Below are 453,120 nucleotides of genomic sequence, written 5' to 3' on the forward strand. Positions count from 1 at the left end.
TGGAGTAGCGGTGTCCGGGCGAGTCTGTTTGATGCCCGAGTCTGTTTACTTTCCGGAAGTGGCACCGTAATCTGGCCGCGAAATCACAGGTTCGGGCATCGAAGGGGCGTAAACCCACATGTACGCACCGGAGCGGCAGCAGGAGATCCTCCGGCTCGCCCGCGAGAGCGGTCGGGTGGATGTCCTGTCCCTCGCCGAGGAGTTCCAGGTCACCGCCGAGACCGTACGGCGCGATCTGCGGGCGCTGGACCGGGCGGGGCTCGTCCGCCGGGTGCACGGGGGCGCCATCCCGGCCGGACGCCTCGACTTCGAGCCCGATCTCGCCGAGCGCGAGGGCACCGCCGCCGACGAGAAGGACCGCATCGCGCGGGCCGCCCTCGCCGAACTGCCCTCCGACGGCAGCGTGATCATCGACGCGGGCTCGACCGCGGCCCGGTTCGCCGCCGCCTTTCCGCTGGAGGCCGGACTCACCGTGGTCACCCACGCCCTGCCGATCGCGGCCCGCCTCGCCGACCACCCCGGAATCGCCCTGCACCTCGTCGGCGGCAGGGTCCGGCACCGCACCCGCGCCGCCGTGGACGCCTGGGCGCTGCGCGGCTACGGCGAGATCAAGGCCGATGTGCTCTTCCTGGCCACGAACGGCTTCACGCTCGACGGCGGGCTGACCACCCCCGACCTCGCGGAGGCCGCCGTCAAACGCGCCATGATCGCCGCCGCCCGGCGGGTCGTCCTGCTGGCGGACTCCGCCAAGTTCGGCCAGGAGCACTTCGCCCGCTTCGGCGACCTCGGCCATGTCGATCTGCTGATCACGGACACCGGGCTGAGCCCGCAGGACGCCCTCGCCATCGAGCACCAGGGCACGGAAGTGGCCCGCGCGTGATCCTCACCGTTACCCCCAACCCCAGCCTGGACCGCACCTACGAGGTCCCGGCGCTGGAGCGCGGCGCCGTGCTGCGCGCCGGCACCGACCGGGTCGACCCCGGCGGCAAGGGCGTGAACGTCTCCCGCGCGGTGGCCGCCGCCGGGCGGCGCACGGTCGCCGTGCTGCCGCTGGGCGGACCGGAGGGCGCGCTGCTGGCGCGGCTGCTCGGGGAGTTGGGCATCGAGGCGGCGGGTGTGCCCGTGGCGGGCTCGACCCGGGTCAATGTCGCCGTCGCGGAACCGGACGGCACCCTCACCAAGGTCAACGCGGGTGGTCCCGAACTGAGCGGCACCGAGGCGGAGGCGGTGCTCGAGGCCGTCCGGACCAGGAGCGCCGACGCCGACTGGATCGCCTGCTGCGGCAGCCTTCCCCGCGGGCTCGCCCCCGGGTGGTACGCCCAACTCGTCGCCCGCGCCCACCGGGCGGGCGCCCGGATCGCCCTGGACACCTCCGGTCCCTCGCTGACCGCGGCGCTGCGCGAACGCCCGGACGTGGTGAAGCCCAACGCCGAGGAACTGGCCCAGGCCGTGGGCCGCCCGCTGGCCACGGTCGGCGAGGCGGTCAAGGCGGCCGAGGAACTGCGCGGTCTCGGCGCCCGCGCCGTCCTGGCCAGCCTCGGCGCGGACGGGCAGCTGCTGGTCGACGAGACCGGCACCTACTTCGGAGCGGCCCGCGTCGCCACCGTCCGCAGCAACGTCGGCGCGGGGGATGCCTCGCTCGCCGGATTCCTCGCGGCGGGCGGCGCCGGATCCACCGCGCTCGCCGCGGCGGTGGCCCATGGCGCGGCCGCCGTGCAGCTGCCGGGCAGTGCCATGCCGGTCCCGGCCGACCTCGACCCGTCCACCGTGATGATCACGGAGGACGTCCCGCTGGACCGCGCGCTCACGTAGCCCGTGTGACCGGCCCGTCCCCCTCCCACCCCCCGTCCCCATCCCGTTCCGCCTCTCCCCGACACCGGGCGGAACCGCACCCAAGGGAGCCGCGAGATGAGTGAGCTGATCACCGCGGATCTGGTCGACCTTGACCTGTCCGCCGACACCAAGGAAGCCGCCGCCCGGTCGCTCGCCGAACGGATGGCCGCGGCCGGCCGGGTCACCGACCTCGACGGCTTTCTCGCCGATGTGGCGGCCCGCGAGGAACAGATGCCGACCGGCCTGGACGGCGGCATCGGCATACCCCACTGCCGCAGCGCACATGTCACCGAGCCCACGCTCGCCTTCGGGCGCAGCGCCGCCCGAATCGACTTCGGCGCGGCGGATGGACCGGCCGATCTGATCTTCCTGATCGCGGCCCCCGCCGGGGCGGACAGCGACCATCTGACCATCCTGTCCGGCCTCGCCCGCTCGCTGATGGACCCCTCGTTCACCGAGGCGCTGCGCTCCGCGGACGAGCCGGAGCGGGTGGCCGCCCTGGTCCGCGGCGACGAGCGGGCGGCGGCCCCCGAGGCCGCGACCCGTGCCACGGCGGATACGCCCCAGGAGTCCGACGCGGTGGCGGCCACCGACGCGGCGCGGGCGGCCGATACGGCGCGGGCCACTGACACGGTGGGGGCGGTCGACGCGGTGCGGGCCACCGATACGGTGCGGGTGGGTGACGCGGTCCAGAAGTCCGACACTGGCCGCTCCAAGGCCGATACGGCACAGGAGTCCGGCGCGGCGCGGTCTACGGCCACGGTGCGGTCCACCGACCGGGCGGAGGCGACCGACGCGGCGCGGGCGGCCGAAATCGCGGAGGCGACCGCGACGCCGCTGGCGTCGACGGGCCCCTTCCGGATCGTGGCCGTCACCTCGTGCCCCACCGGGATCGCCCACACCTACATGGCCGCCGAGTCGCTGGAGCGGGCCGCCGCCGAGGCGGGCGTCGAGCTCGTGGTCGAAACCCAGGGCTCCGCCGGATTCGACAAGCTCCCGGCCGCCACGATCGCCGCCGCCGACGCGGTGATCTTCGCGCATGACGTGGAGGTACGGGACAAGGGCCGGTTCGCAGGGAAGCCGACCGTGGACGTCGGGGTGAAGGCGGGCATCAACCGCCCGGCGGAACTGGTCGCCGAGGCACGTGGGAAGGCCGCGCGCGGCGAGACGAGCGCACCGGCCGACGGTACGGAGGACGGCTCGGCCCCGATGGACGCGGGCGCCGCCGCCGGTGACGGTTTCGGCACCCGGCTGCGCAAGTGGCTGATGACCGGCGTGAGTTACATGGTCCCGTTCGTGGCCGCGGGCGGACTGCTGATCGCTCTCGCCTTCGCGATCGGCGGCTACGAGATCGCCGGCGCCACATCGGTGGCCGACCACTTCGTCTGGACCGAGGCGGCCAGCTGGGCGGCGCTGCTCTTCCAGGTCGGCGGCGCCGCGTTCACCTTCCTGGTGCCGGTCCTGGCGGGGTACATCGCCTACGGCATGGCCGACCGGCCCGGTCTGGTCCCCGGCTTCGTCGGTGGGTACATCGCGACCACCATCAAGGCCGGATTCCTCGGCGGCCTCGTCGCGGGTCTGATCGCGGGTGCGGTGGTGATGGCCATCCAGCGGTTCTCGGTGCCCGCCGCGCTGCGCGGCATCATGCCGGTGGTCGTGATTCCGCTGATCTCGTCGGCGATCGTCGGATTCCTGATGTTCGTGGTGATCGGCAAGCCGATCGCCTCCGCGCAGAAGGCCATGACCGACTGGCTCAACAGCCTCTCCGGTGCCAACGCGGTGATCCTCGGCGTGGTCCTGGGCCTGATGATGTGCTTCGACCTGGGCGGCCCGGTAAACAAGGTCGCCTACGCCTTCGCCACGGGCGGTATCGCCGCCTCCGACCCCACCACCGGCAGCCTCAAGATCATGGCCACGGTGATGGCGGCCGGGATGGTCCCGCCGCTGGCGATGGCACTGGCCACCACCGTGCGCGGACGGCTGTTCACCAAGGCGGAGCGGGAGAACGGCAAGGCCGCCTGGGTGCTGGGAGCCTCCTTCATCAGCGAGGGCGCGATCCCCTTCGCCGCGGCGGACCCGCTGCGCGTCATCCCCTCGGCCATGGTGGGCGGCGCGGTCACCGGCGCGCTGTCGATGGCCTTCGACTGCACTCTGCGCGCCCCGCACGGCGGCATCTTCGTGGTCCCGCTGATCGGTCAGCCCTTCCTCTACCTGCTGGCCATCGTGGCGGGCACGGCGGTCTCGGCCGGACTGGTCATCTTCCTCAAGGGGCTCCGGAAGACCGCACGGCCGACGTCCGACACGGCCTCGGCCGCCGGCTCCGTCCCGGGCGCCACCGACGATGAGTCGAAGGTGGCGGTCGCGGTCTGACCGCATCTCAGTCACCCCCCGGCCGGTCAGGCGCCACCGCGCCCGGATCCATGGGCAGGCCGCGCGAGGCGTAGTAGGCGCCGAGCGCGGCCTCGCCGCCCGACCCCAGGGCGGTGGCGATCCGCTGGAAGCGGGCCGACCTCAGATCACCGGCGGTGAACACCCGGGGGTGCTGCCGCGCGGGCGGACAGTATCCGGACCGGTCGGTGACAACGGCCCCTCGCGGGACAGCCGGTGCGCTGCCCAGGTTGAGATATCCGCGGTCGGCCGTGAGGGTGCGCCGCTCGCCCGCCACGGTGAGGGCCTCGGCGGTGAGCGGCCCGCCCCCGGTCGCCAACTCCAGCCTCCGCACCGCCACCAGCTCCACCCGCGGGTCCTGCCCGACCTCCTCCGTCTTGTACGCGTCCTCGGGCGGATGGGCGACCAGGAAGCGGACGTTCAGCTCCGGATGGGCCCGCGCACAGGTGCCCAGCGGCCGGTCCGCGCCCAGGACCAGCACGGTGCGGTCGGCCAGCTCCACCGGATCCGCCTCCCACAGTGGAGGAAGCCCTCGGCCACCGGCACCGCTCAGCCAGTTGGCGTCCCCTGGCCCCAGCGGCCCCACTCCCGTGGCCACGACCGCATAGCGGGCCGTCAGCCGTGTCACCTCCGCATCGACCCTCGTGTACCGCGGCGGGGAGGCGCCCACCGCGACCGTCGTGGGCTCGAGTGTGATCGCCACCTGGTCGTCAAAGGCTTCGACCCGTGCGACACGCCGCCCCAGCTCGACCCGGCAGGGATCGCAGCGCGCCACATCGGACTCGATCGCCGCGGCCAGCCCCGGGCCGGAGCTGAAGCCGAGAACGTTGCGCACCACGGGGATGCGCCGCACTCCACCGCACAGGGCCTGACCAGACTCCACCAGCACCGAGCGCATCCCGACGCTCGCCGCCATCACCGCGGCCGCGCAGCCCGCGGGCCCGCCCCCGACGATCAGCAGATCGGTATCCATGGCCGTCGCCTCCCCCTCATGCCCCGGTCACCCGCTCCCTCATCGCTCGCTCACCCCTCCGCTCCGTACAGCTCGCGGTACGCGGGGAAGACACCACCCGGTCCGTCCACGCCCTCCGCCGCCAGCACCGCCTTGACCACCGCCCGCGTCAGCACATCCGCCCCGGCCGCCAGCACCTCGTTCAGCACGCCGCTCTCCCGGTGCACCCCGAACGCCGGATCCGCGCCCTCCTCGCTGCCCTCCGGCAGCAGCGGGCGATCTGCCGTGGCCAGGGCGAACACGGTGTCCCCGTCGGAGAGCAGATGCACCGGCCGCACCCCCCGCGCGAGACCGTCATGCGCGGTGCCCGCCAGCTTCTGCGCCTGGGCGCGGGTCAGGACGGCGTCGGTGGCGACCACGGCCAGCGTGGTGTTCAACGGAGGCCGCACCGAGGCCGCTTGGCGCCGCTCCGACTCCGCGCGCGCCGCCTCCAGTCTGCGCAGCGCCTCGGCGTGCTCCGCCTCGCCCGGCGGGTGCGGCCCGCCGTCGGCCGACGGCCCGTAAGCCGCTCCGTACAGCGCGCCCGTCCGCGGATCGAGCACCGAGCCCACCGCGTTGACCGCTGCCAGGGCGGCCACCGTGATCCCGGACGGCAGCACCACGGAGGCCGAGCCGATACCACCCTTGAGCCCACCGGCCACCGCGCCTGTACCGGCTCCGACGCCGCCCTGCGCGACCACTGCCCCCGGCTCCGATTCCGCCGCGGCCTCGACCGCCTCCCGGCCCAGCGCCGCTCCCGGCCTGGCCTTCCAGTCCCCGCCCCGGCCCAGGTCGAAGAGAGCCGCGGCCGGAACCACCGGGACGACCTGTGACGGGTCGGGGCCGACCCGGAAGCCGCGGCCCTGCTCCTCCAGCCACTCGGCCACGCCCGAGGCACTGTCAAGACCGAAGGCGCTGCCACCGGTCAGCACCACGGCATCGACACGCTGGACGAGATTGCGCGGGTCGAGGGCGTCGGTCTCCCGGGTGCCGGGGCCGCCGCCCCGCACATCGACGGCGGCGACCGCGCCCGCCGGGGGCGCCAGCACCACGGTGGTGCCGGTCAGCCAGCCGTCGCCGGTGCGCTGGGCATGGCCGACCCGCAGGCCGTGGACGTCCGTCAGCGCGTCGGCCCGTCCGGTACGGGGAGATCCGGGGGTTGTCCCGTCGGTATTCATGGAAGGTATGCGTAGCACGGGACGCCACGGCATGGCCCATGGCATGGTCGGAGAGTGAGGCGCGCGCCGAGCTGCCGGGGATATCTCCAACAGCGGTGCCACGGAGCGGGATCGGGGCCGATGCCCCGTCATATACAGGACGTTCATCAGACGTTGATGACCCACCAGCATTCTGAGCGCTATCCCGTCCGTAACCGCTCGAAAGAAGACCGACGTGCCCCGTACCTCTCGGACGGAGGTGCTCCCCACACTGGCCGCCGACTCCAGGCAGGCCCCCCGGGTGGCCCTCCGCTGGATCAGCGAGCCCGACTGCACCGAGGAGCTCACCCACGCGGAGCTGCTCGACCAGGCTGCCAGGGCCGCGGCCGCCCTCACCCGGCTCGGGGTCCGCGCCGGTGACCGGGTGGCGGTCCATCTGCCCCTGGTGCCCGAGTCCGTGATCGCCACGCTCGCCTGCGGCCGCCTCGACGTCATCCGCGTCAGCCTCCCGGTGGGGCTACGCCCGCATGAACTGCGTGACCGGATAAAACAGGTGGGCGCCAGGGTCGTGGTCACCGCGGACGGTGAGCAGCGCTGCGGCGAGCACAATCCGCTCAAGCAGGTCGTCGACCGGGCGCTGGCCGGCTGTCCTGAGGTGCGGTCGGTGCTGGTGGTGCACCGGCTGGCCCGCCCGGTGTCCTGGAAGACCGGCCGGGACCGGTGGTGGCACGAGGAGCTGGGGCGGTACACCGAACCGCTGCCCCGGCCGTACTCTTGAACCATGAGCACCGCCCCTGCCTCCGGACCGCGCGATCCGGCAGACGCGCTGACCTTCGGTGATCCGCTGACGCAGCAGTCGTCGGACGACACGGACCGCGGGTGGGGCGAGCGGGCCCCTGGCGGCGACGGCGCCGACAGCGCAGCGGATCTGGCGCGGTTCCTCGACGAGAAACCGCCCCACCACCTGTGATGCGCAGCTAGGCGCTGGAGCCGCTGCCGCGCTGGGCCACCAGCTCGTCGCGGATCTCGCGCAGCAGGATGATCTCGGCGGCCTCCACCGCGGCCTGCTCCTCCTCCGCCTTCGCCTCCCGGGCTGCCTTCCGCGCCAGATAGCGCGACATCGGCAGCACCATCAGGAAGTACACCACCGCCGCGGTGATCAGGAAGGTGAGCACGGCCGAGAGCACGGTGCCCCACAGGATGGGGATGCCGTGGACGACCTCGCCCGCCGCGTTCGTCTCGCAGGGTGCCTTCAGACACGAGCGGTACTTCTCGAGGTCCTTTGTGCCGAAGGCCCCGACGATGGGATTGATCAAGCCCTTCACGATGGAGTTCACCACGGCGGTGAAAGCGGCTCCGATGACGACCGCGACAGCCAGGTCGATCACATTGCCGCGCATCAGGAAGGCCTTGAAGCCCTCTATGACGCTCTGCTTCTCCTCGGGCACTTTCTCCTCGCTCAAGCCACAGCCTCTCTTTCGCCGTACCGGTCCTGCCTTTCGCCGCACCGGTCCTGGAGCGGACGGTTCCGCAACCTACACCGGTGCGGACCAGGGGCGAGAGCCCGGGCAGGGCCATCAGGAGGGGCACAGCGTCACCGCCAGCCGGGAGGTGGCCGCCGCACCGGCCAGCGCCGCGGCCGCCGCGCGCGGCACGGTGAGCACCACCAGCGCCCCTCCGTCGTCCGGCGGCTCAGCCCCGTAGAGCCCGCCGTCGTCAGCCGCCTCCTCGTCCGCCCCGGCGGCGTCCGCCGCCCGACCGCCATGAGCTCCGCTCTCGCGGGCCCCGGGCACCTGGGCGACCCGCACCCCGGGCGCGACCACCCGTGCCGCGGCGCCGCGCCCACCGGCCGCCGAAGCAGCGGTCGGCAGGGGCATGGCCAGCACATCCACCCGGTCGCCGGGGTGCAGCAGCTCCACCGCCGCGGCGTCGGCGATCCGGACCGGGGCCGCCACCATGGCGGGCCGCGGGGCACCGCCCCGCCCACCGTCCTCCGAGGAGGGCGCGGGCGTGGGTGCCCCGCCCCCGTGCCCCTGGCCGGGGGGTGCCGCCGCCGCGAGGGCCGCGGCGGTCAGCGCCAGACCCGCCGCCATCGGGCGTCTGCGTCGCCACACCGCCCGCCGCAGCCGATGGCCGCCGTCCCGCCCGACCCGGACCGGGGCGAAGCGGGGAACGGTGCTCAGCGGGGGAGCGGAGCGGGGTAACGCGAGTGCGGGGGACGGATGGGACATGGCACATCACCGCCTGTCGTGACGTTCGTGAAGGGTCCTGAGCTTCCGGTCCCCTCACGATGCCTGCCCTCGCCCGAACCCGCTCGGGCCTGTGGACGGCCCAGCGGCCTGTGCATAACTCGGCCACCCGTTCGAGCGACGACTCACCTCCAGGCCCGCCCAAGCTCACCCCCGGGCCCGCCCGAGCCCACCTCAAGCGCACACCAGGCCCCGTGCCAACCCGAGCCCGGCGCCCTACGGCAGTTCGATCCCCAGGTCCCAGCCGTCATGGGCGTGGATGCACAGACAGTCCCGCTCGGAGCTCTCCGGCAGCTTGGCCACCGCGTCGAAGAGCACCTCGCGCAGCCGCCCCACGTTCTCGCCGAACACCTTCAGCACCTCGGTGTGGGTGACCCCCTCACCCGTCTCCACGCCCGCGTCCAGATCGGTCACCAGCGACAACGACGTGTAGCAGAGCCCCAGTTCACGGGCGAGCACGGCCTCCGGATGGCCGGTCATCCCCACCACCGACCAGCCCTGCGCCGCATGCCAGCGTGATTCCGCCCGGGTGGAGAAGCGCGGCCCCTCGATCACGCACATCGTCCCGCCGTCCACCGGCTCCCAGGTGCGGGCGCGCGCCGCCTCGACGGCGGCCTTCCGCCCCACCGGGCAGTACGGGTCGGCGAAGGTCGTATGCACCACGTTCGGGATCCGGCCGTCCGAAAGCGGTTCACCGTCGAAGTAGGTCTGGACGCGCCCCTTCGTACGGTCCACCAACTGGTCCGGCACCAGCAGCGTCCCCGGTCCGTACTCCGGCCGCAGCCCGCCCACCGCGCACGGTCCGAACACCTGCCGCACACCGAGCGAGCGCAGGGCCCACAGGTTGGCGCGGTAGTTGATCCGGTGCGGCGGCAGATGGTGCTTGCGGCCGTGGCGGGGGAGGAAGGCGACCTGCCGTCCCGCCACGTCGCCGACGAAGAGTGCGTCGCTCGGCGCCCCATAGGGAGTCTCGACGGTGATCTCGGTCACATCGTCGAGGAACGAGTAGAACCCCGAACCCCCGATGACCCCTATGTCTGCTTGCCTGTTGCTGGTCTCGACCATGCGATCACCCTAGCCAGCGGCGTCCGCCGGTACGACACCCCGCCGTCTCCCGTACCGCCCCGCGCCCAGCACCCCGCCGTCTCCCGTGCGACCCGACGCACGACACCCCGCCGTCCCGGAGACGGCGGGGTGTCGCGAAGAAGGAGTCAGGCGGCCGAGGACGCGCTGCTCGACGAGGAGCTCGACGAACCGGACGACGAAGAAGTCGACGTCGAGGACGACGAGCCCGACCCGGACGACGAGTCCGAGGACGACGACGAGTCCGAGGACGAGCTGCCGCTGTCGGTCTTCGCCGCGGGCTTCGTGGCGGCGCCGCTCGCGCTGCTGGTGGAGGAGCGGCTGTCGTTCCGGTAGAAGCCGGAGCCCTTGAAGACAATGCCGACCGCCGAGAACACCTTCTTCAGACGTCCCTGGCAGCTGGGGCACTCGGTGAGCGCGTCGTCGGTGAACTTCTGCACCGCCTCGAGGCCCTCGCCGCACGCGGTGCACTGGTACTGGTAGGTCGGCACGTACTTCCTCCTGGCACTCTCACTCAATGAGTGCTAACGACGCTCCATAGTGCAGTATTCCGGCCCATCAGTCCACTGGCTCGGGCCATACGGTGATCGATCCCACGCGCCCCCGCCCCCGGCCGATTCCTCTTCCGTCAGCCGCCCGTCCCCAGCCAGCCCGCCAGTTTGCCGCCGCGGCCCACCGCCCGCAGCCGCTTCTCCGCCGCGTCCCGCACCGGGTCCGTGGCCACCACCAGCAGTTCGTCGCCGCGCCGCAGTGCCGTCGAGGGCAGGGGCACAAAGCTGGTCTTGTCCCGGACGACCAGGGTGACCGCGGCCCCGGGCGGCAGCCGCAGCTCGCCGATCTCGACCCCGTGCATCTTGGAGTCCCCGGGGATGGTGACCGACAGCAGGTGGCCGCGCAGCCGCTCCAGCGGCGCCGACTCGATCCCGAGGTCCGACGCCTCGTCCGGTCCGCCCAGGTGCAGCCGGGTGGCCAGCCAGGGCAGCGTCGGCCCCTGGACCAGGGTGTAGATGATCACCAGCACAAAGACGATGTTGAAGATCCGGCGGCTGTCGGGCACCTCGCTGACCACCGGGATGGTCGCCAGCACAATGGGCACCGCGCCGCGCAGTCCGGCCCAGGACAGCAGCGCCTTCTCCCGCCACGGCACCCGGAACGGCGCCGTGCTGACCAGGACCGACACCGGCCGGGCGACCACCGTCAGCACCAGCCCCACGACCACCGCCGGCCAGATGTCATCGGCCAGCTCGTGCGGTGTCACCAGCAGGCCGAGCAGGACGAACATGCCGATCTGGGCGATCCAGCCCAGCCCCTCGGCGAAGCCGCGCGTCGCCGGCCAGTGCGGCAGCCGGGCGTTGCCCAGGACGAGCGAGGCGAGATAGACGGCGAGGAAACCGGAGCCGTGCGCCAGCGCGCCCGCCGCGTAGGCGATCACGGCGATGGCGATCACCGCGATCGGGTAGAGGCCGGAGGCGGGCAGTGCCACGTGCCGCAGGCTGTACGCGCCGAGCCAGCCGATCGCGAGCCCGACCACCGCCCCGATCGCCAGCTCCAGGGCGATCTCGCCCATCAGGACGTACCAGGAGTCGATGGCGCCGTGGGCGGAGAAGGCGACCACAAGGATCACCACCGGGGCGTCGTTGAACCCCGACTCGGCCTCCAGGGCGCCCGTGAGCCTCTTGGGCAGCGGCACCTTGCGCAGTACCGAGAAGACCGCCGCCGCGTCCGTGGACGACACCACCGCGCCGATGATCAGCGCCTGCCGCCAGTCCAGTCCCACTACGTAGTGCGCGGCCGCCGCGGTGACCCCCACGCTCACCGCGACGCCGACGGTGGACAGTGCCGCCGCCGTCGGCAGGGCGGGCTTGATCTCCCGCCACTTCGTGCCGAGACCGCCCTCGGTAAGGATCACGACCAGGGCGGCATAGCCGAGGATCTGCGTCAGCTCGGCGTCGTCGAATTTGATCCCGATACCGTCCTGGCCGATGGCCACGCCGATCCCGAGATAGATCAGCAGGGTGGGCAGGCCGCTGCGGGAGGAGATCCTTACGGCCGCCACCGCGATGAGGAGGACGAGCGAGCAGACCAGCAGCAGTTCATTGAGGTGGTGAACAGTCAGGGGCCGAACCTTTCTCGCGGGAGCGGCAGGGGTCGCGTCAGCGGCGCCCGGCCGACCGGAACTTCATTGCCTTACCTAACATTTTACGGGTTCTTGACGCGCGCCTCCCGTGCGGGTGGTGAGCCGGGCGGTAATGACCCGGCCCGTCGGCCGGTGCTCGGCCTCAGCCCTGACTCCGCGTAGGGGAGGAGTCAGCGCTGCGCCTATGGTTGCTCCAGCACTCCAGGACCACCCTGCCCCTCGAAGGACAGCGATGCCCGCCAACAAGACCGGCTCTTCTCCCAAAAAGAAGAAGAGTCGACGCCTCCGCCTGATCGTGATCGCAGTAGTGCTGCTGCTCGTCGGAGGCGTCGGCTATGGCACGTACTGGAGCATCAGTACCGTGCGTGCCTCGTTCCCGGAGACCACGGGGTCGCTTCAGCTGAAGGGGCTCTCGGGGCCCGTCCAGGTCAAACGGGACGGCTACGGGATACCTCAGATCTACGCCAGCACTCCCGAGGATCTGTTCCGCGCCCAGGGGTTCGTCCAGGCCCAGGACCGCTTCTGGGAGATGGACGTCCGCCGGCATATGACCTCCGGCAGACTTTCGGAGATGTTCGGTTCCGGCCAGGTGGAGACCGACGCGTTCCTGCGCACCATGGGCTGGCACCGGGTGGCCAAGAAGGAGTACGACACCAAGCTGTCGCCCGCCACCAAGAAGTATCTGCGGTCCTACTCCGACGGGGTCAACGCGTACCTCAAGGACCACTCGGGCAAGGAACTGTCCGTCGAATACGCGGCCCTGGACTTCAAGAACGAGGGCTACAAGCCGGAGAAGTGGAGCCCGGTCGACTCGGTCGCCTGGCTCAAGGCGATGGCCTGGGACCTGCGCGGCAATATGCAGGACGAGGTGGACCGCGCACTGGCGTCCAGCAGGCTGGACCCGGACCAGATAGAGGACCTGTACCCGTCGTATCCGTACGACCGGAACAAGCCGATCGTCCAGGACGGCGCGCTCGACCGGGCCACCGACAGGTTCGACCCCAAGGCGACCTCCACGGAGACCACCGGGAGCGGTACCGGCACAGCGCCCGGCGCCGGGAGCGCCGCGCAGGGCCTCCAGACCGGGCTCTCCTCGCTCTCCAAGACCCTGGACAAGATCCCGGCCCTGCTGGGTCCGAACGGCACCGGTATCGGCTCCAACTCCTGGGTGATCGACGGCAAGCACACGACCACCGGTAAGCCGCTGCTGGCCAACGATCCGCACCTCGCCCCACAGCTGCCGTCCGTCTGGTACCAGATGGGCCTGCACTGCAAGAAGGTCAGCAGCGCCTGCCCGTACGACACGGCGGGCTTCACCTTCTCGGGCATGCCGGGCGTGGTCATAGGTCATAACCAGAACATCAGCTGGGGCATGACCAACCTGGGCGCCGACGTCAGCGACCTCTACCTGGAGAAGGTCACGTCGGACAGCTACCTCTACGACGGCAAGCAGGTCCCCTTCACCACCCGGGACGAGACCATCAAGGTCGCGGGCGGTAAGAGCCGCACCATCACCGTCCGCACCAGCAACAACGGACCGATCGTCTCCGACCGCGACGACGAGCTCACCGAGGTCGGGAGAAACGCCCCGGTGGGCCGCGGAGGCGACGGTGTGGCCCCCGACCGCGGCGACGGCTACGCGGTGGCCCTGAAGTGGACCGCGCTGTCCCCGTCCAACAGTATGGACGCCGTCTTCGGGCTCAACACCGCCCGGAACTTCACCGACTTCCGCAAGGCCGCCCGTGACTTCGCGGTGCCCTCGCAGAACCTGATCTACGCCGACACCAAGGGCAATATCGGCTACCAGGCGCCCGGCAAGATCCCGGTGCGCGCCAAGGGCGACGGCCGCTACCCGGCGCCCGGCTGGGACTCGCGCTACAAGTGGAGCAAGTACGTTCCGCAGTCGGCGCTGCCCTGGGAGCTCAATCCCGAGCGCGGCTATATCGTCACCGCCAACCAGGCCGTCATCGACAAGAGGAAGTACCCCTACCTGCTGACGGAGGACTGGGGTTACGGCGCGCGCAGCCAGCGCATCAGCGATCTGATCGAGTCCAAGATCAAGGACGGCGGCAAGGTCTCCACCGAGGACATGCAGTCCATGCAGATGGACGACAGCAGTGAGATCGCCAAGCTGCTGACTCCCTATCTGCTGAAGATCGACATCAAGGACGAGTACGTCGGCGAGGCCCAGAAGCTGCTGGAGGGCTGGGACTACACCCAGGACTCCGACTCGGCCGCCGCCGCGTACTTCAACGCCGTCTGGCGCAACACCCTGATGCTCGCCTTCGGCAACAAGCTCCCCAAGGAGCTCCGGGTCAAGGGACAGTGCATGCGGGTGCGCCCGGCCGACGACTCCGGTCCGGCCGAGGATCTGGACGGCAACACCCGGCTGGTGCGCGAGTGCGGCACCCGCGACCCGGACATGGCCCAGCCCGACGGCGGCGACCGCTGGTACGAGGTGGTGCGCAAGCTCCTCAAGGAGCCGCGCAACGATTGGTGGAAGTCGCCGGGCTCCCGGCTCGACCCCGGTTCGCACAACCGTGACGAGCTGCTGAAGAACGCCATGAAGGACGCGCGCTCGGAGCTCACCGCCAAGCTGGGCAAGGACATCAACAGCTGGAGCTGGGGCCGGCTGCACCGGCTGACGCTGAAGAACCAGACCCTCGGCACCGAGGGCCCCGGCGTGGTGCAGTGGCTGCTCAACCGTGGCCCATGGAACCTCGGCGGCGGCGAGGCCGCGGTCAACGCCACCGGCTGGAACGCGGCGGGCGGCTACGGCGTCACCTGGGTCCCGTCGATGCGGATGGTCGTCAACCTGGACAACCTCGACAAGTCACGCTGGATCAACCTCACCGGTGCCTCCGGCCACGCCTACCACGCCCACTACACGGACCAGACCGAGAAGTGGGCCAAGGGCGAGCTGTTGCCCTGGGCGTTCAGCAAGAGCGCCGTGGACAAGCAGACCGACGACGAGCTGGCGCTGACCCCCTGAGGCGTCCGGTGGCCGCTCTCACGGCGTCCGCGCCGTCATCGCGGCCTCCGGCCCCGCCGACCCTCCCGGCCCCGCCGAGAGACGCCTCCGGGCGTCCCTCAGCGGGGCCGCGGTGTGAAGCGGTGCAGCCCCGAGGGCGTCACCGCCGCGTGCACCGGGCGGTCGTGGGCCTCCTCGGGGACCTCCTCCAGCAGCTCGCCGTCGTGGAGCAGCACCACCAGCGCCGGATCCGCCCCCGCGCGCGCCAGCCGCTCCAGCACCCGGTCGTACGAGCCGCCGCCGCGGCCCAGCCGCATGCCGCGCCGGTCCACCGCGAGCCCGGGGAGCAGTACGGCGTCCGCTCCGGTCACCGCCTCCGGTCCGAGCCGCGGCCCGACCGGCTCCAGCAGTCCGCGCCGGGCGGGCGCCAGCTGCTGCGGCCCCTCGTCCTCGCCCCAGTCGAGATCGTTGTCGGCCAGCAGGACCGGCAGCAGCACCCGTACGCCCCGGGCGCGCAGCGCCTCGCGCAGGGCGTGCGTACCGGGCTCGCTGCCCAGGGAGACATAGGCGGCCACCGTGCCCGCGTCCGCCAGCTCCGGGAGCTCCAGCGCACGACACGCCAGGGCGGCCGCGGCCGCCTCGATGTCATCCGCGGTCAACCTGGATCTCACCGCCAGGAGACGCCGGCGCAACTCGCGCTTACTACCGTCGGTCGTGATCACTGAGTGCACAAACTTCCTGTCTCATGTCATATTCACTGAATCCTCATCATCCGCCTCAAAGGCACCAGATAGGGTTCTGTACATGACTCAATCGCGTACTCGGATCAGCAAGGCTGTCATCCCCGCCGCGGGACTGGGCACCCGCTTTCTTCCGGCCACCAAGGCCACCCCCAAGGAGATGCTGCCGGTCGTCGACAAGCCGGCGATCCAGTACGTCGTCGAGGAAGCCGTCACCGCCGGTCTCTCCGACGTCCTCATGATCACCGGCCGTAACAAGCGGCCGCTGGAGGACCACTTCGACCGCAACTATGAGCTCGAGGAGACCCTGACGCGCAAGGGGGACGAAACCCGTCTCGCCCGCGTCCAGGAGTCCAGCGATCTCGCGACCATGCACTATGTGCGCCAGGGCGACCCCAGGGGTCTTGGCCACGCGGTGCTGTGTGCCGCTCCGCACGTCGGTGACCAGCCCTTTGCCGTCCTCCTCGGCGACGATCTCATCGATGCCCGTGACCCGCTGCTGTCCCGCATGGTGGAGGTGCAGGAGCAGCACGGCGGCAGCGTCATCGCCCTGATGGAGGTGGATCCCGCCCAGATTCACCTCTACGGCTGCGCCGCCGTCAAGCCGACCGTCGACGAGGGGGTCGTCCAGGTCACCGGTCTGGTGGAGAAGCCGGACCGCGCCGACGCGCCCAGCAACTACGCCGTCATCGGCCGCTACGTGCTGGACCCGGCCGTCTTCGACGTGCTCCGCAGGACCGAGCCGGGGCGCGGTGGCGAGATCCAGCTCACCGACGCCCTCCAGGCGCTGGCCGCCGATTCCGACCTCGGCGGCCCGGTCCATGGTGTGATCTTCAAGGGCCGTCGGTACGACACAGGAGACCGTGGGGACTATCTGCGTGCCATTGTCAGACTCGCGTGCGAACGTGAAGACCTGGGCCCGGACTTCCGGGACTGGCTTCGCAGTTACGTCACCGAGGAGATGTAGCACCTTGAGCAGCACCGCAGCACGGGCCACCGAGCAGCGCCCGGACGAGGACCGTGTCTGGACGGTGTCCGAGCACCTCGACGACATCCTCGGGCACATCCATCCGCTGGAGCCCATCGAGCTGCAACTGCTCGACGCCCAGGGCTGTGTCCTGGTCGAGGACATCACCGTCCCCGTCGCCCTCCCGCCCTTCGACAACAGCTCCATGGACGGCTACGCCGTGCGGACCGCTGATGTCGCGGCGGCCACGAGGGATCACCCTGCGGTGCTCACCGTCATCGGCGACATCGCGGCGGGCAGCGGTGAGCTGCCCGCCGTGGGTCCCGGTGAGGCCGCCCGGATCATGACCGGCGCTCCCATGCCGCCCGGCGGCCAGGCCGTGGTCCCCGTGGAGTGGACCGACGGCGGCTTGGACAACGGGCCGGTCACCTCTATGCGGGCGCGGGGTGACGGGCCGGACGGCGGCAGCGGCAGGGTGCGGGTCTACCGCCCGGCCGAGGAAGGCCAGCATGTGCGCACCCGGGGCAGCGACGCGGGCGCGGGCGAGCTGGCGCTGCACGCCGGCACCGTCCTCGGGCCGCCGCAGATCGGGCTGCTGGCCGCCGTCGGCCGCGCCACCGTCAAGGTCCGCCCGCGGCCGCGGGTCGTGGTGCTGTCCACCGGCAGCGAGCTGGTCCAGCCCGGCGAGGAGGTGGGCCCCGGCCGTATCCACGACTCCAACAGCTACCAGCTCACCGCCGCCGCCCGGGACGCCGGTGCCATCGCCTACCGGGTCGGCGCCGTCGCCGATGACGCGGCCACCCTCCGCTCCGCCGTCGAGGACCAGTTGGTGCGCGCCGACATCGTCGTCACCAGCGGCGGCGTCAGCGTCGGCGCGTACGACGTGGTGAAGGAGGCGATGCACGAGGTCCGGTTCCGCAAGCTGGCGATGCAGCCCGGTAAGCCCCAGGGCTTCGGCCGCGTCGGCCCGGACGCCACCCCGCTGCTCGCCCTCCCCGGGAATCCGGTGAGTTCGTATGTCTCCTTCGAGCTGTTCGTGCGGCCGGTGATCCGCACCATGCTCGGTGGCGGCGGGGTCCACCGGCCCGTCCTGCGGGCGGTGTGCCCCGGGGGCGTCGAGTCCTCCCCTGAGGGCAGGCGTCAGTTCCTGCGCGGCTGGTACGAGCCGTCGGCGGGGGAGGAGCCGGGCACCGTCACCCCTGTGGGCGGTGCTTCATCCCATCTGATCAAGGCCATGGCCCAGGCCAATGCGCTGATCGTGGTCCCTGAGGAGGCCACCGCGGTGGCCCCCGGCGCCGAAGTGGACGTCCTCCTGCTCACCTAGGACGTCGTCACGGCGGGTACGGTGTCGTCCCACAGGAGCCGCGCGGCCCGGACCGGGAGAACGATGAGCAGCGCCCAGGACCATCTCACCCACCTCGACCAAGCGGGCGCAGCGCGCATGGTCGACGTCTCGGCCAAGGACGTCACCGCGCGCACCGCCCGCGCCAGTGGCCGTGTGCTCGTGGCGCCCCGCGTGGTCGAACTGCTGCGGGGCGAGGGCGTACCCAAGGGCGACGCCCTCGCGACGGCCCGGATCGCGGGCATCATGGGCGCCAAGCGCACCCCCGACCTCATCCCGCTCTGCCATCCGCTCGCCGTGTCCGGCGTGACGGTGGACCTCACGGTCGCCGACGACGCGGTCGAGATCACCGCCACGGTGAAGACCACCGACCGCACGGGCGTGGAGATGGAGGCCCTTACGGCCGTCTCCGTGGCCGCGCTGACGGTGGTCGACATGGTCAAGGCCGTCGACAAGGGCGCCGTGGTCACCGACATCCGGGTCGAGGAGAAGACGGGTGGCAAGTCCGGCGACTGGAGCCGGACATGACCGGCGCGCCCACGCCGCACCGCCGCGCCCTGGTCGTCACCGCCTCCAACCGCGCCGCCGCCGGGGTCTATGCCGACAAGGGCGGTCCACTGATCGCCGAGGGGCTGGCCGGGCTGGGGTTCGCGGTGGACGGCCCGCGGGTGGTGCCCGACGGTGAACCGGTGGAGGCGGCGCTGCGGGAGGCGGTGGCCGCCGGGTACGACGTGGTCGTCACCACCGGCGGCACCGGACTCACCCCCACCGACCGCACCCCCGAGGCCACCCGCGCCGTACTGGACCGTGAGGTCCCCGGAATCGCGGAGGCGATCCGCGCCGAGGGGCTCGCCAAGGTGCCCACGGCGGCGCTCTCCCGGGGGCTCGCCGGGGTCGCCGGGACGACGCTGGTGGTCAACCTCCCCGGCTCCACCGGAGGAGTGCGCGACGGGCTCGCGGTACTCGGCCGCGTCCTGGTGCACGCCGTCGACCAGATCCACGGCGGTGACCACCCCAGACCCGTCGAGTCCGCCGGTCCCGCCGAGTCCACCGGTCAGGCCGGTCCCGCCGGGAGCCCGCGCTGAACGCCCCCTGGCCGGTGGTGCTGGCCGACGGCGATACGGTCCTCCGCCCGATAAGACTGCGCGACCAGCGCGCCTGGCGTGAGGTCAATCAGCGCAACCGGGAGTGGCTGCGGCCCTGGGAGGCCACCATCCCGCCGCCCCCGCCGGGCGGCCCGGTCACCCACCGGCCCACCTACCGGCAGATGGTCCGCCATCTGCGCGCCGAGGCGCACGCCGGGCGGATGCTGCCGTTCGTCATCGAGCACCGGGGGCGGCTGGCGGGGCAGTTGACGGTCGCAGGGATCACCTGGGGCTCGATGTGCTCGGGCCATGTCGGCTACTGGGTCGACGAGGCGGTGGCCGGACGCGGGGTGATGCCGACGGCCGTGGCCCTCGCCGCCGACCACTGCTTCCGCACCATCGGACTGCACCGGATCGAGGTCTGTATCCGCCCGGAGAACATGCCCAGCCGTCGGGTGGTGGAGAAACTCGGATTCCGCGAGGAGGGGCTCCGGCCCCGCTATCTCCACATCGACGGGGCATGGCGCGACCACCTGGTCTTCGCCCTCACCGTCGAGGAACTGTCCGAAGGCTTGCTGGCGCGCTGGCACCGGACCCGACCAGGCGCATCACAGAAATAAAAAATCTGTTCGAATTAAGCTCGTACATTTCCGGTCCGGTCATCTCATCAATCACAAAAAACTTTTGAGATATCAGCCAGATCGTGCGACACACCGCGCCAATTGGCGGATGGCCTCATGCGGACCCCTCTACCGTGTGAGCGTGAGCAGCAGTGGCCTCATCTACGCAGTCATCGTCGGGGCCTGGGCCGCCTATTTGGTGCCGATGTGGCTTCGGAGGCAGGACGAGCTGAATGAGGCCCGTCCGACGGAACGCTTCAGCACCGCCATCCGGCTGCTGTCCGGACGGGCGGGCATGGAGCGCCGTTACGCCAAGGGGCTGGAGGACGAGCGCCGGAGGGGCCCGGAGGACCCGGCGGAGCGCGCCGCCGAGGACGTGGACGCCCCCGAGGCCGGGGGCGGCGCGGCCGAGCCGGAGCGCTTCACGGTCGACCCGGACGCGCTGACCGACGCGATCGACGTCCGGGTCTTCGCCGACCCCGTGACCTTGCGCGCACCCGTTCCCACGGCCGTCGCGGCGTCGTCCGCCGAGCCCACCGCCCCGTCGGGCGCGAAGGCCGGACGCGGTGAGTCCGCCCTCGACCGTGGACGGCGCGCGCGTGTGCTCGCGCGCCGCCGCCGCACCACCGTGATCCTCTTTGTCGTCTTCACCCTGGGCGCGATCGTGGCGGCGGTCGGCGGACTGGCCTTCCTGTGGGCCCCGGCCATCCCGGCCATACTGCTCAGCGCGTACATCGGCTACCTGCGCAGCCAGGAGCGCCGCCGCTTCACCTTCACCATGGACCAGCGCCGCGCCGAGCAGGCCGCACAGCGCCTGCGTGAGCGCCGCCCGCGCCCCCACGCCTCCGACGCCGCCGCGTCCGACGGGGCCGGGCCCGCCGATCCCCCCGCCCCCGACGAGGCCGAGCCCGCCGCGCCGCGGGCGGCCTCCGCCCGCGCGGCGGGGCGCCGGGCGCTGGTCGAGCAGACCGACCACGCGGAGTGGGTGGACCAGGAGCGCGAGCGGGAGCGCGGCCCGGCCGCCGGAGACGGCTGGGAGCCGGTCCCGGTGCCGCTGCCGACCTATGTCACCGCGCCGGTCGCCCCGCGCGCCACCGGCAGCGTCGACCTGGCCGCCCCCGACGCCTGGAGCTCCGCGCGCTCCAGCACCGTCGAGCCCGCCCAGGACCCCGCCCCGGCCCCGTCCGCGGAGCCCGCCCCCACCCGCGGGCGCCCGGCGTCCCCCTCCCGCCGCCCCCGCGAAAGCGGTCGCACCCCGCTCTTCGACCAGTACGCGGACGAGGACCGGCCCCGTGCCGCCAACGAGTGATGTGCACTCCACTGACCAGCGCGGAACGGATTTCCGAGCACCCCGCGCGGGATGCTAGAGTTTCACTCGTTGCAAGGGCCTGTGGCGCAGACTGGTAGCGCACCTCGTTCGCATCGAGGGGGTCAGGGGTTCAAATCCCCTCAGGTCCACCAGCGCAACTGACAGAATCCCGCCCGGTCTCCGTGACCGGGCGGGATTTTTGTGTGTGGACGGGCGGGGGAAATAGGGTCGTTGTCCGGAGGGGCAGGGGCCTAGCGTGCGGGCATGCTCACTTCAGCTCTTGCGTTCGCCAGTGTCGCCGCGCTGATCAATATCACTCCGGGTCTGGACACCCTGCTGGTGTTGCGGACCTCCGTGTCCCAGGGGCGCTCCGCCGGGCTCGTCTCCGCACTCGGGATCCTCACCGGATGTGTGGTGTGGGGGATCGCGACCGCCGTCGGGCTCACCGCGTTGCTGACCGCCTCACGGGTGGCGTACGACGCCCTGCGGATCGCGGGTGCCGCGTATCTCGTGTGGCTCGGGGCGTCGGCGTTGTGGCGGTCGAGGCGCGGCGGGTGGGACGAGGGCGCGCCTGAGGTGGAGGTGGAGACGCGGGGGCGGTGGGCCGCGTTCCGGGCGGGGCTGGGCACCAATCTGCTCAACCCCAAGGCCGGGGTGTTCTATATGAGCCTGATTCCGCAGTTCACCCCGGACGGGGAGTCCGTGTTCACCATGACGCTGCTGCTCACGGCCATCGGCATGGTCGAGTTGGCGATCTGGTACTGGGTGGTCTCGGGTGCCGCCGCCGCGCTGGCGGACCGGCTTCGTCGGCCCGCGTTCCGGCGGCGGATGGAGCAGGTCAGCGGGGTCGCCTTCGTCGGCTTCGCCGCCAACCTGCTGGCTGACGGAGGGAGGACCGCCTGACCCTGTGTCAGGTGAGTGGCTTCTCCGGGGTGTTCGGGGTGTTCGGGGTGGTCAGGCTGTTCGGGGTGTGAGCCAGGTGTGGACGGCGGCCGTGTCGGTGAAGAAGTTCGGGCCCCGGGAACCGCAGGGCTTGCCCGCGGTCTCCATGCCGAAGCTGAAGACGCCCACCACCTCTCGTCTGCCGTGCCGCCGGGCCACCAGCGGGCTCCCGCTGTCACCGGTACAGGCCACGGCGTGCCCGCGGCCGCAGAGGACGGGTGTGCCGTCCACCGGGGCCGGGGTGGCGGGGGCGCAGGAGGCGTCCGGCCGGAGCCGGTAGGTGCCGCGGCGCAGGACGTCACCGCGGGTGTCGGGACTGGTGAGGCCGTGGCCGTACAGGGTCGCGGAGGCGCCGGGGGACGGTGCCGTACGGGCGACGGGGAGCGTGGGCACCTCGCGTACCGGGCGGTCGAGGGTGACCACCGCGATGTCGTACGCCGCGCTGGAGGCCGCGGGGTTGCCGGGGTCCTGTGGGGAGGGCAGCAGCCGGTAGCGGGGATGGATGTCGACCTCCGCGATCCCCGCCACCCGGCCGGGATTCCCCGAGAGCACCCGTGCGCCGATGTGGTACTCGCCGCTCCGCGGCAGATCGTCGACGGTGAGGCAGTGCGCGGCGGTGAGCACCTTGGTGGGCGCGATCAACGCGCCGCCGCACGAGGCGCGGCGGAGCAGCGGACCGTCGCCCTTGACCGCGAGGGTGGCCGTCCATGGCGCCTCACGGTCGTCGTGGACCGGCTCCCCGCCCGCGACGGCCTGCGCAGCGGTGGCGGGGAGGAGGACCGCGGTGGCCGCCGCGGTGAGCAGGGAGCCCATCGCCGCGGCTGTGCGCCGGACGCGGTGGCGGCCCCGCCGGTGCTCGGGGCTGTTGTCGTTGCGGTCGTTCAGCATCCGCCCAGCGTCGCGGTGTTGAGGTCACCGTGCCTCCGGGGCGGACCCTGGAACGACCCTGAGACCGGGCCCCGACTCCTTTCGGGGGGAGCGCCCCCAGGGGTCGTGGCGTGGCTTGATCTCGGCCTTACCGTTCAGCCGTTCGATGTCATGAAATCGTGCGGAGGGCGTTCTTGTTGTGTGCGGGCCGTGGGACAGATGAGGGTTCCGGGCGGGGACCCAGGCATAGTAGATGCCTGCTCCAGTCGGTGGGCCATGGCGGGAAACCGCCGCACCACCACCACGGCAACGCTCAGCAGAACACAGCACAACGCAGCACAACACAGGGGGATAGGGCTTCATGCCACTCATACGACGCTCGGCCGTGGCGGCCGCCGCCGTGACCGCGCTGCTCGCGGTCTCCGCCGCGGCCTGTGGACCGGGTGACGACAAGGCCGGCGCCGATACCAGCGCCTCGAAATCCAGCGGGGATCAGCAGGCCAAGGACGGGATCGAGCTGCCCGACGGCGTCCCGACCAGCCTGGAGGATCTGAAGCAGTGGAAGGAGGGCGGCTGGAAGGACTGGGACGACTGGGCGCGCAAGGCGTCCGAATTCGCCAATCCCGTCATCAAGAACTTCTGGCAGCCGTCCCGGATGGCCAAGGCGGAGGACGCGCCGCACACCGCCGCCGCGCAGACCACGGGCCAGAACGACGCGGCCACCGATCCCGAGCCGCCCGCGGTTCCGGCCAAGCAGGTCTCGCGGCCGTACCACCAGAACATGGCGCCCGTCGGGAGGGTGTTCTTCGACAGCCCCAAGGGGCCGATGGTGTGCTCCGGCACGGTCGTCCAGGACCCGGCCCACCCGGGCAAGTCCAATCTGGTGTGGACCGCGGGCCACTGTGTGCACGCCGGTAAGAAGGGCGGCTGGATGCGCAACATCGTGTTCGTGCCGTCGTACAACGACAAGGGGCTTTCCGCGCGGAACGCGCAGAGCGCCGCGCAGCGGGACGTCAGCCCGTACGGCGTGTGGTGGGCCGACTGGTCGCAGACCTCGTCGCAGTGGATCGACACCGGCGGTGAGACCGGCGGGGTCAGCTCCTCTTACGACTTCGCGGTGCTGCACCTGAAGCCGGAGAACGGCGGCGGCAAGTCGCTCGAGGAGACGGTCGGGGCCGCGGTGCCGGTGTGGTTCGGGGCGCCCTCGGCGAACCGCGTCAGCTCGATCGGGGCGTACGGCTATCCGGCGGCGCCGCCGTACGATGGGGCGAAGATGTTCAACTGCACGAGCCGCCCGGGCCGGCTGTCGTTCTCGCCCACCGCGCCGACGATGTACCGGATCGGCTGCTCGATGACCGGCGGCACCTCCGGCGGTGGCTGGTTCGTGAACCGCGGCGGCAAGACGGTGCTGGTGTCCAACAGCTCCATCAGCTCCTACGGGCACACCTGGCTCGCGGGGCCGCACCTGGGCACCGAGGCGAAGGGCGTCTTCGACGCCATCAGCAAGAAGTACGCCGGGAAGCGGTAGACACCGCACCACACCGAAGAGGGCCCGCTCCGGAGCCGGGGCGGGCCCTGCTGTCAGCGGGCACCGGCGCGCGGCGCACGGTGCGCGTCCCCGTCCTCGCCGTCAGCGGCCAGGAGCTTGCCGAAGCAGCGGCTGCTCTCATGGAAGCGGTAGACACCGAACTTCGGAATCGGCGCATAGCCGGACGAGGTGTACAGCGCGATGGCCTCGGGCTGTCTGGTGCCGGTCTCCATGATGATCCGTCGCCGTCCCGCCGCGCGGGCGCTGTCCTCCAGGGTGGCGAGCAGCAGCCGGGCCAGACCGCGGCCGCGCGCCGCCCGGACCACAAACATCCGCTTGACCTCGGCGTCGCCGTCCGCGTGGCCCTCCTCGTCGCGGTCCCGGCACCGCCAGCCGCCACTGGCGATCGGAGTGCCGTCGGGGTCGTAGGCGATCAGGTAGAGGCCGTGCGGCGGGGCGAAGTCGGCGGCGTCCACAGGGCTCACGTCCCCCTCGCCGTAGCGCTCCGCGTACTCCGCCTGTACCTGGCGATTGAGCGCGATGGCGTCAGGGTGGTCATAGCCAACAGTCCGGATATTCATGCGGAGGATCGTACGTCTATGCGGCGATGGCGGACAGCGGATTTTTCTGTCGTATCGTGCCGTGGTGCTCACCGTGACGACCGTGAATGTGAACGGGCTGCGCGCCGCGGCCAAGAAGGGCTTCGTGCCCTGGCTCGACGGCACCGCGGCCGATGTGGTCTGCCTCCAGGAGGTCCGGGCCGAACCTTATGAGCTGCCCGACTCCGTCCGGGAGCCGGACGGCTGGCATGTGGTGCACGCCCCGGCCGCGGCCAAGGGCCGGGCGGGGGTGTCGGTGTTCGCGCGGCGTGAGCTCGAGGCGGTGCGCGTCGGCTTCGGGTCCGCGGAGTTCGACGGCAGCGGCCGCTACGTGGAGGTCGATCTGCCGGGTGTCACCGTCGGCAGCCTCTATCTGCCCTCGGGTGAGGTGGGCACCGAGCGGCAGGACGAGAAGGAGCGCTTCATGGCGGAGTTTCTTCCGTATCTGACGGAGCTCCGCGGGCGGGCGGCGGCCGATGGCCGGGAGGCGCTGGTGTGCGGCGACTGGAACATCGCCCATCAGGAGGCCGACCTGAAGAACTGGAAGGCCAACCAGAAGAAGTCGGGCTTCCTGCCGGAGGAGCGCGCCTGGCTGTCACGCGTGCTGGACGAGGCGGAGTACGCGGATGTGGTGCGCGGCTTGCATCCGGAGGTCGCGGGTCCCTACTCCTGGTGGTCCTACCGGGGCCGGGCGTTCGACAACGACGCGGGCTGGCGCATCGACTACCAACTCGCGACCGCCGGGCTGGCCGGGCGCGCGCTGAAGGCCGTCGTGGAGCGCGCCGCCGCGTACGACCAGCGGTGGAGCGACCACGCGCCGGTGACCGTGACCTACGGCTCGGCTCACTGATCCATGAGCCAGGGCTCGGCTCGCTGATCCGTGTCCTGGGGCTCGGCTCGCTCATCCTTGGGCCGGGCTCCGTCCGGGCCTTCGCTTCCGGCCCGCTCGCGCAGCCACTCCTCGACGCCCTCCCGTATCCGGCGGTCCATGGCCATCGACAGCTCCGCGTCCACCGCGGCCTTGGCCAGCGGCCGCAGCCGCTCCGCCGTCTCGCTGATCCGGGCGGCGTACTCCGCGTCCGACCCCGGCCCGGCCGCCGTCTCCGCCAGGAGGTCGGCCAGCACATGGGTGCGCAGCAGTTCGGTGAAGGTCCCGGCGATCGCGTCCACATGGACGCGCAGTTCGCGTCCGGCGGCGAGCACGGCGGCCAGCGGTACGCCCTGCTCCACGAGGCTGTGCGAGGCGTCCAGCAGCCGCTGGCTGATGTGCACGATCTCATCCCCGTCGACCCGGACATAGCCGATGTCGAGTGAGGTGCTCAGGTTCTCCGGGGTGACCTCGCCCTCGAAGTAGTCGGCGAGTGCCTCGGGGGTGAGCCGGACCGGGGTCTCCTCGGACCACGACGGCATCCCGTCCAGCCCGGCCAGCCCGCTCGCTCCGCTCGTCCCGTCCATCCCGAGGAGCTCGCCCACGTCCCGGCGGCCGCTGTCGAACGCGGCGATCAACTCCGCGATCCCGCCCAGGGTGTGGCCGCGCTCCAGCAGCGCCCCGATCGTCCGCAGCCGGGCCAGATGGTGTTCGTTGTACCAGGCGATCCGGCCTTCCCGACGGGGCGGTGGGATGAGCTTGCGCTCCCGGTAGAAACGCAGGGTGCGCACGGTGATACCGGCCTTGTCGGCCAGCTCGCCCATCCGGTACTCGGCCACCTCGTCCGCTCCGCTCGTCGCCACAGGGGCAGCCTATGCGGCCGCCGTTGGAATGCGACCGCCGGTAACTTCCTTGTCCACAGCCCCTACCGCTAGGTACCCCGCTGCCTTACGCTCCCATTGTGCCAGTGATTGCTGGCGCGGTTCCGAGTGTTGCGGGAGGCGGCGGCATGGCTGGGCTGACGCGTGAGCACGTCCGGGTGGCGGTGATCGGATCCGGGTTCGGCGGGCTGGGGGCGGCCGTGCGGCTGCGCCGCGCGGGCATCACCGACTTCGTGGTCCTGGAGCGGGCGGACGCCGTCGGCGGGACCTGGCGTGACAACAGCTATCCGGGCTGCGCCTGCGATGTCCCGTCCCACCTCTACTCCTTCTCCTTCGCGCCCAACCCCGACTGGCCGCGCAACTTCTCCGGGCAGCCGCATATCCGCGCCTATCTGGAGCGCGTCGCGGACACCTTCGGGCTCCGCCCGCATCTGCGCTTCGGCGCCGAGGTGCGGTCCCTGCGCTGGGACACCGCCGCGCTGCACTGGGAGGTCGAGACCGTACGCGGCAGCCTTACCGCCGATGTGGTGGTCAGCGCCACCGGACCGCTGTCCGATCCGCAGATCCCGGACATCCCCGGTCTCGACGGCTTCCCCGGCAAGGTCTTCCACTCCGCCCGCTGGGACCACGGCTTCGCACTGCGCGGCAAGCGGATCGCGATGGTCGGCACCGGCGCCTCGGCCATCCAGATCGTCCCCGCCATCCAGGAGCAGGTGGGCAGGCTCACCCTCTTCCAGCGCACCCCGCCCTGGGTGCTGCCCCGGATGGACCGCCGGATCAGCGGTGTCGAGCGCTGGCTGCACGGCAGGGTCCCGGCCACCCGCGCGCTGAGGCGCGGGGTGCTGTGGGGGCTGCGGGAGCTCCAGGTCGGTGCCTTCACCAAGCGGCCGAACGAGCTGGGGCTGATCGAGCGGATGGCCGCCGCCCATATGAAGCGCGCGGTCAAGGACGCCCGGCTGCGCGCCGTGCTGACCCCCGACTACCGCATCGGCTGCAAGCGCATCCTGCTCTCCAACGACTACTACCCGGCGCTGACCCAGCCGCATGTGGAGGTGGTCGACTCGGGGCTGACGGAGGTGCGCGGGTCCACGCTGGTGGCCGCCGACGGCACCGAGACCGAGGTCGACGCGATCGTCTTCGGCACCGGCTTCCATGTCACCGATGTGCCCATCGCCCAGCGGGTGACCGGGGTCAACGGCACCACGCTCGCGGAGGAGTGGAAGGGCGGGATGGAGGCGCTGCGCGGCAGCACCGCCGCCGGATTCCCCAACTTCCTGACCATCATCGGGCCCAACACCGGCCTCGGGAACAGCTCGATGATCCTGATGATCGAGGCCCAGCTGAACTATATGGCGGACTTCATGCGCCAGTTGGACGTGCTGGGCGGCAAGGTCGCGCTCGACGCCCGGCCGTCGGCGGTGCGCGCCTATAACGACATGGTCCAGCGGCGGATGGAGCGCACCGTGTGGAATTCGGGCGGCTGCGACAGCTGGTATCTGGACAATGGGCGCAACACCACCCTGTGGCCCGGCACCACCAGCGAGTTCAAGAAGGTCACCCGCCGGGTGGACCTCGCCGAGTACCAGGTGCTGCGGCCCGCGGCGGTGCCCGCCAAGGCCACCGTCTCCACCGCCGGCGCGGGGCGGGAAGCCCGGTGAGCCGGCGGTCCGCGGCCCTCGCCTCCGGCCCGTACGCCCCGCCCGTCCCGGACCGTGAGCTGACCGTGGTCTCGGCCGACGGCAGTCGGCTCCACGCCGAGCTGCACGGCCCCGAGGACGCCCCCGCGGTGGTCCTCGCCCACGGCTGGACCTGCTCCACCGCCTTCTGGGCCCCCGTGCTGCGCATCCTCGGCGCCGACCACCGGGTGGTGGTGTACGACCAGCGCGGCCACGGCCGCAGCCCGGCCCCGGGGCCCGGCGGCTACGGCACCCAGGCGCTCGCCGACGATCTGGCGGCCGTCCTGGACCAGAGCCTGCCACCGGGCCGCCGCGCCGTGGTGGTGGGCCATTCACTGGGCGGGATGACGCTGCTGGCCGCCGCCGGACGTCCCCAACTGCGCGAGCGCGCCGCCGCGGTGGTGCTGTGCAGTACCGGCGCCGCACGGCTGGTGGACCGGGCGCGGGTGGTGCCGCTGCGCGCCGGGCGGCTGCGCAGCCGGGTGCAGCGGGCGGTGCTGGGCTCGCGCGCCCCGCTCGGCCCGGTCACCCCGCTCGGCAAGCGGGTGCTGCGCTACGTGACGATGGGGCGCGGTGCGGAGCCCGTGATGGTGGAGGCGTGCGCGCGGATCGTACACGCCTGCCCCCGTACCGTGCGCGCCGCGTGGGGCCAGGTGCTCGCCGAGCTCGATCTCGAGACGCGGATCGCCGAGCTCACCATGCCCGCGGCCGTGATCGTCGGCACCGCGGACCGGCTCACCCCGCCCGAGCACGCCCACGCCCTGGTGGCCGGGTTGCCGCGGTGCACGGGCCTCACCGAGCTGCCGGGGCTCGGCCATATGACCCCGGTCGAGGATCCGGCGGCGGTCGGCGCGGTGATCCGTGGCCTGACCGCCACCTATGGACAGCCGGCAGAACCGGTTGCGGAAGCAGCCGCCGACGCGGAGGAGCAGACGACATGAGTGCGCGCAGGAGCCTGGACGGCAAGGTCGCGGTGGTGACGGGCGCGGCGCGGGGCGTCGGTGAGCTGCTCGCCCGCAAACTGTCCGCGCGTGGTGCCCGGGTGGCACTGGTGGGGCTGGAACCGGACGAGCTCAAGCGGGTGTCGGAGCGGCTGATGACCGAGTCCGACCACTGGTGCGCCGATGTCACCGACTCCGAGGCGATGGCGCGGGTCGCGCGGGAGGTCGTGGAGCGCTTCGGCTCGGTGGACATCGTCTGTGCCAACGCCGGGGTGGCGCAGGGGGGTCCGTTCCTGGACACGGACGAGACGTCCTGGCGGCGGGTGATCGAGGTCAATCTGCTGGGCAGCGCCACCACCGCCCGCGCCTTCCTGCCCGCGCTGCTCGCCAGCCGTGGCTATCTGCTCCAGATAGCCTCGCTCGCCGCGATCACCCCGGCGCCCATGATGACGGCGTACTGCGCGTCCAAATCCGGCGTCGAGGCGTTCGCCCACTGTCTGCGGGCGGAGGTGGGTCACCGCGGGGTGCGGGTCGGGGTCGGCTATCTCAGCTGGACCGACACCGATATGGTGCGCGGCGCCGACCGGGACGAGGTGATGCGGGAGTTGCGGCAGCGGCTGCCCTGGCCCGCCAACCGCACCTATCCGCTGGGCCCGGCCGTGGACCGGCTGGTGGCCGGGATCGAGCGCCGCTCGGCGCATGTGTACGCGCAGTGGTGGCTGCGCGGGATGCAGTCGGTGCGCGGCTATCTGCCCGCGATCATCGGGGCGGTGGGCGGACGCGAGATGCGCCGGGCCGAGCCACGGCTCGCGGCCACCCGTGAAGAGCGCGGCGGTCTGGTGGGAGAGGGCGGAGCGGCCGATGAGCAGGCCCGCACGGCGGCCACCCAGCGTCACCAGTAACGCTCCGTGGCCCGCGCTGACCTGCGCCTTTCTCCTGAACTCCGGTCCGAAATGCGCAGCGTGTCGCTGCGTGTAACTCTTGTCGGGCCCGACCCCCCTTCACCCGATGAGGAGTGACACTCATGGGCACGATGGACGAGTTCAACGAGAAGGCTCAGCAGGGCAAACGCCAGGCGCAGGGCGAACGGAGCCGTCAGCAGCAGCGCGGTCAGAAGGCCGGTGAGCGCACGGAGGCCGGTGAGCGCATGGAGGAGCGTGCCCGTCAGGACATGGGTGCCACTCCGCAGGACCGGCCGCGCAACCGGCCGCAGGACCGTGAGCGTGCCCAGCGCATGAGCCAGGAGCGCCGTCAGAAGGGCGAGGGCGAGCGCCAGGACAAGGACAAGGGCGAGGGCATGGGTCAGGGCAAGAAGGAGATGCGCGACCAGGAGCCCTTCGAGGAGATGTGACGTCCCGCGGCTGACGCCGGGGCGCCGCCCGGCCGGAGTCGGAGGGCAACGAGGGGCGCGTTCCTGAGGGAACGCGCCCCTTGGCCGTACCGCCCTTGGCCGTACCGCCCTTGGCCGTACCGCCCTTGGCCGTACCGCCCTTGGCCGTACCGCCCTTGGCCGTACCGCCCTTGGTCTTGCCGGTGGCGGTGGCTCAACTCCCGGCGCGCGGCGGGAGTTCGGGGCGCCGCAGATCCGGCACATCCGCGTAGTCGGGCGGGGTCGCCGGCGGATGGCGCTCCAGCAGTTCCAGCGCCGTGCGGACCGCGACACCGAGCTGTGGATGGCGTCCCTCGGCCCAGTCCAGCGGGGAGCGCAGCGCCTCGATATCCGGCTCCACCCCGTGGTTCTCGACGCCCCAGCCATAGGCGTCGAACCAGGCGGCGTTCATCGGCACGGTGATCGCCGTACCGTCGCCCAGGAGATGGCGCCCGGTCATCCCGACCACTCCGCCCCAGGTACGCAGCCCCACCACCGGGCCGATGCCCTGCACCTTGATGGCCGCGGCGATCATGTCGCCGTCGGAGGAGGTCATCTCGTCGGCGACGGCCACGACCGGCCCACGCGGCGCGTTGCTGGTGTACGACACGGGCTGGGCGTCGCGGGTGAGGTCCCAGCCCATCACCGTGCGGGTGAGCTTCTCGACCACCAGCTCACTGATGTTGCCGCCCGCGTTGCCCCGGACGTCCACGATCAGCGCGGGCAGCGACATCTCCCGGCGTACATCGCGGTTGAACTGGGCCCAGCCCGAACCGCCCATATCGGGGATGTGCAGATAGCCGCACCTCCCGTCGCTCAACTCCCTGACCACCGCGCGGCGTTTGGCCACCCAGTCCTGGTAGCGCAGCGGCCGGTCGTCGATCAGCGGGACGACCGCGACCCGGCGCGGCGGTCCCTCGCCGTCCGCCGACGTGAAGGTGAGCTCCACCGTGGTGCCGCCCGCCGCGGTCAGCAGCGGATGGGGACCGGCCAGCGGATCCACCGGACGTCCGTCGACATGGGTGAGGGCGGCGCCCTCCCGGATGCCCGCCCCGGCCAGCGGCGAACGCGCCCGGGAGTCGGAGGACTCCCCGGGCAGGATCCGGGAGACGATCCAGGCGCCCTCCTTGGTGCGGGCGAAGTTGGCGCCCAGCAGTCCGATGGGGCGCTGGTAGTGGGCCGGGCCCTCATTGCGGCGGGCGGGGCTGACATAGGCGTGGGAGGTGCCCAGCTCACCCATCACCTCACGCAGCAGATCGGCGAACTCGTCGGGGGAGGCGACCCGTTCGACCAGCGGCCGGTACTGGTCGAGCACCCCGTCCCAGTCGATACCGCACATTCCCGGCTCCCAGAAGTAGGCCCGGGTGATCCGGCCCGCCTCCTCGTACGCCTGCCGCCACTCGGCCGCCGGATCGACGGTGTGCTGGAGCCTGCGCATATCGATATGGACCGTGGAGTCGCTGTCGCCGGACTCGGTGGCGGGGACTGCCTGGAGATCGCCCTCGTCGTTGACGACCAGCCGGGAGCCGTCGCCGCTGACCGCGAACCAGTCCAGTTCCTCGGTGAGTTCGGTGCGCTTGGCCTTGGCCAGGTCGAAGTGTTCCAGGGTGGGGCGGGCGGAGGTGTCGGCCGGATTGGCGAACGTCTCGCCGAGCGCGCCGGAGATCGGCCAGCGCAGCCACACCAGTCCGCCGCCGCTGACCGGATGCAGCGAGGAGTACTTGGAGGCGGGCACCGGGAAGACGGTGACCCGGCTCGGCAGCCCCTCCACCTCGACGGCGACGGTCCCGTCGCTCTCGGCCGCGCGCTCGTCCGGGTCGAGCCCGCCCGCCGCCGGGCGCCCCTCGGGGGACAGCGCGAAGGGGGAGGGGGTCGCGGAGGACAGCGGTACGAGATAGGGGCGGCAGCCGAGGGGGAAGGAGAGGTCACCGGTGTGCACGTCGTAGACCGGGTCGAAACCGCGCCAGGAGAGGAAGGCGAGATAGCGGCCGTCGCTGGTGAAGACCGGCTCCTCGTCCTCGAACCGGCCGTTGGTCACATCGACGGTCGTCCGGTCCGACAGCCGGGCGATCTTGATGGAGCGCAGGGAACGTCCGATGCCCGGATGGGACCAGGCCAGCCAGGCGGAGTCGGGGGAGAAGGCGAGATCGCCCACCGGGCCGTTGAGCGACCGCACCAGCTCGGTGACCTCGCCGTCCCCCTCGGGGGAGGTGTCCACCAGCAGCAGCCGCCCGTCGTGGGAGGCCACCGCGAGGCGGCCGCCGTCGGGGGCGGGCTCCACCTCGTGCACCCGGCCCAGCTTCCCGGCGGCCAGCCGTCGCGATTCGCCCGCCTCGGTGGCCCGCGGCAGGTAGGCGATCTCGATCGCGTCCTCGCCCTCGGCGTCCGTCACATACGCCACCCGGCCCGTGGCGCCCAGGATCGAGGGCAGCCGCACCCGGACCCCGGGGGTGTCGGCGAGGGTGCGGGCAGGGCCGTCGCGGTGGGTCAGCCAGTACAGGCTGCCGCGGACGCACACCGCGCTGGCGCGGCCGGTGGCGTCCACCGCCAGCGAGTCGACATGGGAGGCGGCCGGTACCTGATAGGGCCGCCGCCCGGCCCGCGGCCCGCCCAGCCGTACGGGCAGTCTGCGCGGTACGGAGTCCGGGCCGAGGTCGTCCACCAGCCACAGGTCGCCCGCGCACTGGTAGATCACGCGGGAGCCGTCGGTCGAGGCGTGCCGGGCGTAGAAGTCCTCGTGGTCGGTGTGGCGGCGCAGATCGGAGCCGTCGGGCAGACAGGAGTAGAGGTTGCCGATGCCCTCGTGGTCGGAGAGGAAGGCGATCCGGTCGCCGACGAACATCACCGAGTCCAGATGGCCGCCCAGGTCGGGCACCAGCCGGGTGCCGTGCAGCCACAGCCGCCCCGTCGCCCCGCCCCGATAGCGCTTCCAGGAGGCGGGCTCATGCGGCGGTTTGCCGTTGAGGAGGAGGGTGCGGCGCTCGCCGTCCAGATCGGCCACGGCGATATCGGACACCGGACCCCACGGCAGCCGTCCGCCGGGGCCGCCGTCGGTGGACAGGCTGTAGGCCCAGGAGAAGTAGGAGAAGGGCTGGCCGTGGGAGGAGACGGCGAGGATCTGGGAGTGGCCGTCGGCGTCCGGGGGCGTCCAGCCGCAGACCCGGGCGTCCGTACTGCCCCAGTAGCTCAGCCGCCGGGACGGGCCGCCGTCCACCGGGGCGAGATAGATCTCCGGATCCAGGGTGCGCCAGGTGGTGAAGGCGATCTGGGAACCGTCGGGGGAGAACCGGGGATGGCCCACCCGGGTACGGTCCACGGTCAGCCGCCAGGCGCGCCCCGGAGTCTCTCCCGGAGCGGCCAGTGGCGCCACCCACAGATCGTCTTCGGCGGCGAAGCAGAGCAACTCGCCGTGCAGATGGGGAAATCGCAGATACGCGCGGTCATGATCGCTGGCAGGGCCGGGTGGTTCGCGGTGTGGGTCGCTCACTCCACCCATGTTTTCGGGCTCGGCGACCGGGAGCAACTCGGTTCTGTGACGGACACCACCAGCGAAACGGATCGGTTTCGCTGGCCGGGGGCTTATGCTGATGAGGTACGAAACCGTTTCGTTCGGAGGGAGGCGCCCCATGCAGGCTGTGGACCAGCAGACAGAAGACCAGCCCACCGCCCGGGTGCGCCGTAGCCGGCTGTCCCCCGAGCGTGAGCGTGAGCTCCATGAGGCCGTCGTCGAGATGCTTCAGGAGGTCGGGTACGACGCGCTGACGATGGACGCCGTCGCGGCCCGTACCCACTCCAGCAAGGCCACGCTCTACCGCCAGTGGAAGAGCAAGCCGCAGCTGGTGGCCACCGCTCTGCGGTGTACCAAGCCGGTCCTGCTGGAGGATGTCGACACCGGGTCGCTGCGCGGTGATCTCCATGAGATCGCGCGGTGTTCGGAGCCCGCGAGGGAGCGGGACATGGCACTGATGAGGGGGCTCGCCCAAGCCGCCCATGATCATGAGGATCTCCAGGAAGCCCTGCGCGAGTTGTTGATCTATCCCGAGATCGACGCGCTCAACGCCCTGCTGCGCCGTGCAGTCGACCGGGGTGAGGTCGCCGCCGACGCGCCCGCCCTGCACTACATCCCGCACATGGTGTGCGGCGCGTATGTCTCCCGCCAGTTCATCGAGGCGAAAGAGCCCGATCTCGAGTACCTCAGGGACTTCATCGATGCCGTGATCCTCCCCGCTCTCGGCGCCTGACCTTCCCCCCCAAACTCCCCGCACCACCCGAATTCCCCACCCTCATAACCTCATAGGCTCCACTCGGCGCGCCGCTCTCGTCGCCGGCTGGGCATCCCGACCTGTTCGTGCCAACTATTCGACGGGAGCACTTCTTCTCGTGGCCACGTTCCTGTACAAACTCGGCCGTTTCGCCTTCCGGCGACGCGGTTTCGTCGCCCTGATATGGGTGGCGCTGCTGGTGGTCGCCGGTGTCGGCGCAGCCACCGCCACGCCGCCCGCCAACGACAACTTCTCCGTCCCGGGTACGGAGGCCCAGAAGGCGTTCGACCTGCTGGAGGAGCGCTTCCCGGGCAGTAGCGCCGACGGCGCCACCGCGCGTGTGGTCTTCCGCGCGCCGGACGGCGAGAAGATGACGGACCCGGCGAACAAGAAGGCCGTCAAGAAGGTCATCGCCGAGCTCAAGTCCAGCTCCGACCAGGTCGCTTCGGTCGCCGACCCCTATGCCGCCAAGGGGGTCAGCAAGGACCGCTCCACGGCGTACATCCTGACCACCTACAAGGTCAACTCCATGGAGCTGGACGACAAGACGCGGGACGCCCTGGAGGACGCGGGTGAACACGCCCGTGGCTCCGGGATGACCGTGGAGATCGGCGGTGACGCGCTCCAGGAGATGCCCGAGACCGGTGCCACCGAGGTGATCGGTATCGCGATCTCCGCCGTGGTCCTCGCCATCACCTTCGGCTCGCTGGTCGCGGCCGGACTGCCGCTGCTGACCGCGTTGATCGGCGTCGGTATCGGTATCTCCTCGATCACCGCGCTGGCTTCCACCCTCGGCCTGTCCAGTACCACCTCGACACTGGCGATGATGATCGGCCTCGCGGTCGGTATCGACTACGCGCTGTTCATCGTCTCCCGCTACCGGGCGGAGCTGGCCGAGGGACGGGACCGGGAGGAAGCGGCCGGACGGGCCGTGGGCACCGCGGGTTCTGCGGTGGTCTTCGCCGGGCTCACCGTGGTCATCGCCCTGGTCGGCCTCGCGGTGGTCAACATCCCCGTGCTGTCCAAGATGGGCTTCGCCGCCGCGGGCACCGTGGTGATCGCCGTTCTCATCGCGATCAGCCTCATCCCGGCGCTGCTCGGCTTCGCGGGCAAGCGGGTCGTCAGCCGCAAGGCCCGCAAGGCCGCCGAGAAGGGCGCCGACACGGGCGAGAAGAAGGAAAACGCCGGTACCCGCTGGGCCCGGTTCGTACTGCGCCGCCCGCTGATGGTGCTGGTGGTGGCGGTTCTCGGCCTCGGTGTGGCCGCGGTCCCGGCGGCGAGCCTGGAGCTCGGCCTGCCCGACGATGGCTCGCAGCCGACCAGCACCACCAAGCGCAAGGCGTACGACATGGTGTCCGAGGGCTTCGGCCCCGGGTTCAACGGCCCGCTGATGGTGACCGTCGACACCAAGAACAGCGACGACGCCAAGGGCGCCGCCAACGAGGTCCGCAAGACCATCAAGGGGATCGACGGCGTCGCCGGGGTCAGCCCGGCCACCTTCAACAAGGCCGGTGACACCGCGATGCTGTCGGTGGTGCCGAAGTACAAGCCCAGCAGCATCGACACCGAGCATGTGGTCGCCGATATCCGCGACAAGGCGGATTCGGTCAAGTCCGACACCGGCGCCGAGATGCTGGTCACCGGGCAGACCGCGATGAACATCGATATCTCGCAGAAGCTCAATGACGCGCTGATGCCCTATCTGGCGCTGGTGGTCGGCCTGGCCTTCCTGCTGCTGATGGTCGTCTTCCGGTCCATCCTGGTCCCGCTCAAGGCGGCGCTCGGCTTCCTGCTCTCCGTGATCGCGGCGCTCGGCGCGGTCGTGGCGGTCTTCCAGTGGGGCTGGCTGTCCAGCCTGTTCAACGTGGAGGAGACCGGCCCTGTGATGAGCATGATGCCGATCTTCATGATCGGTGTGGTGTTCGGTCTCGCGATGGACTACGAGGTCTTCCTCGTGACCCGGATGCGGGAGGCGTATGTCCACGGCGAGCGTCCGGGCCAGGCCGTGGTCACCGGCTTCCGTCACGGTGCCCGGGTGGTCACCGCCGCCGCGGTCATCATGATCAGCGTCTTCGCCGGATTCATCGGCTCCTCCGAGTCGATGGTGAAGATGATCGGCTTCGGCCTCGCCATCGCGGTCCTCTTCGACGCGTTCATCGTCCGTATGGCGATCGTCCCGGCGGTGCTCGCCCTGCTCGGCAAGTCCGCGTGGTGGCTGCCGCGCTGGCTGGACAAGGCGCTGCCCAACGTGGATGTGGAAGGTGAGCAGCTCCAGAAGCACCTCACCGCCGACGCCTCGGCAGCGGAGAAGGACGCGGAGCTGACGCGCGTCTGATCCGGGGGTGTCCACGGGACGCCCACCGCGCCCTTGGCGGCCTTCCCCTGAGCGGAAGGCCGCCATCGGCGTTTTTTGCGATGTCACCGCTCTTGCGAGCCATTCGCATGTAGGCGCTACCATCGAGCGGAACTCGCAGCTCAGGAGCGGAGCCCCGGATGCATGTCCCCGACGGATTCATCAACGCCCCGGTATCGGCGGCGACCGGTGTGGTCGCTGTCGCCGCCGTCGCGGTCAGTCTCCGCGGTGCCCGCCGGGAGCTGCTGGACACGGCGGGCGGGCCCGCCGGTGGTGCCGGTGCGGGCGGCGGGGAGCGCACCGCGCCACTGGCGGGCCTGGTCGCCGCCTTCATCTTCGCCGTACAGATGCTGAACTTCCCGGTGGCCGCCGGGACCAGCGGACATCTGCTGGGCGGCGCGCTGGCGGCGATACTCGTCGGCCCCTACACAGGGGTGCTGTGTGTCTCCGTGGTGCTGCTGATGCAGGGGGTGCTGTTCGCGGACGGCGGTCTCACCGCGCTCGGCGTCAACATCACGGATATGGCGGTGGTCACCACCGTCGTGGCGTACGCGATCTTCCGCGGGCTGCTGAAGCTGGCCCCGGGCCGCCGCCGTACGGTCACGGTCGCCTCCTTCGTGGCGGCGCTGGTCTCCGTACCGGCCGCGGCGGCCGCCTTCACCGGGCTCTACGCGCTGGGCGGCACCACCGACGTCGCCATCGGCAAGGTCTTCACGGCCATGTTCGGGGTGCATGTGCTCATCGGCATCGGTGAGGCGGCCATCACCGCGCTCACCGTCGGCGCGGTGATGGCCGTCCGCCCGGACCTGGTCTACGGCGCGCGCGGACTGGCCGTCCGCCCCCTGGAGTTGCGCAACACCGGCCAGGTGGCCACCCCCGGCGCGCCCGCCCCGGCCCCCGCCGCCGCGCGGACGGCCGAGGAGCCCGAAGCCGCCGCGGCCCCGGCGGCCGCGGTGGACACCGCTCCGGCCACGGCCCCGGCACCGGCCGCCGCCCCGCGCCGCTCCGCGCGGCGGGTCTGGCTGGCCGGTCTCGCCGCCGCCCTGCTCTGCGCCGGAGTGGTCAGCTTCTACGCCTCCGCCAGCCCCGACGGGCTGGAGAAGGTCGCCGCCGACAAGGGCATCGACAAGAAGACCGAGGACCACGCCACCGAGGACTCCCCACTCGCCGACTACGGCGTCGCGGACATCACCGACGCCCGGCTGTCCGGCGGCCTCGCCGGGGTCATCGGGGTCGGCGCCACCCTCGCCGTGGGCACCGGGGTCTTCGTGGTGGTACGCAAGCGCAGGTCGGCGGCCGAGCCCGCCGGAACGGCCTGAGATGGGCGCGGGCCACGCCCACCAGCTCTACCGGGAGGGCCGCTCTCCCGTGCACGCCCTGCCGCCGCACTGCAAGATCGCCGCGGTGTTCTGCTTCGTCGTGGTGGTCGTCTCCACTCCGCGCGAGGCGGTCTGGGCCTTCGGGGCGTACGCGCTGCTGCTGGCGGGGGTGGCGGCGGTGGCGCGGATCCCGGCCGGCTTTCTGCTGCGGCGGCTGCTCATCGAGATTCCGTTCGTGGCCTTCGCGGTCCTGATGCCGTTCGTCGCGGAGGGCGAGCGGGTCCAGGTGCTGGGGCTGTCGCTGAGCCAGTCCGGGCTGTGGAGCGCCTGGAACGTCCTGGCCAAGGGCACCCTCGGCGTCGCCGCCTCGGTGTTGCTCGCGGCCACCACCGAACTGCGCTCCCTGCTGCTCGGGCTCCAGCGGCTGCGGATGCCGCCGCTGATGGTGCAGATCGCCTCGTTCATGATCCGCTACGGGGATGTGATCACCGACGAGATGCGCCGGATGCGGATCGCCCGCCGCTCGCGCGGTTTCGAGGCGCGGGGGATCCAGCACTGGGGGGTGCTCGCCAAGTCGGCCGGGGCGCTGTTCATCCGCTCCTACGAGCGGGGTGAGCGGGTCCACCTGGCGATGGTCAGCCGCGGCTATACGGGCAGCATGCCGGTGATCGACGATGTGACGGCATCCCGGGCCCAGTGGACGTACGCCGCAGCACTTCCGCTGACCGCGTTGGCGGTCTGCCTGACCGGATGGACGCTCCTATGACCGCCGCCGAGACACCGAAGACACCGGCCATGGAGCCACAGGCGCCGCCCTCGCTCCAGGTGTCCGGCCTCGCCTACGCCTACCCCGACGGCCACCAGGCCCTCTTCGGCGTCGATCTGACCGTCGCCCGCGGTGAGCGGGTGGCCCTGCTCGGGCCCAACGGGGCGGGCAAGACCACCCTCGTACTGCATCTCAACGGGATCCTCGGCGCGGGTGCCGGATCGGTCACCGTCGCGGGGCTGCCGGTGGCCAAGCGGAATCTGCCGGAGATCCGCCGCCGGGTGGGGATCGTCTTCCAGGACCCCGACGACCAGCTGTTCATGCCGACCGTCCGCGAGGACGTGGCCTTCGGCCCGGCCGCCGCCGGACTGCGCGGCGCGGAGCTGGAGGAGCGGGTGCGCACCGCGCTGGAGCGGGTCGGGATGGCGGAGTTCGCCGACCGGCCGCCGCACCACCTCTCCTTCGGGCAGCGCCGGCGGGTGGCCGTGGCGACGGTGCTCGCGATGGAGCCGGAGATCCTGGTCCTGGACGAGCCGTCCTCCAACCTCGACCCGGCCTCGCGCCGTGAACTGGCCGACATCCTGCGCTCGCTGGACGTCACGGTGCTGATGGTCACCCACGATCTGCCGTACGCGCTGGAGCTGTGCCCGCGCGCCGTGGTGCTCTCCGGCGGGGTGATCACCGCCGACGGCACCAGCCAGGAGCTGCTGTGCGACGAGGAGTTGATGCGCGCCCACCGGCTGGAGCTGCCGTTCGGCTTCGACCCCAGGTCGGTGACGGTCCCCGGTCGGTGACGGTCCCCGCGCGGTGAGCGGCCCCGGCTGACGGGGGCCGGCCGAGGGGGCCGGTCCGGGCCGCCGCCGTGGTCCGTTGCACCATAAGGGGGCACAGCGGGGGACCAGTGCACTCGTCGGGTCGGCAGGGCAGGAGTCGGATCAGTGGTGGACGTCCAGGGCACGGTGGCCGACGGTTTCGAACCGGTCCGGGACGCGTTCGCGGAGAACTTCGCCCGCCGCGGTGAGCGCGGCGCGGCCGTGGTCCTCTACCGGGCGGGCGAGAAGGTCGTCGACCTCTGGGGCGGAAGGAAGCGGGCGGACGCCGACGATGCCGACGGCGCCGACGGCACGGCTGAGCCGTGGACCCAGCACACCGCGCAGGTCGTCCGGTCCGTCACCAAGGGCGTCGCCGCCGCGGTGCCGCTGCTGCTCCACCAGCGCGGCCAGCTCGACCTGGACGGCCGGGTCAGCACCTACTGGCCGGAGTTCAAGACGAACGGCAAGGAACGGGTGCTGGTACGGCATCTGCTGGGGCACCGGACGGGGGTGCCGGTGCTCGACACCCCGCTCACCCCGGACCAGGCGCTGGACGGGATATCCGGACCGCGGGCCGTCGCCGCCCAGCGGCCCGTATGGGAGCCCGGCACCGACCACGGCTACCACGCCCAGACCTACAGCTGGCTGATGAGCGAGCTGGTGCGCAGGGTGACCGGACGGACCATCGGACGCTGGATCGCCGAGGAGATCAGTTTTCCGCTCGGCCTCGACCTGTGGCTCGGACTCCCCGCCGAGCAGCACGGACGCGTCGGCCGGATCGCGCCGGTGGAGGCGCCCGCGGGCCCCGCCGCCCAGGGGCTGCGGCTGCGCCCCAAGCGGTCGGTCACCGAGGCGTACCAGGACCCCGATTCGCTGACCCGGCGGGCCTTCGGCGCGATCACCCCGCTGCCGGACGAGAACGATCCGGCCTACCTCGCGGCCGAGCTGCCCGCCTCGGGCGGGGTGGCCACCGCCGACGCGCTGGCCCGCTTCTACGCGGCGCTGATCGGCCCGCTGCCCTCGGCCCGTACCGCCCGCGCGGGCGGACGGCTCTTCGCCCCCGCGACCCTGACCCTGGCCCGTACCGAGGAGTCCGCGGGGCTGGACCGGGTGCTGGTGGTGGGCACCCGGTTCGGGCTCGGCTACATGCTGCACGGACCGGCCTCCCCGCTGCTGGGGCCCGGCTCCTTCGGCCACCCGGGCCGCGGCGGCTCGCTCGCCTTCGCCGATCCCGAGGCCCGGATCGGCTTCGGCTACGTCACCAACGGAATGCAGCGCGGCGTCACCGCTGACCCGCGTGCGCAGGCGCTGGTGCGCGCGGTGCGGGCGGCCCTGGCGGACCAGAAGGCGTAGGAACGCAGCAGGCGCACGAGGCTCAGGCGCACGGTCCGGCGTGATCCGTGGCGGGCGGGCGCGCGGCGAGGGCGCGAACGCCCCCTGTCCGCACGCCCCGCGCGGTGATCGACGCGGCGGTGGAGGTGCTGCGCACCGGTCGACGGCGGGTCGGGCAGCACGTGTCAGCCCGTGACGCCCAGGGTCGCGAAGTCATAGCCCCCGGAGTACACCCGGCTGGTGTGCACATTGGTGAGCCGGGTGCTGCGCCAGCTGTAACCCCGAGAGAAGACGAGCGGTACGTAGGCGGCGTCCTTCACCAGGTCCTTGTCGATCTGCGCGTAGCTCTCGGCGGCCCGTTCGGTGTTCTGGTCGGCGATCGCGTCGTCGAGCCGTTCGTTGATCGAGCCGCTGTTGACCAGGGCGAGGTTGAAGTTGCCCGTGGGCTGGATGAGGCGGCCGTCGGCCAGGGATCGCAGAAAGCCCTGACCGGTCGGGAAGTCCGCGCCCCAGGCCGCGATGATGATGCCGTAGCCCTTCTTCTTCACCGTGTTGGGCGAGCCCGTGGTGGTGGGGAACTCGCCGAACGGGATCTCCTCGATCCTGGTGGTGATACCGGCCTTCTTCAGGGACTCGTGGACCGCTTCGGCGGCATCCCTCTCGGGCTGCCGGTCTCTCCGGACCGCGATGGTGGTCGAGAATCCGTTCTTCCGGCCGCAGTCCTCCAACTCCCGCTTGGCCTTGGCGGAATCGGGCTTTCCGTCGGCGTCGGTTCTGGATCCCGGGATGGACGGGGGAAGCAGCGTCGCGGCGAGGTCACCTCCGGCGCCCGGTCCGCCGAGGGCGCTTTGCACGGCCTCTCTGTCGACAGCGAACTGGATCGCCCTGCGGCAGTGGACGTTGTCCAGGGGTTTGACGGACCAGGGGAGGGCCAGAAAGCGGGTGAGTTCGGTGTGGGGATTGTCCAGTTGGTCCTTGAGGTCACCTCGTGCCAGGGCCATCACCCAGGACTCGCGCGTCAGAGCGGCCGGAGCGAGCTCGAGGTCGTACCTGCCGGAGAAGAGTGCCTTGCCCCGGCTCCCCGGGTTGTCGTCCACATCGAGTCGGATCGTGTGGGGCAGGGCGGTGCGGATCGGATCCGACTTCGGCTTCCAGTGGGGATTCCGCTTCAGCCTCAGCGACTTTCCCGCCGTGTAGGTGTCGAACATATACGGGCCGGAGGAGAACGGATCGTCGCCGTACTTCTCCCCGTTGTCCTTGTCCTTCGGCACCGGTGACGCCGCGGGCATCGCCAGCAGCTGCTCGAAGTCCGCGTCGGGCTTGGGGAGATGGAAGACGATGGTGTCTTCGGTCGCCACGATGGCCTTCAGCCCCGCCTTGCCCTTGTCCTTGTACGGCCCCTCGTATGTGCCCTTGGGGTCGAGCACCTGCCGGAGGTAGTCCGGGCCGCCGATGATGACATCGCTCGCCCAGGCGCGCTCGATCCCGTACTTGATGTCATAGGGGGTGACCGGCTTGCCGTCCTCCCAGGTGACGCCCTCGCGCAGCGTGTACGTATACGTCCGGCCGCCGTCCGTCACCTTGGCCGTGGACTTCGCGAGGTCCGCGACCAGTTCGGTGCTCTTCGCACCGGGTGCGGTGGACCAGGTGACCAGCTGACGGGTGAAGTAGCGGGCGAAGTTCCACCCGTAGGAGGAGTACATCCGCTGGGGGTCCCAGGAGTCCTCTCGCTCGGCGATGAACCGCAACTCGCCGCCCTGGCGTTTCGAGGGGTTCACCACGCCCTTGGCCGCGGCGCCGTACCCGGTGGTGACGACGCCGTCCTTCGGCTGTCCGCTCGCCGTCGACGACGGCTTCCCTTCGTCCCCGGGCGGGTCGTCCGCGATCCAGCCGCGCACCAGGGGGATGCCCGCGGCCAGCAGCGCGAGGCTCACCGCGCCCACCACCGCGTTCCGGATCCGGCGACGGCGGCGTGGGTGCCCGGTGATGGCCGCCGGGGACCAGGTGGGCTTGGGAGGCGCGGTCCACAGCGCGGCCGATGGGGGACCGGAGGCGACCAACGGCTCCGGTTCGCTCTCGTACGGCGGGGGCGGCGGGCCGAAGCCCGGCGGTACCCAGGCCACATTGCGGGCGAGGGCGAGCTTTCCGGCGCTGTTACGGGCGCGCTTCTGCGGCAGCGGCCGCCCCTTGGCCCGCAGCGCCGCGTGGACCTGGGCGTAGACGGTGTCCAGGTCGAGTAACTCCGGCCCGCCCGGCATCCCGTCGCGCAGCAGCCCGAGCAGTTCCCCGGTGAACGCCGTATGGGGCTCACCGGGCGGCGCGAGCGCGTAGCTGGTGTCGGGTACGGCGGCCAGCAGATAGGTGCCCTCGGTCTCCACCTGGTCGATGACCGAGGACGCGGTCCCCATGAAGCCGAGCGCCCGGCCGCTGAAGCAGCAGTCCAGCAGCATCACCTGGCGTCCGGCGCGCCCGTCGAGCACCACATCGCGCAGGGCGCCGTAGGGCAGTCCGGTGTAGGACCGCTGTGGCATCGAGCGGGTCAGCCCGAGATACAGCTCACCGCGGCGGGGTTCGACCAGACCGTGTCCGGCGAAGTACACCAGCAGGGTGTCGGTGGCCTCCTCGGCGGCGGTGCGCACCGCCTCCAGGACGTCCATCGCGGCCAGCGGATCCTCGATCACCGTGCAGTGCTCCGGGGCGAGATCCCAGGAGCGCGGTGAGCACAGCGCGGCGGCCAGCGCGCCCAGATTGGCGGACACCGCCGGGATGGATTCCAGATGGGCGTAGTCGCTGGTGCCGATGAGCACCGCCCGCGAGGCCGCGGGGTCGGGCAGGACCGTCACGGCTATCGCCCTTCACCGCCGCCGCTCCCCGGGCCCCGTTCCGGTTCCGCTTCCGGTTCCGGTCCCGCGTCCGGTCCGTTCGCCTGGGCGGACTGACCGTCCAGCGGCGCGATCAGCCGCCGCAGCTCCCGCTCATCGCCGTTCACATCCACGTCGATCCGCACCGGGCCCCCTCGAATGACGACGGTGCCCTCATTCTGCCCCACCCCGGGGACAGCGCGCGGGCTCAACCGGCGTGCAGCATCAGGCCGATGCCCGCCACCATCAGACCGGCCGCGGCGATCCTCGGGGCGCCGAACCGCTCCTTGAAGAAGAGCGCGCCGAACGCCGCGCCCACGATGATCGACGACTCGCGCAGCGCCGCGATCGGGGCGAGCGGCGCCCGTGTCTGCGCCCACAGCACCAGGCCGTACGCGAAGACCGACAGCACTCCGCCGAGCAGTCCGCGCACCGCGACCGGGCGCAGCTGGCCGAGCAGCGCGCGGCGGCGGACCGCCAGGGCGTACACCGGGATGGCGAAGCCCTCCAGGACCATCAGCCAGGCGATATAGCCCATCGAGCTGCCGGAGGCACGGACCCCCAGGCCGTCCACGACCGTGTACGCGGCGATGGACAGACCGGTGGCGACGGCGGCGAGGGGGGCCAGCCAGGGCCGTGCGCCGCCCGCCGCGCCTCCCTTCTCCCCACCGTTGTCGCCGCTGTCGTTGCCGCCGTTGTCCGCGGCGGCGGCGGACCGGCCGCGGCCGCCGCGGATGCCCCACAGCGCCACGCCCAGCAGCCCCGTCGAGGCCAGCGCGATACCGGTGGCCTGCCAGCCGTCCGGTGTCTCGCCGACGAAGACCGCGGCCAGCACGGTGACCACCAGCGGTGCGGTGCCCCGCGCGATGGGATACATCTGGCCGAAGTCACCGAGGTGGAACGAGCGCATCAGCAGCAGGTAGTAGACGATGTGCACCGCCGCGGAGACCACCAGATACGGCCAGGCGGCGGCGTCCGGCACCGGGGTGAAGGCGGCCAGCACCAGCCCGCAGACCGCCCCGCCGCCGCCCACCAGGGTGAAGGCGAGCAGCTGGTCCCTTATGCCGTGCGCGATGGCGTTCCAACTGGCGTGGGTGATGGCCGCGATGAGCACCGCGACCGCGACGAGCGGGGTCACGAGGTGCGCTCGCGCACGTCCGCCAGGGTGGCTCCGGCGTGGCCGACCAGCTCGGCCGGGGGCAGCGGGAACACGGTGTGCGGGGTGCCCGCGGCGGCCCACACCGTCTCATGGCCGAGCAGTCCGCGGTCGGCCAGCACCCGGGTGCGCACCCGGTGTCCGAAGGGCGGCACCCCGCCGATGGCGTAGCCGGTGGTCTCCCGTACCACCGCCGGGTCCGCGCGCCGTACGGACCCGGCGCCCAGCTCGCTCCGCACCCGCTCGACATCGACCCGCGAGGCGCCGTCCACCAGCACCAGCACCGGCTCTCCGTCGGCCTCGAAGACGAGCGACTTCACGATCTGGCCGAGCTCGCAGCCGAGGGCGGCGGCGGCCTGGGCCGCGGTGCGGACCGCGTCGGGGAAGCCGCGTACCTCCACCTCCAGGCCGAGCTCCCGCAGGGCGTCGGCGAACCGTGGGTGGGCGGCGGTATCCGGAATGGCCATGGCCTCGACGCTATCGGGGAGCTGGTGGGCCACGCGAGGGCATTTCCCCAGTACCGGAATGGGACCCGTAGCCGCCGGGCCGCCCAATGTCAGGCGCCCCGAGGCGGGTTGTCCCCGCACCGGGCGCGCCACGACGTCATGAACATCACATCGCGCCAAAAGCGTCATACCGTCCTGAAAGGTCTATAGCGCGATAAAAAAGGCGATAAAGAGGAGACGCACGGATGTCGTGGGGTATCGCTCTGCCCGCCGGTGACGACCACACCGGCAATCTGGTGACCGAGCTGATGGACCAGGTCCGGGAGGCCGCCGCGGCCGGGATCGGCGCGGTGTGGTTCGCCCAGCGCCAGGACGTCGACGCGCTGACGCTGGCGGCGCTCGCCGGTCAGGCCGTACCCGGGATCCGGACCGGTACCAGTGTGGTGCCCATCTACCCACGGCACCCGGTCACCCTGGCCGCGCAGGCGCGCACCGCCCAGGCGGCCTCGGCCGGGCGGTTCCAGCTCGGGCTGGGGCTGTCCGGCAAGACCTTCGTGGAGCAGAGCTTCGGGGTCCGCTTCGACCGGCCCATCCGCCATCTGCGCGAGTACCTCACGGTGCTGGGCGGTCTGCTGCGCGACGGCGCGGCCGACTTCGAGGGCGAGACGCTGCGCGCCCGTACCGTCTTCGGCCCGGTCACGGTGGCGGGTGCGGCGGTGCCGCCGGTGCTGGTCGCCGCGATGGGCCCGCAGGCGCTGCGCGCCACCGGGGAACTGGCCGACGGCACCGTGCCCTTCCTCGCCGCGCCCAGGGCCCTCGCCGAGTACATCGTGCCCACCATCGGCGCCGCGGCCCGGGCGGCCGGACGGCCCGCGCCACGGGTGGTCGCCATGGTGCCCGCGCTGGTCACGGCCGACGTGGCGGCGGTACGGCGGCGGGCCAGGGAACAGTTCGCCTTCTACGAGGGGATCCCGTCCCACCGCGACATCCTGGACCGTGCGGGCGTGGAACGGGCCGGGGAGCTGATGGTGATCGGCGACGAGGAGACCGTGGCCGCGGGGCTCCGCCGCTACACCGAGGCGGGCGCCACCGAACTGATCGTCTCCCAGACCGGTATGGGCACCGACGAGGAGCGGGGGCGCACCTGGCGGCTGCTGGGCGAGCTGTCGGGCCCGATCCGCTGAGCGCCACGAGCGCCACGAGCGCCACGAGCGCCACGAGCGCCACGAGCGCCGCCGAGCACCGCTGAGCGCCGCTGAGCGCCGCGCCCTGCCGGTCTCAACGGGCCTCATGACGGCCCGGCCGGTCTCAAGGGGTTCAAAAGGGCCGGGCGGGCGCGGAGTTCCCGCACCCGCCCGGCCCACGTCGCTCGGTCGGCCCGCGGTCAGCCCGCGCGCAGCACCGAGGCCACTATCGGCCCCGCGGTGTCACCGCCGTGGCCGCCCTCGGGGACCACACCGGCCGCGGCCAGGTCGCCGCGGTACGCGGTGAACCAGCCGTTGGGCTGCTTCTGGCCGTCGACCTCCGCCGAACCGGTCTTGGCGCCGAAGTCACCGGTCATCCCGGACATCGCCTCCGCGGCCGTGCCCGAGGTGGCGGTCAGATGCATCAGCTTGCGCAACTGCTCACGGGTGCCGGACTTCATGGTGCCCGCGGCCTTGGCCAGCGTCCGGTCGTCCAGCGAGGGCGAGACCAGGTACGGCTGGCGGAAGACACCGGTGGAGGCGGTGGCCGAGACCGACGCCATGTTGAGCGGGTTCATCCGCACCCCGCCCTGGCCGATCAGCGCGGCGGCCTTGGAGGCGCCGGACTCCGTCGGCACCGCGCCGTCGAAGGAGGGCACGCCCGTCTGCCAGTTGAGGCCGATACCGAAGATGTCCCGGGCCTCCTTGCTGAGGTCGCCGTCCTTCAGCTTCGGGGCCTGGCTGATGAAGGCGGTGTTGCAGGAGCGGGCGAAGCTCTGCTCGAAGGTGCCGCCCTTGATCTCGAACTTGTCGTCGTTCTGGAACTTCCAGCCGCCGTAGGGGAAGTACTTGGGGCACGGGTGCGGCTTGCCGTACGCGGCCAGGCCCTTGTCGATGAGAGTGGCCGAGGTGATGACCTTCATCGTGGAGCCGGGCGCGTAGGAGCCCTGGAGGGCCGTGTTGAAGCCGTTCGCGGGCGAGTTGGCCAGCGCGAGGATCTCCCCGGTGCTGGGCTTGACGGCGACCACCGACGCCTTGGAGCGCTTGCTCACCGCCTGCTCGGCGGTGCGCTGGAGCCCCGCGTCGATCGTGGTGCGCAGGGTGCCGGGGGTGCCCTTGGAGAGCACCTTCAGCGTCTCGTCGGGGGACTTGGAGCCCTTGGCGCGGGCGATCCACGTCTCCACACCCGCCGTGCCGCCCGCCTTCTTGCCGTAACGCTCGCGCAGCCCGGCCAGCACGGTCTTCAGCGTCGGGTGGTCGGCGGCGCTCAGCTCCACGCCCTCGCGGTCCACGGCCTTGATCGGCGGGGCGTCGGCCTCTCCGGTCTTCAGGGTGTCGCCGGTGCCCAGCTTCGGGTGCACCACCGACGGCTTCCAGTCGACGACGGCCTGGCCCGAGTCGCTGTCACGGGTCACCGTCAGCGAGGAGTCGTACGTCAAGGGGACCTTGCGGCTGCCGTACGAGATCCGCGCGTTCACCGAGAACGGTACGGTCCGGCCGCTCGGCCGCCCCGGCGTCAGCGCCACCTTGTCGATATGCGCCTTCTTCCGGTACCCGGAGAGCGCCGTGGTGGCCGCCTTGCTGTCGTCGGTGAGCGCCGCGGCCTTCGCCGTCGATCCGGCCGACCACGCCGCCAGGAACTCCTTGGACGTGTGCTTGACTTCGGCCGCGCTGGGCGGTCCGGTCTTCGCGCTCTTCAGGGACGGCTTGTCGTCGCCCCCGGCGCCGCCGCTCCCTCCCGACGCGTCGTCCTGGCCCCCGCCGCAACCGGCCGTACCGATCATGGCGGCGAACAGCGCACCGGCGATCGCGGCTCTCGCGCCACTCCGCATTGCAGAACCCCCACAGTCCTCGAATGCCCCCATCAGTCCGATGGAGGCCGCGGTGCAGGGCACTCTACCGGCATCCCCGGCGGGCCCCGCCGCGGCCGCCGAGGGGCCCCGCCGCGGCCGCCGAGGGGCCCCGCCGCGGCCGCCGAGGGGCCCCGGCCCGGGGGCCGGAAGCCCGGCGGGACCCGGCGGGAGGCCGGATTCCGGGCCGGGGCTCAGATCCAGGTGTCCAGCCACATCCGGGACTGCCAGGCGTCGAACGGAATGGTCTGGCCGGTGTAGAGGGGGAAGAAGTAGATGAAGTTCCAGATAATGAGCAGGACCAGCGCACCGGAACCGACCACGCCCACCACCCGTCGGCTCTCCGAGGCCCCCGGCGGCCCCAGCAGCGCGCCGATCACCATCGCCACCGCCAGACACAGGAACGGCACGAAGACCACGGCGTAGAAGGAGAAGATCGTGCGGTCCTGGTAGAGGAACCAGGGCAGATAGCCCCCCGCCACCCCGCACAGGATCGCGCCCGCCCGCCAGTCGCGCCGCAGCGCCCAGCGGAAGAGCAGGTACACCAGCGCGAAACAGGCCGCCCACCACAGCAGCGGAGTGCCGATGGCCAGCACCTCGCGGGCGCACTTCTGGGTGGTGTCCGAGGGGCAGCCGGTCTCGCCGGGCTTGGGCGCCTCGTAGAAGTAGGAGACCGGACGGGACTGGATCAGCCAGCTCCAGGGGTTGGACTGGTAGATATGCGGTGAGTCCAGGCCCACATGGAACTGGTAGACCTCGGTCTCGTAGTGCCACAGGCTGCGCAGCGGGTTGAGCAGCCAGGAGAACGGCCCGCTGTCGCCGTAGCCGCCGTCGGTCTCGGCCCAGTGGCGGAAGTACCCGCTGTCCCGCCAGCCGGTGCGCTTGCTGAACGAGCCGGTGGCGGCGAACCAGCCGGACCAGGAGGCGATGTACGTGAGCACCGCGACCGGCACCGTCGACAGGAAGGCCCAGCCCAGATCGCGCCGGAGCACCGCGCGGTAGGGGCGCTCGGCCCCGGCGAGACGGCGGGCGCCCACGTCCCACAGGACGGTCATCAGACCGAAGGCCGCCAGCACATAGAGCCCGTTCCACTTGGTGCCGATGGCCAGGCCCAGCAGCACCCCGGCCGCGATCCGCCAGGGCCGCGCCCCCAGTTTCGCGCTCCGGGCGACCGCCGCGTCCGGCCGGGCGGTGCCGTCGTCGCCGAGGGGGAGCGCCGCGGCGAGCCGGGCCCGCGCGTGGTCCCGGTCGATCAGCAGACAGCCGAAGGCGGCCAGCACGAAGAACATCAGCACCAGGTCGAGCAGTGCGGTGCGGCTCATCACGTAGTGCAGCCCGTCCACCGCGAGCAGCGCGCCCGCCAGACACCCGAGGAAGGTCGAGCGGAACAGCCGCCGTCCGATCCGGCACAGCATCAGCACCGAGGCCGTGCCGAGCAGCGCGACCATGAACCGCCAGCCGTACGGGTCCAGCCCGAAGATCTGCTCGCCGACGCCGATGACCCACTTGCCGACCGGCGGGTGGACCACATACGCGGCGGCGTCGCCGAGCGGGATGTGCTGCGGGGTGTCGAGGATCTGGTCGTTGGCGTTCTTCGGCCAGCTGCCCTCGTAGCCGAACTCCCAGATCGACCAGGCGTCCTTGGCGTAGTACGTCTCGTCGAATATCACGTTGTCCGGGCTGCCCAGCCGCCAGAAGCGGACCAGCCCGGCGCAGAGCGCGACGAGCAGCGGACCGGCCCACCCCGTCCAGCGGGCGATTCCGGCCGCCGCGGCGGGGGACGCCCCGAGCGTCTCCCACAGCCGGGTGCCCGGCTGGGCATACGGCGGGACCAGCCGCTCGCGTACGTCGGACCGGGGTCGGCCCGCGTAGCCGAAGCGGCGCAGCCGGCGCTGCCAGGCCGGCGGGTGCTGGCCGGCGGCTTGGCCCGGCTGGGCGTGGGTCGCGGTGTCACTGCTCACCGGCCCATCGTAGGGAAGCGGACGGTGAGTGTGGCGCCCCAATGCGGCGGGCCGGGCAATCGTCCCCGTCACGGCGGTGCGGCACGGCTGCGAGGATGTGGGTGTGACTGGAACGCTGGTACTGGCAGGGACCCCCATCGGCGACACCGCGGACGCGCCCCCGCGGCTGGCGGCCGAGCTCGCCGCCGCCGATGTGGTGGCCGCCGAGGACACCCGGCGGCTGCGCCGTCTCACCCAGGCCCTGGAGGTCCAGCCGGGCGGCCGGGTGGTGTCCTACTTCGAGGGCAATGAGTCGGCCCGTACGCCCGAGCTGGTCGAGGCGCTGGCGGGCGGCGCCCGGGTGCTGCTGGTGACCGACGCCGGGATGCCCTCGGTCTCCGACCCCGGCTACCGGCTGGTGGCCGCCGCCGTGGAGCGCGGCATCACGGTCACCGCGGTGCCCGGCCCGTCCGCGGTCCTCACCGCGCTGGCGCTCTCCGGGCTGCCGGTGGACCGCTTCTGCTTCGAGGGGTTCCTGCCGCGCAAGGCGGGGGAGCGGCTGGGGCGGCTGCGGGAGGTCGCGGCCGAGCGCCGCACCCTGGTGTACTTCGAGGCACCGCACCGGCTGGACGACACCCTGGCCGCCATGGCCGAGGTGTTCGGCGCGGACCGGCGCGCCGCGGTCTGCCGGGAGCTGACCAAGACCTACGAGGAGGTCCGGCGCGGACCGCTGGAGGAGCTGGCCGCCTGGGCCGCCGAGGGCGTGCGCGGGGAGATCACCGTGGTGGTCGAGGGGGCGCCCGATCCCGGGCCGGAGGACGCCGGTCCCGCGGAGCTGGCCCGCCGGGTCGCGGTGCGCGAGGAGGCGGGGGAGCGCCGTAAGGAGGCCATCGCGGCGGTCGCCCAGGCGGCCGGTGTGCCCAAACGGCAGGTCTTTGACGCGGTCGTGGCGGCAAAGAACGCGGCAGGAAACGTGCCACCGGAAGGTAAAGGGCGGTAGCGGAAAGCAAAGGCGGGGTTAGCGGTTGGGGCGGTTTCGGAACCCTGTCGCCAAATCTGCCTCAAGGCCGGGGAACAGCTACTGCGGTATCGCGCGGAAAGGCGTCCACTGGTGGGGACGGCGCGGACGGGGCCCATCCCGGAACCCCTCGTCCCGCGCCACCAGAGGAGCTGCCATGAGCGATATAGCGGGAACCCCGAACGGTGTTCGGCCGACGGCCCGCCTCCCCCTCGGCCCGGCGGTCGGCGAAGTGGCGCACGAGGCGTATGCCTTCGCCTGTATGAAGTGCGGACACGGCTGGGAGCAGTCGTACGACATCGAGCACCATGTGGACGGCGAGGGCCGGGCCTTCGTCGTGTACTTCACGGACGGCAGGCGCGTCCGGTCCCCGCTCACAAGCCCCGACTGCGTCAACTGCGGTGCGCATCTGGTGCGCATCATGCGCGCGGGCCAGGTCTCGTCCGCACTGGAGGGAGCGCGGCGCGGGCGGCGCCGCACGGTCTCGTCGGCGTCGGCGCCGGCGGAGAACGGTGACACGGCGGGGGGCGAGGAGGGCGCCGGGCGCCGTAAGCACCACTGGCACCTCTCGGATCTGCTGCACCCCTTTCAGCATCGCCGCGCCTGAGCCGGCCCGCCGCGCCTGAGTCGGCCCGCCGCGCCTGAGTCGGCCCGCCGCGCCTGAGCCGGCCCGCCGCGCCTGAGCCGGATCGTCCGGCCCTTATGAGTCCGATACGGGACAGGTGAGCCCGATACGGGACAGCTGAGCGGCCGGACGCGATTCACCGCGCATTCACCGGCATTCATAGAATCGCGGTCATGGCGAAAACAGGACCGGCCCCCGGCGGCAGCGAGAACGCGAACGGAGCGCGAAAGGAAAAGGACGCGCCCCCGCCGCTTCCCGAACCGCTGCGGGTACCGGTCGCCGACTCCCACACCCACCTGGACATGCAGAGCGGCACCGTGGAGGAGGCCCTCGCCAAGGCGGCCTCCGTCGGGGTGACCACCGTCGTCCAGGTGGGCTGCGACATCGCCGGGTCCCGCTGGGCGGCGGAGACGGCCGCCGCCCATGAGAACGTCTGGGCCACCGTCGCCCTGCACCCCAACGAGGCACCCCGCATCGTGCTGGGCGACCCGGACGGCTGGTCCCGGCAGGGCGCGCGGGAGCCCGGCGGCCAGGCGGCCCTGGACGCCGCCCTCGCCGAGATAGACGCGCTGGCCGCGCTGGACCAGGTGCGCGGTGTCGGCGAGACCGGCCTGGACTACTTCCGCACCGGCCCCGAGGGGATGGCCGCCCAGGAGTACTCCTTCCGCCGCCATATCGGCATCGCCAAGGAGCACGGCAAGGCCCTGGTCATCCACGACCGGGACGCCCATGACGACGTGTTGCGGATTCTCGCGGAAGAGGGTGCGCCCGACACCGTCGTCTTCCACTGCTACTCGGGTGACGCCGCCATGGCCGAGGTCTGCGCCGAACGGGGCTATTACCTGTCCTTCGCAGGGAATGTGACGTTCCGGAACGCCCAGCCGCTGCGGGACGCGCTCGCCGTCGCCCCGCTCGACCGCGTCCTCGTCGAGACCGACGCGCCCTTCCTGACCCCCGTCCCGTACCGCGGACGGCCTAACGCCCCCTATCTGATTCCGCTCACCCTGCGGGCCATGGCCGAGGTCAAGGGGGTCCCCGAGGACACGCTCGCGGCCGCCGTAGCAGCGAACACCTCCCGCGCCTTCGGCTACTGACCGCCTCCGCGGCACCCACGACACGGCAACCCTGCGTGATGGTTTGGCTTTGGAGAGTCACCATCGCTCCGCTAAGGTCCCGGACCCAACGCCCCATCCCCGGACGTGTGGAGTGTTGTCGTGAGCCCTGAGCAGGACAGCCACCCCGTCCCGGGCGGCCGCGCCGCAGCGCGCCGAGCCGCCCGGAGCAGACGCACAGCCGACCGCACCGACCCCATCCGGCGGCTGCTGCCGCAGGCGCTGGTGGTCGCCGCACTCGCCGGAGGCACCTCCGCCTTCGTGGCCCATGACAAGGCGGTGCGGCTCACCGTGGACGGTGAGCAGCGCACCCTGCACACCTACGCCGACGATGTCGGCGAACTGCTGGCCGAGGAGAAGGTGGCGGTCGGCCGGCACGACATCGTGGCCCCCGCCCCCGGCCAGAGCCTCGACAGCGGCGACGAGGTGGCCGTCCGCTACGGCCGCCCGGTCACCCTCACCGTCGACGGCCGGAGCCGCCGGGTGTGGACCACCGCCGGCACCGTCGACGGAGCGCTGCACCAGCTCGGGGTGCGCGCCGACGGCGCCTTCCTGTCCGCCTCGCGCTCCGCCGGAATCTCCCGGCGCGGCCTCTCGCTGGACGTCCGCACCGAGCGGACCGTCACGTTCATGGCGGACGGACGCGAGCACACCGTCCGCACCAATGTCGCGACCGTCGGCGAGGCGCTCGAGGCCGCCGGGCTCACTCTGCGCGGCCAGGACACCACCTCCGTGCCCGGCGGCAGCTTCCCGCGCGACGGCCAGACCGTGAAGGTGATGCGGATCACCCGCGGCAAGGAGGTGCGCCACGCGCCCGTGCCCTTCACCACCGTCCGGCGCGCCGACCCCACCGTGCTCAAGGGCACCGAGGTGGTGGAGCGCCAGGGCCGGCCGGGCTCGCTGCGCACCGTCTACCAGGTGCGGACGGTCAACGGCGTCCGCGAGCGGCCGCACAAGCTGGAGTCGAAGGTCGTCAAGCAGCCGGTGTCCAAGATCGTGCGGGTGGGCACCGGGACGGCGCCGCCGCCCCCCGCGTCGCCCCAGGGCGGCTCCGACGGGCTCAACTGGGACGCGGTGGCGCACTGCGAATCCGGCGGCCGGGCCGACGCGGTGGACAGCAGCGGCCGCTACGGCGGGCTCTACCAGATGGACCGGCAGACCTGGCGGTCCGTCGGCGGCAGCGGCAACCCCCAGGACGCCCCCGCCTCCGAGCAGACCTACCGGGCGAAGAAGCTGTACGTACAGCGCGGCTCGAGCCCCTGGCCGAACTGCGGCCGCCAACTGCACCGGTGAGGCCGGTTCAGGGGGCACCCCGCCGCACGGGGCGCCCCCTGATCCCGGGGGCGAACAGAGCCGCGGAAAATGCGCCTAAACTTCCCCGGTGAGCTCCACCGACCCCGATGTCCTGCTCGGCCCCGCCGATATCCGCGCCCTCGCGGCCCGGCTCGGCGTGCGTCCCACCAAGCAGCGCGGCCAGAACTTCGTCATCGACGCCAACACGGTCCGCCGGATCGTGCGCACCGCCGGCGTACGCCCCGATGACGTGGTCGTCGAGATCGGCCCCGGGCTCGGCTCGCTGACCCTGGCCCTGCTGGAGGCTGCCGACCGGGTCGTCGCCGTGGAGATCGACGACGTACTGGCCGCCGCCCTGCCCGGCACCGTCGAGACCCGGCTGCCCGGCCGCGCCGACCGGTTCGCGCTGGTGCACCAGGACGCGCTGCGGATCACCGAACTGCCCGGCCCCGCCCCCACCGCACTGGTCGCCAACCTCCCGTACAACGTGGCGGTCCCGGTGCTGCTGCATATGCTGGCCCGCTTCCCGAGCATCGAGCGGACGCTCGTCATGGTGCAGTCCGAGGTGGCCGACCGGCTCGCCGCGGCGCCCGGCTCCAAGGTCTACGGCGTGCCCTCGGTGAAGGCCGCCTGGTACGCCCGGGTCAAGCGCGCGGGCGCGATCGGGCGCAATGTGTTCTGGCCCGCGCCCAATGTGGACTCCGGACTCGTCTCCCTGGAGCGGCGCACCGAACCGCCGCGCACCACCGCGTCCCGGGAAGAGGTCTTCGCCGTGGTGGACGCGGCCTTCGCGCAGCGCCGCAAGACGCTGCGGGCGGCGCTCGCGGGCTGGGCGGGTTCGGCCGCGGCGGCCGAGGCGGCGCTCACGGCGGCCGGGATATCGCCCCAGGCCCGCGGTGAGGCGCTCACCGTCGAGGACTTCGCGGCCATCGCCGAGCACGGCCCCGCCGACCGCTGACCGACACCCCGGCCCCAGGACGACAAGGAGCTCCGCACCCGTGACCCGCCCCGTGACCGCCCGCGTCCCCGCGAAGGTCAACGTCCAGCTCGCGGTCGGCGGCCTGCGCCCCGACGGCTTCCACGACCTGGCCAACGTCTTCCTCGCCGTGGGCCTCTACGACGAGGTGACCGCCACCCCCGCGGAGGCGCTGCGGATCACCGTCTCCGGGGCCGACGCCGACCAGGTGCCGCGCGACCACGACAACCTCGCCGCCCGGGCGGCCATCGCCCTCGCCGAGCGGCACGGCATCGAGCCCGCCGTCCACCTCCACATCGACAAGGGCATCCCGGTCGCCGGGGGAATGGCGGGCGGCAGCGCGGACGCCGCCGGGGCGCTGCTCGCCTGCGACGCCCTGTGGGGCACCGGCACCTCCCGCGAAGAGCTGCTGGCCCTCTGTGCCGGGCTGGGCAGCGATGTCCCGTTCAGCCTGGTCGGCGGCGCCGCGCTGGGCCGGGGCCGTGGTGAGCTGCTGGAGCCGCTGGAGACCGGCGCGGCCTTCCACTGGGTGTTCGCGATCGCCGACGGCGGTCTGTCCACCCCGGCCGTCTACCGCGAATGCGACCGGCTCCGCGAGGCGTCCGGCACCGGCGCCACCGTCGCCGACATCCCCGATCCCGAGCCCTCCCCGGCGCTGCTGGAGGCCCTGCGCACCGGGGACCCGGCCGCCCTCGCCGCCGCGGTGAGCAACGACCTCCAGCCCGCCGCCCTGTCGCTGCGCCCCTCGCTCGCCGCGACCCTGCGCGCCGGGGCGGACGCCGGGGCCCTCACCCCCCTCGTCTCCGGCTCCGGTCCGACCTGTGCCTTCCTCGCCAAGGACGCCGAGGCCGCGGAGACCGTGGCCGCCGCGCTGGCCGCCTCCGGCACCTGCCGCGCGGTGCGGACGGCGTCCGGACCCGCGCCCGGTGCGAGGGTGCTGACCGACTGAGCGGGCGGTCGCCCGCGGCGACTACCCTGGGATGTCGATCGATCCGCGTACAGGAGTGTGATGGCCACCAATCTGGTCAACGTCGAAGCCGTCGGCAAGGTGTACGGCACCCGTGCACTGCTCGACGGCGTCTCCCTCGGAGTCAACGAGGGCGACCGGATCGGAGTCGTCGGCCGTAACGGCGACGGCAAGACCACGCTCATCCGGATCCTCGCCAAGCTGGAGCCCGCCGACACCGGACGGGTCACCCAGGCCGGGGACCTGCGGCTCAGTGTGCTCACCCAGCATGACTCGCTCGACCCGGCGGCCACCGTCCGCCATGAGGTGATCGGCGATCTCGCCGACCACGAGTGGGCGGGCGACGCCCGGATCCGGGATGTGCTCACCGGGCTGTTCGGCGGGCTGGACCTGCCCGCCTTCCCGCAGGGGCTGGACACCGTCATCGGCCCGCTCTCCGGCGGTGAGCGCCGCCGTATCGCGCTGGCCAAGCTCCTCATCGCCGAGCAGGACCTGATCGTCCTGGACGAGCCCACCAACCACCTCGACGTCGAGGGCATCTCCTGGCTGGCCGCCCATCTGCGGGCGCGCCGCTCGGCGTTGGTGGTCGTCACCCACGACCGCTGGTTCCTCGACCAGGTCTGCACCCGGATGTGGGACGTCCAGCGCGGTGTGGTCCATGAGTACGAGGGCGGCTACAGCGATTACGTCTTCGCCCGTGCCGAGCGGGAGCGCATCGCCGCCACCGAGGAGGCCAAGCGGCAGAACCTGATGCGCAAGGAGCTGGCCTGGCTGCGCCGCGGCGCCCCGGCCCGAACCAGCAAGCCGCGCTTCCGGATCGAGGCGGCCAACGCGCTGATCGCCGATGTGCCGCCGCCGCGCGACAGCGCCGAGCTGATGAAGTTCGCCAACTCCCGTCTCGGCAAAACCGTCTTCGACCTGGAGGACGTGACCGTCACCGCCGGGCCCAAGATGCTGCTCCGCCATCTCACCTGGCAGTTGGGGCCGGGCGACCGGGTCGGCCTGGTGGGGGTGAACGGCGCGGGCAAGACCTCGCTGCTGCGCGCGCTGGCCGAGGCCGCCCGCACCCAGGGCGAGACCCAGCCCGAGGCGGGCCGGATCGTGGTCGGCAAAACCGTCAAACTGGCCTATCTGTCGCAGGAAGTGGCCGAACTGGACCCGGGGATGCGGGTCCTGGAGGCCGTCGAGCAGGTGCGGCAGCGGGTGGACCTCGGCAAGGGCCGGGAGATGACCGCCTCCCAGCTCTGCGAGAAGTTCGGCTTCACCAAGGAGAAGCAGTGGACCCCGGTCGGCGATCTGTCCGGCGGTGAGCGGCGCCGCCTCCAGATCCTGCGGCTGCTGATGGACGAGCCCAATGTGCTCTTCCTCGACGAGCCCACCAACGACCTGGACATCGAGACCCTGACCCAGCTGGAGGACCTGCTCGACGGCTGGCCCGGTTCGCTGGTGGTCATCAGCCACGACCGGTACTTCCTGGAGCGCACCACCGACCGGGTGCTGGCGCTGCTGGGCGACGCCGCCCTGCGGATGCTGCCGCGCGGTGTGGACGAGTACCTGGAGCGGCGGCAGCGCGTCCTGGCCGCCGCGGCCCCGGCCGCTCCCGTCCGGCAGAAGGCCGCCGAACAGCCCGCCGGCGCCCGCCCGTCCGCCGCCGAGCAGCGCGCCGCCAAGAAGGAGCTCCAGCGGATCGAACGGCGTCTTGACCGCATCAGCGAGCAGGAGTCCACCCTGCACCACAACATCGCGCAGAACGCCACGGACTTCACCAAGGTCGCCGAACTCGACGCCCAGCTGCGGGAGCTGACCGGGGAGCGCGAGGATCTGGAGACCCGCTGGCTGGAGCTGGCCGACGACGTCTGATCGGCTCCCCGCTGGCCCCGGCGACCCGAGGCCCTTGGCGAGCCCCTCGTGTGACGCGCGCCCGCAACAGTCCCGTCACGGGCCGGTCTCAGCTGTTCGATGAGGTGGAGACCGGCCCGGACCGTGTCGGTGCCGGGTGATACAAAGAACTCCCGCCTGCCTGCCGTTCACTGGCGGGTCTCATGTCCGATTCGCTCCTTCCTGGAGGGCTTTGACCTCCGGGATCGCGGGGGAGGCCGGTCGGATCGTGGGTCCCCGCGCGAGAAGGAATTCGCATGTCACAGCCGCCTCCGCCGCCCAACCAGCCGCCGCAGGGCGGCTTTGGCGCGCCGCAGGACCCCGGTTACGGCTACCCTCAGCAGCCGCCCGCCGCGCCCCAGCAGGGCCACGGCGCGCCGCAGACACCGGGCCAGCCGCCCCAGGGTCCGCCGCCGCCTCCGCCGGTGGCTCCGCCCGGCCCGCCGCAGACGCCCCCGCAGGGCGCCGGCGGCTATGGCTACCCGGGGCAGCCGGTGCACGCCCAGCCGACCCAGGTGGGCATGGCCTCGCCCTTCCCGTCCGGCCAGCAGCAGTACGGCTACCCGCCCCAGGGGCAGTACCAGTACCCCGGCGCTCCGGCACCGGGTCCCGGCGGCGGCGGCTCCAACCCGTCCAAGCAGCGACTGATGATCATCGTGGCGGCCGTGGTCGCGGTCGCGCTGGTCGTCGGCGGCGGCATCTGGTTCGCCACCAAGGACAAGGGCGGAGACGAGGCCAAGGGCGACGACGACAAGCAGAGCAGCCAGGGCAGTTCGAGCGGCAGTGACGGCGGCGCCTCCGGCGGCTTCAAGAAGAAGCCCGCGCCGGAGACGGTCGACGGCAAGCTGCTCAACAAGATCCCCATGCCCAAGGTCAAGGAGCAGGTCACCGTCGAGGGCAGCTGGGTGACCGACGACGCCTTCGTGAAGGTCGGCGTCAACCAGGTCGTCGGCTATCCGCCGGACGGCGGCAGCCCGAAGTGGAAGATACCGCTGGCCGGCGCGGTGTGCTGGGGCTCGTCCCAGGTCACCGAGGACGGTCTGGCCCCGGTGGTCTACCAGCAGAACAAGCCCACCAAGAAGGACAAGTACCCCGACTGCAACCAGGTCGGTCTGCTCGACCTCAAGAAGGGCCGGCTGGTCTGGCACAAGGACGTCGACGGCGACTACGACAAGATGCGCTTCGACGAGGTGACCGTCGGCGGCGGCACGGTGGCCGCGGGCGGCACCAGCGGCGGGGCCGCCTGGTCCCTCGACGGCAAGCAGCTGTGGAAGCCCAAGGAGAACGACGAGTGCGAGGACCGCGGTTACGGGGGCGGCGTCGACAAGCTGATCGCCGTGCGCAGTTGCGGTGACTACGGCAACGAGCGCATCCAGGTCCAGACGCTGAACCCGAAGACGGGCGCGGTGAAGTCGAGCTACAAGGTCTCCCGCGGTCTCGAGTGGGTGCACGTCGTCTCCACCGACCCGCTGGTCATCGGTCTGGACGCGGGGGACGACCACAGCGGCGGCGTCTCCGACTTCCTGGTGATCGACGACAGCGGCAAGACCGGCAAGGTGGTCAGCAAGATCGGCACCGAGGACGGAAAGTACAACCCCCGGTGTGAGTCGACCAATGTCGAGGGCTGCCGGAAGATCGCCATCAACAAGACGACGGACACCTTGTTCATGCCGACGGACGAGCGTGGCTACGGCTCCGACGGCCCGCGCAACGAGATCGTCGCCTTCAGCATGAAGACCGGCAAGCCGGTCGGGAAGACCGACGGTGTCGCCAGCGCCACGCTGACGCCGCTCGGCACCGACAAGGACGGCTATGTGATCGCCTACCAGAGCGGCGGTTACTCACGGGGCGGCGCCGTGTGGCGGATCGACCCCAAGTCCTACGAGAAGAGCAAGCTGCTCCAGAACGGCGCCGAGTCCGGCGAGGCCGAGTCGGACTTCAGCGTCGAATTCGACGAGGTCCTCTACGGCAATGGGCGGCTCTACATGTCGGACCGCTACGCCACCAAGCCCTCGGGCGAGTACGACAAGGACGACCCGCTGGCGATCGTGTTCGGCGCGAGCTGACCGTCGCCCGGCCGACACCTCACCTCCGGCGGCCCCGCCCGTACCCACCGTACGGGCGGGGCCGCCGTCGTACGCTCCGGCTCATGAACCGTTCGCATCGATCGGTTTCGGACCTCGAGTGGATGTCAAGTAGGCACGAATGGCCGGGATTTCGGCATTCCGGGGGGCTTCTTCCCGGTAGGGGGCGCGCGACGTCGAACAAGCGTGTAGCTTCCCCCTGGGCGAATGGGGGGAGCTCATGGGCGTGCGACTCATGGTGGTCGATGATCACCGTCTGCTCGCGGAGGCGCTCGCCTCGGCGTTGAAGCTGCGCGGGCACCGGGTGCTCGCGGCGGCCGCGCCGAGCGCGGGAGCGGCGGAACTGGTGGTGAGCCGGGCACCGGAGGTGTGTCTGCTGGGCACGGCGGCACCGGCGGAGCCGGGGGCGTTCGATCCGGTCGTGCGGATCAAGAAGGAGCGCCCGCAGGTCGCGGTGGTGGTGCTCGGCCCGGTGCCGAGTCCGCGCGGTATAGCGTCCGCGTTCGCGGCCGGGGCGTCCGGCTATGTGCGCCACGACGAGCGGATCGAGGGTGTGGAGCGCGCCATGATGAAGGCGCGGGCGGGAGAGGCGGCGGTGGCCCCGCAGTTGCTCCAGGGAGCCTTCGCGGAGCTGCTGAACCCGGCGGCCCAGCCCGACGACGAGGGCGCCCGGCTGCTGCGGATGCTCACCCCGCGCGAGGTGGAGGTGCTGGTGCGGGTCGCGGAGGGCGAGGACACGCGGCTGATCGCGGCCGGGATGGGGATCGCGCCCAGTACCGCACGTACCCATGTGCAGCGGGTGCTGATGAAGCTGGGCGTCGGATCGCGGCTGGAGGCGGCCGCGCTGGCGGCGCGCACGGGTCTGCTGGAGCGGGCGGCGGCGCATCACCGGGCGTCGCCGCCCGCCTAGGCGTCAGGCGGCTTCGTCGCCCTCGGGCCGGGCCGGACCCGCCGGCGGCTCGGGGGCGGGCTCCGGCGCGGTCGCGGGCCGCAGCCACATCCAGAGCAGGAACAGCAGCCCGACGACGAGCATCGACAGGCCCGTCCAGAGGTTGATGTTGATGTTCTGCGCCTTCTTCAGGTCCGCGTCCGAGGCGGTGATCCCGGCGATCGTGACGATGATCCCGTAGACCACGAACAGACCGCCGATGAGCCGCCGGACGTCGAACAGCCGGGCGGCGGTCGCCGACTGCTCCGTGAGTTCCTGGACCTGGTGCTGGTACTCGTACTCGTCGCTCATGGCACGATCTCCTTTCCGGCCGGGGTCACAGGGAGAACGGGAGGTAGCACAGGGCCGCGAGGATGATCGCGCCCCAGCCCAGCAGGGCGGGCTTGCGGTACCAGACCTCGTCGCCCGCGGCCGGCGGTTCGGCCATCCCCGGCGAGGTGGTGCCGTAGACCAGCCCGGCCAGCGACTCCACCGGCTTGGGCGTGGTGAACAGCGAGACGCCGACCATCACCACACCGCCGACGACGAACGCCACGATCGCGGAGACGAAGTTGGCGCCCTGGTCGCTGGGGATGGAGATGACGTTCTCCTTGTAGAGCCAGAAGTAGTTGATCATCGCGGCCACGGTGCCGCTGAGCAGCCCCCAGAACCCGGCCGCGCCGGTGGCCCGTTTCCAGAACATGCCGATGATGAAGACGCAGAACAGCGGCACGTTGAAGAAGGAGAACAGGGTCTGGAGGTAGTTCATGATGTTGCTGAAGGAGGAGGCGATGAAGGCCGTCCCCATCCCGCACAGCACCCCGATGGCGGTGACCACCCGCCCGGTGAGCAGGTAGTACGTATCCGGTCGGCCCTTGCGGATGTAGGCGCCCCAGATGTCGTTGGTGAACACCGTGTTGAACGAGGAGACATTGGCCGCCATGCCCGCCATGAAGGCGGCCAGCAGACCGGTCACCGCGACTCCCAGCACCCCGTTGGGCAGCAGGTCGCGCATGAGCAGCGGGATGGCGTCGTTGTACTGGAAGCCGCTCTTCGCGCTGCCGATGCCCGGTTCCAGGACCAGCGCGATCAGCCCGGGGACCACCACGATCAGCGGGATGAACATCTTGGGGAACGCGGCGATCAGCGGGGTGCGCTGGGCGGCCGAGAGGTTCTTGGCCGACAGGGCGCGCTGTACCTCGGCGAAGTTGGTCGTCCAGTAGCCGAAGCTCAGGCAGAAGCCCAGACCCAGCACGATGGTCAGCCAGTTGGCGCCCAGCGGGTTGGCGGAGCCGATACCGGTGCCGCCCCAGGCCGAGGTGAAGTCGGCGCCGTGGGAGCTCTCGAGGGAGTCCTTCAGCCCGCCCCAGCCGCCGACCCGCTTGAGGGCGACGATGGTCAGCGGGATGAGGGCGGCGAGGATGACGAAGAACTGGAGCACCTCGTTGTAGATCGCCGAGGAGAGACCGCCCAGGGTGATGTAGGCCAGGACGAAGAAGCCCGCGACGACGATGGCCACCCACTGCGGCCAGCCGAGCAGCGCCTCCACCACGATCGCCATCGCGTACAGGTTGACGCCCGCGATCAGCACGGACGCCACGGAGAAGATCACCGAGCTGAGCAGATGCGAGGACTGCCCGTAGCGGTGCAGCAGGAACTCGGGGACGGACCGCACCTTCGACCCGTAGTAGAAGGGCATCATCACCAGGCCGAGGAAGACCATGGCCGGGATGGCGCCGACCCAGTACCAATGCACGGTGTAGACGCCGTACTGCGCGCCGTTGGCCGCCATGCCCAGGATCTCCAGGGCGCCGAGGTTGGCGGCGACGAAGGCGAGCCCGGTGACCCAGGCGGGCAGTGACCGCCCGGAGAGGAAGAAGTCGAGGCTGGTCTTCACGCTCCGTCTGGCGGCGAAGCCGACGCCGAGCACCACGGCGAAGTAGAGGATGAGGATCGAGTAGTCGAGTGCGTTGGTGGGGAGCCGTAGCCCTTCGGCCAGATAGTGCATAGGTGACTCGCTTCATTGCGTGAACGGAATGCACCACAAACGTGCGGTGAAGGTATCCGAATTCTCCAGCTTTGTCCGACCAGCTTCACCATCCATTGACGCGGCTGTGCGCTTGTGGTTCATTATGTTTAGTTGTGTTGGGTGGGAATGGCAAGGTGAGGAGCCGGCGGAGTGAAGAAGACGGCGACGCGGCTCGCGGACGGACGCGAGCTCATCTACTACGACGCGCACGGTGACGCGGTGCGCGACGCCGTCGACCAGCGGCCGCTCGACCCCATCACCACCCGCTCCGAGATCCGCCACGACCCGCTGCTCGGCGACGACGTGGCCATCGCCTCGCACCGCCAGGGGCGCACGTACCACCCGCCCGCCGACGCCTGTCCGCTGTGTCCCTCGCGGAACGGACGGCGGACCGAGATCCCCGCCTCCGACTACGATGTGGCCGTCTTCGAGAACCGCTTTCCGTCGCTCGCGGGGGAGTCGGGCCGGTGCGAAGTGGTCTGCTTCACCTCGCACCACGACGCCTCCTTCGCCGAGCTGTCCGTCGAGCGGGCCGCCCTGGTGCTCGACGTCTGGGCGGACCGCACCGCCGAACTGGCCCAACTCCCCTCCGTCGAGCAGGTCTACTGCTTCGAGAACCGCGGCCGGGAGATCGGCGTCACCCTCGGCCATCCGCACGGCCAGATCTACGGCTATCCCTTCGTGACCCCGCGCACCCGCCGGATGCTGGACTCCCTTGCCGCCCACCATGAGCGGACGGGTGGGAATCTGTTCGACGATGTGGTGGCCGACGAGCTGGCCGACGGACGGCGGGTGGTGCTCGACGGCGAGCACTGGACCGCCTTCGTGCCCTACGCCGCCCACTGGCCGTACGAGGTCCACCTCTACCCGAAGCGGCGGGTCCCGGACCTCACCGAGCTGGCCGACGCCGCACGCAAAGAATTCCCACAGGTCTATCTGGAACTCTTGCGGCGGTTCGACCGGATTTTCGGGGAGGGGGAGCCGCCCACGCCGTACATCGCCGCCTGGCACCAGGCGCCGTTCACCGCGGCGAACCGGCGGGATTTCGCTCTGCACCTCGAGCTTTTCACCATTCGCCGCACTTCCGGCAAGCTGAAGTTTCTCGCGGGTTCCGAATCCGGCATGAATGTGTTCATCAACGATGTGCCGCCCGAGGCCGCGGCCGAAAGACTGCGAGAGGTAGCGAGCAAGTGAGCAATACGCGGAAGAAGTACCTGGTCACCGGTGGTGCGGGCTATGTCGGCAGCGTGGTCGCGGCGCATCTGCTGGAGGCCGGCCACCAGGTGACCGTCCTGGACGATCTGTCCACCGGCCACCGCGCGGGCGTCCCCGCGGGCGCGGAGTTCATCGAGGGCCGGGTCCAGGACGCGGCCAAGTGGCTCGACCCCTCCTATGCCGCGGTACTGCACTTCGCCGCCTCCTCGCAGGTCGGCGAGTCCGTCGTACGCCCCGAGAAGTACTGGGCCAACAATGTCGGCGGCACCACCGATCTGCTCGCCGCGATGCGGGACGCGGGGGTGCGCACCCTCGTCTTCTCCTCCACCGCCGCCACCTACGGCGAACCCGACCAGGTGCCGATCACCGAGACCGCGGCCACCGCGCCCACCAACCCCTACGGCGCCACCAAACTGGCCGTCGACCACATGATCAGCGGGGAGTGCGCCGCCCATGGCCTGGCCGCCGTCTCGCTGCGGTACTTCAACGTCGCGGGTGCCTACGGGGCGTACGGCGAGCGCCATGACCCCGAGTCCCATCTGATCCCGCTGGTGCTCCAGGTCGCCCAGGGCCGCCGCGAGACGATCTCCGTCTACGGCGACGACTACCCGACCCCCGACGGCACCTGTGTGCGTGACTACATCCATGTCGCCGATCTGGCCGAGGCCCATCTGCTGGCGCTGGACGCCGCCGCCTCCCATGAGCATCTGATCTGCAACCTCGGCAACGGCAACGGCTTCTCCGTGCGTGAGGTCGTCGAGACCGTGCGCCGGGTCACCGGCCACCCCGTCCCCGAGACCGCGGCGCCCCGCCGCGGCGGCGACCCGGCGGTGCTGGTGGCCTCCGCCGAGCGCGCCAAGGAGCGGCTGGGCTGGCGCCCGTCCCGTACGGATCTGGCCGGAATCGTCGCGGACGCCTGGGAGTTCGCGCAGCGAAGGGAGAGCGAGTGACCGACAGCGACCGGGCACGGCAGGCGGCGGACCGGTTCCGCGAGGTCTACGGAACCGATCCGGCCGGGGTGTGGGCGGCACCGGGGCGGGTCAATCTGATCGGTGAGCACACCGATTACAACGACGGTTTTGTGATGCCCCTCGCGCTGCCGCACACCTGCCTGGCCGCCGCCGCGCCACGCCGCGACGGGGTGCTGCGGGTGACGTCCGGGGATGTGCCGGGCGGCACCGTCCGGCTCCGCGTCCCCGGTCTGGCACCGACCGGGAGCGGCGGGGCGGGCGGTGACCAGGGAGGCTGGGCGGCCTATCCGGCGGGTGTGGTCTGGGCGCTGGCCGGGGCCGGACTGCTGCCGGACGACGGCGACGGCCCGGCCGGCGCGGATCTCTACTTCACCAGCACGGTGCCCACCGGCGCCGGGCTGTCCTCGTCCGCGGCGCTCGAGGTGGTCACCGCGACCGCGCTGAACGAGCTGTACGAGCTGGGTCTCGAGCCGGGGGAGATCGCCCGGCTGTGCCAGCGCGCGGAGAACGACTTCGTGGGCGTGCCCTGCGGGATCATGGACCAGACCGCCTCCGCCTGCTGCACCGAGGGCCATGCGCTCTTCCTCGACGCCCGGGATCTGACGCGCCGCCAGGTGCCGTTCGACCTCGCGGCGGAGGGGCTGCGGCTGCTGGTGGTGGACACCCGGGTCACCCATGAGCTGGGCGACGGCGCGTACGCCGCCCGGCGTGCGGCGTGCGAGACGGCCGCGCGGGAGCTCGGGGTGCGGGCGCTGCGCGAGGTGACCTTCGAGGGCCTGGACGCGGCGCTGACCCGGCTGGCCGGGGCGGGCCAGGACCCGAGCGTGCGGCGCCGGGTCCGCCATGTGGTGACGGAGAACCGCCGGGTGGAGGAGGTCGTCGCACGGCTCGACGCGGGTGATGTCCGCGCCATCGGGCCGGTGCTGACCGAGGGACACGCCTCCTGCCGCGATGACTTCGAGATCTCCTGTGCGGAGCTGGACCTGGTGGTGGAGACCGCCAACGCCGCGGGGGCGCTGGGGGCGCGGATGACCGGCGGCGGCTTCGGCGGTTCGGCGATCGTCCTGGTCGAGGAGGGCGCCGCGGAGGCCGTGGGCAAGGCGGTCACCGAGGCGTTCGCCGGGGCCGGTCACGGGGCGCCGAGGATCTTCACCGCGGTGCCGAGCGAGGGGGCACGACGGCTCTAGGGGGTGTCTCGCCGATCATGCCGGGCTCCCGACGCCTGGCACGGCACCTCGCGGCCCCGCGCTCGTCGCACGCAGCGCCGCTGCGCTCTCCTCACGCGGGTTGCGAGTCTCCCCCAGCTACCGCTGGGAGGTGCCCCCTGCACCAGACGCCGCTCGCTGATCCGGCCTGATCGACAAGACACCCCCTGGCGCCGGGCCCTCGGCCACACCCCGATCAGTTTTCGCCGTTCTGGGCGTACTTACTCCCCAAGTCCGAACACAAAACTCACAGTAAACGGGTGAGGACGGACAGTTTCGCGAATCGGCTCCGAATCGTGGGTCCCGGCCTTACGCTGAGCACAGCACCGGTGGGGGCCGGTGCTTCATCAGGGGGCGAGACAGTCAGGTACGACGCCCGGGGCGGGGTGGCGATGACGGCGCGGCGGCGGCCGCGTGGATCGCGATGACCCCTTGCCGGGCGCCGTACCCGCACTGATGCTCGGTGCAGTCCGGGAAGTTCCGGCGACGTGGGGGGTGTCCGTGGCACGTATTCGGGTTCTCGTGGTTGACGATCATCGCATCTTCGCCGAATCGCTTGCCGCCGCTCTCGCGGCGGAGCAGGACGTGGACGTGGCGGCGGCGGGGAGCGGTCCGGCGGCCTTGCGCTGCCTGGAGCGGGGCGCCGCGGAGGGGCGCCGGTTCGATGTCCTGCTGGTGGACGCCGATCTGGGCACGGCGGTGGGCGACACCGTGCCCGTACCGCTGCCCGCGCCGCTCGATACGGCGTACGGCGGGGCGCGGCCACCGGGTCATGGCACGCTCGCCCGCCCGGTCAACGGCCGCGCGGCGGACGGGATTTCGCTGGTCGGCGGGGTCCGCTCCACCCAGCCGGGGGTGCGTACCGTGGTGCTCGCCGAGCGGGACGATCCGCGCCGGGCGGCCGCGGCGCTCCAGGCCGGGGCGTGCGGCTGGGTCGCCAAGGACTGCTCGCTGGTCCGGCTGCTCGCGGTGATCCGGGGAGTGCTGCGGGACGAGACGCATCTGCCGCCCGCTCTGCTCACCGGTGTGCTGCGGGAGTTGACGGCCGCGCGCAAGCACCGCACCGAGAGCGAGCGCCTGGTGGAGTCGCTGACCCCGCGGGAGCGCGAGGTGCTGCGCTGCATGGTGGCCGGGCTCGGCCGCAAGGCGGTCGCCGAACGGCTGTTCCTCTCCCCGCACACCGTCCGCACCCATATGCAGAATGTGCTGGGCAAGCTGGGGGTGCACTCCACCCTGGCGGCGGTGGCGCTGGCCCGGCGGGCCGGGGTCGGCCCGGTCGACCTAGCCGGGGAAATTGTCGAACGGGGCGGTCAGCTGGCGTAGCAGCGCCGCCAGTTGTGCGCGCTGAGCCTGGGAGAGCTCGGCCAGGATGGCGTGCTCCTGCTCCAGCAGTCCGGCGAGTGCCTGGTCCGCGCGGTCCCGCCCCTCGGCGGTCAGCCGGACCAGCACGCCGCGCCGGTCGCTGGGGTCGGGCTCCCGCTGCACCAGGCCCTTCTTGGCGAGCCGGTCGATCCGGTTGGTCATGGTGCCCGAGGTCACCAGGGTCTGGGTGAGCAGCTGCCCGGGGGAGAGCTGATACGGGTCCCCGGCCCGCCGCAGCGAGGTCAGGACATCGAACTCCCAGGGCTCCAACTGGTGCTCGGCGAAGGCGATCCGCCGCGCCCGGTCCAGATGGCGGGCGAGTCTGCTGACCCGGCTGAGCACTTCCAGCGGTTCCACATCGAGATCGGGGCGCTCCCGCCGCCACGCCGCGACCAGCCGATCGACCTCGTCCTCCATGGCGATCAGTGTAGTAGGTCTGTCGACATGAAGTCTCTTGACATCAAGAGATATCGTGGAGCACGGTAAGGACGTCCGTGATCGCGATCACCAGATCCCGGCCCGACCGTACTCACAAGGGGCTTGCCGACCATGATCACCGCATCGAACTGGGATCCGAAGCAGTACCTGCGTCACTCCGGCTACCGGACCCGGCCCTTCCTTGACCTGCTGGCCCGGGTCCCCCAGCTGCCTGCCGGACCCGGCAGCCCGCCCCGGATCGCCGACCTCGGCTGCGGCCCCGGCAATGTCACCACGCTCCTCTTCGACCGCTGGCCGGACGCCCGGATCACCGGCCTGGACAACTCCGCCGAGATGCTGGAGACCGCCCGGCCCCTGGCGGGCCCGACCACCGGCGGCGGCCATCTGGGATTCGCCTCCGCCGACCTGGCGCACTGGGTCCCCGACGAGACCTACGACCTGATCGTCTCCAACGCCACCTTCCAGTGGGTGCCCAGCCACGCCGACGCCTTCCCGGCCTGGCTGGACGGGCTGCGCCCCGGCGGCACCCTCGCCTTCCAGGTGCCCGGCAACTTCACCGCCGCCAGCCACACCCTGATGCGGGAGCTGGCCGAGTCGCCGCGCTGGCACGACCGGCTGGCCGGAGTGCTGCGCCATCGCGACGCGGTCCGTGACCCGGTCGGGTATCTGGACCTGCTGTCCGGACTCGGCTGCGAGGTCGAGACCTGGGAGACCACCTACGTCCAGATCCTCCAGGGGCCCGACCCCGTACTGGACTGGGTCAAGGGCACCGGACTGCGGCCCGTCATCACCACGCTCGCGGATGATCCACGAGCCTGCGAGGAGTTCATCGCCGAGTACCGGGAGCTGCTGCGCGAGGCGTACCCGGCCCGACCGTACGGCACGCCCTTCCCGTTCCGCCGCATCTTCGTGGTCGCCCGCAAGGGCGGGAAGTGATCACCGCCGTCGATCACGTCCAGCTCGCCGCGGAGCCGGGCAGTGAACCCGCCCTGCGGGCCTACTACGGCGATGTCCTCGGCATGGTCGAGATACCCAAGCCGCCCGTGCTGGCCGCGCGCGGCGGGGTGTGGTTCCGGGCCGGCTCCGTCCAGCTCCACCTGGGCGTCGAGCGGGACTTCCGGCCTGCCCGCAAGGCCCATCCGGGGCTGCGCGTCACCGGTATCGAGGAGTTCGCGGCCCGGCTCACCGACCGGGGCGCCCCGGTCATCTGGAACGACGACCTTCCCGGCCACCGCCGCTTCTATTCCGAGGACCCGGTGGGCAATCGGCTGGAGTTCCTGGAGCGCCTCGGCTGACCCATGCGGCCGGACGGCCGGTCCGGCCCCCGCCCCGGCGGCCCGCCTCCGGGGCGCGGCCGGGCGTCGGTCAGGTCTTGCGATGGCCGATCAGCCGCGGCTTGGGCTCCATACCGTCGAGGCCGTGCCAGGCCAGATTCACCAGATGCGCCGCGACCTCGGCCTTCTTCGGCTTGCGGACGTCCAGCCACCACTGGCCGGTCAGGGCGACCATGCCCACCAGCGCCTGCGCGTACAGCGGGGCCAGTTTGGCGTCGAAGCCACGCGCCTTGAACTCCAGCCCCAGGATGTCCTCCACCTGCGTGGCGATATCGCTGATCAGTGAGGCGAAGGTGCCCGTCGACTGGGCCACCGGGGAGTCGCGCACCAGGATCCGGAAGCCGTCGGTGTACGCCTCGATGTAGTCGAGGAGCGCGAACGCGGCCTGCTCCAGCAGCTCACGGGGGTGGCCCGCGGTCAGCGCCCCGGTCACCATGTCCAGCAGCTGGCGCATCTCGCGGTCCACCACGACCGCGTAGAGCCCCTCCTTGCCGCCGAAGTGCTCGTAGACCACCGGCTTGGAGACCCCGGCCTTGGCCGCGATCTCCTCCACCGACGTGCCCCCGAAACCCCGCTCGGCGAAGAGTGTGCGACCGATGTCCAGCAGCTGCTCCCGGCGTTCCTTACCGGTCATCCGGACCCGGCGGGTACGCCGGGTCCCGGAGCCGGAATGCCGGCCGGCCCTGGCAGGCCGGTCCCTGTTGCCGCTGGTATTACTATCGGTCGCCACAGGCTCCATCATGCCGCTCCGACGGACTCCTCTTTACGCCGGGAGTCGATACGGGCCTCGGTCGGCCAGCGGACGTCATACGCCCAGCCCGCCTTCTCGAACCAGCGGATGAGCCGGGCGCTGGAGTCCAGCTGCCCCCGCATCACCCCGTGCCGGGCGCAGGTCGGGTCCGCGTGGTGCAGGTTGTGCCAGGACTCACCGCACGAGAGCACCGCGAGCCACCAGACATTGCCGGAGCGGTCACGCGACTTGAACGGGCGCTTGCCCACCGCGTGGCAGATCGAGTTGATCGACCAGGTGACGTGGTGCAGCAAGGCCACCCGGACGAGCGACCCCCAGAAGAAGGCGGTCAGCGCGCCCTGCCATGACCAGGTCACCAGCCCCCCGATCACCGGGGGCAGCGCCAGCGAGACCACGGTCCACACCACGAACTGCCGGGAGATCGTACGGACGGTGCTGTCCTTGATCAGGTCCGGTGCGTACTTCTGCTGCGGGGTCTGCTCCTGGTCGAACATCCAGCCGATATGCGCCCACCACAACCCCTTCATCAGGGCCGGGACGGTCTCCCCGAACCGCCACGGAGAGTGCGGGTCCCCCTCGGCGTCGGAGAACTTGTGGTGCTTTCGGTGGTCGGCCACCCAGCGCACCAGCGGGCCCTCCACCGCCAGCGACCCGGCGACGGCCAGCGCGATCCGGAGCGGGCGCTTGGCCTTGAAGGCGCCATGGGTGAAATAGCGGTGGAAGCCGATGGTGATGCCGTGGCAGCCGATGTAGTACATGACCACCATCAGCGCCAGGTCCAGCCAGCTCACCCCCCAGCCCCAGGCCAGGGGAACGGCGGCGAGCAGGGCGACGAACGGGACGGCGATGAACAGCAGCAAGGTGATCTGTTCGATGGAACCTTTGCTGTCCCCGCCGAGGGTGGCGGAGGGAAGCGGTGTCTCCTGGGCCTTCGGCGCGTCGTCGACCACGTCGGGGCTTGCAGTCATGGGATCCCTCGTGGGGCTCGGGGGCTGGGCTACGGATCCGTAACCTACGGCGTCGTAAGTATGGCAGGGCCACGTAGCGGGGCAAGAGGGCTCTGGTCCCTCTCAGGTACGCGCCGCATATCCTGGGTGCGTCGGACAGCGCGGTCCGCACCTGGCCGAAAGCATGGGGGCCATGGCGCGCGGTACCCGCCGCACAGGCGCTTCGCCCCCGCTCGACGAACCCCGTTCACTGCAAGGAGCCCGCACCTGTGAGCAGTGCCGACCACACCAATGCCGCCCTGCGTGCCGACATCCGCCGTCTGGGCGATCTGCTCGGCGAGACCCTCGTCCGCCAGGAGGGCCCCGGCCTTCTCGACCTCGTCGAGCGCGTCCGCGCCCTCACCCGCAGTGACGGAGAGGCCGCGGCGGACCTGCTGGGCTCGACCGACCTCCAGACCGCGGCCAAGCTGGTACGGGCCTTCTCCACCTACTTCCACCTGGCGAACGTCACCGAGCAGGTGCACCGCGGCCGTGAGCTGCGGGCCCGCCGGGACGCCGAGGGCGGCATCCTCGCCCGCACCGTCGACCAGCTCAAGGACGCCGACGCCGAGCACGTCCGGCAGACCGTCGAGCGGCTGAACGTACGCCCGGTCTTCACCGCGCACCCCACCGAGGCCGCCCGCCGTACCGTCCTCAACAAGCTCCGCCGGATCGCCGAGCTGCTCGAGACGCTCGCCGCAGGGGGCGAGGTGCGCCGCACCGATCTCCGGCTCGCCGAGAACATCGACCTGCTCTGGCAGACCGATGAGCTGCGGGTGGCCCGCCCCGAGCCCGCCGACGAGGCCCGGAACGCCATCTACTACCTCGACGAGCTGCACGCCCACGCCGTCGGCGACGTCCTGGAGGACCTCACCGCCGAGCTCGACCGCGTCGGCCTGGAGCTGCCCGCCACCACCCGTCCGCTCACCTTCGGCACCTGGATCGGCGGCGACCGCGACGGCAACCCCAACGTCACCCCCGAGGTCACCCGTGAGGTGCTGATCCTCCAGCACGAGCACGGCATCACCGACGCGCTGGAGATCATCGACGAGCTGCGGGCCGCCCTCTCCAGCTCCATCCGCAACTCCGACGCCTCCGAGGAACTGCTCGACTCCCTCCAGCGCGATCTGGAGCTCCTCCCGGAGATCAGCCCCCGCTACAAGCGGCTCAACGCCGAGGAGCCCTACCGGCTCAAGGCCACCTGCATGCGGCAGAAGCTGGTCAACACCCGGGAGCGGCTCGCCTCGGACACCCCCCACCAGCCCGGCCGCGACTACCTCGGCACCGCCGAGATGCTGGCCGACCTCCACCTCATCCAGGACTCGCTGCGCGCCCACCGCGGGCGGCTGATCGCCGACGGCCGCCTGGAGCGCGCCATCCGCACCCTGGCCGCGTTCGGCCTCCAGCTCGCCACCATGGACGTGCGGGAACACGCCGACGCCCACCACCACGCGCTCGGCCAGCTCTTCGACCGGCTCGGCGAGGAGTCCTGGCGCTACGCCGACATGCCGCGCGAGTACCGCCGCAAGCTGCTGGCCAAGGAGCTGCGCTCGCGCCGTCCGCTCGCCCCCTCCCCGGCCCCGCTGGACGCCGCGGGCGCCAAGACCCTCGGCGTCTTCCGCACCATCCGGGAGTCCTTCGAGCGGTTCGGCCCGGAGATCGTCGAGTCCTACATCATCTCCATGTGCCAGGGCTCCGACGATGTCTTCGCCGCCGCCGTGCTCGCCCGCGAGGCCGGGCTGATCGATCTGCACGGCGGCTGGGCCAAGATCGGCATCGTGCCGCTGCTGGAGACCACCGATGAGCTGAAGATCGCCGACAAGCTGCTCGACGAAATGCTCGCCGACCCCTCCTACCGGCGGCTCGTCGCCCTCCGCGGCGATGTCCAGGAGGTCATGCTCGGCTACTCCGACTCCTCCAAGTTCGGCGGTATCACCACCTCCCAGTGGGAGATCCACCGCGCCCAGCGGCTGCTGCGCGACGTCGCCCACCGGCACGGCGTACGGCTGCGGCTCTTCCACGGCCGCGGCGGCACCGTCGGCCGAGGCGGCGGCCCCACCCACGACGCGATCCTCGCCCAGCCCTGGGGCACCCTCGAGGGCGAGATCAAGGTGACCGAGCAGGGCGAGGTGATCTCCGACAAGTACCTCGTCCCCGCCCTCGCCCGGGAGAACCTGGAGCTGACCGTCGCGGCCACCCTCCAGGCGTCCGCCCTGCACACCGCGCCCCGCCAGTCGGACGAGGCGCTCACCCGCTGGGACGCGGCGATGGACACCGTCTCCGACGCCGCCCACGGCACCTACCGCAGGCTGGTCGAGGACCCCGATCTGCCCGCCTACTTCTTCGCCTCCACCCCCGTGGACCAGCTCGCCGAACTCCACCTGGGCTCCCGGCCCTCCCGCCGCCCCGACTCGGGCGCCGGACTCGACGGACTGCGCGCCATCCCGTGGGTGTTCGGCTGGACCCAGTCCCGGCAGATCGTGCCCGGCTGGTTCGGTGTCGGCTCCGGCCTCAAGGCCGCCCGCGAGGCCGGTCTCGACGGGGTCCTCGACGAGATGCGCCAGCACTGGCACTTCTTCCGCAACTTCCTCTCCAACGTGGAGATGACCCTCGCCAAGACGGATCTGCGGATCGCCCGCCACTACGTCGACACCCTGGTGCCCGACGAGCTCAAGCATGTCTTCGACACCATCGTGGCCGAGCACGAGCTGACCGTCCGCGAGGTGCTGCGGATCACCGGTGGGACCGAACTCCTGGACACCAACCCGGTGCTGAAGCAGACCTTCCATGTCCGGGACGCCTATCTCGACCCGATCTCCTACCTCCAGGTGTCGCTGCTGCACCGGCAGCGCACCGCCCGGGAGCGCGGTGAGGAGGACGACCCGCTGCTCGCCCGCGCGCTGCTGCTCACCGTCAACGGAGTGGCCGCGGGTCTGCGCAACACCGGCTGACAGCGGTCGCACCCGTACGGCACCGGGCGGTGGCTCCCTCATGGAGGGGCCACCGCCCGGTGCCGTACGGGGTGTTCGCGTGGTGGTTCTCGGCTCGGCGTCAGAAGGTGAGCGCGGCGAACGAGGCGCCGAGCAGCGCCGCGCCCAGCAACCCCAGCAGCCACGCCGTCCGCCGCATCCGCAGACCGCCTGCCACCAGCAGCGCGGCCAGCAGCAGCGCTCCGCCCAACGGCACCCAGGCGTGCAGCACCCCCGCCGGTCCGGTGCGGACCCCCTCGTCGGTCCCCGGCTTGAGCGCCACCGCCAGCCGGTCGCCCTTCCCGTCCGTGACCGCCTTGTCGATCCGGATCCGGCCGGGGTCCTCACCGCCGTCGCGGGCGGGGGTGAAGGAGCCGGTGCACCAGTCGTCGCCGCAGTCGGAGACGGTGACCACACCGCGCTCAAGGCCCTTGGTGAGCATGGCGGGACGGGCGTCGCTCCAGGACGACCAGGCTCCGGCGGTCAGCAGGAACAGCGCGATCAGCGCCACCACCGCGTTCTTCACGAGCAGCAGCAGCCCGTACGCGCTCTCGCCCGCACGCCGGGTGCGGCTGCGCTTGGAGGTCACAGTGGTCACACCGCTGGAAGCCATGGCGGGATCCTGGCCATGACGGGACCCGGGGTCAACCTCGGGTGAAGAAACGGGCGAACAGGCGTTTGTCAGGAGTTGTACGTGGTCTGCGCGCGGTCCAGGCCGTCCACGATCAGCGTCTCCACCGCGTCGGCCGCGCGGTCCACGAAGTAGTCCAACTCCCTGCGCTCAGCAGAGGAGAAGTCCTTCAGGACGAACGCCGCGACATCCATCCGGCCGGGCGGACGGCCGATCCCGAACCGCACCCGGGCGTAGTCGGGGCCCAGCGACTTGGTGATCGACTTCAGCCCGTTGTGGCCATTGTCACCACCGCCGAGCTTCAGCCGGAGCGCCCCGTAGTCGATGTCCAATTCGTCATGGACCGCCACGACATGACCCGTCGGCACCTTGTAGAAGTCGCGCAGCGCGGTGGTCGGTCCGCCCGAGAGGTTCATGAACGACATCGGTTTGGCGATGACGACCCGGCGGCTGCCCGGACCGGGCGGACCGATCCGCCCCTCGACGACCTGGGCCCGCGACTTATGCGCCTTGAACCGGGCGCCCATCCGCTCGGCCAGCAGATCGGCCACCATGAAGCCGACGTTGTGGCGGTTGGCGGCGTACTCGCCCCCGGGGTTGCCGAGACCCACCACCAGCCAGGGGCTCGTATCGTCCGTCGTCATGCGTGTTGTCTCTCCTGGAGGGACGGCCGCCGTCCCGCCCGCCGCACCCGGGATGACGGGGCGACGGGGCGGAACGGCGGCCGGAGAAAGGGAAGGGGAAGCCGGAGCTTACGCCTCCTCGCCCTCCTCCTCGCCCTCGGCGGCCTCCTCGGCCGGAGCCTCGGCCTGGGCGGCGACCACGTGCAGCACCGGGGCGTCGTCCTCGACGGCGAGGGTGGTGCCGGCCGGCAGCTTGATGTCCTTGGCGTGGATGGTGGCACCCGCGTCCAGGCCCTCGATGGAGATGGTGACACCCTCGGGGATGTGGGTGGCCTCGGTCTCGACCGGCAGGGCGTTCAGCACGTGCTCGAGCAGGTTGCCGCCCGGGGCGAGCTCGCCCTCGGTGTTGATCGGCACCTCGACGGTGACCTTCTCGCCCTTCTTCACCAGCAGCAGGTCGATGTGCTCAAGGACACCGATCTTGATGGGGTGGCGCTGCACGGCCTTGGGGATGACCAGCTCGCTCTTGCCGCCCTCGATGTCCAGGCGGATCAGCACGTTCGCGGTCTTCAGCGCCATCAGCAGGTCATGGCCGGGGAGGGTCACGTGGACCGGCTCGGCGCCGTGGCCGTAGATGACACCGGGGACGCGGCCGGCAACGCGGGTACGGCGGGCCGCACCCTTGCCGAACTCGGTACGGGGCTGAGCGGAGATCTTGACCTCGGCCATGGGGCACTCCTCGTAGATCGGGTCCTGATATGTGGGCGTCACCCGGCCCACGACAGACCTGCTACGAAGAGCGCGTCGATAACGGACAGCTGTGCCGAGCACAGCCTCCCTCGCCGAGCAACCCCGTGAGTCTACCAAGGGCCGGAACATGGCTGAGGCCACCCCGTGGCGGGGTGGCCTCAGCAGGGTCGCTCAGTGGCTAAGCCCATCAGCCCTGCTCCTCGAAGAGGCTGGTCACCGAGCCGTCCTCGAAGACCTCCTGCACCGCGCGGGCGATGGTGGGCGCCATCGACAGCACGGTGACCTTGTCGAGCTCGACCTCGCTCGGGGTGGGCAGCGTGTTGGTGAAGATGAACTCGCTGACCTTCGAGTTCTTCAGCCGGTCGGCGGCCGGACCGGACAGCACACCGTGGGTGGCGGTCACGATCACGTCCTCGGCGCCGTTGGCGAACAGCGCGTCGGCCGCGGCGCAGATGGTGCCACCGGTGTCGATCATGTCGTCGACCAGGACACAGACCCGGCCCTGTACATCACCGACGACCTCGTGGACGGTGACCTGGTTGGCCACGTCCGGGTCGCGCCGCTTGTGCACGATCGCCAGCGGGGCGCCCAGCCGGTCGCACCAGCGGTCGGCGACCCGCACCCGGCCGGCGTCCGGGGAGACCACGGTGAGCTTGGTGCGGTCCACCTTGGCGCCCACGTAGTCGGCGAGCACCGGAAGCGCGAAGAGGTGGTCCACCGGGCCGTCGAAGAAGCCCTGGATCTGGTCCGTGTGCAGATCGACGGTGAGGATGCGGTCGGCGCCCGCGGTCTTCAGCAGATCCGCGATCATCCGGGCCGAGATGGGCTCGCGGCCGCGGTGCTTCTTGTCCTGGCGGGCGTAGCCGTAGAAGGGGACGATCACCGTGATGGAACGCGCGGAAGCACGCTTCAGCGCGTCGATCATGATGAGCTGCTCCATGATCCACTTATTGATCGGAGCGGTGTGGCTCTGGATCAGAAAGCAGTCGGCGCCGCGCGCGGACTCCTGGAAACGGACGTAGATCTCGCCGTTGGCGAAGTCAAAGGCCTTGGTCGGGACCAAGCTGACGCCCAGCTCGTGGGCGACCTCCTCGGCCAGCTCGGGGTGGGCGCGGCCGGAGAAGAACATCAGTTTCTTCTCGCCGGTCGTCTTGATCCCGGTCACAGCAAGTCTCCTTGGATGTCACTTTGGTGCGCTTCTCACGGTACGCCCCGCACGGCGTACCCGTGTACGGGTCACTTATCGCTCGGGTTCTCCTGGTGAGCGCTCTCCGCGGCCCGTGCCGCGGCGCTTCCGGGGCGCTTGCGGGCCACCCACCCCTCGATGTTGCGCTGCTGTCCGCGGGCGACGGCCAGCGAGCCGGGGGGCACATCCTTGGTGATGACCGAGCCGGCGGCGGTGTAGGCGCCGTCCCCGATCGTGACTGGAGCCACAAGCATGTTGTCGGCTCCGGTACGGCAGTGGCTGCCGATGGTGGTGTGGTGCTTGTTGACGCCGTCGTAGTTCACGAAGACGCTCGCGGCACCGATGTTGGTGTGGTCGCCGATCGTCGCGTCGCCCACATAGGACAGATGCGGCACCTTGCTGCCCTCACCCAGTGTGGCGTTCTTCATCTCCACATAGGTACCGGCCTTGGCCTTGGCGCCCAGCCGGGTGCCGGGGCGCAGATACGCGTACGGTCCCACGCTGGCGCCCGCGCCGATCTCGGCGCTGTCGGCCACGGTGAACGAGGCGACGGCGCCCTCGCCCACGGTGGTGTCGGTGAGCCGGGAGTTCGGGCCGACCTCGCTGTGCGCGGCGAGGTGGGTGGCGCCCAGCAGCTGGCTGCCGGGGTGGACCAGGGCGTCCGGTGCGAAGGTGACGGTCGCGTCGATCCAGGTGGTGCCGGGGTCGACCACGGTCACCCCGCTGAGCATGGCCCGCTCGAGCAGCCGGTCGTTGAGCAGCCGGCGGGCCTCGGCCAGCTGGACGCGGTTGTTGATGCCCAGGATCTCGCGGTGGTCGGCGGCCACGGCGGCCCCCACCCGGTGCCCGGCCTCGCGCAGGATGCCGAGGACGTCGGTGAGGTACTCCTCGCCCTGGCTGTTGTCGGTGCGGACCTTGCCGAGCGCGTCGGTGAGCAGTTGGGCGTCGAAGGCGAAGACACCGGAGTTGATCTCGCGGATGGCGCGCTGGGCGGCGGTGGCGTCCTTGTGCTCGACGATCGCGGTGACGGCGCCGCTCGCCGCGTCCCGCACGATCCGGCCGTAGCCGGTGGAGTCGGGTACCTCGGCGGTGAGCACGGTCACCGCGTTGCCGTCGGCGGCGTGTGCCGAGGCCAGCCGCTCCAGCGTCGCACCGGTGAGCAGCGGGGTGTCGCCGCAGACGACGATCACCGTGCCGTCGAGGACGACCCCGCTCCCGGACAGCTCCTCCAGGCCCATGCGGACGGCGTGGCCGGTGCCGTTCTGCTCGTGCTGGACGGCGGTGCGCACCTCGGCGTCGATCTCGGCGAGATGCGCGGTGACCTGCTCACGAGCGTGTCCGACGACGACCACCAGATGCTCGGGGGAGAGCTCGCGGGAGGCGGCGACCACATGTCCGACGAGGGATCGGCCGCAGATCGCGTGGAGGACCTTGGGGGTCGCCGACTTCATACGGGTGCCCTCACCCGCTGCGAGGACGACGACGGCTGCCGGGCGGTTGGCGCTCACGGGTGTGCCCTTCGGCTTTGGGGGTGGACACCCGCAGGATACCGAGAGGTTTCCGGGCGGAAACGTGTGCGGGTCCCGATCGGTGTGATCAGGAGGCGATCAGAGCCCGGAGGAACGGCAAATACGGAGCTCCCCTGCCAGGACTCGAACCCGGAACAACCGGACCAAAACCGGTAGTGTTGCCTATTACACCACAGGGGATAGAAAAGCCATCAAATCGGACATCCAGTCAGGCTGCCGACTTGGCCCCCACCACTATGCCGTACCCGCGGCCCTCGATGCGACGGTATGGATCAGCGTCATCGCCCCGTTCCGCGGTACGGCGCCATCCGCCGTTCGAGTGGCCCGCGCCCCGTCGTGTCCCAGGGAAAAGCCTTGCGGTGCGGCCGTAGTCTGGTCGCTATGAGTGCTACGGGGGTAGTCGAGGCGGCGAGTGCGCGGGGCGCACCCGCTGGTCCGTGGTGGTGGTCGCGGCGGCGGAGCATGGCGCTCGACGTGGGACTCGCCGCCGCGTCGGCGGCGGAGTGCGCCGCGGAAGGCGTCGGTTTCGCCCATGACGCCGGGATTCCCACGCTTCTCGGGGTGCTGCTGGGGGTCCTCGTCGGCTCGACGCTGGTGCTGCGGCGCCGGTGGGCGATCGCCGTCGTCCTGATATCGATCGCCATCACCCCGGCCGAGATGGGTCTGCTGCTCGGTGTGGTCGGCCTCTACACCCTGGCCGCCTCCGAGGTGCCGCGGCGGATCACGGCGGTGCTCGCCGGGATGGCGGGCTCCGGGACGCTCATCATCACCATGATCCGTTTCCAGCAGGACATCAAGAAGGACGGCTGGGAGCCCGGGGTCTGGGTGGTGCCGCTGGTCTCGGTGGTGATGGCGCTGGGGGTGACCGCCCCGCCCGTGCTGCTCGGCCTCTACGTACGGGCCAGGCGCCGGCTGGTGGAGAGTCTGCGGGAGCGGGCCGACGGGCTCGAGCGCGAGCTGTCGCTGCTCGCGGACCGCGCGGAGGAACGGGCCGAGTGGGCCCGTAACGAGGAACGCACCCGGATCGCCCGCGAGATGCACGACGTGGTGGCCCACCGGGTGAGCCTGATGGTGGTGCACGCGGCGGCCCTCCAGGCGGTGGCGTTGAAGGACCCCGAGAAGGCGTCGAAGAACGCGGCGCTCGTCGGCGACATGGGACGGCAGGCGCTCACCGAGCTGCGGCAGATGCTCGGAGTGCTGCGCTCCGAGGACGGTCAGCGGTCCGTCGGCGCCGCGGCGCCCCCCGCCGCCCCCGAGGAGCGGCGGGTGCCGCTGGCCGCGGTGGCGGTGGCCGCGTCGGCCGCCGCGCAGGCGTCGGCGGCGGCCGCGCGGGAGGCGGAGGCCCTGGGCGGGCCGACCCTGGCGGAGCTGGAGGCGCTGGTCGGGCAGTCGCGCGCGACCGGCATGACCGTCGACCTCTCGATGGAGGGCGAGGAGCGGCGCTATGCGTCGCGGGTGGAGCAGACCGCGTACCGGGTGGTGCAGGAAGCGCTCACCAACGTCCACAAGCACGCCCCGGGCGCCAGCGCCCGGGTGCGGGTCGCCCATCGCGCGGACGAGGTCGCGGTGCTCGTGGAGAACGGCCCGAGCGAGCGGGGCGCGGCGGACGCCGGGCTGCCCAGCGGGGGCAACGGCCTGGTCGGCATGCGCGAGCGGGTCGCCACGCTGGGCGGGGGCTTCGTCTCGGGCCCGACCGAGGCGGGTGGCTTCCGCGTGTCGGCGGTCATCCCGGACCGCGCGGCCGACGGCGACCCCGAGCCCGTGGACCCCGGCGCCGAGCAATTCCGGAACGCGGAGCGCGCCCAGAGCGCGTAGCCCCCGCCCGGCCGCCCCTGCCGTGCCCACCGCCCCGCTACCCGCGCCCGCCCGCGTGGGCGGCGAGCCGCGGCGTACCGGCCGGTGGCGGCGAGCCGCGGCGTACGGGCGAGACCGAACCGGGGCGAACCCGCGGCCTCGTGAGCTGCTGGGTGCCGGGGGCTGGCCGGACGGCGCTGGCGGGTCTACCGGCCCGCGCCCGCACCCGCGTGGGCGGCGAGCCGCGGCGAAGCGGGGAGGCCCCGCGGGGCGCTGGGCGGGGCGCCGGGTCACGCGCGGGGGAGTCGTGGGGGGAGGGTGCCGGTGACCAGGGTGGCCAGCGCCGCGTCCACGCTCGCGCCCAGGTACCAGTCACCGCAGTGGTCCAGGCTGTAGACCCGCCCCTCCGCGTCGACGGTCAGCAGCGCCTGCCCGTCCGCCTCCTCGCCCAGCGGGCAGACCTCCGTCTCCAGCGCCCGCCCCAAGTCGCTGAGGGTACGGGCCAGATGGAGGCCGGGCAGCGGGTCGATCCGGAACGGGGTCGGGGCGATCTGCCGCCCCGCGCCCGGCGGCCGCACCTCGAGCCCGCCGAACTCCGCCCACGCCTCGACGGCCGCCGGAAAGACCGCGTGCTCATGTCCGGCGGGGGAGGAGTGGGCGCGCAGGGCGTCGGCCCAGACCTCCGCGCGCCGGATGTCCCAGCGGCCGGGCTGCCAGCCCGCCTCGCGCAGCGCGGCGTCCACGGCGATGGGGAAGCGGGTGACGTCCCTGCGGTCGTATGCCTGTTTCACGCGGTCTCCCCCACGACCCGGACGCCGAAGTGGCCCAGCAGTGCCATGCAGGAGAGGCAGGGCGGGGCGTAGCTGCCGTGCCGGGGGTCGCCCGCCTCGCGGATCCGGCGGGTGGTGAGCTTGGCGTGCTTGAGGGAGCGGCGGGCCTCGCCCTGACCGAGCGGTTTGCGGGAGGCGCGCTTGGAGCGGGCCGCCTCTATGGCCGTCAGATGGCGGGAGATCAGGACCGCCTCGGCGCAGCGGCCGGTGAAGCGCTCGCGCTGGCCGGTGGGGAGCGCGTCCAGGAAATCCTGGACGAGAGGGTGAAGCGTGGGCGGCTGATCGCCCTTTACACCCGTGCAGGTGAGGGTTTCACCGCGGACGGAGAGCGCGGCGGCCACGGCGGGCAGGATGCCGTCGCGCCGGTGGTGCACCGGGGGCGGCCCGGCGCCGGGGTCGACACTGCTCCAGCCCAGCCGCGGGTCGCTGGCCGCGGAGGCGGCGTCGTTGCCGCTCCCGTCGCTCCGCGTGGTGTGCATGTGGTGGTCCCTCCCTGCCCCAATACCCCGGTCGCAGTGATCAGAGTGCCAAATGTGCCGGGTGGTGCGGTAGTCCGGTCTTGTACCGCCAGGTGGGCGGGCGGGTCGGGCCCCGGCGGCGTGCGCCGGAGCGGTGGCGGCCGGGGCGACCGACAGGTTCCGCTCGTTGCGCCACCGCATAGGCTGTGTGCAGTAGACAGCATCAGCAGGGGGCAACCGCCATGACGACAGGTCGGCTCGGGCAGCAAGCCGCGCCACCGAACACGGCCTACGCCGGGCAGGTCGTGCACTTCCCGGACCCGGTCCGGGCCGCTCGCCACCCCAAGGGCGTCCGGATGGACGAAAACGGCTTTCCGGACTTCTCGCCCTATGCCCGCGCGGCGGCCGAAATCGCCGAACCCCCCGAGGGGTTCGGCGTCGACGAGCTGCGGCTGACCGACTACGTCTCGGCGAACGCGGCGCAGTTCGCCGCCGGGCACGAGCTGTGGAAGGACTCCGCACCGGTCGCCACCCCGCACGGCTGGACCTGGCACCATGTCGCCGGCTCCCGGCGGATGGAGCTGATCCCGGCCGAGGTGAAGGCGCTGCTGCGGCACCACGGCGGGCTCGCCACCGCACAGGTCGACCAGGAGAAGCGCGGTACCCGCCCCCTCCAGGAGACCCGTCCGATCCACTTCGGGCTGCCGGTCCGCGGGCTCGCCGTCACCGAGGAGCAGGTGCTCGGCGTCGAGGAGGACCTCGGCTACCGGCTGCCCGGCGCGTACCGCTCCTTCCTCAAGGCGGCGGGCGGCTGCGCGCCGATCGGCGCGGCACTCGACCCGGAGCTCGGGCTGCTGATCGACCAGCCCCTCTTCACGGTGCGCGACGAGGCCGCGATCAACGACCTCGTCTATATGAACAAGTGTCTGCGCGACCACTTCACCAAGGACTATCTGGGCGTCGGCTTCGTCCAGGGCGGGGTGATCGCGGTGAAGGTGAAGGGCGACGCGATCGGCTCGGTGTGGTTCTGCGCGTACGACGACGCGCGGGACCGCGACGGCTGGACGGTCCAGGACCGGGTGACGGAGCTCATGCTGCCGTGCGGCGATGACTTCGACGCCTTCCTGCTGCGGCTGGCGGGCAACCCGCCGGAGCTGGAGACCGTGGCGAACCTGATGGTGGACGGCGGATTCGCGTACGCCGTCCCGGTGGAGGAGTGAGCGCGATGGTGACCTTCGCACAGGCGCAGGAGCGCGCGGAACTCTGGATCAACGGTGATGTGCCCGCCTACCAGCAGCGCGAGGTGCGGGTCCGGGAGTTCGACCTCGGCTTCGTGGTCTGGTCCGAGGACCGGCCCGACGGCCCGGTCCCGGACACCGCCACCGACGGCGCGCGCATGGTGATCGCCCGCGACAGCGGTGACACCACGCTCTGGCCCGGACTGCCGGTCGGCGAGGTCATCCGCCGCTATGAGGAGTGCTACGGGGCGACGGCCGGTGCCGAACCCTCGGAGACCACCGGCGGCCGTCAGCAGCGGATCGACCTCAACGCCACGTCCTTCCTGCTCACTCCGCCGGAGTGGTTGCAGGAGGCGGCGGACGCGATGAGCCTGCCGGACCAGCGGCTGGACATCCCCGACCAGCGGTCGGTGGCCGGACCCGCGGCCGGGTCCGGGTCCGGGAGCGGGGAGCCGCAGGGCGCGCCCTCCGCCGCGCCGCCCTCCGGTTCCGCCGCGGCGTCGGCGCCGTCCGGCGGTACGCCGTGGGCCGACACCAACTCCGGGGGCGATGACGGCGACCGCTCGGTCGCGCCGCCCGCGACGGTCTTCGCCCCGCCGCTGGCGGGCTCCGACGACGAGGACACCCCGGTGCCGGGCGTACGGCCCGACGCCAAGACCGAGCTGCTGTCCGGCGGCAGCGCGCTGCCGCGCACGGCCATCGCCCCGCAGATCGACCTCCCGGGCGGTCCGGGCGCGGGTCCGCCCGCCGGTCCGGCGGCCGGTGCCGCTCCCGGCGCGGCCGACATCGCGAACGAGGCCACCCGTAAGGCGAGCCCCGGCGGTCCGACGCCTCCGCCGCCGCCCGGCGCCCCGGGTGCGCCCGGCGCCCGGCCGGGCGCGGGCGGGCAGACCCCGCCGCCGCCCGCGCCGCCGCCCGCCCCGTCCGGGCCCGGCGCCCCGGGCGCTCCGGCCGGGGGCTATGTACCGACCCAGCTGGTCGCACAGCTCGACCCCGACGCGGGGCCCGGCGGGCAGACCCCGCCGCCCGGCGGTCCGGGCGGCGGTGATGCGCACGCCGCCGCGACGATGCTCGCCGGTGGCCCGGGTCAGCCAGGTGCGCCCGGTGCCCCTGGTCAGGCCCCGCCGCCCGGCGCTCCGCAGCCGCCCCAGCCGCCCGGTGCCGTGCACGCCGCCGCGACGATGCTCGCCGGTGGCCCCGGCCAGCCCGGTGCCCCTGGTGCCCCCGGTGCTCCCGGTCAGACTCCGCCGCCCGGTCCGGGTGGCCCTGGTTTCCCGCCGCCGCCCGGTCCGCCGGGCGTTCCCGGCCAGGCTGCCCCATCCGGCCCGCACCCGCCCGGCCCACCGGGGGTCCCCGGTGCGGGTGGTTCCGCGACGCCACCTCCTCCGTTCCCCGGCGCACCCGGTGCCCCGGGTCCTCCCGGTGCGCCCGGGGCCCCCGGCAACGGGGTGCACGCCGCCGCGACCATGCTGGCCGGTGGCCCCGGCCAGCCCGGTGCGCCGGGCGCTCCCGGCGCCCCCGGGATGGCCCCGCCCACCGGCCCTCCGGTGCCCGGGGCGACCCCGCCCCCTGGTGCCGCCGCGCCCGGAATGGCCCCGCCCGGATACGCGTATCCGCAGCCGCCGCCCGGTCAGCCGACCGTGGGCCCCGGCTATATGGCGGTCCTCCGCTACCGCGCCCAGGACGGCTCCGAGCAGCAGCTCATCCGCCGTTCCGCGCCCGGCACCCCGCATCCGGAATGGCAGATCCTGCACGAGCTGCGGTCGATGAACGTCCCGCCGCAGCAGGTGCTGGAGCTCCACACCGAGCTGGAGTCCTGTGATCTGCCCGGCGGTTACTGCGCCCGGATGATCCACGAGACCTGGCCGCAGGTGCGGATCAGCCACACCGCCCCGTACGGCCGTGACCACGCCACCCGCCAGCAGGGCGTCCGCCATCTGCTGGAGCACCAGGGCGAGTTGCACCAGGTCGCGGACGGCCCGGCGCGTCCGGCGCCGAACCGGGTGCCGCTGCCGCACCCCAGCCAGGTGCAGCCGGTGCCGCCGGTTCCGCCCGAGGGGCTCGCCCATGAGCTGGGCCAGGCGTTCGGCCCCGGTATCTTCCGCTTCGACCAGCGCGCGGTCTCGCGGATGGGCGTACCGGACGTGGTCGCGCAGACGCTGGTCTGGGCGGGTCTCCCGGTGGACTTCGGGCCGTTCTTCTGGGCGCAGGCCCAGCCGGGCCGCCCGGTGCCGACGCTGGCCGAACTGGCCGCCGAGCGTGGGGTGCAGCCCGCGGCGGACGCCGGGTCGTACCTGGTCATGGGCAATGACTTCGGCCGCCAGCTGTGTGTGCAGTACGGCACCGCGCATATCGTCGCCATCCCGCTGGAGGCGGTGGCGCAGCCGGTGCCGCCGCAGTTCGTGAACACCGGTCTGCCGGAGTTCGTCCGCTGTATCGCGCTGCTGGGTCGGATGTGGCGGCTGCGGTACGGGCTGACGCCCGAGCAGGCGGGCCGCTGGACGGTCGACTTCCAGGCGCAGCTCGCCGCCCTGGACCCGGCCGCCCTGTCCGCGCCGGACAACTGGTGGGCGGTGCTGCTGGAGCAGATGTGGGACGGCCTGCTCTGACCTGACGCGGACGGCCCGAGCAGACGGATCGAGGCGCCCGACCCCCGTGACGGGGGCGGGCGCCTCGTCGTTGTTGTCACCGGATTCCGGCGGGTTTCCGGAGGGGTTCCGGCGGGGTTTCGGTGGGGTTCGGCGGGTGGACCGGAGTGCGTCCCGGTCCCGGCCGCGGGGCGAGACGGGCGGAGTGTCGCGTTATGGGCGATCAGGGGCGATCCATCAAGATGTGCGCCGAAGCGCGTTGCATGCCGGACAAAAGGGGTTCCAAGGATGGGCGCATCGGTGTCACCACAGGGCTTCAGCCTCGTCGGACGGGGGCGCGGCTACCGTCCCGCGCAGGTCGACCGCAGCGTGGCGGAGCTGTCCCAGGCGCGCGACGCGGCATGGGAACGGGCCGCGCGCCTCACCGTGCTCGCGAACGAGCTGTCCGCCGACGCGGAGCAGCTGCGGGAGACGGTCTCCCAGCTGGCCCCGCAGACGTATGAATCGCTGGGCGACCGCGCCCAGCTGATCCTCATGGCGGCCGAGGAGGAGGAGACCCATCTGCGCGCCCAGGCCGAGGCGTGGGCGCAGGAGCAGTGGGAGGTCGCGCAGGTCGACGCCCGCCGGGTGCGCGACGACGCGCGTGACGTGGCCGAGCGGGTGCGCGAGTCCGCCGAGGCGTCGGCGCGCAGCGCGCTGGAGGCCGCCCAGGCCGAGGTCGAGGAGGTACGGGCGGTCTCGCGGCAGGACGTCAAGGAGTGGCGGGGCGAGGCGCTGTCGGCGCTCAAGGACATGCGGCAGCGCACCGCCCTGGTCCTGGCCGACCAGGAGCGGGAGCACGGCGACCGCTGGGAGGCGGCGGGCCGCGAACTGGCCGAGCGCGATATCGCGATGACCGCCCGGCTGGCCCAGCTGGAGGAGTTCACGCAGGCCCGGCTGGCCGACGCCAAGCGGGAGTACACGATGGCCGAGCAGGCCGCGCGGCTCCGCCAGGAGGACGCGCAGGCGCAGGCGGCGGAGATCATCGCCCAGGCCCGGGCCCGTGAGGAGCGTCTGGCCCGCGAGACGGAGCGCACCCTGCGCGACCACCACGAGCGCCGCGAGGAGCTGAAGGCGCATCTGGAGCATGTGCGCGGCAGCCTGGCGGCCCTGACGGGCAAGCCGGTCGCGGAGGACACGGGCAGCGGCTCCCGCCCGGAGCTCAGCCCCGACTCCTGACCCGCCCCCGGCCCGCCTCCCAACCCGCACGCCCCTTCCGGCGGGGGCGGATCAGGTCCGCCGTCCGCCGCGCCGCCGGGCGCGGTCGTGGGCCCCCGCCCCCGGTCTCAGGGGGCGGGCTTCCGTTCCGGTTCTGATTCCGGTTCCGGGCGCGGTGTGGACTCCGGGTCCGGGGGGAGCGGGAAGGTGCGTGGGGCGAGGAGCAGGAGGACCAGCAGGGCCAGGAGGGCCGCGGCCGCGGCGCCCAGATAGACGTGGTCCACGGCGGTGTCCACGGCCCGGCGCAGATAGTCGGCGGCCCGGTCGCTGAGGGCTGCCGGGTGGTCCAGGGCGTGGGAGACCGAGTCCAGGTCGTCCGGGAGCCCGTTCCGGATGGCGGGCGGGGCCGTGCTGAGCCGGGAGGCGAGCGTCGCGTTGGCGACGGCGCCGAAGAGCGCGGCGCCAACGCTCTGGCCGACCTGGCGGCAGAAGAGGATCGAGGCGGTCGCGGTGCCGCGTTCGGCCCAGCCGACGGACGACTGCACCCCGATGATCAGCGGCAGTTGGAACAGCCCGAGGGCCGCCCCCAGCAGCAGCATGATCAGCGCGGGCTGCCAGGCGGCCCCGGGGTAGGGGAGGAACGGGAAGGCGGCCAGGACCAGCGCGGCCGCCCCGATCCCGGTCATCGCACAGCGCCGGAAGCCGATCCGGTTGTAGACGCGGTTGCTGCACGCGGCCGAGATCGGCCAGCTCAGCGTCATGACGGAGAGCACGAACCCGGCCGCGACGGGGCCGAGCCCCAGCACCGACTGGGCGTAGGTCGGCAGGAAGACCGTCGGGGCGATCATCAGCAGGCCGAGCGCGCCGAACGCCAGATTGACCGCCGCGATCGACCGGCGCCGCCAGACCCAGCCCGGGATGATCGGTTCGGCGGCGCGCCGTTCGATGACCACGGTCGCGGCCCCGCACACCGCACTGCCCGCCAGCAGCGCCAGCGAGGGGGCGGAGAGCCAGCCCCAGGCCACTCCGCCCTGGACCAGCGCGGTCAGCAGCAGTCCGCCGGAGGCGAAGACGGCCAGCGCTCCCGCCCAGTCGATCCGCGGCCGGACCGCCGCGGGCCGCTCCGCCGCGGGCCGCTCCGGTTCATGCAGATGGCGGGCGATCAGCGTCCAGGCCAGCGCGCCGACCGGCAGGTTGATCAGGAAGATCCAGCGCCAGTCGGCGTATCCGGCGAGCACGCCGCCGATCGCCGGGCCCGTCACCGCGGCCGCCGCCCACACCGAGGAGAGCCGGGCCTGGATCTTGGGGCGTTCCTTGAGCGGATAGAGATCGGCCGCGATCACCTGGATGGTGCCCTGGAGCGCCCCGCCGCCGAGCCCCTGGACGATCCGGAAGGCGATGAGGGAGGCCATGTTCCAGGCACCGGCGCACAGCAGTGAGCCGGAGACGAAGAGGACGATGCCCGCGAGGAGCACCGGTTTGCGGCCGAAGGTGTCGGAGAGCTTGCCGTAGACGGGGAGGGTGACGGTCACGGCGAGCAGATAGCCGGAGAACAGCCAGGAGAAGACGGAGAAGCCGCCGAGGTCCCCGACGATCTGCGGAATGGCGGTGGAGAGGACGGTCGAGTCCAGGGCGGTCAGCGCCATACCGAGCATCAGGGCCGCGACGACCGGACGGCGCTCGCGGGCGCTGGGCGTCGGCGGGGGCGCCCCGGGGGCCGGAGGGGTGGGGTCCGCGTCCGCCGGTCGTCGTGCGGTGCCGCCCACCGTGGCGCGCTCCTTCCGCCGGACCACGTCCGGCCGATCTCCGGCGCCCGGCTGACGTCCGGAATTCTTGTACGACCCACCCTTCCATGCCGGGCCCGGACGGGGGAAGGTTGCATACGGGCTGCTGGACCGCCGGATTGAGCCTCACCCAGGGTCAGGGTGCAGGATCGACCCGGAGACCGGCTCCCCCTCAGGGCCTAGACCCCTAGGGGATCTCCACCCGTTCCTCCTACCCGTGGCTCGTTCCGGCGGAGGAGGAGGGAAGGCACCTCCGCTCTCTAAGGTTGCTGTGGGCAGCGCGACCGCGGGGGTGGGGCTGCCCCTACCGCGAAGACGGAGTCAATCCCCATCGCGGCGGTCCCCGGCACCCGGCAAGCTGAGTGCCGCGGGCGAACCGGGGACCGGAATCGCCATTCACAACCGAGGAGAGTCACCGTGACAACGGCTGTATCGATTCCCAAGACCGGGGGCAGCGGAGGAAATACGGCCGTCGCCGCCCGCGCACGACAGGTGGTGAAGGCGTACGGCTCGGGGGAGACCCGAGTGGTCGCGCTGGACCATGTGGACGTGGACATCGCCCGCGGCCAGTTCACGGCGATCATGGGCCCCTCCGGTTCCGGCAAGTCCACCCTGATGCACTGCCTGGCCGGACTGGACACCGTCTCCTCGGGTCAGATCTTCATCGACGAGACCGAGATCACCGGGCTCAAGGACAAGAAGCTCACCAAGCTGCGCCGGGACCGCATCGGCTTCATCTTCCAGGCCTTCAACCTGCTGCCGACGCTCAACGCGATCGAGAACATCACGCTGCCGATGGACATAGCGGGCCGTAAGCCGGACCGCGCCTGGCTGGACCGGGTGGTGGAGACCGTCGGCCTCGCCGGGCGGCTCAAGCACCGGCCGAACCAGCTCTCCGGCGGTCAGCAGCAGCGCGTCGCCGTGGCCCGTGCCCTCGCCGCCCGCCCCGAGATCATCTTCGGTGACGAGCCGACCGGAAACCTGGACTCGCGGGCCGGGGCCGAGGTCCTGGGCTTCCTGCGGCGCTCGGTGGACGAGCTGGGCCAGACCATGGTGATGGTCACCCACGACCCGGTCGCCGCCTCCTACGCCAACCGCGTGCTGTACCTGGCCGACGGCCGGATCGTGGACGAGATGTACAACCCGACCGCCGAGCTGGTCCTGGAGCGCATGAAGCACTTCGACGCGCGCGGGCGGGTGTCATGACCGTCCTCAAGACCTCGCTGCGCAACTTCCTCGCGCACAAGGGACGGATGGCGCTCTCCGCCATCGCCGTCCTGCTGTCGGTGGCCTTCGTCTCCGGCACCCTTGTCTTCACCGACACCACCAACGCCACGTTCGACAAGCTCTTCGCGGCCACCTCCTCCGATGTCACGGTCAGCCCGAAGAACGCCAACAACGGCGACGACCAGCAGGCCAGCAGCCGGATCGAGACGCTGCCCGCCGCCCAGCTGAAGCGGATCGAGGGCATCAAGGGCGTCAAGTCGGTGACCGGTGACACCACGAGCATGTCGATCACGGTCGTCAACAAGCAGAAGAAGGACATCGGCCCCAACTCCGGTGCCCCCACCATCGGCACCAACTGGGACCCCACCGAGCACCGCTCGGTGAAGCTCACCTCCGGCCGCGCGCCGCGCGGGCCCACCGAGGTGATGCTCGACGCCGACACCGCCAAGAACAAGAAGGTGAAGATCGGTGACGAGCTGCGGGTGATCACCGTCCCCGGCGAGTTCCGCGCCAAGGTCGTCGGTCTGGCGACCTTCCAGGTGACCAACCCCGGCTCCACCGTCCTCTACATGGACACCCCCTCGGCCCAGCGGCAGCTGCTGGGCCGCAGCGAGGCGTTCACCAGCTTCGCGCTCACCGCCGAGCCGGGCGTCAGCACCGAACAGCTGAAGAAGAACGTACTCGCCGAACTCGGCACCGGCTTCAAGGTGCAGACCAAGGCCGAGGCCAGCGACGAGGCGCAGGACGACATCGGCTCCTTCCTCGACATCATGAAGTACGCGATGCTCGGCTTCGCCGGGATCGCCGTCCTGGTCGGCATCTTCCTGATCGTCAACACCTTCTCCATGCTGGTCACCCAGCGCACCCGGGAGATCGGCCTGATGCGGGCCATCGGGTCCAGCCGTAAGCAGATCAACCGCTCGGTGCTGATCGAGGCGCTGCTGCTGGGCGTCATCGGCTCGGTCCTCGGGGTGCTCGCCGGTGTCGGACTCGCGGTCGGGCTGATGAAGCTCATGGGCAGCGCCGGACTTCACCTGAGCACCGACCAGCTGACGGTGAAGCCCGCCACGCCCATCGTCGGTCTCACCATCGGCATCGTCGTCACCCTCATCGCCGCCTACATCCCGGCCCGCCGGGCGTCGAAGATCTCGCCGATGGCGGCGCTGCGCGACGCCGGTACCCCGGCGGACGCCAAGGCCGGACGGATCCGTGCGGTGATTGGCACCGTGCTGACCGTGGCGGGGGCCGCGGCCCTGTTCGCCGCGAGCGGCGCGGACAAGGCGACCGACGGCTCGATGTTCCTGGGCCTGGGCGTCCTGTTGACCCTCGTCGGCTTCATCGTGATCGGCCCGCTGCTGGCCGGTGTGGTGATCCGGGTGCTCGCCGCCGTGATCCTGCGGATCTTCGGTCCGGTCGGCCGGATGGCCGAGCGCAACGCGCTGCGCAACCCGCGGCGCACCGGCGCCACCGGCGCGGCCTTGATGATCGGCCTGGCCCTGGTCGCCTGTCTGTCGGTGGTCGGCTCCTCGATGGTCGCCTCGGCCAGCGATGAGCTGGACAAGTCGGTCGGCGCGGACTTCATCATGCAGCCCAAGGGCCCGGGCAAGCCCTTCACCAAGGACATCGAGAAGGCGATCAAGAAGGCCAAGGGCCTGGACCACATCAGCCATCTCAAGATGATCAACGACGCCCGGCTGACGCTGCCGGACGGCAAGACGGTCGGCAAGGACCTGAACGCCGCCACCCCGACCTACGCGCAGGACCTGCGGACCCCGGTGGTCGAGGGCTCGCTCGCGGACGCCTACCGCAAGGACGGCATCTCGCTGCCCGAGGGCTTCGCCAAGGACCACAAGGTGAAGAAGGGCGACACGGTCGCCGTCGCCTTCCCGCACGGCCGCAAGGCGAAGCTCACCGTCGCCGCGATCACTTCCGACGACACCTCGCTGGACAAGGGGGCGATCTACACCAGCATCGCGACCGCCCAGGCCAATCTCCCGGCCGACCGGATCCCGGCGGACGTGATGGTCCTCGGCACGGCCAAGGACGGCCAGGAGGACAAGGCGTACGCCTCGCTCAAGAAGGAGATGGCCGACTACCCGCAGATCCAGGTCCGCGACCAGACCGACTACAAGAAGATGATGAAGGACCAGATCGGCCAGCTGCTCAACCTGGTCTACGGTCTGCTCGCCCTGGCGATCATCGTCGCCATCCTGGGTGTGGTGAACACCCTGGCCCTGTCGGTCGTCGAACGGACCCGTGAGATCGGCCTGATGCGCGCCATCGGCCTCTCCCGCCGCCAGATGCGCCGCATGATCCGCCTGGAGTCGGTGGTCATCGCGCTCTTCGGCGCCCTGCTGGGCCTCGGGCTCGGTATGGCCTGGGGTGCGACGGCGCAGAAGCTGCTGGCGCTCGAGGGTCTGAAGACCCTGGAGATCCCGTGGCCGACCATCATCACGGTCTTCTTCGGCTCCGCCGTGGTGGGCCTGGTGGCGGCGCTGATCCCGGCCTTCCGCGCGGCCCGGATGAACGTGCTGAACGCCATCGCCACGGAGTAGGACGCGGCGTCACGGAACGGCCAGGACCTGCCCCTCGACAAAACGGGGGTGAGGGGCGACCACGGCCCGGCCCGGTGTGCTCTCGGGGGTGCACACCGCGCCGGGCCGACGGCCGTGTCGCCGCCTTTGACTTGGAGTGCCCTCCAGCTCATAGCGTGATCGGCACGACGCGAGGACCACCGCTTCCAGGAGGTACACCCATGACCCGGCTTCCCACCCGCACCCTCGGTTCGCTGACCGTCTCCGCCCAGGGGCTCGGCTGCATGGGGATGAGCCACGCCTACGGCGCCTCCGACGACCAGCAGTCGGTCAAGACCATCCACCGCGCCCTCGACCTCGGCGTCACCCTGCTGGACACCGCCGACTTCTACGGCTCCGGCCACAACGAGGAACTGGTCGGGCGGGCCCTGACCGGCCGCCGGGACCAGGCGGTGATCGCCACCAAGTTCGGCTTCGCCAACAAGCTGGGCGAGAAGACCCGGATCCGGGGCGACGCGGAGTACGTGCGGCAGGCGTGCGACGCCTCGCTGCGCCGTCTCGGCGTCGACCACATCGACCTCTACTACCTGCACCGTGTCGACCCCGAGGTGCCCATCGAGGAGACCGTGGGCGCGATGGCCGAACTGGTCGCGGCGGGCAAGGTGCGCTTCCTCGGGCTGTCCGAGGCGAGCGCGGCGACCCTCCGCCGCGCCCACGCCGTCCACCCCGTCTCCGCGCTCCAGAGCGAGTGGTCGCTGTGGACCCGGGACGTGGAGGCGGAGGTCGCGCCGGTCTGCCGGGAACTGGGCATCGGTCTGGTGCCGTTCTCACCGCTCGGGCGCGGCTTCCTGACCGGCCGGATCACTTCGGTGGACACGCTGGAGGAGACGGACATGCGCCGCAGCCAGCCCCGGTTCACCGACGGCAACCTGGACCGGAACCTGGCCATCGTGGAGCGGCTGCGCGAGCTGGCCGCCGAGAAGGGCGTCACCGCCGGTCAACTGGCCCTGGCCTGGGTGCAGCACCGGGGCGACGATGTGGTGCCGATCCCGGGCACCCGCCGGGAGAGCTATCTGGAGGAGAACCTGGGGGCGCTCGCCGTCGAGCTGTCCGCCGAGGAGCTGGCCGCGATCGACGCCGCCGCACCGGTCCAGGAGATCGCCGGGAACCGCTACGACGACGGCGCCCTGCGCTTCGTCGACGGCTGACGCCCGGGGCGCCCCCGAACCCCCACCGCCCGGGGACCTGACGCCAGGAGCCCCGGGAGGGTCAGTCCCGGGGCAGCAGGGTGCCGAGCGGGCCGAGGTCGAGATTGAGGTCCTCCGGTCTCAGCCCGTGCTGTTCGCGCAGCTCCGCCATCCGCCGGTCCAGCATCATCAATGTGGTGCCGATCCGCTCCACCTGCTCATCGCTGAGTTCACCGGTGTCGATCCGGCGCAGCGCCTGGCGTTCCATCAACTGGCGCAGCAGTTCCACGACGGTGAGCACGAGGGCCACCAGATCGCGGCCCATCGCCTCCTGGTCGATATCGACGCGGGCGCCGCTCACAGCGGGCCCGAGTCGGTCCACGGCGCGGGGACACGCTCGTTGACCGAGGACAGCAGGGCGTGCAGCGACAGCCGTACGAGGGGCACTTCGGCGATGGCGATGACCAGGTCACCGCTGACCACCACCCCGGTGGCCAGCACCCGGTCCAGCAGATCCACCAGCGGCACCCCGATGGGGCCGTAGGCCGCGGCCGGGGCCGATCCCCAGGCGGCGACGGTCATGGCGCGGTACCTCCGTCGGCGAAGGAGTACGGGGCCCAGGGGCCGGACAGCTCGATCTCGACGGCCGTCTCGTCCCGGCGGAGCGAGGCGAGCGCCGCGCGCAACTGCCGCTCCCGCCCGCCGTCCACGAGATACGCCGCGTTGAGCACATGAGTGCGGTGCGGGCCCGTCACCTCGGACCCGTGCGGACGCAGCCGCCGCGCGGCCACGGCGAGGCTCCGGGCCACGGTGTCCACCCGCTCGGCGGACCGGAGCGCCGCGTCCTGGCGCTCCTCCCGGCCCCGCTGACGGCTGCGGAGCTGTTCCAGATAGGCGCGGCCGGTGGCCGCCGCGGCGTCCGGGGAGGCCACGGGGGTGTCGGTCTTGCCGGTGAGCGCGTAGACCTTGACCCCCCACTCGACCCGGCCGGTGATCCGGTCGAGGGCGGTGAGCAGGGAGTCCGCGCGTTCACACAGGGCCTCCCGGGCCCGTTCGTCCCCGCGGTAGAGGGTGGCCAGCGGCAGCGGGACGGTGGGTGCCGCGGCCATGGCCGCCGTGATCACCTCATGGTGGGCGCGGGCGCAGCGCTCCAGTTCGGCGCGGTCGGACAGCCGCTGCCGCAGGGCCTCTTCGGCGTAGTCGGTGGCCGGGACGTCCTGGACCACGGCGGTCAGCGGCCCCGCCGCGAGGGTGCGGACGGGGGCGGGCGGGCCGACCCCGGGGAGCCCGCCGAGCGCGGTCTCCGCTTCCGGCCCACCGGAGCGGCGGACGGCGAAGACATAGGTGAGCACGGGCTGTTCCGCCGTCATGTGCCGCTCCCGCCGTTCCCGTCGCCGTTCCCGCCGTTCCCGTCCGCACTTCCGGACTCGATCTCCCGCAGCCGCTCGCGCAGCTCCGCGTTCTCCGCGGCGAGGGCGTTGTGCGCGGCGCGCGAGGACAGCGCGGGGTCGGTCTCCCACCAGTCGATCCCGGCCTTGCGCGCGGTGTCGACGGACGAGACGAACAACCGCAGCCGGATGGTGAGCAGCTCGATGTCCAGCAGGTCGATCTTGATGTCCCCGGCGATCACGATGCCCTTGTCCAGGACGCGTTCCAGGATGTCGGCGAGGTTGGAGGTGGTGGGACCCGCGGACTCCGGACGCTCCCACCGGGTGTCGAGTTCGGTCATGGCCGCCTCGCAGCCGACGGACCGGCGGACTCCGGCCGCTCCAGCAGATTCAGCAGCCGGTCCTCCTCCCGTTCGAACTCCTCGGAGTCGATCTCGCCGGTCTCCAGCGCCTCGTTGAGCGCGGCGAGCCGGGCGCGCACCACCGCCGGATCGTTGAGCTGGCGCTCCGCGGCGTCCCGCAGCTGCTCCGCCACCCACACCACCCCGCGTACCGGTGCCAGCGGCAGCAGCGCCACCTCGGTCAGGAGGCCCATGTGCCCTCCACGAAGCTGTAGCAGGGCAGCGGGCCGGTCAGCCGCAGCTCGACCCGGGTCCCATGCCGGGCGGCCAGCCGCTCCACGGCCGTGCCGAAGCGGCCCGCGGCGGCGCGCGGGATCAGGAAGGAGGCGTTGAGCACACAGCCGGGCACCTCGGGCCCGGCCACCCGCGCCTCCGCGAGCGCGGACAGCTCGGCCACCACCCCGGTGGCCACGGCGGCGGCCCGCCGGGTCAGCCCCCGCGCCACGGCCTCGCCGAGCCGGACACTGGCCTCGTAGCCCGGGGCGCCGCGGGCGGCGGCCCGGGCCCGGCCCACCTCCGCGTCCTCGCGCACCAGTGAGTCCAGATCGCCCTGGGCCGGGATCACCTTGACGTTCATCTCGACCCGGCCGTCGACCCGCTGGAGCGCGGCCAGGCACTCGTCCTGCGAGGACCGCAGCTGCTGCCGCACCACGTCCTCGTCGGGGGCGATCATCCCGAAGCGCATCGGCAGCACCGGGCCGTCCGCCGCCAGGGCCAGTGCCAGGTCCTGGTGGGCCAGCAGATCACGGCGTTTGGCGCGGAGCCGGTCGGGTGCGTCGCTGACGACGGCGGCCAGCTCCCCGGCGGGCAGCGTACGGACCGGGCCGGGCCGCTCACCGACCCCGGCGCGGCCGGGCGGCACCGGATGACCGGCGTGGACGACGCCGTAGACGTACACCCCGCCCGGGGCGGCCGTGGGCGCGGGCTGTGGTGCGGCGGCCATCGGTCAGTCCTCCGCGGAACGGCGACGGGAACGGCTCGTGGAGCGCTTGGCGGGACGGGACTCCGCGTACTCCTCCTCGCGTTCGTCCTCGTCCTGTTCCTCCTCCTCGTCGTCATCACCGCCGCCGAGGGCTCTCTTGGCCTTGTCGCCCAGCGACCCGGCCGCCTTCTTGGCCTTCCGCTTGCCGATGCCCGCGGCCATGCTCCCGCCGCCCCCTCCGCCGCCGAACAGCTCGGGCACGGTCTTGCTGCGGTCGTTCTCCAGATCCAGCCGGTTGCAGGCTTCGGCGAAGCGCAGGTAGGTGTCCACGCTCGCGACCACGATCCGGACGTCGACCTTCAGGATCTCGATACCGACCAGGGAGACCCGGATGAAGACGTCGATCACCATGCCGCGGTCGAGGATCAGTTCCAGGACGTCGTAGAGCGAACCCGCGCGCGGGACGCAGACGACCTCGTCGGTATAGGTGGCGACCATGATCGGAACGTCCCTTCGGTTGCTGAGCGCGCTGCGGGTCAGTCGTCGGCCGCGCCGCGCCGGTAGCGGCGGACCCTCCGGTACTCGCGGAGCTCGCCGTGGCCGTCGAGGTTCACCTCGTAGGTGGCCAGCAGGCTGGTGGTGTCGGGGATCCGGGGCACCTCCAGGACGTCCACGCTCACCTTCCAGCCGTCCTCCGACCGGCTCACGGCGGAGACGCCCTCGGGCGGATGGGAGATCAGTGCGGCCAGCCGTTCGCAGGCGTTCCCGGCCGCCTCCTCGGGACCGGTCTCCCGGGAGCGGCGGCCGGTCTGCGCACGTCGGCCCGGCTCTTTGGTGGATGTACGGCGCTCTCGCTCTGCCATGTGCATCAGTGTGGTCACACACCGTGCCCGGGCGCGCGCTGGACTGGGCCGGACGCGGGTACCGCGGCCCGCGGAGCAGGGGCGGGGACGGGGCGGGGACGGACCGGGCCACCGGTGTCCGCGGGTGGCCGTACTCTGGAAGACCCCCGGCCCGTGTCACGTGTCGGGTGATTCGCGTTGTCCGCGCCTCCGGGATGGAATACCCCTTTATGAGCCTCACCGGTCTGCTCGACACCGTCGTACGGGACCCCGCGCTCGCCGAGGCGGTGCGCGGCGCCGCCGACGGGAACCGCCCCCATGTCGATCTGGTCGGCCCGTCCGCCGCCCGGCCCTTCGCCGTCGCCGCGCTGGCGCGCGAGACCGGCCGCACCGTGCTGGCGGTGACCGCCACCGGCCGGGAGGCCGAGGACCTCGCGGCCGCGCTGCGCTCGCTGCTGCCGCCGGACCGGGTCGCGGAGTACCCGTCCTGGGAGACGCTGCCGCATGAGCGGCTGTCCCCGCGCTCGGACACCGTCGGCCGGCGGCTCGCCGTGCTGCGCAGGCTCGCCCACCCCAGCGAGGACGACCCGGCGGCCGGTCCGGTCTCCGTCGTCGTCGCCCCCGTCCGGTCGGTCCTCCAGCCGCAGGTCCAGGGGCTCGGCGAGCTGGAGCCGGTCAGTCTGCGGGCCGGCCGGACCGCCGATCTGGAGCAGGTCGTGGACGGGCTCGCGGCCGCCGCCTACTCCCGGGTCGAACTGGTCGAGAAGCGCGGTGAGTTCGCCGTGCGCGGAGGCATCCTGGACGTCTTCCCGCCCACCGAGGAGCATCCGCTCCGGGTCGAGTTCTGGGGCGACGACATCGAGGAGATCCGCTACTTCAAGGTCGCCGACCAGCGGTCCCTGGAGGTCGCCGAGCACGGGCTGTGGGCCCCGCCCTGCCGTGAGCTGCTGCTCACCGACGAGGTGCGGCGGCGCGCCGCGGCGCTCGCCGAGGACCACCCCGAACTGGGCGAGCTGCTCGGCAAGATCGCCGAAGGGATCGCGGTCGAGGGCATGGAGTCGCTGGCCCCGGTGCTGGTCGACGAGATGGAGCTGCTGCTCGACGTCCTCCCGGCGGGCAGCATGACCGTCGTCTGCGACCCGGAGCGGGTGCGCACCCGGGCGGCCGACCTGGTGGCCACCAGCCAGGAGTTCCTCCAGGCGTCCTGGGCGGCCACGGCCGGTGGGGGTCAGGCCCCGATCGATGTCGGCGCCGCCTCGCTGTGGGGGCTCGCGGATGTCCGGGAGCGGGCCCGCGAGCTGGACATGATGTGGTGGTCGGTCAGCCCCTTCGCGGCCGACGAGGAGCTGGACGACGCGACGCTCAAGCTCGGTATGCACGCCCCCGAGACCTACCGCGGCGATACCGCCCGCGCGCTCGCCGACACCAAGGGCTGGCTCGCCGACGGCTGGCGCGCGGTGTACGTCACCGAGGGCCACGGCCCGGCCTCCCGCACCGTCGAGGTGCTCGGCGGTGAGGGGATCGCGGCCCGGCTGGAGGCGGACCTCACCGAGATCTCACCGTCCGTGGTCCATGTGGCCTGCGGTTCGATCGACTACGGCTTCGTCGACCCCGGACTCAAGCTGGCGGTGCTCACCGAGACCGACCTCTCCGGGCAGAAGGCCGCGGGCAAGGACGGCGCCCGGATGCCCGCCCGGCGCCGTAAGACCATCGACCCGCTCACCCTCGAGGCGGGCGACTTCATCGTGCACGAACAGCACGGCGTCGGCCGCTATATCGAGATGGTGCAGCGCACCGTCCAGGGCGCCACCCGTGAGTATCTGGTCGTGGAGTACGCCCCGGCCAAGCGCGGCCAGCCCGGCGACCGGCTCTACATCCCCACCGACCAGCTGGAGCAGATCACGAAGTACGTGGGCGGCGAGGCCCCCACCCTGCACCGGCTCGGCGGCGCCGACTGGACCAAGACCAAGGCCCGTGCCAAGAAGGCGGTCAAGGAGATCGCCGCCGACCTGATCAAGCTCTACTCGGCACGGATGGCCGCCCCCGGCCACGCCTTCGGCGCGGACACCCCCTGGCAGCGGGAGCTGGAGGACGCCTTCCCGTACGCCGAGACCCCCGATCAGCTGACCACCATCGGCGAGGTCAAGGAGGACATGGAGAAGTCGGTTCCGATGGACCGGCTGATCTGCGGCGACGTCGGCTACGGCAAGACCGAGATCGCGGTGCGGGCGGCGTTCAAGGCGGTGCAGGACGGCAAGCAGGTCGCCGTCCTGGTGCCCACCACCCTCCTCGTCCAGCAGCACTTCGGCACCTTCGGCGACCGCTACGGCCAGTTCCCGGTGGTCGTCAAGGCCCTCTCCCGCTTCCAGACCGACACCGAGGCCAAGACGGTTCTGGAGGGGCTGCGGGAGGGCTCGGTCGACATCGTCATCGGCACCCACCGGCTCTTCTCCTCCGAAACCAAGTTCAAGGACCTGGGCCTGGTCATCGTCGACGAGGAGCAGCGCTTCGGCGTCGAGCACAAGGAGCAGCTGAAGAAGTTGCGGGCCAATGTGGACGTGCTGACCATGTCGGCCACGCCCATCCCGCGCACCCTGGAGATGGCGGTCACCGGCATCCGCGAGATGTCCACGATCACCACCCCGCCGGAGGAGCGCCATCCGGTGCTGACCTTCGTCGGCCCCTACGAGCAGAAGCAGATCGGCGCGGCCATCCGCCGTGAACTGCTGCGCGAGGGCCAGGTCTTCTACATCCACAACCGGGTGGAGTCCATCGACCGGGCCGCGGCGAAGCTCCGTGAGATCGTGCCCGAGGCGCGGATCGCCACCGCCCACGGCCAGATGTCGGAGACCGCGCTGGAGCAGGTGGTGGTCGACTTCTGGGAGAAGAAGTTCGACGTCCTGGTCTCCACCACCATCGTCGAGTCCGGTATCGACATCTCCAACGCCAACACCCTGATCGTCGAGCGCGGTGACAACTTCGGCCTCTCCCAGCTCCACCAGCTGCGCGGCCGGGTCGGCCGGGGCCGTGAGCGCGGCTACGCCTACTTCCTCTACCCGCCGGAGAAGCCGCTCACCGAGACCGCCCACGAGCGGCTGGCCACCATCGCCCAGCACACCGAGATGGGCGCCGGTATGTATGTGGCGATGAAGGACCTGGAGATCCGCGGCGCGGGCAATCTGCTCGGCGGTGAACAGTCCGGCCATATCGCGGGCGTCGGCTTCGACCTGTACGTACGGATGGTCGGCGAGGCCGTCGCCGACTACCGCGCGGCCCTGGAGGCGGGCGGCGGCGAGGTCGAGGAGGCGCCGCTCGAGGTCAAGATCGAGCTGCCGGTCGACGCCCATGTCCCGCACGACTACGCGCCGGGCGAGCGGCTGCGGCTCCAGGCGTACCGCGCCATCGCCGCCGCCAACAGCGAGGACGACATCCGCGCCGTGCGCGAGGAGCTCACCGACCGCTACGGCAAGCTGCCCGAACCGGTGGAGAACCTGCTGCTGGTCGCCGGGCTGCGGCTGCTGGCGCGCGCCTGCGGGGTCACCGACATCACCCTCCAGGGATCCAACATCCGCTTCAGCCCGGTGGAGCTGCGCGAGTCCCAGGAGCTGCGGCTCAAGCGGCTGTATCAGCGGGCGGTGATCAAGCCCGCCACCAAGCAGGTGCTGGTGCCCCGGCCCGCGACGGCGAAGATCGGTGGAAAGCCGTTGGTGGGACGGGAGTTGCTGGCCTGGACCGGTGAGTTCCTGACCACGATCCTGGGGTCCTGAGCACCGCCCTGACGTGTCCGGGCACCGCCCCTGACGTGTCCGCCGCACCACCCGCAGGGTGCGGCGGCGGGAAGGAGCCGCCCGGGCCCAGGCAGGCGGGGGCGGGCAAGGATGTGCCATGCCCTGGGCCCGGACGGACAGGGGCTGCCGCCGCGCGACACCCCCGTGGCCGCGCCGTCGACCGCCCCGATCCGGTCGGGACGCCCGAAGGGGTCCCGAGGCCGCGCGGTGCGCGGCGGGGTGGGTCCTGTGGCGCCCGGCGGTCCGAACCGAGGTGGTGACGTGTGGGCGAAGGGGGGCTTGCCCACACGACCCCCCATGGTTCGAGGTGGGCTCGGAGCGGCCCGCCGGGTCGTGGTCAGGACACTAGGCGCGGGCGGGGCGGGCGGCGAGGAACGAACTGCACAGTGATCCCGGCGGCCGGTTCCGCTTCGAACGGTGACCGCGCGCCGGGGCCGGTCGGCCGCCCCTCACAGTGTGCCCAACGCCCGCATCGCCAACCACAGTTCGTATTTCGCGCTCGGCGCGCGCAGCAGCGACCGCCCGAGCGCGTCCTCGGCCTTCGCCAGCCGCTTACGGGCGCCGGGCAGCGAGATCCCGAGCGTGGCGGCTGCCGCGGGCAGCCGGGCGTCGGCCCGCAGCCAGGCCCGTACGGTCTCGGGCCCCGCCGTCACCCGCGCCTGCTCCAGCGGGCGGAGCTGGGCCCGCGCCCAGATCTCGGCGGCGGGCGTGGCCAGCAGGGCGTCCAGGGTGGCGGCGCGGTCCGCCGTCGCCGCGTTCACCGCGCCCGCCGTCCAGGGCGCGGTATGCAGCCGCAGCGCGAGCCAGGCCGCCGACTGGCCGGCCAGACAGCGGCCGATGTCCAGCCCGAGCAGCTCGTCGAGATGGCGCACCCGGGCGGCGAGCGTATTGCGGTGGATCTTCAGATGGCGGGTGGCGGCGCCGCCGAAGCTCAGCCAGGAGCCGAGGGTGTCCAGCAGCTCCCGCGGCCCCGGGTCGGCCCGGCGGGTCGGCGCGTACCGCAGACAGGGCCCCAGCAGCTCACCCGCCCAGGTGCGGCCCTCGGGACCGGCCAGCACGGTGACATCGGTGTGGCCGCCGAAACTGGCACACCGCTCGGGCGCGTCCCGGGCCACCGCCAGGGCGTGGAAAGCCTGTTCATAGCCGACCGGGGTGTCCCGCAGCGCGACATCGGCGCTCACCCCGACCCGGCACTCCGGGACGTCCCGGGCGATCAGCCGGTCCAGCCGGTCGGACCCGGGGTCCGGGCCGGGGTCCGGGTCGGGCCGTTGTCCGGCGGACTCCTCGGCCGGCACCAGCGCGATGAGGTGGTTGGGGCGCACCGGACACGGCACGATCCAGGCCCGCCCCCGCGCCGTACGGTCGATCCGGACGGCTATCTCCCGCCGCCGGTCGCTGGGGCACTCGATCACATACACCTGGGTCACGGCGGGCAGCACCGGCCGCAGCGCCCCGGCGATCCGCTGCGCCGCGGGCACACTGCCGACCATCAGCAGATGCAGCACGGCCTCCCGGCTGTGCAGCTCGGCCGACTCCACCCGGCGGCGTCCCCGCTCCGCCTCCTCCAGCCGCCAGCACAGGGCGAGGGTCCGCGCGGCGTCGGCGAGCAGCACCCCGCAGCGCGGATCGTCCGGCCGGACGACGGCGAGGTACACGGGCCCGGCCACCGCGCCCCGCGCCGCCTCCGTACCGGTCCCGGAGCCGGGCGCGACCAGCGCGACAAGATGGACCGGACACGCCCCGTCCCCGCCCAGCACGGCGGACGGCGCGCCCCGCCGGTGCAGTTCGACGGCGGCGGTGGCGGCGCGGACGGCCGACGGCGAGGAGCCGGGATCCGGTGTCCCGCCCGGCGCGGCCAGCACGGCTCCGTCGGCCCCGACGAGCACGGCCGGGCCCCCGGTGCGCCGGGTGAGCCATTCCAGGATCGCCCGGACCGCGCCGCGCTTGGCGGAGAGCCGGGTGAGGACGAGGACGTCGTCGGCGCGATCGGCTCGTGCGGCGGACGGCGAAGGGGGCATGAGCCGCAGAGTAGTACCGGAGGCCGACCCCGCGACAACCGTTAGTATCCGGCGGATGTCCGCCGTCATAGCAGCGATGATCACCGCGGTGGTGGGTGTGCTCGGCACCCTCTTCGCACCCCTGCTCCACCAGCGGCTCACCCTGCGCCAGCGACTGGCCGAGACCCGGGCCGAGGAGGGGCGGCGGCGGTACGAGGAGCGGCGGGCCGCGTACACGGGGATGAACCGGGCCTCCCGGCAGTTCCACACCCTCCTCAAGGACGCGCTGCACCGGATCCGGGACGGTGTCTACGCCGACGAGGACCGGGTCCAGGTCGAGGAGGCCCGGCGCGACTACCGGGACCGCTACGCCGAGGCGCAGATGATCGTCCCCGAACGGGTGCTGGCCGCCTCCCGCGAGCTCAACACGGTGCTCGCCGATATCGACGCGGTGGCCAAGCGGATCGACCGGGGGCTGGCCCGGCAGGGCGAGACCGCCGCCACCGCGCTGCTCAGGCTGAAGGACGCCGAGCCCCGGCTCTCGGAGCTGCGGCGGATCATGCGGGAGGACCTGGGCGTCGCCGACTGAAGCCGGGGTCCATGGAGCCTTACGCCGGGGGTAATCGACCCCGCTCGGGGGGCGCGGCAAGGTGGAGGACATCTTCCGGGGACGCCCCCGGAACCCCACCGGGAGTCCTGGAGGAACCATGACCGCCTACGCCCTCGCCCATCTGCGCACCGGCAGCTCGCACCCGGACGTCTTCGTGTACATGGAGCGGATCCAGGCCACCATGGAGCCCTTCGGCGGCCGCTTCCTCATCCACGGGACCGCGACGGAGGTCGTGGAGGGCAGCTGGCCGGGGCATGTGGTGATGCTCGCGTTCCCGAGCGGGGCCGAGGCCCGCGCCTGGTACGCCTCGCCCGCGTACCAGGAGATCCTGCCGCTGCGGACCGACCACATCCCGGGTGATCTGGTCTTCGTGGACGGGGTGGGTCCGGACTACGACGCGGCGGCGACGGCCGCGAAGCTGCGGGCGCGGGCCGCCCAGGACTGACCCGGCCGCCCGGGACGGACCGGGTGGACCCCGCCCACGGGTCAGCGGCCCACCGCGTAGCCCTGGGCGCCGCGCGGATTGGCCGCCGCCAGCAGGACGCCCGTCTCCGGGTCGCGGCCGACCGCGCACAGCCGTCCCTCCGACCAGGCGGGGCCGACCGTGACGTCGTGTCCCCGGCGCCGCAGTCCACGGATCGCGCGCTCGCCGATCCGGGATTCCACCACCACCTTCCCCGCCGCCATCGAGCGCGGGTGGAAGGAGCCGGGGAAGCTCTCCTGGTGCCAGTTGGGCGCGTCGACGGCCCCTTGGAGGTCCAGCCCCGCGCGCACCGGTCGGCGCAGCGCGACACCGAGCAGGAAGTGCAGGCTCCACTGGTCCTGTTGGTCGCCGCCGGGGGTGCCGAAGGCCAGCACGGGGGTGTCGCCGCGCAGCGCGAGCGACGGGGTGAGGGTGGTGCGCGGACGGCGGCCGGGGGTCAGGGAGTTGGGCAGTCCGGGGTCCAACCAGGCCATCTGGAGCCGGGTGCCGAGCGGGAAGCCGAGCGCGGGGATGACCGGGTTGGACTGGAGCCAGCCGCCGCTGGGGGTGGCGGCGACCATGTTGCCCCAGCGGTCCACCACATCGAGATGGCAGGTGTCGCCGTGGGTGGTGCCGTCGGCCCTTACCTCGGGGCCGCCGACCGTCGGCTCTCCGCCGCCCGGACCGGCCGCCGGACCGGGGGTGCCGCCCGCCGCGCGGGCGACGGCGGCCAGCGCCTGTCTGCTCAGCCGGGGTGAGCGGCCACCGGGCCGCCCTGGGCGCAGCGCGTACGAGGCGCGCTCGCCGATCAGCGCGCGCCGCTCCTCGTTGTACGGACCGGAGAGCAGCTCAGGGAGCGGCACCTCGGCGGCGTCCCCGTACCACGCCTCGCGGTCGGCCATGGCCAGCTTGCCGCCCTCGACGAGGGTGTGCACCAGCTCGGGGGTGCCGAGGTCGCCCTCGGTCAACCCGTCCGGCAGCAGGGCGAGTTGCTGGAGGAACACCGGCCCCTGGCTCCAGGGCCCCGCCTTGCACACCGTCCAGCCGTTCCAGGTGTACCGGACCGGCGTCTCATAGGTGGCCTCGAAGGCGGCCAGATCGTCACCGGTGAGCGTGCCCGCGTGGCGCTCCCCGGAGGAGTCCATGGCGGGCCGGGCCGCGGCGGCCGCCAGTTCCTCGGCGATGAAGCCCTCCCGCCAGACCCGCCGGGCCGCCTCGATCTGCGTCGCACGCCCCGGACCTGCCGCCTCCGCCTCGCTGATCAGCCGCCGCCAGGTGGCGGCCAGCGCCGGGTTGGTGAGCAGCCGCCCGGCGGCGGGGGACCGGCCGCCGGGCAGATAGAGCGCGGCCGAATCGGTCCACTCCGCCGTGAACAGCTCCCGTACCGCCTCCACGGTCTCGCCGATCCGCTCGACCGCGGGATGGCCGTGCTCGGCGTAGCCGATCGCGTACCGCAGCACCTCGGCGAGGTGCCGGGTGCCGTGGTCGCGCAGCAGCACCATCCAGGCGTCGAACGCGCCGGGGACGGCCGCCGCGAGCGGTCCGGTGCCCGGCACCAGATCGAGGCCGAGCGCGGTGTAGTGGTCGATGGTGGCCCCGGCGGGCGCCGGGCCCTGACCGCACAGCACGGTGGGGCGCCCGCCCGCCGGGGCGAGCAGGATCGGCACCTCACCGGCGGGCCCGTTGAGGTGCGGTTCCACGACGTGGAGGACGAACCCGGCGGCCACGGCGGCGTCGAAGGCGTTGCCGCCGTCCTCCAGGACGGCCATGGCGGACTGCGAGGCCAGCCAGTGGGTGGTGGACACCATGCCGTGGATGCCCTGGAGGGTGGGCCGGGTGGTGAACATGGAGCTCCCTGGTGCGGGTGCGGCGCGCGGTAGAGCGGTGTTGCCTGTGCCGCCAGCATGACGCAGGGACCTTCACCGGTCCATGGACCCGGACCCCGGACCCCGGACCCGGACCCGGGATCCTCTGCCTACGGGCGCACGTACTGGTCGGGTTTGCCCTGGGGCCAGTTGACCGTGAGGCGCTGCCCGTCCGAGCTGACCACGGCGTGGCCTCCGGAGATCGTCTCGCCTCCGCAGGTCATGGTGACCGCCATCGCCGAACTGATGGTTCCGGGGCAGGACTTGCCCTTGTATCCCACACTGAGCGAACCGCCGTTGACGGTCATGACCACCGGCTTGCCGTTCGGGTCGCGCACCGTGGAGTACCAGGTGCCCTGGACGCTGCTCGGGGCGCCCGCAGGCCGGGTCGGCGCGGCCGTCGCGGTCCTGGTCCGGCTGGGCGTGGGCGCCGGAGCGGCGGAGGTACGGGTGGGGCGCGGGGTGGCGCTGGTGGTGGGGCTCTTGTCGGCGCCGCCGCTACGGCTGGGCCGGGGATCGGCGCTGGCACTGGGTGAGGACGTGGCCTTGTTCTTGCCCGTGGCCGAACCAGCGGTCGCCTTGTCCTTCTTGGCCGGCGCCGCCGAGTCCTTCGCGTCGTCGCCGCAGCCGGTCAGGGTGAACGCCAGCACCGCGACAGCGGCGGCGGCGAGTGAAGTCTTCTTATGCACGAAAGTATTCCTGTGTTGCCGGGAAGCAGGGATGAGGAAGTGATCCTGGCAGCAGCGCTCGCGGAAATTCCATCCTTTCCGGAAACAATCTCCAGAACATTGCCGCTGGCCCCCGGATCATTTCCGTATTCCACCGCTCCCGGAATTCACCGGGCGGTGGGCGGGGCCGATGGCGGATAGACCACCGACCAGGGCCTGGACCGGTCGTCGTCACCCCCCGCGCCGGGCGCTGCGGGCTGCGGCGGAATGTCGTCCATAATGGCCCGAACCGCTATCCGGGCGAAATGGTGCGCTGCCGGGTGGGCGGAATGTTCCGGCCATACCCCCGACACCCGAAGTATCAGCGGACGGCCGGTCAACGGGCGCCAGGCGGTTCGCGGTTCCTTGCCCGCCACCCGCCCGTCGTCGAAAGCGACTCCCCGCCCCGACGCCACCAGCCCCAACAGGAATTCCGGATTCCGGGCGTGCCGGACCGCGGGCGGCACAAATCCCCCCGCGCGGCAGATCTCCAGCGTCCGGTCGTACCACCCCGGGGCCGTCGCCCGCGGCGGGAGAAACAGGTCGTGGCCCGCGAGATCGGCGAGCGCGACCTCGGGCAGCCGGGCGAGCCGGGAGGCGCGCGGCAGCACCACGCCCAACGCGGTGTCGGCGGACGGCCCGAGGACCAGTCCGTCGGCTCCGTCCACCGGGTGGTGCACCAGCCCGACATCCAGCCGCCCGGAGCCCAGTAGCCGTACCTGTTCCGCCGAGTCCACCTCCTGGAGGTCGATCCGCAGCCCCGGGAACTCCTCCGCGCACGCCGACAGCAGGGCGTGCAGCGTACGGGCCGGGGTCTGCGGCGGTACGCCCGCCCGCAAGGTGCCCAGCTCTCCGTCCCGGACCCGGCCCAGCACCGCCCGCAACCGCTCCTCGCGGGCGAGCAGCTCACGGGCCTCCTCCACCAGCAGCGCCCCCGCGGCGGTGAGCCGCACCTGACGGGCCGAGCGGTCGAAAAGCGCCACCCCCATCTCGCGCTCCAGCCGCCGCACGGCCTGGCTCAGGGGTGGCTGTGCCATGCCGAGGAGGTCGGCCGCCCGGCTGAAGTGCAGCTCCTCGGCGACGACAATGAACAGGCGCAGGTGGCGGATGAGATCCACCGGCCGACCCTATGCGATGTCCGCGACGGCGGAGGGGGAGCGATGGACACGACGGTGGACGGCCCGCTGGACACCGAGCCGGACGAGCCGCCGGACACCGCGCCGGACGGCCCGCTGGACGCACCGGCCGAACGGCGCGTGGTGGAGCTCTTCGCGGCGGTCGGCGCCGAGGTCCGGCTGCACGCCGTCGCTCTCGACGACGAGCGCCGGGAGTTCGGCGTCGGCGCGGATGAACAGGTCGTCCTCGCCTCGGTGTTCAAGATCCTGCTCGTCCTGGAGTTCGCCCGTCAGGCCGACGCGGGCCAGCTCGACCCCCGCGAGCGCGTGGTGGTCACCGCCGCCGACCAGCTGGGTGGCTGGGGCACCGCGGGCTGCGCCGACGAGGTCGAGATGTCCCTGCGCGACCTGGCGTACTTCACCATGACGGTGAGCGACAACGCGGCCGCCGACGCCCTGCTGCGCCGGGTGGGCCTGGGCCCCGTACAGATGCTGGCCGCCGAACTCGGCCTGGACCGCACCCGGATCACCGGCGGCCCGCGGCAGCAGCTCCAAACGATGCTCGAGGACGCGGGCGCCGCGGACGCGGCGGAGTTCGCCGCCCGCTTTCCGGCGCTGGACGCCGAACGGCTGCACCGCTTCCGCGCCCTGGACCCGCGGTGCGCCACCTCCGGCACTGCCCGCGACCTCACCACCCTGCTGCGGCTGATCTGGCAGAACCGGGCGGGGTCCCCGGCGGCCTGTGCCCGGGTGCGTGAGCTGATGTGCCAGCAGGTCTTCCGCCAGCGGCTGGCCACCGGATTCCCCGACGAGGTGCTGATCGCGGCGAAGACCGGCACCCTCCCCGGACTCCACAACGAGGCGGGGGTCGTCCACTGGCCCGACGGAGGGCGGTACGCGGTCGCCGTGTTCGCCCGTACGGCCGGACCCGCGTGGCGGCGCACCGCGGTGGACCGGGCGATCGGACGAGCCGCACGGCTGGCCGTGGACGTACTGAGAACCCGTCGGGACCCGCTCCGGGATCACCGGGCCGAGCTGCGGTGATACCCGATCGGATATGGCTCGTCAGCCCTTTTGATCTTGGACGCCGGGGATCGGCGGCTGCTCTGCTGTGCCCATGAGCGACATACGAGCCCGGCGCTTCGACCGCCGTCTGCTGATGCGAGGAGCCGCCCTCGGGGCGGCCGTACCCGTCGTCCCGGCTGTGGCCCGCGCCACCGCCACCGGCGCGGGCGCGACCCGTGCCGCGACACGGACCCGGGCCGCCACCTTCCGGTGGTTCGGCACCAGCGGCTGGCGCATCGACACCGGCGGCCGCACGATCCTCTTCGACCCGTATCTCACCCGCTTCCCCACCGGTCTGTTCACCGGCGGCTTCCACCCCGATACCGCGCTGACGACCGATCAGCGGGTCGTCCGGCGGCATATCGGCGACCCGGAACTGATCCTGGTCAGCCACAGCCACTGGGACCACCTCAACGATGTCCCGTACATCGCCGAAGCCGCCCCCGGGGCGCGCATCGTCGCCACCGAGACCACCTACCACCTGCTCCAGGCGTTCGGTGTGGACAAGAGCCGGATCTCCGTGGTCAAGGGCGGTGAGGTGCTGGACTTCGACGGCCTGGTGGTCGAGGTGGTCTCCAGCCGCCACAGCCGCAACGCCTCGTACGGCTACTTCGCCCCCGGCACCCTCCACGGCCGCCCGCCCACCGGGAAACCGCGGACCATCTCCGATCTCCCGGAGGGCGACACCCTGGCGTTCCAACTCACCCCGGACGGCGGCCCGTCGGCGTTCCTCATGGGCGCCAGCGACTTCAGCGAGCGCGACGCCTCCGGACTGCGCCCGGACGTCGCCATGGTGGCCACGGCCTCCACCGCCGCCACCCACGCTTATGTCCCGCGGCTGATGAAGACCCTCGGCCACCCCGCCACCGTCGTCCCGGTCCACTGGGACAACTTCGAACTCCCTCTGGACAAGGGCGCCCAGCGCGATCCGAACGTGGACCTGGACGCCTTCGTCCGCCGGGTCGAGGCCGCGAGCCCGGGGACCCGCGTCCTGGTCCCGGAGTACCTGACCCCGTACCGCTTCTGAGGACCGCCGACGAGTGCCCCGCGGACACGGGGTGCCCGGCCGGTTTCGCCGGGGGCAGAACGTCATGGGCTGCCGTCCGGGCCCGGCGCTCCTACCCTGAAGGGGTGAGCAGCCCTATGACGAACCCGGCCCGCGTCATCCCGCTGCGTCCGGCCGCCGCGCCGCCGGCCGCCGCCCCGCGGAAGGCGGGGTCCCCGGACCCCGCGCCCAAGGAGCCGCTGTGGCGCCATGTGGTCGGCGGTGTGCTGCGCCGTGAGCGCCGTGCCCAGCAGCGCACCCTCCAGGACGTGGCCGACGCGGCCCGGATCTCGATGCCGTACCTCTCGGAGCTGGAGCGCGGCCGCAAGGAGGCCTCGTCCGAGGTGCTCGCCGCCGCCGCGCACGCCCTGGGGCTCGGGCTGGCCGATCTGCTCGCCCTCTCCCATGACGAGCTGGCCCGTGCCCTCGCCCCGCGCGCCCGCAGGCGGCCGCTGGGTGCGGCGGAGGAGCGTCCGCGGGGCGACGAGACCGGGGCGGCCGAGCCGACCGGCACCACCGCCCTCGCCGAGCTGCGTACCGCGCGCACCTCCCGCACCGCGCGTACCTCCTCGTACCAGGGCGAGGTGCGCCTCGCCGCCTGAGCCTGGGCCTGTGCCTGCGGCGGCCGCCGTCAGACGGCGAACGCCGCGGACGCCGCGCGGCGGCTGAGCACCTGGTCGGCCAGCCCGTACGCCACCGCCTCCTGCGCCGTGAACACCTTGTCGCGGTCCATGTCCTCGCGCAGGGTGGCGATGTCGTGCGGGGTGTGCCGAGCCAGCACCTCCTCCACCTGCGAGCGGATCCGCAGCATCTCCTTGGCCTGGAGGGTGAGATCGGAGACGGTGCCCTGCTGGCCGCCGCTCGCGGGCTGCCCCAGCAGCACCCGGGAGTGCTCCAGGACGAACCGCCGTCCGGGCTCCCCGCCGGCCAGCAGCACCGCCGCCGTCGAGGCCGCCTGGCCGACGCAGAACGTCGAGATCGGCGCCGAGACGAAGGTCATCGTGTCGTAGATGGCCATCAGCGAGGTGTACGAGCCGCCGGGGGAGTTGAGGTAGAGCGCGATCTCCTGCTCCGATCCTGCGGACTCGAGGTGCAGCAGTTGCGCGATGACGACGTTGGCGACGCCGTCGTCGATCTCGGTGCCGAGGAAGATGATGCGCTCGGACAGCAACCGGCTGTAGATGTCGTAGGCCCGCTCGCCCTGCGTGGTGCGCTCGACCACCGTCGGAATCGTGTACTGGCTCATCTCAGATCCCCATCCGTCGTCGCGCCCCGCCCGGCCGTACGTCGTCGAGCGATTCGACGATCCGGTCGACCATGCCGTACTCCTTGGCCTGTTCGGCCGTGAACCACCGGTCGCGGTCGCCGTCGCGGGAGATGGTCTCCTCGGTCTGGCCGGTGTGCGCCGCGGTGATCCGCTCGATGGCCTTCTTGGTGAACTCCAGGTTCTCGGCCTGGATCGCGATATCGGCGGCGGTCCCGCCGATCCCGGCCGACGGCTGATGCATCATGATCCGCGCGTTCGGCAGCGCGAACCGCTTGCCCGCCGTCCCGACGCAGAGCAGGAACTGCCCCATGCTCGCGGCGAATCCCATGGCGAGCGTCGCCACGTCGTTGGGGATCAGCTGCATGGTGTCGTAGATGGCCAGCCCGGCCGTCACCGAGCCGCCCGGACTGTTGACGTACAGGCTGATGTCGGTCTTCGGGTCCTCCGCCGAGAGCAGCAGCAGCTGGGCGCAGACCCGGTTCGCGGAGACGTCGTCCACCTGGGTGCCGAGGACGACGATGCGCTGGGTGAGGAGCTGCGCGGCCAGATGGTCGTCGAACCGCGTCGCGGGCGTCTCGCCCTCCGCGGCCCGTGGGCTCAGGGCCGGACCCCCGCCGGTGATGAGTGGTGACATCGGACCTCCCGTGGTCGACCGCGGCGGATGGTGCCGCGGTCCCACCACTGTCGGCGGCCCGACGACGCCCCGTCAGCTTTCTCGGCCCCGAGCAGATTCGCTCACGGCAGAGCGACCGCCGCTACTTCCCGCCGTCCTCGGCCAGCACGTACGCGACCAGCGCGTTCGCATGCCCATGACCGAGACCGTGCTCGCTCTTGAGCCAGCCGACGAGCTCCCTGTGCCTGGTCAGCGGCGAGGTGCGGATGAGCTCCTGCCACTCGGCGATCGGCCGCCCGTACTTCTATTCGATGGAAGGGAAGTAACTGGCCGGGCCCTTCACCGTCTGCGTCATGGTGGTGTCCCCTCGTGCGGTGTGATGGCCTCCACGGGGAGGACTACGCGGGTGAGCCGAAGTGATCGGTGCGGCACCGTGATCCACGTCATGCCGTCGCCGTATGTCATCCGGCCGGGTGGCACAGCGAAGGTGACGGTCTTCTCCCGCTCCCGTGACGGCCGGGGCCTCCCGGGCCCTCAGCCGACGGTGACGGGTGCGGTGTGCCGGGGCTCGCCGCGGAACACCTGCGCGGTGTGCCACGCGATGTTCGCGGCGGCGACCGGCGCACCGCCGTGCGGATCCTCGACCCTGCGGTCGGCCAGTCCGAGCACCTGCTCGCGCGCCGCCGTACCGCGCCCGGTGAACGCGTCCGAGACCGTGATCCGCCGTGCGGGGTCCAGGCCCAGCACCCCGCGGTCGAAGAGCCTGTGGTGCAGGGAGCACAGACACAGCGCGTTGTGCAGCTCGTTCGCCCCGTGGAAGGCCCACCACCGCACATGGGCCGCCTCCAGCCCGACGGGCACCCGGCCGAGCGCCCCGTCGAACCCGCAGAACGCGCACCGGAACGCGTACGCGCTCAGCACCTCGCGCCGCAGCTCCGCGGCCCGGCGCCGGTCGCGCACCGGGACCATCACCCGCGCGGCCTCCTCGACGGCGTCCAGATCGAGCCCCACGGCGGCGGCGATGTCGGCGTGCAGCGAGGGCGGGAAGTGGGTGTCCAGCAGCAGCCGGGTCAGCCGCTCCAGCAGCACCGGATCCGTGTCCAGCGCGGACCGCAGCTCCGGCACCAGCCGCCCGCGCGCCCCGCTTTCCCGCAGCGCCCGCACGCCCGGACCCGGGCTGCCCGGGCCACGGTCCGTGCGCACCTCCCACACCCCGTCACTCGCCAGGTGGTGGAACGGATAGGAGGGCGAGGTCTGCCGCGGCGGGCCGAAGTCGCGCAGCAGCTCCCCGAGATCCCGCTCGACCTCCGTGTACGGCAGCTCCACTTCGGGCGCCCGCTGGAACCGCCCCAGGGCGTACAGCATCAGCAGTGGTTTATGCGGTGCCCGTACCCCGTTGGCCGTCCACTGCCGCAAGGCGCCCACTCGCTCGACCCAGTCCATGGCAGCGACTGTAGGCCCCGACACCGGCCGCCCGACGGCTGGTTCTCCCAGATCTGGCGGTACGCCTGAGCCGCACGGCCGTTCATGCGGTGGGTTCTCGTGTGACGCCGCCGATGACCGTGATCACGACCTTGTGGACGGCTTCCGCGTCCGGCGGGGTGCCCTCGCGGTCGGCGAAGAGCAGATGTCCGGCGCCGATCAGTGTGGGGGCGAGGGTGGGGACGTCGGCGTCCGCGGCGAGGCGGCCGAGATCGCGTTCCGCGGTGAGGTAGGCGGTGAGCACGGCCGCGGCCTCGGTGAGCAGCGGGATGCCCGTCGGTGTGGACTCGCGCAGCCGGGCGCGGAGTTCGTCCCGCGAGGTGACAAGCCCGACGATGGCCACGGCGACCGCGTCGAACAGGTCCGTCAGCGCGCCGGTGAGGTTACCGGCCACCGTGCCGGTCCCCGCGGAGTCGCGCAGGGCGGCGCCCCGGCGGTGCAGCCGGGCGATGCGGTCCAGGACGAGTGCGGCGAGGAAGGCGTCGAAGTCGGCGAAGTGCCGGTGCAGAACCCCTTTGGCGCACCCCGCCTCGGCGGTGACCGCGCGGCTGGTCAGCGCGCTCGGCCCGGCCCGGAGCAGGATCCGCTCGGCCGCGCCGAACAGCTGCTCGCGCACATCGCGCATGGCCACCCCTGTCGGCACCGCGTGTCCTCTTCCCGTTGACGAGTGGGCATGTGCCCACTCATAGTGGGCGCATGCCCACTATACCTTCGCCGGGCGACCGTCCCGCCGTGGACGAACCCCATCGACACCGCCGTATGGCCGAGTCCTTCGGCACGGACGCCGAACGCTACGACCGGGCCCGCCCCCGCTACCCCGACGCCCTGGTGCGTCGCGTGGTCACCGCAGCCCCCGGCCCCGACCTCCTCTCCGTCGGCTGCGGAACCGGTATCGACGCCCGCCAGTTCCAGGCCGCCGGCTGTACGGTCCTCGGCGTCGAACCGGACCCCCGCATGGCCGCTCTGGCCCGCCGCCTCGGAATCGACGTCGACGTGGCCACGTTCGAATCCTGGGACCCCACCGGACGTACCTACGACGCGGTCGTCGCCGCCCAGTCCTGGCACTGGATCGACCCGGTCGCGGGCGCCGCCCAGGCGGCCCGGGTACTGCGCCCCGGCGGCCTCCTGGCGGCGTTCTGGAACACCTTCCAGCTCCCGCCCGAGGTGGCGGAAGCCTTCGCCACGGTCTACCGGCGCGTACTGCCCGACTCCCCGATCACCCCCCAGGCCGCCAACCCCCAGGGCCCGGACACCTACCAGCCGCTCTTCACCAAGGTCGCCGACGGAATCCGGACGGCGGGCGGCTTCGGCGCACCCGAGCAGTGGCGCCACGACTGGGAGTGGACCTACACCCGCGACGCCTGGCTCGACCAACTCCCCACCCACGGCACCCTCACCCGACTCCCCCCGGAGCAACTGCGGGAAGTGCTGTCCGGCGTCGGCACCGCCATCGACGCCCTGGGCGGTGGCTTCACGATGCCGTACGCGACGGTGTCGGTCACGGCGGTGCGCACCGACTAGTCGGCGCGGCCCGACGGAACATGGCTCCGTCACCGTCGCCCCGGTCGACAACCTCATCGGCGGCAGGCCGGATCAGGCCGGGTCAGCTCTGGGCGGTCGGCCGGACGACGATCTCATTCACATCGACGGCGGCGGGCTGCTCGATCGCGTACGCGATGGCCCTGGCGATCGCCTCCGGCGGGATCGCGATGCGGTCGCGGGTCTCCGCGACCTCCCTCCTGGCCCGCTCGTTCGTCGACGCGTCGACGAAGTCGGTCGCCACCATGCCGGGCGAGACGGTGGTCACCCGCAGCGAGTCACCGGCCTCCTGGCGCAGCCCTTCACAGATGGCGCGCACCGCGAACTTCGTACCCGCGTAGACCGCCATCGCCGGCACGATGCGGAACGCGGCCGTGGAGGCGGTGGTGATGAAGTGCCCGGAGCCCTGCGCCCGGAACACCGGCAACGCGGCGCCGATCCCGTGCAGTACGCCCTTGATGTTGACGTCGACCATGGTGTCCCACTCGTCGACGCGCAGATCGTCGAGGGGCGAGATGGTGCCGATGCCCGCGTTGCCGACCAGTACGTCGAGCCGGCCGTACCGCTCACCGGCCAGGGCGACCAGGGCGTGCATATCGTCCCGCCGGGTCACATCCGTACGGAGCTGTACGGCCGTGCCACCCGCCTCCTCGATCCGCGCCGCCAGGTCCGCGAGACGCTCGGTCCGGCGCGCCCCCAGGACGAGGCGCGCGCCCCGCTCGGCGAGCAGCAGCGCGGTCGCCTCACCGATCCCGCTGCTGGCGCCCGTGATCGCCACGACCTTGCCGTCGATTCCCGACATGATGTCCTCCTCTGTCCTCGGACCTCAGTCTGTGCGCGGCTCAACCTGGTATACAGAATGCGCTTATCCTGGAACCAGAGGTGCCAGCCATCATGTCGAAGCAGCAGGATCAACGCCGTGAGCTGGGGGCGTTCCTCCGCAGCCGCAGGGAGCGGATCACCCCCGGCGAGGTCGGCCTGCCACTGTCCGCCCGGCGCCGGACCCCGGGCCTCCGCCGGGAGGAACTGGCCCTGCTCGCCGGGATCAGCGCCACCTGGTACACCTACCTGGAGCAGGGCCGGGACATCCGCGCCTCGGACCAGGTGCTGGACGCGCTCGCCTCGGTGCTGCGCCTGGACCGCCACGAGCGTGGGCACCTCTTCCAACTCGCCGGTCAGCCGCTCGCGGAGGCGCCCGAGGAACCCGAACCGCTCGCGCCCGAGGCGGCGGCCGTCCCCCTGCTGCTCCAGCCGCACCCGGCGTACATCATCGGCGGCACCTACGACGTACTCAGCCACAACCAGGCGGCCGCCGCACTCTTCCCCCACCTCATCGACGCCGCCGAGCGTCCGCCCAACTTCCTCCGCTGGGTGTTCCTGGAGCCCGCGGCCCGCGATGTCCTCGTCGACTGGGAACTCGAGGCCCGCGGTCTGCTCGCCCGCCTCCGCACCCTGGCCGGCCGCCACCCCGGCGACCCCCGCTACACCCGGCTGATCGACGAGTTGAAGACGGCCAGTCCCGAAGTGCGCGCCTGGTGGCCGCGGTACGACGTCCAGGCCCGGCACGGCGGCCGCAAACGGCTGCGGCACCCGGAGCGCGGAGTGGTCACCTACGCGTACACCGCGTTCCATCTGGCGGAGCGGTCGGAACAGACGCTGGTGATCTACGCCGAGGACCACGACGCGTCCACCCGCTGAGACTCAGCCGCCGAACCTCCAGAGGACGAAGACCACCCCGCCGAACCCGACAACACCGAGCACCGCCCCGGCGAGTTCCACGCGGGGCGTACCGCCGGGCCGTCGGCCCCCCTCCGGGCCCCCACTGCCCCCGACCGACGTCGTCGGCCGGGGGCGAGGGGCCCGTTCCCCCGCGGACGGGGTTGTCAGCCCCTGCCGGGGGCCGCGGTGTCGCAGCCGGGAACGCTGTGGGGCGGGGCGCAGTTGGTCGGGTGGTTCTTGACGACGGCGCTGCGGATGAGGGTCACCTCGAAGGGCGTCACCTTGGTCGAGTTCCCCTTGACCTCCTTGCGCGTGCTCGTGCCGATGTGCAGGCCCAGGCCGCTTCCGGGGTTCGAGATACCGCCGCCGGTGGTGGGGCCGCCGTTGGAGGTGTTGCGCTCGACGGTGCTGCGGTAGAGCGACAGCGGCTCGTCCGCGCCGGTGCGGATGCCACCGCCGTCGTTCCGGGCGATGTTGCCCGTGACCTTGGTGGAGTTCAGACGCAGCGGCCCGGTTTCGAAGTTGATGGCCAGCGTGACGATGCCGCCGCCGAGGTCACCGGAGTCGTTGTTCTCGACCGAGACGTTGTTGAGCTTGGTGTCCCCCGCGTTGGCGAGACCGCCGCCCCAGAACGCGCCGCTGTTGTCGTGGAGGCTGCCGCCGTCCATCGTCATCGTGCCGTTGGTGGCCACTCCGCCGCCGAAGGCCGCCCGGTTGTGGCTCACCGTGCTGTTCTTGAGGACGAGCGTGCCCAGCTGGTTCCAGATGCCGCCGCCGGTGCTGGCCTCGTTGCTCCGGACCGTCGAGTCCGTCAGGGTGACGGTGCCGCCGGCGTTGAGGATCCCGCCGCCGTCGGAGTCCGCGGTGCCCGTCTCGCCGTAGCGCGCGGTGATCGACTTCAGACTCAGACTGCCGCCCGCCCGCACGTGGAAGATGCGGAAGAGGTCGCCGGAATTGCGCTCGACCGTGGTGCCGTCCCCCGTGATCCGTACATTGCCGGTGATCTCGGGCAGGCCGTCACCCGGGTTGTCGGCCGACCTCAGGGTGTAGACACACCGGGGGGCCAGCGCGATGTTGCCGCTGCCGCTGGTGTTCGCGCTGTTGATGGCCGCCTTCAGGGCGTCGACGTCGCCACAGGCGACGCGTGTCACCGCCCGCGCCTGGGCGGGTCCGGCGGGCAGAAGTGTCAGGCACAGACCGAGGCCGGTGACGGCGGTGACGGTGGCGCGTCTGAGCGTGTCAGTCATACGGCTTCCCTTGAGTGTGAGGGAGGGGGAGGGTCGGTCCGGGCGGTGCCCGGCGGCCGAGCCCTCCTGAGCGCCCCTGATCATCGCGCAGACCTATACGAATCAGGCATACGGCGCACCTCGGGCGGCCGTTCGGGCGTACCGCGACGGTCGGTTTCCTCCGGGCGCGCCGCTGGAGCCAGGACCGTTCGGCGGTATATCGGATGAGGCAGCCCGCGCCGACGGCTAGGAATGGAGAGGCCCGCTTCATCACCCCGCTGGTTCGGCGCTGCCGATGGACGCCGGCGCGATGTGCCGTGCCCCTCCCAGCACTGAGAAAGGCGTAGCGATGAAGAACGTCGTCCGATCCGGTGCGGTGACCGCCATGGTCGGCCTGGGACTGTCCCTCACCGTCCTGCCCGCCGGACCGGCAGATGCCGCAGGAGCGACCCGTGTGCGGTGCAACGACATCACCGGTCTGGTCGACGCGATCAACCAGGCCAACACCAGTGGTGGCGCCATCACCCTGGCGTCCCACTGCACCTACACCCTGACCACCGCCGACAACGCGGATGACGGGCTACCGGAGATCACCGGGAACGTGACGATCACCGGCCGCGACACCACCATCCGACGCGATCCGAACGCGACCGAGGACTTCCGCATCCTCCATGTGGCGCTCGGCGGAACGCTCGGCCTGAAGGCGCTGACGGTCAGCGGCGGCAGCCTTCCCGACTTCGCCGGCGGTGGCATCTGGAACAGCGGCACGCTGAACCTGAATCGCACGACCATCAAGGGCAACCACGCCGAGACGAGTGGTGGTATCCACAACACCGGTGGGCAGCTCGAACTCGTCGACAGCACGGTCGAGCACAACACCGCGACCCTCAACGGCGGGGGAATCCTCAACGGGCGCAACCAGCTCCTGGACCGCCCCGGCACGTTGACCATGCGCGGTGGGTCCTTGCGCAAGAACCGGGCACTCAACGACGGGGGCGGTGGCCTGGAGAACCTGAGAAGTACCGCGCATCTGAACTCGGTGTCGGTCAAGGGAAACACCGCTCCGCGCGGCGGCGGCATCAACCAATTCGCGGGCACCCTGCGTCTGACGTCCACCATTCTCAGAGACAACATCGCTGTGACAGGCGGCGGACTCAGGAATTCCTTCAGTACCGCAGCGCTGGTGCGGAGCCAGGTCACGCGCAACACGGCGATCACCGCCGGCGGCGGCATCTTCAACGAGAACTCCAGCGCCCTCACCCTCGACGCCAGCAAGGTCATCCGCAATGCCCCGGACGACTGCTTCCCCGAAGGCAGCGTCCCCGGCTGCCCGGCCACCCCGGCGGTCAGGAGCTGAATTGCAGGGCCTGTCCGTGGCGCTTAGCGTGATGTCTGAGAGACGAGGTCACTCATGCCACCACACTCCATGCGCGCGCTCGTAGCCGGAAGGGTTGGTGAGCCGGCCGAAGTCCTGCGGCTGGAATCCCGGCCCGTTCCCACGCCGGAGGCCGGTCAGGCGTTGATCCGCGTGAAGGCGACTCCGATTCACGCCAGTGATCTGCATGTACTGCGTGGCCGCTACGGCTTCTCCCCGGAATTTCCCACGGTGGGGGGTCACATGGAATGCGTGGGCCGTGTCGAGGCCCTGGGCCCGGAAACCGAGGGGCTGAAGATCGGCGAGCGGGTGGTGGCCGTTGCCGTCCCGGCGGTGCCCGGGCCGCGGGTGGCCGGTACGTGGCAGGAATACCTCGTCGCCGACGCACAGAGACTCCTGCCGGTCCCCGACGATCTGAGCGACACCAGCGCCTGTCAACTCGCCGTCAATCCGCTGACCGCGCTGCTCCTGGTGACGCGCGAACTCGACGTACAGCCGGGCGAATGGTTGCTTCAGACGGCAGCGGGCTCCACCGTGGGACGGCTCGTCATTCAGCTGGCCGGGCACCTCGGTATTCGCACCATGAATGTCGTGCGGCGGCGCGCTGCCGTTGAGGAGATCAAGGCGCTCGGTGGTGACGAGGTCATCTGCACCGAGGACGAGGACCTGTTGCGGCGCGTGGCGGAGCTCGCGGGACCGGCTGGCGTACACAAGGCCACCGACTGTGTCGCGGGCGATGTAGGTGCCCAGGTATCCCAGGCACTGGCTCCGGGAGGGGAGGTCGTGGTCTACGGCGCGCTCTCCACCCATCGGCAGACTGCCCCGGCAGCGCTGACGATCCCGCTACAGGCACGCTCGCTCATCTACGAGACCAAAGCGGTCCGTGGCTTCTGGCTGAACCGCTGGTTCGGCGCTGCCCCACCCGCGGATGCGCTGCGCGCGCTGTCCGAGGTTCGCGGTCTTGTCATCGAAGACGTGCTGAGCATCCCCCAAGGCCGGCCGTTCCCGCTCGAACGCTTCACTGAAGCCATCTCGTCCGCCGAAGCACCCGCGCACGGCGCCAAACCGCTCTTCGTCTTCGACGATGACCGTGGCCGGGACGGAGACAGCAGGTAGGGCGCGGCCCCGCCCGTGCCTGCGGGAGAGCGCTGCCATGTGACCCGGTGCCGGGTCGGCAGTGGGCGTCGTCTAGATGCTCTGGAACGGCGGCATGATGCGGACGATCACGATCAATTGGTCTCGCGGTGCCACCAGGAAGAAGAACCAGGTCGGTCAACTGCCCCGCGAGACGTTCCACTTCCGTCACCACGTGAGCGGGGATGCTGCCTGTCACGTGAGCGTGATCGGGGTCGTACTCCCAGCGCCAGTCGGTGCTCACCGCGGTGGGAGGCCGAGCGCGGCGTGTGCGTCGTCCAGGATCTTGCCCAAGGCGGACGCGGCGCGTCGGGCCTGCGTCGCGTCACCGGTCTCGGCGGTGTCCTCCCAGTGACGGAACTCTTTCGCGAGATCCGGCTGCCGCTGAATGTGGACGTGGACGGCCCACTGAGCGATGAACCGCTGAAGGGGGGCGAGATCGAAAGCCTGGCGGGACTGATCGGCGGCCTGATCCAGTTCCCGTGTGAAGGCGGGCAGGGCGGCAGGCGCGATCTGCGCGACGGCCTGACGGAGGGCCGTGACGGTGGCAGGCGGCTGAGGGATGAGTGGCTGCCCGGCGCTGGAGGTGGTCATCGCTGCTCCCATGGGCGAGATTCTGATCCCTGGGAGCAGCGTATCGAGCGCGGTACCGACCACATCGCCCGAACGAGTGAGACGCGGGCTTCAGCCGTCGGCGGGGGCGACGCCGATCGGGCAGCTCACCCCCGTGCCTACGAGGGTGTAGCTATGTGACCTATGGCGATACGAGTAGCGATCTACGTCAGGATCAGTCAGGACCGGGGCGGCGCGGGTCTGGGCATCGCGCGTCAGGAAGAGGACTGCCGTGCCCTCTGCGCTCGCAAGGGGTGGGACGTCGTGGACGTCTACCCGGACAACGACGTCAGCGCGTACTCCGGAGCGCCCCGGCCGAAGTGGCAGGAGCTCTTGGACGACATCCACGAAGGCGTGATCAACGCCGTCGTCTGCTGGCACGTGGACCGTCTCACGCGTTCCCCGCGAGAACTCGAAGACGTGATCGATCTTGCCGATCGGCATGGTCTGGAGCTGGCCACCGTCAGCGGCGAGATCGATCTCGCGACGCCCACCGGTCGCATGATCGCCCGGATGCTGGGAGCCGCCGCCCGGCACGAGGCGGAGCACAAGGCCGAACGGCAGCAGCGGCAACGGCGCCAAGCGGCCGAGTCGGGCAAGATCGCTGGAGGTGGCAAGCGGCCTTTCGGATACGAGGACGACCGGATCACCGTCCGAGAAGCCGAGGCCGAGGTCATCCGAGAAGGCGCCCGCCGTGTCCTCGCGGGGGAGAGCCTGGCAAGCATCTGCCGGGACTGGAAGAGCCGGAAGATCATCACGGCGGCTGGCATTCCGTGGAAGCCGAGCGGACTGCGTCGCATGCTCGCGTCGGCAAGGATCAGCGGACGTAGGGAGCACACCCCGCGCCGCTCGTGGGAGAGCACTCGCCCCCTCTTGGGAGAGATCGTGAGCGACGCCGTATGGCCCGGCATTCTCAGCCACGAGGATTCAGACCGCCTGCGTGCTGTGCTGAGTGACCCCGACCGGCGCCGGACCAACGACCGCGGTAACCGCACCTACCTCCTGTCCGGAATCCTTCGCTGCGGTAAGCCGACCGGCGAGCCCGGTAAGGCGTGCGGGTGGGGGATGGTCGGCCGCCCCAGGTCTGGCGTACCGCGCTACGTCTGTCCCAACACGCCGGGTACGGATGCATGCGGTGGTACGGCGACGAACGCAGAGCGGACCGATGACCAAATCAGGGACATGGTCTTGGCTGCGTTCGAGTCGCCTGCCTTCAAGAAGCGTCTGCGCGAGCCGGATGAGGATGGCGGTGAGCTGTACGAGAAAGTTCGGGCTGATGAGGAGGAGCTGGAGGAGCTGGCCGAGGACTACGGCAACCAGGCGATCAGCCGCAAGGAGTGGATGGTGGCCCGCGCGCCGATCCAGGAGCGACTGGAGCGCAACCGGGCCAGGCTCGCAAAGGTGTCCCGGAAAGCGATCTTGCTTGGTTTCGTCGGCAGCTTTGAGGACATGTTGAACCGCTGGGAGAAGATGAACGACTCCCAGCGGCGCGCAGTGATCACTGCCGCTGTCCGCTCCATCGAGGTACTTCCCGCCAACCCTCGCAAGAGGTGGGACCCGGACCGGTTCGTCATCGATTGGATCGCCTGACACGCGGACGTGCGGTGCGGGATTCGGACTCCACGAGAGCGAAGACCCGCACCGCACGTTCGATCACCGCCAGGTCTTCAATGACTGCCGGAAGCCCCTGCCGGGCCCGAGAGGCGGCTACGCGCCGACGAAGGTCATCCGGAGCCAACGGGCCCCCTGGAATCAGCCGCCATTTCTTCGCGTGCGATCTCGCGATTCCGGGTGCGGTCTTCTGCGATCCCGGCAGCCAGGAGCGCGGCGCCGGGGGTATGGCCGGAGCCGACGTAGCGCCAATGGGCAACCGTGGTCGCGACGCTGTCGTCGGCGAGTTGGGCCCCGGCGCGTTCGTGGTCGGCCCGTTCGGTGCGCAGTGCGGTGTACGTAGTCGAGTAGCGCCGTGACTTGGTGAGGACGTGTCCCCGGTAGCCGAGGGTGTGAGCCCAGGTGCGCAGCCGTAGCGGTTCCAGTTCGCGGAGGCCGCCCAGGCGCCAACAGGTGCGCATGAGGGTTCGCACGTGGGCCGAGACAGGAGCCGCCGCGATGTCGTCGGGGCTGGCAAGCTGGTGGTCGAGTCCGGCCCCGGTGTCGGTGGCGCCCTTGGTGACGTATTTGGCGACGTACGCGGCTACCGCGTCATCGGCCAGGCCCTCACCGCCGCTGAAGGCACGGAGTGGCCGGGCGTCGAGTTCGGTGCCCCAGCGCAGTGCGTGTTCCCCCAGGGCCGCACTGTAGGGCGTAGGGAGCTGGACGGCCGCCGCAGCGGTGCGGACCACGGCCAGGAGCACGTCAGCCGTTGCCCAGGCCGGGGGTGGATCGTCCGGTCCGTGTGCGCCGTCGAGACGCACCACAGCGTGGATGTGGACGGCCGCGCGCTTTTGGTACTCGGCGACCTTGGCGTAGGAGATGCGGAGGCTGTGGCGCAGGCCGGTACGGGTGCGGCCGACGCGTGCGGCGAGGTGGTTGTAGAGGTTGTCGGTGAACGCCTTCCACAGGCGCCCGGCGTGTGCGTGCCAGAGGATGTGTGCCGGGTAGTCGTAGCAGTCGGGGCACAGCGGCTGTCCAACGAGCCGTTCGGCCACGTCGTGGAAGGCCGGGCACCCCACGGGGCGTCCGTGTTCGCAGTCGCCCGCATCGCGTCGCGGTCGGCAGCGCTGCCCGTCGGTGGTGGTGCGGTGGACGGGGCCGAAGCTCGGGGCTGTGAGGGTGAGGAACAGCCGGGGTCGCTCTCGCACCTCGGCGGGGACGGTCTTGCCGCCCAGGAGTCCGGCGCGCACCAGGTGGAAGGTGTCGCCCGCGTGGAGGCGGGAGCAGGGGGCGCAGACGGTGGCGCGGCGGTTGCGGCAGCGGATCAGGAGCCGTTCGCCGGGTTCGTTGCGGGTGTCGTAGTGGTGGAGCACCTCACCCGTGAGCGCATCGCGGGTGGTGGTGGATCCGGTGAGGTGGATCGGGTGGGCGCAGCCGCCGGTGGCGGTGATCTGGTCCAACCAGCGGCCGAATCCAGAGTCTTGGACGAGGCGGATCAGGTCTTGGTCAACTTCGGAGAGCTGACGCAGGCGCGCCGCGCGGTCGAGGTGGGCGCGCCTGTCAGCCGAGGTGGTCTCGGCGGTGATGGTGGGGACCTCCCGGGGTGGGCCGCCGCAGCGGCACGGTGGGTTGGGGTTGGGTGGGTGTCGTCCATGGCGATCACTCCCGGTTCGTGGGCGGGTTGGGTGGTTAGCGGATGGTTCCGGTGCCCCGGCAGCAGCGGCAGCGCCGCGCGCGGCCGGTGCGGGAGATGGGGTATCGCTCGCCCTTGCAGATGGGGCAGCGGACACGGCGCATGGGCATGGGTGGGCCTCCCCAGGGGTCTCTAGCTGTTGTGGGCGAAGCTGGAGATCAGCCAGTTCACGAGGCCGTCAGCGGTGAAGATGACGGGGGTCTGGCCCAGGTACATGCCGAACAGGCCGATCACCACCGCTATCCACCAGCGCACTTCACCGGAGCGGACCAGGAGCACGGTGGCGAGCCCGAAGAGCAGCACCAGCGGAAGAGCCGCGTCCTCACTCATGCGCGTCCACCCCCTTCCAGGCCCTCCAGCGCACGGACGACGCCGGGCAGGCGAGGCGCAAGCCCCGCGTACTCGGCCGCCGTCACCTGCGCTTGCGCAGGGGTGGTCAGCTGAGACCGTCCGCGCATCCAGCTGCCCAGCTCGCCCGTGGTCACCGCGACGCCCTGTTCGGCCTCGGTGATCGACTGCGCGACCGCCACCGCGTCCTTGTTCAGGTCGCCCAAGGCCATCTCGGCTGTGGCGGGGTCGTTGACGCGGTGGCAGATCCGGCCGCTCAACTGCGCCCGCAACGCAGTCACTCCAGGCCCCAGATCGGAGCCGACCCGCTGACCGGCCACCAGCAGATGCAGCCCCAGCGCCGCACCGAGCTGCGCCAGGCGCAGGAGGTAGGTCGAGCATTGTTCGGCCTCGGCCCGCTGTTCCTTGCTGCCGTTGGTCAGGTACAGCTCTGCCAGCTCATCGACGACCACGACCACGGGCACCGGGCGTTCCTTCTCCGGCAGGTCCCATATCGACCGGGCCCCGGCCGCGCGGCAGGTGCGCATGCGGTCTTGCATGTCGGCCACCAGGGCGCCGAGCACAGCGACCGCTTCACGGCGGCAGGTGGCCAGCGCCGACAGCCGCTGTTCGAACAGGCCCAGTTCCATGCCGCCCTTGCAGTCGATGCCGACCAGGGCGACCGGCTGCGGGGCAAGCTCGGTGATCACCCGCGCAATGAGCGTGGACTTTCCCGACCGTGTCGCGCCGACGATCAGCCAGTGCGGCACGCGCCGGAGATCCATCACCCACGTGCCCCCGGTTTCCAACGCACCGACCACCGCTGAGAGCAGCGACGCCGATACCTCCCCGGTGGGCCGGTCGGGATGAGCCAGAGGGTCACTGGCCGTCGCGGTGATGAGCACGGTGCCGCGTTCGGGGGAGACAACCCGCACGGCGTGCATGCGCCAGGCGTGCGCCAACGCATCAGCCGCCGCGAGGAAAGGGGCCGGAGTCTGCCCCGCATGCAACCGCACCCGCAGTGATAGCCCGTTCGGCGTCGGGCGGGGGAAGGAGCAGCGCGGCGCTTTGGTGCGCAGGGGCTCGCCCTTGACCGCCAGGTCTCCCAGCAGGAGCCGATTCGGCTTGTGCGAGACCGTGAGGTCATTGAGGTGGGCAACCTTGCGCCAGGTGGTTACCACCCGCAGTGCCGTGCGCGGGTAGCGGGTCAGGTACCAGTGCCAGTCCGGCCGCTGGTCTCGCAGGTGGGGGCCGATGACCGCCAGCCAGGCTATTGCCAGCAGCGCGACGATGAAGAGGAGTGAACCCATCACGCGCCACCGCCCTTGCCCGCCGACGCAGCCGGAGCCGGAGCCGGTACGGGGGTGATGGCAGCGGCGCGGAAGCTGACACCGTGCCGGTCGCCCATGGCCCAGGCGAACGCCTCAAGGCCCGTCACCCGCACTTCCGAGCCCTCCACGACTCCCTTGGGCTCTCCGGGCACGGCGATTTCGATCACCGACACCCGCCGACCGTCCTGCCGCACCGTCACGGCGACGGTGTAGATCGTGTTGCCGTCCCGGTCCTTCTTGACCTCCTTGCTCTCGAAATCCGCGATCTTCGGTTCAGGCCCGACCGCGCACCGCAGTACGCCGAGCCGGGTGGTGTCTACAGGGATGGACTGCATGGGTTGTTGGCCTCCTTGGCCGTCCAGACGCCACACGTCATGTGACGTCACTCGTACTTATGAGTGGCCAACTATGCATGCCTTGACGGCAGGAGGCAAGTACTTATGCTTACGAGTGACATCAGCTCACGTCAGACCGCCGACCCACAGGTGACGAGGAGAGCCCGGCATGGGAGAGATCCAGCGACCCGGAGCGCTGTACCAGCAGGTTGCCGCCGAAATCCGCAGCGGCATCGCGGCAGGCGAGTACAAGCCCGGAGCCCCGCTCCCCTCAGAGGCCCAGCTCATCGAGCGCTACAAGGTCAGCCGCCCCACCGTCCGCAAGGCCATCGCCGCACTCCGCGCCGAGGGGCTCATCGAGGTCATCCACGGCAAGGGCAGCTACGTCCGCGCACTCCCCGCCCCCGCAGTCACCATCGAGCGGACCATCACCCGCAGCGGGAAGACCTTCCGCACCGGTCACCACGCGTGGCAGCAGGTCGAGGAACCGGCCATCTACCGCACCACCACCACGGCGACCACGGGCCCGCTACTCGGGCTGGGCGAGGGAGAAGCGCTCTTCGGCGTTGACCGGCTGCTGGCCGACCCAGAGACCGGTACCCGCGCCGCGCATCGCGTGCTCATCCCGTTCGCCACCGCCGCCGACGAAGCCGAACAGCTAGGAGAGGCGCCGGACACTGAGCCGGAAGAGATCTATGCGATCCTTGCCGCCGCCGGGCACAAGCTGACCTGGCAGGAGACCGTGACTGCCCGCATGCCGCTACCCGACGAGCGCGCCACGCTGCAGGTCCCCGACGCAACGCCGATCATGCTCACCGCCCGCGTCACACTCGGCAACGACGACCGCCCCCTGATCCTCGAAGAGCTCCGCGCCAGCGCCGACCGCGCGCAACTCGCCTACCGCATCACCGCCGACAGGCCCCTCAGCGCGGCGCGCTGACGCTGGGGCCGGGCACTCTCCGGAGACTGCCCCCGTGCTGGGCTTCCCGAAGTCGGTGTATTCGTAGGCTCGGTGCCGCCGCAGTTAGCTACGCTGGGTTGTCCGTGGTGCCGCTGTGTGCCGGGAGGTCAGCGGCTCGTGACACTCAGGGGGAGCATTATGTCCGTGGATCCGGTCCAGCTTGCGCAGGACCTGACGCCCTACGCCACCGCAGCCGTCGCCGCCTACGGGGCCGCGGTCCTGGCCCGTGTCGAGAGCGGCGCCGCCGATGCCACGGTCTCGTTCGGCCAGCGCATCCTGCGACGCCTCACCGGCCGGGATACCCCCGACACCGAGACGTCCGCCGAACAACAAGCCATCCTCGGCACTCTCGCAGATCTGGCCAACGCCCCTCAGGACGCGGTGCGGGTACAGATCCGCCGCATCCTTACGGCACATCCGGCCCTCGCAGCCGAGATCGCCGGATGGGAACGACCCGCCTGGCCCGTCACGATGACGGTCACCACCTCGGGTGAGAGGTCACCGGCCGTGGGCAACAACTACGGCACCATCAACACCGGCGACTCCACCGCCTGAGGCCGCGCAGCATGACTGAAGCAATCCCTGAAGGTCCACAGCCGGAGCGCCCCGGCCCCGCCACATCGGGAGCCCGGTCACCGGCCGTGGGCAACAACTACGGTCCCATCATCACCGGTGACACCACTCTCCGGGCTCCCCTGGTACTACCGCCACCGGCCGACGTGCCTGGCCCCCGGGGGCTGCACAATCTCCCATGGCCTGCCGGTCATCGGTTCGTTGGCCGGGAGACGGAGATGACCCTCCTGGACCGGGCGCTGCGGCCCAGGACCGAACGGGCGGCCACGCAAGTCGTCACCCAGGCGATGTCCGGACTCGGCGGAGTCGGGAAGTCCACCCTGGCGTTGCGCTTCGCCCACGATCACCGTCCCGACTACAGCGCCGTCTGGTGGATCAACGCCGAGACCCCTGAGACCATCACCGACTCCCTCGCCGAGCTCACCGCCGCGGTCAACCCCGAAATCAACACCACCACCGCTGCCAGCGGCGCCCTGGCCCCATGGGCCCTGGCCTGGCTGGATGCTCACCCCGGATGGCTCCTGGTCTTCGACAACGCCACCAAACCCGATCACCTCGCCCCCTACCTCGCCCGACTCACCAGCGGTGACCACCTCATCACCAGCCGCCTCACCCAAGGCTGGGACGCACTCGCCGCCCAGCCTCTGCACCTGGATGTCCTGACCGCATCGGCAGCGACCAGCCTGCTGCACCAACTCGCCAAGGTGAACCACCCCGCGGAGCATCCCGTCGCCGAGGAACTAGCCGACGAGCTCGGTCACCTCCCCCTCGCTCTCGAACAAGCCGGTGCCTACGTCCACCGCACCCGCGGCACCTACTCCAGCTACCTGCAGCGCTTGCGTACCCAAGCCGCCCGGATGCTCAGCACCCCTGGCAACGGCGACCCCCACAGCACCACCATCGCCCGCACCTGGCGCGTCACCCTCGACACCATCGCCGACCGCGACCCCCTCGCCATCCACCTGCTACGCGTCATGGCCTGGTTTGCCCCCCACGACATACCCCGCGACCTACTCAACGGCGCAGCCGACGAACCAGGCGCGGAAATCGACGCCCTCGCCCTCCTCAACGACTTCAGCATGATCACCCTCACGGAGACCACTACCGCCACTCACCGCCTGGTACAAGCCGTCGCCCGAACCCCCGACCCCGAAGACCCCCACCGCACCGAACAAGCGATCAAAGACGCCAAGTCCACCGCAGAAACCCTGATCTGCGACGCACTGCCCAACAACCCAGAGACCAATGTCACCGGATGGCCACGCTGGCGGACCCTGCTCCCCCACATCGACGCATACCTCACCCACACCCCTCCCGACTCAGACACCACCGACACCCATCTCATCCTGTACACCGCATCACAATTTCTGCGCAGCCAAGGCCAGTTCTCCCAAGCCACCAAGTACGCACAACGCTTGGACACCACATCAACGCGACTCCTCGGCGAGGACCACCCCAACACCCTGGCCTCCCGCAACAACCTCGCGGATGCCTACAGGGCGGCGGGGGACTTGGGCCGGGCCATCCCGCTACACGAGCAGAACCTCACCAACCGGGTCCGGATCCTCGGCGAGGACCACCCCCAAACCCTGGCCTCCCGCAACAACCTCGCGGGTGCCCACGAGTCGGCGGGGGACCTGAGCCGGGCCATCCCGTTGTACGAGCAGAACCTCACCGACAGCATCCGGATCCTCGGCGAGGACCACCCCAACACCCTGAGCTTCCGCAACAACCTCGCGTGTGCCTACCAGGCGGCGGGGGACCTCCGGGCCATCCCGCTACACGAGCAGAACCTCACCAACCGGGTCCGGATCCTCGGCGAGGAGCACCCCGACACCCTGGCCTCCCGCAACAACCTCGCCTCCGCCTACCAGACGGCGGGGCACCTGGGCCGGGCCATCCCGTTGTACGAGCAGAACCTCACCGACAGCATCCGGATCCTCGGAGAGGACCACCCCAGCACCCTGACCTCCCGCAACAACCTCGCCTCCGCCTACCAGACGGCGGGGCACCTGGGCCGGGCCACCTCTCTGTACGAGCAGAACCTCACCGACCGGGTCCGGGTCCTCGGCGAGGACCACCCCGACACCCTGGCCTCCCGCAACAACCTCGCGGGTGCCCACGAGTCGGCGGGGGACCTGGGCCGGGCCATCCCGCTGTACGAGCAGACCCTCACCGACAGCATCAGGATCCTCGGCGAGGACCACCCCAACACCCTGGCCTCCTGCAACAACCTCGCGGATGCCTACAGGGCGGCGGGGGACTTGGGGCTGGCCATCCCGTTGTACGAGCAGACCCTCACCGACAGCATCAGGATCCTCGGAGAAGACCACCTCGACACCCTGGTATCCCGGAACAACCTCGCCTACGCCTACGAGGCGGCGGGGGACTTGGGGCTGGCCATCCCGTTGTACGAGCAGACCCTCACCGACAGCATCAGGATCCTCGGAGGAGACCACCCCACGACCCACACCGTGCGGAACAACCTGCGGCGGGCGCGTTCCAACCCACCCTGAACAACACTCCTCGCGCAGTAACGACTCGGCGTAGCTGTCGAAACCTGTCTTCACTTACTCAAGGGCGCGCCGTGCGGCGCGCCGGGCGGTCTGGCCGCCCCGCCGGGCTGCGGCGTGGCCGCCGGTCCCGGCGGACGCCCACCGCCCACACCACCGCGTCATGAGTGCGCAGGCAAGCCGACCGCCGTCGGGGCTGGTGCGTTGTGGCTGGGGCCGACGGCCTCCGAGGCTTTAGGCAGCCACCACGGGGCGAGCCTCTAAGAACAGGGGGCCAATCGGTCGCAAACGCGGGCAGGATCACAGACCCGCCCGATTCGCCGGGCCAGCGTAAGGCCCCCTGTTCTCTCGCCCCGTGGCAGCTCCCGCCCAAAGCCTCGGACGCCGGCGGCGGTGCCCACCTGCACCCTTACGGCACCGCGCGACCCTCCACCGGCCGCCCCGCTCAACTCGCTCTGCCAAGACCAGCCGCCGCCACCCGCGCCAGCATCGCTATCTCACGCGCCGTCGCCGCCGACAACTGCAGCCGCACCACCCCCGCCCCATCTGTCCCGGCAGAGGCCCGAAGCCGCGCCCCGGACGTGTCCACTCCGACGATCCGTAGCGCGTCGTCCAGCTCGGAGGCCGCCTCGCGCGCATCCCGTCAGCCGCTCATGTAGTCCATTCCGCGCACCCACATCCCCCCGTCCAGGTCTGCCGCCTCACCGTCGAACCCGTCGTCCCCAGGGCCGCACATCGTCCCAAGTCCCTTTCTCCGCAAGCCGCCTGACTCTGAACATCCGGGCCGCGTCGACGAGAACACGACGACGACCCCGGTACCATCGGCACCGGGGTTCGTCATGATCCCCAGCCGGACCACCCCGACAGCTGCCAGGCGAAGGGGGTGGTCCGGCGTTGCTTCTTCGGTTGTTGCGCGTGATCCAGACCGGAGCCGTCTCAGTACTGCTGGCGACCACCGGGGTAGCGGACCGACTTCCGGCACTCAGGGCCATCCACGGGCGGAATCTCCGGAGCGAGCGCGAAGCACAGACCCGCGTGGAGCTGTTCCGCCTCATCCACAGACAGCACCAGCGGCGCGAGCGCCACATGCTTGCCCAGACGGACGATCCCGAGCGGCACCGTGAAACAGCCATCCAGATCACGCCGTACACGCAGTCCCGCCGGGGTAGCCTCCAGCCGCCACCCAGACGTAATCCGCCGATCCAGGCTCACTCGTCCACCTCGCTCGCCCCAGCCGAATCATCGTCATCGGACACCGGCAGTCGCTTGCCACGGCTCTCCGCGACCCGGAGAGCATCACGCAGCGCCTCGACCAGACGATTGGAGAGGAAGCGCAGCTCGCCGGGCTCAGCCTTCGAATTACCGAGCAGCGCACCAGCGTGATCAAGGAGTTCAGCGCCCATGCGGAGCTGCATCGCTTCCATATCGTCCGCAAGCTGCGATACGAACCCCTCGCCGTCCTCATCGGACACCAGGTAGCACGGCTTGCCAGTAGGCCCCGACCACGGGAGCAGACGCCGTTGCGCACTCACCTGGTTACCACCACCCCGTACGGGGCACACACCGACGCGCCGCGAGCGCGAGCCTCCCGAAGCGCCTCCTGCTGACGCTCATGCGCCACGACGTACGGCCGGACAAGCCCCACGTCCTCACCCCGCAACACCGGCCGATGCAACACCTGATGCACACGAGGCAGCCGCAGCGGGGGGGCATCTCCGCAGCTCGCCATTGCCCGCGTCTCGGCTGTCCGATGCCGACCCTGGCCGGGCTGTAACGCGCTCCTCACCGATTCGAAGATCCTGCCGATACAGTTCCGCATGTCGACCTGCTTTCCTCAGGTTGACCACGCCCCGGGGCGCAGGCACGCGCCGCCGGGGTCTTGTGGTGGGTGAAAACCGCCTGAGCTTTCATGCTGGTGACATACGAAGCCCCCAACTTTCACAGTTGAGTGAAAGCCGGGGGCTGGTGCGGTGAAAGTCCTAGAGACCCACCCAAGCCGCCAGGTGGTCGAGGGTGTCCGGCGTGCGCCGGGACAAGTGGATCAGACCCCTGATGGTCTCTCGCGCGCCTGAGTGGTACCGCGTCTGTTGGGGCGCCAGCCTTCGCGCGGTGACCATGGACTTCAAGGCCGCTTCGGAACGTCCCGCTTCCATCTGGGCGCGTGCTTGATCGACGTAGAAGTGAGCCGCGCGGGACACGGCCCAATCCTTCGGTATCCGCACCTTCGCGGCCTCCCTCAGCGCTTCACCGTAGTGCCGCATCTCGACATGGGCGGACACTGCGTGCACGGTGACGTTCGTGGGTCCGAAGGACAGCCAGTGGACGTCCGTCGCTTCACCGACCTGGGCCGCGTAAGACCTCGCCTCCGCGAGATGGTTCCGGACCGCCTCTGCGTCATGGGCGCGGGCCGCGATGATGCTCGCCCCGAGGTGAAGCTGCCCGGCAACGGCCTGCCTCGCACGCGTCTGAGGCGACTGATCCAGTAGTCCCTGCCCGGAGGCGACGAGGCGCTTGCCGATCGTGTATTCGCCCTCTCGGAAGTAGACCAGGGCACGCATGTACTGACGCACCGCGGAGAGCAGCGGATCCGAAGCACGCGACGCGGCCCAGTCCATCCGGTCCAGAGCCACCGTCGACAGGTCGTAGTAACCCAACTTCACGGCCAGGTCGTGCGCCGTCCGGTACGTACTCGACAGCGCGGCCCACAGCTCCGACGACGGCGCCCGGTATGCGGCCGTAGTGATCTCCGCGATCGTGTCGGGAAGGTCGAGAGCGGCGTCATGGAGTTTCGTGGCCCGGACCTGCTGACACAGGTGCTCGGCAGCTGCAACGAGTTGGGGAGTCGGACGAGGACTGATCGCCGGATCGGCCCCCAGGTCGTAGAGGTCGAGGGCTTCACGGATCGGGCGGACCAGCGCGGCCAACCGGTCCTGCTGCAACTCGGTCACGTAGGGCTGTCCGGTCAGCGCGGTGACGTCGATGCACAGCGCTTTGGCCACCGCGGCCACCAAGTCGGGGCTGGCTGGCTTGTGTCCGGACTCCACCTGTGTGAGCAGGCTGTATGAGTAGGGGACTTTCTGAGCCAAGCCGCGCTGAGTCAGCCCAGCCCGTTTCCGGTGATGTGCGATCCGAGCACCCGTGTGTTCGTCGCCGGGGAGCGGCATGCATGCCTCCCTTTCGTGACTCACTCACGGAAACGCTACCCGTCCCAGCCATGGCAGAGGACGATGAACGGCAATGTCAGCCTGGACCGGGCAGGTTTGCGGGTTGGGGGTCCCACGCGGTGGACTGCCCACATGACTGCGAACCGCGTCCTCTACCTGTTCGGAAGCGCCGCCCCGCCCGTGCTGAACATCGCCGGTGTCATCGAGCGAGCGCAGGCAGCCGACTGGGATGTCTGCCTTGGGCTGACCCCTACGGCCGCACGCTGGCTTGACGACGAGCTGCCAGCGTTGGAGGAGCTGACCGGACACCCGGTGCGCAGCCAGTACAAGCTGCCCTGGGAGCCCGACGTCTGGCCCCCTGCGGATGTCACCGTCCTGGCACCCGCCACCTTCAACACGATCAACCAGTGGGCCCTGGGCATCACCGAAAAGTTCATCGTGGGATTCGTGGCCGAGGCGATCGGCAAGGGCATCCCCACCGTGACCATGCCGTGCGTCAACGCCGCCTACGTCCAGCACACGCAGTTCGACACCAGCGTTGCCACGCTCCGCGCGATGGGCGTACGGGTGCTCTACGGAGAAGGCGGTTTCGTGCCCAACAAGCCGGGCCAGGGCCGACCAGAGAACTATCCGTGGCACCTGGCCCTAGAAGCCGCTGAGTCAGCCGTCGGTGGGCGTGATCCCGGTGGGGCATGAGCCGCCGTCGGACGGGTCACCTAGCTTGACCCCCGTGCCGCCGATGCCGCAGTACCCCGCCGGGTTCTTGTCCAGGTACTGCTGGTGGCCGGCCTCGGCCGGGTAGAAGGGGCCCGCGGGGAGGATCTCGGTGGTGATGTCGCCGTAGCCCGAGCCGCTCAGGACGGACTGGTAGGCGGCCCGGGAGGACTCGGCCTCGGCCTGCTGCTCGGGGGAGTGGGTGTAGATCGCCGAGCGGTACTGGGTGCCGACGTCGTTGCCCTGGCGGAAGCCCTGGGTGGGGTCGTGGGACTCCCAGAAGAGCTTCAGCAGGGCGCCGTAGGTGGTGACGGTCGGGTCGAAGACGACGCGGACCGCCTCGGTGTGGCCGGTGAGGCCGCTGCACACCTCGTCGTAGGAGGGGTTCTCGGTGTGGCCGCCCTGGTAGCCGACGAGCGTCGTCCACACCCCCGGGGCCTGCCAGAACTTCCGCTCGGCGCCCCAGAAGCAGCCCAGCCCGAAGTCGGCGACGACCAGACCGGGCGGATAGGGACCGGTCAGCGGATTGCCCAGGACCGTATGGCGGTCGGGGACGGGGAACGCCGGGTCGGGGCGGCCCTTCAGCGCCTCCTCAGGCGTCGGGAGGTGGTTCTTATGGCGGCTGAACAGCATCTGGGCTCCTCGCTCGGGTACGCGGCGCGACCCGTACAACGGATGCCGGCCCGGGAGAATTCCGGCCACCCCCGGTACGAGCCGTCAGCGCGGCAGCGTCGCCGGGGAGCCCCCGTGGCCCTCCCAGCCCGCCACCGCCAGCGCCCGGTAGACCGTGTACTCGGCCGCCGGGTCCGCGCCGTACGACCACGGCACCGCGCCCACATGGCCGTCCACGTGCCGCAGCTGCTCCATGGCCTCCGCGTACCGCTCCGCCCGCACCAGGAACCACACCAGCAGATGCCGGACGTGGGGGAGGACCGGGTGGTCGGCGGGGGCCTGCTGGGTCGCGTAGAGCGCGCCCTCGATCGCCTTGGTGATCACTTCGCTCTGGTAGAGGCCGCGGACCAGGTTGACGTCCGGCAGGTGCTCGAAGACGCCGAACAGCGGCAGCGCGGGCAGCAGACTCTTCGGCGGGGCGGACGCGGCGGCCGCGTGGGTGAAGGCGTCGGCGAGCTCCTGGGAGCCGTGCCACTTGCCGCACCAGTAGTGCAGCGCGGCCAGATGGGCGCCCATATGGTGCGGGGCGCGCTCGGTGACCTTGGACCACAGCTCCTCGAAGTCGGCCTGCCGATAGCCCAGACCGCGGGCGACGCCCAGCTCGATGATGTACGGCACCGGGTCGCCGGGGGCCAGCAGCGCCGCCTCCTGGCAGACACTCCGGGCCTCCTCGAGGATCATGCGGAAGTCGGGCGAGGACGGGTTCAGCAGCGCCTGCCGGACCAGGAACTCGGCGTGCACCGCGGCCGCGCCCGCGTCCTTGGGGGCCGCCACCCGCCAGGTGCGCAGCCACATCCCGCCCTGGCCCGGGCTCCGCGCCAGCTCGTAGGCGGCCGCACCGGCCAGCGTCTGGACCCGCTGCCAGCGCAGCTCCGAACCCGCCTCGGTGAGCGCGAGCAGCCGGGCGGCGGGCTGCCAGTCCTGGTCCGCCTGGACCTCCTCCAGGGCTTCGGTGAGCGGGCGGTCCGGGCCCGGCAGGCGCACGTCCAGCCGCTCGGGCGGTACGAAGCCGTACTCCTCCGGGTCCGAGGCGCGCAGCGCGCCCCGCATGGCCTCGCGGCCGCCGCGCATCCGCCGCACCGCGGGCACGATGATCAGCCCGCCCACCATGACGATGGCGATGAGGAAGATCAGAAGTTCCATGAGGTGTCCCCGTGAGAAGGTACGAACGGTTCCGACGGTGCTAACGCCTGAACTCCAGCCTATGTGCCCACCCGGACGAGGGACCCGGCACCGCCCCGCCGGGCGTTACCCTCGCCCCATGACCGACCAGCATCAGCACCCGCAGAGCTTCGAGACGCTCGCCATCCACGCCGGCCAGGAGGCGGACCCGCTCACCGGGGCCGTCGTGCCCCCGATCTACCAGGTCTCCACCTACAAGCAGGACGGGGTGGGCGGCCTGCGCAACGGTTACGAGTACAGCCGCTCCGCCAATCCCACCCGTACCGCGCTGGAGGAGAACCTGGCGGCGCTCGAAGGCGGCCGCCGCGGTCTCGCCTTCGCCTCCGGGCTGGCCGCCGAGGACTGCCTGCTGCGCACGCTGCTGGCCCCGGGCGACCATGTGGTGATCCCGGACGACGCCTACGGCGGTACGTTCCGGCTGTTCGCCAAGGTCGTCGAGCGCTGGGGCGTGGAGTGGTCGGTGGCCAACACCTCCGACCCGGCCGCCGTACGGGCCGCGCTGCGCCCCCGTACGAAGGTGATCTGGGTGGAGACGCCCAGCAACCCGCTGCTCGGCATCACCGATATCGCCGCCGTCGCCGACATCGCCCGTACCGCCGGGGCCCGTCTGGTCGTCGACAACACCTTCGCCAGCCCCTACCTCCAGCAGCCGCTGGCGCTCGGCGCGGACGTGGTGGTGCACTCCACCACCAAGTACATGGGCGGTCATTCGGACGTGGTCGGCGGTGCGCTCGTCGTCTCCGACCCGGAGCTGGGCGAGGAACTCACCTTCCACCAGAACGCGATGGGCGCGGTCGCCGGTCCCTTCGACTCCTGGCTGGTGATGCGAGGCATCAAGACCCTCGCCGTCCGGATGGACCGGCACAGCGCCAACGCCACGCGGATCGCGGAGCTGTTGGCCACCCACTCCAAGGTGACCCAGGTCTACTACCCGGGGCTGCCGGAGCACGCCGGGCACGAGGTCGCCGCCAAGCAGATGCGGGCCTTCGGCGGCATGGTGTCGTTCCGGGTCGCGGGCGGCGAGCAGGCGGCGGTCGAGGTCTGCAACCGGGCCCAACTCTTCACGCTGGGCGAGTCGTTGGGCGGTGTCGAGTCGCTGATCGAGCACCCGGGGCGGATGACGCACGCCTCCACGGCGGGCTCGGCCCTCGAGGTCCCCGCCGACCTGGTCCGGCTGTCGGTCGGTATCGAGTCGGTCGAGGACCTGGTGGCCGACCTGACCCAGGCCCTGGGCTGAGCCGGGTATCCGGACCGAGTCAGGTTCTGAGCCGGGCTCCGGCATTGGCCCAGGCCCTGGGCTGAGCCGGGCTCTCGGCCCTGAGGGCCGGGCCGCGCGCCGAGCCGGCTCCCGGCCCTGAGCCGACGCGCCGTCTCACCACCCCTCGAGCGGAGGGGTGGTGTCGGACGGCGGCGCCGTCCACGGCTCGACGATCGCCGCCCAGACGCCGAACGCGACGACGGCGGCGAACAGCAGCGCCCAGCCGACGGCCCGTACGGCGCGATGGCGACGGAGGATCCGCCGCCCCCGCTCGGCCGCCCGGTCCGCCAGGTCCGGGGGCAACAGGGGGTGCGAGCCCTCCATCAACCGGCGGACCTCGTCCTCCTTGCGATCCCAGCTGCTCATGGGCCCGCTCCCGCCGCTCCGGCGGGGGTGCTGGTCGCCGTGCCGCCACGCCGCGGCGGTGACGGCTGCCGCGGCACCCCGCTGCGCATCACCGAGACCGCGCGGGTGCAGATCGCCCGTACCCGCTCGACCGGGAGCCCGAGCGCGGCGGCCGTCTGCTCCTCGGCCACGCCCTCGTAGAGCCGCAGTACCAGCACCAGCCGTTCGCGTGGGGCGAGCCGGTCCAGGATGCCGCCGCGCGGCTGGCGGTAGCGGTGGCCACCGCGGGCGTAGAGGGCGGCCAGCTCCAGCCGGGTGCGGTCGTACGGGTCCTCACCGCGCAACTGGTCCCAGCGGGCGTACGTACGGGCGAGCGCGGCGGTCAGCAGGCGCTGGGCGGCCGCGGTGTCCCCTGTCGGGGGTTCCCCCGTGAGCAGCGTGGCCGCATGCAGCAGCCTGCCACCCGCGCCCGCGACAAATGCCTCGAACTCCCGGGCCCGGCGGCTCTCCCGTGCTGCCCGCCGCTCTCGCACCGCGCCTCCGCCTCATGTCCCCTTAGGACACGGCAGGCACGGGTGCGCGGTCAAGAGGTCTGCCGCCGGTCCGTGAGGTCCGGCGGGTCCCGTCGGTCCACGGGGCGGGCGCGGGGGCGCCGCGCGGCGGGGGCGGCCGGCGGGCTACGAGGCGGGCGCGGCCTGCGGTACGGCGTCGTGCGCGCTCTCCGGCAGCGGGCCGCTCGGGTCCTGGACCAGTGTGTGGTGCGCGACGGAGAGGGCGCCGTTGAAACGGGTCAGCAGCTCGCAGAACACATCCCGCTCATCCTCCGTCCAGCCCGCGGTGACCTGGGCCATCAGCTCGCGCCGGGAGGAACGGACCTCCTCCAGCCGGGCCTTGCCGCGGGGCGAGAGCTGGAGGACGACCGCGCGGCCGTCCTCGGGGTGCGAGGTGCGCTTGACCATGCCGGAGTCGACGAGCGGGGCGACCTGGCGGGTCACGGTGGACGAGTCGATGCCCATACCGCCCGCGAGCGCCTTGACTCCCATCGGGCCTTCCTGGTCAAGCCGGTTGAGCAGCAGATAGGCGGCTCGGTCCATGGAGTTACGGGCCTGTCCGACGCCGCCGAGGCGGGTCTGTTCGGCGCGGCGCGCGAAGACCGCAACCTGATGCTGGAGGGAATCCAGTACGCCTGTGTTGAGTTGAGTCGTCATGTCCGATTGGGTGGGCATGGCCTAGGGCTCACTTCATGCGGTGGTCTGTGGGATGTGGCACAGAGTACGCGGCCGGGGCCCTGCCCGTATGGGAGCTACAGAAACCTGCCGACCTCAATGCATCCCTCTCGGCCGCCCTCCCGCGCCGTGACGGAGGGTTATGCCTGGTGGCGCGGGGGTCCCGGTCCGCGACGCGGTGGTTGGACCAGTGGCAGTGAGTTTCCGCCAGGTGCTGCCACTGGGCCCCGCGGCCCCCGGAAGTGTCTGCCGTTGGCGCAATGCGGTCACACCTGACGCGGCTCGGCGACGGTGGACGCGGCGCGGTGACGGTGATCGCCGACGCCGTCGGGCCCGCCCCGGCCCGCTGTGTCGGCGACGAGCTGTAAGACTGGGGCCATGGCTCCACGACCCGGCGACGAAGACGGGCGAAACGATTCCGCCCAGCACACCGCGCCCTCCGCGATCACGCTCGACGATGTGCGCAAGGCACAGAAGATGCTGTCGGGGGTCTCCAGGGTCACCGCCCTGGAAGGCAGCCGTCACCTCTCCTCCCTGGTCGGCGCACCGGTACAGCTGAAATGCGAGAACCTCCAGCGCACCGGCTCCTTCAAACTGCGCGGCGGCTATGTGCGGATCGCGGGGCTGAGCCCCGAGGAGCGGGCGGCGGGCGTGGTCGCGGCGAGCGCCGGCAACCACGCGCAGGGCGTCGCGCTGGCCGCCTCGCTGCTGGGCGTGCGGTCGACCGTCTTCATGCCGGAGGGCGCGCCGCTGCCGAAGATCGCGGCCACCCGGGACTACGGCGCCGAGGTCCGGCTCTGCGGCCAGATCGTGGACGAGACCATGCGGGCCGCGCAGGAGTACGCCGAGGAGACCGGCGCGGTCTTCATCCACCCCTTCGACCACCCCGACATCATCGCGGGCCAGGGCACATTGGGGCTGGAGATCCTGGAGCAGTGCCCCGAGGTGCGCACCGTGGTGGTGGGGATCGGCGGCGGCGGTCTGGCGGCCGGGCTCGCGATCGCGGTGAAGGCGCTGCGCCCGGACGTACGGGTGGTGGGGGTGCAGGCGGAGGGCGCCGCGGCGTATCCGCCGTCGCTGGCCGCCGGGCATCCGGTATCGATCGACGCACCGGTGACCATGGCCGACGGCATCAAGGTCGCGCGGCCGGGCGATGTGCCGTTCGCGATCATCGACGAGCTGGTCGACGAGGTCCGTACGGTCACCGAGGACGAGCTGTCCAGCGCGCTGCTGCTCTGTCTGGAGCGGGCGAAGCTGGTGGTGGAACCGGCGGGGGCGAGCCCGGTGGCCGCGCTGCTCTCTGCGCCGGAGTCGTTCGAGGGCCCGGTGGTGGCGGTGCTCTCGGGCGGCAATGTCGACCCGCTGCTGATGCAGCGGATCCTGCGGCACGGGATGGCCGCGGCGGGGCGCTATCTGTCGCTGCGGCTGCGGCTCACCGACCGGCCGGGCGCGCTGGCCACGCTGCTGGGGGCGCTGTCGGTGGTCGACGCCAACGTCCTCGACGTCAGTCATGTCCGTACCAATCCGCGGCTGGGACTCAGCGAGGCGGAGGTCGAGCTGCACCTGGAGACGAAGGGGCCGGACCACTGCGACGAGGTGCGGGAGGCACTGAGCGCCGCGGGGTACACCGTGATGGCCTGACGCCTCGCGGGGCCTGTGCGTACCTCCGGCGGTCCGGTCCGTTGGCCCGGGGTCGGCCATCTGGCACGGTGAAGTTCGTCGTTCGTATGTCGCGATGTATCGCGTCTACGCTATTCTTCAGATCTACTTGTCGTCGCACGCTGCACAAGTTGGCGGAAATATGCCTTTATTGAGGAGGCGCATCCGCCGTGGCGAAAAACAGTCGCCCACCGCGGCGTCAGAAGATCTCCGTGGAACGACCCAACCTCCTGGGAGTGCCAAACATGCCAGGCGCTATTCATGCCGAGGGTCTGGTGAAGACCTTCGGCAAAGTAAGGGCTCTGGACGGCGTCGACCTCGACGTACCCGAAGGAACCGTGCTCGGACTGCTCGGCCCCAACGGCGCCGGAAAGACCACGGCGGTGCGTGTCCTCACCACGCTGCTCCGCCCGGACAGCGGGCGGGCGGTGGTCGCGGGCGTGGATGTCCTGAAACACCCCAACGAGGTGCGCCGCTCGATCGGGCTGTCCGGGCAGTTCGCGGCCGTCGACGAGTATCTGACCGGCCGCGAGAACCTCGAGATGGTGGGGCAGCTCTACCAGATGGGCGCGCGGGCGTCGAAGGCCCGCGCGGTCGAGCTGCTGGACCGGTTCCACCTCGCCGACGCCGCCGACCGCACCGCCAAGACCTACTCCGGCGGGATGCGCCGCCGTCTCGACCTCGCGGCGGCCCTGGTGGTCAGCCCGCCCGTGATGTTCATGGACGAGCCGACCACCGGTCTCGACCCGCGCAACCGGCAGGCGCTGTGGGAGGTCATCCAGGAGCTGGTGGCCGGTGGTACGACGCTCCTGCTGACCACGCAGTACCTGGAGGAGGCGGACCATCTGGCGCATGACATCTGCGTCATCGACCGCGGCCGGGTCATCGCGCGCGGCACCTCCGACCAGCTCAAGGCCCGCACCGGCGGGGAGCGGGTGGAGGTCGTGGTGCACGAGCGGGACCACATCGCGGTCGCGGACCAGGTGCTGCGCGCCCTGGGCAAGGGCGAGACCGCGGTGCAGGAGCACACCCGCAAGGTCACCGTCCCGGTCGTCGGCGGGGCCAAGCTGCTCGCCGAGGTCATCCGTGAACTGGACAACCGCGGCGTGGAGATCGACGACATCGGGCTGCGCCGCCCGACCCTCGACGATGTGTTCATCTCCCTCACCGGCCACGCGGCCGAGGAGGACGGCGCGGACCCGGCGGCGACGGGCGAGGACGCCGCGTCCACCGGCGCGGCCGCGGCGTCCACCGGCGAGGCGCCCACGGGCAACAGGACATCCGTCGATCAGGGAGGAAAGTGATGGCCGTCGTCGAGGAGACCGGTACCACCGTCACGGTGGCGCCCCGCCCGCGCGGCGGACCGCTGGCATCCGTCCGCGACTCCCTGGTGGTCGCCAAGCGGAATCTGATCCGGATGATGCGCATCCCGGAAGTGGTGATTTTCGGCCTGATCCAGCCGATCATGTTCGTGGTGCTGTTCAGCTATGTCTTCGGCGGCGCGATCATGGTTCCGGGGCAGAGCAGTACGGACGCGACCGTATATCGCGAGTTCCTGATGGCCGGGATCTTCGCGCAGACGGTGACCTTCGCCACCGCGGGTGCGGGCGCCGGGATCGCCGACGATATGCACAAGGGGCTGATCGACCGCTTCCGCTCACTGCCGATGGCGCGCGGCGCGGTGCTCACCGGCCGTACGCTCGCGGATCTGGTGCAGACGGCGCTGACGCTGGTCGTACTGGCGATCGTCGCGCTCCTCGTGGGCTGGCGGATCCATGACGGGATCCTGAACGCGCTCGCCGCCTTCGGCCTGCTGCTTCTGCTCGGCTACGCCTTCTCCTGGATCGGCGCGCTGATCGGGCTGTCGGTGCGGACCCCCGAGGCGGCCACGTCCGGCGGGCTGATCTGGCTGTTCCCGCTGACCTTCATCTCCAACGCCTTTGTGCCGTCCAGCCAGATGCCCGCGTTCCTGGGGCACATCGCCGACTGGAACCCGTTCAGCGCCACGGTGCAGGCGGGCCGTGTGCTGTTCGGCAACCCACAGGGCGTGGTCTCGGACGCCTGGCCCATGCAGCACCCCGCGGCGGCGTCGGTGCTCTGGTCGATCGTGATCATCCTGGTCTTCCGGACGCTGTCGGTCCGGAAGTACCGCTCGGCGACGGCCTGAGCCTCCCGGGCCCCCGGGCCGCCTGAGCTGCCTGAGCCTCCCGGGCCCCCGGAATCCGGACAGCGGAGAGCCCCGGCCGTGACAACGGCCGGGGCTCTCGCGAGGTCCTGGGTCCGACGGGCGAGGGGCGCTCAGCCCTGGTACGGCTTGGCCTCCAGGATCCGCACCGACGCGGTGCGGCCGTTGGGCAGCTCGTACTCGGCGTCCTGGCCGATTTTCTTGCCGGTCACACCCGAACCCAGCGGGGACTGCGGCGAGTAGGTCTCGATGTCCGAGCTCGCGTACTCACGGGAGGCGAGCAGGAAGGTCAGGGTGTCGTCCGGATCGCCGTCGAAGGCGATCGTGACCACCATGCCGGGGGCGACCACGCCGGTGTCCGCGGGTGCCTCACCGACCTTCGCCTGCTCCAGGAGCTGCGTCAGCTGACGCACCCGGAGCTCCTGCTTGCCCTGCTCCTCCTTGGCGGCGTGATAACCCCCGTTCTCCCGGAGGTCACCCTCCTCCCGGGCAGCCTCGATCTTCTTCGCGATCTCGACACGTGCGGGACCCGACAGGTACTCCAGCTCCGCCTTGAGCTGGTCGTACGCCTCCTGGGTCAGCCAGGTGACGTTCTCGCTGGTCTGGGTCACAGGTGCTCCTCGTCGGTACTGGGAATACAAATGAACGCCCTACTCAGAAGGGTGCGCCTTCAAAGCCGGGCGAAACCACGAGCCTAACAATTCCGGCAACAAACGGGGAGGAGGGAACTGGGCGGAATGCGGAGGAAACCTGTCAGCCCTGGTCAGATCGCACTCCGCGGACCGACACGTACCGTCCGTTCATCGGACACCCGGTCGGCGGACGCCCCACCCGGCTCCCCGGGACCGCTCAGCGGCCCGGGCCGGACTCGCAGCCGACGAGCTCGGCGTTGGTCGCGCGCCCCGTGGTACGCACGGTGACGACCTTCACGAGCTCGTCCTCACGCTGGTCGAAGGTGAAGTCCTTGCGGCCCACCTCGGCGTGGTCCTTGGCCAGGGTACGCACCGTGCAGACACCGGTGGTGTCCCGGTCCTTGATGACCTCCAGCCGGACCTCGACGGCATCGGACCCGGTCACCTTGTAACCGAGCACCCGGCCGCTGACGTCCTCACCGGTGATGTACGCGTATCCGAACCAGGAGACCAGGGCCAGCAGCCCGGCACCGAGCACCGCGCCCACGATCTTCAACGTGCGGTCGGCGCGTGCGTCGGCCGACCGGCCGTAGCGCCCCTCGGGCAGGCCCTCGCGCACCGGGGTCATGATCCTTCCTCCTGCTCGGGGGACTCGGAATTATTCGACCCCGCTGTGGGTCACTATAGAAGCCGTCTTCCGCGACGAATCACGAGGATCGAACTTGACTGAGCAGCTGCGTTTGATGGCGGTGCACGCGCACCCTGACGACGAGTCGAGCAAGGGCGCGGCCACCATGGCCAAGTACGTGTCCGAGGGGGTGGACGTGCTGGTCGCGACCTGCACCGGCGGTGAGCGCGGTTCCATCCTCAACCCCAAGCTCCAGGGGGACCCCTATATCGAGGAGCACATCCACGAGGTCCGCGCCAAGGAGATGGACGAGGCGCGCGAGATCCTCGGTGTGAAGCAGGAGTGGCTGGGCTTCGTGGACTCCGGGCTGCCGGAGGGCGACCCGCTGCCGCCACTGCCGGAGGGCTGCTTCGCACTCCAGGACGTGGAGGAGGCGGCGGGAGAGCTGGTGAAGCTGATCCGCGCCTTCAAACCGCAGGTGATCACCACCTATGACGAGAACGGCGGTTATCCGCACCCCGACCACATCATGACCCACAAGATCACGATGGTGGCCTTCGAGGCGGCGGGGGACCCTGAGCGCTACCCCGGGGCCGGGGAGCCGTGGCAGCCGCAGAAGCTCTACTACAACCAGGGCTTCAACCGGCCGCGCACGGTCGCGCTGCATGAGGCGCTGCTGGCCCGGGGGCTGGAGTCGCCGTACGCGGAGTGGCTGGAGCGCTGGAAGGACTTCGGACGGCCCGAGCGCACCCTGACCACCTATGTGCCGTGTGCCGACTTCTTCGAGATCCGCGACAAGGCGCTGATCGCGCACCGTACGCAGATCGACCCCGACGGCGGCTGGTTCCGCGTCCCGATGGACGTCCAGAGGGAGGTCTGGCCGACGGAGGAGTACGAGCTCGCGAAGTCGCTCGTGGACACTTCCCTCCCCGAGGACGACCTCTTCGCGGGCATCCGCAACAATTGACCTCATGATGAGCGCGACCAGCACCCTCGCCGTAACGCATCTCGTCCCGCTCGCCAAGGAGCTGGACGAGAACAAGGTGACTCCGGGCGTCCTCGGTTTCATCGTCTTCGCACTGATCGGCGGCGCGGTGTGGCTGCTGATGAAGTCCATGAACAAGCACATGAAGAAGGTGGACTTCGACGAGGGCCCGGAGCCCGCCGCGGCCGCCGCCCCCGCCGACCGTCCCAAGGGTGAGACCCCGGCCTGACCCGCCGGGCCGGGCCCTTGCCGGGCCGGGCTGCCGGGCTGGACCCCGGTCGGGACGGCCCCCGCCGGGCTGGACCTCTGCCGGATCGGGCCCCTGCCGGGCCTGCCCCACCGCCGGGCCGACCCCCCGTCGGGACAGCCCCCGTCGGGACGGGCCGGGCCGTGGCCGGTGGGGTCCCCGGCTACCGCTGGGACCGCGGTGGGGTGCCGCCCCCGCAACCGGAGGCGGCGTGGGCTGCTCCTCAAAGGTCCATCCGGACAGGGCCTAGACCCTGTCCGGATCCGGCAGCACCGCCATGACCTCGCGGGAGTGGCGGCTCGGGACCATGCCGAGCTGCCACGCCTGCCATCCCGTCTCCGGCTCCACACCGCGCTCCAGCACCAGCGCGAACGCGTCCACGCAGCCGTCCAGCCGGGCGTCCCCGGGCGGGCCCTGCTCCCGCAGCTCGCGGCGGAGCTCCGCCAGCTCCTCCTGGGCCACCGCGGTGCCGATCACCGATCCGCCCGCCGAGGCGAACGGCAGCAGGGTGCAGCGCAGGAACCGGGCCCAGGACCGGCCGCGCCGGTCCCCGTATCCGGCGAACAGCGCGGCCGCCTCGTCGATCAGCTCCAGCGCCTGGGCCGCCTTGCCGTTCCCCGCGTCGATCACGGCCAGCTCCACACAGGACCATGCCTCGCCATGGGCCACACCCACCCGGCGGAAGTCCTGCCGCGCGTCCTGGAGCAACTGCCGGGCGAAGCCGCTGTTGCGCAGCGAACCGGTCTGCGCCGCCCGCAGATCCCGGGTGACCCGCGCCGAGTGGTGCCGGGCACACGCCAGCCCGTACGCGTCCCGCATCCGGCTGAACATCGTGCGCGCCCGCTCCAGTTCGCGCACCGCCGAATCGTGGTCGCCGCGCTCCTCCAGCGCTTGGCCCAGGTAGTACAGCGTCCATGCCTCACCGCGCGCGTCCTCGTTCTCCCGGTGGCGGGAGAGGGCCTGGCGGAGCTGGTCGACGGCGGTGGACGCCTCCCCGTCCACCAGCCGGGCCCGGGCCAGCTGGGTCAGCGCCCATGCCTCACCGCGCTGGTCGTGGGTGGTGCTGTACGCGTCCAGCGCGTCCCGCAGCTCGGCCTCCGCGCGCGCCACCTCGCCCATCCGCAGACAGGCCTGGCCCAGCTGGAAGTGGGCCCACGCCTGGCCGTGCAGACTCTCGCTCTCCCGGTGCAGCTCCAGGGCCCCGGCCAGCAACTCCAGCGCCTCGGCGAGCTGTCCCCGGTCGCGCTCCACGGCGGCCAGGGCGTGCATCGTCCAGCCGCGGTCACCGCGCAGCTCCTCGGCGGACTGGAGCGCCAGCGCCTCGCGCAGCTTCGTCGCGGCCTCGGCGAGCTGGCCCTGATGGTGCAGGGTGATGCCCAGACTGCACAGCGCGCGGGCCGCCCCCGCCTCGTGCTGGGCCTCGAAATACAGGTCGACCACCGAGGACAGGGTGGTGCGCGCCTGGTCCAGCTCGCCCAGCTGGCGGGCGGCGATACCGGTGCGCCACTGCACGGACCGCACCAGCAGCCCCTGGTCGACGGCCTGGGTCAGCTCGCTGATCTCACCCAGTCGGTAGAGGTCGCCGCGCAGCAGGCAGTAATCGCACAGGGCGCCCAGCAGATGCAGCACCGCGGACTGGTCCACCCCCTCCGCATGGCGCAGGGCCGCCGTGATGAAGCTGGACTCGTCGTCCAGCCAGCGCAGCGCGGATTCCAGTGAGGTGAAGCCGTGGCCCGCGCCCTTGGCGAAGATGTCGGCGCGGGTGGACGTCTTGCCGTCGACCAGCCGGATCACCGAGTCCGCCAGCTCGGCGTAGCTGCGGATCAGCCGCTCCTGGGCGGCGGTGCGCTGCTCCGGCTCCTCCTCGTCCAGCAGGCGGCCTTGGGCGAAGGTCCGCACCACGTCATGCAGGCGGTAGCGGCTGCCCCGGACGTGCTGGATCAGCCCGGCGCGGCCGAGCGCCTCCAGATGACGGGCCGCCTCCTGCTCATCGGTGGCCAGCAGCGCGGCGGCCGCCGCCGTGCCCAGACTGGCCCGGCCGGCCAGCGCCAGCCGCCGCAGCAGCCGCCGGGCGCCGTCCTGCTGGTCGGTGTAGCGCAGCCACAGGGTGCGCTCGACGGCGCCCACCGGGCCATACGCCTCCAGCTCGGTGACCAGGGAGGCGGGGGTGCGCACGCCCAGCGAGGAACCCGCGATCCGCAGCGCCAGCGGCAGTCGGCCGCACAGCTCCGCGATCCGCTCGACGGACCGCACGTCATAGGGCCCGGCTCCCGCGGGCTCCTGGGCTGAGGCCCGCAACAGCTCCTCGGCGCCCGGCTCGTCCAGCGGGCCCACCTCCAGCCGGTGCACCCAGGCGCCCAGCTCCGCGGGCAGGGTGACCGGGGTGCGCGAGGTGACCAGGATCAGGCTGTCGGACCGCTCGGGAACCAGGGTGCGCACCTGCTCGGCGTCGCTGGCGTCGTCCAGCACGATGGTGACCGGCAGCCCGGTCAGATGCTGGTGATACAGCTCGGTGAGCCGCTTGACGTGCTGGTCCTGGGCGGAGCGCTCCCGGAACAGCAACTGGTCCCGGGGCGCGCCCAGCCGGTTGAGCAGATGCAGAAGCGCGTCACGGGTCGGCAGCGGGGACTGCTCGGCGCTGTCCCCGCGGAGATCCACCAGGCAGGCGCCGCGGAACTGGTCCCGCAGATGGTGCGCCGCCCGCACGGCCAGCATGGTGCGGCCCGAGCCCGGCGGCCCCTCCAGCAGCACCACGGTGGGCTTGGTCTCGGTGCTCGCCCGCGCCTGCCGCACCCACTGCGCGATCTGGGTGATCTGGGCATGGCGTCCGGCGAACGGCCCGTCCGCCTCGGGGAGATGGGCGAACGACTGCTCCAGCATCGTGCGTCTGCGGGCCGCCTGGCTGCGGTCGGCGCCGCGCAGCCGCGGTGGCTGCCCGGTGGCGGACGAGACCCGCTTCGACCCGCCACCGCCCTGGCGGGTGGCGGCCGTGGTCATCCGGTGCTGGTCGATGAACGGGCGGATGCCGCGCACCTCGACCGCCGTGAGCCACTGGAGCCGCAGCTGCTCGGCCCCGCCGGGCTGATGGCGCAGCGCCGCCTGGCGGTGGGCCGCGGGCCAGTGGCCCGCGGTGAGCTTGAGGACCGCGGCGGCCGATCCGGCCACCGCCGCGGTCACACCCGCGCCCAGCGCCGCGCCCGCCGGGACACCGAAGGTGAGGTCCGCGCCGAACGCGGCGGCCGCGGCCACCCCGACCGCCAGCGCCGGGGTGCCGAGCCGCCCGCGGGACAGCCGCGCGGACAGCGGACGGCTGCCCGCCTCCGACTCCTCCAGGGCGCGCACATACGCGCCGTACTCCTCGGCGGCGGTGGCCGCCATCCCCTCCAGCGCACCGCGCGCCCGGCTGAGCAGCACCCCGCCGTCCGTGCGCCCGCCCGAGCGGCGCACCTCCTCCTCCACGGCGCGTGACAGCAGCCGCTCCACCTCGGTCAGGTGGCTGTCCCGCAGCACCTCCAGCGAGCCCGGCATGGGATCCCCCTCCTTGCGCATGTGCCACGCGCCGACCGCGTGTTGCTCCCAAGTCTTCCGTTTCTGGCTCTTATCCGGCAGCCCTGTGGATAACCCCCTCCGGGGTCGCCTGTGGATAACTCGCACAATCCGCGAGTTGGGAGAGGATGGAGCCATGCCGAACCGCCTGGCGCACGAGACGTCCCCGTACCTCCTCCAGCACGCCGACAACCCGGTCGACTGGCGGCCCTGGTCCGACGAGGCGTTCGAGGAGGCGCGCCGCCGCGGTGTGCCCGTGTTGCTGAGCGTCGGGTATTCCAGCTGTCACTGGTGCCATGTCATGGCGCATGAGTCCTTCGAGGACGAGAACACCGCCGCCTATCTCAACGAGCACTTCGTCTCCGTCAAGGTCGACCGTGAGGAGCGGCCGGATGTCGACGCGGTGTATATGGAGGCGGTGCAGGCCGCGACCGGTCAGGGCGGCTGGCCGATGACCGTGTTCCTCACCCCCGATGCCGCGCCCTTCTACTTCGGCACGTACTTCCCTCCCGCGCCCCGCCACGGCATGCCCTCCTTCCCGCAGGTGCTGGAGGGGGTGCGGGCCGCGTGGACGGACCGGCGCGAGGAGGTCCGGGATGTCGCCGGGCGGATCGTCCAGGACCTGGCCGCGCGCACCGGGATCGCGCTGGGGTCCGGCGCTCCCCGGCCGCCCGGCACCGAGGATCTGCACGCCGCGCTCATGGGGCTGACCCGTGAATTCGACGCCGTGCGCGGGGGGTTCGGGGGCGCGCCCAAGTTCCCGCCGTCCATGGCGCTGGAGTTCCTGCTGCGCCATCACGCCCGCACCGGCTCCGAGGGCGCCCTCCAGATGGTGTCGGCCACCGGTGAGGCGATGGCCCGCGGTGGTATCTACGACCAGCTCGGCGGCGGGTTCGCGCGCTATGCCGTCGATGCCACCTGGACCGTGCCGCACTTCGAGAAGATGCTGTACGACAATGCGCTGCTGGGCCGGGTCTACGCCCATCTGTGGCGGGCCACCGGCTCGGATCTCGCCCGCCGTGTCGCCCTGGAGACGGCCGAGTTCCTGGTCCGTGAGATGCGCACCGAGCAGGGCGGTTTCGCCTCCGCGCTGGACGCCGACAGCGACGACGGCACCGGACGGCATGTCGAGGGCGCGTACTACGTCTGGACGCCCGAGCAGCTGCGCGAGGTGCTGGGCGAGGCCGACGCCGAGTTCGCCGCCGGGTATTTCGGAGTGACCGAGGACGGCACCTTCGAAGAGGGTGCCTCCGTGCTCCAGCTTCCCGACGGCGCGCGGCCGGTGGAGGCCGAGCGGGTCGCGTCGGTGCGGCAGCGGCTGCTCGCCGCGAGGGAGCGGCGGGCCCGTCCCGGTCGGGACGACAAGATCGTCGCCGCCTGGAACGGGCTGGCCGTCGCCGCCCTCGCCGAGACCGGTGCCTACTTCGACCGGCCCGATCTCGTCGAGGCCGCCACCGAGGCCGCCGATCTGCTCGTCCGAGTCCATATGGACCAGCACGGGCGGCTCGCCCGCACCTCGCTGGACGGCACCCGCGGCAGCCATGCCGCGGTGCTCGAGGACTACGCGGATGTGGCCGAGGGCTTCCTCGCGCTGTCCGCCGTCACCGGCGAGGGAGTGTGGGTCGAGTTCGCCGGGCTGCTGTTGGACACGGTGTTGCGCCACTTCACCGCTGAGGACGGCACGCTGTTCGACACCGCCGATGACGCGGAGGCGCTCATCCGCCGCCCCCAGGACCCGACGGACAACGCGGCGCCGTCGGGCTGGACGGCGGCCGCGGGCGCCCTGCTGTCGTACGCCGCCGTCACGGGCAGCACCCGCCACCGCGAGGCCGCCGAGCGGGCGCTCGCGGTGGTGCGCGCGCTGGGCGGGCGCGTCCCCCGCTTCATCGGCTGGGGGCTCGCGGTCGCCGAGGCGGCGCTCGACGGCCCGCGTGAGGTCGCGGTCGTCGGCCCCGACGGCGACCCGGCGACCCGCGCCCTGCACCGTGCCGCGCTGCTGGGCACGGCGCCCGGTGCGGTGGTCGCGGTCGGCGAGCCCGGCTCCGAGGAGATCCCGCTGCTGCTGGACCGGCCGCTGCTCGAGGGGCGCCCGGCCGCCTATGTCTGCCGCCACTTCACCTGCGACGCCCCCACCGCCGACGCGGACGCGCTGGCCGCGAAGTTGAGCGGCTGAGGCGGCCGTTGGCGCAGCCCGCGCCCGCCTAGCGGCGCGCACCCGGCCGGGCCGTGTGAGCGCCCCTGGGCCTCGGCGCCCCGGGCGGCCCCGGGTGCGCCGTCGGCCCGCGGGCGCCGCCCGCGGCGGCCCGCACTGGCCCGTGGGGCATCGCTCGGCCTGTGGCTCGTGTGGCTCGTGTGGCTTGCTGCGGGGCGCCGGGCCGTGTGACCGCCCCGGGACCTCGGCGCCCCGGGGCGGCCCCGGGTGCGCGGTCGGCCCGCGGGCGCCGCCCGCGGCGGCCCGCACCGGCCCGTAAGGCGCCGCTCGGCCGGGTGCGCGCCGAGAGGGGGTTGGGGGCTCAGAGGGGGAGGCCGCGAGAGAGGAGGGCCAGGGCGCGGTCGACGGTGTCTTCCATGTCCTCGACCCGGCGGTGGTCCAGGCAGTGGAAGACGGCCTCCTGGAGTGCGCCCAGGATCGCTCCGACCACGACGCGCACCTCGAAGTCGTCCGGTGCGCGGCCGCTCCGGTCGGCCATCGCCTCGCCCAGGGCCGCGCCCGTCGTGGCCAGGCCCTCGCCCATGCGGGCGCGCAGGGCCGGGATACCGCGGACGAGGGTGAGCCGCGTCCGCAGCTCCTTGCGCTCCGCGGCGGTGAACCGCCCCAGCAGATCGAGGATGACCCGGCGCAGCGCCGCGACCGGCGATTCGTCGAGGGGGCGTGCACGGATCGCGGCCGCGATGATCACGTCGTACTCGTCCGTGAGGACGAGGTCTTCCTTGGTGGGGAAGTAGCGGAAGACGGTGCTGACGGACACCTCGGCGGCCTCGGCGATCCGGTCCACCGGGGTGGCGTCATAGCCCTGTTCCACGAAGAGCCGGTAGGCCGCCTGCCGGATCGCCCGCCGAGTCTTGATCTTCTTCCGCTCACGGAGTCCGGGAGCGGCCCGCCGTGCGGACCGCTCGGCGGCGGACGTCGTGGGTGCCATGTCTTTCATTGTCCGGCATCGGCCATAAGACGGGGCCGATTCCGCTTCCGCTTCACGCGGACTCCACCTCAGGCGGGGGAGCGCGGTCGATCAGGGGTGCTGGTAGGCCACCAGCGAGATGCCCACGTAGTGCACCACGAACGCCGCCAGCGTGAACGAGTGGAACACCTCATGGAAGCCGAACCAGCGCGGTGAGGGGTTGGGACGCTTGGTGCCGTAGATCACCGCGCCCGCGCTGTAGAGCAGTCCACCGACGATGATCAGCGTCATCACGGCGATCCCGCCGGTCCGCATGAAGTCGGGCAGGAAGAAGACCGCCGCCCAACCCAGCGCTATGTAGCAGGGCGTGTAGAGCCAGCGCGGGGCGCCGACCCAGAAGACCCGGAAGGCGATCCCGGCGAGCGCCCCGGCCCACACCAGCCACAGCAGCATCTGCTGTTTGCCGTCCGGCAGGAGCAGCAGGGTGAAGGGCGTGTAGGTGCCCGCGATGATCAGGAAGATATTGGCGTGATCCAGCCGCCGCAGCACCGCGTTGGCCCGCGGGCCCCAATTGCCGCGGTGGTACAGGGCGCTCACACCGAACAGCGCGCAGGCGGTCAGCGTGAAGATGGCGCAGGCCAGGCGCCCGCGCGGGCTGTCGGCCAGCGCGGTGAGCACCACCCCGGCGACCAACGCGGCCGGGAACATACCGGCGTGCAGCCAGCCGCGCAGCACAGGCTTCAGCGGGAGCGCGGGCGCTGCATCGGGCCCTGGGGGATTGTCAACGGCGGCATCGGGCGCGGCGGCAGTCATGGCGCTCATGCTACCTACGCGACCGTAAGTTACCGACCCATGTCGAGTGGTGATGGTCACCAAGGTGCCCACTGGACAGATGGCCCACACAGTCGGATGATCAAATGAGCGCGGTCGGCACCGGATGAGCTGAGCATCCGGGTCGCAGCCCCCAAGGGGTAGCTGTCTCCATAAAAGCGGATGTGCGTGCACATATCCGCACAAACCCTCAATCGACAACGCCGGACCATGCCGTTCCGGCGGGATGGAGCGATCGTGGCGCCCAGCAATGTGGCTTCCTCCCTCATCAGCCCGGCCCCCACCAACCACCAGGAGCTCATCGCCTGGGTCGGCGAGATCGCCGCCCTCACCCAGCCCGATGCGGTGGTCTGGTGCGACGGTTCGGAGGCGGAGTACGACCGGTTGTCCGGTGAGCTGGTCGAGAAGGGCACCTTCAAACGCCTGGATCCGATCAAGCGCCCGAACTCGTACTACGCGGCCTCCGATCCCAGCGATGTGGCCCGGGTCGAGGACCGCACGTTCATCTGCTCCGAGAAGGAGGCGGACGCGGGCCCGACCAACCACTGGAAGGCTCCCGCCGAGATGCGCGAGATCTTCTCAGGTGAGCAGGGCATCTTCCGCGGCTCGATGCGCGGCCGCACGATGTACGTGGTGCCGTTCTGTATGGGCCCGCTCGGCTCGCCGCTGTCCGCGATCGGCGTCGAGATCACCGACTCCGCCTACGTCGCCGTCTCCATGCGCACCATGACCCGCATGGGACAGGAGGTCCTGGACGTCCTCGGCGAGGAGGGCTTCTTCGTGAAGGCCGTCCACACCCTCGGGGCCCCGCTGGAGCCCGGCCAGGCCGATGTGGCGTGGCCCTGCAACTCGACCAAGTACATCTCGCACTTCCCCGAGGCGCGGGAGATCTGGTCCTACGGCTCCGGCTACGGCGGAAACGCCCTGCTCGGCAAGAAGTGCTATGCGCTGCGTATCGCCTCGGTCATGGCGCGTGACGAGGGCTGGCTCGCCGAGCACATGCTGATCCTCAAGCTCACCCCGCCGCGCGGGGAGGCCAAGTACGTCGCCGCCGCCTTCCCCAGCGCCTGCGGCAAGACCAATCTCGCGATGCTGGAGCCGACCATCCCCGGCTGGACGGTCGAGACCATCGGCGACGACATCGCCTGGATGCGGTTCGGCGAGGACGGCAGGCTCTACGCGATCAACCCCGAGGCCGGTTTCTTCGGCGTCGCGCCCGGCACCGGTGAGCACACCAACGCCAACGCCATGAAGACCCTGTGGGGCAACTCGGTCTTCACCAACGTCGCGCTCACCGACGACGGCGATGTGTGGTGGGAGGGCATGACCGAGGAGCAGCCCGCTCATCTGACCGACTGGAAGGGCAACGACTGGACCCCGGCCAGCGGGACCCCCGCCGCCCACCCCAACGCCCGGTTCACCGTTCCGGCCGGTCAGTGCCCGATCATCGCGCCCGAGTGGGAGGACCCCAAGGGCGTGCCGATCTCGGCGATCCTCTTCGGCGGCCGCCGCGCCAGCGCGGTCCCGCTGGTGACCGAGTCCTTCGACTGGCAGCACGGCGTCTTCCTCGGCGCCAACGTGGCCAGCGAGAAGACCGCCGCGGCCGAGGGCAAGGTCGGTGAGCTGCGCCGCGACCCGTTCGCCATGCTGCCGTTCTGCGGTTACAACATGGGCGACTACATGGCCCATTGGGTCAAGGTCGGCCAGAAGGACGACCCCGAGGCGACGGCCAAGCTGCCGAAGATCTACTACGTCAACTGGTTCCGCAAGGACACCGACGGCCGCTTCGTGTGGCCGGGCTTCGGTGAGAACAGCCGTGTGCTGAAGTGGATCGTCGACCGGCTCGACGGCAAGGCCGAGGGTGTGGAGACCCCCATCGGTGTGCTGCCGACCCGCGAGGCGCTGGACACCGACGGTCTGGGCATGGCCGACGCCGACCTCGAGCTGCTGCTCACCGTCGACAAGGACGTGTGGCGCGAGGAGGCGGCGCTCGTTCCCGACCACCTCAACACCTTCGGTGACCACACGCCGAAGGAGATGTGGGACGAGTACCACGCGCTGGTCAAGCGTCTGGGCTGAGCCACCGCACGTCGAAGGCCGGGGCCCGCACCGCACGGTGCGGGCCCCGGCCTCGTGTGCGCCCCACCCCGGCGGCGGCCTCGGGGCGGGCGGTCAGTCGGTGAGCCCCAGCGCGGCCGCGTGGATCTCCAGGCGCTCGGCCGCCAGCGCGGTGCCCGCGGTGTCCTCACGGGAGGTGGCCACGACCAGGGCCCATCCGGCCAGGGTGTGCGCACGCTGGTGCAGGGCGGCTATCCGGGCCGGGTCGGGGCTGCTCGCCGACGGGGCCGCCCGCAGTGGACCGCGGCCGTCGCCGAGCCGTATGACCTGGGCGGCGATCCGCTCGGCGGCGTCGTCCAGAGCCGGGTCCGGGGCGAGGGCGCGCAGCTCGTCGGTGATGGTCAGCAGTGCGGTCAGATGTCCGGCGAGCCGGATGTCCAGCTCCTCCTCGCGGGAGCGATGGGGGAAGTCGGGCTCGGGCTCGGCCATGGTGTGGACCGACTTGGCGCGGATCGGCTCGTACATGGATGGCCTCCAAATGCTCAGGAGGCCATCCTAACTTAGACTCTGTCTAAAGTTGAGCCTTCGCTAAAACGGATCTTCGATTTCCAGGGGGCACCGGGCGCCGCACACGGAACGGGAAGGGCTCGGGCGCGGAACGGGAAGGGCTCAGGGCTGGCCGTAGCCGTCCAGGAAGGTGCCGATCCGGGTCACCGCGTCGGCCAGGTCCTCCTTGGCCGGGAGGGTGACGATGCGGAAGTGATCCGGCTCCGGCCAGTTGAAGCCCGTGCCATGGACGATCATGATCTTCTCGGCGCGCAGCAGATCGAGCACCATCTGCCGGTCGTCCTTGATCTTGTAGACCTTGGGGTCCAGCTTGGGGAACGCGTACAACGCGCCCTTCGGCTTCACACAGGTCACGCCCGGGATCTGGGTCAGCAGCTCATAGGCGACATCGCGCTGCTCCACCAGCCGTCCGCCCGGCAGCACCAGATCGTTGATCGACTGACGGCCGCCGAGGGCGGTGGCCACCGCGTGCTGTGCGGGCATATTGGCGCACAGCCGCATATTGGCCAGGATGGTCAGCCCCTCCAGATAGCTGGCGGCGTGGGCCTTCGGACCGCAGACCGCGAGCCAGCCGCTGCGGTAGCCCGCGACCCGGTACGCCTTGGACAGCCCGTTGAAGGTCAGCGTCAGCAGGTCGGGGGCGACCGAGGTGGTGGGGGTGTGGGTGGCGTCGTCGTAGAGGATCTTGTCGTAGATCTCGTCGGAGCAGACGATCAGCCGGTGGCGGCGGGCGATGTCGGTGAGCCCGCGCAGCACCTCTTCGCCGTAGACCGCGCCTGTCGGGTTGTTCGGGTTGATGATCACGATCGCCTTGGTGCGATCGGTCACCTTGCGCTCGATATCGGCGAGGTCCGGCAGCCAGTCCGACTGCTCATCGCAGCGGTAGTGCACGGCGGTGCCGCCGGAGAGCGAGACCGCGGCGGTCCACAGCGGATAGTCGGGGGAGGGGACCAGGACTTCATCGCCGTCGTCCAGCAGCGCCTGCATGGACATCTGGATCAGCTCGGAGACGCCGTTGCCCAGGAAGACATCCTCGACGTCGAGGTCGATCCCCTGGGTCTGGTAGTGCTGCATCACCGCGCGGCGGGCGGTCAGCAGGCCCTTGGCGTCGCCGTAGCCGTGGGCGTCGCCGAGGTTGCGGAGCATGTCCTCGAGGATCTCCGGCGGGCACTCGAAGCCGAAGGTCGCCGGGTTGCCGGTGTTCAGCTTGAGGATGCGGTGACCTGCTGCTTCCAGTCGCATCGCCTCCTCGAGCACCGGGCCACGGATTTCGTAGCAGACGTTGGCGAGCTTCGTGGACTGGATCACCTGCATGTCGGCAACCTTACGGCGGTGCCACCGGGGACGCTCGGTGTTTTTCACCACGTGGACGGTGCGCGGGAGCGCTCCGGGGCGGCGGGCGCCGGGGCGTACGCCACCGTCGGGGCGGTCCCCAGGCGCCCGGAACGGCCCGTTCAGCCCGTGTGGCGCCGTACCGACCGGCCCGCGAGCACACTCGTCCGGCGGCCGTCCTCCACCACGAACCGCCCGTCGATCAGGACGTGCGGAATCCCCACCGGAAGGGTGCGCGGCGCCGCGAAGGTCGAGCCCGCCGCCACCGTCAGGGGATCGAAGAGCACCAGGTCCGCCCGGTGGCCCTCGCGCACCAGACCCCGGTCCGGCAGCCGCAGCCGGGCGGCCGGGCGGCCGGTCAGATGGGCCACGCACTCCTCCAGCGGGAGCACCCCGAGCTCGCGCACATAGTGACCCAGATAGCGGGGGAAGGTGCCGTACGCGCGGGGATGCGGTTTGGCGCCGTGCAGGATGCCGTCGCTGCCGCCGGTGTGCACCGGGTGCTTCATGATCGCCTGGACGTTCTCCTCATGGCCGACGTGTTGCAGGATCGTCGGGCCGAGCAGGTCCGCCAGCAGCAGCCGGCGCGCGGTGGCCCAGGGCGCCTCACCGCGCTCGCGCGCGCTCTCCGCGACCGTCCGGCCGATGTGATCGCTCAGCGCCGGGTCGGTCACACCGGAGATCTCGATGGTGTCCCAGTCGATCGGCACCCCATGGCAGCCGTCCGCCCCGTCCACCTCCATGACCCGCCGGATCCGCTCGGCCGTCGCGTCGTCCCGCAGCCGGGCGAGCGCCGCCTCCGGTCCGCCCTCGGCGGCCCAGCTCGGCATCATCGCGGCGAGCGTGGTGCAGCCGGGGAGATAGGGATAGGTGTCCAGGGTGATGTCGGCGCCCTCGGCGAGCGCCGCGTCCAGCAGCGCGATCAGCTCGGGGGCGCGGCCCTCGTTCACCCCGAAGTTCAAGGTGGCGTGGGCCAGATGCAGGGCGCAGCCCGCCTCACGGGTGAGCGCCACCATCTCCTCGTAGGCGCGCAGGGCGCCCGCGCCGTAGGAGCGGTGGTGCGGGCAGTAGTAGGCGTCGTACGCGGCGAGGACCCGGCACAGCTCGGTGAGTTCGGCGTCCGAGGCGTACATCCCGGGGGTGTAGGTGAGCCCGGAGGACATCCCGACCGCGCCCTGTTCCAGTCCCTCCGCCACCAGCCGCTTCATCCGGGCGAGTTCGCCGGGGGTCGCGGCGCGGTCCTCCCAGCCGAGCGCGAGCATCCGCACGGTGCCCTGCGGGACCAGGTACGCGGCGTTGACCGCGATGCCCTCGCCGTCGATGCCACGGTCGAGCCGGTCCAGATAGCCGCCCACATCGCGCCAGTCGAAGTCGATGTCGGTACTTCCGGGCGCACCGCCGTTCCAGCCGGTGATGGCGGTACGGATCTGGGGGAGCGTGCGGTCGTCGACGGGTGCGTAGGACAGCCCGTCCTGGCCGATGACCTCCAGGGTGACGCCCTGGGCGGCCTTCGCGGAGTGGTCGGGGTCGCGGAGCAGCGCGAGATCGCTGTGCGCGTGCATATCGATGAAGCCGGGGGAGAGTGCCAGGCCGCCGGCGTCCACCACCCGCCGTCCGCCCGGCCGTGGGCCCTCGCCCTCCCGGACGACGGCGGCGATCCGGCCGCCGTCCACGGCCACGTCGGCCCGGAAGGCGGGGTCGCCGGTGCCGTCGATGACATGGGCGTCGCGGATGACCAGGTCCATGGCGGGTGCCTCTCGTTTCTGCCGTCGTGCCCGTGGCGCGCTGCCGTTCCCACCCACCCGCCCGTGGTTCGGGGGAATGCCGTGGGCTCGACCCCGGCCCCGTCGGGGCCGGTGGGACTCGCCCGTCCCGGCCGTGGGCCGCCTCGGGGGTCCCGGGGCGGGTGGGTGGGCTAGAAGAAGGTGCGGACGTAGTCCGTGACCGTGCCGTCCGCCTCCGCCAGCGGGATCAGCTGCCACTTGTCGAAGACCGTGCACGGATGGGAGAGGCCGAGCCCCACCCAGTCGCCCACCTCCAGCTCCGCGCCGTCCGTGACCGCGACCCAGGCGTGCTGGTCGGAGAGGCCGGTGACGGTCAGCCCGGTGGCCGGGCGGGTGGAGCCGTCCCGGGCGGAGCGGATGACCTGCGGCTCCGGCAGATCCAGGTCGTACGCGGCGTCCCGCTTGCCCGCGTTGAGGAACGCCTGGCCCGGTTCGGGACGGGAGACGACCTGTGCCCACAGCCGGAAGGCCGGGTGCAGCCCGCCCTCCTCCGGGATCCGGTTGAACGGGGTCTGCCTGCGGTAGTGGCCGTCGTCGTGGGAGACGTACGCGCCCGAGCGCAGCAGCTTCAGCACCGGCCGGGACAGCTCGGGCAGTTCCGCCAGGACCTCCGCCACCACGTCGAACCACGCGCTGCCGCCCGCGCTCACCACGATCTCGTCCGTTCCGCCGAGCCCCGCGAAGCGGCCCTCCGCGTCGAACCCGGCGGCCAGTGCGGTGAGCCGGCGCATCCACGTCCGCACCCGCTCGGCGTCCGCCTTCGGCACCTCGGCCTCGTATCCGGCGACGCCGACCAGCCGCAGGGTGGCGGCGGCCGCCACCGCGTCGGCGACCTCGGCGCACTCGGCCTCGGTGCGCACCCCGGTCCGCGCGCCCTCGCCCGCGCCCAGCTCGACCACCACGTCCACCGGGCGGCGGGCGCCCGCCGCGCGCAGGGCCGTGTCCATCAGCTCGACACCGCGCGTGGAGTCCACATAGGCGATGAACCGGAACGCGGGGTCGGCGTCGAGCTCGGCCGCGAGCCAGTGCAGCGCGGCGGCGTCCACGACCTCGTTGGCGAGGAAGATCCGCTGGATGCCGAAGGCCCGGTACATCCGTACCTGGGTGGGGACGGCGGCGGTGATCCCCCAGGCGCCATGGGCGAGTTGGCGCTCGAAGAGCTGCGGGGCCAGTGAGGTCTTGCCGTGCGGGGCGAAGGCCAGCCGGTGGGCGGCGGAGTAGCGCTCCATCTCCAGGAGGTTGTGCTCCAGGGCCTCGGCCGACAGCGCCAGCACCGGTGTGGTGAATCCACCGGTGAACAGGGAGCGGCGCTCGGCGGCCAGTTCGCCCACGGTCAGGCCCTCCGCGGTCGGCGGCAGCCCCTTGAAGCGGTGGTCGACACGCTCCTCCGCGAGCCCCGCGAGGGACGGCGGGACGCTGTGGTCGGTGGCCATGGAGACGCCTCCATCGGGATCGGTTGCAACATGTGCAACATTCATTGCGTATATCGCTCAGCGCTGTCTAACATCCCGCCAAGCACCCGGTCAACGGTGTGCGCCGTACCCGAAACGAGCGAGGAGCGAGACTGATCGTGCCCCCTGCCGTGAGCGTCGACGTCGTGTGCCTCGGCGAGTCGATGGTGACCTTCGTGCCGTCCCGGCCGGGCCGCCTCGCCGATGTGCCGTCCTTCGCACGCGGTATCGGCGGGGCCGAGTCCAATGTGGCCTGTGGACTGGCCCGCTGCGGGCACAGCGCGCGCTGGATCAGCAGGGTCGGTACGGACGGGTTCGGCGACCATCTGCTGACCGAGATCGCGGCCGCCGGGGTGGACGTCAGCCGGGTGCGGCGCGATCCCCACCGTCCCACCGGCATCTACTTCCGCACGGCCGGGGAGCGGGCCGTGGGCCAGGCCCCCGCCCGTGCCGTCGGCCAGGACCCCGTGGCCAGGGAGCACGCCGCCGAGGAGCGTGCCGCCGGGGAACCGCTCGCCGAGGTCGTCTACTACCGGGCCGGTTCCGCCGCCGCGGCCATGTCCCCCGCGCTGATGGAGCGGGACCAGCTGTGGTCCGGCCGGATCCTCCATCTGACCGGGATCACCCCGGCCCTCTCCGACGGCTGCCTCGCCCTGACCCGTGAGCTGACCACCCCCGCCCCCGGCCGTCCGCTGGTCTCCTTCGACGTCAACTACCGCCTGGCGCTGTGGCGGGAGGAGCAGCCGTGGGAGGTGCGGCGGGAGGGGGAGCATCGGCGGGAGGGCGAGCGCCACGGCCCCTCCGTCCTGCTCGACCTGGCCCGCGGCTGCGACCTGGTCTTCGTCGGCGAGGACGAGGCCGAGGCCGCCTGGGGGCTGCGCGGCGCCGACGCGATCCGGGCGGCGCTGCCCGAACCGGCGGTGCTGGTCGTCAAACGGGGCTCCGCCGGGGCCACCGCCTACGCCCGCGGGCCCGGCGGCGCGGACAGTGTCACCGCCGAACCCGCCCCGCGCGTCGAGGTCGTGGCGCCCGTCGGTGCGGGGGACGCGTTCGCCGCCGGATTCCTCTCCGGCACCCTGCGCGGTCTGCCCGTCGCCGAACGGCTGCGCCACGGCCACCTGATGGCGGCGGCCGCGCTCACCGTCTCCGGCGACCTGGCCACCCCGCCCTCCCGTGAGCGGGCCGATCGGCTGGTGGCACTCGATGCCGCCGCGTGGGGCACACTGCGGGTCCGCCCCGGCTGGACGAATCCGGCGTATGCGGGGCCCGAGACCGTTGCGGTGGAGGTATCCAACCCATGAGCCAGACCGTCGACCGAGCGCTGAGCATCCTGCCCCTGCTGGCGGAGGGCCCCGCCAACCTGGAACAGGTCGCCACCCGGCTCGGGGTGCACAAGTCCACCGCGCTGCGGCTGCTGCGCACCCTGCATGAGCACGGCATGGTCTACCGCCAGCAGGACCAGCGCTACCGGCTCGGAGCCCGGCTGTTCGCCCTGGCGCAGCAGGCCGTGGAGAACCTGGACGTCCGCGAGATCGCCCATCCCCATCTCGTCGCGCTCAACGAGCGGTGCGGCCACACCGTGCACCTCGCGGTGTACGAGGAGAACGAGGTCCTCTACATCGACAAGGTGGAGAGCCGCTATCCGGTGCGGATGTACTCGCGGATCGGCAAACCCGTCGCGATCACCGTCGCCGCGGTCGCCAAGCTGCTGCTGGCCGATCTGCCGGAGCCGGAGCGGCGCGCGGTGGCCGAACGGCTCACCTACCCCGCGTACACGGCCCGTTCGACACCGAACGCCACCGCGTTCCTCAGGGAGCTGGCCACCGTGCGCGAACAGGGCTGGGCCACCGACCTCGGTGGCCATGAGGAGTCGATCAACTGTGTCGGGGCGCCCATCCGGGGAGCCGACGGAAAGGTGGTGGCGGCGTGTTCGGTGTCCGCGCCCAATGTCGTGGTGACCGCGGAGGAACTGCTCACCCTGCTGCCACTGGTGCGCCGTACCGCGGAGGCGATCAGCCGGGAGTACTCCGGAAGCGCCCCCGCACCGGCGCCGCATGATGGCATGACAGTCACGCCCCGGCCCCTGGGGGTTGAGGCGGTCAGACCCGAGAAGAGAGCCAAGGAACCCCTGTCATGAGCGAGAAGCTGAAGAAGACCGCGATCACCCCGGCCGGACACACCACCCCGCCCGCCAAGTTCTCGCACGGCGTGAAGAAGGGCAACATCCTCCAGGTCGCCGGCCAGGTCGGCTTCGGCCCGGCGGTTCCGGGCCAGGCCCCGGCCCCCGTCGGACCGTCCCTGCGCGAGCAGTCCCTCCAGACCCTGCGCAATGTGCAGGCCGTCCTCGAGGAGGGCGGGGCGAGCTGGGAGGACGTGATGATGATCCGCATCTACCTCACCGACACCGCCCACTTCGCCGAATTCAACGCCCTGTACGACGAGTTCTTCGCGGACCTGAAGGAGGCGCCGTCGGCCCGCACCACGATCTATGTCGGCCTTCCCGCCGGACTGCTCGTGGAGATCGACGCGCTCGCCGTGCTCGGCTGACGCACATCCCCAAGCCCCGCGGTGGGCGGGGTGCGCGCGGGAGCCCGTCCCCCGTCACGTCCCCCGGGCCTCCCCGCCCCGCCCACCGCGGCTCCCCCACCCCGACCGACCCCGGGCCAACCCCCCACATCCGCAGGACACGGAGTTCTGATCAACCCCATCCCGGCTTCCCGACCGCGCGGCCCCCCGCCGTGCGGCGCCGCCCCCTACCCGTTTTCCGGAGTTCCCCATGCTGCTCGCGGCCGCTCCCGCTCCCGAGACCCCACCGCACACCGGTGGGCTGCTCGCGATCATCCACGGCACCGCAGGACTGCTGACCGTCGCCGCCCTCGGTATCGCCCTACTGCTCTACCTGATCATCAAGGTCCGGCTCCAGCCGTTCGTGGCGCTGCTCGGCGTCTCCATCGCGGTGGGTCTGGCCGCCGGTCTTTCGGTCACCGAACTCTTCGGCACCGTCCAGAAGTCCGACGCCGTCTCGCTCATCGAATCCGGGATGGGCGGCATCCTCGGCCATATCGCCATCATCATCGGCCTCGGCACCATGCTGGGCGCCATACTGGAGGTCTCCGGCGGCGCCGAGGCGCTCAGCACCCGGCTGCTCGGTCTGTTCGGACCCGACCGGGCACCGCTGGCGATGGGACTGACCGGGCTCATCTTCGGCATACCCGTCTTCTTCGACGTCGGCATCTTCGTCCTGGCGCCCATCGTCTACGCGGCCACCCGGCGCAGCGGGAAGTCGATCGTGCTCTACGCGATGCCGCTGCTCGCCGGGCTGTCCATGACCCACGCCTTCCTGCCGCCGCACCCGGGGCCGGTGGCCGCGGCCGGGCTGCTCCATGTCGACCTGGGCTGGGTCATTCTGATGGGCGTGCTGGTCGGGGTGCCGTCGGTGCTGGCCGCCTGGGGCTACGCGGCGTGGATCGGCAAGCGGCTCTTCGTCCCCGTACCGCAGGACATGGTGGAGGCGGCCGAGGAGGCGCGGGCGGCGGTCGAGGCCGAACAGCGGGCCGCGGGCGCCACCGCGGCGGAGCGGCCGGTGCCGGTGGGCACGGTCCTGGCGATCATCGGCACCCCGCTGGTCCTCATTCTCTGCGCCACCTTCTCCTCCATAGCGATGGACCCGAGCACCGGACGCTCGGTGATCGAGTTCTTCGGCCATCCCTTCGTGGCGCTGACCATCGCGCTCTTCCTCGCCTTCCATCTGCTGGGCATCCGGCGCGGTTGGTCGCGGAACTCGCTGGAGTCGGTGTGCACCGCCTCGCTCAAGCCGGTGGGCAACATCCTGCTGGTGGTGGGCGCGGGCGGGGTGTTCGGCGCGGTGCTCAAGGGGAGCGGGGTGGCTCAGGCGCTGGCGGACGCCTTCGACAGCGCGGGGCTGCCGGTGATCCTGCTGTCCTGGCTGATCGCGCTGGTGCTGCGGGTCGCGCAGGGTTCGGCGACGGTGGCGATCGTCACCACGGCGGGGATCGTCTCCCCGATGCTGGCCGACGGCGACTACTCGCAGGCGCATCTGGCCCTGGTCATCATGGCGATATCGGCGGGCTCGATCTTCGCCTCGCATGTCAACGACGGCGGGTTCTGGATGGTCGCCAAGTACTTCGGCATATCCGAGCGGGACACCCTCAAGTCCTGGACGGTGCTGGAGTCGGTGCTCTCGGTGGCGGGCTTCGTGGTCGCGGGGCTGCTCAGCCTGGTGATCTGAGCCCCGCCGGGCCCCCGCGCCGGGGACCCGGAGACGCGTGTGACCGCCCTGCCGCGGGCCGTCCCGGTGCACCGCCGGGACGGCCCGCGGCCGGATCAGCGGCTCAGCCGGTGCAGTACTGGTCCTCCTTGCCGATCGACCGGTACATGCAGTCCGCGTTCTCCAGGAGCTGGAGCACCGCGTCGCGGTTGCGCTGGGTCTCGCGGTCGATCACCTCGTCGGGCGGGTAGAAGCCGCCGTCGCCGGAGGACGACGGATACATCTCGAAGGTGTACGCGAACACCTTCTGGGTGCCCCAGAGATAGTCGTCGATCGCCCCGTCCGTGATGTAGAGCTCGCTGGACTGCTCGGGGGTGTAGCCGTTGCTCGCGGCCATCGACTTGCCCACGGTCGCGAACGCGTCGTGGTCGTCCTGTGTCATCCCGGTGGTGGTCTCGTCGTACGTCCAGCCGAACGGCCACAGCACCAGCTCACTGTAGGTGTGGAAGTCGATGGCGGCCTTGAGCTGCTGCTTGCCGTTGACGATCCGGCTGTGGGCGAAGTCCGCGACCACCTTGACCTCGGGGGCCGACGCGGCGCGGGGGCCGCGGTAGGTCTCGGACCCGGGGGAGCCGGAGGAGCCGCCGCAGCAGCCCCACTTGAAGTCCCAGTTGCGGTTGAGGTCGGTACCGACGGAGGACGAACCGGAGTTGGGCTGGCGGTTCTTGCGCCAGCTCCGGTAGCGGCCGGTGGCGATGTCGTACTCACCGCCGTCCGGATTGAGGTCCGGGACGATCCAGATCTCCCGGCCGTCGACCGCCTTGGTGATCCGCGAGTCGCCGCCGTAGCCGGTGGTCAGCTCGTGCACCAGGTACAGCGCCATCTCCACCGTGAGGTGCTCGCGCGCGTGCTGATGGGCGGTGAACAGCACCTCGGGCTCGTCCTCGTCGGTGGCCACGTTGTCGCTGATCTTGAGGGCGATGATGTCCCGACCCTCGTACGACTTTCCAATGACGCGCTTGCTCAGAATGGTGGGATACGCGGCGATCGCCTTGTCGATCTCGGCATTGGCTTCGGCGTAGTTGTGGTACCGCGCATCGGAGGAGGGGAAGTCGAAGGGCTGGCGCGCCCTGCCCTCGGTGCGGTCGGGTGGGCCGTCCAGTGCGGTGAGCCGGTATCCGAGCGCGCGCACCCGTTTGGCCTGCGCGGAGTCGGCGGTGACCACGACGGAGCGGGCGTCCGCCTCGTCGATGGAGACGCCGGTGGCGGCGAGGGCGGAACGTTCCTTGGCGGTGGCCGGACCCGCGACCTTGTACTGGGTGACCTGCTCGTCGGCCGTCGCGTCGGCACCGGCCCTGGCCTGGGGTGCGCGGCCGGACGCCGGGTCATCGGCTTGGGCGGCGACGGGGGCGGCGAGGGCGAGGGCCAGCAGGGCGGCGAGGGCGGGTGCCCGTCTGCCGCGGATGCGTAGTCGCATGAGTTCTCCTGGGGGGTGAGTTCTCCTGTGGGGGTGAAAGGCGAGCGACTGCTGCGTCGCCAGTGTTCGACCATGTGCATGACACGGTCAAGGGTGGGAAATGGTCGTCGGGGAAGCAACTTCTCATCGAGGGAAGGAAACCCCCCATGAAGAGACCTCTCGCCGGTGCGCTGTCGGCCCTGTTGCTCGCCGGGGCGGCCGTCCTGGGCACCGGCGCCACCCCCACGGTGGCCGCGACCCCCACCCACTCCTCCGCGTCGGCGCCGAAGACGGCCGAAGCCCCGGAGTCCGCGGCGGCCCGCGCGGTGGACTTCGCGGGCACGGTGGCGCTCAGCAACTGCTCGGGCTCGGTGGTCCGGGCTCCGGGCTCCGCCGACACCGACCCCGCGCTGGTGCTCTCCAACGGCCACTGTCTGTCCAGCGGCTTCCCGGCCGCGGGCGAGGTGATCGTGGACCAGCCGTCCACCCGCAGCTTCACCCTGCTCAAGAGTTCGGGCGCCAGCGCCGGCACGCTCCGGGCCACCAAGGTCGCGTACGCCACGATGACCGACACCGACGTCTCGCTGTACGAACTGAGCTCCACATACGCCCAGATCGAACAGCGGTACGGCATCAAGGCCTTACAGCTGTCCGACAGCCACCCGGTCCAGGGCACCAGTATCAATGTGGTCTCCGGCTACTGGAAGAAGATCTACGCCTGCAATATCGACGGATTTGCATACCGGCTTAAGGAGGGCGAGTGGACCTGGAAGGATTCGGTCCGCTACACCTCCGCCTGTCACACGATCGGCGGAACCTCCGGCTCACCCGTCGTGGACACCGCGTCCGGCAAGGTCGTGGCCGTGAACAACACCGGCAACGAGAGCGGCGGCCGGTGCACCCTGAACAACCCCTGCGAGGTCGACGAGAACGGCACGGTGACGGTCCGGCAGGGGATCAACTACGCCGAGCAGACCTACGGCATCACCCGGTGCCTGACCACCGGCAACAAGATCGACCTCGGACTGCCGGGGTGTGAGCTGCCCAAACCCTGACCGAACAGGGGTGTTGAGAACACCCCGGCCCGGGGGCGGACACCAGTGCGCCCCCGGGCACCGCGCGTGTGCCCGGGGGCGCCCGGTCCCCGCGGCCGAAGGACGGCGGCGGCAGCTCCACGGACGGGGGACGCCGGTGTCGGCCGAACGGCTCTGCCGCCCGGCCGGACGGGCTAGAGCCCGTGGACGTGCGGGCCGACCGTCTTGGACCAGGCGTTCCCGTTGGCCGCGTCCCAGTTGGTGGACCAGGTCATCGCCCCGCGGATGCCCGGGTAGGTCCGGGAGGGCTTGAAGCTCCCGCAGCCCGTGCCCTTGGCGAGACAGTCCAGCGCCGCGTTGACCACGGCCGGTTCCACATGGCCGGAGCCCGCGCCGCGGGGGGAGGCGGGCACGCCCAGGCCCACCTGCGACGGGTCGAGCCCGTTCTCCAGCTGGATGCAGGCGAGGGCGGTGAGGAAGTCGACCGAGCCCTGGGAGTAGACCTTGCCGTCGCACCCCAGCATCGAACCGCTGTTGTAGTACTGCATATTGACGACCGTGAGGAAGTCCTTGATCCCCAGGGCGGTCTTGAAGTAGCCGTTCGACGGCGACTGCATATCGATCGTCTGGGGCGCCATCGTGACCACGACATCGCTCTTCTTGTCGTGGATCGCCCGGAGCGCCTTGGTCATATAGGTGGCGTCGAGCCCGTTCTCCAGGTCGATGTCGACGCCGTCGAAGCCGTACTCGTCCATCAGTCCGGTGATCGAGGAGGCGAAGGTGTTCGCCGAGGCGTCATCGCTGACCGAGACGGTGCCGTTCTGGCCGCCGACGGAGATGACGACCGACTTCCCGGCCGCCTGCTCGGCCTTGATGTCGTCCTTGAACTCCTGCTCGCTCCCGTAGCCGACGGCCGGGTCGAGGCGGAAGTCCACACCGCCGGGCGTGCCGGTGGCATCGGCGAAGGCCACCGCGATGATGTCGTACTCGCCGGGCACGTCCGCCAGCTTCTGCACGGTCGCACCGTTGTCGAAGTTCTGCCAGTAGCCGGTGACGGCGTGGGCGGGGACGGCCGCGGCGGGGTGCGCCCCGGACGCCTCGGCGGTACCGGCCGCCAGCAGCCCTCCGGTGCCGAGGGCGAGCGCGGCCGCCGCGGTGAGCAGCCTTTTCCCGAACCTTGCGCGTATACACGACAGCCTCCATACGTGGGGGATGGGGGGAGGTGGTGCGAGTGCGCGTACAGGGGCCCCTGAGGCGTGCCGTACAAGTTGGTTCAGACCAATAGGGTTGTCAAGGGAATGCGCGGCGCACCACCGAACCAGGGGCCGTAACTCAGAGGAACTGTTCTCTCACGGGGCTTTCGTGGATAAAGTGACGATGCACCAGGACCGGCAGTAACGACCTGCGGCCGCGGCCGCTCGGTGCCGATGTGAGACGGGGTAGCCGACGTGCCCACCGCGATAGCAGTCACCGGCCGTGAGCTGGTGCTTCCGCCGCCCGACGGGCAGACCCCGTCGGCCGTTGTGCTCCGCCCGCCGCGGGAGCAGCCGCTCGACGACGCGCTCGCCGAGGCCGCCGCGCTGCTGGACCGGCAGTGCCATCTGGTGGTGCTCTATCCCGCCGCGACCCCGCCGCCCGTCGTCCGCAGACTGCACACCCTGCGCGCGGTGCTGGAGAGCGACCGGATGGCGCTCGTCCCCCTCGAACTCCCGCCGCTGGCCGTCGCCGTGCTCGCCCGTCAGCTGCGACAGCTCTCGCTCTCCGACTTCAGTCCCGGGGTACTCGCCTGCGCCGCCCGGCTGCTGGCCCACTACATCCACGCCGGTGCGCTGCTCGGCAGCGTCGCCCGGCTGGACCGGGTGCCGGTCGGGCTCACCTCGCACGTCAAGTCCTGGCTGCCCGGCACCCACTTCGCGGTGCTCGCCCACCCCACACCGCAGCTGGTGAAGGCCGGGGGCGACGGGGTGCTTGCCGCCCCCTCGTACAGCACCCGGATGACCGTCGCCCCCGGAGCTCTCAACAGCCATGGCCACCGGGACGGTTCGGTGGCCGGGCGGGAGGACTGGGTCACCGGGGCGCTCGCCCCCGCCTGGGGGATCCGCGATGTGGAGCTGGTGGAGCCGTCCCCCGACTCCGCCCGCTGGTGGGGCACGCCCAAGCTGATCGAGTTCGCGGCGGCCATCCCGGACCTGTCCGTCCTCTACCAGCTGGTGGCGTCCGTCCGCAGGGAGGAGTGCCACTGGTGCGGTTTCGAACTCATCGGGGACCGCTGTGCGTTCTGCTCCGCCCCGGTCTCGCGCGGCGATGACATCGCCGCCCCGGCCCCGACCCACCGCCCCGCCCTGACCAGCCGGTAACGTCCCCCCGCGTCCCCGAACGAGGTTGTCCGTCCCATGAATTCACGCCAGCGCCGCGGAGTCGTCCTGTTGCTCCTGTCGGTCCTGTGCGCCGTCGGCGCGTTCGCCGGGGTGCTCTCCGTCATCGACGACGTGGAGTCCAAGGTCGGCCCCGAGACCACCGCCTACAAGCTCACCTCGGACGTCCCGGCCTATGAGCCGCTGGACGCGGGGCAGTTCGAGAAGGTCTCGATGCCGGAGCGGTGGCTGCCGTCCACCGCCGTCACCGACCTCGACGACATCCGCGGCAAGATAGCCGTGACCCCGCTGCGCAAGGGGTCGCTGCTCCAGGACGACATGGTGGTGAACCGGCCCGCGCTCAAGGCCGGACAGCAGGAGATCGCCATCATGATCGACGCGGCGACGGGCGTCGCGGGCAAGATCAACCCCGGTGCGAAGGTGAACATCTACGCGACCTTCGAGGGCAAGGGGCAGGGCGACGAACCGGTCTCCAAGCTCATCGTCGCGGGCGCCCGGGTCATCGACGTCGGCGAGCTCACCGCCCTGGAGCCGGACCAGGACGATGAACGGCGCGTCGACAAGGCCGTACCGATCACCTTCGCGCTCGACACCAAGAACGCCCAGCGGGTCGCCTACGCCGAATCCTTCGCCTCGCATGTGCGGCTCGCGCTGGTCGCCCCCGGCGGGGACGGCCCGATAGCGCCCGGCGACCGCACCTACACCCTCGACGGCGACAAATGAGTAATGAGTGAGGAGGTGCCGCGGTGACGATCAGAATTCTGCCGGCCGTCGGCGACCCCGACGCCGCCCGCTCCCTCGACGGGCTGCTCGGTCAGCTGCCCGGCGTGGAGCCGTCGGCTCCGGTGGGCGACTCGACCCAGCTGCTCGACACCCTCGCCGCACTGGCCGCCGCCTCCCTGGAGGAGCTGCCGGAGGTTGTCCTCGTCCATGAACGCATCGGCCCGGCGCCCGCGCTGGAGGTGATCCGGGAGATCGCGCTGCGGTTCCCGGCGGTGGGTGTGGTGCTGGTGACGGCGGACGCCGGGCCCGCGCTGTACTCGGCAGCGATGGACGCCGGGGCCCGCGGTATCGCCGGGATACCGCTGTCGTACGACGAGTTGGCGGCCCGGGTGCACGGTGCCGCGCAGTGGGCCGGCGGGGTGCGACGCCATCTCGGCGGCGGCGGGGACACCCCGGCCACCGGCCCCGGCGGACGGCTGGTCGCGGTGACGGGCGCCAAGGGCGGTGTCGGCACCACCGTGACCGCCGTACAGCTCGCACTCGCCGCGCGGGCCGCGGGCCGTACGGTCGCCCTCGTCGACCTCGACCTCCAGTCCGGCGACATCGCCTCCTACCTCGACGTCCAGTTCCGCCGCTCGATCGCCGACCTGGCGCAGATCACCGATATCTCGCCACGGGTCCTCCAGGACGCGGTCTTCACCCATCAGACCGGTCTGGGGCTGCTGCTGGCGCCCGCCGAGGGCGAACGCGGCGAGGAGGTGACCGACCGCACCGCCCGGCAGGTCATCGCCGCGCTGCGGTCGCGGTTCGAGCTGGTCGTGGTGGACTGCGGCACCCAGATGACCTCGGCGGGCGCGGCCGTGGTCGAGACCGCCGATGTCGCGCTGCTGGTCACCACCCCGGACGTGGTGGCGGTCCGCGCCGCCAAGCGCATGGTGCGGCTGTGGGACCGGCTCCAGGTGCGCAAGGCGGAGGACACGGTCACCGTCGTCAACCGCCACACCCGGCAGGCGGAGATCCAGCCGCAGCTGGTCGCGCGCGCCACCGGCACCACGGTGGCCCGTACGGCGATCCCCGCCGGGTTCAAGGAGCTCCAGCCCGCCGTGGACTCCGGCCGGATGCAGGACCTGGACGCCAAGTCGGCCGTCAAACAGGCGCTGTGGGGGCTGGCCGGGGAACTCGGCCTGGTCGACGCGGCGTCCGCGGGAGCGAACGGCGGTGGCCGCCCGGGTGGCCGTCGCGCCGCTCACCGGGGCGGCCACGCGGCCGGATCCGGTGAGCGCACCCTGCCGGGGCTGCGGCGGCGCCGTGCCATAGGGGCGGGCGGCGCGGGGGGTTCGGACGCGGGCGGTTCAGGTGGTTCCGGCGGCGCGGGCGGTTCGGGCGCGGGCGCCGGGGCGGGTACCGGGCCGGAGGCGCTGGGCGAGGTCCCGCCGTCCTCCACCGGCTCCTTCCTCCGCAAGCGCGGCGACCGCGGTCAGGTCACGGTCGAATTCCTCGGCGTCCTTCCGCTCGCCCTCATCGTGCTGGCGGTGATCTGGCAGTTCGTCCTCATCGGCTACACCTACTCCCTGGCGGGCAACTCCGCCGACAAGGGCGCCCGCGCGGGCGCCGCCGCCAACGGCGGCCCGGCCGCCTGCCGGTCGGCGGCCGAGAAGGACATCCCGAGCGCGTGGCGGGGCAGCTCCTCCATCTCCTGCGGAGCCGGTGCCGACGGTGTCTTCACCTCCACGGTCAACCTGAAGGTCCCCCTCCTCTTCCCCGGCGCCGCCGACTTCCCCTGGACGGTCACCGGCACGGCGGGCGCGACCGACGAATCCGACCTGGCGGCCGGCGATGAGTGACCACACGCCGCCGCCCCGCCCTGGCGGTTGGGCCGCTGTCGGGCCACGGCGGCCCGGCAGTGACAGGGGATCGGCGTCCATTGAGTTTCTTGGGTTTCTGCCGGTGCTGCTGATCGTCGCGTTGGCCGCGGTGCAGCTGGGGCTCGCCGCGTACACCGTGCAGCAGGCCGGGACCGCCGCGCGGGCCGCGGCGCGGACGGCCTCGCTGGACGAGCCGCGGAACAGCCCCGCCGCGGCCGGGCAGGCCGCCATGAGCGGCTGGCTGGCCGACGGGGCCGACGTCAGCAGCGGTGGCTGCGGGGGCGGGCAGGCGCGGGCCACCGCCAGCGTGGAGATCCCCTCGGTGATCCCCGGGTTCGACTTCGGCAGCGCCCGGCGGAGCGCCACGATGCCCTGCGACGACGGTGCCGACAGTGCCGACGGCCCGGCCGGACCGTCGGGCGGGGGAGGAGGCCGATGAGCCTGCGGGCCCGTATCACCGCGCCCGAGCGGCCCGGTGAGGGAGAGGGGCGCCAGGACGGACATCTGGTCTCCGTCTACCGCGCCAAGCTGCTCGAGGAGATCGACCTCGCGGAGATGTCCTCGCTCGCCGCCGCCGAGCGCCGCTCCCGGCTGGAGCGGGTGCTCGGGCACATCATCAGCCGTGAGGGCCCGGTGCTGTCCACCGGCGAACGGTCCCAGCTGATCCGGCGGGTGGTGGACGAGGCGCTGGGGCTCGGGGTGCTCGAACCGCTTCTGGAGGACGCCTCGATCACCGAGATCATGGTCAACGGACCGGACCAGATCTTCGTCGAGCGGGCGGGCCGGGTGGAGCAGGTGCCGGTCCGGTTCGCCTCCGAAGAGCAGCTGATGCAGACCATCGAGCGGATCGTCTCCACGGTCAACCGCCGGGTGGACGAGTCGAATCCCATGGTCGACGCGCGGCTGCCGTCCGGGGAGCGGGTCAACGTGATCATTCCGCCGCTCGCGCTGACCGGCGCGACCCTCACCATCCGCCGCTTCCCCCGCGCGTACACCCTGCACGAGCTGATCGGCATGGGCACGCTGGACGAGCAGATGCTGCTCCTGCTGTCCGCGCTGGTGCGGGCGAAGTGCAATGTGGTCGTCTCCGGACCCACCGGTTCCGGAAAGACCACGCTGCTCAACGCCCTCTCCGGGCTGATCCCGGACGGCGAGCGCATCATCACCGTCGAGGACGCCGCCGAACTCCAGCTCCAGCAGACGCATGTCATCCGGCTGGAGTCCCGGCCGCCGAACGTCGAAGGCAAGGGCCGGATCACCATCCGCGATCTGGTCCGCAACTCGCTGCGGATGCGCCCGGACCGGATCATCGTCGGCGAGGTGCGCGGCGGTGAGACGCTGGACATGCTCCAGGCCATGTCCACCGGTCACGACGGCTCGCTCGCCACCGTCCACGCCAACAGCGCCGAGGACGCGCTGATGCGGCTCCAGACCCTCGCCTCGATGTCGGAGGTGGCCATTCCGTACGAGGCGCTGCGCGACCAGATCAACAGCGCCGTGGACTGTATCGTCCAGCTGGTCCGGCACGCCGACGGATCGCGGCGGATCAGCGAGATCGCACTGCTCGACAGCCATGGCCATGAGGAGTACCGCATCGCCACCGTCTGCCGGTTCGACGCCGAGCCGATGGCGGCGGACCGGGTGGTGCACGGCCGGTTCGGCTACTTCCCGCTGCCCGAGCGGATCGCCGGGCGGCTGCGGATGGCGAACGAGCCGGTGCCGCCCGCGTTCGGGGTGGCCGCCTTCCCGGCCCAGCTCGCCACCCGCGGCGCGGTGTTCGACCGGTCCGGGTACGACCCGAGGGAACGGAGGTAGCCGGGCATGGACCGTCTGGCGACGGTGGCGCTCGGCGCGACGCTGGTGTGCGGCGCGCTGGGGATCGCGGGGGCGCACGCGTACACCCGGGGCAAGGAGCAGCAGCGGGCCCTGATCGACCGGCTGTCGGACTCCGGCCCGCAGGTGGTGTCCGGCCGTGCACGCCGCTTCACCGGACTCGACCGGCGGCTGCGTACGACCGCGGCGGGCAACAGGCTGGCGCTGCGGCTCGCGGCGACCGGCCTGGAGCTGACGCCCGGGGAGTTCGTGATGTACACGGCCGCGGCGGCGGCCGGGCTGTGGGTGGTGGCGGCGTCACTGCTCGCGGCGTTCTTCGGACCGATCGCCGCGGTGATCGCCGTCTGGGCCGCCTTCGCCTACCTCAACTGGCAGCGTCAGAAGCGCATCGAACGCTTCATCAACCAACTGCCGGAACTCTCCCGGATCCTGGCCAACGCCACCCAGGCCGGGCTGGCGCTGCGCACCGCGCTGGCGATGGCGGCGGACGAGATGGAGGCCCCGGCCGGAGAGGAACTCGCCAAGGTCGACGCCAAACTGGCCGTCGGCCACTCGATCGACGACGCGCTGGAGGAGCTGGCGCAGCGGCTGCCCTCCCGGGAGCTGGTGGTTCTGGTCACCACACTGGTGCTGTCCAACCGGGCGGGCGGTGCGGTGGTCACCTCGCTGCGCAACCTCACCCAGACGCTGGAGGAGCGCAAGGAGACGCGGCGTGAGGTCCGCACCCAGCTCTCCCAGGTGACCGTCACCGCCTATGTCGTCCCGCTGATGGGCATCGGGACGCTGCTGCTGATGAACAGGATCTCGGCGGGTTCGCTGGACCGGATGACCTCGTCCTTCTGGGGCCAGGCCGCGGTGGTCGTGGCCTTCGTCCTCTACGGGATCGGCTTCTTCCTCATCCGTCGTATGTCGAAGATCGACGTCTGAGGGTCCGGCGTCCAGGGCCGGAGGGCCGGAAGGGAAGAAGGGCGGACGATGGCAATCGCACTGCTGCTCGCGCTGGCGGCGGGGCTCTCGGTGGCGGGCGTCGCCTATGGCGTCGCGCTGTACCGCAGCGAGGCGAAACTGCCCGCGGACCTGGCGGTGGCGCTGGAGGTCGGCGCGACACGCACCACGGTCGTCGGCTCGGCCGTCGACCGGCTGGGCATGCGCTACGCCCCGCTGGTGCTGCGGCTGATGGGCGAGAAGCGGGTGGCACGGGTGCGCCGCCGGATCGATCTGGCGGGCAATCCGGGCGGGTTGACGGTCGACCGCTACGCCGCCCGGCGGGCGGTCTACGGCGGGCTCGGGTTCGGCGGCGCGCTGGTGATGCTGATGAAGGGGCAGGTCCTGCTGGCACTGCTGCTGGTGGCGTTCGGTCTGTTCTGGATCGAGGTGGGCATCTGGGCGGCGGTCCGCGAGCGCAGGGACGCGATCGAGCGGACACTGCCGGACTTCCTGGACGTCCTGGCGGTCGTGGTGAGCGCCGGGCTGAGCTTCCGTCAGGCGCTGGACCGGGTGGCGGAGAAGTACGAGGGCCCGTGGGCGGATGAACTCCGCATCACACTTCGGCAAATGGACATGGGGGTGAGCCGCCGTCAGGCATTTGAGGAACTGCGCAAACGCAATGACTCGGAGCAGGTCGCACAGTTCGTCACGGCCCTTCAGCAGGGGGAGGAACTGGGCGCTCCGATCGTCGAGACGCTGATCGCCATCGCGAACGACATGCGCCGTACGGACGCCCAGAACGCCCGCCGCCGCGCGGCCCGCGCGGTGCCGAAGGCGACCATGGTCATCACCACCTTTATGGTGCCGGGGACGATGGTGCTGCTCGTGGCCGGGTTCTTCATCGGCTCCGGTACGGATTTCGGATCGGTCACCGGGGACTGACCTGCCAATTGCCGCAATGCCCTTCGCGGTTGCAACGGGGTGTGGGACAGTCGTCGGGTGACGGCTCCCCGGGCCGGGAGGGGGTGAGACGGATGAGCCGTGGCAGCCGCGGCGCGAGGACGCGATTCGAACGCGGGGCATCGGGAAGGCAACGGAGCGTGAGGCACTGTTCTCCGGCCGGTGTTTCGGCGTACTTTGCTCCTGTCGCGAGCGACGCCACGGGGGTTGTGCCGCCGGACCAGAGTGGGACGGCAACCCATGGAGGGGAACACGATGGGGAAGCGTGCTGTGGGGAACGACCGGGGGCAGACCTCGATCGAATACCTGGGAATCATCGCCGTGGTGGTGGCCATCGTCCTGGTCCTGTCGACCACGGACTTCGGCAGTGTGATCGCGAATGCGATCTCCGACAAGATCGCTCAGGTCGTCGGCATCTGACCGGCCCCATGACCGCCCGCAGAGACCTCAGAAGCGACGCCGGGCAGGCATTCCCCATTTACCTCACCGCCGTCGCGGGGCTGCTCTTCCTGGCGCTCGCCCTCTTCGCCGTGGGCCAGGCGGGTGCGACGCGCAACGGCGGACAGACCGCCGCCGACGCCGCGGCGCTCGCCGCGGGCCAGGACTACCGCACCCAGTTGCGCAAGGCCTTCCTGAAGGCGATCGCGGACGGCAGCGCCTGGGACGACCTCCTGAACGGCCGGGGGCTAGGCGTAGGGGACGCCTGTGAGCAGGCCGGGTGGTTCGCGGGGAAGAACGACGCGGACGTGACCGGCTGCGTCCCCGGCTATCTGCCCACCTCCTTCACGGTCACGGTCAGGACGCGCGAGCCCGTGGGCGACACCGTCATCCCCGGCACCGAGAGCCAGTACGCCAAGGCCAGGGCCAAGGCGGTGGTCACCCCGCGCTGCACCGCCTCGCCGACGCCCACCCCCGATCCCACGACCGAGCCGCCCGACGATGACGACGAGGGCGATGAGCACGGTGAGGACCCCGAGGACGACAAGCCCGTCGCCGATCTCCGGTGCGAGGGCGAGGATCTGACGATCGATCCGGCGCATCCGGACCTCTTCCCCGACGCCAAAGAACTCTTCTCCGTGCACCTGGCCGATTGACGAGCAGACCCACGCGTACCCGAGTAGCCGAGTGAAGGACAGCGAGCGATGAGCATGCGGCATACGACGAAGGCCCGGAGGGGGGCTGCCGCGGCGGTGCTCGTCGCGGGCTTGGCCCTCGCCGTGGCCGGATGCGGAAGCGGTGACGACGGCGACGGGAAGAAGCCCGACGACGGCTCCCAGAAGTCCACCGCGGCCAAGGACGACGGGCGCGACGAGCAGGAGCCCGCGGCGGAATCCTCGAAGTCCATCGGTGAGATGAAGGGGCCGAAGGACATCGTCATCACCCTGCACTCCGCGGTGCGCGACGGCGGGGGCTTCGTCACGGTGAGCGGTACGGTGACCAACCACGGCGACATGCTGTTCACCCCCGTCGACTGGCGCTCGCCCGAAGCGGAGCTCGCCACCTCCCGCTCCTCCCTCTCCGGCGCCTCCCTGGTCGACGAGGCGGGCAAGAAGCGCTACTTGGTGCTCCGGGACACCGACGGCCAGTGTCTGTGCACCACCGGACTCTCCGGAATCAAGCCCAATGAGAGCCGCCCGGTGTTCGCCCAGTTCCCCGCCCCGCCCAAGGACGTCAAGGAAGTCGACTTCCAGATCCCCACGATGCCGTCCGTCAGCGTCGAGCTCTCCGGGTGAGCCCCGCCATGACGACCCGTCCGCCCCGGCCCGCCGCCGCGCGCTACGGCCCCGTCCTCGCCGTGCTGGCCTGTGCCGCGCTCTGGGTGACCGCCGTACCCGTCCCCGAGGCCCGGGCCGACACCGGCCCCGGCGCGCCCGCGGACACCACACCGCCGGTCAGGGTCGACGCCAAGGACCCCGATCTGCGGATGCCGGAGGGGGCCAAGCTGGCGCCCGGACGGGTCCTGGACATCAAGTCGGTGGTGGAGACGGACAACGGTGACGAGCGGCGCGAGGACACCAACGCCAAGGTGAAGTTCGCCCTCCAGGCCGAGGTGCTCTTCGGCAAGGACAGCGCCAAGCTGAGCGGTGCGGCCACCTCCCGGATCAGGGAGATCGCCGGGGAGGCCGAGAAACAGAAGGCGAAGACCGTCCGGGTCTTCGGCTTCACCGACAACCTGGGCTCCTCGGCCCATGGCGACGCGCTGTCGAAGAAGCGGGCCAACGCGGTGCAGCGCAAGCTCTCCGACTCCCTCGACGCCTCCGTCAGCTACGAGATCCGCGGCTACGGCGAGCAGTATCCGATCGCCGACAACTCCACCGAGGAGGGCCGCCGGAAGAACCGCCGGGTCGAGGTGAGCTTCCCCCGTACGGGCTGACCGGCCACCGGGCCGCCGACCGCCCCCGGCCGCGGGGCCCGCCGGTAGCGCATGATGGGGGCGTCCAGCACCGCCCGCGGGCGTCCGCCGCCGCCCGTACGCGGTCCGTCAGGAGCCTTGCGGGGAGTCCGCCCTGAGCACCGTCGTCACCGCATGCCTCGCCGCCGTCCTGCTGCTGGGAGTGCTGGCGTTCGCCGTGGTACGGCCCCGGGGGTGGCCCGAGGCCGTCGCCGCCGTGCCCGCCGCCGCCCTGGTGGTGGCCGTCGGGGCGGTCTCGCCGTCGCGGGCGTGGGCGGAGACCCGCGATCTGCTGCCCGTCGTCGGCTTCCTGGCGGCCGTGCTGCTGCTGGCCCAGCTCTGCGCGGACGAGGGGCTGTTCGACGCGGCGGGCCAGGCGGTGGCCCGGGCCTGCGCGGGACGGACCGACCGGCTGCTGGGCGGGGTGTTCGCGGTCGCGGCCGTGGTCACCGCGGTGCTCAGCCTGGACGCCACCGTGGTGCTGCTGACCCCGGTGGTGTTCGCCACGGCGACCCGGCTCGGCGCCCGGTCCCGGCCGCATGTGTACGCCTGCACCCATCTGGCGAACTCCGCGTCCCTGCTGCTGCCGGTCTCCAACCTCACCAATCTGCTGGCCCTGGAGGCCAGCGGGCTGTCGTTCACCCGGTTCGCGGTGCTGATGGCGCCCGCCTGGCTGCTGACCATCGCCATCGAATACCTCGTCTTCCGCCGGTTCTTCGCCGCCGACCTGGCCGCCGGGACCTCGCGTCCACCGCCGGAGTCCTGGCCGCGGGTGCCGCGGTTCGCCCTGACCGTGCTGCTGCTGACCCTGGCCGGGTTCGTCGGCACGTCCCTCGTCGGCCTCGATCCGGCGTGGGCGGCCTGGGCGGGCGCGCTCGTCCTGGCCGTCCGGGCGCTGCGGCGGCGTACGGCCACGGTGCGGGGGGTGATCGGTGCGGCGGGGCCGCTGTTCTGCCTCTTCGTCCTCGCGCTCGGGGTGGTGGTGCAGGCCGTGCTGGCGGGCGGTCTCGAGGAGTGGCTGGCCCGGCTGCTGCCCGGCGGTACGGGGCTGCCCGCGCTGCTCGCCGTCGCCGCGGTCGCGGCCGTACTGGCCAACCTGATCAACAACCTGCCCGCGGTACTGGCGCTGCTGCCGATCGCCGCCGAGAGCGGGCCGGGACCGGTGCTCGCCGTGCTGATCGGGGTGAACCTGGGCCCCAACCTGACCTATGTCGGTTCCTTGGCCACGCTGTTGTGGCGGCGTATCGTCCGCCACCACGACGCGGACGCCGACTCGGGCCTGGGCGAGTTCACCCGTCTCGGGCTGCTCACCGTGCCCGCCACGGTGGTTGCCGCGACCGTGGCCCTGTGGGCGATGCTGACGACCACCGGAGGCTGAACGAGCCGTGATCGCGCTGATCTGGATCACCGAGGGGACCTGGCGGTCCACCGTGGACGCCGCCCGCGCCCAGCTGCCCCCGGGCGGCGCCGCCGGGGAGCCCGAGATCCGGCTGCTGTACGTCACCGACGACCAGATCGCGGGCGCCGCCCACGCCGCCTTCGCCGGGCTGCTCGGCCGTGGCCACCCCGAGCGCGACCCCGGCGACCGGATGGAGGAGCTGGGCCGGACCGCGGCGGCCGAACTGCTGGAGGCCGCGGCCGTCCGGCTGGGCCGCCCCGCCGTCCGGCTGCACCGCCACGGCCGGGTCGAACAGGAGGTGGTCCATGCGGCCGACGGCGCCGACCTGCTGATCTGCGCCCGGGACGGGGACCGCGACCGCCTGGGGCCGCACAGTCTGGGGCATGCCACGCGCTTCGTGGTCGACCACGCGCCCTGCGCCGTTCTGCTGGTGTGGCCCGCCCCGGCGCCCGGTCTGGACTCGCTGCCGCCGCACCCGGGCTGACGCGCGCCCGCGCCAACGAGCGGAACCGCCGGTCGGTGAGGACCGGTCGGTGAGGACCGTTCAGTGGGACCGGTCGGTCAGGACTCGATCCAGTTGTGGGCCTGGGCCAGTTCGACGATCCGCCGACGGACCTGCTTGATCTGGTCGGCGGTCAGGCTGCCGCCCACCTCGACCAGGGCCTCGGTCAGCTCACTGCGGAACTCGGCGGCCGAGAGCACATCGCACATGGTGTCGTCACCGGTGTCCGGGCCCGGCGCCCGCACCACGGACGGTCCGGCGGCGCGCTCGACGATGCGGACCTCGGACGCCTTGGGACCCTTGTCCCCGTACTCCGGGACGAACTGCACCTTGGATCCGGGCTGGAACAGGTGCTTCTCGTCCAGGAGGTCATTGGCGTGCATGAAGACGTCCTCACCGCCGTCGTCCGGCGCGATGAAGCCGTAGCCGCGAAACTCGTCGAACCGCAGAATCTTGCCCGTCGTCGTCAACGTGCTACCCCTACCCCTGTACCTCTACCTCGTCGCCCTCGATCTTGGTCGAGGGATGTGTCCCCACCATGACACGAGCGCTCAGCGTAGCGAAGGCGGGTGGGCCGGAGAAGGGCCGGGCAGCACCGTGACCCGCGCCCCCGGGCGCAGTCCCCAGCGCTCCATCGCACCCGCCTCGGCCTCCAGGACATGGCGGGCGCGCAGCCGGGGCCGCCCCAGTCGGCCGGGGCGCAGGGTGTGCACGGCCAGCACGGTCAGCCGCCGGTCGAGATAGGCGATGTCGAGGGCGAACCGCATCCGGAAGGAGTGCACCCCGCTCGCCGGGGTGAGCAGGATCGCGCCGGTCAGCCCGTCGCGGCCGAGCAGCCCACGGGAGCGGGCCCGCCAGGAGGCGGCGATCAGCAGCGGGACGCCGTCGGCGCCCCCGGCCACCCGCAGGGTCCCGGTGCCGTCCCGCAGTGCGTCCGCCCCTTGCGGTCCGTGCCCCATACCGCGCCCCTTTCCGCCCCTGCCGTGCAGTGTTCCACCCGAGGTGCGCTTCCGTAGGCTCGGGCCGTGCATCCGCTGCTGACCGCCCTCGCCGCCGTGTACGGCGCGGCCGCCGGGGCGCTGGTGCCCCGTCCCCTCTACCGGCTCGCCGTCGAACCCGACGAGCCCTGGCGCTCGGTATGCCCGCGCGGGCACACCCTCATGGGTCCGGGCCGCGGCTGGCTCGGCCCCGCCCGGTGTCCGGACTGTGGCGGCGCGTGGGGCGGCCGGCGTGGTACGGCGGCCGCGGTGGTCCTCACCGCGGCCGTGTGCGCGGCGCTCACTGCGGCGGTCGGCGCCCGGCCGGAGCTGGCGGTGTGGCTGCTGCTCGCCCCGCTGGGGGTGCTGCTGGCCGGAGTGGATCTGGCGGTGCACCGGCTGCCGGACGTGCTCACCCTGCCGATGGCGGCGGGGGCCGCGGCGCTGCTCGGCGCGGCGGCACTGCTGCCGCACAGCGCCGGGTCCTGGCCGCGGGCGCTGCTGGGCGGGGCGGTGCTGGGCGGGGCGTATCTGGTGCTGTTCCTGATCAGCCCGAGCGGGATGGGGTTCGGCGACGTCAAGCTGGCGCTGACGCTGGGGATCGCACTCGGCTGGTACGGCTGGGACGTGCTGCTGGTCGGTGCCCTCGCCGGGCTGCTGCTGGGCTCGCTCGCCGCCGCGGCCCTGGTGATGACGCGGCGGGCGCGGCGCGGGACGGCCATGGCGTTCGGCCCCTGCATGATCCTGGGGGCGTGCGCCGGGGTGGTACTGGGGGCCCTGGGGGCCGGATGACATCCGCGCCGCGCTGATTGTCACCCCCGTCGATGCATGGACATCCCCTCACGAAGGGTTATGGTGGAAGCCCCCCCCTCGGGCCGGTCCGTACTCCCCCCCACGGACCGGCCCGCTCTATTGCGGGGCCTCCGGGGTCCGGCGGGCGGTTGTCCGCCCCACCGAACCGACAGAGATGATCACCGAGCGTTACGAATCGCTGCGGGCCGCCCAGATGTTCACGCCCTCGGTGGTCTGTGCGAGGGAATCGATTTCGGCCAGCTCCTCCGTGGTGAGGGCGGGCCCCTCCAGCGCGGCGACATTCGCCTCCAACTGCCGCACACTGGACGCCCCGCCGAGCGCCGAGGTCATCCGCGGATCCCTCAGCACCCAGGTGAGGGCGAGCTGGGCCAGTGTCTGGCCGCGCCGCCGGGCGATCGCGTCCAGTCCGCGCAGCCGCCGCACGGTGTCCTCGGTGAGCAGCGCCGGATCGAGCGACTTGCCCTGGGCGGCACGCGACCCCTCGGGGACGCCCGCCAGGTACTTGTCGGTCAGCAGCCCCTGGGCGAGCGGTGCGAAGCAGATGCAGCCCATGCCCTCGTCCTCGAGGGTGTCCAGCAGCCCGTCGTCCTCGGTCCAGCGGTTGATCATCGAGTACGAGGGCTGGTGGATCAGGGCGGGCACCCCCAGCTCGCGCAGGATCCGGGCCGCCTCGCGGGTGCGGGCGGCACTGTAGGAGGAGACGCCCGCGTACAGCGCCTTGCCCTGCTGGACGGCGCTGGCCAGGGCGCCCATCGTCTCTTCGAGCGGGGTGTGCGCGTCGAAGCGGTGGGAGTAGAAGATGTCGACGTAGTCGACGCCCATCCGGCGCAGCGAGGCGTCGAGGGAGGACAGCAGGTACTTACGGGAGCCCCATTCGCCGTACGGGCCGGGCTGCATCCGGTATCCGGCCTTGGTGGAGAGGATCAGCTCATCGCGGTACGGGCGGAAGTCGCGGGCGAAGATCTCACCGAAGTTCACCTCCGCGGACCCGGCGGGCGGACCGTAGTTGTTGGCCAGGTCGAAGTGGGTCACCCCGAGGTCGAAGGCGCGGCGCAGGATGGCGCGCTGGGTCTCGCGCGGGGTGTCGTCGCCGAAGTTGTGCCACAGGCCGAGCGAGAGGGCGGGCAGCAGCAGACCGCTGCGGCCGGTGCGCCGGTAGCTCATGGCGTCATAGCGGCTCTCGGCGGCGCGATACGGGGCGTGGATGTCGTTCACAGGGCGTCGTCCCAGGTCCGGGGGTGGGAACAGGTGACCCTATACCGCTTGTCCGGGGCGCGCGGCGGCCGGGAGAGGCGAGTCCGTGCGCTGCCTTACCCTCCCGGTCACCGCGCGCCCGGGTTAGCCAGCCCCGCCGCCCCGCAGTAGTGTGTCGGCCTTGGGGCGGACTGCCATGGCGAGCCATGCGAGGCACTGAGGGGCTGGAAGACGTGAAGTTGCGCGACCTGGTGTACGGGCTCTACGCACGCCGGGTGGAAGGCCGCCTCGACCATGACCAGGTGCCCAAGCACATCGGCGTCATCCTCGACGGCAACCGCCGCTGGGCCCGCGCGGCGGGCGGTACCACCGAGCAGGGCCACAAGGCCGGTGCCAGCAAGATCCAGGAGCTGCTCGGCTGGTGCAACGAGACGGACGTGGAAGTCGTCACGCTCTGGATGCTCTCCACCGACAATCTGGACCGCCCCGAGGCGGAACTGGTACCCCTGCTCGCCATCATCGAGGACGCGGTGCGCGACCTCGCGGCCGACGGCCGCTGGCGGGTGCACCACGTGGGCAACCGCGATCTGCTCCCCTCCCGCACCCAGACGGTGCTGAAGGAGGCCGAGCAGGCCACCGAGCACATCGACGGAATACTGGTCAACGTCGCCATCGGCTACGGCGGTCGGCAGGAGATCGCCGACGCGGTGCGCTCGCTGCTGCTGGACCACGCCAGCCGGGGCACCAGCTTCGAGGAGCTCGCCGAGGTCGTCGACATCGACCTCATCTCCGAACATCTGTACACCCGCGGTCAGCCCGACCCGGACCTCGTCATCCGCACCAGCGGCGAGCAGCGCCTCTCCGGCTTCATGCTCTGGCAGAGCGCTCATTCGGAGTATTACTTCTGCGAGGTTTTCTGGCCCGCCTTCCGCAAGGTGGACTTCCTCCGGGCGCTGCGCGACTACGCGGCCCGGCACCGCAGGTACGGCGGCTAGTCCCCTTCACCGTCAGCACAGTTCACCGGCCGGGGCCGGACGCCGCAGGGTGTCCGGCCCCGGCCGTCGTGTGACGCTCCGGTTCCACAACGTTCATATACGTGCCGTCATATGCCGTTGCATGGCTCCGCACGTTCGAGGGAATATCCCTTGCAGGTCGACGCCCCGTCCCGGCGGACAGCGGGGACTGGGCATCGTCGGATTGCCAGCGGACGGCATCGGGCCGTTCGCCCGGGAGGCCCTTTGCACACGGACGACTGTGCGGATCGTGCGTATGACGCGGAGGGCCGGCGCACGGCCTTCCGTGGAGGGCTGAGCCCGGTCCGTCCCCCGTCTGTGACGGGGAGACCCCACTCCCGCGACGCCGTCGCACCCCGACCTCTCCCGAGGGGGTTCGTCCACCCGTGGTGACAAGCGCAAAACGCCGCGAGCTTGACCGGCGCACCTACGTCCTCGACACCAGCGTCCTGCTGGCCGATCCAGGCGCCATGGCCCGCTTCGAGGAGCACGAAGTCGTGCTGCCCGTTGTCGTGGTCACGGAGCTGGAGGCCAAGCGGCACCATCCGGAGCTGGGGTATTTCGCCCGGCAGGCACTGCGCCTGCTGGACGAGTACCGCATCCGGTACGGCCGCCTGGACGCTCCGATCCCGATCGGCGAACTGGGCGGCACCCTGCGTGTCGAGCTCAACCACTCCGACCCCGGTGTCCTGCCGGCCGCCTTCTTGAACCATGGCGGCCGGGTGGGGGACAACGACTCGCGGATCCTCGCGGTCGCCAGAAACCTCCAGGCCGAGGGGTATGACGTCACCGTCGTCTCCAAGGACCTCCCACTGCGCATCAAGGCGTCCTCGGTGGGCCTGCTCGCCGAGGAGTACCGCGCGGAGCTGGCGATCACCGACTCCGGCTGGACGGGGATGGCGGAGCTCGCCGTCTCCGCCGAGCAGGTGGACGACCTGTTCGCCACGGAGACCGCGTATATCCGCGAGGCCGCCGAACTGCCCGTGCACACCGGGCTGGTCCTCCAGTCCGAGCGCGGCAAGGCGCTGGGCCGGGTCACCCCGGACGGGCAGGTACGGCTGGTCCGCGGTGACCGCGAGGCGTTCGGCATCCACGGCCGCAGCGCCGAGCAGCGCATCGCGCTGGACCTGCTGCTCGATCCGGAGGTCGGCATCCTCTCCATGGGAGGCCGGGCAGGTACGGGCAAGTCGGCGCTGGCGCTGTGCGCGGGTCTGGAGGCGGTCCTGGAGCGCCGGCAGCATCGCAAGGTGATGATCTTCCGTCCGCTGTACGCGGTGGGCGGGCAGGAGTTGGGCTATCTGCCCGGCAGCGAGGCGGAGAAGATGAGCCCCTGGGCTCAGGCGGTCTTCGACACGCTGTCCGCGGTGACCAGTGCCGAGGTGATCGAGGAGATCGTCGGGCGCGGGATGCTGGAGGTGCTGCCGCTCACCCATATCCGCGGGCGTTCGCTCCATGACGCCTTCGTGATCGTCGATGAGGCGCAGTCCCTCGAACGGAACGTCCTGCTGACCGTTTTGTCCCGCATCGGGGCCAACTCCCGGGTCGTTCTCACCCATGATGTGGCACAGCGGGACAATCTCCGCGTCGGGCGGTACGACGGTGTGGTGGCGGTGGTCGAAAAGCTCAAGGGCCACCCGCTGTTCGCGCATGTCACCCTCACCCGCTCCGAGCGGTCGCCGATCGCGGCACTCGTGACCGAAATGCTGGAGGACGGCCACATCTGAGTCGATAGCGGCCGGTTGGGACCGGCAGGGGCGACAGGACGCCGCGCGCAATGGCCAAGAAGCCTAGCCGCGCGGCGTCTTGCTGCGCGGGGATTTCCAGAAATCCCTGGGCGTAAACGAGGTGTGAGCTTTCACACCCAGCGGGGAATTGCCTCCGGGCATCCGCGTCCGGCAGTGTGTGGGTCCTGTCAGGCCCCGCATACGGCACTCAGGTACCCCCAGCGGTACCGAACCACAGCAGCACCAGAACTGAAGAGCGTTCGCCGTATGCCGCCCGAGCACCTCCGGATCCTCCCGCGGGAGGATCCACCGGGCCCGTGCCTCCCGTGACCAGCCGACCCCGCCGAGCACCACCAGGGGGCGGAACAAGGGGAAGCCAGCGCCAGGGGCACGATTGGCGCCCGCGAGGTCACCTAAGCGGGCGATGCTGGAAGGAAACCGAGTGAGCCGGATTTCGGTCCGGGGATTCGCAGTGGCCTCGGCCACCGCGGTCACCACTGTGGGCGCCGTTGTCGGTGTCGCCGCGGGTGGCGAGCAGCAGCAGGGCTCGTCCGACCCGATCGAGGCGACCGCCGCTGACGCGACGCTCCTCGCGGACATACCCGCCGGCCAGCAGGCCGTGGCCCAGGGCGCGTCCCTGGCGCAGCAGGCTGACGTGCAGTCCACCGCCGCCGACGCGGAGGCGAAGAAGTCCGCCGAGGAAGCCGCCCGCAAGCAGGCGGCCAAGGACGCGAAGGTCAAGAAGGCCGCCGCGGACAAGGCAGCCGCCGAGAAGCTGGCCAAGGAGCGCGAGGAGAAGAAGCAGGACGTCGCGAGCCGTTCGGCGGCGCGTGACGCCGGCGACATCCCCAAGCAGGCCTCGTACACCATCGCCGAGACCAAGGCGATCGCTCGCCAGATGATCCCCGGCGAGCAGTTCCAGTGCTTCAGCAACATCGTGGACCACGAGAGCGGGTGGAACTACCAGGCCACCAACGCCTCGTCGGGTGCCTACGGTCTGGTCCAGGCGCTGCCGGGTTCCAAGATGTCCTCGGCCGGTGCCGACTGGCAGACCAACCCCGCGACCCAGATCAAGTGGGGTCTGAACTACATGAACGAGCGCTACGACAGCCCGTGTGGCGCCTGGTCGTTCTGGCAGGCCAACAGCTGGTACTGAGCGGAGTCGGCCGCATGGCCGACACCGACCATCACGCTTCGCGAAACCCCCGGCCGCACCCGGTCGGGGGTTTCGTCTGTCCTCAGCCGGTAACGTCTGCACGACGGCAGAGGCAAGACGGCAGAGGCAAGACGGGGGTAGGGAAAGACACATGTCCAGATTGCCAGAATGGGTGGGCAGGCTGGGGGCCGGACTGACCCGGCTCGCCACCCGCCTCGAAACCCAGCAGGCCGCCGCCTCCGGTGCCGACGAGGGTGGCGCGAGCGCCTCCGGTACCAGCGGTTCCGGTACGGGCGGCTCCGGGGGGTCCGGCACCTCCGCGAGCGCCGCCGCGTCGTCATCGTCCGGTACGAGCGGCTCCGGTACGGAGGAGGGCGGAACCGCCCCCGCGGAACAGGCCGTCAGCGTTCCCGCGCCGCCCGCCTACGCGCCCGCCGTCACCGCCAGACCCGATCCGGTGGCCACCGTGCCCTGGGGTATGCGGGTCGCCGCCGAGGCCGGATGGCGGCTGCTGGTGCTCGCCGGCACGGTCTGGGTGCTGATGCGGGTCATCAGCTCCATCCAACTGGTGGTGCTCTCCTTCACGGTGGCCCTGCTCATCACCGCGCTGCTGGAACCGACCGTCACCCGGTTCCGCAACCGTGGCGTCCCCCGAGGTCTGGCGACGGCCATCACCTTCATCGGTGGCTTCGTCGTCATGGGGCTTGTGGTCTGGTTCGTCGTCTGGCAGGTGATGGAGAACATCGACGAGGTCTCCAGCAAGCTCCAGGACGGTATCGACGATCTGCGCCGCTGGCTGCTGCACAGCCCGTTCCATGTGACCGAGGCTCAGATCAACCATGTCGCCAAGTCACTGCGCGAGGCGGTCGGCGCCAACACCGAGGAGATCACCTCGGCCGGTCTCGAGGGCGTGACGGTCGTCGTCGAGGTGCTGACCGGCATTCTGCTGACGATGTTCAGCACCCTGTTCCTGCTCTACGACGGACCGAAGATCTGGAACTGGACGCTCAAGCTGGTCCCGTCCGCCGCCCGTGAGGGCGTGGCGGGCGCGGGGCCCCGGGCCTGGGCCACCCTGACCGCCTATGTGCGCGGCACGGTGCTGGTGGCGCTGATCGACGCGATCTTCATCGGGGTCGGGCTGTTCTTCCTCGATGTGCCGATGGCGGTGCCACTCGCCGTCTTCATCTTCCTGTTCGCCTTCATCCCGCTGGTGGGTGCGGTGGTCTCCGGTGCGCTGGCGGTGGTGGTCGCGCTGGTGACCCAGGGCGTGTTCACCGGGGCGATGGTGCTGCTGGTGGTGCTGGCCGTACAGCAGATCGAGGGCCATGTCCTCCAGCCGTTCATCCTCGGCCGGGCGGTGCGGGTCCATCCGCTGGCCGTGGTGCTCTCGGTCGCGGGCGGTTCGCTGATCGGCGGGATCGGTGGCGCGGTGGTGGCCGTGCCGCTGGTGGCGGTGGCCAATACGGTCGTCGGCTATCTGCGCGCGTACAACAAGGAGAACGCCCTGCGTGCCGTGCCCGGACCACACGGTGCCACCGCCGTCCGGGTGGCGCCCACCGCGCCGCCCGGGGCCGCGCCGCCCGGGGAGGCCACCGGGGGCAAGGGCGAGGAGTAGGTCCGCTCGGCCCAGGACATACGAGGGGCGCCCCACCGCCGTGGCGGTGGGGCGCCCCTCGTCGTACGCGCTGCTCGGCTCAACCGTTCGCGGCGAGCGTGGCCTCGGCGTCCACGGTGGCGCCGACGGCCTGGAGCACAGAGGCGATCTTGACGGCCTCCTGGACCGTCTCGCGGTCCACGCCCGCCTTGCGGAGCACCTGCTCATGCGAGTCCAGGCACATACCGCAGCCGTTGATCGCCGATACGGCCAGCGACCACAGCTCGAAGTCGACCTTCTCCACACCCGGGTTGCCGATGACATTCATCCGCAGACCCGCGCGCAGGTTGTTGTACTCCGGGTCGGACAGCAGATGCCGGGTCCGGTAGAAGACGTTGTTCATCGCCATGATGGCGGCGGCCGACTTGGCCGCGGTGTACGCCTCCGGCGACAGGTTGGCCTTCGCCTCCGGCTCCAGCTCCGCCAGCACCCGCGGCGAACGCGAGGCGATCGCGCAGGCGAGCACGGTGCCCCACAGCTGCTGCTGGGGCAGCTCGGAGTTGCCGATCACCGAACCGAGGTTCAGCTTGAGGTCCTTGGCGTAGTCCGGAAGCGCGGCCTTCAGTGTGTCGAGTGCCATGGCCGGATCACTCGCCGGAGAGGAGCGCGACCGGGTCGAGGGTGTCCTCGCCCTTGCTCCAGTTGCACGGGCACAGTTCGTCGGTCTGGAGGGCGTCCAGCACCCGCAGGACCTCCTTGGGGTTCCGGCCCACGGAACCGGCCGTCACCATGGTGAACTGGATCTCGTTGTTCGGGTCCACGATGAAGACGGCGCGCTGCGCGAAGCCGTCCTCGCCCTCGATGCCGAGGTCGCGCATCAGCTCGTGCTTGGAGTCGGCCAGCATCGGGAAGGGCAGGTCACGCAGGTCGGCGTGGTCCTTGCGCCAGGCGTGGTGGACGAACTCGGAGTCGCCGGAGAAGCCGAGGATCTGCGCGTCACGGTCGGCGAACTCGTCGTTCAGCTTGCCGAAGGCGGCGATCTCGGTCGGGCACACGAAGGTGAAGTCCTTGGGCCATGCGAAGACGACCCGCCACTTGCCCTCGTAGGACTTGTGGTTGATCTGCTCGAACTCCTGACCGCTCTCCAGCGAGACACAGGCGGTCAGATCGTACTGGGGGAACTTGTCACCAACGGTGAGCACGCGCTCTCCTTGCAGCTTTCGGGTAGGAAGCCCTGTTGATCTGGGATTCCATGGGGTTGGACGGTTCCCACCCTGGCACAGCTAGCATTGATCAGTGAAATAGCTAGACTCGGTGATGTTGATCGGAGGTGGTTATCAGTGGCCGTACCTGTCACTCCTGGCAAGCCGAGACAGCCCAGCCTGTCCCAGCTCAGAGCCTTCGCCGCGGTCGCCGAGCAGCTGCACTTCCGGGATGCCGCGGCCGCCATCGGGATGAGCCAGCCCGCGCTGTCGGGTGCCGTCGCCGCCCTGGAGGAGTCGCTCGGGGTGCAGCTGCTGGAGCGTACGACGCGCAAGGTGCTGCTCAGTCCGGCGGGGGAGCGGCTGGCCGCCCGGGCCCGCACGGTGCTGGAGGCGGTCGGCGAGCTGATGGAGGAGGCGGAGGCAGCCCGCGCGCCGTTCACCGGGGTGCTGCGGCTCGGTGTGATCCCGACCGTGGCGCCGTATCTGCTGCCGACCGTGCTGCGGCTGGTGCACCAGCACTACCCCAGCCTCGATCTCCAGGTGTACGAGGAGCAGACCTCCTCGCTGCTGGACGGGCTGGCGCACGGACGGCTCGATCTGCTGCTGCTCGCGGTGCCGCTCGGCGCCCCCGGAGTGGTCGAGCTGCCGCTCTTCGACGAGGACTTCGTCCTGGTCATGCCGCAGGACCACTGGCTGGGCGGACGCGGTGACATCCCGCGCGAGGCGCTCAAGGAGCTGGATCTGCTGCTGCTTGACGAGGGCCACTGCCTGCGCGACCAGGCGCTGGACATCTGCCGGGAGGCGGGCCGGACCGAGGGCGCCCCGGTGACCACCAGCGCCGCCGGCCTCGCCACGCTGGTGCAGCTGGTCGCGGGCGGGCTCGGGGTGACCCTGCTGCCGCGTACCGCGCTACGGGTGGAGACCGGCCGCGGCGACCATCTGACCACCGGCTACTTCGCCGACCCGGCGCCGTCCCGGCGGATCGCCCTGGCCATGCGCGCGGGCGCCGCGCGGACGGAGGAGTTCGAAACGCTCGCCTCAGCTCTGCGCGACGCCCTGCGCCCGCTCCCGGTGCGCATCACCCCGTAATGCGCACCGGCCCCTGTGCGGCTCCCGTGGCTATTCGGTGCGCAGCCCCTCCGGGCGCATCATGCGCCACAGCGGCGGCAGGCTGACCAGGGTCACCAGGACGATGACGCCCGCGCCCACGCCGGTCATCAGGGACAGGCTCGTCCAGTCCACGGTCCAGGGCTCGTTGACCATCTTCAGCAGCATCGTGCCCAGAGCCAGTCCGCCCGCGATCGACAGTGCGAGGCCCAGGACCACGGGGACGGCGGTCTGCCACAGCACCGACCAGCTGAGCGTGGCGCGACGGGTGCCGAAGGCCACCAGGACGGACAGCAGCCGCCTGCGCTCGCGCAGTTGCTCCAGCATCGAGACGATCATGCTGGCGCCGATGAGCAGCAGGGTCGCGGTGGCGCCGATGAACAGTGCCTTGCGGAGCGTCGCGAACTGGTTGGACTCCGAGGTGCTGGTCAGCGTGTAGACATCCATCGTCGGGGAGACCACCGCGCTGGTGTTGCGCGCGTACTCCTGCGCGTCCGGCACCTTCGGGTCGAGCCGCAGCATCGCCTGGGCGCTGGGATCGGTGAGCCGGGAGACATCGAAGGCCCCAGGGGTGGCCAGGACGCCGACGTTGTCCATGCCTCCCGGGTCGAGCTTCGTCTTCACCATCCTGGCCGAGCTCGGGACGGTCCACAGCCTCGGGTTCTTGGCCACCGGATCGCCGTCGTTGTCCAGCCGCAGATTGACCTGCGCACCGGGCTTGAGGAACGAGGGCTCATCCGGGCTGTAGAAGCTGGACTCGGCCACGAAGACATCGCCGTCGGAGCAGCGGCCGAGGTTGGCCATCTCGCGCAGGGTGGTGCAGTCGGCGACCGTGACCGCCTCTCGCGGGCTGTCCTCGGGCGCCTGCTTCTTCTTGGGGTGGCCCTCACCCACGTATCCCGTGGTACTGCCGAGCACCTGGCGCACGCCCTTGGTGGCGCGGTACTCGGCGAACGCGGCGTTGGCCTCGTCGCCGTTCTCGACCTGGAGGTTCGCGGCCATCTGGGCGCGCTGGGGGGACTCACCGGTGACCTTCGTCTGATGGTTCTGCACGGTGGCGAACAGCATCTGGATCGCGATGGCCCCGGCGACGGCGACGGTGATGCCGCTCACCGCCCGAGCCGCCGTCCCGCTGCTGAGCTGGAGCCGCCGGGTGGCCAGCTGCCAGGGCACCGGGCCCTTGCCGAATCGCTCGACCACGGCCTCGACCAGCCAGGGCAGCAGCGCCGTGGTGCCGATGAGCAGCAGCACCGCTCCGGCCGCCGCCTGGTACACCTTGACGTCGGTGCTGTTGCTGTTGACGCCGAAACCGCCCGCGAGCGGCACCAGCAGAGCCATGCCGAGCACCGGGAGCAGCAGCCGCCACCACAGCCTGCGCCGCCGGGGGGTGGCATGGCGCATGACGCCCAGCGGCTCGATGGCGATCCCGCGCAGCGCGACCAGCGTGACGAGCACGGCCGAGGCGGGCACGATGACCGCGATCAGCAGCGCCAGCGGCGCGGAGGGGCGGATGTCGGAAGCGAAGAAGCTGACGTCCCACAGGGTGACCGTGCTGACCAGCTCCCGTATCACCAGGAACAGCGCCCCGCCGGTGACCAGGCCCAGGAGCGAGCCGAAGAGCGATTCCCCGGCGGCGATCCGCCGGGTCATATGGCTGTCCGCACCCACCAGACGCAGCGCGGCCAGCCGTCGGTCGCGCCGCTCACCGCCGAAGCGCGCGGCGGTGGCGATGAAGATCATGACCGGCAGCAACAGCACCACACAGCCGACGATGACCAGCAGCAGCACCCCGGGATTCACCGGGCTGGACGAGCGCGGTTCGCCCCAGTGGTCGATGCGGTACCCCTGGCTGGGCTTGAACCTCGCGCGGTCGATCCCCGCGTAGTACCGCAGATCGGCCGGGCCGGACAGTCCGCTGTCGCCGATGGTGCCGATGACGCGGTAGGGCAGCCGCTGGCGGAGCAGGTCGTTGTCGGCGAGCAGGTTCTTCAGCGCGGGGGAGGCCCACATCTCACCGGGGGCCGGTATCCGGTCCACCCCCGGGGGCTTGGGCGGGCTGTTCCCGTCCGGCGCCAGCACCTTGCCGTCGATATCGTCCGAGTGGAACGTGGTGTTCGCGTCGCCGATCCGGAGGGTGTCCGACCCTGCCGGCACATCGTCGGTGAACGAGCGGGCCGCGTCCCGGCCCTGACGGAGGTCGTAGGCGGTGGGGACGGAGGAGGCGAGCAGCAGCACCACCACGCCGAGCCCCACCCCGACCGCCGTCATGATCGTTCTGGCCCAGCTCTCCCGGCCGCCGGTGACCGCGAAGCGGGCGCCCATGGTGAGATCGGCGGCCCAGCGGGCGACGGTGCCGCGCAGCGGTGGCTCCGACGGTTCGGTCACGGTCTCCCGGGCGGTCATCGGACGCCCGCCATGTCCCGCGCCTTGCCGTCGCGCACCACGACCTCGCGGTCGGAGTAGGCGGCGACCCGGGCCTCATGGGTGACCAGGACCACGGCGGCGCGGGTCTCCCGGGCCGCCTCGGTGAGCAGCTCCATCACCCGTTCCCCGTTCAGGGAGTCCAGCGCGCCGGTGGGCTCGTCGGCGAACAGCACCCGCGGGCTGGTGACCAGCGAGCGGGCGACGGCGACGCGCTGCCCCTGACCGCCGGAGACCTCACCGGGGCGCTTGTCGCGGACATCCGCGACCTCCAGCCGATCCATCCAGGACAGCGCCCGGGCCTCGGCCTCCTTGCGCTTCACACCGTTCAGCCGGAGCGGAAGCGCCACGTTCTCCACGCAGTTCAGCTCCGGGACGAGCTGGCCGAACTGGAAGACGAAGCCGAACTCGCCACGGCGCAGCCTGCTGCGCTCGGCGTCCGACATCGCGGACAGATCGCGCCCGCTGTAGTGGACCGAGCCCCCGTCCGGTTTGACGATCCCGGCCAGGCAGTGCAGCAGCGTGGACTTGCCGGAGCCGGAAGGGCCCATGACGGCGACGACCTCGCCGGGGTGGATGGAGAAGTGCGCGCCGTCGAGCGCGGGGGTGGGGCCGTACGCCTTGTGGAGGCCGTCGGCGATGAGGAGGGAGCCCGCGGGGGTCATGAACGTACCGCCTTGCTGAGTTGGCCGAGGCGGGCCGCGGTCAGCTCCAGCCAGCGCAGATCGGCCTCGAGATGGAACAGCGCGTGATCGCAGATCAGTTGGTCGCCGAGGTCGCCCGCACGCTTGCGCTGGGTCAGCTCGCGCATCAGCCGCAGATGCTCGGCGCGCTGGACGTCGAGCAGATCGCCCGCGTCGCGCCCGGTGAGCAGGGCGAGGACGACCTTGGTGTAGAGCACCGACTGGAGGTAGGGCTCGGGCTTCTCGGGCTGGGTGAGCCACTGCTCGACATCGGTGATGCCCGCGTCGGTGATGGCGTAGCGCTTGCGCTCGGGACCGCCGCCGTGCTCGATGCCGTCGACCTCGACGAGACCGTTCTTCAGCAGACGGGACATGGTCGAGTAGACCTGCCCGTAATGGAGCGGGCGGTCATGGCCGAATCGTTCGTCGAAGGCGCGCTTGAGGTCGTAGCCGTGGCGCGGGCCGGACTCCAGGAGCCCGAGCAGGGTGTGGCCAATGGACATGCCAGGAACTCTACACGATGGGTATACGCCGCGTGTATAGATACGGTGAATGGGACATCTGCGCAGGTCAGCGCGGTATGGAGGGTAAGGCTGCGGTGCAGTGGTCAGTCGGGCTCGCCGGGCGCCGTATCGCGCGCCGGACGGCCCCGGCGCGGGATCGGCCGCACCGTGCCCGGCAGTCGGCCGGCCTCCGAGAGCGCCTTGCGCAGCAGGAATTCGATCTGTGCGTTGGCGCTGCGCAGCTCGTCGTTGGCCCACCGGGCGAGGGCGTCGTGTACGGCCGGGTCGAGCCGCAGCAGCATCTGCTTGCGCTGCTGCCGCGGCCGGCGCGGCTGCCGTTCGGGCGGGCCCTCCGGCTCGGCGGGCTCCGCGGGGCGCTCGTACTCCGTCACTGGTAGAGGGTGCCGGTGTTGAGGACGGGCTGCGGCGAGCGGTCCCCGCACAGCACCACCATCAGATTGCTGACCATCGCCGCCTTGCGCTCCCCGTCCAGCTCCACGATCTCGTCCTCGGTGATCCGGGCGAGTGCCGCCTCGACCATGCCCACCGCGCCGTCCACGATCTGGCGGCGCGCGGCGACCACGGCGCCCGCCTGCTGCCGCTGGAGCATCGCGGAGGCGATCTCCGGAGCGTAGGCGAGGTGGGTGAAGCGCGACTCGACAATGCGCACACCGGCCGCCTCGACCCGGGCGTGCAGCTCTGCGGCCAGCTTCTCGGTGATCTCCTCGGCATTGCCGCGCAACGACAGACCGTCCTCGTCATGGGCGTCATAGGGGTACTCGATGGCGATATGGCGCACCGCGGCCTCGGTCTGGGTGGCGACGAACTCCAGGAAGTCGTCCACCTCGAACATGGCCTGCGCGGTGTCCTCGACCTTCCATACGACGACCGCGGCCAGCTCGATCGGATTGCCGTACGCGTCATTGACCTTGAGCACCGCGGTCTCGTGGTTGCGTACCCGGGTGGAGAGCTTCTCCCGGCTGGTGAGCGGGTTCACCCAGCGCAGACCGTCGGTGCGGATGGTGCCCCGGTAGCGGCCGAAGAGCTGGACGACCCGGGCCTCGCCCGGCGCGATGGTGTTCAGTCCGCACATCGCGATCACGGCGCCGAGGGCCACCAGGATCCCGGAGACGATCAGCGCGGTCGATCCGGCGCCCTTGTGCTCGGAGGCGACCGCCGCCCCGGCGAAGATCAGCCCGGCCCCGGCCGCCAGTCCGGCCAGACCGCCCAGCAGGGCGAGGCCACCGCTGACGTCATGGGCGGGCCGCTCCCGTATCCGGGGTTCGGCGAGGGGGGCTGTGGTGGTGGTGTCGGACATGGCGGTCCCCGTGTTCTCTCGAAGGCCCGGCGCTGTGATCCAGCCGCCGACGTCTAGCAAAGTGCTATCACATTAGCCTGAACGACAACCCTCCGCACCTCCCAGCCGTCAGTTCCCGTGAGGTAGGTGCTCTTTGTCACCCACCGAAAAAGCGAGATCGATGAGCATTTGCGGGTTGTTGCGGTGTTAGCTTCGTGAGCTGGGCTGGGGAGCTTACGGATCGGAACGGCAGGAGAGATGGGCAGAGCCGAAGAGCGGCGCGCGCGAGAGCAGGGCGCCCGCAAGGCCAAGAAGGCCGGAGGAAAGAAGGGGGGCATACGCCGCTTCTTCACCTGGAAGAAGATCCTCGCGTATGTGGTCACCCTCTGCGCACTGCTCGTCGGAGCGTTCTACGCGCTCTACCTGCTGGTGGACGTCCCTCCCGCCAACGCCCTGGCCAGGAAAGAAGCCAACATCTTCAAGTACAGTGACGGCACGATCATGGCCAAGGACGGCGAGGTCAACCGTGAGTCCGTACCGCTCAGCAAGATCCCCAAGGCGGTGCAGCACACCTTCGTCGCCGCCGAGAACAAGGACTTCTACACTGACTCCGGTGTCTCCTTCACCGGCACCGCCCGCGGCCTGATCAACACCGCGCTGGGCAGGGGCAAGCAGGGTGGTTCGACCATCACCCAGCAGTATGTGAAGAACTACTACCTCAGCCAGGAGCAGACCGTCACCCGCAAGGCCAAGGAGCTGGTGATCTCCCTCAAGGTGGATCAGCAGAAGTCCAAGGACTACATCCTGGCCGGGTACATCAACACCAGCTACTACGGCCGGAACGCGTACGGCATCCAGGCCGCCGCCCGCGCGTACTACAACAAGGACGCCGAGAAGCTCACCGTGGCGGAGGGCGCCTATCTCGCGGCGCTGCTCCAGGCGCCCAGCCAGTACGACCTGGCCACCGCGGGCCCCAACGGCAAGAAGATGGTCAAGGCTCGCTGGAACTACATCCTCGACAACATGGTCGAGAAGGACTGGTTGTCCAAGAGCGATCGCCAGGACATGCGGTTCAAGAAGCCCGTCGACCCGCGTCCGATCCCCGGGCTGGAGGGCCAGACCGGGTACTTCATCGACGCCGCCAAGAAGGAGCTCTTCAGGGCCGGTGTGGACGAGCGGGAGTTCGAGGCCGGCGGCTGGAGCATCACCCTCAACATCGACCGCGAGAAGCAGAAGTCGCTGGAGAAGGCGGTCCGCACTCAGCTGACCGACAAACTCGACCCCAGCAAGCGCAAGGTCGATAAGCACGCCCAGGTCGGCGCGGTCTCGGTGGACCCCAAGACCGGTGGTGTGGTGGCCATGTACGGCGGTGCGGGCGCCACCAAGCACTGGACCAACAACGCGACCCGTGAGGACTACCAGCCCGCCTCCACCTTCAAGCCGCTGATCCTCGCCTCCGCACTGGAGAACGACTCCACCACCCAGGACGGCACCCCGATCACCTCCGGCACCATCTACGACGGCACCAGCAGGCGGCCGGTCAAGGGCAGCGAAGTCGCCTTTGCCCCACCCAACGAGGACAACGAGTCCTACGGCCCGGTCAGCGTCCAGAAGGCGATGAACCACTCGGTCAACTCCGTCTACGCGCAGATGGCCGTGGACGTGGGCCTGTCCAAGGTCAAGAAGACCGCCGTGGACCTCGGGATGAACGGGAAGGCCGGAGGCTTCGGCGAGAACCCCTCGATGTCGCTGGGCGTGATGGGCGCCAGCCCGTACGACATGGCCGGGGTCTACGCGACCCTCGACAACCACGGCAAGAAGGTCACCCCGACCATCGTGAAGTCCGCCGAGAAGGGCGACGAGAGGGCTGAGCTGCCCGATCCGACCAACGGCCAAGCGATCAGCCGCAGCGCCGCCGACTCGGTGACCTCCGTCCTCACCGGTGTGGTCGCCGACGGCACCGGCCAGTCGGTGCGCCGTCAGGGAATGGACGTGGCGGGCAAGACCGGTACCTCGGACGACAACAAGTCGGCCTGGTTCACCGGTTACACCCCCGGTCTGGTCACCTCCGTCGGCATGTTCGGTGAGATTCCGGGCGGCAAGCAGACCACCCTCCGGGGCACCGGAGGCGGTGGCCGGGTCAACGGCTCCGGCTACCCGGCCTCGATCTGGGCGTCCTATATGGGCGCGGCGGTGGACGATACGAAGGACACCGAGTTCGACCTGGAAACCGACGAGGGCGCGGCCGTTCCGCCGACCACCTCGCCGTCCACGACGCCCGAGGAGACGGAGTCCCCGTCGACGTCCCCGGCGCCGAGCGATTCGGAGACCACCTCGCCGTCCCCGACGCCGTCCCAGACGACGCCGACCACGACGCCGTCCAGCCCGGAGACCACCCCGCCCGACGACGAGGAGACACCGCCCGATCCGACGGATCCGACCACGCCACCCGGCGAGGACGGGCCCGATCTGCGCCGGGATCCGTAACCGCCATCGGGCCCCGAGCCGTTCACCACGGCTCGGGGCCCGATCGCGTTACGGGAGGCGGCGGTTCAGCACGGCATGGCGAGCTCGAACCAGACCACCTTGCCTGGCCCCGGTCGCGCCCCAGCCGGTTGATCAGATTTCAGGGCAAGGGGAAATGACTTGATGCGACGCACGCTGCTGCGAGTTCTTGGGGAGCCGTCGCTGTGGATGCTGCGGTCTACCGAGGTCCGTTCGATGTATTGAGAAACCGCACGCGAAGATTCGCATCACCGAGATGGCGCTTGACGGGGGTTTCGACCCTTGGGCATCTATCTGGATCTGACCGCGCTTTCACTCTAGGCATCTCGACAGGGTGGGACTTGCCGAGATGGGCACGTCAGATACCCGACCGCTCAGCGATAGCGAGCGGCCCGGCGGCGTCGGGAGGGCTCAGTCACGTCGGGTATCACCCCAGCACCCGCCCCTGGAGTTTCGTACCAAGCCCGGATCTTGGCCGCGACCCGCTCCAAGCGCGTGTCGCTCGGACGTACGGTGAGGTAGAACAGGCCCTCGTAGGGGCGGCGGTCTTCGCCACCCCAACGGACGACGCCTTCAGTGTCGGCGATGATGTCGCGGATGATCAGCTGTTGGCTCACGGTGAAGCCGCCCCGCACGCCGGGCGGATAGAAGTCCGGTCGGATTACGACGGCGGTGCCGGACGCTTGGTTCGCCTCCGGGAGCCGACTGTCGCGGACCGCCGACGGCGCCACCCAGCCCTCGACTGGGTTTAGTTCGCCGTGCAGGCCGAGGGCGTCGACCTCGTAGTGGAAGCGGCGGATCACATGAACAAGGACGGTTTCAGGGTCTCCCATGCGCACGGTGACCTTCAGGCCGGTGCCCGCCACGGGACGGGTTGCGATGTCACCACCGTCGTCGGTGGCCTTCTCCATCTCCCAATGGTTGGCGGACGGCCGTCCGGTGAGCAGACGGCGACGCCGGGCTTCGACGCGGCGCAACGCCTCCTTCAGTCTGTCGGCCCTGAAATGCTGCGGCGCGGCGACAGCCGGGGTGGCGAGGAGACCGGTGAAGGCGAGGCTCGCGGTGGCGGTGACACCGGCAGCAGCGGTGAGAGCACGTCTGCGGGTTAAGTCCGTAGGGCTCAACAGGTCAGCCTTTCTTCTGTGTTGTCGTGCGCAGTTTGTGGTGGAGAAGGACGGAGACGAGGGCGCAGCCGAGTGCGAGTAGCAGTAGGGAAGCGATGGTCGGGTTGATGTAGCCGGGGATAATGACGGAGTAGTCACGGCCATCCGACGCTTCGCATACGAGCCGCAGTGGGATGAAGTCGCCTCTGCGGCCTACCAGGTGCGGTACGCCCTCGGGGCGCTGCCGCTCGCACTCCTCGGCCTGTTCCTGATCTTCGAGGAAGAGTACGTGGAGACACCCCCACAGATAGAGGGCGAGCGCCGCAGCTACCGTCGCCAGGGAAACGTCTCGCCATGCGGCGAACGGGGTGTAGCGCCGGTGGGCCTGTCGCGTGAACCGTGAGCATAGGTATATGGCGAGGCCCAGCAGGGTTGTCGTGCCAGTGAGCAAGATGGAGAACAGCGCCGCGAAGTTGTGCCCTTGCCAAGGGTCGGATGCGATCATGACCTGTCAGGACTCGCGAATGATGCGGTTGTACTTTTCGAAGATCGCGTAGAGCGGCATCCGTAGCCGCGCGTCGGCCTCTGCCTCGCCGCCGAAGCCCTGGTAGCGGCGGAGGATCTCGAAGGTCTCCGTGTCGCTGTAGTCGAGTGAGGGACGGTCGATCGGGGTCTCGTCATGGTCGCCCGCCTTTCCGTCGGCCGCCCAGATGTGCAGGTGCGGAACGGTGCTCAGATTGAACACGTTGTCCTGGTTGCACTTCTGCCACATCGCCCACCTGTCGCCTTCGGAGGCCGGGTCGAGGATCTCACCCTCCAGGAGCCCCGCACGGATTGAGTTGTTCCGCGACAGGATGCACGTGCGCCCCGAGACCTTGGCGATGCCGGTGCTGCTGTCGACCAGCCTGCTGACCCCTGGCAGGTCCTTTCCCCAGTCCGGGATGGTGCCGGTGTGGTACAGCACCACACCGGCGTCCTCCGCCACGTCCTTGTAGCTGTAGTGGCAGAACTCCCAGAAGGCCGACGTCTGGATGAGGGCCTTGCGCATGCGGTACCTGCGGGCCGCCGATGTGATGGCGGCGTCGTGGCTCATAATCGTTTCGAGGCACTGCTTCCGAGTGTAGACGTAGCCGATGCCGCCGGGCCTGTTGATCCCCTCCATGTAGTCGTCGGTTTCCTTCAGCAAGGCTGCCCAGTAGTCCAGGTCGAAGCCGATGTCGAGCTTCTGGGACGGCGCGGGGTAGAAGTTGTCCTGGCCAGTGTCGCGTCCGGAGGCGATGTTGTTGTCGATCTCGATCCGGCCGTCACCGGAGCCGACCACCTTGGTGACGACCTGGTCGAAGGCCCAGTTTTCCGGCATCGCGTAGCCGAGATTGCCGGAGAAGCCGGACGACATGTCGGACACGAAACTGGTGTCCGCGTAGCCTTCCTCGGAGATCCGGGAGCACGCATTGCGCGGGCCGTAGACCCCGATCTTGTAGGGGCTGCCCAGCTGGCCCATCTGCTTCTTGACGCTCCGGAAGTACGGCAGGATGTGCGAGGTGACCTCGTCGTTCACCGCGTCGTAGTCGACCGCGAAGTAAATGCGTGAGCCCGGCTTGAATCCGTGCTCCTCCGCCTTGAACGCGGCGTTCATACAGTCCGCGGCGCCCTGAGCCACGCTGTAGTAGTCGACCGAGCGCGCCCACGTCTGGTAGATCGGGAAACAGCGCAGCCCGTACTGCTTGATGGTCGCGAGCTCACCCGGCTGGATCTCCTTCTCCGGCAGGTCGGTGGTGGAGGGGTTGTACAGGTAGCGGCCGATGTACTTGTAGCCAGCGTCCTTCAGGGCACGCGCGCGGGCGGGAGTGATCTTTGTGACGCCGTCACACGCTTCGCCTTGGCGGGACTGGTCACCGTAAGAGACCAGTAGAGAAGACCAGGTCCGGAAATCAGCCTGCCCGTTGACGGCGAGCTTCATGAACTCCTGGAAGACCCTGACGCTGGTGGTCAGCGAAGAGGTGAACGAGGGCGAGAAGGATACCGGGCGCTTGTTGAGGACCATGGCAGCGGTAAAGAGCTGCACCCACACCCCGGAAGAGCCGGTGGATAGCGTGTGATTCTTCAGGCCGGACTGAGTGCCTGGGCCGAACACTCCGTTCGCGACCCCATCTGCCAAACCCAACTCGTACTGGATGGCAAGGATCATCGACTTGGCGACGTCACGGGAGTGGTGACCGTCGCAGGGAATGACGTAGAAGTCCTTTCGAAGGACGTATCGGCCGTTCAGCCATTGCTGAATCGAGCGAACGCTTTCTGAGCCGCCGTTGACGACAACATAGGCATCCATGTTAAACAGACCTTTGACCACCTTCGGCCATAAGGAACTGTTCGAGTAAGTGCCGTCTACGCCCATGTTCTGATTCAGCTTCACCACCGCGTCTTTGACGCGAGAGTTAAATATGCCGTCGATGTCACCACCATCATAGCCCTTACAGTAAAGAGCGGACTGGATGACCCGGCAGAAGTTCGCCGACGGAATGGTGGTCTCGTTGAGCTTCCCATATTTCTCCTGGAGCGCTGAAAGGGTCCCCGGGCCGAAGCTGTTGGACAGTACGGCGATGCCCATCTCGTACTGGAGTGCGCGGGTAAGCGCATACATGACCGCCCAGCCGGTTTGGCCATTCTCGTCCAACTTCGGAATGCCTAGGGCCGCACCATTTCCGTAGGTGGTATTGATGAATCTCTGGGCGCGGCGCACCATTTCATCAGCCATTGATTTCCTTTCATGTATGCACGAGATTCGAGAGTGGGTATGCGCTACCGAAGGTAATGTGGCTACAGTATCGTGCGCGATCGTCGGGCATTCCGTCATCTGATTCAGACTGCGCAGCCATGCCTCGTGGCTTTGCAGGAAATCCGACGGAGTATTTCGAGTGCAGGATAATGGAGGTGCGGGCGGAGAAAACTCAGTTTGTGAGGCTGGATACCCTGTCACGGTAGCCCCGCCGACACCTATCACGAGGTACCGAATGCGACGACGGCCGTCAAGGCATCTGTGAACAGAGCAAACGACTTCGCGTTGCCGTTGAGGCAGAGTCGCGGCTGCCGAGGAAAGCGAATTGCTCGCGCTGATGGCCCGCATACCGCCCCTGGATCCGTGGCTACCTACGTCGCGAAGCTCCTGGTACTCCTCACCGCCACCCAGAACCTAAGGCAGTCGTCGTGGTCCAGAAAAGGCCCTTGAGCACGGCACGGCCGTACCAGGCTGAGCAAGCATCACTAAGCGTAACTTAATTACTAAAGCCTGGAGAGGTCCGATATAATCTGTTTTTGTGCATGTGTAGCTTTTCTTGCTGAATGTCGACGTCGAAACTTGGCTATGTGATCAGCTTGATCGCGTAGCGCCATCCATGCGACCACCGCGTGATGGTTGGCAAGGTGATCGATGCCTTTGGGGGCGCCGATGAAGGGCTGCCTGAGGGTTGAGTTTGCGCCACTTGATACATAGTGAGTGTTGAAGGATGGATCACCCGCTCGCCAGTAAAAAGTCACTAACTGTATAGGTGTGTCGTTGGCCACAGTGAGGTGTGGCGCGCCGCTCTCGACTGGACGCTGTATCCGCGTGGAGCTGGAAGATGGAATTCCGCTCGAATGTCCAATCTTTGAGGACCCGGCCGTGCCCGGAATGAGGTTTTCAAGCTTCTTGACGGCATCACGAGTATGTGCATACGCTTTTAGCGCTCCCTGCAAGACTGCGCCATCTGAGTCGGTCGCCGTATGGGTCTGGCAAATGGGGAGGCGGAGGCGGCAATCGCTTGTCACTTCATTTCCTGAGCTTGTGCACCGCGAAAAAAGAAGCGCATCTGTTCATTGCTGCAAGATCCGAGAAGCGCAAGAGGATGGTATTTTCCGCCTGTTGTGTAAAGAGGGGGTTCTGGCTATGAAGTCTATTGCTCGTGCTGGTGTTGTAGGTTCACTTGCTACGCTCCTGTTAGCTGTCATGTCCACGAGTGCCTCGGCAGAGAATGCGACGGTATACTCTGGTGGCGCAGGAGCCATGGTGAAGTGGCGTGCGTACGGAGACCACTTGGATATAACCGATCTTGAAGCTGATGGGCATTCTGCCGTCGGGTTGCTCCAGATGGGTCAAAATCAATTCTATTACTGGAATCGGAAAGGTGAAGGGAAGACTCGGTATGTCAACCTCAACCTTCCCGAGGATAGGCTCATCGCCGTCGGCGCTGCGGTAGGCGATTATCAGGGAACGCCTACTGGTGGGCTCATTTCGTCTTCGATCAGTACCGAACAGGTCTTCACGTCGTAATCGCCCGAGTGTTCTGAATTTCGCTCGCGGGGCGGTCCTTGAGTGGCCGTCCCGCGACCGGATGCTGGTGCCGACTGTGGCGGCTCTTGTTTCAGGGCTGGGGCCATGTGACGAAGTATGGGGGCGTTGGGCTGCGCGGAGCAGTTGGTGCGCGCGGCCAAGTCGTGTCCCCTCGTTGATATGGAGAAGGTAATGGCGACCAGGCAGGGTATGGGATGCATCGGGGGCGCCATGATGGCAGCGTTACTTTTGGCCGCATGTGACGGGCCTGGTTCAGGCGCGTCACAGAAAGGCCGAGCGACGGCAGCTGCGAGGCATTCTGCGGTTGGCGCACGTTTAAAGGAAGCCATTCGAGAAGTGGTTAAGTCCGGGCTTGGCTACTCTGTGCGTGATGTGAATGGAAGAGATAAGTCTACTGCTATGGGGTCTGCGGATCGATATGCTGTCTGCTTTGAAAGGTCTGTGCCAGATCTTCAGGCGGTCATCTTCTATGTTGCGCCGGTTTCAAAGAGGTGCCCTCAGAGGGCTGGCGGTTAGGGGCACCTTCCTGTGAGGGTTGTTAGTGTCGAGTTGCATTCCAGTAACACCCTCGCACCGTAATCAAGGTCGAGCTCTTTGAGGCGCCGTTCAGTGTCTTGTGACGCAGTGGAGTTGTTACTGCAAATCGGCTCCGGCGCCAAAGGTGGATGTTTGAGGTGTGGGGCCCCGCCGTAAAGGTGGTAACGGCCCCTGGTTCGCTCCCAGTGGGGTGCTGATCTTGATGCGGTAAGTTCCGCCGAGTCGGAAGCAATTCGGATCTCCGAGGCCAAACGCCAGGAGCCATGAGGACATCGGGCCCCGAGCCGTTCACCACGGCTCGGGGCCCGATCGCGTTACGGGAGGCGGCGGTTCAGGACGGCATGGCGAGCTCGAACCAGACCACCTTGCCGGTGCTCAGCCGGGTCGCGCCCCAGCGCCGCGCCATCCGGTTGACCAGGTACAGCCCGCGGCCGCCCTCGTCGGACGGCCGGGCCTGCCGCAGCCGCGGCAGCTGCGGCACATCGTCGCCGACCTCACAGCGCAGTACGTCGGTCCGCAGCAGCCGCAGGGTGATCGGCCGCTCCGCGTACCGCACGGCGTTGGTGACCACCTCGCTCACCAGCAGCTCCACCGCGTCCGTCAGATCGTCAAGATCCCAGCGGGCCAGGGCGCGGCGGGCCAGCCGACGCGCCTGCCCGGCGGTCTGCGCCTTCGGATCGAGGAACCAGTACGCGACATCGCTGGGCGCGATGCCCTCGAACCGGGCCGCGAGCAGCGCCACGTCGTCATCGCGGTCGCCGGGCCCGAGCATGTCCAGCACCTCGTCGCAGAGCGGCTCCAGCGGCGGCGGGTTGGGGCCGGTGAGCCGTGCGGTGGCGGTCAGCCGCTCCCGCAACTGCTCGATCCCGGTCCACACATCGCGTATCCGCGACTCGACCAGACCGTCGGTGTAGAGCATCAGGGTGGCCCCGGCCGGGGCGTCCAGCTCGACCGCCTCGAAGTCGACCCCGCCGACGCCGATCGGCGCGCCCGGCGGCACCCGCAGCACCTCCGCCCGGCCGCCCCGGTGCAGCAGCAGGGGCGGCGGATGGCCCGCGTTGGCCACCACGATGCGGTGCGCGACCGGGTCGTAGACCGCGTACAGACAGGTGGCCATACGGTCGGTGCCCAGCCGCTGGGCCTGTTCGTCGAGGTGGTGCAGGACCTCCTGCGGCGGCAGATCGAGACCGGCCAGGGTCTGCGCGGTGGTGCGCAGCTGGCCCATGATCGCGGCCGAGGTCATGGAGTGGCCCATCACATCGCCGACGACCAGCGCCACCCGGTTGCCCGGCAGCGGGATCGCGTCGTACCAGTCACCGCCGACCCGCGCGGTCTCCGCGGCGGGCAGATAGCGGCTGGCCAGCCGGACACCGGTGGGCTGCGGCAGCGAGTCGGGCAGCATGGTGCGCTGGAGCTCGTCCGCGATGTACACCTCGCGCCCGTAGAGCACCGCCTTGTCCACACCGAGTGCGGTGTGGGTGGCGAGCTGGGCCGCGACCAGCAGATCGTCCGGTTCGAACGGCGGCCGGTCCGGGCGGCGGACGAACACCGCCGCGCCGATCACCCGGCGGCGGCCGCGCAGCGGCGCCAGTACGGTGCGCTGACCGGTGGCCACCGAGGTGCTGTCGCCGAGCAGTTCGGGCAGCGCGGCACGGGCGGCCAGCGAATCGCCGAACACCGGCCGTACCCCGCGCAGCACTTCGGCCAGCGGACCGCCCGCCTCCACCTCGCACAGCTCGGCCGCCGGGCCGCCGCCCACGGCGGGCGACAGATCCGGCTGGGAGGGCATCAGCGGCAGCCGCCCGCTGTCGGTGTCCGGGTCCAGCGGAATCCGGTCGGTACGGCGCAGCCGCAGCACCACCGGGCCCACCGGGCGCTCGTCGCCCACCGGGAGCGGATCGCGCAGATAGACCAGGATCGCGTCGGCGAAGGTGGGCACGGTGGCCCGGCACAGGCCGAGCACGATCTCGTCGAGGTCGATACCGCGCGCGATCCGCCGGGTCGCCGCGCCGACGAAGCGCAGCCGGTCCCCGCCGCGGTCCCGCGCGGCGGCCGTCTCGGCCGTACCGGCGCCACCCGCGGGCCGCGCCGCGGGCAGCCCGCCGCCGGACGCGGTGTACGCGACCTCACCGGCCGCCGTGGCCATCGCGTCGGCCGACTCACCTGACTGGGCCGGATGTTCGCCCGCGGCGGCGCCGGGGCGGCCGGTATCCCGGTGCTGGGCGTCCGGCGCGTGCCGGTCCCGGTCGGGGGAGCCGTCCCGCGCTCCGGGTCGGCGTGCCGCGCCTCTGGCGGCATTGCGGTCCGCGTCCCACACAGGCTCGCCCTCCGGTGTGCCGTGCTCCGGCTGTGCCGGGTGCTCGCTGTGCGCCGTGCTCCGGCGCTCGGTACCTCCGCCGCCGCGCGGGGCGGCCTTCGCGGTGCCGGGGCCGCGCCGCCGGGGCCGTGCCGGGCCCCGCGGGGCCGCACCGCCGCCGGGCTCCTCGGCTCCGGTCCCGCCGGAGGGCTCCTCGTCCCGGTCCGGTGCGCCCTCCCGGGCCGGTGCCGCCGACGGCCCGTCCCCGGGGAAGGCCGGTCGCGGGCGTCCGCCGTCCGGCTCCTGGCCGGGCGCGGCCGCCTGCCGCACGGCGGTCCGCGGGTCCGGGACCGCGCCGTGCGCGTCCTCGGGCATGCCCGAGGCGGCGGCAGGGGTGGCAGCCTGTCGCCTGTTGTGGGAGGTCGGGTGCTCCGTCACGCGTGGGTTTCCATCCGTCCGGGGCCGTGCGCCCTGGTGTGGGGGGCGCACCGGGTGTCAGGCACGTCGTCGGCAGTGCAGATAGAGCTGGATCTCGGGGGGTACGTCGGTGCTCGCCGGGGCGTACGCGTGCGAGTCCTCCCCGGTGATCTCGAAGCCCGCGTCACTGACGACCTGTCGAAGATCCTCCCGCAGATAGCCGGATACCCGCACCGAGTTGCCCAGGAAAGGGATGGCGAAGTCGTCCACGTCCGCCTCCACCATGCCGAGGGTCATCAGTCCGCCGGGTCTGAGCACCGCGTACAGCGCCCGCAGCGCGTAGGGGATCTCCGCGCGGGGCAGCAGCACCAGCGAGAAGAAGGCGGCGATGCCGTCGAACGGGCCGAGCTCGCGCACCCCTGCGGGGCCGTGCCGTCCGCCGGTCCGCAGATCGACGATGTCCACCTGGTGGAACTCGGCACCGGGCACATTGTCCCGGGCCAGCTTGAGCATCCCCGGGGAGATGTCGATCCCGGTGACCCGGTGTCCGGCCTCGGCCAGCTGACGGGCTGTCGGCAGTCCGGTGCCACAGCCGACATCGAGCACCCGGGAGCCGGGGGCGAGCGCGTCCGCCAGCCACTGACCGGCCTTGACCTGGCCTTCCTTATGCGGAAAGGCTTCGTCGTAACGGTCGCCTATCGCGTCGAAGGCCTCGGCCTGGCCGCTGCGGTCCAGCGCCAGACGGTCGAAGTCCTGGTACCCCTCGTAGCCGTCGCCGTAGTCGTCCTCACTGCTCACGACTCCGCCCCTCCTGTGACATTGCGTCAGATCTTGCGCATCGCCCGTGAGTTGCGCCAGTGTCTGGTTTCCCGCGCGCGCGGTGTTCCGGACGACGATCCTACGTTTGAAACACCGGTGCACAACAAGAGGTTCAGGACCTCGAGTGCGCGGACGCATGCCCCCTGTCGTTACGGTCCCAGTCCGCCGGCAGCGCCGGGACCGGCCAGGCCGGGTCGGGCCGCCAGGTCTCCCAGCCGTCCCGGAACGGCGCTCCCCACGCTTCGATGAGCTCCACGGCCGCCCGGCCGGCGGTCCGGACGCGGCGCGCCTGTGCCCCGTCCATCAGACCGGCCCGCTGGGCCTGCGCGAACTCGTCCTCGTCCTTCCATTCCCAGCTGCGGTCCGGGTAGACCGCGATGTCCAGGAAGTGGTCCTCGGAGTCCACCCCGCCGGCCCAGCGGGCCAGCGGCTCCTCCAGGTTCACGTACCAGTTCTTGAACTGCCAGCCGTACTCCCAGAACAGCCATACCGACCAGGGCTCACCGGGCCGGGCCAGTTTGAGCACCCCGGTGCCCAGCCACCGGCACAGCGCGGTGGTGCGCGGCTTGGTGTAGCGGGTGGACAGCGGCTCGCGGTGCACCGAGGTGCCGTCGGTCAGCTGCGGTTTGACGCAGGGGGTGTCCGGGGCGAGCCAGACGGCGAGCAGCTCCGGGGTGTCCTCCACGACGGTCACGGGACGGCAGATGTGGATGGCGTCGGCGGCGTTGGCCCGGTAGCGCCAGAGGATATGGTCCCCCGGCGCCCATCGGGCGGTGTCCGCCGTCCCCGTCGTCGCCACGATGTCCGCTGTCATGAGCAGATCTTAGGTGTGAGCGGGCCGCGGTGCCGTGACCTATGCCGCAACGGTTGTCTCACACAAGGTTACGGATATGTCATACGCAGCACGTCCAGCGCCTCGTCGAGCTGTTCCCGGGTCAGCAGTCCACGCTCCACATAGCCGGACTCCAGCACGACCTGGCGGATGGTCTTCCGCTCGGCCAGGGAGGTCTTGGCGACCTTCGCCGCCTCCTCGTAGCCGAGGTAGCGGTTGAGCGGGGTGACGACGGACGGGGAGGACTCGGCGTACTCGCGGGCGCGTTCGGCGTCGGCCGTGATCCCGTCGACGGTACGGTCGGCCAGCAGCCGGGCGACATTGGCCAGCAGCCGGATCGACTCCAGCAGATTCTTCGCCATCACCGGCAGCATCACATTGAGCTCGAAGTTCCCGGCGGCCCCGGCCGTGGCCACCGTGGTGTCATTGCCGGTGACCTGGGCGGCGACCATCAGCACCGCCTCGGGGATCACCGGATTGACCTTCCCCGGCATGATCGACGAACCGGGCTGGAGGTCGGGCAGCGCGATCTCGGCCAGTCCGGTGCGCGGGCCCGAGGCCATCCAGCGCAGATCGTTGGCGATCTTGGTCAGTCCGACCGCGAGGGTCCGGAGCTGTCCGGAGGTCTCCACCAGCGCGTCCCGGGCGCCCTGTGCCTCGAAGTGGTTCCGGGCCTCGGTGAGCGGCAGTCCGGTGGTCCGCGCCAGCGCGGCGATCACGGCCGCGGCGAAACCGGGCGGGGTGTTGATCCCGGTGCCCACCGCCGTACCGCCCAGCGGCAGCTCGGCCAGCCGGGGCAGTGCGGAGCGCAGCCGCTCGATCCCGTAGCGGACCTGTGCCGCGTAGCCGCCGAACTCCTGGCCCAGCGTCACGGGGGTGGCGTCCATCAGGTGGGTACGCCCCGCCTTGACCACCTCGGCGAACTCCTCGGCCTTGCCCTCCAGCGCCCCGGCGAGCCGGTCCAGCGCCGGGATCAGATCGGCGGTGACGGCGGCGGTGGCCGCGATGTGGATGGACGAGGGGAAGACGTCATTGGACGACTGGCTGGCGTTGACGTGGTCGTTGGGGTGCACCGCGCCGCCCAGCCGCTCGCTCGCCAGGGTGGCCAGCACCTCGTTGGTGTTCATGTTGGACGAGGTGCCGGAGCCGGTCTGGAAGACGTCCACCGGGAAGTGGTCGTCCCAGCGGCCCTCGGCGACCTCGGCCGCCGCCTCCGCGATCGCCCCGGCGATGTCCTCGCCGATCACGCCCAGTTCGGCGTTGACCGTGGCCGCCGCGGCCTTGATCCGGGCCAGCGCCTCGATATGCGCCCGCTCCAGGCGCTGGCCGCTGACGGGGAAGTTCTCCACCGCCCGCTGGGTCTGGGCCCGCCACTTGGCGTGCGCGGGGACCCGCACCTCACCCATGGAGTCGTGCTCGGTCCGGTGGCTCTCGTCGCTCATCGTGGGCACCCCTGTCTCTCTCCGGCTCCGTTCACCGCCCTGGACAGCGCGTACCCGCCCCGGCATGTTCCCCGCCAGGACCGGGGCGGGCGGGTGAGTCCGGTCACCGTACGGCCGCCCGGGCCCGCTGGGAGTCCACCTCGCCGGTGCGCTTGAGCTTCTGCCACGGCAGCAGCGCGCCGGTCGCCGCCGTGACACAGGAGTGCAGCAGCACCAGGTACATCAGCTGGCGGTAGGCGATCTGCTGGAGCGGCAGTACCAGCAGCGCCCGGTAGCGCTCCCGGTCCAGCCGGAACGCGTACGCCGCGCCCAGCAGCTGCACCAGCATCAGCGCCCCCCAGGCCAGCAGCGAACGCGCCGGGTCCAGGAAGACCACGCCGTACAGGGTGAACAGGTCGATCAGCGGCGCGCAGAGCGGGGTGACGATCTGGAAGAGCACCACCAGCGGCATCCCCACCCGGCCGAACCGCCCCGAAGGCCCCCGGTCGACGATGGAGCGGCGGTGCTTCCAGAGCGCCTGCATGGTGCCGTAGCTCCAGCGGTAGCGCTGCTTCCACAGCTGGCCGAGGGTGCCGGGCGCCTCCGTCCAGGCGCGGGCGTGCTCCTGGTAGACCACCCGCCACCCGGCCCGGTGCAGCGCGATGGTGATATCGGTGTCCTCGGCCAGGGTGTCCGCGCTCATGCCCCCGGCGTCCAGCAGCGCCCGGCGGCGGAAGGCCCCGATCGCGCCGGGGATGGTCGGCATACAGCGCAGCAGGTCGTACATCCGCCGGTCCAGGTTGAACCCCATGACGTACTCGATGTGCTGCCAGGCGCCGATCAGCCGGTCGCGGTTGCCGACCTTGGCGTTGCCCGCGACCGCGCCGACGCGGGGGTCGGCGAAGGGGCGGACCAGTTCGCGGACGGTGGTCGGCTCGAAGACGGTGTCACCGTCCATCATCACGATCAGCTCGTGGCGGGCGTGGGCGATGCCGTGGTTCAGGGCGGCGGGCTTGCCCGCGTTGGGCTGGCGCAGCACCTGGACGTTGGGCAGCGCCATGGCCTCGACGATCTCGGCGGTGCCGTCGGTGGAGCCGTCGTCCACCACCACGATCTCGATCGGATGGGTGGAGGCGGCCAGCGACGTCAGGGTGTTGGCGATGCACTCCTTCTCGTTGTACGCGGGCACGATCACGCTCACCGGGTCGTCCACCTGCTGCACCACCCGGTAGCGCCGCCGGGCCCGGGTGCGGTGGTGCCACGAGGCCAGACCCACCATCATCAGCAGCCGTCCGATCACGGCGGCGCCGACCAGGCCGAGCAGCCCGGCCAGACACGGCACGGCGGCCTGGGTCAGCGCCGCGGCCCAGATCAGCGCCCGGCCCTGCCAGATATGGGCGGTGTCGGCGGGGTGGTTGGCGCTGCGGGCGCCGAGCGCGCCGGTGACCGTGGTGAAGGCGTAGCCCTTCTCCTTCATCCGGCCGATGTACCGGTCCAGGGCCTTGACGGTGCGGGAGCGGTTGCCGCCCGCGTCGTGGAAGAGGACGGACGCGCCCTTGGTGCCCTGGGGCGCGGCGTTCCGGACGATGTCCCGGACCGGGGGCCGCCGCCAGTCCTCGCTGTCGGCGTCCACGAACGCGCTGATGTAGCCCTTGGACCCGATATGCCGCTGGACCGGCCAGGTGCGGTCGTCCAGCGCCCTGACCTCGGAGGCGTACGGCGCCCGGAACAGTGAGCTGGTGATGGCCGCCGCGCCCGCCAGGGCCAGCTGGGACTGGGCGAGTTCACGGTCGATCCGCCCGGTGTCCTGGTACGACAGGTCGATATGGGAGAAGGTGTGCACCCCGATCTCATGGCCCGCCTGCCGCATCCGGCGCACCAGCTCGGGATGGCGGACCACCATCTGGCCCAGGACGAAGAAGGTTCCGGGCACATCGTGCTTGCGCAGCACCGCGAGGATCTCCGGCGTCCAGCGCGGATCCGGGCCGTCGTCGAAGGTGAGCGCCACGGTCCGGGCGGGGATGGAGTGCTCGGTCGCCCTGCCGCGCCGGTCGAAGGTGAGCACCGGCCCGCCGTGGCGGAGCCGGTCCGGGACGCTGTGCGAGGTGTGCGAGCGGTGGACGCGGGCGTCATTGCCGACTTCGGCGTGCAGATAGCCGTCCAGCAGCAGTCCGCAGACCACCGCGAGCAGTGTGGCGAGGGCCAGCACGGTCCGGATGCGGGTCCTGGCCGCCCCGCGGCGGGACGGGCCCCCGCGGCGAAATGGGCCCCTGCGCGCGAACGGGCCCCGGCCGCGGAACCGGCCGCCGCCACCGCGCCCCGCCCCGGGGATCCGGGACGCCGGGCGGGGCGCGGCGGCCGGCCGGGGGGAGGGGAGTGCGCGGCGGCGTGGCCGGGGGAGTCTCGGCTGTCTGCCGAAGGTCATGACGGTGCGTTCCCGTTCTGTGGAACGCCGGGCGGCCGGGCCACGGGAGCGGCGTCGGCCGGGTTCTGCGGGACCTGCGGGTTCAGCGGGGCGTTGGGCACGGGGTTCTGGGGGAGCCCGCCGCCCGCGGCGGGCGACTGGGCGGCCGGGGGCCAGTTGGCCGGGGTGTGCGCCGCCGCCCCGCCCGGCATCGCGGGCCGCGCGGGCCTGGGACGCTGAACGGGCTTGGCGGGCTTGGCGGGCTTGGCGGCCCCGGGGTGGCCGGAGTGCCGGGCGGGCTTGGGGCGCTCGGCGCGGTGGCCCGGCTTCCGCCCGGCGGGGCGGGTGCGGGTGTGCGCCCGGTGCGCGGCGGACTTCTTGCCGGTGGCCTTGTGGCGCGCCCGGGTGTGGTGCCGGGCCTTCTTCCCGGTCCGCTCCCGGGTCCGCTCCCGGCCCTCGGGGCGGGCCCGGGCGGCGGGTTCGGCGGACGCCGGGCGCGGCCGGGCCGGAGCGGACTCGTCCAGCGCGACCGGCTGGCCGAGGGCCACCGGACGCGCCGCCCGCGGCGCGGTGCCGCCGGTGTCCGGGCCGCCCTGGTGGCCACGCGGGCCATGGTGTGTCATCTCCCGCCGTGAGGACGGCCGCCGGTGCTCCGGGCGGGTCCGCTCCGGACCGCTCTCCGGCTGCCGGCCGAACGCCTCCGTGGCGATCGGACGCCCCGGGATCAGGGTCTCGGGGGCGAACGCGGTACCCCCCGCGAAGCCCACCGCGAGGACGACCGAGTAGCCGAGGCAGACGGCCCCCGCGACCACCCCCGCATGCCGCACCAGACGGCCGCGTCGCCCGGAAGGATCGACGAACACCGGCCCTTTCCCGGCCACTTCGGGGCGGAGGGGCCGCGAAGGCGCTCGCGCGGCCGCATCTGACTGAGGATCCATGAGCCAGAGGCTAGTCCAGGAAATACGACTTGAGACATATCAGTCAAACATGCGGTGTGTCATAGTTCATCCCATTTCCCCGATGTGCGAGGTTGGCGGGGTGGAGCGGTACGGGGGCGGAGGTTCCCCGGTGCCCGCACACCCCCCGAACCGGACATCACCAGAGGAGCGAGAGCCATGAGGGCCAAGCCATGAGGGCCAGCCCCCGCATGAGCGCCATCGCCGTGGCCGCCGCGGTGGTCTGCGCCACCATCGCCGTATGGGCCGGACAGCAGGAGCCGCCGGAGCCGCGGACGCGGGCGGCCGCGCCGGTGCGGAGCCCGCAACCGGCGCCGCCACCGCCCGCCGACTTCGTCCCGTACGTCAGCGCCTGGTCCGAGACGGGGTACGACATGACCGCCGCGGCGGGGCGCGGGGTCAAGGAGTTCACCCTCGGCTTCGTGGTCGCGGGCGACGGCTGCGCCCCGGTCTGGGACGGCGGCACCACCCTGGACGACCCGGCGCTGGCCGCCCGGATCGAGGAAGTGCGCCGGGCGGGCGGTGAGGTCCGGGTCTCCTTCGGCGGCGCCGACGGCACCGAGCTGAGCACCGTGTGCACCGATGTCTCCGAACTCGCCGCGGCCTACACCGAGGTGATCGAGCGCTACCAGTTGACCAAGGCCGACTTCGACATCGAGGGTGACAGCCTGACCGACCCCGCGGCGGCCACCCGGCGGGCCCAGGCCATCGCCCTGCTCCAGCGCACCCATGAGGGCCTGGACGTCTCGTTCACCCTGCCCGCGATGCCCGACGGGCTGACGGCGGCGAGCACCGCGCAGCTCGAGGCGGCCAAGGACGAGGGCGTCACCGTCTCGGCGGTGAACATCATGGCGATGAACTACAGCGGTGGCCACACCGGCGATATGGGCGACTACGCGATCCGGGCCGCCACCGCCGCGCAGGCCAGGGTCCGGGGGGTGCTCGGGCTCTCCGACGAGGCCGCGTGGAAGGCGCTCGGGGTGACGCCGATGATCGGGCTCAACAATGTCTCCGGCGAGGTGTTCACGCTGGAGGACGCGGCCGGACTGGCGCGGTTCGCCGCGGAGAAGGGGATCGGACGGCTGTCGATGTGGTCCGCCGAACGCGACCGGCCGTGCGGCGGCGAGAGGGACGGCGGGGCCGCGGATGAGGCTCAGGAGGGAACCGCCTCCGATGCCGCCTCCGATGCCGCCTCGGATCCCGCCGTGGCTCCCGGGTCGGAGCGCCCCGAGACCGCCCCGGAGAACCGGTGCAGTGGAATCACCCAGCGGCCGGGCGCCTTCGAGGCGGTCCTCAGGGGCTGACCGGGCATACGGGCCCGGGTCCACGGGCCCGGGTGTACGGATCAACGGCCGGGGGCCGGGACGGCGCACCGCCGTCCCGGCCCCCGGATCCGTCCGCCCGTCAGGCGCCCTGGCGCACCGGGATGCTGGAGACGAAGGGCTGTGCCGGACCCGGGTCGGTGAAGAAGTCGTTGCCCTTGTCGTCCACCACGATGAACGCCGGGAAGTCCTCGACCTCGATCTTCCAGACCGCCTCCATGCCCAGCTCCTCGTATTCGAGGACCTCGACCTTCTTGATGCAGTCCTGGGCCAGCCGGGCCGCCGGGCCGCCGATCGAGCCCAGGTAGAAGCCGCCGTGCGCGGCGCAGGCGTCCGTGACCTGCTGCGAGCGGTTGCCCTTGGCCAGCATGACCTTCGAGCCCCCGGCCGCCTGGAACTGCTCGACGTACGCGTCCATCCGGCCCGCCGTCGTCGGGCCGAACGAACCGGAGGCGTAGCCCTCGGGGGTCTTGGCCGGGCCCGCGTAGTAGACCGGGTGGTTCTTCAGGTACTCCGGCATCTCCTCGCCCGCGTCCAGCCGCTCCTTGATCTTCGCGTGCGCGATGTCACGGGCGACGACCAGCGTGCCGGTCAGCGAGAGCCGGGTCTTGACCGGATGCCGGCTCAGCTCGGCCAGGACGTCGTCCATCGGCCGGTTGAGGTCGATGGCGACCGCGTCCAGGTCCGGGCCCGCACCCTGGGTCAGCTCCTCGTCCGTGGTGTCCGGGAGGTAGCGCGCCGGGTCGGTCTCCAGCTGCTCCAGGAAGACGCCCTCCGGCGTGATCTTCGCGAGCGCCTGGCGGTCGGCCGAGCAGGAGACGGCGATGGCCACCGGGCAGGAGGCGCCGTGCCGGGGTAGCCGGACGACCCGGACGTCGTGGCAGAAGTACTTGCCGCCGAACTGCGCCCCGATCCCGATCTTCTGGGTCAGCTCGAAGACCTTCTCCTCCAGCTCCTTGTCGCGGAAGCCGTGGCCGGTCGCGGAGCCTTCGGTGGGCAGCTCGTCGAGGTAGTGCGCGGACGCGTACTTGGCGGTCTTGAGCGCGTACTCGGCGCTGGTGCCGCCGACCACGATCGCCAGGTGGTACGGCGGGCAGGCGGCGGTGCCCAGCGAGCGGATCTTCTGCTCGAGGAATGTCATCATCGACGCCTCGTTCAGCACCGCCTTCGTCTCCTGGTAGAGGAAGGACTTGTTGGCCGAGCCGCCGCCCTTTGCCATGAAGAGGAACTTGTAGGCGCCGCCGTCGGTCGCGTACAGCTCGATCTGCGCGGGCAGGTTGGAGCCGGTGTTCTTCTCGTCCCACATGGTCAGCGGGGCCATCTGGGAGTAGCGCAGATTGAGCTTGGTGTAGGCGTCGAAGACCCCGCGCGACAGGGCCTCCTCGTCGCCGCCCTCGGTCAGCACCTGCTGGCCGCGCTTGCCCATGACGATCGCGGTGCCGGTGTCCTGGCACATCGGCAGCACACCCGCCGCCGCGATGTTCGCGTTCTTCAGCAGATCCAGCGCGACGAACCGGTCGTTGGCGCTGGCCTCGGGGTCGTCGAGGATCCGGCGCAGCTGGGCGAGGTGGGCCGGGCGCAGATAGTGCGAGATGTCGTGCATCGCCTCGGCCGCCAGCTTGCGCAGCGCCTCCGGCTCGACCTTCAGGAAGGTGCGCCCGTCGGCCTCGAAGGTGCTCACGCCCTCCGAGGTCACCAGGCGGTACGGCGTGGTGTCCTCGCCCAGAGGCAGCAGATCCGTGTAGGCAAACTCAGGCATTCCGGCCATTCCTCACTCGGCAGACAGTGCTGACAACGACGGCAGCGGCCACCAGCGTAGAACGGGGCGGCGGGGCGGTCCCTGTGAGGTAGGGCTCAGTCGCCTTCCGGGGTGAGCCATCGCGACCCCTAGTCGCGATCTATCGCGACTGGGTACGCTGCTCGCGTGGATGAGCGACAGCCGGTGCCCTTGACCAAGTCCCCTTCCGATTCCGCGTCCGCGCCCGTGGCGCACGCCGCGCCCGCGCATGCGCCGCTGCGCGCTTCCGACGCGGACCGCGACCGGATCGCGGACATCCTGCGGGAGGCCCTCGCCGAGGGGCGGCTCGACCCCGAGGAGCACGCGGAGCGCATCGACGCGGTCTACCGCGCCAAGACCCTCGGTGAACTGGAGCCCCTGATCCGCGATCTGCCCGCGGCGCCGGGGCGTGGCGCCGGCGCGGACGCGGCCCGGGCCGGGGAGGACCCGTCGCGCTCCCGTACCTCACCCGCCGCCGAGAACATGGTGGCGATCTTCGGCGGGGCGTCGCGCAAGGGGCGCTGGCGGATCCGCCGCAGGACCAATGTGCTGGTGGTGTTCGGCGGGGCCGAGATCGATCTGACCGAGGCGGTCTTCGAGCAGCGGGATATCGAGATCCGGGTCTCGGCGATCTTCGGCGGGGTGGAGATCAAGGTCCCGGAGAACGTCACCCTGCACGGTTCCGGCGCCGGGATCTTCGGCGGCTTCGATGTCACCCCCTGTCAGGCGGACGATCCCGAGGCGCCGGTGGTGCACGTCGGCGGATTCGCTCTCTTCGGTGGGGTGGAAGCACGGCCCAAGCGGGGTAAGCGAGTGAAGAACCTGCGGTCGTAGCCCGGTGAAGTCGGGGCGGGCGCAGGGAATTTGCGGTCGGGACAACGGTGTGCATAAGCGCGCGCACAGCGGGTAAGGCTTGGTGCATCGTCTCTCGTACGGCTGATGGGGGTGCACACGGGGCCGTACGCCGCGAGGCGGGCAAGGGTGACCACCGGAGCCGTCGTCAGGAGTAGACCGTGCTGCAACCGCATCAGCCTCTGCTGGACGCCGCCGTGCCCCCGCAGCGCATTCCCGCTCGGGATCAGGCCGGCCCCTGGCACTCGGAGGCGGTGTGCCGCCGGGACGAGGCCGGGCTGTTCTTCGCTCCTTCCAAGGAGCCGACGGCTGCGAGGCTGTCGCGGGAGGAGGCCGCCAAGCGCGTCTGCGCGCGCTGCCCGGTCATGGTCGAGTGCAGGGAGCACGCGCTGTTGCAGCCCGAGCCGTACGGGGTGTGGGGCGGGCTGACCGCGGCCGAGCGCCGGGTCGTGCTGGCCCGCCGCCGTCGCCGGGAGGCCGAGCTCCAGCGTGCCGTGAGGGTCGCCGCCGCGGGCTGAGCGCTTCGGTCGCCGATCGCACAGGGCCGGGCCCCGCCGCTGCGGCGGGGCCCGGCGCTGGTGTGTGCGGGGGTGTACGCGCCGTGCGCACCGGCGCCGGGGCCTCTCCGCGGCCTCGCTGGAACGCGGTGCGCGGGCGCGACCGGCCACCGCGCGGCCGCGGACGCCTGACGGCGTCGCGCGGCCCGTGCCGCGGATCGCTCAGCGGGCGCGCTCGAAGTCCACCGAGGCGTACGCGCGCAGCTTGGACAGCCGGTGGGTGGAGTCGATCTGCCGGATCGTCCCGGACTTGGACCGCATCACCAGCGACTGGGTGGTCGCGGTCTCCGCGCGGTACCGCACCCCGCGCAGCAGATCGCCGTCGGTGATGCCGGTGGCGACGAAGAACACGTTGTCGCCCTTGACCAGGTCGTCGGTCTGGAGCACCTGGTCCAGGTCATGACCGGCGTCGATGGCGCGCTGCTTCTCCTCGTCGTCCTTGGGCCACAGCTTGGCCTGGATGGTGCCGCCGAGGCACTTGATCGCACAGGCCGCGATGATGCCCTCCGGGGTGCCGCCCACGCCCAGCAGCAGATCCACACCGGCGCCCTCGCGCACCGCCATGATCGCTCCGGCCACATCGCCGTCGGAGATGAACTTGATCCGGGCGCCCGCCTCCCGGATCTCCTTGACGATGCCCTGGTGGCGGGGACGGTCCAGCACCACCACGGTGACGTCCTCGGGGCTGGACCTCTTGGCCTTGGCGATCCGCCGGATGTTCACCCCGGGCGGCGCGGTGATGTCGACGAACTCGGCCGCCTCCGGCCCGGTGACCAGCTTGTCCATGTAGAACACGGCCGACGGGTCGAACATCGTGCCGCGCTCGGCGACCGCGAGCACCGAGACCGCGTTGGCCATGCCCTTGGCGGTGAGGGTGGTGCCGTCCACCGGGTCCACGGCCACATCGCACTCGGGGCCGGTGCCGTCGCCGACCCGCTCCCCGTTGAAGAGCATCGGCGCCTCGTCCTTCTCGCCCTCGCCGATGACCACCACACCGTTCATGGAGACGGTGTGCACCAGCGAACGCATGGCCTTGACGGCGGCGCCGTCGGCGCCGTTCTTGTCGCCGCGGCCCACCCAGCGGCCGGAGGCCATGGCACCCGCCTCGGTGACCCGGACGAGCTCCAGGGCGAGGTTGCGGTCGGGGGCCTCGGGGCTGACCTCGAGCTGGGAGGGCAGATGATGCTCGGTCATCGGAGCGCACCTTTCTGTACGGCGACGGCCGGAGGACCCTCCTCGCCGCAAGCGGGTGAGGAGGGGAGGGTGCTCATGACTTTATCCGTTGATTGCGAGAGTGAGCAGAGGACCCCACGCATGAGCGCGGCCCTGTTGCCGGGGCATCGGGCGGGATGAGGGACGATGGGGGACGTGGCAGGTATGCGAGGCAAAGAGACGGTCCGGGACATGCTGCTGTCGATGGCGGCGATCGGCGCCGTCGCGGCGGGCATCTATGTCTTCCAGATCCCGCACGACGACAGCGACAAGGACGGCGGAGTCAAGACGGTCGACTACCGGGTGGAGCTCCGGACGGCCCGCCGTGCCGCGCCGTACCCGGTGGCCGCCCCCGGGTCCGGCAGCCTGCCCAAGGGCTGGCGCGCGACCTCGGTCACCTACACCCCGGGGAACACCGGCGGCGCGGGCGGCGGCACCGCCGCCTGGCACCTGGGCTTCCTGGACGCCGAGCGGGAGTACGTGGCCGTCGAGCAGAGCGACGGCAAGCCCACGGCGTTCATCGAGAACGTCACCCAGCGGGCCCGGGCGACCAAGGACGTCCAGCGGATCGACGACCGGAAGTGGGTCCGCTACGAGGGCGCGAAGTACGACGCCCTGGTGTGCCGGGAGCGGGGTGTGACCACGGTGGTCACCGGGACCGCGTCGCGTGCCCATCTGACGAAGATGGCCGCCGCGCTCGAGGCCCGGAAGGGCTGAGCACGGCGGCCGGCGCACTGCGCGGGGGCAAGCGCGTCAGACGCTGGTCACGACGTCGTCGTAATCTAGGCGCGGGCCGCGCGCACGCCAGGCGTCCGCACCCGGCTTGCCGATGTTCACGACGACCAGCGGGGTGTGGTCGTCGTCCAGGAACTCCTTCTGCACTCCGGCGGCGTCGAAGCCGGACATCGGACCGGCGGCCAGGCCCGCGGCGCGGATTCCCAGGATGAAGTAGCCCGCCTGGAGCGCGGCGTTGAGCCCCGCGGCCCGCTCACGGGCGCCGCGCTCGGCGAAGAACACGTCCTTGGCCTGCGGGAAGTGCGGGAAGAGGGTGGGCAGTTCCTCATGGAACTCATTGTCCGCGGCGAGGATCGCGACCAGCGGGGCGGTGGCCGTCTTGGGCCGGTTGCCCTCGGCCATATGCGGCACCAGACGCTCGCGGGCCTCCGGGGTGCGCACCAGGACCACCCGCAGCGGCGACTGGTTGAAGGCGGTCGGGGCGTACTTGATCAGGTCGTAGATCGCCCGCACCTGCTCCTCGGACACCGGCTCGTCGGTGAAGGTGTTGGCGGTGTGCGCCTCGCGGAAGAGCAGGTCCTGGGCGGCGGGGTCGAGGGCGAGAGTCATGGCACAACCTTCGGGTCACAGCGGTGGGATGTGATGTCGAAATCCACCGTACTCGTTTTAGGTTAATGTTCAACTAAAACGGGGGCAGGGTGCTCCGCGTCACAGTGCCCACGCCGCGTTCAGGAGCCGTCGGCCCCGGCGTCCCCCGTGCGCTCACCGGCAACGCCCGTGCGCTCCGCGGACTCGGCGTCCGCCGCCCCCGACTCGGCCAGCGCCGCGTCCAGCCGCGCCCGCGCCCCCTCCAGCCAGCGGCGGCACACCCGCGCCAGCTCCTCGCCGCGCTCCCACAGCGCGAGCGACTCCTCCAGGCTGGTGCCGCCCGCCTCCAGCCGACGCACGACCTCGACCAGCTCGTCCCGCGCCTGCTCGTAGCCGAGGGCCGAGGTGTCGTTCGCCTTCTCGTCCGTCTTCGCCATGCCGCACACCCTATGCACAGCCACCGACACCGCGGGGCCGTCCGCTCAGCCGCCCGTCGCCGCGGAGCCGCCGACGGCGCGGACCGCGAACTCGCCCTCGGCCACCCGCGCCCTGAGCTCCTCGTCCCCCGCCACCTCGTCCGCCGAGCGCACCACCGAACCGTCGGCGTGCTGGAGCACCGCATAGCCGCGGCGCAGCGTGGCGGCGGGGGAGAGGGCCACCACCCGGGCATGGGTGTGCGTCAGCTCGGACTCGGCCCGGTCCAGCAGATGGCCCAGACAGCGACGGCCGCGCTCCAGCACCGCGGCGATCTGCTCCTCGCGCTCGTCCACCATCCGCCGGGGCTGCCGGAGGCACGGGCGGGCCAGCGCCGCCGCGAGCCCCCGCTCCTCCCGGTCCAGCAGTCCGTGCACACTGCGCAGCGCGCGCTCGCGCAGCTGCTGGATCCGCAGCAGCTCCTCGCCCACATCCGGGACGATCTTCTTCGCCGCGTCGGTGGGCGTGGACGCCCGCAGATCGGCCACCAGGTCCAGCAGCGGCGAGTCCGGCTCATGGCCGATCGCGGAGACCACCGGCGTACGACACGCGGCCACCGCCCGCACCAGCTGTTCGTCCGAGAACGGCAGCAGGTCCTCCACACTGCCGCCGCCGCGGGCCACCACGATCACGTCCACCTCGGGAGCCGCGTCCAGCTCCTTGACCGCCTCGATCACCTGCGGGACCGCGTGCACCCCCTGCACCGCCACATTGCGGACCTCGAAGCGGACGGCGGGCCAGCGCAGCCGGGCGTTCTCCAGGACATCCCGCTCGGCGGCCGAGGCCCGGCCGCAGACCAGCCCTATCAGCTGCGGCAGGAACGGCAGCGGCTTCTTGCGGTCGGCGGCGAACAGCCCCTCGGCCGCCAGCGACTTCTTCAACTGCTCCAGACGCGCCAGCAGCTCCCCGACCCCCACCGGCCGGATCTCCGCGGCCCGCAGCGAGAGCTGTCCGCGCGGCGCGTACCACTCCGGCTTGGCGTGGACCACCACCCGCGCGCCCTCGGAGACCGTGTCCGCGATGCGGTCGAATACGGCACGGAAGCAGGTGACGGTCAGCGAGATGTCGTAACTGGGGTCGCGCAGCGTCAGAAACACCACTCCGGCACCCGGGCGCCGGGACAGCTGGGTGATCTGCCCCTCCACCCACACCGCCCCCAGCCGGTCGATCCATCCCCCGATCAGCCGGGACACCTCGCCGACCGGGATCGGCTCCTCCGCGGACGTGTTGACAGCCATGACCGCGAGCGTATCGGCCACCGCCGACAGGACCGGCGGACCGTCGCCCCTACCATGGGAGCCATGACTGCAACCTCCGCCCGCCGGGTCCTGCTCGCCGCCCCGCGTGGCTACTGCGCCGGTGTCGACCGTGCCGTGATCGCCGTCGAGAAGGCCCTGGAGCAGTACGGCGCGCCGATCTACGTGCGCAAAGAGATCGTCCACAACAAATACGTCGTCCAGACCCTGGAGAAGAAGGGCGCGATCTTCGTCGACGAGACGGAGGAGGTGCCCGAGGGGTCGATCGTGATCTTCTCGGCGCACGGTGTCGCGCCGGTCGTCCACGAGGAGGCCAAACAGCGCCAGCTGGCCACCATCGACGCCACCTGCCCCCTGGTGACCAAGGTCCACAAGGAGGCCGTCCGGTTCGCCGGTGACGACTACGACATCCTCCTGATCGGTCACGAGGGCCATGAGGAGGTCATCGGGACCAGCGGTGAGGCGCCCGACCACATCACCCTGGTCGACGGCCCGGACGATGTGAAGAACGTCGAGGTCCGCGACGAGTCCAAGGTCGTCTGGCTCTCCCAGACCACCCTCTCCGTCGACGAGACCATGGAGACGGTGGACGCGCTCAAGGAGCGCTTCCCCCAGCTGATCAGCCCGCCCAGCGACGACATCTGCTACGCCACCCAGAACCGCCAGATCGCGGTGAAGCAGGTGGCGGCCGAGTCCGACCTCGTCATCGTCGTCGGCTCCAAGAACTCCTCCAACTCCGTGCGCCTCGTCGAGGTCGCCCTCGGCGCCGGCGCCAAGGCCGGACACCTGGTCGACTTCGCCAGCGAGATCGACGAGGCGTGGCTCGAGGGCGTGTCCACGGTCGGTGTCACCTCGGGCGCCTCCGTACCGGACGTGCTCGTCGAGGACGTCCTGGAGTGGCTGGCCGAGCGCGGCTTCGGTGAGGTCGAGGTCGTCCAGCCGATGCAAGAGAGCCTGACCTTCTCGCTCCCCAAGGAGCTGCGCCGCGACCTGCGGGCCGAGGCGGCGGCCACCTCCACGGGCGGTACGGCGACGGGCGGCGCGGAGCGGTGACCGCCGACGGCGGTGCGACGGCGACGGTGTTCGGAGTGGACATCGGCGGGTCCGGTATCAAGGGCGCGCCGGTGGACCTGGACCGCGGCGATCTCGCCGAGGAGCGCCACAAGGTGCTCACCCCGCATCCGGCCACCCCCGGGGCGGTCGTGGACGGGTTGGTGGAGGTCGTCCGGCACTTCGACTGGTCCGGGCGGCCGGTGGGGGTGACCTTCCCCGGTGTGGTGACGGACGGCACGACCCGTACCGCCGCCAACGTCGACAAGAGCTGGATCGGCACCGATCTGGCCGCACTGCTCCACGAGCGGCTGGGCTGCCCGGTCACCGTGCTCAATGACGCGGACGCCGCCGGGGTCGCGGAGATGACCTTCGGCGCGGGCAAGGGCCGCAAGGGCACGGTCGTCCTGCTCACCCTGGGCACCGGTATCGGCAGCGCGGTCTTCACCGGCGGCACCCTGGTGCCCAACACCGAGCTGGGCCATCTGGAGCTGCACGGCCACGAGGCGGAGAAGCGCGCCTCGACCAAGGTCAAGGAGGACCACGACCTCAGCTGGGAGCACTGGGCGCACCGGGTGCAGAAGTACCTGGCCCATCTGGAGATGCTGTTCTCGCCCGAGCTGTTCGTGATCGGCGGCGGGGTGAGCCGTAAGGCCGACAAGTTCCTGCCGCTGATCGAGGGGATCAGGGCCGAGATCGTGCCTGCCCGGCTCCAGAACAACGCGGGGATCGTGGGGGCCGCGATGGCCGCGTCGGCTGCGTCGGCCGCTGCCGACGGCGCTGGCTGACCAGGGTCGCCCGGCGCACCAGGACGATCAGCACGGTCAGCAGCGTTCCGGCGTAGAGCCAGCCCGCGTGCAGCGAGAGCACGGTGAACAAGCCGACCGCCTGTCCGCCGAACCCCTCGCCGCCGTCGTTGATCGGCAGCAGCCCGGCCGTGAAGGCGAGCGGGACCGTCACCGGTCCCGCCAGCAGATCGGCCGGGCGCACCCACATGGCACAGGCGGCGCAGGCGAACAGGAAGAACCCGCTGTACACGGCCGGTGAGCCGGAGAAGAGTAAGGCGTCCAGACAGCCGAAGCCCAGCATGACCATGGTGGTCAGCAGCCCGGTGCCGAGTCCGGTGAGCCGGGGGTTCGGCCAGCTCAGCCCGCGGCCGCGCAGCCCGGACAGCGCCGCCACGGCCGCCCCGAGCGGTCGCCCCCGCCGCGCGGGCGCCCGCGCCGGGCGTGACACCCGGTCCGCGCCGCCCTTGCCCGGCCCCCTGCCGCCTCGGCCCGAATACGTGTCGTCCGCGGCCGGGCGGGGCGGCGGGGCGGCCGTCCGGCGCGGCGTCCGAGTGCTGTAGTGCTCCACCGGACCAACGTAGGTCGACGGAGGGCGGTAATCCGTTCTTGGACACGCCTTTCGCAGGACCTTGGCAGCGTGTTCGACTGATTATCAGCCCGGGTGGGTGATCGGAAGCGGCCCCGTAGACTGGTGGACCGGCCCCGTCAGGGGCCACGTCCCTGTCATCACATCCGCCTACGGGAAGCTACGGGAAGTCGCCAACGTGTCGCTCACGATCGGAATCGTCGGTCTGCCCAATGTCGGCAAGTCGACCCTGTTCAACGCCCTGACCAAGAACGACGTGCTCGCGGCCAACTACCCGTTCGCCACCATCGAGCCCAACGTCGGTGTCGTCGGCGTCCCGGACCCCCGGCTCGACAAGCTCGCCGAGCTCTTCGGCTCCGCCCGCAAACTGCCCGCCACCGTCGACTTCGTCGATATCGCCGGGATCGTGAAGGGCGCCTCCGAGGGGGAGGGCCTGGGCAACAAGTTCCTGGCGAACATCCGTGAGTCCGATGCGATCTGCCAGGTCATCCGCGCCTTCAAGGACGAGAACGTCGTCCACGTCGACGGCAAGATCTCGCCCAAGAGCGATATCGAGACGATCAACACCGAGCTGATCCTCGCCGACCTCCAGACCGTCGAGAAGGTGCTGCCCCGCCTGGTCAAGGAGTCCCGGATCCAGAAGGACAAGCAGGCGCAGGTCAAGGCGGTCGAAGAGGCCAAGGCCATCCTGGAGGAGGGCCGCACCCTCTTCTCCGCGGGCATCGTCCAGGGCAGCGAGCGCGCCGCGATCCTCCACGAGCTCCACCTGCTGACCACGAAGCCCTTCCTCTACGTCTTCAACGTCGACGAGGACGAGCTGACCGACGACGCCTTCAAGGCCGAGCAGCGCGCCCTGGTCGCCCCGGCCGAGGCGATCTTCCTCAACGCCAAGCTGGAGGCCGACCTCGCCGAGCTCGACGAGGACGAGGCCCTGGAGCTCCTCCAGTCCGTCGGCCAGGACGAGCCGGGTCTGACCACCCTCGCCCGCGTCGGCTTCACCACCCTGGGCCTCCAGACCTACCTGACGGCAGGCCCCAAGGAGTCCCGCGCCTGGACCATCAAGAAGGGCGCCACGGCCCCCGAGGCCGCCGGTGTGATCCACACCGACTTCCAGAAGGGCTTCATCAAGGCCGAGGTCATCTCCTTCGACGAGCTCGTGGAAACCGGCTCCGTCGCCGACGCCCGCGCGGCGGGCAAGGCGCGTATGGAGGGCAAGGACTATGTGATGCGTGACGGCGATGTCGTGGAGTTCCGCTTCAACGTGTAGTTGAGGCTTCAGCCACTCTGGTTCTGGAGTGTGGAGGGCTCGCCTGCGAGGGCGAGCCCTCTGCGCTTTCCCGGCCTGCCTGCTGTCTCCAGGTGAGCCGTCCTGGCCGGATGAGAAGCCTGGTCTGAGGGCGGCGGGATCTGGCGTATGCCCAGTACCGTGTTCTGCATGAAGATTTGCCCGGCTTCCAGACCCCGGCCAGCCGAAGTGGGGCAGATGCTTGGCCTGGGTCCAGCGGAAGCCTTCGACGCAGCGCTGGTCACCGGCGGGCTGCCGCTGATCTGCGCGGAATGGACACCTGGCGCAGGGCTGTGGGAGTTTCCCTTTGTCCGCGAGGCCCTGGGGCGGACGCTGCCCGACGACCGGCTGCCCGCGGCTCCCGCAGTGGGCGGCTACTGAACCAACCACGTCGAAATCGACATCGTCGGGGCGGACCGCGCCCCTATCGCCGAGGAGCTGCTCTTCGTCGGCTCCATCAAGTGGTTGGAGCAGTGCCCCTTCGACCGGCATGACCTGGCAGCTCTCCACCGACACCGGGCCGCGCTCACCGGCGAGCCCTTGGCCGCGGTGAGCCCCGCAGACCCCTCGGCCCCTTGTCGACGCTGTTGTGTAGCGGTGGCGACCCTGAGCCATCTCGTACCCTTGTCGCGAATCCCGTGTGGCCCGTCCGCCATGAAGGAAGGCATCCGCGGGAGTTGTCGTTCACCGGGCTGTCCTAAGCTGACCTCCCAGTTGACGGTCGGCGAGGGGGAGTGGCGAATGGGGGGCGCACGCGGGCTGCCGCCGGACGGGATCTTGGTCCAGGGGCTGCGTGACGGGGACGAGGAGACGTTCGCCCTGGTGCTGGACACCTGGTCGAGCGGGATGCTCCGGCTGGCCATGTCCTTCGTGTCGACCAAGGCATCCGCGGAGGAGGCCGTCCAGGACACCTGGCTGGCGGTCATCAAGGGGATCGGCGAGTTCGAAGGCCGTTCCGCGCTGAAGACATGGGTGTACCGGATCCTGGTCAATACGGCGAGGGCGCGCGGTGCGAAGGAGAGCAGGACCGTTCCGTTCGCGAGCCTGCTGCCGGAGGAGGACGGGCCGACGGTGGACGCCTCACGGTTCCGCGGCGTCGGCGAGCGCTACGCCGGGCACTGGGCCGTCGGGCAGGAACCGCGGCACTGGCACATCCCCGAGGACCAGGTGCTGCGCGGCGAGGTCCGCGAGATGATCGCGGAGGCGCTCGATGAGCTTCCGCCCCGGCTCCGCACGGTGATCACACTGCGCGATGTCGAGGGTCACAGCTCGGAGGATGTCTGTTCGCTGCTGGAGATCTCGCCTGGAAACCAACGTGTCCTCCTCCATCGGGCCAGGGCCTTCTTGCGCCGTAAGCTGGAGAATTACTTGTCCGGTGCTCATGATGTCGCGACGGGAGGGAACGACCGTGGACTGCGTTGACTTCGTGGAGCTGGTGACCGACTTCCTCGAGAGTGCCTTGTCCGAGGACGACGAGCGGCGCTTCATCGAGCACCTGGCGGAATGCTCCGGGTGCGAGCGCTACCTCGATCAGTTCCGTCAGACGATCGCCACGACGGGCGAGTTGACCCCGGACAGCATCTCACCGGACGCCAGGCAGCAGCTGCTCACCGCCTTCCGCGGCTGGCAGCGGGACTGACCCGGTTCCGTCAGGTGCGCTGCTTCAGCCCGGCCGCGCCGAACGACACGCTGAAGCGTTCACACCAGATGGTCACGGTGGAGAACGTGTCGAGGTCGGTGCCCGCCGGGATCGCGTAGTTCTGGTTGCCTTCGTTGCCCTTGAGGCTGCCGACGTCGACGTGGTCACCGTCGTCGAGGTTGCCGCCGCCCCCGGGCTTGACCGGCTGGTCGCTGAGCCATACGTGCAGGGCCGGGCCGTCGGAGGTGCGCAGGTTCGTCAGCCGCAGCGTCTTCTTCCCGTCGCCGAGCGGCAGGATCTCCGCCGAGCCGCTGGTTCCGTGCTCGTGGGAGATGAAGGTGCCGGTCGCCAACGGGTCGGCCGCGGCCCCCTGCTGGTTGGTGGCCACCGGGGCCGCCTCGTCCACGCGGTGCGTGGTGAACAGCCGCCAGGGCTGGAAGAGGTAGAGCGCGACGGCCGCCGCGACGAGAACCACCGCGGTGGTGATCCAGAAGACGGGGCGCTTGGTTCGGGAGGACATGAGGATTTCCGTTTCTGTCGATGTCGATGTGGAGGGCCGGTCCGGGCTGCCGCACCGAACCGGCCCTGAACTTCCGTTCCGTTTCCGTGACCGGAGCGCCGACGTCAGGCGGGCCGCTCGGCGGGGCGGGTGGCCTTCTCGCGGCGCAGCTCATCGGCCTCGTCGCGGACGGCGTCGAGCCGGACCTCGAGCATGCTGACGCGCTCGCGGTAGCGGTCCAGCTCGGCCCGGACGAACTCGGCGTCCGCCACCTGACGGCCCGTCTCCTCGCGGATCGCGGCGGTCTCCTCGGCGAACTTCTGCTGTGCGGTGTCGAGCGCGGTGACGGCCATGTCGGCCGCCTCCTCGGCGAGGGTGGCGCGCTCCTCGGCGGCCAGGACGCGCTGTGCGGAGGCGCGGGTGACCGTCTCGATCCGGGCCTCGGCCGCCGCCGAGTCCGTGATGATCGCCAACTCCTCGATGTAGGAGGGCAGCTCGGTGGCCAGCCGCTCCATGAGCGTGACGAGGCCGTCGCGTGACCGAGCGGCCCCGGCGTTGTCGCCCGCCGCCATGTCCACCATTGCCATCATCGCCGTTATCTCACTGTTGACGGCTTCCGCGGGCGACTGCGGCACGGCTTCCGGGGCGCAGGTGTGCCCGGGCGCACCGTGCGCGACACCGGCGGCCGGGGGCTGCGCGGAGACGGTGGGCCAGGGCTGCCCGACGACCGAAGCCCTGGCTTCCTTCGCGTCCACCTTGGCCGCTTTCCTGGCCTCGGCCGCCGCGCGCTTGTCCTCCTTGCGCTGCTGCCGCTTCGCACGGAACTTCCGGAACGCGCTGAGGGCATTGTGGTCGGGGTGCGGACAGTAGCGGGGCGCCGGACCCTGCGCTCCGGGGGCGGGCGGCTCCGGCGGGTTGGTGCAGCCGGGGTAGGCGCAGGTGGGGACGGTCTCGGTGGTCTGAACAGTCATGTCTCGGCCTTTCGATGCTGAGTTGGGGATGTTCCGGATTCTCGAAGTCGAACCGGCGCCCGGCCTCCCACTGCGACCGCTGGTTGCCGTGTGCCGGGATGCCACCGGCGTCCTGGAGCAACCGGGCGAGATGCAGCAGGTTCCACGTCATGAACGTGGTGTCCCTGTTGGGTGAAGTCGTTGGCGGGACCGCCGGAGTCCGGGTCGAGAGAGGAGGGGCCCGGTCCGGCCTCGCCGGCCCGGCCCGCGTCCGCCTGCGGCGGGGTGGTGTATCGCCCAGCCGGATCGGTCCGGCGATGACGAGGGTGTCGGCGGCCATCACCCGCTGATGGAGTGCCGTCCAGGTGATCCGTGAGCCGAGGTCGACAAGGCCCTGCGTATGGCCGCGCTCCGGGCCCTTCTTCAGCGTGCAGTTGAGGAACCGCGCACGCAGGTCGTCATCGCTCATACTGCTCAGTGCGGCCGGCGCGCCGAACGTTACAAGTGACAGGCGTGACAAGTGACGGGCGTGACAAGTGACGGGCGGTCCGTTCACGCCCGGCGAGCCGACGGCAAGACCGGCCCTCAGGGATCAGTCCCTGTCGGCCAGTTCCGCGACGACTTCCGCGTGGCAGGGCTGAGGGGCGCACCAGCAGCCGAGGCGGCGGCCGCGGAGGGCCGGGAGGAGGGCCAGCAGGTCGGGGCGGCCGAGGAGATGGGCGCGGTACTTCTCGAGGACCTCTTCGCGGGTGCCGTCCGGACCCGGGCGGTACGGGCTGGCCAGTGGGGAGGCGTCGAGGTGCCAGCCGCCGCGGTGCATGGCCCGGCCGACGTAGACCACGTCCGCGTAGTCCGGGTCGTCGCGGTGGCCCTTGAGGTTGACGACGGTCGTCCTGGGCATGGGGCGGGCTCCTTCCGGCTCCGTCAGCGGCCCCGCGGTGCGTCCAGGACCGCGCAGGTGGTGGTGGCGTGGGCGTACAGCTTGCCGTCGGCGGCGCCGGTGACCCGTGCCTCGGCGGTCGCGGTCCGCCGTCCGGTGTGCAGGACCGTACCCTCACAGCGCAGCAGCGGGGTGTCGGCGAAGACCGGGCGCACCAGATGTACCCCCAGTTGGACGGTGGTGTAGAGGCGTCCGGCGGGGAGGGTCGTCAGCACGGCGCAGCCGAGTGCCGAGTCGAGCAGGGTGGCCAGATAGCCGCCGTGCACGGTGCCCATCGGGTTGAGCAGATGTTCCCCGGGCTCGCCCTCGAAGACCGCGCGCCCCTCGGCGGCGTCCACCAGCCGGAAACCGAGGGTGGAGCCGATCGGCGGTGCGGACCGCCGACCGTCCAGGATCCGCTGGAGCAGTTCCAGCCCCGAGCGGTGGACGTCCTCGGCGTCGGGGGCCGGAGCCGTCCAGGTGTGGGTGCGGGTGCGCGCGGTGAGGGAGTGCGTCATCGGTGGTGCGTCCGTTCTCGCTGGTCGATGGGGTGCCGGGAGGGTGCCGGGGTGGTGCCGACACGAGGGCGAGGACCCACGCTAAGTCCGGGACCGGTCGCCTCCCAGTGTCGGAAACGACGGCTCCGATACCATTTCCGTCATGGATATCGCGGTGCTGGCCTATGACGGCTGCTTCGACTCCGGACTCGCGGCCATCCTCGATGTGCTCCGGAGCGCCAACGCGATGCGCGAGGAGCTGCCGCAGCCGCCGCCCGCCTCGCGGCTGACGACCGTGGGCTTCCGGCGCCGGGTGCGCACCGGGGCAGGGCTGGAGGTGCCCACCGCCCCGGTGGCCGAGGCGGCGGACGCGGATCTGCTGCTGGTGCCGGCGCTGGCCGAGCGGCGGCCGGAGGCGTTGCTCGCCCATGTCTCGGGGCAGGAGTCGGCGCCGGTGCGGAACCTTCTCGCCCGGACCCGGGAGCGGGGCGCCTCGGTGGCCTCGGCGTGTACGGGGACGTTCCTGCTGGCGGAGTCGGGCGTGCTGGAGGGGCGGCGGGCGACCACCAGCTGGTGGCTGGCGCCGGTCTTCCGTAAGCGGTACCCGGGGGTCACGGTCGACGAGACCCGGATGGTGTCCGATTCGGATGGGGTGATCACCGCGGGGGCGGCCTTCGGCCATGTCGATCTCGCCCTCGCGGTGGTCCGGATGACCAGCCCCGCGCTGGCCGACCTCGTCGCCCGCTATCTGGTGGTGGACGAGCGGCCCTCGCAGTCGGCGTACACCATCCCCAGCGCCCTCGCCCAGAGCGATCCGGTGGTCGCCGGGTTCGAGCGCTGGGTCCGGCAGCGGCTGGCGGAGCCGGTGAGTGTCGCCGACGCCGCGCGCTCCCTCGGCGTCAGCGAACGCACCCTCCAGCGCACGGTCCGCCGTACCCTCGGCACCTCACCGGTGCGGTTCGTCCAGGACCTGCGGGTCGAGCGGGCGTCGCATCTGCTGCGCACCACCGGTCTGTCCCTGGACGCCATCGCCCGCAGGGTGGGCTATGAGCACGCCAACACCCTGCGGGTACTGCTGCGGGAGCGCACAGGCGCGACGGCCGGGGCGCTGCGCGCCCGCTGAACGCCCTGCCCGCTACGGCTTCGCGGGCTTGTCCTTACCGAACAGCCAGACGTCGTAGAGCTTGGTGAGGTCCTTGCCCGAGATCCGCTCGGACAGCGCGATGAACTGCTTGGTGTCGGCGTTGCCGTGCCGGTGCTCCTTGACCCAGGTGCGCAGGATGGTGAAGAAGGTCTTGTCGCCGACGGCCTGGCGCAGCTTGTGCAGCACCATCGCGCCGCGCCCGTAGACCGGCGGGTCGGAGACGGCCGCGGCGTTCGGCGGGTCGGCGGGCGCGAAGTCCCAGATGCCGCCGCTCTCGTCGTCGGTGCCGTCGTAGAAGTCGCGGAAGGTCTGCTCGGCGGTGCGGCCGTCGTGGTCCTCCTCCCACAGCCACTCGGCGTAGGTGGCGAACCCCTCGTTGAGCCACATGTCCTTCCAGGCGCGGGGGGTGACCGAGTTGCCGAACCACTGGTGGGCCAGTTCATGGACGAGGAGGATCTCGTCCGGCGCGTCGGCGAAGTACGGCTTGGTCTGGGTCTCCAGGGCGTAGCCGAGCCCGGGCAGATGGTCGACGATCGCGCCGGTGGAGGAGAAGGGGTAGCGGCCGAAGGTCCGGCTCTCCCAGTCGATGACACCGGTGACCTGGTCGGGGACCTTGGTGGAGTCCTCGGCCTGGTCGGGGTCGACCGCGACGTACTGGGGGAGTTCACCGTCGGTGGTCGTGGTGTGGATGTCGAAGTCGCCGATGGCGACGGTGGCCAGATAGGACGCCATCGGCTCCTGGGAACGCCAGTGGAACGTGGTGTGGCGGCCGTGGGTCTCGCGCTGTTTCAACTCCCCGCCGGAGACGGCGGTCAGCCCCTTGGGGACGGTCACGGTGATGTCGTAGCGGGCCTTGTCGGAGGGGTGGTGGTTGCCCGGGAACCAGGCCATGGAGCCGGTCGGTTCGCCCAGTCCGACGGCGCCGTCGTCCGTCTCGATCCAGCCCTCCTTGGACCCGTCCGGGTCCTTGATGGTCCGGGGCTTGCCGTCGTAGACCACCGTGGTGCTGAAGGTGCGGCCCTTGGGCAGGTCGGCGGCGGGGGTGAGGACCAGCTCGGTGCCCCGGCGCTCGGCCTTGGCCGTCCGCCCGTTCACCGTGGCCTTGCGGATGTGCAGCCCGGCGAAGTCGAGGTGGAAGGAGCTCAGGGCGCTGGTGGCCCGTGCGGTGATCCTGGCCGTGCCCTCGAGGCGGTTGGAGTCGGGTGTGTAGTCGAGGGACAGGCGGTAGTCGGTGACGTCATAGCCGCCGTTGCCCATCTTCGGGAAGAGCGGGTCCCCGGCACCCGCCGCGCCCGGTTTCGCCCCGTGGACGCGGTCGGGAGCGTCCTGGCCGGCCGAGGCCCCGGTGCAGGCCGCGCTCAGTACGAGCAGCAGGGCGGTGGTCAGGACGCGTGGATTGCGGTGAGGGGACACGAACGCTCCTTGGTCAGGTGAGCTGGTGATCGCCAATGAAACCGGCTGTACGGGGCATTGTCGAAGTAAACGTCGCTGAGCTGGGGTTCACCACTTCTGGTGAAGCTCTGGCCTTCAGTTGCAATCGGCAACCCTGGGTTGCCAAGCTGTTGCCGACTGTCAACCACTGGGAGTGCACGTGGCCTTTGGTGACCAGCCCGCATACCTCCGCGTCGCCGACGATCTCCGGAAGAAGATTGCCGCGGGCGAGCTGCCACCCCACGCCCGTCTCCCCTCCCAGGCCCGGATCCGCGAGGAGTACGGCGTCTCCGACACCGTCGCCCTCGAGGCCCGCAAGGTGCTGATGGCCGAGGGTCTGGTGGAGGGCCGCTCCGGCTCGGGCACCTATGTGCGCGCCCAGCCCGTGCCCCGGCTGCTCGCCCGCACCGGCTATCACGGCATGGTCGACTCCTCCCCGTTCCGCCAGGAGCAGGCCGACGACCGGATCATGGGCACCTGGGACGCGGTGAGCGAGCAGGAGGCGGCCGGGCGGGAGACCGCCGAGCGGCTGGGCATCGAGCCCGGCGACCGCGTGATGCGCACCCGCTACCTCTTCCGTTCGGGAGGGGAGGCGGTGATGCTCTCCACCTCCTGGGAGCCGCTCGCGATCACCGGCCGCAGCCCGGTGATGCTGCCCGAGGAGGGTCCGCTGGCCGGGCGCGGGGTGGTGGCGCGGATGGCCGCGCTCGACCTGATCGTGGACAACGTGACCGAGGAGGTCGGCGCGCGCCCCGGGCAGGCGGAGGAGGTGCTGGCGCTCGGCGGGGTGCCGGGCCATGCGGTGCTCGTCGTCTCCCGTACGTACCGCGCGGGCGGGCGGCCGGTGGAGACGGCGGATGTGGTGGTGCTCGCCGAGCGCTATCGGGTCGCGTACCACCTGCCGGTGAAGTGACCGCCCTGTCGGTGAAGTGACCGCGGACGACGTCGAGTTGGGGTCGGCGATCCTCCGATGGAGTCACCTCCGAGCCCAACTCGACTATTTCCAGGGCGGCTTGAGCTCGATTTGAGCTCATCTGAATTTGAGGTAGATTTGAGCCGCGCGGCTTTGAGTAAGCCGATGGCAAAGCCCGGCACATCGGACTCAACTCGCGTCACTCTGCCATCGCGGTCCATTTGAGATGGCCGGGTACGAATATTCATCAAGAGCCCTTGATTCCCCTGTGGGTTACGCGGGATTGCGGCAGTGGCACAGATTTTCCGGGGGCGATCCGTAGAGATTTCGCGAAGGTGCCGTTCAGCGGCCCTCGGCTCTGCTTCCCACGCTCTTTGCCAGCAGTTGACCTGCGGCGATGTGTTGCGCAGATCACATGAGCGGCTCCGAGCTCAAGATCAGCTCAAACCCGTGAAGTGGCCTCGCAATTCGCTTGTACGATGACGCCCGTTTGCATCAGGTACAGGTATGGGGGTCGAAAGGAGCGTCAGGGCGTTGAGCACTGAACAAGGAGCCCACACGCATTACAAAAGGTCGCTGGGTACGGTGGCCCTGACCGCAGTGGGCCTTGGATCCATTATTGGCTCCGGATGGCTGTTCGGCGCCGAGCGGGCCGCCGCGCTCGCTGGTCCCGCCGCTATTCTGGCCTGGGTGATAGGCGCCGCCGTGGCGCTGACCATCGCCCTGACCTATTCCGAGCTCGGCTCGATGTTCCCCAAGGCCGGCGGCATGGTCCGCTACGGTCAGTACTCGCACGGTTCGCTCGCCGGATATCTGGCGGCCTGGGCCAACTGGATCGCGATCGTCTCCGTGATCCCCGGTGAGGCCACCGCCTCGGTCCAGTACATGAGCTCCTGGGACTTCGGCTGGGCCAAGGCGCTGTACGACGGCAAGGAGCTCACCGGCAGCGGGGTCGCCCTCGCCTCGGTGCTGCTGATCTTCTACTTCTTCCTGAACTGGTTCGCGATCACGCTCTTCGCGAAGACCAACACCGCGATCACCGTCTTCAAACTGGTCGTCCCGGCCCTGACCGCGGGTGCCCTGCTGCTGTCGCACTTCGACACCGGCAATGTCACCGACAACGGCGGCTTCACCCCCAACGGCTGGAGCGCGGTGTTCACCGCGGTCGCCGTCTCCGGCATCGTCTGGGCCTACAACGGCTTCCAGTCCCCGCTGAACATGGCGGGCGAGGCGCGCAACCCCGGCAAGTCGCTCCCCAAGGCCGTCATCAGCTCCATCCTGATCGCCCTGGTGATCTACGTCGCCCTCCAGATCGCCTTCCTGACCGCCGTCCCGGCGGCCGACCTGGCGGACGGCGGCTGGTCGGGTCTGTCCTACAACTCCCCGCTCGCCGATCTCTCCCTCGCCTGGGGCCTGAACTGGCTGGCGCTGCTGCTCTACGCCGACGCCTTCGTCTCCCCGTCCGGCACCGGCATGATCTACGCGGCCACCACCTCCCGGATGATCCAGGGTGTCCAGGAGAACGGACATCTGCCGGGGATCTTCGGCAAGGTCGACGCCAAGACCGGTATCCCGCGTCCGGCGCTTCTGCTCAACCTGGTGATCGCCTTCGCCTTCCTCGCCGTCTTCCGCGGCTGGGGCTCGCTGGCCGAGATCGTCTCCGTGGCCACCGTGATCTCCTACATCACCGGCCCGGTGGCCGTGATGTCGCTGCGCCGCCTCTCCCCGGACCTGCCGCGGCCGGTCAAGCTGCGCGCGATGCCGGTGATCGCCCCGATCGCGATGGTCTTCGGCTCGCTGGTGCTCTACTGGGCCCGCTGGCCGCTCACCGGCAAGGTGATCTTCATCATGGCGATCGGCCTGCCGGTCTGGGCCTGGTACGAGCTGCGCAAGCCGTGGGCCGAGCTGCGCCCGCACCTGGCCGCCGGTGCCTGGATGGTGGCGTACCTGCTGGTCATGGCGGGGGTCTCATGGGCCGGCGGTACGGAGTTCGGCGGCCGCGGCTATCTGCCCGAGGGCTGGGACATCCTGGTCGTCGCCGCGATCGGACTCGCCTTCTACTACTGGGGTGTGCGCAGCGCCTGGCGCAACCCGACGCTGCTGGAGGCGGAGCGGGAACTGGCCGCCGCCGCTGCCGAGGAGTCGGGCGAGGCCAGCGACGACCGCGGGGACGACGACCGCGACAAGACGCCGGTGCGCGTCTGACCCCACCCGGTCCGCATGGCCGGATGCGTGCCTCCACGTGAGAACACGTATCCGCTGAGTGAAGGTTGGGCGTAGGCTCGGGCATATGCGGACCGGGAATTCCTTGAGGGTCCCGCGGTGGCGTCAGCCGTCGCGGGACCCGGTGACGGAGGGGGCGGGGAGATGAGTGAGGGCAACGTCGTACTGCCATGGCTCGTGATCCGCCAGGACGGCAACGGCAACCGCTACCGCGTCGGCCGTTACGCCACGCGGACGGAGGCCCAGGAGGTGGCCGACCGGCTCGACGCCCAGGGCCCGGAGCACCTCTATGTCGTGGAGCGCACCGCCGCCTCCCAGCAGGCTCAGTAGGGCCGACCACCCCGCTCCCCACCCCCTAGGGTTCCCGCATGAGTGTGCGCGTGGTGGTGGGTGGAGCGGTTTTCGACCGGGGACGGCTGCTGGCCGCCCGGCGCAGCGCCCCGCCGGAGCTCGCGGGCCGCTGGGAGCTCCCGGGCGGCAAGGTCGAGCCGGGGGAGACGCCGCCGCAGGCCCTCGTCCGCGAGCTGCGGGAGGAGCTGGGCGTCGAGGTCCGGCCGCTGGAGCCGCTGGCCGGTGAATGGCCACTCAAGCCGGGTTACGTACTGCGGGTGTGGACCGCGCGACTGGTCTCCGGCACACCCCGGCCGCTCCAGGACCATGACGAGCTCCGCTGGCTCACCGCCGACCGGGTGGACGAGGTCGACTGGCTGGACCAGGACCGTCCCGCGCTGGCGCAGGCCGTCCGCCTGCTGCGCGCCGCCGAACGCACTCCTCCGCGCGCCCGCTGAGCCTCGCCCGGACGATAGGGCGCCCCGGATATCGGGTATGTGCTGATTAACCTCCCTGAATCCATACATTCCGGCGGGGCCGTACCGGGGCTGGGAAGTGATCGGCGTGAGTGACAGCACAGCGCGGGCCGGGCCGACGCCCGGCTTCGCCGAGTGGGTCTTCCCCGCCGAGCCGGGTTCGGTCCGCGCCGCACGCTGTCGGGTTCAGGCCGTGCTGGAGGAGTGGGGGCTGTCCGTCATGACCGATGTCACGGTGCTGCTGGTGAGTGAACTGGTCACCAATTCGCTGCGGTACGCCCGCGGTCCGATCGGGCTGCGCATGTACGCCCGCCGCGAAAATTCGCCGTCCGAATCCGTACTGATGGTCGAAGTGTCGGATCCGCTGGCCGATCCGCCGCACGCGCGGACCGCGTCGGCCGAGGACGAGGGCGGCCGTGGCCTGGAGTTGATCGGCCGGACGGCGCTGCGCTGGGGGACCCGGCGCAGGCACGCCGGAAAAACCGTGTGGTTCGAGTTGGCTCTGCCCGGTTAGGAGTGAGGGGGAGCGCTGATCTTGAGCGCTTAACCAAAAGCCGGGACGGAAACTGATTGCGGGCTGAGATAGTGCTGTGATCGTGAAGACCGTACTCCGGATGGCCGAGGTGCTGGATACTCGGCTATCTGTAGCCGGTCGGAGCACCTGAGCCGGAGGGGACGGGCGCATGAGCGAGAAGCCAGCGGGGGCTGAGATGCCCGAGGAGTCGGTTGGTTCGCAGGTGTCGCCGGTGTCGGAAGTGTCGCCGGAGACGCAGGTGTCCCAGACGTCTCAGGTGTCTCAGATGGCACCGGTATCGCCCATGTCGTCGATGTCGGCCATGTGGCAGAGCAGTCCTCCCGGATCCATCTATGACTACATCCGTGTCGCCTCCTTCGCGCTGGGTTCCGACGGACGGATCTCCCAGTGGAGCGAACGGGCCGAGGAGCTGACGGGGCTGACGGCCCAACAGGCCATCGGCAGCGACCCGGTCGACGCTTTCGTTCCCGACGAACTGCGCGACACCGGTCACCGCAAGGTCGCCGACATCCTGGACGGCCGGGAGTGGACCGGGCTGGTCCCCTACCGCAGCCCCGAGGCGCCGCACGGCCATGGTGTGGCCGAGATCTATGTGATGCCGTCTCAGGACGCGGCCGGTGAGCGTTCGGCGCTCTGTATCGCCGTCGATGTGAGCGCGCTCCGTGGTCTGGAAACCGACCTTGCCTCATCACAGGCCGTTTTCGGTCAATCTCCGCTCGGTTTCTTTCTCTTCGGTACCGACCTCCGCATGCTCCGGGTCAATGAGCGCTTCGCCAAGGTCTTCGGCCGCCCGACCGAGTCCTACCGCGGCGCCACCGCCCACGATCTGCTGCCGCGCGGCGAGGCCGAGCGGCTCGGCGCCGCCCTGCGCCAGGTCCTGGACACCGGTAAGTCGCTGACCGATATGCCGATCGTGGGCACCGTGCCCGGCAGCCCGGACCGGCACCGCTGGTCGGTGTCGCTCTACCGGCTGCACAGCAGCTCCGGCCGCCCCATCGGCGTCGCCGGGCTCGCCACCGACGTCACCCGCCGCCGCCGCGCCGAACAGGAGGCCGCGGGCGTGCGGCGCAACCTGGCGCTGCTCAACGAGGCGGGTGCCCGAATAGGCACCTCGCTGGATCTGGAGACCACCGCCCGCGAACTGCTGGACGTGGCCGTCCCCCAGTTCTGCGATCTGGCCTCGGTCGACCTCTACCAGGGGCTGCTGTCCGGCGACGAGACCCCGCCGGGCCTGGCCGACGGCAGTGCCGAACTGCGCCGGGTCGCCTTCGCCTCCGCGGTCTCCGACGGCCCGGTCGCCTTCGGCGACATCTGCCGCGTCGACACCGACGGCGGACTGCCCAAGCCCGTCCAGGTCGGCGAGGTCCACCGCTACCCCTTCCACTCCCTGTGCGCCGGGGCGCTGCGCACCGCCCAGGTCAAGGTCGTCCCCGGCCGGGACAGCGGGGAGGGCCCGGAGCTGGGCGCGATGCTCCAGTCCACGCTGGTGGTGCCGATGGTGGCGCGGGACACCGTGGTGGGTCTGGCCCAGTTCTCCCGTACCAAGGGCAGTGAGCCCTTCGGTGAGCGGGACCGCGCGCTCGCCGTCGAGCTGGCCGCCCGCGCGGCCGTCAGCATCGACAACGCCCGGCTGTACCGCAGGGAGCATGAACGGGCCCTGATACTCCAGCGCAGCCTGCTGCCGCCCGGCGACCCCGAGGCCGCCGGACTCGATATCGCCTGCCGCTATCTGCCGGGGAACGCGGCGACCGAGGTGGGCGGCGACTGGTTCGACGTCATCGAGCTGCCCGGACACCGCACCGCGCTGGTGGTCGGCGATGTGATGGGCCGGGGTCTGCGGGCCGCGGTCGCCATGGGTGAACTGCGCACCGCCGTACGCACGCTGGCCCTGCTGGACCTGGAGCCCGCCGAAGTGCTCTCCGCGCTCGACGAGATCGCTCGCGGGCTGGGCGCGCCGAGCGGTTCGCACACCCCCACCCGCTCCGGCTCCCGCGCCCGTTCCGGCGCCCAGGACTCCTCCGATCTGTCCGAGGTCTACCTCGCCACCTGTGTCTACGCGGTCTACGACCCCGTCACCCGCCGCTGCACCTTCGCCAACGCCGGTCATCTGCCCCCCGTCCTCGTCGAGCCCGACGAGGACGCGCTGCTGATGGAGGTGCCGCCGGGGATGCCGCTGGGGGTCGGCGGCGAGCCGTTCGAGGAGATCGAGGTCGAGCTGCCCGACGGCGCCCTGCTGGCCCTGTACACCGACGGCCTCGTGGAGTCCCGTGACCACGCGCTGGACGAGGGGCTCCAGGACCTCCGGGCGGCCCTGTCCTCGCACGACGGCACCCGTGTCCCGGACAGCTCGCTGGAGGACATCTGCGACCACGTGCTGAGCGGTCTGGACACCCACCACGGCGAGGACGACATCGCGCTGCTGATGGCCCGGGTGCAGGGGCTGCCGCAGGAGTCGGTGGGCGACTGGAAGCTCCCGAGCGACCCCCAGTCGGTGGGCCGTGCCCGGGAACTGGCCCGGGAACAGCTGGAGTCCTGGAACATGGACGATCTGGTGGACACCACCGAGCTGCTGGTCAGCGAGCTGGTGACCAACGCGCTGCGGTACGGCGAGGGCGAGATCCGGCTCCGGCTGCTGCTGGACCGCACCCTGGTCTGCGAGGTCTGGGACGGCGGACTGGTACAGCCCCGGCGGCGGCGCGCGCGGGACACCGACGAGGGCGGGCGCGGGCTCCAGCTGGTGGGGCTGCTCAGCGCGGGCTGGGGCAGCCGCCGTACGCCGCACGGCAAGACGGTCTGGTTCGAACTGGCCCTCCCCGACGGCCGGTCCAGCGGTCCGGACTCGGTCGAGGCGCTGCTCAGCCTCTGGTGACGGCGAGGGCCCGCGCGGCGATGGCGCGGGCCCGCACCGTCAGCGGGGCCGGGTCACCCCTCCCGGCGGCGGATCTTGTTGCCGAGCCAGACCAGCGGGTCGTACTTGCGGTCCACCGCCCGCTCCTTGAGCGGGATCAGCGCATTGTCGGTGATCTTGATCTGCTCCGGGCAGACCTCCGTACAGCACTTGGTGATGTTGCAGTAGCCCAGACCGTGGTCCTCCTGAGCACCGCGCTTACGGTCGATCCCGGCGTCGGCCGCCGCGTCCAGCGGATGCATATCCAGCTCCGCCACCCGCATCAGGAAGCGCGGTCCGGCGAACGCCTCCTTGTTCTCCTCGAAGTCCCGCACCACATGACAGGTGTCCTGGCACAGGAAGCACTCGATGCACTTGCGGAACTCCTGCGAGCGGTTCACATCCTCCTGCCCCATCCGGTACTCACCCGGTTTGAGGTCCGCGGGCGGGACGAAGGACGGCACCTCCCGGGCCTTGGCGTAGTTGAAGGACACATCCGTCACCAGGTCCCGGACCACCGGGAACGCCCGCAGCGGGGTGATGGTGATGGTCTCGTCACGGCTGAACACCGACATCCGGGTCATACACAGCAGCCGGGGGCGGCCGTTGATCTCGGCGCTGCACGAACCGCATTTACCCGCCTTGCAGTTCCAGCGGACCGCCAGGTCCGGGGCCTGGGTCGCCTGGAGCCGGTGCACGATGTCCAGCACGACCTCGCCGTCATTGACCTCCACCTGGAAGTCCTTCAGACCGCCGCCGTCCACATCGCCCCGCCACACCCGGAAGCGGGCCTCGTACGCACTCACTGGGTCAGCTCCTCGTCCGTCAGGTACTTCACCAGCTCGTCCTTCTCGAACAGGTCGAGCAGATCGGGGCGGATGGGCGGCATCTCGCGCCGCTCCAGCCGGATCTGACCGTGGCCCGCGTCGGGCGCGGCCAGACCGCCGGAGGGGTCGGAGAGCCGGCAGACCAGATTGACCCGCCGCCATTCGCGGTCCATCTGCGGATAGTCGTCCCGGGTGTGGCCGCCGCGGCTCTCGGTCCGCTCCAGCGCCGCCCGGGCCACACATTCGCTGACCAGCAGCATGTTGCGCAGATCGATGGCCAGGTGCCAGCCGGGGTTGAACTGCCGGTGGCCCTCGACCCCCGCGCGCCGCGCCCGCACCCGCAGACCGGCCAGCCGGTGCAGCGCCTCCTCCATCTCCCCGGCCTTCCGGATGATCCCCACCAGGTCGTTCATCGCCCGCTGGAGCTCCTGGTGGAGGGTGTACGGATTCTCGGCCGGGCCGGAGCCCTGGGCATCGCCGCTCTCGGCGCTGAACGGGCGCAGCGCCTCGGCGGCCGCGAGGTCCAGCTGTGTGTCGTCCGGGGCCGCCCGGCCGCCCGACCGGGCGCTGTCCTGGGCGTACTTGGCGGCGTAGAGCCCGGCCCGCCGTCCGAAGACCAGCAGATCGGAGAGGGAGTTGCCGCCCAGCCGGTTGGAGCCGTGCATCCCGCCCGCGACCTCGCCCGCGGCGAACAGCCCGGGTACCCCGGTGGCGGCCGCGGTGTCCGGGTCGACGTCCACCCCGCCCATCACGTAATGGCAGGTGGGGCCGACCTCCATGGGCTCGGCGGTGATGTCGACGTCCGCCAGCTCCTTGAACTGGTGGTGCATGGAGGGCAGCCGCCGCTTGATGACCTCGGCCGGCATCCGGGTGGAGACGTCCAGGAAGACCCCGCCGTGCGGGGAGCCGCGGCCCGCCTTCACCTCGGCGTTGATGGCGCGGGCGACCTCGTCGCGGGGGAGCAGCTCGGGCGGGCGGCGGTTGTGGTCCGGGTCCTCGTACCAGCGGTCGCCCTCGTCCTCGGACTGGGCGTACTTCTCCTTGAAGACGTCCGGGATGTAGTCGAACATGAACCGCTTGCCCTCGCTGTTGCGCAGCACCCCGCCGTCCCCGCGCACCGACTCGGTGACGAGGATGCCCTTGACCGAGGGCGGCCAGACCATTCCGGTGGGGTGGAACTGCACGAACTCCATGTTGATCAGCGGGGCTCCGGCGAGCAGCGCCAGCGCGTGGCCGTCCCCGGTGTACTCCCAGGAGTTGGAGGTCACCTTGAAGGACTTGCCGATGCCGCCGGTGGCCAGCACCACCGCCGGGGCGTCGATCGCGAAGAAACGGCCGGATTCACGCTCGTAGCCGAAGACCCCGCGGACGCGGTCGCCGTCCTTGAGGATCCGGGTGACCGTGCACTCCTGGAAGACCTTCAGCCGTGACTCGTAGTCCCCGGTCTCGGCCTTGTCCTCCTGCTGGAGGGAGACGATCTTCTGCTGGAGGGTGCGGATCAGCTCCAGGCCGGTGCGGTCCCCGACATGGGCCAGCCGGGGGTACTCATGACCGCCGAAGTTCCGCTGGGAGATCCGGCCGTCGGCGGTGCGGTCGAAGAGCGCGCCCCAGGTCTCCAGCTCCCAGACCCGGTCCGGGGCCTCCTGGGCGTGCAGCTCGGCCATCCGCCAGTGGTTGAGGAACTTGCCGCCGCGCAGGGTGTCCCGGAAGTGCACCTGCCAGTTGTCGCCCTCGTTCACATTGCCCATGCTGGCGGCGATACCGCCCTCGGCCATCACCGTATGGGCCTTGCCGAAGAGCGACTTGCAGATGACGGCGCAGCGCATGCCCTGTTCCCGGGCCTCGATCGCGGCCCGCAGCCCGGCGCCCCCGGCGCCGACCACGACCACGTCCCATGCCTGCCGCTCGACTTGCGTCATCGGTTGAGCACCTCTCCTAGAAAAAGCGCGGATCGTCGAAGGCGCCGCTCGCGAGCAGATAGACATAGAAGTCCGCGACGGCGACGCTGATCAGGGACGCCCAGGCCAGCTGTGCGTGGCGGGCGTTGAGCGTGCTGACCCAGCCCCACAGCCGGTAGCGCACCGGATGCCGGGAGAAGTGCTTGAGCCGGCCGCCGACGATATGCCGGCAGGAGTGGCAGGAGAGGGTGTACGCCCAGATCAGCGCGATGTTGACGAGCAGGATCAGCGTCCCGAGGCCCATATGGCCCCAGCGGCCGTGCTCATCACGGAAGCCGAGCACCGTGTCATAGGTGAGGATCCCGGCAACGATCAGCGCGAAGTAGAAGAAGTAGCGGTGGATGTTCTGGAGGATCAGCGGGAGGCGGGTCTCTCCGGTGTAGCGGGCGCGCGGCTCGGCGACGGCGCAGGCGGGTGGCGAGGCCCAGAAGCCCCGGTAGTACGCCTTGCGGTAGTAGTAGCAGGTCAGCCGGAAGCCGAGCGGGAAGATCAGGATCAGCAGGGCGGGGGAGAGCCCCCACCAGGCGCCGAAGATCTCCCAGTTGGCGCCGCCCTTCATGGGCACGCAGTTCTGCGCGATGCAGGGCGAGTAGAACGGTGAGACATACGGTTCGGCGTAGTAGTCGTCCCCGGCGAAGGCGCGCCAGGTGGAATAGACGACAAACGCGAACAGCCCGGCGGCGGTCGCCGCGGGCGCCAGCCACCAGCGATCGGTGCGCAGGTGACGGGTGGGGATGGCGGCCCGCGACGGGCCGTGCACCCCGCCCGGGGGCGCCTCCCGGTCGGTGGGCGTGGCGGCTTGGGGGTCGGTGCCTGTGGCCAAGTGGAACTCCGCTGTGGAGTGGTGTGGGGGACGGTGGGGTGGTGCACCCGTGCCGGTGCACCGGCGGCCCTTTCACAGGGGCGGCCGGTGCACCATGCCGTCCTTAGGGCGCGTGGCGATCGCGCGCGCCGAGGCCCTCGTCGTCGACGTCCGACCACAGCGCACTGTTGTACGGAGCGTCGGGGACCGGAACCATTTCGGGGCGTGGTCGCTCCTGGGGAGCCGTGGCGCGCAGCAGGGCGAGGCTCTCGCGGAGGTGGTCCGCGTCGGTGCGGACCCGTCGTATCTCCAGCCCGCCGGGACCCACCTGCTGTTCCAGTCGGCTCACCGAGCGGACCAGGTCATCGAGGCAGCGCTGGACGTTCGTCAGGTCGTCGTTCAAGGACATGACTAGAGCCCTCACTTCCGCGGTTGCGGTTGGCGACGGTCATGCGACAGCGAGTGTTACGCGCCACAGTCTCGGTTGGGAAGGGATCTGTCGCGATTCGCCGCGCCGCCGGTGCGATTCCGCCTCTGTGCGCCGGAGCGTGCGCCCTCCGTATTGATCCGGTCGGGTGATCCTTTCCCCTCATGGCCGTCTCCGCGGCCGTTCCGGCGTGCTCTCCGGTGAACCGTCGCTTTGAGTGAGCAGTATATGCGATAAGCGTCACAATCCACCCAGGACGCACATATCTGGCACACCCCGGAGGTTCCGTCGCCATGTCCATCGCCAAGCGCCGCTGTGCCTTGCTGCTCGCCGCGGGTGTGATGCTGCCGCTGCCCGTCGTGCTGACCGGGTGCAGCTCCGATGAGGAGGGCGCCCCGCCGCCCGCCTCCCGGGACATCGCCACGGCCTCCCGCGCCCGGATGGCCGGGACCGGAACCCTGCGCTGGGCGCTGGATACGACGCCCAAGACCTTCAACGCCTTCCAGTCGGCCGCCGACACCGGCACCGAGCGGGTCGCCGGCGCGGTGCTGCCCTCGCTCTACACGCTGGACGCCCGGGGCAAGCCGCAGCGCGACCCCGACTTCCTGGAGTCGGCCGACGTCACCTCGACCGAGCCCAAGCAGGTCGTGGTCTACAAGCTCAACTCCAAGGCGGTCTGGAGCGACGGCCGCCCGCTGAGCGCGGAGGACTTCGCCGCCCAGTGGAAGGCGCTGCGCGGTACGGAGAACGCGTACTGGACGGCGCGGAACGCCGGGTACGACCGCATCGCCAAGATCGAACCCGGTGACGACGACCACGAGGTCAAGGTCACCTTCGCCAAGCCCTACACCGACTGGCGCTCGTTGTTCACCCCGCTCTACCCGAAGAGCGTGATGGACAACCCGGCGGTCTTCAACGCCGCGGCGAACAAGGGGCTCGCGGTCGGGGCCGGTCCCTTCATGGTGCGCGGTGTCACGGACGACTCCGTCACCCTGGTCCGCAACCCCCGCTGGTGGGGCGAGCGGGCGCGGCTGAGCCGGATGGTCTTCCGGACGGTGCCCGCCGCCCAGCGGGCCGACGCGCTGATCTCCGGCCGGGTCGATCTGGCCGAAGTCGACCGGACCACCGCCCGCCGGATCCAGGCCACCGCCCCCTCCCGCAAGAAGCAGGCGGCCGGGGCCAAGGCCCACTCCGCCGGGGCCAACGCACCGGACCTGGCCCGGGACGGCCGGCGGGCCGCGGACGCGCTGCACGACTGGGCAGCCGCGAACGCCTCGGACAAGAAGCGGGCCGAGACCGTGGCCCTGAGCCGGTTCACCCTGCGCAAGGCGCTGGAGCCCGCCTACACCCAGCTCGCCCTGAACGGCACCAAGGGCCCGCTCGCGGACGAGCGGGTGCGCCGCGCGGTGGCCCGCGCGATCGACCGCAAGGCGCTGGCGAAGCAGGTCCTCAAGCCCCTCGGACTGCCCACCGAACCGCTCGGCAACCACCTGCTGATGGCGGCGCAGAAGGGATACAAGGACCACAGCGGCGCCCTCGGCACCTCCGACACCCAGGCCGCGCAGTCGCTGCTGGCGGACGCGGGCTGGCACGCGGCCGGCCGTCAGAAGATCGACGGCAAGACGGACGACCTCGGTATCCGGCGCGCGGTGCCCAGTGACGCGGGCTCGGGCACCCCGTCCGCCACCTCCTCCGGTGACGGCAGCGCGAGCCCCAGCGCCAGCGGGACCGCCTCACCGTCGGCAAGCGCGAGCGGCGCGGCCCCCGCGGCGGGCGACGCGGGCCGCTCCGGCAACCTCCCCGACTCCGCGGTGGTCCGTAAGAAGGGCCGTCCGCTGGTGCTGCGCTTCGTCCTCCCGGACGACAGCGGAAGCGCCCCGCTGCGCGCCGTCGGCGAGCGCATCGCCCGGATGCTGGAGACGATCGGCGTCCGTACCGAGATCACCAAGGTCGAGGGCGAGGGCTACTTCAAGAACTACATCGCCTCCGGCAAGTACGACCTGGCCCTCTACTCCTGGCCCGCCACCGCCTACCCGGCCACCGACGGCCGTCCGATCTACGCCAAGCCGCAGCCGGCCGCGGACGGCTCGCTGGTGGTCGAGCAGAACTACACCCGGGTCGGCACCGACCAGATCGACCAGCTGTTCGACGAGGCGGTCTCCGAGCTGGACGGCGGCGCCTCGCGCTCCCTGGTCGGCCGGGCGGACGCCCGGATCTGGGCGGCGGCCGGTTCGGTCCCGCTCTACCAGCGGCCGGAGCTGGTGGCGATGCGCAAGGGCGTGGTGAACGCCGGAGCCTTCGGCTTCGCCACCCCGCGCTACCAGGACATCGGCTTCCGCAAGTGAGCCACCGGCCCACATGAACCACCGGCCCGCCCGGCCCGGCACCCGTGCCGGGCCCGGCGGGCCCACCTGGTGACGAGTGGCGCTCCCGCCGTCGCCCGCGACCGGTCTGAGACCCGGATCACCCTGCGAGGACGGGCTGCGGCGCCCGTTACCGGGCCGTCCCCTTACCATGGGGTTGAGGCCGTGGCGTGTTCTGCCCGGCGGGCGGGCGTACCGCACCGGACGCGCCGTCATCCACGATTCCGGGAGAAGCGCCGCAAGTATGCCCACGCGCCACGACATCCGTAACGTCGCCATCGTCGCCCACGTCGACCATGGCAAGACGACCCTGGTCGACGCCATGCTCAAGCAGGCCGGCGCGTTCGCCGCCCACCAGCAGGTGGACGACCGGGTCATGGACTCCAACGACCTGGAGCGCGAGAAGGGGATCACCATTCTCGCCAAGAACACCGCCGTGAAGTACCACCCGGCGGACGGCGGCGACCCCGTCACCATCAACATCATCGACACCCCCGGCCACGCCGACTTCGGCGGTGAGGTCGAGCGCGGTCTGTCCATGGTCGACGCCGTGGTCCTGCTGGTGGACGCCTCCGAGGGCCCGCTGCCGCAGACCCGCTTCGTGCTGCGCAAGGCGCTCCAGGCCAAGCTGCCCGTCATCCTGTGCATCAACAAGACGGACCGCCCGGACTCCCGGATCGACGCGGTGGTCAACGAGGCGTACGACCTCTTCCTGGACCTGGACGCGACCGAGGAGCAGATCGAGTTCCCGATCGTCTACGCCTGTGCCCGGGACGGCATCGCCTCGCTGAACAAGCCGGAGGACGGCTCCGTCCCCGCCGACAGCGACAGCCTCCAGCCGTTCTTCACCACCCTGCTGGAGACGGTTCCCGCGCCCGAGTACGACGCCGCCGCCCCGCTCCAGGCCCATGTCACCAACCTGGACGCGGACAACTTCCTCGGCCGGATCGCGCTGCTCCGCGTCGAGCAGGGCGAGCTGAAGAAGGGGCAGACGGTCGCCTGGATCAAGCGGGACGGCTCGATCGCAAATGTGCGCATCACCGAGCTGATGATGACCGAGGCGCTCACCCGCAAGCCCGCCGAGGTGGCCGGCCCCGGTGATATCTGCGCCGTCGCCGGTATCCCGGACATCATGATCGGCGAGACCCTGGCCGACCCGGAGAACCCGATCGCGCTGCCGCTGATCACCGTCGACGAGCCCGCGATCTCGATGACCATCGGCACCAACACCTCGCCGCTGGTCGGCCGCGGCCCCGGTGGCAAGGGCGCCGACAAGTCGGCCGTGAAGGACCGCAAGGTCACCGCCCGGCTGGTCAAGGACCGGCTGGAGCGCGAGCTGATCGGTAACGTCTCGCTGCGCGTGCTGCCCACCGACCGCCCGGACGCCTGGGAGGTGCAGGGCCGCGGTGAGCTGGCGCTGGCGATCCTGGTGGAGACCATGCGCCGGGAGGGCTTCGAGCTGACCGTCGGCAAGCCCCAGGTGGTCACCCGGGAGGTCGAGGGCAAGGTCCATGAGCCGGTCGAGCGCATCACCATCGATGTGCCCGAGGAGCACATGGGCGCGGTCACCCAGCTGATGGGCACCCGCAAGGGCCGGATGGACAACATGTCCAACCACGGCTCCGGCTGGGTCCGGATGGAGTTCGTCGTCCCGTCCCGGGGCCTGATCGGCTTCCGCACCGAGTTCCTGACCCAGACCCGCGGCACCGGGATCGCCCACTCCATCCACGAGGGCCATGAGCCGTGGTTCGGGGAGCTGAAGACCCGGAACAACGGATCGCTGGTGGCCGACCGCTCGGGCGCGGTGACCGCCTTCGCGATGATCAACCTCCAGGAGCGCGGCGTGCTGTTCGTCTCGCCGGGCACCGAGGTCTACGAGGGCATGATCGTCGGTGAGAACTCCCGCACCGACGACATGGACGTGAACATCACCAAGGAGAAGAAGCTCACCAATATGCGGTCCTCCACCGCGGATGTGACCGAGTCCCTGGTGCCGCCGCGGCTGCTCTCCCTGGAGCAGTCCCTGGAGTTCTGCCGCGACGACGAGTGCGTCGAGGTGACCCCGGAGACCGTGCGCATCCGCAAGGTGATGCTGGACCAGAAGGAGCGCGGCCGCGCCGCCTCCCGCGCCAAGCGCTGACGCGTACGCGGGCGCCCCTCACCCAGCGTGAGCGCTGGAGGATGCGTCCGTAAGCCCGCCGACAGCCCGGAATCCCCTCTTCCGCGAGGGGTCCCGGGCTGTTGCCATGTCGGCAAGGCGCCAGTCAACAAGTTATCCGGGGTGAGGCGTCCGGATATCGGCCAGAGGGCTCCGCATGATGTGTTAACAGTCCGTTTCGCGTGTGTCTGTCAGTGGAGCTTTTGTCCGGATTTTGAAGCTCCGCGCGTAGATGATGTGACCAAAGCGAGACCCATAAGGTGTGGTTTACGGGGCGAGCGTGCTCAATCATGGGGTCCATTGAGCTCGGGTCAATGGGTCACACGCTGTGGGGAGCGCGGACCTACGAGCGCATCTGGGGGGTTTCCGGTCCCTTTCGCTGTCAGGGGTGTCAGCGTGCTTTCCGGACACCCCCTCTCGTAGTGGCAGAGGACTCCTGAGGAGGCAAACCCATGCGCGGTGCCAAGAGCGCCAAGTGGGTCGCACTGGCCGCGGTTGTGGCGCTGGCCGCAACCGCCTGTGGCGGCGGCGACAGCGACAGCGGTGACAACGACATGAACAAGGGGACGGTGGACCCGAAAGGGATCCTGACCGCCCAGTTGGGCGAGCCGCAGAACCCGCTTCAGCCGGCAAACGCCAAGGAGAGCCAGGGCAGTCGTGTCCTGAGGGCGGTCTTCTCCACGCTCGTGGACTACGAGCCGGGTACCGGCAAGCTCCAGTACATCAACGCCGAGTCCGTGACACCCAACAAGGACTCCTCCGTCTGGACCGTCAAGCTCAAGCCGGGCTGGAAGTTCCACAACGGTGAGGCCGTGACCGCCAAGTCCTACGTGGACTCGTGGAACTGGTCGGCCAACGTCGAGAACAACCAGACCAACTCCAGCTGGTTCCAGGACATCAAGGGCTACGCGGATGTCCACCCTGAGAAGGGCAAGCCCAAGGCCGACAAGATGTCCGGCCTCAAGGTCGTCAATGACAACGAGTTCAAGATCGAGCTCACCAGCTCGGTCTCGTACTTCGCCTACAAGCTGGGCTATGACGTCTGGGCGCCGCTGCCCAGCGGCTTCTTCAAGGACCCCAAGGGCTACGGCGAGAAGCCGGTCGGCAACGGCCCCTACAAGTTCGTCTCGTGGGACCACAAGAAGCTGATCAAGGTCCGTAAGTTCGACGGCTACAAGGGTCCGAACAAGGCGAAGAACGGCGGCATCGACTTCAAGAACTACACCACCGCCGACGCCGCCTACTCCGACCTGCGGTCGAACAACCTCGACTGGATCGAGCAGGTTCCGACCACCGCGCTGACGAACTACAAGACGGACCTGGGCAAGCGCGCCATCGACGAGGAGTACTCGGCGGTCCAGTCGATCGTCCCGGCCTTCTACACCGACCAGTTCAAGGACATCGACCCCAAGGTCATCCAGGGTCTGTCGATGGCGATCGACCGTGACACCATCACCAAGACGGTGCTGCACGGCTCCCGCACCCCGGCCGACAGCTATGTCGCCCGCGGTGTGCTCGGCTACAAGGCCGGCGCGCTGAAGGAGCAGGTCAGCTACGACCCGAAGAAGGCCAAGTCCCTCATCAAGGAGGGTGGCGGCGTCCCGGGCAACAAGATCTCCATCCAGTTCAACGCCGACCAGGACCACAAGACCTGGGTCGACGCGGTCTGCAACAGCATCCGCAAGGCCACCGGTGTCGACTGCGTGGGCGACTCCAAGCCCGACTTCCAGGCCGACCTGAACGCGCGTGACAAGCACCAGGTCAAGTCCATGTACCGCGGTGGCTGGGTGCTCGACTACCCGGTCAACTCGAACTTCATGAGGGACCTGTACGGCTCCAAGGCCGCCGGTAACACCAGCGGTTACGACAACCCCGAGTTCGACAAGCTCGCCAACAAGGCCGACAAGGCCGCCACCCTCGACGAGACCATCAAGCTCTACCAGCAGGCGGAGCAGATTCTCGCCAAGGACATGCCGGCGATCCCGCTGTGGTTCTACAAGGTCAACAGCGGCCAGTCCAACAAGATCCTGGGGAAGATTCCCTACGGTCAGGACGGCGACCCGATCTTCACCAACGTCCAGGTGAAGAAGAAGTAACGACCGGGACCGCCGGCCGGTGCCGCCGCATCCTCTCCCCGGAGAGTGCGGCGGCACCGGCCCGCAGGCGTGAGGCCCGCGACCCTCTCCCCCCACCCGCGTGGAGCAGATGAGCCGTGGTCTCCGCCGCCCCCCAACGGCATGGAGGCATGATGGGGCGCTACGTCGCCAGGCGACTGCTCCAGATGATCCCGGTCTTCATCGGGACCACTCTGTTGATTTTCCTCATGGTCCACGTTCTGCCCGGTGACCCCATCCGGGCGATGTGGGGAGACAAGGCCGCCGACCCCGCACAGGTCGCGGCACTGCGCCATGAGTTCGGGCTCGACCAGCCCTTGTGGAAGCAATACGTCGATTACATGGCCAATCTCTTCCAGGGAGATTTCGGCAAGACCTTCGGCGGCCGTGAGGTCTCCGAGGAAATGGGCATGGCCTTCCCGGTGACCCTCCGCCTGGGGGCGGTGGCCATCACCATCGAGATGATCGTCGGCATCGGGCTGGGTGCCTGGGCCGGTCTCAAGGCGGGCAAGGCCGCCGACACCGGTGTGCTGATCTTCACCCTGGTCGTCATCTCGATGCCGGTCTTCGTCATGGGTTACCTGGCGCGGTTCGTCTTCGCCGATGAACTCGGCTGGCTGCCGCCCAACGTCCAGGACTCGGAGGACCTCCAGCAGCTGCTGCTGCCGGGCTTCGTCCTCGCGATGCTCTCGATGGCGTACGTGGCCCGGCTGACCCGGACCACCTTCGCGGAGAACCTGCGGGCCGACTACATGCGCACCGCGCTGGCCAAGGGGCTGCCCCGGCGCCGGATCGTCGGGGTGCACCTGCTGCGCAACTCGCTCATCCCGGTCGTCACCTTCATCGGCACCGACGTCGGTGCGCTGATCGGCGGCGCGGTGGTCACCGAGGGCATCTTCAATGTCCAGGGCGTCGGCAACCTGCTGTTCAAGGCGCTCGGACAGCGCGAGGGCACCACGATCGTCGGCACGGTGACGATCTTCGTCCTCGTCATCCTGGTGATCAACCTGCTCGTCGACCTGCTGTACGCGGTCCTGGACCCGAGGATTCGATATGTCTGAGCTGACAGACTCGCCCTTCGTTCCAGGCGTCCAGGCGTCCAACGCCGAACTGGCGGCGGGCAGGGACCCCTCGAAGGGTCCGGGCGGCGGCAAGCCCCGTTCCCTGTGGGGCGACGCCTGGTACGAGCTGCGCCACCGGCCGCTGTTCTGGGTCTCCGCGGTGCTGCTGGTGCTGCTGCTGGCCATCGCGGCGTTCCCGGGTCTCTTCAGCGGTGCCGATCCGCGTGACGGCGATCTGACCCACCACTTCCTGACCAAGCCGGAGCTGACGCACTTCTTCCAGGCCGACTGGTTCGGTTACGACGTGCAGGGCCGCTCCATCTACGCCCGGGTCATCTACGGCACCCGTGCCTCGATCATGGTGGGTGTCGGTGTGACGGTCGTGGTCACCCTCTTCGGTGGTCTGCTGGGCATGCTGGCCGGATACTTCGGCGGTTGGATCGACTCGATCGTCTCCCGCATCGTCGACATCTTCTTCGGTCTGCCGTTCCTGCTCGGCTCGATGGTCGTGCTGAACGCGTTCACCGAGCGCAAGGTGTACGTGGTGATCGCGGCACTGGCCTTCCTGGGCTGGACCACCATCGCCCGCGTGATGCGCGCCTCGGTGATCACGGCGAAGCAGGCGGACTACGTCACCGCGGCGCGCGCCCTCGGCGCGGGCACCAACCGGATCCTGTTCCGGCATGTACTGCCCAACGCGCTCGCGCCCACCATCGTGGTCGCGACGATCTCGCTCGGCGCCTATATCTCCGCCGAGGCCACGCTGTCGTACCTGGGTCTCGGCCTCGCCGACCCGACGATCTCGTGGGGCATCGACATCGCCTCGGCCAAGGACGCCATCCGGGACAACCCGCATGTGATGCTCTTCCCGGCCGCGATGCTGAGCCTCACGGTGTTCGCGTTCATCACGCTCGGCGACGCGGTGCGCGACGCCCTCGACCCCAAACTGCGCTGAGGAGGGCGTACGTGACCACTATCGAGAAGACCACGAGCGCCACCGCCCGCGTGGGCGAGGACGACGACGGCACCCCGCTGCTGGAAGTCCGCGACCTGCATGTGGAGTTCCACACCCGGGAGGGCCTGGCCAAGGCCGTCAACGGTGTCAACTACAGCGTCAACGCCGGTGAGACGCTCGCCGTGCTCGGCGAGTCCGGCTCCGGCAAGTCGGTGACCGCCCAAGCCATCATGGGCATCCTCGACATGCCGCCGGGGAAGATCCCGCAGGGTCAGATCCTGTACCGCGGCGAGGACATGCTCACCATGTCCCACGAGGAGCGCCGGAAGATCCGCGGCCGGAAGATCGCCATGATCTTCCAGGACGCGCTCTCGGCGCTCAACCCGGTGCTCTCCGTGGGCTACCAGCTGGGCGAGATGTTCCGCGTCCACCAGGGGATGTCCAAGAAGGAGGCCAAGGCCAAAGCCATCGAGCTGATGGACCGGGTCCGCATCCCGGCGGCGAAGGAGCGGGTGGGCGACTTCCCGCACCAGTTCTCCGGCGGTATGCGCCAGCGCATCATGATCGCCATGGCGCTGGCCCTGGAGCCGGACCTGATCATCGCGGACGAGCCCACCACCGCCCTGGACGTCACCGTCCAGGCCCAGGTGATGGATCTGCTCGCCGAGCTCCAGCGCGAGTACAACATGGGCCTGATCCTCATCACCCATGACCTCGGGGTGGTGGCGGACGTCGCCGACAAGATCGCGGTGATGTACGCGGGCCGGATCGTGGAGACCGCGCCGGTGCACGAGCTCTACAAGCGCCCGGCCCACCCCTACACCCGGGGTCTGCTGGACTCCATCCCGCGGCTGGACCGCAAGGGCCAGGAGCTCTACGCGATCAAGGGGCTGCCGCCCAACCTGCTCAAGACCCCTTCGGGCTGCGCCTTCAACCCGCGCTGTCCCAAGGTGCAGGACATCTGCACCACCGACCTCCCGGCGCTGCACCCGGTCACCGAGCAGGACGGCACGGAACTGCCGGGGCGCGGCAGCGCGTGCCACTTCTGGAAGGAGACCATCCATGGCTGATATCGAGAAGAGCGCGGCCGTGGACCGGTCCGACGGCGTCCAGGACGCCACTCCCAACGTCACCGAGGTGGAGACGGTCGACGCGGCCACCGAAGAGGCGGCCGTGGAGGCCATCGAGGCGCCCGTCGAGCGCGGTGAACCGATCCTCCAGGTACGCAATCTGGTCAAGCACTTCCCGCTGACCCAGGGCATCCTGTTCAAGCGGCACATCGGCGCGGTCAAGGCGGTCGACGGGATCTCCTTCGACCTCTACCAGGGCGAGACCCTGGGTATCGTGGGCGAGTCCGGCTGTGGCAAGTCCACCGTCGCCAAGCTGCTGATGACCCTGGAGACCGCCACCGCCGGTGAGGTCTTCTTCAAGGGCCAGGACATCACCAAGCTGTCGGGCCGTGCGCTGCGGGCCGTCCGCCGCAACATCCAGATGGTCTTCCAGGACCCGTACACCTCGCTCAACCCCCGGATGACGGTGGGCGACATCATCGGCGAGCCGTACGAGATCCACCCGGAGGTGGCGCCCAAGGGCGACCGTCGGCGGAAGGTCCAGGAACTGCTGGATGTGGTGGGCCTCAACCCGGAGTACATCAACCGCTATCCGCACCAGTTCTCCGGCGGTCAGCGGCAGCGCATCGGGATCGCGCGCGGTCTCGCGCTCAACCCCGAGGTCATCATCTGCGACGAGCCGGTCTCGGCACTGGACGTCTCGGTCCAGGCGCAGGTGATCAACCTGATGGAGAAGCTCCAGGACGAGTTCAACCTGTCCTATCTCTTCATCGCGCACGACCTGTCCATCGTCCGGCACATCTCCGACCGTGTCGGTGTGATGTACCTGGGCAAGATGGCCGAGATCGGTACCGACACCGAGATCTACGACCACCCGACGCACCCCTACACCCAGGCGCTGCTGTCGGCGGTCCCGGTCCCGGACCCGACGTCGCGCGAGGGCCGGGAGCGGATCATCCTCGCGGGTGATGTGCCCTCCCCGGCCAACCCGCCGTCCGGCTGCCGGTTCCGCACCCGCTGCTGGAAGGCGGAGGACAGGTGCGCCAAGGAGGTGCCGCTGCTCGCCATCCCGGAGCGGTTCACGAACAGTGACACACCGGCCGCCCATGAGTCGGCCTGCCACTTCGCGGAGGAGAAGGACGTCGTGCACGCCTGATCCGCACGCCGAGCAAGACGCCACGAGGGCGTCCGGACCGCTGACCCGGTCCGGGCGCCCTCGCGTCGTCCGGGTGACGCCGCCGCCCCGCCGTTCTCCGGGGCTGCCACGGACAGCCGCGGTGGAGGTGCGAGCCGTCCGGCCCCGGGATGTCATATGGGCCTAAGGCGGATCTTGGACCGGATCCTCGGGAGGCGCCATGCGCACCGCTTCGCACCGCAGGCGTTCGCGCCGCACGCTCGGCGCCGGATGCGCCGCCGCCCTGGTGGGCGCGGTCGCGCTGACCGGCTGCGGCGGCGGCGACAGCGGCTCCGGCTCGGGGATCGTGCGCTCCTCCTGGGGCGATCCGCCCAACCCCCTGGAACCGGCGAACACCAATGAGGTCCAGGGCGGCAAGGTGCTGGACATGATCTTCCGCGGGCTCAAGCAGTACGACCCCAGGACCGGTGAGGCCAAGGACGCGCTGGCGCAGCGGATCCACACCGACGACCAGCGCAATTACACCGTCACCATCAAGAAGGGCCATCGGTTCGCCAACGGCGAGAAGGTGACCGCCCGTTCCTTCGTGGACGCGTGGAACTACGGCGCGCTGCTCGACAACAAGCAGCGCAACGCCTACTTCTTCGAGTACATCGAGGGGTACGACAAGGTCCACCCCGTCTCCGGCGGCCCGACCGCGAAGACCCTGTCCGGACTGCGGGTCAAGGACGACCGCACCTTCACCGTGCGGCTCACCCAGAAGTTCTCCACCTGGCCCAAGACGCTCGGCTACAACGCCTACGCACCGCTGCCCCGGGCGTTCTTCACCCACCATGCCGCCTGGCTGAAGCGCCCCGTCGGCAACGGCCCGTACGAGGTGGCGTCCTACACCAAGGGCTCGGTGATGAAGCTGCGCGCCCGGGACGACTACAAGGGACCGGACAAGGCCCGGAACAAGGGTGTCGACCTGCGGGTCTACACCGACTCCAACACCGCTTACACCGATCTCCAGGCCGGCAACCTGGATCTGGTGGACGATGTCCCGGCCCAGCAGCTGAAGTTCGTCCGCGCCGACCTCGGCAACCGCTACATCAACCAGCCCGCCGGGATCATCCAGACCCTCACCTTCCCGATGTACGACACCGCCTGGCGCGGCCCCGCCAAGGCCAAGCTGCGCCGCGGTATCTCGATGGCGATCAACCGGAAGCAGATCACCGAGCGGATCTTCCGCAACACCCGTACCCCCGCGACCGACTGGACCTCTCCGGTGCTGCGCCGTGAGGGCGGTTACCGGCCGGGGCTGTGCGGGGACGCCTGCGCCTACGATCCGAAGCGGGCGCGGAAGCTGATCGAGTCGGCGGGCGGGCTGCCCGGCGGCCGGATGACCATCACGTACAACGCGGACACCGGCTCCCACAAGGACTGGGTCGACGCGGTCTGCAACAGCGTCAACGCGACACTGCGCAGCGACCGGGCGTGTGTCGGCAAGCCGGTCGGCACCTTCGCCGACTACCGCAACAAGATGGCCGGGAAGCAGATGACCGGGCCGTTCCGGGCGGGCTGGCAGATGGACTACCCGCTGATCCAGAACTTCCTCCAGCCGCTGTACTACACCGGCGCCTCCTCCAACGACGGCCACTGGAGCGACACCGGCTTCGACCGGCTGGTCAACCGGGCCAACGCCGCCTCCGCCACCGGTGAGGCCGTCACCTCCTTCCAGGACGCGGAGAAGATCCTCGCGGAGCAGATGCCCGCCGTCCCGCTGTGGTACCAGAACGGCAGCGCGGGCTACTCGGAGCGGCTGAGCGATGTGGTCCTCAACCAGTTCAGCGTCCCGGTCTACCACCAGATCAAGGTCAGCTGACCATGGGCCGCTATGTGCTCAGGCGGCTGTTGCAGATGATCCCGGTGTTCATCGGCTCCACCTTCCTGATCTTCTTCATGGTCTACGCGCTCGGTGACCCGGTGGCGGCGCTCTTCGGCGACAAGGCCCCCGACCCGGCCACCGCCGCCCGTATCCGCGAGGACCTCTACCTCGACAAGCCGTTGTGGAGCCAGTACCTCCACTACATGGGGCAGGTGTTCAGCGGGGACTTCGGCACCGCCTTCAACGGACAGCCGGTCACCGAGCTGATGGCCGGGGCCTTTCCGGTCACCCTGCGGCTGACCGTGGTGGCCGTCGTCTTCGAGATGGCGCTCGGGGTCACCCTCGGCGTGCTGAGCGGACTGCGCCGCGGCCGTGGCCTGGACACCTCGGTACTGCTGCTCACCCTGGTCGTGGTCTCCATCCCGACCTTCGTCAGCGGCACCGTGCTCCAGTTTCTGTTCGGGGTGAAGTGGGGGCTGGCCCGGCCGTCGGTCTCGCCGGAGGCGCCGTTCCTCCAACTGCTGCTGCCCGGTGTGGTGCTGGGGCTGGTCTCGCTCGCGTACACCACCCGGCTCACCCGCACCTCCGTGGTGGAGAACGCCCACGCCGACTACGTACGCACCGCCGTCGCCAAGGGGCTGCCGCGCCACCGGATCGTCACCCGCCATCTGCTGCGCAACTCGCTGATCCCGGTGGTGACCTTCCTCGGCACCGATATCGGAGCGCTGATGGGCGGGGCCATCGTCACCGAGCGGATCTTCAATATCCACGGTGTGGGCTACCAGCTCTACCAGGGCATCCTGCGCCAGAACTCACCGACCGTGGTCGGCTTCGTCACCATCCTGGTGATCGTCTTCCTGCTGGCCAACCTCTTCGTCGACCTCCTCTACGCCGTGCTCGACCCGAGGATCCGCTATGCCTGAGCCCTTTGAGACGCAGCTCGACATGACCGAGGCGCTCGCGCCCGCCGCGGGCGGCGGGCCGCTGGCCGCCTCCGGCGCCGACACCCTCCAGGGCGGCGGGCCCCCGCGGGTGCCGCGCCGTCTGCCCTGGCGCCGCCCCGTCCGGACCGGCGCCGCCCCGGGCAGCCGCGGGCTGTGGTCCGACGCCTGGTACGACCTGCGCCGCAACCCGGTCTTCATCGTCTCCGCGCTGGTGATCCTCTTCCTCGTCACCATCGCGATCTGGCCGCAGCTCATCGCCGGCGGCAATCCGTACCAGGGCAATCTGGCCAAGGCCCAGGAGGGTCCGGCGCCCGGCCACCCCTTCGGCTACGACCTCCAGGGCCGCGATGTCTACACCCGTACCGTCTACGGCGCCCGCGCCTCCATCACCGTAGGCATCTGCGCCACCGCCGGTGCGGCCCTGCTCGGCAGTGTGCTGGGCGGACTCGCCGGATTCTTCGGCGGCTGGTGGGACGCGCTGCTGTCCCGGCTCGCCGATGTCTTCTTCGGCATCCCGATCCTGCTGGGCGGACTGGTCTTCCTGTCCGTGGTCACCAGCGGCTCGGTCTGGCCGGTGGTCGGGTTCATCGTGCTGCTGGGCTGGCCGCAGCTCTCCCGGATCGCCCGCGGTTCGGTCGTCACCGTCAAACAGCACGACTACGTCCAGGCGGCGCGGGCCCTGGGGGCGGGCAGCGGGCGGACCCTGCTGCGCCATATCGCGCCCAATGCCGTCGCCCCGGTGATCGTGGTGGCGACCATCGCCCTGGGCACCTACATCGCCCTGGAGGCGACGCTGTCCTTCCTCGGGGTGGGGCTCAAACCGCCCACCGTCTCCTGGGGGATCGACATCTCCTCCGCCTCCTCCCAGATCCGCAACGCCCCGCACATGCTGCTGTGGCCCGCGGGCGCGCTGAGCGTCACCGTCCTCGCCTTCATCATGCTGGGCGACGCGGTGCGCGACGCCCTGGACCCCCGCTTGCGCTGAGGAGTTCACACCCCGCCCGAGGAGCCATCGTGACCCGTTTGCTGGACGTACAGGACCTCCGGGTCGAATTCCGCACCCGGGACGGCGTCGCCGAGGCCGTCGACGGGGTCAGCTACGGCGTGGACGCGGGCCGGACGCTGGCCGTGCTGGGGGAGTCCGGCTCCGGTAAGTCGGTGAGCGCCCAGGCCGTCATGGGCATCCTCGACTCGCCGCCCGCCTTCGTCACCGGCGGGCAGGTGCTCTTCCGCGGGCGGGACCTGCTGACGATGAGCCCGCGCGAGCGGCGCTCGGTGCGCGGCGCCGCGATGGCGATGATCTTCCAGGACGCGCTGTCGGCCCTCAACCCCGTGCTGACGGTGGGCGCCCAGCTCGCCGAGATGTACGAGGTGCACCGCGGGATGTCCCGTAAGGACGCCCGGGCACGCGCCGTCGAGCTGATGGACCGGGTCCGTATCCCCGCGGCCAAGGCGCGGGTGAACGACTATCCGCACCAGTTCTCCGGCGGGATGCGCCAGCGGATCATGATCGCCATGGCGATCGCGCTGGAGCCGGAGCTGATCATCGCCGACGAGCCCACCACCGCCCTCGACGTCACCGTCCAGGCCCAGGTGATGGATCTGCTCGACGAGTTGCGCCGTGAGTACGCGATGGGGCTGATCCTCATCACCCATGACCTCGGAGTGGTCGCGGATGTCGCGGACAGCATCGCCGTGATGTACGCGGGCCGGGTCGTGGAGACCGCGCCGGTGAAGGAGCTCTACCGGCGCCCGGCCCATCCCTACACCCGCGGACTGCTGGACTCCATCCCGCGGCTGGACCACAAGGGCAAGGAGCTGTACGCGATCAAGGGGCTGCCGCCCAGCCTGCTCACCGTCCCCACCGGCTGCCCCTTCCACCCCCGCTGCCCGCGCGCCCAGGAGATCTGCCGCACCGAACGCCCGCCGCTGTACGAGGTGCCGGACGTCTCGGACACCGCCGCACCCGGGCGGGCCAGCGCCTGCCACTTCTGGAAGGACGAACTCGATGCCTGAGCAGTTCGCCGAGCCCGCCGGACCGGCCCAGTCCGCCGGGTCCGCCGAGTCCGTTCTCGAGGTGCGCGACCTCGCCAAGCTCTATCCGCTCACCCGGGGCGTCCTGATGAGACGGCGGATCGGCGCGGTCCGGGCCGTCGACACCGTCTCCTTCGACCTGCGGCGCGGTGAGACGCTCGGCATCGTCGGCGAATCCGGCTGCGGCAAGTCCACCGTCGCCCGGCTGCTGGTCAACCTGGAGCGGCCGACCGCCGGGGCGATCCGCTACCGCGGCGAGGACATCAGCAGGCTCTCCGGCCGGGCGCTCAGCCATGTCCGGCGCAACATCCAGATGGTCTTCCAGGACCCGTACACCTCGCTCAACCCCCGGATGACGGTCGGGGACATCGTGGGCGAGCCGTACGAGATCCACCCCGAGGCAGCGCCCAAGGGCGACCGGCGCCGCCGGGTCCAGGAACTGCTGGACGTCGTCGGCCTCAACCCCGAGCACATCAACCGCTATCCGCACCAGTTCTCCGGGGGCCAGCGGCAGCGCGTCGGCATCGCCCGCGGACTCGCCCTCCGGCCCGAGGTCATCGTCGCCGACGAACCGGTCTCCGCGCTCGACGTCTCGGTCCAGGCCCAGGTGGTGAATCTGATGGAGCGGCTCCAGGACGAGTTCGGCCTCTCCTACGTCTTCATCGCCCACGATCTGTCGGTGGTCCGGCACATCTGCGACCGGGTGGCGGTGATGTACCTGGGCCGCTTCGCCGAAACCGGCACCGATACCGAGATCTACGAGCATCCGACCCACCCCTACACCCAGGCGCTGCTGTCCGCCGTCCCGGTCCCCGACCCCGGCGCCCGCGCCCGCCGGACCCGCATCCTGCTCTCCGGCGACGTCCCCTCCCCGGCCGACCCGCCCTCCGGCTGCCGCTTCCGCACCCGCTGCTGGAAGGCGCGCGACCGCTGCGCGGTGGAGGTGCCGGAGCTCGCCGTCCCCCAGGAGTTCCGCGCCACCGGCGGCCCGGCCGCGCACGCCTCGGCCTGCCACTTCGCCGAGGAACGCGTTGCGGTGACCCCGGGAATCTAGGGCCCGTCTTCAAAGGGGCCGCCCTGCTCCCGACGCCTGGCACGGCGCCCCCAGCTACCGCTGGGAGGTGCCCCCGGCTGCGTTGTCGGAGTCGCCCGAGTACGCCCAGTACGAGGGCGATCCTCCGCCTTGCGATGTTCCCCCAGCTACCGCTGGGAGGTGCCCCCTGCACCAGACGCCGCTCGCGGCCGGACGCCCCCTTTGAAGACGGACCCTGGTGCCGCATCAGCCAGGGTGTGCCCCGCTCGCCGCGTTGGCCGAAGGCCCGACCAGGTCCACTACGAGGGCCACCCGCCGCCTTGCGATGGACCGCATTCGGCGCCCCTCGCCGATCCACCGGGGATTACGGGAGAGTCCTCAACCCCAGTGCTCCGGGTGGAACCGGACCGCAACGCCCGGCGCGAAAGCGTTGACGGCGGCCTCCAGACGATCGCGGTCGACCCGCCACAGCACCAGCGTCCGGCTCGCCCGGAAGACCTCGTAGTCGATATGGGGCGCCAAGGTCGCGGCCGTCACCGCCTTGAGGTTCCGGTTGGGGCCGGGCAACTCCGGTGCGCCCGGCCGCCGTCCGAGCCCCACGTACCGCATCGGCGAGGGCCCCGCCGTCGGATGCGCCCACATCACCACGGACTCGATGTCCCGCCACGGCACCCGCGCGGTCTGCTGCCGATGCCGGGCCGGTGCCCCGCCCAGGACCACCCCGCCCTCGTCCACCCGGAGGGCCACCAGCTTCTTCCAGCCGTACCCCCCGAGGAGCTGGAACGGCGACCGGGTGAAGTGTTCCTCGTAGACGGGGGAGATGGCGTTCGACATGCCCGGAACCCTAAGGGCTTACTCCCGTCGTCCTCAACGACGTGGGACGCCGCTCCCGGCCCGCCGGAAGGATTACCGTCATGGGTATGGGCGATGATCAATCCGTGGAGATCCGGCTCGGCGTCTACGCGACCGGGGACACCGCCGCCCGGCTGGCCGCGGCGTGCGGGCGGGTGCTGGAGGGGCGGGGGCCGGGGCACCGGGTGTCGGTGCTCGGGGCGGGGGAGCCGACGGGCGACGGCGGTGTGCCGCTCGGCGACTTCTACGAGGACCTGGCCGAGCAGTGGCGGCTGACGCACCCCGGGGCGGATCCGGGGGCGCGGGACGTGTATGAGATCCGGGTGTGGTCGGCCGCCGCTCCGGACGGGGTGGAGAGGTTGCGCGCGGAGCTGGCGCGGGTCATCTGCCCGGACCCCGGGCACCGTTCGCCGTGTGAGGTGCCCTGGGCCTCTTGGGCCTCCTGCGCCCCGGGGTGAGCCGGTCAGTCCTTGCCGATGTCCTCCGCCGCGATCAGGGCCGGGTCCAGGACGATGTCCTGGGCGCGGGCCTCCACGGTGGGGTCCTCGGGGAAGTGGCAGGCGGAGAGATGGCCCTCGTGGTTGCCGTCCAGCCGCAGCAGCGGGGGCTCCTGCTGGGCGCATTTCTCCCGCGCCTTCCAGCAGCGGGTGCGGAACCGGCAGCCGGAGGGCGGCCGGATCGGGGAGGGGACGTCCCCGGCGAGCCGGATGCGCTCCCGGCGGGCGGCCGGTGAGCCGCTGCCCTCCCCGGCGTCCTCGGCCTCGTCCATGACGGCCGTCGCGTCCGGGACCGCGGAGAGCAGCGCGTGGGTGTACGGGTGGCGCGGGCGGCGGTAGATGGAGTCACGGTCGCCGACCTCCACCACCTTCCCCAGGTACATCACCGCGACCCGCTGTGAGAAGTGCCGTACGACGGCGAGGTCATGGGCGATGAACAGGAAGGCGATGCCCAGTTCGCGCTGGAGTTGCCGGAGCAGATTGACGACCTGCGCCTGGATGGAGACATCGAGCGCGGAGACCGGTTCATCGGCCACGATCAGCTTGGGTTCGAGGGCGAGCGCGCGGGCGACCCCGATGCGCTGCCGCTGTCCGCCGGAGAACTCATGCGGAAACCGGTTGTAGTGCTCGGGGTTGAGCCCGACCGTCTCCAGCAGCTCCCGTACCCGCGCCTCCCGGCCGCCCGGCGGACGGATGCCGTTGATCTCCATCGGGCCCGAGATGATGGTGCCGACGGTCTGCCGGGGGTTCAGCGAGGAGTACGGATCCTGGAAGATCATCTGGATCTCGGAGCGGATCGGCGCCAGCTCCCTGCGGCCCGCGCGGGTGATGTCCCGGCCCCGGTAGCGGAGCGTCCCGGCGGTGGGCTCCAGCAGCCGGGTGAGCAGCCGCCCGGTGGTGGACTTGCCGCAGCCGGACTCGCCGACCAGCCCGAAGCTCTCGCCCGCGCGGACGGTCAGATCGATCCCGTCGACCGCCTGGACGGCCCCGACCCTCCGCCGGATCGGAAAGCCGCCCATGATCGGGAAGTGTTTGGTCAGCTTCTCGGCGACCAGGAGGGGTTCCCCCGCCGCGATCGGCGGGACGTCCGGCACAGTGCTCATGGTCCACGGCTCCCTAGCCCCGGCCCAGCCGGGGCTTGATCTGCTCGGTGAAGAGGGTCTGCTTCCGCTCGTCCGTGAGGTGGCAGGCGCCGCCCCGCCGCTCCGGCAGCGCCGGGCGCTCGGTCCGGCACCGGGCCCCGTCCACCTCGCCGGTGTAGGCGCACCGCGGATGGAACGGGCAGCCCGGCGGCGGGGCGAGCAGGCTCGGCGGGGTGCCGGGGATGGGGTTCAGCGGTTCGTCGACGTCGGAGGAGAGCCGTGGCATCGACCCCAGCAGCCCCCAGGTGTACGGATGCCGGGGCGCCCGCAGTACCTCGCGGACGGTGCCCCGCTCCACCGCCCGGCCCGCGTACATCACCAGCAGGTCGTCCGCGGTGTTGGCGACCACGCCCAGATCGTGGGTGATGAGGATGATCGCGGAGCCGAACTCCTGCTGGAGGTCCTTGAGCAGGTCCAGGATCTGGGCCTGCACCGTGACATCGAGGGCGGTGGTCGGCTCATCGGCGATCAGCAGATCGGGATTGCAGACCAGCGACATGGCGATCATCGCGCGCTGGCGCATCCCGCCGGAGAACTGGTGCGGATAGTCGTCCACCCGCTGCGCGGGGTTGGGGATGCCGACCTTCCGCAGCATCTCGACCGCGCGCGAGCGGGCCTCGCGCTTCGACGCGCCGGTGTGCTTGCGGAACGGCTCCGCGATCTGACGGCCCACCGTGTAGTACGGCGACAGCGCGGTCAGCGGATCCTGGAAGATCATCGCCATGGTGTTGCCGCGCAGCGTCTCCAGGGTGCGCTCGGGCGCGCCGGTCAGCTCCCGGCCGTCGAGCAGGATCTCGCCGCGGACCTCGGTGGTGCGCGGATCGTGCAGTCCGAGCACGGTGAGGTTGGTGACGGACTTACCGGATCCGGACTCGCCCACGATCCCGAGGGTCCGGCCGCGTTCGAGGTCGAAGGAGAGGCCGTCGACGGCCTTGACCACACCGTCCTCGGTGGTGAAGCGGACGTAGAGGTCCCGTACGGACAGGAAGGCGTCGGCGTCGGGTGCGGCGGGCGGCGTCGCGCCGCTGTCGTCGGCGGGAGTGGTCAGGGTGGTCATCTCGGCAGGCTCCCGGTCTCTCAGGCGAGGCGCACGCGCGGATCGATGAAGGCGTAGGCGGCGTCGACCAGGATGTTGAACACCACGATGGCCGCGGCGCTGACCAGCATCACCCCCATCAGCATGGGCAGATCGGTCAGCTGGACGGACTCCACGGCCAGCCGTCCGATGCCGTGCAGGGTGAAGGTGTACTCGGTGACCATCGCCCCGCCGAAGAGGGATCCCAGATCGATGCCGAAGATGGTGACGATGGGGGCGATGGCGCCGCGCCAGGCGTAGCGGAAGAACACCGTACGGCCGGACAGCCCCTTGGCCCGCGCCGTGCGGACGTGGTCCTCCTGCAACTGCTCGACCATCTGGGAGCGGGTCATCCGGCTGTAGTTGGCCATGAAGATCAGCGAGAGCACCAGCCAGGGCAGCAGCATCCCGCTGAACCACTTCACCGGATTGTCGGTGACGGAGTGGTAGGCGGGCTGCTCCAGGATGCCGAGACCGCTGACGAACCAGGCCAGACAGAGCACCCCGACGAAGTAGATCTGCATGGACGCGCCGAGCAGCGACAGCGAGCTGACGAACTTGTCCACCCAGGTGCCGCGCCGCCAGGCGGCGATCATGCCGATGCCGACGCCGAACACCAGGAAGACCGCGGCGCCGCCGATGGCCAGCGAGAGGGTGGTGGGGAAGCGGTCGACGATGGTGCCCCAGACCGGTTCCTGGCTGACGAAGGAGTAGCCGAAGCAGGGGGCGTCGCAGTGTCCGACGGCGAAGTCGCGCCCCGCGAAGATCCCCACCATGAACTTCGCGTACTGGACCGGGACCGGCTGGTCCAGGCCGAGGTTCTTGTTGATGATCGCGAGCGATGTCGGGTCGCAGTTCTTGCCGCAGGCGAGCCGCGCGGGTTCGGCGGGCAGGGCGAAGAAGAGGAAGAACGTGATCGCACTGATCAGCAGCAGGATCACGATCGCGCCGAGGGTCCGGCGGGCGAGGAATCTCAACATGGCGTCGGGGGTCTTCCGGTAGAGGCGGGCCCCGGCCGCACCGCGCGGTCGCCGCCGACGGCGGTGCGCGCGGTGCGGCCGGGCTCCGGTGCGGCCGCTGCTACTTGACGAAGACGGCCGTGGGGTCCACGGCCCCGTAGACCGCGTTGTACTTCACACCGCCGAGACCCGGGCCCCAGAGGGTGAACAGCCGGTTGTAGAAGGTCGGCACCGCGGGCACCTCTTCGGTGAAGATCTTCTCGCTGAGCTTGGTCCATTCCTCGGTGGCCCGGTTCAGATCGCTGACCTTCGCGACCCGGTCGATCTCCTTGTCGACCCACGGGACATCGAGATGGGAGTAGTTCGGGGAGTCGTTATAGACGTTCTTGCCGTCGTACAGCGGGGGAACGACGGTTGAGGCGGAGGGCCAGTCGGCACCCCAGGAGGACCGGTACAGGTCGTACTTGTTGTCGACCTTGCCGATCTGTGTGTAGTAGGTGGTCTGGTCGATCTCCTTCTTCTGGACGGAGAACCCGGCGCGCTCCAGGGCCCGTTCGACGACCACCGAGGCGTCCTGGTGGGTGTCGCCGTTGCCGTAGCCGTAGACCAGTTCGTAGCCGTCCTCGCCCGCTTCCTTCAGCAGCGCACGGGCCTTCTTGGCGTTGCCGCCCGGGTACTTCCGCTTCTCGAACGGGTCGAAGGAGGGGTCGTAGCCCTTGAGCGTCGGACCGACCAGACCGCCGCCGATCTCACCGGCCTTCGGCCCGCCGAACTGCTGGAGGTACTGGCCGCTGGGGAACGCCCAGGCGATCGCCTCGCGCACCTTCTTCTTCTTGACGCGATCGGTGTTGATCGAGACGACGTCCACATAGGGCTGCGTTTCGGTCAGCGACCGGGCCATCGCCTTCTTGTCCTTGAGGACCGAGGAGATCTGCGAGGGGTCGACCGCGTTGGTGAAGGTCATCCCGTTCTTGTCATCGCCCTTGGCGGCCTGGAGCCGGCGGGTGGAGTCCACCCACTGGTGGCCGAAGGAGACGTCGAAGGTGTCCACGTACTGGTGGCGTATGGAGTCCGTCCTGGGGTCCCAGTGCTCGTTCTTGACGAACTGGATGCCCTTGCCCGGTTTGAAGTTCTGGATCTTGTACGGGCCGGAGGCCACCGGCGCCTTGTCGTACTTCTCCTTGGTGTCCTTCTCCGGCGGCACCGCGCCGATGTTGGGCATCGCCACCGCGAACGGCACCTCGGCCCGCGGCTGGTCGAAGTGGAAGACCACGGTCTTGTCGTCCGGGGTGTCCAGCACCGTCTTGGGCAGGTGCTTGCCCTTGTACGGGCCGTCCGGCAGCGCCTTGCGGTACTTCTGGCCGGCTCCGGAGAGCCACTGCTGGAGGTAGGTCGGGCCGTTGGTCTCGAAGGGGGCGTAGAGCCGCTCGACGGCGTGCCGGACGTCCTTGGACGTGATCGGCGAGCCGTCCTCGAACTTCAGCCCGTCCTTGAGGGTGTAGGTCCAGGTGCGGCCGCCGTCGGAGGACTTGCCGGTGTCGGTGGCGAGGTCGCCGACCAGCTTGACCTTCCCCGTCTTCTCGTCGATCCGGTAGTTGGTCAGGGTCCGGTTGTAGAGCGTCTGCATGATCAGCTCATCGCTGACATAGATCTGCCCCGGGTCCAGGTGCTCGAACGCGTCCCGCTGGAGCACCGTCACCGTGCCGCCCTTCTTGGCGCCCGGCAGGTCCTTGGCGGGACCGGTCGAGTCGGCGGTGGTGCCCAGGGAGATGTCCTGGGACTCCATCTTCGGCTCCTTGGACTCCTCGGGGTCCGAGCCGCCGCCGCTGCTGCACCCGGACAGCGCCAGCGCCCCCGCGGCCAGGGCGACGGCGAATGTGCGGGCCCTGCGTCTGTGGTTCCACGTCATGGTGGTCATGCACCTGCCTCGTCGACGGAACACTCTGCCGTTATCTGCCTCTGCCGTAATCTCCGGCCTCTGCCGTATCTCCGGCCCGGATCAGCGCGTGGTCTTCGGGTCCATCGCGTCCCGGACCGAGTCCCCGAGCAGGTTGAAGGCGACCACGAAGACCACCATGGCGATGCCGGGGAAGAACATGTAGGTGATGTCGCCCTCGTAGAAGTTGGCGCCCTTGGCGAACATCCGGCCCCAGTCGGGGGTCGGTTCGACCACCCCGACCCCGAGGAAGGACAGCGCCGCCTCCGTCGTCACGAAGTTGGGCAGCATCAGCGTGGCCTGCACCAGGATCGGGGTGCCGAGGTTGGGCAGCAGCTCCTTGCGGACGATCCGCCACGGCGAGGCGCCGGTCACCTTGGCCGCCTCGACGAACTCCCGCTCCCGCAGGGAGAGCACCTGGCCGCGCAGCAGCCGGGCCAGCTGCATCCAGCCCAGCAGCCACAACACCACCACCAGCGCGGTCACCCGGAAATAGGTGGGCGTCTCCTTCTGCGGGCTGACGAACAGCGCGGTGACCACCGGCATGAAGGCGACGAAGAACAGCTGCTGCGGAAAGGACAGCAGCAGATCGATCAGCCGTCCCAGGAAGTAGTCGGTCCGGCCGCCCATATAGCCCGCGACGACACCGATGACGATGCCGGTGACCGTGGACAGCACGGTCGCGGCCAGCCCGATCAGCAGCGAGGTGCGGATGCCGTACACCAGCTGCATCAGGACGTCGCGGCCGAGTTTGGGCTCGATGCCGAACCAGAACTCCCCGTCGATTCCGCCGTTGGGCTTCATCGGGTATCCGGTGAGCGGGTCCAGCAGTTCGGGGCGGTCCAGACCGTAGGTGCTGTAGGGATCCTTGCCGTACAGCGTCGCGATCAGCGGTGCCAGCAGGGCGATCACGAAGAAGAACAGCACCACGCAGGCGGAGACCACACCGGTCCGGTCGCGCCGGAACCGCCGCCACATCAGCTGGCGGGGCGCCAGACCGGCCGGAGCCTCGCCCTCCGTGGCCGGCGCGGCCTTCTCGACCACGGTGGCCTGGGATGGACTCGTCATCGCGTAACGCCCCCCGCACTGGTGTCACACCGTCAACGCGCGTCGTTGACGCGCGTCATTCCGCTGTTCCCCACCCGCCGTGGTCGTGCGTGCGTGTCGGGTTGAGCGGACTGTCGCAACCCATGAACAGCCCAGTCAAGATGCGTACGAGGGCTGATGTGCCGGTCATCCCAGTCTTGAGCGAACATTTGGCAGATCGAGGCGACCACGTGCTTGACAGTGATCAGTCAATGAGCGCAGACCGGGGCGATTGCCCTTCAACCGCTTTAACACGCGGGCAACTTCACTGTCGCGACACCGATATACGGACGCGTCAGACTGGACCGCGTACGGCCGTGCGGGTGCCGTGGACCGGCCGGGGCGCGCCATGTCGCCCCGGCCGGTCACCATCCGGGGCCACTTTCTGCCACGACGGTTGACCGGGGTATGAGGTGGGGCAGACCTACGGCTATGGGGCAGGGACGGATACTTACTCGCGGAGCGCGCGTCTTCGGCGCGCTCGTCTGCGCGGTGCTCGGGATGATCTCGCTGGCGTGGATCATCCGCGACCTGGACAAGGCCGAGGAGGCGAACCACCTGTGGTGGACCTGGGCGGGGATGCCGTTCCGGGCCCCCGGTTCGGTCTTCGGCTCCTCGCTGCTCGATCTGACCCTGCTGGTGGTCTACGCGGCCGTCGGGCTGACCGCCCTGCGTTCCCCGTCCGCCGCGGGCGCGCTCGGTACGGTCGGGGCGGTGACCGTGGCGGTGCGGCTGCCGAGCCTGTGGAACCTCGACGCCGACTGGATGCAGGGCATCCCCGATGACCTCAAGACCCGTGCCGAGCTCACCGCGTGGATGGGCGTGGTGCTCGGCGGGCTGCTGCTGGCCGCCGTGGCCGCCGCCCGCCGCCCGGTCGACCTCGATCCGCCCGGCGGCCCCGGCGCCTCAGCCGAGCAGCCGCCGGGGCGGCCCGGCGCGGGGGCCGCGGTCACCGGTGCGCTGTTCCTGGGTGTCAGCGCGCTGTGCCTGGGCGCCTGGCAGATCTACTGGGCCCAGGAGCGCGGCTGGGATGTCTACAAGCACGAGCTGAGCGGCAAGCACACCCTGGTCACCCTGCTGGCCGCGCCCGGAGCCTGGACGGCGTGGGCGGTGATCGCCCTGGCGCTGGCCGCCGCCGGTGCCGCGCTGGCCCGGGCGCCGCTGTCCCGTCCGCTGGGGATGACGGCGGGGGTGCTGCTGCTGGGCGGGGGCGTCAGCGCGGCCTCGCTCTACATCAAGCTGGACCTCGTCGACCACCTCGACGACCTGCCGACGGTGGGTGTGCTCACTGTGCTCACCGTCTTCTTCCAGGCGCTGGCGGGGCTGATCGCGCTCCTCGCGCTGGCGCAGCGCCCGCGGGGCGACCAGTGGCCCCCGGCCCCGGCGTACGGCGGCTACGGCTACCCCGGCCATGGCTACCCGGGCTACGGCGACGGCGGATACGGCGGGTACCGCGACACCGCCCCCGCGGGGTACGCGGACAGCGGCCCCGGCGGGGGCTACGACGGCGGTCACGGCAGTGGTTCCGGCGGCGGCCCCGGCGGGGGTTCCGGCGGTGGTGGTTACGCCCCGCCGCCCCCGGCCGCTCCACCGTCCGTCCCGCCGCCGCCCGCGGCGCCCCCGCCCCCGCCGCCACCGGGCTGGTAGCGGCGGGCCGGGCGGCCGGATGGGTCCGTTACCGCAGCCCCAGGGACCGTTTGAGGAAGTCCACCTGGAGCAGCAGCAGATTCTCCGCGACCTGCTCCTGCGGGGTCATATGGGTCACCCCGGACAGCGGCAGCACCTCATGGGGACGGCCCGCGGCCAGCAGCGCCGAGGAGAGCCGCAGGCTGTGCGCGACGACCACATTGTCGTCCGCCAGCCCGTGGACGATCATCATCGGCCGCACCGTCTCCGCCGCGCCGGACAGCCCCTCGTCGGTCACCAGCGAGTTGGCGGCGTAGACCTCGGGCTGCTCGTCCGGCCGGCCCAGGTACCGCTCCATGTAGTGGGTGTCGTACAGCCGCAGATCGGTCACCGGGGCGCCGACCACCCCCGCGTGGAAGACGTCGGGGCGGCGCAGCACGGCGAGTCCGGCCAGATAGCCGCCGTAGGACCAGCCGCGGATGGCCACCTTCGTCAGATCCAGCGGAAAGCGCCCGGCCAGCGCGGTGAGCGCGGCCACCTGGTCCTCCAGTGAGACGGCCGCGAGATCGTCACGTACCGCCTTCTCCCAGCCGGGGGAGCGGCCGGGGGTGCCGCGGCCGTCGGCCACGATCACCGCGAAGCCCTGGTCGGCGAACCACTGCGAGGTCAGATGGGCGTTGTGGGCGGCCATCACACGCTGGCCGTGCGGACCGCCGTACGGATCCATCAGCACCGGCAGCGGGCCGTCGCCCTCGGTGTAGCCGGTCGGCAGCAGGACGGCGCAGGGGATGTCGCGCTTGCCCGCGAACACCAACTGCGGGCGCGCGGTGAGCACCGGGCGCTCCGCGTACGAGGCGATCTCCGCGAGGGGTTCGGCCGTGCCGTGGTCCCCGGGCCGGAAGATCTCCACCCGTGTCCCGGGCTGCTCCAGACCGGCGTACGACAGGGCGATCACCTCGCCGCCGCGCGCGGCCGAGTGCACCGCGGGGAACGGCCGCTTGCCGACCGGCTCCCAGCCGCCCTGGTCGCCGCTCCCGCGGAACCAGGCGCGGTGGACATCGATCTCACCGGGCAGTTCGGGAAGGCCCGCCCCGTCCCCGGGGGACGCGGAGAAGAGCACGTCCTCCTCGCCGACGCTGAGGACGGCGCGCACCTGGAGGGCACCGGAGGTGAGTTTGCGGTCGCCGACCATCAGCACCCGGGCGCCGCCCTCGTCCGCGATCCGCACAAGCCGACCATCTTGCGTCCATGTCGGCACGCCGGGGAAAAGATCCAGCCAAACCGAGTCCTCGTCGACATGGACCGTGCTGGTCCGTCCGGTCTCGGTGTCCACGGCCAGATAGAGCTGGCTGCGCTGGTCCCGCGCCTGCACCAGGAGGAGCGGCGGACCGTAGGACGACCAGTGCACCTGGGCCAGGTAGGGATAGCGCTGCCGGTCCCACTCGACCTCGGTACGGGAGCCGTCAAGCCCCAGCAGCAGCAGCCGTACCTCGGCGTTGGGCGTGCCCGCGGCCGGGTAGGCGATCTCGGCGGGCTCCCGGTCGGGGTGGGCGGGGTCGGCGATCCACCAGCGGCGTACGGGGGCGTCGTCCACCCGCGTGACCAGCAGCGCGTCCCCGTCGGGCGACCACCAGAAGCCGCGCGAGCGGTGCATCTCCTCGGCCGCGATGAACTCCGCGAGGCCGTAGCTGACGGTGCTGTCCTCCGGTGCGGCGAGCGCCCGGTCGCCCTCGCCGTCGGCGCCGACCACCCGCAGCGCGCCGTCGGCCGCATAGGCGATATGGCGGCCGTCGGGGGAGGGCCGCGGATCCACCACCGGGCCCGGAACGCGCAGTTCACGGCTGGCGCCGCCGGTCAGATCGGCGGTGAACAGCCTCCCGGAGAGGGAGAAGGCGGCCAGCTCCACGGCCGCGTCCACCGCGTAGCCGACCACTCCGGCCGACCCCTCGCGGCTGCGCTCGCGCCGCGCCCGCTCCTCGGCCGACAGCTCCTCCTCGGCGCCGCCGAGCAGCTCGGCGGGGTCCGCGACCGGGTACTCCCGGCGCCCGGCGAGGTCGTACACCCACAAAAGCCCCGTCCGGTCGGTGCCGGTGCGGGACCGCAGGAAGACGACGCGCGAGTCGTCGGGGGCCACGGTGAGGGCCCGGGGCGCCCCGAGGGTGAAACGCTGGGTGCGCGCGTGTTGCCGAGGGAACGAGAGCTGTCCGGTCATAGGGCGAGCGTACGTGGCCGGTTGATCTCCAGGGGGCGGATGGCCCGATCGGCGCGGACCGCGGAGCCGGGCGGAACCCCGGGCGCCGACCCGGTGGGAAACCCCGGCGCGGGCTCCGGCGGAACCCCGGCGCCGAGCCCGGCGGAACACCGGCGCGGGCGGCCCGGGCGAGGCCCCTTGCCGACGGCACAGTCCGGCCGGGAGGGCGTCCGGATCAAGCCAGCCCGGACGGCGCCGATATGGCGCATAACCAGCGTGAAGTGCCCCTGCCAGCAGGCCAGTTCGTGCATTCAGGCATGCGCCCCTGTCATGCTCCCGTGCACCGAGTCGTGCGCACGCGCCCATAGTTATGATCGATTGCGCATAGTGGGTAGGGCCCCCGTGGCATCAATAAGTTGTCCGTCCGAGCGCGTGTACCTGGAGGTGAGCCGCTGTGGCGCTCTCGATTTCACTGGTAGTGCTGCTGCTGATCATCGTCTTCATGCTCGTCAACAAAGCGGGGCTGAAGGCGGGGCACGCGATCATCTGTGTGCTCCTCGGCTTCTACCTCGCCAGCTCGTCGGTGGCACCGACCATCGACGACCTCACCACCAATGTGGCGGACATGATCGGTGACGTGGATCTCTGACCCCTCGGGTGGACGGTCGCCCGGTCGCGGCAGGGGTGTCGCGGCGTGCGCTATGGGCACGGTTGTGCGAATCGTAGGCTGTGCCCATGACCGCTCTTCCCGCCCGTCGTCTGCTGCTGGTGCACGCGCATCCGGACGACGAGTCGATCAACAACGGCGCGACCATGGCCAGGTATGCCGCCGAAGGTGCCCATGTCACGCTGGTGACCTGCACCCTCGGTGAGGAGGGCGAGGTCATCCCGCCCGAGCTGGCCCATCTCACGGCCGACCGTGACGACGCGCTGGGTCCGCACCGGATCGGTGAACTGGCCGCGGCGATGGCGGCCTTGGGGGTCGAGGACCACAGATTCCTCGGTGGACCCGGCCGCTACCGCGACTCGGGGATGATGGGCGTCCCGCAGAACGACCGCCCGGACTGCTTCTGGCAGGCCGACCTCGACGAGGCCGCGGGCCATCTGGTGGCGGTGATCCGCGAGGTCCGCCCACAGGTCATGATCGCCTACGACCGGAACGGGGGCTACGGCCACCCCGACCACATCCAGGCCCACCGCGTCGCGATGCGCGCCTTCGAGCTGGCGTCGGACGCCGCCTTCCGCCCCGGGCTGGGCGCCCCCCACGAGGTCGCCAAGGTCTACTGGAACTGTGTGCCGCGCTCGGCGGTCGAGGAGGGGTTCGCCCGGCTGCGGGCGGCGGGCCGGGAGACGCCCTTCCCGGGTATCGCGTCGGCCGACGATGTGCCCGGTGTGGTGGACGACGCCGAGGTGACCGCGGCTGTCGATGGCGGCGGCCACGCCGCGGCGAAAACCGCGGCCATGCGCGCCCACGCCAGTCAGATCGCGGTGGACGGCCCCTTCTTCGCCCTCTCCAACGACCTCGGCCAGCCGCTCTTCGTGCGTGAGCACTACCGGCTCGTCCGGGGTGCGGCCGGGGCGGACCGCGAGGACGACCTCTTCGCGGGGGTGGCCGCATGACCGCCGCACGCCTGGGCGGGTACGTACTGCTCGCCGTGATGGGGGCGCTGGTGGGCGTCGCGGGCGCGCTGGTCCAAGCCGCCTGGTTCCCCGGCGGATTGCTGCTGGCACTGCTCGGCGTGGTGGCGCTGTGCTACGGCGGGCTCAAGGCCACCGGCACCCGGATGGGCGGTGGAGTGCCCGCCGGGGCCTGGACGGTCACGGTGCTGCTGCTCACCTCCACCCGCCCGGAAGGGGACTTCCTCTTCGGCGCGGGACTGGGGCCGTATGTCTTCCTGCTGGGCGGGATGTTCGCCGGTGTGATCTGCGCCACGTTGCCGCTGGTCCCGCAACCGGCCGCGCGCTCCGCCCGACTTGATAAGTGACGTGACGTTTCCGTCGGGTACGTCCCCTGGGTGCGCGTGACGCATCCACGTCGCCCGGCGCTGACCGGAGAAGTGCGTCACAGGGGTGATCCGACGGCCGTCAAGTGTGCCACCGCGGCGCCCAGTAAGGTGGTGCGCGCCGCCGAGCCGCCCGCGCGAGGTCTGACGGGCGGCGGAGCTAACTGGGAGAACCTGCTTTGAGCCGTGAATCTGACAGTTCGTCCTCCGGGGCCCGGGGGGGAAGCGGCGGTGCCGCCTACCCGTCGGGCACACCGCCGTACGGATCGCGCCAGTCCCCGTCACTGAACCGGACACCGGAGGCCCCGCAGGGCGCATCCGGCGACGGCGAGGGGCGTGCCGCGGCCAAGCCGGAGGAGCCGAAGACCGAGACCACGCTGACGACCCGGATCCGGATCAATATCCCCGGTTCCCGGCCGATCCCCCCGGTCGTCATGCGCAAGCCCATGGGTGAGGACGGCGTTCCGGCCCCCCGCTCCGGTGAGGACGACGGTCCCGACGAGCACACCGGCGCCATCCCGCGGCCCGAGGCCGCCGCCGCGCCGGAGGCCGCTCCGGCCGAGACCGGTGCCGACGGTGCGGACGGCAGGGGCGCGAAGGGGGACGCCGAGCGCACCAGCGACTGGTTCGCGCCCCGCAAGCCCCGGAGCAACTCGTCGACCGGGAACCACCCGCGGCCGCCCGTGCCCCCGTCGCCGGAGACCACGCAGGGCTTCCCCATGCCGTCCGGTCCGGAGACCACGCAGGGTTTCCCCGCGCCGTCCGGCCCGGAGACCACGCAGGGCTTCCCCATGCCGTCCGGTCCGGAGACCACCCAGGGCTTCCCCGCACCCCAGGTCGGCGCCGACCCCACCGCCGACCTGCCGTACTTCACCGACGCCCCCGCGGGCGGCGGTTTCCCGGGCGACCCGACGCCCCATGGCGCGACCGGCGGTCCGGCCACCGGCGACATGCTGATGCCGCCCGGTCTCGGCGGCGGACCGCACGACGACGAGCTGCCGCCCCCGCCGGGCGGCCCCGTCCCCGGCCCGTTCGACGGCGACCAGCGCACGCCACACGGCGGAGTGGGCCCGCTCGGCCACGGCGGCCCCGACAGCGACCGGCCGCTGTTCCGCGACCCCGACCCCACCCCGGGCGGCGGGGTGCCGCCCGAGCAGATCTCCAGCGACACGCTGGTCAGCGGGATCCCCAGGGTGCCCCCGGCCGGTAACCGGCCGCCCGCCCCACCCGCCGGAGGCGGCCCCGCCGCGCCCGCCGGGGACAGCGCCCCGCCGAGCAACACGGCCCCGTCCGCCCCGGCGGCCGGGAAGCCGAAGAAGAAGGGCCGCTCCAAGCTGGTCATGGTGGGCGCCCTGCTGGTCGTGGTGGCCGGTGGCGCGTACAGCGCCGGTCTGGTGATGAACCACGCCGACGTCCCCAACGGCACCATGGTGCTCGGCGTCGACATCGGCGGCACCTCCAAGGAAGTCGCCGTCGACAAGCTGGACACCGCGCTCGGCAAGCGCACCACCGCCCCGCTGAAGGTGTCGGTGGACGGTGAGCAGAAGGAGATCAAGCCGTCCGTCGCGGGTCTGGCCATGGACACCGAGACCACCGTCCGCAATGTCTCGGGCCGTGACTACAACCCCATCACGGTCATCGGCTCGCTCTTCGGCGGCACCCATGAGGCCGAACCCGAGGTGACGGTCGACGAGGAGAAGCTGCGGGACGCCCTGGAGCGGCTCGCGGGCACCTCCGGCACCGCCCGCGAGGGCACCATCACGTTCACCTCCGGCCGGGCCGTCCCGGTGTACGGCAAGGCGGGCAAGGCGCTGGACATCGATCAGGCGGTCAACGCCGTCTCCGCGGCCTACCGCGAGCGGGCCGCGACCGGCACGGACAAGGTCATCAAGCTGCCGGTCAGCGTCAAGGAGCCGACGGTGAGCAAGGCCGAGGTCGACAACAAGCTGAAGACCTTCGCCAAGCCCGCGATGTCCGGCCTGGTGACCGTGCAGACCGACCCCCAGCACTCGCTCCAGTTCAGCCCCGAGCGGTCGCTGCCGAAGATCCTCTCGATGCGGGTGGTCAACGGCAAGCTGGTGCAGCACTACGACCTCGCGGTGCTCAAGCAGCTCTACGGCTCCACCTTCGACGGCGTACAGATCGAGCGCGGCAACGGCTCCAAGAAGCCGGTCAGCCCGCAGGACGTGGTCGTGGCGCTCAGCAAGGCGCTGGCCGGGAAGACGGCCGCCGAGCGCGTCGGGGTCATCGACACCAGCCCCAACTGAGCCCCGACGGCAGCCTCGCGCACGGCCCCCGCCCGGCACCGGGCGGGGGCCGCGTCATGTCCCGTGCCCATCGGAGCGGCGCCACCGGACCATGACATCTGTCATCCCGAGGTCACGACCGCTGACACTGCCGGGCGCGCCCCGCCGTCGGCGAGGCTGTGTCCATGACCGCAACGACCGCACTGTCCGCCTCCGGCACCGGGAGCGGCGCCACGGACCCCGCACCCGCCGTCCGCTTCGAGCGGGTGACCAAGAACTACGGTGACGTCCGCGCCGTGGACGGGCTCGACCTCACCCTCCACCCGGGGGAGACCGTCGCCCTGCTCGGCCCCAACGGCGCGGGCAAGTCCTCCACCCTCGATCTGCTGCTCGGGCTGCGCCACCCCGACTCCGGCAGCGTCGAGGTCTTCGGCACCACCCCGCGACAGGCCATCGCCCGCGGCCGGGTGGGCGCCATGCTCCAGAGCGGCTGTCTGATGGAGGAGGTCACGGTACGGGAGTTGGTGGGTCTCGCCTGCGATCTGCACCCCAAGGGCCATCCGGTGGATCAGGTGCTGGAGCAGGCGGGCATCACCGAGATCGCCGACCGCAAGGTCAACAAGCTCTCCGGCGGCCAGGAGCAGCGGGTGCGCTTCGCGTTCGCCACCGCGGGCGCCTCCGATCTGATCCTGCTGGACGAGCCGACCACCGGGATGGACGTCTCGGCCCGGCAGACCTTCTGGGACGCCATGCGGACCCAGGCGCGGCAGGGCCGGACGATCCTCTTCGCCACCCACTACCTCGAGGAGGCGGACGCGATCGCCGACCGGGTGATCGTGCTGCACCGCGGCCGGGTGCTGGCCGACGGCTCCTCGGCCGAGATCAAGGCGATGGCCGGAGCCCGCCGGATCTCCTTCGCCCTGGACACCCCGCCCGACGGGGCGGCGCTGCGCGCGCTGCCCGCGCTCAGCGGGATCGAGATCTCGGGCCGCACGGTGCGGATCCGCTCCACCGACGCGGACGCCACCGTGCACGCCGTCTACGGTCTCGGGCTGTATCCGCGCGGTCTGGAGGTCGCCGGACTCGGCCTGGAACAGGCGTTCCTCACCCTCACCGACGCCGCGACGCAGAAGGAGTCGGCCCGATGAAGACCCTGGTCATCCTCGAGATCAAGCGCACCCTGCGGAACAAGAAGTTCATGTTCTTCACGGTGATCTATCCCTCGGCGCTCTTCCTGATGATCGCGGGCACCGCGGAGCGCACGGACCTCGTCCCGCACACCGATCTGACGATGCCGCTGTACTACACCGTCGCCATGGCCTCCTTCGGGGCGCTCACCGCCGCCCTGATGGGCAACAGCGAGCGGATCGCCAAGGAGCGCGAGGGCGGCTGGGTGCGTCAGCTGCGGCTGACCCCGCTGCCGGGGCGCGGCTATGTCCTGGCGAAGATCGCCGCGGCGGCCGTCGCCACCCTCCCGTCGATCGTGGTCGTCTTCGTCGTGGCCGCCACCACCAAGGGCGTGCGGCTCGACGCCCCCTGGCAGTGGTTCGCGCTGACCGGCGCGATCTGGGCCGGTTCGCTGGTCTTCGCCGCGCTGGGGGTGGCCATCGGCTATCTGGCCACCGGGGACGCGGTACGCCCGCTGACGATGATCATCTACTTCGGTCTGTCGATCCTCGGCGGTCTGTGGATGCCGACCACCACCTACCCCCGGTGGCTCCAGGACATCGCCGGATATCTGCCCACCCACGCCTACGCGGCGCTGGGCCAGGCCATCGAGGTGGGCGACGCGCCACAGGCGAAGGACGTCGTGCTGCTCGCCTGCTATCTGGCACTCTTCGCGGGCGCGGCGGCGTGGCTGTACCGCAAGGACACCCGTAAGGCGTGAGGGACGCCGTAAGGCGTGAAAGATGCCGTAAGGCGTGAAGCGCACCCGTAAGGCATGACCGAGGGCGTGGCCCCGAGGTGTGGCCCGAGGCGTGATCCCAGGAGAGAAGAACCATGGCTGACCGGGCCGAGTGGACCGACGGCGATCCGGAGTGCCGCCCCGGCGGGCTCCGCCGGCCGACCTGGTGGGCCGACGCGATGGCGTACGACGACGAGAACGACCAGCTGGCCTCCGTCGGGCAGCCCCCAGAGAACCGTCGGCAGGCCCTGGTCAAGCTGATGTGGATCGGGATCTGGATGGCCTATATGGGCGCGCCGGTGAGCGATCTCGCCGACGGCAACCACACCGCCCTGGGCACCGTGTGCGGCGGGCTCGGCCTGCTGGTCTTCGTCGCCATCTATCTGATGCTGGTCTTCCGGCACACCGGGCGGGCGCTGAGCCGGGCCACGGTCCTGGGGGCGCTGGGCACGATCGGCACGCTCGCCGCCGTGCTCACCCTCACCATGGGCGATGACTGGCTGGTGCTCTCCGTCTATGTGTCCGTCGCCCTCGGGGCGGTGCTGCCGCTGCGGCTGTCGGGCTGGGCGATCCCGCTGAACACGGCGTTCATGGTGGGCATCGGAGTGCTGGTGCACGGTTCGCACGGATTGGTGTCCGCCCTGGTCATCCCCTCGCTGCTCGGCGGCTTCGCGATGAGCGGGGTGCGGCAGATGGTCCGCACCACCCGGGCGCTGCGCGCCGCCCGCGCCACCGTGGCCCAGCTCGCCGCCAACGAGGAGCGGCTGCGGCTCGCCCGCGATCTGCACGATCTGCTGGGCCACTCGCTCTCCCTGATCACTCTCAAGTCCGAACTGGCCGGGCGGATGCTCCCGGACTCGCCCGAGCAGGCCGCCCAGCAGGTCGCCGACATCGAGAAGGTCAGCCGACAGGCGCTGGTGGACGTGCGCGAGGCCGTCAGCGGCTTCCGCCGCCCCACCCTGGCGACCGAGCTGGCCGGGGCCCGTACGGCGTTCACCGCCGCCGGGGTCGCCGCCGACCTCGACCGGGTCCCGGCCGGTCACCCCGGGCTCACCGCCGACCAGGAAGGGGCGCTGGCCTGGGCGCTGCGGGAGGCGGTCACCAATGTGGTGCGGCACTCCGGGGCCCGGCGCTGCGCGGTACGCCTTGAGGAGTCGGGCGGGGACCTGTGTCTGACCGTCCAGGACGACGGGCGGGGGGTGACCGGCCCGCCCGGCACCGGGCTGACCGGGCTCGAGGAACGGCTCCAGCTGGCCGGTGGCCGTCTGGAGACCGGGCCCGGCGAGGACGGCGGCTTCACCCTCCGCGCCTGTGTGCCGCTGTCCCGCGGGGCGGCCGTGGAGTACTGAGACCGGGCCGCCCGCTCCGTCACCGGCCCCGTGCCGCGTAGCCGGAAGGCGCCCGCCTACGGCCGGTACGAGGGCGCCATGACGCGGCCGCGGACGAACGACCGCACGTCGCGGCGGTTCCCGCGGAGCGCTTAGGCTTCCGGTGTGATCCGGGTACTGCTGGCCGAGGACCAGTCCATGGTGCGTGAGGCGCTGGCCGCCCTGCTCGGCCTGGAGGACGAGATCGAGGTCGTCGCGCAGGTGGCGCGCGGGGACGAGGTGGCGGACGCGGTCCGCGCCCAGCGGCCCGATGTCGCCCTGCTGGACATCGAGATGCCCGGGCTGACCGGGATCGAGGCCGCCGCCGCGCTGCGCGCCGAGCACCCCGCGGTGAAGATCGTCATTCTCACCACCTTCGGCCGCCCCGGCTATCTGCGCCGGGCGATGGAGTCCGGCGCGGACGCCTTCCTGGTCAAGGACGCCCCCGCGGCCCAACTCGCGGACGCGGTCCGACGGGTGCTGCGCGGGGAGCGGGTCATCGATCCGACCCTCGCCGCCGCCGCGCTGGTGGACGGGGCGAGCCCGCTGACCGCGCGCGAGCGCGAGGTGCTGCGCGCCTCGGCGGACGGCTCCACCAACGCCGAACTGGCCCGCGCCCTGAACCTGTCGCAGGGCACGGTCCGCAACTACCTCTCCACGGCCATCCAGAAGACCGCCGCTCGCAACCGCGCGGAAGCGGTCCGTATCGCCCTGGACAAGGGCTGGCTGTAGCGGTCCGGCGGGGCCGGCCCGGCGTCCGCGGTCAGTTGAGCATCGCGCGGGCCGCGCGCGCCTGGCGCCGTACCGCCTCCGCCGCCTCGGGCTCCACCGCGGCCACCACCTCCGCGTACTCCTCGAGCTCCTTCGCCCCGGCGATGAACTCGCCCCGCTCGACCAGCAGTTGGGCCCGCTCGTAGCGCAGCCGGGCCGGATGGCTGGGCAGCAGCAGCGACAGCTCGATCGCCCACAGCCGGACATCGGTGCGCTCGGGGCGGGCGGTGGCCCAGGCGCGGATGTTGTTGAGGATCCGCAGCACGATGTCCTGCGGAGTGGACGGGGTGAGCAGCGAAGGCGCCAGTGGGGTGCCCGTGGCACCGGCCACCAGCGTCGCCGCGTCCTCGGCCGACAGCGTCCGGCCCCCGTCGAACGGATCGACCAGCACATGGTGTCCGTGGGGATCGCCGAAGCCCACCACGAAGTGGCCCGGCAGCCCGACCCCGTACACCGGCGCCCCCGCCCGCCGCGCCACTTCGATCCACACCACCGACAGCAGGATCGGCAGCCCGCGGCGGCGCTCGAGCACCTCGTGCAGAAGGGAGGACTCCAGCCGCCGGTAGTCGGCCGCGGCGCCCCCGAAGCCGTGCTCCTCGCCGAGCACCCGGGCCAGCGCGGCGGCCCAGCCCTCGGGCCCGCCGGGGGAGAAGGGCACCAGACCGGCCAGCCGGTCCAGCTCGATCTGGGCCCGGTCAAGACCGTCCTCGTCCAGCCCGGCGTCCGCCTCCATGCCCACCAGCAGGCACAGCAGCGCCAGATCGGGGCGCTCCTCGCGGGCCGCCTCGGCGAATCTCCGGTGCCGGGAGGCGTCGTTCCTCTGCGACATGGTGGTCCGTCACCCGCTCAGTGGGCGGCGCCGTGCGGGGCGCGCCAGTGGTGGTAGGTGTGGTGGACGGTGAACCCCATGTCCTCGTAGAGCGCGTGGGCACCGTCGTTGTCCGTCTCGACCTGGAGATATCCGGCCGAGGCCCCCTCGTCCAGGGCCTTGCGGGCCAGTGCGGTCATCACCGCCCGGGCCAGCCCCTGCCGCCGCCGCTCCGGGGCGACCTCCACCGCCGCGAACCCGGCCCAGCGGCCGTCCACCACCAATCGCCCGATCGCGGCCGGGACCTCGTCCCCGGCCGCGCCGCCTATCGTCGCGAACCACACCGAGGGCCCGCCGGAGAGCACCGCCCGCACCTCGGGGGAGGGGGCGGCGGAGCGCTGGTAGCGGGTCAGCCAGGCGTCGTCGATCCGGCGGGAGAGCGCCACGGCCGAGATATCCGCGTCCCCGTCGGCGACCGGGGCCAGACCCGCGATCCGCACCCGCGCGGAGACCTCATGGGTCCAGCCGCGCGCGGCCAGTTCCGCGGCCAGCAGCTCCTGGGTGTCCTCGGCGCCGGTGCTGAGCTGGATGTACGCGGGCAGTCCGCGCGCGCCGTACCAGCCGGTCACCCTGTGCAGGGCGGCGTCCAGTGGCAGTCCCGGGTCGCCGAGGGCCAGTACGGAGTTGGCCCGCCGGGTGAATCCGCCGGAGGCCCGCAGGCGCCAATCGCCCAGGGACTCGCTCTCCACCGCGGGCCAGCCGCGCGCGGCGACCCGGTCCAGCTCGCGCGCGCTCGCGGCCGGGCCGCGGCGGCGGGCCGGAGCGGCGGGCACCACCTTGCCCGCCACCAGCGAGGGGCGCGCGATCCGCACGGCTTCCCCGGTGCGCCGGGTGACACACAGCACATCTCCGGTCCACGATGTGAGAACCCCGACCACGTCGGTGAAGGTCGCGTGCGGGTCGGCGGCCCCGGTCAAAAGCCGTACCGAGACGCGTTTGCCCACGTCAGCCGGGGTGATCCGGACCTCGAGACGTCCGCCGGTGGTGAAATCCACAGCTGTGTCAGCCCCTCATGTGCGTCTGGTGCCCCGGAACGGCGATACTAGGTGCGGGCATCGACGACGCCGCGCTCCCGCGCGATAGCAGCCCTAACGAGGAGGAACGACAGCGTGACCTACGTCATCGCGCAGCCTTGTGTCGACCTGAAGGACAAGGCGTGCATCGAGGAGTGCCCCGTCGACTGTATCTACGAGGGCCAGCGGTCCTTGTACATCCACCCGGACGAATGCGTCGACTGCGGAGCCTGTGAGCCGGTCTGCCCGGTCGAGGCCATCTTCTACGAGGATGACACTCCGGAGGAGTGGAAGGATTACTACAAGGCGAACGTCGAGTTCTTCGACGAGCTCGGCTCGCCCGGTGGCGCGAGCAAGCTCGGTCTGATCGAGCGCGACCACCCCTTCATCGCCGCCCTGCCGCCTCAGGAGCACGACGAGTGAACCTGCGCTGGCGCTAGGGCGTGTCCGCCCCTCGGACCCGTGCGCGGGTCCTGGGCGCAGCCCTCGGTCCCGTACGGCCTGTGGCCTGCGGGGCCGGTCTGTTTTCCCGGTCGGCCACCGGGTTCCCCGGCCGGCCGACCGGGCTGCTTACGACGAAAGCGAGCCACCCGTGCCACCCGTCTCCGCCCGCCTCCCGGTCTTCCCCTGGGACCGGCTCGAACCGTACAAGGCGACCGCCGCGGCCCACCCCGACGGCATCGTGGACCTCTCGGTGGGTACGCCGGTCGACCCGGTCCCGGACGCGATCCAGCGGGCGCTGTCCGGCGCCGCCGACAGCCCCGGCTACCCCACCGTATGGGGCACCGCCGCGCTGCGGGACGCGCTGACCGGCTGGGTGGAGCGGCGCCTCGGCGCCACCGGGGTCCGCCATACCGAGGTGCTGCCGGTGGTCGGCTCCAAGGAGCTGGTGGCCTCACTCCCCACCCAGCTGGGGCTCGGCCCCGGGGACCGCGTCGCCTTCCCCCGGCTGGCCTACCCGACCTACGAGGTGGGCGCGCGGCTGGCGGGTGCCGAACCGGTCCCGTACGACGTGGAGGTCTTCGCGGGCGGTGCCGCGGGCGAGGGGCTGGACCCGGCCGGGCTCAAGCTGCTGTGGCTGAACTCCCCGTCCAACCCCACCGGCCGGGTGCTGTCGGCCGATGAGCTGCGCGCGGCCGTGGCCTGGGCCAGGACCCACGGGGTGCTGCTGGTCAGCGACGAGTGCTATCTCGAACTGGGCTGGGAGGCCGAGCCGCGGTCCGTACTGCACCCGGAGATCTCCGGCGGCCGCTTCGAGGGTCTTGTCTCGGTCCACTCGCTGTCCAAGCGGTCCAATCTGGCGGGCTACCGCGCGGCGTTCCTCGCCGGTGACGAGACGGTGCTCGGCGAGCTGCTGAAGATCCGCAAGCACGGCGGGATGATGGTGCCCGCGCCGGTGCAGGCGGCCACGGTCGCGGCGCTGGCCGACGACAAGCACGTGTCCGAGCAGCGGGAGCGCTATGAGCGGCGGCGCACGGCGCTCCGCTCCGCGCTGGAGGGCTTCGGCTTCCGGATCGAGCACAGCGAGGCGTCGCTGTATCTGTGGGCCACCCGTGACGAGCCGTGCTGGGAGACCGTCGGCGCCCTCGCCGAACTGGGCATCCTGGTGGCGCCGGGCGACTTCTACGGTCCGGCGGGCGAGCGGAACGTCCGGGTCGCGTTCACCGCGACCGACGAGCGGGTGGCGGCGGCGGTTCGTCGGCTGACCGCCTGAGCCGTACCGCCTACGGGACGGACACGGGGCCCGGGGAGCGACGCTCTCCGGGCCCCGTGGTGTGCGGTGGGGGCGATCAGCCGCCGATCACCGGCAGACCGCCGAGCGGAAGGCCCTTGAGCGGCAGGTCCGGGCCCTGCGGGCTCGGCGCCTGCTGCGGGGCCTGGGGGGTCTGCGGAACGGCCTTGGTGGCCTTGCCCTTGGCGTGCGCGCCGCCCTTGCCCTTGGCGTGGGCGCCCTTGACGGCCTTGCCCTTGGCCGGGGTGGCCTTCGCCGGAGTGGCCTTGGCCGGGAGGGTCTTGGCCTGCTGGACCGGCTTGGCCGGAGCGGCCTTGCCCGGCAGCACCTCCGTGACGGTCCGTCCGGCCTTGCCGCCGACGTCACCCGCCGTGCTCCCGATCTGCTGCGAGGCGACGTCCGCGACCTGGTCGACGGAGGCGGTGTCCAAGGCGCTCAGCCCGCCCAGCTTGGGCTGCGGCAGGGCCGTTTCCGCCGCACTCGCGGCGCCGGCGGTGGCGACAACGGGAGCGGCGCCGGCGGCGACCAGCAGCGCGGCCCGAGCGATCCGACGCGTGAGAGGGAGGGACATGATGCTCCTTTGACGGAGGGACAATTGGCGTGCGGTGTCCGGTGATCGGACGTTGTGCATACCGACGCGGGCGGCGTGAAAGTTGCGGTGCCCCCAGGCAAAGAATTGGCAATGCGTCGCATAATCCGCTTCGGTTCGCATTCCTCGTGCGTGCGGTGGCCCGGTGGTTCCACGGGTGTTCGGGCAGCTGGGCTGAGCTGGGGAGATCCATCGCGCTACGGCGTGAGAACGAGCCGGACGCGGTCCGCTCCGGAACTCTTCCCGGAGGTGTGCCGACCGTCCCTGGAATTCCCGGCATTCCCTACTCGCATTCCGTAGGAGACGCGTTCGATACGCAGCTCGTCCGAGTGAGCCGGCGCCACACGGTTACGGGAGTCCCGAGGGCCGGCCGGGTAAGTGGGAAGAGGCGGGCGAGACCAGGCGCGGCGCGGCCGGGAGGGCCCCGCGCGTTAGGGTCGCGGGTATGGACCACCCACGCCTCGACCTGTCCCTGGACGCGGCCCGGCTCACCGCCCGGCTCGTCGACTTCCCCTCGGTCAGCGGAGACGAGAAGGCCCTCGCCGACGCCGTCGAGCAGGCGCTGCGGGCCCTTCCGCAGCTGACCGTCGACCGCGATGGGGACGCCGTCGTCGCCCGGACGAACCTGGGGCGCGCGGAGCGGGTGGTACTGGCCGGACACCTGGACACGGTGCCGATCGCCGACAACGTACCGTCGCGGCTGGACGGGGACGGTGTGCTGTGGGGCTGCGGCACCTCCGATATGAAGTCCGGGGTCGCCGTGCAGCTGCGGATGGCGGCGACCGTGCCCGCCCCCAACCGCGACCTCACCTTCGTCTTCTACGACCATGAGGAGGTCGCCGCCGAGCTCAACGGCCTGGGACGGCTGGCCGAACGCCACCCCGAGTGGCTGGCCGCCGACTTCGCCGTGCTGCTGGAGCCCACCGACGGCAAGGTCGAGGGCGGCTGCCAGGGCACCCTGCGGGTGCGGGTGGGCACCGAGGGGAAGCGGGCCCACTCGGCCCGCAGCTGGCTCGGGGACAACGCCATCCACAAGGCCGCGCCGGTCCTGTCCCGGCTGGCCGGGTACGTACCGCGCCGGGTGGAGATCGACGGGCTGACCTACCGCGAGGGGCTCAACGCGGTACGGGTCGAGGGCGGTCACGCCAACAACGTCATCCCGGACTCCTGCGCCGTGACCGTGAACTACCGCTTCGCTCCGGACCGTTCGGAGGAGGAGGCGCTCGCCCATGTCCGCGAGGTCTTCGACGGCTTCGCGGTGGAGGTGACCGACAGCGCGCCCGGCGCCCTGCCCGGTCTGAGCCATCCGTCGGCCGCCGCGTTCGTCGAGACCCTCGGTGCCGAGCTCGCCCCCAAGGACGGCTGGACCGACGTCGCCCGCTTCTCGGCGCTCGGGGTGCCCGCGGTCAACTACGGACCCGGTGACCCCAAGCTCGCCCACACCCGCGAGGAGCATGTGCCGACCGCCGCGGTGCTGGAGGCCGAGGAGCGGCTGCGGGCCTGGCTGACCCGCTAGCGTCCGATGGCCGCTGTTCACCGCTCCGGGGGCCTACCCTGAACCTCAGATCTGTGACAGATCTTGGCGAAGGGAGCACACAGTGGGCAATGCCGAGGAAGAGCGAGCGCTGCACGAGCAGCGTCTGGGCCCGGTCGTGCGCCGTCGTCACCAGATGCGGCCCGGGACCACCGACCAGCGACTGCTGGACACCCAGGGCGCCACGCACTGGGTGCACGAGGACCCGTTCCGCGTGCTGCGCATCCAGTCCGAGTTCGTCGAGGGCTTCGGCACCCTGGCGGAGCTGGGCAAGGCGGTCAGCGTCTTCGGATCCGCCCGTACCCCCGAGGGATCGCCGGAGTACCAGGCCGGGGTGCGGATCGGGCGGGCCCTCGCCGAAGCGGGCTTCGGAGTGATCACCGGCGGCGGCCCCGGCGCGATGGAGGCCGCCAACCGCGGTGCGAGCGAGGCGGGCGGCGTCTCCGTGGGCCTGGGTATCGAACTGCCGTACGAACAGGGGCTCAATCCGTACGTCGACATCGGGGTCAACTTCCGCTACTTCTTCGTCCGCAAGACGATGTTCGTGAAGTACGCGCAGGGGTTCGTGGTGCTGCCCGGCGGGCTCGGCACCCTCGACGAGTGCTTCGAGGCCCTCACCCTGGTGCAGACCAAGAAGGTGACCCGCTTCCCGATCGTGCTCTTCGGCAGCTCCTACTGGCGGGGGCTGGTCGACTGGCTGGAGAACACGCTGATCGCGGAGGGCAAGGCGTCCCCGCAGGACCTGGAGCTGTTCCACCTCACCGATGACATCGACGAGGTGGTCGACCTGGTGACCAAGGAGTCCGGCACCTGATCCGGGCCTCTCCGGTAGGCCCCCGGGCCTAGTTCCCGGCGAGCCCCCGGGCCCGTTTCCGGTGGGCTCTCAGGCCAGTCCCCGGCGGGCGACCGCCGGGGGCCGGTGGCCCGCGATGGACGACACCATGTCCAGCACCTGACGCGTCTCCGCCACCTCGTGCACCCGGTAGACCCGCGCGCCGAGCCAGGCCGAGACCGCGGTGGTGGCCAGGGTGCCGAGCACCCGCTCCTTGACCGGGCGGTCCAGCGTCTCGCCCACGAAGTCCTTGTTGGACAGCGACACCAGTACCGGCCAGCCGGTCTCGGTCAGCTCGCCGAGCCGCCGCGTCGCCTCCAGCGAGTGCCGGGTGTTCTTCCCGAAGTCATGGCCCGGGTCGATCATGACCCCGTCCCGTCGCACCCCCAGCGCCACGGCGCGCTCGGCCAGCCCCAGGGTGATCCGCAGGATGTCCGCCACCACATCGTCGTAGGCGATCCGGTGCGGCCGGGTGCGCGGCTCGGCCCCGCCCGCGTGGGTGCACACCAGCCCCGCCCCGTACCGGGCGGCGACCTCCGCGAGCCGGGGATCGACCCCGCCCCAGGCGTCGTTGAGCAGATCGGCGCCCGCCTCGCAGACCGCCTCGGCCACCTCGTGCCGCCAGGTGTCCACGCTGATCACCACGTCCGGATGGCGTCTGCGCACCTCGGCCACGAAGCCGACGGTGCGCCGTGCCTCCTCCTCGGCGCTCACCTCGTCCCCGGGGCCCGCCTTGACCCCGCCGATGTCGATGATGGCCGCGCCGTCGGCGACCGCCTGTTCGACGCGGGTGAGCGCGGGTTCGTCGTGGAAGGTCGCCCCCTGGTCGTAGAAGGAGTCGGGCGTCCGGTTCACGATCGCCATGATCACCCGTTCATCGGCGCCGAACTCACGTCGTCCCAGCCGCAGCATGCACGTCCTCCGCGTTCTTCGCGCTCTTCTGCCCAGCTTCTGTCCAGGGGCGGGAAGCGACGATAGCTGTCGTGGGGGCATGGCACGATCAGAGGCAGACAGATATCGAGGCCGTCGGGCACGGACTCGACGATGCACCCCGGGGAGACGATCACCGTGTTCTTGTTCTTGCTGATCGCGCTGGTCGTAGTGGTCGGCGGGGTCACGCTCGCCGTCGTCGGGGGCGGTCAGGGCGGCACGCTGAGCGAGGCACCCCCGGACCGGCTGGACGACCGGCTGCCCGCCGGCCGGCCCCTGGCCCGCGCGGATGTGGAGGCCCTGCGGCTGCCGATGACCCTGCGCGGCTACCGGATGGCGGATGTCGATGACGCGCTCGGCCGGCTGGGCGCCGAGCTCGCCGAGCGCGACGCCCGGATCGCCGAGCTGGAGGAGGCGCTCGCCGGGGCGCGGGGCGGGAGCCACGGCGGGCCGCCCGCACCACCGGCCGAGCCGGAGCGGGAGGACCACGCCCGGCCCGGCGGTCCCGACGGCATCGAGTCCGACGAGGACGAGCGCGATGTCTTCCGCCCGCCTCGGCGCCATGGCGAGCACGGGGACCGCGGCGGCCATGACGGGTTCGGCGGATGAGCGGCCAGGGCCCGGTCACCGGACCGGACGGACTGCCGCGCTGCCCCTGGGGGCTGGAGTCCCCCGCCATGGCGGACTACCGCGTATACCACGACACCGAATGGGGCCGTCCGGTCCACGGCGACGACGCCCTCTACGAACGCGTCTGCCTGGAGGCGTTCCAGTCCGGGCTGTCCTGGCTGACGATCCTGCGCCGCCGCGAGGGCTTCCGCGCCGCTTTCGCCGACTTCCGGATCGCCAAGGTGGCGGCGTTCACCGAGGCCGACGCGGAGCGGCTGCTCGCCGACCCCGGCATCATCCGCAACCGGGCCAAGATCGCGGCCACCCTCGCCAACGCGCGCGCCGCGGCGGCACTGGCCCCGGGCGAGCTGGACGAGCTGGTCTGGTCCCACGCCCCCGACCCCGGCGGCCGTCCGGTGCCCCGGACCACCGCCGATGTCCCGGCGATCACCGATGAGTCCACGGCGCTCAGCCGCGCCCTCAAGAAGCGCGGCTTCCGCTTTGTCGGGCCCACCACCGCCTATGCCCTGATGCAGGCGTGCGGTCTGGTCGACGACCATCTCGCGGGCTGTTATCTGCGCGGTGCGGAATGAGTCCCGCGGCCGGGGCACCGGGCCGCGGGACCCCGCTCAGCGGCCGGTGAAGCGCGGCTTCTCCTTCTTCACGAAGGCGTCGACGGCGGCGAGATGGTCGTCCGAGGCGCCCAGCCGCCGCTGCAACTCGTCCTCCTTGGCCAGCGCGTCGGTCAGGGTGTGCCCGGCCGCGTAGGCCAGCGACTCCTTGATCGCCGCATAGGCCGCGGTCGGGCCCTGGGCCAGGGTGTGGGCGACCGCCGCCGCCTCGGCCGCCAACTCCGCGGCCGGAACGACGCGGTTGGCGATGCCCAGCTCCAGCGCCTCCTCCGCGCTCACATTGCGGGGGAAGAGCATCAGGTCGGCGGCGCGGCCGTGGCCGACCAGCCGCTGGAGGGTCCAGGAGATCCCGGAGTCGCCGGTGAGCGCCACCGCCGCGAAGGAGGTGTTGAAGCTGGCGGAGTCGGCGACGATCCGGTAGTCGGCGGCCATGGCGAAGCCCGCCCCGGCACCGGCCGCGACCCCATTGACCGCGGCCACCACCGGTTTGGGCATCCCGGCGATCGTGGTCACGATCGGGTTGTAGTGAAGGGCGACCGTGGTCATGGTCGAACCCTCGGTGGCCCCCTCGCCCCGGGCGTGCGCCGCGCGGTCCGCCTCCAGCAGCCCGATGTGCTCCTTGAGGTCCTGGCCGACGCAGAAGGCGCGGCCGGAGCCGGTGAGCAGCACGGCCCGGACGGCCGGGTCCTCGGCGGCGTGCAGCAGTGCGTCGCGCAGCTCCACCTTCATATCGATGCTGAGGGCGTTCATGGCGTCGGGACGATTCAGGGTGATCGTCGCGAGCCCGTCGGTCAGCTCGTAGAGCACGGTGTCGGCCATGGGCGGTCCTCCGGGATATGGCTGGTCGCGGCTGAGGGCGGTGCCGCGTGGCCGGGCCGGGGAACGGGCCCGCCGCGGCGGTCAGCGCTCAGCATGCCGGAGATCATGACCAGGCGACATGCCCCCCTCCCCGAATTGGGTGGATTTGGGGGAGTGGCTCCTGTGGGGGTTGCCGACCGATGTTGGTCATCGGGTCGTGCCATGCGGGATAATGGCAGAGAAGCAACGTGTTCGATGCCGGTGACACCTGGGTTGTCGGCTGCGATGAGCTGGTTTCAGGAAGGGGAACGAGCATGGCGGCCATGAAGCCGCGGACGGGCGACGGCCCGCTCGAGGTGACCAAGGAGGGGCGGGGCATCGTCATGCGCGTTCCGCTCGAAGGCGGCGGTCGGCTCGTCGTCGAGCTGACACCCGACGAGGCCGATGCCCTCGGCGACGCCCTGAAGAAGGTCGTCGGCTGACGGACCGGCCCCACCATCACCCGAGTGCCGCCCCGGCGTCCGGTACACAGGTACCGGCCGCCGGGGCGGTGCTGTATCGAGGCGTCCGTCGTACCCGCGATGTGGCCGGGGACGGCGCCGGGATCGGCCGGGGTCGACCGCTGTCGGCCGCGGTCAGCCGCGCTTGACGGCGCAGAGCAGCCCGTCGCCCACCGGGAGCAGGGAGGACTGGAGCACGGTCGACTCCCGCACGGTGCGCAGCAGCTCCCGCAGCCGCAGCACCTCCTGCGGCTGGGCGGCCGAGTCCACGGTCCGGCCCCCCGCGAAAACCCCCTCGAAGCAGACCAGGCCGCCCGGCCGCAGCAGCCGCATGGCCTCACCGAGGTAGTCCAGGGACTCCAGCCGGTCGCCGTCGCAGAAGACGAGGTCATAGCCGCCGTCGGCCAGCCGGGGCAGGACGTCCAGGGCATGGCCGGGGATGAAGCGCGCCCGGTTCCCGGCGAACCCGGCCGCGCGGAACGCCTGCCGGGCGAACTGCTGCATCTCCGGTTCGATGTCCACGGTGGTCAGCACCCCGTCCGGGCGCATCCCGTGCAGCAGGTGGATACCGGAGACACCGGTCCCGGTGCCGATCTCGGCGACGGCCTTGGCGTCCGCGGCGGCGGCGAGCAGCCGAAGCGCCGCGCCGGTGCCCGCCGAGACCGAGCGCAGCCCGGCCTCCCGGGCCCGGTCGCGGGCCCAGTGCAAGGCTTCGTCCTCGGCGACAAACGCGTCGGCGAACGCCCAGCTCGTCTGCCGGTTGCCGGTAATGACCCTCTCCTGTCCCCGTAGTTCGCGCAACGGTGACTGTATCCGCTGCGCACGGGAACCCGCAGATGGGACCGGGCGTTGTCAGGGGCGGGGGGATCGTATGGATCACGACCAAATGCAGGTCAAAAATGCTTATCCGGAGCTAACGGGCGAGGTGGATATGGTAGGGGCTCTACTGGAGACCACCAGAGCCGACAGGGGAGGTGCGGCTGCGGTCGGTGACCGGCGGGTGCTGAGGCGCTTTCGCAGGTCAGCGGGCGAGCCGAAATCCGTGACCAACACCGCTGACCGTTCACGTTCCGCCGAATCCGCCATGACCGCGACCTTCGCCAGTGACGCGGACGCTCCGGCGTGGACGCCTCCCACCTGGGAGGAGATCGTCAGCACGCACAGCGCACGGGTCTACCGCCTCGCGTACCGGCTCACCGGCAACCAGCACGACGCCGAGGATCTCACCCAGGAGGTCTTCGTCCGCGTCTTCCGCTCGCTGTCGACGTACACCCCGGGCACCTTCGAGGGCTGGCTGCACCGCATCACCACCAATCTCTTCCTCGATATGGTCCGGCGCCGTCAGCGCATCCGCTTCGACGCCCTCGGCGAGGACGCGGCGGAGCGGCTGCCCAGCCGTGAGCCCTCTCCCCAGCAGCACTTCAACGACACCCACTTCGACGCCGATGTGCAGCAGGCGCTGGACACCCTGGCGCCGGAGTTCCGTGCCGCCGTGGTGCTCTGTGACATCGAGGGGCTGTCCTACGAGGAGATCGCCGCGACCCTCGGCGTGAAGCTCGGCACGGTGCGCAGCCGTATCCACCGCGGCCGTTCCCATCTGCGCAAGGCGCTGCGCCACCGCGCCCCCGCGGCACGGACCGAGCAGCAGCAGGAGGTGACCGCCGTCGCCCCGCGCGTCGCCGGCCCCCGGGTGAGCGGGGAGGTCGGAATCGCGTGACCCGATCAGGCGGTCCGTCCCCCGCCGAGCAGCATCTCGGCGACCGCCTTGCGGCTCTTGTCGACGGTGAGCTCGGACATGACGCCCGGGAGCGCGTTCTCGCGCATCTCGCCACATGCTGCAAGTGCAAGGCGGAGGCCGACGCGCAGCGTCGGCTCAAACGTGTGTTCGCCCAGGCGGCGCCCCCGGGTCCGTCCGAGGGCTTTCTGGCACGTCTCCAGGGGCTGCCCGGCGGCTCCGGTGACGACAGCGGCGGTTCCCCCTTCGGCGGTTCCGATGTCTTCGGCATGCGGGGCATGACCGACGGCTCCCGGGACGTACGGGGCTCCCGGGACGTACGGGAGGTGCCGGACCCGCGGGAAAGACGCGAGCGGGCCTTCGCGTTGCTGCCCCCGGTCGCACCGGGCACCGCGATCGCCCCGGCGGCCTCCGCCCCGGCCTCCCGGGAGCGCGGTTTCCGCATCCATGAGGTCGAGCGGTCCGGTCCGCGCCGCCGGTTCGCCTTCGCCGCGGCGGGTGCGGTGTCCCTGGCGGCCTTCGCGCTCGGTGCCGCCCTTCCGCTGGACGCGGCGATCGACCCCCCGGGCCGGATGGCCGAGGGGCCGGACACCTCGGTCACCCCCGCCCGCGCCGACTCCGCCCGTTCCGCCGGTGCCCCGGCCACGGGCGTGCGCGAGCGCACCCGCCAGGAGGTGGGGCTGCGGACCACGGGAGACTCCCGCGCGGACGGCCCCTCCCCGGCGGCCACAGCGCCGCCGGGGGCCCTGCGGCAGGCCGCGGGAGCGGCGGCGCTGAACCCGCTGATACAGCCGCTGCTGTCGGCCACCGAGCTGCTGCGCACCCGGTCCTCCGCCCCGCCGGCCCCCGCGCCGACGCTGCTGGAGGGCCCGACCCGGCCCGCGCCGCGCACCTCGCCCTCGCTGGGCGTCAGCGCGTCGCCGGACTAGGCCCGGGTCCCGGTCCATCCGTCCGCACTGCGCCAGCATCGGCGGACCTGATTGAATCGCCTCCGGGCAGCGCGACCCGGAGGCGGTGATGTATGCCCTCGCGGCCGCGCGGTCCGTGTCGTGTCGCGGGAACTTGGGGAGATCATGGACGAGCGGAAGGCCCCCGGGCCCAAGCCGAAGCCGAAGTGGTGGAGCCGTCCGGCCGCCCGACCCGGAGACGACCGGCCGACGGCGGCGGAGGAGGAGACCCCGGCCACGGCCGAGGAGAGCCCCGGCGCGGTGGACGGGACCGCCGGACAGGACGACGCCCGGCGGACCGGCGCTCCCGTCGCGGGCGAGGAGACCACCGGACCGGGCGGTGAGCCCGAGGACGCGGTGCCGCCCGCCCGTCCGCTGCACGAGCCCGACCCGTACAGCACCCCGCCCTACGGGGGCCCCGGCCCCTGGGCCCCCGCACCCCCCGTCCAGCACCCGGTCCCCACCCCGGCCCACGGCACCCCGGTCCCACCCGGGGCCACCCCCGGGCACGGCACCCAGGTCCCGCCGGGCGCGACCCCGGCCCACGGCACCCACCTGCCGCCTGGGGCAACCCCGGCCCATGGCACCGCGGTGCCGCCGGGCGCGACTCCGGGCCACGACGCTCCGGTCCAGGGGGCGACCCCCGGCCACGGCACCCCGGTCCCGCAGGGGGCCACCGCAGGCCATGGCGCCCCCGTCCCGCAGGGGGCCCCCGCGGGCCACGGCGTCCCCGTCCCGCCCGGGGCGAACCCCGAGCACGGAGCCCCGGTTCCGCCGGGTGCGACCCCGGGGCACGGCACCCACCTGCCGCCGGGCGCGACGCCCGGCCACGGAACCGCGGTTCCGCCCGGTGCGACTCCGGGCCACGACGCTCCGGTCCAGGGGGCGACCCCCGGCCACGGCACCCCGGTCCCGCAGGGGGCCACCGCGGGCCACGGCGTCCCCATCCCGCCCGGGGCCACTCCCGGGCGGGGCACGCACCTCCCCCCGGGGGCGGCCCCGGGGCATGGGGCGCCGCCGGCGCCCGGGGGCGCGGCCGTGCCGCCGCAGGGCGTTCCTGCGGGGATGCCGCATGCGGGGATGACCCCGCCCCACGGCACCCAGGTGCCGCCGTCCCCCGCCGAGAGCGCGGCGCCGTCGGCGGCGCAGTGGCGGCAGTACGACCCCTGGGGCGCGCCCCCGTCGCCCCCCTCGCCCCGGACGGTCAGCCGCCGTCGCGGCTGGATCGCGGTGCTGCTGATCGCGCTGGTCGCCGGTTGCCTCGGCGGCGCCATCGGCGGCTATCTGGAGCACGACCGTGCCAACGGCGGCGGTGACGTCAAGCTGCCGCAGGCCCCGGTCGACAGCCGGCCGCGAGCCCCCGGCTCCATCGCGGGTATCGCCGCCCGCGCGCTGCCGGGCGTGGTGACCATCCATGTCCGCGGCGGTTCGGCCGAGGGCACCGGCACCGGCTTCGTTCTCGACGACGACGGCCACATCCTCACCAACAACCACGTCGTGGAGCCCGCGGGCACGGGCGGCGAGATAACGGTGACGTTCAACGGCGGCCACACCGCCGGTGCCAGGGTGATCGGCCGGGACGCGGGCTACGACCTCGCCGTGATCAAGGTCGAGGGCGTCTCCGGGCTCCGTCCGCTGCCGCTGGGCAACTCCGACTCGGTGCGGGTCGGCGACCCCGTGGTGGCCATCGGCGCCCCGTTCGACCTGGAGGGCACCGTCACCTCCGGCATCATCAGCGCCAAGGAGCGCCCCATCACCGCGGGCGGTGAGAAGGGCGACGGCAGCGACGTCAGCTATGTGGACGCGCTCCAGACCGACGCCCCGATCAACCCGGGAAACTCCGGCGGCCCGCTGGTCGACGGCAAGGCCCGCGTCATCGGCATCAACAGCGCGATCCGCGCCGCCGACGACGGCTCCGAGCTCGGCAGCCAGGGCGGCAGCATCGGCCTGGGCTTCGCGATCCCGATCAACCAGGGCAAACGGGTGGCCGAGGAGCTGATCAACACCGGCAAGGCCACCCACCCGGTGATCGGCGTCACGCTGGACATGGAGTACCAGGGCGATGGTGCCCGGGTGAACACCAAGGGTGTCGGCGGCCCCCCGGTGAAGCCGGGCGGACCGGGCGACGAGGCCGGGATCGAGGCCGGTGACGTGATCACCGCGGTGGACGGGGTGCGGGTGCACAGCGCCCAGGAGCTGATCGTCAAGATCCGTAGCCACCGCCCCGGGGACCGGCTGGAGCTGACCCTGAAGCGGGACGGCGACAAGCGTTCGGTGGAGCTCTCCCTGGGCTCGGCGAGCAGCGAGGGCTGACCCGGATGTTGGCCCGGCCGTCTCCCGTGTCACCCCCGCCGACAGGTACCGTGTGGAGTGGCCTGGACCGTGGCCACGGGACATCTCTAGGAGCTGCACGGTGTTGGACATAGGACCTCTCGAGCTTGTCGCGCTCGTCGTCCTCGCGGTGCTCGTCTTCGGCCCGGACAAGCTGCCGAAGGTGGTCAGGGATGTGTCGCAGTTCATCCGTAAGATCCGGGAGTTCTCCGACAGCGCCAAGGAGGACATCCGCTCCGAGCTGGGGCCGGAGTTCAAGGACTTCGAGTTCGAGGACCTCAACCCCAAGACGTTCGTGCGCAAGCACGTCATGGACTCGGATGAGCTGGGCCTGAAGGAGATCCGCAACGGCTTCGACCTCCGCAAGGAGATGGCGGAGGTCGCCGATGCGGTGCACGGCCGGGAGAGTGAGCCCGCCCAGGGCTCTTCAGGCGGCTCCGACTCCTCCTCGCCGTCCGCTCTGTCGTCCGGTTCCGGCACCCCTGACCTGCTGCGCAAGCGGGATGAGCCGCGTCGTGAGGACCGTCCGCCTTTCGACTCCGACGCCACTTGATCCCACCTATGCCCGGCCTGGTTGACCCGTATGGCTATCCTCCCTTTGTCCGGGGTGAGGTCGCCTGAGGGGGGCGGGCCGCCCACGACGCAGGGCAATGAGGAGGCCGCGCGCACATGGAGACGACGAGTCGGCTAGGGGTGCAGGGAGTGGGCGCAGCCGCGCAAGGAATGCCCGCCGACGCCCGGCGGAGCGTCGATGGCTATCTGCTGGCCGCGTTCCCCTGGTACGGGCTTGACGAGGCGTTCACGGGCCCCCGCTGGCTGATGCAGGTGGGCGCGGCGGCGGACGGCACCGTCGAGTACGGCTCCACCGGCCACGGCGAGGAGCCGTCGCTGCGGGTGGAGACCGATATGGACCAGCAGCGCTTCGCGGTGGTGGTCACCGTCGCCAGCCGCCCGGTGCGGGACAGCGCGGACGGCACCGGCGTCCTGGAGGCCACCTCGGTCTCCTCGGCCGCCTGGCTGGCCGGCTCCGGTCTGTTGTCGTGCACCTGGCCGACGCGGATGGAGCGGTCGCTGCGCCAGGACTGGCTGGACCAGCAGACGGCGATCGCCTGGGAGCTGGCGGACGACCTCGAGGGCGAGGGCTGGACCGCCCTGTCGCTGCCGGTGGACGGGGTGCCGACCGACTTCCACTACCGCGAGTCCGAGTACGGCTGGGTGCTGGCCGGATCCGCCCGTGACGGGGTGCATATCGGTGCGTACGGGCGCGGGATGAGCGCCTACGGGCTCGGCTTCTCGGTGATCAAGGACATCACCGAGTACGACACCGACGGCTGAGGGCCGACGCACGGCAGACACATGAGCGGCGGGGGTGGCCGGTCTCCCAGGAGACCGGCCACCCCCGCCGCTCGATGCCGTCAGAACTTGTTGCGCGGGGTGACGCCCAGCGACATGCCCGCGAGCCCGCGCTGCCGTCCGCCGATCTTGCCCGCGATCGCCTTGAGCGCGGCGCCCGCCGGGGAGTCGGGGTCGGTGAGCACGACCGGCTTGCCCTCGTCGCCGCCCTCGCGCAGCCGGACGTCGATCGGGATGGAGCCGAGGACCGGCACCGTCGTACCGGTGGTCCGGCTGAGCCCGTCCGCGACCACCTGGCCGCCGCCGGTGCCGAACACGTCGACCATCTCGTCGCAGTGCGGGCAGGGCAGCCCGGACATGTTCTCCACCACGCCGACGATCTTCTGATGGGTCTGCACGGCGATCGACCCGGCCCGCTCGGCGACCTCGGCGGCGGCCTGCTGCGGCGTGGTCACCACCAGGATCTCGGCGTTGGGCACCAGCTGGGCCACGGAGATGGCGATATCGCCGGTGCCCGGGGGCAGGTCCAGGAGCAGTACGTCGAGGTCGCCCCAGTAGACATCGGCCAGGAACTGCTGGAGCGCGCGGTGCAGCATCGGCCCGCGCCACACCACCGGGGCGTTGCCCGGGGTGAACATCCCGATCGAGATCACCTTCACACCGTTCGCCGACGGCGGCATGATCATGTTCTCGACCTGGGTGGGCCGTCCCTCGGCGCCCAGCATGCGCGGCACGGAGTGGCCGTAGATGTCGGCGTCCACCACGCCGACCTTCAGACCGTCGGCGGCCAGCGCCGCGGCCAGGTTGACGGTGACCGAGGACTTGCCGACGCCGCCCTTGCCGGAGGCCACCGCGTAGACCCGGGTGAGGGAGCCGGGCTGGGCGAACGGCACCTCGCGCTCGGCCTGTCCGCCGCGCAGCGAGGAGGCCAGCTCACGGCGCTGCTCGTCGCTCATCACATCGAGCTCGACGGTGACCGAGGTCACACCGTCGACCCGGGCGACCGCGTCCCGCACATTGGTCGTGATCGTCTCCCGCATCGGACAGCCGGAGACCGTGAGGTAGACCACCACCGCGACCGCGCCGTCGGCGGCGATGTCCACGGATTTGACCATGCCGAGGTCGGTGATCGGCTTGTGGATCTCCGGGTCGTTGACCGTGGCGAGCGCGGCGCGGACCGCGTCCTCGCTCGGCGATGGGGGAGTGTCGGTAGCCATATGGAGATGGTACGGCGCTCCGGGTGAGCCACGGAAAGCCCGTCAGCGGTCGCGTTCCTCACTCCTGGCCGGGGCGGCCCGCCCCTCGTCCAGCTCCCTGATCAGGTCCTCGAACTCGGAGCGGATCCAGTCCCGGGTGGCGACCTCGCCCAGGCCCACCCGCAACGCCGCGATCTCCCGGGTCAGATACTCGGTGTCGGCGATGGACCGTTCGTTCTGCTTGCGGTCCTGCTCGAGGTTGACGCGGTCGCGGTCGGCCTGCCGGTACTGGGCGAGCAGGATCAGCGGCGCGGAGTACGACGCCTGGAGCGACAGCATCAGCGTCAGGAAGATGAACGGGAAGGGGTCGAACCGGAGCCGGTCCGGGACCAGGGTGTTCCAGGCCACCCACAGGACGACGAAGGCCGTCATCCAGGCGATGAAGCGGCCGGTGCCCAGGAAGCGCGCGATCCGCTCCGACGCCTTGCCGAACGCCTCGGGGTCCCAGGCCGGCAGCGGACTGCGGCGCCGCGGTTTGGGCCGGTCAAGGCGGCTCTCACCGTCCATCGGCGGCCCCCGGCACGGGTACCCCGGTGTGCAGCTCCCGCTCCCGCCAGTCGGGCGGCAGCAGATGGTCCAGGACGTCGTCCACGGTCACCGCGCCGAGCAGCGAGCCGCCCTCGTCCACCACCGGCGCCGCCAGCAGGTTGTAGACCGCCAGATGGCTGGCGACCACGGTCAGCTGGGTGTCCGGCGGCAGCGGCGGCAGATCGGTGTCCACGATCGAGGCGACGAGCGTGAACGGCGGGTCGCGCAGCAGCCGTTGGAAGTGGATGGTGCCCAGGTAGCGCCCGGTGGGGGTCTCGTCCGGCGGACGGCATACGTACACCTGGGCGGCCAGCGCCGGGGTCAGGTCCTGGATGCGCACCCGGGCCAGCGCGTCCGCCACCGTGGCGTCCGGCCGCAGCACGATCGGGTCGGTGGTCATCAGCCCACCGGCCGAGCCCTCCTCGTAGGACATCAGACGGCGCATATCGGCGGCGTCGCGCGGACGCATCAGACCGAGCAGCCGTTCCTTGTCCTCCTCGGGCAGCTCGGAGAGGAGATCGGCCGCGTCATCGGGGTCCATGGCCTCCAGGACGTCGGCGGCGCGCTCCTCCTCGAGCTTGCCGAGGATCTCCACCTGGTCGTCGTCGGGCAGTTCCTCCAGGACGTCCGCGAGCCGGTCGTCGTCCAGCGCCGCGGCCACCTCGCCGCGCCGCTTGGCGGAGAGGTGGTGCAGTACGTTGGCGAGGTCGGCGGGGCGCAGCCGTTCGAAGGTGGCGAGCAGGTTCTCCGCGCCCTGGCCGTGCTCCTCCAGCGAGAAGCCGGTGACGGCCGACCAGTCGACGGTCAGTGACTCGCCGCGGCGGCGCAGCGCCCCGGATTTGCCGCGCCGGACATGGACTTTGTCGATCTCCCATTCGCGGCGCGCGGGCAGCTGGCCCATCGCCACGTCCAGGACGGTGACCTCCTCGCCCGACTCCACCAGCCGCACCCGGCGGTCGAGCAGTTCACCGAGGATCAGCGTCTCGGTGGGGCGCTGTTCGAAGCGGCGCATGTTGATCACGCCGGTGGAGATGACCTGGCCGGACTCGACCCCGGTCACCCGGGTCATGGGCAGGAAGATCCGGCGGCGGCCGATCACCTCGACCACCAGGCCGAGCACCCGTGGCGGCCGTCCGGCCAGCCGCAACATCGCCACCAGATCGCGGACCCGCCCCACCTGGTCGCCGTTGGGATCGAAGACGGCGACACCCGCGAGGTGCGAGACGAAGACCCTGGGGGCGCCTGCCGGCATGTCACGCCCCTCCTCGTCCGTGGCCCGTGATGGCTTTCCGGGCGTGTGTCGCGTCTGCTCATTTTCGTGCCGTTTTGCCGGGTTCAGGCTAACGTGCCCCGACCCGCCGTGCCGCCGGACGAGCGGCCGTCCGGCACCCTGCGGACACCCGTGGACGGCACCGGTACGCTGCCCTACTGCATCGGCATCAGGAGGCAGAGCGGACGTGCGCACCCGGAAGAGCGCCCTCGTCGCGGCGATGTGCGCGGGGTTGGCCGCGACGCTTGTGGCGTGCGGCGGCGAGGGGGACAAGGACCCCGACGCGGGCACCAACGGCGTGGGCAAACTGCCCGCCGCCAAGATCGAGGGCAAGGCCCGTACGGCCGCCGGGAGCGCGAGAGCGGTCCGGCTGTCCGGCAACCTCGTCACCAAGGGGCGCACCTACACCCTGAACATGCGGCTCAAGGACGGCGGCGGCACCGGCCAGGTCTCCACCAAGGGCAGCACCTTCGAGCTGCTGCGCGTCGGCAAGGACCTCTACCTCAAGGCGGACGAGGGCTTCTGGTCGTCCCAGCACGGCAAGAGCGCCGAGGCGGGCCAGGGCGCCTCCGGTGACGCCGCGCACAAGCTCGACGACAAATATGTGAAGGTCCCCTCCGGCGATCCCTCCTACCGGCGGCTCACCGGTTTCACCGACAAGAAGGTGATGCTCGAGGGGCTGCTGGGACTGCATGGCGAGATCACCTCGGGGGACCGCGGCGAGGTGAGCGGTGTGCGCACCATCCGGGTGCTCGGCGGCAAGGGCGGTGAGGGCGGCTCGCTGGACGTCTCCCTCGAGGGCCGCCCGTACCCCCTGCGGTTGCAGCGGGCGGGGCGCGCGGGAGTGATCCGGCTGGCCGACTGGAACAAGGACTTCACCCTGACCGCACCGGACAAGGACCATGTCCTGGACTACGGACGGCAGATCCCCGAAGGGCCGTAGCACCTGCCGCTTAACGGCCCCGGCGGCCGGGGACGAGCCTCTACGGCCCCGACGGGCGGGCCGAGCCTTACCGCTTACGGCCCCGGCGGCCGCGCGCCAGCAGTTTCGGCAGCGCCGCGGGCATCGCACGGCGGGTGATCGCACCGGACGGCAGCGGGGCCGCCGCCAGCGAACCGGTGGGCTGCTCGGCGAGCGCGCCCGGCGCGGGCTCCAGCCGCAGCACCCGGCTGCCGCTCGCCCACCGCTCGGCGATCCGGTCGGCTTCCACCGCGTTCAGCCGCTTGCCCTTGAGCTCGTCCACCGCCGCGGTCCACGCCTCGCCGTGCGGGGCCAGCTCCACCACCCGCGCGGGAAAGCCGACCAGCCGCCCGCCCTTGTCCTTGCTGCGCACCGTCACTGTGGCGGTGCCGCCGTCGGTGAGGCCGAGACCGGTGAGGGGCTGCTCGTCGGGGCCGTCCCCGACCAGGCAGACGGCGCCGTCGTGCCAGATGTGCCACAGCGGGCGGGCGGCACCCTCGCTCCCCTGGACCCAGATGAGGGCGGACTTCTTGGCCGCCTCCTCGACAAGGGCGCGGTCCATCGGCGTCTGCGTCATGTGCACAGCCTAGGACGTGTGCCCGGGGCCGCCGCCGGGCGCCCGGTGGCCGTCCCGGCCCGCGGGACGACCGTTTCCCGGTCCGCGCACGCGTCCTACGCTGAAGGGGTGTCCACCGCCCGCCCCGCCCACAGCTCCGCCGCAGAAGCGCCGGACGGCACCGGCGGCGCGGCCGCCCGCACCCCGCTCCCGCTGGACGCCGTGCTGCTCGCGGTGGCCGTGGCCGGGGTCTCGTTCTCGGCGCCGCTGGCCGCCGCGACGGCCGCGCCCGCCCTCGCCATCGCCTTCTGGCGGAACGCCATGGCGGTCGGCGCGCTGGCCCCGTTCGCGCTCTGGCGCCACCGGGCCGAGCTGCGCGGGATGGGGCGCCGGGCGGTGCTGTTGTCGGCCGCGGCCGGGGCGCTGCTCGCGGTGCACTTCGGCACCTGGCTGCCGAGTCTGCGGATGACCTCCGTCGCCTCGTCCACCGCGCTGGTCACCACCACTCCCATCTGGACCGCGCTGCTGCTGCGGCTGCGCGGCCACCGCCCGTCCGCGCGGGTGTGGCTGGGCATGGGGCTCGCACTGCTCGGTGTGGTCATCCTCACCGGTGTCGATCTGTCGGCCTCGCCCCGCGCGCTGCTGGGCGACGCGCTCGCGCTGGTCGGCGGTGTGGCCGGGGCCGGGTATGTGGTGCTCGGGGCGGAGGTGCGCCGCTCGGTGAGCACCACCGCGTACACCCTCGTCTGCTACGCCACCACCAGCGCGCTGCTGCTGACCGTCTGTCTGGGCTCGGGCGCCGCGCTCGGCGGCTACCAGGGCGTCACCTGGCTTCAGCTGGCCGTGTTGACCGTGACCGCCCAGCTGCTGGGGCACACCCTGATCAACCGGGTGGTGCGCGGTCTCGGCCCCTCCGTCACCTCCACCGCGGTGCTGCTGGAGACACCGGGGGCGGCGCTGATCGCGGCGCTCTGGCTAGGCCAGACGCCGCCCGCGGCCGCCTACCCGGCGCTCGCGGTGATCCTCGGCGGGCTCACCCTGGTGATCCTGGCGGACCGCCGGAAGGCCGGCGGGCTACAGCCAGCCGTTGCGCTTGAAGCCCCGGTGGATGGCGAAGCAGATCCCGACGGTGACCAGCAGCACGGCCGGGTAGCCGAACTTCCAGCGCAGCTCCGGCATGTAGTCGAAGTTCATGCCGTAGATCCCCGCGATCATCGTGGGCACGGCGAAGATCGCCGCCCATGAGGTGATCTTGCGCATGTCCTCGTTCTGCGCGACGGTCGCCTGCGCCAGATTGGCCTGGAGGATCGAGTTCAGCAGGTCGTCGAAGGACAGCACCTGCTCATTGACCCGGGCCAGGTGGTCCGCCACATCCCGGAAGTACTTCTGGATGTCCGGGTCCACCAGCCGCATCGGACGCTCGCTCAGCAGCTGCATCGGCCGCAGCAGCGGCGAGACCGCCCGCTTGAACTCCAGCACCTCACGCTTGAGCTGGTAGATCCGGCCCGCGTCACCGCCGCGCCGGGAGGTCGCCGCCGAGAAGACGTCGATCTCCACCTCGTCGATATCGTCCTGGACGGCGGCGGCGACCGCGAGATAGCCGTCGACCACCTGGTCGGCGATGGAGTGCAGCACCGCCGAGGGGCCCTTGGCCAGCAGCTCCGGGTCGTCCTGGAGGCGGTGGCGCAGCGCGCGCAGCGAGCCCTGGCCGCCGTGCCGGACCGTCACGATGAAGTTCCGGCCGGTGAAGCACATCACCTCGCCGGTCTCCACCACCTCGCTGGTCGCGGTGAGTTCGGCGTGCTCCACGTAGTGGATGGTCTTGAAGACGGTGAACAGGGTGTCGTCGTACCGCTCCAGCTTGGGCCGCTGATGCGCCTGGACCGCGTCCTCGACGGCCAGCGGGTGCAGCCCGAACTCCTGGGCGATTCCGGCGAACTCACGCTCGTTCGGCTCATGCAGACCGATCCATGCGAACCCGCCCTCGGCCCGCACCCGCTCCATCGCCTTCGCCGGGCTGACGTGGTCGCTGACCCGTCGTCCGTCCCGGTAGACCGCGCAGTCGACCACGGCGCTGGTGACCGACGGGTCACGGGTGGCGTCGTAGTTGTGGGCGGTGCGGGTCCGGCGCAGGGCGGGGCGGACGGCTGCGCGCAGGTCACGGATCATCGACATGACGGGCTCCTTCACGGGCGGGCCGTCAGCGGCGGGCGCGGGGCGCAGCGCGGCACCCGGAAGGTGGACGTACGACGATGGGCATCGGTACGTCCGCAAAGCGGGCGGCGCTCCGTGCGATGGCGCTGACGGGTCGTGTAAGAAAACAGAACAAAGCGGAACGAAGGCGCTCTGCCGCCACATGCCCTGGATGCGAACTGACTTCACGTGTTTCACCGCGAGGCGGTGGGGTACGGAAGGCTCAGATCAGGCGTGCGCATCCTCAGGGGAAACGACGGGAGAACTGTCGGTACTGCACGGTCGACTCGGATCCACCGCAGCCCCACCTCCTCCGGCCGGTCCCCCGTGGGGGACGACGTGTAACTCCCTGGGCAGAGGTAAAGGCTATCAGTCGGCAGAAGCGATACGTCGCCGCTTTGCCTGTTCGATACGCGATCTATGCTCACCGCATGTCAGACGTACTTCAGCTGGTCGAGGCCCGGTTGATCACCGCCCTGGGGCAGCCGGACGCCCGCGCGGCCGTCACCTTCGTCGGCACGGACCGTATCGAGGTGCTGCGGTTCCGGGGGGAGGGGGACGCCGTCCGCTACGCCACCCTCGGCATGTCGGACACCCCGATGACCGATCCCACCGCCGCCCTCGCCGACCCGCTGCGCGGACCGCGCGCCGAGCTGGTGCTCACCGTGCGCGCCGGCGGTACGGGCCCCGGCACCGGGGTCCTGGACGAGGTGCTGCGCCCGCTCGCCGTACTGGCCGCCTCCCCCCAGGTGGAGGGGCTGGTGGTGACGCCCGGCGCGTCGCTCGACATCGGCGCGCCGCTGTGGACAGGTGCGCCCTTCACCTCCGTGCTGGTGGCCGAACCGGGCGGACTGGTCGAGGACTTGGAGCTGCTGCCGCCCATGGAGCCGGTGCGCTTCCTGCCGCTGCTGCCGATGACGGGGAACGAGGCGGCCTGGAAGCGGGTCCACGGCGCGGGTGCCCTCCAGGACCGCTGGCTGCGGCACGGTACGGACCTGCGCGATCCGGTGCGCTCCGGGGTCCCGCTGGGCGGCTGACACCCGGCGGCGCGGGGCGGCCGACCGGCGCGCGGAGGCCGCGTACCGCATATGCCGTACGGGCGGAAAGCCTTCGACCGTACGACCTCCGGACGGGTGATCGTCCTTGACGCGAGGACGACCGGGGAGGACCGTGGGGCCCTATGAGGGGCGAACCCAGTTGCCCGAAGTGCGGTGGCCGGGTGCGAGCGCCCGGTCTCTTCGCCGACTCCTGGCAGTGCGGCATGCACGGCACGGTGCACCCGCTCCAGCCTGTCGTCCCGCCGAGCGTCGAAGCACTCGTGGTGGTCACCAACCGTGCCCGGGTCCCGGTCTGGATGCCGTGGCCGCTGCCCGTGGGCTGGCTGTTCACCGGGGTGGCGTGCGCGGGTGACGATCGCAGCGGCGGCCGCGCCACCGCCGTGGCCTGCTCCGGGCCCGGCCCGCTGGGCGGTCCCGGTGAGCTGCTGCTGGTGGCCGAGGAGCTCGGCGTCGGACTCGGCGCGCGCTACGCGGGCATCCCGGGGCCCGACCCCGGGCCGGGGATGCGGGTGGACAAGCCGCCGCATGTGAAGGTGCTGGCCGCCGGACGGCCCACCCCGCTGTGGCATGTCGAGGGCTCCCCGGACGACCGCGCGGTCTTCGCGGGCGAGGCGTGCGGGCTGTGGCTGTGGGCGATCGTCTGGCCCGAGCAGACCGGGCTGCTGATGTACGACGAGATGGTGCTCACCGATCTGCGGGACGCCGGGGCCGAGGTGGACCTGGTGCCGTGCGGGGCGCTCTCCCCGCGCATCCTGTCCTGACCCCCTGACCCCCTGACCCCCTGACCCCCTGACCCCCTGACCCCCTGACCGCGGCCGTCCCACGCGGGGTTGGCCGCCCCTGACCCGGGCAGGTCCGCGCCGGTGGTTATCCTGAAGCGTCCCCTCCGTTCCTTCCCGCGCAGCTTGGAGCCGTGTCGTGCGCATCGACCTGCACACCCACTCCACTGCCTCGGACGGTACGGACACCCCCACCGAGCTGGTGCGGGGCGCCGCCGCGGCCGGGCTCGACGTCGTCGCGCTGACCGACCACGACACCGTCGGCGGTCACCAGGAGGCGATACGGGCGCTGCCGGCGGGCCTCACCCTGGTCACCGGCGCCGAACTGTCCTGTCGGCTGAACGGCGTGAGCATGCACATGCTCGCGTACCTCTTCGACCCCGCCGAGCCGGAGTTCGCGCGCGAACGCGAACTGGTCCGCGACGACCGGGTGCCCCGGGCCCGGCAGATGGTCGCCAAGCTGCGGGAGCTGGGCGTGCCGATCACCTGGGAGCGGGTGGCGGAGATCGCCGGGGACGGGGCCGTCGGGCGGCCGCACCTGGCCACCGCCCTCGTCGAGCTGGGCGTGGTGGACAGCGTCTCGGACGCCTTCACCCCGGCGTGGCTGGCCGATGGCGGCCGGGCCTATGCCGAGAAGCACGAGCTGGATCCCTTCGAGGCGATCCGGCTGGTCAAGGCGGCGGGCGGGGTCACCGTCTTCGCTCATCCGCTGGCCCTCAAGCGCGGGCGGTGCGTCCCGGAGAGCGCGATCGGCGAACTGGCCGCCGCGGGGCTGGACGGTATCGAGGTCGACCACATGGACCATGACGAGCCCACTCGCGCCCGGCTGCGCGGGCTCGCCGCCGAGCACGCGCTGCTCACCACCGGCTCCAGCGACTACCACGGCAGCCGTAAGAGCTGTCGGCTCGGCGAGTACACCACCGACCCCGAGATCTACGGCGAGATCGTGCGCCGGGCCGCCGGGGCGTTCCCGGTGCCGGGCGCGGGCGGCCGAGGCTGAGCCCCCACCGTTCCGCGTTTCCGCCGTTCCCGTCCGCACCCGCCCTCTCCCTCCCCGTCCCCCTTCGCGAGCCGCCGCTCGCCCACGTCTGCGCAAGGCCCTCACCGTGTTCGACACCGCTGTCTTCGGATCCCTCTTTCTCACCCTTTTCGTGATCATGGACCCTCCGGGGATCACGCCGATCTTCCTGGCGCTGACCTCGGGCCGCCCCGTCAAGGTCCAGCGCCGGATGGCGGGCCAGGCCGCCGCCGTCGCCTTCGGGGTCATCGCCGTCTTCGGCGTCGCCGGTCAGCAGATCCTCGACTATCTCCATGTCTCGGTCCCCGCGCTGATGATCGCGGGCGGGCTGCTTCTGCTGCTGATCGCGCTCGACCTGCTCACCGGCAAGAACGACGAGCCGACCCAGACCAAGGACGTCAATGTGGCGCTCGTCCCGCTCGGGATGCCGCTGCTGGCCGGGCCCGGGGCGATCGTCTCGGTGATCCTCGCGGTGCAGCACGCGAAGGGCGTCGGCGACCAGGCCGCGGTGTGGGCCGCCATCGTGGCCATGCATGTCGTGCTGTGGCTCACGATGCGCTACTCGCTGCTGATCATCCGCGTGATCAAGGAGGGCGGAGTGGTGCTGGTCACCCGACTGGCCGGAATGATGCTTTCCGCTCTGGCCGTGCAGCAGATCATCAACGGTGTCATCCAGGTGGTCCAGAACGCCTGAGCTGCGCCCGGTACGGCCGAACGCCCGCCGCACCGAGGCTCCCGAACGCCGAAGCGCCCCCGTACATCCTGGTACGGGGGCGCTGTGCGTACTGCGTCGGTCGTGCGTCGTCTCGTGCCTCTTACGGCACTACCGGGCGACGGTCTCGGCTGGGCGGATGTAGATGCGCTGGCCAATCGCGGCGGCCTGCTGCACGATCCGGTTGACGGAGGCGGCGTCCACGACGGTGCTGTCCACGGCGTTTCCGTCGACATCGTCAAGACGCATGATCTCGAAGCGCAAGGCTTCTCCCTTCGTCTGATCCTCCTGTGGAGAACTCATGTGTACGGAGGCGGCGGCCTCGCTGCCGCACCCTCCTGTACGTCTGCAACCAAAGTGTGCCCTGAAAACATTCCCTACGCTAATGAAATTTTTCGCCAGACTAAATACCTGCTGGTGGCGAAGGGAGTCCCGGTTGTGATCCCCGAGCGGGCGCCCGGAGAATGAACCGCGTATGAGTGACGTGCTGCCTTCGGGCCAACCAGACCTCGCCTCGATCGTCGTGGGCATCGAGCGCACCAATGAGCTGCTGCAACGCGTGCTCGCCGAGGTCGCCACCACCCCGTCCACCCACGCGATCTTCGTGGACGCGGGGTATGTGTACGCGGCGGCCGGGCGGCTGGTCGCGGGCACGGAGGACCGTCGCGCCTTCGAACTGGACGCCGAGGGGCTGATCGAGGCCTTCATCGACAAGGCCCGCACGATCTTTCCGGACAGCAGGCTGCTGCGGGTCTACTGGTTCGACGGCGCCCGGCGGCGGATCCACAGCCCCGAGCAGCAGAGCATCGCGGAGCTGCCCGACGTCAAGGTCCGGCTGGGCAACCTCAACGCCAACAACCAGCAGAAGGGCGTCGACTCCCTCATCCGCTCCGACCTCGAGTCCCTCGCCCGGCACCGCGCCATCGGCGACGCCGTGCTGATCGGCGGCGACGAGGACCTGGTCTCGGCCGTCGAGGCGGCCCAGGGCTACGGGGCGCGGGTCCATCTGTGGGGCATCGAGGCCGCGGACGGCCGTAACCAGGCCGAACCGCTGCTGTGGGAGGTCGACAGCCAGCGCACCTTCGACCTCGACTTCTGCAAGCCGTACGTCACCCGCCGGGCCGCCGGCTACGAGCTGAACGGCGAGACGGCCCTCTCCGGGCCCGCCCCGAGCCGGGACGAGGTGCGCTTCGTCGGAGCGCAGATCGCCGCCCTGTGGCTGTCCTCACGGGGCAGGGAGGCGCTGGCCGAGCTCCTGCCGGGCCACCCCTATCTGCCCGGTTCGGTCGACCAGGAGCTGCTGATCGACGCGGAGGGGCTGCTGCGGCTCTCGCTGCGCGCCCACGCCGATCTGCGGCGCGCCCTGCGGGACGGCTTCTGGGAGCACCTCCAGGCCCAGTACTGAGCGGCCCGTACGGACCCGCGACGGGGCTCAGACCGCGCCGCGCCAGAACGCGATCAGCGCGTCGGCCGTGGCCCGCGGCCGTTCGACGTTGGGGGAGTGCTCGGCGCCCTCGATCACGGTCCGGCGGGCCGACAGCCGCTCGGCCATCTCGTCCATCAGCGGCACCGGCCAGGCGTAGTCCACCTCCCCGGAGAGCACATGGGTGGGCACCCCGGACGCCGCGAGCTCACCGACCCGGTCCGGCTCGGCGTTGAGCTGCCGACCGGTCGCGATCAGCTGCTCCGGCACGGTCTCCAGCCAGCGCCGGTGGAGGAACTCCCGCACACCGGGCGGGGTCGCCGCGTCGGCCGCCTCGGGTGGATCCAGTTCGCGCATCGCCTGCCAGACGGCCTCCATGTCCATCACGGTCAGCGCGTCGATCAGCAGTTTGGTGCGGGCCTGCTGCGCGGCCGAGATGGCCGCCGGACCGGAACTCATGATGGTCAACGAGGTGAAGGCGCCCGGGTCCCGCAGTACGGCGGCCCGTGCGATCAGCCCGCCCAGCGAATGCCCGAGCAGATGGACCGGGTCCTCGGTGGCGGCACTGACCGCCGTGGCCTGCGCGAGGACATCGAGGACCAACTCGTCCTGGGCGTAGGCGGTCTGGTCCCGGGGCCCGGGCGTCTCGTACTGGCCGCGGCCGTCCACCGCGACCGCCCGGAAACCCGCCGCGGCCAGCGGTTCCAGCAGGGCGATGAAGTCTTCCTTGCTGCCGGTGAACCCCGGCACCAGCAGTACGGTGCCGCGTGCGGCCGCGCCGGGCCGCGCGTCATGGACGGCGAACTCCCCGCGCGCGGTCCCCAGGCGGTACGCGCGGGCGCCCGCGGGCAGTGTGAGAAACGGCGGCCTGCTCATGGGGATGAGGCTATACAGGCCACGGGAAACGGACCGTGAACGCCTCGGGCCCCGTCCGCGGTGTCGCGGAACGGGGCCCGAGGCGCTCAGAGGTGGCTGCCGCGGTCAGCTCTCGGCGGCGGCCTCGGGCTGGGCCGCCGCACGGGTGCGGCGACGGCGGCGGACCGGCTTGGCCTCGCCGTCGGCGGCCGCCTCCGCGGGCGCGGTGGCCTCGGCGGTCGCGGTGGTGTCCGCGGCCTTGGCCCGGGTGCGGCGGCGCGGCTTGGCCTCCGGCGCCTCCGTCTCCGCGGCATCCGTGGTGGCCTCCACCGCGGCGGCGGCCTTGGTGCGGGTGCGGCGGCGGACCGGCTTGGCCTCCGGCGCCTCCACCGCGTCCGTGCCCTCGGCGGTCGCGACGGCCGCTTCGGCGGCCTCCGACGCCTTGGCCCGGGTACGGCGGCGGCGCGGCTTGGCCTCGGCCTCCTCGGCCGGAGCCTGAGCGGTCTCGGCGGTCTCCACCGTCTCGACCGCGGCGGTGGCCGCCTCGCCCGCGCCCGTCGCACCACCGCGGGTGCGGCGACGGCGACGGGGCTGACGCGGCTCGGTGGCGCCCTCAGCGGTGTCGGCGGCGGACTCGGCGCCGGTCTCGGTGGTCGGCGAACCCTCCACGGCGCCCGCCTCGGACCGCACACCGCCACGGGTGCGGCGGCGGACCCGCGGGGTGCGGGTGCGCGCCGGACGCTCCTGCGGGGGAGCGGCGGCGGCACCGCGGCGGCCACGGCCGCCCCGGCCACCGGTCTCACCGAGGTCCTCGACCTCCTCGGCGGCCAGCCCGGCCCGGGTGCGCTCGGCACGCGGCAGGACACCGGTGGTGCCCTTGGGGATGCTCAGCAGCTCGAAGAGGTGCTCGGAGGTGGAGTAGGTCTCCTCCGGGTCGTTGAACGGCAGGTCCAGCGCCTTGTTGATCAGCTGCCAGCGCGGGATGTCGTCCCAGTCGACGAGGGTGATGGCGATACCCGACGCACCCGCGCGGCCGGTGCGGCCGATGCGGTGCAGATAGGTCTTCTCATCCTCGGGCGACTGGTAATTGATCACATGGGTGACGCCCTCGACATCGATACCGCGCGCGGCGACGTCGGTGCAGACCAGGACATCGACCTTGCCGTTGCGGAAGGCGCGCAGCGCCTGCTCGCGCGCGCCCTGGCCGAGGTCGCCGTGGACCGCGCCGGACGCGAAACCGCGCCGGGCGAGCTGGTCGGCGATGTCGGCGGCGGTGCGCTTGGTGCGACAGAAGATCATCGCCAGGCCGCGGCCATCGGCCTGGAGCACCCGTGCCACGACCTCCGGCTTGTCCAGCGAGTGGGCGCGGAAGACATGCTGGGTGATGTTGGCCACGGTCGCGCCCTCGTCATCCGGCGCGGTGGCGCGGATGTGGGTGGGCTGCGACATATAGCGGCGGGCCAGCGAGATGACCTGCCCCGGCATGGTCGCCGAGAACAGCATGGTCTGGCGCTTGGCGGGGAGCAGCTGGATGATCTTCTCGACGTCGGGCAGGAAGCCCAGGTCGAGCATCTCGTCGGCCTCGTCGAGGACGAGTGCCTTGACGGAGGAGAGACGCAGCTTCTTCTGGCCCGCCAGGTCCAGCAGCCGGCCGGGGGTGCCGACGACCACGTCGACGCCCTTCTTCAGCGCCTCGACCTGCGGTTCGTAGGCGCGGCCGCCGTAGATCGACAGGACGCGGACGTCGCGGACCTTGCCGGCGGTGAGCAGATCGTTGGTGACCTGCTGGCAGAGCTCGCGGGTGGGGACGACCACAAGCGCCTGCGGGGCTTCGGTGAGCTGCTCGGGCTTGGCCCGGCCGGCCTCGACGTCGGCGGGCACGATGACGCGCTCCAGCAGCGGGAGGCCGAAGCCCAGCGTCTTGCCGGTGCCGGTCTTGGCCTGGCCGATGACATCGGTGCCGGAGAGGGCGACCGGGAGCGTCATCTCCTGGATGGGGAACGGGGACGTGATGCCGACGGCTTCCAGGGCCTCGGCCGTCTCGGGGAGGATCCCGAGTTCTCGGAACGTGGTCAGGATGTTTGCCTCTTCTGTGAGACGCGGCGGGAGGCGGCGAAGGGGGTCGCATCAGCGCCCGGGTGCACCGGCCCATAGGGACGGCCGATTCGGCGCGGGACCACTGCCTTCGCTCGAGCGCTCACGCCGCGAGCGGGGTCCCTCCTGCCATGCGCATGAACACTGCGCGCCGCGCGGAGGGCGGTCGGTTTGGAGCCGATCGGGCCACCGACCGGGCATCCGCATTCGTGGAACGACCCGCCGGTATGCGACGGGTGCAAATACCACTGTACCCCGGAAGCGCGCATCTGTGACCGGGGAACCGGATGCGCGGCCTCGCGGGCCAGGGCTGACCAGGCCCTTCCCCCTGCCGCCGAGCGGGCTATTGTGCGCTCCATGGAGACGTCTGACACGCCTGAGAACGCCGCAGCCACCGCCGAGGACCGCGCCGGGGAGAGCGCGGCGGACCGTCCCGGGAAGAGCCCCCAGGAGCCCGGCGCCGAGGCCACCGGGGTCGCCGCCCAGGACTGGGACACGGCCGCCGCCGATCCGCAGTACCGGGCCGCCGTGGTGGATCTGCTCGGTGCGCTCGCCTACGGCGAGCTGGCCGCCTTCGAGCGGCTGGCCGAGGACGCCAAGCTGGCGCCCACGCTGGAGGACAAGGCGGAGCTGGCGAAGATGGCGTCCGCCGAGTTCCACCACTTCGAGCGGTTGCGGGACCGGCTTGCGGCGGTCGGCGAGCGGCCGACGGCGGCGATGGAGCCGTTCGCCGCCGCGCTGGACGGCTTCCACCGCCAGACCGCGCCGTCGGACTGGCTTGAGGGGCTGGTCAAGGCGTATGTGGGCGATTCGATCGCCAGTGACTTCTACCGCGAGGTGGCCGCCCGGCTCGACGCGGACACCCGGGATCTGGTGCTCCAGGTGCTCGACGACACCGGCCACGCCAGCTTCGCGGTGGAGAAGGTGCGCGCCGCCATCGAGGCCGATCCGCGGGTCGGCGGGCGGCTGGCGCTGTGGGCGCGGCGGCTGATGGGTGAGGCGCTGTCGCAGGCGCAGCGGGTGGTCGCGGACCGCGACGCGCTCTCCACGATGCTGGTCGGCGGCCTTGCCGACGGCTTCGACCTGGCGGAGGTGGGCCGGATGTTCTCCCGGATCACCGAGGCGCACACCAAGCGGATGGCGGCGCTGGGCCTGGCGGCCTAGGGCCCTGTCCGGTGGCGGGCGGCCGGGCCCGATCGCGGGTCCGGCCACCCCGGGGTGGCCGGGCGGCGCCTCAGGCCGTGACCGAGCGCCTGCGGCGGGTGCGGCCCGCCGGGCGGATCAGCAGCGACAGCAGCGCCGCAGCGAACCCGAGCGCGACGATCAGCACCGCCGCGGAGTGGCCCGAGCCCAGCACCGTATGGGCGAGCAGGGCGCCGAAGAGCGCGCCGCCGGGGCCGGTGGACAGCACCAGGGGGCGTGCGGGCAGCCTTCGGGGGCGCCAGCGGCTCGCCCCGTACGCGGTGGCGAGACCGATCAGTACCGAGCCGAGCGCTTCCCAGAGGATCATGGCGCGTCCTTCCCGTGAGCGGACCGGGACCGACACGCGATCACGTGTCGGTCGTGCCCGTCCTACCCGTGGCCGGGAGCGGGCAACCCTGCGATGCGGGAGTGCCCGGAGGAGACGGCGGAGTGCGCGCGGGGAGGGCGCGCAGGGCGCGCGCGAGGAGAACGACGACCGGCGCGCGCCATGGGCCCGGCAGCGCTTACGACAACGGCGGCCGCGCGTACGACAACGGCGGCGGGCCCGGTGGAAGGATCTCCACCGGGCCCGCCGCCGTGATCTGTGCGACCGCTCAGAGCGTGCCGAATCCGACCTTGCGGGCGCTCGACTCACCGATCTCGACATAGGCGAGCCGGTCGGCCGGGACCAGGACCTTGCGGCCGTGGTCGTCCACCAGGGTCAGCAGCTGAGCCTTGCCAGCGAGCGCGTCGGCCACCACGCGCTCGACCTCCTCGGCAGACTGCCCGCTCTCCAAGGTGATCTCGCGGGGCGCGTGCTGCACGCCGATCTTGACCTCCACGGCTTTGTCCCTCCGACGGTCAGTTGGGGTGCGCGGCCGTCCGCGCCGTACCCGCACACAGTAGCCGGGGACGGAGACCCGCCGGGCGGCCCGGGCACACGCCGGCAGCGAACACGCCCGCCCCGCGCGAACCCGCGCCCTCGCGGCCCGAGATGACGGACCGGCTCAGTGCTGCCCGGTCTCGGCCCCGTGCAGGGGGAACCCCGCGATGCCCCGCCAGGTGAGCGAGGTCAGCAACTGCACCGCGGTGTCCCTCGGTACCGTGCTTCCGCTGGAGAGCCAGTAGCGCGCGACGACCTGCGAGACCCCGCCGAGGCCGACGGCCAGCAGCATCGACTCGTCCTTGGACAGCCCGGTGTCCTCGGCGATCACCTCACTGATCGCCTCGGCGCACTGGAGCGAGACCCGGTCCACGCGCTCACGCACGGCCGGCTCGTTGGTCAGGTCGGACTCGAAGACGAGACGGAAGGCGCCGCCCTCCTCCTCGACGTACGCGAAGTACGCGTCCATGGTCGCGGCGACGCGCTGCTTGTTCTCGGTCGTCGAGGCGAGTGCGGTGCGCACCGCCTGGAGCAATGCCTCGCAGTGCTGGTCGAGCAGGGCGAGATAGAGCTCGAGCTTGCCCGGGAAGTGCTGGTAGAGCACGGGCTTGCTGACCCCCGCACGCTCGGCGATGTCATCCATCGCCGCGGCGTGGTAGCCCTGGGCGACGAAGACTTCCTGAGCCGCCCCCAGAAGCTGATTGCGTCGGGCTCGGCGCGGCAGGCGCGTACCCCGCGGGCGCGCCTCGGTCTGCTCGATGGCTGTCACGCCGCCTCCCATTTGAATGTTCTGTGCACGATGTCCACCCGCGCCCCGCCATCGTACTTTTGGGTAACCGGGCCGCGCGCGGTTCGTGCGGAGAATTTCACGGACCGGACACTATGAAAAGCCCACCATTGCCCCTGGTCACCGGTAGTCCTCCTCGCTGACCTCGACGACCCGGGCTTGCTCCGCCCGGTCCGCCTCGTTCGCTTCGAGGAGTTCGCCGGAGGATGGCTGGTCGTCGTGGTGGGGGACCAGATCATGGTGCTGATCGGCGGCGTCCGCCTCGGCGGCCTCGACGTCGAACGCGAAGGAGTCGTTGTTCTCGGGGGTCTCGAAGGTCTCGGGATCTGTCGGGTCGATGGACATGTACTCCCCTTCCCGGAGGCAACAGCGCGCCTCCGTGTAATAACGAGCCTAGGAGAGGTCACTTTCGGACGCTACGTTGTCCGTACGTTGCCTGTGAGGGCGAACACACGATCAGGTGCGTGATCGTCTCGTAACATTGCCGCATGTCTGCGACCGAGCCGCCGGAAGCCCGTGTCATCGCGACCGTTCCGCCCGGACGGCCCGTGCGGGTCGGCGCCGGGGAGGAACTGCGCACCGCGCGGCTGCCCGGCCTCACGCTGACCGTGCGCTCCCGCCCTCCGATCGCCCCCGGGCTGCCGCCCGCGCTCTTCATCCACGGCCTCGGCGGTTCCTCGCTGAACTGGTCCGCGCTGATGGAGGGGCTCGCCGACCGGGTGGACGGCGAGGCGATCGACCTCCCCGGTTTCGGTGACTCGCCGCCGCCGGACGACGGCGACTATTCGATCACCGGCCACGCCCGTGCCGTGATCCGCTTTCTCGACGGCGCCGACCGGGGCCCGGTCCATCTGGTGGGCAATTCGATGGGCGGCGCGATCACCACCCGCGTCGCGGCGGTGCGGCCCGATCTGGTGCGCACCCTCACCCTCGTCTCGCCCGCGCTGCCCGAGCTGCGGCCGCAGCGCTCCGCACTGCCCACCGGACTGCTCGCGATACCCGGGGTGACCCGGCTGTTCACCCGGATGACCCGGGACTGGGACGCCGAGCGGCGCACCCGCGAGGTGATGATGCTCACCTACGGCGACCCGGGGCGGGTCGGCCCGGAGGACTTCACGCTGGCGGTGGAGGAGTTCCAGCGCCGCCTTGACCTCCCGTACTTCTGGGACGCCCTCGCCCGGTCGGCGCGCGGGGTCGTCGACTCCTACACGCTCGGCGGTCAGCACTCCCTGTGGCGGCAGGCCGAGCGGGTGCTCGCGCCCACGCTCCTCGTCTACGGTATGCGCGACCAACTGGTCTCCATCCGGATGGCGCAGCGGGCGAACGCCACCTTTCGGGGCTCCCGGCTGTTGACGCTGTTGGACGCCGGACACGTCGCGATGATGGAGTATCCGGAAGCAGTGGCCCGCGCCATGCGCGAGCTGCTCGATGACGTTGACGGACGAGAAGGCCGGGAGAGCCGGGCGGTACACGGCGCCGAACCCGGCGCGGACGGGAGCGGTGCGGCGCGTGGGTAAACACAGCGCACGTGGCAGCCAGGAGGGCCGGGGCCGCCCGCCTTCCGCCGTGGCCTCCGGTCCCGAGTCCGGCGAGCGCCCGGCCCCCGGTGCGGCGGCACCCGGCACCGGGCGTCGGAGGCGCGGCGCACCCGGTGCGGCCGACCCGGCGGTGACGCCCCCGCAGGGAGTACCGCGGCTGGCCCATGGACCGCAGTCCCCGTCGGCGCGCGCCCGGGGCGGCCATCCGGAACACCATGAGCCCGGCGGCGGCTGGGGCACCCTCGGCGGCCCCCGCGGCTCCGGCGGCGCCACGATCATCAACCAGCCGTCCCGCCCCACGGTCTCCGGCGCGGGCGGGCTGATGCCCGGCCCCCGCAGGGAGTACATCGACGCGTTCCCCGACGCGCTGGACGACGGCGAGGACGTCTTCGCCGCCGGGGCGCCGGGAGCGGTCCCCGCGCCGCGCCGCGCGCGGGAGGCGGCCGGTGGCGGCGCCGACGGCGGCCGGGGCGACGGGCTCCCGGCGGACGACGGCGCCGACGGCCCCCGGGACGACGATCCGGCGGGCGGCGGGCGGGGCGCTGCCAAGGGCGGCAAGAGCCGGACCTTCACCGGTATCGCCGCCGCGGCCGTCACCACCGTGCTGGCCGTCGTGGTGGCCGGTCAGGTGACGGGCGGGTCGCCGGATGACAGCGAGGCGCATGCCCAGGGCGGCGCCGACCGAGGCCGCTCCGACGCCGTCTCGCGCGACAAGGACCGGGGCGGCGCCCCGGCCAGGTCCGCCGATGCGAAGGCCCCTCTGTCGTACGCCGAGAAGATGGCCGCCGTCATCCCGCTCGACCCCAAGCTGCGCGGCTCCGGCGCGTTCGCGACCGTCCCCGGGCACGACCGGGCGCCCGGCCGGGGTCAGCTGCTGCGCTACCGCGTGGACGTGGAGAAGGGACTGCCGCTGGACGGCGCGCTGTTCGCCGAGGCCGTCCACAAGACGCTGAACGACGAGCGGAGCTGGGGCCATGGCGGCACCCGCCGCTTCGAACGGGTCTCCTCCGGGCACGCCGACTTCGCGATCACCCTCGCGAGCCCCGGGACCACCGCGGCCTGGTGCGCCAAGTCCGGGCTGGACACCGCCGAGGAGAACGTCTCCTGCGACTCGGCGTCGACCCAGCGCGTCATGATCAACGCCTATCGGTGGGCACAGGGCGCCAAGACCTTCGGCGACGACAAGATGCTGGCCTACCGGCAGATGCTGATCAACCACGAGGTCGGCCACCGGCTCGGACACGACCACGAGGTCTGCGGGCGGCAGGGCGCGCTGGCCCCGGTGATGATGCAGCAGACCAAGTTCCTGACGACCGACGGCGCCACCTGCCGCCCCAACGCCTGGCCGTTCCCCAAGGGATAGCCCGGCAAGGGATAGCCCGGCCGTCAGCCCAACCGTTCCTGCGCGCGCGGCACGCCGCCGCTGCCCCGGAACGGAGCCTCCAGCCACCCATAGCGCCCAACAACGCCTGAGCGCAGGGAAGGTCACGGGCGTTCACCCCTTTTGGTGGTGCGACGGACAACCGTCCGTCGCGCCGCGGTCATGCGCGCATAACGTGCTCACGCCGCACGACGGCGGCGTCACGGCTTGCCCACAGGAAGATCGGGGTGCGCTCATGCGCGTGGGACTGCTTACGGAGGGTGGCTATCCGTATGCGAACGGTGAAGCGCGGGTGTGGTGCGACCGGCTCGTCCGTGGCCTGGACCAGCACGAGTTCGAGGTCTACGCGCTGAGCCGCAGCGCCCGCCAGGACGCCGGGGGCTGGGCCGAACTCCCCGCCCAGGTGCGGCGGGTGAGTACCGCGCCGCTGTGGGGCGCCCCGCCCGCGCGGCGCGCGGGCCGCAGACAGCGGCGCCGCTTCGCCGAGCACTTCGGTGGACTGGCCGCCGCGATCGCCTCTCCAGCCGCCCGGGAGCCGGGCACCGGACATCAGGCGGACCGTTTCGCCAACGGTCTCTACGGTCTCGCCGAACTCGCCCTCGACCACGGCGGAATCCCCGCCGCGCTGCGCTCCGAGGAAGCCGTCCGGCTGCTGGAGCGCGCCTGCCACCTCCCCGGGGCGCTGCGCGGCGCCCAGCAGGCGCGGGTCGCCGATCTGCTGGCCGTCACCGAGGCGCTGGAGCGCGCGCTGCGCCCCCTGTCGCTCGACTGGTACGGGCCCGGCGGGCTCGCCGGAGCTGATCTGTGCCATGCCACCTCCGGCGGGGCGGCGGCGCTCCCGGGGCTGGTGGCCACGCGTTTCTTCGGTACCCCGCTGCTGGTCACCGAGTACGGCGTACGGCTGCGCGAGCACTACCTCGAGGACTGCCCTGCCGTTCCGGCGGACGTGGCGGATCCCTCCGCCGTCCGCCCCGCGCCGGTCCGGACGCTGCTCTCCGCGTTCCAGGGACGGCTGGCCGCCGAGGTGTACGCGCGCGCCGCGCTGATCACCCCCGGCAACACCCACGCCCGCCGCTGGCAGGAGCGGTGCGGCGCCGACCCCGAGCGGCTGCGCACGGTCTACCCCGGTATGGACGCCACCCGCTTCGCGGAGGTCGGCGAGGGCGGGGAGAGCGGCGACGGCGGTACGGCCCGCGGTGACGACGGCCGGACGCTGGTGTGGGTGGGCCGGATCGAGCCGTCCAAGGACGTCGTCGGTCTGCTGCACGCCTTCGCCGAGGTGCGCCGCCACCGGCCGGACGCCCGGCTGCGCGTCATCGAGACCCGGCGCGCGGACGCCTGCGCGGAACCGGCGGGGAGCGGGTCGGCGGGCCCGCCGGGGGAGGACTACCCGGCCCGCTGCCGCGCCCTCGCCGCGCATCTCTTCCCCGACGAGGCCGCCGACGCCCACACCGTCGGCGACAACCCGGTCTCCTTCGAACGGCTCGGTGAGCCCGGTGTGCCGACCTTGCCGGAGGCGTACGCGGCGGGCGGCGTCGTGGTGCTCTCCAGCGTCGTCGAGGGCTTTCCGGTGGGGCTGGTCGAGGCGATGTTCTGCGGCCGGGCCACGGTGTCGACGGATGTCGGCGCGGTGTGCGAGGCCATCGGCGGCACCGGTCTGGTGGTGCCGCCGCGCAACCCCCGGGCGCTCGCGGACGCGTGTCTCGCGCTGCTGCGCGACCCCGCCCGCCGCGCGCGCCTGGGCGCCGCGGCGCGCGCCCGTGCGCTGGAGCTGTTCACGATCGAGCAGAACGTGGCCGCCTTCCGCGGTATCTACCTGGAGCTGATGTCGCACTGCCCGGTGCGCCGCGAGGAGGTCGGCGAGGGCGGTGCGCCCGTGCCGTTCGCCCTCCCGGCGGAGGCCCATATCCCGGGCCGCTGGACCGCGGGCCGGGACGGTGACCGGCTCGGCCAACGGCGCTCGGCTCCCGTGCCGTCCCGCACCCCGCAGGACCACACCCCCACCTGGGCCGCCCCGCCGCCCCGGGAACCGCTGGGCGTGGGCCCCGCGCAGCGCCATATGACCGAGGAGGGCGTGTGACCCGGCCCCACGACCCCGCGTCGGACGCCCCCGCCACGCCCACCTCCCCCGGCGGCTGGGACACCCCGTCCCGCGCCCTGATCGACTCCGAGGAGCCCATGGACTCCGGGGCGGACGACGGGGCGCGGGCCGCCGCGGGGCGGCGGGGGCCCGCCGATCCGGTGCGGGAGCTGATGCACCGGCATCACGATCTCTGCGCGCGCGCCGTCGATCCCCTGGAGATCGCCGCCGGACTGGAGGCCCACGGGGTGACCGACCGCACCGCCGCCCGCTTCCGGCACCGTGACGTCTTCGCCTTGGCCGAGGAGCTGTACGCCCGGGTGCCCCGCGCCGAGGAGTCCGCCAAGGCCCCCGCAGCCCGCCCCGCGCGCGGCTCCTGGGCGCTGTGGCCGCTGCCCGGGGTGCTGTGCGCGGCGACGGCCTGGGCGGTGCTCCGACCGGAGCTCGCGCCGCCCGCGACCAGCGCCGCCCTCGGCGCGTTCGGCACCGTCCTGGTGGCCGTCGCGCTGTGGCTGTGCCTGAGCCGGGGGCCGCTCCGGATCGCCGGGCGCGGACGCGGCGGGCGGCTCGCGGACCTCGCAGGTCCGCTCTGCCTCGGCTGGCTCCTGGGCTACGCGGCCTGCGGGGACTGGCTGCTCACCGGGCTGGTGACCGGTGAGCGCGGTGCGTACGACACGGCCCGCGCCGCCGGGACCGCCGTCGTCCTCGCGCTGGCCGTCGTGCCCGCCGCCGGATGCGCCCGCTGGTTCGCGCTGCGGGCGGGCCGGAGGCTGACGGGCAGCCGCGGGCTCGAGGAGTTCGCGTCCGGGGTCCGCCCGCTGTTCGCGCTCACCGCCCTCGGCTTCCTGGCCGCGCTGGCGCCCCTGGTGCTCGCCGCCCGGCTCGTGCTGCCCCACCCGCCGTCCGGCCCCCTCCCGCTGCCCGGCCCCGGCTCCGTCACCGCCGCCGAGGCGGCCGCCGCCGCGCTGGCCGCGCTGCTGTTCCTGGCCCGGCTGCTCGCCCTGCACGGCTTCCGCGGGGCGGCGGTCGGAGGGCTGGCCGCGGCCTGCGCGGCCGAGGCGGCGGTGGAGGTCGCCGCGCTGGCCGCCCGGCTCCCCGGCGGCGCCCCGCTCGGCGAGCCGGTGGCGCGGCTGACCGCCGCCCATGGCGCCGCGGTCGTCCCCGCGGCCGCCTGCGCCGCCGCGGCGCTCGGACTGCTCGGCTACGCCTGCGCCGTCCTGTCCCGCGCCTCGGCCCACACCGACGCCCCGGGCGGCACCGGCGGCCGAGCCGCCCGCCGCGGTCCGCACCGCGCCGACGACACCCACCCCGCGCCCTGTGAGGCGCCCCAGTGAACCCGCCACCCCCCGCACGACCGCGCCACCCTGCCACCCCTATGAGGAGCAACCACATGAGCGACGACCTGTCCTGCCCACGTGCCCGCGCGGGGAGGCGTGACCGATGAGAGTCCTGCTGCTCGGCTCCGGCGGATATCTCGGCCGCTACGTCGCGGAGCATCTGCTCGCCGACCCCGCCGTCCAGCTCACCGCGCTCGGCCGCGGCGATGACGCCGATGTGCGCTTCGACCTTTCCAGCGGCAGCCCCGGCGCGCTCACCCGCTTCCTCAACGCCGTCCACCCCGGGGTGGTGATCAACTGCGCGGGCGCCACCCGTGGCGGGGCCCGTGAGCTCACCCGGCACAACACGGTGGCGGTGGCCACGGTCTGTGAGTCGCTGCGCCGCAGCGGCTGCGGCGCCCGGCTGGTGCAGATCGGCTGCTCCTCCGAGTACGGGCCCTCGCAGCCCGGTTCGTCGACCGCCGAGGACGCCGTGCCGCGCCCCGGCGGCCCATACGGCGTGAGCAAGCTGGCCGGCACCGAGCTGGTGCTCGGCTCGGGGCTGGACGCGGTGGTGCTGCGGGTGTTCTCACCGGTGGGGCCCGGCACCCCGGCCGGTTCACCGCTGGGCAGGCTCGCCGAGGCGATGCGGCGGGCGATGCAGGCGGGGGAGAGCGAGCTGAAGCTGAGCGGGCTCGGCGTCCAGCGCGACTTCGTGGACGTCCGGGACGTGGCGCGGGCGGTGCACGCCGCCTCGCTTTCGGCCGCCCAGGGCGTGGTCAACATCGGCACCGGCCGCGCGGTGCGGCTGCGCGAGGCGGCCTCGGTGCTGGCCCGGGTGGCGGGCTTCGGCGGCTCCCTGCACGAGATCGACGCCCCGCCGGGGCGCGGGCTGGTGCACCACGGGCCCGGCGCCGGGGCCCATATCCCGGGCCCCGCCCATGGCCATGGTCCCGGCCACGGCCACGCTCCCGGCCACGGCCCGGTCCACCAGCTCAGCGTGGCGGGGGAGGCGCATGCCACCGGCGGCGCGGCCACCTTCCCGTATCCGGACGGCTGCGGAAGCTGGCAGCAGGCCGATGTGCGCACCGCGCGCGACCGGCTCGGCTGGCGCTCCAGGATCCCGCTGGAGGAGTCGCTCGCCGACATCTGGATGGAGGCGGCATGTCGCATCTGACCTCGCCGGGTCCGCTGCGCCATATCCCCGCCGCCGATCATGCGCTCGGCCTGGGCGTCCCGGGCTACGCCCACCCGCTGCTCGCGCCCACCGAATGGGCGGAGCTCGCCCGGCCGGGCGCCCCGGTGGACTGGACGGTGCTCTCGGTGGCGCGCGGCCCCGGCGCCGGCCGGGATCCGCACTGCCTCACCGCGGTGGCCCGGCTGCGTGCCGCGGGGGTGCGGGTGCTGGGCCTGCTGGACGCCCGCTGCGGCACCCGCCCGTTCGGGGAGCTGGTCTCCGACGCCGACCACTTCCTGGACTGGTACCGGGTGGACGGCTTCCTCCTGGACCGCTGCCCCGCCGACCGGCCCGGCCTCGCGGAGGTCCGCCGTACGGTCACCACGCTGCGGGCGCTGTGCGGCGGCGGCCATATCGTGCTCGGCCAGGGCACCCATCCATGTCCCGAGTACATGGAGGTGGCCGATCAGCTGGTGACCTTCCGCGGCGCCTGGGCGGACTACCGTTGGTCCCAGGTCGCGGAGTGGACGGCGGGATATCCGCCCGAACGCTTCTGCCATCTGGTGCACGGCGTCCCCCGGCCGCATCTGGAGGAGGCGCTGCGGATCGCCCGCTGGCAGGGCGCGGGCACGATCTACTTCACCGACCGGACCCACCATCCGGGGCAGCGGACCTCCGCCACCGCCCCCTGGGAAGCCCTGCCCGGCTACTGGGACGACCTCGTCTCGCGCATCGGACCGCGTGTCATGGAATGAGATGGGGCGTGGCAGTGTTACGGGAAGAAAACCACCCCGCTCACGCGGGGGTGCATGTCCGTCTGCTCCCTTCCCTTACGGAGTCCCCGTGTCGCTGCCACCCCTGGTCGAGCCGGCTGCCGAGCTCACCGTCGACGAGGTCCGCAGGTACTCGCGCCATCTGATCATCCCCGATGTCGGGATGGACGGGCAGAAGCGGCTGAAGAACGCCAAGGTCCTCTGTGTGGGCGCGGGCGGTCTCGGCTCCCCGGCCCTGATGTACCTCGCCGCGGCCGGTGTCGGCACCCTCGGCATCGTGGAGTTCGACGAGGTCGACGAGTCCAACCTCCAGCGCCAGATCATCCACAGCCAGGCGGATATCGGCCGCTCGAAGGCGGCGTCGGCGCGGGACACGGTGCTCGGCATCAATCCGTATGTGAACGTCATCCTCCACGAGGAGCGGCTCGAGGCCGACAACGTGATGGAGATGTTCTCCCAGTACGACCTGATCGTGGACGGCACGGACAACTTCGCCACCCGCTATCTCGTCAACGACGCGTGTGTGCTGCTCAACAAGCCGTACGTATGGGGTTCGATCTACCGCTTCGACGGCCAGGCGTCGGTCTTCTGGTCCGAGCACGGTCCCTGCTACCGCTGCCTGTACCCGGAGCCCCCGCCGCCGGGCATGGTCCCGTCCTGCGCCGAGGGCGGTGTGCTGGGCGTGCTGTGCGCCTCCATCGGCTCGATCCAGGTCACCGAGGCGATCAAGGTCCTCACCGGTACCGGCGACCCGCTCGTCGGGCGGCTGATGATCTACGACGCCCTGGAGATGACCTACCGCCAGGTCAAGGTCCGCAAGGACCCGGACTGCGCGGTCTGCGGTCCGAACGCGACGGTCACCGAGCTGATCGACTACGAGGCGTTCTGCGGTGTCGTCTCGGAGGAGGCCCAGGAGGCCGCCGCCGGGTCCACCATCACGCCCAAGCAGCTCAAGGAGTGGATCGACGACGGCGAGAACATCGACATCATCGATGTCCGCGAGCCGAACGAGTACGAGATCGTCTCCATCCCCGGCGCCCGGCTGATCCCGAAGAACGAGTTCCTGATGGGCGGCGCCCTCCAGGAGCTGCCGCAGGACAAGAAGATCGTCTTGCACTGCAAGACCGGTGTCCGGTCCGCGGAGGTCCTGGCCGTGCTGAAGTCCGCGGGCTTCGCGGACGCCGTGCACGTGGGCGGCGGTGTCATCGGCTGGGTCCACCAGATCGAGCCCGACAAGCCCGTCTACTGACCCGACAAGCCGTCTGCTGCGGCCGGCGCCCGCCGTAAGGGCGCGACACGCACGCGGGGCCCGGACCGTCATCGGTCCGGGCCCCGCGTGTATGTCCGGTCAGTGCCTAGGAGCAGGTGGTGCCGGCCGAGGGCACCTTCCCGTCGAGCAGATAGGCGTTCACGGTCCTGGTCATACAGGCGTTGCCGCTGTTGTACGCGCCGTGGCCCTGGCCCTTGAAGGTGACCTCGACCCCCACGCCCGGGCCGAGTTCCCTGACCATCTCGCGCGCCCCGGCGTACGGGGTGGCCGGGTCACCGGTGTTGCCGACCACGAGGATCGGCGCCGAGCCCCTGGCGCTCACCTCCGGGCTGTCGGTGGTCCCCTCCACCGGCCAGTCGGTGCAGCCGAGCATGCCCCAGGCCAGGTACTCGCCGAAGACCGGTGACGCCTTGCGGAAGCGGGGCAGCTGGGCCCGCACCTCGTCGACGGTGTAGCGCTGCTTGTCGTCCACGCAGTTGATGGCCATATTGGCGGCGTTGATATTGCTGTAGCGGCCCTTTTCGTCACGGCCGGAGAGCGAATCCGACATCGCCAGCAGCATGTTGCCCTTGCCGAAGTGCATGGCTTCCTGAAGGCCGAGCGTCAGGTATTTCCAGCTCTCCCGGTCGTACAGCGCGGCGGCGATTCCGCTCAGTGCGGCGTCCTGGGTGAGCTTACGGCCGCTTTCGGTGGACAGCGGCTTCTTGTCCAGCTTCTTCAGAAACGCGGCGATCTTCGCATCGCCCGCCTCGGCGTCACCGCCGGTCGGACACCCGATGCCCTTCTTGGCGCAGTCCTTCAGATAGTTGTCGAGGGCCAGCTGGAATCCCTTGGCCTGGCCGTAGGCGCCCTTTTCGGGGTCCTCCGTCGGGTCGACGACGGCGTCGAGTACCGCGCGCCCCACATGCTTCGGGAAGAGATGGGCGTAGACACCGCCGAGTTCGGTGCCGTACGAGATCCCGAAGTAGGAGAGTTTCTTGTCGCCGAGCACCTGCCGCATGAGATCCATGTCCCGGGCGGCGCTGACCGTGTCCACATGAGGGAGGACCCGACCGGAGTTCTTCTCGCAGGCGGCCGCGTATTTCCGGGAGTCCGCCGTCGCGGCCTTGATCTCGTCCGCGTCGTCGGGAGTGCCGTCGACGGAGTCGGCCGAGTCCATCTCCTTGTCGCTCAGGCATCGCACGCCCGCGCTCTCACCGACCCCGCGCGGATCGAAGCTCACCAGGTCATAACGGGTGCGCAGCTTCGCGTAATCGTCGGCGAAGCCGGGCAGCGAGGAAACGCCGGAGCCGCCGGGGCCGCCGAAGTTGAACATCAGGGAGCCGATCCGGCGGTCCTTGTCGGTGGCCTTGGCGCGGATCATCGCGAGGCCGACCGTTTTCCCGCCCGGTTTCGCGTAGTCCAGCGGGGCCTTGAGCGTGGCGCATTCCCACTCGCTCCCCGGTGCCGCGCCGGTGCCCTGGACCGGAGACGGCGGCGGGCAGGATTCCCACTTCGGCCGCTGGCCGGTGAGCGCATTCGGCAGGGCGCTGTCCGACTCGGCCGGAGCCTGGGCGGACGGTCTTGACTCCCCCTCGCCCTTGTCGTTTCCGCCGTTGTCATCGCAGCCGACGACGGCGGTGAGAGCGACCACGACGGCCGCGGAGACCAGTGCCCTGGTCCGTATGGTGCGTAGGGAACTCGACATACCGGATGATCCTAGGAGGACGGTCCGAGCGGGAGTGTCCGCGCTTCTTCTCAATCCCGTCACGGTTGGTGCCGGGGCCGGTCTCACCGCTTTTCCCTACGTACAGACCTTGCCCTTTTTCGGCACTTTGCCCTGGAGGAGATAGGCGTTGGCGATCCGGCGGACACAGCCGCTGGCGCTGTCGTACGCCCCATGTCCCTGTCCTTTGTAGGTGAGTTCGACGCCGACGCCGGGGCCGAGTTCCTGAGCCATCTTCCGCGCCCCGGAGTAGGGCGTCGCCGGGTCACCGGTGTTTCCGACGACGAGGATGGGGGCGGAACCGGGGGCGCTGACCTCGGGTGTGGTCCAGGTGCCGTGCACCGGCCAGCCGGTGCACTGGGTGAGGCTCCAGGCCATGAAGTCGCCGAAGACCGGGGACGCCTTGCGGAAGGTGGGCAGTTTCCGCTCGATGTCCCCGACCGTGTACCGCTGTCTGAAGTCGGCGCAGGTGATGGCGGTCAGGGACGCCTGGAGGGTGCTGTAGTCGCCGTCCTGGTCGCGTCCGTTCATCGCGTCGCCCAGCGCCAGCAGGATCCTGCCGTCGCCCTGCCGGGCGGCGTCGAGCCCCTGGGTGAGGTACTGCCAGAACTGCTCGGAGTACAGGGACTGGGCGATACCGCCGGCGGCCAGCGACTCGGTCAGCTTCCGCCCCTGACCGCCCGGGAGCGCACGGGTGTCCAGCCGTTTGAGGAAGGTACGGATCTGGGCCGCGGTGGGGCAGTTGGCGGGGGCGATCATGCCGCCGCTCTTGTCGCAGTCCTTCACGTAGTTGTTCAGCGCGAGCTGGAACCCCTTGGCCTGACCGAGCGCCCCCTGCTCCGGTGTCTGCGCCGGGTCCACCACCCCGTCGAAAAGCGCGCGGCCGACGGTGCGCGGGTAGAGGTGGGCGTAGACACCGCCGAGTTCGGTGCCGTACGAGATGCCGAAGTAGTGCAGCTCGCGGTCGCCGAGGACCTGGCGCATCAGGTCCATGTCGCGGGCGGCGTTGGTGGTGCCGACATAGGGCAGCACCTTGCCGGAGTTCTTCTCGCATGCGGCCGCGTACCGCTTGACCCGGCGGACCAGCCCCTTCACCTCGGCCGGGGTGTCCGGGGTGGAGTCGGCCGCGTAGTAGGCGTCGAGCTGTTGAGCGCTGAGGCAGTGCACCCCGCTGCTGCGGCCGACCCCGCGCGGGTCGAAGCTCACCAGGTCGTAGCGGGCGCGCAGTTGACGGTAGCTGTCGGCGAGGGCCGGGAGGGTGGCGACACCGGAGCCGCCGGGGCCGCCGAAGTTGAAGATCAGCGAACCGATCCGGTGGCGGCGGTCGGTGGCCTTGGCGCGGATCATCGCGATGCCGATGGTGTCGCCGTCCGGGTCGCGGTAGTTCAGCGGGGCGTGGAGCGTCGCGCACTCCCACTCCTTGCCGGGGGCCTTGGTGGCGCTGCCGTCCTGACTGTCCGACGGGGCCGGGCAGGGCGCCCAGTCCAGCTTCTGTGCGGCGGAGGTGTCCGGCCGCTCCCCGCCGTCACCGCCGCATCCGGCCGTGAGGGCGGTCATCAGCAGGACGGCGGCGGACAGCGCACCGGTGCGCAGAGGTCGGGACACGGCGGCTCTCCCGGGGGTGGCGGCGTACGGCCATCCTGGGCCGCCCGGCTACGGGCCGCGCGCACAGCGCGGACGTACGGGTGAGGAGGGGCCGCGGGAGGGGCCGTACGGCGGCGTCCCGGGGCGCGGGCCGCGGGCGGCGGTGGTAGGGCGGGCAGGGGCCCGGAGCGCCCTTACAGCGACTCTTTGCGGGTGAGGTGGGTGAAGGCCAGCCAGCCCGGCAGCACCGGCAGCCAGAAGACCAGAAGCCGGAAGAGCAGTACGGCGGGTGCGGCGGTCTCGTACGGCAGCCCGGCGAAGGTCAGACCGGCGATCAGCGCGGCCTCGACCGCGCCGACACCGCCGGGGGTGGGGGCCGCCGATCCCAGGGCGTTGCCCGCGAGGAAGACGACCGCGATGCTCGCGTAGCTCAGATCACCGCCGAACGCCCGGATCGAGGCGTCGAGGCACAGCACGTTCGCGACGGTCAGCAGCAGCATGCCGCCGATGCCCGCGAGCAGCTTCTTGGGCCGCTGGAGCACATCCAGCATGCGCGGGACCACGCCCGCGAACAGGGATCGCACCCGGGTGGATACGAACTTCCGCAGCACGGGAATCGCCGTCACCACCAGAACCAGCACCGCGGCCGTCAGCAGTCCGGCGATCACGGTCCGGGACGGTGAGAGGGTCGGGGTGCGCTCGGTCCCGGTGATGTAGCCGAAGGTCAGCAGCAGCAGGATGTGGCTGGCGAGGCCGAACAGCTGGGAGGCCCCGACACTGGCCACCGCGAGCCCCGGCCGCACCCCCGCGCGCTGGAGGAAGCGGGTGTTGAGGGCGACGCCGCCGACCGCCGCGGGCGCCACCAGTTTCACGAACGAGGCGGCCACCTGCGCCAGTACCGTCCGTCCGAAGGGCACCTTCTCCGGTACGAAGCCCAGCAGGCTCATGGCCGCGGCCACATAGGTCAGCGCGGAGAAGACGAGCCCGAAGAGCACCCAGATCCAGTTGGCCTCGCCCACCACGGCGCCCAGCTTGATGTGGGTGAACTGGGAGAGCAGGAAGTACGCGGCGAAGGCACCCGCGCAGAAGCTGACCAGGGTGCGCGGTTTGATGCGCTCCAGCCGGACCGGCTCTATGGGCGCCTGCGGCCGCACCAGCAGGACCTGCTGACGGATCTGGGCGAGCAGGTCCTCCTCGCGCGCGTCCTCCAGGGCCTCTTCGATGGCCCGCTTCTCCGCCTGCTTCTCGGCCCGCTGGGTCTTACGGTCGCTGGTGGCCGAATCGGCCTCGCGGGCCCCGCGCTCCTCCGTGGCCTCCTTGGCCTCCTTGGCCTCTTTCGCCTCCTTGGCCTCCTTGGCCGAGCGCGATGCCTCCAGCACCGCCTCGCGCTGCCGCTGGGCCCGCTCCCGCGCCAGCTGGCGCAGGGTCGCACGGCTGCCGCGGCCCAGCGCCAGCGGCTGGAGCAGCGGAAGGCTGTCGGCGACCGCGTCCGGGCCGAGGACCTCGACCGCCGCCGTCACCGAGCGCTCGGCGCCGACCCGCAGCCCGAGGGTGGTGAGCAGCTGGGCGATATCCATCCGCAGCACCAGGTCACCGGCGGCGATCTCGCCGCCCCGCAGATCGGTGAGGATCACCCGGCCGTCGCGGTCGATCAGGAGGGCGTCGCTGTCCAGCCGCCGGTGGGCGATCCGCCGCGACTGGAGCGCCTGCACCTGGTGCCAGGCCCCGGCCAGCAGCTCATCGGTGAGCTCTTCGTCCGGCAGGGCGTGCAGCGGACGGCCGCCGATGTGCTCGTAGACCAGCATCACCGCGTCCGGGCCCAGCTCGGAGGTGGCGATCAGCTTGGGCGCGTTGGCACCGGCGGCGATCGCCGCGTACGCGAGCAGCGCCTCCTGCTCGAGGGCCTGGCGCAGCGACTGGAGGCTGCGGGGCGGGGTGATGGTGCGCAGCGTCAGCCGCTGCCAGACGCTGTAGAAGAACCCCTGGGCCTGCTGTTCGCGGTCGACCACGGTGACGTCCAGGGGCGGACCGTCCTCCAGGGTGACCAGGTAGCGGCGGCCCCGGTCCCCGTGGTTGCCCTTCTCGCCGTGGCCCTGGTCGCCCTCGGCGGACTCCTCGGCGCGCATCGCGCTGACCGGGTGGAAGCCGACCCGGCGCAGCCCGGCGAGCAGGTTCTGTCCGGTGGGGCGGACGTTGGGGGAGCCGACGGCGTAGAGCGTGCCGTAGGCGACCGTCCAGCCGATCAGTACGGTGACGATGATCGAGAACGGGGTGGTGTAGCCGCCCACGAGCACCGCGAACGCGTCGAGCAGCAGGACGCACCACATGGCCACCCGCCAGCGCGGGCGCCGTGCCATGCCCACGGCCGTCATATAGGCGATGACGGGGGCGAGATAGCCGTGCACGGGGTCGCTGAAGGTGCCGCCGGGCGCGGGCTGGGTGAGCGCCTCCCGGATCGACGCCGGGGCGCCGTCCGCGACCCACAGGTCCGTGGTGAGGGACACCCCGTGGGCGAGCACCGCCGCCAGGACGCCGTCGGCGATCCGCAGCCCGTCCCGTTTGATCAGCCGCTCGATGGCGAAGGCCACCGGGAGGACGAGGACGGCGACGCTGGCCGTCAGCCCGGCGAAGTCGATCAGCAGCGGGGGCGCCTGGTTGGCGCCGTGGCCGATGTCCTTCTCCAGGCCCGCGGTGGTGCCGTGCGCGAAGGCCGCGATGGCCAGCACGATGGCCATGGCCAGCACACCGAGCAGCAGCCGCATGAGGTCGGACGGGCGGTGGACGCGGGCGGGCAGCAGCGGCTCGTCCCCGGAGACCCGGTCGATATGGGGCCGGGGACTGTCGTCATGGGGCCGGGCACTGCCGTCGCTCTCGGGGGTACCGGACGGCGAATCCGGGCGCGACAGCGCCTCAGGGGCGCGGGCCTCCTCTTCCGGAGGCTGCGCACCCTGCTTCGCCGTCTCTTCTTGATCTCGTATCACCAGTCACCGCCCGGAAGATGGTGGCATGCCCGGGAGGCGGATGAGGGCATCAGGGTGCATTTCGGGGGCGTGAACCTTGGATCGTACGCCGTGTAAAGCGTTCCCGCACACCGAGTGATCACACCGGAACGGGGCGGGACGGCCGGAAAGCGACGTGACGCGCATCCGGGGGACTGTCGGTGGGGTGCGGCAGGATGGGTCCGATGAGCCGGGAGAACGAGGAACCGGGCGCTGCCGACGAGCTGCCCGAGTACGCGGAGCGGGTGCTCGAGGTCGCCGAGCTGATCCCGCCGGGCCGGGTGATGACCTACGGGGACATCGCCGAATGGCTCGGCGAGGGCGGCCCCCGTCAGGTCGGCCGGGTGATGGCGCTCTACGGGGGCCCGGTGCCGTGGTGGCGGGTGGTCCGCGCGGACGGCGCGCTGCTTCCCGGCCATGAGCTGAGCGCGCTCGACCACTACCGCGAGGAGGGCACCCCGCTGCGCGAGGCACCGCGCTCGGCGGCGGGCCATCTGCCCCGTCTCGATATGCGCAGGGCCCGCTGGGACGGCGACCAGCCCCCCGGCGGTACCGGACCGCCGCATTCCGCGTAGGGCGGAGCAGGCGGGACCGGGCAGAGGGAATCGTGGGCGGCGGGGTGCGGCCCGCCGCCACCGGCGGTGTCACGGTGGGGGCGTGGAGTTGTCCACAGCCCCCGGTGACGCTCCGTGTCACATGAGAGGCTGTTCCGCACCCAGCCAACCCACCAGGACCGGCGATCCACGTGAGCTCCTCCTCCTCGTCCCTTCCGCGGCAGCGGCAGGGACGGCAGCCGTCCTCACGGCCGTCCTCCGCGGGCAGATACCGGCTGGTCCGTCACCGGCCTGAGTCCGCCGCCCCGCCGGTCCTGGACGCACGGCAGCGCGCCGTGGCCGAGCATCCGGGGGGACCCCTGCTGGTCCTCGCCGGACCGGGCACCGGCAAGACCACGACGCTCGTGGAGGCCGTGGCCCGCCGGACGCGGGACGGCGGGGACCCGGAGCGGATCCTCGTCCTCACCTTCAGCCGTAAGGCCGCCGTCGAGCTGCGCGACCGGATGGCCGCGCGGATGGGCGGCGCCACCGCCCCGCAGGCCACCACCTTCCACTCCTTCTGCTACGCCCTGGTCCGCGCCCACCAGGACGCCGATCTGTTCGCCGATCCGCTGCGCCTGCTGTCCGGACCCGAGCAGGACGTGGCCGTCAGGGAGCTGCTCGCGGGCCAGGCCGAGCTGGCGCGCGAGGGGCGGGTGGCCGCCCGCTGGCCCGATGAGCTGCGCGCCTGTCTGACCACCCGCGGCTTCGCCGACGAGGTGCGCGCCGTGCTCGCCCGCAGCCGGGAGCTGGGCCTGGGGCCGTGCGCCCTGGGGGAGTTCGCGGAGCGCACCGGCCGCCCCGACTGGGGCGCCGCGGCGGACTTCCTCGCCGAGTATCTGGACGTCCTGGACGCCCAGGGGGTGCTGGACTACGCGGAGCTGGTGCACCGCGCGGTGCTGCTGGCCGAGCGGCCGGGCGTCGCCGCCGAGCTGGCCGCGCGCTATGACGCGGTGTTCGTCGACGAGTACCAGGACACCGACGCCGCCCAGGGGCGGCTGCTGCGCGCCCTCGCGGGCGTCCACGGCGGCGGGCGCACCGTGGCTGCCCGGAGGGGGCGCCGGATGGCGAAGGGGCGCACCCTCGTCGCGTTCGGCGACCCCGACCAGTCCATCTACGCGTTCCGCGGCGCCGACGTGGGTGGCATCCTCGGCTTCCCGGACGCCTTCCGGCGGCCGGACGGCAGGCCCGCGGAGGTGGCGGTGCTCACCACCTCCCGCCGCTCCGGCGCCACCCTCCTCGAGGCCACCCGGCTGATCGCCCGCCGGATGCCGCTCACCCGGCTGCCCGCCGAGGCGGTGCGCGCCCACCGGGAGCTGGCCGCCGCCCGCGACGGCGGCCGTGTCGAGGCGTACACCTACCCCACCGCGGGCGCCGAGCTCGACAATGTGGCCGACATCCTGCGCCGCGCCCATCTCGAGGACGGTGTGCCGTGGAGCGAGATGGCGGTCCTGGTGCGCGCCGGGGGGCGCTCGATCCCCGGGGTGCGCCGTGCGCTCACCTCCGCCGGGGTGCCGGTCGAGGTGGACGGCGACGACATCCCGCTGCGCCAGGAGCCCGCGGTGGCCCCGCTGCTGACGGCGCTGCGGGCCACCGCCACGGCCGCGCTGCCGGACGCGGGCGGGCTCACCGCGGCCCTGGACGTGGAGACCGCGCTCACCCTGCTCGCCTCGCCGCTCGGCGGGATGGACGCGGCCGACCTCCGACGGCTGGGCCGGGCGCTGCGCGAGGAGGAGCGGGCCGCCGGTAAGGCCGTGCCGCGCCCCTCGGACACGCTGCTGGCCGAGGCGCTCGCCGAGCCCGAGCGGCTGGCCGTCCACGACCCGTCGTACGCGCGCGGCGCCCAGCAGCTGGGGCGGCTGCTGCACTCCGCGCGGGAGACGCTGGCGCGGGGCGGCACCGCGGAAGAGGCGCTGTGGCGGCTGTGGGACGGCACCTCCTGGCCCGGACGGCTGGAGCGCGCCACCCAGCGCGGCGGGGCCGCCGGACGGAACGCGGACCGCGATCTGGACGCGGTCTGCGCGCTGTTCGAGACCGCCGCCCGCGCGGAGGAGCGCACCGGCGGTCGCGGCGCGCTCAACTTCCTGGAGGAGATCGACGCCCAGGACATCGCCGCCGACACCCTGACCCGCCGGATGGCCCGCCCCGACGCCGTACGGCTGATGACCGCCCACCGCTCCAAGGGCCTGCAATGGCGGCTGGTGGTCGTGGCGGGCGTCCAGGAGGGGCTCTGGCCCGATCTGCGGCGCCGCGGCTCGCTTCTGGAGGCGGACCGGATCGGCCGCGACGGACTGGCGGAACCGCTGCCGCCGGGCGCGCTGCTGGCCGAGGAGCGGCGGCTGTTCTACGTGGCCGCCACCCGCGCCCGGGACCGGCTGGTGGTCACCGCGGTCAAGGCCGCCGCCGACGACGGGGACCAGCCCTCCCGCTTCCTGGCCGAGCTGGGCGTCACCCCCGTCGACATCGCCCAGCGCCCGCGCCGTCCGCTGTCGGTGGCCGCGCTCGTCGCCGAGCTGCGCGCCGTCACCGTCGACCCGGAGGCCTCCGAGCCACTGCGGGACGCCGCCGCGCGGCGGCTGGCCCGGCTGGCCGCGCTGCGCGACGAGGAGGGCCAGCCGCTCGTCCCGGCCGCCCACCCCTACCGCTGGTGGGGGCTGTACGAGCCCACCCACAGCGAGGTCCCGCTGCGCGACCGCGACGGGCCGGTCGCGCTGTCCGGCAGCGCGCTCGACCAGCTGGTCAACACCTGCTCGCTCCAGTGGTTCCTGGGGCGGGAGGTCAAGGCGGACGCCCCCTCGACCGCGGCCCAGGGCTTCGGGAACGTCGTTCACGTCCTGGCCGACGAGGTCGCCGCCGGCCGCACCCCCGCCGATCTCGCCGTCCTGATGGAGCGGCTGGACTCGGTGTGGGACGCGCTGTCCTTCGACGCCCCCTGGAAGTCACGGCAGGAGAAGGAGAACGCGCGGGCCGCGCTGGAGCGCTTCCTGCGCTGGCATGTGATGGAGCGTGGCGGCCGGGTGCCGGTCGCCTCGGAGCACGGCTTCGACGTCACCCTGGAGGCCGACGCCTACCAGGTGCGCATCCGCGGCAGCATGGACCGCGTCGAGGCGGACGCCGAGGGCCGGGCGTACGTCGTGGACTTCAAGACCGGGAAGCAGGCGGTCACACGCGGCGCGGTGGACCGCCACCCCCAGCTGGCGGTCTATCAGGCAGCGGTCCGGGAGGGGGCCGTCGACGGACTGTTCGGCGGCGACCGCCCGGAGCCGGGGGGCGCGGAGCTGGTCCAGCTCCGCCAGGGCGCGGCCGGGAAGGACGGCGGGGAGAGCGTCCCCAAGGTGCAGGCGCAGCAGCCGCCGGACGGGGAGTGGGTGGGCGAGCTGCTCGCCACGGCGGCCGGGCGGGTGCTGGACGAGCGGTTCGCCCCGAGCGCGGGGGAGCACTGCAACCGGTGCGCCTTCCGCGCCTCGTGCAGCGCCCGCGCGGAGGGCCGTCACGTGGTGGACTGAGTGCCCGCGGCGGACTCTGGGCACCGTGTCGGCGCGTGGGCGGTGCGGCCGCCCGGGTGTGTGGGTGCTTGGGCGCTTGGGTGGTTCCGGGCGCGACACTCCGCTCCCGTCCCGTCATGTCCGTTTCCGTCCCTGCTTGTTCGGGGCTGTCCCGGGTCGGCGGCCGGTTGTCGGAGGGGACCGATAGCCTCACTGGAGTGTCAGCCCGCATCACCGATCCCGAGGAGCTCAAGGAGCTGCTCGGGATCCCGTTCACCCCGGAGCAGACGGCCTGCATCACCGCGCCGCCCGCCCCGCAGGTGATCGTCGCCGGAGCGGGCTCCGGCAAGACCACGGTGATGGCCGCCCGGGTGGTCTGGCTGGTGGGCACCGGACAGGTCGCGCCCGAGCGGGTGCTCGGCCTGACCTTCACCAACAAGGCCGCGGGCGAGCTGGCCGAGCGCGTGCGCACCGCGCTCATCAAGGCGGGTGTGGTCGACCTCGACCCGGATCCGGCCTCCGCCGAGGAGGCCGCGGGCGAGCCCGCCATTTCCACGTACCACGCCTTCGCCGGACAGCTCCTCAAGGAGCACGGGCTGCGCATCGGCCTGGAGCCGACCGCCCGGCTGCTCGCCGACGCCACCCGCTTCCAGCTCGCCGCGCGGGTGCTGCGCTCGGCCCCCGGCCCGTATCCGGCCCTCACCCGCCCCTTCACCGACCTGGTCACCGATCTGCTGGCGCTCGACGCCGAGCTGGCCGAACACCTCACCCCCGCAGAGCGGCTGCGCGCCCACGACACCGAGCTGCTGCGCACCCTGGACGGGGTGCGGCTGACCAACGAGGCGCTGCGCAAGGTGCCCGGGACCGCGCGCGCCCGGCTGGAGCTGCTGGAGCTGGTCGAGGCGTACCGGGACGAGAAGCGCCGTCGCGATCTGCTCGACTTCGGCGACCAGATCGCCCACTCGGCCACGCTCGCCCGTACCCGTACGGAGGTCGGCCGGATCCTGCGCGAGAGTTACGCCGTGGTGCTGCTCGACGAGTACCAGGACACCTCCGTCGCCCAGCGGCTGCTGCTCTCCGGGCTCTTCGGCGGCGGCACCGGCCACCCGGTCACCGCCGTCGGCGACCCCTGCCAGGCGATCTACGGCTGGCGCGGCGCCTCCGTGGCCAACCTCGACGACTTCCCCCGGCACTTCCCGCACGCCGACGGCAGCCCGGCCCGCCGCTTCGCGCTCGGCGAGAACCGGCGCAGCGGCGGTCGGCTGCTGGACCTCGCCAACGGGCTCGCCACGCCCCTGCGCGCGATGCACGAGGGCGTGGCGGCGCTGCGCCCGGCCCCCGGCGCCGAGCGGGACGGCGTGGTGCGCTGCGCCCTGCTGCCCACCCACGCCGAGGAGCTGCGCTGGCTCGCCGACTCGCTCGCGCATCTGGTGCGCACCGGCACCCCGCCCGGTGAGATCGCGGTGCTCTGCCGTACGGCGGGGGATTTCGCCGAGATCCAGGGCGCGTTGGTGGAGCGGGACATCCCGGTGGAGGTCGTCGGGCTCTCCGGGCTGCTGCACCTGCCGGAGATCGCCGACTTGGTGGCGGTCTGCGAGGTCCTCCAGGACCCGGGTGCCAATGCCGCGCTGGTGCGGCTGCTCACCGGACCGCGCTGGCGGATCGGCCCGCGCGATCTGGCGCTGCTGGGGCGGCGGGCCCGTGCGCTGGTCGCCTCCGGCGCCCGGGGCGGTGCCGAGGACGACCCGGACCGCAGACTCGCCGAGGCCGTCGAAGGCGTCGACCCCGCCGAGGTGATCTCGCTCGCCGACGCCCTCGACACCTTCCTCGAGCCGGGCTTCCCGGAGAACGGCAGGGAGGGGAGCGGTCCGGACGGCGGACTGCCCTTCTCGGCCGAGGCCCGGGTCCGCTTCGCCCGTCTCGCCGCCGAACTCCGCGATCTGCGCCGTTCGCTGGGCGACCCGCTGATGGACGTCCTCCACCGGGTGCTGGCCGTCACCGGTCTCGAGGTCGAGCTGTCCGCCTCGCCGCACGCCCTCGCCGCCCGCCGCCGCGAGACGCTGGGCAACTTCCTGGACGTCGCCGCCTCCTTCGCCGGACGCCAGGGCGAGACCCCGGTGGAGGGCGAGGCCACCCTCCAGGGCTTCCTGGCCTTCCTGCGGACCGCCGCACAGTACGAGAAGGGGCTCGACAACTCCCTGCCCGGCGGCGAGAACACCGTCAAGGTGCTCACCGCGCATAAGTCCAAGGGGCTGGAGTGGGACGTGGTGGCCGTGCCGGGCCTGGTCGCCAAGCAGTTCCCGAGCGAGCAGGCACGCGAGTCCTGGACGTCCGCCGCGAAGGTGCTGCCGCACGGGCTGCGCGGCGACGCGGCCACTCTGCCGGACGTCACCGAGTGGGACAGCAAGGGGCTGGCCGCCTTCAAGGAGGCGATGCGGGAGCATCAGCGGACCGAGGAACTGCGGCTCGGCTATGTGACCTTCACCCGGCCCCGCTCCCTGCTGCTCGGCTCGGGGCACTGGTGGGGCCCGAGCCAGAAGCGGCCCCGCGGCCCGTCCGCCTTCCTGGAGGCGCTGCGAGAGCACTGCGCCTGCGGCCAAGGCGAGGTGGAGGCATGGGCCCCGGAGCCCGCGGAGGGCGAGGAGAACCCGGCCCTCGAGGAGGCCACCGCCGACCGTGCCTGGCCGCTTCCGCTCGACCCCGGAGCCCTGGCCCGCCGCCGTCGCGCGGCGGAGATCGTCCTCGGCCATCTGACGCGGCTGGAGGCGGCCGGGGAGGAGCCGGAGACGCCCCCGGAGGGAGCCGGGGACGGCCCGCACGACCCGTCCGGGTACCCCGACCTCTGGCCCGAGCCACCGCCGGAGGACGCGTACGAGGAGGAGGCGTACGGCGACCGGTACGAGGACGGCGACCTGTATGAGGACGGTGATGCGTACGAGGACGCCGACCCGTACGAGGACGGCGACCTGTATGAGGACGGCGATGCGTACGAGGACGCCGACCCGTACGAGGACGGCGACCTGTATGAGGACGGTGATGCGTACGAGGACGCCGGGCCGCCCAGGGGTGCCGGGGACGCCGGTGACGATCCGGAGTCGGCGGACCCGGCCCTGCCGCCCGAGGAGGCACGGCTGATCGCCTCCTGGGACCGCGATCTCGACGCGCTCGCCGGGGAGCTGCGCCGCGCCCGCGCGACCGTGCACGACGTACCCGTACCGCTGTCGCTGAGCGCGTCCCAGCTGCTGCGGCTGGCCGCGGACCCGGACGGTTTCGCCCGGGAGCTGGCCCGCCCCATGCCGCGGCCGCCCCAGCCCGCCGCGCGCCGCGGCACCCGCTTCCACGCCTGGGTCGAATCACGCTTCCAGGAACTGCCGCTGCCGTTCCTCGGCCCTGACGAGCTGCCGGGATCCGAAGACGACGTGACGGGCGCGGACGCCGGGGCCGGGATCGTGGACGAACGGGATCTCACCGAACTCAAGGAGGCGTTCGCGCGTACGCCGTACGCCCGGCGCACCCCGTACCGCGTTGAGGCGCCGTTCCAGCTCACCCTGGCGGGCCGGACCATCCGCGGCCGGATCGACGCGGTGTACCGCGAGGCGGGGCGGGACGGCGGATACGAGATCGTCGACTGGAAGACCGGCCGTTCCCGGGACGCCGATCCGCTCCAGCTCGCCGTCTACCGGCTGGCCTGGGCCGAGCAGCACGGTCTGCCGCTGTCGGACGTCTCGGCGGCGTTCCTGTATGTGCGCACCGGCGAGCTGGTACGCCCGGCCGCGCTGCCCGGCCGAGCCGAGCTGGAGCGGATTCTGCTGGGCGAGGACGAGGACGAGGGCGAGGGCGAGGGCGGAGACGAGTGCGCGGGAGGGGCCGACGGCCCGGCCGGGGGCGTGATCGAAAGTGAGAGCGCCGGTGCCCGTTCCATGACGGAGAGCGAGCGCACATGAGCGGCCCGGAGGCCGCGCGGCTTTCGTCCGGATGGGGCCGATAGGCTCTTGGCCATGAGCGACACCCCGGAGACGGACAACGCGGTCCGCGCCTTCGTGGACGGTCATGGCCCAGCCTTCCTCGACGATCTCTCCGAGTGGCTGCGCATACCGTCCGTCTCGGCCGACCCCGCCCGCGCGGACGACGTCCGCCGCAGTGCCCAGTGGCTGAGGGAGCACCTGACGGCCACGGGCTTCCCGGTGGCCGAGATCTGGGAGACCCCCGGCGCCCCCGCCGTATTCGCCGAATGGCCGTCCGGCGATCCGGACGCGCCCACCGTGCTCGTCTACGGCCACCATGACGTCCAGCCCGCCGCCCGTGAGGACGGCTGGCGCACCGACCCCTTCGACCCCGTCATCGCGGACGGCAGGCTGCACGCCCGGGGCGCCGCCGACGACAAGGGGCAGGTGCTCTTCCACACCCTGGGCGTCCGCGCCCATCTGGCGGCCACCGGCCGCGGCGCACCCGCCGTCAACCTCAAGCTGCTGATCGAGGGCGAGGAGGAGTCCGGCTCCCCGCACTTCCCCGGGCTGATCCGGGGCCGCGCCGACCGGCTCGCCTGTGACACCGTGATCGTCTCCGACACCGGGATGTGGTCCGAGGACACCCCGACCGTCTGCACCGGGATGCGGGGGCTCACCGACTGCCAGATCGATCTGTTCGGCCCCGACCAGGACATCCACTCCGGTTCCTTCGGCGGTGCGGTGCCCAATCCGGCCACCGAGGCCGCCCGGCTGGCCGCCGCCCTGCACGACGGGGACCGCCGGGTGGCGATCCCCGGCTTCTACGACGGTGTCGTGGAGCTGACCGACCGGGAGCGCGAGCTCTTCGCCGAGCTGCCCTTCGACGAGGACGCCTGGCTGCGCACCGCGCATTCGCACGGCGCGCTGGGCGAGGCGGGGTACTCCACCCTGGAGCGCATCTGGGCCCGGCCGACGGCCGAGGTCAACGGGATCGCCGGGGGCTATCAGGGGCCCGGCGGCAAGACGATCGTGCCGTCCACCGCACAGCTGAAGCTGTCGTTCCGGCTGGTGGCCGGACAGGACGGGGAGAAGGTCCAGGCGGCCGTGCGGGACTGGGTCGCGGCCGGGCTCCCGGCCGGGATCCGGCATGAGATCACCTTCTGGGGAGCGACCCGCCCCTGTCTGACCCCGCTGGACCACCCCGCTCTCCAGTCGGTCGTACGCGCCATGGGGCGGGCCTTCGGGCAGCAGATCCGCTTCACCCGGGAGGGCGGCTCGGGCCCCGCCGCCGACCTCCAGGACGTCCTCGCGGCACCGGTGCTCTTCCTGGGCATCTCGGTGCCCTCCGACGGCTGGCACGCGCCGAACGAGAAGGTCGAGCTGGATCTGCTGATGAAGGGCGCCGAGACCGCCGCCTACCTCTGGGGCGATCTCGCGGACAATGGACGGGTCTAGCCCACCCGTCGATGCATGGAAGCCACCCGTTTCGCAGGGGGAGTTGGAAGCAGCCGTGACCATCTGGACCGACCGCACCGCCATCAGGCCGATCACGCTCAGCGCCGCGAGCGGGATCGACCGTGCGGCGCACCACCGCCTGGACGAGGCGTGGCTGGCCGCGGCGTGGAGCCACCCGACGACGCGGGTCTTCGTGGTCTCCGGCGGCCAGGTCCTGGTCGACGACACCGCGGACGGCCGCACCGAGCTGGTCATGACGCCGTCCTTCGAGGCGCCGCCGACCGAGACCCACCGCTATTTCCTGGGCGTGGACGAGGACGGGGTGCGCTACTTCGCACTCCAGAAGGACTCGCTGCCGGGGCGGATGGACCAGTCGGCACGGCCCGCGGGGCTGCGTGAGGCGGGCGCGCTGCTCTCCGAGCGGGACGCGGGACTGCTGGTGCACGCGGTGGCCCTGGAGAACTGGCAGCGGCTGCACCGCTTCTGCTCACGCTGCGGTGAGCGCACGGTGATCGCGGCGGCGGGCCACATCCGCCGCTGTCCGGCGTGCGGCGCCGAGCACTATCCGCGTACCGACCCGGCCGTGATCATGCTGGTGACGGATGAGCAGGACCGGGCGCTGCTGGGCCGCCAGGTGCACTGGCCCGAGGGGCGCTTCTCGACGCTGGCCGGGTTCGTGGAGCCGGGTGAGTCGATCGAGCAGGCGGTGGTCCGCGAGGTGGCGGAGGAGGTGGGCGTCCGGGTCGGCGAGGTGGAGTACGTGGCCAGCCAGCCGTGGCCGTTCCCCTCCAGCCTGATGCTGGGCTTCCTGGCGCGGGCGACGTCCTCCCGGATCCAGGTGGACGGGGAGGAGATCCACGAGGCGCGCTGGTTCTCCCGGGACGATCTGCGGACCGCGATCGAGGAGGGGGAGGTACTGCCTCCGTCCGGGATCTCGATCGCGGCCCGGCTGATCGAGCTCTGGTACGGCAAGCCGCTGCCGAGGGGCCCGTTGGGCTGAACCGGGCGACCCGGTGACCCCGGCGGTGACCCGGGCGACCCCGGGCCCTTCCGGCCCGGGGCGGGCTCGTCGGCCCTGGCGTCAGACCCCGACCTTGGCCTTGACCTGGGCGAGCGAGGGGTTGGTCAGCGTCGAGCCGTCCGGGAAGAGGGCGTGGGCAAGGGTGAGCGACAAGCCCAGGGCGCTTGGCGTGGTCCGTCTGTCTGTAGGCAACGAGAATCAGACCGGCGAGGAAACGCAGCGCACACGCATCAGCAAGCGGGCGGACGCGGAAGAGATGGAGTTGGTGGACTTCGCCGTCGACATCGACGTGTCGGCGTCCATCTCGCCGTGGATGCGCCCGTCCCTGGGGGACTGGCTCAACAACAAGAGGGACCAGTTCGACCACATCATCATCCTGAAGATCGACCGCATCGCGCGGTCGGTCCGCCATCTCTCGGACATCATCGAGTGGTGTGAGGCGAACGGTAAGGGCCTGATCTCCTGTGAGGAGGGCTTCGACCTCTCGAAGCCGTGGGGTAAGACGATCGCCAAGATCCTGGCCGTCGTCGCAGAGGCGGAGCTGGACGCCATCAAGGCCCGCAACAAGGCGTCCCGGGAGACCATGCGTAAGACAGGCCGCTGGCCCGGTGGCCTTGTCCCATTCGGGCGCAGGGCGGTGAAGGGCGAGGAAGGGTTCACTCTGGAACTCGACCCTGAGTACGGCCCGACGCTGATCGAGATGATCCGGCGCTTCATCGAGAAGCCGAGCTTCTCGGCCGTCGCCGACTGGTTGAACGAGCAAGGCGTACCCACTGTTCAGGACATCGCGCGTATCCGTGCGGCGGCAGGCGAAAGCACGACTCGGCTGGCGGACCCGAAGCCTCGGGGGGCCAGGTGGACGCCGACCACAGTGCAAGCCGTACTGGTCAGCCGCTCCCTGCTCGGGGAGTACGCGCGCGCCAATGGTGCCGTTGTCCGCAATGACGACGGCACCCCCGTCATGCGGTCTGAGCCGGTGCTCAACGAGGAGGAGTGGGCGAAGCTGTCGGGCTCTGTTGCCTCGATCAAGTACAAGAAGCAGAAGGGCTCTACGTCGCCGACGGTGGGCGTGACGTTCTGCATGCTGTGCGGCAGTTCCCTCTACTTCGTGAAGGGCGACCCGGCCAAGGGCAAGCGCGAGCGGTATCGGTGTCACGGCAACAAGAGCAAGGGCATCCAGGCATGCCCGAAGCAGAGGTTCTGGGCAGAGGACTTGTACCCCTGGCTGGAGTCGGCCTTGTTGGGCGAGATCGGCCACCTGGAAAGGATGGAGTCGAAGACGACCATCGACGACAGCCGTGCAGCCAAGCTCGCCGTGATCGACGGCAGGATGAACCAGCTCCTGAAGGAACTCCAGCAGGACGAGATCAGCGCCGTCGCGTACGCCTCGCAAGTCGCCAGCCTTGCCCAGGACCGAGAGAAGGTCACCAACCAGGAAGGGCCGAAGCCGGTGACCGTGTGGACGGGAACGGGCGAGGGCTACGCGGAGTGGTGGGAGCGGTCGAGCGTCGACGAACGGCGTGAATGGCTGAAGAAGCACAAGGCCAAGGCGTACTTCGGACATGACGTCCTGGCCATCGATCCCGGCGACCTGATCGAGAACATCAAGCAGCAGGGCATCACGTACTGGGATGTGCCCTCCAGGTCTCCTCAGGTGCTCTCACCGATCACGCTGATCTCCTTGCACGGAAAGACGTACGAGAAGCCGAAGCCGCTTACGGGTGTGGAGTGGGAGATCGTCAGCCGCTGGGAGGACTTCGAAGCGGAGCGGACAGCACAGCGGGCGAAGGGCCAGGAGGAAGCCCAAGGAGCAGGGGAAGCCACGGCGGTTCCGGCATCCGCCTGATGCAAGGATGAGCAGGCGAGGAAGGCCCCGACTTGAGGGCCTTCTGTCGTTCCGAGTGAGAAGGGCGGCGGCTCGTGTTCTGCCTCGCGGAGCCGATTGGCCGAGTTGTCGTAGTCGAATTGGGCTGGCAGGGGAGCTGTGTACGACTCGCCGAACCACTTCCGGCGGCGCTCCTCTTGCTTGACCGTCGCCAGGTCTACGAAGGACAAGGAGGGGGCCGGAGGCCCCCCAAGGGAGGGCCGAAGGCCCCCAAGGGAGCCAGCGCTTTTGTCCTCCTGCTGGGGCCGCTCTCCTCCTACCGGCTTGCTACTTCCATCGCCGTCGCTCTTGAAGGTATGTAGGTTGTATGGCTCCTCAGCCATACCGCCCCGCTTCGGCGACGTGAGCCGGTAGATCACCGGGCCGTCCGGTACCTTGCCCGTCTTCGTGAGCCAGCCGGCCTTGCGCAGCCTGCCGACGATCTTGTTGACCGTCTGCTCTGGAGCCTTCCCGCCGTAGCCGAGTTCCCTGGCGATCGTCCCGTTGGACGGACACACGTTCTCGCCTGTCTCGTATTCCGCGTACAACGCCATGGCGACGCCGACCAACTGCTCTGCGAGCCTCATGTTCGAGCGCACCAGCGCACGGCGCCATACGTGTTCCCGTATCTCGGGTTCCCCTTCTCTCAGCTCTCACAGGACCACGAAATCTACAGGTCTCCACGCGCAAAAGCGCAGGTCATCGGCCTTGATGTTGCCGGGGTAAGCCGACAGCTCGTAACGCGGGTAGTCGGTCAGAGGGGAGCGCAGGACATGAACGCGGGACACGCTCTTGCCCTTCTCGGTCATCGAGCGCACCCACGGGTTGTCGGTCCACTCAGGGCCCATGTCCACACCCGCGAGGAACCGAGAGATCTCCTCCCACTCCTCCTCCACGTCATACACGTCGAGCGTCTCCAGCCGGAACGCGGTCCGCTCGAAGGTCTCGAAGAGACGGCCGAACTCCTCACCGCTGAGCACGGAAGAATTCCTCAAGTACGGCGGCCGGGACCATGACGGCCGTCTTCTCCCTCGGGGAGAGCGAGCTGTGCCAGCTGCTCAGGGTCGGTGATCACGTAACCCTGCACGATCGATGCTCCCGACCAGCGAGGAGCAAGGTCAAGAACGGGAGCTTTCCGGAACAGGAAAGCCGTCCCCCGAGGTCTTCTCGACTGGTGAGGTTCCTCCCCGCCATGATGACGGTGTTGTGATCACTGGGTTCTCGGTGGTTGGGGGCCAGAGCGGAGGCAGTGGCGTGCAGGTGTACATCAGCGCTGACATGGAGGGCGTCACCGGATTGGTGGGCGCCCAAGACGTGCAGGTCGGCGGGCAGGATTACCAGCACGGTCGGGTCATGATGACCGAGGACGTGAACGCGGCCGTGCGTGGCGCGCTCGCGGCTGGTGCCACGCGGGTTCTGGTGAATGACGCCCACAGCTCCATGCGGAACCTGCTCGCGGATCAGATGCACCCCGAGGCGGAGTTGGTCAGGGGCAAGCCCAAGCGGATGGGCATGCTCGAAGGCCTGGACGGTGACTTCGATGCGGTGCTGTGTGTCGGCTACCACTCACGTGCCGGTGCCCTGGGCGTGCTCAGCCACAGCTACATGGGCCACGAGATCGAGGACATGTGGTTGGACGACCAGCCCATGGGAGAGATCGGATTCGCGCATGCCACGGCCGCTGCACTGGGAGTACCCGTGGTGATGCTTTCCGGCGACGACGCGGCCTGCGATGAGGTGTCAGCCTGGGACGCCCAGGTCGTCACGGCTCCCGTCAAGTACGCCAGGGATCGCTTCAGCGCGAGGCTGAGACCTGCGAACGAAGCGCGTAAGGCAATCGAGGAGGCCGCCGCAGAGGGAGTGCGTCGCGCCGACTCTCGTCCACGGCTGCCCCGCACGGAAGCCGCAGCGACCTTGGCGGTGCGGTGGCAGTCGGCCACCGTTGCCAGCCAACTCGAAGCGATTCCTGGAGTCAGCCTGCGAGACTCGCGCACCGTCGAAGTGACGGGGCCTGTTCCTCAGCTCTACCGGCTCTTCGGTGTCTTCATGCGAGTAGCAGCGTCACTGACCGACCAACAGCCGTATTGCTGAGCAGCCGTACCACGACGAGACCCGCGCCCGCGATCCTTGGGCGCGGGGTCTCGTATGCCTACTCCCTGGTCAGACGCCGAGCGCCTGCTTCACCTGGGCAAGGCTCGGGTTCGTCATCACGACCTCAGCACCACCGTTGGAAGAAACCACCTGAACGGTCGGCACGGTCTGGTTGCCACCGTTCGCCTTCTCGACGAAGGCCGCCGAGTCCGCGTCGTGCTCGATGTTGATCTCGGTGTACGCGATGCCCTCGCGGTCCATCTGGCCCTTCAGGCGGCGGCAGTAGCCGCACCAGGTGGTGCTGTACATCGTCACAGTGCCGGACATCGGTTTCGCTCTCCTCGATGGTCGGTGGGGTGGGCAGTGGGAGAACGTCCGACATCCCCGGGTCATTCCCGGGAATTCCTGGCGATCGCCGGGATTCCCCGGGCATTGCCCGGGATAAGTACGACCGCACCTCCACAGCTGTGGACAACCTGCGCGGGGGTCTCAGGGGAACTGGCAGCATGGCGGGGTGACAGCAGCAACGTCCTCCACTCTCTTCCCGCAGGGCAGCACGCCGAGCGCCTTCGCGGCCACACCGCGTGATGCCGACGCGGTACTCGAGGGGCTCGACCCCGAGCAGCGCGAGGTGGCGACCGCCCTGCACGGCGCGGTGTGCGTGCTGGCCGGAGCCGGCACCGGCAAGACCCGGGCGATCACCCACCGGATCGCCTATGGGGTCCGGGCGGGCATCCTCCAGCCCGCCAGTGTGCTCGCCGTCACCTTCACCAACCGCGCGGCCGGGGAGATGCGCGGGCGGCTGCGCCAGCTCGGCGCGGGCGGGGTGCAGGCGCGCACCTTCCACTCGGCCGCCCTGCGCCAGCTCCAGTACTTCTGGCCGAAGGCGGTCGGCGGTGAGGTGCCGCGGCTGCTCGAGCGCAAGGTGCAGCTGGTCGCCGAGGCCGCCGCGCGCTGCCGGGTCCGGCTGGACCGCAATGAGCTGCGGGATGTGACCGGCGAGATCGAATGGTCCAAGGTCACCCAGACCGTGCCCGAGGACTATCCGGCCGCGGCCGCCAAGTCCGGCCGGGAGGCCCCGCGCGACCCCGCCGAGATCGCCCGGATCTACGCCGCCTACGAACAGATGAAGCGCGACCGCGGCGTGATCGACTTCGAGGATGTGCTGCTGCTGACCGTGGGGGTGCTCCAGGAGCGGCAGGACATCGCCGATCAGGTGCGCAGCCAGTACCAGCACTTCGTGGTCGACGAGTACCAGGACGTCAGCCCGTTGCAGCAGCGGCTGCTCGAGCTGTGGCTCGGCGACCGCCAGAGCCTGTGCGTGGTCGGCGACGCCAGCCAGACCATCTACTCCTTCACCGGCGCCACCCCCGACCACCTGCTGAATTTCCGCACTCGTCATCCCGGCGCCACCGTGGTCAAGCTGGTCCGTGACTACCGCTCCACCCCGCAGGTGGTCCACCTCGCCAATGGACTGCTCGCCCAGGCCCGCGGCCGGGCAGCCGACCACCGGCTGGAGCTGATCTCCCAGCGCGACTCCGGCCCGGAGCCGGTCTACGCCGCCCATGCGGACGAGCCCGCCGAGGCGGAGGCCACCGCCCGCCGGATCCGTGAGCTGATCACCCCGGTGGAGAAGGGCGGCGGCGGGGTTCCGGCCAGCCAGATCGCGGTGCTCTACCGGGTCAACGCCCAGTCCGAGCTGTACGAGCAGGCGCTGGCCGATGCCCAGGTGCCCTATCAGATGCGGGGCGCCGAGCGGTTCTTCGAGCGGCCCGAGGTGCGCGAGGCCGGGCTGCTGCTGCGAGGTGCGGCCCGCGCCGGAAGCGCCGATCCGGCCCTCACCGACGAGGATGTCCCGTCCCAGGTGCGCGCGGTTCTGAGCACCCGAGGGTGGACGGCGGAGCCCCCGGCGGGCTCCGGCGCGGTGCGGGACCGCTGGGAGTCGCTGGCCGCGCTGGTCCGGCTCGCCGAGGACTTCGTCCGGGCCCGGCCCGGGGCCACGCTGGCCGATCTGGTGGCGGAGCTGGACGAGCGGGCCGCCGCCCAGCACGCGCCCACGGTCGAGGGTGTGACGCTCGCCTCACTCCACGCGGCCAAGGGCCTGGAGTGGGACGCCGTGTTCCTGGTCGGTCTCACCGAGGGCATGATGCCGATCACCTACGCCAAGACCGATGAGCAGATCGAGGAGGAGCGCCGGCTCCTCTATGTCGGGGTCACCCGGGCCCGCCACCATCTGAGCCTGTCCTGGGCGCTCTCGCGCACTCCGGGGGGCCGCGCCTCCCGTCGCCCCACCCGCTTTCTGAACGGTCTGCGGCCGGGCTCGGGGTCCGCCTCCGGGCGGCTGCCGGGCGGGGTCGGCGGAGTCGAGCGCGGCACGGCGGGGGCGGTGGTCGGCGGTGGTGCGGTGCGCCGCCGCCGTGGCCCGGTGCACTGCCGGGTCTGCGGCCGCACCCTGACCGACGCGGGCGAGATGAAGCTGATGCGCTGCGAGGGCTGCCCCGCCGAGCTGGACGAGGCGCTCTACGAGCGGCTGCGCGACTGGCGGGCGGAGCAGGCCGGGCTGCTGGGGCAGCCCGCCTATTGCGTCTTCACCGACAAGACATTGCTCGCGATCGCCGAGGCCGTTCCGGGAACCGAATCGGAGCTCTCCGGCATCTCTGGTGTCGGAAGACGGAAGCTCGACAGGTTCGGCGCCGATGTTCTCGCGCTGTGCGCGGGCCAGGAACTCCCTCTGGCACGCGACGGCGAGGGGGACGACGGGGCCGTGGGAACCCAACCGGGTGACCCGCGGCAGAACTCGACGGAAAAATAGTTTGCGCGCGCGGAGCAGGTACCCATAGCCTTCCGAGCACGGAGACAACGGCCCTTCCGGGAACCGAGGAATCCGTGTTGTACTGAACAAGCCCGGACTGGTCCAGACCGGTCCCTGAGACGCCGAGAGGAGGCGGAGACCAATGATCAGCTTCATGAAGACCATCAAAATGACCGATCGCTCGGTCGTCGCCACCTGCCTGCTCGGCTCCGCTCGCCCTGGCACCGGTCTGTCCGGCGCCAAGGAAGCGCGAATCAGTGAGCGACCGATCGGGGCACCTGCGGTAGCGGCAGTGGCAGCGGCGAATGCCCATGCCTTTGCGGCCGAAGCAGCCAATGGTGCCGGATACCGGACGCACCAGCAGTACCAGCAGGACAAGAAGTGGGCCCTCCGCAGGCTCGAACCCTGGAGTTATCCAGCCTGATCCAGGATCAGGTCGGCACCTTCCAGGGCCGCGGAACCCACACCGGGATCCGCGGCCCTTTTGATTTGCCAGAAGCCCGGCCACGAGCCGGACGAAGAGACGAGGAACACACCACCGTGCAACTCAACACGCACGCCCCGTCCGCAGCGACCGACCTGAACCGCCCGCCTGACTCCACGGAGGACTCCTTGACCCCGCTCACCGCCCTCACCGAACTCGATGAAGCCATCGAGAACCTGGGCGTCGCCGTACCGTGCCGCTCCTACGACCCGGAGGTCTTCTTCGCCGAGTCCCCGGCCGACGTCGAGTACGCGAAGTCCCTGTGTCAGACCTGCCCGCTGCGTGAGGCCTGCCTCGCCGGGGCGAAAGACCGCCGTGAGCCCTGGGGTGTCTGGGGCGGCGAGCTCTTCGTCCAGGGCGTAGTGGTGGCCCGCAAGCGGCCGCGTGGCCGTCCGCGCAAGAACCCGGTCACAGCATGAGCACCCTCGGCACCATCGACCGCCCAGCGACGCACGACCCCATGAATCAGGTCCCGACGATGACCCCACCGGTCTCCGAAACTCCCGCACCACATACATCAGGCGCCCCCGAGTCGCGCCAGAACAGGAACCGAGAGATGCAACTCATCCCAGAAGCCCTGGCTCGTGCCCATATGCACGAGCGGCTGCACGAGGCCGAGTCCGAACGCACGGCGCTGCGCCTCGCCGCCGCCCGCCGGATGCAGCGCAAGGCGGAGCGTGCCTCGCTCCGTGCCCGCCGCGCCCTGGCCATGGCGGTCATGCACTGAGGAAAGAAACGAAGTGAAACAGTGAAGGGCCGGTCCACCAGGACCGGCCCTTCGGCTTTCCCCCGGAAAGGACGGCGCGACTCCCCCCGGTGGTGAGGGGGGCCGGGCCCGGCCGCCTCACACGGACCGCTCCGCCGCCTCCGGGCTCTCCTCAGCCTCCGTGTCCTCCGGGTCGGCGACCGAGTCGGCCGTCGGGTCGGCTTCCGCGTCGGCCGTCGGGTCGGCTTCCGGGTCGGCTTCCGGGTCGGCGGCGAAGCCGGGCACCCATGCCTCCAGTTCGTCCCGAAGCCGCACGGTGGCGCCCAGCTGGCACAGCACCCCGATCGTGCTCAGCGTGACCCGGTGGATGAGCAGATAGGACGGCGGCAGATTGAGCTGATTGCCCAGCTCGTAGACGGGCGAACGGCGGTCCGCGACCCGCGCGGCCTGACCGCGTATCCAGCTGCGGTCGAAATGGAAGGTGTCGGCCTGTGCCGGTTCGAGCATCGGCAGCAGAAACTCCAGCAGATCGTCCGCGTCGACGTCGATCGTGGGCTTGAAGAACCCCTCCTCACGCATCAGCGCGTAGACGCCCTTCGCGTCGCCCTCCAGCGCCATGCGCAGCGCGACACCGATCGACGAGGGCAGTCCGCCGGGCAGCCGGTCCACCGAGCCGAAGTCCAGCACCCCCAGCTTCCACTGCTCCGGCGGCCCGTCGGGGGCGTCGCCGGTCAGCAGCCGGAAATTGCCCGGGTGGGGATCGGCGTGCAGCAGCCCGGTACGGGAGGCACCGGAGAACAGAAAGCGGGCCAGCAGCTGCCCGGCCCGGTCCCGCTGCTCGGACCCGCCCTCGGCGATCACCTCGGAGAGCGGTATCCCCTCCATCCACTCGGAGATCAGCACCTGGTCGCACTGGTGCACCACCTCGGGCACCACGATCTCCGAGTCCTCCGTGTACTCGGCGGCGTGGGCCCGCTGGGACTCGGCCTCCAGCTCGTAGTCCAGCTCCTCGGCCACCCGGTCCCGCAACTCCGCGATCAGCGGCTTGAGGTCGAGCCCCGGCACCAGGGGGCCCAGTACGCGGGCGAACCGGCTCAATTGATTGAGGTCCGACAGCAGGGCCTCGCCCGCCCCCGGGTACTGCACCTTGACCGCCACCGCACGCCCGTCGTGCCAGACCGCGCGGTGCACCTGACCGATCGAGGCCGACGCCGAGGGCTTGTCCTCGAACTCCTCGAAGAGCTCCCGCCAGTCCTCCCCCAGCCGCTCGGCCAGCTGGGCGTGGACCGTGCGCGTGGGCATCGGCGGCGCCGCTTCCTGGAGCTTGGTCAGGGCCGCCCGGTACGGCCTGGCGATCTCCTCGGGCAGCGCCGATTCGAAGACCGACATCGCCTGCCCCAGCTTCATGGCCCCGCCCTTGAGCTCGCCGAGCACTTTGAACATCTGCTCGGCGGTCCGCTGCTGGACCTCACGCGCGACCATCTCCGCCGGTCGCCCCCCTATCCGCTTCCCGAGCCCCCATGTGGCGCGCCCCGCGAATCCCAAAGGCAGCGCCGCGAGTTTGGCGGTTCGGGTGATCGCCTTGCGCGGCAGATCGGACATGCGCCCCTCCAACTACAGCTGAGCCGTCCCGGGGGAGGCCCCCGGACCCCCGTCGCCCACTCGTGGGCGTCGGTCACCCGGCCATTGTCGCGTGCCGTGCCTCCATGGCCGAGGCATATACCGCATCCTTCCGTCCGCCCGCTCCGCACTCGCACCCGGGATGCGCTTCGAGGGCCCGCACCTCCCCGGTGAGCGCGGGCAGCGCCAGCTCCCAGCAGGCACCCGCGACCGGCGAGGCCCGTCCGTCGAGGAAGGCCAGCGCCTGCACCGCGGTGACCCCGGCGACCATCGCCGCCAGCGCCGTGTCACAGGCGGGCGCGGACCGGCGGCGGCCGGACCGCCACTGCGCGAGCATCAACGGCCAGGCGGGCTCCCGCTCCGCGCGGCCCGCCGCGAGACAGCCCGCACACGGGGTGGCGCCCGGCACCACCAGCGGCCCCACCACCGCCGTGGCCTCAAGCACCCCCGCGTAGAGATGGGGGATCCCCGCCGCCAGCAGCGGCTCGGCCGCCGCCGGATCCGGGGCATAGGCCGCGAGGCCGTCCCGCGGAACGATCACCACCAGCGCCAGCCCCGGCTCATGTGACGGCACCCCATCCCGCGCCGGACGCCGTGGCCGGGGCCCGGGCGCACAGCGCCGCACCAGACGGCGCGCGGCCACTTCCCGGCGCTCCCCGATCTGCTCGGCCGACAGCCCGCCGGGTGTCACATCCCAGGGCTCGACACAGCCGCCGTCCACCACATCGATCAGCCCGACGCCCGAAGCCGACAGCGCGGCCGCGACCGCCGCACCGACCCGCCCGGCACCCCTCACCTGCACACGGGTGGCCCGCCGCGCCGCGAGCAGACGGGCCGCCGCCCCCGGCTGCCGGTGCAGCACGGAGAGCGCCGCCGCATCCGGCCGCAGCCGGTCAAGAGCCGCGGCGGGCTCCCCGCCGTCCCTCGGCTCGTCCAGCAGACCGGCCGCCGCCAGCCGCTCCAACACCGCGTCCGCCCGGCCGTCCGGCAGCCCGAGGGTCTCTGCCTCCTGCCGCAGCAGGGGCAGCCCCCGGGTGCCGTCGAGCAGATCCAGAAAGCTGCCCGTCGCCGTGTCCAGCGGGCCCAGCACCACCGCATGCGCCCGGGCCACCCCGAACTGCACCGTGTCCCTGCTCCGCCAGCCGCGCCGCAGCGCGGGCTTGAGCATCGGATGTGTGGAACGCATCCCCGATTCCCCCCGTCGGTCCGTGGATCCCCGTCGTCCGCACCCCGGGCCGCCGCCGGTGCGCGGCCCTCGGACTGCCCCCAGCATGCGACCGGCAACACCCTCCGCGCCGCGCGTTGTCCACAGGCGGCGGCAATAGTCGTACAAGCCATGCACACGCTGGAGTGGTTCGTTCCGCCACCCGGTGAGGGGTGGGACTTCCCCGCCCCCCAGCGGGTAACGTCGGGGCGTGCCCGCCGACTCGTCCCCCCGCTTCGCCGGGGAGCCCACCGCGCACAGCGCCCCCGGAGCCCCGCTCACCGCCCCCAGCCCGCAGGACCGCGTACCGGGCCGCCAGGACCGCGGACCGGCCGTGAGCGCGGTCGAGGTCCGCCGGAGCTCCCGGCGGCGCAGGACGGTCTCCGCGTACCGCGAGGGCGACCGCACCGTCGTCCTCATCCCCGCCCGGATGTCGGAGGCGGAGGAGCGCCGCTGGGTGACGGTGATGCTCGACAAGCTGGCGGCGCAGGAGAGCAAACGGATGCTGGGCGACGCCGAGCTGGCCGCCCGCGCCGAGCTGCTGTCCGGGCAGTACCTCGAGGGCCGGGCCCGGCCCGCCACCGTCCGCTGGGTGACCAACCAGAACACCCGCTGGGGTTCGTGCACCCCTGCCGAGGGCAGCATCCGGCTCTCCCACCGGCTCCAGGGCATGCCCGAGTACGTCGTGGACTACGTCCTCCTCCATGAGCTGGCCCACCTTCTGGTGCCCGGTCACGGTCCGCGTTTCTGGCGGCTGCTGGAGGCGTATCCGCGGACCGAGCGGGCGCGCGGCTATCTCGAGGGCGTGGTGGCCGCAGGACGGCTGCCCCATCTGTCCGGATCGGGCAACGAACGGGCCTGAATCCGGCAACGATCGCAGCGGGGGAACCGGACCGGGTCTCCCCGGCGTGGCTCATAGTCGGCGGCAGCGGCTAGCCTGGCGCGCAATGCACTCACCGGTTTCGGGATGGGGGACGGTCGTTACGTATGGCCAGGGAATTCCAGCGCGGCCACAAGGCCAAGATCAGTGATCTGACGGCCGGGAGGGATCTGTACATCGGTGTGCAGGTCGCCGGGCCCGGCCTCACGTTCGACATCAGTTGCTTCGGTCTCGACGCGGACGAGCGGCTGTCGGACGACCGCTACTTCATCTTCTTCAACCAGCCGAAATCTCCCGAAGAAGCGATCCAGCAGCTCGGGGCACAGGCCGGTGACGCCGAGTCGTTCCGCGTGACCCTCGACGCCATCCCGCCCTCCATCCACAAGCTCTCCTTCACCGCCACCCTCGACGGCGCGGGCCAGATGTCGCAGATCGGCCCCGGCTACATCCGGATCGTCGCGGGCGGCGAGGAGGTGGCCCGGTACGCGTTCTCCGGCGCGGAGTTCAGCACCGAGCGCGCGGTGATGCTGGGCGACTTCTATCTGAAGGACGTCTGGCGGTTCGCCGCCGTCGGCCAGGGCTTCGACGGCGGACTCGACGCGCTGCTGAAGAACTTCGGCGGGGAGGTCGCCGAGGAGGAGCCCGCACCCGCGCCCGCCCAGGGCGGTGCGCCCGGTTTCGCGCCCCCCGGCCAGCCGGCCGCGGCGCCCGCCTTCGCGCCCCCGGGCGGTGGCCAGCCCGCCCCGCAGCCGCCGCAGCCCGCGCCCGCCTTCGGCGCACCCCAGGGGGCGCCGCCCCAGGCCACGCCTCCGCAGCCGGTGCCCCAGGCGCCGCCGCAGCCCGCCCCCGCGGCACAGCACACCCCGCCGCAGGGCATGCCCCCGCAGCCCGCGCCCGGTTCACCGCAGATGCACGGCGCGCCCACCATCGCCGCGCCGATCGCGCCGCCCGGGCAGACACCGCCCGGCCAGGTGCCGCCGCCCGGTCCGCCGGGACAGTTCCCGGGGCAGCAGCCGCAGTTCGGCGGCCAGACGCCCGGCCAGGCACCGCCCGCGCCCGCCCCGTACGGCCAGCCTCCGGCCCAGCCGTACCCCGGTCAGCCGGGTCCCGGCCAGCCCTACGGCCAGCCGCCGGGCGCCCCCCAGGGCGTTCCGCAGGGTCAGGGCCAGGGCGGCGCACCCGGTGTCCAGGCCGCGCTGGCCCAGTACCGCGAGGCCCCCACCGGGCAGCGGTGGACCCCGCAGAACCCGCGCCTGATGCGGGTCGACCTCGGTGTCGGCGGTCAGCCGGTGCTGGCCCGGCAGGGCGCCATGGTGCTCTACCAGGGCAAGGTCGAGTTCGGCTACAAGGGCGCCGGGTTCCGCGGCCGGATCGTCGGCAACGCGACCGGGCAGGAGATGCAGCTGATGCGCTGCACCGGCCAGGGGCAGGTCTTCCTCGCGGAGAACGCGGCCGAGCTCCACCCCATCGAGCTCCAGGGCGACGCGATCTGCGTCTCCGCCGAGAGTGTGCTCGCCTTCGACGAGTCGCTCCAGCACGAGGTCCGCAGGATCGAGGGGCACGGCATCCCCGGCGGCGCGCTGTTCACCATGCAGTTCCAGGGCACCGGCACCGTCATCGTGAAGACCGAGGGCACTCCGGTCGTCCTCCCGGTCACCCCGACGACCTTCGCCGACAGCAACGCCATCGTGGCGTGGTCCGCCGGTTCGCAGGTGATCATCTCCAGCCAGGTGCGGCTGCGCCGTGCCGCCTACCCCGGCCACAGCGGGGAGACCGTGAACCTCCAGTTCCGCGGCGCGCCCGGCAACTTCATCGTCGTCCAGCCCTACGAGGTCTGAAGGCCACCGACATGGACCAGCAACTGATCACGGGCTTCGCCCCCACACAGGCCGCCGCCCGGATGGAGAACCACGGCGCCAGCATGCTCAAGGTCGCCATGCAGAGCGGCCAGGACCTGTTCGCCCGCACCGGCTCGATGGTCGCGTACGAGGGCTTCGTCCAGTACGAGCCGAACCCGCCGGCCGTGCGCCAGATGGCCTCCCAGTGGCTGACCGGCGAGGGTGCCCCGCTCATGCGGTGCAGCGGCGACGGACTGCTCTACCTCGCCGACTACGGGGCGAATGTCGTCTGCGTCAACCTCAACGGCGACTCGCTCTCGGTCAACGGCACCAATCTGCTCGCCTTCGACGCCCATCTCCAGTGGGGGGTGGAACGCGTCAAGGGCATCGCCAAGTTCGCCGGGCAGGGCCTGTTCAACGTGGGCGTCTCCGGCTCCGGCTGGGTCGCCCTGACCTCCCGCGGCACACCCATCGTCGTCGACTGCGGACGCGGCGAGGACGAGACCTATGTGGACCCGGACGCGCTCGTCGCCTGGTCCACCGGGCTCAAGGTCAAGGGGAAGCGCAGCTTCAAGGCGTCCTCCCTGATCGGCCGGGGCAGCGGCGAGGCGTACCAGCTCGGCTTCTCCGGGCAGGGCTTCGTCGTCGTACAGCCCAGTGAGGACAGCACCGACCGGCTCCGGGCACGGGGCTGAAGGGGAGAGAGACACCATGCAGAGCCCGCTCTTCGCCTTCACCGAGGCCCAGACCCAGGACCGCTACGCGCTCCAGAACCCGCATATGCTGCGGGTCGCCCTGACCGGCCATGAGGACATGCTCGCCCGTAAGGGCAGCATGGTCGCCTATCAGGGGCTGATCGAGTTCGACGGTGAGTACCAGACGCCGGGACAGCGGCGCTCCCGCGCCGTCGGTGAGGGCCTGGACCTGATGCGCTGCTCCGGGCAGGGCACCGTCTACCTCGCCAACCTCGCCCAGTACATCCATGTGGTGGACGTGGAGGGCGAGGGGCTGACCGTCGACAGCGCCTATGTCCTCGCGCTGGACTCCACCCTGCACTGGGAGACCATCGCGGTCGACAGCCAGTACGGGATCTCCGGCTCCGGCAAGTACAACCTCAATATCTCCGGGCGGGGCAAGGTCGCCCTGATGACCTCCGGTCAGCCGCTGATGCTCCAGGTCACCCCGGACAAGTACGTCAATGTCGACGCGGACGCCATCGTCGCCTGGTCGAGTTCGCTGCGCGTCCAGATGCAGGCGCAGACGCACTCCTCGGGTGTGTGGCGGCGGCGCGGCAACACGGGGGAGGGCTGGGAGCTCAGCTTCCTCGGCCAGGGTTACGCCCTCGTCCAGCCCAGCGAGCTGCTGCCGCCGCAGAACGCGGTGGTCGGCAGCGGGATGGCCGCCCAGTTCGGGATGGGCCAGCAGGGCGCCCGCGGACAGAACCAGGGCAACATCTTCGGCAACTGATACGGCGGTCACCGAAGACGCGAAGCGGCCGCGGACCCTCGGGTCCGCGGCCGCTTCGTCTCGTCCGTCCGGTGGTTCGGTGATCAGATCAGCGCGCGGGTGCGGTCCACCAGCCGCAGTACGGACTCGTCGGCCACCCCCGCCACCTCGTCGTAGCCGAACCAGCGCAGATCCAGCGACTCATCGCTGATCGCCGCCGTCGCGCCGGGCGGGGCCAGCGCCGCGTACTGCACGTCCAGATGCCAGGCGCACGGGGTGTGATGGCGGTCCAGCCGCACCGGGCCGCCCGGCAGCAGCGTGAGCCCGGCGATCCCGGACTCCTCCGTGGCCTCGCGCAGCGCCGCGTCCGCCAGGGTGGCGTCCTCCGGTTCGCAGTGGCCGCCCATCTGAAGCCACATCCGCAACTTCCGGTGCAGGGTGAGCAGTACGCGGTCCTCGGACGGGTCGATCACCAGCGTGCTCGCCGTGAGGTGCCCGTCCCGGCACGCCTTCCACATTCCGTCCGGGTGGGCGGCCAGATGGTCGCCGTAGGCCAGCCGCAGCCGCTCCTGGGCGGCGTCCGGCGCGGACCACGCTTCAAGGACCCGCGCCGCGTCCTTATGGAGACTCACGCGCCGCTGTCACCCCGTCGCTCGTCCGGGCCGTCCTCGGAGCTCTCGCCGCCGCCCTTGCCGCCCTCGTCGCTCTCGCGGCTCTCACCGCTCTTGGCGCTCTCGCCGCTCTCACCGGCGGGCCGCTCGGCGCCGCCCGCCGCCTCGCCGAGCATCTTGTCCAGCTCGGAGAAGTCCAGCTGCTCGCGGTGGACGAAGCCGTCCGGGTCGTCGAGGTCCTCGGCGGTCGGCAGCATGTCGGGGTGCTCCCACAGCCCGTCGCGGCCCTCCATCCCGCGGGCGTCGGCGAGCGAGGCCCACAGCCGGGACGCGTCCCGCAGCCGACGGGGCCGCAGCTCCAGACCGATCAGGGTGGCGAAGGTCTGCTCGGCGGGGCCGCCGCTCGCCCGGCGCCGCCGCAGCGTCTCGCGCAGCGCGTCGGCCGACGGCAGATGGGGCGCCGCGGCGGCGTGGACCACCGCGTCCACCCAGCCCTCCACGAGCGCCAGCGCCGTCTCCAGACGGGCCAGGGCGATCTTCTGCTCGGGGGTGTCCTCCGGCTGGAACATGCCCTGCTGGAGCGCCTCCTGGAGCTGCTCGGGGTGGGTCGGGTCGAGCTGGCCGACCGCGTCCTCCAGCTTGGCGGTGTCGACCTTGATCCCGCGGGCATAGCCCTCGACGGCACCGAAGAGATGTGAGCGCAGCCACGGCACATGCGAGAACAGCCGCTGATGGGCGGCCTCGCGCAGCGCCAGGTAGAGCCGCACCTCCTCCTTGGGGACGCCGAGACCGGAGCCGAGCGCCGCGATGTTCACCGGGAGGAGCGCGGCCTTGCCCGCCGGGCCGAGCGGCAGCCCGACGTCGGTCGAGCCGACCACCTCACCGGCCAGCACGCCCAGCGCCTGGCCGATCTGGGTGCCGAACATGGCACCGCCCATGGAGCGCATCATCCCCAGCAGCGGGCCGGCCATGGCCTGCATCTCCTCGGGGAGCACATCGCCCATGGCGGCGCCGACCCGCTCGGCGACCGGATCGACGAGATCGCGCCATACCGGGAGGGTCGCCTCGACCCATTCCGCGCGGCTCCACGCCACGGCGCTGCCGGAGCCCGAGGGCAGCGAGGTGGCGCCGTCCAGCCACAGATCGGCCAGCCGCACCGCCTCCTGGACGGCCGCGCGGTCGGCCGGGCCGACGCTCTCGTCCTTGGTGCCGTCGGCGGTGCCGCGGGCGACGGTCTGGCGCGCGATGTCCTTGGCCATGTCCCAGTTCACCGGGCCGCCCTCGTACGAGAGCATCTGCCCGAGCTGCTGGAACGCGGCGCCCAGGTCATTGGGGTTCAGCGAGCCGAACATCGCGGCGAACGGATTCTCCGCGCCGCCCGTGCCGCCGCCGAACCCGAAGGGATTCGCGGGGCCCTGATCGCCGCCCTGACCGCCCTTCCTCTTGCCGTCGTCGCCGTCCTCCGGCTCCTCCGGCGGAAGGCCGAATCCGAATGGGGAGTCACTCACGGGTTTCCTCGGCTCGTTGGGCCACCGGCCCCGGGCCGGCGGCGGATGCCCGACATCACCACCCAGCCTAGACACCTCGCCGGTTTACGGGCTCGGTGCTTCGCTGATCGCCGCCCTGCGGCAGGATGGACGTCACCTGGTACGTACGCGTGCACGCGCTGCGTACTGAAGACAACCGCTGGAGACGCCCGGTGAGTTCCCCAGACCGAGAAGTTCGCGCTGCGCGAAACGATACGGCCGGTACCGTACGACGCCCCGTCGTGGCGGTCACCGGAGCCGCGTCGGGGCCCGGCGCCCTGCTGACGCAGCGGCTCACGGAGTCCGACGAGATCAAGCAGGTGCTCGCCATCGACGAGCGCCGCGGAGAGGTGAGCGAGGCGCAGTGGCATGTGCTGGACGTCCGTGATCCGGCCATCGCCGAGAAGCTGCGCGGCGCGGACGTCGTGGTCCACCTCGCGGTCGACCTCGATCTGGGCACCGACTCGGCCGCCCGTACCGCGTACAACGTGCGCGGCACCCAGACCGTGCTGACGGCCGCCGCGGCCGCCGGAGTGCACCGGGTGGTGCTCTGCACCTCCGCGATGGTCTACGGGGCGCTGGCCGACAACGACGTGCCGCTCGCCGAGGACGCGGAGCTGCGCGCCACCGCGGAGGCCACCGGCGTCGGCGATCTGCTGGAGATCGAGCGGCTCGCGGAGCGCGCGCCCCGGGCGCATCCAGGGCTGAATGTCACCGTCGTGCGCCCCGCGATCCTGGTCGGCGGCACGGACACCGCGCTCACCCGCTACTTCGAGTCGCCGCGGCTGCTGGTGGTCGCGGGATCCCGTCCGACCTGGCAGTTCTGTCATGTGGAGGACCTGGTCGGCGCGCTGGAGTACGCGGCTCTGGAGAAGGTCGAGGGCGAGCTCGCGGTCGGCTGCGACGGCTGGCTGGAGCAGGAGGAGGTCGAGGAGCTGTCCGGTATCCGCCGTATGGAGCTGCCGTCGGCGGTCGCCCTGGGCGCCGCGTCCCGGCTGCACCGGCTGGGCCTGACGCCGTCCCCGGCCGGGGACCTCGCGTACACCATGCACCCCTGGGCGGTCAGCGGCAGCCGGCTGCACGCGGCGGGCTGGCGGCCCCGGTGGACCAATGAGGAGGTCCTCGCCGAACTGCTGGAGGAGGTCGCCGGGCGCCATACGGTGGCCGGGCGGCGTCTCGGCCGTAAGGACGCCACGACGCTGGGCGCCGCGGGCGCGACCGTGGCCCTGGTCGGTACCGCCGCGATCGTGCGCCGCGCCCGCAAGGCGCGCCGCCGGGCCTGACCACCGGGTCTGACCGCCGGGCCCGGCGACGCACCCCAAGGGGCATTTCGGAATTCACTTTCCGCGATCCGGTATTCCGTGACGACGGGACGGTACGGCACGATGGACGGCATGGCACATACGTACGATCACCCCGGCGAACTCGCGGCCGCCGACCCCATCCGTCTGCTCGCCGTCCGTGACACCCCACTGTCGGTGGACGAGGTGTTCGGGGCCGTCGGTGACGCCGCGGCGGGCGGCACGGCCCTGTTCGTGGGCACCGTGCGCAACCACGACGGGGGCGCGGAGGTCGGCGCTCTGGGCTACTCCGCCCATCCGACCGCCGAGGCCGAGCTGCGGCGGGTGGCCGAGAAGGTCGCGGCCGACTTCCCGGTGCGCGCGCTGGCCGCGGTGCACCGCGTCGGCGATCTCGAGATCGGCGATCTGGCCGTGGTGGTGGCCGTCTCCTGCCCCCACCGCGCGGAGGCGTTCGCCGCCTGCCGCCGTCTGATCGACGACCTCAAGCGTGAGGTGCCGATCTGGAAGCACCAGACCTTCGCGGACGGCACCGAGGAGTGGGTCGGCGCCGAGTGACCCGGTGCCGCGCGATCGGGTGACGCGGGGGGCCTCCCCGCGGGGCATCACAGCGGGCCGCCAGCGGGGCGTGAGGGGCGTAGGAGCGGGCACACGCGCCCTTGATGCGCGCAGGTCGCGGAAGGGTGTACTCCACTTGCGTAACCCCCACCCTGCCGTGAGCGTTGACGAAGCGGAGGATTAATCTGCTGATCTGTCAGTCGCGGCTCGGGGCGCGGTTCTACGAGGGGACGGGAGGCCGCTGTGGGCGCACTGCTCTGGTTGCTCATTCCAGTACTCGCGGCGATAGCCGCGGCGATATACGCCGGCATAGCCGCCCGCGCCGCCAAGCGGACCAGCGGGGGAGACGTCGAAGAACTGGCCGGGTACGCGAGGTTCCGCGAAGCCATGGAGCGGCAGCACTCCCATTCCGACGCCGCCTGAGGCCGCACTCGTACGGACGGCCCCGGGGGTGGACTGGCGGACGCGTCCCGTACTGTCGTTCCATGCCACGCCGCACTGCGACGATGCTCGCCTCCCTTCTGATGCTGATCGCGCTGCTGTGCGCCGGGGTGTTGATCCCGGTGCCGTACGCGGAGATGTCGCCGGGACCCACGTACAACACCCTGGGTGAGCACAACGGCGAGTGCGTCTTGCAGATCTCCGGCCACAAGGGCTGTGAGGGCACCGGCGGTCACCTCAATATGACCACCGTGCGCGTGACCGGCTCCGAGTACCGGATGAACCTCGTGGAAGCCGTCTACGGCTGGCTGGCCCACGACGATGTGGTGGTCCCGCACGACACCCTCTACCCGGACGACAAGACGCCGGACGAGGTGAACCAGCAGAACGCCGAGGAGTTCACCCAGTCCCAGGAGAGCGCCAAGGTCGCCGCCTTGAGGGCGCTGAAGAAGCCCGTGTCCTCGCAGGTGGTCGTCGGCGCCGTCGGTAAGGGCAGCCCCTCCCAGGGCAGGCTGCACGCGGGCGATGTGATCAAGTCGGTGGACGGCACCGCGGTGCGCGGCCCCGAGGACATCTCCAAGCTGGTCACCAAGCACAAGTCCGGGGAGAAGGTCGTCTTCTCGGTGATCCCGGCCAAGGCGGTCGCCGCGGCCGAGAAGCGTGGCGAGAAGCCCTCCGGCCAGAAGCGGGTCACCGTGACCACCACGAAGGCCAAGGACGGCCGGAGCATCGTGGGCATCGAGGCCAGGCCCGACTTCACCTTCCCGTTCCGGATCGACATCAAGCTCGCCGACGTGGGCGGGCCGAGCGCGGGGCTGATGTTCGCGCTGGGCATCGTGGACCGGCTCTCCTCCGGTGATCTGACCGGGGGGAAGTTCATCGCGGGCACCGGCACCATCAACGAGAAGGGCGTGGTCGGGCCCATCGGCGGGATCGAGATGAAGACCATCGGCGCCCGCGAGGCCGGAGCGCGCTACTTCCTCACGCCCAAGGAGAACTGCGCGGGTGCGGCCAAGGACGTCCCCGGCGGTCTGCGGCTGGTGAAGGTGCACACCATCGACGACGCGCTGAGCGCCCTGAAGAAGATCCGCCAGGGCGACACCGCCGGACTGCCGAAGTGCGCGACGAGCTGACGAGCTGACGCGGCACACCGGGCCCGGAGCGGGCTGGGAGCGGGCCGGGAAGGCGCCCTGAGGGCGTCGCCCCGGCCCGCCGTCCCGGCCGGGTCCGGGCCCGTCAGTCGGTCGCGAACGTGGCGCTCAGCGCGTCCGCGAGCCCCGGCACCAGACCGGCGCCGGTCAGCACCTCGGTGGCGGAGTCCTTCTCGCGCAGCCGTACGGCCGACTCGCGCTTCCCGTCCCGCAGCACCGCGACCGTCATCCGGACCTCCTGGCGGTCGGGGTGGGCGGCGACCCAGGAGGCCAGCCGGTCCTCGCCCAGGCCCTCCGGTACGGCGCTCTCGGCGGACGGCGGCAGCATCAGCCGCTCCACGGTCATGGCGCAGCCGACGACCGCGTCGGGCCAGGCGATGGTGGCGAGGAACTCGTCGAGCGGGGTCTGCGCGGGCAGCTCGTCCTGCTCGATGGGGGTGAGCGAGGCGGCCTCCCCGCCCTGCTCGTCAAGGCCGAGCTGGGCGGCCAGGCCGGGCTCCTGGGAGCGCAGCCGGGCGGTGTCGACGAGGGCGAAGAGCCGGGCGGGCTGGTCCCAGCCGAGCCCGGAGGCGTACTCGTCGATCTCGAGGACGGCTCGGGTCAGCGGATTGGCGGCCATCGGGGAGCTACCGGGGGTTGCGTTGGACATGCTGCATATCGTGCCCTGATCGGACCCGGAAACGGGAACTGAGTAAAGCCTGAGTAAGTTGCATCAGGTGGACCCTCCTGTGTTCGGGGTCCGTACTACACACACAGCGAACTTCGAGGTGCGCACCTTGGCTTTCCAGATGCCGGACCGCGGCGGAGGCCCGACGGGACCGCGGATCAGAGTCGGCCGACCGTCCCGGCGCGTCCGGACCCTGCTCATGACCCTGGGCGTGCTGGCCGTACTGGCCATGCTCTTTGTCATGTTTGCCGGGTTTTGGACGGATTGGCTCTGGTATCGCTCGCTTCATTACTCCTCTGTCTTCAGCACCACACTGAAGACCAAGATCGGGCTGTTCGCCGTCTTCGGCGCGCTGATGGCCGTGGCCGTGGGGCTCAACATCTGGCTGGCGCACCGGCTGCGGCCGCCGCTCAGCGCGATGTCCCTGGAGCAGCAGAGCCTCGACCGCTACCGGATGGGCATCGCCCCGTTCAAGAGGTGGGTGCTGCTCGCGGTCACCGCTCTGGTGGGGCTGATCGCGGGCGCCTCGGCGGCCGGGCAGTGGCGGATCTGGCTGCTGTGGGTCAACGGGGTGCCGTTCGGCCAGAAGGACCCGCAGTTCCACAAGGACGTCGCGTTCTACGCGTTCGATCTGCCCTGGTACCGCTTCCTGCTGAGCTTCGGCTTCGCGGCCACGGTGCTCTCCCTGATCGCCGCCGCCGTGGTGCACTACCTCTACGGGGGCTTGCGGATCACCAGCCCCGGCGCCCGCGCGACCGGCGCCGCCACCGGCCATCTGTCGGTGCTGCTGGGCGTGTTCGTCGCCCTCAAGGCCGTCGCGTACTGGCTGGACCGGTACGCCCTGGCGGTGAAGTCCAGCGACTTCAAGGCCACCGACAACTGGACCGGGCTGCGCTATGTCGACGCCCAGGCGTATCTGCCCGCCAAGACCATCCTGTTCTGCATCGCGGTCATCTGCGCGGTGCTCTTCTTCGCCACCCTCTGGCGCCGCACCTGGCAGCTGCCGGTGATCGGCTTCGGTCTGATGGTGCTCTCCGCGGTGCTGATCGGCGGGCTCTACCCCGCGATCGTGCAGAAGTTCCAGGTTCAGCCGAACGAGCAGGCCAAGGAAGCGCCGTACATCAAGAAGAACATCGACGCCACGCGCCAGGCGTACGGCATCGAGGGCTCCGAGGTGGCGGACTACTCGGGCCGGACCGACGACAAGGGCGGCGCCAAGGGCGCCAAGCTGCGCCAGGTCGCCGACTCCGCCGCCAGCTACCGGCTGATCGACCCGAGCGTCGTCTCGCCGACCTTCCAGCAGCTGGAGCAGAAGCGGAAGTACTACCAGTTCCCCTCGACCCTGGACGTCGACCGCTACAAGGGCCCCGGGGGCAAGGACCAGGACACCGTGGTCGGGGTGCGTGAGCTCAACCTCGACGGTATCCCCAAGCGGAACTGGATCAACGACCACTTCACCTACACCCATGGCTACGGTGTGGTGGCGGCCAAGGGCACCGGCCCCGACCCGCAGGCGGACCAGGAGGGCGCCCCGGCGTTCACCGAGGCCGGACTGCCCACCCAGGGCGGTATGGAGAGCTATCGCCAGCAGGTCTACTACGGCGAGAAGACCGACCAGTACTCGATCGTCGGCGGGCCCCAGAAGGAGCTCGATTACGAGGACGACGGCGAGAAGACCACCAGCTACCGCGGCAAGAGCGGGGTCAGCCTCTCCAACCCGGTCAACCGCGCGGCCTACGCGCTGGCGTTCGGCGAGCCGCAGATCCTGTACTCGGGAGCCATCGGCGAGGGCTCGCGGATCCTGTACAACCGCACGCCCAAGGAGCGCGTCGAGAAGGTCGCGCCCTGGCTCACCATCGACGGTGACGCCTATCCGGCGGTGGTCAACCACCGGATCAAGTGGATAGTGGACGCCTACACGACGACCAACGGCTATCCGTACGCCTCGCGTACGACCCTGGGCGACAGCACGGCCGACTCGCTGAGCGACGGCGACCGTTCGGTGGTCGCCCAGCAGAACAAGGTCAACTACATCCGGAACTCGGTGAAGGCGACCGTCGACGCCTACGACGGCTCGGTCGACCTCTATGAGTGGGACACCAAGGACCCGGTGCTGAAGACCTGGGAGAAGGCGTTCCCTGGCACGGTCAAGGCCAAGAGCGAGATCAGCGACCAGCTGATGGACCATCTGCGGTATCCGCAGGACCTGTTCAAGGTCCAGCGCGAGCTGCTGACCCGCTACCACGTCACCGACCCCAAGCAGTTCTACAGCGGCAGTGACGCCTGGCAGGTCCCGGACGACCCGACCCAGCGCGAGGAGGGCAACGCGGTCCCGCCGTACTACCTGAGCATGAAGATGCCCGGCCAGCAGGACCAGAAGTTCTCGCTGACCACCACCTTCACGCCCAACGGCCGGCCCAACCTGGGCGCCTTCATGTCGATCGACGCCGATGCCAAGAGCAAGGACTACGGCCGGATAAGACTGCTGAAGGTCACCAGCGACGTACCAGGGCCACAACAGGTGCAGAGCAAGCTCAACGGCCGTGCGGAAGTCGCCGAGTTCGTCCGCAACCTGCGGGGCACCGACTCCGACATCGAGTACGGCAACCTGCTCACGGTCCCGCTCAACGGCGGCTTCCTGTATATCGAGCCGGTGTACGCGAGGGGCGGCAGCGCCAACTACCCGCTGCTGAAGAAGATCGGCGTCTCCTACAACGGCAAGGAGCCCGTCTTCAAGGACAGTCTGGGCGAGGCGCTGGACGCGGTGTTCGGCGCGTCGTCCGGCGGCGGTGAGGAGAAGCCACCGTCCGGTGACGACGGCGGGGAGAAGCCGCCGTCGAGTTCCAACCCCTCGCTCCAACAGGCCCTGAAGGACGCCCAGGACGCCTGGGACGCCGGTCAGAAGGCCCTCCAGGAGAAGCCGCAGGACTGGGACGCCTACGGCAAGGCCCAGGACGATCTGAAGGAGGCCCTGGACCGCGCCGCCAAGGCCGAGGACAAGGCCGGGACGGACAAGAAGGCGGACGGCGGGAAGCGGAACGACCCGAAGAGTCAGAGCGCCGGCAGCAAAGGCGGCTGACCCGCGTCCACCTGGGACAACGGGTGAGTGAGTGATCCCCGCGCCGTGGTACGGTGGTCGTACAACGACGCGGGGTGGAGCAGCTCGGTAGCTCGCTGGGCTCATAACCCAGAGGTCGCAGGTTCAAATCCTGTCCCCGCTACTCGCAGACGAGGCCCGGATCCGCAAGGATCCGGGCCTCGTTGTGTGTTCGGTGAGTGTCCACTCGGGGAACTCGGATACAAGCGTTTGGGTTGTCTCTCTGTGGGCAAGTCGACAAAACGCTGAAGTGACCTCCTCGGCTGCGGTATACCAGGTGTACGCCGGAGACGAGTGATGTCACGATGGGATATATGGGGGACAGGGTCAGTCTGTTGGAGACAGGGCGTTTTGCGCAGACGCATGACGATGCCGAGGAAGAGACCCGGCACCGCCGTGCCGCCGAAGCGGGCGACACCGCCGCGATGAGCGCACTGGGCGCGCTGCTGCTGCGCCGGGGCGATCTCGACGGCGCCGAGCCGTTTCTGCGCGGCGCCACCGCCGAGGGCGACCGTGCCGCCGCCAACAACCTCGGAGTCCTGCTCCATCAGCGCGGCTACGCCGACGAGGCGGCCGGGTGGTGGCGCATCGCCGCCGTCGCCGGATCCGCCGCGGCCGCCCACGCGCTGGGCCGCCACCACCGCGAGCGGGGCGATGAGCCCGCCGCCGAGTACTGGCTGCGCCAGTCCGCCGAATCCGGCCACACCCTGGGCGCGTACGCCCTGGCCGATCTGCTGGAGCACCGCAGCGACATCGGCGCCGAGCGCTGGTTCCGCACGGCCGCCGAGCGCGGCCACCGCGAGGCCGCCTACCGGCTCGCCCGCATCCTCGACCGACAGGCCGACGCGGCCGCGGCCGCGTCGGAGGGCGAGCCGCGCAGGACCGGCGCCGAGGCCGAGCCGGAGGAGGCCGAGCAGTGGTACCGGCAGGCCGCCGCGCGCGGCCACCGGCGGGCCGCCCTGCACCTGGGCACGCTGCTGGAGAAGCGCGGTGAGGCCCAGGAGGCCGGGCGCTGGTATCTGATGTCCGCCAAGGACGGCGAGGCCCGCGCCGCCTGCGCGCTCGCCTTCCTGCTGCGCGACGCGGGCGACACCGACAGCGCCGCCGTCTGGTGGCACCGGGCCGCCCAGGACGGCGATGGCAACGCGGCGAACGCGCTCGGCGCGCTGCACGCCGACCGCGGTGAGACCCAGACCGCCGAGCGGTGGTACCGCGCCGCCCTCGACGCGGGTGACATCAACGGCGCGTACAACCTCGGTCTGCTCTGCGCCGAACAGGGCCGCACCGCCCAGGCCGAGCAGTGGTACCGCCGTGCCGCGTACGCCGGGCACCGCGAGGCCGCCAACGCGGTCGCCGTACTGCTGTTGCAGCGGGGCGACGCGGCGGGCGCCGAGCCGTGGTTCTCCAAGGCGGCCGAGGCGGGCAGCGTCGACGCCGCGTTCAACCTGGGGATCCTCCACACCGGCCGGGACGAGGAGCGCGCGGCCCGGCAGTGGTACGAACGGGCCGCCGCGGCCGGGCACACCGAGGCGGCGCTCCAGGTCGGCATCGCGCTGCTGCGGGACGGCGACGGCCGGGCGGCCGAGCGCCATCTGCGCTGCGCCGCGGGCGGCGGCAGCGCCGAGGCCGCCTTCCAGCTGGCCGTGCTGCTCGACCGCTCGGCCGTCGGCGGCGACCCCCCGGCCACCGGCACCGGCACCGGGCTCGGCACCTCGTCCGGGACGCGGTTCCCGGCCCCGGCCGACGACGGGACCGTCCCCGAGCACGAGGAGTGGTACGAGCGCGCGGCGCGCCAGGGCCACCGCCGCGCCCAGGTGCGGGTGGGCATGCTCGCCGCCGCCCGGGGCGATGTGGTCGAGGCCGCGCGCTGGTACCGGATGGCCGCCGAGGCGGGCAGCAGCAATGGCGCGTTCAACCTGGGGCTGCTGCTGGCCCGCGAGGGCAGCGAGCCGGAGGCCGCCCTGTGGTGGACGCGCGCGGCCGGGGCCGGGCACGGCCGCGCCGCGCTGCGGCTCGCGCTGCTCGCGGCCCGTCGCGGCGCGCTCACCGAGGGGCAGCGGTGGTGTGCGCGGGCGGTCGAGCTGGGACCCGCGGAGGTCGCCGAGCGGGCGGCCCGGCTGCGGGACGCGCTGCAACAGGAGCTCACGGCCTGAGCCGGGGCCGGGCCGGGCGGACCCTGGGCCGGAACATCCTGTTGCGTACGGATGGCGCGTGGGGAACCGGTTTGCTCTGATCGTCGACCACGGGTTAAGGTTGCTTCACACCGACGCGGGGTGGAGCAGCTCGGTAGCTCGCTGGGCTCATAACCCAGAGGTCGCAGGTTCAAATCCTGTCCCCGCTACGAGAACGAAGGGCCCGGATCCTGAGGATCCGGGCCCTTCGTCATGCTCAGGACGTTTCCGGGGCCACGCCCCGGGGCGTCAGCCTGCCGCGCAGTCGGGGCAGACCCCGCGGTAGGTCACCTCGACATCGGAGACCGCGAAGCCGAAGCGCTCCTTCGCGGGCAGACCGGCCAGCAGATCGCCGGTGGGGTGGACATCGCGGATGGTGCCGCACCGCGCGCACACCAGGTGCTGATGGGCGTGGTGGGCGTTGGGGTCGTAGCGCTTGGCCCGGCCGTCGGTGCTGACCTCGATCACCTCGCCGAGCGAGACGAGCTCGCCGAGGGTGTTGTACACCGTGGCGCGCGAGATCTCGGGCAGCCGCCCGGCCGCCCGTGCGTGCACCTCGTCGGCGGTGTAGTGGACGTGGTCCCCGTCGAGGACCTCGGCGACAACGCGCCGCTGCGCGGTCAGCCGCCAGCCGCGTCCCCGGAGCCGTTCCAGCAGGTCACTCATGCCATCACCTATCAGTCAGATAAGGACAAGGGTAGCAGTGGGTCAGTCCATGGCCGGATCTGTTATCAGTTTCCATGCATTCTTGACTTAGACAAAGTCCAATGTAGGGTGGTCGTCACCCCACACCGGGGGGAGAGACGCGAGTACGCGGGAGGCGCACGTGACGGTCCAGGACAACATCGGCGGTCCGCTGACCACGGAGTCCGGCGCTCCGGTGGCGGACAACCAGAACAGCGAGACGGCGGGCGCCGGCGGTCCGGGTCTGATCCAGGACCAGCACCTGATCGAGAAGCTGGCCCACTTCAACCGTGAGCGCATCCCGGAGCGGATCGTCCACGCGCGCGGCGCCGGTGCGTACGGCACCTTCACGGTGACCGCGGATGTGACGCGGTACACCCGGGCGAAGTTCCTCTCCGGGATCGGCAAGCAGACCGAGACGTTCCTGCGGTTCTCCACGGTGGCCGGAAACCTCGGCTCGGCGGACGCGGTGCGCGACCCGCGCGGTTTCGCGCTGAAGTTCTACACCGAAGAGGGCAATTACGACCTCGTCGGGAACAACACCCCGGTGTTCTTCATCAAGGACGCCATCAAGTTCCCCGACTTCATCCACACCCAGAAGCGCGACCCGTACACCGGTTCGCAGGAGGCGGACAACGTCTGGGACTTCTGGGGACTGTCGCCCGAGTCCACCCACCAGGTCACCTGGCTCTTCGGCGACCGCGGCATCCCCGCCTCGTACCGTCATATGAACGGCTACGGTTCGCACACCTTCCAGTGGAACAACGACGCCGGTGAGGTCTTCTGGGTCAAGTACCACTTCAAGACCGACCAGGGCATCGAGAACCTCACCGCCGAAGAGGCCGAGGTGATCGCGGGCAAGGACCCCGACAGCCACCAGCGCGATCTGCGCGAGGCCATCGAGCGCGGGGAGTTCCCGCGCTGGACCGTCCAGGTGCAGATCATGCCCGCGGCGGAGGCGGCGGAGTACCGCTTCAACCCGTTCGACCTGACCAGGGTCTGGCCGCACGAGGACTACCCGCCGATCGAGATCGGCACGCTGGAGCTCAATCGCAACCCGCGGAACATCTTCGCCGAGGTCGAGCAGTCGATCTTCTCGCCCGCCCATCTGGTGCCGGGTATCGGCCCGTCCCCGGACAAGATGCTCCAGGGCCGGCTGTTCGCCTACGGCGACGCCCACCGCTACCGCGTCGGCATCAACGCCGACCATCTGCCGGTGAACCGTCCGCACGCCACCGAGACACGCACCCACGGCCGGGACGGGCTGCTGTACGACGGCCGCCACGCGGGCGCGAAAAACTACGAGCCGAACAGCTTCGGCGGTCCGGCGCAGACCGGGCGTCCGCTCTGGCAGTCGGCCGCCGTCTCCGGTCACACCGGTGACCACGCGGCGCCCTCGCACGCCGAGGACGATGACTTCGTCCAGGCGGGCAACCTCTACCGGCTGATGTCGGAGGAGGAGAAGGAGCGCCTGATCGCCAACCTCGCGGGCTTCATCGCGCAGGTGTCGCGCGAGGACATCGCGCAGCGGGCGATCGAGAACTTCCGCAAGGCGGACACGGACTACGGCAAGCGGCTGGAGGCCGCGGTTCAGGCCCTTCGCGGCTGAGGGCGCTCGCCGTACGAACCGGAGGGGCCGGACGCCAAGGGGCTCCGGCCCCTCCGTGTGCGCGCGGCCCGGTGCGCCGGGCCGGGCGCCTCAGGCCATCGCGGGCTGCGGGACCGGGGCCCAGCAGCGGATGATGTCGCGCACCGAGACCACCCCGACCGGGTCGCCCGCGTCGAGCACGATGAGATGGCGGAAGCCGCCGTGCGTCATCGTGCGCGCCGCCTGGTCCAGCGTCCACCCGGGGGCGGCGAAGACGACATCGGCGGTGGTGTGGGAGTGCGCGGTCTCGAGGTCCGGATCCTGGCCCTCGCCCAGGGAGTTGAGGATGTCGCGCTCGGTGAGGATGCCGAGTCCGCTGGTGTCGGGATCGAGCACGACGGCCGATCCGATCCGGCGGGCGGACATCAGCCGGGCGGCCTGGCGGAGCGTATGCGCGGGGCCGATGGTGAGGACCACCGAGCTCATGGCGTCACGGACGTACATGGGCATGGATGGAGCCACCTCCTTGGTGAATCCATTAGAGAATGGATTCACAAGTTCACAAGGTCCTGGATTCTCATGTTCACATGCCGAGGGGAACTCAACAAGGGCGCGCGGAAGCGGATCTCCCACTTCCTGGCTCCTACGCGCCGGTTGACGGTGTGAACGGGCCCCAGGGCGCCCCGGGCGCCCCCGGGGCTCAGGACCTGAGGTGATCCAGCAGCGGACCGTGGAGCAGTCCGTTGGACGCCGCGGCGTCGCCGCTGTTCGGTCCGGGCACCCCGTCCAGCCCGGTGAAACGGCCGCCCGCCTCCTGGACGATCACCGCGTTGGCGGCCATGTCCCACAGCGAGAGCTCCGGCTCGGCGCAGAGGTCCACCGAGCCCTCGGCGACCATCATGTACGGCCAGAAGTCGCCGTAGCCACGCGTCCGCCAGCAGGCGCGGGTCAGCTCCAGGAAGCCGTTCAGCTTTCCGCGCTCCTCCCAGCCGCTGAGCGAGGAGTACGCGAACGAGGCGTCGGCGAGCCGGGTCACCCCGGAGACCCGCAGCCGGGTGGCGGACGACAGACTCCGCCCGGTGTACGCGCCGAGCCCCTCGGCGGCCCACCAGCGGCGGCCCAGCGCCGGAGCGGAGACCACGCCGACCACCGGGCGGTCGCCGCCCTCGCCGCGCTCCATCAGCGCGATCAGGGTGGCCCAGACCGGGACCCCGCGGACGTAGTTCTTGGTGCCGTCGATCGGGTCGATGACCCAGCGGCGCGGTCCGCTGCCCTCGCTGCCGAACTCCTCGCCGAGCACCGCGTCGCGCGGCCGGGCGCGTCGCAGATGGCCGCGGATCAGCTCCTCGGCCGCCTTGTCGGCCTCGGTCACCGGGGTCATGTCGGGTTTCGTCTCGACCTGGAGATCGAGGGCCTTGAACCTCTCCATGGTCGTGGCGTCGGCGGCGTCGGCCAGGACCTGGGCGAGACGCAGGTCATCGTGGTAGTCGGGCATGGCCGAACAGTATCGATACGGAATGAGCCGAATCCACATGAGCGCGGCCCGGGCGCGGTGCTTCGGACCACACCGGATGCCTTGACAGTGTCTGGCGGTCCGTCAATTCTGTCCGCACCCGGCCGGGGAGGTGGCGGTGCCCACAGCACGCGAATCCTTGTTGGACGCGGCCTTCACCGCGCTCGCGGAAGGCTCCTGGGCGGTGGTCCGGATGGTCGACGTCGCGTCCGCCGCCGGGGTCTCGCGGCAGACCCTCTACAACGAGTTCGGCGGCAAGGACGGCCTGGCCCGCGCGCTGGTGCGGCGCGAGGCGGACGCGTATCTCCAGGGGGTGGAACAGGCGCTGACCCAGCCGCCCGGCGCAGCGGACCCCGGCGAGCGGCTGGCCGCCGCGGCCGTCTGGACGGTCCGGACCGCGACCCGGAATCCGCTGGTGCGCGCGGTGCTCACCGGCTGCTGGGGGGAGCGGCTGCCCGCGCCCGTACGGTTCGACCCGGCGCCCTTACGGCCCTCGCGTTCGCTGCGGCCGCGGGCGGCCGAGCGGGCGGGGGCCATCGCGCCGCTGCCCACCCCGGTCGAACTGCTGGGCGAGGTCCGGGAGCGGTCGGTGCGGCTGCTGGCGGGGCAGTGGCCGCGGGCCGGACCGGGGGAACTGGCCCGTGCCTGCGATACGGCCGCGCGGCTGGCGCTGGCCTGTGTGGTCGCCCCCGCCCCGGCGGCGGACGTGGCGACGCTGGTGCGCGGCGCGCTGGTCGCCGCGCCGCTCAGTGACCCGAGCCGGAGAGCTGGAGCCCCATCACCCCGACGATCACCAGACTGATCGAGACGATCTTGAGGGTGGAGACCAGGTCGCCGAGGAAGACCATGCCGTAGATCGCCGTACCGGCCGCCCCGATCCCCGTCCACACCGCGTAGGCCGGGCCGACGTCCAGCTTCTTCAGCGCCAGTGTCAGCAGTCCGAAGCTGCCGAGGGCGAACGCGCAGAAGGCGATGGTGGGCCAGATACGGGTGAAGCCGTGCGAGAGCTTGAGGCAGACGGCGAACCCGGTCTCGAGGATCCCGGCGACCACGACCAGCAGCCACGCCATACAGATTCCTCCCGTACCGCTGACGGCCGCCTTCGCCGGAGGGCGTCTTGATGCGATTATCCATTTACCTCCCGTCGTGGGCGGCAAACGTGGCCGGGGGTCCGGGTCAGTCCCCCTCGCGCCGCTCCCGGGTGGCGAGCAGCCGCCGCAGCGAGTAGAGGCGGGCCGGGTCGGCGTGGCCGTCGGCCACCCACTGGTCCAGCGCGCAGTCCGGCTCGTCATGGCTGCACGCGCGCGGACAGTTCTCGGTGCCCGGCACCAGGTCCGGGAAGGCGTGGATGACCCGCCCCGGGTCCACATGGTGGAGTCCGAAGGAGCGCACCCCCGGGGTGTCGATCACCCATCCCTTGTCGTCCGGGAGCGGCAGCGCCAGCGCCGAGGTGGTGGTGTGACGGCCGCGGCCGGTGACCGCGTTCACCCGGCCGGTGGCCCGTTTGCGCTCCGGGACCAGCGCGTTGACCAGAGTCGTCTTGCCCACGCCGGAGTGGCCGACGAAGACGGTGACCCGGTCCGCGAGCCGCTCCCGCACCCGGTCCGCGGCCTTGCCGTCGGCCAGTTCGTCCCGGTTGGTGACGGCATAGGGCACACCGAGCGCCTGATAGGTGTCCAGCAGCGTGTCGGCCGGGGCCAGATCGGACTTGGTGAGGACGAGCAGCGGCTCCAGACCCGCGTCGAACGCCGCCACCAGACAGCGGTCGATCAGCCGCGGCCGCGGCTCGGGGTCGGCGAGCGCGGTGACGATCGCCAGCTGATCGGCGTTGGCGACCACCACCCGCTCGTACGGGTCGTCGTCATCGGCGGTCCGGCGCAGTACCGAGGACCGCTTCTCGACCCGGACGATCCGGGCCAGGGTGTCCTTGTCGCCGGACAGATCGCCGACGACCGCGACCTGATCGCCCACCACCACTCCCTTGCGGCCCAGTTCACGGGCCTTCATGGCGATGATGGTGCGGTCCTCGACCAGGACGGTGAGCCGTCCGCGGTCGATGGTCAGGACAAAGCCCTCGGAGGCGTCCTCGTGCTTGGGGCGGATGCTGGTGCGCGGGCGGTTGCCCTTGCGGTTGGGACGGACCCGTACGTCGTCCTCGTCGGTGTGCTTGCCGTAGCGGCGCATGGCGGCAGGCTCTCAGGCTCTCCGCGCCGACGGTTTCGTCGCGTCGAGCATGCCGGTCCACAGGCCGGGGAAGTCGGGCAGGGTCTTGGCGGTGGTCGCCACGTCCTCGATCCGGACGCCCTCCACGGCCAGACCGATGACCGCGGCGGCGGTGGCCAGCCGGTGGTCCTCGTAGGTGTGGAAGATCCCGCCGCGCAGCGGGGCCGGGGCGATGCGCAGACCGTCCTCGGTCTCGGTGACCTCGCCGCCGAGCGCGTTGATCTCCTTGGCGAGGGCGGCCAGCCGGTCGGTCTCGTGCATCCGCAGATGGCCGATTCCGCGCAGCACCGACTCGGAGTCGGCGAGCGCCGCGACCGCCGCGATCACCGGGGTGAGCTCGCCCACCTCGTGCAGATCGGCGTCGATACCGGTGATCCGGCCGGTGCCGGTGAAGGTCAGACCCTTGTCGGTCAGCTCGCAGGAGCCGCCCATCTCGGTGAAGATCCGGCGCAGCTCGTCCCCGGGCTGGGTGGTGTGCTCGGGCCAGTCGGGGATGGTCACCCGGCCGCCGGTGACCAGTGCGGCGGCCAGGAACGGCGCCGCGTTGGACAGGTCCGGCTCGATGACGAGATCGCTGCCGAGCAGCGCGCTCGGCGCCACCCGCCACACGCCCCGCTCGCCGCCCGCCTCGGGGGTGTCCACCCGGGCGCCCGCGGCGCGCAGCATGTCGACGGTCATCCGGATATGCGGCAGGGAGGGCAGCGCGGCGCCGACATGGCGCACCTCGACCCCCTGGTTGAAGCGCGGCGCGGACAGCAGCAGCGCGCTGACGAACTGGGACGAGGACGAGGCGTCGATCCGTACCGGGCCGCCGTCCAGCGCCCCGCCGCCGTGCACGGTCAGCGGCAGCGCGCCGCGCCCGTCGTCGTCGATCCGGGCGCCGAGCGCGCGCAGCGCGTCGATCACCCCGTGCAGCGGGCGCTCGTGCGAGCGCGGGTCGCCGTCGAACCGGACCGGGCCGTCGGCCAGGGCGGCGACCGGCGGCAGGAAGCGCATCACGGTGCCCGCGTTGCCGACGTCCACGGTGGCCGGGCCGTGCAGTCCGGCCGGGATGACCCGCCAGACCTCGCCGCCGCCGTCGGGACCCACGCCCTCCTCGATTCCCACGCCCATCGCCCGCAGCGCCTCGGCCATCAGCAGGGTGTCGCGGGACCGGAGCGGCCGGCGCAGCCAGCCGGGTTCGGCGGCGAGGGCGGCCAGGATCAGGCCGCGGTTGGTGACCGACTTCGATCCGGGCACGGTGACGGTCGCGTCGACCGCTCCTTCGGCGGTCGGAGCGGGCCAGAGGGCGGAGTGCGCGCCCGGGGAGATCTCAATGCCGGTCATGGGTCTCACTTTAGTGGTTCGCTCAGAGTGCGATTCTTGATCAAAAGTGGCGAAACCCAGTCGAAACACAGCTCTGCTCCATGTGGCGCACGGGGTGCGCCAGGGGCTCGTACGGCTCACATCCCCAGCAGCCAGCGACCGCCCGCGAGCAGCGAGCACAGCGAGACGACGTGGAACATGAGCAGCCAGGCGGCGGCCGGAATGCCGGTGAGCCGGGCCAGTTGGTCGGGGTCGGAGTCATGGGCACCGCCGTGCCGGCGCTTGCGCTGGAGCTCGAAGGCCGGCCGGACACCGCCCAGCAGCAGGAACCAGACCACCGCGTAGGCGAACGCCGCCTGTACCTCCGGTCCGGTCAGCCAGGAGACGAGGAGGAACGCGGCGCCGGTGACCACGACCGTGAGCACCCCGTAGGCGTTGCGGATCATCACCAGCATCGCGGCGAGCAGCGCGGTGGCCCCCCACAGCAGGGCGGTGATGTGGTTCGAGGCCAGCAGCCAGGCACCGGCCAGGCCCAGCAGCGAGGGGGCGGTGTAACCGGCGGCGGCGGTGAGGACCATGCCGAGACCGGTGGGCTTGCCGCGGGAGACGGTCAGTCCCGAGGTGTCCGAGTGCAGCCGTATCCCGTCCAGCCGCCGCCCGCTGAGCAGTGCTATCAGCCCGTGGCCGCCCTCGTGGGCGATGGTGATGGCGTTGCGGGTGATCCGCCAGGTGGTCCGGTAGACCACCACGGCGAGGGCGACCAGCCCGGTGGAGGCGACCAGCCAGGTGGTGGGGTCCGGCTGGGTCCCGACGACGCGGTCCCACAGCTCGGCGGCGTTCGTGGCGTCCATGGGCGGGCGGCTCCTCGCGGCTGTGTTGCGGTCGGCCGTCCTCCGGCCGTCGGGCTCGATTCCCGGCTCGGTGGCCACCGGGCGCGGGCGTCGTGGCAGTGTGGCACCTATGTGCGGTCGATACGCAGCGAGCCGGAGGCCGGAGGATCTCACCGGGCTCTTCGGAGTGGAGAAGTGGGAACCGGAGGAGACTCTGGCGCCCGACTGGAACGTCGCGCCCACCAAGGGCGTGTACGCGGTGCTCGAACGCCCTCTGAAAGACGCCGCGGAGCCGCGAGCGGTTCGCCAGCTCAGGGCGTTGAAGTGGGGACTGGTGCCGTCGTGGGCGAAGTCACCCGAGGGCGGGGTGAAGATGATCAACGCCCGGGCGGAGACGGTGCACGAGAAGCCCTCGTACCGGCGGCCGTTCGCCTCGCGCCGCTGCATCCTGCCCGCCGACGGCTATTACGAGTGGGTGACCGGGTCGGGGGAGCGACAGCTCGAGGAGAAGGGGAAGCGCAAGCGGCCGCGGAAGCAGCCGTACTTCGTGACCCCGGTGGACGGTTCGGTCATGGCGATGGCCGGGTTGTACGAGTTCTGGCGGGACCGGACGCTGCCGGACGAGCATCCGCGGGCGTGGTGGGTGACCTGCACGGTGATCACCACGGAGGCGGAACAGGAGCCGTTCGCCGAAGTGCCGGCCGCGGCGGACGCGGCGGCGGACGCGGCGGCGGACGCAAAGGACTCCGTGGACGAGGACGGCGGACCGCGTTCGCTGGCCGATATCCACCCCCGGATGCCGCTGGTGCTCACACAGGACCGCTGGGCGGACTGGCTGGATCCCGCCCGTACCGATCCGGACGATCTGCGTGCGCTGCTGGCCCCGCCGCCCGCGGGTCTGCTGCGCGCCTACCCGGTCGGCACCGGGGTCAGTGATGTGCGCAACAACGGTCCGGAGCTGGTGACGGAGCTGGAAGCACCGGAGGAGGCCACCCTCTTCTGACCGCGGGCCCTCCGGCCGCGGGGGCCACCGGCTCCCTTCCGACCGGGGGCCACCGGCTCAACGGGCCCCGGTGTGTGTCCCGCGTCGTCCGCCCCCGCGCACGGCAGGATGGCCGGGTGAGTACGAAGACGACCGAAACCGTGCCGACTCCGGTCGGCGATGCCCGTATCACCTGGCATCGCGCCCCCGGCGCCCATGCCGTGCTCGCCGTGAGCCATGGCGCGGGCGGCGGAATCGAGGCGCGCGATCTGCGCGCCCTCGCCGCCGCGCTGCCCGGACACGGGGTGAGCGTCGCCCTGGTCGAGCAGCCCTGGCGGGTGGCCGGGAAGAAGGTCGCGCCCGCCCCGAAGACCCTGGACACCGGGTGGCGCGCGCTGTGGCCCGCGCTGGAGAAGGCCGGGCCGCCGATCGTCGCGGGCGGCCGCAGCGCGGGGGCGCGGGTGGCCTGCCGGACCGCCCGTGAGCTGGGCGCCGCCGCCGTCCTGGCGCTGTCCTTCCCGCTGCATCCGCCGGGCAGGCCGGAGAAGTCCCGGGCGGACGAGCTGCTGGGCGCCGGGGTGCCGACGCTGGTCGTCCAGGGCGGCCGGGACCCGTTCGGCCGCCCCGAGGAGTTCCCCGCGCTGCCCGCCGGTACCGAACTGGTCGAGGTGGACCACGGCGACCACGGCTTCGCGGTGCCGAAGTCGGCCGGGGTCGGCGAACCGGAGACGCTCGCCGTGATCACCGGGGCGGTCCTGGCATGGCTGCCCCGGGCCCTGGCCTGAATCCGTTCGGGGCGGCTGGACAGCGGGAGCGCGCCGGGCGCGGCGCGCCGTGGGAATGCCGCCGCCGGGTCCGGCGTTGCACCGGACATCGGTAATCACCGCGCGATGGCACCGCACGAGGAAAGGGAGTTCCCCGCATGGGTTCGCTTGCTTGCCCGGCCCGCCCGCACGCCGCTGACCTGGAGTGGACGCAGGCGGAAGGGGCGCAGACCGCGAAGATTGGAGCGGCGGGCGGACCGGATCGTCGTCTATTCTCCGATTCGAGCGGGTCCGCATCCGGCCCCGCCGCGAAGCTGGAGGAGGTGGGTCAGGTCACTGGGACCGACGCAGGGACCGACGGCGTCAACGAGGGAGAGCCGGCCGAGCGGCCGGAGGAGACCGCGGCCGAGCGCAATGCGCGCTTCGAGAGGGACGCCCTCACCTTCCTCGACCAGATGTACTCCGCCGCGCTGCGCATGACGCGCAATCCGGCCGATGCCGAGGACCTCGTGCAGGAGACGTACGCGAAGGCGTACGGCTCCTTCCACCAGTTCCGTGAGGGCACCAACCTCAAGGCGTGGTTGTACCGCATCCTCACCAACACCTTCATCAACTCGTACCGCAAGAAGCAGCGTGAACCGCAGCGCAGCGCGGCCGAGGAGATCGAGGACTGGCAGCTCGCGCGCGCCGAGTCGCATATGTCGACCGGGCTGCGCTCCGCCGAGTCCCAGGCCCTCGACCACCTGCCGGACTCGGATGTCAAGGAGGCCCTTCAGGCCATTCCCGAGGAGTTCCGCATCGCGGTCTACCTCGCGGATGTCGAGGGCTTTGCCTACAAGGAGATCGCGGACATCATGGGTACGCCCATCGGTACGGTGATGTCCCGTCTGCACCGGGGGCGCCGCCAGCTGCGTGAGCTGCTGGAGGACTACGCCCGCGGGCGCGGGCTGGTCCCGGCGGGCGCGTCCGCCGTGACGGACGAGTCGCACGATCGGAAAGGCGCGGGCTCATGAGCTGCGGAGAGCCGCACGAGACGGATTGCTCCGAGGTCCTCGACCACCTCTACGAGTTCCTCGATCACGAGATGCCGGACGGCGACTGCGCCAAATTCGAGGTGCACTTCGACGAGTGCTCCCCGTGCCTGGAGAAGTACGGTCTGGAGAAGGCCGTGAAGAAGCTGGTCAAGCGGTGCTGCGGCCATGACGACGTACCCAGCGACCTCAGGTCCAAGGTCATGGGCCGGATCGAGCTGATCCGGTCCGGGCAGGCGGTCCCCGAGCGGGAGCTCACCACGGAGACGCCCGCCCCGGAGAGCACCCCCAGCACCGCTCAGGAGTGACCCCCGGCGCACCGCGGCGGAGAGTGACCGCCGCACGGCGCTCCAGTGGTCCGATCATCACCCGAAGGTGTGCAATCGGGCGACTCGCCCGGTCGTCCCCGCCGCTCGCGGCTCTATCCTCCCGAATCTGACCCGCCCGCCCGTGAGGGGCGCAGGGCGGACCTGGATCGGGAGGAGGGCGCCGTGCGGGCACTTCCTCTCGGGGCGCGCGTCTATGTCCTGTGCGCCGTGCTCGCCGCCGCGCTGTGCGCCGCCCCCGTCCTCCGGCCCCAGGCCGCCGTCCCCTGGGACGCGGTCGTCCTGCTCGCCGCGGTCTACGCGGCGGGGGCCCGCGGGACCCGGGCCCCCTGGCCGGAGTGGTACAGCCCCGTGCTTCTGGCCGGGGCTTTTCTGCTGCCGCCCGCCGCGGCCGCGCTGGTCGCCGTGCCCGGCGCGCTGCTCGCACCGGTCGAACGCCGTCCGGCCGCGGTACGCCGCCTCTGGCACGCGGCGCAGCTCGCCGTGGCCGTCTGGGCCGCCGGACGGACGTTCGCCGCGCTCGGCGGACGGGCGGCGCTCGACGCGGTCCGGGCGCCGGACGCCCCCGGCTTCCCGTCCGCCCTCGCCATCGCGACCGTCAGCGCGCTGGTGCTCTGCCTGGCCGTGATCGCCCTGGAGTGCGGCGTACTGGTCAGCGCCGAGCGCCACGCCCCCCGCGCCGCCTGGCGCGGCCGGATCCTCGGCTCGCTCGTCCCGCATCTGGTGCACGGACCCGCGGGGCTGGCCATGGCGGTGCTCTGGCACAGCCCCTACGGACCGGCGGCGGCCCTGCTGGTGCTGCTGCCGATGTACGTCTCGGCCTGCGTCTTCGCGCTGTACCACCGGGAGCGCGCCGCCCACCAGGCCACCATCCGCTCCCTCGTCCAGGCCGTCGACATCAAGGACCGCTACACCCGGGGCCACAGCGAACGCGTCGGCCGCGCCTCGGCGATGATCGCCCGCGAGCTGGGCATGCGGGGCGACCGGCTGGAGGCGCTGCGGATCGCGGGCATCCTCCACGACGTGGGGAAGCTGGGCGTCCCCACCCGGATCCTGCGCAAGAACGGGCCGCTGACCCCCGACGAGCGCCGGATCATCGAGCTGCACCCGGAGTACGGCCATGAGATGGTCCGCGGCATCGGCTTCCTGGGCGAGGCGCGCGCGGCCATCCTCCACCACCATGAACGGCTGGACGGCTCCGGCTATCCGTACGGGCTCGTCGGGATGGAGATCCCGGAGTTCGCCCGGGTGGTCGCGGTCGCCGACGCCTTCGACGCGATGACCTCGACGCGTACGTACCGGCGGGGGCGGCCGGTGGCCACCGCGGTCGAGGAGCTCAAGCGGTGCGCGGGTTCGCATTTCGACCCGCGGATGGTGCGGGCCCTGGCCCGTGCCCTGGACCGGCACGGCTGGCACGCCGCCGTCACGGCGGACGCCGCCGGTGAGGAGCGAGGAAACGCTCCGGCAGATATGCCGCGTGCCCTTCCCGAACCCGCCGGGGCGGCGGCCCCCGGCCGGTCCGCCCCGGCGCGCCGCCCGGACACCACGGACGGTGCGCCATGAGCGCCGGGCGCGACCCGGCCGAGGAGCGCCGCGCTCGCGACGAGAGCGCCGCCGAACGCATCGCGCGCGGCCGGGCACGCCGCGCGGGTCCGCCGGGCGCCCGGCCGCCCCGTCCGGACACCCCGCCCGCCGCACCGGGACCGGCGAGCCCGCCAGGGGCGTCCGGCGCCCCGGGACCATCCGGAGCGCCGGGCCCGGAGAGACGGCCGGACCGGCCTCCGGCGCCGGTCCCGGTGGACCTTCCCGGGACGGGGGCCACGACCGGGAGGCAAGGAACGACCGGGACGGGGGCCACGACCGGGGCGCGGGGTGCCGGGCGGCTGCCCGGACCGACCGGCCCGGCCGACCCCACGGGCGGAACCGGTACGCCGGGCCCCGCGGCGGACCCGACCGCCCGGCGGCGGTCCGGCACCGCACGGTGGCTCACCGACCCCCTCGAGCGGCTCGCCGGACGGCACGGCCGGGCGGTGGGGCGGCTGCGGCGGAGCCGGACCCGGGGGACCGCCGACAGCGGGCGCCGGACCGGCGCGCTCACCGTGGCCGGGGTGTACGGCGCCGCCGGGGCGCTCGCCGTCGTCGCGCTCGGCTGGACCGAGTGGCACGGGGTGCGCGAGCCGGAGGCGGCGCTCGCCTTCGGGATGCTCATCGCCGTCGGGGAGGCCATCCGGTGCGCCGATGGTCCGCCCGCGCTCCCGCGCCGCGGCAGCGCGCATGAACAGCGCGGTGAGCCCGCGCCGGTGGCCGCCGCGGGCGCCCTCGGCTACGCCCTGCTGGGAAACATCGGCGGGGAGCCCACCACCCACGGCGTCCTCCAGGTCGTCACCGTCGTCGTGGCCGCGTCGCTGGTGGGCATGGTGCCGCGGCTGGTGCTGGGCCGTCCGGCCGACCCCGGACACACCGCCCGCCGGGTGCTCACCGTCGCGTTCGCCGCCACCTGCTTCCAACCGCTGCACCACACCGGCCGGTTGTCCTCCTGGTTCGGTCAGGGGCCGCCGCTGGTCGGCTACTTGCTCGCATTGCTGGCCCTGACCGCGCTGTGCGACGCCGTACTGGCCGCCGCGGTGACCCGCGCCCGCACCGGCTGGCCGTACGTCCCGCTGCTCCGCGACGAGCTGTGGGCACTGCCCGGGGTGGGCTCGGCGATCTGCGCCACCGGGGTGGTGATGGTGCTCGCGGTCGCCGTGGCCGGGCTGGGGGCGCTTCCGGTGCTGTCGGTGCCCCTGCTGCTGATCCAGTACGCGTTCCGCCGCTACGCGGGCATACGGGCCACCTACCGGCAGACCATCGCCTCACTGGCCCGCTCGACCGAGATAGCCGGGTACACCCCGGCCGGCCATGCCCGTAAGGTCGCCGAGCTCAGCCGGGCCGTCGGCCGTGAGCTGGGGCTGTTCGAACCGGCGCTGACCGTGCTGGAGTACGCGGCGCTGATGCACGACATCGGGCAGCTCTCACTGCTGGACCCGGTCCCCGCCGGGGCCACCGAACCGCTGCCCGGGGCGGAACAGCGCAGAATCGCGCTGCTGGGCGGGGCTGTGGTGCGCCAGACCGGGGTACCCGCCGAGGTGGCGGTGATCGTCGAGCGGCAGGCCGACCCGTACCGGGACCAGCCGCTCACCGCGCGTATCGTGCGCGCGGTGAACGCGTACACCGAGCTGGCGGCGGTCCCGGCGGCCGGGGTGGACGGACCGGCGGGCACCGCGGGAGCAGCCCCGCTGCACGCCCTGGAGCGGCTGCGGCTGGCCACGGCCCGTGACTTCGACCCGGCGGTGGTCGAGGCGCTGGCCAGAGTGCTGTCCCGGCCGGTCCACGGCCGGTCCCCGTTGAGAACTCACGGGTAATGAGCGGGTCTCCCAAGAGGCATGGTTGGATGCGAGGAGAGGGGTGTCGGGCCGATGGCCGGTGGCAAGGAGGTGTGGTGGGCATCGTGTCCCGGCCGGAGTGAGAGGGGCCGGGCTGAGATGTCCGCCAATGTGTGGCAGGTTGTCTTCCAGGGAGGGCGACGCCGTCCGCGAAGGCATCTGGTACGGGACCACTTCGATACCGGCAGGCGGGAATCGTGAAGATCTTCGGCAAGGTACGGCACCGGCCGTCCGCCTCATGGCGGCAGGCCACGGACCGTGCGTTCACGCTTATCGGCGACGGCCGGTACGAGGACGCGGGAGCGCTGCTGACCCGCGCCGCCGACCTGGAGCCGTGGCTGTCGGAGTCCTGGTTCAATCTCGCCCTGCTGCACAAGTTCCGGCACGACTGGGAGCAGGCCCGCGCCGCCGGGCTGCGCGCGGTCGCACTGCTGGACCGGGAGACCGGCGCTCCCGACTGGTGGAACGTCGGCATCGCCGCCACCGCCCTCCAGGACTGGCCGCTGGCCCGCCGCGCCTGGCAGGCGTACGGGCTGAAGGTGCCCGGGGAGGCGTCCGCGTCCGGTGAGCCGCTGGGCATGGAGCTGGGCAGCGCGGCGGTGCGGCTGTCGCCGGAGGGCGAGGCCGAGGTGGTCTGGGGCCGCAGGCTGGACCCGGCCCGGATCGAGGTGCTGTCCATCCCGCTGCCGTCCTCCGGGCGGCGCTGGGGCGAGGTGGTGCTGCACGACGGCGTTCCGCACGGTGAGCGGGTGACCTCCGCGGGCCCGGCCTACCCCGTCTTCGACGAGATCGAGCTGTGGGCCCCGTCCCCGGTGCCGACCTGGGTGGTGCTGCTGGAGGCGGCCTCCGAGGCCGACCGGGACGCCCTGGAGCGGCTCGCGGCGGACGCGGGCTTCGCCGCCGAGGACTGGTCGTCCTCGGTGCGGCTGCTGTGCCGCTCCTGCTCGGAGAGCCGGATGCCCAGCGACGAGGGCGAGGGCGAGCACCTGGATCCCCATGACCACAGTGAGCCGGGCCACCCCGGGCCGCTGGGACACCGTACGGCGGGCTCGGGCTCGCTGTGGGTCGCCGAGCGCGAATGCGGGATCGCGGCGCCGGGCGGGCTGGTGCGGGGGCTGCTGGACGGCTGGGTCGCCGACAGCCCGGACACCCGTGAGTGGCGGGATCTGGAAGAGGTCTGCTGACGCCCGTAAGGCGCTCCGCAAGGCACCCGTAGGCGCGCCCGCGGGGTCCGTACGGCCGCTCCGATGGCTGGTAAGGACACTGCTGACGCCGGTGTCACTCCGGGCGGGCCGTACCCTGTAGGGCGACGCATCAGGGTTGACGGAAGGCGTACGGCGGACGATGTCGCAGCAAGGGACTGAACAGCAGGTGGACGGCGAGTTCATCGTGGACACAGAAGGCTGCGAGGAGCGCGAGCGGGCCCACCGCGAGCGCGGCACCGCCCGCCCGATCACCGTCGTCGGCAATCCGGTGCTGCACCGCGAATGCGAGGACGTCACGGAGTTCGGTGACGACCTGGGGCGGCTGGTGGACGACATGTTCGCCAGCCAGCGGGCGGCGGAGGGCGTGGGCCTGGCCGCCAACCAGATCGGCGTCGGCCTGAAGGTCTTCGTCTACGACTGCATGGACGACGAGGGCGTCCGGCATGTGGGCGTGGTCTGCAACCCGGTGCTGGATGAGCTGCCCGCCGAGAGCCGGGTGCTGGACGACTCCAACGAGGGCTGTCTGTCGGTCCCCGGCGCCTACGCCGAGCTGGCCCGGCCGGATGTCGCCGTGGTCCGCGGCCAGGACACCGAGGGCAAGCCGATCGCGGTGCGCGGCACCGGCTACTTCGCGCGCTGTCTCCAGCATGAGACCGACCATCTCTACGGCCGCCTCTACATCGACCGGCTCTCCAAGCGCGACCGTAAGGACGTGCTGCGGCAGATGGCCGAGGGCACCCCGCGCTACGAGACCGTGCCCAACGGCTGAGCGCTTCTTCACCCGGCACCACGGGCCGGACCCCCGCGAGGAGGTCCGGCCCGTGGTGTGTGCGCGTGCGCTGGCGGTCAGCCGGTCAGCCGGTCAGCCGGTCAGAAGTCGTCGTCGAAGGAGACCGAACCCTCGACGGCGACCTGGTACGCCGAGGCGCGCCGCTCGAAGAAGTTGGTCAGCTCCTGGACGTTCTGGAGCTCCATGAAGGAGAAGGGGTTCTCCGAGCCGAAGACCGTGGGGAAGCCGAGGCGCTGGAGACGCTGGTCGGCCACACACTGGAGGTACTCCTTCATCGAGGCGGTGTTCATCCCCGGCAGCCCGTCCCCGCACAGGTCACGGGCGAACTGGAGCTCCGCCTCGACGGCTTCCTTGAGCATCTCGGTGACCTGCTGCTCGAGCTCGTCGTCGAAGAGGTCGGGCTCCTCCCGGCGGACGGTGTCCACGACTGAGAAGGCGAACTCCATATGCATCGACTCGTCGCGGAACACCCAGTTGGTGCCGGTCGCCAGGCCGTGCAGCAGCCCGCGGGAGCGGAACCAGTAGACGTAGGCGAAGGCGCCGTAGAAGAACAGCCCCTCGATGCAGGCCGCGAAGCAGATCAGGTTGAGCAGGAAGCGGCGCCGGTGGGCCCTGGTCTCCAACTGGTCCAGCTTCTCCACCGAGTCCATCCAGCGGAAGCAGAACTCCGCCTTCTCCCGGATGGAGGGGATGTTCTCCACGGCGGCGAACGCCGCGGCGCGGTCGTCCGGGTCGGGCAGGTAGGTGTCCAGCAGCGTCAGATAGAACTGGACGTGCACGGCCTCCTCGAAGAGCTGCCGCGACAGATACAGCCGCGCCTCGGGGGAGTTGATGTGCTTGTAGAGCGTGAGCACCAGGTTGTTGGCCACGATCGAGTCGCCGGTCGCGAAGAAGGCGACCAGACGGCCGATCAGGTGCTGCTCGCCCGGGGAGAGCTTGGCGAGGTCGGCCACGTCCGAGTGGAGATCGACCTCCTCCACCGTCCAGGTGTTCTTGATCGCGTCGCGGTAGCGGTCGTAGAAGTCCGGGTACCGCATCGGCCGGAGGGTCAGCTCGAAGCCGGGGTCGAGCAGGTTCTTCGGACGGTCGGGCGAGGTGTTCGCCGTGGTCATCTCGGATGCGGTGGGCATTACTGGCAGGCCTCGCAGGACTCGGGGTTTTCCAGGGAGCAGGCGACGGCGTCCTCGTCGGCGGGTGCCTGCTGGACGGGGATGGTGGCGGCGGCCGCGCCACCGCGTGCCGACTGCGCGATCCGGGTCGCCGGGCGCGAACGCAGGTAGTACGTGGTCTTGATGCCCCGCTTCCAGGCGTACGCGTACATCGAGCTGAGCTTGCCGATGGTCGGCGCGGCCATGAACAGGTTCAGCGACTGGCTCTGGTCGAGGTACGGGGTACGGGCCGCGGCCATGTCGATCAGGGCGCGCTGCGGAACCTCCCACGCGGTGCGGTACAGCGCCCGGATGTCGGCGGGCACCCAGGAGAAGTCCTGGACCGAGCCGTTGGCCTCGCGCAGCGCCTCGCGGGTCTGCGCGTCCCAGACGCCCAGCTTCTTCAGATCGTCCACCAGGTAGGAGTTGACCTGGAGGAACTCCCCGCTGAGGGTTTCGCGCTTGAAGAGGTTGGAGACCTGCGGCTCGATGCACTCATAGACACCGGCGATCGAGGCGATGGTCGCGGTCGGCGCGATGGCCAGCAGCAGCGAGTTGCGCATCCCGGACGTGGCCATCCGCTTCCGCAGCGCTTCCCAGCGCTCCGGCCAGGTGGCCACCGCGTCCGTGTAGTGGTCGGGGTGCAGCACACCGCGTGCGGTGCGCGTCGCGGACCAGGCCGGATGCGGTCCGTGGCGCTCGGCGAGGTCACAGGAGGCCTCGTACGCGGCGAGCATGATGCGCTCGGAGATCCGGGTGGAGAGCTCCTTCGCCTCGGGGGAGTCGAAGGGCAGCCGCAGCCGGAAGAGTACGTCCTGGAGGCCCATCAGGCCCAGACCCACCGGCCGCCAGCGGGAGTTGGAGGCCCCGGCCTCGTCGGTGGGGTAGAAGTTGATGTCCACCACACGGTCGAGGAAGGTCACGGCGGTGCGGACGGTGGCGTCCAGCCGCTCCCAGTCCATCGCCTCCTGCCCGTCCGCGCCCTTGCCCAGGTGGGCGGCGAGGTTGACCGACCCGAGGTTGCACACGGCGGTCTCGCCGTCGTCGGTGACCTCCAGGATCTCGGTGCAGAGGTTGGAGGAGTGGACGACCTTGCCGGGCTCGGCGGTCTGGTTGGCGGTGCGGTTGGCGGCGTCCTTGAAGGTCATCCAGCCGTTGCCGGTCTGCGCCAGGGTGCGCATCATCCGGGAGTAGAGCTGGCGCGCCGGGACCTGCTTGACCGCACGGCCCTCGGCCTCGGCCCGGCGGTACGCGGCGTCGAACTCCTCGCCCCACAGGTCCACCAGCTGCGGCGCGTCGGCCGGGGAGAACAGCGACCAGTCGGCGTCCGCCTCGACCCGGCGCATGAACTCGTCCGGGATCCAGTGGGCGATGTTGAGGTTGTGGGTGCGGCGGGCTTCCTCACCGGTGTTGTCCCGCAGCTCCAGGAACTCCTCGATATCCGCGTGCCAGGTCTCCAGGTAGACACAGGCCGCGCCCTTGCGCCGGCCGCCCTGGTTGACCGCGGCCACCGAGGCGTCCAGCGTGCGCAGGAACGGCACGATGCCGTTGGAGTGCCCGTTGGTGCCGCGGATCAGCGAACCGCGGGCCCGGATACGGGAGTACGAGAGCCCGATACCGCCCGCGTGCTTCGACAGCCGCGCGACCTGGTGGTAGCGGTTGTAGATCGAGTCCAGCTCGTCCAGCGGCGAGTCCAGCAGATAGCACGAGGACATCTGCGGATGCCGGGTGCCGGAGTTGAACAGCGTGGGGGAGCTGGGCAGGTACGACAGGGTGCTGGTGAGCCGGTACAGCTCGGCGACCTCGTCCACGGCCCGCTCGCTGAGGTTCTCGGCCAGCCCGCAGGCGACCCGGAGCAGGAAGTGCTGCGGGGTCTCGATCACCTGACGGGTGGTCGGGTGGCGCAGCAGATAGCGGCTGTACAGGGTGCGCAGTCCGAAGTAGCCGAAGCGGTTGTCGGCGCCGTCCGCCAGCGCCCGGTCCACCAGGGCGTCCAGCCGGGCGGCGTGGGCGGTGACGAACTCGGCGGTGGAGTCGGCGATCAGCCCTTCGCGGTGGCCCACCGCGACCGAGGCCGAGAAGGAGAGCGCGCCCTGCCCGGCCGCCTCTTCGGTGATCGCCAGGGCCAGCAGCCGCGCGGCCAGCCGGGAGTACTCCGGCTCCTCCGCGATCAGCCCGGCCGCCGCCTCGGTCGCGAGGGTACGCAACTCCGCCTCGTCCGAGCCCGGATGGCGGCCGCGCAGGGCGGCGGCCGCGACCTTGCCGGGGTCGGTGGCGGGCAGGTCGGCGGTGAGCCCGGTGAGGGTCCGCAACAGGGCGGTACCGGGCGCGTCGGCCGCTGCCTGGGAAGCCGCTGCCTCTGAAACCGGATCGGCGGGCGCGATGGTCACTGAAGTGTTCTCCCTCGCTCGGCTGGGGCCAGGAGGGAGGAGCGATGGCCGCGTACGGGCATGGCGAATCCGCACTACCGTACGAACGCACACCGCGCAGCGTCCAACGGCCCAACCCGCGAGGCCCGGACGTGTTCAGACGGCCGTCGGCAGGTCATCGGACTCACGGGTACACAAATGCGCACACGTACACCGTTGCGGGACAGTTCCGGATTCCCACCGGATTCCCCTGCGTCGACAGCGAGCACGAGCATACATCTTGTGTCGGCCGACGCACGCGCCCCCACATCTTGTGTCGTCCACAGGAGAGTTTCCCACGTATGTGCTATTGCGGGGTCGCTTCCCCCCGCTGTTCCGGGGCCTTCTCCCGCCATCCGGCAAGGGCTCGGGCCAGCTGGGAACGGTAGTCGGCGTAGCCGCGTTCGAAGGTCTCACGGCGGTCCGGACCCGGTGTGACGGTGCGCGCGTCGGCCTGCCAGCGCTCCGCGTCGACCGGCTCGCCGAGGCACTCCCAGGCGACCGCGACCGCGCCGCGCGCCCCCACTTCGGGTTCGTCCGGGATGCGCACCGGACGGCCGAGGACGTCGGCGAACAGCTGGGTCCAGGCCCGGGACCGGGTGCCGCCGCCGCACAGCGCGAGGCTCGCGGAGAGCCCGGCCGCCTCCAGGCAGTGACGGGCGGCGTAGGCGATCGACTCGCAGACCGCGCGGACCGCGTCGGCGCGGGTCGAGGCGAGGGTGAGCCCGTCGAGCCGTCCCCGGGCGCCGGGTTCGACGAACGGCGCCCGCTCGCCCGCGCCGGACAGGAACGGCAGCGCGGTCACCCCGCGCGCGCCGGGCGGGCTGCTGCCGAGTATCGCGTCCAGGTCGGCGGTGGTGGCCCCGGTGAACTCCAGCGCCCATTCCAGGGCCGCGGTGCCGACCATCGCGGGCATGGCGCGCAGCCAGCGTGTGGGGTCGGGGGTGCACAGCCACATGCCGGCCGGGTCGGCGGCCGGGTCGAACCGCGCGTCGTCGGTGAGGACCTGACAGGCCAGTGTGGTGCCCACGATCAGCAGACCGTCGCCGAGCTCCCGCACCCCGCTGCCGATGGCACAGGCGGGCAGGTCGTAGGGGCCCGCGCTGACGGGGAGTCCGGCAGGGAGTCCGAGCAGCCGGGCGCCCTCCTCGTGCAGCGGGGCGAGTGCCCCGGGCGCGGCGGGCTCCGGCAACAGCCGTGCGTACGCGGCGATTCCGCACATCTCCAGCGCGTCTTGGACATAGCGGCGGGTGGTGACGTCGAGGAACGGCAGCGAGGCGTCGGAGGCGTCCACGCCGATCACCCCGGTCAGCCGCTGGGCGACCGCGTCCACGCAGTAGCCCGCGACCTCGGCCCGCTCCAGCGACCGCGGTTCGTGCTCGGCGAGCCAGGCCAGCAGCGGGGCGTGGCAGCCGGGGAACACCCCCGAGCCGGTGCGCGCCCACAGCGCGCGCAGGGTGCCGTCCGCGCGCCAGCGGGCCACCGTCCCGCCCGCCCTGCCGTCCATCCATGAGATCGGCGGACGCACCGCCCGGCCCGCCGCGTCCCGTAGCCACAGACCGTCCCCCTGGCCGGTCAGGGCGAGTGCGACGGGGGGTGCGGGAAGGGCGGCGGCGACCTCCCGGCACACCTCGGCGACGGTGCGCAGCACATCCTCCAGGTCCTGTTCGACCCGGCCGCCGGGCCGCCGGTCCAGGCGGCTGGGGCGGCTCGCGGAGGCGATCGCCCGCCCGTCCCGGCCGAAGGCCACGGCCTTGGTGACCGAGGTGCCGATATCGACTCCGATCATCACCCGCGCGGTGCTCATGGCGTACGGGCCTCCGTGGCATCGAGGTTGGCGGGGAGGGCGGGGTGGGCGAGCCGCTCGCCGCGGGCGTACCGGGCGACCTCGGCGGCGGTGATGGCCGCCGCGCGGTGCGCGGTCTGCCGGGTGGCCCCGGCCAGGTGCGGGGTGGTGACGACGTTCGGCGCGGAGTGCAACGGCCAGTCGGCGGGCGGCGGTTCGATGTCGTACACGTCCAGCGCCAGCGCGCCCAGCCGTCCTTCGCGCAGCGCGTCGGGCAGCGGGGCGTAGTCCAGCAGTCCGCCGCGCGCGGTGTTGACCAGGACGGCGCCGGGTCTCATCCGCGCGATCCGCCCGGCGTCCATCAGCTGGCGGGTCTCGGGGGTCAGCCGGGCGTGCAGGCTCACCACCTCGCTGCGGTCGAGGAGTTCGTCCAGGCCGACCGGTTCGACGCCGTCGGCGCGTACCGCGTCCGGATCCGTGTAGGGATCCGCGACCAGGACGCGGGCGCCGAAGGCGCGCAGGACGCGGGCGACGATCCGGCCGATGGCCCCGTATCCCACCAGCCCGACGGTGGCGCCGGCCAGCTCGGTTCCGGCCTCCTCGTACGCGTAGAGGTCCCCGCGCCAGCGCCCGCCGCGCAGTTCGGCGTCGGCCGCGGGGATCCGGCGCATCGCGGCCAGCATCATGCCGATCGCGAACTCGGCGGCCGCGGCGGCGTTACGGCCGGGGGCGAAGCTGACGGCGACCCCCGCGCGGGTGGCGGCGGCCAGGTCGACGTTGACCGGGCCGCCGCGTGAGACGGCGACCAGACGCAGCCCGGGGCGGGCGGCGAAGACCCGCTCGGTGAAGGGCGCCATCTGCGTCACACACACCTCGGCGCCCGTCAGCGCCTCGATGAGCCCCTCCTCGGTGCCGCTGGCCTCGGTCACCCCGGCCACCGGGCCGAACGGCTCGTGCGGCCAGGGCAGGGTCAGCTCGGCGATCTCCAGTCCGACCGCGTGGTCCGGGGCATCCGGGCCTTCGGGGCCGAGCCGGTCGTGGAGGGCGGTGGCGATCAGCCGGGGGGTGACGAAGTGGTCTCCGGCGGCGAGGACGCGCATAGGGGCCTTCCTTCGGTAATACATCACATGAACGATGCTAGATTTAACATCCCAGACTTGATCAGGCAATGGCCGACGCGTGGGAGGCCCCCGGAATGACCACCCGACTGCTCCTCGTACGCCACGGCGAGACCGTCTGGCACGCGGAGAACCGCTACGCCGGAATCTCGGATGTGGCCCTCACCGAGCGCGGCCACCGCCAGGCCGCGGCGCTCGCCCGCTGGGCCGGGGAGCGCGGGGTGGACGCGGTCGCCTGCTCCCCGCTCAGCCGCGCCCGGCTCACCGCGGCCCCCGCGGCCGAGGCGCTGGGCCTTGTGCCCGAGGTCGTCGAGGCACTGCGCGAGGTCGACTTCGGCTGGGGCGAGGGCCGCACCATCGCCGAGATGGAGGCCGAGGACCCGGCCCGGGTGCGGGCGTTCCGCGCGGACGCCGAGACCGGCGCCTTCCCCGGCTCGGAGCCGCCCGGCGCGGCCGGGGAGCGCGCCGCCGCGGCCCTGCGCGCCCTCGCCACCGCGCACCCCGGGCGCACGGTGCTCGTCGTCGCCCACAACACGCTGCTGCGCACCGCGCTGTGCGCCCTGCTCGGGATCCGGCCCGGCCGCTACCGCGAGGTCTTCCCGCGGCTGGACAACGCGGCGGTGACCGAGATCGAGCTGACCGGCGGCCGTACGGCGCTGCGCTCCCTGAACGTCCCCACCGGGCACGGCCCCGCGGGCGGTACGGGAGAATCCCCGCTATGACCTCCACCGGCACCCCCGGCGGCGCCGCCCGCTCCCAGGACGCCCGCAGGCAGACCATCACCGAGTATGTGCTCGAACGCGCCACCGCCACCGCCGCGGAGCTGGCCGAGCTGACCGGTGTCAGCCTGATGACGGTCCACCGGGACCTCGACGAACTGGCCCGGCTCGGGGTGGTGCGGAAGTTCCGCGGCGGGGTCTCCGCACTGCCCTCGTCGGTCTTCGAATCCAGCCTGGACTACCGGATGGGCGTCAACCGGGCCGAGAAGGAGGCGGTCGCGGCCGCCGCCGCGGAGCTGGTCGAGCCGGGGATGTCGGTGATGCTGGACGACTCCACCAGCGCGCTCGCGCTGGCCCGGCTGCTGGTCGCGGCCGCTCCGCTGACCGTGGTGACCAACGCGCGCCGGGTGGTCGAGGTGTTCGCCGGGGTGGAGCAGACGCGGCTGATCGGGCTCGGCGGGGAGTACTCGCACACCCATGACTCCTTCCTCGGGGTGCCGTGCGCGGAGGCCATCGAGGCGCTGTCGGTGGACATGGTGCTGGTGTCCACCTCGGCCATGGACGCCCGCACCACCTACCACCAGGAGCAGGACGTGGTGATGGTCAAGCGGGCGATGCTGGCCGCCGGGCGCCGCAAGGTGCTGCTGATGGACGCCTCCAAGACCAAGCGGACCGCGCTCCACCGGCTGTGCCCGGTCGAGGACTTCGACCATCTGGTGGTGGATGACGCGGTCGAGCCGTCGCTCGTCACGGAGTTGCGGGAGCGTACCGACGTCCGGTTGGCGGGAACCGGCGGCTGACCCACTCGAGATCACATGCCGCATGTTAATTTAACGGTATGCGTGATGTGATGGGTGAGGCCGTCGCCGGGATCGACATCGCCACGGCGGCGGTACGGGTGGTGTGCGTCGGCGCGGACGGCCGGGTACGGGCGGAGGGCCGCGCGGCCCTGCCGACACCGCACCGCGGCCCCGGCGGCCACAGCGAACAGCCCGCCGGGTCCTGGTGGCCCGCGGTCGCCGCGGCCCTGCGGCAGGCCACCGCGGCGCTCCCCGCGGGCGGCCGGGAAGTGGTGGCCGTCGCCACCTCGGCCACCTCCGGCACGATCGCCCCCGTGGACGGCGCGGGGGAGCCGACCGGTCCGGCCCTGATGTACGACGACCGGCGCGGCGCCGCGCTCAACGCCCGCGCCCAGCAGCTCGGCGCCGACCGCTGGCGCGCGCTCGGCCTCTCCGTCGGCCCGACCGCCGCCCTCGGCCGGATCGCCTGGCTGGCCGAGGAAGCCGGGCCGGGCAGCGGTCGCGCGCGGGGCATCGTCCACACCCCCGATCTCATCGGCCACCGGCTGACCGGCGGGCCGGTGGCCACCGACTGGAGCCATGCGCTCAAAAGCGGCTACGACCCGCGTGAGGGCAGCTGGCCGGGGGAGGTGCTGACCGCCCTGGGCGTCCCCGGCGACTGGCTGCCGCCGGTCCAGGCACCCGCCACCGCCGTCGGCACCGTCTGCCCGGCGGCAGCGGCCGAGACCGGACTGCCCGCCGGATGCGCGGTGCGGCTCGGGATGACCGACGGCTGCGCCGGGCAGCTCGCCACCGGCGCGGTGCGGCCTGGCCAGTTCGCCGGGATCCTGGGCACCACCTACGTCCTCAAGGGCGTCACCCGCGACCTGGTCACCGACGCCTCCGGAGCCCTCTACAGCCACCGCCACCCCGACGGCTGGTGGCTGCCCGGCGGCGCCTCCAACACCGGCGGTGAGGCGCTGGCCCATGTCCCGGCCGACCGGCTGCCCGCCCTCGACCGGGCCGCCGCCGACCGCGGCCCGTCCTCGGTGATCGCCTATCCGCTGCGCCGCGAGGGCGAGCGCTTCCCGTTCGTCAGCGGCGCCGCCCGCGGCTTCGTGCGCGGCACCCCGGAGGACGACGCCGACGGCCACCGCGCCGCGCTGGAGGGCGTCGCCTTCCTGGAGCGGCTGGCGCTGGACCGGGTGCGTCAGCTGGGCGTGGCGGTCGAGGGACCGCTGTGGGCGGCGGGCGGCGGCAGCCGCAGCCCGCTGTGGACCCGGATCCGCGCCACCGTCCTCGGCCGTCCGCTGCGCGTGGCCGACCACGCCGAGACCGCCTTCGGCGCCGCCCTGCTGGCCGCCTCCGGCACCCTCCACCCCGACCTCGCCACGGCCGCCGCCGCGATGGTCCGCACCGGGCGGGAGGTCGAGCCGGTGGAGAAGGAGCGCGCGGCGCTGGAGGACTCCTACGCCGCCTTCACCGCCGCCCTGCGCGACCGCGGCTGGCTGGGCTGACCCCGGCCCGTCACCCCGCGCCGCGTGGCCCGCCCGCCCGCACCGCCACCGTTACACCGCCACCGTGAACGCCCAGATCGCCATCCCCGGTATCGGCTCCCAGTCCCGCTCCTGGGCGCGGACGAAGCCCAGCCGTCCGTAGAGCCGGTGGGCGTCTGTCATCTTCGGGTGGCTGGATATCACGATCCCGTGGAGTCCCAGCTCCCGCGCCCTGTCCAGACACGCCCGCACCAGCGCCTCCGCCACCCCGCGCCGCCGGGCCTCCGGCCGCACCGCGAGCATCCGGAACTCGCCCTCACCGGCCCGGGCCCGCTGCGCGTACGGCGCCCCGTACGCGCCGAAGGCCAGCGCCCCCAGCACCTTCCCGCCGGGGCCGTCCGCGGCGTCCACGGCGACCAGCACCTCGGACTCCTCGGCCCGCTGCCGGGCGTTCCGCAGATCGTTCAGATACGGGTCCTCGGCCCCGAAGTCGAGCAGGTCGTCGTCGAGATAGACCGCCGCGGTCATCTCGCCGACCTCGTCCAGTTCCTTGTCCCGTGCGCGCCGCACCGTGATGTCCATGTCGGCAGTGTGCCCGACCTCACCGCCGCCCGGCCCCCCGGTGCGGGGACAATGGAAGGTGGATGCCCCCCCGCGGGGCCCCCGGACGAGCGCGTCGTACCCGGTCAGGACAAGACGGCGCAGTCAGCGAAGTCGCTACTGCGTGAGGTCTGTCATGGCATGGGTCATTCTGGTGGTTTCCGGTCTTCTGGAGACGGTCTGGGCGGCGGCGCTCGCCGCGTCGCACGGATTCAGCCGCGTACGCCCCAGCGCGCTGTTCGCCGTCGCGGCCGTGCTGAGCATGGCCGGTCTGTCGTACGCGATGCGCTCGGTGCCGCTGGGCACCGGCTACGCGGTGTGGGTCGCGATCGGGGCGGTGGGGACGGCCGGTTACGGTATGGCCGCCCTCGGCGATCCGGTGAGCGCCGCGCGCATCCTCTGTCTGCTGCTGATCGTCGCCGGTGTGGTGGGCCTGAAGCTGCTGCACTGACGCGCCGCACGACGCCGCGTGCGGCCGCGTGACAGGGGCTCGCACGGCCTCGTCGGATCCCGCATGGCGTCCCGGCCCGGTGACGGCCTCGCGCAGCCCTGTGATGTCCTCCCGCAGCCGCGCGGTGCGCAGCGCACGGCCGATCGGCGGCCCCGGACGGCCGCGTGGCATCCCGCAGGTCGCACGGCGGCCCCGCGCACAAAAGGACCGCCGCCTCCCGGGGAGGGAGGCGGCGGTCCGTGGGGACGGGGGAGAGGGTCAGTGTCCGCCGGGGGCGCCCGCCGTCGCCGGGGGCAGCTCGGTCTCGACGCCCGGGTCGCCCGCGTCCGCGGTGTAGTCGGACGGAGAGGTCTCGTCCACGCCGTCCGGCGCCTTCACCGCCCGCAGGACCACCGTCAGGACCACGGTGACCACCACGTTGAGGACGAACGCGGTGAGACCGATGTAGCCGATCTCGCCGATGCCCGGGATCTCCTTCTGGCTGCCGCCGAAGTGCTTCTGGGTGGGGCTGGCCACGCCGTACGCCGCGATCGTGCCGTAGAGCATGCCGACCGCCCAGCCCGCCAGCAGCGCCCAGCGGTGGAACCAGCGGGTGAACAACCCGCCCACCAGGGCCGGGAAGGTCTGGAGGATCCAGATACCGCCCAGCAGCTGGAAGTTGATCGCGACGGTCTTGTCCATCCCCAGGACGAAGATCAGCGCGCCGACCTTCACCATCAGCGAGACCAGCTTGGAGACCTTGGTCTCCTGCTCGGGCGTGGCGTCCGGTTTGAGGAAGTCCTTGTAGATGTTGCGGGTGAACAGGTTCGCCGCGGCGATCGACATGATGGCCGCCGGGACCAGCGCGCCGATGCCGATGGCGGCGAAGGCCACGCCCGTGAACCAGTCCGGGAACATGTCCTCGAACAGCTGCGGAATGGCGAGCTGGCCGTTGTCCACCTTCACCCCGGCCGCGATGGCCATGAAGCCCAGCAGCGCCAGCAGTCCGAGCATCAGGGAGTACAGCGGCAGGATGGTGGTGTTACGGCGGATCACCTCACGGCTGCGGCTGGAGAGCGTCGCGGTGATCGAGTGCGGATACATGAACAGCGCGAGCGCTGAGCCCAGCGCCAGCGTCGCGTAGGCCCATTGCTGTTTCTCCCCGCTGGCCAGCGCCCCGCGTGGGAGTCCGGTGGCCGGGTTCTCCTTGGAGAGGGCGGCGCCCGCCTTCGCGAAGATGTCGTCGAAGCCGCCCAGCTTGATCGGGATGTAGATGATCGCCACCGCGATGACGATGTAGATCAGGGCGTCCTTGACGAAGGCGATCAGCGCGGGGGCGCGCAGCCCGGAGGAGTAGGTGTACGCCGCGAGCACACCGAAGGCGATCAGCAGCGGCAGGTCCTTGATGAACCAGTTGGTGTTCTCGCCGCCGCCGACGCCCATCACGTCCAGCACCGCCTGGATGCCGACGAGCTGGAGGGCGATATACGGCATGGTGGCGAGGATGCCGGTGACCGCGACGGCCAGGGACAGTCCCTTGGAGCCGAACCGGCCGCGGACGAAGTCCGAGGTGGTGACGTACCCGTGCTTATGCGACACCGACCACAGCCGGGGCAGGAAGGTGAAGATCAGCGGGTAGACGAGGATGGTGTACGGCACCGCGAAGAACCCGGAGGCGCCGGCCGCGTAGATCGCCGCCGGGACGGCCACGAAGGTGTACGCGGTGTAGAGGTCGCCGCCGAGCAGGAACCAGGTGATCCAGGTGCCGAAGCTGCGGCCGCCGAGACCCCACTCGTCGAGGTTGTTCGCGTTCTCCGCGGCCCGCCAGCGCGCGGCCAGGAAGCCCATGACCGTGACGGCCACGAAGAAGAACAGGAAGACGGCGAGGGCGACGCCGTTCACACCGTTGTTCATGCCGACCCGCCTTCCTTGCGGGCCCGCTGCTCACGCCGGACGATCACATAGGCGACCGAGGTCAGCACGGCGGAGATCGGCACCCAGAGCATCTGGTACCAGTAGAAGAACGGGATGCCGATGAAGTCGGGCTCGACCTTGGCGTACGAGCCGACCCAGAGCATGGCCACGAAGGGCACGATCAAGCAGAAGGCGGCCACCACGCGGGTGGGTGTGACCACCGGTCTCCTGCCGGATGAACCGGGTGAAGCTGACGTGTCGGACATGGTGGCGGGCTCCCGTCCCCTCGGCTCATCACCTGCGTCTGCGGCTGATCGCTTGTGGCTGATCGCCCACGCTGATCTTGTACGTAGTGAGCAGGAAATCTAAGCCCGCGGCCCGGCAGTCGTCACTACCCGTCCGTATATCGGTATGAGAAAGAAGTGGCCTCGTCCACGACTCGTCCACTGCTCGGGCGCGGGCCGGGCCGTCCCGGGCCGCCGGCGACGGCCCGGGGGGCGGCTCAGCCGCGCGGGCGCTGGAGGCGGGCCACGAATTTGTAGCGGTCCCCGCGGTAGACCGACCGCACCCACTCCACCGGCTCCCCGGCGGCGTCCAGGGAGTGCCGCGAGAGCATCAGCATCGGCAGTCCGACGTCGGTGCCCAGCAGCCCGGCCTCGCGCGGGGTGGCGAGCGAGGTCTCGATGGTCTCCTCGGCCTCGGCCAGGTGGACGTCGTAGACCTCGGCCAGGGCGGTGTAGAGCGAGGTGTACTTCACCAGGCTGCGACGGAGCGCGGGGAAGCGCTTGGCCGACAGATGGGTGGTCTCGATCGCCATCGGCTCACCGCTGGCCAGCCGCAGCCGCTCGATGCGCAGCACCCGGCCGCCGGTGGCGATGTCCAGCAGCCCGGCGAGCCGGTCGTCGGCGGTCACATAGCCGATGTCCAGCAGCTGGGAGGTGGGTTCCAGCCCCTGGGCCTTCATGTCCTCGGTGTAGGAGGTCAGTTGGAGGGCCTGGGAGACCTTGGGCTTGGCCACGAAGGTGCCCTTGCCCTGGATCCGCTCCAGCCGCCCTTCGACCACCAGCTCCTGGAGGGCCTGGCGCACGGTGGTGCGGGAGGTGTCGAACTCGGCGGCCAGGGTCCGCTCCGGGGGGACCGGGGTGCCCGGTGGCAGCGTCTCGGTCATCTCCAGCAGATGCCGCTTGAGCCGGTAGTACTTCGGCACCCGCGCGGTGCGGGTCCCCCCGGAGTTGTTGCCGCTCTCGGCCGCGGGTGTGGTGGCCGTGGCCGTAACCCCCTCGGTCTCCATCGCGCGCCCTTCCGACTCCTGATCTGCTGCCGTCACCGGCTCCTCCGAATTCAGCGGCTCACATCGTGGCACGGTCCCGCGCTCGGGCGGTGGCTCGGGCCGGATGTCGACAGATGTCGGTCCGATAACGGAGCCGTTGGCGACTCTTATACACCCTTGACACCCCCAAAGGTCTAGGCCAAGCTGCGGGCACTGGTCTAAACCATTAAACCCCTCATCCGGTCCTTTGAGGAGAGTGCTGTGAAGCGTGGGCTCATAGCGGCGACGGGTGTCGCGGCAATGCTGGTGAGCGTCGCGGCCTGTGGGTCCGGCGACGACGACAACAAGGCCGGAGCGGACGGTTTCAAGGGCCAGACGCTGACCGTCTGGGCGATGGACGGATCCACCCCGGACGGCTGGACGAAGGATGTCAAGGCCGCTTTTGAGAAGAAGACCGGCGCCACGCTGAAGCTGGAGATCCAGCAGTGGAACGGCATCCAGCAGAAGGTGACCACCGCCCTGTCGGAGTCCGATCCGCCGGACGTCCTGGAGATCGGCAACACCCAGACCCCCTCCTACGCCCGTACCGGTGGCCTCGCCGAACTGGGCGACCTCAAGAAGTCGATCGGCGCCGACTGGTCCCCGTCGCTCAACAAGTCCGCGGTGTACGACGGCAAGCAGTACGCCGCCCCCTGGTACGCGGCCAGCCGCGTCGTCCTCTACAACAAGCGGATCTGGGCCGACGCGGGGCTGAAGGGCACGCCGAAGAGCCGCTCGGAGTTCTTCCGGGACCTGGACACCATCCGCGAGAAGACCGATGCCGAACCGCTCTACCTCCCCGGCCAGAACTGGTACTTCTTCGACGGGCTGACCATCGGCGCCGGTGCCGACCTGGTGAGGAAGGAGGGCGGCCGCTGGGTCTCCAACCTCGCCGACGCCAAGGTCGCCAAGGCCATGGACATCTACAAGCAGTACCAGTCCTTCAGCGAGGCGCCCAAGAACAAGGACGAGGCCACCCCGCAGCAGGGCGAGGTCTTCGCCAAGGGCAGGACCGGTGCCTTCATCGGTATGGGCTGGGAGGCGGCCATCGCCGTCAAGGCCAACCCCAGGATCGAGAAGGACATCGGCTACTTCACCATCCCCGGTGAGACCTCCGCCAAGCCGGAGGGCGTCTTCCTCGGCGGCTCCAACCTGGCCGTCGCCGCGGGCAGCGAGAAGCAGGAACTGGCCAAGGAATTCCTGAAGATCGCGCTGAATGACACCTTCGAGGGGCAACTCGCCAAGGAGGGCGGGGTGATCCCCAACAAGGAGTCGCTCCAGGACCGGTTGAAGGGCAATGCCGCCGCCGAGGCCGCCGCCCCCGCCGTCGCGACCGGCGGCACCACCCCGCTGATCCCCGAATGGGCGGCGGTCGAGAACGCGCCCAACCCGGTCAAGTCGTATATGACCGCCGTACTCAAGGGGAAGTCGCCCGCGGACGCCGCCGCCTCGGTCGAGGACGAGATGAACAAGCGCCTCGGCCAGGACAACTAGGTCCATGGCTGTCGCGACCGAACACAAGGACCCCGGACCGGCCGCGGCCGGGGTCCCCCGGGGAGCGGCGCCGCCGCTCCGGGCCGCCCCGCCGGCGGGGCGGCCCGGACGCGGGCGGATCACCGCAGCCGCGCCCTATCTGCTGCTTCTGCCCGCGGTGGCCGCCACCGCGGCGCTGCTCGGCTGGCCGCTGGTGAAGAACAGCATGCTGTCGTTCCAGAACCTCAACATGCGCCAGCTGATCCAGCACCTCACCGAGTGGAACGGCGTCGACAACTACCGTGAGGTGCTGGGCAGCGAGGACTTCTGGCGGGTCACCGGCCGCTCGGTCGCCTTCACCGGGGTCAATGTCGTACTGATCATGGTGCTGGGCACTCTGACCGGGCTGCTGCTGGCCCGACTCGGCACCCGGATGCGGCTGCTGCTCTCGGCCGGTCTGGTGCTCGCCTGGGCGATGCCGGTGATCGCCGCCACCACCGTCTTCCAGTGGCTCTTCGCCGCCCGCTTCGGGGTGGTCAACTGGGTGCTCGACCGGCTCGGCTGGCACTCCATGGCCGACTACAACTGGACCGGCGGCCAGTACTCCACCTTCTTCGTGATCACCGTGCTGATCGTCTGGCAGTCGATCCCGTTCGTGGCGCTCAACCTCTACGCGGCCACCACCACGATCCCCAGGGAGCTCTACGAGGCCGCGGCGCTCGACGGCGCGGGCGCCTGGCGCGGCTTCACCTCGGTGACCCTGCCCTTCCTGAAACCCTTCCTGCTCGCCACCGCCTTCCTCGAAGTCATCTGGGTCTTCAAGGCGTTTCCCCAGGTGTTCGCGGTCAACGAGGGCGGTCCCGACCGGCTCACCGAAACCCTTCCCGTGTACGCCTTCGTCGAGGGCGTCGGCAATCAGCACTACGGCATGGGCGCCGCGATCTCGCTGCTCACCATTCTGATCCTGCTGGTCCTGACCTCCTCCTACCTCCGTATCGCCCTCAGGAAGGAGGAGGACGAGCTGTGAAGCGCTCGCCCCTGGCCCGGCTGTGGCCGAACGCGACCGCCCTCGTGCTCTTCGCCGGATTCGCGTTCCCCGTCTACTGGATGTTCTGTACGGCGCTCAAGCCGACCTCGGACATCGTCTCCGAGGACCCGGTGTGGTTCCCGGCCGCCGCCACCTTCGAGCACTTCGGCACGGCCGTGGGCGCGGAGCACTTCTGGACACTGGTGGGGAACTCGCTCACCGTCACCGTCTCGGCGGTCGCGCTCTCCCTGGTGATCGCGCTGCTGGCGTCCTTCGCACTCGCCCGGCTGCGGTTCCGGGGGCGGCGCGGCTTCCTGGTGACATTCATGATCGCGCAGATGGCACCCTGGGAAGTCATGGTGATCGCCATCTATCTGCTCGTCCGCGACGGCGACATGCTGAACAGCCTGCTTCCCCTCACCCTGTTCTACATGGTGATGGTGCTGCCGTTCACGGTGCTCACGCTGCGCTCCTACATCGCCGCCGTGCCCAGGGAGCTGGAGGAGTCGGCGATGGTCGACGGCTGCACCCGGACGCAGGCGTTCACCAAGGTGATCTTCCCGCTGCTGGCGCCCGGACTGATGGCCACCTCGCTCTTCGGTTTCATCACCGCCTGGAACGAATTCCCGCTGGTGCTGATCCTCAACAAGGACGCCGGAGCCCAGACCCTCCCGCTGTGGCTGTCCAGCTTCCAGACCAACTTCGGCGACGACTGGGGCGCCACGATGGCGGCCGCCTCGCTGTTCGCCGTACCGATCCTGCTGCTCTTCCTGTTCCTGCAACGCAAGGCGGTCGGTGGGCTCACTTCCGGCGCTGTGAAGGGATGAACCCCGGTCATGACAACCCTCACCCACACCCCGGTCACCCTCACCCGTGACGCCCTGACCGTCCTCCAGCCCGGGTTCACCGGCACCACCGCCCCCGACTGGCTGCTGCGCCGACTCGGTGAGGGGCTCGCCTCGGTCGGGCTGTTCGGCCGGAACATCACCTCGCCGGAACAGCTGGCCGCGCTCACCGCCCAGCTGCGCGCCGAACGGGACGACGTCCTGGTGGCGATCGACGAGGAGGGCGGCGATGTCACCCGGCTGGAGGTGCGCGGCGGTTCCTCCTTCCCCGGCAATCTGGCCCTCGGTGCCGTCGACGACCCGGAGCTGACCCGCGCGGTCGCCCGGGAGCTGGGCCGCCGCCTCGCCGCCTGCGGGGTCACCCTCAACTGGGCGCCCTCCGCCGACGTCAACTCCAACCCGGACAACCCGGTGATCGGCGTCCGCTCGTTCGGCGCGGAGCCCCGGCTCGTCGCCCGGCACACCACCGCCTGGATCGAGGGGCTCCAGAGCGCCGGGGTCGCCGCCTGCACCAAGCACTTCCCCGGCCATGGCGACACCGCCGTCGACTCCCACCACGCGCTGCCGCGGATCGACGCCGGACTCGACACCCTGGCCGTCCGCGAACTGGTGCCCTTCCGGGCCGCCGTGGCCGCCGGGACCAAGGCCGTGATGAGCGCCCACATCCTGCTGCCCGCGCTCGACGCGGAACGGCCCGCCACCCTCAGCCCCGCCGCGCTGCACGGACTGCTGCGCGGTCCCGTCGCCGACGGCGGCCTCGGCTTCGACGGTCTGATCGTCACCGACGGCATGGAGATGCGGGCCATCTCGGCCGCCTACGGCATCGAACGCGGCAGTGTGATGGCCATCGCCGCCGGCGCCGACGCCATCTGCGTGGGCGGCGGGCTCGCCGACGAGGACACCGTGCTCCGGCTGCGCGACGCACTGGTGGCCGCCGTACGCGAGGGACAGCTGCCCGAAGCGCGGCTGGCCGAGGCGGCCGCGCGGGTACGGGCGCTGGGGGAGTGGACCCGGCGGCACGGCGGACCGGGCGCGGCGGCGGGGATCGCGCCCGCCCCCGAGGTCGGGCTCTCCGCGGCCCGGCGGGCGCTGCGGGTCACCCCGGGCGGCCCGGCGTACCAACCGCTGACCCGCCCCGCACATGTCGCGGCCCTCACCCCGGTCGCCAATATTGCGGTCGGCGACGAAACCCCCTGGGGCGTGGCCGCCGAACTCACCCGGCTGCTGCCCGGCACCACCACCGCCACCTACGGACGGCAAGAGGCCGAGACCGACGGCGTCCCCGCCCTGATCGAAAATATGCTCGACCGGGCGGCGGGCCGTAGGATCGTCGCAGTGGTCCGCGACGTCCACCGGCACCCCTGGATGGCCGACGCCCTGGACGCCCTGCTCGCCGCCCGGCCCGACACGGTCGTCGTCGAGATGGGGGTGCCCCAGGCGCCGCCCGCCGGGGCGCTCCACCTCGCGACCCACGGTGCCGCCCGGGTCTGCGGACGGGCGGCCGCGGAAGTCATCACCGGCGGCGCGGCCGGGGTATGACACCACCGAGCACCACCGGCACAGCCACCTGGAGGCACCCAGCATGTCCGCCACGACGACGGCCCAGCACAGCGACCGGCCGGGCCGCATCATGTCCGGCGAGATGGCCGAGCAGCCCGCCGTGCTGCGCCGGATCCTCGACGAGGGCGCGCCGAGGATCCGGGAGACCGCCGAGCGGATCGCCGCGCGCAATCCGCGCTTCGTGCTGCTGACCGCCCGGGGCACCTCCGACAACGCGGCGCTGTACGCCAAGTACCTGCTGGAGGTGTTGCTGGGCAAGCCGTGCGGGCTCACCTCGATGTCCACCACCACCGCCTACGGTGCCCGGCAGGACCTCACCGACGTTCTGGTGATCACGGTCAGCCAGTCGGGCGGCTCCCCGGACCTGGTCGCCTCCACCGAGGCCGCCCGCGCGGCCGGTGCGATCACCCTGGCGGTCACCAACAACGCGGACTCCCCGCTGGCCGCCGTCTCGGAGTTCCATATCGACGTACTGGCCGGGCCGGAGAAGGCGCTGCCCGCCACCAAGACCTACACCGCCGAACTGCTCGCGCTGTATCTGTTCGTCGAGGGGCTGCGCGGCGGCGACGGCTCGGCCGCCAAGGTGCTGCCCGACCTCGCCCAGCAGATCCTCGACCGGCAGGCGGAGATCAGGCAGCTCGCCGCCCGCTACCGCTTCGCCGAGCGCATGGTCCTCACCTCGCGCGGCTACGGCTATCCCACCGCCAAGGAAGCCGCGCTGAAGCTGATGGAGACCAGCTACATCCCGGCGCTCTCCTACTCCGGCGCCGATCTGCTGCACGGTCCGCTGGCCATGGTCGACAACATCTCACCGGTGATCGCGATCGTCACCGAGGGGAAGGGCGGCGAGGCGCTCCAGCCGGTGCTGGAGCGGCTCCGCGGCCGGGGCGCCGACCTGGTGGTCATCGGGGCGCGGGCCGAGGTGGACCGCGCGTCCGCCGGATTCGCCCTGCCCACCACCGGGGTGGCCGAGGAGGTCCAGCCGATCCTGGAGATCCTGCCGCTCCAGATGCTGGCGTACGAGGTGACCATCGCCCGGGGCCAGGACCCGGACGCCCCGCGGGCGCTGGCGAAGGTGACCGAGACCCGCTGAGCCGCCCGGCCCACCGGGTGCCCGCCGCGTACGGGAGGGCCGCGCACACCACAAGGCTCCCGTCGCCTCCGAAGAGGCGCGGGAGCCGTGGTTGTGCTACCCGCGGGCCGCGGCGCCAGGACGGGACCCTCAACCCGTCCGGCACCGCAGCCCGGGTTGCGCCGGCCGAGCGGCCGGCCACGAGGCGCCCGGTGCGGTCAGGGCAGAGCGCGCCGGGTACCCGATCCGCCCTCCTGTGCGGGGAGAGCGGAAGATCGCAGTGCTCGATCATTCTGGACTAGACCACTAGGGTCTGTCCATGCTTGTGCGCGGATAGGCTAATCCACCCGGACGGGTAGGCTCACACCGTGCCCTCCATGAACGACCTCGTACACCAGCACACCGCCCTCGACGACGCCGATCTCGAATGGCTTCACCTGCTGGTATCGGAGTGGCAGCTGCTCTCCGACCTCTCCTTCGCCGACCTTGTGCTGTGGGTGCCGACCAGCGATGGCACCCGGTATGTCTCGGTGGCCCAGATGCGGCCCAACACCGGCCCCACCTCCTACCAGGACGACATGGTCGGCCATCTCGTTCCGCGCGGCCGTCGTCCCATGCTGGACGCCGCCCTGGACGAGGGCAGGATCGTCCGCGAGGGCGACCCCGAGTGGCGCGAGGAGGTCCCGGTCCGGGTGGAGTCCATCCCGGTCTGCCGGGACGGCCGGGTGCTCGGCGTGATCGCCCGCAACACCAATCTGCTGACCGTGCGGACCCCGAGCCGACTGGAGCTCACCTACCTCCAGAGCGCCTCCGACCTCGCCCAGATGATCTCCCTCGGCTCGTTCCCCTTCCCGGGCCAGCAGGTCGACATGGACGCCTCGCCGCGCGCGGGCGACGGGCTGATCCGGATGGACGCCGACGGGGTGGTCCAGTACGCCAGCCCCAACGCGCTGTCCGCCTACCACCGGCTGGGCCTGGCCGCCGACCTGGTCGGCCACCATCTGGGCCGGACCACCGCCGAACTCGCCCCGGTGCGCGGGCCGGTGGACGAGGCACTGGTCAAGCTGGCCAGCGGCTGGGCGCCCCGGGAGTTCGAAGTCGAGGGCGGCGACGGGGTGATCCAGCTCCGGGCCATTCCGCTCAAGCCCAAGGGTGTGCACATCGGCTCACTGGTGCTGCTGCGGGACGTCACCGAACTGCGTCGGCGCGAACGCGAATTGATCACCAAGGACGCCACCATCCGGGAGATCCACCACCGGGTGAAGAACAACCTCCAGACGGTGGCCGCGCTGTTGCGGCTCCAGGCCCGCCGGATGGACTCCGCCCAGGGCCGGGAGGCGCTGAACGAGGCGGTGCGCAGGGTCGGTTCGATCGCGATCGTCCATGAGACGCTCTCCCAGAACCTGGACGAGCGGGTCGAGTTCGACGATATCGCCGACCGGGTGCTGGCGATGGTGGCGGAGATATCGCCGGGCAAGGTCACCGGACGGCGCACCGGCCGCTTCGGCATTCTGGACGCGGAGGTCGCCACCCCGCTGTCCATGGTGCTCACCGAGGTGTTGCAGAACGCGCTGGAGCACGGCTTCGGACCGGGGGAGCAGGGCACTGTCGAGGTGGCCGCGGTGCGCGGCGGCGGCGGTGAGGACAGCAGGCTCCGGGTCACCGTGCAGGACGACGGCCGCGGACTGCCGGAGGGCTTCGATCCGCAGCGGGCCGGAAACCTCGGGCTCCAGATCGTCCGCACCCTGGTGGAGGGGGAGCTCGGCGGCACCTTCGACATGCTGCCCGGTCCGGAGCGCGGCACCCGGGTGGTCCTGGACTTCCCGGTGCGCGCGGAGAAGCGCTGACCCGCACGGGTGTTGACCGGGTACGCGTGCTGACTCCGCGCCTGTGCCCGCGTCCGTGACGTCGCGTCCGTGACGTCGCGCACACAGCACTGAGCCCCCGGACCAGGATGGTCCGGGGGCTCAAAGCTCACGTTGCTGTGCGCATCGGGGTTACTGCGCGCTGCGGCTCGGGGGCCACGGGGCGTTCAGGGTCAGGCGCTGGCGTTGCGCGCCCGGTTCCGAGCGGCGCGGCGCTTCATCGCGCGGCGCTCGTCCTCGCTGAGTCCACCCCAGACGCCGGAGTCCTGGCCGGACTCAAGCGCCCACTGCAAGCACTGCTCCATCACGGGGCAGCGACGGCAGACGGCCTTGGCTTCCTCGATTTGCAGCAGCGCAGGACCAGTGTTGCCAATCGGGAAGAACAGCTCGGGGTCTTCCTCGCGGCAAACGGCGTTGTGACGCCAGTCCATGGCTGCTCCATCTCCTCGCGATTGCGGGTTCGTTGCTTGTGAATGTGAACGCTTTCACGAATCCCCCCGCAAGGGTAGGGACGTCAACCAGTTGGGGCTGGTGCGGTCCCGTGGAATGAGGAGGGGGTTCGGGCTCTCAAGGGGGCCGTTCACCGGCCGTCCCGATCGCCAAGAAGAGACTCGCAAACCTCGGCGGCGGATACAACCCCCTCCGGAAAGTTTTTTTTGATTCCTTGGTGTCGACTAGGTCACAGCCGTACTTCCGTTGGGTGGAAGCCAGCCTAAACGTTCGACTGGAAGGACTTTTTGCGGTCTCACTCACACAATCACACGCAGTGCACGGCGTACGCCTGTGAACGTCACGCTCGTACGCAGTCCCAGATGGTCACCGTCCATCTGGAAGGGCAGTGGCGCCTGCGAATGCAAGGTGAAGTCCGTCTCGTCATGGAGCGAGACCGCGTGCTTGCCGTGGGGGCCCCGCTCGGGGGTCGACATCAGCAGCTGGGTGGCGTAGCGGGTCACCGCCGGGGTCGACAGCTTGGTGAGTCCCAGCACGTCAAGGGCGGTGTCGAAGGACGCCCGGGGGGCCGCGTAGACCGGGCGGTTGCCCAGATAGGTCCACGGGGAGGTGTTGCAGACTATCGCCAGGGCCAGCTCCTCGAGGCTGTCCTGACCGGGCCGCTCCAGGCCGATGGTGCCGTGGTGCCGGTGCGGCTCCCCGAGGAACTGCCGGAGCATCTGGCGTATGTAAAGGGCATGGGTGGACCGCTTACCGCGCTCGCGCTGCTGTTCGACCCGGCCGATCACACTCGCGTCGAAACCGAAGCCCGCGCAGAAGGTGAACCAGCGCGCCGGCACCGCCTCGTCCGGGGTGCCGGGGGTGCCGCCCGCGAGGCCGAGCCCCACGATGCGCTCGGTGTCGTCCCGCAGCGCGTCCAGCAGGGCGCCGGTGGCCTCGACGGGATCATTGGGCAGCCCCAGGGCGCGGGCGAAGACATTGGTGGAGCCACCGGGGACCACGGCGAGCCGGGGAAGATCCTCCGGGGCGGGGCCGTTGTGCAGCAGCCCGTTGACCACCTCGTTGACGGTGCCGTCCCCGCCCAGCGCGACCACCAGCTCATGGGTGCCGCCGTCGACCGCGCGGCGGGCCAGATCGCGTGCGTGCCCCCGGTACTCCGTGGTCGCCACGTCCAGCTTCAGATCGCTGGCGAGCGCGTGGGTGAGGACATCACGGGTGCGGGCACTGGTGGTGGTAGCTGCCGGATTGACCACGAGGAGTGCGCGCATGCGCGCCAGCCTACCCATCTGCGGTGAACGGCCGTACCCCCCGGGGTGCGCCCCGGCGGCGGCCGTGACGGCTACGCTGCTGGGGTGAGCAGTAAGAAGTCCGCCCCCACCAAGAAGGCCCGCACCGCCGGGCCCCCGCAAGGGCAGAAGGCGCCCCAGGGGAAGCCGCAGGGGAAGAAGGCGCAGCAGGCACAGCAGGCCGCCGCGGCGGCCGCGCCCGCCGACACCGCTCCCGACGGGCCGCGCCCGGCGCGGATCACCGCCGCCGCGGTGCTCGCTGCCGTCGAAGGTGTGGTGCTCCTGGGCTTCGGTGTCTATGTGCTGATCATGGGGCTGACCGGAGACCCGGAGAGCCCCCAGCAGGCGGAGATGCTCGGGGTCACCGTGCTGGCGCTGGCCGCGCTGCCGCTGCTGGCCGCCCGCGGGCTGCTGCTGCGCCGCCGCTGGAGCCGCGGCCCCGCGATGATCACGCAGCTGATGGCGCTGCCGGTGGCCTGGACCCTGGTGCAGAACGGCGGTGGGCTGATCGCCGCCGGAGCGGCGATCGGAGTCGCTGCCCTCGCCGTTCTCGCGCTGCTGATCAACCCCACCGCGACCGAGGCGCTGGGGATCGGGCCGCGCGACGCCTGACCGGTACGCCGCCCACGGCCCCCCGATCCGCCGCTACTCCTCCACCAAGAGCCGGTCCCGCAGCTGGGCCAGGGTGCGCGCCAGCAGCCGGGAGACATGCATCTGTGAGATGCCGACCTCCTGCGCGATCTGGGACTGGGTCATATTGCCGAAGAAGCGCAGCAGCAGGATCTTCTTCTCCCGCGGCGGCAGATCCTCCAACAGCGGTTTGAGCGATTCCCGGTACTCCACGCCCTCCAGCGCCTCGTCCTCGGCGCCGAGGGTGTCGGCGACCGCCGGGGACTCGTCATCGGTGTCCGGCACGTCCAGGGAGAGGGTGCTGTAGGCATTGGCCGACTCCAGCCCCTCCAGCACCTCTTCCTCGGAGATGGACAGCTGCTCGGCCAGCTCATGCACGGTCGGGGCCCGGCCGTGCCGCTGGGAGAGCTCCGCGGTGGCCGTGGTCAGCGACAGCCGCAGCTCCTGGAGACGGCGCGGCACCCGCACCGCCCAGCCCTTGTCCCGGAAGTGGCGCTTGATCTCGCCGACGACCGTGGGGGTCGCATAGGTCGAGAACTCCACGCCGCGGTCCGGGTCGAACCGGTCCACGGATTTGATCAGCCCGATGGTGGCGACCTGGGTGAGGTCGTCCAGCGGCTCTCCGCGGTTACGGAAACGCCGGGCCAGGTGCTCCACCAGCGGAAGATGCATACGCACGAGGTGGTTGCGCAGTTCGGCCCGCTCGGAGGAGCCCTCCGGGAGCCGGCGCAGCTCGATGAACATCGCCCGCGCGCCGCTCCGGTCGTGCGGATCGTGGTGGTGACGCGCCTGCTCGTGGTCGTGCTGATCCATGTGGTCCGCCCGCTCTGGTCGGTCTCCTGCCGCCTCCGAGTCCGCGGGATGCGCTCGGGCCGGCGGGTGCGGGATGGCCGGGGTACCCACTCCCCGCGATGATGCAGTGCTCACGGAGCCCCCTCGTTCCGTCACGGCTGTCCGGGGCCGGCGCCGCGCTCCTTGTACAGGCTGATGCTGACCGTACGGTCCTCGGCCACGGTCGAGTCGACCTTGCCCGCCAGTGCGGAGAGCACCGTCCAGGCGAAGGTGTCGCGCTCGGGCGCGCGGCCATCAGTGGTGGGAGCCGAGACGGTCACTTGCAACGCGTCGTCGATCAAGCGGAAGACGCAGCTCAGCACACTGCCGGGGACGGCTTGCTGAAGCAGGATCGCGCAGGCCTCGTCAACGGCGATGCGCAGATCCTCGATCTCGTCGAGGGTGAAGTCCAACCGGGCTGCGAGTCCGGCCGTGGCCGTACGCAGCACCGACAGATACGCCCCCGCAGCGGGCAGCCGGACTTCTACGAAGTCCTGGGTCCCGGGCTCGCCTGCGATCTGGGACACCCTCACCTCCAAGGTGACACAAGCTGGTTGAGCTGAGCTGATTGGAGCGCCGCCCGTATGCCCTTATGGTGGAGGCAGAACAGTCGGCGCGATATGCGGTTCGGCTGCGACGCTATCGCGATCTGCGGTTCGGTGTCGCCCGGACGAAGCACGGCCCCCGTCATGGGTGAACCCCGACCCGAAGGTTCGCGATATCACTCATAGTAAGCACATGAGTACGCAGCGTGGCTAGGGGTCTGCGGTCTCAATTCGAAAGAGATGTCGCACCGCCCAACGAACCGCTGGTCGAAGAGGTGCCCGAGGCCTGGGCGGCCAGGGCGCGCAGCGGCTCTCCGGTCAGCCGTCGGACCGTCCACTCGTCCATCGGCTCGGCGCCCAGCGAGGCGTAGAAGCCGATCGCCGGAGCGTTCCAGTCCAGCACGGACCATTCGAACCGGGCATAGCCCCGCTCCACGCAGATCCGCGCGAGCTCGGCGAGCAGCGCCTTGCCGTGGCCGCCGCCGCGCGCCCGCGGGGTGACGTACAGATCCTCCAGATACACCCCATGGGTGCCGGTCCAGGTGGAGAAGTTACGGAACCACAGGGCGAACCCCACCGCCTCCGCGCCCTCCGCGGTGCCCTCTTCGGCGATCAACGCGAAGACCGCGGGATCCGCTCCGAAGAGCGCGTCACGCAACTGCCCCTCGGTGGCCTTCGCCTCGTCGGGCGCCTTCTCGTACTCCGCCAGCTCCCGGATCATCGCGAGGATGGCCGGGACGTCCGACGGCTTCGCTGGTCTGACCATGCGATGAAGGCTAACCGGAGCCACCGGCGCAGCGGCAGCCGCGGCACTAGACGATGAGCAGATCCACATAGCACCATCGCCACTCCTCACCCGGTTCGAAGCTGCGCATCACCGGATGGCCGGTCTCCTCGAAGTGCCGGGTGGCGTGGCGGAAGGCGGAGGAGTCGCAGCAGCCCACATGACCGCACTCCAGACACATCCGCAGCTGCACCGGATGGCTTCCGGCGGCCAGGCACTCCGGGCAGGTGATGCTCAGCGGCCGGGGGTCGGGGCGCGGCAGGTCGGGAACATGTGGGCACTCACTCATGATTGCCAGGTTAGACGCAACCGATGGGGACGGGCCGGGGTCGATGGACGTATTGCCGTTGTTGATGCTTGTCGCGGGCAGCGCGGCGGTCGCGGGAGCGGCACGGCGCACACCGGTGCCCGCGCCGCTGCTGCTGGTGGCGGTCGGGCTGATGCTCTCCTTCGTGCCGGGGGTGCCGGACTACACCCTGGACCCGCATATCGTGCTGCCCCTGGTGCTGCCGCCGCTGCTGCACACCGCGGCGCTGGACAGTTCGTACCTGGACCTGCGGGCCAATCTGCGCCCGATCGCCCTGCTGTCGGTCGGCTATGTGCTGTTCGCGACGGTCGCGGTCGGCTGGATCGCCTATCTGCTGGTGCCCGATCTCTCGCTGACCGCCGCGCTGGTGCTGGGGGCGGTGATCGCGCCGCCGGACGCGGTGGCGGCCACCGCCATCGCCCGGCGGCTCGGACTGCCGTCCCGGCTGACCACGATCCTCCAGGGCGAGTCCCTGGTGAACGACGCCACGGCGATCACCGCCTACCGGGTGGCGCTGGCCGCCGTGGTGGGGGAGGGGGTCAACTTCTTCCACGGCGCGGGGGAGTTCCTGCTCGCGGCCGTCGGCGGGGTCGGCTTCGGTCTGGTGCTGATGGTGCCGCTGCACTGGCTGCGCCGACGGCTGCGCGATCCGCTGCTCCAGAACACCCTCTCGCTGCTCATCCCGTTCGTCGCGTACTCCGCCGCCGAGCAGGTCGGGGCGTCCGGGGTGCTGGCCGTGGTGGTCGTCGGCCTCTACCTCGGACACCGTGCCTGGCAGGTCGACTTCGCCACCCGGCTCCAGGAGGCGGCGGTATGGCGGATGATCGCCTTCATCCTGGAGTCGGCGGTGTTCGCGCTGATCGGACTGCAACTGCGGGTGGTGCTCCAGGGCCTGGGGCCGTACGGCTCGGGCGAGGCCGCCTTGTACGCGGTCATCGTCTTCCTGGCCGTGGTCCTGATCCGCTTCGTCTGGGTCTTCCCCGCGACCTTCCTGCCCCGGAAGCTCTTCCCCCGGATCCGCGAACGCGAACCGGGCGTCAACTGGACCATCCCCGTCGTCGTGGGCTGGGCGGGGATGCGCGGAGTGGTCTCGCTGGCCATCGCCTTCTCGATCCCGCCCACGCTGCACGGCGGAGAGGAGTTCACGGCCCGCAATCTGATCCTCTTCCTGACCTTCACCACGGTGATCGGCACCCTGGTCGTCCAGGGGCTCACCCTGCCCGCGCTGATCCGGCGGCTCGGGGTGCCCGGCCGCGATCCCCAGGCCGAGACGCTGCTGGAGGCGCAGGCGCAGGCCGAGGCGTCCCAGGCCGCCGAGGCCCGTCTGGAGGAGCTTCTCGCCGACGAGCGCAACGCCCTGCCGCCGCCGCTGGTCGACCGGCTGCGCCAGGTGCTGGAACGGCGGCGCAACGCGGTCTGGGAGCGGCTCGGCGCGGTCAACGAGGCCACCGGCGAATCGGTGGACGACACCTACCGCCGACTCGCCCGCGAGATGATCGAGGCCGAGCGGACGGTCTTCGTCGATCTGCGCGACCAGCGGCGGATCGACGACGAGATGCTGCGCCGGCTGCTGCGCCGACTGGATTTGGAGGAGGCCGCGGCCTTCCGCGAGGAGGCCCCGGAGGGCGGACTCTGAGCCGCCCGCCCCCGGGCCGCTCCCCGGAAGGGGGGCGGGCTCAGCCCAGCCGCTCGCGGATCCGCGCGCGCATCGCGTCCATCGTGAAGCCGCGCGGATCCACCTTGCCCGGCTGCCATTCCAAGTGCCCTATCACCGAGCGCTGGGTCCAGCCGTGATGGCGGAGAATCGCGGTCGAGGCCCGCTCGATCGCCTCCAACTGGGCCTCGGGCCACGGGTCCTCGCCGTCCCCGAGGTTCTCGCATTCGAAGCCGTAGAAATGGCGATTGCCGTCCGTGTTCGCCTCGTTGTCCGGGGGCAGCACCCGCTCGGCGATCACCGCCTGGAGCACATCGTCATCGCCGAGCCCGGCGTGATTGGCCCGGCCGTAGCCGACCAGATGCACGGTGCCGTCCTTGGCGATCACACCGTGGCACAGCGGACCGGGCAAGGACTCATAGCCGTCCCGGCATATCTCCACGGTCTGCGCGGTGCCGGAGGTGACGGTGTGGTGGATCATCACTCCGTGCACAGGTCCCCAGGGGCCCTTGTGGTTTCTGTTGTGATTGCGCCAGTCGCCGACCTGCACCACGCGCAGGCCCTCGCGCTTGAGTGCCGACAGGAAGTCCCCAGCGGACATGGGTGAGGCCATGGCCGCCTCCGTTCTGCTCATGCGGCGGGCGCGCCGGCCGCGGCCCGCTCGTTCACTGGTTGCTTACCCGATGCGTTCTCATAAACACATGGGGTGATCAGCGCACGAGGGTGGCTATCGTGCGGTCAGACCCGCTCGACGACGCGCAGGAGAACCACGGCACCATGGACTACCAGGCAGTACTCGACGAGGTCGCGGCTCATGTGGAGCCACAGATCGGCCGGGGGCAGGTGGCCCAGTACATTCCCGCCCTCGCCGAGGTGGACGCCCACCGCTTCGGGATGGCCGTCGCCGATGTGGACGGCGGGATCACCGGGGTCGGCGACTGGGAGGTGCCGTTCTCCGTCCAGAGCATCTCCAAGGCGTTCGGACTCGCGCTCGTCCTCGCCCAGGACGGGGAGAAGATCTGGCGGCGGGTGGGCCGGGAGCCCTCGGGCAACCCGTTCAACTCCCTGGTGCAGCTGGAGTACGAGAACGGCATTCCACGCAATCCGTTCATCAACGCCGGGGCCCTCGTCGTCACCGACCGGCTGCACAGCCTGACCGGTGACGCCAGCACCACCATGCTGGACTTCCTGCGCGCCGAGAGCGGCAACGACGGGCTGGCCTTCGATCCGGCCGTGGCCGACTCCGAGTCCGGCCACGGCGACCGCAACGCCGCCCTCGCGCACTTCATGGCCAGCTACGGCAATCTCGACAACCCGGTGCCGACCGTCCTCGAGCACTACTTCTGGCAGTGCTCGATCGAGATGAGCTGCCGCGATCTGGCCCTCGCAGGGACGTTCCTGGCCCGCCACGGAGTGCGCGCGGACGGCTCCCGGCTGCTGTCGCGGCGCGAGGCGAAGCGGGTCAACGCGGTGATGCTCACCTGCGGCACGTACGACGCGGCGGGCGATTTCGCCTACCGGGTCGGACTGCCCGGCAAGAGCGGCGTCGGCGGTGGCATCATCGCGGTGATCCCGGGCCGCTGCACCCTGTGCGTATGGAGCCCGGGGCTCGACGCGCGCGGCAATTCGGTGGCCGGGGTGGCCGCGCTGGACCACTTCACGACGCTGACCGGCTGGTCGGTGTTCTAGGTCCAGTCCTGTCGATCTTCGTGGATCAGGCCGCGGCGTCTGGTGCAGGGGGCGCCTCCCAGCGGTAGCCGGGGGCGGATCGCAAGGCGGAGGGTCGTCCTCGTACCGGGCGTACTCGGATGACCCCGACAACGCGGCGAGGCGCGGTGCCAGGCGTCGCGGGCCCGCGAAGACCGGCGGGACAGGGCCCAACCGCCGGGCCGCTTTCCGGACCGGGCGGCGCCCAGGGTGGCGTTCGGCCGGGGCGGGCGGGAGCATGGAGGGAGTGGTGGTGAGCAGGAGGTGTACCGCCATGCAGCACGAGATGCGGGCCGAGTACGAGGAGGGCAGCTCCGGACGGGTGGCCGGTGCGCCGGTCAAGATCTGGCACATGGTCCGGGGCAACGGCACCACGGCCATGTGCGGCCGTGAGCTCGCCCCGGACGCGGAGACCCAGGCGGCCGATCTGTGGGCCACCCACGACGGAGGCCCGTTCTGCCACTCCTGTGGCGCGATGTACCTGCGCGAGGTGCCGTGAGCGCATACCGCGAGCGGGGGTCGCGGCTCGGCGGCGGGACGGTGGTGTGGACCCGTACGGCCGGAACCGGGCCGCAGCGAGTGCTGCCCGACGGCTGCACCGATCTGATCTGGACCGACGCGGGCGGCGCCGACCCCGAGGGGAAGCTCTTCGTGGCCGGTCCCGACACCCGCGCCCAGCTGGCCGACGCCCCGCCCGGCACCCGGTATGTCGGTCTGCGGTTCGCCCCCGGCACCGGCCCGGCCGTGCTCGGCGTCTCCGCGGAGGAACTGCGCGACCGGCGGGTGCCGTTGGCCGCGCTGTGGTCCGGGGCGCTGGTGCGGCGGCTGACCGGGCTGGTGGCGGCCGGGGGCATGGGCCCGGAGGGCGGCGCGGCCGCGGTGGGCCGGGCGCTGGAGGACGCCGCCCTCGGACGGCTGCGCGAGGGGCCGCCACCCGACCCGGCCATGGCGGCCGTGGTCGCCGGGCTGGCGCGCGGGCACAGCGTGGCCGAGGTGGCCCGGGCGGCCGGGCTGGGGGAGCGGCGGCTCCACCGGCGCTCGCTGGCGTCCTTCGGCTACGGCCCCAAGACCCTCGGCCGGGTGCTGCGGCTGAACCGGGCGCTCGACCTGGCGCGCGGCGGCCTTCCGTTCGCGGAGGTCGCGGTGGTGGCCGGATACGCGGACCAGGCTCATCTGGCCCGGGAGGTACGGGCGATGGCGGGCGTACCGCTGGGGCGGCTGCTGACGGAGTCCGGCTGAGCCGGCGCCCCGGGCGCGAGTGCGAGACGGGACGCCGCGTCAGCCGGGCAGCGGCGCGAAGAGGTCCACACCGTTGCCGTCCGGGTCCAGCACCACGGCGTAGCGCTGCCCCCAGAAGGCGTCCCAGGGCTCCCTGTGGCCCGGCGCGCCCGACCGCACCAGCTCCGCGTAGACCTTGTCCACATCGGCCGGGCTGTCGCAGCGGAAGGCCAGCGCGGTGCGCCCGGAGCCGCTCGGCGGGGTCCAGTCCGGGTCGAAGGAGCGCACCGTCTTGACGGTGTCCCAGAGCAGTCGCGTCCCGCCGGGCAGGGTGGCCTCGACGTGCGGCTCGGTGTCGGCCTCGGCCGGAATGTCCAGACCGAGCCGGCGGTAGAAGGCGAGCGCCGCGGCCATATCCGCGACGACCATGCTGATCGCGTCGAATCGTGGTGTCATGCGGGCAGCGTAGGCAGCGCCCGGACGGCCGGTCTTGAATGAATCGGACGTGTTCCGGGCCGGGCGTTCGCCCCTGTCAGGGGCAGCGGATGACCTGGCCCGCGTAGGAGAGGTTGCCGCCGAAGCCGAACAGCAGCACCGGGTCGCCGGAGCCGACCTCACCGCGTTCGACCAGTTTGGACAGGGCGAGCGGAACGCTGGCCGCCGAGGTGTTGCCGGACTCCACCACATCGCGGGCGATCACCGCGTTGACCGCGCCCAGCTTCCGGGCGACCGGCTCGATGATCCGCAGATTGGCCTGGTGCAGCACCACTCCGGCCAGGTCCTCGGGGCGGATCCCGGCCCGTTCGCACACCTCCCGGGCGATGGGCGGCAGCTGGGTGGTGGCCCAGCGGTAGACGGACTGGCCCTCCTGGGCGAACCGCATCGGGGTGCCCTCGATCCGGACCGCGCCGCCCATCGTGGGCACCGAGCCCCACACCACCGGGCCGATCCCCGGGACCGTCTCCGTACCGGCGCCCGCCTGGTCGTCGGCGACCACCACGGCCGCCCCGGCGCCGTCGCCCAGCAGCACACAGGTGGAGCGGTCGGTCCAATCGGCCGCCTCGGTGAACTTGTCCGCGCCGATGACCAGTGCGGCGGTGGCCGCCCCGGCGCGCAGTGTGTGGTCGGCGGTGGCCAGGGCATGGGTGAACCCGGCGCACACCACGTTCACATCCATGGCGGCCGGGTGGTCCAGACCCAGCCGTTCGGCCACCCGGGCCGCCATATTGGGGCTGCGGTCGACGGCGGTGGAGGTGGCCACCAGGACCAGATCGATATCGGAGGGCACGAGGCCGCTGTGCGCGAGGGCCTTGCCGCCCGCCGCCGCGGCCATCTCGTCCACCGTCTCGTCGGGGCGCGCGACGCGCCGGGTGCGGATGCCCACCCGGCTGCGGATCCACTCGTCGCTGGTGTCGACCATGGCCGCGAGGTCGTCGTTGGTGAGCACCTTCGAGGGCTGGTAATGGCCGAGCGCCAGTATGCGTGAACCGGTCATCGGGGTCCCTTCGCGCGGGTGACTTGCGGTGACGTATGCGCGTTTTCGCGGGATGTCGACGCACAGTCGGCGGTGTGTCCAGTCTTGGTGCGCACGGGGCGTCCGGGCGCGGGGGTACCCACCAATCTTGTGCCCCGAGATCTGGAGCTTCCGGCCTTTCCAGAGGGGGAACCGGAACACCCACCCACTCGTCTGAGGCCGTGTCCGCCACAACGGCGGGGAAGACGGGGGAGCGGAATCGGTGGACATCGGGGGAGTCGGGGGACGGCTGTCGCCGGGACGGCGACGGGCCTTGGCGGTGGTGCTGGCACTGGTGCTGGTCCAGCTCGGATCGCTGGTGCGGCCCGCCTGGGCGTGCGGCTGCGGTGGCATGGTACCGGGGCGGAACACCACGATCGCGGTACAGCGCGAGACCTCGGTGGTGCGCTGGGACGGCGGCTCCGAGGAGATCGTCATGAGCCTGACGGTCGGCGGCAACGCCCCGGAGGCCGCGTGGATCATGCCCGTGCCGCACCGGGCCACGGTCACTCTGGGTGACCAGGGCCTCTTCGGCGAGGTCGGCGAGGTCACCGCGCCGGTGGACAGGGACCGCCACTACTTCTGGCCGCGCCACGGCGACTGGCCGTTCGACGGCGGCGACGGGGACGGTGCCGTGGGGGCACCGCCCGGGGACGGGGCCACGGCGGGCGCGCCGCCGGTGGGTGTCGTCGGCCGGGAGCGGCTGGGCCCGTTCGATGTCGCCCGGCTGACCGCGACCGACCCGGACGCGCTGCGCGACTGGCTGGAGCGCAACGGCTTCGACCTGCCCGATCGGCTGGCGGACGGGCTGAAGCCCTATGTGCGGGCGAAGTGGGAGTACGTGGCCGTCCGGCTGGCGCCCGCCGAGGACGGCTCACAGAACACCGGTGACAGCGGCGGTACGAGCGGCAACAGCGGCGCGGGCGGCCGGGCGGTGCTGGGCGGCACCCTGGACCCGCTGCGGCTGCGCTTCGCCTCCGAGCGCCTGGTCTATCCGATGCGGCTGTCCCGGCTGGCCAGGACGGCGCAGGAGCTGGACCTCTACGTCCTGGCCCGGCACCGGATGGAACCGCGCGGTGCCATCGGCGGGCAGAAACCCGAGGTGCTCTACGCGGGGCGGGTCGACCCCGGGCACGCCCCCCGGGGCGAACTGGCGAAGCTGGCGGGGCGGCGGATGTTCCTGACCGCGTTCCGGCAGGAGTTCCCCCGGCCGGAACGGATCTCGGGCGACCATGAGTTGCGGCGCGCCGCCCGCGACAGCGCGTACCAGCGGGTCGTCTACCACGACACCCTGCTGACCGCGGGCGGCGTTCCGGTGTGGCTGCTCACGGTGGGCGGCGGCCTCCTCGTCACGGCCGGTGTGCTGGTGGCCGTGGTCCGCGGGCGCCGCCGCCCGATGGTGCGCCGGGGGCCGGGCCACCCGGCCCCGGCTCAGGACAACTGGCCGTTGTAGTCCGGGAGCTTGAAGTGCCGCTCGGCGTGGCCACCGACCAGGTCGGTCGGGGTGTTGCCGATGTTCGCGATGATCGTGTACCCCTTGTTCTCGATCTCCGCGCGCTTGGCGGCCTTGTACTCACCCACGTCCTTGAAGAGGTCCGGGAGGAAGCGCACGTACAGGTCCTCGACCGAGTAGCCGACCTTCTCCAGGTTGTACTTGGTGACGGGGTAGATGATGCCCGGACGGGCGGTGACGAAGAAGATGTCCACACCGCGCTGATGGGCGTACTGGGTGAGCTTCAGGACCGGCCCCACCGCGTGCTGCGGGAAGGTGAAGCCGAGGTCCGTCTCCAGCGAGGTGTTGTCGATGTCGAGGACGATGGCCTGCTTCTGGCCGCCGGGGTTCGCGGTCCGCTGCTCGACGTAGGGGCGGGCCTGGTTGTCGATGATGTCCTGGACATCGCGCTTCCAGGTCTCGTAGTCGACCTTCGCGGCGCTGGCGGCTGCGGTGGTGGTGCTGGAGGCAGACGGTGCGGCGGCCGGAGCCACCGCGTTCGCCGTCGTGGCGGTCCCACCGATGCCGATGGCGAGGGCCACGGCCCCCGCGGCCAGGCCCAACCGTCGCGAATGCGTGCGTGCTGCTGTCATCGGTCACATCCCTGAGTCGTTGGTCTGCCCCCGGGTGGCATGTTCACGGCTTATGGCGGACGGGGGAAGAGACAGGGATTACCGTTGAGTAACAGTTGTCTGTACATCACTAGTTGGCGGGCCGGCCGCCCGGAGGGCCCGGGCGCCCATCGTGCGCAGGTAGGCGATCAGTTCCGGTGGCTCCTGGACCTCGAATTCGGCGTCGAGCAGGACCAGTCGGAAGGCCAGCCACTCCAGGGCCTCGGTGCCGGTGCGCACACGGCAGGAGTGCTCGTCGAGGCGCTCGAGTTCGGCGCCCGGCAACAGCGCGGCCACCCTGTCGTACGGCAGCCTTACGGTGGCCACCGCGCGGTATGCGGGGGCGGCGCCCCGGAGGGAGCGGGTGACGAAGGCGGCCGCGTCCTCGGCGGGCAGCTCGCGCGGGGTGGTGCGGACGCCGGTGGGCCGGGGGGCGTGGACGCGGTCCACCCGGAAGGTGCGCCAGTCCTCGCGGTCACTGTCGTACGCCACCAGGTACCAGCGGCGTCCCGCGGCCACCAGGCGGTGCGGCTCCACCAGCCGCCGGGTCTCGGTGCCGTCGCCCGCGCGGTAGGTGAAACGCAGTTGCTCCTGCGCGGCCACCGCCGCGGCCAGGGCGGTCAGCCGCTCCGGGTCCACGGTGGGTCCGCCCGCGGCGGGCGGCAGCGGGACGGTGGCCGAGCCGAGGGCGCCGACCCGGCGGCGGAGCCGGGACGGCAGCACCTGTTCCAGCTTGGCCATGGCCCGTACGGACGCCTCCTCGATGCCCTCGACGGTGTGGCCCGCGGCCGTGCGCAGCCCCACCGCGATGGCCACCGCCTCCTCGTCGTCCAGCAGCAGCGGGGGCATGGCGGTGCCTGCCACCAGCCGGTAGCCACCGGTGGCGCCCTTGCTCGCGTCCACCGGATAGCCCAGGTCACGCAGCCGCTCGATATCGCGGCGGATGGTGCGGTGGCTGACCCCGAGCCGCTCGGCCAGCTCGCTGCCGGGCCACTCGCGCGGGGTCTGGAGGAGCGAGAGAAGCGTCAGCAGCCGGGCGGGGGTGTCGGTCATGGCGTCAGCCTAAATAGGTCAACGTCACGTGCCGTGCCGTGCGTTGACTGGTCAGCCGGTAGATGGGTATGTCATGTACTGAAGGGCCGGCCTGGGCCCCGGTGGTGACCGGCGCGGCGGCGTGCGGTGTTTCACGCGCTCCTGATCGGACGGTGTGTCATCCCGGGCGCTCCGGTGTCGCGCGCCTCCCACCATGCCGAGGAGGCTTGCATGTTCGATGATCGGCCCGCCTTCGGAGTCCGTGTGCGTGTGCTCGGTGGCGTCACGGTGGCCGAAGTGGCGGGAGAGCTGGACATCTTCGCCGCGGGGCGGATCGCGGCACGGCTGGAGTCCCTCGCCCAGGTCAGGTGCCCGGATCTGGTGCTGGACCTGCGGAAGGTCACCTTTCTGGACTGTGCGGGGCTGTCCCTGATGTGCCGCCTGCGCAATCGTGTGCAGGAGCGCGAGGGGCGGCTGCGGCTGGTCATCGACGATCCGCGGTTCCTGCGGCTGCTGCGGATGGTCCGGCTCGAGGACGCGTTCGAGGTGCTGGATGATCTGACCCCGGCGGTCGCGGAGGCTTCCGCCCCGGCGTCCGAGCGGGCCTGAGCGAGCGCTGAGCGAGCCCTGAGCGAGCCCTGAATCGGGCTGAGCGAGTCTGACGAAGCGTCAATACTAAGAGCGGAAATTCACTCGGAAGAACGCTTTTTGGTGGCGGAATATGGCGTCCCGCCCCCTGTAACCGACGGTCACCCCTTTACGCTCGCCGCACGCCACCCGGGGACCGGCGGCTCCGCACCATACGCCCGAGGTGTCCGCGCGCGGGGCCTGGCGGTGGTGAGAGGGGGCAGTATGCCGTTCCGAGGGGATATCGCGATGACGCAGCCAGGCGCTCCCCGCCGTGCGCCGGTTTCGTCCGGCACCACCGGGGGGCCCGATCGCTGCCCCGATCCCGCCACCGACCGCTTATCCCCCCTCCCGGAGTGCCCCGTGACCCCGGATCCCGAGCCGCGCGCCGTGCTGTACCGGGTCGGCCGGTGCACCGTGGTCGAGCTGCACGGCGAGATCGACATCGCCGGGCTGGCCCGGGTGGGTCCCCAGCTGGACGCCGCCACGGACACGCCCGCGCTGGTGGTCGATCTGACGCCCACGGCCTTCTTCGACTGCTCCGGGCTGGGGCTGCTGTGCCGTGCCCGGCGGCGGGTCATCGAGCGCGGTGGCCGGATGCGGCTGGTCTGTTCCCATCCCCTGATCCTCCGCACCCTGCGGGCGGGCGGGCTGGCGGAGGTGTTCCGTCCGGTGCCCACGCTGGCGGAGGCGCTCCGCGCGGAGGAGACCGCGTCCGGCGGCGGTACGGGGCCCATGTCCGGTGGTGCGGGGTCTACGCCCGGCGGTCCCGCGGCGGGGTGACGTGGTGCTCCGGATGTGCCCGCCCCCGCCCGTGGCCACGGTGCCGGTGGTGATGGCGGCGACCGCCGCGGCCGGTGTCGTGACGCTCGGTGGAGATGCGGTAGCCCTGCTGGGCGTTGAGCCGGTGGATCAGCAGCATGCCGAGGGCGATCAGCCCGAGGATCACGGCCACGTTGACGATGGTCTCCATGGTGCTCACTCCCTGGGGCCGGGCCCCAGCCTGGAGGTGATCCGGCCGGTCTGTGCTACATCCTCGGTGTCTACACGGTACCTCCGACCGGGGGCGGCGGCCCCCTCCCGACAACCGCCAACCGCCCGCACTCGGCATCGGGTGACCGGGTGCGGGCGGTGGGGCCCTGATCCATGGGCCCTGAACCATGGAGCGAGGGAGTCAGCGGGGCCGGACGAGCCGACCGGGGCCGGTGGGATCACCGGCCGGGCCGGTCAGCCCGCGGTGCCGGTTCAGTGCTGAGCGGCGAGCTTCTTGTTGAGGGCGGCCAGGCCGTTCGCCCACAACTCGTTCACCTTGGAGATCTCGTTCTGGTCGGGCTGCGAGTTGGTGCAGGACGGGCCGGGGCCGCCACCGGACATCAGCTCACTGCACGGACCCTCGTAGTGGTCCGGCAGACCGAGCACATGGCCGGTCTCGTGGGCCGCCACGCGGGTCGAGTCGTACTCCTCGTTCTGCGCGTAGTCCAGGAAGATGTAGCCCTTGCCGTGGCCGTCCGTGTTCGCGTACGAGCCGTTCGGGTCGTTGCCCTCGCGGTACGTGAAGTCGGCGCCGCTGCCTTCCTGGAGGGTCACGTTGCTCACCGAGGAGTTCCAGATCTCGGCGCTGCGGGATATCTGGTCCGCGAACGTGGGGGCCGCGCTGGCGTCGTAGGTGACGGTGACGGCCGCCGACTTGTCGTGCGCCTTGGCCTTCTTCGCCAGCGCCGACTTCATGACGGCCTTGATGAAGGCGTCGGTGTCGGCCCGCTCCTCGCCGCTCGCGGTGTACCCGGCGGCGGTGCTGGTGCGCTGGACCGGGCTGTGGTCGCTGGTGGCCGCCGACGCGGGCAGGGCGGTCAGGGTCGCCGCCAGGCCGAGTCCGAGGGTCGCGGTCAGCGCCAACTTGGGCAGTGTCATGTGGGGGGCTCCTCATCGTCCTTGAGCCGACGGCCGCCCGAGTGTGGGGTGGCGGCCGGGGCCGTGGGATGAACTCTTGGTGCCGGAGAGTCTTGAGGAGAATCGACCCGTCGCAGAGATATCAAAGGGTGATAGCACCAACGCATCACCCCGCCCCGACCGGCGGGTCCCTCAGAGGCGATTGACCCCTGATTGATCGGCGTTTGACCATCAATTGGTCAAACATGAGGCGAATTTATTGGGGTTTGAGAGTCTGGTGTGACCGCCGTGAGCGCCTTTATGCTCCCGTTATGGAGCTCGAGGTGAGGCACCTTCGTGCACTGTGCGCCATCGCCGACACCGGCAGCCTACGCAAGGCCGCGCGCCAACTGGGCATGACCCAGCCCTCGTTGACGACTCAGCTCCGGCGGATCGAGAACACCATCGGCGGCAGGCTCTTCTCGCGGGAGGTCACCGGCAGCCGTCCGACCCCGCTGGGGCGGTCCGTGCTGTGCCGCGCGCGGCCGATCGTGGCCGAGATGAGCGCCCTGCTCACCGAGGTCCGGCTGGAGGCCGGAGAGGCGGCGGGCGTCCGGCTGCGGATCGGCAGTACCGGCAGCCGGGCCGTGGTCGGCTGGCTGCGCAGGCTCCGCGCCCGCTTCCCCGACACGGACACCACGATCCATATCGATGTGTCGGCGAACGCGCTGTTGCAGATGGTCGCGGCGAACCAGCTGGACGTGGCCTTCGTCCACGAGGTCGAGGGCGCCCCGCTGTGCGTGCCCGAAGGCGTCGGGCGCCGGGTGCTGGTGGCGCGTGAACCGCAGTTCGTCGCCCTCTCCGACACCCATCCGGCCGCCGCCCGGCAGACCGTGCACCTGGCCGACCTCGCCGACGACCAGTGGATGGTCGACCCCAGCGTGGACGGCGAGGGCCCCGGGCTGCGCCGGGTGCTGGCCGCCGCCGGGGTGAGTCCGCGGGTGGTCTACGGCGACTACCTCACCGCCGCCGACCTGGTGGCCTCCGGTGAAGTGGTCACCCCCTGCCAGCCCACCGCCCGCTCCCGCCAGGGCGTGGCCGTCCGCCCGCTGTACGGGGATCCGCTGACCGTCCGGCTCTTCCTGGCCTCGCGTGCGGCGCCGCCGTCCCGCACCGGACATCCCGGGGCCGGTCCGTCCGTCGGATTACTCGACGTCGACGCCCTCTTCGCCGACCTCGAGGACGCCTACTTCGAGATCGCCTGGGCCAGTGACGCCTACCGTCAGTGGCTGGTGCACAACGAGAGCCCCCTGCTGCGCTTCCATGAGGCCCGGCTGCTCGATCCGCTGCCCGATCCACTGCTCGGTGTCGGGCTCGCGGGCCCGGCCGACGGCTCCTAGCCCACCGGTGCGGTGGCCGCCCGGTGGTCTCCGTCGCCTCCGTCGTCTCTCTCGCCTCCGCTGTCTCAGTCGTCGATCGCCTGGTAGACCAGCGTCCAGAAGTCGAGGTGGACGGGGGCGACCCGGGGGAACCGCGCGACCTGTGTCATCAGGACGGCGACCAGCTCCTCGGCCGGATCCGAGGCCCAGGACGTACCGAGCCCGCCGTCCCAGCCGAACCGGCCGGGCACCGCCGCGATCCCGTCCCGCCCGGTCACCACCTGGACGCCGAAGCCCCAGCCGCGGTGGTCCCAGGTCCCGGGCGCCGCAGGGGAGGCGGCCTTCTGGGCGGGGGTGAGCTGATCGGCCGTCATCGCCTCGACCGCCGGCCGGGACAGCAGCCGCTCACCGGCGCCGTACCGCCCCCGGGCCAGCAGCATCCGGCCGAAGGCGAGATAGTCGTCGGCGGTGGAGACCAGGCCCGCGCCGCCGTCGGGGAACACCGGCGGGCGGCTCCACCGGCCGTCCTCGGCCGCGTCGTACAACTCCGGCTTCCCGGTGGTGACATCGGCCAGATAGGAAGCCGCGAACCGGTCCCGCTTACCGGGTGGCACATGGAAGCCGGTGTCCTTCATACCCAGCGGCTCGAAGATCCGCTCCCGCAGGAACTCCTCCAGCGGCCGCCCCGCGGCGCGGGCGATCAGCACCCCCAGCACCTGGGACCCGGTGTGGTACAGCCACGCCACACCGGGCTGGCGCATCAGCGGCAGGGTGCCGAAGCGCCGCAGCCACTCGTCGGGGCCGTGCGGGGTGGCGGGCTTCGGTGGCCCCATGGCCAGCCCCAGCCCCTCCGCGGCGGCCAGCGCCGGATGATCGCCGGGCGGTCCTGGCACCAGACCGAACCCCATCCGGAAGGTCAGCAGATCGCGCACGGTGAGGGGGCGTTCGGCCGGAACGGTCTCCTCCAGCGGTCCGTCCGCGCGGACCAGCACCCGGCGGTCGGCCAGTTCGGGCAGCAGCCGGTCCACCGGGTCGTCCAGCCGCAGCGCGCACTCCTCCACCAGGATCATCGTGGCGACCGCGATCACCGGCTTGGTCATCGAGGAGATCCGGAAGATGGTGTCCCGGCGCATCGGGGCACCGCCGAACTCCTGCGCCCCGATCACCTCGGCCCGGGTCTCCCCGCCCCTGCTGATCAGCGTGACCAGACCCGGCGCCGCACCCCCCGCGACATGGCGGGTCAGCACCTCGCGCATCCGGTCCAGCCGGGCGGCGGACCATCCTCCGGCACCCATGGTGTGTCCTTTCCGTCGGTTCCCTGAAGACTCACCCCGCGCGGCGCCGAGCGATGAGTTCCGGTCCGCCGGCCGGTCCCCAGAAGAGAGGAGCGACGGGAGCGCCGACCGGACCGCCCTGCCGCCACGGCATCCAACGAGGAGCGAGCACATGACGGAGAACGAGCCGCGGACCGCCCTGGACACCCGCTTCAGCAGCCCCGAGGCGACAGCCACCCCCTGGTCCGAGGGGCGCGACCGGCTGGCCGCCGCCGAGCTGTACTGGCTGTCGACCGTCCGCCGGGACGGCCGCCCCCATGTCACCCCGCTGCTCTCCGTCTGGCTCGACGGCGCCCTCTACTTCTGCACCGGCCCCGAGGAACAGAAGGCCAAGAACCTCGTGCACAACGCCCGGTGCACCCTCACCACCGGCGCCAACGCCCTCCACGAGGGGCTGGACCTGGTGGTCGAGGGCGAGGCCGCCGCGGTCCACGACGACGCCGTGCTGCGACGGGTGGCCGGGGCGTATGTGACGAAGTACGGCGAGGAGTGGAGGTTCGAGGTGCGGGACGGCGCCTTCCACCACGACGCCGGCCGTGCCCTGGTCTACGAGGTCGCCCCCACCACGGCGTTCGGCTTCCGCAAGGGCACCTACGGCCAGACGCGCTGGAGCTTCTGACCCCGAACGGCGGGGACCGGCCGCCGGGTGTGAGAACGACCGCACCCGGGCCGCCACAGGGGCGGTCCGGGTGCGGTCGGACACTGCTGATGAGGGGCGGATCAGCCCTTCTTGGTCGCCCAGAAGATCTTGTCGATCTGGGCGATGTAGTCCAGCGCCTTCTGGCCCGTGGCCGGGTCGGTCGAGCCCTTGGCGGCGCTCAGCGCCTTGAGGGTGTCGTTCACCAGCTGGTGCAGCTCCGGGTACTTCTCGAAGTGCGGGGGCTTGAAGTAGTCGCTCCACAGCACCGAGACATGGTGCTTGGCCAGCTCCGCGCGCTCCTCCTTGATGACGGTGGCGCGAGCGCGGAAGTGGGGGTCCTCGTTGGCCTGGTACTTCTCCTGTACGGCCTTGACGGACTCCGCCTCGATACGGGCCTGGGCCGGGTCGTACACGCCGCACGGCAGGTCGCAGTGGGCGCTGACCTGAACCTTGGATGCGAACAGGCGGGAGAGCATAGAGCTGTCCTTCCATTCGTGATCGTCTTCTCAGGTGCGACATTACTCCGTGTGGGAAGGCTTTTCTCGGGCGCCCCGGGGGGCTTAGGTCAAAAGTCCGGTGGCGGTCCGGGGATGCCTGGGATGGTGATGGTGGGTGACGAACCGGAGGTGCCGTGATGCGGGAGGAGCTGCACGATCGCGAGCAGGAGCGCGATCGCGATCAGCATGGACTGCTGCGGATCGGGCTGGCCGAGGTGTACAACCCGTCGATGCAGCCGACGCTGTACCCCGGTGACCAGCTGGTGATCCGGTACGGGGCGCCGGTGCGGCCGGGGGACGTGGTGGTCCTGCGGCATCCGTTCCGCCAGGACCTGCTGATCGTCAAGCGCGCGGTGGAGCGGCGCGAGGGCGGCTGGTGGGTGCGGGGCGACAATCCGCACGTGGAGAACGACAGCCGGGAGTTCGGTGTGGTGCCGGACGAGCTGGTGCTGGCGCGGGCCTGGCTGCGGCTGCGGCCGCGGCCCGGGGCGGGGCCCGGGGGTCAGCGCTCCCTCGCGGGGCTGGTGTCCTGGGCGGTGTCCGCGGTGCGGCCGGTGCGGTCGCGGTCCTCGCGAGGGGGGCGCGGGCTTCGGTCGGCGGCGGCCGTGCGCTCGGCGTCGAGGCGCTTGCGGGCGCGGTAGGCGGCGACGTTGGCGCGGGTGGCACAGCGGTCGGAACAGTAGCGCCGGGATCGATTTGTCGATGTGTCGAGATACGCGTTGCGACAGGGTGCCGCCTCGCAGATGCCGAGCCGGTCGGCGCCCAGTTCGGTGAGGTGGAAGGCGAGCCCCATCGAGGCCGTGGCGGCGAATCCGGCGCCCGCGTTGGCCGCGTAGTCCGCGATATGCATATGCCAGTCGGGGCCGCCGTCCTCGTCGCGGGTCTCGTGCCCGGAGATCTGCGGGCTCACCGGGAACTCGATCAGCAGCGCGTTGAGCAGGTCCACGGCCCGTACCTCGTCCCCCTCGGAGGCCGCCTCGAACACCGCGCGCAGCCGTGCCCGGACCGACCTGAGCCGGGTGACATCGGCGTCGGTGGCGCGGCGGGCCGCCTGTTTGCTCTCACCGAAGAGGGCGCGCACGGCGTCCACCGAGGTGAGGGCGTCGTTACCGCGGACGGGCTCCTCGCTGTTCACCAGACGCACCGCGAGATTCGAGTAATAAGCCAGTTCCACTTGTGGTCCTTACGGGGGTGATTTAGGGTCGGGCGGTCGGTAATGGTCGCTTTGCGATCCAGGGTATTACGGACCGGAAGAGGGAGTGGCACGATGACGGACACCGCCGCCGTAGCGGACTGGCAGGCGTGGCAGCGGAGCTGGGACCGGCAGCAGGAGTGGTACCTCCCTGATCGTGAGGAGCGGTTCCGGGCGATGCTCGACGCGGTCGAGGCGCTCGTCGGCCCGGAGCCGAGGATCCTCGACCTCGCGTGCGGCACCGGCAGTATCTCGGACCGGGCCCTGCGCCGGTTCCCGAAGGCGACCAGCACCGGGGTGGACCTGGACCCGGCGCTGCTGACCATCGCGCGCGGCCACTTCACCGCGGAGAGCCGGGTGACGTTCGTGCGCGCGGATCTGCGTGACCCGGAGTGGACGCGGCGGCTCCCGCACCGCGAGTACGACGCCGTGCTCACCGCCACCGCGCTGCACTGGCTGCGCTCGGAGGAGCTGAGCGCGCTGTACCGCCAGGTCGCGGAGGTGCTGCGGGACGGCGGAGCGTTCCTCAACGCCGACCATATGCCGGACCCGGAGACGCCCCGGATCAACGCCGCGGACCATGCGTTCCAGAAGGCCCGGCAGGCGCGCGCCAGGGAGGCCGGGACCCAGGACTGGGTGGACTGGTGGGAGAGCGCCGCGCGGGACTCGGCGCTGGCCGGGCCGGTCGCCGAGCGGTTCAGGATCTTCGGCAATCCGGCCGACGGCGACCATGCCGACGGTGAGGTGCAGTCCGCCGCCTGGCATGCGCGGGCGCTGCGTGACGCGGGGTTCGCGGAGGCCCGTCCGGTGTGGTGCTCGGTCTCGGACGCGATGGTGCTCGGGCTGCGATAAGCGGCAGCGCCCCGGGGCGGTGCGCGGACGCGCGAGGGCGGTACGGCCTGCCATCGGCCGTACCGCCCTCATGGCGTCGCGCTCGTTCCGGTTCAGAGCACCTTCGACAGGAACGACTTGGTGCGCTCGTGCTGCGGGTTGGTCAGCACCTCACGCGGATTTCCGGACTCCACGACGACGCCGTCGTCCATGAAGACGACCGAGTCGCCGACCTCACGGGCGAAGCCCATCTCATGGGTGACGACGATCATCGTCATACCGTCCTCCGCGAGCCCGCGCATGACGTCGAGAACGTCCCCGACCAGCTCCGGGTCGAGCGCCGAGGTGGGCTCGTCGAAGAGCATCAGCTTGGGCTCCATCGCCAGCGCGCGGGCGATGGCGACGCGCTGCTGCTGACCGCCGGAGAGCTGGGCGGGGTAGTTGCCCGCCTTGTCGGCCAGCCCCACCCGGTCCAGCAGCTTCAGCGCGCGCTCCCGCGCGACCGCCTTGGTCTCCTTCTTCACCTGGACCGGCGCCTCGATGATGTTCTCCAGCGCGGTCATATGCGGGAAGAGGTTGAAGCGCTGGAACACCATGCCGATGTCCCGCCGCTTCTCGGCGACCTCGCGGTCCTTGAGCTCGTAGAGCTTGTCGCCCTTCTGCCGGTAGCCGACCAGGCTGCCGTCCACGTACAGCCGCCCGGAGTTGATCTTCTCCAGGTGGTTGATGCAGCGCAGGAAGGTGGACTTCCCGGAGCCGGACGGGCCGATGAGGCAGAACACCTCACGCGGGGCGACCTCGAGGTCGATCCCCTTGAGGACCTGGACCGCGCCGAAGGACTTGTGTACGCCCTCGGCCTTCACCATGGCGGTCATGCGCCTGCGCCTCCCTGGCGATTGGAGCCGGACAGAAGGTTGACCCGGATCCGCTGGAGCGGGGTCATGGGGAGGGAGCGGCTCGACCCACGGGCGTAGTAGCGCTCCAGGTAGTACTGGCCCACGCTCAGCACCGAGGTGAGGATCAGGTACCAGGCGGCGGCCAGGAAGAGCATCTCGGCGGTGGCGCCGGTGCTCTGGCCGACGTTGGTGGCGGCCTGCAACAGATCCCAGTACTGCACCGCGATCACCAGTGAGGTGGTCTTGAGCATATTGATGAACTCATTGCCCGTCGGCGGCACGATCACCCGCATGGCCTGCGGCAGGACCACCCGGCGCAGTGTCTTGGCGTGGCTCATGCCCAGCGCCTGGGAGGCCTCGCTCTGCCCCTCGTCGACCGACTGGAGACCGGCCCGGCAGATCTCGGCCATGTACGCGGCCTCGTTCAGGCCGAGACCCAGCAGGGCGGCCAGGAACGGGGTCATGAAGTCCGACCACTCGTCCTTGTAGATCGGACCGAGGTTGATGTAGTGGAAGACCAGCCCCAGGTTGAACCAGACCAGCAGCTGGACATAGACCGGGGTACCGCGGAAGAACCAGATGTAGCCCCATGCGAGGGAGGACGTCACCGGGTTCTTCGACAGCCGCATCACCGCGAGGATGATGCCGAGGACCACACCGAGCGCCATCGACAGGATGGTGATCCAGACGGTGTTGCGGACACCCCGCAGCACCTCGCTGTCGAAGAAGTAGTCCGGGATGGCGGCCCAGTTGACGTCGCCACGGGCGAAGGCGAGGACGAGCGTCACCAGCAGGGCGATGGCGACGACCGCGGAGACCCAGCGGCCGTAGTGCCGCACCGGGATGGCCTTGATGTTCTCCGGGGCGGGAGGCGGGGAGTCGACCGGGCCCGCCTTGTCGATCTTAGTTGTCACGAATTGTGCCTTTCAGCGCGAGCGCGAGGGAGGAGGGGCCGGGTCACTTGCCGCCGTTGACGACGGCCTTGGTGACGGCGCCGTCCTTGACGCCCCACTTCGCGATGATCTTGTCGTACTCGCCGGTGGCGATGATGAAGGCGAATGCCTGCTTGAGGGCGTCGCGCAGCTCGGTGTTGTCCTTGTTGACGGCGATGCCGTACGGCGCGGCTTCCACCTGCTCACCCGTGAGCTCGAAGTCCTTGCCGCCGCCCGAGGTCTTCACGGCGTAGGCGGCCACGGGGAAGTCGCTGGCCGCGGCGTCGGCGCCGCCGCCGCGCAGCCGGGTCTGGGCCTCGGTGTCGTTGGCGAACGCCTCGATCTTGATCTTGCCCTTGCCGTCCTTCTCGCACTTCTTGGACTGGGCCTTGCCGAGGTCGTGCGAGACGGTGCCGCGCTGGACGACGATCTTCTTCCCGCACAGGTCGTCCCAGGTCTTGATCCCCTGGGTCTCGCCCTTCTTGGTGTAGATCGAGACGCCCGCGGTGAAGTAGTCGACGAAGTCGACGCCCTTGCCCGCCTTCTTGCCGGTGTCCGGGTCGACGCCCTCCTGGCGACCCTTGTTGTCGGTCATGGCCGACATCGCGATGTCATAGCGCTTGGAGCGCAGACCGGCGAGCAGGGCGTCGAAGGTGGAGTTGTTGAACTCGAACTTCACACCCAGGGCCTTGCCGAGGGCGTCGGCGATGTCCGGGTCGATGCCCATCACCTGTCCGCCCTTCTTGAACTCGACCGGCGGGTAGTTGATGTCCGAGCCGACCTGGATCACGCCGGAGTCCTGGATCTCCTTCGGCAGCGCGCTGAAGAGAGGGGCCTTGCTCGAGTTGCCGGAGCCGCTCGTGGCCTTGTTCGTCTGGTCGCCACAGCCCGTCAGCAGCAGGGCGCCCACGACCGCTACCGCGCCGGCTGTGGCCATCCGGGACTTCAAGGTGGCTCGACGGCGCGTGAAGCTGGCGGTCATGCTGGTTCCTCCCGCAGGGTGAGGGGTGTCCGAGTTGTCGGGAACACGCTTTTGAGTGTCGCGACCTCGTGTGATTGGGGCATCTTGCCATCTGGACCGGCTCGATCGGGCGGCTATCCATGTCAAAATCGGATAACGGGCGATCCCCGTGGTGCGCGGATGGAACACCGGGGCCGGACAGCGGCGGCCGGGGAAGTGGAACGGGTCATGACCACACGGCGCCTGCCGAGCGACGGTGACATGTACATTCATGTCGGATTCGATCGCTTTCAATGGTATTGCGGTCTTTCTGAATGGCACCGTGACAGAAGTCGCTCGTCTCTCGGAGCGCGCATCCGGTAGAACAGATCGTTACACCCCTCACCCGGGGCTCAGGGCGTGTGTGCGACACGCCCGGCGTCCGTATTTCCCCCCAGGGCACGGCTATCTGCTCCATGGGGGCCCGGACGCGGTGCCCGCCCGCTCCCAACCTGGGGCGGCTACCCTCGACAGAAAACGACAAAGGGGTCAAAAGTGGCAGCGGAGATTGCCCATCCTCGCAGCGACAGCAGCAACGGCGAAGGAGCCGACGACGTGACCGACGGAGAGCCGTTCGATCCGGCCTTCGCACTCCACCGGGGCGGCAAGATGGCCGTCCAGGCGACCGTGCCCGTGCGCGACCGGGACGATCTGTCCCTCGCGTACACCCCGGGCGTCGCCAAGGTGTGCAGCGCGATCGCCGAGCAGCCGGAACTCGTCCACGACTACACCTGGAAGTCCCAGGTGGTCGCCGTGGTCACGGACGGCAGCGCGGTGCTCGGACTCGGGGACATCGGTCCGGAGGCGTCCTTGCCGGTGATGGAGGGGAAGGCGATCCTCTTCAAGCAGTTCGGCGGAGTCGACGCGGTGCCCATCGCCCTCGACTGCCGGGAGGTCGACGAGATCGTCGAGACCGTGGCCCGGCTCGCGCCCTCCTTCGGCGGCGTCAACCTGGAAGACATCTCGGCTCCCCGCTGCTTCGAGATCGAGCGCAAGCTCCAGGAGCGCGTCGACATCCCGATCTTCCACGACGACCAGCACGGCACGGCCGTCGTCACCCTCGCGGCGCTGCGCAACGCGGCCAAGCTGACCGACCGCTCCCTCGGACAGCTGCGCGCCGTCATCTCCGGGGCGGGCGCCGCCGGAGTCGCCATCGCCCGGATCCTCGTCGAGGCGGGCATCGGCGATGTGGCGGTCTGCGACCGCAAGGGCATCGTCTCCGCGGACCGCGAGGACCTCACCGACGTCAAGCGAGAGCTGGCCGGTTTCACCAACAAGGGCGGGCTGACCGGTTCGCTGGAGACCGCCCTGGCCGGAGCGGACGTCTTCATCGGCGTCAGCGGCGGCACGGTGGCGCCGGAGGCGGTGGCCACCATGGCGTCCGGCGCCTTCATCTTCGCGATGGCCAACCCCAACCCGGAGATCCACCCGGATGTCGCGCACCGGTACGCGGCGGTGGTCGCCACCGGCCGCAGCGACTTCCCCAACCAGATCAACAATGTGCTCGCCTTCCCCGGCATCTTCGCCGGGGCCCTTCAGGTCCGGGCCTCCCGGATCACCGAGGGCATGAAGCTCGCCGCCGCCGAGGCGCTGGCCGCCGTGGTCGCCGACGAGCTGAGCGCGGACAAGGTCATCCCCTCGCCGTTCGACGAGCGGGTCGCCCCGGCCGTGACCGCGGCCGTCGCGGCGGCCGCGCGCGCCGAGGGTGTGGCGCGCCGCTGACGGACGCTGACGCGCCATCGGCCGGCTGACGGGCCGGGTCGCTCTCCCACCCGGGGGAGCGGTCCGGCCCGTTCGGTGACCGCCCCGGGGGGCGCGGTGCGTGTCACACCCCGGTGTGGTTCCGCCGCCTCCCCACCGCGTCCTATGGTCAGGATCATGTTCGCTGCCTACGCCGCACGTATCGACCGTGACCAGCCGCTGAGCGGTCTTGAACTGGGCGAGCGCCCCGAGCCGGAGGTACGGCCCGGCTGGAGCACCGTTCGCGTCAAGGCCGCCTCCCTCAACCACCACGACCTGTGGTCGCTGCGCGGTGTCGGACTCGGTGAGGAGTCGCTTCCGATGATCCTCGGCTGTGACGCGGCCGGGATCGACGAGGACGGCAACGAGGTCGTCCTCCACTCGGTCATCGGCCAGAGCGGCCACGGCGTCGGCCCGCGCGAACCCCGCTCCATCCTCACCGAGCGCTACCAGGGCACCTTCGCGGAGCAGGTCACCGTGCCCACCTGGAACCTGCTGCCCAAGCCGAAGGAGCTCTCCTTCGAGGAGGCGGCCTGTCTGCCGACGGCCTGGCTCACCGCGTACCGCATGCTCTTCACCAACGCGGGGGTGCGCCCCGGTGACAGCGTGCTGGTGCAGGGCGCGGGCGGCGGGGTGGCCACCGCGGCGATCGTGCTGGGCGCCGCGGCGGGGCTGCGGGTCTTCGCGACCAGCCGGGACGAGGCCAAGCGCAAGCGCGCCGTCGAGCTGGGCGCCGAGGCGGCGTTCGAGCCGGGGGAGCGGCTGCCGCACCGGGTGGACGCGGTGATGGAGACGGTGGGCGCCGCGACCTGGTCGCATTCGGTCAAGTCGCTCAAGCCCGGCGGCACCCTGGTCATCTCGGGCGCCACCAGCGGCCCCAACCCCAAGGCCGCCGAGCTCAACCGGATCTTCTTCCTCGAGCTGAAGGTCGTCGGCTCCACCATGGGCAGCAAGGACGAGCTGGAGGATCTGCTCAGCTTCTGCGCGGCGCACGGGGTGCGGCCGGTGATCGACTCGGTGCTGCCGCTGGACCGGGCACCGGAAGGGTTCGAGAAGATGGCGGGCGGCGATCTGTTCGGCAAGGTCGTACTGACGGTCTGAACCGTCCGGTCCTACCCCTCCGCGGCGGGGACCTCGGTGTACGCCCAGCCCGTCCAGTGGCTCACCTCGACCTCGGTCACCGGCCCCCGCGGCGGCTGACCGGCGTACTGCGGATACTTGGCCACCAGCCGCGCCACCGCTGACGCATGGCCGTCGGCGGACGCGTCGGGGAGGATCCGGGCCCGGCCGTCTCCCCGTACCCACCACAGCCGCCGCCAGTCCTCGTCGTACTGGTCCACCAGCAGCGACACCGCCGGATTGGCGCGGATGTCGCGCAGCCGCCGCAGCTCCTGGTGGCGCTTGGGCTTGTGGTCCACGGCCATCACCACGGTGTCCGCGTCCAGCGCGAAGGTGGCGGGCACGAGATGCGGTCGGCCGTCCACGTCGGCGGTGGCCAGCCGCAGCACCCGGGCGCGGGCGAAGCGCCGCCGCGCCTCGGCGATCTCCAGTCGCATGGGGCGAGGCTACTGCCGCCGCACGATCTCAGGGGCGAAGCCGCGGGTGGTTCGGGCGTGGGCGCGTGCCCACGGCCTGGGCCCGCGCCATGGGCCCGCGAGGCGGGGCCGCCCGGGCGTCCGTCGGCGAGGACGGCCGCGTCGCACGCCTCGCTACGGCCGTACGCCGTGACGCGGTGCCCGCACCGGGGCGCGCGGCTGGTCCGCGTTGGCGGGGCTGTCCGGCCGCGTGCTGAACGGCGGTGCCCGCACCGGGGCGCGTACCCGGGGTGAACGCCCCGCCCGGCACTGGACCTGTCAGCCGTCCCGCCGCGCCGCGCCGTCCCGCACCGGGGCGCGCGGCTGGTCCGCGATGGCGGGGCCGTCCGACCGCGTGCCGAACGGCGGCGCCCGCACCTGGCCGCGCGGTCGGTCCGCGATGGCGGGGCCGCGTGCTGAATGGCGGTGCCCGCGCCGGGCCGTGCGGCTGGTCCGCGTTGGCGGGGCTGTCCGGCCGCGTGCCGAACGGCGGCGCCCGCACCGGACCGCGCGGCCGGTCCGCGAAGGCGGGGCCGCGTGCCGAACGGCGGCGCACGCACCGGGGTGAACGCCCCGCCCGACACCGGCGCCGGGAGCGGTCAGCCGTCCTGCCGCGCCGCGCCGTCCCGCAGGAGGCCGGTGATCCGTGTCGCCGTGGCCGCCAGACGGCGCTGGGCGTCGGCCAGTTGGTCCGGTGTCACCCCGTGGTCCCGGGCGGTGTCACGGACGTCGTCACGGAACCGGTCGAGCAGCCGGTCCAGATCGCGGGCCGGGTCGCCGGAGAGGGTGAAGTCCCGGGCCCAGGCGGGCTGATCCGCCTCGGTCGCCTCCGCCGCACCGGTCGCCGTGTTGTCCGTTCCGGCGTCGTCCCGCGCGGGCTCACCCTTCGCCGGGCCACCCTTCGCGGTCCCGTCCGGGGCCGGGACGTCCGCCCGTTCCACCGTGATCCCGGCACCGGCGCCGTCACCGGTGCCGTCCGTCTCCCGCCCCGGGCGGTCCTGCCGGGAGATGCGGCTCATCCCGCGCGAGACCTCGGCAAGACCCTCGCGTACCGCGCGCTGCCAGTCACCCGCCCGGACGTGCTCCTGGGTCCGCTCCTGTACGCGCCGGGCCATCCGCTGGACCTCCTCATGCGCGAACTCCTGTGCGTCCCGCGCCTGCTGGCGGGCGCGCTGCGCGTCCTGCCGGGCCCGTTTGCTCTCCTCCTTCGCCCGGCGAGCCTGCTCCTTCCACTCCTCCTTGGCGCGCCGCATCTCCTCCTTCGCCTGCTGCCAGGTCTCCTTGTCGCTCCACCCGCCGTCCCATGGACCGCGCCCGGCCCTGCCGCCGCCGGAGTCACCGGAGGTGCGGGCCGCTTTGGCCGCCTCCCGCATCTCGCGCCGCAGATCGCTGGCGGAGCCGCGGACGTCCTCCCGGATCTCGGCGGCGAGTTCGGCGACCGACTCCCGGATCTCCAGCTCCAGATCGGCCAGTTCACCGCTGCGGCTGGCCAGTTCGGCCCGTCCGGCGTCGGTGATGGAGTAGACCTTGCGGCCGCCCTCGCTGGTGTGGGTGACCAGGCCCTCGGCCTCCAGCTTGGCCAGCCGCGGATAGACGGTCCCGGCGGAGGGGGCGTACAGCCCCTGGAACCGCTCCTCCAGCAGCCGGATGACCTCGTAGCCGTGGCGCGGCGCCTCGTCGAGCAGCTTCAGCAGGTACAGGCGCAGCCTGCCGTGGGCGAATACGGGGGGCATCAGAGGACCTTTCCCTGGGATCCGTAGGTGTCGTCCTCGGACCGCGGACGGCGCAGCAGTGCGATGGCGCCCGAGACGGTGGTGGCCTGGAGGCGGCCGCTGCCCGTGCCGAGGGTGCCGTTGATCCGCTTGGCGCCCCACTGTCCGGTGACCCGCAGATCCTCGAAGGCACAGGAGACGGAGCCGCTCGCGGTGTTGGCGTCGACCTCGGCGTCGACCTTGGCGTCGGCCGGGTGCGGCAGCCGGATCGCGATCTCGCCGGAGACGGTGTTGAGGCTGATCCGCGCGCTCTCGGACACGGGGGCGAGGTCCAGGACCACGTTTCCGCTGACCGATTCGGCCCGTACGCCGGGGCCCGAGCCCTCGACGACGGTGAGGTCGCCGGAGACGGAGTTGAAGCGCAGATCGCCGGTGACGGCCTGGGCCTCGACCCGTCCGGAGACGGTGTCGGCGCGCACCGGGCCGGTCAGTCCGACGAGGGTGAAGTCACCGGAGACCCCGCGCAGTTCGGCGCGGCCGCCGATCCCGGAGGCGACGGCGGAGGCGCCGATGACACCGATCGAGACATCGGTGGCGGTGGGCACGGTGAGGGTGAGATGGACGCTGCGGTTCCACCCCTTGCGGTCGAGCCACTTCAGCAGGCCCTTCCAGGGGAGGTCGTCATAGGCGACGGTCAGGGCGCCGTCCTCCAGGGCGACCGTCAGCGGCGGTCCGTCGAGTGCGGAGAGCTCCAGCCGGGCGGGCCCGCTGTCGGTGCCGACCACATTGACCGTGCCGCCCACGACGCGGACATTGAGGGCGGAGACGGGTCCGTCGAAGGTGAGCTTCTCTGGTTCGCTGATCGACCACTCTGATCGGGCTGACATCCCCGGCCTCCCCTGCTGGCGTGCGACTGCTGGCTGTGCGACGCAACATATCGTGTCTTCGCTAGACACGATATATCGCGGATGGCGGGAGTCAAGTCCGGACCCGCCCGCGCCCGGGGCGGGGCCCGGTTGTGCCTCCGGCGGGGCCCGCTTCTGCCCGGCCGGGGGAGAGGGGGCGCTCTTTTCTGAAATCGATTTCACGTGTATGGCGCCACCGTTTGTTTCCGGGTCGGGTGAATCCGCGGGCCGGTGGAAAATCCTGATCCGGAGATTTCCGCTAGAGCCCTGCTAGAGCGACGGTGGAGAGTCGTGGAGTGCGAATGTTCGAGACTGTTACCTTCGGTTCCCGGATGGAAAAACGAAGAAGGCAGTGGGGGGAATGGCCGCACAACCCTTGGAAAACTCGGTACCGAAGGAATCAAAGGATCTGCGATCGGTCGCCCAGATACTTCTGCGGGCGGCGCACGATCACCCCGAATCAGGGGTGCGCTATGTGTCGGGACGGGAGGGGGGCGATTCAACGCACCAGCCGTATCCGGAACTTCTGGAATCCGCGCTGGAGCTCCTCGAGGGGCTGCGGGCGCGGGGCCTGCGGCCGCGCGACACGGTGGCTCTGCTGCTGACCGGTCAGCGGGAGTTCCTGACCGTCTTCTGGGCCTGTCTGCTGGGCGGGTTCGTGCCCTGTCCGATGGCGCCGGTCCCCGGTGACCCGGCCCGCTGGGCCGCGCAACTCGCCCATGTCAACGCGCTGCTGGAGGGGCCGCTGCTGGTCACCGACGAGGCGCTGGCGGCCGAGCTGCCGGATGTCCCCGGGCTCGCGGTGGCCGTCGTGGACGAGCTGCGGAACGGCTCCGCCGCGTCGGTCAACGCGCGTCAACTCACCCTCGGCGCACGTCAATTGCCGCCCGGAGTGCACCTCGCGGACCCCGAGGATCTGGCGCTGCTGGTGCTGACCTCCGGCTCCACCGGACACTCCAAAGCCGTGATGCTCACCCATGGAAATATCCTCGCCTCCATGGCCGGGAAGGCCGACAAGCAGCGGCTCACCGCGATTGATATCACCTTCAACTGGATTTCGTACGACCATGTGGCGGCACTCCTGGAAGCGCATATGCTCCCGCTGTATGTCGGTGCCGGGCAATTACATACGGAACCGTCCGTCATTCTTGAGGAACCACTCAGATTCCTCCGTATTATCTCGCGCCACAAGGTCACGATGACCTTCACCCCCAACTTTCTGCTGGGACCGCTTAACGCGTCCGCGGGTGCAGTAGGCGAGGACATGACGGCGGGCGGCGAAGCTCTCGATCTCAGCTCGCTGCGCCATATCGTGAGCGGCGGCGAGGCCAACGTGGTCGCCACCGGTGAGGCGTTCCTCGCGCACTACGCCCCCTACGGACTGCGCCCCGGCGCGCTGTGGCCCGCCTTCGGGATGACCGAGACCTGCGCCGGATCCCTCTACAACCGCGGCTTCCCGGCCGGTGACGAGGGCCAGGAGTTCGCCAACCTCGGCACGCCCGTCCTGGGTCTGCGGATCCGGGTGGTCGACGAGGACCACCGCGAGCTGCCGCCGGGCGAGGTCGGAGAACTCCAGCTCAGCGGACCGATGATCACCAGCGGCTACTACCGTGACGCGACGGCCACCGAGGAGGCCCTCACCCGGGACGGCTGGTTCCGCAGCGGGGACCTGGGCCGGATCGACGACGGACGGCTGACCCTCGTCGGACGCAGCAAGGACAGCATCATCGTCAATGGCGTCAACTACTTCAGCCATGAGATAGAGGCGGCGCTCGAGCAGCTGGAGGGGGTGGCGGGCGGTTACACCGCGGCCTTCCCGACCCGGCGGCCCGGCAGTGACACCGAACAGCTGGTGATCGCCGTCAGCCCCGAACTCGCGGAGGACGACGAGGCGGGGCTGTACCGGCTGCTCACCGCGGTGCGCTCCACCGTGGTCATCCACTGGGGGTTCCGGCCCTCGCTCGTGCTCCCGCTGCCCAAGGAGGCGTTCCCCAAGACCAGTCTGGGCAAGACGCTGCGCCGGCGGATGCGGCAGCGGCTGGAGGCGGGCGGTTTCGACGATGTCATCGAGCGGGTGGCGGAGCTGACCACCCGCAGGCTCGGCGGCCACACCCCGCCCGAGGGCGGGACCGAGCGGGTGCTGGCCGAGATCTTCGCGGAGATGTTCGACACCGCCCCGGACCGGATCAGCGCCACCGCCAGCTTCTTCGACCTCGGCGGCACCTCGCTGGACATCCTGCGGCTGCGGCGCCATGTCGCCCGGCGGCTGGGCGGGGTGGACCTGCCGGTCATCACGGTGCTCACCGCGCCCACGGTGCGTCAGCTGGCCGCCCGGCTGACCGGTGACGGCGCCTTCGGTCCGGGGGAGTACGACCCCGTCGTACCGCTCCAGACCGGCGGCGAGAAGACCCCGCTGTTCTGTGTGCACCCCGGCGTCGGCGAGGTACTGGTCTTCGTCAACCTCGCCAAGTACTTCGTCGGCGACCGGCCGTTCTACGCCCTGCGGGCGCGTGGCTTCAACGAGGGCGAGAAGCCGTTCGCGAGCTTCGAGGAGATGGTGGACACCTACGTCCGGGCCATCCGGGCCCGGCAGCCGCACGGCCCCTACGCCGTCGCGGGCTACTCCTACGGCGGCGCCGTGGCGTTCGAGATCGCCAAGGCGCTGGAGGCGGAGGGCGAACGCGTCGACTTCATCGGCAGCTTCAACCTCCCGCCGCATATCAAGTACCGCATGGAGGAGCTGGACTTCATCGAGACCGCGGTGAACCTGGCCTTCTTCCTCGACCTGATCAACAAGAAGCAGTCGCTGGACCTCCCCGGCGAGCTGCGGCCGCTGCCGAGGGAGGAGCAGCTCGCCCGGCTGCTGCGGCTCGCCCCGCCCGACCGGCTGGCCGAACTCGACCTGGACCTCGGGCGGTTCGGGACCTGGGCGGAGCTGGCCCACGGCCTCACCGACCTGGGCCGCGGATACCAGCCCAGCGGCACCGTGCGGTCGATGACGGTCTTCTACGCCATCCCGCTGCGCGGCACCAAGGAGGACTGGCTCGCGGACGAGCTGCGCCGCTGGGACGAGCACACCACCGGGCCCAACCGGTACCTCGACGTACCGGGTGAGCACTACACGCTGATGGGCCCGCGGCATGTCGCCGCCTTCCAGGCCGTACTGCGCCGCGAGCTCGACCGCGCGCTGGGTGACGGCTAGCTCCGCACCCGGCCCCATCCGAACGGCCCGACAGAGGAGAGAGTCAGCGTGGAAGGCAAGAAGATCCTGGTCACCGGCGGCACCGGACAGGTCGCCCGGCCGGTGGCGGAAGCGCTCGCCGAGCGCAACGAGGTCTGGTGTCTGGGCCGGTTCGGCACCCCGGGGGTCGAAGCGGAGCTCACCGCCCGCGGTATCACCACATTCCGGTGGGACATGGACGACCTGGGAGCGTCGGCGTACGACGGGCTGCCGGACGACTTCACCCATGTCATCCACTCCGCGGTGCGACGTGGCGAGGACGGCGACGTCAACACGGCCGTCGAGGTCAACGCGGTCTCCTGTGCCCGGCTGATGACCCACTGCCGCACCGCGGAGGCGTTCCTGTACGTCTCCACCGGAGCCCTGTACAAGCGGCAGTCCCTGGACCATCCGTACACCGAGGACGATCCGGTCGACGGGGTGGCCGACTGGCTGCCGGTCTACCCGGTGGCGAAGATCGCCGCCGAGGGCACGGTCCGCGCGCTGGCGCAGGTGCTCGACCTGCCGACCACCGTCGCCCGGCTCAACATCGCCTACGGTCCCGGCGGTTACGGCGGGGTGCCGATGCTCTACTTCCGGCGGATGCTGGCGGGCGAGCCCATCCCGGTGCCCGTCGAGGGCCAGAACTGGTGCTCCCTGCTGCACACCGACGATCTGGTGGCCCAGGTGCCCCGGCTGTGGGAGGCCGCGGCGACCCCCGCCACGCTCGTCAACTGGGGCGGGGACGAGGCGGTCGGCATCACCGACTGTGTGCGCCACCTGGAGGAGCTCACCGGGGTGCGGGCCCGGCTGGTCCCCAGCGAGATCACCCGGGAGACCTACCGGTTCGACCCGGCGCGGCGCCGGGAGCTCACCGGGCCCTGCCGGGTGCCGTGGCGCGAGGGGCTGCGCGGCACGCTCCAGGCGCTCCACCCGGAGCACCTCAGGCCCGAGTACGCGGGCCCGGCGGCATCCGCCGTCTGAACGGCGCGCCCGCGTCCGGCCGCCGCCCGAGCCCAGCCGTTCCAGCCGTCGTCCCAGGAGGCACACACCATGGCATCAGCGAACATCGAGACCATCCGCCGGTCCTACGCGGGATTCCGCGACCGTGACATCGAGGGGATCCTGTCGGCCATGCACCCCGATGTGGAATGGGTGCACCCGGCCGGGATGGCCGCCTACGGGCTCGGCGGCACCAAACGGGGCCATGCCGGGATCAAGGAGTTCCTCTCCCATGTCCCGACCGTGCTGGGCGGGATGCGGCTGGAACCGGGGGAGTTCATCGAACAGGGCGACCGGGTGGTGGTGTTCGGCACCCGTCAGGTCACCTCGCTCCGGGGGACGACCGTGACACTGGACTTCGTCCACTCGTGGACCATGCGGGAGGGCAAGGCGGCGCGGATGGAGGACATCTTCGACACCGTGGCCTTCCACCGGCTGATGGAGAGCTGAGCCCGGGCCGTCCGCGGCGGCCGTCCGCACCCGCCCCCACGGCGGGTGCCGACGGCGCACACGGTCCGGACGGCCCGGGAGCGCGCGGCCGTCACACGGTGGTGACGACCTCCTCGTACGCCAGCCGCGGCAGCCGGTCCGTCCAGGCGTCCGGGGCCGGGTGGCCGATGTTGACCACACACACCGCCCGGTGGCGTCCGTCGCCGAAGAACTCCTTGGAGACGGCGGCGTGGTCGAAGCCGACCATGGGCCCGGCGGCGAGACCGGCCGCGCGTATGCCCAGGATGAAGTAGCCCACCTGGAGCGCGGTGTTGAACGTGGCGGACGCCTCGCGCGGGGCCGCCTCGGCGAAGATGTCCTGCGGGCGCTCCATGAACGGCACCAGCCGGGGCAGTTCCTCGTGGAAGTCCAGATCGGCCGCGACCACCGCCACCAGGGGCGCCTTCGCCGTCTTCTCCTGGTTGCGCCCGGTCATATGGGTCACCAGCCGCTCCCGCGCATGCGCCGAGCGGACCAGCACCATCCGCAGCGGCTGCTGATTCATCGACGTGGGCGCGTACTTGACCAGCTCGTAGACGGCACGGATCTGCTCCTCCGGCACCGGCTCGCCGGTGAAGGCGTTCGCCGTACGGGCCTCCAGGAACAGCTGGTTCTGCGCCTCCGGCGCCAGGGTGAGGTGGCGCGGGGCGTCGCTGTTCTCCGGTGCGCTCATGGAGCTCTCCTCGTCACGCGAAGCAGAATTTATTGGACTGGACGGGCTAGTCCAGTGCGGTGAGGGAAGGCTAGACTCACAGGTCCATCGGGGGCAAGGGCGCTACTCAGCAAGGAGGTTGGACCGTTGCGGACGGACAACGGTCCCCGGCGTGCCGCCGTGGGCCGCCCGATGGGGCCCCAGCCGGCCAAGCGCCAGGCGATCCTGGAGGCGGCCGTGGCCGTCTTCCTGCGCGAGGGATACACCCGGGCGGGGGTGGACGTCATCGCGGACGAGGCCCGGGTCTCCAAGCAGACCGTCTACAACCACTTCGGCGACAAGGAACGGCTGTTCCTCGCCGCCGTCGACGGTGAACGGGAGCGGGTGGCCGCCGAGTTCGCCGACGGCGCGCCGTACGCCCCCGAGCGGTTCGAGGGCGCCGACGCCCGCACCGCGCTCATCGCCTTCGGCCACCGGGTGCTGGAGGTGCTGCTCGACGAACGGGCCTCCGCACTGCGGCGCCTGGTCATCGCCGAGGTGGCCCGCCACCCCGCACTGCGCACCGCGTGCGCCGAGGGCGAGCCCCAGCAACTGGTGATCTGGCTCGCCGGGATGATCGAGCGCCGCACCGGCAGCGGTGAGCTGAGCGTCCCCGATCCATCCTCGGCCGCCGGGCAGTTCGTGGCCCTGCTGGTGCAGCAGGGCCTCTACCAGTCGATGTACGGCACCCGCCCGCTCGCCGCCGAGGTCGCCGCCTCCATCTGCGAGCAGGCCGCCGACCTGTTTGTCCGCGCGTACCGCACATGATGTGTGAGAGGTGTCACCCATGCGTGTGAACGTCCTCGGACCGCTGACGCTGAACCATGGCGCCCTGTCCGGAGTTCCCAGCGCGATGAAGCCACGTAAGGTCCTGTCCCTGCTGCTGCTCCACGACGGCCGGATGGTGCCGGTGCAGTCGCTGATGGCCGAGCTGTGGGGCGACCGCCCACCGCGGACGGGCCAGACCACGCTCCAGACCTACATCCTCCAGCTGCGCAAACTGCTCGCCCAGGTGCTGGTCATACCGCCGGCCCTGGTCGCCCGGGACGTCCTCCAGACCCGGCCCGGCGGTTACGCCCTGGTGCTGCGCCCCGGCCAGCTCGACGTCCACGACTACCGCCAGCTCGTCGCCGGGGGCGAATGCGCGCTGGAGGTGGGGGACGAGCGGGCCGCGGACGCCGCCTTCCGGCAGGCGCTCGCCCTGTGGCAGGGCCCGGCCCTGGTCGACGTCACCCCGCTGGGGCGTCCGCTCCAGGCGGAGGTGGCCCGGCTGGAGGAGTCCCGGCTCACCGTCACCGAGCGCGGGATCGAGACCCGGCTGCGGCTCGGCGGCCATCTGGAGGTGCTGAGCGACCTGGCCTCACTGGTGGTCGAGCACCGCTTCCACGAGGGCCTGCACGGCCAGTACATGCTGGCCCTGCACCGCTCCGGGCAGCGCACCCGCGCGCTCGCGGCCTACCAGCGGCTGCGGATGTCGATGACCGAGGAACTGGGGCTGGAGCCCTCCGTGAAGCTCCAGCGCCTCCAGCAGGCGGTCCTGGTCTCCGACCCCCGGCTGGACCACGAGGCCGGGGCCCCGGGGCGCGGACCGGTGGTGGCCTAGGCCCGGCGAACCGAGGCCCGGCGAGTCCCCGCCCGGCGGGGGCTCAGAGGTCGTCGTCCTCGTCGTCGAGCCGGGCCAGCCAGGTCGCCAGCCGCTCCACCGGCACCTCGAAGTCCGGGTTCAGGTCGACGAACGTCCGCAGCTGCTCGGCCAGCCACTCGAAGGTGACCTCCTCCTCGCCACGCCGCTGCGCCAGCTCCTCGATACCGCGGTCGGTGAAGTACAAGGGTCGCTCCGGAAGAGGGGGGTTCGGGGATGATCTGCACCGCCCAGGATATGCCGCCCGGGAACGGGGAAGACCCGGCCTCCGCTCGCGCGGGGACCGGGCCTTCCCTTCGGGCCGTGGCGGGCCTGGATCAGATCTCGAAGACCTCGCTCACCAGCGCCTGCTGCTCCGCCTGGTGGCGCTTGTTCGACCCCACCGCGGGCGAGGACGAATGCGGCCGGGAGACCCGGACCAGCCGCTCGGCGGCGGGGACGTCCGCGCCGACCGACAGCTCCAGGTGGTCGATCAGGTTGAGCGCCATGAACGGCCACCCGCCCTGGTTCGCCGGCTCCTCCTGGGCCCAGACGAACTTCTCGACGTTGGCGTACTTGGCGATCTCGGCCTGGACCTCGGCACCCGGCAGTGGGTACAGCCGCTCCAGCCGGACGATCGCCGTGTCGTTCGCACCGCGCTTCTCCCGCTCCGCGGCCAGGTCGTAGTAGACCTTGCCGGAGCAGAAGACCACCCTGCGCACCGCGGCCGGATCGGCACTCTCGTCGCCGATGACCGGGCGGAACGCGCCGGTGGTGAACTCCTCCGCCTTCGAGGCCGCCGCCTTCAGACGCAGCATCGACTTCGGGGTGAAGACGACCAGCGGCTTGTGGTGCGGGTTGTGGACCTGCCAGCGCAGCAGGTGGAAGTAGTTCGACGGCAGCGTCGGTGTGGCGACCGTCATGTTGTTCTGCGCGCAGAGCTGGAGGAAGCGCTCGATCCGGGCCGAGGAGTGGTCCGGGCCCTGGCCCTCGTAGCCGTGCGGCAGCAGCAGCGTGACGCCGGAGGTCTGGCTCCACTTCTGCTCGGCCGAGGAGATGAACTCGTCCACGACGGTCTGCGCGCCGTTGACGAAGTCACCGAACTGGGCCTCCCACATGACCAGCGACTCCGGGCGGGCCAGCGAGTAGCCGTACTCGAAGCCCATCGCCGCGTACTCGCTGAGCAGCGAGTCGTAGACGTTGTAGCGGGACTGGTCCTCGGCCAGGTAGAGCAGCGGGGTGTAGTCCTCGCCGGTCTCCCGGTCCACCAGCACCGCGTGGCGCTGGCCGAAGGTGCCGCGGCGGGAGTCCTGTCCGGCGAGCCGGACCGGGGTGCCCTCCATCAGCAGCGAGCCGATGGCGAGGGTCTCGCCCATGCCCCAGTCGATCGTGTCGTCCTCGATCATCGCCGCGCGCCGCTGGAGCTGCGGGAGCAGCCGCGGGTGGACGGTGATCCGGTCGGGGATGTTGACCTGGGACTCGGCGATCCGCTTGACGACCTCCTGGGAGACCGCCGTGTTCACCGCGACCGGGAACTCCGGCTGCGGTTCGGGGACCTCGGGCTGGGCCGGGGTCGAGACCGCGTCGCGGACCTCGGTGAAGACCTTCTCCAGCTGCCCCTGGAAGTCCTGGAGCGCCTGCTCGGCCTCCTCCAGCGTGATGTCACCGCGCCCGATCAGCGACTCGGTGTACAGCTTGCGCACCGAGCGCTTCTTGTCGATCAGGTCGTACATCAGCGGCTGGGTGAAACCGGGGTTGTCGGTCTCGTTGTGGCCGCGGCGCCGGTAGCAGATGAGGTCGATGACCACGTCCTTGTTGAACGCCTGGCGGAACTCGAAGGCGAGCCGCGCGACGCGGACCACGGCCTCCGGGTCATCACCGTTGACGTGGAAGATCGGCGCCTCGATCATGCGCGCCACATCGGTGGCGTACATCGAGGAGCGGGACGCGGCCGGGGCGGCGGTGAAGCCGACCTGGTTGTTGATCACGATGTGCACGGTGCCGCCGGTGCGGTAGCCGCGCAGCTGCGACATGTTCAGCGTCTCGGCCACCACGCCCTGGCCCGCGAAGGCCGCGTCGCCGTGCAGGGCGACGGGCAGCACGGTGAAGTCCGTACCGGCCTTGCCGATGATGTCCTGCTTGGCGCGGGCGACACCCTCCAGGACCGGGTCCACCGCCTCCAGGTGGGAGGGGTTGGCGGTCAGCGAGACCTGGATCTGCTCACCGTCCAGACCGGTGAAGGTGCCCTCGGCGCCCAGGTGGTACTTCACATCGCCGGAGCCGTGCATCGACTTCGGGTCGAGGTTGCCCTCGAACTCGCGGAAGATCTGCGCGTAGGACTTGCCGACGATGTTGGCCAGCACATTGAGACGGCCGCGGTGGGCCATCCCGATGACGACCTCGTCCAGGCGCGACTCGGCGGCCGCGTCCAGCACCGCGTCCAGCAGCGGGATGACGGACTCGCCGCCCTCCAGCGAGAACCGCTTCTGACCGACGTACTTGGTCTGGAGGAAGGTCTCGAACGCCTCGGCCGCGTTGAGCCGGCGCAGGATGCGTAGCTGCTCCTCGCGCTCCGGCTTGTCGTGGCTGCGCTCGACCCGGTCCTGGATCCACTTGCGCTGCTTGGGGTCCTGGATGTGCATGAACTCGATACCGGTGGTGCGGCAGTACGAGTCGCGCAGCACGCCCAGGATGTCGCGCAGCTTCATCATCGTCTTGCCCGCGAAGCCACCGACCGCGAACTCGCGCTCCAGGTCCCACAGGGTGAGCCCGTGCTCGATGATGTCGAGGTCGGGGTGCTTGCGCTGGCGGTACTCCAGCGGGTCGGTGTCGGCCATCACATGGCCGCGGACCCGGTAGGCGTGGATCAGGTCGAAGACCCGCGCCGCCTTGGTGACGTCGTCGTCATGGCTGACGTCGATGTCCTTGAGCCAGCGGACCGGCTCGTAGGGGATGCGCAGCGCCTTGAAGATCTCGTCGTAGAAGTCGCTCTCGCCGAGCAGCAGCTGGTTCATGATCCGCAGGAACTCGCCGGAGGCGGCGCCCTGGATCACCCGGTGGTCATAGGTGCTGGTCAGCGTCATGACCTTGGAGATGCCCAGCTTGTTCAGAGTGTCCTGGGAGGTGCCCTGGAACTCGGCCGGGTACTCCATGGCGCCGACGCCGATGATCAGGCCCTGGCCGGGCATCAGCCGCGGCACCGAGTGGACGGTGCCGATACCGCCGGGGTTGGTCAGGGAGGCGGTGACGCCGGTGAAGTCCTCCATCGTCAGCTTGTTCGCGCGGGCGCGGCGGACGATGTCCTCGTACGCCTGCCAGAACTCGAAGAAGTTGAGCGTCTCGGCCTTCTTGATGGCCGCGACGACCAGCTGGCGGTCACCGTTGGGCTTGACCAGGTCGATGGCCAGGCCCAGGTTGACGTGCTCGGGCTTGACCAGGGTGGGCTTGCCGTCCGCTTCGGTGAACGAGTAGTTCATCGAGGGCATCGCCTTCAGCGCCTGCACCATGGCGTAGCCGATGAGGTGCGTGAAGGACACCTTGCCGCCGCGGGCGCGCTTGAGGTGGTTGTTGATGACGATGCGGTTGTCGAACAGCAGCTTCACCGGGACGGCGCGCACCGAGGTGGCCGTCGGCAGATCCCGCGACGCGTTCATGTTCTTCGCCACCGCGGCGGACGGGCCGCGCAGGGTGACCAGCTCCGGACCGGCGGACGGCTCGGTCTTCGCGGCCTTGGCGGAGGACGTCGGCTCGGCGGGCGTCGGCTTCACCGGAGCCGGCTTGGCCGGGGCGGGAGCCGCGGCGGCGGGCTTCGGGGCGGCCGGGGCCGCGGCGGCGGGCTTGGCGTCCACCGGCTTCGCGGCGGGCGCGGCCGTCGGCCGCGCCGGAGCGGCGGTGGCGGGGGCGGCCTGCGCGGCGGCGGACGCCCCCGCGGCGCCCCCGGTCACGGCCTGTGGCGGCGCGGCCACGGCGGAGCCGGTGTCCTGACCCGGCTTGTAGTCGGCGAAGAAGTCCCACCAGGCTCGGTCGACCGAGTTCGGGTCCTGGAGGTACTGCTGGTAGATCTCGTCGACGAGCCACTCGTTGGGCCCGAAAGCAGCGGCAGGGTTACTTCCCTGCCCGTCCTGCTCGTCGGTCGAGACGCTCGAGGTATTGGGGGACTGTGGCGACACGGCGGCAACCGCCCTCTTCCGCTTCCTTAGATGGTGGACAGCGGGAATAAAGGCTACGCCTCTTGGACCCATACGTGCAGGCCGCACTGGTCATCGTCGCGCAAGTCACACTGATCGGCGGGTTTCAGTGCATGTCATGGCGGGAAACACACGGGGTTCCGCGTCTTCCCGCAGATACGAGCGAACGCAAAAGTGCACCCACACCGCTCGGATGTGCGCGTCCGCGACCGACCTTACGTCACATGTGATCTCTGGAGCCGCCCGGAAGGCTGACCTTGATGCGGCAGCCCCGGGGGGACTCCGCGACGCCTATCCGGCCGCCGTGCAGATCGACCGCCCAGCGGGCGATGGCCAGCCCCAGACCGGTGCCTCCGTCGCTGCCCTGCCCCGACCGGCGGCGGCCCGCGGGACCCGCACCGCCCGGTGAGAGGCCACCGCGGTTGAACCGCTCGAAGACCCGGTGCCGCTCCGACTCCGGGATGCCGGGACCCTCGTCCATGACCTCCAGCTCCAGGCTCTCCGGCCCCTCGCCGCGCCGCGCCCGCACCGTGACCCGGCCGTGCGCCGGGCTGTGCTTCATCGCGTTGTCGATGAGATTCGCCACCACCTGGTGGAGCCGCTCGGTGTCCGCGTGCGCGGTCAGCTCCGGCGGGGAGACGTCCAGGTGGAGATGGACGTCCTGGCGGGAGTGCGAGCCCGACCCGGACTCCGCGCCCTTGGCCATGCTCGCCTCCTTGAGGATCTGGGCCAGATACGGCCAGACCTCGAAGCGCCGGGCGTGGAGCGGCACCACCCCGTTGTCCAGCCGGGACAGATCGAGCAGCTGCTCGACCAGCCGGCCCAGCCGCTGGGTCTGGCGCAGCGCCACCCGCATGGTCTCCGGATCGGCCTCGGAGACCCCGTCCACCACGTTCTCCAGCACCGCCCGCAGCGCCGCGATCGGGGTGCGCAGCTCATGCGAGACATTGGCCACCAGTTCCTTGCGGTGGGTGTCCACCGCCTCCAGGTCGGCCGCCATCCGGTTGAAGGCGTTCGCCAGATCGCCGAACTCGTCCCGGCGCTGTGCCGCCCCCACCCGCCGGGTGTAGTCACCGTGCGCCATGGCCCGGGTGACCTCGGTCATCTCGTCCAGCGGAGCGGTGAGGCCATGCGCCACGAACTGGGTGATCAGCAGCGAGGCGATGATCGAGAAGATGGTGATCACCCGCAGCTCGGTGTTCGAGTGCATCGCCGCGAAGACCAGCAGCGTGGTGATGATCACCGACCCGATGACCAGCGCCCCGAGGGCGGCCTTGACCGAGCGGTACGGGTCGAACGGGCGCAGCGCCGCCCACACCCGGCCCCAGGTGGCCCGGCTCCGGGCGCCGCGGCGCCGCGGCGGGTGTCCGGGGGAGCCCGGCGGCAGCGGTGGCCGGACGGACTCGGCCCCCCGTGCCACCACGGCCGCCATGAGCGCCCGCAGTGTCCGCACGGCCTCGCGGAGGGAGGCGAACCTGGGAGCCCCGGGGGCCTTCCTCATGCGGCCGGGGTCTCCAGGGCGTAACCGACGCCGTGCACCGTGCGGATCCGCTCCGCGCCGATCTTCCGGCGCAGCGCCTTGATGTGGCTGTCGACGGTCCGGGTGCCCGAGGCGTCCGCCCAGTCCCACACCTCCGCCAGCAGCTGTTCTCGGGAGAGCACCGCGCGCGGGGTGTTGGCCAGGCAGACCAGCAGGTCGAACTCGGTCGGGGTGAGGTGGACGTCGGAGCCGCGCACCCGCACCCGGCGCTGTGCGTGGTCGATCTCCAGCTCGCCCAGGCGCAGGATCCCGCTGCGCGGGGTGTGCGCGGCCAGCGCCGCCCGCTCCACCCGCCGGAGCAGTACGTGCACCCGGGCGGCCAGCTCGCGCATCGAGAACGGCTTGGTCATGTAGTCGTCCGCGCCGACCCCGAGGCCGACCAGCATGTCGGTCTCGTCGTCACGCGCGGTGAGCATCAGCACCGGAACCGGGCGCCGGGCCTGCACCCGGCGGCACACCTCGAGTCCGTCGAAGCCCGGCAGCATCACATCGAGCACCAGCAGATCGGGCTGCCACGCCTCGGCGGTGTCGACGGCCGCCGGGCCGTCCCCGGCCGTCTGGACCTGGAAGCCCTCGGCCCGCAGCCGGGCGGCGATCGCGTCCACGATGGTCGGATCGTCCTCGACGACGAGCACCCGGCGCTGTGCGCCCGGGGTGCTCGTGGCGGCCCCGTTGTGGCCGTTGAGATTCTGCTCCATACGCCCGCCCCATGCGTCGTCCTGGTAAACCGCGCTCCGCGCCTGGTGATGTGCCGTGCGGCGTGGTCTAGGCATGAAAGCGTAAGGGCAGCGTACGCGGCTCGGCTACGCGCCCCGAATCCCGATGTGCACCACGTCGGGCACGCCCCGGGCAACTGTGATCTCTTCCGTACGGACACTGGTGAATCCGGCATTGCGGAGAGACTCCTCGAACGCGGCCGACGGCCGGGCCGACCAGACCGCGAGCACGCCGCCCGGTGTGAGGCGGGCGGCGCAGGCGGCGAGCCCGTCGGAGGAGTAGAGGCCGGTGTTGTCCTCGGTGACGGTCCAGTCCGGTCCGTTGTCGATGTCCAGGCACAGCGCGTCGTAGACCGGGCCGTCCGGTGCGCGGAGGTGGCCGACCAGATCGGCGCGGACGACGTCGGTGCGCGGATCGGCCAGCGCCCGGGCGGAGACCGCGGCCAGCGGGCCGTCGCGGTGCCAGTCGATGACCGCCTCCTCCCGCTCCACCACCGCGATCCGGCCCCAGCGCGGCTCATCGGCCGCCTCGGCGAGTGAGAAGCCGACGCCGAGTCCGCCGATGAGCAGGGCGGGAGTGGGGCGGTCGGCGGGCAGGGCGCCGAGGGCGGCCCGTACCAGCAGCCGCTCGGAGCGGCCGTCGGAGGTGTCCATGAGGAAGCAGCCGTTCGCGATGATCTCGAAGACGGCGTCCGCGCGGTCCGCGGCCCCGCGCCGCCGCAGCACCACTTCTCCGTACGGGCCGTCGCGGCGGTCGAGGGTGACCGGCTGGTCGGCTGCGGTGTCGTATGGGGGCTGCATGGTGGTCCTCCGGCTGGACGTGGCGGACGGGCCCCGCGGGGCCCGTCCGCCATCCTCGCGCCGCGGCCGCTCACGGGTCCACCGCGTCAAGTCTCCGCCGCGGCGGCTGTGGTGGCGCTCACGTCGGTGTGTGGTGACATCACTCGGGGCCCGGAGATTGTTGTGGTGTGGGACGCGGAAAGCCGAACAGAAGGACGGACGGGGGCCTGGGAACCGGGGGCGGACGGCGGACGGAAAGGAGCCCTGGCGGTGACAGTCGTACAGGCGGACGGTGCCGGGCCCGGTGAGGACCGCGCGGGCCCGGACGGACGTCCGGATCCGGCCGCCAGTGGTGGAGACCTCACCGGCGGCGGCGCTCCCGGGCGGCGCGATCCCGCCGTCGCCGGATGGTGCTGGTCGGTGCCCGGAGCCGTCCCCGCCCACCGCCCGGTGCGTCCGGCCGTGCCCGCCCGTTCGCCGGAGGCCGTGGCCGTCGGGGCGGCGACGCCGCGGATTCCGGGGCGGACCCGGCGGGAGCGGCCGGAGCGCTGGGAGCGGCTCATACGGGCGGCGCCCACCCCCGCCACCGCCCCGTTCACGCTGATCTACGCCCTCGTCCTCCTCGGTACCGGCCTCTTCGTCCACCTCGGGGACCCGCGCACCGTCCATGACCTGCTCACCGGCTCCAGTACCGATGTCTCCCACCTGTCCCGGCGCCCGCTGTTCACCCTGCTCGCCAGCGCGGTGTGGATGGTCGGCGGTCTCGCCTCGCCCTATCTGCCCGCGCTGCTGCTGGTGCTCACGGCGCTGGAGCGGCGGATCGGCGGACTGCGGACGGCCGCGGTGTTCCTGCTCGGCCATGTGCTGGCGACGCTGCTCACCGAGCTCCCGGTGGCCGCCTCCGTCGCGCTCGGCCACCTCCCGCACAGCTCGCTGCGGCGGCTGGACTACGGCGTCAGCTACGGGCTGATCGCATGTGCCGGGGCGCTCGCCGTACTGCTGCGGCCCCGGGCGCGCCGGGCCCTGGTCGGCGGGATCGCGCTGTCGCTGGCCGCCGCCAGCCTGATCGGCATCGCCGATCCGCTCACCGACTGGGGCCATGCCCTCGCCCTGCTGATCGGGCTCGCCTGCTGGCCGTACGTCCGCCACAGCGCCCGGCGGCGGGCCGCGGAGCCCCCGCGGGACACCGCCGCCGACGCGGCGACCGGCTGATCGCTCATAGCGAACAAGGGGTCGGGAACACCTGAAGGCTCCGGCGCATTGAGTCTGCATAGCTCAACTTGCCTGCCTAAGGGGAGATCATGGCTTCGCTGTCCACACCGCTCACCCTGCCGGTGCTGCCTCTCGACGACGAGGTGGTGCTGCCCGGCATGGTGGTGCCCCTGGACCTGTCCGACACCGAAGTACGCGCCGCGGTGGAGGCCGCCCAGGCCGCCGCCCGCTCCAGCGGGAGTGGCGGGAAACCGCAGCTGCTGCTGGTGCCGCGGGTCGACGGGACCTACGCGGCGATCGGCACCCTCGGCACCGTCGAGCAGGTGGGCCGGCTCTCCGACGGCGACCCCGGCGCGCTCATCCGCGGGGTGCGCCGTGTCCGCATCGGGGCCGGGACCACCGGTCCTGGCGCCGCGCTGTGGGTCGAGGGGACCGCGGTCGAGGAGATCGTGCCCGACCCTTCCCCTGCCTCCGGCGGGGAGACCCCATCGCCCGGTGCCGTCACCGAACTGATGAAGGAGTACAAGGCGCTGGCCACCAGCTGGCTGCGCAAGCGCGGTGCCTGGCAGGTCGTGGACCG

The 453,120-nt window shown here is 71.4% G+C and carries 407 protein-coding genes, 4 tRNA genes, 6 pseudogenes and 2 riboswitches (1 of these 419 only partly in view); of the genes and pseudogenes, 228 read left to right on the top strand and 189 right to left on the bottom strand.

Annotated features, from left to right (window positions below; translation table 11 throughout):
• Positions 1-118: 118 nt before the first annotated feature.
• The 3 genes from AB0C66_RS01865 (at position 119) to AB0C66_RS01875 (ending at position 4,203) form a co-directional block, all read left to right on the top strand.
• Positions 119-880 (top strand): DeoR/GlpR family DNA-binding transcription regulator, encoded by a 762-nt coding sequence (locus AB0C66_RS01865; RefSeq protein ID WP_362431548.1) that lies wholly within the window; start codon positions 119-121, stop codon positions 878-880.
• The gene (gene pfkB, locus AB0C66_RS01870) at positions 877-1,812 is read left to right on the top strand and encodes a 1-phosphofructokinase (RefSeq protein ID WP_362431551.1); all 936 of its coding nucleotides are present in this window, start codon (positions 877-879) and stop codon (positions 1,810-1,812) included. Before AB0C66_RS01865 ends, pfkB begins: the two co-directional genes overlap by 4 nt.
• Positions 1,813-1,908: 96 nt before the next feature.
• Complete coding sequence (locus AB0C66_RS01875) at positions 1,909-4,203, top strand: fructose-specific PTS transporter subunit EIIC (RefSeq protein WP_362431553.1); 2,295 nt, start codon at positions 1,909-1,911, stop codon at positions 4,201-4,203.
• 7 nt (positions 4,204-4,210) lie between these two features.
• Here the strand turns inward: AB0C66_RS01875 and AB0C66_RS01880 are convergent, their stop codons facing one another.
• Positions 4,211-5,194 (bottom strand): FAD-dependent oxidoreductase, encoded by a 984-nt coding sequence (locus AB0C66_RS01880; protein ID WP_362431556.1) that lies wholly within the window; start codon positions 5,192-5,194, stop codon positions 4,211-4,213.
• 50 nt (positions 5,195-5,244) lie between these two features.
• Positions 5,245-6,390 (bottom strand): P1 family peptidase, encoded by a 1,146-nt coding sequence (locus AB0C66_RS01885; RefSeq protein WP_362431559.1) that lies wholly within the window; start codon positions 6,388-6,390, stop codon positions 5,245-5,247.
• 214 nt (positions 6,391-6,604) lie between these two features.
• Here AB0C66_RS01885 and AB0C66_RS01890 point away from each other — a divergent pair, with 214 nt between their 5' ends.
• A complete protein-coding gene (locus AB0C66_RS01890) occupies positions 6,605-7,147 on the top strand; it encodes an AMP-binding protein (protein WP_362431561.1) in 543 nt (180 codons plus the stop codon).
• 3 nt (positions 7,148-7,150) lie between these two features.
• Positions 7,151-7,339 (top strand): hypothetical protein, encoded by a 189-nt coding sequence (locus tag AB0C66_RS01895; protein ID WP_362431563.1) that lies wholly within the window; start codon positions 7,151-7,153, stop codon positions 7,337-7,339.
• A 7-nt stretch (positions 7,340-7,346) separates the two neighbouring features.
• Here AB0C66_RS01895 and mscL read toward each other — a convergent pair whose 3' ends face one another.
• The 5 genes from mscL to AB0C66_RS01920 form a co-directional block, all read right to left on the bottom strand.
• On the bottom strand, positions 7,347-7,832 hold the full coding sequence (mscL, locus tag AB0C66_RS01900; RefSeq protein ID WP_362431565.1) for a large conductance mechanosensitive channel protein MscL: 486 nt from the start codon (positions 7,830-7,832) through the stop codon (positions 7,347-7,349).
• A gap of 114 nt (positions 7,833-7,946) precedes the next feature.
• Positions 7,947-8,600 carry an RcpC/CpaB family pilus assembly protein gene (locus tag AB0C66_RS01905; protein ID WP_362431567.1) on the bottom strand — a complete coding sequence of 218 codons (654 nt, stop codon included), beginning with the start codon at positions 8,598-8,600 and terminating at the stop codon, positions 7,947-7,949.
• A gap of 234 nt (positions 8,601-8,834) precedes the next feature.
• Positions 8,835-9,683, bottom strand: a complete 849-nt coding sequence (locus AB0C66_RS01910; RefSeq protein ID WP_362431569.1) for an S-methyl-5'-thioadenosine phosphorylase — start codon at positions 9,681-9,683, stop codon at positions 8,835-8,837.
• A 146-nt stretch (positions 9,684-9,829) separates the two neighbouring features.
• Positions 9,830-10,192, bottom strand: a complete 363-nt coding sequence (locus tag AB0C66_RS01915; RefSeq protein ID WP_362431572.1) for an FmdB family zinc ribbon protein — start codon at positions 10,190-10,192, stop codon at positions 9,830-9,832.
• A gap of 137 nt (positions 10,193-10,329) precedes the next feature.
• Positions 10,330-11,817 carry a potassium/proton antiporter gene (locus tag AB0C66_RS01920; RefSeq protein WP_362433289.1) on the bottom strand — a complete coding sequence of 496 codons (1,488 nt, stop codon included), beginning with the start codon at positions 11,815-11,817 and terminating at the stop codon, positions 10,330-10,332.
• Between the two features lie 253 nt (positions 11,818-12,070).
• On the opposite strand from AB0C66_RS01920, the gene AB0C66_RS01925 reads away from it, so the two are divergent.
• A complete protein-coding gene (locus AB0C66_RS01925) occupies positions 12,071-14,830 on the top strand; it encodes a penicillin acylase family protein (RefSeq protein ID WP_362431574.1) in 2,760 nt (919 codons plus the stop codon).
• Positions 14,831-14,928: 98 nt separating this feature from the next.
• Here AB0C66_RS01925 and AB0C66_RS01930 read toward each other — a convergent pair whose 3' ends face one another.
• Entirely contained in the window at positions 14,929-15,528 is a 600-nt protein-coding gene (locus AB0C66_RS01930; RefSeq protein WP_362433292.1) for a 5-formyltetrahydrofolate cyclo-ligase, read from the bottom strand.
• Between the two features lie 85 nt (positions 15,529-15,613).
• On the opposite strand from AB0C66_RS01930, the gene galU reads away from it, so the two are divergent.
• The 8 genes from galU (at position 15,614) to AB0C66_RS01970 (ending at position 21,775) form a co-directional block, all read left to right on the top strand.
• Entirely contained in the window at positions 15,614-16,516 is a 903-nt protein-coding gene (gene galU, locus AB0C66_RS01935; protein ID WP_362431576.1) for a UTP--glucose-1-phosphate uridylyltransferase GalU, read from the top strand.
• Between the two features lie 4 nt (positions 16,517-16,520).
• Positions 16,521-17,840, top strand: coding sequence for a gephyrin-like molybdotransferase Glp (gene glp, locus AB0C66_RS01940; protein ID WP_362431578.1), 1,320 nt, complete (start codon positions 16,521-16,523; stop codon positions 17,838-17,840).
• Between the two features lie 63 nt (positions 17,841-17,903).
• Complete coding sequence (gene moaC, locus AB0C66_RS01945; RefSeq protein WP_362431581.1) at positions 17,904-18,386, top strand: cyclic pyranopterin monophosphate synthase MoaC; 483 nt, start codon at positions 17,904-17,906, stop codon at positions 18,384-18,386.
• On the top strand, positions 18,383-18,943 hold the full coding sequence (locus AB0C66_RS01950) for a MogA/MoaB family molybdenum cofactor biosynthesis protein (RefSeq protein ID WP_362431583.1): 561 nt from the start codon (positions 18,383-18,385) through the stop codon (positions 18,941-18,943). The genes moaC and AB0C66_RS01950 overlap by 4 nt, the downstream gene beginning before the upstream one ends.
• Positions 18,940-19,563, top strand: coding sequence for a GNAT family protein (locus tag AB0C66_RS01955; protein WP_362433294.1), 624 nt, complete (start codon positions 18,940-18,942; stop codon positions 19,561-19,563). The genes AB0C66_RS01950 and AB0C66_RS01955 overlap by 4 nt, the downstream gene beginning before the upstream one ends.
• Before the next feature lie 142 nt (positions 19,564-19,705).
• Positions 19,706-20,872 (top strand): gephyrin-like molybdotransferase receptor GlpR, encoded by a 1,167-nt coding sequence (gene glpR, locus AB0C66_RS01960; protein WP_362431585.1) that lies wholly within the window; start codon positions 19,706-19,708, stop codon positions 20,870-20,872.
• Between the two features lie 75 nt (positions 20,873-20,947).
• Positions 20,948-21,024: transfer RNA gene (locus AB0C66_RS01965), tRNA-Ala, on the top strand.
• Positions 21,025-21,136: 112 nt separating this feature from the next.
• Positions 21,137-21,775 (top strand): LysE family translocator, encoded by a 639-nt coding sequence (locus AB0C66_RS01970; protein ID WP_362431587.1) that lies wholly within the window; start codon positions 21,137-21,139, stop codon positions 21,773-21,775.
• Positions 21,776-21,826: 51 nt separating this feature from the next.
• On the opposite strand, the gene AB0C66_RS01975 is transcribed toward AB0C66_RS01970, so the two are convergent.
• Entirely contained in the window at positions 21,827-22,702 is an 876-nt protein-coding gene (locus AB0C66_RS01975) for a trypsin-like serine protease (RefSeq protein ID WP_362431589.1), read from the bottom strand.
• A gap of 340 nt (positions 22,703-23,042) precedes the next feature.
• Between AB0C66_RS01975 and AB0C66_RS01980 the strand changes: the two genes are divergently transcribed.
• A complete protein-coding gene (locus tag AB0C66_RS01980; RefSeq protein ID WP_362431591.1) occupies positions 23,043-24,209 on the top strand; it encodes a hypothetical protein in 1,167 nt (388 codons plus the stop codon).
• A 53-nt stretch (positions 24,210-24,262) separates the two neighbouring features.
• On the opposite strand, the gene AB0C66_RS01985 is transcribed toward AB0C66_RS01980, so the two are convergent.
• A complete protein-coding gene (locus AB0C66_RS01985; protein ID WP_362431594.1) occupies positions 24,263-24,790 on the bottom strand; it encodes a GNAT family N-acetyltransferase in 528 nt (175 codons plus the stop codon).
• A gap of 64 nt (positions 24,791-24,854) precedes the next feature.
• Between AB0C66_RS01985 and AB0C66_RS01990 the strand changes: the two genes are divergently transcribed.
• Positions 24,855-25,658, top strand: coding sequence for an exodeoxyribonuclease III (locus AB0C66_RS01990; RefSeq protein WP_362431596.1), 804 nt, complete (start codon positions 24,855-24,857; stop codon positions 25,656-25,658).
• Here the strand turns inward: AB0C66_RS01990 and AB0C66_RS01995 are convergent.
• Positions 25,652-26,500 carry a MerR family transcriptional regulator gene (locus tag AB0C66_RS01995; protein WP_362433296.1) on the bottom strand — a complete coding sequence of 283 codons (849 nt, stop codon included), beginning with the start codon at positions 26,498-26,500 and terminating at the stop codon, positions 25,652-25,654. The two genes, AB0C66_RS01990 and AB0C66_RS01995, sit on opposite strands and share 7 nt — an antisense overlap.
• A 185-nt stretch (positions 26,501-26,685) precedes the next feature.
• On the opposite strand from AB0C66_RS01995, the gene AB0C66_RS02000 reads away from it, so the two are divergent.
• The 4 genes from AB0C66_RS02000 (at position 26,686) to AB0C66_RS02015 (ending at position 30,525) form a co-directional block, all read left to right on the top strand.
• Positions 26,686-28,215 carry an NAD(P)/FAD-dependent oxidoreductase gene (locus AB0C66_RS02000; RefSeq protein WP_362431599.1) on the top strand — a complete coding sequence of 510 codons (1,530 nt, stop codon included), beginning with the start codon at positions 26,686-26,688 and terminating at the stop codon, positions 28,213-28,215.
• Entirely contained in the window at positions 28,212-29,174 is a 963-nt protein-coding gene (locus AB0C66_RS02005) for an alpha/beta fold hydrolase (protein ID WP_362431602.1), read from the top strand. The genes AB0C66_RS02000 and AB0C66_RS02005 overlap by 4 nt, the downstream gene beginning before the upstream one ends.
• The gene (locus AB0C66_RS02010) at positions 29,171-30,076 is read left to right on the top strand and encodes an SDR family oxidoreductase (RefSeq protein ID WP_362431604.1); all 906 of its coding nucleotides are present in this window, start codon (positions 29,171-29,173) and stop codon (positions 30,074-30,076) included. The genes AB0C66_RS02005 and AB0C66_RS02010 overlap by 4 nt, the downstream gene beginning before the upstream one ends.
• A gap of 122 nt (positions 30,077-30,198) precedes the next feature.
• Positions 30,199-30,525, top strand: coding sequence for a hypothetical protein (locus tag AB0C66_RS02015; RefSeq protein ID WP_362431606.1), 327 nt, complete (start codon positions 30,199-30,201; stop codon positions 30,523-30,525).
• Positions 30,526-30,718: 193 nt separating this feature from the next.
• On the opposite strand, the gene AB0C66_RS02020 is transcribed toward AB0C66_RS02015, so the two are convergent.
• Complete coding sequence (locus AB0C66_RS02020; RefSeq protein WP_362431608.1) at positions 30,719-34,030, bottom strand: S41 family peptidase; 3,312 nt, start codon at positions 34,028-34,030, stop codon at positions 30,719-30,721.
• A 139-nt stretch (positions 34,031-34,169) separates the two neighbouring features.
• Between AB0C66_RS02020 and AB0C66_RS02025 the strand changes: the two genes are divergently transcribed.
• From AB0C66_RS02025 to AB0C66_RS02050, 6 genes are all read left to right on the top strand, one after another.
• Positions 34,170-34,784 carry a TetR/AcrR family transcriptional regulator gene (locus AB0C66_RS02025; RefSeq protein ID WP_362431611.1) on the top strand — a complete coding sequence of 205 codons (615 nt, stop codon included), beginning with the start codon at positions 34,170-34,172 and terminating at the stop codon, positions 34,782-34,784.
• Between the two features lie 139 nt (positions 34,785-34,923).
• Entirely contained in the window at positions 34,924-37,140 is a 2,217-nt protein-coding gene (locus tag AB0C66_RS02030; RefSeq protein WP_362431613.1) for an MMPL family transporter, read from the top strand.
• Positions 37,141-37,298: 158 nt separating this feature from the next.
• Entirely contained in the window at positions 37,299-38,477 is a 1,179-nt protein-coding gene (locus AB0C66_RS02035; protein WP_362431615.1) for an energy-coupling factor ABC transporter permease, read from the top strand.
• A 1-nt stretch (position 38,478) separates the two neighbouring features.
• On the top strand, positions 38,479-39,243 hold the full coding sequence (cbiQ, locus tag AB0C66_RS02040) for a cobalt ECF transporter T component CbiQ (protein WP_362431618.1): 765 nt from the start codon (positions 38,479-38,481) through the stop codon (positions 39,241-39,243).
• Complete coding sequence (locus AB0C66_RS02045) at positions 39,240-40,037, top strand: ABC transporter ATP-binding protein (RefSeq protein ID WP_362431621.1); 798 nt, start codon at positions 39,240-39,242, stop codon at positions 40,035-40,037. The genes cbiQ and AB0C66_RS02045 overlap by 4 nt, the downstream gene beginning before the upstream one ends.
• Before the next feature lie 144 nt (positions 40,038-40,181).
• Positions 40,182-41,408 carry a serine hydrolase domain-containing protein gene (locus AB0C66_RS02050; RefSeq protein ID WP_362431623.1) on the top strand — a complete coding sequence of 409 codons (1,227 nt, stop codon included), beginning with the start codon at positions 40,182-40,184 and terminating at the stop codon, positions 41,406-41,408.
• A 164-nt stretch (positions 41,409-41,572) separates the two neighbouring features.
• On the opposite strand, the gene AB0C66_RS02055 is transcribed toward AB0C66_RS02050, so the two are convergent.
• From AB0C66_RS02055 to AB0C66_RS02070, 4 genes are all read right to left on the bottom strand, one after another.
• Entirely contained in the window at positions 41,573-44,230 is a 2,658-nt protein-coding gene (locus AB0C66_RS02055) for an ABC transporter substrate-binding protein (protein WP_362431626.1), read from the bottom strand.
• A gap of 2 nt (positions 44,231-44,232) precedes the next feature.
• Positions 44,233-44,394 carry a hypothetical protein gene (locus AB0C66_RS02060; RefSeq protein WP_362431629.1) on the bottom strand — a complete coding sequence of 54 codons (162 nt, stop codon included), beginning with the start codon at positions 44,392-44,394 and terminating at the stop codon, positions 44,233-44,235.
• A gap of 62 nt (positions 44,395-44,456) precedes the next feature.
• Positions 44,457-45,386 (bottom strand): DMT family transporter, encoded by a 930-nt coding sequence (locus tag AB0C66_RS02065; RefSeq protein WP_362431631.1) that lies wholly within the window; start codon positions 45,384-45,386, stop codon positions 44,457-44,459.
• Complete coding sequence (locus tag AB0C66_RS02070) at positions 45,383-45,871, bottom strand: YbaK/EbsC family protein (RefSeq protein ID WP_362431633.1); 489 nt, start codon at positions 45,869-45,871, stop codon at positions 45,383-45,385. Before AB0C66_RS02070 ends, AB0C66_RS02065 begins: the two co-directional genes overlap by 4 nt.
• Before the next feature lie 224 nt (positions 45,872-46,095).
• Between AB0C66_RS02070 and AB0C66_RS02075 the strand changes: the two genes are divergently transcribed.
• Positions 46,096-47,034, top strand: a complete 939-nt coding sequence (locus tag AB0C66_RS02075; protein ID WP_362431636.1) for a TIGR03564 family F420-dependent LLM class oxidoreductase — start codon at positions 46,096-46,098, stop codon at positions 47,032-47,034.
• 200 nt (positions 47,035-47,234) lie between these two features.
• Here the strand turns inward: AB0C66_RS02075 and AB0C66_RS02080 are convergent, their stop codons facing one another.
• On the bottom strand, positions 47,235-48,866 hold the full coding sequence (locus tag AB0C66_RS02080; RefSeq protein WP_362431639.1) for a penicillin-binding transpeptidase domain-containing protein: 1,632 nt from the start codon (positions 48,864-48,866) through the stop codon (positions 47,235-47,237).
• A 212-nt stretch (positions 48,867-49,078) separates the two neighbouring features.
• On the bottom strand, positions 49,079-50,845 hold the full coding sequence (locus AB0C66_RS02085; protein WP_362431641.1) for a phospholipid carrier-dependent glycosyltransferase: 1,767 nt from the start codon (positions 50,843-50,845) through the stop codon (positions 49,079-49,081).
• Positions 50,846-50,948: 103 nt separating this feature from the next.
• Here AB0C66_RS02085 and rsmI point away from each other — a divergent pair, with 103 nt between their 5' ends.
• The 9 genes from rsmI to AB0C66_RS02130 all read left to right on the top strand — a co-directional run bounded on the left by rsmI (position 50,949) and on the right by AB0C66_RS02130 (position 61,687).
• Positions 50,949-51,824: a 16S rRNA (cytidine(1402)-2'-O)-methyltransferase gene (gene rsmI / locus AB0C66_RS02090; RefSeq protein ID WP_362431644.1), complete on the top strand. Its 876-nt coding sequence runs from the start codon at positions 50,949-50,951 to the stop codon at positions 51,822-51,824.
• A 175-nt stretch (positions 51,825-51,999) separates the two neighbouring features.
• Entirely contained in the window at positions 52,000-52,449 is a 450-nt protein-coding gene (locus AB0C66_RS02095) for a hypothetical protein (RefSeq protein WP_362431646.1), read from the top strand.
• A 191-nt stretch (positions 52,450-52,640) separates the two neighbouring features.
• Positions 52,641-53,561: a TatD family hydrolase gene (locus AB0C66_RS02100; protein WP_362431648.1), complete on the top strand. Its 921-nt coding sequence runs from the start codon at positions 52,641-52,643 to the stop codon at positions 53,559-53,561.
• A gap of 120 nt (positions 53,562-53,681) precedes the next feature.
• Entirely contained in the window at positions 53,682-54,872 is a 1,191-nt protein-coding gene (locus AB0C66_RS02105) for a ubiquitin-like domain-containing protein (RefSeq protein ID WP_362431651.1), read from the top strand.
• An 88-nt stretch (positions 54,873-54,960) separates the two neighbouring features.
• Positions 54,961-55,830 (top strand): 16S rRNA (adenine(1518)-N(6)/adenine(1519)-N(6))-dimethyltransferase RsmA, encoded by an 870-nt coding sequence (gene rsmA, locus AB0C66_RS02110; protein WP_362431653.1) that lies wholly within the window; start codon positions 54,961-54,963, stop codon positions 55,828-55,830.
• A gap of 40 nt (positions 55,831-55,870) precedes the next feature.
• Positions 55,871-56,797 (top strand): 4-(cytidine 5'-diphospho)-2-C-methyl-D-erythritol kinase, encoded by a 927-nt coding sequence (locus AB0C66_RS02115; protein ID WP_362431655.1) that lies wholly within the window; start codon positions 55,871-55,873, stop codon positions 56,795-56,797.
• A 60-nt stretch (positions 56,798-56,857) separates the two neighbouring features.
• Positions 56,858-58,675, top strand: coding sequence for an ABC-F family ATP-binding cassette domain-containing protein (locus AB0C66_RS02120; RefSeq protein ID WP_362431657.1), 1,818 nt, complete (start codon positions 56,858-56,860; stop codon positions 58,673-58,675).
• A gap of 275 nt (positions 58,676-58,950) precedes the next feature.
• Positions 58,951-60,759 carry a hypothetical protein gene (locus AB0C66_RS02125; RefSeq protein ID WP_362431660.1) on the top strand — a complete coding sequence of 603 codons (1,809 nt, stop codon included), beginning with the start codon at positions 58,951-58,953 and terminating at the stop codon, positions 60,757-60,759.
• Between the two features lie 238 nt (positions 60,760-60,997).
• Positions 60,998-61,687, top strand: coding sequence for a LuxR C-terminal-related transcriptional regulator (locus AB0C66_RS02130; protein ID WP_362431663.1), 690 nt, complete (start codon positions 60,998-61,000; stop codon positions 61,685-61,687).
• 3 nt (positions 61,688-61,690) lie between these two features.
• Here AB0C66_RS02130 and AB0C66_RS02135 read toward each other — a convergent pair whose 3' ends face one another.
• Both AB0C66_RS02135 and AB0C66_RS02140 read right to left on the bottom strand, forming a co-directional pair.
• Entirely contained in the window at positions 61,691-62,017 is a 327-nt protein-coding gene (locus AB0C66_RS02135; RefSeq protein ID WP_362431665.1) for a hypothetical protein, read from the bottom strand.
• A gap of 25 nt (positions 62,018-62,042) precedes the next feature.
• Positions 62,043-63,713, bottom strand: a complete 1,671-nt coding sequence (locus tag AB0C66_RS02140; RefSeq protein WP_362431667.1) for a sodium:solute symporter family protein — start codon at positions 63,711-63,713, stop codon at positions 62,043-62,045.
• Between the two features lie 171 nt (positions 63,714-63,884).
• On the opposite strand from AB0C66_RS02140, the gene galT reads away from it, so the two are divergent.
• From galT to AB0C66_RS02160, 4 genes are all read left to right on the top strand, one after another.
• Positions 63,885-64,928: a galactose-1-phosphate uridylyltransferase gene (gene galT, locus AB0C66_RS02145; protein WP_362431669.1), complete on the top strand. Its 1,044-nt coding sequence runs from the start codon at positions 63,885-63,887 to the stop codon at positions 64,926-64,928.
• Positions 64,925-65,899: a UDP-glucose 4-epimerase GalE gene (gene galE, locus AB0C66_RS02150; RefSeq protein ID WP_362431671.1), complete on the top strand. Its 975-nt coding sequence runs from the start codon at positions 64,925-64,927 to the stop codon at positions 65,897-65,899. Before galT ends, galE begins: the two co-directional genes overlap by 4 nt.
• Positions 65,896-67,107 (top strand): galactokinase, encoded by a 1,212-nt coding sequence (galK, locus tag AB0C66_RS02155; protein ID WP_362431673.1) that lies wholly within the window; start codon positions 65,896-65,898, stop codon positions 67,105-67,107. The genes galE and galK overlap by 4 nt, the downstream gene beginning before the upstream one ends.
• Positions 67,108-67,626: 519 nt before the next feature.
• Positions 67,627-68,448 (top strand): response regulator transcription factor, encoded by an 822-nt coding sequence (locus AB0C66_RS02160; protein ID WP_362431675.1) that lies wholly within the window; start codon positions 67,627-67,629, stop codon positions 68,446-68,448.
• On the opposite strand, the gene AB0C66_RS02165 is transcribed toward AB0C66_RS02160, so the two are convergent.
• Positions 68,407-68,904, bottom strand: coding sequence for a MarR family transcriptional regulator (locus tag AB0C66_RS02165; RefSeq protein WP_362431677.1), 498 nt, complete (start codon positions 68,902-68,904; stop codon positions 68,407-68,409). The two genes, AB0C66_RS02160 and AB0C66_RS02165, sit on opposite strands and share 42 nt — an antisense overlap.
• A 132-nt stretch (positions 68,905-69,036) precedes the next feature.
• Between AB0C66_RS02165 and AB0C66_RS02170 the strand changes: the two genes are divergently transcribed.
• Positions 69,037-69,861 (top strand): trans-aconitate 2-methyltransferase, encoded by an 825-nt coding sequence (locus tag AB0C66_RS02170; RefSeq protein ID WP_362431680.1) that lies wholly within the window; start codon positions 69,037-69,039, stop codon positions 69,859-69,861.
• The gene (locus AB0C66_RS02175) at positions 69,858-70,220 is read left to right on the top strand and encodes a glyoxalase (protein ID WP_362431683.1); all 363 of its coding nucleotides are present in this window, start codon (positions 69,858-69,860) and stop codon (positions 70,218-70,220) included. The genes AB0C66_RS02170 and AB0C66_RS02175 overlap by 4 nt, the downstream gene beginning before the upstream one ends.
• 70 nt (positions 70,221-70,290) lie before the next feature.
• Here the strand turns inward: AB0C66_RS02175 and AB0C66_RS02180 are convergent, their stop codons facing one another.
• Entirely contained in the window at positions 70,291-70,998 is a 708-nt protein-coding gene (locus tag AB0C66_RS02180; protein ID WP_362433298.1) for a TetR/AcrR family transcriptional regulator, read from the bottom strand.
• Positions 70,998-71,978, bottom strand: a complete 981-nt coding sequence (locus AB0C66_RS02185) for a fatty acid desaturase (RefSeq protein ID WP_362431685.1) — start codon at positions 71,976-71,978, stop codon at positions 70,998-71,000. The genes AB0C66_RS02180 and AB0C66_RS02185 overlap by 1 nt, the downstream gene beginning before the upstream one ends.
• Before the next feature lie 248 nt (positions 71,979-72,226).
• Between AB0C66_RS02185 and ppc the strand changes: the two genes are divergently transcribed.
• Positions 72,227-74,947: a phosphoenolpyruvate carboxylase gene (gene ppc, locus AB0C66_RS02190; protein ID WP_362431688.1), complete on the top strand. Its 2,721-nt coding sequence runs from the start codon at positions 72,227-72,229 to the stop codon at positions 74,945-74,947.
• A 100-nt stretch (positions 74,948-75,047) separates the two neighbouring features.
• On the opposite strand, the gene AB0C66_RS02195 is transcribed toward ppc, so the two are convergent.
• The 6 genes from AB0C66_RS02195 to AB0C66_RS02220 all read right to left on the bottom strand — a co-directional run bounded on the left by AB0C66_RS02195 (position 75,048) and on the right by AB0C66_RS02220 (position 79,864).
• Complete coding sequence (locus AB0C66_RS02195) at positions 75,048-75,578, bottom strand: hypothetical protein (RefSeq protein WP_362431691.1); 531 nt, start codon at positions 75,576-75,578, stop codon at positions 75,048-75,050.
• 68 nt (positions 75,579-75,646) lie between these two features.
• Entirely contained in the window at positions 75,647-76,240 is a 594-nt protein-coding gene (pth, locus tag AB0C66_RS02200) for an aminoacyl-tRNA hydrolase (protein ID WP_362431693.1), read from the bottom strand.
• Between the two features lie 108 nt (positions 76,241-76,348).
• Positions 76,349-76,948 carry a 50S ribosomal protein L25/general stress protein Ctc gene (locus AB0C66_RS02205; RefSeq protein ID WP_362433300.1) on the bottom strand — a complete coding sequence of 200 codons (600 nt, stop codon included), beginning with the start codon at positions 76,946-76,948 and terminating at the stop codon, positions 76,349-76,351.
• Between the two features lie 208 nt (positions 76,949-77,156).
• A complete protein-coding gene (locus AB0C66_RS02210) occupies positions 77,157-78,134 on the bottom strand; it encodes a ribose-phosphate diphosphokinase (RefSeq protein WP_362431696.1) in 978 nt (325 codons plus the stop codon).
• A gap of 71 nt (positions 78,135-78,205) precedes the next feature.
• Positions 78,206-79,663, bottom strand: a complete 1,458-nt coding sequence (gene glmU / locus AB0C66_RS02215) for a bifunctional UDP-N-acetylglucosamine diphosphorylase/glucosamine-1-phosphate N-acetyltransferase GlmU (protein WP_362431698.1) — start codon at positions 79,661-79,663, stop codon at positions 78,206-78,208.
• 129 nt (positions 79,664-79,792) lie between these two features.
• Positions 79,793-79,864, bottom strand: a tRNA-Gln gene (locus AB0C66_RS02220).
• A 201-nt stretch (positions 79,865-80,065) separates the two neighbouring features.
• Between AB0C66_RS02220 and AB0C66_RS02225 the strand changes: the two genes are divergently transcribed.
• Positions 80,066-81,499, top strand: coding sequence for a histidine kinase (locus tag AB0C66_RS02225; protein WP_362431701.1), 1,434 nt, complete (start codon positions 80,066-80,068; stop codon positions 81,497-81,499).
• 269 nt (positions 81,500-81,768) lie between these two features.
• Here AB0C66_RS02225 and AB0C66_RS02230 read toward each other — a convergent pair whose 3' ends face one another.
• Together AB0C66_RS02230 and AB0C66_RS02235 are read right to left on the bottom strand one after the other, a co-directional pair.
• A complete protein-coding gene (locus tag AB0C66_RS02230) occupies positions 81,769-82,269 on the bottom strand; it encodes an SUKH-3 domain-containing protein (protein WP_362431704.1) in 501 nt (166 codons plus the stop codon).
• A complete protein-coding gene (locus tag AB0C66_RS02235) occupies positions 82,266-82,787 on the bottom strand; it encodes a YwqJ-related putative deaminase (RefSeq protein ID WP_362431706.1) in 522 nt (173 codons plus the stop codon). The genes AB0C66_RS02230 and AB0C66_RS02235 overlap by 4 nt, the downstream gene beginning before the upstream one ends.
• Positions 82,788-83,008: 221 nt before the next feature.
• On the opposite strand from AB0C66_RS02235, the gene AB0C66_RS02240 reads away from it, so the two are divergent.
• From AB0C66_RS02240 to AB0C66_RS02250, 3 genes are all read left to right on the top strand, one after another.
• Complete coding sequence (locus tag AB0C66_RS02240; RefSeq protein ID WP_362431709.1) at positions 83,009-83,986, top strand: SMI1/KNR4 family protein; 978 nt, start codon at positions 83,009-83,011, stop codon at positions 83,984-83,986.
• Between the two features lie 5 nt (positions 83,987-83,991).
• On the top strand, positions 83,992-86,613 hold the full coding sequence (locus tag AB0C66_RS02245) for an SUKH-4 family immunity protein (RefSeq protein ID WP_362431712.1): 2,622 nt from the start codon (positions 83,992-83,994) through the stop codon (positions 86,611-86,613).
• A 267-nt stretch (positions 86,614-86,880) separates the two neighbouring features.
• Entirely contained in the window at positions 86,881-87,810 is a 930-nt protein-coding gene (locus AB0C66_RS02250) for a cellulose-binding protein (protein ID WP_362431714.1), read from the top strand.
• 107 nt (positions 87,811-87,917) lie between these two features.
• On the opposite strand, the gene AB0C66_RS02255 is transcribed toward AB0C66_RS02250, so the two are convergent.
• A complete protein-coding gene (locus tag AB0C66_RS02255) occupies positions 87,918-89,444 on the bottom strand; it encodes an MFS transporter (RefSeq protein ID WP_362433303.1) in 1,527 nt (508 codons plus the stop codon).
• A 546-nt stretch (positions 89,445-89,990) separates the two neighbouring features.
• Between AB0C66_RS02255 and AB0C66_RS02260 the strand changes: the two genes are divergently transcribed.
• The 3 genes from AB0C66_RS02260 to AB0C66_RS02270 all read left to right on the top strand — a co-directional run bounded on the left by AB0C66_RS02260 (position 89,991) and on the right by AB0C66_RS02270 (position 94,542).
• Positions 89,991-90,779, top strand: a complete 789-nt coding sequence (locus tag AB0C66_RS02260) for an ABC transporter ATP-binding protein (protein ID WP_362431717.1) — start codon at positions 89,991-89,993, stop codon at positions 90,777-90,779.
• Positions 90,776-93,355 (top strand): FtsX-like permease family protein, encoded by a 2,580-nt coding sequence (locus AB0C66_RS02265; RefSeq protein ID WP_362431720.1) that lies wholly within the window; start codon positions 90,776-90,778, stop codon positions 93,353-93,355. Before AB0C66_RS02260 ends, AB0C66_RS02265 begins: the two co-directional genes overlap by 4 nt.
• A 200-nt stretch (positions 93,356-93,555) precedes the next feature.
• Positions 93,556-94,542 carry an aldo/keto reductase gene (locus tag AB0C66_RS02270; protein WP_362431723.1) on the top strand — a complete coding sequence of 329 codons (987 nt, stop codon included), beginning with the start codon at positions 93,556-93,558 and terminating at the stop codon, positions 94,540-94,542.
• 61 nt (positions 94,543-94,603) lie between these two features.
• Here the strand turns inward: AB0C66_RS02270 and AB0C66_RS02275 are convergent, their stop codons facing one another.
• The 8 genes from AB0C66_RS02275 to AB0C66_RS02310 are packed head-to-tail and all read right to left on the bottom strand — an operon-like array spanning position 94,604 to position 98,101.
• Positions 94,604-94,882: a gas vesicle protein K gene (locus AB0C66_RS02275; RefSeq protein ID WP_362431726.1), complete on the bottom strand. Its 279-nt coding sequence runs from the start codon at positions 94,880-94,882 to the stop codon at positions 94,604-94,606.
• Positions 94,879-95,103 (bottom strand): gas vesicle protein, encoded by a 225-nt coding sequence (locus AB0C66_RS02280; RefSeq protein WP_362431728.1) that lies wholly within the window; start codon positions 95,101-95,103, stop codon positions 94,879-94,881. Before AB0C66_RS02280 ends, AB0C66_RS02275 begins: the two co-directional genes overlap by 4 nt.
• Complete coding sequence (locus tag AB0C66_RS02285) at positions 95,100-95,891, bottom strand: GvpL/GvpF family gas vesicle protein (RefSeq protein ID WP_362431731.1); 792 nt, start codon at positions 95,889-95,891, stop codon at positions 95,100-95,102. Before AB0C66_RS02285 ends, AB0C66_RS02280 begins: the two co-directional genes overlap by 4 nt.
• The gene (locus tag AB0C66_RS02290; protein ID WP_362431734.1) at positions 95,888-96,250 is read right to left on the bottom strand and encodes a gas vesicle protein; all 363 of its coding nucleotides are present in this window, start codon (positions 96,248-96,250) and stop codon (positions 95,888-95,890) included. Before AB0C66_RS02290 ends, AB0C66_RS02285 begins: the two co-directional genes overlap by 4 nt.
• Positions 96,247-96,504: a gas vesicle protein GvpG gene (locus AB0C66_RS02295; RefSeq protein WP_362431736.1), complete on the bottom strand. Its 258-nt coding sequence runs from the start codon at positions 96,502-96,504 to the stop codon at positions 96,247-96,249. Before AB0C66_RS02295 ends, AB0C66_RS02290 begins: the two co-directional genes overlap by 4 nt.
• The gene (locus AB0C66_RS02300; protein WP_362431738.1) at positions 96,492-97,253 is read right to left on the bottom strand and encodes a GvpL/GvpF family gas vesicle protein; all 762 of its coding nucleotides are present in this window, start codon (positions 97,251-97,253) and stop codon (positions 96,492-96,494) included. Before AB0C66_RS02300 ends, AB0C66_RS02295 begins: the two co-directional genes overlap by 13 nt.
• 3 nt (positions 97,254-97,256) lie before the next feature.
• Entirely contained in the window at positions 97,257-97,730 is a 474-nt protein-coding gene (gvpJ, locus tag AB0C66_RS02305) for a gas vesicle protein GvpJ (RefSeq protein WP_362431741.1), read from the bottom strand.
• Between the two features lie 38 nt (positions 97,731-97,768).
• Positions 97,769-98,101, bottom strand: coding sequence for a gas vesicle protein (locus AB0C66_RS02310; protein ID WP_362431743.1), 333 nt, complete (start codon positions 98,099-98,101; stop codon positions 97,769-97,771).
• A gap of 203 nt (positions 98,102-98,304) precedes the next feature.
• Here AB0C66_RS02310 and mfd point away from each other — a divergent pair, with 203 nt between their 5' ends.
• Positions 98,305-101,841 (top strand): transcription-repair coupling factor, encoded by a 3,537-nt coding sequence (gene mfd / locus AB0C66_RS02315; protein WP_362431746.1) that lies wholly within the window; start codon positions 98,305-98,307, stop codon positions 101,839-101,841.
• A 470-nt stretch (positions 101,842-102,311) separates the two neighbouring features.
• Here the strand turns inward: mfd and AB0C66_RS02320 are convergent, their stop codons facing one another.
• The gene (locus AB0C66_RS02320; RefSeq protein ID WP_362431748.1) at positions 102,312-103,880 is read right to left on the bottom strand and encodes a helix-turn-helix domain-containing protein; all 1,569 of its coding nucleotides are present in this window, start codon (positions 103,878-103,880) and stop codon (positions 102,312-102,314) included.
• A gap of 55 nt (positions 103,881-103,935) precedes the next feature.
• Here AB0C66_RS02320 and AB0C66_RS02325 point away from each other — a divergent pair, with 55 nt between their 5' ends.
• Both AB0C66_RS02325 and AB0C66_RS02330 read left to right on the top strand, forming a co-directional pair.
• A complete protein-coding gene (locus AB0C66_RS02325) occupies positions 103,936-104,448 on the top strand; it encodes a hypothetical protein (protein WP_362431750.1) in 513 nt (170 codons plus the stop codon).
• 118 nt (positions 104,449-104,566) lie between these two features.
• The gene (locus tag AB0C66_RS02330; RefSeq protein WP_362431752.1) at positions 104,567-104,914 is read left to right on the top strand and encodes a DUF1330 domain-containing protein; all 348 of its coding nucleotides are present in this window, start codon (positions 104,567-104,569) and stop codon (positions 104,912-104,914) included.
• Between the two features lie 41 nt (positions 104,915-104,955).
• Here the strand turns inward: AB0C66_RS02330 and AB0C66_RS02335 are convergent, their stop codons facing one another.
• The 3 genes from AB0C66_RS02335 to AB0C66_RS02345 form a co-directional block, all read right to left on the bottom strand.
• The gene (locus tag AB0C66_RS02335; RefSeq protein WP_362431754.1) at positions 104,956-106,779 is read right to left on the bottom strand and encodes a gamma-glutamyltransferase; all 1,824 of its coding nucleotides are present in this window, start codon (positions 106,777-106,779) and stop codon (positions 104,956-104,958) included.
• Positions 106,780-106,907: 128 nt separating this feature from the next.
• Positions 106,908-107,486 (bottom strand): hypothetical protein, encoded by a 579-nt coding sequence (locus tag AB0C66_RS02340; RefSeq protein ID WP_362431757.1) that lies wholly within the window; start codon positions 107,484-107,486, stop codon positions 106,908-106,910.
• A 146-nt stretch (positions 107,487-107,632) separates the two neighbouring features.
• Positions 107,633-108,622, bottom strand: coding sequence for a LysR family transcriptional regulator (locus tag AB0C66_RS02345; RefSeq protein ID WP_362431759.1), 990 nt, complete (start codon positions 108,620-108,622; stop codon positions 107,633-107,635).
• Between the two features lie 42 nt (positions 108,623-108,664).
• On the opposite strand from AB0C66_RS02345, the gene AB0C66_RS02350 reads away from it, so the two are divergent.
• The 3 genes from AB0C66_RS02350 to AB0C66_RS02360 all read left to right on the top strand — a co-directional run bounded on the left by AB0C66_RS02350 (position 108,665) and on the right by AB0C66_RS02360 (position 111,331).
• The gene (locus tag AB0C66_RS02350) at positions 108,665-109,663 is read left to right on the top strand and encodes a serine hydrolase (protein WP_362431762.1); all 999 of its coding nucleotides are present in this window, start codon (positions 108,665-108,667) and stop codon (positions 109,661-109,663) included.
• Positions 109,664-109,736: 73 nt separating this feature from the next.
• Complete coding sequence (locus tag AB0C66_RS02355) at positions 109,737-110,711, top strand: MBL fold metallo-hydrolase (protein ID WP_362431765.1); 975 nt, start codon at positions 109,737-109,739, stop codon at positions 110,709-110,711.
• 116 nt (positions 110,712-110,827) lie between these two features.
• Entirely contained in the window at positions 110,828-111,331 is a 504-nt protein-coding gene (locus AB0C66_RS02360; protein WP_362433305.1) for a helix-turn-helix transcriptional regulator, read from the top strand.
• Between the two features lie 29 nt (positions 111,332-111,360).
• On the opposite strand, the gene AB0C66_RS02365 is transcribed toward AB0C66_RS02360, so the two are convergent.
• The 5 genes and pseudogenes from AB0C66_RS02365 to AB0C66_RS02385 all read right to left on the bottom strand — a co-directional run bounded on the left by AB0C66_RS02365 (position 111,361) and on the right by AB0C66_RS02385 (position 114,734).
• Positions 111,361-111,975 carry an ATP-dependent Clp protease proteolytic subunit gene (locus AB0C66_RS02365; protein ID WP_362431767.1) on the bottom strand — a complete coding sequence of 205 codons (615 nt, stop codon included), beginning with the start codon at positions 111,973-111,975 and terminating at the stop codon, positions 111,361-111,363.
• Position 111,976: 1 nt separating this feature from the next.
• Positions 111,977-112,630 (bottom strand): ATP-dependent Clp protease proteolytic subunit, encoded by a 654-nt coding sequence (locus AB0C66_RS02370; protein WP_362431770.1) that lies wholly within the window; start codon positions 112,628-112,630, stop codon positions 111,977-111,979.
• Between the two features lie 121 nt (positions 112,631-112,751).
• Positions 112,752-112,964, bottom strand: a pseudogene (locus tag AB0C66_RS02375) (DUF4287 domain-containing protein).
• A gap of 179 nt (positions 112,965-113,143) precedes the next feature.
• Complete coding sequence (locus AB0C66_RS02380) at positions 113,144-114,052, bottom strand: phosphorothioated DNA-binding restriction endonuclease (protein ID WP_362431773.1); 909 nt, start codon at positions 114,050-114,052, stop codon at positions 113,144-113,146.
• Positions 114,053-114,134: 82 nt separating this feature from the next.
• Positions 114,135-114,734, bottom strand: coding sequence for a TetR/AcrR family transcriptional regulator (locus tag AB0C66_RS02385; RefSeq protein WP_362431776.1), 600 nt, complete (start codon positions 114,732-114,734; stop codon positions 114,135-114,137).
• 53 nt (positions 114,735-114,787) lie between these two features.
• Between AB0C66_RS02385 and AB0C66_RS02390 the strand changes: the two genes are divergently transcribed.
• Positions 114,788-115,612 (top strand): class I SAM-dependent methyltransferase, encoded by an 825-nt coding sequence (locus tag AB0C66_RS02390; RefSeq protein WP_362431779.1) that lies wholly within the window; start codon positions 114,788-114,790, stop codon positions 115,610-115,612.
• Between the two features lie 82 nt (positions 115,613-115,694).
• On the opposite strand, the gene AB0C66_RS02395 is transcribed toward AB0C66_RS02390, so the two are convergent.
• On the bottom strand, positions 115,695-116,432 hold the full coding sequence (locus tag AB0C66_RS02395) for an SDR family oxidoreductase (protein WP_362431781.1): 738 nt from the start codon (positions 116,430-116,432) through the stop codon (positions 115,695-115,697).
• Between the two features lie 92 nt (positions 116,433-116,524).
• Here AB0C66_RS02395 and AB0C66_RS02400 point away from each other — a divergent pair, with 92 nt between their 5' ends.
• Entirely contained in the window at positions 116,525-117,328 is an 804-nt protein-coding gene (locus AB0C66_RS02400) for a helix-turn-helix transcriptional regulator (protein WP_362431784.1), read from the top strand.
• A 185-nt stretch (positions 117,329-117,513) separates the two neighbouring features.
• On the opposite strand, the gene AB0C66_RS02405 is transcribed toward AB0C66_RS02400, so the two are convergent.
• Complete coding sequence (locus AB0C66_RS02405; protein ID WP_362431787.1) at positions 117,514-118,596, bottom strand: hypothetical protein; 1,083 nt, start codon at positions 118,594-118,596, stop codon at positions 117,514-117,516.
• A 355-nt stretch (positions 118,597-118,951) separates the two neighbouring features.
• Here AB0C66_RS02405 and AB0C66_RS02410 point away from each other — a divergent pair, with 355 nt between their 5' ends.
• Complete coding sequence (locus tag AB0C66_RS02410) at positions 118,952-119,932, top strand: right-handed parallel beta-helix repeat-containing protein (protein WP_362431790.1); 981 nt, start codon at positions 118,952-118,954, stop codon at positions 119,930-119,932.
• Positions 119,933-120,001: 69 nt separating this feature from the next.
• A complete protein-coding gene (locus AB0C66_RS02415; RefSeq protein WP_362431793.1) occupies positions 120,002-121,066 on the top strand; it encodes a zinc-dependent alcohol dehydrogenase family protein in 1,065 nt (354 codons plus the stop codon).
• 258 nt (positions 121,067-121,324) lie between these two features.
• On the opposite strand, the gene AB0C66_RS02420 is transcribed toward AB0C66_RS02415, so the two are convergent.
• Positions 121,325-121,678 carry a DUF6247 family protein gene (locus tag AB0C66_RS02420; protein WP_362431796.1) on the bottom strand — a complete coding sequence of 118 codons (354 nt, stop codon included), beginning with the start codon at positions 121,676-121,678 and terminating at the stop codon, positions 121,325-121,327.
• Positions 121,679-121,840: 162 nt separating this feature from the next.
• On the opposite strand from AB0C66_RS02420, the gene AB0C66_RS02425 reads away from it, so the two are divergent.
• Complete coding sequence (locus tag AB0C66_RS02425; RefSeq protein WP_362431799.1) at positions 121,841-123,286, top strand: recombinase family protein; 1,446 nt, start codon at positions 121,841-121,843, stop codon at positions 123,284-123,286.
• 134 nt (positions 123,287-123,420) lie between these two features.
• Here the strand turns inward: AB0C66_RS02425 and AB0C66_RS02430 are convergent, their stop codons facing one another.
• The 4 genes from AB0C66_RS02430 to AB0C66_RS02445 form a co-directional block, all read right to left on the bottom strand.
• Positions 123,421-124,818, bottom strand: a complete 1,398-nt coding sequence (locus AB0C66_RS02430) for a replication initiator (protein ID WP_362433308.1) — start codon at positions 124,816-124,818, stop codon at positions 123,421-123,423.
• A gap of 296 nt (positions 124,819-125,114) precedes the next feature.
• Positions 125,115-125,312 carry a hypothetical protein gene (locus AB0C66_RS02435; protein WP_362431802.1) on the bottom strand — a complete coding sequence of 66 codons (198 nt, stop codon included), beginning with the start codon at positions 125,310-125,312 and terminating at the stop codon, positions 125,115-125,117.
• The gene (locus AB0C66_RS02440; protein ID WP_362431805.1) at positions 125,309-126,619 is read right to left on the bottom strand and encodes an FtsK/SpoIIIE domain-containing protein; all 1,311 of its coding nucleotides are present in this window, start codon (positions 126,617-126,619) and stop codon (positions 125,309-125,311) included. The genes AB0C66_RS02435 and AB0C66_RS02440 overlap by 4 nt, the downstream gene beginning before the upstream one ends.
• Positions 126,619-126,975, bottom strand: coding sequence for a hypothetical protein (locus tag AB0C66_RS02445; RefSeq protein ID WP_362431810.1), 357 nt, complete (start codon positions 126,973-126,975; stop codon positions 126,619-126,621). The genes AB0C66_RS02440 and AB0C66_RS02445 overlap by 1 nt, the downstream gene beginning before the upstream one ends.
• Before the next feature lie 169 nt (positions 126,976-127,144).
• On the opposite strand from AB0C66_RS02445, the gene AB0C66_RS02450 reads away from it, so the two are divergent.
• From AB0C66_RS02450 to AB0C66_RS02460, 3 genes are all read left to right on the top strand, one after another.
• Complete coding sequence (locus AB0C66_RS02450) at positions 127,145-127,915, top strand: GntR family transcriptional regulator (protein ID WP_362431812.1); 771 nt, start codon at positions 127,145-127,147, stop codon at positions 127,913-127,915.
• A gap of 159 nt (positions 127,916-128,074) precedes the next feature.
• Entirely contained in the window at positions 128,075-128,491 is a 417-nt protein-coding gene (locus tag AB0C66_RS02455; protein ID WP_362431815.1) for a hypothetical protein, read from the top strand.
• A gap of 164 nt (positions 128,492-128,655) precedes the next feature.
• Positions 128,656-131,025, top strand: coding sequence for a tetratricopeptide repeat protein (locus AB0C66_RS02460; protein ID WP_362433310.1), 2,370 nt, complete (start codon positions 128,656-128,658; stop codon positions 131,023-131,025).
• 933 nt (positions 131,026-131,958) lie between these two features.
• On the opposite strand, the gene AB0C66_RS02465 is transcribed toward AB0C66_RS02460, so the two are convergent.
• The 3 genes from AB0C66_RS02465 to AB0C66_RS02475 all read right to left on the bottom strand — a co-directional run bounded on the left by AB0C66_RS02465 (position 131,959) and on the right by AB0C66_RS02475 (position 134,186).
• The gene (locus AB0C66_RS02465; RefSeq protein ID WP_362431817.1) at positions 131,959-132,234 is read right to left on the bottom strand and encodes a hypothetical protein; all 276 of its coding nucleotides are present in this window, start codon (positions 132,232-132,234) and stop codon (positions 131,959-131,961) included.
• Complete coding sequence (locus AB0C66_RS02470) at positions 132,231-132,494, bottom strand: hypothetical protein (protein ID WP_362431820.1); 264 nt, start codon at positions 132,492-132,494, stop codon at positions 132,231-132,233. Before AB0C66_RS02470 ends, AB0C66_RS02465 begins: the two co-directional genes overlap by 4 nt.
• Positions 132,495-133,001: 507 nt before the next feature.
• Positions 133,002-134,186: a helix-turn-helix transcriptional regulator gene (locus AB0C66_RS02475; RefSeq protein WP_362431822.1), complete on the bottom strand. Its 1,185-nt coding sequence runs from the start codon at positions 134,184-134,186 to the stop codon at positions 133,002-133,004.
• 132 nt (positions 134,187-134,318) lie between these two features.
• Between AB0C66_RS02475 and AB0C66_RS02480 the strand changes: the two genes are divergently transcribed.
• The gene (locus AB0C66_RS02480; RefSeq protein ID WP_362431825.1) at positions 134,319-134,882 is read left to right on the top strand and encodes a flavoprotein; all 564 of its coding nucleotides are present in this window, start codon (positions 134,319-134,321) and stop codon (positions 134,880-134,882) included.
• Here the strand turns inward: AB0C66_RS02480 and msrA are convergent.
• Both msrA and AB0C66_RS02490 read right to left on the bottom strand, forming a co-directional pair.
• Positions 134,847-135,533: a peptide-methionine (S)-S-oxide reductase MsrA gene (gene msrA / locus AB0C66_RS02485; protein WP_362431827.1), complete on the bottom strand. Its 687-nt coding sequence runs from the start codon at positions 135,531-135,533 to the stop codon at positions 134,847-134,849. The two genes, AB0C66_RS02480 and msrA, sit on opposite strands and share 36 nt — an antisense overlap.
• Before the next feature lie 84 nt (positions 135,534-135,617).
• Positions 135,618-136,715, bottom strand: coding sequence for a hypothetical protein (locus AB0C66_RS02490; RefSeq protein ID WP_362431830.1), 1,098 nt, complete (start codon positions 136,713-136,715; stop codon positions 135,618-135,620).
• Between the two features lie 118 nt (positions 136,716-136,833).
• Here AB0C66_RS02490 and AB0C66_RS02495 point away from each other — a divergent pair, with 118 nt between their 5' ends.
• Positions 136,834-137,991, top strand: coding sequence for a cystathionine gamma-synthase (locus tag AB0C66_RS02495; RefSeq protein ID WP_362431832.1), 1,158 nt, complete (start codon positions 136,834-136,836; stop codon positions 137,989-137,991).
• 135 nt (positions 137,992-138,126) lie between these two features.
• Here AB0C66_RS02495 and AB0C66_RS02500 read toward each other — a convergent pair whose 3' ends face one another.
• The 3 genes from AB0C66_RS02500 to AB0C66_RS02510 form a co-directional block, all read right to left on the bottom strand.
• Positions 138,127-138,378, bottom strand: coding sequence for a hypothetical protein (locus tag AB0C66_RS02500; protein ID WP_362431835.1), 252 nt, complete (start codon positions 138,376-138,378; stop codon positions 138,127-138,129).
• Positions 138,375-138,890 carry a sigma factor-like helix-turn-helix DNA-binding protein gene (locus AB0C66_RS02505; protein ID WP_362431838.1) on the bottom strand — a complete coding sequence of 172 codons (516 nt, stop codon included), beginning with the start codon at positions 138,888-138,890 and terminating at the stop codon, positions 138,375-138,377. The genes AB0C66_RS02500 and AB0C66_RS02505 overlap by 4 nt, the downstream gene beginning before the upstream one ends.
• Positions 138,891-139,034: 144 nt before the next feature.
• The gene (locus tag AB0C66_RS02510; protein ID WP_362431840.1) at positions 139,035-139,583 is read right to left on the bottom strand and encodes a MarR family transcriptional regulator; all 549 of its coding nucleotides are present in this window, start codon (positions 139,581-139,583) and stop codon (positions 139,035-139,037) included.
• A 477-nt stretch (positions 139,584-140,060) separates the two neighbouring features.
• On the opposite strand from AB0C66_RS02510, the gene ilvA reads away from it, so the two are divergent.
• The 3 genes from ilvA to AB0C66_RS02525 all read left to right on the top strand — a co-directional run bounded on the left by ilvA (position 140,061) and on the right by AB0C66_RS02525 (position 143,409).
• Positions 140,061-141,224, top strand: a complete 1,164-nt coding sequence (gene ilvA / locus AB0C66_RS02515) for a threonine ammonia-lyase (RefSeq protein WP_362433313.1) — start codon at positions 140,061-140,063, stop codon at positions 141,222-141,224.
• Positions 141,225-141,487: 263 nt separating this feature from the next.
• Positions 141,488-142,546: an ATP-binding cassette domain-containing protein gene (locus tag AB0C66_RS02520; protein WP_362431842.1), complete on the top strand. Its 1,059-nt coding sequence runs from the start codon at positions 141,488-141,490 to the stop codon at positions 142,544-142,546.
• The gene (locus tag AB0C66_RS02525) at positions 142,546-143,409 is read left to right on the top strand and encodes an ABC transporter permease (RefSeq protein ID WP_362431844.1); all 864 of its coding nucleotides are present in this window, start codon (positions 142,546-142,548) and stop codon (positions 143,407-143,409) included. The genes AB0C66_RS02520 and AB0C66_RS02525 overlap by 1 nt, the downstream gene beginning before the upstream one ends.
• 131 nt (positions 143,410-143,540) lie before the next feature.
• Here the strand turns inward: AB0C66_RS02525 and greA are convergent, their stop codons facing one another.
• Positions 143,541-144,038: a transcription elongation factor GreA gene (gene greA / locus AB0C66_RS02530; RefSeq protein WP_362431846.1), complete on the bottom strand. Its 498-nt coding sequence runs from the start codon at positions 144,036-144,038 to the stop codon at positions 143,541-143,543.
• A gap of 238 nt (positions 144,039-144,276) precedes the next feature.
• A complete protein-coding gene (locus tag AB0C66_RS02535) occupies positions 144,277-144,687 on the bottom strand; it encodes a DUF4307 domain-containing protein (RefSeq protein ID WP_362431848.1) in 411 nt (136 codons plus the stop codon).
• A gap of 94 nt (positions 144,688-144,781) precedes the next feature.
• Here AB0C66_RS02535 and mca point away from each other — a divergent pair, with 94 nt between their 5' ends.
• Both mca and AB0C66_RS02545 read left to right on the top strand, forming a co-directional pair.
• Complete coding sequence (mca, locus tag AB0C66_RS02540; protein WP_362431851.1) at positions 144,782-145,654, top strand: mycothiol conjugate amidase Mca; 873 nt, start codon at positions 144,782-144,784, stop codon at positions 145,652-145,654.
• A 7-nt stretch (positions 145,655-145,661) separates the two neighbouring features.
• Positions 145,662-145,901 (top strand): hypothetical protein, encoded by a 240-nt coding sequence (locus AB0C66_RS02545; protein ID WP_362433315.1) that lies wholly within the window; start codon positions 145,662-145,664, stop codon positions 145,899-145,901.
• A 264-nt stretch (positions 145,902-146,165) separates the two neighbouring features.
• Here AB0C66_RS02545 and AB0C66_RS02550 read toward each other — a convergent pair whose 3' ends face one another.
• A complete protein-coding gene (locus AB0C66_RS02550; protein ID WP_362431853.1) occupies positions 146,166-149,447 on the bottom strand; it encodes a tetratricopeptide repeat protein in 3,282 nt (1,093 codons plus the stop codon).
• A 154-nt stretch (positions 149,448-149,601) separates the two neighbouring features.
• Between AB0C66_RS02550 and AB0C66_RS02555 the strand changes: the two genes are divergently transcribed.
• Positions 149,602-151,638, top strand: coding sequence for a thioredoxin domain-containing protein (locus AB0C66_RS02555; protein ID WP_362431855.1), 2,037 nt, complete (start codon positions 149,602-149,604; stop codon positions 151,636-151,638).
• Positions 151,639-151,978: 340 nt separating this feature from the next.
• Here the strand turns inward: AB0C66_RS02555 and AB0C66_RS02560 are convergent, their stop codons facing one another.
• Complete coding sequence (locus tag AB0C66_RS02560; protein WP_362431858.1) at positions 151,979-152,605, bottom strand: TetR family transcriptional regulator; 627 nt, start codon at positions 152,603-152,605, stop codon at positions 151,979-151,981.
• Between the two features lie 90 nt (positions 152,606-152,695).
• A complete protein-coding gene (locus AB0C66_RS02565) occupies positions 152,696-153,397 on the bottom strand; it encodes a hemolysin III family protein (RefSeq protein ID WP_362431861.1) in 702 nt (233 codons plus the stop codon).
• A gap of 270 nt (positions 153,398-153,667) precedes the next feature.
• On the opposite strand from AB0C66_RS02565, the gene AB0C66_RS02570 reads away from it, so the two are divergent.
• Positions 153,668-155,494 (top strand): phosphoenolpyruvate carboxykinase (GTP), encoded by a 1,827-nt coding sequence (locus tag AB0C66_RS02570; RefSeq protein ID WP_362433317.1) that lies wholly within the window; start codon positions 153,668-153,670, stop codon positions 155,492-155,494.
• Between the two features lie 93 nt (positions 155,495-155,587).
• Here the strand turns inward: AB0C66_RS02570 and AB0C66_RS02575 are convergent, their stop codons facing one another.
• The 4 genes from AB0C66_RS02575 to AB0C66_RS02590 all read right to left on the bottom strand — a co-directional run bounded on the left by AB0C66_RS02575 (position 155,588) and on the right by AB0C66_RS02590 (position 160,589).
• Positions 155,588-155,998 (bottom strand): hypothetical protein, encoded by a 411-nt coding sequence (locus tag AB0C66_RS02575; RefSeq protein ID WP_362431864.1) that lies wholly within the window; start codon positions 155,996-155,998, stop codon positions 155,588-155,590.
• A 144-nt stretch (positions 155,999-156,142) separates the two neighbouring features.
• Positions 156,143-157,354: a pyridoxal phosphate-dependent aminotransferase gene (locus AB0C66_RS02580; protein WP_362431866.1), complete on the bottom strand. Its 1,212-nt coding sequence runs from the start codon at positions 157,352-157,354 to the stop codon at positions 156,143-156,145.
• 140 nt (positions 157,355-157,494) lie between these two features.
• Complete coding sequence (locus tag AB0C66_RS02585; RefSeq protein ID WP_362431868.1) at positions 157,495-159,117, bottom strand: D-aminoacylase; 1,623 nt, start codon at positions 159,115-159,117, stop codon at positions 157,495-157,497.
• Between the two features lie 170 nt (positions 159,118-159,287).
• A complete protein-coding gene (locus AB0C66_RS02590) occupies positions 159,288-160,589 on the bottom strand; it encodes an alanine racemase (RefSeq protein WP_362431870.1) in 1,302 nt (433 codons plus the stop codon).
• A gap of 137 nt (positions 160,590-160,726) precedes the next feature.
• Between AB0C66_RS02590 and AB0C66_RS02595 the strand changes: the two genes are divergently transcribed.
• The 4 genes from AB0C66_RS02595 to AB0C66_RS02610 all read left to right on the top strand — a co-directional run bounded on the left by AB0C66_RS02595 (position 160,727) and on the right by AB0C66_RS02610 (position 164,856).
• Positions 160,727-161,908, top strand: coding sequence for a sugar kinase (locus AB0C66_RS02595; protein WP_362431872.1), 1,182 nt, complete (start codon positions 160,727-160,729; stop codon positions 161,906-161,908).
• A complete protein-coding gene (locus AB0C66_RS02600; RefSeq protein WP_362431875.1) occupies positions 161,905-162,744 on the top strand; it encodes an IclR family transcriptional regulator in 840 nt (279 codons plus the stop codon). The genes AB0C66_RS02595 and AB0C66_RS02600 overlap by 4 nt, the downstream gene beginning before the upstream one ends.
• Positions 162,741-163,154: a RidA family protein gene (locus tag AB0C66_RS02605; protein WP_362431878.1), complete on the top strand. Its 414-nt coding sequence runs from the start codon at positions 162,741-162,743 to the stop codon at positions 163,152-163,154. Before AB0C66_RS02600 ends, AB0C66_RS02605 begins: the two co-directional genes overlap by 4 nt.
• A gap of 229 nt (positions 163,155-163,383) precedes the next feature.
• The gene (locus tag AB0C66_RS02610; protein WP_362431882.1) at positions 163,384-164,856 is read left to right on the top strand and encodes a gluconate:H+ symporter; all 1,473 of its coding nucleotides are present in this window, start codon (positions 163,384-163,386) and stop codon (positions 164,854-164,856) included.
• 103 nt (positions 164,857-164,959) lie between these two features.
• Here the strand turns inward: AB0C66_RS02610 and AB0C66_RS02615 are convergent, their stop codons facing one another.
• The gene (locus tag AB0C66_RS02615; RefSeq protein WP_362431885.1) at positions 164,960-166,312 is read right to left on the bottom strand and encodes a M14 family metallopeptidase; all 1,353 of its coding nucleotides are present in this window, start codon (positions 166,310-166,312) and stop codon (positions 164,960-164,962) included.
• A gap of 146 nt (positions 166,313-166,458) precedes the next feature.
• Here AB0C66_RS02615 and AB0C66_RS02620 point away from each other — a divergent pair, with 146 nt between their 5' ends.
• The gene (locus AB0C66_RS02620; RefSeq protein ID WP_362431888.1) at positions 166,459-167,346 is read left to right on the top strand and encodes a serine protease; all 888 of its coding nucleotides are present in this window, start codon (positions 166,459-166,461) and stop codon (positions 167,344-167,346) included.
• Between the two features lie 173 nt (positions 167,347-167,519).
• Here AB0C66_RS02620 and AB0C66_RS02625 read toward each other — a convergent pair whose 3' ends face one another.
• Positions 167,520-168,521 carry a chitinase gene (locus tag AB0C66_RS02625; protein ID WP_362433320.1) on the bottom strand — a complete coding sequence of 334 codons (1,002 nt, stop codon included), beginning with the start codon at positions 168,519-168,521 and terminating at the stop codon, positions 167,520-167,522.
• A gap of 252 nt (positions 168,522-168,773) precedes the next feature.
• Between AB0C66_RS02625 and AB0C66_RS02630 the strand changes: the two genes are divergently transcribed.
• The 13 genes from AB0C66_RS02630 to AB0C66_RS02690 all read left to right on the top strand — a co-directional run bounded on the left by AB0C66_RS02630 (position 168,774) and on the right by AB0C66_RS02690 (position 180,283).
• The gene (locus tag AB0C66_RS02630) at positions 168,774-169,682 is read left to right on the top strand and encodes a hypothetical protein (RefSeq protein ID WP_362431890.1); all 909 of its coding nucleotides are present in this window, start codon (positions 168,774-168,776) and stop codon (positions 169,680-169,682) included.
• A gap of 36 nt (positions 169,683-169,718) precedes the next feature.
• On the top strand, positions 169,719-170,423 hold the full coding sequence (cpaB, locus tag AB0C66_RS02635; RefSeq protein WP_362431892.1) for a Flp pilus assembly protein CpaB: 705 nt from the start codon (positions 169,719-169,721) through the stop codon (positions 170,421-170,423).
• A gap of 23 nt (positions 170,424-170,446) precedes the next feature.
• Positions 170,447-172,267, top strand: coding sequence for a P-loop NTPase (locus AB0C66_RS02640; RefSeq protein WP_362431894.1), 1,821 nt, complete (start codon positions 170,447-170,449; stop codon positions 172,265-172,267).
• Positions 172,260-172,727 carry a TadE family protein gene (locus AB0C66_RS02645; protein ID WP_362431896.1) on the top strand — a complete coding sequence of 156 codons (468 nt, stop codon included), beginning with the start codon at positions 172,260-172,262 and terminating at the stop codon, positions 172,725-172,727. The genes AB0C66_RS02640 and AB0C66_RS02645 overlap by 8 nt, the downstream gene beginning before the upstream one ends.
• A complete protein-coding gene (locus AB0C66_RS02650) occupies positions 172,724-174,103 on the top strand; it encodes a CpaF family protein (RefSeq protein WP_362431899.1) in 1,380 nt (459 codons plus the stop codon). Before AB0C66_RS02645 ends, AB0C66_RS02650 begins: the two co-directional genes overlap by 4 nt.
• A gap of 6 nt (positions 174,104-174,109) precedes the next feature.
• The gene (locus AB0C66_RS02655; RefSeq protein ID WP_362431902.1) at positions 174,110-175,048 is read left to right on the top strand and encodes a type II secretion system F family protein; all 939 of its coding nucleotides are present in this window, start codon (positions 174,110-174,112) and stop codon (positions 175,046-175,048) included.
• Between the two features lie 48 nt (positions 175,049-175,096).
• A complete protein-coding gene (locus AB0C66_RS02660) occupies positions 175,097-175,990 on the top strand; it encodes a DUF5936 domain-containing protein (protein ID WP_362431904.1) in 894 nt (297 codons plus the stop codon).
• A gap of 273 nt (positions 175,991-176,263) precedes the next feature.
• Entirely contained in the window at positions 176,264-176,428 is a 165-nt protein-coding gene (locus tag AB0C66_RS02665; RefSeq protein WP_362431906.1) for a hypothetical protein, read from the top strand.
• 8 nt (positions 176,429-176,436) lie between these two features.
• Positions 176,437-177,102, top strand: a complete 666-nt coding sequence (locus AB0C66_RS02670; protein WP_362431907.1) for a pilus assembly protein TadG-related protein — start codon at positions 176,437-176,439, stop codon at positions 177,100-177,102.
• A 48-nt stretch (positions 177,103-177,150) separates the two neighbouring features.
• Positions 177,151-177,741: a hypothetical protein gene (locus AB0C66_RS02675; protein ID WP_362431910.1), complete on the top strand. Its 591-nt coding sequence runs from the start codon at positions 177,151-177,153 to the stop codon at positions 177,739-177,741.
• 8 nt (positions 177,742-177,749) lie between these two features.
• Entirely contained in the window at positions 177,750-178,382 is a 633-nt protein-coding gene (locus tag AB0C66_RS02680) for an OmpA family protein (RefSeq protein WP_362431912.1), read from the top strand.
• A 133-nt stretch (positions 178,383-178,515) separates the two neighbouring features.
• Entirely contained in the window at positions 178,516-179,778 is a 1,263-nt protein-coding gene (locus AB0C66_RS02685) for an SLC13 family permease (protein ID WP_362433323.1), read from the top strand.
• Between the two features lie 7 nt (positions 179,779-179,785).
• Positions 179,786-180,283, top strand: a complete 498-nt coding sequence (locus AB0C66_RS02690) for a universal stress protein (RefSeq protein WP_362431913.1) — start codon at positions 179,786-179,788, stop codon at positions 180,281-180,283.
• Positions 180,284-180,360: 77 nt separating this feature from the next.
• On the opposite strand, the gene AB0C66_RS02695 is transcribed toward AB0C66_RS02690, so the two are convergent.
• Together AB0C66_RS02695 and AB0C66_RS02700 are read right to left on the bottom strand one after the other, a co-directional pair.
• Entirely contained in the window at positions 180,361-180,771 is a 411-nt protein-coding gene (locus tag AB0C66_RS02695; protein WP_362431916.1) for a cold shock domain-containing protein, read from the bottom strand.
• Positions 180,772-180,852: 81 nt separating this feature from the next.
• The gene (locus AB0C66_RS02700; RefSeq protein WP_362431918.1) at positions 180,853-181,260 is read right to left on the bottom strand and encodes a DUF192 domain-containing protein; all 408 of its coding nucleotides are present in this window, start codon (positions 181,258-181,260) and stop codon (positions 180,853-180,855) included.
• Between the two features lie 66 nt (positions 181,261-181,326).
• Between AB0C66_RS02700 and AB0C66_RS02705 the strand changes: the two genes are divergently transcribed.
• On the top strand, positions 181,327-182,070 hold the full coding sequence (locus AB0C66_RS02705) for an A24 family peptidase (RefSeq protein WP_362431920.1): 744 nt from the start codon (positions 181,327-181,329) through the stop codon (positions 182,068-182,070).
• 189 nt (positions 182,071-182,259) lie between these two features.
• Here AB0C66_RS02705 and mgrA read toward each other — a convergent pair whose 3' ends face one another.
• On the bottom strand, positions 182,260-183,306 hold the full coding sequence (gene mgrA / locus AB0C66_RS02710) for an L-glyceraldehyde 3-phosphate reductase (protein WP_362431923.1): 1,047 nt from the start codon (positions 183,304-183,306) through the stop codon (positions 182,260-182,262).
• Positions 183,307-183,518: 212 nt separating this feature from the next.
• Here mgrA and AB0C66_RS02715 point away from each other — a divergent pair, with 212 nt between their 5' ends.
• The 4 genes from AB0C66_RS02715 (at position 183,519) to AB0C66_RS02730 (ending at position 188,793) form a co-directional block, all read left to right on the top strand.
• Positions 183,519-184,280: an isoprenyl transferase gene (locus AB0C66_RS02715; protein ID WP_362433326.1), complete on the top strand. Its 762-nt coding sequence runs from the start codon at positions 183,519-183,521 to the stop codon at positions 184,278-184,280.
• 404 nt (positions 184,281-184,684) lie between these two features.
• On the top strand, positions 184,685-186,022 hold the full coding sequence (locus AB0C66_RS02720) for a PhoH family protein (protein ID WP_362431925.1): 1,338 nt from the start codon (positions 184,685-184,687) through the stop codon (positions 186,020-186,022).
• Positions 186,023-186,446: 424 nt separating this feature from the next.
• A complete protein-coding gene (locus tag AB0C66_RS02725; RefSeq protein WP_362431928.1) occupies positions 186,447-187,178 on the top strand; it encodes a transglycosylase SLT domain-containing protein in 732 nt (243 codons plus the stop codon).
• A gap of 151 nt (positions 187,179-187,329) precedes the next feature.
• Positions 187,330-188,793, top strand: coding sequence for an AI-2E family transporter (locus AB0C66_RS02730; protein WP_362431931.1), 1,464 nt, complete (start codon positions 187,330-187,332; stop codon positions 188,791-188,793).
• 79 nt (positions 188,794-188,872) lie between these two features.
• Here the strand turns inward: AB0C66_RS02730 and AB0C66_RS02735 are convergent, their stop codons facing one another.
• Positions 188,873-189,412 (bottom strand): alkyl hydroperoxide reductase, encoded by a 540-nt coding sequence (locus tag AB0C66_RS02735; RefSeq protein WP_362431934.1) that lies wholly within the window; start codon positions 189,410-189,412, stop codon positions 188,873-188,875.
• Between the two features lie 7 nt (positions 189,413-189,419).
• Entirely contained in the window at positions 189,420-189,974 is a 555-nt protein-coding gene (locus tag AB0C66_RS02740; protein ID WP_362431936.1) for a peroxiredoxin, read from the bottom strand.
• 138 nt (positions 189,975-190,112) lie between these two features.
• On the opposite strand from AB0C66_RS02740, the gene AB0C66_RS02745 reads away from it, so the two are divergent.
• Positions 190,113-191,066 carry a hydrogen peroxide-inducible genes activator gene (locus AB0C66_RS02745; protein WP_362431939.1) on the top strand — a complete coding sequence of 318 codons (954 nt, stop codon included), beginning with the start codon at positions 190,113-190,115 and terminating at the stop codon, positions 191,064-191,066.
• A 30-nt stretch (positions 191,067-191,096) separates the two neighbouring features.
• Here AB0C66_RS02745 and AB0C66_RS02750 read toward each other — a convergent pair whose 3' ends face one another.
• From AB0C66_RS02750 to AB0C66_RS02770, 5 genes are all read right to left on the bottom strand, one after another.
• A complete protein-coding gene (locus tag AB0C66_RS02750; RefSeq protein ID WP_362431942.1) occupies positions 191,097-193,487 on the bottom strand; it encodes an FtsX-like permease family protein in 2,391 nt (796 codons plus the stop codon).
• Entirely contained in the window at positions 193,484-194,170 is a 687-nt protein-coding gene (locus tag AB0C66_RS02755; RefSeq protein WP_362431945.1) for an ABC transporter ATP-binding protein, read from the bottom strand. The genes AB0C66_RS02750 and AB0C66_RS02755 overlap by 4 nt, the downstream gene beginning before the upstream one ends.
• A complete protein-coding gene (locus AB0C66_RS02760) occupies positions 194,167-194,691 on the bottom strand; it encodes a PadR family transcriptional regulator (protein WP_362431947.1) in 525 nt (174 codons plus the stop codon). The genes AB0C66_RS02755 and AB0C66_RS02760 overlap by 4 nt, the downstream gene beginning before the upstream one ends.
• Positions 194,692-194,795: 104 nt before the next feature.
• The gene (locus tag AB0C66_RS02765; protein WP_362433329.1) at positions 194,796-194,993 is read right to left on the bottom strand and encodes a hypothetical protein; all 198 of its coding nucleotides are present in this window, start codon (positions 194,991-194,993) and stop codon (positions 194,796-194,798) included.
• 86 nt (positions 194,994-195,079) lie between these two features.
• Positions 195,080-196,009, bottom strand: a complete 930-nt coding sequence (locus tag AB0C66_RS02770) for an SPFH domain-containing protein (RefSeq protein ID WP_362431950.1) — start codon at positions 196,007-196,009, stop codon at positions 195,080-195,082.
• A gap of 237 nt (positions 196,010-196,246) precedes the next feature.
• Between AB0C66_RS02770 and AB0C66_RS02775 the strand changes: the two genes are divergently transcribed.
• Positions 196,247-198,475 (top strand): transglycosylase domain-containing protein, encoded by a 2,229-nt coding sequence (locus AB0C66_RS02775; RefSeq protein WP_362431952.1) that lies wholly within the window; start codon positions 196,247-196,249, stop codon positions 198,473-198,475.
• A 392-nt stretch (positions 198,476-198,867) separates the two neighbouring features.
• Here AB0C66_RS02775 and AB0C66_RS02780 read toward each other — a convergent pair whose 3' ends face one another.
• From AB0C66_RS02780 to AB0C66_RS02820, 9 genes are all read right to left on the bottom strand, one after another.
• Positions 198,868-199,617, bottom strand: coding sequence for a hypothetical protein (locus AB0C66_RS02780; RefSeq protein WP_362431955.1), 750 nt, complete (start codon positions 199,615-199,617; stop codon positions 198,868-198,870).
• A gap of 4 nt (positions 199,618-199,621) precedes the next feature.
• The gene (locus AB0C66_RS02785) at positions 199,622-200,101 is read right to left on the bottom strand and encodes a hypothetical protein (protein WP_362431958.1); all 480 of its coding nucleotides are present in this window, start codon (positions 200,099-200,101) and stop codon (positions 199,622-199,624) included.
• Positions 200,102-200,107: 6 nt separating this feature from the next.
• Complete coding sequence (locus tag AB0C66_RS02790; protein ID WP_362431960.1) at positions 200,108-202,351, bottom strand: glycoside hydrolase domain-containing protein; 2,244 nt, start codon at positions 202,349-202,351, stop codon at positions 200,108-200,110.
• A gap of 2,440 nt (positions 202,352-204,791) precedes the next feature.
• Entirely contained in the window at positions 204,792-207,194 is a 2,403-nt protein-coding gene (locus AB0C66_RS02795) for a SpoIIE family protein phosphatase (RefSeq protein ID WP_362431963.1), read from the bottom strand.
• Positions 207,195-207,251: 57 nt separating this feature from the next.
• Positions 207,252-207,971, bottom strand: a complete 720-nt coding sequence (locus AB0C66_RS02800) for a class I SAM-dependent methyltransferase (RefSeq protein WP_362431965.1) — start codon at positions 207,969-207,971, stop codon at positions 207,252-207,254.
• Positions 207,972-208,104: 133 nt separating this feature from the next.
• The gene (locus tag AB0C66_RS02805; RefSeq protein ID WP_362431968.1) at positions 208,105-208,806 is read right to left on the bottom strand and encodes a DUF402 domain-containing protein; all 702 of its coding nucleotides are present in this window, start codon (positions 208,804-208,806) and stop codon (positions 208,105-208,107) included.
• A gap of 68 nt (positions 208,807-208,874) precedes the next feature.
• Positions 208,875-210,266, bottom strand: a complete 1,392-nt coding sequence (locus AB0C66_RS02810) for a class II fumarate hydratase (RefSeq protein WP_362431970.1) — start codon at positions 210,264-210,266, stop codon at positions 208,875-208,877.
• 103 nt (positions 210,267-210,369) lie between these two features.
• A complete protein-coding gene (locus tag AB0C66_RS02815; RefSeq protein WP_362431972.1) occupies positions 210,370-212,670 on the bottom strand; it encodes a bifunctional polysaccharide deacetylase/glycosyltransferase family 2 protein in 2,301 nt (766 codons plus the stop codon).
• Entirely contained in the window at positions 212,667-213,512 is an 846-nt protein-coding gene (locus tag AB0C66_RS02820) for a hypothetical protein (RefSeq protein ID WP_362431974.1), read from the bottom strand. Before AB0C66_RS02820 ends, AB0C66_RS02815 begins: the two co-directional genes overlap by 4 nt.
• A 284-nt stretch (positions 213,513-213,796) precedes the next feature.
• Between AB0C66_RS02820 and AB0C66_RS02825 the strand changes: the two genes are divergently transcribed.
• Complete coding sequence (locus AB0C66_RS02825) at positions 213,797-214,909, top strand: chitinase (protein ID WP_362431976.1); 1,113 nt, start codon at positions 213,797-213,799, stop codon at positions 214,907-214,909.
• 100 nt (positions 214,910-215,009) lie between these two features.
• Here the strand turns inward: AB0C66_RS02825 and AB0C66_RS02830 are convergent, their stop codons facing one another.
• Positions 215,010-216,686: a fumarate hydratase gene (locus tag AB0C66_RS02830; protein ID WP_362431978.1), complete on the bottom strand. Its 1,677-nt coding sequence runs from the start codon at positions 216,684-216,686 to the stop codon at positions 215,010-215,012.
• A gap of 165 nt (positions 216,687-216,851) precedes the next feature.
• On the opposite strand from AB0C66_RS02830, the gene AB0C66_RS02835 reads away from it, so the two are divergent.
• Positions 216,852-217,538, top strand: a complete 687-nt coding sequence (locus AB0C66_RS02835; RefSeq protein ID WP_362431980.1) for a DUF1707 domain-containing protein — start codon at positions 216,852-216,854, stop codon at positions 217,536-217,538.
• A 179-nt stretch (positions 217,539-217,717) separates the two neighbouring features.
• Complete coding sequence (locus AB0C66_RS02840; RefSeq protein ID WP_014176756.1) at positions 217,718-218,074, top strand: WhiB family transcriptional regulator; 357 nt, start codon at positions 217,718-217,720, stop codon at positions 218,072-218,074.
• A gap of 201 nt (positions 218,075-218,275) precedes the next feature.
• Here the strand turns inward: AB0C66_RS02840 and glpX are convergent, their stop codons facing one another.
• Positions 218,276-219,307: a class II fructose-bisphosphatase gene (gene glpX, locus AB0C66_RS02845; RefSeq protein ID WP_362431983.1), complete on the bottom strand. Its 1,032-nt coding sequence runs from the start codon at positions 219,305-219,307 to the stop codon at positions 218,276-218,278.
• 183 nt (positions 219,308-219,490) lie between these two features.
• Here glpX and AB0C66_RS02850 point away from each other — a divergent pair, with 183 nt between their 5' ends.
• Positions 219,491-220,042 carry a DUF4245 domain-containing protein gene (locus AB0C66_RS02850; RefSeq protein ID WP_362433331.1) on the top strand — a complete coding sequence of 184 codons (552 nt, stop codon included), beginning with the start codon at positions 219,491-219,493 and terminating at the stop codon, positions 220,040-220,042.
• Between the two features lie 36 nt (positions 220,043-220,078).
• On the opposite strand, the gene AB0C66_RS02855 is transcribed toward AB0C66_RS02850, so the two are convergent.
• The 3 genes from AB0C66_RS02855 to xseA all read right to left on the bottom strand — a co-directional run bounded on the left by AB0C66_RS02855 (position 220,079) and on the right by xseA (position 222,360).
• Positions 220,079-220,669, bottom strand: coding sequence for a malonic semialdehyde reductase (locus AB0C66_RS02855; RefSeq protein WP_362431986.1), 591 nt, complete (start codon positions 220,667-220,669; stop codon positions 220,079-220,081).
• A 119-nt stretch (positions 220,670-220,788) separates the two neighbouring features.
• On the bottom strand, positions 220,789-221,085 hold the full coding sequence (locus tag AB0C66_RS02860; protein WP_362431988.1) for an exodeoxyribonuclease VII small subunit: 297 nt from the start codon (positions 221,083-221,085) through the stop codon (positions 220,789-220,791).
• 45 nt (positions 221,086-221,130) lie between these two features.
• Positions 221,131-222,360: an exodeoxyribonuclease VII large subunit gene (gene xseA, locus AB0C66_RS02865; protein ID WP_362431990.1), complete on the bottom strand. Its 1,230-nt coding sequence runs from the start codon at positions 222,358-222,360 to the stop codon at positions 221,131-221,133.
• Between the two features lie 54 nt (positions 222,361-222,414).
• Between xseA and AB0C66_RS02870 the strand changes: the two genes are divergently transcribed.
• Positions 222,415-223,431 (top strand): 4-hydroxy-3-methylbut-2-enyl diphosphate reductase, encoded by a 1,017-nt coding sequence (locus tag AB0C66_RS02870; RefSeq protein ID WP_362431992.1) that lies wholly within the window; start codon positions 222,415-222,417, stop codon positions 223,429-223,431.
• Positions 223,428-224,216 carry a polyphosphate--glucose phosphotransferase gene (ppgK, locus tag AB0C66_RS02875; protein ID WP_362431994.1) on the top strand — a complete coding sequence of 263 codons (789 nt, stop codon included), beginning with the start codon at positions 223,428-223,430 and terminating at the stop codon, positions 224,214-224,216. Before AB0C66_RS02870 ends, ppgK begins: the two co-directional genes overlap by 4 nt.
• On the opposite strand, the gene AB0C66_RS02880 is transcribed toward ppgK, so the two are convergent.
• A complete protein-coding gene (locus tag AB0C66_RS02880; protein ID WP_362431996.1) occupies positions 224,113-224,784 on the bottom strand; it encodes a DUF6542 domain-containing protein in 672 nt (223 codons plus the stop codon). The genes ppgK and AB0C66_RS02880 overlap by 104 nt on opposite strands.
• A gap of 196 nt (positions 224,785-224,980) precedes the next feature.
• Here AB0C66_RS02880 and ychF point away from each other — a divergent pair, with 196 nt between their 5' ends.
• From ychF to AB0C66_RS02900, 4 genes and pseudogenes are all read left to right on the top strand, one after another.
• On the top strand, positions 224,981-226,069 hold the full coding sequence (ychF, locus tag AB0C66_RS02885) for a redox-regulated ATPase YchF (protein WP_362431998.1): 1,089 nt from the start codon (positions 224,981-224,983) through the stop codon (positions 226,067-226,069).
• A gap of 198 nt (positions 226,070-226,267) precedes the next feature.
• Positions 226,268-226,642 (top strand): annotated as a pseudogene (locus AB0C66_RS02890) (ATP-binding protein); the annotation flags it as partial.
• 186 nt (positions 226,643-226,828) lie between these two features.
• Positions 226,829-227,509: a sigma-70 family RNA polymerase sigma factor gene (locus tag AB0C66_RS02895; RefSeq protein WP_362433334.1), complete on the top strand. Its 681-nt coding sequence runs from the start codon at positions 226,829-226,831 to the stop codon at positions 227,507-227,509.
• Complete coding sequence (locus tag AB0C66_RS02900; RefSeq protein WP_362432000.1) at positions 227,496-227,726, top strand: zf-HC2 domain-containing protein; 231 nt, start codon at positions 227,496-227,498, stop codon at positions 227,724-227,726. Before AB0C66_RS02895 ends, AB0C66_RS02900 begins: the two co-directional genes overlap by 14 nt.
• Positions 227,727-227,736: 10 nt before the next feature.
• On the opposite strand, the gene AB0C66_RS02905 is transcribed toward AB0C66_RS02900, so the two are convergent.
• The 5 genes and pseudogenes from AB0C66_RS02905 to AB0C66_RS02925 all read right to left on the bottom strand — a co-directional run bounded on the left by AB0C66_RS02905 (position 227,737) and on the right by AB0C66_RS02925 (position 230,612).
• A complete protein-coding gene (locus AB0C66_RS02905; protein ID WP_362432003.1) occupies positions 227,737-228,246 on the bottom strand; it encodes a DM13 domain-containing protein in 510 nt (169 codons plus the stop codon).
• Positions 228,247-228,350: 104 nt separating this feature from the next.
• Positions 228,351-229,196, bottom strand: a complete 846-nt coding sequence (locus AB0C66_RS02910; RefSeq protein ID WP_362433412.1) for a hypothetical protein — start codon at positions 229,194-229,196, stop codon at positions 228,351-228,353.
• A 28-nt stretch (positions 229,197-229,224) separates the two neighbouring features.
• Positions 229,225-229,644, bottom strand: a pseudogene (locus AB0C66_RS02915) (hypothetical protein); the annotation flags it as partial.
• Between the two features lie 123 nt (positions 229,645-229,767).
• Positions 229,768-230,076: a DUF4326 domain-containing protein gene (locus AB0C66_RS02920; RefSeq protein WP_362432005.1), complete on the bottom strand. Its 309-nt coding sequence runs from the start codon at positions 230,074-230,076 to the stop codon at positions 229,768-229,770.
• A gap of 23 nt (positions 230,077-230,099) precedes the next feature.
• Complete coding sequence (locus AB0C66_RS02925; RefSeq protein WP_362432007.1) at positions 230,100-230,612, bottom strand: PaaI family thioesterase; 513 nt, start codon at positions 230,610-230,612, stop codon at positions 230,100-230,102.
• A 142-nt stretch (positions 230,613-230,754) separates the two neighbouring features.
• Here AB0C66_RS02925 and AB0C66_RS02930 point away from each other — a divergent pair, with 142 nt between their 5' ends.
• A complete protein-coding gene (locus tag AB0C66_RS02930) occupies positions 230,755-231,714 on the top strand; it encodes a helix-turn-helix domain-containing protein (RefSeq protein ID WP_362432009.1) in 960 nt (319 codons plus the stop codon).
• A 12-nt stretch (positions 231,715-231,726) separates the two neighbouring features.
• Here the strand turns inward: AB0C66_RS02930 and AB0C66_RS02935 are convergent, their stop codons facing one another.
• Positions 231,727-233,148 (bottom strand): M1 family metallopeptidase, encoded by a 1,422-nt coding sequence (locus AB0C66_RS02935; protein WP_362432011.1) that lies wholly within the window; start codon positions 233,146-233,148, stop codon positions 231,727-231,729.
• Positions 233,149-233,326: 178 nt separating this feature from the next.
• Here AB0C66_RS02935 and AB0C66_RS02940 point away from each other — a divergent pair, with 178 nt between their 5' ends.
• The 6 genes from AB0C66_RS02940 (at position 233,327) to AB0C66_RS02965 (ending at position 240,512) form a co-directional block, all read left to right on the top strand.
• A complete protein-coding gene (locus AB0C66_RS02940; protein ID WP_362432013.1) occupies positions 233,327-234,079 on the top strand; it encodes a GntR family transcriptional regulator in 753 nt (250 codons plus the stop codon).
• Positions 234,080-234,586: 507 nt separating this feature from the next.
• The gene (locus tag AB0C66_RS02945; protein WP_362432015.1) at positions 234,587-236,284 is read left to right on the top strand and encodes an APC family permease; all 1,698 of its coding nucleotides are present in this window, start codon (positions 234,587-234,589) and stop codon (positions 236,282-236,284) included.
• A 162-nt stretch (positions 236,285-236,446) separates the two neighbouring features.
• On the top strand, positions 236,447-236,632 hold the full coding sequence (locus AB0C66_RS02950) for an SPOR domain-containing protein (protein ID WP_362432017.1): 186 nt from the start codon (positions 236,447-236,449) through the stop codon (positions 236,630-236,632).
• A gap of 38 nt (positions 236,633-236,670) precedes the next feature.
• Complete coding sequence (locus AB0C66_RS02955) at positions 236,671-237,090, top strand: (deoxy)nucleoside triphosphate pyrophosphohydrolase (RefSeq protein ID WP_362432020.1); 420 nt, start codon at positions 236,671-236,673, stop codon at positions 237,088-237,090.
• A gap of 97 nt (positions 237,091-237,187) precedes the next feature.
• Complete coding sequence (locus AB0C66_RS02960; RefSeq protein ID WP_362432022.1) at positions 237,188-237,622, top strand: ATP-binding protein; 435 nt, start codon at positions 237,188-237,190, stop codon at positions 237,620-237,622.
• 286 nt (positions 237,623-237,908) lie between these two features.
• Positions 237,909-240,512: a SpoIIE family protein phosphatase gene (locus AB0C66_RS02965; protein WP_362432024.1), complete on the top strand. Its 2,604-nt coding sequence runs from the start codon at positions 237,909-237,911 to the stop codon at positions 240,510-240,512.
• A gap of 53 nt (positions 240,513-240,565) precedes the next feature.
• On the opposite strand, the gene AB0C66_RS02970 is transcribed toward AB0C66_RS02965, so the two are convergent.
• From AB0C66_RS02970 to AB0C66_RS02985, 4 genes are all read right to left on the bottom strand, one after another.
• Positions 240,566-241,336, bottom strand: coding sequence for a succinate dehydrogenase/fumarate reductase iron-sulfur subunit (locus AB0C66_RS02970; protein ID WP_362432026.1), 771 nt, complete (start codon positions 241,334-241,336; stop codon positions 240,566-240,568).
• Positions 241,333-243,276, bottom strand: coding sequence for a fumarate reductase/succinate dehydrogenase flavoprotein subunit (locus tag AB0C66_RS02975; RefSeq protein WP_362432029.1), 1,944 nt, complete (start codon positions 243,274-243,276; stop codon positions 241,333-241,335). The genes AB0C66_RS02970 and AB0C66_RS02975 overlap by 4 nt, the downstream gene beginning before the upstream one ends.
• 16 nt (positions 243,277-243,292) lie before the next feature.
• Entirely contained in the window at positions 243,293-244,138 is an 846-nt protein-coding gene (locus AB0C66_RS02980; RefSeq protein WP_362432032.1) for a hypothetical protein, read from the bottom strand.
• Positions 244,139-244,241: 103 nt separating this feature from the next.
• A complete protein-coding gene (locus tag AB0C66_RS02985) occupies positions 244,242-244,526 on the bottom strand; it encodes a hypothetical protein (RefSeq protein WP_362432035.1) in 285 nt (94 codons plus the stop codon).
• Positions 244,527-244,837: 311 nt separating this feature from the next.
• Here AB0C66_RS02985 and AB0C66_RS02990 point away from each other — a divergent pair, with 311 nt between their 5' ends.
• The 12 genes from AB0C66_RS02990 (at position 244,838) to AB0C66_RS03045 (ending at position 261,299) form a co-directional block, all read left to right on the top strand.
• Entirely contained in the window at positions 244,838-246,889 is a 2,052-nt protein-coding gene (locus AB0C66_RS02990) for an ABC transporter family substrate-binding protein (protein WP_362432037.1), read from the top strand.
• 262 nt (positions 246,890-247,151) lie between these two features.
• The gene (typA, locus tag AB0C66_RS02995) at positions 247,152-249,047 is read left to right on the top strand and encodes a translational GTPase TypA (protein WP_362432040.1); all 1,896 of its coding nucleotides are present in this window, start codon (positions 247,152-247,154) and stop codon (positions 249,045-249,047) included.
• Between the two features lie 470 nt (positions 249,048-249,517).
• On the top strand, positions 249,518-251,161 hold the full coding sequence (locus AB0C66_RS03000; protein ID WP_362432043.1) for an ABC transporter substrate-binding protein: 1,644 nt from the start codon (positions 249,518-249,520) through the stop codon (positions 251,159-251,161).
• 152 nt (positions 251,162-251,313) lie between these two features.
• A complete protein-coding gene (locus AB0C66_RS03005) occupies positions 251,314-252,240 on the top strand; it encodes an ABC transporter permease (RefSeq protein ID WP_362433336.1) in 927 nt (308 codons plus the stop codon).
• Positions 252,233-253,195, top strand: coding sequence for an ABC transporter permease (locus tag AB0C66_RS03010; protein ID WP_362432045.1), 963 nt, complete (start codon positions 252,233-252,235; stop codon positions 253,193-253,195). The genes AB0C66_RS03005 and AB0C66_RS03010 overlap by 8 nt, the downstream gene beginning before the upstream one ends.
• Positions 253,196-253,206: 11 nt before the next feature.
• Positions 253,207-254,265, top strand: a complete 1,059-nt coding sequence (locus tag AB0C66_RS03015) for an ABC transporter ATP-binding protein (RefSeq protein WP_362432048.1) — start codon at positions 253,207-253,209, stop codon at positions 254,263-254,265.
• Positions 254,258-255,421 carry a dipeptide ABC transporter ATP-binding protein gene (locus AB0C66_RS03020; RefSeq protein WP_362432050.1) on the top strand — a complete coding sequence of 388 codons (1,164 nt, stop codon included), beginning with the start codon at positions 254,258-254,260 and terminating at the stop codon, positions 255,419-255,421. The genes AB0C66_RS03015 and AB0C66_RS03020 overlap by 8 nt, the downstream gene beginning before the upstream one ends.
• 199 nt (positions 255,422-255,620) lie before the next feature.
• Positions 255,621-257,264 carry an ABC transporter substrate-binding protein gene (locus tag AB0C66_RS03025; RefSeq protein ID WP_362432052.1) on the top strand — a complete coding sequence of 548 codons (1,644 nt, stop codon included), beginning with the start codon at positions 255,621-255,623 and terminating at the stop codon, positions 257,262-257,264.
• 2 nt (positions 257,265-257,266) lie between these two features.
• Positions 257,267-258,190 (top strand): ABC transporter permease, encoded by a 924-nt coding sequence (locus AB0C66_RS03030; RefSeq protein WP_362432055.1) that lies wholly within the window; start codon positions 257,267-257,269, stop codon positions 258,188-258,190.
• A complete protein-coding gene (locus AB0C66_RS03035; protein WP_362432058.1) occupies positions 258,183-259,196 on the top strand; it encodes an ABC transporter permease in 1,014 nt (337 codons plus the stop codon). The genes AB0C66_RS03030 and AB0C66_RS03035 overlap by 8 nt, the downstream gene beginning before the upstream one ends.
• 29 nt (positions 259,197-259,225) lie before the next feature.
• Entirely contained in the window at positions 259,226-260,227 is a 1,002-nt protein-coding gene (locus AB0C66_RS03040) for an ABC transporter ATP-binding protein (RefSeq protein WP_362432060.1), read from the top strand.
• Complete coding sequence (locus AB0C66_RS03045) at positions 260,220-261,299, top strand: dipeptide ABC transporter ATP-binding protein (protein ID WP_362432063.1); 1,080 nt, start codon at positions 260,220-260,222, stop codon at positions 261,297-261,299. The genes AB0C66_RS03040 and AB0C66_RS03045 overlap by 8 nt, the downstream gene beginning before the upstream one ends.
• 357 nt (positions 261,300-261,656) lie before the next feature.
• Here the strand turns inward: AB0C66_RS03045 and AB0C66_RS03050 are convergent, their stop codons facing one another.
• Positions 261,657-262,112 carry a hypothetical protein gene (locus AB0C66_RS03050; RefSeq protein WP_362432066.1) on the bottom strand — a complete coding sequence of 152 codons (456 nt, stop codon included), beginning with the start codon at positions 262,110-262,112 and terminating at the stop codon, positions 261,657-261,659.
• An 86-nt stretch (positions 262,113-262,198) separates the two neighbouring features.
• Between AB0C66_RS03050 and AB0C66_RS03055 the strand changes: the two genes are divergently transcribed.
• Positions 262,199-262,588 (top strand): hypothetical protein, encoded by a 390-nt coding sequence (locus AB0C66_RS03055; protein ID WP_362432068.1) that lies wholly within the window; start codon positions 262,199-262,201, stop codon positions 262,586-262,588.
• Between the two features lie 5 nt (positions 262,589-262,593).
• Here AB0C66_RS03055 and AB0C66_RS03060 read toward each other — a convergent pair whose 3' ends face one another.
• The 5 genes from AB0C66_RS03060 to AB0C66_RS03080 form a co-directional block, all read right to left on the bottom strand.
• The gene (locus AB0C66_RS03060) at positions 262,594-263,730 is read right to left on the bottom strand and encodes an oligopeptide/dipeptide ABC transporter ATP-binding protein (RefSeq protein WP_362432070.1); all 1,137 of its coding nucleotides are present in this window, start codon (positions 263,728-263,730) and stop codon (positions 262,594-262,596) included.
• A 13-nt stretch (positions 263,731-263,743) separates the two neighbouring features.
• Positions 263,744-264,826: an ABC transporter ATP-binding protein gene (locus AB0C66_RS03065; protein ID WP_362432073.1), complete on the bottom strand. Its 1,083-nt coding sequence runs from the start codon at positions 264,824-264,826 to the stop codon at positions 263,744-263,746.
• Between the two features lie 20 nt (positions 264,827-264,846).
• Entirely contained in the window at positions 264,847-265,824 is a 978-nt protein-coding gene (locus AB0C66_RS03070) for an ABC transporter permease (protein WP_362432075.1), read from the bottom strand.
• A gap of 100 nt (positions 265,825-265,924) precedes the next feature.
• Complete coding sequence (locus AB0C66_RS03075) at positions 265,925-267,712, bottom strand: ABC transporter substrate-binding protein (protein WP_362433339.1); 1,788 nt, start codon at positions 267,710-267,712, stop codon at positions 265,925-265,927.
• 90 nt (positions 267,713-267,802) lie between these two features.
• On the bottom strand, positions 267,803-268,807 hold the full coding sequence (locus AB0C66_RS03080; RefSeq protein WP_362432078.1) for an ABC transporter permease: 1,005 nt from the start codon (positions 268,805-268,807) through the stop codon (positions 267,803-267,805).
• Between the two features lie 450 nt (positions 268,808-269,257).
• Here AB0C66_RS03080 and AB0C66_RS03085 point away from each other — a divergent pair, with 450 nt between their 5' ends.
• The gene (locus AB0C66_RS03085; protein ID WP_362432081.1) at positions 269,258-270,472 is read left to right on the top strand and encodes a hypothetical protein; all 1,215 of its coding nucleotides are present in this window, start codon (positions 269,258-269,260) and stop codon (positions 270,470-270,472) included.
• Positions 270,473-270,500: 28 nt separating this feature from the next.
• Here AB0C66_RS03085 and AB0C66_RS03090 read toward each other — a convergent pair whose 3' ends face one another.
• The gene (locus tag AB0C66_RS03090) at positions 270,501-272,663 is read right to left on the bottom strand and encodes a prolyl oligopeptidase family serine peptidase (RefSeq protein ID WP_362432083.1); all 2,163 of its coding nucleotides are present in this window, start codon (positions 272,661-272,663) and stop codon (positions 270,501-270,503) included.
• Between the two features lie 433 nt (positions 272,664-273,096).
• On the opposite strand from AB0C66_RS03090, the gene AB0C66_RS03095 reads away from it, so the two are divergent.
• The 8 genes from AB0C66_RS03095 to AB0C66_RS03130 all read left to right on the top strand — a co-directional run bounded on the left by AB0C66_RS03095 (position 273,097) and on the right by AB0C66_RS03130 (position 280,896).
• Positions 273,097-273,291 carry a hypothetical protein gene (locus AB0C66_RS03095; RefSeq protein WP_176180810.1) on the top strand — a complete coding sequence of 65 codons (195 nt, stop codon included), beginning with the start codon at positions 273,097-273,099 and terminating at the stop codon, positions 273,289-273,291.
• Between the two features lie 86 nt (positions 273,292-273,377).
• A complete protein-coding gene (gene mshB / locus AB0C66_RS03100) occupies positions 273,378-274,262 on the top strand; it encodes an N-acetyl-1-D-myo-inositol-2-amino-2-deoxy-alpha-D-glucopyranoside deacetylase (protein WP_362432085.1) in 885 nt (294 codons plus the stop codon).
• Positions 274,259-274,627 carry a DUF6113 family protein gene (locus tag AB0C66_RS03105; RefSeq protein ID WP_362432088.1) on the top strand — a complete coding sequence of 123 codons (369 nt, stop codon included), beginning with the start codon at positions 274,259-274,261 and terminating at the stop codon, positions 274,625-274,627. The genes mshB and AB0C66_RS03105 overlap by 4 nt, the downstream gene beginning before the upstream one ends.
• A gap of 197 nt (positions 274,628-274,824) precedes the next feature.
• Entirely contained in the window at positions 274,825-276,912 is a 2,088-nt protein-coding gene (locus AB0C66_RS03110) for a hypothetical protein (protein ID WP_362432090.1), read from the top strand.
• Positions 276,913-277,076: 164 nt separating this feature from the next.
• Positions 277,077-278,039, top strand: a complete 963-nt coding sequence (locus AB0C66_RS03115; protein ID WP_362432092.1) for an ABC transporter ATP-binding protein — start codon at positions 277,077-277,079, stop codon at positions 278,037-278,039.
• Entirely contained in the window at positions 278,036-278,779 is a 744-nt protein-coding gene (locus AB0C66_RS03120; RefSeq protein ID WP_362432094.1) for an ABC transporter permease, read from the top strand. The genes AB0C66_RS03115 and AB0C66_RS03120 overlap by 4 nt, the downstream gene beginning before the upstream one ends.
• Before the next feature lie 113 nt (positions 278,780-278,892).
• Positions 278,893-280,146, top strand: coding sequence for a sensor histidine kinase (locus tag AB0C66_RS03125; protein WP_362432096.1), 1,254 nt, complete (start codon positions 278,893-278,895; stop codon positions 280,144-280,146).
• A gap of 144 nt (positions 280,147-280,290) precedes the next feature.
• The gene (locus AB0C66_RS03130; protein ID WP_362432098.1) at positions 280,291-280,896 is read left to right on the top strand and encodes a response regulator transcription factor; all 606 of its coding nucleotides are present in this window, start codon (positions 280,291-280,293) and stop codon (positions 280,894-280,896) included.
• A 31-nt stretch (positions 280,897-280,927) separates the two neighbouring features.
• Here the strand turns inward: AB0C66_RS03130 and AB0C66_RS03135 are convergent, their stop codons facing one another.
• Together AB0C66_RS03135 and AB0C66_RS03140 are read right to left on the bottom strand one after the other, a co-directional pair.
• Positions 280,928-281,764, bottom strand: a complete 837-nt coding sequence (locus AB0C66_RS03135) for a transglutaminase-like domain-containing protein (protein ID WP_362432100.1) — start codon at positions 281,762-281,764, stop codon at positions 280,928-280,930.
• A gap of 17 nt (positions 281,765-281,781) precedes the next feature.
• Complete coding sequence (locus AB0C66_RS03140; protein WP_362432102.1) at positions 281,782-282,798, bottom strand: GNAT family N-acetyltransferase; 1,017 nt, start codon at positions 282,796-282,798, stop codon at positions 281,782-281,784.
• Between the two features lie 114 nt (positions 282,799-282,912).
• Here AB0C66_RS03140 and fdxA point away from each other — a divergent pair, with 114 nt between their 5' ends.
• Positions 282,913-283,239, top strand: coding sequence for a ferredoxin (fdxA, locus tag AB0C66_RS03145; protein ID WP_014054705.1), 327 nt, complete (start codon positions 282,913-282,915; stop codon positions 283,237-283,239).
• Positions 283,240-283,408: 169 nt separating this feature from the next.
• Positions 283,409-284,530, top strand: a complete 1,122-nt coding sequence (gene dapC, locus AB0C66_RS03150; protein ID WP_362432105.1) for a succinyldiaminopimelate transaminase — start codon at positions 283,409-283,411, stop codon at positions 284,528-284,530.
• Positions 284,531-284,606: 76 nt separating this feature from the next.
• On the opposite strand, the gene AB0C66_RS03155 is transcribed toward dapC, so the two are convergent.
• Positions 284,607-285,119: an ATP-binding protein gene (locus AB0C66_RS03155; protein ID WP_362432107.1), complete on the bottom strand. Its 513-nt coding sequence runs from the start codon at positions 285,117-285,119 to the stop codon at positions 284,607-284,609.
• A 463-nt stretch (positions 285,120-285,582) separates the two neighbouring features.
• On the opposite strand from AB0C66_RS03155, the gene dapE reads away from it, so the two are divergent.
• Positions 285,583-286,653, top strand: coding sequence for a succinyl-diaminopimelate desuccinylase (dapE, locus tag AB0C66_RS03160; RefSeq protein WP_362432109.1), 1,071 nt, complete (start codon positions 285,583-285,585; stop codon positions 286,651-286,653).
• A gap of 82 nt (positions 286,654-286,735) precedes the next feature.
• Entirely contained in the window at positions 286,736-287,485 is a 750-nt protein-coding gene (locus AB0C66_RS03165) for a TIGR00730 family Rossman fold protein (protein ID WP_362432111.1), read from the top strand.
• Positions 287,486-287,554: 69 nt separating this feature from the next.
• Here the strand turns inward: AB0C66_RS03165 and folP are convergent, their stop codons facing one another.
• Positions 287,555-288,415: a dihydropteroate synthase gene (folP, locus tag AB0C66_RS03170; RefSeq protein ID WP_362432113.1), complete on the bottom strand. Its 861-nt coding sequence runs from the start codon at positions 288,413-288,415 to the stop codon at positions 287,555-287,557.
• 156 nt (positions 288,416-288,571) lie between these two features.
• Here folP and AB0C66_RS03175 point away from each other — a divergent pair, with 156 nt between their 5' ends.
• Positions 288,572-289,042 (top strand): DivIVA domain-containing protein, encoded by a 471-nt coding sequence (locus AB0C66_RS03175; RefSeq protein WP_362432116.1) that lies wholly within the window; start codon positions 288,572-288,574, stop codon positions 289,040-289,042.
• Positions 289,039-289,635 carry a DNA-3-methyladenine glycosylase I gene (locus AB0C66_RS03180; RefSeq protein ID WP_362432119.1) on the top strand — a complete coding sequence of 199 codons (597 nt, stop codon included), beginning with the start codon at positions 289,039-289,041 and terminating at the stop codon, positions 289,633-289,635. The genes AB0C66_RS03175 and AB0C66_RS03180 overlap by 4 nt, the downstream gene beginning before the upstream one ends.
• 36 nt (positions 289,636-289,671) lie before the next feature.
• On the opposite strand, the gene AB0C66_RS03185 is transcribed toward AB0C66_RS03180, so the two are convergent.
• Positions 289,672-290,493 (bottom strand): enoyl-CoA hydratase-related protein, encoded by an 822-nt coding sequence (locus AB0C66_RS03185; RefSeq protein WP_362432121.1) that lies wholly within the window; start codon positions 290,491-290,493, stop codon positions 289,672-289,674.
• A gap of 293 nt (positions 290,494-290,786) precedes the next feature.
• Here AB0C66_RS03185 and AB0C66_RS03190 point away from each other — a divergent pair, with 293 nt between their 5' ends.
• Positions 290,787-290,954: a DUF3117 domain-containing protein gene (locus AB0C66_RS03190; RefSeq protein WP_003966491.1), complete on the top strand. Its 168-nt coding sequence runs from the start codon at positions 290,787-290,789 to the stop codon at positions 290,952-290,954.
• Between the two features lie 153 nt (positions 290,955-291,107).
• On the opposite strand, the gene AB0C66_RS03195 is transcribed toward AB0C66_RS03190, so the two are convergent.
• Positions 291,108-291,773: an O-methyltransferase gene (locus AB0C66_RS03195; protein ID WP_362432123.1), complete on the bottom strand. Its 666-nt coding sequence runs from the start codon at positions 291,771-291,773 to the stop codon at positions 291,108-291,110.
• A gap of 130 nt (positions 291,774-291,903) precedes the next feature.
• On the opposite strand from AB0C66_RS03195, the gene sigE reads away from it, so the two are divergent.
• The 5 genes from sigE to AB0C66_RS03220 all read left to right on the top strand — a co-directional run bounded on the left by sigE (position 291,904) and on the right by AB0C66_RS03220 (position 297,320).
• Positions 291,904-292,689 carry an RNA polymerase sigma factor SigE gene (gene sigE, locus AB0C66_RS03200; protein WP_362432126.1) on the top strand — a complete coding sequence of 262 codons (786 nt, stop codon included), beginning with the start codon at positions 291,904-291,906 and terminating at the stop codon, positions 292,687-292,689.
• A 164-nt stretch (positions 292,690-292,853) separates the two neighbouring features.
• Complete coding sequence (locus tag AB0C66_RS03205; RefSeq protein WP_362432129.1) at positions 292,854-293,636, top strand: hypothetical protein; 783 nt, start codon at positions 292,854-292,856, stop codon at positions 293,634-293,636.
• A gap of 144 nt (positions 293,637-293,780) precedes the next feature.
• Positions 293,781-295,967, top strand: coding sequence for a trypsin-like peptidase domain-containing protein (locus AB0C66_RS03210; protein ID WP_362432132.1), 2,187 nt, complete (start codon positions 293,781-293,783; stop codon positions 295,965-295,967).
• Positions 295,968-296,067: 100 nt separating this feature from the next.
• The gene (locus tag AB0C66_RS03215; protein ID WP_362432134.1) at positions 296,068-296,538 is read left to right on the top strand and encodes a sec-independent translocase; all 471 of its coding nucleotides are present in this window, start codon (positions 296,068-296,070) and stop codon (positions 296,536-296,538) included.
• A gap of 116 nt (positions 296,539-296,654) precedes the next feature.
• Positions 296,655-297,320: a hypothetical protein gene (locus AB0C66_RS03220; protein ID WP_362432137.1), complete on the top strand. Its 666-nt coding sequence runs from the start codon at positions 296,655-296,657 to the stop codon at positions 297,318-297,320.
• Positions 297,321-297,400: 80 nt separating this feature from the next.
• On the opposite strand, the gene AB0C66_RS03225 is transcribed toward AB0C66_RS03220, so the two are convergent.
• The 3 genes from AB0C66_RS03225 to AB0C66_RS03235 are packed head-to-tail and all read right to left on the bottom strand — an operon-like array spanning position 297,401 to position 300,374.
• The gene (locus AB0C66_RS03225) at positions 297,401-298,555 is read right to left on the bottom strand and encodes a P-loop NTPase (RefSeq protein WP_362432140.1); all 1,155 of its coding nucleotides are present in this window, start codon (positions 298,553-298,555) and stop codon (positions 297,401-297,403) included.
• Between the two features lie 42 nt (positions 298,556-298,597).
• Entirely contained in the window at positions 298,598-299,101 is a 504-nt protein-coding gene (locus AB0C66_RS03230; RefSeq protein ID WP_362432142.1) for a DUF1003 domain-containing protein, read from the bottom strand.
• Complete coding sequence (locus AB0C66_RS03235; protein ID WP_362432144.1) at positions 299,091-300,374, bottom strand: CBS domain-containing protein; 1,284 nt, start codon at positions 300,372-300,374, stop codon at positions 299,091-299,093. The genes AB0C66_RS03230 and AB0C66_RS03235 overlap by 11 nt, the downstream gene beginning before the upstream one ends.
• Before the next feature lie 205 nt (positions 300,375-300,579).
• On the opposite strand from AB0C66_RS03235, the gene AB0C66_RS03240 reads away from it, so the two are divergent.
• Entirely contained in the window at positions 300,580-301,335 is a 756-nt protein-coding gene (locus AB0C66_RS03240; protein WP_362432146.1) for a hypothetical protein, read from the top strand.
• A gap of 67 nt (positions 301,336-301,402) precedes the next feature.
• Here the strand turns inward: AB0C66_RS03240 and AB0C66_RS03245 are convergent, their stop codons facing one another.
• On the bottom strand, positions 301,403-301,930 hold the full coding sequence (locus tag AB0C66_RS03245) for a hypothetical protein (RefSeq protein ID WP_362432149.1): 528 nt from the start codon (positions 301,928-301,930) through the stop codon (positions 301,403-301,405).
• Between the two features lie 192 nt (positions 301,931-302,122).
• Between AB0C66_RS03245 and AB0C66_RS03250 the strand changes: the two are divergent.
• Positions 302,123-302,971 (top strand): annotated as a pseudogene (locus AB0C66_RS03250) (DMT family transporter); the annotation flags it as partial.
• A gap of 12 nt (positions 302,972-302,983) precedes the next feature.
• Here AB0C66_RS03250 and AB0C66_RS03255 read toward each other — a convergent pair.
• A complete protein-coding gene (locus tag AB0C66_RS03255) occupies positions 302,984-304,084 on the bottom strand; it encodes a magnesium and cobalt transport protein CorA (protein WP_362432152.1) in 1,101 nt (366 codons plus the stop codon).
• A gap of 449 nt (positions 304,085-304,533) precedes the next feature.
• Here AB0C66_RS03255 and AB0C66_RS03260 point away from each other — a divergent pair, with 449 nt between their 5' ends.
• The 4 genes from AB0C66_RS03260 to AB0C66_RS03275 all read left to right on the top strand — a co-directional run bounded on the left by AB0C66_RS03260 (position 304,534) and on the right by AB0C66_RS03275 (position 307,651).
• Complete coding sequence (locus AB0C66_RS03260; RefSeq protein WP_362432154.1) at positions 304,534-305,139, top strand: suppressor of fused domain protein; 606 nt, start codon at positions 304,534-304,536, stop codon at positions 305,137-305,139.
• Positions 305,140-305,282: 143 nt separating this feature from the next.
• Positions 305,283-305,921 (top strand): DUF6758 family protein, encoded by a 639-nt coding sequence (locus AB0C66_RS03265; protein WP_362432157.1) that lies wholly within the window; start codon positions 305,283-305,285, stop codon positions 305,919-305,921.
• A gap of 157 nt (positions 305,922-306,078) precedes the next feature.
• Entirely contained in the window at positions 306,079-306,939 is an 861-nt protein-coding gene (locus AB0C66_RS03270; RefSeq protein ID WP_362432159.1) for a PHP domain-containing protein, read from the top strand.
• 106 nt (positions 306,940-307,045) lie between these two features.
• Positions 307,046-307,651 (top strand): MarC family protein, encoded by a 606-nt coding sequence (locus AB0C66_RS03275; RefSeq protein ID WP_362432162.1) that lies wholly within the window; start codon positions 307,046-307,048, stop codon positions 307,649-307,651.
• Positions 307,652-307,780: 129 nt separating this feature from the next.
• Here AB0C66_RS03275 and AB0C66_RS03280 read toward each other — a convergent pair whose 3' ends face one another.
• Positions 307,781-307,933 (bottom strand): hypothetical protein, encoded by a 153-nt coding sequence (locus AB0C66_RS03280; protein WP_254738213.1) that lies wholly within the window; start codon positions 307,931-307,933, stop codon positions 307,781-307,783.
• A 211-nt stretch (positions 307,934-308,144) separates the two neighbouring features.
• Here AB0C66_RS03280 and AB0C66_RS03285 point away from each other — a divergent pair, with 211 nt between their 5' ends.
• On the top strand, positions 308,145-309,074 hold the full coding sequence (locus AB0C66_RS03285) for an NYN domain-containing protein (RefSeq protein ID WP_362432165.1): 930 nt from the start codon (positions 308,145-308,147) through the stop codon (positions 309,072-309,074).
• Between the two features lie 27 nt (positions 309,075-309,101).
• Here AB0C66_RS03285 and AB0C66_RS03290 read toward each other — a convergent pair whose 3' ends face one another.
• Positions 309,102-309,968, bottom strand: coding sequence for an alpha/beta hydrolase (locus tag AB0C66_RS03290; protein ID WP_362432167.1), 867 nt, complete (start codon positions 309,966-309,968; stop codon positions 309,102-309,104).
• Positions 309,969-310,073: 105 nt separating this feature from the next.
• Entirely contained in the window at positions 310,074-311,933 is a 1,860-nt protein-coding gene (locus AB0C66_RS03295) for a DEAD/DEAH box helicase (RefSeq protein ID WP_362432169.1), read from the bottom strand.
• A 465-nt stretch (positions 311,934-312,398) separates the two neighbouring features.
• Here AB0C66_RS03295 and AB0C66_RS03300 point away from each other — a divergent pair, with 465 nt between their 5' ends.
• On the top strand, positions 312,399-313,205 hold the full coding sequence (locus tag AB0C66_RS03300) for a ferritin-like fold-containing protein (RefSeq protein ID WP_362432172.1): 807 nt from the start codon (positions 312,399-312,401) through the stop codon (positions 313,203-313,205).
• Positions 313,206-313,275: 70 nt separating this feature from the next.
• Here AB0C66_RS03300 and AB0C66_RS03305 read toward each other — a convergent pair whose 3' ends face one another.
• The 4 genes from AB0C66_RS03305 to AB0C66_RS03320 all read right to left on the bottom strand — a co-directional run bounded on the left by AB0C66_RS03305 (position 313,276) and on the right by AB0C66_RS03320 (position 315,238).
• Positions 313,276-313,551, bottom strand: coding sequence for a hypothetical protein (locus AB0C66_RS03305; RefSeq protein WP_362432174.1), 276 nt, complete (start codon positions 313,549-313,551; stop codon positions 313,276-313,278).
• Positions 313,552-313,837: 286 nt separating this feature from the next.
• Positions 313,838-314,065 carry a DUF3107 domain-containing protein gene (locus AB0C66_RS03310; protein WP_362432177.1) on the bottom strand — a complete coding sequence of 76 codons (228 nt, stop codon included), beginning with the start codon at positions 314,063-314,065 and terminating at the stop codon, positions 313,838-313,840.
• A gap of 165 nt (positions 314,066-314,230) precedes the next feature.
• Positions 314,231-314,875, bottom strand: coding sequence for a TetR/AcrR family transcriptional regulator (locus AB0C66_RS03315; RefSeq protein WP_362432180.1), 645 nt, complete (start codon positions 314,873-314,875; stop codon positions 314,231-314,233).
• 138 nt (positions 314,876-315,013) lie between these two features.
• Positions 315,014-315,238 carry a hypothetical protein gene (locus AB0C66_RS03320; RefSeq protein WP_362432182.1) on the bottom strand — a complete coding sequence of 75 codons (225 nt, stop codon included), beginning with the start codon at positions 315,236-315,238 and terminating at the stop codon, positions 315,014-315,016.
• Positions 315,239-315,381: 143 nt separating this feature from the next.
• Here AB0C66_RS03320 and AB0C66_RS03325 point away from each other — a divergent pair, with 143 nt between their 5' ends.
• The 7 genes from AB0C66_RS03325 to moeZ all read left to right on the top strand — a co-directional run bounded on the left by AB0C66_RS03325 (position 315,382) and on the right by moeZ (position 324,407).
• On the top strand, positions 315,382-316,410 hold the full coding sequence (locus AB0C66_RS03325) for an alpha/beta hydrolase (RefSeq protein ID WP_362432184.1): 1,029 nt from the start codon (positions 315,382-315,384) through the stop codon (positions 316,408-316,410).
• Positions 316,403-317,794, top strand: a complete 1,392-nt coding sequence (locus AB0C66_RS03330) for a DUF3152 domain-containing protein (protein WP_362432186.1) — start codon at positions 316,403-316,405, stop codon at positions 317,792-317,794. Before AB0C66_RS03325 ends, AB0C66_RS03330 begins: the two co-directional genes overlap by 8 nt.
• Before the next feature lie 253 nt (positions 317,795-318,047).
• On the top strand, positions 318,048-319,892 hold the full coding sequence (locus tag AB0C66_RS03335) for a DUF3492 domain-containing protein (protein WP_362432188.1): 1,845 nt from the start codon (positions 318,048-318,050) through the stop codon (positions 319,890-319,892).
• Positions 319,889-321,226: a hypothetical protein gene (locus AB0C66_RS03340; RefSeq protein WP_362432190.1), complete on the top strand. Its 1,338-nt coding sequence runs from the start codon at positions 319,889-319,891 to the stop codon at positions 321,224-321,226. The genes AB0C66_RS03335 and AB0C66_RS03340 overlap by 4 nt, the downstream gene beginning before the upstream one ends.
• Positions 321,227-321,332: 106 nt before the next feature.
• Positions 321,333-322,385: an NAD-dependent epimerase/dehydratase family protein gene (locus AB0C66_RS03345; RefSeq protein ID WP_362432192.1), complete on the top strand. Its 1,053-nt coding sequence runs from the start codon at positions 321,333-321,335 to the stop codon at positions 322,383-322,385.
• A complete protein-coding gene (locus AB0C66_RS03350) occupies positions 322,373-323,140 on the top strand; it encodes a spherulation-specific family 4 protein (protein WP_362432195.1) in 768 nt (255 codons plus the stop codon). The genes AB0C66_RS03345 and AB0C66_RS03350 overlap by 13 nt, the downstream gene beginning before the upstream one ends.
• Positions 323,141-323,228: 88 nt before the next feature.
• A complete protein-coding gene (gene moeZ, locus AB0C66_RS03355) occupies positions 323,229-324,407 on the top strand; it encodes an adenylyltransferase/sulfurtransferase MoeZ (RefSeq protein WP_362432197.1) in 1,179 nt (392 codons plus the stop codon).
• Positions 324,408-324,513: 106 nt separating this feature from the next.
• On the opposite strand, the gene AB0C66_RS03360 is transcribed toward moeZ, so the two are convergent.
• From AB0C66_RS03360 to AB0C66_RS03370, 3 genes are all read right to left on the bottom strand, one after another.
• The gene (locus tag AB0C66_RS03360; RefSeq protein WP_362432200.1) at positions 324,514-326,115 is read right to left on the bottom strand and encodes an alpha/beta hydrolase; all 1,602 of its coding nucleotides are present in this window, start codon (positions 326,113-326,115) and stop codon (positions 324,514-324,516) included.
• 96 nt (positions 326,116-326,211) lie between these two features.
• Positions 326,212-327,690, bottom strand: a complete 1,479-nt coding sequence (locus AB0C66_RS03365) for an alpha/beta hydrolase (RefSeq protein WP_362433341.1) — start codon at positions 327,688-327,690, stop codon at positions 326,212-326,214.
• Positions 327,691-327,911: 221 nt separating this feature from the next.
• Positions 327,912-330,698 (bottom strand): flippase-like domain-containing protein, encoded by a 2,787-nt coding sequence (locus tag AB0C66_RS03370; protein ID WP_362432203.1) that lies wholly within the window; start codon positions 330,696-330,698, stop codon positions 327,912-327,914.
• Positions 330,699-330,901: 203 nt separating this feature from the next.
• Here AB0C66_RS03370 and AB0C66_RS03375 point away from each other — a divergent pair, with 203 nt between their 5' ends.
• From AB0C66_RS03375 to nudC, 5 genes are all read left to right on the top strand, one after another.
• Entirely contained in the window at positions 330,902-331,291 is a 390-nt protein-coding gene (locus AB0C66_RS03375) for an MGMT family protein (protein ID WP_362432205.1), read from the top strand.
• Positions 331,292-331,461: 170 nt separating this feature from the next.
• Positions 331,462-334,815 (top strand): ATP-dependent DNA helicase, encoded by a 3,354-nt coding sequence (locus AB0C66_RS03380; RefSeq protein WP_362432208.1) that lies wholly within the window; start codon positions 331,462-331,464, stop codon positions 334,813-334,815.
• 197 nt (positions 334,816-335,012) lie between these two features.
• Positions 335,013-338,738 (top strand): UvrD-helicase domain-containing protein, encoded by a 3,726-nt coding sequence (locus AB0C66_RS03385; RefSeq protein ID WP_362432210.1) that lies wholly within the window; start codon positions 335,013-335,015, stop codon positions 338,736-338,738.
• A gap of 54 nt (positions 338,739-338,792) precedes the next feature.
• Entirely contained in the window at positions 338,793-340,196 is a 1,404-nt protein-coding gene (locus AB0C66_RS03390) for a M20/M25/M40 family metallo-hydrolase (protein ID WP_362432213.1), read from the top strand.
• A 55-nt stretch (positions 340,197-340,251) separates the two neighbouring features.
• Entirely contained in the window at positions 340,252-341,196 is a 945-nt protein-coding gene (gene nudC, locus AB0C66_RS03395) for an NAD(+) diphosphatase (RefSeq protein ID WP_362432215.1), read from the top strand.
• 81 nt (positions 341,197-341,277) lie between these two features.
• On the opposite strand, the pseudogene AB0C66_RS03400 reads toward nudC, so the two are convergent.
• Positions 341,278-341,346: pseudogene (locus tag AB0C66_RS03400) on the bottom strand (NrdH-redoxin); the annotation flags it as partial.
• 13 nt (positions 341,347-341,359) lie between these two features.
• Between AB0C66_RS03400 and AB0C66_RS03405 the strand changes: the two are divergent.
• A complete protein-coding gene (locus AB0C66_RS03405; protein ID WP_362432218.1) occupies positions 341,360-343,063 on the top strand; it encodes a recombinase family protein in 1,704 nt (567 codons plus the stop codon).
• Positions 343,064-343,734: 671 nt separating this feature from the next.
• Here the strand turns inward: AB0C66_RS03405 and AB0C66_RS03410 are convergent.
• Positions 343,735-344,061, bottom strand: coding sequence for a DUF6879 family protein (locus AB0C66_RS03410; RefSeq protein ID WP_362432221.1), 327 nt, complete (start codon positions 344,059-344,061; stop codon positions 343,735-343,737).
• A gap of 274 nt (positions 344,062-344,335) precedes the next feature.
• Between AB0C66_RS03410 and AB0C66_RS03415 the strand changes: the two genes are divergently transcribed.
• A complete protein-coding gene (locus AB0C66_RS03415; protein ID WP_362433344.1) occupies positions 344,336-345,172 on the top strand; it encodes a M55 family metallopeptidase in 837 nt (278 codons plus the stop codon).
• 69 nt (positions 345,173-345,241) lie between these two features.
• On the opposite strand, the gene AB0C66_RS03420 is transcribed toward AB0C66_RS03415, so the two are convergent.
• Positions 345,242-345,499: a mycoredoxin gene (locus tag AB0C66_RS03420; protein ID WP_362432223.1), complete on the bottom strand. Its 258-nt coding sequence runs from the start codon at positions 345,497-345,499 to the stop codon at positions 345,242-345,244.
• 187 nt (positions 345,500-345,686) lie between these two features.
• Here AB0C66_RS03420 and AB0C66_RS03425 point away from each other — a divergent pair, with 187 nt between their 5' ends.
• From AB0C66_RS03425 to AB0C66_RS03440, 4 genes are all read left to right on the top strand, one after another.
• A complete protein-coding gene (locus AB0C66_RS03425) occupies positions 345,687-347,984 on the top strand; it encodes an ATP-dependent DNA helicase UvrD2 (RefSeq protein WP_362432225.1) in 2,298 nt (765 codons plus the stop codon).
• A 142-nt stretch (positions 347,985-348,126) separates the two neighbouring features.
• Complete coding sequence (locus tag AB0C66_RS03430; protein WP_362432228.1) at positions 348,127-348,408, top strand: hypothetical protein; 282 nt, start codon at positions 348,127-348,129, stop codon at positions 348,406-348,408.
• Positions 348,409-348,524: 116 nt separating this feature from the next.
• Entirely contained in the window at positions 348,525-348,887 is a 363-nt protein-coding gene (locus AB0C66_RS03435) for a WhiB family transcriptional regulator (RefSeq protein ID WP_362432230.1), read from the top strand.
• Positions 348,884-349,195, top strand: a complete 312-nt coding sequence (locus AB0C66_RS03440) for a hypothetical protein (RefSeq protein WP_362432232.1) — start codon at positions 348,884-348,886, stop codon at positions 349,193-349,195. The genes AB0C66_RS03435 and AB0C66_RS03440 overlap by 4 nt, the downstream gene beginning before the upstream one ends.
• A gap of 117 nt (positions 349,196-349,312) precedes the next feature.
• On the opposite strand, the gene AB0C66_RS03445 is transcribed toward AB0C66_RS03440, so the two are convergent.
• Together AB0C66_RS03445 and AB0C66_RS03450 are read right to left on the bottom strand one after the other, a co-directional pair.
• A complete protein-coding gene (locus AB0C66_RS03445) occupies positions 349,313-350,776 on the bottom strand; it encodes an AarF/ABC1/UbiB kinase family protein (RefSeq protein WP_362432235.1) in 1,464 nt (487 codons plus the stop codon).
• Positions 350,777-350,849: 73 nt separating this feature from the next.
• Entirely contained in the window at positions 350,850-351,980 is a 1,131-nt protein-coding gene (locus AB0C66_RS03450; protein ID WP_362432237.1) for a ThiF family adenylyltransferase, read from the bottom strand.
• A gap of 229 nt (positions 351,981-352,209) precedes the next feature.
• On the opposite strand from AB0C66_RS03450, the gene AB0C66_RS03455 reads away from it, so the two are divergent.
• The 4 genes from AB0C66_RS03455 (at position 352,210) to AB0C66_RS03470 (ending at position 356,183) form a co-directional block, all read left to right on the top strand.
• On the top strand, positions 352,210-352,860 hold the full coding sequence (locus tag AB0C66_RS03455) for a M48 family metallopeptidase (RefSeq protein ID WP_362432239.1): 651 nt from the start codon (positions 352,210-352,212) through the stop codon (positions 352,858-352,860).
• 125 nt (positions 352,861-352,985) lie between these two features.
• The gene (locus tag AB0C66_RS03460) at positions 352,986-354,716 is read left to right on the top strand and encodes a TerD family protein (protein WP_362432241.1); all 1,731 of its coding nucleotides are present in this window, start codon (positions 352,986-352,988) and stop codon (positions 354,714-354,716) included.
• 11 nt (positions 354,717-354,727) lie between these two features.
• The gene (locus tag AB0C66_RS03465; protein WP_362432243.1) at positions 354,728-355,411 is read left to right on the top strand and encodes an AIM24 family protein; all 684 of its coding nucleotides are present in this window, start codon (positions 354,728-354,730) and stop codon (positions 355,409-355,411) included.
• A 16-nt stretch (positions 355,412-355,427) separates the two neighbouring features.
• On the top strand, positions 355,428-356,183 hold the full coding sequence (locus tag AB0C66_RS03470; protein ID WP_362432245.1) for an AIM24 family protein: 756 nt from the start codon (positions 355,428-355,430) through the stop codon (positions 356,181-356,183).
• Positions 356,184-356,266: 83 nt separating this feature from the next.
• Here the strand turns inward: AB0C66_RS03470 and AB0C66_RS03475 are convergent, their stop codons facing one another.
• Entirely contained in the window at positions 356,267-356,794 is a 528-nt protein-coding gene (locus AB0C66_RS03475; RefSeq protein ID WP_362432248.1) for an NUDIX hydrolase, read from the bottom strand.
• The gene (locus AB0C66_RS03480) at positions 356,791-358,281 is read right to left on the bottom strand and encodes a zinc-dependent metalloprotease (RefSeq protein WP_362432250.1); all 1,491 of its coding nucleotides are present in this window, start codon (positions 358,279-358,281) and stop codon (positions 356,791-356,793) included. Before AB0C66_RS03480 ends, AB0C66_RS03475 begins: the two co-directional genes overlap by 4 nt.
• A 191-nt stretch (positions 358,282-358,472) precedes the next feature.
• Between AB0C66_RS03480 and AB0C66_RS03485 the strand changes: the two genes are divergently transcribed.
• The 4 genes from AB0C66_RS03485 to AB0C66_RS03500 all read left to right on the top strand — a co-directional run bounded on the left by AB0C66_RS03485 (position 358,473) and on the right by AB0C66_RS03500 (position 361,729).
• On the top strand, positions 358,473-359,582 hold the full coding sequence (locus AB0C66_RS03485; RefSeq protein ID WP_362432252.1) for an SDR family oxidoreductase: 1,110 nt from the start codon (positions 358,473-358,475) through the stop codon (positions 359,580-359,582).
• Between the two features lie 102 nt (positions 359,583-359,684).
• Positions 359,685-360,155 carry a molybdenum cofactor biosynthesis protein MoaE gene (locus AB0C66_RS03490; protein ID WP_362433348.1) on the top strand — a complete coding sequence of 157 codons (471 nt, stop codon included), beginning with the start codon at positions 359,685-359,687 and terminating at the stop codon, positions 360,153-360,155.
• Between the two features lie 243 nt (positions 360,156-360,398).
• Positions 360,399-360,578 (top strand): hypothetical protein, encoded by a 180-nt coding sequence (locus AB0C66_RS03495; protein WP_362432254.1) that lies wholly within the window; start codon positions 360,399-360,401, stop codon positions 360,576-360,578.
• A 62-nt stretch (positions 360,579-360,640) separates the two neighbouring features.
• Positions 360,641-361,729: a PDZ domain-containing protein gene (locus AB0C66_RS03500; RefSeq protein WP_362432256.1), complete on the top strand. Its 1,089-nt coding sequence runs from the start codon at positions 360,641-360,643 to the stop codon at positions 361,727-361,729.
• A gap of 103 nt (positions 361,730-361,832) precedes the next feature.
• Here AB0C66_RS03500 and AB0C66_RS03505 read toward each other — a convergent pair whose 3' ends face one another.
• Entirely contained in the window at positions 361,833-362,396 is a 564-nt protein-coding gene (locus AB0C66_RS03505) for a PPA1309 family protein (protein ID WP_362432258.1), read from the bottom strand.
• A gap of 139 nt (positions 362,397-362,535) precedes the next feature.
• Between AB0C66_RS03505 and AB0C66_RS03510 the strand changes: the two genes are divergently transcribed.
• The 4 genes from AB0C66_RS03510 to AB0C66_RS03525 all read left to right on the top strand — a co-directional run bounded on the left by AB0C66_RS03510 (position 362,536) and on the right by AB0C66_RS03525 (position 367,852).
• Positions 362,536-365,493, top strand: a complete 2,958-nt coding sequence (locus tag AB0C66_RS03510; RefSeq protein WP_362433351.1) for a UPF0182 family protein — start codon at positions 362,536-362,538, stop codon at positions 365,491-365,493.
• A gap of 68 nt (positions 365,494-365,561) precedes the next feature.
• Positions 365,562-365,635 (top strand) — tRNA-Met (locus tag AB0C66_RS03515).
• A gap of 181 nt (positions 365,636-365,816) precedes the next feature.
• Positions 365,817-367,664 (top strand): tetratricopeptide repeat protein, encoded by a 1,848-nt coding sequence (locus AB0C66_RS03520; protein ID WP_362432260.1) that lies wholly within the window; start codon positions 365,817-365,819, stop codon positions 367,662-367,664.
• 114 nt (positions 367,665-367,778) lie between these two features.
• Positions 367,779-367,852: transfer RNA gene (locus AB0C66_RS03525), tRNA-Met, on the top strand.
• A gap of 79 nt (positions 367,853-367,931) precedes the next feature.
• Here AB0C66_RS03525 and AB0C66_RS03530 read toward each other — a convergent pair.
• Positions 367,932-368,348 (bottom strand): Fur family transcriptional regulator, encoded by a 417-nt coding sequence (locus AB0C66_RS03530; protein WP_362432262.1) that lies wholly within the window; start codon positions 368,346-368,348, stop codon positions 367,932-367,934.
• 160 nt (positions 368,349-368,508) lie between these two features.
• On the opposite strand from AB0C66_RS03530, the gene AB0C66_RS03535 reads away from it, so the two are divergent.
• The gene (locus AB0C66_RS03535) at positions 368,509-369,975 is read left to right on the top strand and encodes a catalase (protein WP_362432265.1); all 1,467 of its coding nucleotides are present in this window, start codon (positions 368,509-368,511) and stop codon (positions 369,973-369,975) included.
• A gap of 90 nt (positions 369,976-370,065) precedes the next feature.
• Here the strand turns inward: AB0C66_RS03535 and AB0C66_RS03540 are convergent, their stop codons facing one another.
• Together AB0C66_RS03540 and hisN are read right to left on the bottom strand one after the other, a co-directional pair.
• Positions 370,066-370,458 (bottom strand): CBS domain-containing protein, encoded by a 393-nt coding sequence (locus AB0C66_RS03540; RefSeq protein WP_362433353.1) that lies wholly within the window; start codon positions 370,456-370,458, stop codon positions 370,066-370,068.
• A gap of 196 nt (positions 370,459-370,654) precedes the next feature.
• Positions 370,655-371,449 (bottom strand): histidinol-phosphatase, encoded by a 795-nt coding sequence (gene hisN / locus AB0C66_RS03545; RefSeq protein WP_362432271.1) that lies wholly within the window; start codon positions 371,447-371,449, stop codon positions 370,655-370,657.
• Positions 371,450-371,585: 136 nt separating this feature from the next.
• Between hisN and AB0C66_RS03550 the strand changes: the two genes are divergently transcribed.
• A complete protein-coding gene (locus tag AB0C66_RS03550; RefSeq protein ID WP_362432274.1) occupies positions 371,586-372,269 on the top strand; it encodes a TetR/AcrR family transcriptional regulator in 684 nt (227 codons plus the stop codon).
• Here AB0C66_RS03550 and AB0C66_RS03555 read toward each other — a convergent pair.
• The 4 genes from AB0C66_RS03555 to AB0C66_RS03570 form a co-directional block, all read right to left on the bottom strand.
• Positions 372,214-372,537: a multidrug efflux SMR transporter gene (locus AB0C66_RS03555; RefSeq protein ID WP_362432276.1), complete on the bottom strand. Its 324-nt coding sequence runs from the start codon at positions 372,535-372,537 to the stop codon at positions 372,214-372,216. The genes AB0C66_RS03550 and AB0C66_RS03555 overlap by 56 nt on opposite strands.
• 106 nt (positions 372,538-372,643) lie before the next feature.
• Positions 372,644-373,651 carry a ribosome small subunit-dependent GTPase A gene (gene rsgA / locus AB0C66_RS03560; protein ID WP_362432277.1) on the bottom strand — a complete coding sequence of 336 codons (1,008 nt, stop codon included), beginning with the start codon at positions 373,649-373,651 and terminating at the stop codon, positions 372,644-372,646.
• Between the two features lie 12 nt (positions 373,652-373,663).
• Positions 373,664-375,016, bottom strand: coding sequence for a 3-phosphoshikimate 1-carboxyvinyltransferase (gene aroA / locus AB0C66_RS03565; protein WP_362432279.1), 1,353 nt, complete (start codon positions 375,014-375,016; stop codon positions 373,664-373,666).
• A 116-nt stretch (positions 375,017-375,132) separates the two neighbouring features.
• On the bottom strand, positions 375,133-375,846 hold the full coding sequence (locus AB0C66_RS03570) for a M50 family metallopeptidase (protein ID WP_362432280.1): 714 nt from the start codon (positions 375,844-375,846) through the stop codon (positions 375,133-375,135).
• Between the two features lie 109 nt (positions 375,847-375,955).
• Between AB0C66_RS03570 and AB0C66_RS03575 the strand changes: the two genes are divergently transcribed.
• The 8 genes from AB0C66_RS03575 to def all read left to right on the top strand — a co-directional run bounded on the left by AB0C66_RS03575 (position 375,956) and on the right by def (position 384,324).
• A complete protein-coding gene (locus tag AB0C66_RS03575) occupies positions 375,956-376,828 on the top strand; it encodes an SOS response-associated peptidase (RefSeq protein ID WP_362432282.1) in 873 nt (290 codons plus the stop codon).
• Positions 376,829-376,944: 116 nt separating this feature from the next.
• On the top strand, positions 376,945-377,592 hold the full coding sequence (locus AB0C66_RS03580) for an alpha/beta family hydrolase (RefSeq protein ID WP_362432284.1): 648 nt from the start codon (positions 376,945-376,947) through the stop codon (positions 377,590-377,592).
• 302 nt (positions 377,593-377,894) lie between these two features.
• The gene (locus AB0C66_RS03585; protein WP_362432286.1) at positions 377,895-378,584 is read left to right on the top strand and encodes a sigma-70 family RNA polymerase sigma factor; all 690 of its coding nucleotides are present in this window, start codon (positions 377,895-377,897) and stop codon (positions 378,582-378,584) included.
• Positions 378,581-378,910 carry a mycothiol system anti-sigma-R factor gene (gene rsrA, locus AB0C66_RS03590; RefSeq protein WP_362432288.1) on the top strand — a complete coding sequence of 110 codons (330 nt, stop codon included), beginning with the start codon at positions 378,581-378,583 and terminating at the stop codon, positions 378,908-378,910. Before AB0C66_RS03585 ends, rsrA begins: the two co-directional genes overlap by 4 nt.
• Before the next feature lie 183 nt (positions 378,911-379,093).
• Entirely contained in the window at positions 379,094-380,491 is a 1,398-nt protein-coding gene (locus AB0C66_RS03595) for an HD-GYP domain-containing protein (protein ID WP_362432290.1), read from the top strand.
• Positions 380,492-381,036: 545 nt separating this feature from the next.
• Entirely contained in the window at positions 381,037-382,329 is a 1,293-nt protein-coding gene (locus AB0C66_RS03600) for an HD domain-containing protein (protein ID WP_362433355.1), read from the top strand.
• Between the two features lie 218 nt (positions 382,330-382,547).
• Complete coding sequence (locus tag AB0C66_RS03605; protein WP_362432292.1) at positions 382,548-383,534, top strand: hypothetical protein; 987 nt, start codon at positions 382,548-382,550, stop codon at positions 383,532-383,534.
• A gap of 160 nt (positions 383,535-383,694) precedes the next feature.
• Complete coding sequence (def, locus tag AB0C66_RS03610) at positions 383,695-384,324, top strand: peptide deformylase (RefSeq protein ID WP_362432294.1); 630 nt, start codon at positions 383,695-383,697, stop codon at positions 384,322-384,324.
• 101 nt (positions 384,325-384,425) lie between these two features.
• Here def and AB0C66_RS03615 read toward each other — a convergent pair whose 3' ends face one another.
• The 4 genes from AB0C66_RS03615 to AB0C66_RS03630 form a co-directional block, all read right to left on the bottom strand.
• Positions 384,426-385,457 carry a ribonucleotide-diphosphate reductase subunit beta gene (locus tag AB0C66_RS03615; protein WP_362432297.1) on the bottom strand — a complete coding sequence of 344 codons (1,032 nt, stop codon included), beginning with the start codon at positions 385,455-385,457 and terminating at the stop codon, positions 384,426-384,428.
• Between the two features lie 17 nt (positions 385,458-385,474).
• On the bottom strand, positions 385,475-387,883 hold the full coding sequence (locus AB0C66_RS03620; RefSeq protein WP_362432299.1) for a ribonucleoside-diphosphate reductase subunit alpha: 2,409 nt from the start codon (positions 387,881-387,883) through the stop codon (positions 385,475-385,477).
• 130 nt (positions 387,884-388,013) lie between these two features.
• A riboswitch (cobalamin riboswitch) is annotated at positions 388,014-388,154 on the bottom strand.
• Positions 388,155-388,208: 54 nt separating this feature from the next.
• Complete coding sequence (locus AB0C66_RS03625) at positions 388,209-389,708, bottom strand: FGGY-family carbohydrate kinase (RefSeq protein WP_362432301.1); 1,500 nt, start codon at positions 389,706-389,708, stop codon at positions 388,209-388,211.
• Positions 389,705-390,787 (bottom strand): 2-hydroxyacid dehydrogenase, encoded by a 1,083-nt coding sequence (locus AB0C66_RS03630; protein ID WP_362432304.1) that lies wholly within the window; start codon positions 390,785-390,787, stop codon positions 389,705-389,707. Before AB0C66_RS03630 ends, AB0C66_RS03625 begins: the two co-directional genes overlap by 4 nt.
• A 95-nt stretch (positions 390,788-390,882) precedes the next feature.
• On the opposite strand from AB0C66_RS03630, the gene AB0C66_RS03635 reads away from it, so the two are divergent.
• The 3 genes from AB0C66_RS03635 to AB0C66_RS03645 are packed head-to-tail and all read left to right on the top strand — an operon-like array spanning position 390,883 to position 393,820.
• On the top strand, positions 390,883-391,527 hold the full coding sequence (locus AB0C66_RS03635) for a histidine phosphatase family protein (RefSeq protein ID WP_362432306.1): 645 nt from the start codon (positions 390,883-390,885) through the stop codon (positions 391,525-391,527).
• Positions 391,524-392,324: a DeoR/GlpR family DNA-binding transcription regulator gene (locus tag AB0C66_RS03640; RefSeq protein WP_362432308.1), complete on the top strand. Its 801-nt coding sequence runs from the start codon at positions 391,524-391,526 to the stop codon at positions 392,322-392,324. The genes AB0C66_RS03635 and AB0C66_RS03640 overlap by 4 nt, the downstream gene beginning before the upstream one ends.
• A gap of 38 nt (positions 392,325-392,362) precedes the next feature.
• Positions 392,363-393,820 (top strand): FGGY family carbohydrate kinase, encoded by a 1,458-nt coding sequence (locus AB0C66_RS03645; RefSeq protein ID WP_362432311.1) that lies wholly within the window; start codon positions 392,363-392,365, stop codon positions 393,818-393,820.
• A 51-nt stretch (positions 393,821-393,871) separates the two neighbouring features.
• Here the strand turns inward: AB0C66_RS03645 and AB0C66_RS03650 are convergent, their stop codons facing one another.
• Positions 393,872-394,381 (bottom strand): GNAT family N-acetyltransferase, encoded by a 510-nt coding sequence (locus tag AB0C66_RS03650; protein WP_362432313.1) that lies wholly within the window; start codon positions 394,379-394,381, stop codon positions 393,872-393,874.
• A 59-nt stretch (positions 394,382-394,440) separates the two neighbouring features.
• Positions 394,441-394,505, top strand: a riboswitch (guanidine-III (ykkC-III) riboswitch).
• A 30-nt stretch (positions 394,506-394,535) separates the two neighbouring features.
• Here AB0C66_RS03650 and AB0C66_RS03655 point away from each other — a divergent pair.
• Positions 394,536-394,850, top strand: coding sequence for an SMR family transporter (locus AB0C66_RS03655; protein WP_362432315.1), 315 nt, complete (start codon positions 394,536-394,538; stop codon positions 394,848-394,850).
• A gap of 258 nt (positions 394,851-395,108) precedes the next feature.
• On the opposite strand, the gene mctP is transcribed toward AB0C66_RS03655, so the two are convergent.
• The 3 genes from mctP to AB0C66_RS03670 all read right to left on the bottom strand — a co-directional run bounded on the left by mctP (position 395,109) and on the right by AB0C66_RS03670 (position 398,034).
• A complete protein-coding gene (gene mctP, locus AB0C66_RS03660) occupies positions 395,109-396,743 on the bottom strand; it encodes a monocarboxylate uptake permease MctP (protein ID WP_362432318.1) in 1,635 nt (544 codons plus the stop codon).
• Entirely contained in the window at positions 396,740-397,009 is a 270-nt protein-coding gene (locus AB0C66_RS03665; RefSeq protein ID WP_362432320.1) for a DUF3311 domain-containing protein, read from the bottom strand. Before AB0C66_RS03665 ends, mctP begins: the two co-directional genes overlap by 4 nt.
• 236 nt (positions 397,010-397,245) lie before the next feature.
• Positions 397,246-398,034, bottom strand: a complete 789-nt coding sequence (locus tag AB0C66_RS03670) for a GntR family transcriptional regulator (RefSeq protein ID WP_362433357.1) — start codon at positions 398,032-398,034, stop codon at positions 397,246-397,248.
• 240 nt (positions 398,035-398,274) lie between these two features.
• On the opposite strand from AB0C66_RS03670, the gene AB0C66_RS03675 reads away from it, so the two are divergent.
• The 6 genes from AB0C66_RS03675 (at position 398,275) to AB0C66_RS03700 (ending at position 405,876) form a co-directional block, all read left to right on the top strand.
• On the top strand, positions 398,275-399,546 hold the full coding sequence (locus tag AB0C66_RS03675; RefSeq protein WP_362432322.1) for an extracellular solute-binding protein: 1,272 nt from the start codon (positions 398,275-398,277) through the stop codon (positions 399,544-399,546).
• A 4-nt stretch (positions 399,547-399,550) separates the two neighbouring features.
• A complete protein-coding gene (locus AB0C66_RS03680; RefSeq protein WP_362432324.1) occupies positions 399,551-400,552 on the top strand; it encodes a sugar ABC transporter permease in 1,002 nt (333 codons plus the stop codon).
• Positions 400,549-401,379: a carbohydrate ABC transporter permease gene (locus AB0C66_RS03685; protein WP_362432327.1), complete on the top strand. Its 831-nt coding sequence runs from the start codon at positions 400,549-400,551 to the stop codon at positions 401,377-401,379. The genes AB0C66_RS03680 and AB0C66_RS03685 overlap by 4 nt, the downstream gene beginning before the upstream one ends.
• 9 nt (positions 401,380-401,388) lie before the next feature.
• Positions 401,389-402,936, top strand: a complete 1,548-nt coding sequence (locus tag AB0C66_RS03690) for a glycoside hydrolase family 3 N-terminal domain-containing protein (RefSeq protein ID WP_362432329.1) — start codon at positions 401,389-401,391, stop codon at positions 402,934-402,936.
• 43 nt (positions 402,937-402,979) lie between these two features.
• Complete coding sequence (locus AB0C66_RS03695; RefSeq protein ID WP_362432332.1) at positions 402,980-404,050, top strand: SIS domain-containing protein; 1,071 nt, start codon at positions 402,980-402,982, stop codon at positions 404,048-404,050.
• Between the two features lie 356 nt (positions 404,051-404,406).
• Positions 404,407-405,876 (top strand): PAS domain-containing sensor histidine kinase, encoded by a 1,470-nt coding sequence (locus tag AB0C66_RS03700; RefSeq protein WP_362432334.1) that lies wholly within the window; start codon positions 404,407-404,409, stop codon positions 405,874-405,876.
• Between the two features lie 191 nt (positions 405,877-406,067).
• On the opposite strand, the gene AB0C66_RS03705 is transcribed toward AB0C66_RS03700, so the two are convergent.
• Positions 406,068-406,325 (bottom strand): WhiB family transcriptional regulator, encoded by a 258-nt coding sequence (locus AB0C66_RS03705; RefSeq protein WP_003953983.1) that lies wholly within the window; start codon positions 406,323-406,325, stop codon positions 406,068-406,070.
• Positions 406,326-406,643: 318 nt separating this feature from the next.
• On the bottom strand, positions 406,644-407,612 hold the full coding sequence (locus AB0C66_RS03710) for a diacylglycerol kinase family protein (RefSeq protein ID WP_362432338.1): 969 nt from the start codon (positions 407,610-407,612) through the stop codon (positions 406,644-406,646).
• Positions 407,613-407,696: 84 nt separating this feature from the next.
• Between AB0C66_RS03710 and AB0C66_RS03715 the strand changes: the two genes are divergently transcribed.
• On the top strand, positions 407,697-408,242 hold the full coding sequence (locus AB0C66_RS03715) for a hypothetical protein (protein WP_362432340.1): 546 nt from the start codon (positions 407,697-407,699) through the stop codon (positions 408,240-408,242).
• 33 nt (positions 408,243-408,275) lie between these two features.
• On the opposite strand, the gene AB0C66_RS03720 is transcribed toward AB0C66_RS03715, so the two are convergent.
• The 4 genes from AB0C66_RS03720 to AB0C66_RS03735 form a co-directional block, all read right to left on the bottom strand.
• Entirely contained in the window at positions 408,276-409,163 is an 888-nt protein-coding gene (locus AB0C66_RS03720) for an RNA polymerase sigma factor SigF (RefSeq protein ID WP_362433359.1), read from the bottom strand.
• Between the two features lie 41 nt (positions 409,164-409,204).
• Positions 409,205-409,618 (bottom strand): anti-sigma regulatory factor, encoded by a 414-nt coding sequence (locus AB0C66_RS03725; protein WP_176180706.1) that lies wholly within the window; start codon positions 409,616-409,618, stop codon positions 409,205-409,207.
• 244 nt (positions 409,619-409,862) lie between these two features.
• Positions 409,863-410,402: a GNAT family N-acetyltransferase gene (locus AB0C66_RS03730; protein WP_362432343.1), complete on the bottom strand. Its 540-nt coding sequence runs from the start codon at positions 410,400-410,402 to the stop codon at positions 409,863-409,865.
• 46 nt (positions 410,403-410,448) lie between these two features.
• Entirely contained in the window at positions 410,449-410,709 is a 261-nt protein-coding gene (locus tag AB0C66_RS03735) for a UBP-type zinc finger domain-containing protein (RefSeq protein WP_362432346.1), read from the bottom strand.
• 43 nt (positions 410,710-410,752) lie between these two features.
• Between AB0C66_RS03735 and AB0C66_RS03740 the strand changes: the two genes are divergently transcribed.
• Complete coding sequence (locus AB0C66_RS03740; RefSeq protein ID WP_362432348.1) at positions 410,753-412,363, top strand: Na+/H+ antiporter; 1,611 nt, start codon at positions 410,753-410,755, stop codon at positions 412,361-412,363.
• Between the two features lie 40 nt (positions 412,364-412,403).
• On the opposite strand, the gene AB0C66_RS03745 is transcribed toward AB0C66_RS03740, so the two are convergent.
• Complete coding sequence (locus AB0C66_RS03745) at positions 412,404-412,994, bottom strand: N-acetylmuramoyl-L-alanine amidase (RefSeq protein ID WP_362432350.1); 591 nt, start codon at positions 412,992-412,994, stop codon at positions 412,404-412,406.
• A 164-nt stretch (positions 412,995-413,158) separates the two neighbouring features.
• Here AB0C66_RS03745 and AB0C66_RS03750 point away from each other — a divergent pair, with 164 nt between their 5' ends.
• The 3 genes from AB0C66_RS03750 to AB0C66_RS03760 all read left to right on the top strand — a co-directional run bounded on the left by AB0C66_RS03750 (position 413,159) and on the right by AB0C66_RS03760 (position 415,327).
• A complete protein-coding gene (locus AB0C66_RS03750; protein ID WP_362433362.1) occupies positions 413,159-414,070 on the top strand; it encodes a glutaminase in 912 nt (303 codons plus the stop codon).
• 292 nt (positions 414,071-414,362) lie between these two features.
• On the top strand, positions 414,363-414,587 hold the full coding sequence (locus AB0C66_RS03755; protein ID WP_362432353.1) for a hypothetical protein: 225 nt from the start codon (positions 414,363-414,365) through the stop codon (positions 414,585-414,587).
• Positions 414,584-415,327 (top strand): AraC family transcriptional regulator, encoded by a 744-nt coding sequence (locus tag AB0C66_RS03760; protein WP_362432355.1) that lies wholly within the window; start codon positions 414,584-414,586, stop codon positions 415,325-415,327. The genes AB0C66_RS03755 and AB0C66_RS03760 overlap by 4 nt, the downstream gene beginning before the upstream one ends.
• Positions 415,328-415,366: 39 nt before the next feature.
• On the opposite strand, the gene AB0C66_RS03765 is transcribed toward AB0C66_RS03760, so the two are convergent.
• Both AB0C66_RS03765 and AB0C66_RS03770 read right to left on the bottom strand, forming a co-directional pair.
• Positions 415,367-415,762: a VOC family protein gene (locus AB0C66_RS03765; protein ID WP_362432358.1), complete on the bottom strand. Its 396-nt coding sequence runs from the start codon at positions 415,760-415,762 to the stop codon at positions 415,367-415,369.
• A 76-nt stretch (positions 415,763-415,838) separates the two neighbouring features.
• On the bottom strand, positions 415,839-416,801 hold the full coding sequence (locus AB0C66_RS03770; protein WP_362432360.1) for a beta-ketoacyl-ACP synthase III: 963 nt from the start codon (positions 416,799-416,801) through the stop codon (positions 415,839-415,841).
• Positions 416,802-417,042: 241 nt separating this feature from the next.
• On the opposite strand from AB0C66_RS03770, the gene AB0C66_RS03775 reads away from it, so the two are divergent.
• A complete protein-coding gene (locus AB0C66_RS03775) occupies positions 417,043-418,272 on the top strand; it encodes a DUF2330 domain-containing protein (RefSeq protein WP_362432362.1) in 1,230 nt (409 codons plus the stop codon).
• Here the strand turns inward: AB0C66_RS03775 and AB0C66_RS03780 are convergent.
• The gene (locus AB0C66_RS03780; RefSeq protein WP_362432364.1) at positions 418,251-418,904 is read right to left on the bottom strand and encodes an HAD family acid phosphatase; all 654 of its coding nucleotides are present in this window, start codon (positions 418,902-418,904) and stop codon (positions 418,251-418,253) included. The two genes, AB0C66_RS03775 and AB0C66_RS03780, sit on opposite strands and share 22 nt — an antisense overlap.
• Positions 418,905-418,982: 78 nt before the next feature.
• Positions 418,983-419,975 carry a YafY family protein gene (locus tag AB0C66_RS03785; RefSeq protein ID WP_362432366.1) on the bottom strand — a complete coding sequence of 331 codons (993 nt, stop codon included), beginning with the start codon at positions 419,973-419,975 and terminating at the stop codon, positions 418,983-418,985.
• 210 nt (positions 419,976-420,185) lie between these two features.
• Between AB0C66_RS03785 and AB0C66_RS03790 the strand changes: the two genes are divergently transcribed.
• Both AB0C66_RS03790 and AB0C66_RS03795 read left to right on the top strand, forming a co-directional pair.
• Positions 420,186-420,563, top strand: coding sequence for an STAS domain-containing protein (locus AB0C66_RS03790; protein ID WP_362432369.1), 378 nt, complete (start codon positions 420,186-420,188; stop codon positions 420,561-420,563).
• A gap of 381 nt (positions 420,564-420,944) precedes the next feature.
• Positions 420,945-421,364 (top strand): STAS domain-containing protein, encoded by a 420-nt coding sequence (locus AB0C66_RS03795; RefSeq protein ID WP_362432371.1) that lies wholly within the window; start codon positions 420,945-420,947, stop codon positions 421,362-421,364.
• On the opposite strand, the gene AB0C66_RS03800 is transcribed toward AB0C66_RS03795, so the two are convergent.
• Together AB0C66_RS03800 and snpA are read right to left on the bottom strand one after the other, a co-directional pair.
• A complete protein-coding gene (locus AB0C66_RS03800; protein ID WP_362432373.1) occupies positions 421,336-421,554 on the bottom strand; it encodes a hypothetical protein in 219 nt (72 codons plus the stop codon). The two genes, AB0C66_RS03795 and AB0C66_RS03800, sit on opposite strands and share 29 nt — an antisense overlap.
• Positions 421,555-421,826: 272 nt before the next feature.
• Positions 421,827-422,492, bottom strand: a complete 666-nt coding sequence (snpA, locus tag AB0C66_RS03805; RefSeq protein ID WP_362432375.1) for a snapalysin — start codon at positions 422,490-422,492, stop codon at positions 421,827-421,829.
• A 290-nt stretch (positions 422,493-422,782) separates the two neighbouring features.
• Between snpA and AB0C66_RS03810 the strand changes: the two genes are divergently transcribed.
• A complete protein-coding gene (locus AB0C66_RS03810; protein ID WP_362432377.1) occupies positions 422,783-423,850 on the top strand; it encodes a LysR family transcriptional regulator in 1,068 nt (355 codons plus the stop codon).
• Positions 423,851-423,915: 65 nt separating this feature from the next.
• On the opposite strand, the gene AB0C66_RS03815 is transcribed toward AB0C66_RS03810, so the two are convergent.
• Positions 423,916-425,124, bottom strand: a complete 1,209-nt coding sequence (locus AB0C66_RS03815; RefSeq protein ID WP_362432380.1) for a serine hydrolase domain-containing protein — start codon at positions 425,122-425,124, stop codon at positions 423,916-423,918.
• Between the two features lie 151 nt (positions 425,125-425,275).
• On the opposite strand from AB0C66_RS03815, the gene AB0C66_RS03820 reads away from it, so the two are divergent.
• A complete protein-coding gene (locus AB0C66_RS03820) occupies positions 425,276-425,782 on the top strand; it encodes a pyridoxamine 5'-phosphate oxidase family protein (protein ID WP_362432384.1) in 507 nt (168 codons plus the stop codon).
• Between the two features lie 101 nt (positions 425,783-425,883).
• Here the strand turns inward: AB0C66_RS03820 and sodN are convergent, their stop codons facing one another.
• Positions 425,884-426,279, bottom strand: coding sequence for a superoxide dismutase, Ni (sodN, locus tag AB0C66_RS03825; RefSeq protein ID WP_362432386.1), 396 nt, complete (start codon positions 426,277-426,279; stop codon positions 425,884-425,886).
• A 158-nt stretch (positions 426,280-426,437) separates the two neighbouring features.
• Here sodN and sodX point away from each other — a divergent pair.
• Positions 426,438-426,860 (top strand): annotated as a pseudogene (gene sodX, locus AB0C66_RS03830) (nickel-type superoxide dismutase maturation protease); the annotation flags it as partial.
• Here the strand turns inward: sodX and AB0C66_RS03835 are convergent.
• Positions 426,803-427,474 carry a CGNR zinc finger domain-containing protein gene (locus AB0C66_RS03835; protein WP_362432388.1) on the bottom strand — a complete coding sequence of 224 codons (672 nt, stop codon included), beginning with the start codon at positions 427,472-427,474 and terminating at the stop codon, positions 426,803-426,805. The pseudogene sodX and the gene AB0C66_RS03835 overlap by 58 nt on opposite strands.
• Positions 427,475-427,567: 93 nt before the next feature.
• Between AB0C66_RS03835 and AB0C66_RS03840 the strand changes: the two genes are divergently transcribed.
• The gene (locus AB0C66_RS03840) at positions 427,568-428,344 is read left to right on the top strand and encodes a class I SAM-dependent methyltransferase (protein ID WP_362432390.1); all 777 of its coding nucleotides are present in this window, start codon (positions 427,568-427,570) and stop codon (positions 428,342-428,344) included.
• A gap of 92 nt (positions 428,345-428,436) precedes the next feature.
• Here AB0C66_RS03840 and AB0C66_RS03845 read toward each other — a convergent pair whose 3' ends face one another.
• From AB0C66_RS03845 to AB0C66_RS03855, 3 genes are read right to left on the bottom strand one after another with little or no spacing between them, the layout of a single operon-like run.
• On the bottom strand, positions 428,437-429,198 hold the full coding sequence (locus tag AB0C66_RS03845) for an amino acid ABC transporter ATP-binding protein (protein ID WP_362432393.1): 762 nt from the start codon (positions 429,196-429,198) through the stop codon (positions 428,437-428,439).
• Positions 429,195-430,133 carry an amino acid ABC transporter permease gene (locus AB0C66_RS03850; RefSeq protein WP_362432395.1) on the bottom strand — a complete coding sequence of 313 codons (939 nt, stop codon included), beginning with the start codon at positions 430,131-430,133 and terminating at the stop codon, positions 429,195-429,197. The genes AB0C66_RS03845 and AB0C66_RS03850 overlap by 4 nt, the downstream gene beginning before the upstream one ends.
• A 43-nt stretch (positions 430,134-430,176) precedes the next feature.
• Entirely contained in the window at positions 430,177-431,133 is a 957-nt protein-coding gene (locus AB0C66_RS03855) for an ABC transporter substrate-binding protein (protein ID WP_362432397.1), read from the bottom strand.
• A gap of 513 nt (positions 431,134-431,646) precedes the next feature.
• On the opposite strand from AB0C66_RS03855, the gene AB0C66_RS03860 reads away from it, so the two are divergent.
• Both AB0C66_RS03860 and AB0C66_RS03865 read left to right on the top strand, forming a co-directional pair.
• Entirely contained in the window at positions 431,647-432,873 is a 1,227-nt protein-coding gene (locus tag AB0C66_RS03860; protein WP_362432399.1) for an NADP-dependent malic enzyme, read from the top strand.
• 156 nt (positions 432,874-433,029) lie between these two features.
• Positions 433,030-433,992 carry a zinc-binding dehydrogenase gene (locus tag AB0C66_RS03865; protein WP_362432401.1) on the top strand — a complete coding sequence of 321 codons (963 nt, stop codon included), beginning with the start codon at positions 433,030-433,032 and terminating at the stop codon, positions 433,990-433,992.
• An 11-nt stretch (positions 433,993-434,003) separates the two neighbouring features.
• Here AB0C66_RS03865 and AB0C66_RS03870 read toward each other — a convergent pair whose 3' ends face one another.
• From AB0C66_RS03870 to AB0C66_RS03880, 3 genes are all read right to left on the bottom strand, one after another.
• Positions 434,004-434,447, bottom strand: coding sequence for a TIGR03668 family PPOX class F420-dependent oxidoreductase (locus AB0C66_RS03870; protein WP_362432404.1), 444 nt, complete (start codon positions 434,445-434,447; stop codon positions 434,004-434,006).
• A gap of 617 nt (positions 434,448-435,064) precedes the next feature.
• Entirely contained in the window at positions 435,065-436,198 is a 1,134-nt protein-coding gene (locus AB0C66_RS03875) for a helix-turn-helix transcriptional regulator (RefSeq protein WP_362432406.1), read from the bottom strand.
• Complete coding sequence (locus AB0C66_RS03880) at positions 436,198-437,064, bottom strand: DUF4097 family beta strand repeat-containing protein (protein WP_362432408.1); 867 nt, start codon at positions 437,062-437,064, stop codon at positions 436,198-436,200. The genes AB0C66_RS03875 and AB0C66_RS03880 overlap by 1 nt, the downstream gene beginning before the upstream one ends.
• Before the next feature lie 379 nt (positions 437,065-437,443).
• On the opposite strand from AB0C66_RS03880, the gene AB0C66_RS03885 reads away from it, so the two are divergent.
• The 3 genes from AB0C66_RS03885 (at position 437,444) to AB0C66_RS03895 (ending at position 441,754) form a co-directional block, all read left to right on the top strand.
• Positions 437,444-440,284, top strand: coding sequence for a non-ribosomal peptide synthetase (locus AB0C66_RS03885; protein WP_362432410.1), 2,841 nt, complete (start codon positions 437,444-437,446; stop codon positions 440,282-440,284).
• A 48-nt stretch (positions 440,285-440,332) separates the two neighbouring features.
• Complete coding sequence (locus tag AB0C66_RS03890; RefSeq protein ID WP_362432412.1) at positions 440,333-441,286, top strand: NAD(P)-dependent oxidoreductase; 954 nt, start codon at positions 440,333-440,335, stop codon at positions 441,284-441,286.
• A 69-nt stretch (positions 441,287-441,355) separates the two neighbouring features.
• Complete coding sequence (locus AB0C66_RS03895; protein ID WP_362432414.1) at positions 441,356-441,754, top strand: nuclear transport factor 2 family protein; 399 nt, start codon at positions 441,356-441,358, stop codon at positions 441,752-441,754.
• Between the two features lie 91 nt (positions 441,755-441,845).
• On the opposite strand, the gene AB0C66_RS03900 is transcribed toward AB0C66_RS03895, so the two are convergent.
• Entirely contained in the window at positions 441,846-442,466 is a 621-nt protein-coding gene (locus tag AB0C66_RS03900; RefSeq protein WP_362432417.1) for a malonic semialdehyde reductase, read from the bottom strand.
• Positions 442,467-442,592: 126 nt separating this feature from the next.
• Here AB0C66_RS03900 and AB0C66_RS03905 point away from each other — a divergent pair, with 126 nt between their 5' ends.
• Complete coding sequence (locus AB0C66_RS03905; protein ID WP_362432419.1) at positions 442,593-443,252, top strand: TetR/AcrR family transcriptional regulator; 660 nt, start codon at positions 442,593-442,595, stop codon at positions 443,250-443,252.
• A 19-nt stretch (positions 443,253-443,271) separates the two neighbouring features.
• Positions 443,272-444,087: an AfsR/SARP family transcriptional regulator gene (locus tag AB0C66_RS03910; protein WP_362432422.1), complete on the top strand. Its 816-nt coding sequence runs from the start codon at positions 443,272-443,274 to the stop codon at positions 444,085-444,087.
• Positions 444,088-444,130: 43 nt separating this feature from the next.
• On the opposite strand, the gene AB0C66_RS03915 is transcribed toward AB0C66_RS03910, so the two are convergent.
• The 5 genes from AB0C66_RS03915 to AB0C66_RS03935 form a co-directional block, all read right to left on the bottom strand.
• Positions 444,131-444,313, bottom strand: a complete 183-nt coding sequence (locus AB0C66_RS03915) for a DUF6104 family protein (protein ID WP_176180669.1) — start codon at positions 444,311-444,313, stop codon at positions 444,131-444,133.
• Positions 444,314-444,443: 130 nt separating this feature from the next.
• Positions 444,444-448,274 carry a multifunctional oxoglutarate decarboxylase/oxoglutarate dehydrogenase thiamine pyrophosphate-binding subunit/dihydrolipoyllysine-residue succinyltransferase subunit gene (locus tag AB0C66_RS03920; protein WP_362432424.1) on the bottom strand — a complete coding sequence of 1,277 codons (3,831 nt, stop codon included), beginning with the start codon at positions 448,272-448,274 and terminating at the stop codon, positions 444,444-444,446.
• Positions 448,275-448,512: 238 nt separating this feature from the next.
• Positions 448,513-449,793, bottom strand: a complete 1,281-nt coding sequence (locus tag AB0C66_RS03925) for an ATP-binding protein (protein WP_362432426.1) — start codon at positions 449,791-449,793, stop codon at positions 448,513-448,515.
• Positions 449,790-450,530 (bottom strand): response regulator transcription factor, encoded by a 741-nt coding sequence (locus tag AB0C66_RS03930; protein ID WP_362432429.1) that lies wholly within the window; start codon positions 450,528-450,530, stop codon positions 449,790-449,792. Before AB0C66_RS03930 ends, AB0C66_RS03925 begins: the two co-directional genes overlap by 4 nt.
• A gap of 105 nt (positions 450,531-450,635) precedes the next feature.
• Positions 450,636-451,349, bottom strand: coding sequence for a spermidine synthase (locus AB0C66_RS03935; RefSeq protein WP_362432431.1), 714 nt, complete (start codon positions 451,347-451,349; stop codon positions 450,636-450,638).
• A 249-nt stretch (positions 451,350-451,598) separates the two neighbouring features.
• Between AB0C66_RS03935 and AB0C66_RS03940 the strand changes: the two genes are divergently transcribed.
• Both AB0C66_RS03940 and lon read left to right on the top strand, forming a co-directional pair.
• Positions 451,599-452,540, top strand: coding sequence for a rhomboid-like protein (locus AB0C66_RS03940; protein ID WP_362432433.1), 942 nt, complete (start codon positions 451,599-451,601; stop codon positions 452,538-452,540).
• A gap of 89 nt (positions 452,541-452,629) precedes the next feature.
• Positions 452,630-453,120 carry the 5' end (the start) of an endopeptidase La gene (gene lon / locus AB0C66_RS03945; protein ID WP_362432435.1) on the top strand. Its footprint extends 1,960 nt past the window's final position, so the window shows 491 of its 2,451 coding nt (coding positions 1-491); its start codon is at positions 452,630-452,632; its stop codon lies beyond the right edge, outside the window.

The sequence above is a fragment of the Streptomyces sp. NPDC048636 genome (genome assembly GCF_040650655.1).
In the GTDB taxonomy this organism is placed as follows: Bacteria; Actinomycetota; Actinomycetes; order Streptomycetales; family Streptomycetaceae; genus Streptomyces.

Excerpts from the sequence above, each read along its gene's own strand:
- AB0C66_RS02665 (WP_362431906.1), top strand. The coding sequence starts at position 176,264 with ATGGGGAAGCGTGCTGTGGGGAACGACCGGGGGCAGACCTCGATCGAA.
- AB0C66_RS03345 (WP_362432192.1), top strand. The coding sequence starts at position 321,333 with ATGAGAGTCCTGCTGCTCGGCTCCGGCGGATATCTCGGCCGCTACGTC.
- AB0C66_RS02290 (WP_362431734.1), bottom strand. The coding sequence starts at position 96,250 with ATGACCGAACTCGACACCCGGTGGGAGCGTCCGGAGTCCGCGGGTCCC.
- AB0C66_RS03300 (WP_362432172.1), top strand. The coding sequence starts at position 312,399 with ATGGAGACGTCTGACACGCCTGAGAACGCCGCAGCCACCGCCGAGGAC.
- AB0C66_RS03840 (WP_362432390.1), top strand. The coding sequence starts at position 427,568 with ATGACGGACACCGCCGCCGTAGCGGACTGGCAGGCGTGGCAGCGGAGC.
- AB0C66_RS03930 (WP_362432429.1), bottom strand. The coding sequence starts at position 450,530 with ATGGAGCAGAATCTCAACGGCCACAACGGGGCCGCCACGAGCACCCCG.
- AB0C66_RS02675 (WP_362431910.1), top strand. The coding sequence starts at position 177,151 with ATGAGCATGCGGCATACGACGAAGGCCCGGAGGGGGGCTGCCGCGGCG.
- AB0C66_RS03440 (WP_362432232.1), top strand. The coding sequence starts at position 348,884 with ATGAGCACCCTCGGCACCATCGACCGCCCAGCGACGCACGACCCCATG.
- AB0C66_RS02920 (WP_362432005.1), bottom strand. The coding sequence starts at position 230,076 with ATGCCCAGGACGACCGTCGTCAACCTCAAGGGCCACCGCGACGACCCG.
- AB0C66_RS03005 (WP_362433336.1), top strand. The coding sequence starts at position 251,314 with ATGGGGCGCTACGTCGCCAGGCGACTGCTCCAGATGATCCCGGTCTTC.
- AB0C66_RS02590 (WP_362431870.1), bottom strand. The coding sequence starts at position 160,589 with ATGGCCACCGACCACAGCGTCCCGCCGTCCCTCGCGGGGCTCGCGGAG.
- AB0C66_RS02905 (WP_362432003.1), bottom strand. The coding sequence starts at position 228,246 with ATGTCCTCCCGAACCAAGCGCCCCGTCTTCTGGATCACCACCGCGGTG.
- AB0C66_RS02575 (WP_362431864.1), bottom strand. The coding sequence starts at position 155,998 with ATGTACGAGCCGATCCGCGCCAAGTCGGTCCACACCATGGCCGAGCCC.
- AB0C66_RS02730 (WP_362431931.1), top strand. The coding sequence starts at position 187,330 with ATGTCCAGATTGCCAGAATGGGTGGGCAGGCTGGGGGCCGGACTGACC.
- AB0C66_RS02910 (WP_362433412.1), bottom strand. The coding sequence starts at position 229,196 with ATGACTGTTCAGACCACCGAGACCGTCCCCACCTGCGCCTACCCCGGC.
- AB0C66_RS02250 (WP_362431714.1), top strand. The coding sequence starts at position 86,881 with ATGGGCGCATCGGTGTCACCACAGGGCTTCAGCCTCGTCGGACGGGGG.
- AB0C66_RS02860 (WP_362431988.1), bottom strand. The coding sequence starts at position 221,085 with ATGGCGAAGACGGACGAGAAGGCGAACGACACCTCGGCCCTCGGCTAC.
- AB0C66_RS03815 (WP_362432380.1), bottom strand. The coding sequence starts at position 425,124 with ATGGGTGCCGGAGGATGGTCCGCCGCCCGGCTGGACCGGATGCGCGAG.
- AB0C66_RS02225 (WP_362431701.1), top strand. The coding sequence starts at position 80,066 with ATGAGTGCTACGGGGGTAGTCGAGGCGGCGAGTGCGCGGGGCGCACCC.
- AB0C66_RS02945 (WP_362432015.1), top strand. The coding sequence starts at position 234,587 with ATGGGGGTCGAAAGGAGCGTCAGGGCGTTGAGCACTGAACAAGGAGCC.
- AB0C66_RS03210 (WP_362432132.1), top strand. The coding sequence starts at position 293,781 with ATGGACGAGCGGAAGGCCCCCGGGCCCAAGCCGAAGCCGAAGTGGTGG.
- AB0C66_RS03080 (WP_362432078.1), bottom strand. The coding sequence starts at position 268,807 with ATGACGAGTCCATCCCAGGCCACCGTGGTCGAGAAGGCCGCGCCGGCC.
- AB0C66_RS02985 (WP_362432035.1), bottom strand. The coding sequence starts at position 244,526 with ATGTCCTTGAACGACGACCTGACGAACGTCCAGCGCTGCCTCGATGAC.
- AB0C66_RS02435 (WP_362431802.1), bottom strand. The coding sequence starts at position 125,312 with ATGAGTGAGGACGCGGCTCTTCCGCTGGTGCTGCTCTTCGGGCTCGCC.
- AB0C66_RS02680 (WP_362431912.1), top strand. The coding sequence starts at position 177,750 with ATGACGACCCGTCCGCCCCGGCCCGCCGCCGCGCGCTACGGCCCCGTC.
- AB0C66_RS02395 (WP_362431781.1), bottom strand. The coding sequence starts at position 116,432 with ATGTCGGGAATCGACGGCAAGGTCGTGGCGATCACGGGCGCCAGCAGC.
- AB0C66_RS03635 (WP_362432306.1), top strand. The coding sequence starts at position 390,883 with ATGACCACCCGACTGCTCCTCGTACGCCACGGCGAGACCGTCTGGCAC.
- AB0C66_RS03490 (WP_362433348.1), top strand. The coding sequence starts at position 359,685 with ATGGACGGCATGGCACATACGTACGATCACCCCGGCGAACTCGCGGCC.
- AB0C66_RS02855 (WP_362431986.1), bottom strand. The coding sequence starts at position 220,669 with ATGACTCTCGCCCTCGACCCCGCCGCCCAGGACCTGCTCTTCCGCGAG.
- AB0C66_RS02195 (WP_362431691.1), bottom strand. The coding sequence starts at position 75,578 with ATGGCTTCCAGCGGTGTGACCACTGTGACCTCCAAGCGCAGCCGCACC.
- AB0C66_RS02095 (WP_362431646.1), top strand. The coding sequence starts at position 52,000 with ATGAGCGATATAGCGGGAACCCCGAACGGTGTTCGGCCGACGGCCCGC.
- AB0C66_RS03790 (WP_362432369.1), top strand. The coding sequence starts at position 420,186 with ATGTTCGATGATCGGCCCGCCTTCGGAGTCCGTGTGCGTGTGCTCGGT.
- AB0C66_RS02240 (WP_362431709.1), top strand. The coding sequence starts at position 83,009 with ATGACGACAGGTCGGCTCGGGCAGCAAGCCGCGCCACCGAACACGGCC.
- AB0C66_RS02310 (WP_362431743.1), bottom strand. The coding sequence starts at position 98,101 with ATGCACATGGCAGAGCGAGAGCGCCGTACATCCACCAAAGAGCCGGGC.
- AB0C66_RS02810 (WP_362431970.1), bottom strand. The coding sequence starts at position 210,266 with ATGAGCGACGAGAGCCACCGGACCGAGCACGACTCCATGGGTGAGGTG.
- AB0C66_RS02185 (WP_362431685.1), bottom strand. The coding sequence starts at position 71,978 with ATGACTGCAAGCCCCGACGTGGTCGACGACGCGCCGAAGGCCCAGGAG.
- AB0C66_RS03510 (WP_362433351.1), top strand. The coding sequence starts at position 362,536 with ATGCCGGACCGCGGCGGAGGCCCGACGGGACCGCGGATCAGAGTCGGC.
- AB0C66_RS03750 (WP_362433362.1), top strand. The coding sequence starts at position 413,159 with ATGGACTACCAGGCAGTACTCGACGAGGTCGCGGCTCATGTGGAGCCA.
- AB0C66_RS03800 (WP_362432373.1), bottom strand. The coding sequence starts at position 421,554 with ATGGAGACCATCGTCAACGTGGCCGTGATCCTCGGGCTGATCGCCCTC.
- AB0C66_RS02180 (WP_362433298.1), bottom strand. The coding sequence starts at position 70,998 with ATGGAGCCTGTGGCGACCGATAGTAATACCAGCGGCAACAGGGACCGG.
- AB0C66_RS03365 (WP_362433341.1), bottom strand. The coding sequence starts at position 327,690 with ATGACCGCCCTCACGGCCGGATGCGGCGGTGACGGCGGGGAGCGGCCG.
- AB0C66_RS03645 (WP_362432311.1), top strand. The coding sequence starts at position 392,363 with ATGCGTGATGTGATGGGTGAGGCCGTCGCCGGGATCGACATCGCCACG.
- AB0C66_RS03540 (WP_362433353.1), bottom strand. The coding sequence starts at position 370,458 with ATGTACGTCCGTGACGCCATGAGCTCGGTGGTCCTCACCATCGGCCCC.
- AB0C66_RS03035 (WP_362432058.1), top strand. The coding sequence starts at position 258,183 with ATGCCTGAGCCCTTTGAGACGCAGCTCGACATGACCGAGGCGCTCGCG.
- AB0C66_RS02455 (WP_362431815.1), top strand. The coding sequence starts at position 128,075 with ATGTCCGTGGATCCGGTCCAGCTTGCGCAGGACCTGACGCCCTACGCC.
- AB0C66_RS03105 (WP_362432088.1), top strand. The coding sequence starts at position 274,259 with ATGACCGCCGCACGCCTGGGCGGGTACGTACTGCTCGCCGTGATGGGG.
- AB0C66_RS03375 (WP_362432205.1), top strand. The coding sequence starts at position 330,902 with ATGAGCCGGGAGAACGAGGAACCGGGCGCTGCCGACGAGCTGCCCGAG.
- AB0C66_RS03465 (WP_362432243.1), top strand. The coding sequence starts at position 354,728 with ATGGACCAGCAACTGATCACGGGCTTCGCCCCCACACAGGCCGCCGCC.
- AB0C66_RS02490 (WP_362431830.1), bottom strand. The coding sequence starts at position 136,715 with ATGGAACTTCTGATCTTCCTCATCGCCATCGTCATGGTGGGCGGGCTG.
- AB0C66_RS03780 (WP_362432364.1), bottom strand. The coding sequence starts at position 418,904 with ATGACAGCAGCACGCACGCATTCGCGACGGTTGGGCCTGGCCGCGGGG.
- AB0C66_RS01875 (WP_362431553.1), top strand. The coding sequence starts at position 1,909 with ATGAGTGAGCTGATCACCGCGGATCTGGTCGACCTTGACCTGTCCGCC.
- AB0C66_RS03880 (WP_362432408.1), bottom strand. The coding sequence starts at position 437,064 with ATGTCAGCCCGATCAGAGTGGTCGATCAGCGAACCAGAGAAGCTCACC.
- AB0C66_RS02770 (WP_362431950.1), bottom strand. The coding sequence starts at position 196,009 with ATGTCCGACACCACCACCACAGCCCCCCTCGCCGAACCCCGGATACGG.
- rsrA (WP_362432288.1), top strand. The coding sequence starts at position 378,581 with ATGAGCTGCGGAGAGCCGCACGAGACGGATTGCTCCGAGGTCCTCGAC.
- AB0C66_RS03000 (WP_362432043.1), top strand. The coding sequence starts at position 249,518 with ATGCGCGGTGCCAAGAGCGCCAAGTGGGTCGCACTGGCCGCGGTTGTG.
- AB0C66_RS02645 (WP_362431896.1), top strand. The coding sequence starts at position 172,260 with ATGAGTGACCACACGCCGCCGCCCCGCCCTGGCGGTTGGGCCGCTGTC.
- AB0C66_RS03190 (WP_003966491.1), top strand. The coding sequence starts at position 290,787 with ATGGCGGCCATGAAGCCGCGGACGGGCGACGGCCCGCTCGAGGTGACC.
- AB0C66_RS02265 (WP_362431720.1), top strand. The coding sequence starts at position 90,776 with ATGACCGTCCTCAAGACCTCGCTGCGCAACTTCCTCGCGCACAAGGGA.
- AB0C66_RS03520 (WP_362432260.1), top strand. The coding sequence starts at position 365,817 with ATGGGATATATGGGGGACAGGGTCAGTCTGTTGGAGACAGGGCGTTTT.
- AB0C66_RS02350 (WP_362431762.1), top strand. The coding sequence starts at position 108,665 with ATGGACACGACGGTGGACGGCCCGCTGGACACCGAGCCGGACGAGCCG.
- AB0C66_RS03705 (WP_003953983.1), bottom strand. The coding sequence starts at position 406,325 with ATGGACTGGCGTCACAACGCCGTTTGCCGCGAGGAAGACCCCGAGCTG.
- AB0C66_RS03730 (WP_362432343.1), bottom strand. The coding sequence starts at position 410,402 with ATGGTCAGACCAGCGAAGCCGTCGGACGTCCCGGCCATCCTCGCGATG.
- AB0C66_RS02545 (WP_362433315.1), top strand. The coding sequence starts at position 145,662 with ATGAGCGCGACCAGCACCCTCGCCGTAACGCATCTCGTCCCGCTCGCC.
- AB0C66_RS03885 (WP_362432410.1), top strand. The coding sequence starts at position 437,444 with ATGGCCGCACAACCCTTGGAAAACTCGGTACCGAAGGAATCAAAGGAT.
- AB0C66_RS03260 (WP_362432154.1), top strand. The coding sequence starts at position 304,534 with ATGTCAGACGTACTTCAGCTGGTCGAGGCCCGGTTGATCACCGCCCTG.
- AB0C66_RS02520 (WP_362431842.1), top strand. The coding sequence starts at position 141,488 with ATGCCAGGCGCTATTCATGCCGAGGGTCTGGTGAAGACCTTCGGCAAA.
- typA (WP_362432040.1), top strand. The coding sequence starts at position 247,152 with ATGCCCACGCGCCACGACATCCGTAACGTCGCCATCGTCGCCCACGTC.
- AB0C66_RS02205 (WP_362433300.1), bottom strand. The coding sequence starts at position 76,948 with ATGGCCGAGGTCAAGATCTCCGCTCAGCCCCGTACCGAGTTCGGCAAG.
- AB0C66_RS03180 (WP_362432119.1), top strand. The coding sequence starts at position 289,039 with ATGAGCGGCCAGGGCCCGGTCACCGGACCGGACGGACTGCCGCGCTGC.
- AB0C66_RS03265 (WP_362432157.1), top strand. The coding sequence starts at position 305,283 with ATGAGGGGCGAACCCAGTTGCCCGAAGTGCGGTGGCCGGGTGCGAGCG.
- AB0C66_RS02255 (WP_362433303.1), bottom strand. The coding sequence starts at position 89,444 with ATGCTCGGTATGGCGCTGACCGCCCTGGACTCGACCGTCCTCTCCACC.
- AB0C66_RS02100 (WP_362431648.1), top strand. The coding sequence starts at position 52,641 with ATGGCGAAAACAGGACCGGCCCCCGGCGGCAGCGAGAACGCGAACGGA.
- AB0C66_RS02930 (WP_362432009.1), top strand. The coding sequence starts at position 230,755 with ATGGATATCGCGGTGCTGGCCTATGACGGCTGCTTCGACTCCGGACTC.
- AB0C66_RS02165 (WP_362431677.1), bottom strand. The coding sequence starts at position 68,904 with ATGGAGGACGAGGTCGATCGGCTGGTCGCGGCGTGGCGGCGGGAGCGC.
- AB0C66_RS03060 (WP_362432070.1), bottom strand. The coding sequence starts at position 263,730 with ATGAGCACTGTGCCGGACGTCCCGCCGATCGCGGCGGGGGAACCCCTC.
- AB0C66_RS01980 (WP_362431591.1), top strand. The coding sequence starts at position 23,043 with ATGCCACTCATACGACGCTCGGCCGTGGCGGCCGCCGCCGTGACCGCG.
- AB0C66_RS03710 (WP_362432338.1), bottom strand. The coding sequence starts at position 407,612 with ATGCGCGCACTCCTCGTGGTCAATCCGGCAGCTACCACCACCAGTGCC.
- AB0C66_RS03430 (WP_362432228.1), top strand. The coding sequence starts at position 348,127 with ATGATCAGCTTCATGAAGACCATCAAAATGACCGATCGCTCGGTCGTC.
- AB0C66_RS03755 (WP_362432353.1), top strand. The coding sequence starts at position 414,363 with ATGCAGCACGAGATGCGGGCCGAGTACGAGGAGGGCAGCTCCGGACGG.
- AB0C66_RS02245 (WP_362431712.1), top strand. The coding sequence starts at position 83,992 with ATGGTGACCTTCGCACAGGCGCAGGAGCGCGCGGAACTCTGGATCAAC.
- AB0C66_RS03235 (WP_362432144.1), bottom strand. The coding sequence starts at position 300,374 with ATGCCGGCAGGCGCCCCCAGGGTCTTCGTCTCGCACCTCGCGGGTGTC.
- AB0C66_RS03855 (WP_362432397.1), bottom strand. The coding sequence starts at position 431,133 with ATGACCGCCAGCTTCACGCGCCGTCGAGCCACCTTGAAGTCCCGGATG.
- AB0C66_RS02550 (WP_362431853.1), bottom strand. The coding sequence starts at position 149,447 with ATGCCGGGCTCGCTGGAGGTGCTGCGGGACAGCCACCTGACCGAGGTG.
- sigE (WP_362432126.1), top strand. The coding sequence starts at position 291,904 with ATGGTAGGGGCTCTACTGGAGACCACCAGAGCCGACAGGGGAGGTGCG.
- AB0C66_RS02990 (WP_362432037.1), top strand. The coding sequence starts at position 244,838 with ATGTCCATCGCCAAGCGCCGCTGTGCCTTGCTGCTCGCCGCGGGTGTG.
- AB0C66_RS02320 (WP_362431748.1), bottom strand. The coding sequence starts at position 103,880 with ATGCCCCCTTCGCCGTCCGCCGCACGAGCCGATCGCGCCGACGACGTC.
- folP (WP_362432113.1), bottom strand. The coding sequence starts at position 288,415 with ATGCTGCGGCTGGGACGACGTGAGTTCGGCGCCGATGAACGGGTGATC.
- AB0C66_RS03360 (WP_362432200.1), bottom strand. The coding sequence starts at position 326,115 with ATGTCGAGTTCCCTACGCACCATACGGACCAGGGCACTGGTCTCCGCG.
- AB0C66_RS03390 (WP_362432213.1), top strand. The coding sequence starts at position 338,793 with ATGAGCGACACCCCGGAGACGGACAACGCGGTCCGCGCCTTCGTGGAC.
- AB0C66_RS03065 (WP_362432073.1), bottom strand. The coding sequence starts at position 264,826 with ATGACCACCCTGACCACTCCCGCCGACGACAGCGGCGCGACGCCGCCC.
- AB0C66_RS02235 (WP_362431706.1), bottom strand. The coding sequence starts at position 82,787 with ATGCACACCACGCGGAGCGACGGGAGCGGCAACGACGCCGCCTCCGCG.
- AB0C66_RS02285 (WP_362431731.1), bottom strand. The coding sequence starts at position 95,891 with ATGACGGCGGAACAGCCCGTGCTCACCTATGTCTTCGCCGTCCGCCGC.
- AB0C66_RS01910 (WP_362431569.1), bottom strand. The coding sequence starts at position 9,683 with ATGGTCGAGACCAGCAACAGGCAAGCAGACATAGGGGTCATCGGGGGT.
- AB0C66_RS03120 (WP_362432094.1), top strand. The coding sequence starts at position 278,036 with ATGAAGACCCTGGTCATCCTCGAGATCAAGCGCACCCTGCGGAACAAG.
- AB0C66_RS03125 (WP_362432096.1), top strand. The coding sequence starts at position 278,893 with ATGGCTGACCGGGCCGAGTGGACCGACGGCGATCCGGAGTGCCGCCCC.
- AB0C66_RS03445 (WP_362432235.1), bottom strand. The coding sequence starts at position 350,776 with ATGTCCGATCTGCCGCGCAAGGCGATCACCCGAACCGCCAAACTCGCG.
- AB0C66_RS01895 (WP_362431563.1), top strand. The coding sequence starts at position 7,151 with ATGAGCACCGCCCCTGCCTCCGGACCGCGCGATCCGGCAGACGCGCTG.
- AB0C66_RS03810 (WP_362432377.1), top strand. The coding sequence starts at position 422,783 with ATGGAGCTCGAGGTGAGGCACCTTCGTGCACTGTGCGCCATCGCCGAC.
- AB0C66_RS03055 (WP_362432068.1), top strand. The coding sequence starts at position 262,199 with ATGGGCGATGATCAATCCGTGGAGATCCGGCTCGGCGTCTACGCGACC.
- AB0C66_RS02495 (WP_362431832.1), top strand. The coding sequence starts at position 136,834 with ATGACCGACCAGCATCAGCACCCGCAGAGCTTCGAGACGCTCGCCATC.
- AB0C66_RS03740 (WP_362432348.1), top strand. The coding sequence starts at position 410,753 with ATGGACGTATTGCCGTTGTTGATGCTTGTCGCGGGCAGCGCGGCGGTC.
- AB0C66_RS02390 (WP_362431779.1), top strand. The coding sequence starts at position 114,788 with ATGCCCACTATACCTTCGCCGGGCGACCGTCCCGCCGTGGACGAACCC.
- AB0C66_RS02365 (WP_362431767.1), bottom strand. The coding sequence starts at position 111,975 with ATGAGCCAGTACACGATTCCGACGGTGGTCGAGCGCACCACGCAGGGC.
- AB0C66_RS01880 (WP_362431556.1), bottom strand. The coding sequence starts at position 5,194 with ATGGATACCGATCTGCTGATCGTCGGGGGCGGGCCCGCGGGCTGCGCG.
- mctP (WP_362432318.1), bottom strand. The coding sequence starts at position 396,743 with ATGAACAACGGTGTGAACGGCGTCGCCCTCGCCGTCTTCCTGTTCTTC.
- AB0C66_RS02775 (WP_362431952.1), top strand. The coding sequence starts at position 196,247 with ATGGGCAGAGCCGAAGAGCGGCGCGCGCGAGAGCAGGGCGCCCGCAAG.
- AB0C66_RS02600 (WP_362431875.1), top strand. The coding sequence starts at position 161,905 with ATGAGCCAGACCGTCGACCGAGCGCTGAGCATCCTGCCCCTGCTGGCG.
- AB0C66_RS02670 (WP_362431907.1), top strand. The coding sequence starts at position 176,437 with ATGACCGCCCGCAGAGACCTCAGAAGCGACGCCGGGCAGGCATTCCCC.
- AB0C66_RS02650 (WP_362431899.1), top strand. The coding sequence starts at position 172,724 with ATGAGCCTGCGGGCCCGTATCACCGCGCCCGAGCGGCCCGGTGAGGGA.
- AB0C66_RS03655 (WP_362432315.1), top strand. The coding sequence starts at position 394,536 with ATGGCATGGGTCATTCTGGTGGTTTCCGGTCTTCTGGAGACGGTCTGG.
- galU (WP_362431576.1), top strand. The coding sequence starts at position 15,614 with ATGACTCAATCGCGTACTCGGATCAGCAAGGCTGTCATCCCCGCCGCG.
- AB0C66_RS03745 (WP_362432350.1), bottom strand. The coding sequence starts at position 412,994 with ATGGCCTCACCCATGTCCGCTGGGGACTTCCTGTCGGCACTCAAGCGC.
- sodN (WP_362432386.1), bottom strand. The coding sequence starts at position 426,279 with ATGCTCTCCCGCCTGTTCGCATCCAAGGTTCAGGTCAGCGCCCACTGC.
- AB0C66_RS02120 (WP_362431657.1), top strand. The coding sequence starts at position 56,858 with ATGGCCACCAATCTGGTCAACGTCGAAGCCGTCGGCAAGGTGTACGGC.
- AB0C66_RS03045 (WP_362432063.1), top strand. The coding sequence starts at position 260,220 with ATGCCTGAGCAGTTCGCCGAGCCCGCCGGACCGGCCCAGTCCGCCGGG.
- AB0C66_RS01905 (WP_362431567.1), bottom strand. The coding sequence starts at position 8,600 with ATGTCCCATCCGTCCCCCGCACTCGCGTTACCCCGCTCCGCTCCCCCG.
- AB0C66_RS02620 (WP_362431888.1), top strand. The coding sequence starts at position 166,459 with ATGAAGAGACCTCTCGCCGGTGCGCTGTCGGCCCTGTTGCTCGCCGGG.
- AB0C66_RS03695 (WP_362432332.1), top strand. The coding sequence starts at position 402,980 with ATGTCCGCCACGACGACGGCCCAGCACAGCGACCGGCCGGGCCGCATC.
- AB0C66_RS03305 (WP_362432174.1), bottom strand. The coding sequence starts at position 313,551 with ATGATCCTCTGGGAAGCGCTCGGCTCGGTACTGATCGGTCTCGCCACC.
- AB0C66_RS01885 (WP_362431559.1), bottom strand. The coding sequence starts at position 6,390 with ATGAATACCGACGGGACAACCCCCGGATCTCCCCGTACCGGACGGGCC.
- AB0C66_RS03335 (WP_362432188.1), top strand. The coding sequence starts at position 318,048 with ATGCGCGTGGGACTGCTTACGGAGGGTGGCTATCCGTATGCGAACGGT.
- AB0C66_RS03690 (WP_362432329.1), top strand. The coding sequence starts at position 401,389 with ATGACAACCCTCACCCACACCCCGGTCACCCTCACCCGTGACGCCCTG.
- AB0C66_RS02325 (WP_362431750.1), top strand. The coding sequence starts at position 103,936 with ATGTCCGCCGTCATAGCAGCGATGATCACCGCGGTGGTGGGTGTGCTC.
- AB0C66_RS03420 (WP_362432223.1), bottom strand. The coding sequence starts at position 345,499 with ATGTCCGGCACTGTGACGATGTACAGCACCACCTGGTGCGGCTACTGC.
- AB0C66_RS03450 (WP_362432237.1), bottom strand. The coding sequence starts at position 351,980 with ATGCGTTCCACACATCCGATGCTCAAGCCCGCGCTGCGGCGCGGCTGG.
- AB0C66_RS01925 (WP_362431574.1), top strand. The coding sequence starts at position 12,071 with ATGCCCGCCAACAAGACCGGCTCTTCTCCCAAAAAGAAGAAGAGTCGA.
- AB0C66_RS02075 (WP_362431636.1), top strand. The coding sequence starts at position 46,096 with ATGTCGTGGGGTATCGCTCTGCCCGCCGGTGACGACCACACCGGCAAT.
- AB0C66_RS02655 (WP_362431902.1), top strand. The coding sequence starts at position 174,110 with ATGGACCGTCTGGCGACGGTGGCGCTCGGCGCGACGCTGGTGTGCGGC.
- AB0C66_RS02500 (WP_362431835.1), bottom strand. The coding sequence starts at position 138,378 with ATGAGCAGCTGGGATCGCAAGGAGGACGAGGTCCGCCGGTTGATGGAG.
- AB0C66_RS03770 (WP_362432360.1), bottom strand. The coding sequence starts at position 416,801 with ATGACCGGTTCACGCATACTGGCGCTCGGCCATTACCAGCCCTCGAAG.
- AB0C66_RS02140 (WP_362431667.1), bottom strand. The coding sequence starts at position 63,713 with ATGCACTATCTGGCCGAAGGGCTACGGCTCCCCACCAACGCACTCGAC.
- AB0C66_RS02805 (WP_362431968.1), bottom strand. The coding sequence starts at position 208,806 with ATGACAGCGGACATCGTGGCGACGACGGGGACGGCGGACACCGCCCGA.
- AB0C66_RS02660 (WP_362431904.1), top strand. The coding sequence starts at position 175,097 with ATGGCAATCGCACTGCTGCTCGCGCTGGCGGCGGGGCTCTCGGTGGCG.
- AB0C66_RS03090 (WP_362432083.1), bottom strand. The coding sequence starts at position 272,663 with ATGACCGGACAGCTCTCGTTCCCTCGGCAACACGCGCGCACCCAGCGT.
- AB0C66_RS02280 (WP_362431728.1), bottom strand. The coding sequence starts at position 95,103 with ATGACCGTCGCCGCCTGGGGATCGGCCCCGGCCGCGGCCTACGGCCCC.
- AB0C66_RS03785 (WP_362432366.1), bottom strand. The coding sequence starts at position 419,975 with ATGACCGACACCCCCGCCCGGCTGCTGACGCTTCTCTCGCTCCTCCAG.
- AB0C66_RS03225 (WP_362432140.1), bottom strand. The coding sequence starts at position 298,555 with ATGGCTACCGACACTCCCCCATCGCCGAGCGAGGACGCGGTCCGCGCC.
- AB0C66_RS03350 (WP_362432195.1), top strand. The coding sequence starts at position 322,373 with ATGTCGCATCTGACCTCGCCGGGTCCGCTGCGCCATATCCCCGCCGCC.
- AB0C66_RS03575 (WP_362432282.1), top strand. The coding sequence starts at position 375,956 with ATGTGCGGTCGATACGCAGCGAGCCGGAGGCCGGAGGATCTCACCGGG.
- pth (WP_362431693.1), bottom strand. The coding sequence starts at position 76,240 with ATGACGACGGACGATACGAGCCCCTGGCTGGTGGTGGGTCTCGGCAAC.
- AB0C66_RS02700 (WP_362431918.1), bottom strand. The coding sequence starts at position 181,260 with ATGGGGCACGGACCGCAAGGGGCGGACGCACTGCGGGACGGCACCGGG.
- AB0C66_RS02975 (WP_362432029.1), bottom strand. The coding sequence starts at position 243,276 with ATGACGCAAGTCGAGCGGCAGGCATGGGACGTGGTCGTGGTCGGCGCC.
- AB0C66_RS03245 (WP_362432149.1), bottom strand. The coding sequence starts at position 301,930 with ATGACGCAGACGCCGATGGACCGCGCCCTTGTCGAGGAGGCGGCCAAG.
- AB0C66_RS02790 (WP_362431960.1), bottom strand. The coding sequence starts at position 202,351 with ATGGCTGATGAAATGGTGCGCCGCGCCCAGAGATTCATCAATACCACC.
- AB0C66_RS02765 (WP_362433329.1), bottom strand. The coding sequence starts at position 194,993 with ATGCTGCTGCGGCTCGACCCGGCCGTACACGACGCCCTCGCCCGGTGG.
- gvpJ (WP_362431741.1), bottom strand. The coding sequence starts at position 97,730 with ATGGTCGCCACCTATACCGACGAGGTCGTCTGCGTCCCGCGCGCGGGT.
- AB0C66_RS02735 (WP_362431934.1), bottom strand. The coding sequence starts at position 189,412 with ATGGCACTCGACACACTGAAGGCCGCGCTTCCGGACTACGCCAAGGAC.
- dapE (WP_362432109.1), top strand. The coding sequence starts at position 285,583 with ATGGACCACCCACGCCTCGACCTGTCCCTGGACGCGGCCCGGCTCACC.
- AB0C66_RS03935 (WP_362432431.1), bottom strand. The coding sequence starts at position 451,349 with ATGCAGCCCCCATACGACACCGCAGCCGACCAGCCGGTCACCCTCGAC.
- AB0C66_RS03460 (WP_362432241.1), top strand. The coding sequence starts at position 352,986 with ATGGCCAGGGAATTCCAGCGCGGCCACAAGGCCAAGATCAGTGATCTG.
- AB0C66_RS03900 (WP_362432417.1), bottom strand. The coding sequence starts at position 442,466 with ATGAGCGCACCGGAGAACAGCGACGCCCCGCGCCACCTCACCCTGGCG.
- AB0C66_RS03220 (WP_362432137.1), top strand. The coding sequence starts at position 296,655 with ATGGAGACGACGAGTCGGCTAGGGGTGCAGGGAGTGGGCGCAGCCGCG.
- AB0C66_RS03820 (WP_362432384.1), top strand. The coding sequence starts at position 425,276 with ATGACGGAGAACGAGCCGCGGACCGCCCTGGACACCCGCTTCAGCAGC.
- AB0C66_RS03020 (WP_362432050.1), top strand. The coding sequence starts at position 254,258 with ATGGCTGATATCGAGAAGAGCGCGGCCGTGGACCGGTCCGACGGCGTC.
- AB0C66_RS02420 (WP_362431796.1), bottom strand. The coding sequence starts at position 121,678 with ATGACCACCTCCAGCGCCGGGCAGCCACTCATCCCTCAGCCGCCTGCC.
- xseA (WP_362431990.1), bottom strand. The coding sequence starts at position 222,360 with ATGGCTGTCAACACGTCCGCGGAGGAGCCGATCCCGGTCGGCGAGGTG.
- AB0C66_RS02330 (WP_362431752.1), top strand. The coding sequence starts at position 104,567 with ATGACCGCCTACGCCCTCGCCCATCTGCGCACCGGCAGCTCGCACCCG.
- AB0C66_RS02405 (WP_362431787.1), bottom strand. The coding sequence starts at position 118,596 with ATGACTGACACGCTCAGACGCGCCACCGTCACCGCCGTCACCGGCCTC.
- AB0C66_RS02475 (WP_362431822.1), bottom strand. The coding sequence starts at position 134,186 with ATGCCGCTCCCCGGCGACGAACACACGGGTGCTCGGATCGCACATCAC.
- AB0C66_RS02815 (WP_362431972.1), bottom strand. The coding sequence starts at position 212,670 with ATGACCTTCGGCAGACAGCCGAGACTCCCCCGGCCACGCCGCCGCGCA.
- AB0C66_RS02615 (WP_362431885.1), bottom strand. The coding sequence starts at position 166,312 with ATGCGACTACGCATCCGCGGCAGACGGGCACCCGCCCTCGCCGCCCTG.
- AB0C66_RS02580 (WP_362431866.1), bottom strand. The coding sequence starts at position 157,354 with ATGCAGGTGATCCAGTCCACGAAGCTCGCCAACGTCTGCTACGAAATC.
- AB0C66_RS02725 (WP_362431928.1), top strand. The coding sequence starts at position 186,447 with ATGCTGGAAGGAAACCGAGTGAGCCGGATTTCGGTCCGGGGATTCGCA.
- AB0C66_RS02380 (WP_362431773.1), bottom strand. The coding sequence starts at position 114,052 with ATGGACTGGGTCGAGCGAGTGGGCGCCTTGCGGCAGTGGACGGCCAAC.
- AB0C66_RS02825 (WP_362431976.1), top strand. The coding sequence starts at position 213,797 with ATGAGCGCCATCGCCGTGGCCGCCGCGGTGGTCTGCGCCACCATCGCC.
- AB0C66_RS03320 (WP_362432182.1), bottom strand. The coding sequence starts at position 315,238 with ATGTCCATCGACCCGACAGATCCCGAGACCTTCGAGACCCCCGAGAAC.
- AB0C66_RS02125 (WP_362431660.1), top strand. The coding sequence starts at position 58,951 with ATGTCACAGCCGCCTCCGCCGCCCAACCAGCCGCCGCAGGGCGGCTTT.
- AB0C66_RS02335 (WP_362431754.1), bottom strand. The coding sequence starts at position 106,779 with ATGTTCACCACCCGGCCCACCCTCCAGGGCATCCACGGCATGGTGTCC.
- AB0C66_RS01975 (WP_362431589.1), bottom strand. The coding sequence starts at position 22,702 with ATGCTGAACGACCGCAACGACAACAGCCCCGAGCACCGGCGGGGCCGC.
- AB0C66_RS02135 (WP_362431665.1), bottom strand. The coding sequence starts at position 62,017 with ATGAGCGACGAGTACGAGTACCAGCACCAGGTCCAGGAACTCACGGAG.
- AB0C66_RS02760 (WP_362431947.1), bottom strand. The coding sequence starts at position 194,691 with ATGTCCATTGGCCACACCCTGCTCGGGCTCCTGGAGTCCGGCCCGCGC.
- AB0C66_RS02000 (WP_362431599.1), top strand. The coding sequence starts at position 26,686 with ATGGCTGGGCTGACGCGTGAGCACGTCCGGGTGGCGGTGATCGGATCC.
- AB0C66_RS02605 (WP_362431878.1), top strand. The coding sequence starts at position 162,741 with ATGAGCGAGAAGCTGAAGAAGACCGCGATCACCCCGGCCGGACACACC.
- AB0C66_RS03325 (WP_362432184.1), top strand. The coding sequence starts at position 315,382 with ATGTCTGCGACCGAGCCGCCGGAAGCCCGTGTCATCGCGACCGTTCCG.
- moaC (WP_362431581.1), top strand. The coding sequence starts at position 17,904 with ATGAGCAGCGCCCAGGACCATCTCACCCACCTCGACCAAGCGGGCGCA.
- AB0C66_RS03295 (WP_362432169.1), bottom strand. The coding sequence starts at position 311,933 with ATGACGCTCCCGGTCGCCCTCTCCGGCACCGATGTCATCGGCCAGGCC.
- AB0C66_RS02295 (WP_362431736.1), bottom strand. The coding sequence starts at position 96,504 with ATGGGCCTCCTGACCGAGGTGGCGCTGCTGCCGCTGGCACCGGTACGC.
- AB0C66_RS03050 (WP_362432066.1), bottom strand. The coding sequence starts at position 262,112 with ATGTCGAACGCCATCTCCCCCGTCTACGAGGAACACTTCACCCGGTCG.
- AB0C66_RS03555 (WP_362432276.1), bottom strand. The coding sequence starts at position 372,537 with ATGGCGTGGCTGCTGGTCGTGGTCGCCGGGATCCTCGAGACCGGGTTC.
- AB0C66_RS02755 (WP_362431945.1), bottom strand. The coding sequence starts at position 194,170 with ATGACCCCCGCGGGCTCCCTCCTCATCGCCGACGGCCTCCACAAGGCG.
- AB0C66_RS03735 (WP_362432346.1), bottom strand. The coding sequence starts at position 410,709 with ATGAGTGAGTGCCCACATGTTCCCGACCTGCCGCGCCCCGACCCCCGG.
- AB0C66_RS02400 (WP_362431784.1), top strand. The coding sequence starts at position 116,525 with ATGTCGAAGCAGCAGGATCAACGCCGTGAGCTGGGGGCGTTCCTCCGC.
- AB0C66_RS03285 (WP_362432165.1), top strand. The coding sequence starts at position 308,145 with ATGAGTGACGTGCTGCCTTCGGGCCAACCAGACCTCGCCTCGATCGTC.
- rsgA (WP_362432277.1), bottom strand. The coding sequence starts at position 373,651 with ATGCGCCGCTACGGCAAGCACACCGACGAGGACGACGTACGGGTCCGT.
- hisN (WP_362432271.1), bottom strand. The coding sequence starts at position 371,449 with ATGCCCGACTACCACGATGACCTGCGTCTCGCCCAGGTCCTGGCCGAC.
- AB0C66_RS03870 (WP_362432404.1), bottom strand. The coding sequence starts at position 434,447 with ATGCGACTGGAGATCGCCGAGGCGCGGCGGCGCTTCGCCCGCGCCCGG.
- AB0C66_RS02555 (WP_362431855.1), top strand. The coding sequence starts at position 149,602 with ATGCCGAACCGCCTGGCGCACGAGACGTCCCCGTACCTCCTCCAGCAC.
- AB0C66_RS02925 (WP_362432007.1), bottom strand. The coding sequence starts at position 230,612 with ATGACGCACTCCCTCACCGCGCGCACCCGCACCCACACCTGGACGGCT.
- AB0C66_RS01865 (WP_362431548.1), top strand. The coding sequence starts at position 119 with ATGTACGCACCGGAGCGGCAGCAGGAGATCCTCCGGCTCGCCCGCGAG.
- AB0C66_RS03470 (WP_362432245.1), top strand. The coding sequence starts at position 355,428 with ATGCAGAGCCCGCTCTTCGCCTTCACCGAGGCCCAGACCCAGGACCGC.
- AB0C66_RS02415 (WP_362431793.1), top strand. The coding sequence starts at position 120,002 with ATGCGCGCGCTCGTAGCCGGAAGGGTTGGTGAGCCGGCCGAAGTCCTG.
- msrA (WP_362431827.1), bottom strand. The coding sequence starts at position 135,533 with ATGCTGTTCAGCCGCCATAAGAACCACCTCCCGACGCCTGAGGAGGCG.
- AB0C66_RS03135 (WP_362432100.1), bottom strand. The coding sequence starts at position 281,764 with ATGTCGCAGAGGAACGACGCCTCCCGGCACCGGAGATTCGCCGAGGCG.
- AB0C66_RS02445 (WP_362431810.1), bottom strand. The coding sequence starts at position 126,975 with ATGCAGTCCATCCCTGTAGACACCACCCGGCTCGGCGTACTGCGGTGC.
- AB0C66_RS03640 (WP_362432308.1), top strand. The coding sequence starts at position 391,524 with ATGACCTCCACCGGCACCCCCGGCGGCGCCGCCCGCTCCCAGGACGCC.
- AB0C66_RS02610 (WP_362431882.1), top strand. The coding sequence starts at position 163,384 with ATGCTGCTCGCGGCCGCTCCCGCTCCCGAGACCCCACCGCACACCGGT.
- AB0C66_RS03910 (WP_362432422.1), top strand. The coding sequence starts at position 443,272 with ATGCGTGTGAACGTCCTCGGACCGCTGACGCTGAACCATGGCGCCCTG.
- cbiQ (WP_362431618.1), top strand. The coding sequence starts at position 38,479 with ATGGGCGCGGGCCACGCCCACCAGCTCTACCGGGAGGGCCGCTCTCCC.
- AB0C66_RS03895 (WP_362432414.1), top strand. The coding sequence starts at position 441,356 with ATGGCATCAGCGAACATCGAGACCATCCGCCGGTCCTACGCGGGATTC.
- AB0C66_RS02850 (WP_362433331.1), top strand. The coding sequence starts at position 219,491 with ATGCGAGGCAAAGAGACGGTCCGGGACATGCTGCTGTCGATGGCGGCG.
- AB0C66_RS03010 (WP_362432045.1), top strand. The coding sequence starts at position 252,233 with ATGTCTGAGCTGACAGACTCGCCCTTCGTTCCAGGCGTCCAGGCGTCC.
- AB0C66_RS02870 (WP_362431992.1), top strand. The coding sequence starts at position 222,415 with ATGGGAGCCATGACTGCAACCTCCGCCCGCCGGGTCCTGCTCGCCGCC.
- AB0C66_RS02565 (WP_362431861.1), bottom strand. The coding sequence starts at position 153,397 with ATGACTGCCGCCGCGCCCGATGCCGCCGTTGACAATCCCCCAGGGCCC.
- AB0C66_RS03625 (WP_362432301.1), bottom strand. The coding sequence starts at position 389,708 with ATGAGCACCGCGCGGGTGATGATCGGAGTCGATATCGGCACCTCGGTC.
- AB0C66_RS03665 (WP_362432320.1), bottom strand. The coding sequence starts at position 397,009 with ATGTCCGACACGTCAGCTTCACCCGGTTCATCCGGCAGGAGACCGGTG.
- AB0C66_RS02750 (WP_362431942.1), bottom strand. The coding sequence starts at position 193,487 with ATGACCGCCCGGGAGACCGTGACCGAACCGTCGGAGCCACCGCTGCGC.
- def (WP_362432294.1), top strand. The coding sequence starts at position 383,695 with ATGTCGCAGCAAGGGACTGAACAGCAGGTGGACGGCGAGTTCATCGTG.
- aroA (WP_362432279.1), bottom strand. The coding sequence starts at position 375,016 with ATGACCGGCATTGAGATCTCCCCGGGCGCGCACTCCGCCCTCTGGCCC.
- AB0C66_RS03185 (WP_362432121.1), bottom strand. The coding sequence starts at position 290,493 with ATGGCCGACACCGTGCTCTACGAGCTGACCGACGGGCTCGCGACGATC.
- glpX (WP_362431983.1), bottom strand. The coding sequence starts at position 219,307 with ATGACCGAGCATCATCTGCCCTCCCAGCTCGAGGTCAGCCCCGAGGCC.
- AB0C66_RS03630 (WP_362432304.1), bottom strand. The coding sequence starts at position 390,787 with ATGCGCGTCCTCGCCGCCGGAGACCACTTCGTCACCCCCCGGCTGATC.
- AB0C66_RS02450 (WP_362431812.1), top strand. The coding sequence starts at position 127,145 with ATGGGAGAGATCCAGCGACCCGGAGCGCTGTACCAGCAGGTTGCCGCC.
- AB0C66_RS03025 (WP_362432052.1), top strand. The coding sequence starts at position 255,621 with ATGCGCACCGCTTCGCACCGCAGGCGTTCGCGCCGCACGCTCGGCGCC.
- AB0C66_RS02370 (WP_362431770.1), bottom strand. The coding sequence starts at position 112,630 with ATGTCACCACTCATCACCGGCGGGGGTCCGGCCCTGAGCCCACGGGCC.
- AB0C66_RS02010 (WP_362431604.1), top strand. The coding sequence starts at position 29,171 with ATGAGTGCGCGCAGGAGCCTGGACGGCAAGGTCGCGGTGGTGACGGGC.
- AB0C66_RS02525 (WP_362431844.1), top strand. The coding sequence starts at position 142,546 with ATGGCCGTCGTCGAGGAGACCGGTACCACCGTCACGGTGGCGCCCCGC.
- AB0C66_RS03865 (WP_362432401.1), top strand. The coding sequence starts at position 433,030 with ATGTTCGCTGCCTACGCCGCACGTATCGACCGTGACCAGCCGCTGAGC.
- AB0C66_RS03290 (WP_362432167.1), bottom strand. The coding sequence starts at position 309,968 with ATGAGCAGGCCGCCGTTTCTCACACTGCCCGCGGGCGCCCGCGCGTAC.
- AB0C66_RS02035 (WP_362431615.1), top strand. The coding sequence starts at position 37,299 with ATGCATGTCCCCGACGGATTCATCAACGCCCCGGTATCGGCGGCGACC.
- AB0C66_RS02270 (WP_362431723.1), top strand. The coding sequence starts at position 93,556 with ATGACCCGGCTTCCCACCCGCACCCTCGGTTCGCTGACCGTCTCCGCC.
- AB0C66_RS02015 (WP_362431606.1), top strand. The coding sequence starts at position 30,199 with ATGGGCACGATGGACGAGTTCAACGAGAAGGCTCAGCAGGGCAAACGC.
- AB0C66_RS03505 (WP_362432258.1), bottom strand. The coding sequence starts at position 362,396 with ATGTCCAACGCAACCCCCGGTAGCTCCCCGATGGCCGCCAATCCGCTG.
- AB0C66_RS02130 (WP_362431663.1), top strand. The coding sequence starts at position 60,998 with ATGGGCGTGCGACTCATGGTGGTCGATGATCACCGTCTGCTCGCGGAG.
- AB0C66_RS01970 (WP_362431587.1), top strand. The coding sequence starts at position 21,137 with ATGCTCACTTCAGCTCTTGCGTTCGCCAGTGTCGCCGCGCTGATCAAT.
- AB0C66_RS03230 (WP_362432142.1), bottom strand. The coding sequence starts at position 299,101 with ATGGACGGTGAGAGCCGCCTTGACCGGCCCAAACCGCGGCGCCGCAGT.
- AB0C66_RS03085 (WP_362432081.1), top strand. The coding sequence starts at position 269,258 with ATGGGGCAGGGACGGATACTTACTCGCGGAGCGCGCGTCTTCGGCGCG.
- AB0C66_RS02300 (WP_362431738.1), bottom strand. The coding sequence starts at position 97,253 with ATGGCCGCCGCACCACAGCCCGCGCCCACGGCCGCCCCGGGCGGGGTG.
- AB0C66_RS02560 (WP_362431858.1), bottom strand. The coding sequence starts at position 152,605 with ATGGCACCCACGACGTCCGCCGCCGAGCGGTCCGCACGGCGGGCCGCT.
- AB0C66_RS02510 (WP_362431840.1), bottom strand. The coding sequence starts at position 139,583 with ATGCCCACCCAATCGGACATGACGACTCAACTCAACACAGGCGTACTG.
- AB0C66_RS01985 (WP_362431594.1), bottom strand. The coding sequence starts at position 24,790 with ATGAATATCCGGACTGTTGGCTATGACCACCCTGACGCCATCGCGCTC.
- cpaB (WP_362431892.1), top strand. The coding sequence starts at position 169,719 with ATGAATTCACGCCAGCGCCGCGGAGTCGTCCTGTTGCTCCTGTCGGTC.
- AB0C66_RS03650 (WP_362432313.1), bottom strand. The coding sequence starts at position 394,381 with ATGGACATCACGGTGCGGCGCGCACGGGACAAGGAACTGGACGAGGTC.
- AB0C66_RS02440 (WP_362431805.1), bottom strand. The coding sequence starts at position 126,619 with ATGGGTTCACTCCTCTTCATCGTCGCGCTGCTGGCAATAGCCTGGCTG.
- mshB (WP_362432085.1), top strand. The coding sequence starts at position 273,378 with ATGACCGCTCTTCCCGCCCGTCGTCTGCTGCTGGTGCACGCGCATCCG.
- AB0C66_RS03765 (WP_362432358.1), bottom strand. The coding sequence starts at position 415,762 with ATGACACCACGATTCGACGCGATCAGCATGGTCGTCGCGGATATGGCC.
- AB0C66_RS03875 (WP_362432406.1), bottom strand. The coding sequence starts at position 436,198 with ATGCCCCCCGTATTCGCCCACGGCAGGCTGCGCCTGTACCTGCTGAAG.
- ilvA (WP_362433313.1), top strand. The coding sequence starts at position 140,061 with ATGCTGTCGGGGGTCTCCAGGGTCACCGCCCTGGAAGGCAGCCGTCAC.
- AB0C66_RS02585 (WP_362431868.1), bottom strand. The coding sequence starts at position 159,117 with ATGGACCTGGTCATCCGCGACGCCCATGTCATCGACGGCACCGGCGAC.
- AB0C66_RS01995 (WP_362433296.1), bottom strand. The coding sequence starts at position 26,500 with ATGGGCGAGCTGGCCGACAAGGCCGGTATCACCGTGCGCACCCTGCGT.
- AB0C66_RS02355 (WP_362431765.1), top strand. The coding sequence starts at position 109,737 with ATGAGCGACATACGAGCCCGGCGCTTCGACCGCCGTCTGCTGATGCGA.
- AB0C66_RS02785 (WP_362431958.1), bottom strand. The coding sequence starts at position 200,101 with ATGATCGCATCCGACCCTTGGCAAGGGCACAACTTCGCGGCGCTGTTC.
- AB0C66_RS03570 (WP_362432280.1), bottom strand. The coding sequence starts at position 375,846 with ATGGACGCCACGAACGCCGCCGAGCTGTGGGACCGCGTCGTCGGGACC.
- AB0C66_RS03680 (WP_362432324.1), top strand. The coding sequence starts at position 399,551 with ATGGCTGTCGCGACCGAACACAAGGACCCCGGACCGGCCGCGGCCGGG.
- AB0C66_RS02425 (WP_362431799.1), top strand. The coding sequence starts at position 121,841 with ATGGCGATACGAGTAGCGATCTACGTCAGGATCAGTCAGGACCGGGGC.
- AB0C66_RS02535 (WP_362431848.1), bottom strand. The coding sequence starts at position 144,687 with ATGACCCCGGTGCGCGAGGGCCTGCCCGAGGGGCGCTACGGCCGGTCG.
- AB0C66_RS03925 (WP_362432426.1), bottom strand. The coding sequence starts at position 449,793 with ATGAGGAAGGCCCCCGGGGCTCCCAGGTTCGCCTCCCTCCGCGAGGCC.
- AB0C66_RS02480 (WP_362431825.1), top strand. The coding sequence starts at position 134,319 with ATGACTGCGAACCGCGTCCTCTACCTGTTCGGAAGCGCCGCCCCGCCC.
- AB0C66_RS02360 (WP_362433305.1), top strand. The coding sequence starts at position 110,828 with ATGACGAACCCGGCCCGCGTCATCCCGCTGCGTCCGGCCGCCGCGCCG.
- AB0C66_RS03115 (WP_362432092.1), top strand. The coding sequence starts at position 277,077 with ATGACCGCAACGACCGCACTGTCCGCCTCCGGCACCGGGAGCGGCGCC.
- AB0C66_RS02950 (WP_362432017.1), top strand. The coding sequence starts at position 236,447 with ATGAGTGAGGGCAACGTCGTACTGCCATGGCTCGTGATCCGCCAGGAC.
- AB0C66_RS01950 (WP_362431583.1), top strand. The coding sequence starts at position 18,383 with ATGACCGGCGCGCCCACGCCGCACCGCCGCGCCCTGGTCGTCACCGCC.
- AB0C66_RS03255 (WP_362432152.1), bottom strand. The coding sequence starts at position 304,084 with ATGTCGATGATCCGTGACCTGCGCGCAGCCGTCCGCCCCGCCCTGCGC.
- AB0C66_RS03700 (WP_362432334.1), top strand. The coding sequence starts at position 404,407 with ATGAACGACCTCGTACACCAGCACACCGCCCTCGACGACGCCGATCTC.
- AB0C66_RS03500 (WP_362432256.1), top strand. The coding sequence starts at position 360,641 with ATGCCACGCCGCACTGCGACGATGCTCGCCTCCCTTCTGATGCTGATC.
- AB0C66_RS02070 (WP_362431633.1), bottom strand. The coding sequence starts at position 45,871 with ATGGCCATTCCGGATACCGCCGCCCACCCACGGTTCGCCGACGCCCTG.
- AB0C66_RS03070 (WP_362432075.1), bottom strand. The coding sequence starts at position 265,824 with ATGTTGAGATTCCTCGCCCGCCGGACCCTCGGCGCGATCGTGATCCTG.
- AB0C66_RS02025 (WP_362431611.1), top strand. The coding sequence starts at position 34,170 with ATGCAGGCTGTGGACCAGCAGACAGAAGACCAGCCCACCGCCCGGGTG.
- AB0C66_RS02965 (WP_362432024.1), top strand. The coding sequence starts at position 237,909 with ATGGCACCGGTATCGCCCATGTCGTCGATGTCGGCCATGTGGCAGAGC.
- AB0C66_RS02895 (WP_362433334.1), top strand. The coding sequence starts at position 226,829 with ATGGGGGGCGCACGCGGGCTGCCGCCGGACGGGATCTTGGTCCAGGGG.
- AB0C66_RS03530 (WP_362432262.1), bottom strand. The coding sequence starts at position 368,348 with ATGAGTGACCTGCTGGAACGGCTCCGGGGACGCGGCTGGCGGCTGACC.
- AB0C66_RS02080 (WP_362431639.1), bottom strand. The coding sequence starts at position 48,866 with ATGCGGAGTGGCGCGAGAGCCGCGATCGCCGGTGCGCTGTTCGCCGCC.
- AB0C66_RS03155 (WP_362432107.1), bottom strand. The coding sequence starts at position 285,119 with ATGTCCCTCCCTCTCACGCGTCGGATCGCTCGGGCCGCGCTGCTGGTC.
- AB0C66_RS03615 (WP_362432297.1), bottom strand. The coding sequence starts at position 385,457 with ATGACCACGGCGAACACCTCGCCCGACCGTCCGAAGAACCTGCTCGAC.
- mfd (WP_362431746.1), top strand. The coding sequence starts at position 98,305 with ATGAGCCTCACCGGTCTGCTCGACACCGTCGTACGGGACCCCGCGCTC.
- AB0C66_RS02830 (WP_362431978.1), bottom strand. The coding sequence starts at position 216,686 with ATGCCTGAGTTTGCCTACACGGATCTGCTGCCTCTGGGCGAGGACACC.
- snpA (WP_362432375.1), bottom strand. The coding sequence starts at position 422,492 with ATGACACTGCCCAAGTTGGCGCTGACCGCGACCCTCGGACTCGGCCTG.
- AB0C66_RS02170 (WP_362431680.1), top strand. The coding sequence starts at position 69,037 with ATGATCACCGCATCGAACTGGGATCCGAAGCAGTACCTGCGTCACTCC.
- AB0C66_RS02045 (WP_362431621.1), top strand. The coding sequence starts at position 39,240 with ATGACCGCCGCCGAGACACCGAAGACACCGGCCATGGAGCCACAGGCG.
- AB0C66_RS03845 (WP_362432393.1), bottom strand. The coding sequence starts at position 429,198 with ATGACCGCCATGGTGAAGGCCGAGGGCGTACACAAGTCCTTCGGCGCG.
- AB0C66_RS03030 (WP_362432055.1), top strand. The coding sequence starts at position 257,267 with ATGGGCCGCTATGTGCTCAGGCGGCTGTTGCAGATGATCCCGGTGTTC.
- AB0C66_RS02955 (WP_362432020.1), top strand. The coding sequence starts at position 236,671 with ATGAGTGTGCGCGTGGTGGTGGGTGGAGCGGTTTTCGACCGGGGACGG.
- AB0C66_RS03670 (WP_362433357.1), bottom strand. The coding sequence starts at position 398,034 with ATGGAGACCGAGGGGGTTACGGCCACGGCCACCACACCCGCGGCCGAG.
- AB0C66_RS03075 (WP_362433339.1), bottom strand. The coding sequence starts at position 267,712 with ATGACGTGGAACCACAGACGCAGGGCCCGCACATTCGCCGTCGCCCTG.